We start from the raw sequence: 351,130 nt of genomic DNA, 5'->3' as shown, positions 1-351,130 counted from the left end.
AGTGGCGAGTCGGGGTGTCATATTCAACGTGAGAGGTGTTGATGGTGATACCACGAGCTTTTTCTTCCGGCGCGTTATCGATCTGATCGAATGCGCGAGCAGCACCGCCGTAGGTTTTAGCCAGTACGGTAGTGATGGCAGCGGTCAGGGTAGTTTTACCGTGGTCAACGTGGCCGATGGTGCCGACGTTAACGTGCGGTTTTGTACGTTCAAATTTTTCTTTAGACACGGCTATATTCCTTACTATAGCGCTCTCCCCTTGTGGAGAGAGCACGGGACTTAGGTTTTAATCCTGTGGATTATTTACCACGGGCTTCGATTACGGCCTGAGCAACGTTGTTCGGTGCATCATCATACTTCAGGAATTCCATAGTGTACGATGCACGACCTTTGGTCAGAGAACGCAGCTGAGTTGCATATCCGAACATTTCAGACAGCGGAACTTCAGCGTGGATCTTAACGCCAGTGACTTCGGATTCCTGACCGCGCAGCATACCGCGACGACGGCTCAAGTCACCGATAACATCACCGGTGTTTTCTTCCGGCGTTTCTACCTCAACCTTCATGATTGGCTCAAGCAGAACTGGTTTAGCTTTCTTAAAGCCTTCTTTAAAGGCAATAGACGCAGCCAGTTTAAACGCCAGTTCAGAGGAGTCAACGTCATGGTAAGAACCGAAGTGCAGACGAACACCCATATCAACAACCGGGTAACCTGCCAGCGGACCGGCTTTCAGCTGCTCCTGGATACCTTTATCAACGGCCGGGATGTATTCGCCAGGGATTACACCACCTTTAATGTCGTTGATGAACTCGTAGCCTTTCGGGTTTGAACCCGGCTCCAGCGGGTACATGTCGATAACAACATGACCATACTGACCGCGACCACCAGACTGCTTGGCGTGTTTACCTTCGATATCGGTAACTTTCGCACGAATCGCTTCGCGGTAAGCAACCTGAGGTTTACCGACGTTCGCTTCAACGTTGAATTCACGCTTCATACGGTCAACGATGATGTCGAGGTGCAGTTCACCCATACCGGCGATAATGGTCTGGTTAGATTCTTCGTCAGTCCATACGCGGAATGACGGGTCTTCTTTAGCCAGACGGCCCAGAGCCAGACCCATTTTTTCCTGGTCAGCTTTGGTTTTCGGTTCTACGGCGATGGAGATTACCGGCTCAGGGAATTCCATACGCTCCAGAATGATCGGCGCATCCGGATCACACAGAGTGTCACCCGTAGTTACGTCTTTCAGACCGATCGCAGCAGCGATGTCGCCCGCACGGACTTCTTTGATCTCTTCACGTTTGTTAGCGTGCATCTGTACGATACGACCGAAACGCTCACGAGCCGCTTTCACGGAGTTCAGTACGGTATCACCAGAGTTAACCACACCGGAGTACACACGGAAGAAGGTCAGGTTACCCACAAACGGGTCGGTAGCGATTTTGAATGCCAGTGCAGAGAAAGGCTCTTCGTCGCTCGCGTGACGTTCAGCAGGCGTGTCTTTACCGTCGTCCAGGATACCGTTGATCGCAGGTACGTCAACCGGGGATGGCAGGTAATCAATTACCGCATCCAGCATCGCCTGAACACCTTTGTTCTTAAATGCAGAACCACAGGTTACCAGGATGATTTCGTTATTCAGAACGCGCTGACGCAGAGCTTTTTTGATCTCTTCTTCAGTCAGTTCTTCACCACCCAGGTATTTCTCCATCAGCTCTTCAGAAGCTTCCGCAGCGGACTCGATCAGGTTCTGGTGCCATTCGTCAGCCAGATCCTGCATGTCAGCCGGGATATCTTCGTAAGTGAAGGTAACGCCTGCATCTGCTTCGTTCCAGTTGATGGCTTTCATTTTCACCAGGTCAACAACACCGGTGAACGCTTCTTCAGCGCCAATCGCCAACTGCAGCGGAACCGGGTTCGCGCCCAGACGGGTTTTGATCTGACCAACAACTTTCAGGAAGTTCGCACCCATACGGTCCATTTTGTTAACGAACGCAATGCGCGGAACTTTATATTTATTTGCCTGACGCCATACGGTTTCAGACTGCGGCTGAACACCACCAACTGCGCAGTAAACCATTACCGCACCATCAAGAACACGCATGGAACGTTCTACTTCGATAGTGAAGTCAACGTGCCCCGGGGTGTCGATGATATTTACGCGATGCGGTTCATACTGCTTAGCCATACCAGACCAGAATGCAGTAGTCGCTGCGGAAGTGATAGTAATACCACGTTCCTGCTCCTGCTCCATCCAGTCCATGGTGGCTGCGCCGTCATGAACTTCACCGATTTTATGGTTTACACCGGTGTAGAACAGAATACGTTCGGTAGTAGTGGTTTTACCGGCGTCGATGTGCGCACTGATACCGATGTTACGGTAGCGTGCGATGGGTGTTGTACGAGCCATTTGATTCCTCGTTTATCTTTTAGGCGTTCAATTTAAGTAGCCCAAAGCGGGCTGCTTACTGGAAGCGCCCGCCTGGTGACTAAAACTCCGAAGGGATTACCAACGGTAGTGTGCGAACGCCTTGTTGGCTTCTGCCATACGGTGAACGTCTTCACGTTTCTTAACTGCAGTACCTTTGTTTTCTGCAGCATCAGAAAGTTCGTTCGCCAGGCGCAGAGCCATGGATTTATCACCGCGTTTACGAGCAGCTTCAACGATCCAACGCATTGCCAGAGCATTACGACGAACCGGACGGACTTCAACTGGTACCTGATAAGTAGAACCACCAACGCGGCGAGACTTAACTTCGACAGTCGGGCGCACGTTTTCGAGAGCTACTTCGAAAGCTTCCAGTTCAGATTTACCAGAACGCTGAGCCAGGGTCTCCAGCGCGCTGTATACGATTGTTTCGGCAGTAGATTTTTTACCATCTACCATCAGGATATTTACAAATTTAGCCAGCAGTTCTGATCCGAACTTCGGATCCGGCAGAATTTTACGCTGACCAATGACGCGACGACGTGGCATGGAAATACTCCGTTGTTAATTCAGGATTGTCCAAAACTCTACGAGTTTAGTTTGACATTTAAGTTAAAACGTTTGGCCTTACTTAACGGAGAACCATTAAGCCTTAGGACGCTTCACGCCATACTTGGAGCGAGCTTGCTTACGGTCTTTAACGCCGGAGCAGTCAAGCGCACCGCGTACGGTGTGGTAACGAACACCCGGGAGGTCTTTAACACGACCGCCACGGATCAGGATCACGGAGTGCTCCTGCAGGTTGTGACCTTCACCACCGATGTAGGAAGTCACTTCGAAACCGTTAGTCAAACGAACACGGCATACTTTACGCAGTGCGGAGTTCGGTTTTTTAGGAGTGGTAGTATATACGCGAGTACATACACCACGTTTTTGCGGGCATGCTTCCAGCGCAGGCACGTTGCTTTTTGCAACTTTGCGAGCGCGTGGTTTGCGTACCAGCTGGTTAACTGTTGCCATTAAATAGCTCCTGGTTTTAGCTTTTGCTTCGTAAACACGTAATAAAACGACCTCATACAATATGAGGACGCCGAATTTTAGGGCGGTGTCGAAAAGGTGTCAAGAAATATACAACGATCACACAATCACCAGGCCATCTGGCTGGTATGCTTAACCGTAAGTCTGACGAAGTCAGTATAGTCAACCCTGACGACACTGTCTGAAATTTGACCACCCAAACCGCGAGCTTCAATGTCTTCTTTCAGTGCGTATACCGTTATGGGGGTGTTTTGCAGGCTTTCAAGGAAGCGACAGCCTTCAATTGCGGCGGTAACGCCATCCTGGAGCAACAAAAGTTCATCACCTTCTGCGAGCAGACGCAGGATTGCTGAGAAATCAGAGTGCCACGCGGAGCGGTGTAAAGTATGCAGCATGAAAACCTCAGAATCTCAGGATGACATCGTAGTTGCCCAGTTCGCGGCGCAGCGCTTCTGGCTCCAGCAGCGTCGCCTCAACGACAAAACGTGCCCCTTCTTCGAGTCCACGCTCGCGCAGCGAGGCGGCGCATAACCAGCATTGTTCGATATCGTACAGCCCCAGCAGTTTGAAGGTCGCAATATAGTCGCGGGCCAGAATGACACCCGGCTTTTGTCCCTGAAGGATCTGAAAGACGCCATCACCAATAAAGAAGACACCGATCTCTTCGGTTAACGCCGACGTCGCCAACAGCGCGTCCAGCCCTTCCCGGCCCGATGCACTCCCGTGTGGCATTGTGGAAAAAACAAAGGCAATACGTTTCATCAGAACTGCACCACGCGATCGCAGGTCAGTGAAGCTTGCGCCAGCGCACCCAGTCCGCTGAGGGTAAAACCCGGTTGCAGATTGGCAGACGCCAGCCCCAGTCGGCCCGCTTCTGTGTCATCTACCACACCGCGACGCAGTGCTGCTGCCACACAAATGTTCAGCTCAACGCCATGCTGTGTATGCATTTGTTGCCAGGCCCGTACCAAATCAAATTCATCACTGGCCGGAGAGGTCAACTGGTTGGCGTTATAGACCCCTTCCCGATAGAAAAAGACGCTGCTTAACGTATGGCCTTCTTCAATCAACGCCTGAGCAAACTGCAATGCGCTGCTCGCCTGCTGGGTACCATACGCCGGACCAGTAACCACAATGGCAAAACGCATTACTTATCTTGCCCCTGGAAGTCGCCGCTCTTGAACTGGCGAATATAGAGGTACACGGTGTGCTTGGAGATGTTCAGTCGATCGGCAACCTGGTTGATGGCGTCCTTAATATCGAAGATACCTTTCTCATACAGATTCAGGACGATCTGGCGGTTCTTGGCATTATTAGAAACATTACGATCGGCGTTCACCTCTTCAATGGTGAACTCCAGCGTCTGCGTCACCAGATCTTCCACGGAAGAGGCGAAGTTAACAGACGATCCCACTTCCGGGGTCTCCGGAGGAATAAAGGTATTCATGATCTGCGAGAACGGGACATCAAGGTTCATGTTGATGCACAGCAGACCAATTACGCGATGCTCGCGATTGCGAATGGCAATCGTCACTGACTTCATCAGAACGCCGCTTTTCGCACGGGTAAAGTAGCATTTAGAGACGCTGCTATCTGCACCGGTCATATCGTGCAGCATCCGCAACGCAAGGTCAGTAATCGGTGAACCGATTTTGCGTCCCGTATGTTCGCCGTTGGCAATGCGAATGGCGGAACATTTCAAATCCTGCAAAGAGTGCAATACAATTTCACAGTGGGAACCAATGAGCATCGCTAACCCGTCCACCACCGCTTCGTAGGATTTCAGAATATCAAAGTCGGTTTGATCGAAAGGACGTTGATCCAGTAAATCAAGCTCACTGGTTTCGTTGGTTAAAAGCGACCTGGACATGAAAAAAAACACTCCTTTTCAGGAGCCTGTCGTTATGTTTTCAGGGCAGGCTCATTAATTTTGTGGATGATTAAATTAATACAGTGGTGCTTCCACTTTCCACTATTAATTATATCCGGCCTGCACAAAAAAAACCGCCGCTCTGTTCGGCGGCGGTTCTCAGTTTTTATTTTTTAGCAGCATCTGCTGCTTTTGCGTCAGCCTCTGCTGCCGCTTCTGGCTTAGCATCCGCCTTCGGTGCCGGTTTGATATCCAGCAGTTCTACGTCGAATACCAGCGTGGAGTTAGCCGGGATCCCCGGAACGCCGGTTTTACCGTAAGCCAGTTCCGGTGGGATGACCAGCTGAATCTTGCCGCCTTTCTTAATGTTCTTCAGTCCTTCAGTCCAGCCAGGGATCACACCGTCCAGACGGAAAGAGAGCGGTTCGCCACGGGTGTAGGAGTTATCAAACTCTTTACCGTCGATCAGCGTGCCTTTGTAGTTCACCACCACAGTGTCGCTGTCTTTCGGCGCATCGCCCGTACCGGCTTTCTCAACTTTGTAGAGCAGGCCCGTTGAAGAGGTCTTCACATCTTTCTCTTTCGCAAACTTGGCGCGGAACGCTTTGCCTTTAGCTTCGTTGTCCGCCGCGTCTTTTTCCATCTTCGCCTGAGCGGAGGCTTTCACGCGTGCTTCAAAAGCCTGCAGGGTCTGCTCGATTTCCTGGTCAGACAGTTTGCTCTTATCCGCAAACGCATCCTGAACGCCGGCGATCAACTGGTCTTTGTCCAGTTTGATGCCCAGCTTTTCCTGCTCTTTCAGGGAGTTTTCCATATAGCGGCCCAGCGACGCGCCCAGCGCATACGCCGATTTCTGGTCGTCATTTTTGAACGCAGCTTTACTGTCGGCAGTAGCAGCTGGTTTCGCCGCTTCCGCAGCAAAGGTGATCGGAGCATGCAGAGCAACGGCCATCGTGGTCGCCAGCAGCGTGACTTTAAACAGTGATTTCATCCATATCTCCAGGGCCGGGGCATCTCACCCCATGGTTAACTTTTACTTGAGAAGCGTACTATAAAGCGTTGTCGAACAAATCAACATACGGACATGCCTGATTATCGCTACTTTTGAGACTCTTTTTGTTTAAATTAGTTTCGATAAGACGTAATCAGGGCTGTGTATTCGGATAAAGTTCAGTAGAATCCGCCGCAAACCGAGACAATCAATGAGGTGAATCATGCAAGATACAACGATGGAAGCCCGACTGGCAGAGCTGGAAAGCCGCCTGGCTTTTCAGGAAATCACCATTGAGGAGCTCAACGCAACGGTAACAGCCCATGAAATGGAAATGGCCAAACTGCGCGATCATTTGCGTCTGTTGACGGAAAAACTCAAAGCGAGTCAGCCTTCCAACATCGCCTCGCAGGCGGAAGAGACGCCACCGCCTCATTATTAAAAAACGCCATTCTCACGGATCCTTGTCGAATGGCATTTCAGTTTTAAACACTTAATACCATGCAGCGCGCCCCGGACACGCGCTGCATATCGCGATCACCAGCTATAACGCAGATTAAGACTACCGCTCAAATCATCATAACCATCGCGACCTTTCTGCCCGGTAACCTGGGCGCGCACGCTCCACTGCGTGTTGATATTCGCCTGAATACCCATTTTTAGCTCGCCGCGATCGGCAGGAAGTTCCTGCCCGACACGTGCGTCATCGAACGCAACCGCAACATCATCGTTGGTGTGCAGCCAGTTAAGCTCCGCAAACGGCTGAATCTGTGAATGTGGATCCTTATACAAGCGGCCATCTATGCGCAGGCCTAACCGGGTCGTCCAGCTGCTGCTGTTTTGATCGCCAATATGGGTGCCGCTGTTATCAGTGACACTGTCCGCACGGTATTCTTGCCAGATGGCCTGAGCCTGCGGGGTCAGACTCAGGCTGTTGTGATTTTGCAACGCGATATCGTACCGATAGCCCGTTTCCAGAGAAAGCGCGTTAGCTCTGGAATCATAATTCTCCGATCCAACATCACCGTTATCCACGCTGTTATTGTAGATACCGTACTGATACCAGCTATCCAGATACATTCCAGTGTGGTTTTGCGCATCGGCAAACCAGGTGGCGTAAAGCCCCAGATTATAACCGTCGACATTGCCGGATGCGGAGAAACGACTACCGTCCGCACCACGATTGCCAGTACTGTCAGTATTGGCGTTGATATAGCTTCCCATCAGGCCGACAGTGAAACTCTGTTGAGAGTTGTTCCAGGCAAGAATATCGCCGCCTAACTGGAACTGCGAATAGTTGTTGTCGATGTCCACATTGCCATTGACGGCCCCGGACTCAGCTTTACCCGCCTTAAAACGCGCCCAGACGCTACCGTCGCCAGAGTGATACTGGCTGCCTTCACGGTCATAAAGCGTTTGCATTTGCAGACTACGCGCCATCCACTGGTTACCGATATACACGCCAATGTCGGGGCGGTATTGCGGATTATCCGGCGTTGGGGGAACCGGCACATCACCACCATCATCGTCGCCCCCGTCATCAGGATCGGGAGGCGTCACGGCCAGCGAGCGCAGATACCAGTCGCCATCACGTTCATCCTGATACAGACGGTATTCATACAATCCGGCCTGCACCTGGTTACCCTGGGTAAACACTCCGCGGGACGCGCCCTCAACGTCAACCACTTCGATACCATTACGGGTGGCGGCTCCATTCCCGCCGGTAGGCTTGATGTATAATGTGGTATCGCCAGACGTATCACCGGTAATCGTCAACATGTCGGTAGCGGAGTTATCGTCGCCAAGGTACGTGTTAAGGGTCAGCGAACCACCGTTGCCGGAATAATTCCCGTTAATCATCAGCGTATTATAAGATTCGTCGCCGCTGGTAAGTTTGTTAACCGGAAGCGGAATATCACCGCTGCCGCTTACGATAGCCCCCTCATTCGTCACATCACCATTAATGGTCAGTGTATGAGCAAAATAGAGCGAGCCGCTGTTAGCGACTTGCCCATTGACCGTTGCATTATTACCGCCAAATGACGCGCTCTCTGCTACCGCTATCCGTTGTTGACTCCCCGCCGCGCCAATAGATGCCTGTGGATTGAGCCACAGCGTACCCGCTTGTACCGCTGTGGTTCCGCTATAGGTATTTTCAGCCCCCAGGATGAGCGTACCGCCTCCTTGTTTCGTGAGCGATTTTCCATCCCAGCCGCTGGCGCTATTAGGCGCCACATCATCCAATGATGCATCAAGTGTAAAGCTTTGACCGGCATTAGCGAGCGTGAACGAGCCATCTGCCGGTCTTCGCGAATTGTAACTGTCAGCATACCAGGTCAGACCCAGAGTAACGTCGTAATGGGTCGCATCCGTTCTGCCTCGCCGCCCTTCAGCAGTAATGTAATCCACCTGACTGGCGGGTGCGCCTGCGATGGTTAACGTATCAAAATCACCTGTAATATCTTCCGCTGCGTCAATCACCGTGACGGTACCCGTATGCTGATAGCCTGGTGCGCTGGTAAATCCTGTGATATTTAAATCACCGCCTGTATTCGCCTGTTGTGCGCTGACAACTGGCTGCGTTGACGACAGATCTAAAAACACATCCAACGAACTCCCCTCTTCCTGAGTCAGCGTATTCAACGTCACGGTGCTGCCCTGTTCAATGCGCATCGTCCCACCGGAATTCGTCGTGATGTTTTGCGAAATATTCACCATGCCATCGGTATCAAGCACAAGCTCGCCGCTGTTGCTGATGTCGCCACTGCCCAGCGCATCGGCGTTAGTGGCAAGAACTGCGCCCTCTTCAATTCGGGTGCCGCCGCTATAGGTGTTATCTCCACTCAGAATTAAGGCGCCATCACCTTTTTTGGTCAATGTTTTGCCGTCCCAGCCAGTCTCTGGATCAGGAGCGACATCCACCAGCGCGCGGGTAACCTCAAAATGTTTTCCCGCCGCCAGCGTGAAAGTGCCATGCGCACCGGACGTCCTTGCGGCTGGCGATGAACTATCTCCATACCAACTCAGATCCGTGCCCAGAAGGTATTGCGTATTGTCGACGGGATTGATCTGACCGCTAAAAGCAAGGTAGTCCGGTATTGCGGACGCGTCCTTCGACAGGCTGGAGAAGTTACCGTTAATCGCCGTAGCTGCATCAATTAATACCACTTGTTGCTGCGCAAGTTGCCCGTCCGAAGTCAGGTTCTCAAGGCCGGACGTATCCACATCATGAAGATTAAGCGCACCATCCAGCGTGATATTATTTGCAATAATCAGCGGGATGTCATCTGCCATGGCTTGTGTGGCAGCGGCATAGTCCACGTCCAGTTCACTGGTATCCTGCAACGTGATTTCATCTGCCTTCAGGGTACTGTACACACCATTTTCATCATCAGAGCGAAATACCAGGCCACCGGCACTGGTTAACTGCGTTAAAGACGAACCGCCCGTAATGATCCAGCGGGTATCATCCGCAAGCGTCATATTCAGGGTAGAAGTGGCATTAGCATTTTTCTCTTTAATGTCGTTATTCACCGAAGTCTTACCCATAAACTGCGATCCTGCGTCCATAGTAAGATCGATGCTTCCCCAGCCTTCACTGATAATGTCACCCTCAATATCCATTTTACCGCTGCCAGTAACGGTACCGCCGGGCAATAGCGTTCCATCTTTACTGGATGTCATATAGGCATTGCGAATAGCGATACCGCCATCGGTTTGAATGGTCGTCTCCCCCGTCAGGTTAACCGAGCCGCCCTGCTGTACCATGACGCCTGCACTTCCTTTGCCGCTGCCGGTCATGTCTATCTTAAGATTCTCGCCGTTAATAATGCCGGGATTAGACAAGTTATTATCGCCAATCGCCCAAAGCCCCCTGGATTTATTCCCACCGCTCATGATGATATCGGTATTCGACATATTCACTTTCTGCCCGTAAAACTGAGCGGAAGCGCCATACCCATTCACCGCATAAATTGTGTTGCGATTATCGGCGGTACCATTGAAATTAACGATTGAGTTGCCGCCAATGCCGGAATCCGACGCGCAGATGCCGCTGGTCGTTCCGTTCTTGCCAACGACACGACCATCAATCGCGCTTCCCGCCCCCACATCTGCCGTCACATCTTTGGAACTGCCCTGGACGTTTATTCCAATTGACTGTTGCGTTTTAACCGTCAGTTCGCTGGCGGTAAAACGGCCGTTGGTAATCCAAATGGTCTCAGCATTGCCAGTTGCACTAACGGAACTACCTGCGCCGAGATCCATTTTCCCGCCGTCCATCTGAATACCGTAGAACCACCCATTACCTGTAACATCAACGGTCAGATGATCGGCAGTAAAGGATCCGCTGCTACTGCTCATATCGATGCCATCAGCTTGCGTAAAGCCCGCAACGGTAATGGTCGAACCGCTGCCCAAATCCATGCTTCCGTTACTGTCAATGGATATACCACGTCCGCTGAGCCCTGACGTCGCGGTATTAGTTGTCGTGAGCGTAAGATCTAAATCATCGGCGGTAAATTTACCGCCATCTTCAGCGGTAATACCCTGAGCAAAGTTGGCGTTTCCCGTAAGCGAAATGTGGCTGCCACTGCCCAAATCTACACTGCTGGAACGTCCTACCCGAATCCCCTCCGCCCACCCGGTTCTGGTATTCAAGACATTGAGCATGAGCGCATTAGCGTTTAAGGCGCCAGCCCCATAAGATTCACCCACTTCGATACCGATCGAATTTGACTCGCTGGAGACATTGATCTGCGTTCCGCTACCCAAATCGATGCCTGAGTTGCCGAAACTATCAATACCCCTTGCCGGCCCCTGACTGGCGGTTACATTGATTGTCCCCCCGTCCATTTTAAAACCGCCACTGTTATTGCTCAGATAAACGCCGTAAGCATAATAATTGCTGCTGGTGCTGGATACACTGATCGTACTGCCCTGCCCCAGGTCGGTATTTCCCCCAGTGCCAAAATCCTGGAAGCCATACGCACCGCCCCCAGAACTTTGCACATTAATGTTGAGTCCATTCGCAGTTATTCCGGTATTAGATTGTTTCTTATCAATAAAAATACCTTTTACTTCACCAGATTTGTCTCCATCACTGACCCTGACCTCCGTTCCATCTCCGAGTTGATTACCTACGCCATTATCGAGATTAATGCCGGTCATGGGACCACTATTACCAGAAACATTAATAATTGTTTTACCGTTAATTTGAACGCCAGTTCCTCCTGCCGCAGAACTATCAATACCTTTACCACCGCTGGTCGACGTAATGGTATCGCCATTCTCAATAGTAATACTGGCTCCACTTTGCGGACCAATTTCCGCCGCATAAACGGAGCAAATGCCGGAAACAGTCAGGTTTAACGCTGCTCCCACAATACAGATTCGCCGTCGAGTACCGCCACCGCCACGCACAAATTCAGCAACGACCATAAACATATTACGGGTAGCATTCCAGACGATGTTATAGCATTTATTCATTATTTCTTCCTTGAGAAGATATTTATTGTGAGAATATTTATAAATAAATTATATGATGAGAAATTCACAATACGTTTTTCCAAACGCTATCCTATGCCAATTAATATTCTTTACGCGAACACAAAAAATGCTATTTAGCGACTTAATATTAATTAGTCGTTCATTTATTATTTACAGTCTGAATTTATCTCAAGCAATAATCTATCAGAGAATATGATTTAGAAAGAAAACAGTCACAATAGAACGCAACCACAGGTAATGCGTTCAGCGTAATAGTTTTATAGCTGGCTGATTTAAATCATCTTCACGATGTCTGGGGAAAATGCTGCGGAAAAGAATCAAAATAAGAGAAGGATTAAGGCCCAATATCCACTCAGTCTTAAAAGAAAAGAAGCCGTAATCAGACAATAAAAAAGGCAGCCATCGCTGCCTTTTAACGCGCACTCACGCTGACGATCAAATCAGCATGGTGAATGGCTTAGTGGCAACCGCAACCGCCGTTGCCTTTACCGCCACCGCCACAGCAGCCTTCGCCGCCGTGCTCGTGACCGTGATCATGGCCGTGACCGCCGCAGCAGCCGTCATGATCGTGGTCATGGTCGTGCCCGTGCGCACCGTGAACGTGGCCGTGAGCCAGTTCTTCTTCGGTCGCTTCGCGGATCGCCACAACTTCAACGTTGAACTTCAGATTCTGACCTGCAAGCATGTGGTTGCCGTCAACCACAACGTGGTCGTCTTCCACTTCGGTAATTTCTACCGGAACCGGACCCTGGTCAGTTTCAGCCAGGAAACGCATGCCAACCTGCAGTTCGTCAACGCCCATGAAGACGTCTTTAGGTACGCGCTGCACCAGGTTTTCATCATACTGACCGTAAGCGTCGTTCGCGCCCACAGCAACATCAAATTTATCGCCAACCGCGTGACCTTCCAGCGCTGTTTCCAGACCAGAGATCAGGGAACCGTGACCATGCAGGTAGTCCAGCGGCGCACTCACCGGAGACTCATCAACCAATACACCGTCTTCTGTACGTACCTGATAGGCCAGGCTGACCACCAGGTCTTTTGCTACTTTCATGATATCTCCTGAGCGTGGGAAAATTGCTGGCGCAGATTGTAGCTGAAATCTGCACCTGTGTACCCCTTAGCTTAAAAAAACTCGGGACATATCGCTAGTCCGGATGAAAGATCCCGATCACTTGCTCTTCTTTGCGAACGTGATCGCGGGCTTCTTTATCCGCTTCGCGCATCTGATGACCACACTTAACACATTCAACAATATCAATATTATTCTCGCGCCACATTGCCAGAGAATCCTGTGCCTGACAGGAAGGGCATTTCGCCCCTGCAATAAAACGTTTACGGATTGCCATACTTATCCTCTATTCGAATTCATCCCAGCCATCCAGTTGGCGTCGTTCTTGTTGCATCTCGCGCTGGAAAATCTCCTCCAGCTCGCGTCTGGCTTCTCTGGCGCGAGAGATTTGTACCGTATCGGCATGCATCGGGATGAGTTCCCTCAGCATCCGCATATCCAGCCGACGGAAATGCAGTTGCGCCCGCTGCGCCTGATGGGGATGCATCCCCAACGACACCAGCGTTTTGCGTCCCAACTCCAGCGCACTGGAAAAGGTCTCACGGGAGAACTGCGACACGCCTGCCTGTAATAACTCATGTGCTTCAACGCGTCCGCGCGCTCGCGCAAGAATATGCAAATGCGGAAAATGCTGTTGGCAGATCTCCACCAGCTTCATCGTATCTTCCGGCTCATTACAGGTAATCACAATGGATTCTGCCGCTTCCGCCCCGGCTGAACGCAGCAGATCCACCTGCGTCGCATCGCCGTAATAGACCTTATAGCCATATTTACGCATCAGGTTTACCGCGCTGATGTCCCGCTCAAGCACGGTGATACGCATCTTATTGGCCATCAACAAACGCCCAATAACCTGACCAAAACGGCCAAAGCCCACCACGATGACCTGAGGCTTATCATCCTCAACCCACGGCATTTCATCGTCTTCATCCGGGCCATTCATCTGACGGGAAAGCCATTTATCGATAAGCTTCATTAGCATCGGCGTGGTCATCATTGACAGCGTGACGGTCACCAGCAAAAGCGCCATCTGATCGCCCTGAAACAACCGCTGCGACGACGCGGTCGAGAACAGCACAAAGGCGAACTCACCGCCCTGACTCAACACCCCCGCAAACTGCATTCTTTCAGAGCTTCGCAAACCGTACAGTCGCGCCAGCAGATAAAGCACCAGCGTTTTGACTGTCACCAGCACCACTACGCTTGCCACAACCCACAGCAGATGGGTGTATAACACGCCAAGGTTGAGCGACATCCCGACAGAAATAAAGAAGAGCCCCAGCAGCAGTCCTTTAAACGGATCGATCGCGGTCTCCAGCTCATGCCGGTATTCGCTTTCCGCTAACAGCACCCCGGCGATAAACGTGCCGAGTGCCATCGACAGCCCCAGCGCATCCATAAACAGTGCCGATCCCAGCACCAACAGCAGCGTGGCGGCGGTAAACACTTCGCGCACGCCGGAGGCGGCAATAAACCGGAACACCGGGCGCAGCAGATAGCGTCCGCCGATCAGCATGCCGGCAAACGCCAGCACCTTCATGCCGATCTTCATCCAGTCGAAATCTTCATCGGCCGAACCGGCTAACAGCGGCACCAGCGCGAGCGCCGGGATCACCGCCAGATCCTGGAACAGTAAAACCGAAAAGCCCAACTGCCCGGATTCGCTGCGGTTCATTCCTTTTTCACGCATCAGCTGTAGCGCCATCGCGGTTGACGACATCGCAAGACCTATCCCACCAACAACTGCCGCAGGCCCGGAGAAATCGGTCAGCATCAGCAGCCCAGCCAACAGCGCCGCACTCAGCAGAACCTGCGCCGCCCCCACGCCGAAGATCGAACGTCGGAGCTGCCAGAGCTTCGACGGGTTCAGCTCCAGCCCGATGATAAACATCAGGAACACCACGCCCAGCTCAGAGAAGTGGAGGATCTCATCCACGTCGCTGATAAAACCTAATCCCCACGGGCCGATAGCGATCCCCGCGAGCAAATACCCCAGCACTGCCCCAATCCCCAGCCGCGATGCCAGAGGCACCGCAGCCACCGCCGCGAAGAGAAACAGCACTCCCGCAGTCAATAAATCGGAACCTTCCATCAGCGGCCTCCCACAGGAACGGGATGAGCAAGCCAGTCGCCATACGCTTTTGCATGGCTTTCCAGCTCCTGCGCGCTTTGTCGTCTGGCCCAGTAAATAATAATGGGACTCAGCCAGTGCATTCGGCACATTCCTGCCGTCAGTTCGAATGGCCGCAATACATCGCTCATCGGATAGCGATTCAGCGCGTCATAGCGATAGGCGCTCTCCGGTTCACCGGTGGTGATCACGCTGCGCCAGTATTTTCCCGCCAGCTGATTGCCCCCGGGGCCGCTGGCAAAGCCACGGCTCAATACGCGATCCAGCCACTCTTTCAGTAACGCCGGACAACTATAGGTGTACAGTGGATGCTGAAACACGATCACGTCATGCTCACGCAGCAGCGCCTGCTCATGCGGGATATCGATAAAAAAATCAGGATAGTGCGCGTAGAGATCGTGCACCGTAACGTTGCTGAGCTGCGTGGCCGGCTTAAGCAGTACCCGGTTAGCTACCGAGTCCTGAGATTCCGGATGGGCATACAGCAGCAAGACCTTTGCTGACTGAGACATCATCCCCCTCCCGGTTTGTTTCTGTTTTTGTGTATAGTCGTCGTTTTGGGCTACCATTGCGGCCCGGTGCGGTTAATGGCCCACACCTTACATTATCATAATGATAAATTAACATAGTCTGAACATACGGCGCCTTATGATTGTTTTCTCCTCGTTACAAATTCGTCGCGGCGTGCGCGTCTTACTGGACAATGCCACTGCCACCATCAATCCGGGTCAGAAAGTGGGCCTGGTGGGTAAGAACGGCTGCGGGAAATCTACCCTGCTGGCATTGCTGAAAAATGAAATCAGCGCAGATGCCGGTGGTTTTACCTTTCCCGGTAGCTGGCAACTGGCATGGGTAAATCAGGAAACGCCTGCTTTGCCCCAGCCCGCGCTGGAATATGTCATTGACGGCGACCGCGAATATCGTCAACTGGAAGCCCAGTTACACGACGCTAACGAACGTAACGACGGACACGCCATTGCCACCGTCCACGGCAAGCTGGATGCCATCGACGCCTGGACCGTACGCTCCCGCGCGGCCAGCCTGTTGCATGGTCTCGGTTTCTCTAATGAACAACTGGAACGTCCGGTCAGCGACTTTTCCGGCGGCTGGCGTATGCGTCTCAACCTGGCCCAGGCGCTGATTTGTCGCTCCGATCTGCTCCTGCTCGATGAACCGACCAACCACCTCGATCTGGATGCGGTTATCTGGCTGGAAAAATGGCTGAAGAGCTATCAGGGCACTCTGATTCTTATCTCCCACGACCGTGACTTCCTCGATCCGGTCGTGGATAAAATCATCCATATCGAACAGCAAACGATGTTCGAGTACACCGGCAACTACAGCGCGTTTGAAATTCAACGCGCCACGCGTCTGGCTCAACAGCAGGCAATGTACGAAAGCCAACAGGAGCGCGTGGCGCATCTGCAAAGCTATATCGATCGCTTCCGCGCCAAAGCCACGAAAGCGAAGCAAGCGCAGAGCCGTATCAAGATGCTGGAACGCATGGAGCTGATTGCCCCGGCACATATCGATAACCCGTTCCATTTCAGCTTCCGCGCGCCGGAGAGCCTGCCGAATCCGCTGTTGAAAATGGAGAAAGTGAGTGCCGGTTATGGCGAACGCATTATCCTGGACTCCATCAAACTGAACCTGGTGCCGGGATCGCGTATCGGCCTGCTGGGACGTAACGGCGCGGGTAAATCCACGCTCATCAAACTGTTGGCAGGTGAGCTGTCCCCTGTCAGCGGTGAAATCGGACTGGCGAAAGGCATCAAGCTCGGTTACTTCGCCCAGCACCAGCTCGAGTATTTGCGGGCGGATGAGTCGCCATTGCAGCATCTGGTGCGACTGGCGCCACAAGAACTGGAACAGAAGCTACGCGACTACCTGGGCGGCTTCGGCTTCCAGGGCGATAAAGTCAGCGAAGAGACGCGTCGTTTCTCCGGCGGCGAAAAGGCACGACTGGTGCTGGCGCTGATCGTATGGCAGCGTCCGAACCTGCTGCTGCTGGATGAACCGACTAATCACCTTGATCTCGACATGCGTCAGGCATTAACCGAAGCGTTGATTGAATTTGAAGGCGCGCTGGTGGTGGTTTCGCACGACCGCCATTTGCTACGTTCCACAACAGACGACCTGTATCTGGTGCACGACCGCAAGGTCGAGCCGTTCGATGGCGATCTGGAAGATTATCAGCAGTGGCTGAGCGATGTGCAGAAACAGGAAAGCCAGTCTGACGAGACACCAAAAGAGAACATCAACAGCGCGCAGGCGCGTAAAGACCAGAAGCGTCGGGAAGCCGAACTGCGCACGCAAACCCAGCCGCTACGTAAAGAGATCGCCCGTCTGGAAAAAGAGATGGAGAAGCTGAACGCGCAGCTGGTGCAGGTGGAAGAAAAGCTGGGCGACAGTGAACTTTACGACCAGAGCCGCAAAACCGAGCTGACGGACTGTCTGCAACAGCAGGCCAGCGCCAAAGCCGGACTGGAAGCGTGCGAAATGGCCTGGCTGGACGCCCAGGAGCAGCTCGAGCAGATGCTGAGCGAGTAACAGTGATGACACACGTAATCCATCACGATCCTGAAATGCCAAACGGCAGCAGTGACGAATTTCGCCCGATGCGCGGTATCAGTAACTGCCATCTGCAGACCATGCTGCCGCGTTTGATCCGCCGAAAAGTGAATTTCGACGCCCACTGGCAGCGTCTGGAATTACCCGATGGCGACTTTGTCGATCTGGCCTGGAGTGAAGATCCGCATCAGGCGAAGCACAAGCCGCGTCTGGTGGTGTTTCATGGCCTGGAAGGCAGTCTGAACAGTCCGTACGCACATGGTCTGATTGAGGCTGCAAAGAATCGTGGCTGGCTTGGCGTGGTGATGCACTTCCGCGGCTGTAGCGGCGAACCGAACCGCCTGAACCGTATTTATCACTCCGGTGAAACCGAAGACGGAACCTGGTTCTTAGGCTGGTTGCAGCGGGAATTTGGCCATGCGCCGACGGCCGCCGTAGGCTATTCACTGGGTGGAAATGTGCTGGCGTGCCTGCTGGCTAAAGAAGGGGAAAACATCCCGCTTGATGCGGCAGTCATTGTCTCGGCCCCCTTTGTGCTGGAAGCCTGCAGCTACCATATGGATAAAGGCTTTTCCCGTGTTTATCAGCGCTATCTGCTCAACCTGCTGAAGGCTAACGCGTCGCGCAAGCTGGCGGCCTATCCAGGCTCGCTGCCGGTGAGTCTGGCGCAGTTGAAATCCCTGCGCCGGATCCGCGAGTTTGACGATCTGATCACCGCCAAAATTCACGGCTTCGCCGATGCCATCGACTACTATCGTCAATGCAGCGCAATGCCTTTGCTTAGCGACATCGCCATTCCGACGCTGATCATCCACGCGAAAGACGACCCGTTTATGGATAGTCATGTGATCCCCAAAGCGGAAGATTTACCGCCGCACGTAGAGTATCAGCTCACCGAACACGGCGGGCACGTCGGGTTTATTGGCGGGACGCTACGTCGCCCACAAATGTGGCTGGAATCGCGTATTCCTGACTGGCTGACCCCCTATCTGGAGACATAATCATGCAGATCCCCTGGCAGGACCTTTCCCCCGAGACGCTGGACAATCTGATCGAAAGCTTTGTGTTGCGCGAAGGTACCGATTATGGTGAACATGAACGTACCCTTGAGCAAAAAGTCGCCGACGTCAAACGCCAGTTACAGTGTGGAGAAGCGGTTCTGGTGTGGTCTGAGTTGCACGAAACCGTCAACATTATGCCGCGCAAATCATTTCGCGAATAACCCGCACGCTATCGGCCGACTATAATAAAAAATCAATTTATTGATGGAGTTAACATGTCTGCCAAACATCCGGTGATTGCGGTAACAGGATCCAGCGGCGCGGGGACCACCACCACCAGCCTCGCGTTCCGTAAAATTTTTGCGCAGCTCAACCTGCGCGCCGCCGAGGTGGAAGGCGATAGTTTTCACCGCTATACCCGTCCGGAAATGGATATGGCAATCCGCAAAGCGCGCGACGCCGGCCGCCATATCAGCTATTTTGGCCCCGAGGCAAACGACTTCGGTCTGCTGGAACAAACCTTTATCGAATACGGACAGACGGGCAAAGGTCAGTCACGCAAATACTTGCACACCTACGACGAAGCCGTTCCCTGGAACCAGGTTCCAGGTACCTTTACCCCGTGGCAACCGCTGCCGGAACCGACCGATGTGCTGTTCTATGAAGGACTGCACGGCGGCGTGGTGACACCACAGCACGAAGTTGCCAGTCATGTTGATCTGCTGGTCGGCGTGGTCCCCATCGTAAACCTGGAGTGGATCCAGAAGCTGATCCGCGATACCAGCGAACGCGGTCATTCCCGTGAGGCGGTGATGGATTCGGTAGTGCGTTCGATGGACGACTATATCAACTACATCACCCCACAGTTTTCCCGCACTCATATTAACTTCCAGCGCGTGCCAACCGTAGACACGTCAAACCCGTTTGCCGCCAAAGGCATTCCGTCACTGGATGAGAGCTTTGTGGTCATTCATTTCCGCAACCTGGAAGGGATCGATTTCCCCTGGCTGCTGGCGATGTTGCAAGGTTCATTCATATCTCACATCAATACCCTTGTGGTGCCGGGCGGCAAAATGGGGTTGGCCATGGAGCTCATCATGTTGCCGCTGGTACAGCGACTGATGGAAGGGAAAAAAATCGAATAAACGATGGGAAGTGCCCGATGGCGCTTCGCTTATCGGGCCTACAAATCAACCTGTAGGCCGAATAAGACTTTTGCAGACATCCGGCAACATGAAAAATTACGCAGCAATCACTTCATACGAATGCGTAATGTTGACCGCTTTTTCCAGCATCAGCGCCACGGAACAATACTTTTCTGCTGAGAGATCGACCGCACGTGAAACGGCGGCATCCTTCAGATCGTTCCCCGTGACAATAAAGTGCAGATTGATGTGAGTGAACAGGCGCGGCGCCTCTTCGCGACGTTCCGACGTCAGTTTCACTTCGCAGTTCGTCACATCCTGACGGCCTTTTTGCAGGATAGAAACCACGTCAATTGCGCTGCAACCGCCTGCCGCCATCAGCACCATTTCCATCGGACTCGGCGCTTTATCACCAGAGTTACCGTCCATCAAAATCTGGTGTCCGGAAGCTGACTCACCCAGGAAGGTTAACCCCTCAACCCATTTAACACGCGCTTGCATATTTTTTAACTCCAGTGCGTCAATTTTCCTGACAGATTACGCGTACATAACAATTCTCGCAACGGAAGGCGACCTCCGTCATGCTGAAGCGAGACACCAGGAGACACACGGCTAAAGCTATGCTAAAACAGTCAGGATGCTACAGTAATACATTGATGTACTGCATGTATGCAGAGGACTTCACATTAAAGGCTGCAGTTTGTTTTTGACAGCCTCTTCCCAGGACGCGGGAAGCACATTTTTGCAACCCCAGAGACAGCGGCATTTTTTGGCTCTGGAGACAGCTTATAACAGAGGATAATCGCGCATGGTGCTTGGCAAACCGCAAACAGACCCGACACTTGAATGGTTCTTGTCTCATTGCCACATTCATAAGTACCCGTCCAAGAGCACGCTGATTCACCAGGGTGAAAAAGCGGAAACGTTGTACTACATCGTTAAGGGCTCAGTGGCAGTGTTGATTAAGGATGAGGAAGGGAAAGAAATGATCCTTTCTTATCTGAATCAGGGTGATTTTATTGGCGAACTGGGCCTGTTTGAAGAAGGCCAGGAACGTAGCGCATGGGTTCGAGCGAAAACAGCGTGTGAAGTGGCTGAGATTTCCTACAAGAAATTCCGCCAGTTGATCCAGGTGAACCCCGATATTCTGATGCGCCTCTCTTCCCAAATGGCTCGCCGCCTGCAAGTCACGTCAGAGAAAGTCGGTAACCTGGCCTTCCTCGACGTAACCGGTCGTATCGCCCAGACGCTGCTGAATCTGGCGAAACAACCTGATGCGATGACCCACCCGGACGGTATGCAGATCAAAATCACTCGCCAGGAGATTGGTCAGATCGTTGGCTGCTCTCGCGAAACCGTTGGTCGTATTCTGAAGATGCTGGAAGATCAAAACCTGATCTCCGCTCACGGTAAAACGATCGTCGTTTACGGCACTCGTTAATCTCATCGGAAATGACGCGCTACTCGGTAGTGCGTCATTTTTGTTTTGCCAATGTGGCGCAGACTGATTTATCACCCAGAAATCAACTATGCACTACGTCAAACGCTGGTGCTCTGTTTGCCCGTGGCCGTCGGCCTCATCATTGGGCAGCTACATCTGGGCCTGCTCTTCTCTCTGGTTCCCGCCTGCTGCAACATTGCCGGGCTTGATACTCCGCACAAACGCTTTTTCAAACGCCTGATTATCGGTGCGTCGCTGTTTGCTGGCTGTAGCCTGATCATGCAGTTGCTACTGGCGCAGGCGGTGCCGTTACCCCTGATCCTGACCGGCCTGACGCTTACGCTCGGCGTCACCGCAGAATTGAGCTCCCTTCACGCTCGCTTGCTTCCCGCCTCGCTGATTGCGGCGATTTTCACACTGAGCCTTGCGGGAAATATGCCAGTCTGGGAGCCTCTGCTAATCTACGCGCTCGGCACGTTATGGTACGGGTTGTTTAACTGGTTCTGGTTTTGGCTCTGGCGCGAACAGCCGCTGCGCGAGTCGCTGAGTCTGTTATATCGGGAACTGGCGGATTACTGCGAAGCTAAATACAGCATGCTGACCCAGCATACCGATCCAGAAAAAGCCCTGCCGCCGCTTTTGGTGCGCCAGCAGAAAGCCGTCGACCTTATCACCCAGTGCTATCAGCAGATGCACATGCTGTCGGCCCATCACAATAATGATTACAAGCGGATGCTGCGCGCCTTTCAGGAAGCGCTGGATCTGCAAGAACACATCTCCGTCAGTCTGCATCAGCCGGAAGAGGTGCAAAAGCTGGTTGAGCGCAGCCACGCTGAACAGGTGATTCGCTGGAATGCGCAAACGGTCGCCGCTCGTCTGCGCGTACTGGCGGATGACATTCTGTATCACCGGCTGCCAACACGGTTCACCATGCAAAAGCAGATTGGCGCGCTGGAAAAAATTGCTCATCAGCATCCGGATAACCCCGTCGGGCAGTTCTGTTACTGGCACTTCAGCCGTATCGCCCGCGTGCTTCGTACCCAGCGCCCGTTATACGCCCGCGATCTGATGGCCGATAAACAGCGTCGGTTACCGCTGCTGCCTGCGTTGAAAAACTATCTCTCGCTAAAATCTCCGGCGCTACGTAACGCCGGACGGATCAGCGTCATGCTCAGTATCGCCAGTCTGATGGGAACCGCGCTCCATCTGCCGAAACCTTACTGGATCCTGATGACGGTGTTGTTTGTGACGCAAAACGGCTACGGCGCCACCCGCGTGCGTATTCTGCACCGTTCAGCGGGAACGCTGGTGGGGCTGATTATCGCAGGCGTGACGCTGCACTTTCATATTCCGGAGGGATATACGCTGGCCCTGATGCTGGTGATCACCCTGGTCAGCTATCTGACCATCCGTAAAAACTACGGCTGGGCGACGGTTGGATTTACCGTCACGGCGGTATATACCCTGCAACTCCTGACACTGGACGGCGAGCAGTTCATCATTCCGCGATTTGTCGATACGGTGATAGGCTGCCTGATTGCGTTTGGCGGTACCGTCTGGCTGTGGCCGCAGTGGCAGAGTGGACTGTTGCGTAAAAATGCCCATGACGCGCTGGAGGCCGATCAAGAAGCCATTCGTCTGATTCTCAGCGCCGATCCGCAACCCACGCCGCTCGCCTGGCAACGTATGCGAGTCAACCAGGCGCACAATACGTTGTTCAACTCGCTCAATCAGGCGATGCAGGAACCTGGTTTTAACACCCATTACCTGGAAGATATGAAGCTGTGGGTGACGCACAGTCAGTTTATCGTCGAACATATCAATGCCATGACCACGCTGGCACGTGAGCATACGATGCTGACGCCGGACCTGGCGCAGCGATATCTGCAATCGTGTGAAATTGCGCTGCAACGCTGTCAGCAACGGCTGGAGTATGACGGACCAGGCAGCTCAGGGGATGTGAATATTCTGGAAGCGCCAGAAATGCTTTCCCACGGACCGTTAAGTACCCTCGAACAGCATCTGCAGCGCGTTATTGGTCACCTGAATACCATGCACACTATCTCGTCGGTGGCATGGCGTCAGCGACCTCACCATGGGATCTGGCTCAGCCGCAGCTTGCGGGATATGCGGGGTTGACACTGATTGCCGGATGGCGACGTAACGCCTTATCCGGCCTACTGGTGTGCTTATCGTAGGCCGGATAAGCGATAGCGCATCCGGCATTTCAATCGACTACCTTCGCAACAGCGTCAGCAAAACGCTGCATCCCTTCGTCGATATCCGCCTCATTCACCACCAGAGATGGTGCAAAGCGCATCACGTCCGGCCCCGCATTCAGCACCATTACGCCAGCATCCGCCGCCGCATAGAGGAAATCGCGCGCGCGTCCTTTGTATTGAGACTTCAGTTCGGCACCGATCAACAGGCCCATACCGCGAATGTCGCTGAACACGTGGTACTGCTCATCAATCTGCTGTAAATGTTGAACAAATTTCTGCCGCTTCGCCTGTACGCCGCCCAGCACATCCGGCGTATTGATGATGTCGAACGCCGCCTCCGCTACCGCACAGGCCAGCGGGTTACCGCCGTAGGTCGAACCATGAGAGCCGACGTGAAACGCTGAGGCAATTTCCTGCGTCGTCAATACCGCGCTCACCGGGAAGCCCCCGCCCAACGCTTTCGCACTGGTGAGAATATCCGGCGTCACGCCGTAGTGCATGTAGGCAAACAGATCGCCGGTACGTCCCATCCCGCTTTGCACTTCATCAAACACCAGCAGCGCCTGATGCCGATCGCAGAGTTCACGCAGCCCTTGCAGAAATTCCGACGTCGCGGCAAGAACGCCGCCCTCACCCTGCACGGGTTCAACCACGACAGCGCAGGTATGGTCGTCCATCACGGCTTTCACCGCGTGGAGATCGTTAAATGGAACGTGGATGATATCCGCCGGCTTTGGTCCGAAGCCATCGGAATACTTCGGCTGGCCACCGACGGTGACAGTAAACAAGGAGCGACCGTGAAACGCATTATGGAAGGCAATGATTTTGGTTTTGAACGGGCTATGGCGCACGCAGGCATAATGACGCGCCAGTTTGAATGCCGTTTCATTGGCCTCTGTCCCGGAGTTCATGAACAGCACGCGCTCGGCAAAGGTAGCGTCGATAATTTTTTGCCCCAGACGCAGCGCGGGTTCGTTTGTGAAAACGTTACTGGTATGCCAGAGCGTTTCGCCCTGGGTTTTCAGCGCCTCCACCAGCGCCGGATGGCAATGTCCCAACGCAGTCACCGCAATCCCGCCTGCGAAATCAACGTAGTCCTTGCCCTGCTGATCCCAGACACGACTGCCTTTCCCTTTTACGGGAATAAATTCCGCCGGTGCATAAATTGGCAGAATGACTTCATCGAACGTTGCCCGGGTTACTGCCGTTTTATCAATTGCCATCTTATGACCATCCAGTTACGCAAAAATGAATGTGAAAATATAATCACAAAATATGCATAAAAAATCACTAGATAGCAACCACAAATCACCGATTGAGGAAATTTGCCAGCAGCTGATGTCCCTGTTCGCTGAGAATACTTTCCGGATGGAACTGCACACCTTCCAGATCCCACGCCGTATGGCGGATCCCCATAATCTCCTGCGTTTCGCTCCAGGCGGTTACCTCAAAGCAATCGGGGAGTGTGGCGGGATCGATGAGAAGTGAATGATAGCGGGTGACGGTAAGCGGGTTTGTTAACCCCTGAAACACACCCTGTCCGGTATGGCGGATGGGCGACGTTTTACCGTGCATCACTTTTGCGGCACGTACGATGGTCGCGCCAAATGCCTGCGCCATCGCCTGATGCCCCAGACAAACGCCCAGGATCGGCAAGCGCCCGGCGTAGTGGCGAATCACCGCCAGCGAAATTCCGGCATCATCCGGGGTGCAGGGGCCGGGCGAGATGACGATTTTTTGCGGTTGCAGCGCATCGATCTGCGACAGTGTCAACTCGTCATTGCGCTTAACCCGCACGTCAGCGCCCAGCTCACAAAAATACTGATAGAGGTTCCAGGTGAAAGAATCGTAGTTGTCGATAAGCAGGATCATGACGGCTCCGGTCGAGGAAAACCGCGCTATTCTACTCAGTTTCCTCGGCTTCGCTTACCCCTTTACGAAATATTGCCTGTAACGCGCTTAGGTCGCCCATCGCCCCCTCCTGATTCGCCCGATTCCACTCCGCCACCGGCACATCTCCCCAGTGAAGAAGATAACCAGCATGAATAGCCAGTTGTTCAAAGAAGATCCGCTGCGCCATGCCGCTGCCGAGACGAAATGGATGTAGCACGTTGATCTCACAATAATAATGCGCAAGGCGGTTGACGAACTTCTCTTTCGGCAACCCCATCAGGTAGTTCTCTTCTTCCAGATCCTGCATCAGGGCATTGCCCTCTTTTTCGATATAAGCGAAATGGCAAAAGCGGGTATCTCCCTGATAGATATCCACTTCACGCAGATGACCCGCCCAGTCAAAAACGTCCTGGTAAAGTTGACGATGAATCGCACACAGATGAGGTAACCCGCGCTTCGATGGGCCCAGTTCGATGGTCGCTGCACGCAGCGCGGTCAGTTCGTAAGCCGCCTGCTCCAGACGCCCGACCTGATGGATCCCCAGGCGGTTACGCATCACGTTCAGTCCGGGGTAGAGATACGGATCGCGGTCGTCGCCAATTTTATCGCTCATAGTGCCTCCGGAGTTCTTCCAGACGCGCCAGCGCCTCTGCGGCATTAAGAGTGACTAACGGACTTTCGACGCCCTCAAGACGGCGACTGGCCTGAAAATTCACATTACGCTGCTGTTCCCAGAGCCGGGATTTTTGCCTGTCGGTGAGTTTTTTCACTTTACGCCTCCCTGATTGATCCGTGTTTGCCACAAGTATAAGCAGCAAAACGCGGTTACGCAGGGAAGGGAAAACGACGCGGGCATGAAAGCCCGCGTGAGAAGGGATTACGGCAGAACTTTAGCGGAGAGGATAACCACCGGTTTTGACGGCACATTCTGGTAAGGGCCGACATCATGGGTTGGCACCTGGGAAATCTTATCGGCGACGTCCATCCCTTTCACAACTTTACCAAATACGGCGTAGCCGAAGTCGCGCTGACCGTGATCGAGAAAGGCATTATCCGCCACGTTGATAAAAAACTGGCTGGTCGCGCTGTCTTTATCGGCAGTACGCGCCATCGCGATAGTGCCACGCGTATTACGCAGGCCATTATCGGCTTCGTTTTTAATGGGTGGGTTCGGCTTCTTCTGCTGCATCTGCTCGGTGAAACCGCCACCCTGGATCATAAAGCCCGGGATCACGCGGTGAAACGTGGTGTTGTTATAGAAACCATTGTTCACATAATCGACAAAGTTTTGCACTGAAACCGGCGCTTTTTGGCTATTCAGCTCCAGTTCAATATTTCCCGCAGAGGTTGTCAGCAGTACGTGCGGATCCCCTTTTGCTGCCAGCGCTGCAGGAGAGAGAGCAGAAAGAGCGAAAACAGCTGCAACAGCCGCCAGGGTCGATTTGAGCATGAGATTTCCTTTACGAGAGCAGTAACAAAAGCAAGAGCTTTGATTCTAAAGAGCCTTCAGAGACAAGGCCATCCCTTTACCTAATTTTACGTACCAGAAACATCTGTAACCTCGACGCCTTTCGTATTATTGTGATTTAGATCACATTGAAATATGTAACGCATCCAGAAGTTACCAATAAACATTTAAATACGTCACTAAAACGCCTAAAATCTGCCCGCTCACAGCGCCGTCAATGCGCTTTACTTCCATTTACAGGCCAGTCATGACTAACAGCAATCGCATCAAGCTCACATGGATCAGCTTTCTCTCCTACGCCCTCACCGGGGCATTGGTTATTGTCACCGGGATGGTGATGGGAAACATCGCAGACTATTTCCAGTTGCCGGTTTCCAGTATGAGTAATACCTTCACTTTTCTGAACGCCGGTATTTTGATCTCCATTTTCCTGAACGCCTGGCTGATGGAAATCATCCCGCTGAAAACGCAATTACGTTTTGGCTTTATCCTGATGGTGTTGGCCGTCGCCGGTCTGATGTTCAGCCATAGCCTGGCGCTGTTTTCCGCCGCAATGTTTGTGCTGGGACTGGTCAGCGGAATAACGATGTCGATCGGTACGTTCCTGATTACCCAGATGTACGAAGGTCGCCAGCGTGGTTCACGCCTGCTGTTTACCGACTCCTTCTTCAGCATGGCAGGGATGATTTTCCCGATGGTCGCAGCGTTCCTGCTGGCACGTAGCATCGAATGGTACTGGGTTTACGCCTGCATCGGTCTGGTCTATGTCGCTATTTTCCTTCTGACCTTCGGCTGTGAATTCCCGCCGCTGGGCAAACATGCCTCACAAAGCGACACGCCTGTGGTAAAAGAGAAATGGGGGATCGGCGTCCTGTTCCTGTCTATTGCCGCGCTGTGCTATATCCTCGGTCAGTTGGGCTTTATCTCCTGGGTACCCGAATATGCAAAAGGTCTCGGCATGAGCCTGAATGATGCCGGTACGCTGGTTAGCAACTTCTGGATGTCGTACATGTTCGGGATGTGGGCTTTCAGTTTCATTCTGCGTTTCTTCGACTTACAGCGCATTCTGACCGTACTGGCGGCACTGGCTAGCGTGCTGATGTATCTGTTCATTACCGGTACGCCTGAACATATGCCGTGGTTTATTCTGGCTCTCGGCTTTTTCTCCAGCGCAATCTATACCACTATCATTACCCTGGGTTCGCAGCAGACCCGCGTCGCCTCACCAAAACTGGTTAACTTCGTCCTGACCTGCGGCACCATCGGTACCATGCTGACGTTCGTCGTCACCGGTCCTATCGTGGCACACAGCGGCCCTCAGGCGGCCTTGCTCACCGCGAATGGCCTGTACGCCATCGTCTTCGTGATGTGCTTTATCCTCGGTTTTGTGACCCGTCATCGTCAGCATGACGCCCCGACAGCACAGTAATGTTTTTTGCCGGATAACGACGCGTTACGTCTTATCCGGCCTTTTACCGCATCCCTTGCTCGAACGATGTCGTCCCCAATCTTTAGTGGTAGCCCTCCTCCGCTAAAAACCCCTCATTTTGTACGTTATTCGTACAATCGCGAAAAGTCTGATATTTCCACAACTTAAGAAAATGCTGTCAAATCAGCAATATACTCCTTAAGAGGTATATAAAGGTGAATTTGATTTGCATCAATAAGTGGGGGTGCTGAATCGTTAAGGTAGGCAGTAATAGAAAAGAAATCGAGGCAAAAATGAGCAAAGTCAGACTCGCTATTATCGGTAATGGTATGGTCGGCCATCGCTTTATTGAGGACCTTCTTGATAAATCCGACGCTGCCAATTTTGATATTACTGTTTTCTGCGAAGAACCCCGCAAAGCATACGACCGTGTGCACCTGTCATCCTACTTCTCACATCACACCGCTGAAGAACTGTCTTTGGTCCGCGAAGGATTTTACGAAAAGCACGGCGTTAACGTGCTGGTCGGCGAACGTGCGATTACCATCAACCGCCAGGAAAAAGTGATTCACTCCAGCGCGGGCCGTACGGTTTATTACGACAAGCTAATCATGGCGACGGGTTCTTATCCGTGGATCCCGCCGATTAAAGGTTCCGAAACCCAGGACTGCTTCGTTTATCGCACCATTGAAGACCTCAACGCGATTGAATCCTGCGCTCGCCGCAGCAAGCGTGGGGCGGTCGTCGGCGGCGGTTTGTTAGGTCTGGAAGCAGCAGGCGCGCTGAAAAATCTCGGTGTGGAAACCCACGTGATTGAATTCGCCCCGATGCTGATGGCTGAACAGCTTGACCATATGGGCGGCGAACAGTTGCGGCGCAAGATCGAAAGCATGGGCGTGCGCGTACACACCAGCAAAAACACCCAGGAGATCGTCCAGCAAGGCACTGAAGCCCGTAAAACGATGCGTTTTGCCGACGGTAGCGAGCTGGAAGTGGATTTCATCGTCTTCTCCACCGGTATTCGCCCACGCGATAAACTGGCGACCCAGTGTGGTCTGGAAGTCGCACCACGCGGTGGGATTGTGATCAACGATGCCTGTCAGACCTCCGACCCGGATATCTACGCCATCGGTGAATGTGCAAGCTGGAACAACCGGGTGTACGGCCTGGTCGCGCCCGGTTACAAAATGGCGCAGGTCGCCGTTGACCACATCCTTGAAACCGAAAATACGTTTGAAGGTGCGGATATGAGCGCCAAGCTGAAACTGCTGGGCGTTGATGTCGGCGGTATTGGCGATGCGCATGGCCGCACGCCGGGTGCCCGTAGCTACGTTTACCTCGACGAAAGCAAAGAGGTTTACAAACGTCTGATCGTCAGTGAAGACAACAAAACCCTGCTCGGCGCGGTACTTGTTGGGGATACCAGCGATTACGGCAACCTGCTGCAACTGGTACTGAACGCCATCGAACTGCCGGAAAACCCGGACGCGCTGATCCTGCCTGCCCATGCTGGTAGCGGAAAACCGTCCATCGGCGTGGATAAACTGCCGGACAGCGCGCAGATTTGCTCCTGTTTCGACGTCACCAAAGGCATGCTGGTCGCTGCCATCAACAAAGGCTGCCACACCGTTGCCGCGCTGAAAGCAGAAACCAAAGCCGGTACCGGCTGCGGCGGCTGTATCCCACTGGTTACCCAGGTACTGAACGCCGAACTGGCGAAACAGGGCATCGAAGTGAACAACAACCTGTGCGAACACTTTGCGTACTCGCGCCAGGAACTGTTCCATTTGATTCGCGTGGAAGGCATTAAAACCTTCGAGGAACTGCTGGCGAAACACGGTAAAGGTTACGGCTGCGAAGTGTGTAAACCGACCGTAGGTTCTCTGCTGGCCTCCTGCTGGAATGAGTACATCCTGAAACCGCAGCATACTCCGTTGCAGGATACCAACGACAACTTCCTGGCGAACATCCAGAAAGACGGAACCTACTCCGTGATCCCGCGCTCTGCCGGTGGTGAAATCACGCCGGAAGGTCTGGTTGCCGTGGGTCGTATCGCCCGTGAATTTAATCTCTACACCAAAATCACCGGTTCTCAGCGTATTGGCCTGTTCGGCGCGCAAAAAGATGACCTGCCGGAAATCTGGCGCCAACTGATTGAAGCCGGTTTCGAAACCGGTCACGCCTATGCCAAAGCGCTGCGCATGGCAAAAACCTGCGTGGGCAGCACCTGGTGTCGTTACGGCGTGGGTGACAGCGTGGGCTTCGGCGTTGAGCTGGAAAACCGCTACAAAGGTATTCGTACTCCGCACAAGATGAAGTTCGGTGTTTCCGGTTGTACCCGTGAATGTGCCGAAGCTCAGGGCAAAGACGTCGGCATCATCGCGACCGAGAAAGGCTGGAACCTGTATGTTTGCGGTAATGGCGGGATGAAACCGCGTCATGCGGACCTGCTGGCGGCAGATATCGATCGCGAAACCCTGCTTAAGTATCTTGACCGTTTCATGATGTTCTATATCCGTACGGCGGATAAGCTGACCCGTACCGCCCCGTGGTTAGACAATCTGGAAGGCGGTATTGAGTACCTGAAATCTGTCATCATCGACGACAAGCTGGGTCTGAACGACCATCTGGAAGAAGAGATGGCCCGTCTGCGCGAAGCCGTAGTCTGCGAGTGGACGGAAACCGTCAACACACCGTCTGCCCAGACGCGTTTCAGACACTTCATTAACAGCGATAAACGCGATCCGTACGTCCAGGTGGTGCCTGAACGTGAACAGCATCGTCCGGCCACGCCGTACGAACGCATCCCGGTCACTCTGGTGGAGGAAAACGCATGAGCCAGTGGAAAAACATCTGCCACATTGATGACATCCTGCCCGCAACCGGCGTCTGCGCGTTGTTAGGTGAGGAACAGGTCGCTATTTTCCGCCCGTATCACAGCGATCAGGTGTTTGCTATCAGCAACATCGACCCGTTCTTTGAGTCCAGCGTGCTGTCACGAGGACTGATTGCGGAGCATCAGGGCGAATTGTGGGTCGCCAGCCCGTTAAAAAAACAACGCTTCCGTCTGAGCGATGGCCTGTGCATGGAGGACGAAAATCATTCCGTTGCACACTACGAGGCACGCGTAAAAGACGGCATCGTGCAATTGCGTAGTTAATGAATTTTAGGGGGGCGTAACGTCTCCCTTTTTTGACGTATCGGTAGGCCTTTTTTACCAGGCCTGATAAGCGTAACGCCATCAGGAAATTGCATTAGCACATTGCCCGATGGCGGAAAAAATGCCTTATCCAACCTACGTTTACGTTTTTATTTTTTCATTTCAAGGGTAATCATGTTCGCAGATACAATTAACAAATGTGCGGCTAACGCTGCGCGCATTGCACGCCTTTCGGCAAATAATCCGTTCGGTTTCTGGGTCAGTTCTGCAATGGCCGGCGCTTACGTTGGCCTTGGCATCATCCTGATTTTTACTCTCGGAAATTTACTCGACCCGTCCGTGCGTCCGCTGGTGATGGGGGCAACCTTTGGGATCGCCTTAACGCTGGTGATTATTGCCGGTTCCGAACTGTTCACCGGCCACACAATGTTCCTGACCCTTGGCGTCAAAGCGGGCACCATCAGTCAGGGGCAGATGTGGGCGATTTTGCCGCAGACCTGGTTGGGTAACCTGGTGGGTTCTGTGTTCGTTGCGCTGTTGTACAGTTGGGGTGGCGGTAGCCTGCTACCGGTCGATACCAGCATCGTACACTCGGTCGCGCTGGCGAAAACCACGGCACCGGCAACGGTACTGTTCTTCAAAGGCGCATTGTGTAACTGGCTGGTTTGCCTGGCAATATGGATGGCAATCCGTACTGAAGGCGCCGCGAAGTTTATCGCTATCTGGTGGTGCCTGCTGGCGTTTATCGCGTCCGGCTATGAACACTCGGTTGCCAACATGACGCTGTTCGCTCTCTCCTGGTTCGGTCATCACAGTGAAGCCTATACCCTGGCGGGGATTGGTCATAACCTGCTGTGGGTAACACTCGGCAATACTTTGTCCGGTGTCGTGTTCATGGGGTTAGGTTATTGGTATGCTACGCCAAAATCGGAGCGACCTGCTCCGGTAAAAATCAACCAAACTGAGGCTGCTGCCAATAATTAAGGGGTAATGTCGTGGATCATTTGCCTATATTTTGTCAACTACGTGACCGCGACTGTCTGATTGTCGGCGGTGGTGATGTCGCAGAACGCAAAGCGCGATTACTGCTGGAAGCGGGCGCTCGTTTAACGGTTAATGCGCTGGCATTTATCCCGCAGTTCACCGTATGGGCAAATGAAAACATGTTAACGCTGGTGGAAGGGCCGTTTGATGAGGCCCTTCTCGATCCGTGCTGGCTGGCGATTGCCGCAACCGATGATGATGCGGTGAATCAGCGCGTCAGCGATGCCGCACAATCCCGTCGCATCTTCTGTAACGTCGTGGATGCTCCGAAGGCTGCCAGTTTTATCATGCCATCAATTATCGACCGTTCACCGCTGATGGTGGCGGTCTCCTCCGGCGGCACCTCACCGGTGTTGGCTCGTCTGCTACGCGAAAAGCTGGAATCGCTGCTACCTCAGCACCTGGGTCAGGTCGCGCACTATGCCGGGCAACTGCGTTCGCGGGTGAAGAAACAGTTTGCCACGATGGGCGAACGTCGCCGCTTCTGGGAAAAACTGTTTGTTAACGACAGACTGGCGCAGTCACTGGCGAATGCCGACCATAAATCGGTAGAAGAAACCACCGAGCAGATACTTAGCGAACCGTTGGATCATCGCGGTGAAGTGGTGCTGGTGGGCGCAGGTCCTGGCGATGCCGGACTTCTGACGCTGAAAGGGTTGCAGCAGATCCAGCAGGCCGATGTAGTGGTTTATGACCGTCTGGTTTCTGACGATATTATGAACCTGGTGCGTCGCGACGCTGACCGCGTGTTTGTGGGTAAACGCGCAGGCTACCACTGTGTTCCACAAGAAGAAATTAACCAAATCCTCCTTCGGGAAGCGCAGCAGGGCAAACGCGTCGTTCGTCTGAAAGGCGGTGACCCGTTTATCTTTGGTCGTGGTGGTGAAGAACTGGAAACGCTGTGCCACGCGGGCATTCCTTTCTCTGTGGTGCCAGGAATTACAGCGGCATCCGGTTGCTCCGCCTATTCCGGTATTCCACTGACCCATCGTGACTACGCCCAGAGTGTACGCCTGGTCACCGGACACCTGAAAACCGGCGGCGAGCTGGACTGGGAAAACCTGGCAGCAGAAAAACAGACGCTGGTGTTCTATATGGGGCTGAATCAGGCAACCACTATCCAGCAGAAACTGATCGAATTTGGCATGCAGGCTGATATGCCAGTCGCACTGGTTGAGAACGGCACCTCGGTGAAACAGCGGGTTGTGAATGGCGAACTATCACAACTGGGCGAGCTGGCAACACAGGTCGAAAGCCCGGCACTCATTATTGTTGGCCGGGTTGTCGGGCTGCGCGATAAGCTGAACTGGTTCTCTAATCACTAAGTCTCAATTGTCGGTAAGGCCAGCATCGTCTGGCCTTATTTTATTGTACCTAAAATACAATATCCAGATTCAGACATTACATTAACTCATTGATTTTTAAAAAATCAATCATCACATCTCTCCCGCATATCTATTCCCTTACTGACGCGAAAAATAGATTACGTTATCGTCGACCCCGATTAGCGAATAAAGATTCACTAATTCAATTGATGGTTAAAAAAATATATTTTTTACATAGGGAATGTAAATGAATACGTTTATCAAAATGGCACTCTTAGGTGCGGCACTGGCAACACTGACAGCTTGTACAGGTCACATCGAAAACCGTAATAAGACCTGCTCTTATGACTATCTTCTGCACCCTGCCATTTCTATTTCGAAGATGATTGGCGGCTGCGGCCCGACTGCAGAATAATCTCACTGATCGTTGCGCCAATACAAAAAAACCGGGAATCTCCCGGTTTTATCATTTCGCGTTCCCGTTACGGCTTAGCAACAAAACCAATCGCTTCGTAGACCGCTTTCAGTGTAGCAGATGCATGTGCGCTGGCTTTTTCCGCGCCGTCTTTCATTACCTGCTGCAGGAAGGCTTCGTCGTTGCGGAAACGATGATAGCGCTCCTGCAACTCGGTCAGCATGCCGGAAACAGCATCAGCCACTTCACCTTTCAGGTGACCATACATTTTGCCTTCAAAGTGTTGTTCCAGCTCCGGAATACTCTTGCCGGAAACAGCAGAGAGGATATCCAGCAGGTTGGAAACCCCCGCTTTGTTCTGCACGTCGTAGCGTACAACAGGCGGTTCGTCGGAGTCAGTCACCGCACGCTTGATCTTCTTGACCACTGATTTCGGATCTTCCAGCAGGCCGATCACATTGTTGCGATTATCATCCGACTTGGACATTTTCTTGGTCGGATCGAGCAGTGACATGACGCGGGCACCTGATTTTGGAATAAACGGCTCAGGGATTTTGAATACGTCACCATATAACGCGTTAAAACGCTGGGCGACATCGCGGCTCAGCTCCAGGTGCTGTTTCTGATCTTCACCGACCGGCACCTGATTAGTCTGATACAGCAGAATGTCTGCGGCCATCAGCACCGGGTAATCAAACAAACCAGCGGTGATGTTCTCTGAATAGCGCGCCGACTTATCTTTAAACTGAGTCATGCGTCCCAGTTCGCCGAAGTAGGTATAGCAGTTCAGTACCCAGCTAAGCTGCGCATGCTCAGGGACGTGAGACTGTACGAAGATGATGCTCTTTTCAGGATCGATACCGCACGCAAGATAGAGCGCCAGCGTATCCAGCGTCGCTTTACGCAGTTGCTGGGGATCCTGACGAACGGTAATGGCATGCTGGTCAACGATGCAGTAGATGCAATGGTAGTCATCCTGCATGTTCACCCACTGACGCAGTGCACCCATGTAGTTGCCAATGGTCAATTCACCTGAGGGCTGTGCGCCACTAAAAACGATGGGCTTAGTCATTTTTCGATTCCTGATTTTCGCTGTGCGGGAGCCCGAGAGCGGGCAGTAGTTCATTAATGCGGTCGTACATGACGTCTGGCTGGCTCAGTGCGATCGGTTCACCGTAGTTATAGCCGTAGGTGAGGCCTACAGACGGGCAGCCAGCGGCTTTCGCCGCCTGAATATCATTACGCGAATCCCCAACAAAGAGCAATTGCTCAGGCGCAATGCCGAGCTTCCTTGCCACCAGCAGCAGCGGATCCGGATGCGGTTTTTTGTTCTGGACGTCGTCACCGCCAATAACGACGCTGAAATATTTACTGATATCCAGCGCGTCGAGCAATGGCGCAACAAACGGCGTCGGCTTGTTGGTCACCAGACCGAGCGGCAGCCCTTTGGCGTGCAGCGCGCCCAGCGTATCGGCGACATCAGGGAACAGGAAAGTCCCCTCTTCTGCAACATCCCCATAGTAGCGGTCGAACAGCTTACGCAGAATACGGGTCTGCTCCTCGGCGGGAATATCGTCATCGACCGGCGGTTTGCCCATTGACTTACGAAGTGTGGCGCGCTCCTGACGAGACCAGGTTAACGCACGCTCCATTAAGACATCAGCACCATTACCAATCCAGGTAATGACGCGTTCTTCACCGGCAACCGGCAGCTCCAGCGCATACAGCGCCATGTCCACAGCAGTGCTCAATCCCGGCGCGCTGTCCACCAGCGTTCCGTCGAGGTCGAAGGCAACGCCTCGAATATCCTGCAATTTATCCATGACTTACCTTTGCCAGTTCGCTGCGCATGTCATCAATGACTTTTTTGTAGTCTGGCTGATCGAAGACCGCGGAACCGGCGACAAACATGTCAGCCCCGGCAGCGGCGATTTCAGCAATGTTGCTCACCTTCACGCCGCCATCCACTTCGAGGCGAATGTCATAGCCCGACTCATCAATGCGACGACGGACTTCGCGCAGTTTGTCCAACGTTTGCGGAATGAATGATTGACCGCCAAAACCCGGGTTGACGGACATCAGCAGGATCACGTCCAGCTTGTCCATCACATAGTCCAGATAGCTCAGCGGCGTCGCCGGATTGAAGACCAGCCCAGCTTTACAGCCGTGCTCTTTAATCAGTTGCAGCGAACGGTCAACGTGTTCGGAGGCTTCCGGGTGAAAGGTGATGATGCTGGCGCCTGCGGCGGCGAAATCCGGGATAATTCGGTCTACCGGTTTCACCATCAGATGCACATCGATGGGAGCCGTAATACCGTATTTACGCAGGGATTTCAGTACCATCGGCCCCATGGTCAGATTGGGTACATAGTGGTTGTCCATGACGTCAAAATGCACGACGTCACCACCGGCAGCCAGAGCTTTCGCGGTGTCCTCACCCAGGCGAGCAAAATCAGCCGACAGGATTGAGGGGGCAATCAAATACTGTTTCATCCGCTTCTCCTTGAGAATTATTTATTCACAGGCGTTGCGACTCCTGGTTTGTACAGAGCCAGCAGTTCGTCCACCTTTTTACGTGTGCCGCCGTTGCTGCTTATACTGCGCCGCACTTTGACCTGAAAATGTTCCGCCGCTTTGTACCATTCGCGGGTATCGGGCGTGTCATGATTCGAAATTAACACCGGGATCTGCTTACTGACCAGCTTTTCGGCCATCTTCGCCAGATGGGCCTGCTCTTTCGGGCTAAAGCTGTTGGTATGATATGCGGTGAAATTCGCCGTCGCTGACAGCGGGGCGTAGGGCGGATCGCAATAGACAACCGAGTTTGCATCCGCTTGCTCCATGCACTCATCATATGAGAGGCAGTGGAATTCCGCATTCTGCGCTTTTTCCGCAAAGTGATACAACTCAGCTTCCGGGAAGTAAGGCTTTTTGTAACGTCCAAACGGCACGTTAAACTCGCCGCGCAGATTATACCGGCACAGGCCGTTGTAACCATATCGGTTCAGATACAGGAACAAGACCGCACGACGGAAAGGCTCCTGGCTGGCGTTGAACTCTTCACGGAACTGGTAGTAAACCTCAGCCTGATTGGTGTCTGGGCTAAACAGTTCACGGGAAGCCTTCACGTATTCGTCGGTACGGGTCTTCACGATCTTATAGAGACTGATGAGATCGCTGTTGATATCGGCAAGAATATAACGAGAAAAGTCGGTGTTAAGAAACACCGACCCAGCCCCCACAAAGGGTTCAACCAGGCATTCACCCTGCGGTAAATGCCGTTTGATGTCGTCAAGCAGGGGATATTTTCCCCCTGCCCACTTCAGAAAAGCGCGATTTTTTTTCATGCTGACTAACTAATTACACCTTCTCCGGCTGTGGAGAAAGCTCCGACAGCATCCTGCGCTTTAACATTATTTCAGATCGGCCTGTACCTGATGCAACGGTTTGGCCCACGGATTTTTTGCCTGCACATCAGCAGGTAGCGTGGAAACCGCGCGTTTCGCATCTTCTTTCGAGGCGTACACACCAGACACCAGAACATACCACGGTTGACCGTTACGCGTCGTCTGATACACCACATAGTTTTTCAGATTCTCTTTCTTCGCCCAACCGTTCAGGTTGTCGTAGTTAGAAGAGCTACTGAGCTGCAGGGTGTAATGGCTGGACGGCGCAGATTTCAACGACCCAACATTTCCAGCGCTTTTAGCTCCAGCTGCGGTTGGCGCGGTCTGAGCAGGTGCAGCAGTTTGTGCGGATGCTGCTGTCTGTGCAGGCGTAGTGCTGGTCGTCGCTTTCGCTGCCGATGTGGTCGTTGGCGCTGCAGGTTCAGTCCGTTTTGGCTGAACCGTCGTTTTCGGCGCTGCAGGCGTCGTTTTCGCGGTTGTCTGCGGTTTCTTCGGTTCGATCACAACTTGCTTACGTTCCGGGCGCGCGGTGGCCGGACGTTCGTTTGAAGGCGTTCCCGCCGTCTGGTTCGACGCACTGCCATTACGCACGGGCGCAACGGTCGCCGGTTCTGTTGGCAGCGTAGAGTTCGCCACCACATTGTTCACCTGCTCCTGGCCCTGCGGTTGGGTCAACGCATTATTCAGATCGCCCTGCACTTCTACACGCTGTTGACCTTCAGCGGTCGCAGGCGCTTGCCCTTGCGTTGGCGTGGAGGAGATTGGCGGCAAAGAAACATCCTGCTGCGTGTTGCCCGCAGTCTGTTCAGCGGAGGTGCTTCCCGGCGCCGGTTGGGCTCCGTTTGCCTGGTCAGCGGCATTGCCGGTGAGATCGATACTCTTCTCGCCAGACGCCGGTTGTTCACTTGAAGACGGGGTGGAAGGCGCTTTCAGCGCGGAGCCAATGCCGATGATTAACAGCAGCAGAACCAGCACGCCTACGCCCATCATCATGTACTGACGGGAAGCAGGTTTACCGGCGGCTTTTTTTCGCTTACGCGGACGACGCTCTACGCGTTCTTCATCCACGAACCCTTCATCCTCGGATTCGTAATCCTCTTCCCTCTCTTGCTCGTTAAGGCGTTCTTTACGCCCGCGCGCAGGACGGCGATCGTCAGCGTCCAGATCAACATCATCAAAGTTGATCTGCGGTTCACCGCGTTCTGAAGATTGACGAGAACGACCAGTACGACGATCGCTGGGATCGGGTTTCAGCTCGTCTTCTGGTTTGAATTCATCCATTTAACACCCCACTCAAAGGCTAATGCTTACGACGTTGCAACTAACCTGAACCTAAATGGCCGATACGTGAGCCGTATCAGTCCGCCTTTCTTGTTGTTACGCCTGCTGGCAATCAGCAATCGCGTTAAGAACCACTTCGTGCGACACACCGCCGCGTACTTCACTTTTCCCTATGGCCAGCGGAAGGACTAAGCGCATTTCTCCCGCCAACACTTTTTTATCACGCAACATGTGCGGCAGGTAGGCCTGCGCGGACATCTCGCGCGGTCCGTGGACCGGCAAGCCAGCACGTTTAAGTAACGTAATGATGCGCTGCGTATCTTCTGGCGCAAACTGCCCCAGACGTTCCGACGTTCGCGCAGCCATTACCATACCTGCGGCGACCGCTTCACCATGTAACCAATTGCCATAACCCATTTCTGCTTCAATGGCATGACCGTACGTATGCCCAAGATTCAGTAAAGCACGTAAGCCGGTTTCGCGCTCGTCTGCGGCAACAACTTCGGCTTTCAGCTCACAACAACGACGAATACACCATGCCATTGCCGGTCCATCCAGACGCAGTAACGCATCCAGATTCTCTTCCAGCCAGCTAAAGAATTCGCCATCAAGGATAATGCCGTACTTGATCACTTCCGCCAGACCGGACGCTAGTTCACGGGCAGGGAGCGTTTTCAGACAGTCGAGATCCACTACCACGGAGGCCGGTTGGTAAAACGCGCCGATCATGTTTTTGCCGAGAGGATGGTTTACGGCGGTTTTACCGCCAACGGAGGAGTCGACCTGCGACAGAAGCGTCGTCGGGACCTGGATGAAGCGAACACCGCGCTGATAGCTGGCAGCGGCAAAACCGGTCAGGTCGCCAATGACACCGCCGCCCAGTGCGACCAGCGTCGTATCACGACCGTGCGGTTTTTGCAGTAAGGCGGTGAATACCGTATCCAGCACCGTCAGGCTCTTGTACTGCTCGCCGTCAGGCAGGATGACGCTATCAACGTTCACCCCCGCTTGTTCAAGCACGCTGCGAATCTTATCAAGATAAAGGGGGGCCAGGGTTTCGTTGGTGACCAACATAACCTGATCGCCCGATTTCAGCGGTAAGAATGAAGCTGGTTCGTTAAACAAACCAGCCGCGATGGTGATAGGGTAACTACGTTCCCCGAGAGTGACGGTAATCCTCTCCATGACGCGACATCCACCTTAATGACTTATACCCGCTTACCGAGTGTGTATTAAGCCAGAATCAGTTGCTTTCCAGCATATGAATAATCTGGTTTGCAACGACTTTGGCGCTCTGATCATCGGTACGAATGGTTACGTCAGCAATCTCTTCATACAGCGGATTGCGTTCGTCGGCCAACGCTTCCAGAACTTCACGAGGCGGCGCTTCTACCTGCAACAGCGGACGTTTTTTATCGCGCTGCGTACGCGCAAGTTGTTTTTCGATGGTCGTTTCGAGATAGACCACGACGCCACGCGCGGAAAGACGATTACGGGTTTCACGCGATTTTACAGAGCCACCGCCGGTAGCCAGCACAATACCCTGTTTTTCCGTCAATTCGTTGATGACTTTCTCTTCACGATCGCGGAAGCCGTCTTCACCTTCTACGTCGAAGACCCAGCCCACATCAGCTCCGGTTCGTTTCTCAATCTCTTGATCAGAATCGTAAAATTCCATATTGAGTTGTTGAGCTAACTGGCGCCCAATAGTGCTTTTTCCGGCACCCATAGGCCCAACCAGAAAGATATTGCGTTTCTCTGCCATTTTTTCGGTACTACTAAGACTATTCGTTAATGATAAACCCGCGTCGCAGACACTGAGCGCAGCAGGACATGAACTGAAACCTCATAAGATATTGCGAGAGTCAGACTGAAAATTATCTCAATACTCAAGCAGGTTTGGCAACTGAATAAATCATCAAACCAGATTGTAGACAACCCGAGTCGGCGTTGCCGGACGGCGATGAGAAGTACCGACTCTCAAATCGGTACTCCTTGTATGCTAAATAGCTGCGCACGTCAAATCCCTGAAACGAGTTACGTGCAAAAACAACGGTGTTTCATGCATAAATCATTCTGTCGAGACCAATCTGGGCGTAATAAATACCACCAGCTCACGACGTTCGTTTTCTTTCCCGTCATGCCGAAAGAGTTGTCCAAACCAGGGAATGTCGCCTAACAGCGGAATACTGTCCTTCCCGGTTTTATTTTTATTTGAAAAAATGCCGCCCAGCGCCAGCGTTTCTCCGCTTTTCACCTCGACCTGCGTTTCAATTTCTTGCTTATCGATAGCCAGTACTTCTCCGTCAGCCTGTTGCAGCACCTGCCCCGGCATGTTCTGGCTGATGCGTAACTTCAGGCGGATCCGCTCCTTCGGTAAAACGGTAGGAGTGACCTCCATCCCAAGTACGGCCTCTTTAAATTCAACCGACGTCGCGCCGCTTTCACCGCTGGAAACCTGATAAGGGATCTCACTGCCCTGTTTGATGCTGGCAGGCTGTAGATGGGAAGCCAGTAGACGCGGACTGGCGATAATATCGAGCTGCTGCTTTTGCTCCAGCGCGGACAGTTCCAGATCCAGCAATCGACCATTAATACGACCAATATTAAATCCAACGCGGGTGGTAGCATTTGCGACCGAGAGATCGCTGGCTATCGTCGTCACTTGTCCCACCGCTCCAGCCTTCGTTGCTTCTGCCAGCGTCCACTTCACCCCGAGTTCACGTAGGCTTTTTTCATTAATAGTCACGATGTGCGCCGCCAGCTCGACCTGTTCTATTGGCAAATCCATTTGCGCCACCCACTGTTCCACCAGCGCCAGCGTCGGCGAGTTATCCCTGATAAGCAGCCGATTGGTGCGCTTATCCACCGTGAGGCTGCCTTTGGCGCTCAGCAGTCTGTCCCCCGCTTTCGCCAGTTCAGTGGCGTCGGCGTAACGCAGGGCAATATGCCGATTCTCCAGCGGTAAGTTCGCCTGGCGTCTGGCGACCTCCGCCTCCTGTCGCGCAGCCTCTTCGCTCTGCCAGCTCTCGGAATGCACATGCAAAATCGCCCCTTCCTGGCGTAACACCAGGCCTGCGCTTTTCACCACCGTCTGGAGCGCCTGTTTCCACGGGACATCCGTCAGATGCAGCGACACCACGCCGCTGACGTCCGGCGATACCACGAGATTTTTTCGCTCCTGCTCAGCCAGCGTCTGTAGGACCTGCGTAACCGGAACGTCATCCACCACCAGCGTCACGTTCGGGGTTTTTCCGGCCTGAACCGGCTGCAGGATGGCGATCAACACCACCAGTATCCATTGCTTCATTACCCTCTCCTTGTCTTTGCCACTGCCACTGGGGCGGGTCACACTCTTTACCGGTGCTCACCGTCAACGTCTGGGCCGTGAGTTGTACAATCGTCCAGCCGTTATCCAGAACCTCATTTTGCTCAACACGCCGCCAGTGATGCTGCCCGTCCTGCAGCAGTCCAATATTTCGTTCCCCCCGGCTCACTATCCCCTGGTACTGCCATTGCGCCAGCTCAGCGCCATGGCAACGATCGACGGGCTGGCGGAACGGATCGCGCATGCCGGTCAGCATCAACAGTGAAAGAGCCACCAATACCGCGTCCCTACTTTTCATGGAGAGACTCCAGCCTGAGCGTTAACACTCGCTCGTCGTTTTCCGCTTTTAGAGAGAATCCACTCACGATCATGCCTCGCGCCGCCAGATAACCGAACAATGACACCATCGCCTCCCACGGCGCCTTCACAGCAAGTTCTCCGCCCTGTGCCGACGGGCGCCAGTGCAACAACTGCACATTCGGCACCTGAAGCAAGAGCGGTGAAAACACCGGCGCTTGCGATGCCGATGAAATCTGCGCCTCTGACTGCGCGCCGGAGAGGTGATATAACGTTGAACTGAGCTGACGGTTTGCCACCCGTTGCTGGTTAAGCGCGTCAACATCACGCAGCCCCGGGAAGATCAGAAAACACATCGCGAACGCACTTAGCGCCCCCACCCAACTTACCCAGCAGACAATGCGGATGCGCGGTGAAAAGGCACACCAGGCGTCAAAGAGGGCGATCATGCGCTTCTCTCCATATCACCCGATACTGGAACTGCCAGTATCCCTGTGCATCCCTCAGAGTGGCGCCGGTATGGTTTATCTCAAACACCGGCGAGTCGCGCAGGGCTGTGTCCAGTGCACTGAGCGCAGAAAAGTTGAGCGCTTTTCCACTGAGTTCCAGTGTGTTCTGCTGGTAGTCCATGCTGGTCAGCCAGGCCTGCGCCGGTAAGCTCAACGCCAGGCTTTCCATCGCAGGCTGCCAGCGATGGGTCTGCTCGCGCAATCTGTCTCGTTGAATAGCCTGCTGCACCTGACGTTGCCGCGCTTCCAGCCGGGGTTTCGCTGCCGTAAGCGCCGTGGCGAGTTGCTGCTCCGCCTGCAGTAAAACCCCATTTCCCTGCCCGCTCGTAATGCGGTTGAGGTATCCGATCAGCGTGAATGTCAGCACGATCGCCGTTGATGCGCCGAACAGCCCACCCCATAAGCGCAGACAGGCGTTACGCCGCTGTCGTCGCCAGGGCAAAAAATTGACGGGAGGATGCATCAGCGTATGTCTCCCAGCGCCAGCCCAAGCGCAACGGCGAATGCATGGCCTTCCCTGGGCACGGGAGGCTGTCGAATTGAAACCGCCTGCCAGGGGTCAAAACCCTCTTCTGCGCAGAGCGCCACCTCTTCAGTCCTGAGAGAAAGACTGGCAGCCAGGTCGTGAATGTGGGCTATTTCGGCCCGCGATTTACGTCCCCAGGCGTTGTGAGTCGCCCAGAGCCACTGCGTGTCATCACGCCATACCAGGCAGGTCTGTTCAGGGGAAAGAAAAGGCAGCAAACGCTGCAATGCGCAAGCATCTGGTGTGATCGCCGTGACGTTCACTCCGAGTGTTTTCGCCAGCGTTAACAGGCCCGAAATCTCTTTATCCTGGGCGGCGGTGACGGTATAGGCCGGGGCGAGCACATCTTCGCTATAGTCAACGCGCAGTGCTGCCGACTCCATGTCCAGCTCGCGTGCCATCGATCCCGTTAGCCAGGCCGTTTGTTCGCGTTCGCGAAGCGACATTGAGGGAACGGGAAAGCGTTTTTGTCGCGTCCGGGATGCGGGAAAAGAGAGGTGGATATGATGGCGTTGCGGCAGTTCGCGACTCCACGGTTGTAACACCGAAACAAGCTGTTCGGCGTCGTGGAAATGTTCATTGTTGATGGTGCGTTGCGCCAGCGGCAGACGCCACCAGCGCTGTAAATAGCAACCCGACGCGCCGCGAACGACGGCAACCGCCAGGGCCTCGTGAGGCCGAATATGCAGGCCGACTTGCCAGAATCTGAAAGCCATTGCTGATGATCTCCTTATCACCCGTCGCTCTCACGGGTATATCAATGCGTCTGGCTTGCCTTTATACTACCGCGCGGTTGTTTATAAACTGCCCAAATGAAACTAAATGGGAAATCTCCGGTGAAGTTCGTAAAGTATTTTTTGATCCTTGCAGTATGTTGCATCCTGCTGGGAGCAGGCTCGATTTATGGCCTCTATCGCTATATTGAGCCACAGTTACCTGACGTCGCGACGCTGAAAGATGTGCGTTTGCAGATCCCGATGCAGGTTTACAGCGCAGATGGCGAGCTCATTGCGCAATATGGTGAAAAACGTCGTATTCCGGTGACGCTCAATCAGATCCCACCGGAAATGGTCAAAGCCTTTATCGCCACAGAAGACAGTCGTTTCTATGAGCACCACGGTGTTGACCCGGTGGGGATCTTCCGTGCAGCAAGCGTTGCACTGTTCTCCGGTCACGCCTCTCAGGGGGCGAGTACCATCACGCAACAGCTCGCAAGAAATTTCTTCCTCAGTCCTGAACGCACGCTGATGCGAAAGATTAAGGAAGTGTTCCTGGCGATCCGTATTGAGCAGTTGCTGAGCAAAGATGAGATCCTCGAACTCTATCTGAACAAGATCTATCTCGGTTACCGCGCCTATGGCGTCGGTGCGGCGGCACAGGTCTATTTCGGTAAATCCGTTGACCAGCTCGATCTCGGTGAGATTGCCGTGATTGCCGGTCTGCCGAAAGCGCCTTCTACCTTTAACCCGCTCTATTCGATGGACCGCGCGACCGCACGTCGTAACGTGGTGCTGTCGCGTATGCTGAGCGAAGGGTACATCACCCAGGCACAGTACGATCAGGCGCGTAATGAGCCGATCGATGCCAACTATCATGCGCCGGAAATTGCTTTCTCCGCCCCGTACCTCTCGGAAATGGTGCGTCAGGAGATGTATAACCGTTACGGCGAAAACGCCTATGAAGACGGTTATCGCATTTACACCACGATTACCCGCAAGGTGCAGCAGGCCGCGCAACAAGCGGTACGTAATAACGTGCTGGACTATGACATGCGCCACGGCTATCGCGGTCCGGCCAACGTGCTGTGGAAAGTGGGTGAAACCGCATGGGACAGTAAGAAAATCACCGATACGCTGAAAGCGCTGCCAACCTACGGGCCGCTGCTACCAGCGGTTATCACTAGTGCAAACCCGCAGGAAGCGACGGCGGCCCTGGCAGATGGCACCTCGGTCTCGCTGCGCATGGAGGGCATTCGTTGGGCGCGACCTTATCGTTCGGATACTCAACAAGGCCCAACGCCGCGTAAAGTCACTGACGCAGTGCAGACCGGTCAGCAGATCTGGGTGCGGAAGATGGGCGAAGCCTGGTGGTTGGCGCAGGTCCCGGATGTGAACTCCGCGCTGGTCTCTATCAATCCGAAAAACGGGGCTGTGCTGGCGCTGGTTGGTGGCTTTGACTTTAACCAGAGCAAGTTTAACCGTGCTACCCAGGCGCTGCGTCAGGTCGGTTCTAACATTAAGCCGTTCCTTTACACCGCCGCGATGGACAAAGGTCTGACGCTGGCGAGTATGTTGAACGATGTGCCTATCTCCCGCTGGGATGCCGGTGCCGGTTCCGACTGGCGTCCAAAGAACTCACCACCGCAGTACGCAGGCCCGATTCGTTTACGTCAGGGGCTGGGTGAATCGAAAAACGTGGTGATGGTTCGCGCCATGCGAGCAATGGGCGTGGACTACGCGGCGGAATATTTGCAACGGTTCGGCTTCCCGGCACAAAACATTGTGCATACCGAATCCCTGGCGCTGGGCTCTGCATCCTTTACCCCGCTGCAGGTGGCGCGCGGTTATGCAGTGATGTCGAATGGTGGCTTCCTGGTCGACCCGTATTTCATCAGCAAGATTGAAACGGACCAGAACGGCGTGATTTTCGAAGCGAAGCCGAAAATTGCCTGTCCGGAATGCGATATCCCGGTGATTTACGGTGATACGCAGAAATCCAATGTGCTGGAAAACAGCAATGTGGAAGATGTCGCTATCTCTGGCGAGCAGCAGAATGCTGCCGTGCCAATGCCCAAACTGGAGCAGGCAAATCAGGCGCTAGTGGCGCAGACCGGGGCGCAAGAGTACGCGCCGCATGTCATCAACACGCCGCTGGCCTTCCTGATTAAGAGTGCGTTGAACACCAACATCTTTGGCGAACCCGGCTGGATGGGCACCGGCTGGCGAGCGGGACGCGATCTCAAACGTAACGATATCGGCGGTAAAACAGGGACCACTAACAGTTCGAAAGATGCCTGGTTCTCTGGCTACGGTCCGGGAGTAGTCACTTCCGTGTGGATTGGGTTTGACGACCACCGTCGTGACCTGGGACGCACCACCGCCTCTGGGGCAATCAAAGATCAAATCTCCGGCTACGAAGGCGGCGCGAAGAGTGCACAACCCGCGTGGGATGCTTATATGAAAGCGGTGCTGGAAGGGGTTCCGGAGGAACCGCTGACGCCACCACCGGGCATCGTCACGGTCAATATTGATCGTAGTACCGGGCAACTGGCAAACGGCGGTAACAGCCGTGCAGAATATTTCATCGAAGGTACGCAGCCGACACAGCAGGCGGTGCATGAGGTGGGGACGACCATCATTGACGGTGGTGAGACTCACGAGCTGTTCTAACTAAAAAAGGCGCTGCGGCGCCTTTTTTATTGCTGGTGTTATCGCCGGATGGCGGCTACGCCTTATCCGGCCTACACCGTTATTTGCCCTACAGCCGCCCTTGTCCTTTCAGCCATTCGCGGACAAGGAACAACGCGCTCACGTTTCGTGCTTCGGTGAAATCGGGGTCTTCCAGCAGATCCATCAGATGCGCCAGCGGCCAGCGCACCTGTGGCAACGGTTCGGGTTCATCGCCTTCCAGTGACTCGGGATAAAGGTCTTCCGCCACTACGATATTCATCTTGCTGGAGAAATAAGACGGCGCCATGCTGAGCTTTTTCAAAAAAGTCAGATCGTTTGCCCCAAAACCGACCTCTTCTTTTAGTTCCCGGTTCGCTGCTTCAAACACGCTTTCACCGGGGTCTATCAACCCTTTGGAAAAGCCCAGCTCATAGGACTCCGTTCCCACCGCGTATTCACGAATCAGGATCAGATGATCGTCAACGATCGGGACAATCATTACCGCTTCACGGGTAGAGGGACGCATCCGTTCATAGACACGACGCACGCCGTTGCTGAATTCGAGGTCCACACTTTCAACGCTAAAGAGGCGCGACTGCGCGACAGTTTCGACGTTCAGAATGGTGGGTTTTTGTAATGATTTGCTCATCGTGAGAATCTATGCCGTGAAATCAGTCGTTATTGTGCGATATGCAACACGGTTTCGGCAATGCGAATTGCCAGTTATTTACATTTATGTAACCTAATAAAAATAAAATTCCTATTTCAAATTAAAAGTCAATAGGTTGAAATAGGTCCAGGAATTTGCTGATATTCCGCTTTTGTAGGTTTTGCTATCATCTGCATTCACTGGGATGCGCTGAAAAATGCTCAAGTTCAACTCCATGCTTGCCGATAGCCAACCACAGAATCACGTTCGTTGTGACAGGGTGCGACTGACCACGCCTGACAGATTAAGTAAGATGGGGAAAGCATGAGCACCATTCTGATTATTTTAGCCGCGTTGCTGGCCTGTGCATTGCTGGTCTGGTGGCGGCTTAACGTTCGCGCCAGGCGGCGTAAATTGCCGTGGACGAATGCGTTTTCAGAAGCGGCGACGCGCAAACTCACGTCGGAAGAACGTAGCGCCGTTGAAAGCTATCTTGAGAGCCTGAGCCAAATCCAGCAGGTACCCGGTCCGACGGGGGCCAGCGCAGCTCCTGTTTCCCTGACGCTGAATGCTGAAAGCAATAGCGTCATCATTCTGACCCACTCTATCACCCGCTATGGCATCACCACGGACGATCCGAATAAGTGGCGCTACTACCTTGATTCCGTCGAGGTTCACCTGCCCCCCTTCTGGGAACAGTACATTAATGATGAAAACAGCGTTGAACTCATCCACACCGATACGCTGCCGCTGGTGATCTCGCTGAATGGTCATTCTCTGCAAGAATATATGCAGGAGGCGCGTGGTTACGCGCTGCAACCTACCCCCTCCACACAGGCGTCAATTCGCGGCGAAGAGAGTGAGCAAATTGAGCTGCTGAATATTCGCCAGGAGACGCATGAAGAGTACGCGCTCAGTCGCCCGGCCGGTTTCCGCGAAGCGCTGCTTATTGTCGCTGCTTTCCTGCTGTTCTTTTTTTGTCTGGTCACACCGGACGTCTTTGTGCCGTGGATGGTGGGCGGAGCCGTGCTGTTACTGGCGGCAGGATTGTGGGGTTTATTCGCTCCACCATCGAAAACCGCACTGCGCGAAATTCACTGCCTGCGTGGAACGCCGCGCCGCTGGGGACTGTTTGGCGAAAATGACCAGGAGCAGATAAACAATATTTCGCTGGGGATTATCGACCTGGTTTATCCGACTCACTGGCAGCCTTACATTGCGCAGGATCTCGGCCAGCAAACGGATATTGATATTTATCTTGATCGCCACGTCGTGCGTCAGGGACGGTTTTTATCCTTGCATGACGAAGTCAAAAACTTCCCGCTGCAACATTGGGTACGCAGTACGATTATCGCCGGTGGTTCGCTACTGGTGTTACTCATGCTGCTGTTCTGGATCCCGCTCGATATGCCGATTAAGTTCACACTGTCGTGGATGAAGGGCGCACAAACCATCGAAGCGACCAGCGTAAAACAGCTTGAACAGTCAGGCGTGCGCGTCGGCGACACATTGAATCTTCGCGGTACCGGCATGTGTAATATTCATGCGCAGGGTACCTGGAGCGCACAGGGCAGTTCACCGTTTATGCCGTTTGACTGCTCACAGATCATCTGGAATGACGCCCCTGCGCTACCGTTGCCGGAATCCGATCTGGTGAACAAAGCTACTGCACTCTCCCAGGCGGTAAACCGTCAGTTGCACCCAAGGCCGGAAGATGACTCTCGCGTCAGCGCGGCCTTGCGCTCCGCGATTCAGAAATCGGGCATGGTGCTGCTGGATGATTTTGGCGATATCGTTCTGAAAACTGCCGAGCTGTGCGCGGCTGAAGATGAATGTGTGCGTCTCAAAAATGCACTGGTCAACCTGGGGAACAGCAAAGACTGGAGCGCGCTGGTGAAACGTGCCAACGCGGGCAAACTGGACGGGGTTAACGTTCTGCTGCGTCCCGTCAGCGCCGAATCGCTCGACAATCTGGTCACCACTTCCACTGCGCCCTTTATTACCCGCGAGACCGCCCGCGCGGCCCAGTCGCTGAACAGCCCCGCTCCTGGCGGATTCCTGATCGTCAGCGACGAAGGCAGCGATCTGGTCGATCAACCCTGGCCGACCGTATCGCTGTACGACTACCCGGCGCAGGAACAGTGGAGTGCCTTCCAGCGACTGGCGCAAATGCTGATGAACACGCCGTTTAGCGCCGAAGGGATTGTCACCAATATTTATACTGACGCCAATGGCACGCAGCATATCGGCCTGCATCGCATTCCCGATCGTTCCGGTTTGTGGCGTTACCTCGGCACCACGCTGCTGATGCTGACGATGCTGGCCTGCACACTCTATAATGGCGTACAGGCATTCCGCCGCTATCAGCGCCATCGCACCCGCCTGATGGAGATTCAGCAGTACTATGAAAGCTGCCTGAATCCGAAGCTCATCAGCGCTCCGGAAAGCCTCATCTGATAACATGTCTGCGGCACCGGGTGTGCTACCCTGTGCCGCATCGCGTTTTATTCTGGAGAGTTCCCATGCATATTGATATTGCCTGGCAGAACGTGGATACCGTTCTGTTAGACATGGATGGCACGTTGCTCGACCTGGCGTTTGATAACTACTTCTGGCAAAAGCTGGTGCCTGAAACCTACGGGGCGCAGAACGGCATCACGCCACAAGAGGCGCAGGAACGCATCCGCCAGGAATATCATGCCGTGCAGCATACGCTAAACTGGTACTGTCTTGATTACTGGAGTGACCGTCTGGGTCTGGATATCTGCGCGATGACCACCGCAATGGGGCCGCGTGCCGTGTTGCGTGATGATACGGTCCCCTTTTTAGATGCGCTGAAAGCCTGCGGTAAACGGCGGATTTTGCTGACTAATGCGCATCCGCATAATCTGGCCGTGAAGCTGGAGCATACCGGTCTGGCCTCACACCTTGATTTATTACTTTCTACCCACACATTTGGATATCCCAAAGAGGATCAGCGGTTATGGCGCGCTGTGGCGGAAGAGACGGGAATGCGTGCAGAGAAAACGCTGTTTATTGACGATAGCGAACCCATTCTCGACGCTGCCGCGACGTTTGGTATTCGTTATTGCCTCGGCGTGACTAACCCCGACTCAGGCGTTGCGGAAAAACAGTATGCGCGCCATCCGTCACTGAATGACTACCGTCGACTGATCCCCTCACTGATGTGAAGGAGACGCCATGAAAGAAAAGCCCTCTGTTGAGGTCAGACTGGATAAATGGCTGTGGGCTGCGCGGTTTTATAAAACCCGCGCGCTGGCCCGCGAAATGGTGGACGGCGGGAAAGTTCACTATAACGGACAGCGCAGTAAGCCGAGCAAGATAGTCGAACTGAACGCCACGCTAACGCTGCGTCAGGGTAATGATGAGCGTACGGTGGTGATCAAAGCGATCGCCGAGCAGCGTCGTCCGGCCAGCGAAGCCGCCACGCTGTATGAAGAGACGACGGAAAGCGTAGCAAAACGCGAAAAAATGGCGCTGGCACGTAAGCTTAATGCCCTGACCATGCCGCACCCGGACAGGCGACCGGACAAAAAAGAACGCCGCGACCTGTTACGATTTAAACACGGCGACAGTGAGTAACTGTCGCCCGCAAGAGAGATGATTATGCCGCAACATGACCAATTACACCGCTATCTGTTTGAAAACTTTGCCGTGCGCGGCGAACTGGTAACCGTATCGGAAACCCTGCAACAGATCCTCGAAAACCATACCTATCCACAGCCGGTGAAAACCGTGCTTGCTGAGTTGCTGGTCGCCACCAGCCTGCTCACGGCGACGCTGAAGTTCGCCGGTGATATCACCGTTCAGCTCCAGGGTGATGGTCCGCTGAGCCTCGCGGTGATCAACGGCAACAATAATCAGCAGATGCGCGGCGTGGCGCGCGTTCAGGGCGAGATCCCGGAAAATGCAGACCTGAAAACCCTGGTCGGCAATGGTTATCTCGTCATTACCATTACCCCGGAAGAAGGCGAGCGTTATCAGGGTGTTGTCGGTCTGGAAGGCGATACTCTGGCGGCATGTCTGGAAGATTACTTCCTGCGTTCTGAGCAGTTGCCGACCCGTCTGTTCATTCGTACCGGTGATGTTGACGGCAAAGCCGCTGCGGGTGGGATGCTACTACAGGTGATGCCGGCACAGGATGCGCAAGCGGATGACTTCAACCATCTGGCCACGCTGACCGAAACCATCAAAGCGGACGAATTACTGACTCTGCCCGCCAATGAGGTGCTGTGGCGTCTGTATCACGAAGAAGAGGTCACGCTTTACGATCCCCAGGACGTTGAGTTCAAATGCACCTGTTCTCGCGAGCGCTGTGCTGGCGCGCTGAAAACGTTGCCGGACGAAGAGGTAGACAGCATTCTGGCGGAAGAAGGTGAAATCGACATGCATTGCGACTATTGCGGGAGTCACTACCTGTTCAACGCCATGGATATTGCCGAGATCCGTAATAACGCCTCCCCTGCCGATCCGCAGCTTCACTAATCGATCTCCTGAACCGGTCGGACGACGCAAAGCGTCTCCGACCGTCCGTCCTCTTTTCCGCACTTTTTGCTAAAATTTTCTTTCGTGGTGAATCGATATTTTGTATGTAAGTGGTTTGTTAATTTTCCACATGAATGCGATTACACTCACAACATCTCCGTGAAAAATACTAATCTTTAACCTTTTAGGAACATTTTCCACAACTAAAAAGTCATTCCTGCCATAATAAGCCCCGCTTCGTGACTGGAGTCACAGCGTTTTCAGTCAATCGTGATTTTGTCCAGATAAGTAAATCTATGAGCCTTGTCGCGGTTAAGACCCCAACAAAAACCTTATTATTTCAGGTAATACATATTGGCTAAGGAGCAGTGATATGCGCGTGAAACGATTAACCCCGCAAGATCTCAAGGCTTATGGTATCAGCGACGTTCAGGATATCGTTTACAACCCAAGCTATGAAACCCTTTACCAGGAAGAGCTAGACCCAAGCCTGGAAGGTTACGAGCGCGGTGTATTGACGAACCTGGGTGCCGTTGCAGTTGATACCGGTATTTTCACCGGACGTTCGCCGAAGGATAAGTACATTGTTCGTGATGACACCACGCGTGACACGCTGTGGTGGTCCGACAAAGGAAAAGGTAAGAACGACAACAAACCGCTGTCCCAGGAAACCTGGCAGCACCTGAAAGGATTGGTAACCAATCAACTTTCCGGTAAACGCCTGTTTATCGTTGATGCTTTCTGTGGCGCAAACGCCGACACCCGCCTCTCTGTCCGCTTCATTACTGAAGTAGCGTGGCAGGCGCATTTCGTGAAGAACATGTTTATTCGCCCAAGCGATGAAGAACTGGAAGGCTTTGAGCCTGACTTTATCGTGATGAATGGCGCGAAATGCACAAACCCACAGTGGAAAGAGCAGGGCCTGAACTCCGAGAACTTTGTCGCCTTCAACCTGACCGAACGTATCCAATTGATTGGTGGTACCTGGTACGGCGGCGAAATGAAGAAAGGCATGTTCTCGGTGATGAACTATCTGCTGCCGCTTAAAGGCATTGCATCAATGCACTGTTCCGCCAACGTGGGCGAGAAAGGTGACGTTGCTGTGTTCTTCGGTCTTTCCGGCACCGGGAAAACGACCCTCTCTACCGACCCGAAACGTCGTCTGATCGGCGATGACGAGCACGGCTGGGACGATGACGGCGTGTTCAACTTTGAAGGCGGTTGCTACGCCAAAACGATCAAGCTGTCGAAAGAAGCGGAACCGGAAATTTACAACGCTATCCGCCGTGATGCGCTGTTAGAAAACGTCACCGTGCGCGACGATGGAACGATTGATTTTGACGACGGCTCGAAAACCGAGAACACTCGCGTTTCCTATCCGATCTACCACATCGAAAACATCGTTAAGCCGGTTTCCAAAGCTGGTCATGCCACGAAGGTGATCTTCCTGACCGCTGACGCTTTTGGCGTGCTGCCACCGGTTTCTCGCCTGACAGCCAACCAGACGCAGTACCACTTCCTGTCTGGCTTCACCGCCAAACTGGCTGGTACTGAGCGCGGCGTCACCGAGCCGACGCCAACCTTCTCCGCCTGCTTCGGCGCAGCATTCCTGTCGCTGCACCCGACGCAGTATGCTGAAGTGCTGGTGAAACGCATGCAGGCCGCAGGCGCGCAAGCTTACCTGGTCAACACCGGCTGGAACGGTACGGGCAAACGTATCTCTATCAAAGATACCCGCGCCATTATCGACGCCATCCTGAACGGTTCTCTGGACGATGCGGAAACCTTCAACCTGCCGATGTTTGATCTGGCGATCCCGACGGAGCTGCCGGGCGTAGATACCCGTATTCTCGACCCGCGTAACACCTACGGATCTCCGGAACAGTGGCAGGAAAAAGCGACTGCGCTGGCGAAACTGTTTATCGAGAACTTCGAAAAATACACCGATACGCCAGCAGGCGAAGCGCTGGTCAGCGCCGGCCCGAAGCTGTAAGCCACCAGATCGGATAAAGCAAAAATAACAAGGGAGGCCTTTCGCCTCCCTTTTTTACGCCTCTTTGGTCGTCCCCTGGACGCGGGTCACAGGAACCGGTAGCCAGGCGCGGATAGAAAGTCCGCCCCGCTCGCTGGTGCCAATCTCCAGCATGCCGTTATGGTTATCGATGATGCGTTGCACAATCGCCAGCCCTAATCCGGTACCGCTGGTGCTGCGCGCACTGTCGCCGCGCACAAACGGCTGAAACAAGTGTTTACGCTGTTCAGGCTTAATGCCGGGGCCGTCATCTTCTACCTGGAACCAGGCACGATGAGGTTCCGTCCCGCTGCTGACTTTGATCCATCCGTTGCCGTAACGTGCAGCGTTAACCACCATATTCGCCACCGCTCGTTTGATGGACAGCGGGTGCATTTTCAGCTGAATGGAGCCCGGCTGTAGCGCGGTATCAATTTCACGCTCATAACCACTTTCTGCCGCCACCACTTCACCCAGTACGGCGTTAAGATCGGCCATCTCCATCGGCATCTCCTGCCCGGTACGCAGATAGTCGATGAACTGCTCAATGATCGCGTTACACTCTTCGATATCTTTGTTGATGGATTCCGCCAGATAACCGTCCTGCTCGCCCATCATCTCTGTCGCCAGGCGAATACGCGTCAGCGGCGTACGAAGATCGTGACTGACCCCCGCCATCAGCAGCGTTCGGTCATCCGCTAGCTGCTTCACCCCGGCCGCCATATGGTTAAAGGCACGAGTCACCGAGCGCACCTCGGACGCGCCATACTCACGCAGTGGCGGCGGGATAATCCCTTTCCCTACCTGCAACGCTGCATGCTCCAGATCCACCAACGGTCGGTTTTGTATACGAATAAACAGCCACGCCCCCCCTATCGCCAGCAACATGATGGCCAGCGTATAGCGGAACAGCGGCGAGAAATCGCCCTGATGAATTTCCGTTAACGGTACGCGCACCCAGATATTGGGCGACAGCCAGGTTTTCAGCCAGACCACCGGCGAGCTTTTGTTGACCTCGACGCGCACTTCCGTCGGCCCGCCCAACTGCTGCGCCATCTGATGGCTTAAGAATTCATAGTGTTGCGCCCAACGCAGTCCGGCCTCTTCGGCCGCTTCGTTGGAATACAGAGAAATCCCCAGCTCACGGTAAATTTCCCGGCGAAAAGCGGGAGGCACCACCAGTTGCGTACCATCCTCCAGTTGCAGCTTATCGGTCATCAGCATACGTACTTCGTAAGCCAGGACCTTATTAAACTGCTGGAGACTCGGCAGAATCGCAAAGTTCAGCACCACCAGATAGGTCGTCACCAGGCTGACAAACAGCAGGGTGACGATGAGCAACAGCGTGCGGGCAAATGAACTTCGTGGCGAGAAGCGCATTCGCCTCATGCTTTAGAACCGTCCGGTACGAAGACGTAGCCCAGGCCCCACACGGTCTGGATATAACGCGGGTGAGCAGGATCTTCCTCGACCATACGACGCAGACGGGAAATCTGTACGTCGATGGAACGTTCCATCGCAGAATACTCACGGCCACGCGCCAGGTTCATCAGTTTGTCACGGGACAGCGGCTCACGCGGGTGGCTCACCAGTGCTTTCAGCACGGCAAATTCACCGCTGGTGAGCGGCATCGGCTCATCTTCGCGGAACATTTCGCGTGTCCCCAGGTTCAGTTTGAACTTACCAAAGGCAATGACCGCTTCTTCCTGTGAAGGCGCACCCGGCAGTTCGTTCGCCTGACGACGCAGCACCGCGCGAATACGCGCCAGCAGTTCACGTGGGTTAAACGGTTTCGGGATATAGTCATCGGCGCCGATTTCCAGCCCGACAATGCGGTCAACTTCTTCCCCTTTCGCCGTGACCATGATGATCGGCATCGGGTTACTCTGGCTGCGCAGACGGCGGCAAATAGACAGGCCATCTTCACCCGGCAGCATCAGATCCAGTACCATAAGGTGGAAAGATTCGCGGGTCAGCAGGCGATCCATTTGCTCGGCGTTAGCGACGCTTCGAACCTGGAAGCCCTGTTCGGTCAGATAACGCTCCAGTAGCGCGCGCAGGCGCATGTCGTCATCGACCACCAGAATTTTATAGTTCTCTTGCATTGTTTGTACTCCCAAAGGTTCGCAACAATTGAAGGTATGTATTCTTAAAAAAGCTTACGTTCGTCACCAGCGAATTCTGGTATGAATTCCAGGCTAAATTGTTACAAAGCATATTTAACAGCAGCTTAAGTATACAATGAAACGCACAGCACATTATTTATTCTGTTATCAGGGTGACGTAATACGAATTGTGCGTTTCGTCACAGACTTAAAGGTAATCAACACGATGAAAACGCCTCTGATCACCCGGGAAGGGTACGAAAAACTCAAAAGCGAGCTCAACTACCTCTGGCGTGAAGAACGTCCGGAAGTCACAAAGAAGGTGACCTGGGCGGCGAGTCTGGGTGATCGCAGCGAGAATGCCGACTACCAGTATAATAAAAAGCGCCTGCGTGAGATCGACAGACGCGTCCGCTACCTGACCAAATGCATGGAAAATTTGAAGATCGTCGATTATTCCCCGCAGCAGGAGGGAAAAGTATTTTTCGGCGCCTGGGTAGAAATTGAGAATGATGATGGCAATACCCGTCGCTTTCGGATTGTCGGCTACGATGAAATTTTCGGCCGTAAAGATTACATCTCCATCGACTCGCCGATGGCGCGCGCGCTGCTGAAAAAAGAGGTCGGCGATCTCGCAGTGGTCAACACGCCTGGCGGAGAAGCAAGCTGGTACGTGAATGCGATCGAATACGTAAAATGAGCAGGAACAATCCGAAGCCCCGCGCTATGGCTGGCGTTTTTGTCCGTCAATCCGTATAACTGTTCCCTGATTTTTTACTCAGTAGATGAAGCCAATCCATGATGAATGATTCTTTCTGCCGCATTATTGCGGGCGAAATTCAGGCCCGGGCCGACCAGGTCACCGCTGCCGTTCGCCTGCTTGACGAAGGGAACACCGTGCCGTTTATCGCACGTTACCGTAAGGAAATTACCGGCGGCCTGGACGATACGCAACTGCGTAATCTGGAGACCCGACTGGGCTATTTGCGTGAACTGGAAGAGCGCCGTCAGGCCATTCTCAAGTCCATTTCCGAGCAAGGCAAACTGACCGATGATCTGGCTAATGCCATCAACGGCACGTTAAGTAAGACCGAACTCGAAGACCTTTACCTCCCGTATAAACCGAAACGCCGCACCCGTGGACAAATCGCGATTGAAGCCGGTCTGGAACCGCTGGCCGACCTGTTGTGGAACGACCCGTCACACGATCCAGACACCGAAGCGGCAAAATATATCGATGCTGAGAAAGGCGTTGCCGACAGCAAAGCCGCGCTTGATGGCGCTCGCTATATCCTGATGGAACGCTTTGCCGAAGACGCCGCGCTGCTGGCGAAAGTGCGTGATTACCTGTGGAAGAACGCCCATCTGGTTTCTACCGTGGTCAGCGGCAAGGAAGAAGAAGGGGCAAAATTCCGCGACTATTTCGACCATCACGAACCGATTTCAAGCGTACCTTCTCACCGTGCGCTGGCGATGTTCCGCGGTCGTAATGAAGGCGTGTTGCAGCTTTCGCTGAATGCCGACCCGCAGTTTGATGAACCGCCGAAAGAGAGCCACTGCGAACAAATCATTATGGATCACCTCGGCCTGCGGCTGAACAACGCACCGGCTGACAGCTGGCGTAAAGGCGTGGTGAGCTGGACGTGGCGTATCAAAGTATTGATGCACCTCGAAACCGAGTTAATGGGAACCGTTCGCGAGCGCGCGGAAGACGAAGCGATCAACGTATTTGCCCGTAACCTGCACGACCTGCTGATGGCGGCGCCGGCGGGTCTGCGCGCCACCATGGGCCTCGATCCGGGTTTGCGAACCGGGGTGAAAGTCGCTGTGGTGGATGGCACTGGCAAGCTGGTCGCCACCGATACTATCTACCCTCACACCGGTCAGGCGGCGAAAGCGGCTGTGATAGTGGCGGCGCTGTGTGAAAAGTACAATGTGGAACTGGTGGCAATTGGTAACGGCACCGCCTCGCGTGAAACCGAACGCTTCTTCCTCGACGTACAGAAGCAGTTCCCGAAAGTGACGGCGCAGAAAGTGATCGTCAGTGAAGCCGGTGCGTCAGTCTATTCCGCCTCGGAACTGGCGGCACAGGAATTCCCCGATCTCGACGTTTCTCTGCGCGGCGCGGTGTCCATTGCGCGTCGTCTGCAGGATCCGCTGGCAGAGCTGGTGAAGATCGATCCGAAATCGATTGGGGTCGGTCAGTATCAACACGACGTCAGCCAGACACAGTTAGCCCGTAAGCTGGACGCGGTGGTGGAAGACTGCGTTAACGCCGTTGGCGTTGACCTGAACACTGCTTCGGTTCCGCTGTTAACCCGCGTGGCGGGATTAACCCGCATGATGGCGCAGAATATCGTCGCCTGGCGCAATGAGAACGGTCAGTTCCAGAACCGCCAGCAACTCCTGAAGGTGAGCCGTCTCGGGCCAAAAGCCTTCGAACAGTGCGCGGGCTTCCTGCGTATCAACCACGGCGACAACCCGCTGGATGCGTCCACCGTTCACCCTGAAGCGTACCCGGTCGTGGAGCGTATTCTGGCGGCGACGCAACAAGCGTTGAAAGACCTGATGGGCAACAGCAGTGAGCTGCGTAATCTGAAAGCCGTCGATTTCACCGACGATAAGTTTGGTGTCCCGACCGTCAGCGACATCATCAAGGAACTGGAGAAACCGGGTCGCGATCCGCGTCCGGAGTTCAAAACTGCGCAGTTTGCCGATGGCGTGGAAACCATGAACGATCTGCAGCCGGGGATGATTCTCGAGGGCGCAGTTACCAACGTCACCAACTTTGGCGCGTTTGTGGATATCGGCGTTCATCAGGATGGGCTGGTTCACATCTCATCGCTGTCGAACAAGTTTGTCGAAGATCCGCACACCGTGGTGAAAGCTGGCGATATTGTGAAGGTAAAGGTGCTGGAGGTCGACCTGCCACGTAAACGTATCGCCCTGACGATGCGCCTGGACGAACAACCGGGTGAAACCAATGCTCGTCGCGGCGGCGGAAACGACCGCCCGGCAGCGAAAGCGGTAAAACCACGAGCTCGTGAATCGCAACCCGCCGGTAACAGCGCGATGATGGATGCGCTCGCGGCAGCAATGGGTAAAAAACGTTAAGTCTGGATTGTGTGCCGGATAGCGGTGAAGACCCCGCATCCGGCATATTTACACAGTTTTCCCTCAACACCCCACTATATTTTTCACCTCATTAACAGATGAAACCTTAATTAAACATTAACAGCGTTACTTTATTAATGGTTCAAATCATTTCACCTGCTGGTTATTATTTTTGAGCCATATCAAAAATGACGCAGATTATTATTCAAACCCACATTCCGTCACATTTAATCGGTTGAAGATAAAAACCATTCTCATTATCATTGCATTGTAGAATATTTAGTCTCTCCTTCGTTGACTAATCATCTGGTCTCATGCCGTGCCACCTTGCCCCATGAGGTAAACATCCAGTTAGCGAGAAACAAGTAGGTTCTTATGCAATTTGCTCCAGATACTGCGTGGAAAATTACCGGTTTTGCCCGTGAAATAAGTCCTGCATACCGCCAGAAACTGCTTTCCCTCGGCATGCTCCCGGGTTCCTCATTTAACGTCGTGCGCGTCGCCCCCTTAGGCGATCCTGTTCATATTGAAACGCGTCGCGTTAGCCTGGTATTGCGTAAAAAAGACCTGGCATTATTAGAAGTGGAAGCGGTTTCCTGTTAATACAGTGAGTCTATAACGATGAAAAAATTAACCATTGGCTTAATTGGTAATCCAAATTCCGGCAAAACGACCCTGTTTAACCAACTGACCGGCGCCCGGCAGCGCGTAGGCAACTGGGCCGGGGTCACCGTGGAACGTAAAGAAGGGCAATTCTCAACCACGGATCACCAGGTCACGCTGGTCGATCTGCCCGGTACATATTCGCTCACCACCATCTCTTCGCAAACCTCTCTGGATGAGCAGATTGCCTGCCACTATATTCTGAGCGGCGACGCCGATCTGCTGATCAACGTGGTGGATGCCTCGAACCTTGAGCGTAACCTCTATCTGACGCTGCAACTGCTTGAGTTGGGTATTCCGTGCATTGTCGCACTCAACATGCTCGACATTGCGGAAAAACAGAAAGTCCGCATTGATATTGATGCCCTTTCAACCCGCCTTGGCTGCCCGGTCGTCCCGCTGGTTTCCACCCGTGGACGCGGCATCGAAGCGCTGAAGCTGGCGATTGACCGTCACAGTAAAAATGAAAACGTCGAACTGGTGCATTACGCCCAGCCGCTGCTGCGTGAGGCCGATAAACTGGCAAACGCAATGGCAAAAGAGATGCCAGCGCAACAGCGTCGCTGGCTCGGCCTGCAAATGCTGGAAGGGGATATCTACAGCCGGGCATACGCCGGTGATGCTGCTGCGCAACTGGATATTTCTCTGGCGCATCTGAGCGACGAGATGGACGATCCGGCGCTGCATATCGCCGATGCGCGTTACCAGTGCATTGCGGCAATTTGTGACGTGGTGAGCAATACCCTGACCGCAGAGCCCAGCCGCTTTACGACAGCCGTGGACAAAATCATCCTCAACCGTTTTCTGGGTCTGCCGATCTTTCTGTTTGTGATGTACCTGATGTTCCTGCTCGCCATTAACATTGGCGGCGCGCTGGCCCCGATTTTTGATGCCGGCTCTGTGGCCATCTTTATTCACGGCATTCAGTGGATCGGCTATACGCTGCACTTCCCGGACTGGCTGACCATCTTCCTGGCGCAGGGTCTTGGCGGCGGGATTAACACCGTTCTGCCGCTGGTCCCGCAGATCGGCATGATGTACCTGTTCCTCTCGTTCCTCGAAGACTCCGGTTACATGGCGCGGGCGGCGTTTGTGATGGATCGTCTGATGCAGGCGCTGGGGCTGCCGGGTAAATCGTTCGTTCCGCTGATTGTCGGCTTTGGCTGCAACGTACCGTCGGTGATGGGAGCCCGTACCCTGGATGCGCCACGCGAGCGTCTGATGACCATCATGATGGCGCCGTTCATGTCGTGTGGTGCGCGACTGGCGATTTTTGCCGTGTTTGCCGCCGCCTTCTTCGGGCAAAACGGCGCGCTGGCAGTGTTCTCACTGTATGTGCTGGGTATTGTGATGGCGGTACTCACCGGGCTGATGCTCAAACACACCATCATGCGTGGCGAAGCCTCTCCGTTTGTGATGGAGCTCCCGGTTTATCACGTCCCGCATATCAAGAGTCTGATCATCCAGACCTGGCAGCGTCTCAAAGGATTTGTGCTGCGCGCCGGTAAAGTGATTGTCATTGTCAGCATCTTCCTGAGCGCGTTTAACAGCTTCTCGCTGAGCGGCAAGATTGTCGATAACATCAACGACTCCGCGCTGGCCTCCGTCAGCCGCGTGATCACCCCCATCTTCAAGCCGATTGGCGTTCATGAAGACAACTGGCAGGCAACGGTCGGTCTGTTTACGGGGGCAATGGCAAAAGAAGTGGTGGTCGGTACGCTCAATACGCTCTATACCGCGGAAAATATTCAGGATGAGGAGTTTAATCCGGCTGAGTTTAACCTTGGCGATGAGCTGCTGAGCGCGCTGGATGAAACCTGGCAGAGCCTGAAAGATACCTTCAGCCTGAGCGTACTGGCAAACCCAATCGAAGCCAGCAAAGGCGACGGCGAAATGGCAACCGGCGCAATGGGCGTGATGGATGCGAAATTTGGCAGCGCGGCAGCGGCCTATAGCTACCTGATTTTCGTCCTGCTGTACGTTCCGTGCATCTCGGTAATGGGTGCGATTGCCCGTGAATCCAGTCGCGGCTGGATGGGTTTCTCCATTCTGTGGGGCCTGAATATCGCCTACTCGCTGTCGACTGTGTTCTACCAGGTTGCCAGCTACAGTGAGCACCCGCGTTACAGCCTGGTATGCATCCTGGCCGTGATCCTGTTTAACGTTGTAGTTCTGGGACTACTGCGCCGGGCTCGTAGTCGGGTGAATGTCAATCTGTTGGCAACGCGGAAAAACGCCAGCGACTGCTGTGCCAGCGCGACCACCGGCGATTGCCACTAAGGTGTCACAATGGCTTCGTTAATTCAGGTTCGCGATTTACTGGCCTTGCAGGGGCGCATGGAAGCAGCTCAAATCAGCCATACACTGCATACGCCGCAACCGATGATCGACGCCATGCTCAATCAACTGGAAATGATGGGTAAAGCCGTGCGGATTCAGGAAGCGCCTGACGGCTGTCTCTCCGGAAGCTGTAAAAGCTGTCCCGAAGGCAAAGCCTGCCTTCGGGAATGGTGGGCTTTGCGTTAGTTCTCTCTGAGGCCGGTGGGCGATCCGCTTACCCGGCCTGTATCTCATGTTTCAGCGCCACCAGCGCCTGACAAAACGCATCAGGATGCGAAATAAACGGGGCATGTGCCGCTTTCGCAAAGATCAGCGATTCGCTCTCTGGCCATAGTGCATCAAGCAGTGGCACTACCTTGCGGGGAACCAACCCGTCCAGATAGCCGTACAAACGCAGGAATGGCACCGTTAGCGATGTCAGCGACTCGCGCAGATCAACCGTTTTAAGGATCTCCAGCCCCCCGTTAAGTACCGCTACCGATGGCATCGGCAGCGCCAGCACGGTTTTTTTCAGCACGCGAGCATCCTGACGCGCCGTTTCCGTCCCCATCGTTTGCAAGGCCAGAAAACGCTCCACCGTTCGTTGAAAGTCTTCGCTGAGCTGCTGCTGAAATCCCGCGAGTACTTCTGGCTTAATCCCCGGCCACGCGTCACGTGCGCTGAAACAAGGGGACGACGCCACGGTGACCAGCGCCTGCACCCGCTCAGGATGCGTTAACGCCACCTGGCTTGCCACCAGTCCGCCAAGACTCCAGCCAAGCCAAATAGCCTTCTCTGGCGCCTGCGCCAACACGCACTCCGCCATCTCCTCTAGCGTCATGGCGCCAAAACCCTGGCTACGGCCAAAACCTGGTAAATCGACCAGATGCAGCGTGAAATGCGAGCTCAGTTCCTCGCGAATGCAATGCCACACTTCAGCATTAAGTCCCCATCCGTGCAACAGCACAAGATGACAATTTCCCTCTCCACGGGTCTGCCACCAGATGTCATTCATCAGTTACTGTTCTCTTTTCGCCTACAAGGATGAACCTATGCTAACAGTACCGGGATTATGCTGGCTATGCCGAATGCCACTGGCGCTGAGCCGTTGGGGGATCTGTTCCGTCTGCGAACGCGCGGCGCGTCGGCACGAATCGCTCTGCCCACGGTGCGGACTCCCTTCAGCGCTTCCCACAATGCCTTGCGGTCGCTGCCTGCAAAAACCGCCGCCCTGGCAGCGACTGATTACCGTCAGCGATTATGCCCCACCGCTCAGCACGCTGATTCATCAGCTTAAATTTTCCCGACGCAGCGACATTGCCCCTGCGCTATCACGCATGCTGTTGTTGGAAGTGTTACAGGCACGTCGTCAGACCGGGCTAATCTTGCCAGACAGACTGATTAGCGTTCCTCTCTGGCAGCGCCGCCACTGGCGCAGAGGGTTTAATCAAAGCGATCTGTTATGCCAGCCGCTGTCTCGCTGGCTGCGCTGCCCCTGGGACAGTCGAAGCGTTACGCGCATTCGCCCCACCGCCACACAGCACCATCTCAGCGCCAGATTGCGCAAGCGTAACCTGAAAAATGCTTTTCGCCTTGAATTGCCGGTGAAGGGACTCCATATGGTTGTTGTGGATGATGTCATCACGACCGGCAGTACCGTCGCGGAGATCGCGCAGCTGCTTTTACGCAACGGCGCGGCGACTGTCCAGGTATGGTGCCTGTGTCGAACCTTGTAGAGCCTCGATGATGGGCGTATTATAACCAACTAAAATAGTCAACTATTAGGCCATTACTATGATCCGTATTTCCGATGCTGCACAAGCGCACTTTGCCAAACTGCTGGCAAATCAGGAAGAAGGGACGCAAATCCGTGTGTTTGTGATTAATCCCGGAACGCCTAACGCTGAATGTGGCGTTTCTTATTGTCCGCCGGACGCCGTGGAAGCAACCGACACCGCCCTGAAATTTGACCTGCTAACCGCTTATGTTGATGAACTGAGCGCGCCCTATCTGGAAGACGCGGAGATCGATTTCGTGACCGATCAACTGGGCTCCCAGCTGACGCTGAAAGCGCCGAATGCGAAAATGCGTAAAGTGGCGGATGATGCGCCGCTGATGGAGCGCGTGGAGTATATGCTGCAGTCTCAGATTAACCCACAACTGGCCGGGCACGGCGGTCGCGTTTCTCTGATGGAAATCACTGACGAAGGCTACGCGATTCTGCAGTTTGGCGGCGGCTGTAACGGCTGTTCCATGGTCGACGTGACCCTGAAAGAAGGGATCGAGAAGCAACTGCTGAACGAGTTCCCGGAACTGAAAGGCGTTCGGGATCTGACTGAACACCAGCGCGGCGAACACTCCTACTACTAAGTTCGCTGATTGTGTACAGCCCGAGGGTGCTCACGCTCATCGGGTTGTACATGCCTCCCTCTCTACACCTTCTGCAACATCCCCTCGAGAATTTGACCTGCCTCGCATAATTTAAATTTAGCCTGCCGGGGTGATTCTCAATCACCCTGTGTTACCCGTATCATTCATATGGGCACCAAACACACACATCACATCCGACTAAACTAAATAGTTTTAAGGGTAATTCGTCGAGGTGCCGTTACGTCTCTGTTCCCGGTTGGGATAAACGTAGTTTGTCGTCATAACATTGACGTTACCCATAACAAATTGAAAGGCCAGGTAAATCATGCCATTAGTCATCGTTGCTATCGGTGTAATTTTGTTATTACTCCTGATGATCCGCTTCAAAATGAACGGTTTCATCGCCCTCGTCCTGGTGGCGCTTGCGGTTGGATTGATGCAAGGAATGCCGCTGGATAAAGTCATTGGCTCCATCAAAGCCGGTGTTGGCGGTACCCTGGGGAGTCTTGCCCTGATTATGGGTTTTGGCGCCATGCTCGGCAAAATGCTGGCAGACTGCGGGGGTGCACAACGTATCGCCACTACGCTGATAGCAAAGTTTGGTAAGAAACACATTCAATGGGCCGTGGTATTAACGGGTTTCACCGTCGGTTTTGCTTTGTTCTATGAAGTGGGCTTTGTGCTGATGCTGCCGCTGGTGTTCACCATTGCCGCTGCTGCTAATATCCCGCTGCTGTATGTCGGTGTTCCGATGGCCGCAGCGCTCTCCGTAACCCACGGCTTCCTGCCGCCGCACCCGGGCCCAACGGCTATTGCCACCATTTTCCATGCCGACATGGGTAAAACCCTGCTGTTCGGTACGATTCTGGCGATCCCGACCGTCATTCTGGCAGGCCCGGTCTTTGCGCGTTGCCTGAAAGGCATTGATAAGCCTATTCCGGAAGGTCTGTACAGCGCAAAAACCTTCACTGAAGAAGAGATGCCAAGCTTTGGCGTCAGCGTCTGGACTTCGCTGGTCCCGGTCGTACTGATGGCAATGCGTGCGATTGCTGAGATGATTCTGCCCAAAGGCCATGCCTTCCTGCCTGTTGCCGAGTTCTTCGGTGACCCGGTGATGGCAACCCTGATTGCGGTGCTGATCGCCCTGTTCACCTTCGGTCTGAACCGTGGCCGTTCAATGGACCAGATTAACGATACGTTGACCTCTTCCATCAAAATCATCGCGATGATGCTGTTGATCATCGGCGGTGGCGGTGCGTTCAAGCAGGTGCTGGTCGACAGCGGCGTGGACAAATACATTGCGTCCATGATGCACGAAACCAACATCTCTCCGCTGCTGATGGCATGGTCTATCGCCGCCGTTCTGCGTATCGCGCTGGGTTCTGCTACCGTCGCCGCGATTACGGCGGGTGGGATTGTCGCTCCGCTGATCGCGACCACCGGCGTCAGCCCTGAGCTGATGGTTATTGCCGTCGGTTCCGGTAGCGTCATCTTCTCTCACGTGAACGATCCCGGCTTCTGGCTGTTCAAAGAGTACTTTAACCTGACCATCGGCGAGACCATCAAGTCCTGGTCGATGCTGGAAACCATTATCTCCGTCTGCGGCCTGATTGGCTGTCTGCTACTGGGAACGGTGGTTTAATGCTAAAAAAGAACCCGCCAACTGGCGGGTTCTTTATTTTCACCTCTTCTTCGCTGCCGCTTTTCGCCGCTTATCCAAATCCTTAATCAGCTTGTTCACACGTTCATCCGCAAACATCGCTTCCAGAGAAACTGACAGCTTACGACGCCAGTTTTTATACTGTGAACTGGTTCCCGGAATATTGACCGGGTCCGCCATATCCAGCCAGTCTTCCGGCTGCAATCCTAATAACGCACTGTTACTGTCGGCGATATAGCGCTGCATTCCCCGATTGAGCATCGGCGTCATTGCCATCAGCGAGGCCTTATGCCCGGCACGTTTTGGCAGACAACCGTACTTGTGCAGCGCATCTAATAGCCCCTGCTTCGCCCGCTCACGGTCCTGATACAGCCCGCGCAGCACGACTTCATCAGGATAGAGTCCCAGCGCTTTGCCGAGCGTCAGGTCGCCGCTGTCCCAATAACCTTTGAGCGTTGGAAGATCATGCGTCGTCGCGACAGCCATTGACTGTTCCGGATACGCTTTTGGCGCACGGTAGTTCTTCTCATGGTCGTTTTCAAAATAGAGCACTTTGTAAGAGTACACGCCACTGGTGCGCAGCTTGCCCACAATCTCCACCGGAACGGTACCCAGATCTTCACCGATCACCATGCAGCGGTGACGCTGGCTTTCCAGCGCCAGAATCGACAGCAGATCGTCAACCGGATAGTGAACATAAGCGCCATGGTCGGCGGTTTCACCGTAGGGGATCCACCACAGGCGCAGCATCGACATCACGTGATCGATACGCAGTGCGCCGCAGTTTTGCATATTCGCCCGCAGGAGTTCGATAAACGGCTCGTAGGCGCGTGCGGTGATGATATGCGGATCCATCGGCGGCAGGCCCCAGTTCTGCCCGAGCGGGCCGAGGATATCCGGCGGCGCGCCGACGGACGCTTTCAGGCAATACAGCTCGCGATCGCACCAGGTTTCCGACCCACCTTCTGCCACGCCCACCGCCAGATCGCGATACAGGCCAATTGGCATTTTAAAGCCCTGACTGGTTTCCCAGCAGGCGGCAAACTGGTTATAGGCCAGCCATTGCAGCCAAAGGTAAAAATCCACCTCATCACGATGTTCATGACAGAATTTTTTTACCGCCGGTGAAGCGATCGACTGATAAGCTTCCGGCCAGACCGGCCAGCCCCAGCGCAGTTCGTCCTCTTTCACCTGATGAGCGTGCAGCGCATCAAACGCGGCCTGCCAGTACAGGCTCTCGCCCTCCTGCGCAACAAACGCCCGAAAATCGGCCATCTGCTCATCATCACGAACGGAAAACCCTTTCCACGCCATACGCAGCGCGGTCATTTTCAGTGTGGTGACGGTGGAGTAATCAACCCACTCGGCGTCACGTGCTTGTTGCAGCATTTTCTGCGTGGCGGGCATCTGCCACCAGGCCTGCGCCTCTTTACTTCGGTGAAAATCATCGATGGCATTTACGTCAATATAAATGACATTCAGCCAGCGGCGCGAGGACGGGCTGTACGGGCTGGCGCTCTCCGGGTTTGCCGGATAGAGCGCGTGGATCGGGTTGAGGCCGATAAATGCCCCTCCACGCTTCGCCACATCCACCAGCATCGACTTCAGATCGCCGAAGTCGCCAATCCCCCAGTTGCGCGCTGAACGCAGCGTATACAGCTGCACGCAGGCCCCCCAGAGTTTCTGCCCGCTCAGCAGCGCCTGCGGCTCGTAGCAGCGTTTTGGCGCCACAATGACGCGGCAATGGTGTCGCTGTTCGTCCTGCGTCAGGGTCAAGGTGTGATAACCCAGCGGCAGCCTGGTTGGCAGCGTAAAGGATTTTCCGCCAGTGGCGTGCCCCTTAAACTGCTCCCCTTCTTCGGTGGTCAACAGCCAGTTGAATTCACCGCATCCTTCCACCGCCAGCGACATTTTTTTGCCTGCGGTGTAGACCATCACATTCGGCACCGCCGTTACCGCCACCTTCATGGCAGCGGTACGGTGCATAGCATCCAACAAACGTCGCTTGGTTTCGGCACCAATTGACTGCGGCTTGCCGTGGGCATTGATATAATTAGGACTGATCCCCGCCGCCAGCGCGGCATTATCCAGACGTTTGTTATCCATCGCGCTTCCTTAGCGTTTCGCCTGCCAGATTCGGGTCTGATAATCGCGGATGGAACGATCCGAACTGAACATCCCGCAGCGCGCGGAGTTCAGGATCGCCGCACGCGTCCAGGCCTCCTGGTCACGATACAACACATCCACCTGTTTCTGCGCCTCAACGTAGGCCGCAAAATCCGCCATCACCAGATACGGGTCACCACCCTGTTTACCTATGCTGTGCAGCATCTGATCAAATGCATGCTTATCGCCCGCGCTGAACTTCCCACTTTCCAGTTCTTTCAACACAGCATCGAGCACTTTATCCTTCTTGCGCCATTTCAGCGGATCGTAACCTTTGGCTTTCAGCGCCTTCACCTCTTCCACGGTATGACCAAAGATGAAGATATTCTCGTCACCCACTTTATCGGCGATCTCCACGTTCGCGCCATCCAGCGTACCAACCGTCAGTGCGCCGTTGAGCGCCAGTTTCATGTTGCCAGTACCGGAAGCCTCTTTCCCCGCCGTGGAGATCTGCTCGGAGATATCCGCCGCCGGAATCAGCATTTCAGCCGCTGACACGCAGTAATCCGGCAGGAACACCACTTTCAGCTTGTCGCCGACTTTCGGGTCGTTGTTAATGGTTTCCGCCACCTTGTTAATGGCAAAAATGATGTTTTTCGCCAGGTAGTAACCCGGTGCCGCTTTCGCGCCAAACAGGAACACGCGCGGTACGCGATCTGCCTGCGGGTTTTCGCGAATCTCTTTATACAGCGCCAGGATATGCAGCAGGTTCAGGTGCTGACGTTTGTACTCGTGCAGACGCTTAATCTGAATGTCGAAAATCGCCTGTGGGTTTATCTCAATCCCGGTACGAACCTTCACAAACTCAGCCAGGCGCACCTTATTTGCCTGCTTGATATCACGCCAGGTCTGGCGGAATTTAGCATCATCGGCGTATTTCTCGAGGTTGATCAACTGATCGAGATCGTTCGCCCATTCTTTCTTCAGCGTTTTATCAAACAAGGCAGCCAGTTCCGGGTTGCACTGCTTGATCCAGCGACGCGGCGTGATGCCATTGGTCACGTTATGGAACTTGTTCGGCCAAAGCTTGTGATATTCCGGGAACAGATCTTTCACCACCAGGTCGGAGTGCAGCGCGGCAACGCCGTTTACCGCAAAGCCGCTGACCACACACATGTTCGCCATGCGTACCTGTTTGTCGTGTACCACCGCCAGCTTCGCCCAGACCTGCTTGTCGCCAGGCCAGGTTTTATCAACCAGCTTCTTAAAGCGATCGTTGATCTCTTTGATGATCTGCATGTGACGCGGCAGTAGCGCTTTCACCAGTTTCTCATCCCAGCACTCCAGCGCTTCTGGCATCAGAGTATGGTTGGTATAGGCGAACGTTTTGCTGGTGATGGCCCAGGCGTCGTCCCAGCTCATCTGATGCTCATCAAGCAGCACGCGCAGCAGTTCTGGAATCGCAATCGTCGGGTGGGTATCGTTCAGTTGAATGACTTCATAATCCGCCAGCTCATGCAGTTTGCGGCCAGCCAGGTGATGTCTGCGCAGAATATCGGCCACTGAGCAGGCGCACTGGAAGTATTGCTGCATCAGACGCAGCTTCTTACCCGCCGTATGGTTGTCGTTCGGGTAGAGCACTTTGGTCAGTTTATCGGCGTCAATTCCCTGCTGTTCCGCACGCAGGAAATCGCCGTCATTGAATTTGGTGAGGTTGAACGGATGCGCATGGGTGGCCTGCCACAGTCGCAGCGGTTGCGCCACGCCGTTACGGTAGCCAAGCACCGGCAGATCCCACGCCTGCCCGGTAATCACAAAACCGGGTTCCCAGTGACCGTCTTTCGTCACCTTACCGCCAATACCCACCTGCACATCAAGCTGCTCGTTATGACGGAACCACGGATAGCTGCCACGGTGCCAGTCATCCGGCGCTTCCATTTGCTGACCGTCGGCAAAGGACTGACGGAACAAGCCATACTGATAGTTCAGACCGTAACCGGTGGCAGATTGACCCACGGTCGCCATTGAATCCAGGAAGCAGGCGGCAAGACGACCTAATCCTCCATTGCCCAGCGCCGGGTCGATCTCTTCTTCTAACAGATCGGTCAGGTTGATGTTATGTGCTTTCAGCGCATCACTCACTGCCTGATACCAGCCCAGATTAAGCAGGTTATTCCCCGTCAGACGACCAATCAGGAACTCCATAGAGATGTAGTTCACATGGCGTTGATTTTTCGCCGGCTTCGCCACAGGTTGTGCACTGAGGAGTTCCGCCAGCGCACCGCTGACGGCATGCCACCATTGACGGGACGTCATCTCGTGAGCTGACAGTAAACCGAAACGCTGCCACTGACGTGTCAGGGCTGCCTGAAATTGCTCTTGATTAAGGGTAGGCTGTGACATAGGGATTCCGGGTCCTTTGGTAAAAAAACAACGTTATCGTTAGTTTGCCAGGCTCAATGTTGACCTTCCTCATCCCACTCTGGATTAGGCAGGGAGGAGTCGTGGGGATGAGCGTAAAAGTGTGATCGCCGCCACTTAAAGGTAGCGTACCGGATGAGGATTGGTGACGAATTCACCGCATTGAAGACAAAGTTACCACCGGACAATGACAAAATTTCAGAAGGCGCTCATCCGGAATATGTAAATCGCGAAACAGTTTCTAACCTGAAATATCAAAAAGCAGCCAGAATAATCACATTGGAATTAATTCCTTGTCACGTTATAAGGCCACTTTCGTTAATAAAAGCAAAGGCCACAGGAATAAAATGGCCCTATTTCACACGGTACAATTCCCCCTCCAACCCAGACTGTTTGGGCCTTGCGCACGATTGAAAGCGGTTTCTGTCATGCTTATAAAGATTTGTGACAGAGTGCAAATTCAGAAACACAAAACAACCTCTTAACTTGCATTAAGGTGCTTTCTGGCCGACCTTATATCTATTAATTACGAAGCGCAAAAAAAATCGCAGTCCCCCATTTTCCACAGTGAAGTGTTAACTATGTTGATTCCGTCTAAACTAAGTCGTCCGGTTCGACTCGACCATACGGTGGTTCGTGAGCGCCTGTTGGCTAAACTTTCCGGCGCGAACAATTTCAGGCTTGCCCTGATCACGAGTCCAGCAGGTTATGGGAAGACCACGCTCATTTCACAATGGGCTGCAGGGAAAAGTGAGCTCGGCTGGTATTCACTGGATGAGGGCGACAACCAGCAGGAGCGTTTTGCCAGCTATCTGATTGCCGCAGTGCAGCAGGCCACCAACGGTCATTGCACCACCAGCGAAGTGATGGTGCAAAAACGGCAGTATGTCAGCCTGACCTCGCTTTTCGCGCAGCTCTTTATTGAGCTGGCGGAGTGGCATCGCCCACTGTATCTGGTCATCGACGATTACCATCTCATCACCAATCCGGTGATTCATGAATCCATGCGCTTCTTCCTGCGTCACCAGCCTGAAAATCTCACGCTGGTGGTGCTGTCGCGTAACTTACCGCAGTTGGGAATTGCCAATCTGCGCGTGCGCGATCAGCTTCTGGAGATAGGCAGTCAGCAACTGGCCTTTAATCACCAGGAAGCCAAACAGTTTTTTGACCGTCGCTTGTCCTCCCCCATTGAAGCCGCCGAAAGTAGTCGGATGTGTGACGATGTGGCGGGCTGGGCAACCGCATTACAGCTTATTGCCCTCTCTGCACGGCAGAACAACCACTCAGCTCATCAGTCGGCTCGTCGTCTGGCGGGAATCAACGCCAGCCATCTCTCGGATTATCTGGTTGATGAAGTGCTGGACAGCGTCGATGTCAGTACCCGCCTCTTCCTGTTGAAAAGTGCGGTTCTACGCTCAATGAACGATGCGCTGATTGTGCGAGTGACCGGTGAAGAGAACGGTCAGATGCGGCTGGAAGAGATCGAGCGGCAGGGACTTTTCCTGCAGCGGATGGATGATACTGGCGAATGGTTCAGCTATCACCCGCTGTTTGGTAGTTTTCTGCGTCAGCGCTGCCAGTGGGAACTGGCGACCGAGTTACCCGATATCCATCGTGCCGCCGCAGAGAGCTGGATGGCGCAGGGTTTCCCCAGCGAAGCCATTCATCATGCGCTGGCGGCGGGCGATGCGCATATGCTGCGCGATATTTTGCTTAACCACGCGTGGGGATTGTTCAACCACAGCGAACTGGCGCTGCTGGAAGAGTCGTTAAAAGCGCTGCCGTGGGAAAGCCTACTGGAAAACCCGCGTCTGGTGCTGTTGCAGGCCTGGCTAATGCAGAGCCAGCATCGCTACAGCGAAGTAAACACCCTGCTGGCCCGGGCTGAACAAGAGATTCAGGGCGTGATGGACAGCACGCTGCACGCTGAGTTTAATGCCCTCCGCGCTCAGGTAGCGATCAACGACGGCAATCCTGACGAGGCGGAACGACTGGCGAAACTGGCGCTGGATGAGCTGCCTGTCGCCTGGTTCTACAGCCGCATTGTCGCCACGTCAGTACACGGCGAAGTGCTGCACTGTAAAGGCGATCTCTCTCGTTCCTTAACGTTGATGCAGCAGACCGAGCAGATGGCCCGTCATCATGATGTCTGGCACTATGCGCTCTGGAGCCTGATCCAGCAGAGTGAAATTCTCTTTGCCCAGGGCTTCTTACAGGCTGCGTGGGAAACCCAGGAAAAAGCGTTCCAGTTGATTAAAGATCAGCATCTGGAACAGTTACCCATGCACGAATTTCTGGTGCGCATTCGTGCCCAACTGCTGTGGGCGTGGGCGCGACTGGACGAAGCGGAAGCCTCAGCGCGCAGCGGCATTGAAGTGCTCTCCGCCTTTCAGCCGCAGCAGCAGCTACAGTGCCTGGCACTGCTGGTACAGTGTTCGCTGGCCCGTGGCGATCTGGACAATGCCCGCAGCCACCTTAACCGCCTCGAGAATCTGCTGGGCAACGGGCACTACCATAGCGACTGGATCTCAAACGCCGATAAGGTCCGGGTGATCTACTGGCAGATGACCGGCGATAAAAAATCGGCCGCCAACTGGTTACGCCAGACGCCGAAACCGGAGTTTGCCAACAACCACTTCCTGCAAGGCCAGTGGCGCAATATCGCCAGAGCGCAAATTCTGCTGGGCGAATTTGAACCCGCTGAAATCGTACTGGAAGAGCTGAATGAAAATGCGCGCAGCCTGCGTCTGATGAGCGATCTGAACCGTAACCTGTTGCTGCTCAACCAACTGTACTGGCAGGCTGGGCGGAAAAATGACGCGCAGCGTGTGCTGCTTGATGCCCTGCAATTAGCCAATCGCACCGGGTTCATCAGCCATTTCGTGATTGAAGGCGAGTCGATGGCGCAACAGTTACGCCAGCTTATTCAACTCAATACGCTTCCGGAACTGGACCAGCACCGCGCGCAGCGCATTCTGCGTGAGATCAACCAGCATCACCGCCACAAATACGCCCACTTTGACGAAGGCTTTGTTGAGCGCCTGCTGAACCATCCAGAAGTGCCGGAACTGATCCGCACCAGCCCGCTGACGCAGCGCGAATGGCAGGTGCTGGGGCTGATTTATTCTGGCTACAGCAACGAGCAGATCGCAGGCGAACTGGCAGTGGCGGCGACCACCATCAAGACGCATATCCGTAATTTGTATCAGAAACTGGGCGTAGCGCACCGTCAGGATGCGGTACAACACGCACAGCGACTGCTGAAAATGATGGGTTATGGGGTGTAATGTTGCCCGGCCGCACCAATGCTGACCGGGCGTCATCTTCTTCAACGGTTTAGCACAGTTCCAGTTGAATATGATTATCGGTAATCACCTGGAGCACACCTGCTGGCGGCATAGTGTCGGTATATACCGCATCCACCAGGCTGATACTGCCCATGTTCACCATCGCATTACGACCGAACTTTGAATGATCCACCACCAGCATGACGTGGCGGGAATTCTCGATAATCGCACGCTTAGTGCGCACCTCATGGTAGTCGAACTCAAGCAACGAGCCGTCGCTGTCAATGCCGCTGATCCCCAGAATGCCAAAATCCAGGCGGAACTGGGAAATGAAGTCGAGCGTCGCTTCGCCAATAATGCCGCCGTCACGGCTACGCAGTTCGCCGCCCGCGAGAATAATGCGAAAATCCTCTTTCACCATCAGCGTGTTCGCCACGTTGAGGTTGTTGGTCACGATACGCAAATTACTGTGGTCAAGCAGCGCGTGCGCCACGGCCTCTGGCGTGGTCCCGATATCAATAAACAGCGTTGAACCGTTGGGGATCTGCGTGGCGACTTTACGCGCAATGCGCTCTTTTTCCGCCGTCTGCGTAGCTTTTCGATCGTGCCACGGTGTGTTGACCGAACTGGACGGCAGCGCCGCCCCGCCGTGATGGCGCAGAATCATGTTTTGATCGGCCAGGTCGTTGAGATCCCGACGAATCGTTTGTGGGCTGACGGAGAAATGCTCCACCAACTCTTCCGTACTGACGTATCCCTGTTTTTTTACCAGTTCAATGATTGCATCATGTCGTTGTGTTTGTTTCATTGTTATTCCCTGGAACTATGTTCGTTTTCGCGCATTTAGTGTATCCGCGAACGCCATTGCCAACCCAACTGCCAGCCCGGCGATATGTGCGCCATTGGCCATCGACATCCCAAACAAATCAAACCAGCCGGCGACGATCCAAATCAGCGCAAAAATAATCAACCCACGCTGCAGGTAAATCCCGCTTTGCGGATCGCGCTCGCCACGTAGCCAGACGTAGCCCATCAGCGCATAGACGACGCCGGAAAGCCCGCCGAACCACGGGCCGCTAAACTTATGTTGTACATACCCGCTCAGCAGGGCGCTAATAACCGTAATCACAATCAGTTTGCCGCTACCTAAACGTTTTTCAACCGCACCGCCAAGATACCACCACCACAGGAGGTTGAAGAGGATATGCATCAGCGAAAAGTGCATGAAGGCGTGAGTGAAGTAGCGCCAGACGTCAAACTGTAATGACGGGTCAAACGGCCAGGCCAGCCACACCATCACGGTTTGATCGCCAACGATATTCATGACGATAAACACCAGAATACAGGCTGCCATAATCAGCCAGGTCACCGGACCGGCACGCTCACGCAGTGTGGCAATAAACGGGAAGCGACGATAATGAAGCCCGCTACCGGTATGGCCGGATTGCCAACTAGCCGCGAGATAGCGCGGATCGCCGGGATTCTCCAGAAAACGCGCCAGCTCTGCATGTACGCGTTCGGCCTGCGTTTCATCTGCCAGCCAGACATCGCTTTGATGATGTTGTTGAATGGTCAGGATAACGCCCTGCGTCGCCATGTAATCAACAAAGGCCTGCGCCACGCGGGGGTTAGCAAAAGAGGTAATCATCAACATTGTTGCTGTCGCTTCATCCACACAAAAGAGGACAGTATATATACCCTTCTTACTTCGAGCTGCATCTTTGTTGGCTTTCCTCGCTCACTCCGGTCACGTACTGTTCGTACGCTCCCGGAGATTCGCTGCGTCGCCGTCGCGATGCAACTCGAATTAATTTGGGTATAGCCTTACGAACCGTATGCCACTTCCGCAGGAAAATGACGATGCCAGGCGTCAAATCCGCCGTCTACGCTATAGACCGCGTCATAGCCTTGCTGGAGCAGATATTGCGCCGCGCCTTTACTGCTGTTGCCGTGGTAACACATCACCATCACCACGGTATCGAAATCATGACCGCGCATAAACAAACCCAGCGTGTCGTTCGTCAGATGAAATGCCTGCGGAGCATGTCCCATGGCGTAACTTTGCGGGTCGCGGATATCGACCAGCACTGCCGTGCCCTGTTGCAGCTTCTGATGGGCTTCTTCGACATTAATACATTCAAACTGATCCATACATTCTCTTCTTTATCGTGCAGGTGAAACGTTTTCAACATTTTACCTTCTAGTGTACGTCCCCACGGGAGTGAAACGCCATAATGTTATATGTATCACTGTAAATTGTTTATTCGATGTTACTAATGGCGCGTTTCTTTGCTATTATGTTCGATAACGAACATTTATGAGCCATAACGAAAGTGCAAGAGGGCAGCATGGAAACCAAAGATCTGATTGTGATAGGGGGAGGCATCAACGGTGCCGGTATCGCGGCAGATGCCGCTGGACGCGGTTTATCCGTGCTGATGCTGGAAGCGCAGGATCTTGCGTGCGCCACCTCCTCGGCCAGTTCTAAACTCATTCACGGTGGCCTGCGCTATCTGGAACACTACGAATTTCGTCTGGTCAGCGAAGCGCTGGCGGAACGTGAAGTGCTGTTGAAAATGGCACCGCATATCGCTTTCCCAATGCGCTTTCGTTTGCCACACCGCCCGCACCTGCGTCCGGCGTGGATGATCCGCATTGGCCTGTTTATGTACGATCACCTCGGCAAACGCACCAGTTTACCGGGCTCCACCGGTTTGCGTTTTGGCGCAGAATCCGTACTGAAACCCGAAATCGTGCGCGGTTTCGAATATTCTGACTGCTGGGTAGACGATGCGCGTCTGGTGCTGGCCAACGCCCAGATGGTGGTACGTAAAGGCGGAGAAGTATTGACCCGCACCCGCGCAACCTCCGCACGCCGCGAAAACGGCCTGTGGATTGTTGAAGCCGAAGATATCGACACCGGTAAGAAATACACCTGGCAGGCGCGCGGGCTGGTTAACGCCACCGGTCCGTGGGTAAAAGAATTCTTCGACGAGGGCATGCATCTGCCTTCGCCGTACGGTATTCGCCTGATCAAAGGCAGCCACATCGTGGTACCGCGCGTCCATACGCAGAAACAAGCCTACATTCTGCAAAACGAAGACAAGCGTATCGTATTTGTCATTCCGTGGATGGATGAGTTCTCGATCATCGGTACCACCGACGTTGAATACAAAGGCTCCCCGAAAGCGGTAAAAATTGACGAAAGCGAAATCAACTACCTGCTGAAAGTGTACAACGCGCACTTTAAGAAACAGCTCGGTCGTGACGATATCGTCTGGACCTATTCCGGTGTGCGCCCGCTGTGCGATGACGAGTCAGATTCACCGCAGGCCATCACCCGTGATTACACGCTGGATATTCACGATGAAAACGGAAAAGCGCCGCTGCTTTCCGTCTTCGGCGGTAAGCTGACCACTTACCGTAAGCTCGCCGAGCACGCGATGGAGAAGCTATCATCGTACTATCAGGGCATTGGCCCGGCATGGACTAAAGATTGCGTGCTGCCTGGCGGTGATATTGGTGGCGATCGCGAAGACTACGCGGCGAAACTGCGTCGTCGCTATCCGTTCCTGACAGAATCGCTGGCGCGCCACTACTCTCGCACCTACGGCAGCAACACAGAGTGGATTCTGGGTGAAGCCGCGACGCTCACCGACCTGGGCGAAGATTTCGGCCATGAATTCTACGAAGCAGAGCTGAAATATCTGGTGGATCACGAATGGGTTCGCCGCGCGGACGATGCGCTATGGCGTCGTACGAAAGAAGGGATGTGGCTCAACGCCGAACAGCAGTCCCGCATGACCCAGTGGCTGGCGGAGTATATTGAGAAACATCAGCTTTCACTGGCGTCTTAAATGACATTACGCCCGATAGAAACACGCTACCGGGCGTTTTATTACTCTCAGAGTGACTTCATTTTCCGCTTCCGCGCTTGTCCAAGCGCATCTGCGGTCCGTAATGCAGCAAGTACCGCCTCAGGCGTAATTTCGCAGGGTTCATTGTGCATCGTTTCCCCCACCTGACAGGCTGCCTGCGCGACTGCCAGTAGCTCTTTATCGCTGACGTCAGCCAGACCAATATCCGCCAGCGTAATCGGCAGCCCCACGTCCTCACAGAACTGATAGACCTCTTCAACAAGTTCAGGAGCCCTGTCGGTTAACACCAGCATTGCCAGCGTACCAAAGGCCACTTTTTCGCCGTGCCAGTACTGATGTGTTGCGGGAAGTACGGTTAAACCATTATGAATAGCATGCGCTGCCGCCAGTCCTCCACTTTCAAAACCTAGCCCGGATAACAACGTATTGGCTTCAATCACATGTTCCAGCGCTGGCGTAACCTGATGCTGCTCACAGGCCAGCCTGGCTAACCGACCATAGCGAATCAACGTGTTATAACAGAAACGAGCAAGTTCAAAAGCCGTCATAGGGCCTGGACGGGAGGTCATATTCCCGGCCCCTTTTATCCGACAATCCTCGGCTTCAAACCAGGTCGCCAACGCATCCCCCATTCCGGAGATTAAGAAGCGTACCGGCGCTGCGGCAATAATGCCGCTGTCTACCAACACCAACGTGGGATTACGAGGGATCATCAGGTAGCGTTTGAATTGGCCCTCCTGTGTATAGATGACGACTAATGAGCTGCAGGGGGCATCCGTTGAGGCAAGGGTGGGAACGACAGCAATAGGAAGACGCAAACTTGCCCCCGTCGCTTTGGCGGTATCTAATGTTTTTCCACCGCCCATACCCACAATAACATCGGCCCCGACTTGCTGCGCACGCGCAGAAATTCTGGCGATCTCCTCATCGCTGCATTCGCTATTGAAAACCTCGATTTCAAAATCAACCACGCCGTGAAGTGCAGACGCGAGCGTATCCTGATATCTCTCATAAACCACAGGGTCTTGTAAAATAAGCGCTTTATGTCCTAAAGATGCGAGTTCCTGAGGCAGGTGCGTTGTCAATGCGCCCTTTCCCTGAACATAGCGAGACGGAAATATTGCCGTTGTGACCATTCAAATTCTCCTTACCATTAAAGTTCAATATACAGAACACATATTCTTTATATGGAATTTATTGCAAGTTCGCCGGCGCACACAACCCACAAATCAGTAGAAAGCTTCATCCTGTGAAGAGTGACACAGTTTTGATCCTTTAGCGGAAAACTGGCCTGTTTTTAGCAAGGGAACGCTTTTCTGCGGGTTTTGCAGCAGGATATGAAGCAAATCACAAAACATAACCTTGCTGACAATATGGAATTGACGCTCAAAATTTATCCCCTCATAGTAATTGCATACAGAACATCAGTTCTATATACAGAACAAAACCTCTACTATTAAGGGATGCGCTAATGAGCATTGAACTCGATAAACCGACAACGCGGGGACGCTGGTTACATATCATTCCAGCCACCATCCTCGTTTACATCGTGGCTTACATGGACAGGACGAACATCGCGATTGGAATTGCGGGAGGCATGGAAGAAGACCTGGGGATGACCGCCTCGTTTGCCGGTCTGGTCGCCGGCATTTTCTTTATTGGTTATATCTTTTTGCAAATTCCTGGCGGCCAAATCGCGGAACGATTTAGCGCCAAGAAATTAATCGCCTGGACCATCGTCGCATGGGGTGGCTTCGCGCTGCTGACCGGCTTCGTCCAGACCCCTACCCAACTGCTGATTATCCGCTTTATCCTTGGCGTCGCTGAGGGTGCGGTCTATCCCGCCATCCTGGCGTTGATTGGTCACTGGTTCCCCAATGAAGAACGTGCAAGAGCGATTGCTTATTTCCAGATGAACCTTGCCGTGGCTTCGATCATCACCGGGCCGCTTTCCGGTTGGCTGATCGAAATCTATGGCTGGCGAGAAATGTTCATCATCGAGGGCTTACTCTCGCTCGGCCTGCTGTTCGTCTGGCTACCTTTGGTTTCTGATCATCCTCATCAGGCCAAATGGCTGGATCCTAAAGAGCGCGCCTGGATCGAACAGAAATTGCAGGCCGATCGCGCGCTGACGATTGGAGGTGAGACAAGCAGCATCCGCAATGTCCTGAGCAGCATTAACTTATGGAAGCTGATCGGTATCTATTTCTTTGTGCAGGTCGGTTTCTACGGCTTCGCCCTCTGGATGCCAAACCTGATTAAACACCTTACCGGCAGCGGAATGACTATCGTCGGCTTGCTGACTGCGGCACCGTACATTTTGTGCATCGTCGGTCAGTACTATATTGCCAAATGGTGCGACAAAACCATGAATCGCCGCCTCTACACAGCAATTCCATTGCTGGGTTTTGCCGCTTGCCTCGCGCTCTCCTTGTTGTTGAAAGATAACGTCTGGCTGGCGTACGGCATGATGGTCATCTGCGGCTTCTTCCTGCAGGCCTATGCAGGACCGTTCTGGACATTACCGCCATTGCTCTTCGCTCCCAACGTGCTGGGCGGTGTACGCGGCACCATCAACGCATTGGGCAACATCGGTGGCTTTATCGGTCCTTATCTGGTGGGCTTGTTAACCGTCACGTTCTCACAAACGGCGGGGATGACGGTGCTGGTGGCCGCACTCCTCATCGCCGTCGCGCTGTTATTCAGCTTACCGTCGGTTACTGCCCGTCCTGCAGGCAGTAGCAACCCTCATCATGCATCGGCGCCTGAGACGTCGCTCAAACAAGAAGGAATCGCCAAATGAGTCAGAAATGCCAACACGCCCGTGACCTGTGGTCACAACTAGACGCCCTGCGTCTGGGGATGAATTACACCAAAGAAGATGTCAATAAGCTGCAGGTTCTGGTAGATGACTGCTATGGCGAAAGTCATCCCGGTAGTTTTCATCTTAATCATCTGGGCGATGAAGCCGTCTTAGGTATTCACGAAAGCGGTGGTCGTGCCGTTCGTCATCATGTGACCGATATTTGCGATGGCTGGGGTCAGGGCCATGACGGGATGAACTATATCTTAGCCTCCCGAGAGGCTATTGCGAACATGGTCGAAATTCATGCTTCTGTCGTACCTTACGATGCCGGCATCTTGATCTCGAGTTGTGATAAATCGATCCCGGCGCATTTGATCGCCGCTGCGCGCCTGAATCTACCGATGCTGCATATTCCCGGTGGCTCAATGCGTCCGGCGCCGAATATGAGTACTTCGGATCTCGGGGGCATTACCGCCAAACTCAAGAAAGGCGAAATAGGTATTCAGCAGGTGGAGGCCATGCAGCAGTGTGGTTGCCCAACGGCAGGTGCTTGCCAGTTTATGGGTACCGCCAGCACGATGCAGTGCATGTCTGAAGCGCTGGGCCTTGCCTTGCCAGGAAGCGCGTTACTGCCCTCCACGCTGGCGGAAATTCGTCGTATCGCGCGAAGCGCCGGTCATCAGGCGTTATACCTGGCAGAGAAAAATATTACGACGCATAAGATCCTCACCCCCGCCGCCTTTGAAAACGCCATTAAGGTCCATGCCGCCATTGGCGGCAGTACCAACGCCATGATCCATCTCCCGGCAATCGCCCATGAACTGGGTTGGGAACTGAAACCTGAACTGTTTGACCAGATAAACAATGAGATCCCTTACCTCACCAATATTCAACCCAGCGGCCAGTACGTTACAGAAATGATGTGGTTCGCGGGCGGTGTGCCGATGGTGCAATGGTATCTTCGCGACTATCTGGATCTGGATGTCCTGACGGTGACAGGCCGGACGCTGGGTGAAAACCTGGAGATGCTCCATCAGTCCGGTTTCTTTACCCGCAACCACGGTTATCTGAGTAATTATCGGGTCAGCCCGGAAGAGGTGATTCGTAAGCCGGAAAACGCCACCAAGAAAGGGTCAATCGCCGTGCTAAAAGGCAATATTGCGCCAGAAGGCGCGGTTATCAAATACGCCGCCTGTGCGCCAGATATGCACCACCATACCGGCCCTGCGCGCGTCTTTAATTCGGAAGAGGATGCCCAGCAAGCCATTATTCATAATCACATCGAACCGGGTGATGTCATTTTTATCCGTTATGAAGGGGCTAAAGGTTCGGGAGCACCGGAAATGCTCATGACCACAGACGCGATTGTTTACGACAAACGTCTTGATGGCAAAGTCGCCCTGATTACCGATGGTCGTTTCTCCGGCGCGACCAGCGGCCCTTGCGTCGGCCATGTTTCACCGGAAGCCGCCGATGGTGGTCCCATTGCGCTTGTCGAAGACGGCGACCTCATCGAAATGGACGTCAAGGGGCGCAAGCTCAACATTGTTGGCATTCACGGGGAGTACAAAACAGAAGAAGAAATTCAGCACTGTCTTGAACGCCGCCGGACAAACTGGACAAAACCGGATTATTCAAACCGACGCGGTGTCTTTAAGCAATTTACGACCAACGCAACCTCATTAATGGCGGGAGCCTGGATTAAATAACGTCCCTGGTGGGCGGCATAATTGTCAGCCCACCTGCTTTTAAGGATAAACTCATGATACAAACAGAAAAATTCAACGGTGTCTTTCCACCGGTTCCCACCATTGTTAATGCGCAGGGAGAGTTAGACAAAAAAGGGATGGCAACCTTACTCGACCACCTTATTGCGAACCAGGTGAACGGCGTATTATTGCTCGGCAGCGGCGGTGAGTTCTGCCACATGACAAAAGAGCAGCGTCTGGAAGCCGCCGAGTTCTGTGTTCAACATATCAATCATCGAATTCCCGTGCTGTTAGGGATTAGCAGTACCTGCACGCAAGATGTCATTCATTACGGGCTGCATGCCGATCGTCTGGAAGTGGATGCAGTCCTGGTCCTCAATCCTTATTATGCCAGGCTGACTGATGATTATATTTATCATCATTTCAAAACCGTCGCAGAAAACATCAAAACACCCGTTATTCTTTATAACTTTCCAGCGCTCACCGGCCAGGATCTCAGTATTGATTTAATTACCCGACTGGCACATGACATTCCCAATATCATTGGTATAAAAGATACGGTGGATAACATTAGTCATATTCGCGAAATCATCAATACCGTACGACCGGTTCGCCCTGACTTTGTAATTTTCTCTGGTTACGATGAATATATGATGGACACGTTGGTCATGGGGGGAAATGGCGGGATCCCTGCAACGGCTAATTTTGCTCCGCAGTTAACCTGTGGAATTTATCGCGCCTGGTGCGAAAAAGAGTATGAGACTCTGTTTCGCCTACAACGCAGACTCTCCGCGCTATCGACCATTTACAGCCTCGATACCCCTTTCTTCGGGATTATCAAAAAAGCCATTCAGCTCAGCGGCATTGATATCCCGGTAGAGGTCATGCCTCCGGTACAACCGGCAAATGAAGCGCAAATCGCCAGCCTGAAAAAGGTGTTACAGCGCGCCGGATTATAACTCTCATTAGCGGGCTTAGCGCCCGCCTTTTCTTTCCCCATCACGGCGAAAAGACTAGCGCAGCATTGACGACAGGCGACGACTGGCATCCATCATCTGTGTGGCAAGCGCTTCTCGTTTATCATCCGGGATCTGGAATGCGACGCCCGACACGCTCAAAGCTGCCACCACTTTCCCTTCGGCATTAAACACAGGCACGGCGATGCAACGTACGCCTAAAGAATCTTCTTCGTTATCATAGCCCCAGCCCCGCTGACGGATCCCGGCTAATTCCTGCTTCAGGATATTCACATCGGTAATCGTCGTTTCGGTATAGCGCGTCAGAACCTGATCGGGCGGCAGCAGCTCATCCAGTTCCTCCGAATTAAGCCAGGCAATCAGCACTTTCCCCAGACCCGAACTATGCAGCGAAAGGCGCTTACCTTCCCAACTGCGTATCACAATCGCCTGTGGGCTTTCGAGCTTGAGAAGATAAATGGGGGAATCGCCTTCAAGCACGCCAAGATGACAGGTTAACCCTGTCGTATCACGAATTTCTTCCAGTACCGGCAACGCTATTTTTTTAATATCGTACTGTTCTGCGGCTTTATTCCCTAATTCGTAGAGACGTAACCCCAGATAATATTTGTCTTTTTCCTGACGCAATAAGCCATGCGCAACCATCCCCGTCAGCAAAGAGGAGGTACTGCTTTTTGCGATCCCTGAATTCTGATGAATCTGCGTGAACGTCGCGCCATCGCATTCCATCAGATAAGCGAAAACGCGCATAATTTTGTCGAGGGCAGGAATCGATGTTGTGATTTTTTTCATAAATTTATCAATTAATTATAATTAATTCCTCGGACACTATACACCAGCAGACGGTTATTATTCCATATCCATGCGCAATCACCGCGCACAAAAAAGGAGCCTGAAGGCTCCTTTTTTTAACCTGACGACTTACAACCGTACTGGATCAATATGCCAGATGTGGTCAGCATACTCCTTGATGGTCCTGTCAGAGGAGAAGTAGCCCATGTTGGCGATATTGAGCATCGCTTTGGCGGTCCACTCTTCCGGACGGCCGTATAACTCGTCCACGTTGTCCTGACAATCGACATAGCTGCGGTAATCCGCCAGCACCTGATAGTGGTCGCCAAAGTTGATCAGTGAATCCACCAGATCACGATAACGTCCAGGCTCTTCTGGACTGAACATGCCGCTGCCGATTTGCGTCAACACCTGATGCAGTTCCTCATCTTTATCGTAATATTCACGCGGCTTATAGCCCTGCCTGCGCAGTGCTTCGACCTCTTCCGCGGTGTTACCAAAGATAAAGATGTTCTCTTCACCGACGTGTTCCAGCATCTCCACGTTCGCCCCGTCCAGCGTACCGATAGTTAACGCGCCGTTGAGTGCGAACTTCATGTTGCTGGTGCCGGAGGCTTCCGTCCCCGCCAGCGAAATCTGCTCAGACAGATCCGCCGCCGGAATGATCAGCTGCGCCAGGCTGACGCTGTAGTTAGGGATAAACACCACTTTCAGCTTGTCGCCGATCTGCGGATCGTTATTGATGACCTTCGCGACATCGTTAATCAGGTGAATAATGTGTTTCGCCATGTAATACGCCGAGGCGGCCTTACCGGCGAAAATATTCACCCGCGGCACCCATTGCGCATCGGGATCGGCCTTGATGCGGTTATAGCGGGTGATGACGTGCAACACATTCATCAACTGACGTTTGTACTCGTGAATACGTTTGATCTGGACATCAAACAGCGATTTTGGGTTCACCACCACATTAAGCTGCTGGGCGATAAAGGTCGCCAGCCGCTTTTTGTTTTCCAGCTTCGCCTGGCGTACCGCATGATTGACCAGCGGGAAATCACAGTGCTGTTCGAGTTCATGCAGTTGGCTCAGATCGGTGCGCCATGTACGACCAATGTTCTCGTCCAGAACGCCGGAAAGCGACGGATTTGCCAGCGCCAGCCAACGGCGCGGCGTCACACCATTCGTCACGTTGCAGAAACGGGTCGGGAAGATGGTTGCAAAATCCGCGAACAGCGACTGAACCATCAGGTTAGAGTGCAATTCGGAAACGCCATTCACCTTATGACTCACCACAACCGCCAGCCACGCCATACGCACGCGGCGACCGTTGGACTCATCAATGATCGACGCGCGTCCCAGCAGACCGGTATCGTTCGGATACTGTTCCTGCAACGTTTTCAGGAAATAGTCGTTAATTTCAAAGATGATCTGCAAGTGGCGCGGCAGTATTTTACCCAGCATATCCACCGGCCAGGTTTCCAGCGCTTCGCTCATCAGCGTGTGGTTGGTGTAGGAAAAGACCTGACAGCACACTTCAAACGCGTCGTCCCAGCTAAACTGATGCTCATCAATTAGCAGGCGCATCAGCTCCGGAATCGACAGCACCGGGTGGGTATCATTCAGGTGAATGGCAATCTTATCCGCGAGGTTGTCGTAGGTTTTGTGCAACTGATAGTGACGACTCAGGATATCCTGCACCGTGGAGGAGACCAGGAAATACTCCTGACGCAGTCGTAGTTCACGCCCTGAGTAGGTGGAGTCATCCGGATACAGTACACGCGACACGTTCTCGGAGTGGTTTTTATCTTCCACGGCGGCAAAGTAATCACCCTGGTTGAATTTACCAAGGTTGATTTCGCTACTGGCCTGCGCATTCCACAGACGCAGCGTGTTGGTGGCGTCGGTATCATAACCGGGGATAATCTGATCGTACGCGACCGCGAGGATCTCTTCGGTTTCAAGCCAGCGCGTTTTCTTACCTTCCTGCTGAATACGCCCGCCAAAGCGGACTTTGTAACGCGTGTTATGGCGTTTAAACTCCCATGGGTTACCGTATTCCAGCCAGTAATCGGGAGACTCTTTCTGTCGCCCATCAACAATGTTCTGCTTAAACATCCCGTAGTCGTAGCGTATGCCGTAACCACGCCCCGGCAGCCCTAAGGTTGCCAGAGAATCAAGGAAACAGGCTGCCAGTCGCCCAAGGCCACCGTTTCCGAGGCCTGGGTCGTTTTCTTCATCAATGAGCTCTTCGAGATCTAAGCCCATCGCTTCCAGTGCGCCCTGGACATCGTCGTAAATTCCCAGTGATAACAGCGCATTGGAAAGGGTACGTCCAATCAGAAACTCCATCGACAGGTAATAAACCTGACGAGTTTCCTGTGACAGTTGGGCTCGGTTAGAACGCAGCCAGCGCTCCACAAGACGATCGCGCACCGCAAACAGCGTCGCGTTCAGCCATTCATGCTTATTGGCAATAACCGGGTCTTTACCAATCGTGAACATCAGCTTGTAAGCAATAGAGTGCTTAAGTGCTTCTACGCTCAGCGTCGGCGATGCATAGGTAAATGGAGCATTCATAATGATGATTCCTGAATAACTATTTCAAGCGATAGTAAAGCTCGCGGTATGACTTCGCCGCGACTTGCCAGCTAAAATCCATCGCCATCGCTTGCCGTTGCACAAACCGCCAGAGCGAAGGTCGAGACCACAGCACGAAAGCGCGGCGGATAGCCCGCAGCAGGGACCAGGCGTTACTGTCCTCAAACACAAACCCGCTGGCGATGCCATCGGCAAGGTTTTCCAGAGAACTGTCGGATACCGTATCTGCCAGCCCACCGGTACGCCGTACCAGCGGCAACGTGCCGTACTTAAGCCCATAGAGCTGTGTTAATCCGCACGGCTCAAAACGGCTCGGTACCAAAATGACATCCGCGCCGCCCATGATGCGGTGCGAAAACGCTTCATGATAGCCAATCTGCACACCGACCTGGCCGGGATATTCCGCGGCGGCGGCAAGGAAACCTTCCTGCAACACCGGATCGCCCGCCCCCAATAGCGCCAGTTGGCCGCCTTGTTCCAGCAGGCCCGGCAAAGCCTCCAGCACCAGATCCAGCCCCTTCTGGCTGGTCAGGCGACTGACGACGGCAAACAGCGGAACCTTGTCATTCACCTTCAGTCCCATCGCGATTTGCAGCTGCCGTTTGTTTTCTGCCTTCTCTTCCAGTGAATCACGCGTATAGCGTGATGCCAGCAGCAGATCCGTCTCCGGGCTCCAGATCTTCTCATCTACGCCGTTCAGAACGCCGGAAAGACGCCCTTCACGGTGGCGCTGTTGCAGCAGCCCTTCCATACCGTAGGCAAACTGCGGCTCGGTGATCTCCCGTGCGTAGGTCGGGCTGACCGCCGTGATATGGTCGGCGTAGTACAGACCGGCCTTCAGGAATGAGATCTGACCGTTAAACTCCAGACCATGCATGTTAAAGAACGACCATGGCAGTTGGATGTCATTCATGTGCTGAGCATAAAACATGCCCTGGTACGCCAGGTTGTGCACGGTAAACACCGATTTCGCCGGACGTCCGCGCGCGGCCAGATACGCAGGCGCCAGGCCAGCATGCCAGTCGTGCGCATGCACCACATCCGGGCGCCAGAATGGATCAAGCCCGCAGGCCATTTCACATCCTACCCATCCCAGCAGTGCAAAACGCAGCACGTTATCGGTGTAGGCAAACAGGTTTGTATCGTGATACGGACTCCCTGGACGATCGTAGAGATGCGGGGCATCAATCAGGTAAATACCTACACCGTTGTAATGACCAAACAGCAGGCTAATCCTGCCCGCGAACGTGTCGCGGCGGGTGACCACTTGTGCATCCGTGATGCCTCGACGAATGTCGGGAAACGCGGGTAACAGAACGCGGGCATCCACACCATCCGCGATTTGCGCTGCCGGCAACGCGCCAATCACATCTGCCAGACCACCTGTTTTCAACAGGGGAAACATCTCCGAACATACATGTAAAACCTGCATTCTCACTCCTGTTTGACCTGCAGTTTGCGCAGCATTTCGCGCGTCACCAGCACAATGCCTTCTTCAGAACGGTAGAAGCGACGAGCATCTTCTTCCGCATTTTCGCCAATCACCATGCCTTCCGGGATAACGCAGGCACGATCGATTATGCAGCGACGCAAACGGCATGAGCGGCCTACCCAGACTTCAGGTAACAACACTGCCGAATCAATATTACAGAATGAATTCACCCGTACGCGCGGGAACAAAACGGACTGCACCACCACTGAACCGGAAATAATACAGCCGCCGGAAACCAGCGAGTTCAGCGTCATGCCGTGGCTACCCGAGCGGTCTTGCACAAATTTCGCCGGCGGGAGCGATTCCATATGGGTGCGAATCGGCCAGTTTTGATCGTACATATCCAGTTCTGGGGTCACGGATGCCAGATCGAGGTTCGCTTTCCAGTACGCTTCCAGCGTTCCGACGTCGCGCCAGTACGGCTCGGACTCAGGATCCGACTGGACACAGGACAATGGGAAAGGATGTGCATAAGCCATGCCAGCTTTGGTTACTGTCGGAATGATATCTTTGCCAAAGTCATGGCTTGAGCCGTCGTCAGCGTCATCTTTTTCCAGCAGCTCATAGAGGTAATCCGCATCAAAAATGTAGATCCCCATGCTGGCGAGGGATTTCGTGGCATCGCCTGGCATCGCGGGTGGGTTCGCCGGTTTCTCAACAAACTCAATGATCTTCTCGTTTTCATCGACCGCCATTACGCCGAACGCGCTGGCCTCTTCGATCGGCACCGGCATACAGGCTACGGTGCAGCGCGCACCTTTCTCTACGTGGTCGATCAGCATGCGCGAATAGTCTTGCTTATAGATATGGTCACCAGCCAGGATAACCACATATTCCGCCTTATAACGACGGATGATATCCAGGTTCTGCGTCACCGCATCCGCCGTGCCGCGATACCAGTTTTCGCCCTGCATTCTTTGCTGGGCAGGCAGCAAATCGACGAACTCATTCATCTCTTCGCTGAAGAACGACCAACCACGCTGAATATGCTGTACCAGAGTGTGAGACTGATATTGCGTGATGACGCCAATACGGCGGATCCCGGAGTTAATACAGTTGGATAACGCAAAATCGATAATACGAAACTTACCACCAAAGTGAACGGCCGGTTTTGCACGTTTGTTCGTCAAATCCTTCAGACGAGTGCCACGTCCTCCCGCCAGAATCAGGGCAACCGATTTCAACGGCAACTGGCGCGCCAACATTAAACGGTCATTCTTCTCTAAACTCACCATGACTAACTCCTTTTTGATCATCTCTGGAACACACACAGTCCGTGCGCAGGTCCCGGCCAGACAGCCGTAATTACCGGATTATCCTCTCCGGCAAACGGGGGAACAGCGCGCCATTCCCCTTCAGGTAAAACCATTTCAGCGGTCTCAAGTGCGGCATTGATGGCAATAAGAAAACGGTCCGACAGCAGGATTTGCATCTGCATTGGCCCGTTTTGCCATTCATCCGCACTCAGTGGTTGCGCGTAGCGATTAAGCCAGCGCACGTTGCCATCTCCCTCTTCCCACCAATGGTCTCCCACCAGCGCCGGGATTTGCTGGCGCAGTTTGATTAATGCAGCGGTAAAATCGATTAATCCCCCGCTCGCCTGCGACCAGTCCAGCCAGGTCAACGCATTGTCCTGGCAGTAGGCGTTGTTGTTGCCATGCTGACTGTGTCCGTGTTCATCACCGGCCAGCAACATGGGCGTTCCCTGAGAAAGTAAAAGCGTCGTCAGCAGCGCATGAATGCTGTCACGTCGACGTTCGACGACCTCCAGAGTGCCGCCTAATCCTTCTTTACCATGATTATTGCTATGGTTATTGTCGGTTCCGTCCCGATTTTCCTCTCCGTTTGCCTCATTGTGTTTCTGATTGAAACAAACGCAGTCTCTGAGCGTAAAACCGTCATGTGCGGTGACCAGATTAACGGAAGCGGAAGGGCTGCGCCCATCGCGCTTAAACACGTCACTGGAGGCCGCAAAGCGCCCGGCAAATTCGCCGAGCGACAAATTGCGCTGTAGCCAGAAGCGGCGTGACGCATCGCGAAAATGATCGTTCCACTCCGCGAACGGCGCGGGGAAATTCCCCACCTGATACCCACCGGCCCCGATATCCCACGGTTCAGCGATAAGCTTAACAGCGGACAGCACCGGGCACTGTTTGATGGCGGTGAACAGCGGTGCATCCTGGCGAAACGCCGGCGTGCGCCCCATCACCGATGCCAGATCAAAACGAAACCCATCGACGTGGCAACTTTCAACCCAGTAACGCAGGCATTCAAGGGCATACTCCACCACGCCAGGATGGCTGAGATTGAGCGTGTTACCGCAACCGGTCCAGTTGTGATAATCACCATCCTCTCTGATCCAATAATAGCTACGGTTGTCGATTCCGCGCAGGGAGATGAGCGGCCCGTCCAGATCCAGCTCAGCGCTATGGTTAAGCACAATGTCGAGGATGACCTCGATTCCCGCTTTGTGCAGCGCCTTAACGGCATCGCGAAATTCATCCTGCGCCGTCTCTGGCGAGCAGGCATAGGCCGGATGCAGCGCAAACAACGCGACGGGGTTGTAGCCCCAATAGTTCGACAACCCCAGCCGTTGCAAACGCGGTTCACTGGCAAAATGCGCCACGGGCAGCAATTCCAGCGCGGTAATCCCCAAATGCTTCAGGTAATCGATCATCACCGGATGACCAAGCGCGTTGTATGTGCCACGAATCTCTGCCGGGATCTGCGGATGCAGCCAGGTTAAACCTTTGACATGCGCCTCATAGATGACGGTATTGCCCCACGGCGTGCGCGGCGGGGCATCGTCTTCCCAGTCATAGCGATCGACGGTCACCACGCACTTCGGCGCAATGGCGACGTTATCGCGATGATCCGGCTGGTCATAACCCGCATGCATCAGCGGGTCATCTTTCAGGTCACCCTCTACGCGACGCGCGCAGGGATCAATCAACAGCTTCGCCGGATTAAACCAGTGACCCTGCGCGGGCTGCCACGGCCCATGCACACGATAGCCATAACGCAGACCGGGGCGGGCGTCGGCCAGATAGCCGTGCCAGACATCTCCGGTGCGTGCTGGCAGGTCGTAGCGCTGCTCATTGCCTGACGCGTCAAACACACACAGCTCAACGCGCTCGGCATGGGCGGAAAAGAGCGTGAAATTCACGCCACGCCCGTCATACGTTGCGCCATGCGGTGTGGCGTTGCCGGCAACCAGTTGCGTCATTCCGCCTCCCGAACCAGCCAGAGGGTCGCCAACGGCGGCAGCGTCAGACTCAGGGATTGCGGGCGCCCGTGGCTGGCAATCTCATCGGTATGGACCGCGCCACCGTTTCCGGCATTACTGCCGTGGTAGTGCATCGAGTCAGTATTGACAATTTCGCGCCATTTGCCCGGCTGATTGACGCCAAAGCGATAACCGTGACGCGGCACCGGCGTGAAGTTGCTGACGACGATAATTTCATTCCCGACCTTATCGCGACGGACAAACGCCAGTACCGATCGTTCGTTGTCATCCACCACCAGCCATTCGAAACCATAGGAATCAAAGTCGAGTTCATGTAACGCTTTGTGGTGACGGTAGGTCAGGTTGAGGTCGCGCACCAGACGCTGCACGCCGTGGTGCCAGTTGTCGCCGCCTTCGAGCAAATGCCAGTCAAGGCTGGCGTCATGGTTCCACTCGCGCCCCTGAGCGAATTCGTTGCCCATAAACAGCAGTTTTTTACCCGGGAACGCCCACATCCAGCCGTAATAAGCGCGCAGGTTGGCAAATTTCTGCCACGCGTCGCCCGGCATGCGGTCGAGAATCGATTTCTTACCGTGGACCACTTCGTCATGCGACAACGGCAGAACGAAGTTTTCGGTATAGTTGTAGAGCATGCCGAAGGTCAGCTTGTCGTGATGATATTGACGATAAACCGGATCCAGCTTCATGTAATCGAGGGTGTCATGCATCCAGCCAAGGTTCCACTTGTACCAGAAACCCAGGCCGCCCATATCCTGTGGTCGGGAGACGCCAGCGAAATCTGTCGACTCTTCCGCCATGCTCACCGCCCCCGGCACCTGCTCACCGAGAATGCGGTTGGTGTTGCGTAAAAACTCAATCGCTTCCAGATTTTCGCGGCCGCCGAATTCATTCGGGATCCACTCGCCTTCTTTGCGACTGTAATCGCGATAAATCATCGATGCCACGGCATCCACGCGCAGGGCGTCAATACCAAAGCGTTCAATCCAGTACAGGGCGTTGCCCACCAGATAGTTACTGACTTCACGACGACCGTAGTTGTAGATCAGCGTGTTCCAGTCCTGGTGATACCCTTCGCGCGGGTCGCTATGCTCGTACAGTTTGGTGCCATCGAATTCGGCGAGAGCAAAATCATCCGATGGAAAGTGACCCGGCACCCAGTCAAGGATCACGTTCAGGCCCGCCTGATGCGCGGCATTCACGAAATAACGGAAATCATCGCGCGTGCCAAAACGACGCGTTGGCGCATAAAGACCGGTAGGCTGATAACCCCAACTGCCGTCAAACGGGTGTTCATTCACCGGCAGCAGTTCGAGATGGGTAAAGCCCATCCATTTCACGTACGGGATGAGCTGGTCAGCCAGCTCGCGATAGCTCAGCCAGAAGTTGTTATCGGTATGGCGACGCCACGAGCCCAGATGCACTTCATAGATGGAGATTGGCGCGTCGAACTGGTTGGCTTTTTTGCGCGCCTCGGTCTGTTCCACTTTTTCTGGCAGACCGCAAATGAGCGAGGCCGTTTCCGGACGCATCTGCGCTTCAAAGGCGTAAGGATCGGCTTTAACCCGCAGGTTGCCGTTGGCGTCGATCATCTCATATTTGTAGAGCTGACCATGCTGTGCGCCGGGGATGAACAGCTCCCAGATGCCGCTCTCTTTGCGCAGACGCATCGGGTGACGGCGACCATCCCAGAAGTTAAATTGTCCGACCACGGAAACGCGACGCGCGTTCGGTGCCCAGACGGAGAAACGGGTACCCGTGACGCCATCCATGGTGTCCGCGTGCGCGCCCAGAGTTTCATATGGACGCAAATGGGTGCCTTCTGACAGCAGCCAGGCATCCATATCCTGAATCAGAGGACCAAAACGGTAGGGATCATCAATCAGATTTTGCTGGCCATGCCAGACGACCGCGAGCTGGTAGCGAAAAGGATTTTTACGGCGAGGTAATACACCGCTGAAAAAACCGCGTGAGTCGAGGCAGTCCAGTTTGCCGACTTTGCGCCCGGTTTTAGGTTCGATCACCCACACTTCAGTGGCGTCAGGTAAAAGCGCGCGGACCTCAAGTCCGGCAGGGGTCTGGTGCATACCAAGTACGGAAAAAGGATCCGCAAAATGACCAGCAATTAGCGCATTAATCACGTCTCTATCGATACGATCGGACATGGTTTTCATCCTGTTTTTTGGTGTCACTCTTCCAACTGATGTTCGATATCAGTTAGCGACACTTTTTTTTGACCTGAACGGCGCAGCACAATTGTGCATCCTTTCTGCCCCGTCCTACCTTCAGGTAACGCCCTGATACTGCGATCAGGACACCCTTAAAGAATAGCCAACACTTTCATTAACTCCTGCATAAAGATTATACATTTGCGTTTACTCCTTTTTTTACGCATAAAAAGGGGTGACTCAGCACCCCTTGAAATAACAAATATTGTTACGCCAGTTGGCGCAACATGCGGCGTAGCGGCTCTGCCGCCCCCCATAGCAACTGGTCGCCCACCGTAAAGGCTGACAGGAACTCTGGCCCCATATTCAGCTTACGCAGACGGCCAACTGGCGTGGTCAACGTGCCGGTAACGGCTGCTGGGGTTAACTCACGCATGGTGATATCCCGATCGTTTGGCACCACTTTTGCCCACGGATTGTGAGCCGCCAGCAGTTCTTCCACGGTCGGAATGGAAACGTCTTTTTTCAGTTTAATGGTGAACGCCTGACTATGGCAGCGCAGCGCGCCGACGCGCACACACAGGCCATCTACCGGGATGACGGACGCGGTATCAAGGATCTTGTTGGTTTCCGCCTGACCTTTCCACTCTTCACGGCTCTGGCCGTTATCAAGCTGTTTGTCGATCCACGGGATCAGACTACCCGCCAGCGGTACGCCAAAGTTATCCACTGGCAGTTCGCCACTACGAGTGAGTTGGGTGACTTTACGTTCGATATCGAGAATAGCGGAAGAAGGGGTTGCCAGCTCATCAGCCACATAGTGATGCAACTGGCCCATCTGGTTGAGCAGTTCACGCATATGGCGCGCGCCGCCGCCTGAGGCCGCCTGATAGGTCGCGACCGACACCCAGTCTACCAGGTCATGGGCAAACAGACCGCCCAGCGACATCAGCATCAGGCTGACGGTACAGTTACCGCCGACGAAGGTTTTAATCCCGTTGTTGAGGCCGTTGGTAATAACATCCTGGTTAACCGGGTCGAGAATGATGATTGCGTCATCTTTCATGCGCAGCGAAGAGGCCGCGTCAATCCAGTAACCCTGCCATCCGCTTTCACGAAGCTTTGGATAGATTTCGTTGGTATAATCGCCGCCCTGACAGGTCACGATGATATCGAGCGCTTTCAGCGCGTCCAGATCGAAAGCGTCCTGAAGTGTGCCGGTCGAGGTACCGCCGAACGTCGGCGCTGCCTGCCCAAGCTGGGAAGTTGAAAAGAAAACAGGGCGAATGGCGTCAAAATCGCGCTCTTCAACCATGCGTTGCATGAGAACAGAGCCGACCATACCGCGCCAGCCGATAAAACCAACATTTTTCATAGCGTTTTTTTCCTGCAAAGATGTGTGCTGTGTATGCTGACCAGTGTCCTACTGGCTTATCCTTCACCATACAAAAAGCAGCCAAAGTCGCAAGTGAATTTAATCAATGATAGCGATGCCATCAGTAATGCGACTTATCCCACTGCTTAAGCGAGCAGAAAGTCCAGGGCAATTATCGGGGAATTTGAGTTATGAATGAAATCATTTCTGCAGCCGTTTTATTGATCCTGATTATGGATCCGCTCGGTAACTTGCCCATTTTCATGTCCGTACTGAAACATACCGAGCCGAAACGGCGTCGGGCGATCATGGTGCGCGAGCTATGCATTGCGCTGTTACTGATGCTGATCTTCCTTTTTGCGGGCGAGAAAATTCTCGCATTTCTTAATTTGCGAGCCGAAACGGTTTCAATATCCGGGGGCATTATTCTGTTCCTGATTGCCATTAAGATGATCTTCCCCAGCGCAACAGGAAATAGCGCCGGACTGCCCGCTGGCGAAGAGCCCTTTATTGTCCCGCTGGCGATCCCGTTAGTGGCCGGTCCAACGATTCTGGCCACGCTGATGCTGTTATCACACCAGTATCCGAATCAAATGGGGCATCTGGTGATTGCCCTGCTGCTGGCCTGGGGTGGTACGTTTGTGATTCTGCTGCAGTCGTCGCTGTTTCTGCGTCTGCTGGGTGAGAAAGGGGTGAACGCGCTGGAACGCCTGATGGGATTGATTCTGGTGATGATGGCGACCCAGATGTTCCTGGATGGTATTCGGATGTGGATGAAGGGATAAATGCGTAAAAAAGCCCGGTAGCTTTTGCTTACCAGGCCGGGTATTTGCGGTTTTTGTAGGTCGGGTAAGCGCAAGCGCCACCCGACAAACATCAGCTCAATAGTTGAAACGCAATCATCCCAATAACGGCACCTACGGTGCCGAGGATGGTTTCCATCATCGTCCAGGTTTTCAGGGTTTGGGCTTCTGTCGCACCGGTAAATTTCCCGAACAGCCAGAAACCAGCATCATTCACATGACTGACGACGATCGATCCCCCCGCGATACAGATAGACAGCGCCGCCATCTGCGCCCCGGAGAAGTTCAGTTGTTCAATTACCGGCATCACCAGACCCACCGCCGTTAAGCAGGCTACGGTCGCTGAGCCCTGAATGATACGCACCGCTGCCGCCAACACGAAGCAGGTAATGGCAATCGGCAAGCCCATCCCGGTCAGCGCTTCACCCAATGCCGGGCCTACGCCGGAATCCACCAGCACCTGCTTGAAGACACCGCCCGCACCGATCACCAGCAGGATGATCCCCGCCGGTTGCAGCGCGTGACCGCAGATTTCCATGACCTTATCTTTCGGCATCCCCTGACGCATCGCCAGACCGTAAATCGCCACCAGACAAGCCACCAGAATCGCGGTGAACGGGTGACCGACAAATTCAAACCATTGATAAGCCGTGGAACCGACCGGCACAAAACGGGCGGCGATAGTTTTCAGCCCCACCAGCACCAGCGGCAACAGGATCAGCGACAGGCTGAAGCCGAACGACGGCATTTTGCCCTCGCCCAGGTGCGGTTCGGTAATATCGTCAGGAATAGTCAATTCAACGTAGCGGCTGATAAAATTGCCCCACAGCGGCCCGGCAATAATCATCCCTGGAATGGCGGCGCACAGTCCAATCAGAATCATCCAGCCGAAGTCGGCGTGCATCTGAGAAGCGAGCAGCATCGGCGCAGGCCCCGGCAGCAGAAATGCTGCAGCGGCCGCCACGCCTGCAAACAGCGGGATCACCAGCTTCACCAGGTTCGTACCGGTATGACGCGCCATCGAGAACGCGACGCTAATCAACAGCACAATGGCCACTTCAAAGAACAGCGGCAGCGCGCAAATCAGTCCCGCCAGCCCAATCGCATAGTGAGCGCGACTGTGGCCGAAGGATTTCAGCATCTTGACCGCAATCTGATCGACCGCGCCCGTTTCATGCAAAATCTTGCCGAACATGGCCCCCAAAGCGACCACAATCGCCAGGAAGCCCAGCGTGCCTCCCATCCCTTTTTCCATGGTCGCCGCGATTTTATCGAGCGGCATACCGGAAAAGAGACCTGCACCAATAGACACCACCATCAAAGCAACGAAGGCGTGCATACGCGCCTTCATCACTAAAAACAACAGCAGCAGAACGGAGCCTACTGCTGTTAAAACAAGCGTTAATGTACTCAAAACTTACTGCCTTTTATTAATGACCTCAATGGTGCTGGCAACAACACCTTCCAGTGGCTGATCGATATCCACCACCAGTACATCGTTTTCGTCAGCACCCGGCTCTTGCAGCGTTTCAAACTGCGTCACCAGCATCTGAGTTTTGAAGAAATGGCCTTTACGCGCCTTCAGACGGCTTTCGATCACGTCAAAATCGCCTTTCAGGTAGATGAAAGAGAGGTTCGGGTTACCGTCACGCAGCAGGTCACGGTAGTGTTTTTTCAGCGCGGAACAGACGATCAGCGAAACCTTGTTGGTACGCTGCATCGCAAACGCAGCGTCATTCAGCGCCTGCAACCACGGCTTACGGTCGTCATCATTGAGCGGCTCACCCGAGGCCATTTTCTCAATGTTGCGACGCGGATGGAGAAAATCGCCATCAAGAAACGCGGCATGCAGTTGATGCGCCACTTCGCTGGCGACAGCGGATTTGCCACTGCCCGATACGCCCATCAGAACGTAAATGTGGTGATCATGGTTAGTCGTGCTCAAAGTGGGCCCCCACAGTACAAGAATCAGGAATTGTTACGGGTAACTGTTATCGGTAACATTGTCCGGCCTGACTAAAACAGAAGCAATATCCAAACGTGCGAGAAGTGAATAAGTGTGAGCTACTTCAAATTTGTCGGGTTAAATAGATCCACCTGGTGACAAGGTGAAACCTAAATCTAACATTTTGGGTGTGACGCTCTCTCCACGGATACGCGCCAGCAGACGCTCTGCGCCAATACTGCCCATACGCTCACGCGGCGTCAGCACGCTGGCCAGACGCGGTTCCATCACCTGGCCGATATCATGACCGTGGAAACCAGCAATCGCCATGTCGTCCGGGATCCTCAACCCTAAACGCTGGCATTCAAAAGCCGCCCCCACAGCCAGGTCATCGTTAGTACAGAAGATACCGTCCAGTTGCGGATATTCGCGACGCGCCTGCCGGATAAGCTCAATCCCCGAGGAATATGAAGAAGACTGCTCCACCATCACACTGTAGGGTATCAGACCCGCATCCAGCATCGCCTGTTCGTAACCCTTCTGTTTGATGATAGTACGTTCGTCGAGACGTGCCCCCAGATAGGCGATATGACGATGCCCGCGTGTAATAATCGCGGCGGTCATCTGACGCGCAGCTTCAAAGTTGTCAAAACCGACAGCGATATCGAGACAAGGCGATTGACTGTCCATCAGTTCAACCACCGGAATTCCCGCTACTTCGATCATTTTCAACGTGCGCGGTGTGTGGGTACGTTCAGTCAGGATCAGACCATCGATGTTCCATGAGAGCATTGATTCCAGACGCTCCTGCTCCATCTCCGGCTTATAGCCGTAGTGCGCCAGCATGGTTTGATAACCATGCGCATCCGTCACGGCCTCAATACCGCGTAAAACTTCGGCAAAAACCTGGTTGGTTAACGACGGCAGCAGAACGCCTATGGCACGGCTGGTGGCGTTGGAGAGAATATCAGGCGCGCGATTGGGAATATAACCCAGTTCATCAAGTGCAGCAGCGATCTTGCCCCGCAACGCAACGGAGACTTGCTCCGGATTACGCAAAAAGCGGCTGACCGTCATTTTGGTCACGCCCACGCGGTCGGCCACATCCTGAAGTACGGGTCTTTTCTTCTTCATCGTCCTGAGAAATCATAAGTGAGAGATTTGCTCAGTTTATCACGGACAAAGCACAACCTTCCCCGTTTAAAGGGAAGGTTGCGTAATTATTTATACAGGAGGCAGGTCAAACAGCAGGATTTCGCTATCACTGTCGGCATGGATTGACAGTGCCTGCTCATCCCAAATTGCCAGACCATCGCTGGTGGTCGCTTTGGTGCCGTTAATGCTCACCTCACCTTTTACCACCTGGATCCAGACGCGACGTTCAGCAGCGATCTGGTGTACTGACTGCTCACCTTTCACCAGCGCCCAGCGATACAGCTCCATATCCTGGTACACTTTCAGCGAACCGTCGCGTGCGTCCGGCGACAGTACCAGCTGTTTGCCCTGAACAGCATCAAAGCGGCGCTGCTCATAACGCGGCGTGATGCCGTTTTTTTCAGGAATGATCCAGATCTGATACAGACGCAGACGATCCGTTTTGCTCGGGTTGTACTCAGAGTGACGGATCCCGGTCCCTGCGCTCATAATCTGGAATTCACCCGCCGGCACCTGCTCTTTATTGCCCATGCTGTCCTGATGTTCTACCGCACCTTCCAGCACGTAGGTCAGGATTTCCATGTCTTTATGCGGGTGGGTACCGAAACCCTGACCAGCATCGATCACGTCGTCGTTAATCACGCGAAGTGCCGAGAAGCCCATAAAGTTAGGATCGTAGTAATCAGCAAAAGAAAAAGTATGCCAGGAATCCAGCCAGCCATGATTCGCGTGGCCACGGTCGTTTGCTTTGCGTAAGTAGATCATTGTGTTCACCCCCAGATGTTTTCGATGGAGTAAGTGTGGACTCAATTGGCCAGGGATCATAGAGGGTGAAAATTGACTCCTCTGTTCAAAAAATATGAACGAGTTCAGAGGAGCCAGTTCGGGTTATCTTGCAAGGGTTATCGTGGCCGGAGAGGCCTGTTCAAAAGCCCGTTCGAGGATTTCAAGGTTAGTAAGAACGTCAGATTCCTTGACGTAATTTGCCGCGCCTGTGGTGATAGTCTTATACAGCGCGTCATAGACACGACCGTAGTCGCCCGTTTCCGGTTTGATTTCTTCTTTCACCGTCACACCGTCGTCGTTGACGTACTCCAGCAACCCCACGGAATCATCCGCCGCAAAGCCCGGTTCGCCTGGCATGATATTGGCCTTCAGACTGGTTTCCTGTTGATCAATGCCGTACTTAATAAACGAACCTTTAGTGCCGTGCACGATAAACTTCGGATAGTCGATTTTCACCAGATGGCTGGTTTTGACGATGGCCTTTAGATCACCGTAAAACAGTTGCGCTTCAAAGGTATCGTCCGGATTGGCCTTATTGCGCAGGCTGCGGATGTCGTATGCCACATGGTCCGGGCGACCAAACAGCGAGATTAACTGATCCATGGTGTGTACACCCAGTCCATAGAACGCGCCATCCTGCGGCAACCCCGGCTGTGTCTCCGCAACCGGACGGTAGTAGTCAAAATGGCTTTCCACTTCCACAATCTCACCCAGCTTGCCGCTTTCAATTACCTTTTTAGCGGTCAGGAAACAGGCGTCAAAGCGACGGTTCTGATACGGCGTCACCGTTAGCCCTTTGCTCTGCGCCAGTTCAAACAGCACCTTCGCTTCAATCATTGTCGGGGTGAATGGTTTCTCAACCAGCACGTTCTTTCCGGCCTCCAGCGCCCGTTTCGCGTAGTCAAAGTGGCTGTCGGCATGGGTACAGATGACCACCAGCTTCACCTTAGGATCATTGAGCACGTCATCGAGATCGCTGGTGAAATGGATGTGTGAGTAGGCAGGTGCCTGCTCTTCCGGCTTCGCACGACGGCGGAAGATGTGGGCCACATGCCAGGTATCTTTACGGTTGAGAACGTACGGAAGATGGTAGCGGGTCGTGCTCTTACCAAATCCAATAAATGCACAGTGCAAGGTCATGGTGATGTCCTTTTAGAAGGTGATGACCTACACCATAGCGCAAAGCGGAGAGGGACTAAATGTGGGACGTCCCTGGAGAAGGGGATGCCAATGCAGACAGATCGGCCGTCGGCGTCGCGGTCAGTTTGTTCACGGCAAGCGCGCAGGGCCCGGAGCGTACTTAATGTACGTGAGGAGCGCGAGCACTTCCCGGGGACAAAATGACAAGTAAGCCAGGCTGAAAAAAAACAAAAAAAAAGCCAGCACCCGGCTGGCTAAAGTAATACTGGAAGCAATGTGAGCAATGTCGTGCTTTCAGGTTCTCCGCAAGGGTCTTCCTGAACGCAGAGCAATAATAATCATTCTCATTCGCAGTTGTCCAGCGATTTTTACAAAAAAATGCGGTTGACGACATTTTTAATCTCAGCGACTGTAAAGGCACAATTAACCCTGAAGGAGATCGGGAATGAGTGAGATTGTGATACGCCACGCTGAAACCAAAGATTACGACGCAATTCGTCAGATCCATGCCCAGCCGGAGGTGTATTACAACACGCTACAGGTTCCTCATCCTTCCATGGAGATGTGGCAGACGCGACTCGCCGAACAGCCCGGCATCAAACAACTCGTTGCCTGCATTGATGACCGCGTCGTCGGACACTTGTGCATTGCCGTCGCGCAGCGTCCACGCCGCAGTCATGTCGCCGACTTTGGTATTTGTGTTGATATACAATGGCAAAACCGTGGGGTCGCCAGCGCGTTAATACATACCATGATCGACATGTGCGATAACTGGCTGCGCGTTGAACGCATCGAATTAACCGTGTTTGTCGATAACGCCGCCGCCGTAGCGGTGTATAAAAAGTATGGATTTGAAATTGAAGGTACCGGCAAAAAATATGCCCTGCGTAACGGTAAATATGTGGATGCCTATTTTATGGCGCGGATGAAGTGAAAAATTGCCCGGTGGCGCTACGCTTACCGGGCCTACAACGACACAAACGTAGGCCGGGTAAGGCGAAACCGCCACCCGGCAACAAAATCAATACCCTGCCGTTAAATCGTCCACGGTGCGTGGGTCTGATGCGCCATACAGCTCGCCGTCCGGCCCTACCATAATGCTCTGCGTGCTACCCATCGCCTCTTTCAGCGCCACCTTCTGCCCTTTTTGTTCAAGCAGTTTGAGGGTATCCGGGCTAAAGCCTTTCTCCACACGCAACTCATCCGGCAGCCATTGATGATGGAAACGCGGCGCGTTGGTGGCTTCTGCCACGTTCATCCCAAAATCAACGCTGTTGACCACCATTTGCAGCACGGTCGTAATAATACGACTTCCGCCCGGACTGCCGGTAACCAGCCAGGTTTTACCGTCTTTCACCACGATGGTTGGCGACATCGAAGACAGCGGACGCTTCTTCGGCCCGACCGCGTTGGCATCGCCGCCCACCAACCCATAAACGTTCGGTACGCCGGGTTTGGCTGAGAAGTCATCCATCTCGTTATTCAGCAGAATACCGGTATTTCCCGCCACAATGCCGGTCCCGAAGGTGGTGTTGAGGGTATAGGTCACCGCCACGGCGTTACCGTCTTTATCCACCACCGAGAAGTGTGTGGTCTGATTACTCTCGTAAGGCGCAAGTTTACCCGGGCGAATTTCACTGGAAGGTTTCGCCTTGTTGATATCAAACCGCTCGGCAATCGATTTAGCGTAATCTTTGTTGGTTAGCGCCTGCCACGGCACCTTCACAAAATCCGGATCGCCCAGGTATTCTGAGCGATCGGCGTAGGCCTGTTTCTCCGCTTCCGCCATTACCTGCATGGCGTCCGCGCTACCGAAGCCATATTTCTTCATGTCGAAGTTTTCAAGGATATTGAGAATTTGCACGATGTGGATCCCGCCAGAGGACGGCGGCGGCATGGAGAAGATCTGATATCCGCGATAGTCACCGCTGATCGGCGTGCGCTCTATCGCCTGATAGCCCGCCAAATCCTCTTTAGTCATCAACCCGCCGTTTTTCTGCATTTCCTGCGCGATCTGGTCGGCAATCGACCCTTTATAGAAAGCATCCGGTCCCTTTTCCGCAATCAGTTCCAGGCTTTTCGCCAGATTTTTTTGTACCAGCTTGTCGCCCTTTTTCAGCGGTTCGCCATCCCTCCAGAAGATCGCTTTACTGTTTTCGTGATTCGGTAACACCTCACTGCCGTAGGTTTTCAGATCGTCCGCCAGCGCATCATTAACCACAAAACCCTCTTCTGCCAGCTTGATCGCCGGACGCACCACCTTGTTAAGCGGCAGGGAGCCATATTTTTCCAGTGCCAGTGAGAACCCGGCCACGGTGCCCGGCGTGCCGGACGCCAGATGGGAGGTCAGCGATTTTTTACTGTCCGGATTACCCTGCTCGTCAAGGAACATATCGCGCGTGGCGTTAGCGGGTGCCATTTCGCGAAAGTCGATCGCCGTGGTTTTACCGTCTTTGGTGCGCAGCAACATAAAGCCGCCGCCGCCCAGATTACCGGCCTGCGGATGCGTCACCGCCAGCGCATATCCCACAGCGACCGCCGCATCCACGGCGTTCCCGCCCTGTTTGAGGATCTCCACCCCAACGTTTGTGGCCATGGCATCTACCGAGGCCACCATCCCCTGCTTCGCGCGAACGGGATGGAACACATCCTCTTCCACTCCATACGAGACAGGTGGCGGCGGAGGGGGGACAGCGAGCACACTGAAACAGCTTCCTGAGAGCAGAGCAGCAAGGGCTACCCGGCGTAAAAACGTCGGTTTCGTCATCGTTATTCTCCAAGATGTGGGGTCAGCTCCCCACTAAGCCTGGTGCATAACTCTGAAATGATCATCGTTTCGCCGGGAAAGGGGTAAACTTAAGAGATACCTCAGAGGAGGAAAGATGATGAAACGATGCTTATTTTTGGCAGCGCTGCTGCCGTTTGCCTGTCTCGCACAGCCGATTAACACCCTGAACAATCCAAACCAGCCGGGCTATCAGATCCCCAGCCAGCAGCGGATGCAAACGCAGATGCAGACGCAGCAGATCCAGCAGAAAGGGATGTTGAATCAGCAGTTAAAAACGCAGACGCAGCTACAGCAGCAAAATCTGCAAACGCAGATGAACAACAATCAGCAGCGGATCCAACAGGGTCAGGTTCGCGAACAACCGTTACCCAATACTAACGGCGGAATGTTAAGTGGCGGTACGCGACTGGAGAGCGGCCAGCAGCACATGCTACCGCCGCGTCAGAATGGCGATATGCTTAACCCGCAGCCGTAAAGTCCGGGCCTATCACATCAATCGCATCGGTACAGATGCAGTCCACGCCCCAGCGTAGCAGTTCCGCTGCACGCTGGGGTTTGTTGACGGTGTACACCAGAATATGTAATCCCGCTGCTTTCAGTTGCTTAGTCCGCGCTTCATCCAGTAGCTTGTGATTAAGGTGAATCGACACGCACCCCAGGCGAGCCGTCAGTTCTCGCCAGTCATCTCGCCACTCGTCAATCAGTAGCCCTCGCGGCAACTCCGGAACGGCAACCTGCGCCGCTTCCAGCGCATCAATGTCAAATGATGACAGCAACGGAGGGGGCATCCCCTGCCACAGCTCACGCGCGGCGAGAGCAATCACTCTTCCCGTCAGTGGCCCGGTTCCGGTAGTCGGTTTAATTTCGATATTGGCCATCATGCCATGCTGACGACAGCGCTCGGCGACCTGTGAGAGCAGCGGCAGCGGTTCGCCTTTAAATTCACCGCTGTACCAGCCGCCGGCATCCACCCGCAGCAAATCCTGCCAGTTGAGCTCTCCCGCCACGCCCCAGCCGTTGCTGGTGCGCTCAAGGTTATCATCGTGCAGCAGGAAAATTTCCCCATCCTTCGACAGCTTCGCGTCGAATTCGATCATGGTGTGCCCGTAATGCGCGCCGACGTCGATAGCCGCCAGCGTGTTTTCCGGTGCCAGTTTACCGCCGCCGCGATGAGCGACGATGCAGGGATACGGCCAGTGACTCATACACGTTGTCCTGTTTCACCATCAAAAAGGTGTAAATGATTTTCCGACAGATGCAGCCACAGCGTGCTGCCTGCGTTTGGGCGCTCCTGGTGTGCCAGACGCACCACCAGTTTCTGATCGCCCCAGCGACCATGTGCCAGATTATCAGCGCCCAGCATCTCCAGCGTGTCCATCACTAACGGCACGCCCCCTTCAGCCTGGGAGCTTAGCGCAATATGTTCCGGACGGATACCCAGCGTCATTTTTCGCCCGGCGTAGCCACGATAGTGCCAATTGATGGGCAGCGCCATACCGCTTTCCAGTTCGAAGTGCGCACCCGCCTGGCTGATGCGTCCCTCTAACAGGTTCATCGCCGGGCTGCCGATAAAGCTCGCCACAAAGCGGCTGGCCGGTTTTTCATAGACCTCCACCGGTGTGCCAATCTGCTCGGCAATGCCTTTGTTCATCACCATCACACGTTGAGCGAGCGTCATCGCTTCGACCTGATCGTGGGTCACGTACAGCGAGGTGGTTTTCAGGCGACGGTGCAAATGCTGGAGTTCAAGGCGCATCTGTACGCGCAGTTTGGCATCCAGGTTCGACAGCGGCTCATCAAACAGAAATACCGCAGGATCGCGCACAATGGCGCGCCCCATCGCCACGCGCTGGCGCTGACCGCCGGAGAGTTCGCGCGGACGACGTTTGAGCAACCCATCCAGTTCAAGAATACGCGCCGCGTCTTTCACCCGTTGTTCGATGTGGCCTTTGCCCATCCCACGGATTTTCAGTCCCCATGCCATGTTCTCTTCCACGCTCATGTGTGGGTAGAGCGCATAGTTCTGGAAGACCATTGCGATCCCGCGATCTTTTGGCTCCATTTCGGTCACCCGCTGACGGTCAATCCAGATATCGCCACTGGTGACACGTTCCAGACCGGCCACCATCCGCAGAAGCGTTGATTTCCCGCAGCCGGATGGGCCGACCATCACAATGAACTCACCGTCCGCCACGTCCAGCGTCAGCGGTTGAATCACCTGGGTTTTACCATCCCAGCTTTTGGTTACTGCCTGTAATTTCAAACCAGCCATCTTATTTCTCGCTATCGACCAGGCCGCGCACAAACGCACGCTGCATGGCTAAAACAATCACTACAGGGGGAACGAGGGTTAGCAACATTGCCGCCATCACCTGATTCCACAAGGTGGTGCCTTCACCGGTGGCAATCATGCCTTTGATCCCCGCCACGGCAGTCCCCAGATTGACGTCGGTAATAATCAGCAACGGCCACAGATACTGATTCCAGCCGTAGATAAAGGTAATGACGAACAGCGCCGCCAGATTGGTTTTCGACAGCGGCAGCACGATGTCGCGGAAAAAACGCATTGGCGAGGCGCCATCAATCCGCGCCGCTTCAATCAGTTCATCCGGCAACGTCATAAAGAACTGGCGGAACAGGAACGTGGCCGTCGCCGATGCCATCAGCGGCAGCGTCAGACCGGCGTAGCTGTCGAGCATTTTCAGGTTAGCGATCACCTCTACCGTCGGGAAAATACGCACTTCGACCGGCAGCATCAGGGTGATGAAAATCATCCAGAAAAACAGGTTACGCAACGGAAAACGAAACCAGACGATGGCAAAGGCGGAAAGCATCGAGACTGCGATTTTCCCCACCGTAATGCCAAACGCCATGACAAAGCTGTTGCACATCATCAGCCAGAACGGCGCACTGTTCACACCGACGCCGTTGACCCAGATGTTTTTCATGTTTTCCAACAGATGCGTACCGGGGATAAGCGTCATCGGCGTTTCAAACACCGCGTTGTTGTCCAGCGTCGCCGCGACAAACGCGACGTACAGCGGGAACAGAATCACCGTAATCCCCAGTATCAGCATGGTGTGGCTGAATATCGTCAGCCCGCGACGGTTCTCAATCATTGGTAACGCACCTTACTTTCCACATAGCGGAACTGCACCACCGTCAGAATGATGACGAGGAACATCAGTACCACCGACTGCGCGGCGGAGGCAGAGAGATCCAGCCCGGCAAACCCTTCGCGGTAGATCTTATAAATCAGCGTGGTGGTGGCCTGTACCGGACCGCCTGCGGTCGCGGCATCGATCACGGGGAACGTGTCGAAGAAGGCATAGACCAGATTGACCACCAGCAGGAAGAAACTCACTGGCGCAATCAGCGGCAACGAGAGTCTAAAGAAGCGGCGGATCGGTCCTGCACCATCAATCGCGGCGGCTTCCACCAGCGAGCGTGGGATCGATTGCAGCGCAGCAAAGAAGAAAAGGAAGTTGTAACTAATCTGCTTCCAGACCGACGCGAAAACCACCAGAAACATCGCCTGGCCGCTGTTCTGCGCATGGTTCCAGTCATAACCAAACTGCTCAAGGAAGTGGGTAATCAACCCGCGTCCAGGATTAAACAGGAAGATCCACAGCACGGCGGCTACTGCGGGGGCGACGGCGTAAGGCAGCAGCATCAGCGTCTGATACAGACGACTGCCGCGCACCACGTAATCCACCAGTGCGGCGAAAAACAGCGATGCCAGCAGACCGCTGAAGGTCACCAGCGCGCTGAATTTGATCGTCGTCCAGAAAGCGTCGAGATAGTAGCTGTCATGAAACAGCGTGACGAAATTATCCAGCCCGACAAACTGGCTGGAAAGCCCAAACGGATCGACGCTTTGTAGTGAGTACCACAGCGCTTCGCCCGCGGGCCAGATAAAGAAAATGACGGTAATCGCCAGTTGTGGCGCAACCAGCAAATAAGGTAGCCAACGCGAGCGAAACACCGGACGGGATGAGGACATTGAGAGTTGATTCCTGAACAGTGCTGGATGGCGCTACGCTGATCCGGCCTACAGGTTCACGTAGGCCGGGCAAGGCGAAGCCGCCACCCGGCATTTCTCATATTACGATTTGGTCGATTGTTCAAACCGGCGCAGCAGTTGGTTCCCACGCTCAACGGCGGCATCCAGCGCCTGCTGCGGAGTTTTCTTGCCGGTCCACACGCTTTCCAGCTCTTCATCAACGATGGTGCGAATCTGCGGCATATTGCCCAGACGCAGCCCTTTGGTGTACGGCAATGGCGGCTTGTTCAGCATCTGACGTGTCGCAATATCTGAACCGGGATTCTTGTCATAAAAGCCCTGCTCACGAGTCAGGTCGTAAGCCGCTTTGGTGATCGGCAGATAACCGGTCTTCTGATGCCATTCGGCCGCATTTTCCGGTTTTGCCAGGAAGTCGAGGAATTCGGCAACGCCTTTGTAGGTGTCGCTGTCTTTGCCCTGCATTACCCACAGGCTCGCACCGCCGATGATGGCGTTTTGCGGCGCGCCTTTGGCGTCCGCATCGTAAGGCATCATGCCTACGCCATAGTTGAATTTGGCGTAATGACGGATATCCGCAAGCGAACCGGAAGAGGCAGTGGTGATAGCGCAATCGCCGTTATAGAACTTCTCAGTGGATTCGTCTTTACGGCCGAAGTAGCTGAAATCGCCCTTCTTGTTCAGTGCTTCCAGCAGCGCGATGTGTTTCACCTGCTCCGGCTTATTGAACGTCAGTACCGCATCAGTGCCGTCGAAGCCGTTATTTTTAGTCGCCACCGGCAGACCGTGCCAGGCGCTGAAGTTTTCAATCTGGATCCAGCCCTGCCAGCCGCTGGCGTAGCCGCACTTCATCCCTGCGGCTTTCAGCTTCGCGGTATAGTCCGCCAGATCCTGCCAGGTTTTCGGTGGCTGCTCTGGATCTAAGCCCGCTTTTTTGAAGGCGTCTTTGTTGTAGTACAGCACGGGAGTGGAACTGTTAAACGGCTGAGACAGCAGATGCCCGGTTTTCGAATCGGTATAGTAGCCGGAAACGGTCGGTACAAACTGCGATTCATCGAAGTTGATGCCCGCATCCTTGAACACTTCGTAAACCGGTTTGATGGCTTTCGAAGCCATCATTGTCGCGGTGCCGACTTCATAAACCTGTAGCAGTGCCGGTGCATTTCCGGTACGGAACGCGGCGATGCCGGCGCTCAGGCTCTGCTCGTAGTTACCTTTGTATACCGGCACAATCTTGTAATCCGGGTGGGTGTCGTTGAAACGTTGCGCCAGGGAGTCAACTTCTTTACCCAACTCCCCTTCCATGGAATGCCAGAACGGAATGGTGGTAACGGCCATTGCGTTCGTCGCAAAAGCCAGACCAACCGCCAGACCCAAAGCTGTGTGTCGTAACGATGTCATTGTCATCATCTCTCTTATTGTGCCGGATGCGCGAAATCACGCGTTTTTATGCTCGCGAGGTAACATGACATGCGCGAATGACAGAAAGATAACCGTAAGATGACGAAGCGGTGACAGCCAGGCTTCAGGTGAATGACGTTTCAGTGGCAAGAAAACAGAAAAAAGCCGGGTGGCGGCTTCGCCTTACCCGGCCTGCTCGATCCTGTAGGCCCGGTAAGCGCATGCGCCACCGGGCATTTGCGTTACCCGCCTAAATAGGCGCTGCGAACCGCTTCGTTCGCCAGAAGCGCGTCACCGGTATCCTCGAGAACGACATGGCCGTTCTCCAGCACGTAGCCGCGATCGGCCAGCTTCAGCGCCTGATTAGCGTTCTGCTCAACCAGGAAGATGGTCATCCCCTGCTCGCGAAGCTGCTCGATGGTATCGAAGATCTGCTGGATGATAATCGGCGCCAACCCCAATGAAGGCTCATCAAGCAGCAACAGGCGCGGCTGGCTCATCAACGCACGACCAATCGCCAGCATCTGCTGTTCACCGCCGGACATCGTACCTGCACGCTGAATACGGCGCTCATGCAGACGCGGGAACAGTTCGTATACCCACTTGATGCGTTCCTGGAACTGGTCACGCTCGGCAAAGAAACCGCCCATCGCCAAATTCTCTTCCACCGTCATGCGGGAAAACACGCGGCGCCCTTCCGGAACGATCGCCACCGCTTCACGCATAATTTTCGCCGTTTGCCAGTCGGTAATGTCTTTGTCATCAAACACAATCCGACCACTGGTTGCACGCGGATCGCCGCACAGCGTGCCAAGCAGCGTGGTTTTTCCCGCACCGTTGGCGCCAATCAGGGTCACAATCTCACCCTGATTGATGTGCAGGCTTACCTCATGCAGCGCCTGGATTTTGCCGTAGTGGGCACTGACTTTGTCAAAGGACAACATGACTTTTTCCATCTTATGCCTCACCAAGGTATGCACGGATCACGTCCGGGTTATTACGAATCTGTTCCGGCGTCCCGTTCGCCAACGGCGTGCCCTGGTTCACCACGTAAATACGATCGGAAATCCCCATCACTAGCTTCATATCGTGCTCAATCAGCAGGATGGTGGTGTTGTGATGGTTACGCAGTTCGGCAATCAGCTCGTCCAGCTCTTTGGTCTCTTTCGGGTTCAGACCCGCAGCCGGTTCATCCAGCATCAGAATCTCTGGCTGTGTCACCATACAGCGGGCGATCTCCAGACGACGCTGGTCGCCATAGGCCAGGTTGCTGGCCTGACGGTTCGCATGTTCCAGCAGCCCAATACGCTCAAGCCAGGTCGCGGCCCTGTCCAGCGCTTCGCTCTGCGCCCGACGAAACGCCGGGGTTTTCAGCAGACCGGAAAACACGCCTGTTTTCAGCTGTTGATGCTGTGCCACCAGCAGGTTTTCAATGACCGTCATTTCGCGAAACAGACGCACGTGCTGGAAGGTTCTCACCACGCCCATCCGGGCAATTTGTTGCCCCGGCAGACCTTCAAGGTGCTGATCGCGAAGCTTAATGGTGCCGCCCGTCGGCTTATAAAAACCGGTCAGGCAGTTAAACACCGTGGTCTTACCGGCGCCGTTCGGCCCAATCAGCGACACAATTTCTTGCGGATGCAGCTCCAGTTCAACGTTATTCACCGCCAGCAGACCGCCAAAGCGCATCATCAGGCCGTTAACCGATAATAATGGCTGACTCATGCCTGCTCTCCTTTCGTTTCCCCGTTTTTCAGCTTCAACTGTGGACGGGTCATCGGCAGCAAGCCCTGCGGACGCCAGATCATCATCAGTACCATCAAACCACCCAGCATTAACATGCTGTATTCGTTGAAATCACGCATCAGTTCACGCGACACCACCAGCAGGATAGCCGCCAGAATGACCGCAAACTGTGACCCCATCCCGCCAAGGACCACAATCGCCAGCACAAACGCCGATTCGGCAAAGGTGAACGACTCAGGACTGACAAAGCCCTGACGCGCCGCAAACAGCGTACCGGCGAAACCGGCAAACGCCGCGCTGATGGTAAAAGCGGTCAGCTTGATGCGCGTCGGGCTCAGACCCAGAGAGCGACAGGCGATCTCATCTTCACGCAGCGCTTCCCACGCCCGTCCCAGCGGCATACGCAGCAGACGGTTAATCACAAACAGGCTCAGTACCACCAACAGCAGGGCGACCAGATACAGGAAAATCACGCGGTCGGACGGGTCGTATTTCACATTGAAGAAGTTACTGAACGTATCCCAGCCGCCCTCACGTGCGCTGCGGCTGAACTCGAGACCGAACAGCGTCGGTTTCGGGATCTGGCTGATGCCGTTCGGACCGCCGGTGATTTCAGTATTGTTGAGCAACAGAATACGGACGATCTCACCGAAGCCAAGGGTGACAATCGCCAGGTAGTCGCCGCGCAGACGCAGTACCGGGAAGCCCAGCAGAAAACCCGCTGCTGCCGAAACCAGTCCAGCCAGCGGCAGACAGGTCCAGAAACCGAGACCGTAATAGTGGTTCAACAGCGCAAAGGTATATGCGCCAATCGCATAGAAGCCGCCGTAGCCCAGTACCAGCAGGCCGGAGAGCCCAACAACCACGTTTAGCCCCAGACCGAGAATGATATAAATCATGGTCAGCGTGGCGATATCCACCGTCCCGCGCGAAACCATAAACGGCCACGCCACGGCAATCACCAGCAGCGCAATCAGGAACAACTTCTGCTTCACGGTTGAGCCATCAATCGCCGGCAGAATAAACTTCGGCCCGGAGACGCTCTTCAGGCTCTTCTGGAAAATGGGGCGCAACATCTGGAAGAAAAAGACCACGGCAGTGCCGATAAACACCCACTGCCAGCGAATGTCGGCGGCGGTATCCACCACCAGTTTGGTGCCATCCAGCTGTAGCTGAACGCCCATAAAGATGCCCGCCAGAATGAAGAACATCGCGGCAGAAAGCAGCGCCATCGCAAAATGCATCGGTTTCATACTTTCTCTACCTCCGGACGACCCAGAATCCCGGTCGGCATCACCAGCAGGACCAGAATCAACAGAGCGAACGACACCACGTCTTTGTATTCTGTACTCAGATAAGCAGAAGAAAGTGCTTCCGCGACGCCCAGAATCAGGCCGCCGATCATCGCGCCTGGAATGCTGCCAATCCCGCCAAGCACCGCTGCGGTAAAGGCTTTCATCCCGGCCATAAAGCCAATATAGGGGTTGATTACCCCATAGAATTGCCCGAGCAGCACGCCAGCCACTGCCGCCATCGCGGCGCCAATCACAAAGGTCAGCGCAATCACGCGGTCCGTGTTAATTCCGAGCAGACTGGCCATTTTCAGGTCTTCCGCGCAGGCGCGGCAGGCGCGTCCCATGCGGGAATAACGGATAAAAATGGTCAGCGCCAGCATCGCCAGGAAGGTCACTACCCAGATAACCAGTTGCATGGTCGTGATCGAGGCGGAGAAGTTTTCGCTGGCGCCCACCACCCACTGGCCGTTGAACAGGCTGGGCAGCGCCACGTCGCGCGAACCTTCCGTCAGGCTGACGTAGTTTTGCAGGAAGATAGACATCCCAATCGCGGAGATAAGTGCAATCAGACGTTTGGAATTCCGCACGGGCCGATAGGCCACCCGCTCAATGCTCCAGCCGTAGGCGCTGGCAATGATAATCGCCCCAATGAATCCGGCAGCCACCAGCAGCCAACTGGTATCGATACCCATCATCATGAGCGCCGCGATAATCATAAAAGAGACATAGCTGCTGATCATGTACACCTCGCCGTGGGCGAAGTTGATCATGCCGATAATGCCGTACACCATGGTGTAACCGATAGCGATCAGCGCATAGGTGCTTCCCAACGTGACGCCGTTAAACATCTGCTGCAAGAAATAAAGGAACTGCTCGGACATAAAATAACCTTTCTAATAACCGCCCGGCAGGCTCGGGCGGTGGGATCTTATTATTTGGCGGCGGTGGACGAGCCGTCCGCATGCCACTGGAAGACACCAAATTCAAATCCCTTCAGATCGCCTTTTTCATCCCATTTCAGCGGCCCAATCACGGTATCTGCACCGTTTGCTTTTAAATCTTTCACCAGATCCAGCGGTTCTTTACTGCCAGAACGGTCCATTGCCGTTGCCAGCGACTGCACAGCAGCGTAGGTGATCCACACATACGGACCGGAGGGATCTTTTTTATCGGCTTTCAGCGCATCAACAATCGCTTTGTTGGCCGGATCCTGGTCATAGCGTTTTGGCATAGTGACCAGCATACCTTCAGCCGCCTCACCCGCGATGTTCGATAACGACGCATTGCCAACCCCTTCCGGCCCCATGAACGTGGTTTTCAACCCGACGGAACGCGCCTGGCGCAGCATCTGCCCCATTTCCGGGTAGTAGCCGCCGTAGTACACAAAGTCGATGTTCTCTTTTTTCAGGCGTGCAAGCAGCGCCGAGAAATCTTTCTCGCCTGCGGTGATGCCATCAAAGAAGACGACATTGGCGTTTGCCGCTTTCAGTGTGTCCTGAACCGAGCGCGCAAGACCTTCACCGTACTGTTGTTTGTCGTGAATGATGGCGATACGCTGCGGTTTCACCTGCTCAAGAATGTATTTTGCGGCGGTCGGTCCCTGAGAAGAGTCCAGCCCGGCGGTACGCATGATGTGCGCGTAGCCGCGCTGCGTCAGCTCCGGGTTGGTCGCGCCAGGCGAGATCATCAGAATGCCTTCGTCTTCGTAGATATCCGACGCCGGCTGAGTAGAAGAAGAGCAGAGGTGACCAATCACATACTGAATACCGTCGTTGACGATTTTGTTCGCCACCGCCACGGCCTGTTTGGGATCGCAGGCGTCGTCATATTCCACACCCACCAGCTTGTCGCCTTTGATACCGCCTTTCGCGTTGATGTCTTTAATGGCCTGACGCGCGCCGTTAAATTCCATGTCGCCCCACTGAGCCACCGGACCCGACATCGCGCCGACAACAGCAACTTTAATCTCCTCTGCCATCGCCGCCTGTGACATCGCCAGTGCAATCACCCCTGCGATGACCGTTTTCGCATTCCGTTTCATTTACTGAATCCCCATTCGTGATGTACTTATTTTGTATTTATATGGTTAAAAAGCAGACTGTACTTAATTTGTACTACACTATTTTTGCTAGCCTGATTAATGGTTTAGCGCAGTATTTTCCGCAAATACAGATTAAAATCTCTATTTTTCAGTCTATTAAGAACAGATAATATTCTGCTTTTCACCATAGATAAACAAAAAAAAGCACGTTTGTCAGCATAAAATAACGGTACAATGAGCCGAATAAAACACTACCTTCCAGGGTATTATCCTGCCTGTTTTTCATTCTCTGATGTTTCAAACTGAGGTTCTGACCGTCATAAAATTAATCGCCTGCCAAATGATTTAAAAAAGAGAAAGCGTCCGGATGAATTATTTCGGTACACTTGCTCTCTCTTTTGTGATTTGGACATGCTGTCGATGAAGCTGACCATCATTCGTTTAGAACACTTTAGCGATCAGGATCTGATCGACCTGGGTAAAATCTGGCCAGAGTATTCCGCCGCCTCTTTAAGCGTAGATGAAACGCACCGGATCTACGCGGCACGATTTAATGAGCGGTTATTAGGCGCCGTAAGGGTCACCCTGAGCGGCACTCAGGGCGCGTTGGATTCGCTGCGCATCCGTGACGTCACGCGGCGACGGGGGGTGGGAAAATATCTGCTGGAAGAGGTTATCCGGGATAATCCGAACGTCTCCTCCTGGTGGATGGCGGATGTCGGTGTGGAAGACCGGGGCGTCATGGCGGCATTTATGCAGGTGCTGGGCTTCACCGCACAGCAAAACGGCTGGGAAAAGCGATAAAAAAAGCCGGGTGGCGCTAACGCTGACCCGGCCTGATGTTTATTTACCCTGACGGTAGGCCGGATAAGCGCCAGCGCCATCCGGCATTCAATTATTTGGCATCGGTCGCCGTGCCGTTGGCATGCCAGTCGAAGACGCCGAATTCAAAGCCCTTCAGATCGCCCTTTTCATCCCACGACAGTGGTCCCATTACGGTATCCACGGAGTTGGCTTTCAGCCAGGTGGCGATTTCAGCCGGATCGGCTGACTGGTTCAGGCCCGCCTGTAAAGACTGCAGCGCAGCATAGGTGGTCCACACGAACGCGCCGCTCGGATCCTGTTTCTTCGCCTTGATCGCATCAACGATAGGTTTGTTCGCAGGTACCTGGTCGTAGTTCTTCGGTTTGGTCACCAGCAGACCTTCGGCCGATTCACCGGCGATGTTAGACAGGGAAACGTTGGCAACCCCTTCCGGACCCATGAACTGCGTTTTCAGACCCGCAGCACGCGCCTGACGCAGGATCTGACCCATTTCCGGGTGATAACCGCCGTAGTAAACGAAGTCGATATTTTCTTTCTTCAGACGCGCCACCAGCGTGGAGAAGTCTTTCTCACCGGCGGTGATACCGTCAAAGAACACCACGTTGGCGTTGCCCTTTTTCAGGCCATCCTGCACGGCACGCGCCAGACCTTCACCATACTGCTGTTTGTCGTGAACGATCGCGATGCGCTGCGGCTTCACTTTGTCCAGAATGTACTTCGCAGCCGTCGGGCCCTGATCTGAGTCCAGGCCCGTGGTGCGCAGCACCAGCTTGTAACCACGCGCGGTCAGTTCCGGTGCCGTTGCCGCCGGGGTGATCATCAGAATGCCTTCGTCTTCGTAGATATCAGACGCGGGCTGAGTAGAAGAGGAGCACAGGTGGCCGATAACGTATTTGATGCCGTCATTAATCACTTTGTTTGCGACAGCAACCGCTTGTTTCGGGTCACAGGCATCATCGTATTTTACGATCTGCAGTTTTTCGCCTTTGATTCCGCCTTTGGCATTAATGTCTGCAACCGCTTGTTCTGCGCCAGTAAACTCCTGGTCGCCGTACTGGGCTACCGGACCGGACATCGCACCGACAACAGCGACTTTAATATCGGCCTGAGCCATTGTGCTGAATGCCAACGCGATACATCCTGCCAGTAACGCTTTACCCTTCATATTCATCCTGACCTTCCCCATTATTATGGTTATTACGACTATTGTGATGTTGTTGTGTAGCGCTTTATTTCAATTATAGGTGTGCAGCTCGCGCATTTTCAGCACACTCTGCTAAAACATACCCCATTTTTATAATTTTGGAATAGCTAATTTCATATTCAAATAATACGTGGACAACATAATGTTGCACCGCCCGGAGATAAGCGGCACAGGTTTATCGTGTCAGCGAGTGGGTGATAATGCCGAGCGCCTGACGAAATTGTGCGTCAGGGATAGTAAGCGGATAGAGAAAACGAATGACGTTGCCATACACACCACAACTTAGCAGCAGAAGTCCTTCCTGCAAGGCGCGATCCTGCACCTGGCGCGTGAATTCCGGGGAGGGTTTCCCGCTGTGCGGATCGTTAAATTCTACCGCCACCATCGACCCCAGCGCGCGAATATCAGCAATAAACGGACAATCCGCTTTTGCCTGGTTCAACGCTTCGACCAGCGTCGTGCCCAACGTGGCGGCGCGGGCGCAGAGCTGTTCTTCATCAATCACATCCAGCACCGCGTGTGCCGCAGCAACCGCCAGCGGGTTACCGGCATAGGTTCCCCCCAGACCGCCTGGCGCAGGCGCATCCATCACGTCGGCACGGCCAGCGACGGCAGAGAGCGGCATACCGCCCGCCAGGCTTTTCGCCATCGTCATCAGATCGGGTTGCACGCCATGATGCTCCATCGCAAACAGCTTGCCGGTACGGGCAAAACCGGTTTGCACCTCATCGGCGATCAACAAGATACCGTGGGTATCACACAACGCCCGCAGTGCCTGCATGAACTCCGTTGGCGCAATATTAAACCCTCCTTCCCCCTGAACCGGTTCAAGGATGATGGCGGCGACCTGATCCGGCGCAATATCGGCTTTGAAAATGCGCTCCAGACTTTGCAGCGCATCGACAGTGCTCACGCCCTGTAACGCATTAGGATACTGAGCGTGATACACCGAGCCGGGAAACGGACCAAAACCGATTTTGTAGGGCGCAACCTTACCGGTTAGCGCCATCGTCATGAAGGTCCGGCCATGAAATGCGCCGCCGAAGGTAATTAGCCCAGGGCGTTTGGTATAGGCGCGGGCAATCTTCACCGCGTTTTCCACCGCTTCGGCACCGGTGGAGAAGAACGCCGTTTTTACCGGCCCCTGAATAGGGACGCGCTGATTGATCCGTTCCGCCAGTCGAACATAGCTTTCGTAAGGAACAATCTGGTAAGCGGTGTGAGTAAAGGACTGTAGCTGTTTTTCGATAGCGGCGATCACTCTGGGATGCCGGTGCCCGGTATTCAGCACTGCAATACCGGCGGCAAAATCGATCACCTCGCGGCCTTCCACATCCCACAAAGTGGCGTTTTCCGCGCTCTCGGCGTAAAAGCCACACATCACGCCGATCCCACGCGGCGTCGCCTGCAAACGCCGTTCATTCAGTTCGTTATTTTTCATTTTCTTCCCCTAAAATGCGCACAACCCATCGGTAAGTGTTTGCCAGGGGGGAGGAATTCGCCAGAGCAGGCGCTAAAAAAACAAAAACCCCGGACATTTGTCCAGGGTTTTAGCGGGACTTCGCAGGAGTTACGCTTCGATAGCGGCGCGAAGTTTTTTCATGGCGTTCTTTTCAAGCTGACGCACACGTTCTGCGGAAACACCGTAGCGATCGGCCAGTTCCTGCAGCGTGGATTTGTTTTCTTCGTCCAGCCAGCGGGCGCGAATAATATCCTGACTACGCTCGTCGAGACCTTCCATCGCGTGGGTCAGTTTATTGGCAGCCTGATCTTCCCAGTTGTCCTCTTCAATGCCGTCGGCAAAGTTCGAGGTTTTATCCTGCAGATACAGGACCGGCGCCATCGGTTGGCTGTCAGATTCGTCGTCTGAAGACATGTCAAACGTCATGTCCTGCGCCGCCATACGTGATTCCATCTCACGGACGTCTTTACTGGAAACACCCAGCTCACGCGCTACCATTTCCACTTCGTCCTGGTTAAACCAGCCCAGACGCTGCTTGGTTTTACGCAGGTTGAAGAACAGCTTACGCTGTGCTTTGGTGGTCGCCACTTTCACGATACGCCAGTTACGCAGGACGTATTCGTGGATCTCAGCTTTGATCCAGTGCACGGCGAAGGAAACCAGGCGCACACCCACTTCCGGGTTAAAACGGCGCACGGCTTTCATCAGGCCGATATTACCTTCCTGAATCAGATCCGCCTGGGGCAGGCCATAGCCCGCATAGTTACGAGCAACATGAACAACAAAGCGCAGGTGAGACAGGATCAGCGTCTTAGCTGCTTCCAGATCGCCCTGGTAATGCAGCTTTTCAGCCAGTGCCCGTTCCTCGTCAGCCGACAACATCGGCCACGCGTTCGCAGCCCGGATGTAAGACTCCAGGTTACCAACAGGGGCTAAAGCTAAATTTTGCATTTCTTTGGTCATTCAAATCCTCTCAAGTTTTATCGTCTGGCACCACAGCGATAGACATCAGCAACAACCGTGCCAGCGTTAATGAGCAACGAGATTAGCATTCACTCTTTTATCAGACCGTGATTTTATCCACAAGTTCAATGCAACGTTGTGTATAAATTACGCACAAATTGTGACATGAAGATGAAAAGCGGGGAAGAGACAACAGGAACTCTTTCCCTGCGAACGGAAACCCATTGCAGGGAAAGATTATACCACGGTTTTATTAATCGGGAGTAAAGTGACGTAAATGTTGAACCGTCGCAAGCCACGCCGCCACCCAGCCGATCATCGAACACACCAGCAGCAGCAACAGGCACTCATCGAACGATAAGCCATTGAGATCAAACTTCGTTCCGAAAACCTGTGCCACTTCTGTGACCGCCGATGACAGTCGTAACACCAAAATTTCTGATAAAATCAGTGAAAGAAATGCGCCGGAAAAACCGAGCAATGCACCGCCATACAGGAACGGACGCAGGATAAATCCATCCGTTGCACCAATCAGTTTTTGCACGTTAATGGTATCGCGACGGGCAAAAATGCTCAGCCGCACGCTGTTACCAATGACGAGGAAGACAGCAGCAACCATCAGCACACCAATCATCGCCGACACGCGTCCGACCAGACCGGTCAGCGCCGCCAGACGGGCAAACCAGCTATCATCCATCCGTACTTCATCAATCCCGTTGATGCGGGAAACCCGGTCGCGCAGCGTATTCAGGGAATCGGTGCTCTGGAAATCGAGTTTCGGAATCACCACCGCTACCGCAGGTAAGGGGTTCTCTTCCAGCATATCCAGCGCGCCGCCGAAACCGGACCAGTTACGGAATTCGCCAAGGGCATCTTCGCGAGAAAGGTAATTCACCTTTTCCACGCCCTGCTCGGCCTGCAGTTGGGCGACAACACCAGCCGCCGCATCATCATCCAGCGTTTTTTGCAGATAAACGGTGATCTGCGGGGACGGGTAATACTGCGTCGCGGCCTGATTAACGTTTTTGTAGACCATGTAGCAAACGCTTGGCAGCGTCAGGGAGATGGCAATCACCATCACCGTCAAAAACGTCGCCAACGGTTTACTTTTTAGATCCTGTAACGCGCCCTGGAACGCATAGCGTACCTGCTCGTTAAAGACGTTGGTTTTACGCGAATTCGGCTTTGGCGACGGTTTCGCCCGCTTCGGCGCGTTACGCCCACCGTCGCCGGAGGTGCCACCGGAACGACGAAAACGGTCCAGTCGTCCACCGAACTGTTTGATTTGGTTGATAGCGTCGCGCTTATTCACGGGCTTCGCCTCCATGCAAATGGCCATCGCTCAGGGTAAGCATGCGGTATGAACGACGGGAGATGAGCCCGATGTCGTGCGTCGCCATCAGCACCGTCACCCCGACGCGGTTAAACTCTTCAAACAGACGCAGGATCCCTTCTGAGAGCGCGTCATCCAGGTTACCGGTCGGTTCATCCGCCAGCAGTACCGCAGGCTTGTTCACTACCGCACGAGCGATACCGACACGCTGCTGCTCACCGCCGGAGAGTTGAATCGGGAAATTCTTCGCTTTGTCCAGCAGTCCGACCTTATCCAGCGCCGCCGACACCCGACGACGAATATCATCCCCGCTGGCGCCCGCGATAATCAGCGGGATTGCCACGTTGTCGAATACCGTTCTGTCCATCAACAGATGATGATCCTGGAAAATCATGCCGATCTGACGACGCAAAAACGGCACTTCACGGTTTTTCAGGCGCGTGATGTCATGCCCACTGAAGAGAATTTTCCCGGCGCTGGGCCGCTCAATCCCACAGATAAGCTTCAGCAGGGTACTTTTCCCCGCGCCGGAGTGGCCGGTCAGAAACGCCATCTCGCCTGGCTGCATATGGAATGTGACCCCTTGCAGCGCTTGTCTCCCACCGAGATAGGCCTTGCTGACATGTTCAAAGCGAATCATTGTTAATCCTCTCGGGCAAAAAGTGCCTCTATAAAATCGTCCGCCTTAAACGGACGTAAATCCTCGATACGTTCGCCCACACCAATATAGCGGATAGGGATGCCAAACTGATCGGCCACCGAGAAGATCACCCCACCTTTCGCCGTACCGTCCAGCTTGGTCAGGGTAATACCGGTCAGACCCACCGCTTCATGGAACAGTTTGGCCTGGCTTATCGCATTCTGCCCGGTGCTGGCGTCAAGGGTCAGCATAACTTCATGCGGCGCGTCTTCGTCCAGTTTCTTCATCACGCGAACGATTTTTTTCAGTTCTTCCATCAGGTGCGATTTGTTTTGCAGACGACCCGCGGTATCGGCAATCAGCACATCAATGTGGCGCGCCTTCGCCGCCTGAATGGCGTCAAAGATAACGGAAGCGGAATCCGCACCGGTATGCTGGGCTATAACCGGAATATTGTTACGTTGGCCCCAGACCTGCAACTGTTCGACCGCTGCGGCGCGGAAGGTATCGCCCGCCGCCAGCATCACGGATTTCCCCTGCTGTTCAAACTGACGTGCCAGCTTACCGATAGTGGTGGTTTTCCCCACCCCATTCACACCGACCATCAGAATCACAAACGGTGTTTTGCCTTCCACGTTCAGTGGTTCATCGACTTTCGCCAGAATCTCGCCCATCTCGTCTTTCAGCAGGCCATACAGCGCTTCGGCATCTTTAAGCTGTTTGCGGCTGGCGCCTTCAGTCAGGTTGGTGATGATTTTGCGCGTGGTTTCCACGCCCACATCGGCAATCAGCAGTTGTTCTTCCAGCTCTTCAAACAGATCATCGTCGATTTTTTTACCACGGAACAGACTGATAAATCCGGAACCGAGGTTTTCTTTTGTTTTCAGTAAACTGCGTTTCAGACGCGCAAAAAATCCCTCTTTGGTCGGTTTTTCCTGCTCCTGAATCATCTCTTCGACCGGCGCGTCTGCTTCCGCTATCGGCACGACCATCTGCGCGTCTTCCGCCGCTTGCGCCGCCAGCGCCTGTGCTTCCAGCTCTTCGTCGGTCAGCTCCGGTTCGTTTTGCGCCTCTTCTTCCACCGCTTCAACAATCTCAACGGTTTCCGCTTCCGCCTGCCACTCTTGCGCAGCGGTTTCTTCTTCGGCGTTCACCTCTTCCGGCAGCGGAAGTTCTTCATGTTCGACGGCAATCTGCGGCTCAACCGGCGTGTCGGCGCATTCTTCAGCGACAACGGGCTCGGGTTCAGCAGGCTGGAAGGTTTCGATTTCCTGAACCTGTTCAGTCACCTCAACCACTTCTTCAGCAAAGGCTTCTGCCTCTTCTTTGCCGTGGACCGGCGCTTGCGCTTCTACGTCAGCCGCTGTTTCAACGGGCGCGTCGGACGGTAATTGCGCTTCAACACCCTGCTGCTCTTCGGTTTTTTGCTCTTGTTCTTGCTCTTTTTCACCAAAGCCCAGCCAGGAAAAGAAGCCACGTTTTTTCTGTTTTGCCATCTGCGATTACACTCCTCGCGGCGCTATATACATGGAAGCTAAAAAAATGATGAAATAGTCTATCACTTTACTTAATCCACATCACCGCCTGGAATCATCTGCACGCGGCGGTTTGAGCAACAGAAATGAAAAAAACGAATCACTCAGGCAGCGGCCAAATCCGCATTATTGGCGGACAATGGCGCGGCCGCAAACTCCCGGTCCCTGACAGTCCCGGTCTACGCCCAACAACGGACCGTGTGCGTGAAACGCTGTTTAACTGGCTGGCGCCGGTGATGCCAGAGGCCCAATGTCTGGACTGTTTCGCCGGAAGCGGCGCGCTGGGGCTGGAAGCGCTGTCACGCTATGCCGCGGGTGCCACGCTGTTGGAGATGGATCGCGCGGTCTCTCAGCAGTTACAAAAGAACCTGGCTACGCTAAAAGCAGGGAATGCAAAAGTCGTTAACACCAATACCCTGACATTCCTGGCGCAGCCGGGCACGCCGCACAACGTGGTGTTTGTCGATCCGCCGTTTCGTAAAGGGTTACTGGAAGAGACCTTAAGCCTGCTGGAAACTTACGGCTGGCTGGCAGATGAAGCCTTGATTTACGTGGAAAGCGAAGTGGAAAACGGTCTGCCGCCCGTGCCGACAAACTGGTCATTGTACCGGGAAAAAATCGCCGGGCAGGTCGCGTACCGTTTGTATCAACGCGAAGCACAAGGAGAAAGCGATGCTGATTAATCTTGGTCGACTATTGATGCTCGGCGTGTGGGCATTCTTATTGTTAAACCTGGTGCACCCCTTCCCGCGCCCGCTTAACATCTTCGTTAACGTCGCCCTCGTATTCATGGTGCTGATGCACGGCATGCAACTGGCGCTACTGAAGTCCACACTGCCCAAAGACGGACCGCAAATGACCACCGGCGAGAAAGTACGTATTTTCCTGTTTGGCGTGTTTGAGCTGCTGGTCTGGCAGAAAAAATTTAACGTCAAAAAGTAATACTGCTTAAGGTGCCGGATAGCGCTTCGCTTATCCGGCCTACAAACGCGAGCGGTTTCCCGCCTTATGGCTGAGCGACAAAATCGACAAAGCGCGACCCCTTGTAGCTCAGTGTCCCTTTCTCCCCCACCGTCAGCGCATGATACTGCGTCGCGTCGAGGCGGAACGTTTTTTCCAGCCCACCGTTCTGCGGCGTAAAGCTGACCTCATAGCGCATGCTGGTTCCCGCCGGCGTGACCTGCTGCTGTCGGGAGCGTCGGTCGTTGATGGGTTTTTCACGCTTATTGCTGACCACCATCTGCGCCTGCCGAAGCGGTGCCGCATCGTTATCGGCTTTTTCCCGTCGCTGCTGCATAAAGCGAAACGAGGCGGCAACGATAATTAACACGATGATAATCATGAAAAAAAGTGGCGGTTTACTCATCTTGATAACCCATCAGAAAATGCGGAAATAAGCATACCCTGCCCGTTATGGTGTTGTCATCAGGTGGTCGTGACCTCTACACTGAACAGCAGGGTTGTGAGCATACCGCTTACGAAAAAATAACGAATTCAAGGAACTAAGATGCTTTGGTCGTTTATCGCTGTCTGCCTTTCCGCATGGTTATTTGTGGATGCCTCCTACCGTGGACCCGTCTGGCAACGCTGGGTCTTTAAACCTGTCACCTTGTTACTCCTGCTGTTACTGGCCTGGCAGGCGCCGATGTTCAATGCCGTGAGCTATCTGGTACTGGCCGGTCTTTGCGCCTCGCTGGTTGGCGATGCGCTGACATTATTACCGCGTCAGCGGCTGCTCTACGCGATTGGCGCCTTTTTCCTCTCGCACCTGTTGTACACCATCTATTTTGCCAGCCAGATGACGCTCTCTTTCTTCTGGCCGCTGCCGCTGGTGCTGATGGTACTGGGCGCTCTGCTGATTGCGGTAATCTGGACACGCCTCGATGAGCTGCGCTGGCCGGTCTGCACCTTTATCGCCATGACGCTGGTGATGGTCTGGCTGGCCGGCAAACTGTGGTTCTTCCGCCCCACCGCGCCTGCGCTGTCGGCATTTTTGGGCGCGTCGCTGCTGTTCATTGGCAATATCGTCTGGCTGGGTAGTCATTACCGTTGCCGCTTCCGCGCGGACAACGCCATCGCCGCCGCCTGCTACTTTGCCGGGCACTTCCTGATCGTCCGTTCGCTTTATCTCTAATAACGCTTGACTCTGGAGTCGACTCCAGAGTGTATCCTCCGGTTAATGAGAAAATTATCATAAACCGGAGGATGCCATGTCGACACCTGCTCACGATGGCAAAAAAGCCCCACAATTTTCATCTTTTAAGCCAGCCCCTACGCCGCAGAAACCCGATGGCTGCTGCTGCGAAGGCGTATGCTCTCCCCCTGAATCGGTTGTTGAAACGGTAAAAGGTACCCGCTACAGCTGGAAAGTCGCCGGGATGGACTGCGCCGCCTGCGCCCGCAAAGTGGAAAACGCCGTGCGCCAGATCAGCGGCGTCAACCAGGTCCAGGTGCTGTTTGCCACCGAGAAACTGGTTGTCGACAGTAACGGCGATCTCCGCCAACAAATTGAGAACGCGGTGCAAAAAGCAGGTTACACCCTGCGCGATGAACAGACAAAGGAAGACGCACCCGAATCCCGCTTTAAAGAAAACCTGCCGCTACTGACGCTTACCGTCATGATGGCGCTCAGTTGGGGACTGGAGCAATTCAACCACCCGTTCGGTCAACTCGCGTTCATTGCCACGACGCTGGTCGGCCTGTTCCCGATTGCCCGCCAGGCGCTGCGTCTGATTAAAACCGGCACCTGGTTTGCCATTGAAACGCTGATGAGCGTCGCGGCTGTCGGGGCGTTATTCATCGGTGCCACGGCAGAAGCGGCGATGGTGTTGCTGCTGTTCCTGATTGGCGAACGCCTTGAAGGCTGGGCCGCCAGTCGCGCCCGCAAAGGGGTCAGCGCGCTAATGGCGTTGAAACCGGAAACCGCAACGCGTCTGCGCGACGGCGTACGCGAAGAGGTGGCAATTAACACCCTGCAACCGGGCGACATCATTGAAGTCGCCGCCGGGGGACGACTGCCTGCCGACGGTAAGCTGGTTACTGGTTTTGCCAGTTTTGATGAGAGCGCGCTGACGGGAGAATCAATTCCGGTGGAACGCGCCACTGGCGAAAAAGTCCCGGCGGGGGCCACCAGCGTGGACCGACTCGTCACGCTGGAAGTGCTTTCTGAACCGGGCGCCAGTGCGATTGACCGCATTCTGAAGTTAATCGAAGAGGCCGAGGAGCGTCGTGCGCCAATCGAGCGTTTTATCGACCGCTTCAGCCGGATATATACGCCGGCGATTATGGCCGTCGCCCTGCTGGTGACGCTCGTCCCGCCGTTGCTGTTCGCCGGCGCCTGGCAAGAGTGGATTTATAAAGGGTTAACGCTGCTGCTGATCGGCTGTCCGTGCGCGCTGGTCATCTCCACGCCTGCGGCCATCACTTCTGGACTGGCGGCAGCGGCCCGTCGGGGGGCACTGATTAAAGGCGGCGCGGCGCTGGAACAGTTGGGCCGTATCACCCAGGTCGCCTTTGATAAAACCGGGACGCTGACCGTCGGGAAACCGCGCGTTACGGCAATTCATCCGGCCACCGGCGTCAGCGAGTCTGAACTGCTGTCGCTGGCGGCCGCTGTCGAGCAAGGCGCAACGCACCCGCTGGCGCTGGCCATTGTGCGTGAAGCACAAACCACAGGGCTGACCATCCCGTCCGCTGAGGAGCAACGGGCGCTGGTAGGATCAGGTATTGAAGCCCTGGTGAATGGCGAACGTGTTCTGATTTGCGCGGCCGGGAAACGTCCTGCCGACGCCTTTACCGGAGAAATTAACCAGCTTGAAAGCGCCGGGCAGACGGTCATTCTGGTCCTGCGCAATGAGGCCGTGATCGGCGTCATCGCCCTGCAGGATACACTGCGCGACGATGCTCGCACCGCCATCCGCGAACTGAATGCGCTGGGCGTGAACGGCGTGATCCTGACCGGTGATAACCCGCGCGCGGCAGCTGCCATTGCCGGTGAACTGGGCCTTGCGTTTAACGCAGGACTGCTGCCGGAAGATAAAGTGAAGGCGGTCTCCACCCTGAATCAACAGTCGCCGCTGGCGATGGTGGGCGATGGCATTAACGATGCGCCGGCGATGAAGGCCGCCGCCATCGGGATCGCGATGGGTAGCGGCACCGACGTGGCGCTGGAAACGGCAGATGCCGCACTGACGCATAACCGCCTTACCGGGTTGGTGCAGATGATCCAGCTGGCGCGCGCCACCCACGTCAATATCCGTCAGAACATCACCATTGCGCTGGGGCTGAAGGGGATATTTCTCGTCACCACGCTGCTCGGGATGACCGGCCTGTGGCTGGCGGTGCTGGCAGATACCGGGGCAACGGTACTGGTTACCGCCAACGCCCTCAGACTGTTGCGAAAAGGATAACGTGTTTTTGCCGGATGGCGGGCTTGCCTTATCCGGCCTACAGGCTGTTCGTCATTCGTAGGCCGGATAAGCGAAGCGCCATCCGGCGTCGTTTACTGGCCTTTACGCACCAGATAACGGTACGGCAGAGAGTCGGTCTCTTTTGCCACCAGCTCGTGTTCCATAAAGGTACAAAACCCGGGAATATCACGGGTGGTCGCCGGATCGTCAGCCACAATCAGCAGCGTTTCGCCGGTCTGCATGTTGCGTACGGTTTTACGCACCATCATTACCGGCTCCGGGCAGCGGAGCCCCTGGGCATCAAGGGTATGGTCAGGAGAGGAAAACAGATCGCTCATTGTGGTCTCATTCACTAAAAAAACGGCTGTAGTTTACGCTCAGTTCCGGAGTAAGCCAATCAGGTTAACGATTGCGTGAAAAATAGCCATTGCATTGCCGACGTAAAGCAGTATTATGCGGCGGCTTGAAAGATTGAACACGCGTTAATGGCGTGTAGCACGAATTGGGTTCCCTCACCCCAATCATTATCAAAAAGGTACAATATGAACGCATTTACACAATCGCAGCGCCTAAAAGCGTTGTTCTGGCTATCGCTATTCCATCTGCTGGTGATCACTTCCAGTAACTATCTGGTTCAGCTCCCGGTCTCCATTTTTGGTTTCCACACCACCTGGGGCGCGTTTAGCTTTCCGTTTATTTTCCTCGCAACCGATCTGACGGTACGAATTTTTGGCGCGCCATTGGCCCGTCGAATTATCTTTGCTGTGATGATGCCAGCGTTGCTGATCTCTTATGTGATTTCGTCGCTGTTCTATATGGGCTCCTGGCAGGGATTTGGGGCGCTGATGCACTTCAATCTGTTTGTTGCCCGTATCGCGGTCGCCAGCTTTATGGCCTATGCACTGGGACAAATTCTCGATGTGCACGTTTTTAATCGTCTGCGTCAGAACCGACGCTGGTGGATGGCACCGACGGCCTCGACGCTGTTTGGCAACGTTAGCGACACCCTCGCCTTCTTCTTTATTGCGTTCTGGCGCAGTCCAGATGCCTTCATGGCCGAACACTGGATGGAAATCGCCATCGTTGATTACTGTTTCAAGGTGCTAATCAGCATCCTTTTCTTCCTGCCGATGTATGGCGTATTGCTGAATATGTTGCTGAAAAAACTGGCAGATAAATCTGAAATCCCGGCGATGCAGACAAGTTGAGCTAAAGGTTCCTTTTCCGGGTTGTGATAAGATGAAGGAATGAGCCGTTATGGCCGTTTATCGAAAGGAAGAAGTCAATGCGTAATCTGGTTAAATATGTCGGTATTGGCCTGCTGGTTATGGGGCTGGCGGCCTGTGATAATAGTGATACCAAAGCGCCGGCAGAAGGCACGGCGGCAGAAAGCAACGCAACCGGTCAGCCGGTTTCTCTGCTGGATGGCAAACTGAGCTTCTCACTGCCGGCAGATATGACTGACCAGAGCGGTAAGCTCGGTACGCAGGCCAATAATATGCACGTTTACTCTGACGCGACTGGCCAGAAAGCGGTGATTGTCATCGTTGGTGATAACTCTAACGAAGAGCTGTCTGTGCTGGCAAAACGTCTGGAAGATCAGCAGCGCAGCCGCGACCCACAGCTGCAGGTGGTGACCAACAAATCCATCGAGCTGAAAGGCCATACGCTGCAACAGTTAGACAGTATCATCTCGGCGAAAGGCCAGACCGCATACTCGTCTGTGGTGCTGGGTAAAGTCGATAACCAACTGCTGACCCTGCAAATTACGCTGCCAGCAGACGACCAGCAGAAAGCGCAAACGGCCGCTGAAAACATCATCAACACGCTGGTTATTCAGTAACCGTCAGGATGATGAGACGGCCTCTGGCGATTCCTGCAGAGGCCGTTTTTTTAACCGCCAGGTTAGCAGTAGCGCAATCGCCACCAAACCCGCCGCCGCCAGGTAAATAACCGGCACGCCAGCCCAACTCATCACCAGTCCGGCCAACGGCCCCGTCACCCCCAGCGACAGATCCATAAACACCGTGTAGGTCGCCAGCGCCGAGCCCTGATTCTGCTGTGGCACCGCTTTTACCGCCACCACGCCAAGCGCCGGGAAGACCAGCGAGAACCCCATTCCCGTCAGCAGCACACCGACTTTTGCCATCCACGGCATCATCGCCACGCCCACCAGCAGCAGTCCGACAATCTCGACGCTAAAGCAGATCATCGCCACGTTCAGTCCACCCAGGCGGTTGATGCCGTTCGGAAACAACAGACGCGTACCGATAAACGCACAGCTAAACAGGGTGAGCGCGAATGCCGCGCCGTCCCAACCTTTGGCGTCATAGAACAGGGTGATAAAAGTGGCGATCACCCCAAAACCCGCCGAGGCCAGCGCCAGCGCCATCCCGTATAGCCAGACGCGTCCAAGCACCGCGCGAAACGGCAGAGGCTTCCCTTTGCTTGCTTTCACCGCAGGGCGCGGAATCGCTAACAAAATTGCCAACAGCGCGATCCCCATGATAATCAGCGCTAACCCTTGTAGTCCGCCCCAGCTGTAAAACAGCACGCCGAGAGGCGCACCGACCGCCATCGCCCCGTAGGTCACAATGCCGTTCCAGGAGATCACCCGTCCGATATGCAACGAGCCCACCACGCCAACGCCCCATAGCGTCGAGCCGGTTCCGGCGAAGCTCTGCCCTATTCCCAGAATCACGCGCCCTAAACAGAGCAGCAGCAAACTAACAACCGGCCAGCTGCTGGTGCTTCCGGCCAGAAAATAGCCCGCCCCACTGAGAAAACATCCGCACAGGCCAAAAACGACAATCTTTTTCGGCCCGAGCAGATCCGCGTATCGTCCGGCGTGAGGACGACTGAGTAAGGTCGCAAAGTATTGCAGGCTGATGACCAGACCCGCCCAGAAGGCGCTAAACCCCATGACATCATGCACATAACCGGGCAGAACCGCGAGCGGCAGGCCGATAGTCAGGTAGCTGGCACAGTTGAACATCACAACAGAAACAATGCGCAGATTGAGGCGCAATCCATTAAGCGCCGGTTCAGCGATGGGTTCGGGCATGGGGACCACCACATTTTTACAACAATGTTTCATTTCTATCATGCCACGCCGGGAAAATCAGCAGCAAGATTAGGAATATCGGCAGCGGGCCAGCCGCTACACTTAATGAAAATCAATAACAGGAAGCCACCATGACAACCCCTCAGCCCGATAAAACGGGTTTACACATTCTGCTCAAGCTGGCCGCGCTGGTCGTCATTCTTGCCGGGATCCACGCCGCCGCCGACATCATTGTGCAGCTCTTGTTGGCGCTCTTTTTCGCCATCGTCCTCAATCCACTGGTGACCTGGTTTATCCGTCGCGGCGTAAAGCGTCCCATCGCGATCACCATTGTGGTGATGGTGATGCTGGTCGGACTCACTGCGCTGATTGGCGTACTGGCGGCGTCGATTAACGAATTTATCGCCATGTTGCCGAAATACAACAAAGAGATAACACGTAAGCTCTTGTACCTTCAGGATATGATGCCCTTTCTGAATCTACATATGTCCCCGGAGCGCATGCTGCAACGCATGGACTCGGAGAAGATTATGACTTTCACCACCACGCTGATGACTGAACTGTCGGGCGCGATGGCCAGCGTCGTTTTGTTAGTCATGACCGTCGTTTTCATGCTGTTTGAGGTCCGCCATGTGCCTTACAAAATGCGTTTTGCGCTGCATAACCCGCAAATCCACATTGCCGGATTGCACCGGGCGCTGAAAGGGGTCTCTCACTATCTGGCATTAAAAACGCTGCTCAGCCTGTGGACCGGCGTCATTGTCTGGCTGGGACTGGAATTGATGAATATTCAGTTTGCCCTGATGTGGGGGGTACTGGCATTCCTGCTGAACTATGTACCGAACATTGGCTCGGTGATTTCCGCCGTTCCGCCGATGGTTCAGGCGCTGCTTTTCAATGGCGTTTATGAATGCGTGCTGGTGGGGGCGCTGTTCCTGGTCGTCCATATGGTATTAGGCAACATGGTTGAACCGCGCATGATGGGGCATCGCCTGGGCATGTCGACGCTGGTAGTGTTCCTTTCTTTACTGGTCTGGGGCTGGTTGCTCGGCCCGGTGGGGATGTTGCTCTCCGTTCCCCTGACCAGCGTCTGTAAAATCTGGATGGAGACCACGACGGGCGGCAGCAAGCTGGCAATATTACTGGGTCCAGGGCGGCCGAAAAATCGATTACCAGGATAAACCGGCCCTACCAACCAGGGTAGTTTTATTCACCAACAAGGGAAAGTATTATAAGGCGCGCTTTTGTTACCCGGATGTTTCAATAAGCGCGTGGCTTCCTTCGCAAAATGAAACCCAAGTTTTCCCGCTGTGCGTTTACGCCAAATTAAATGATATCGGCAGTTTACTTTAAGTAAAAGTTAACCAGCTAACACCATGATTAAGCGAAAATTAAATTCTCTTCCATGCTGAATAATTAATGGCAATAATTTGGTACGGTCGTCAACGTTAACATTAAAAATAGTCGGTATTATTGTTACTAAAACTAAATTCAGAAATGCATTCAACGTTAATATAAATAGTGATTTTGATAGGGAGTTTTCATGAAACAATACATTAAGTGGTTTGCGGCGATTGCAGTTGTTGGTGCACTGGCAGGTTGTGCGCGTACAGCCCCCATCGATCAGGTTCACTCTTCAGTGACCGCAGGCCACACCCAGGATCAGGTGAAAAACGCAATCCTGAAAGCAGGCGTTCAGCGTAAGTGGATCATGACGGAAGTGAGCCCGGGAGTCATCAAAGCGCGCCAGCAGTCACGCGACCACGTTGCAGAAGTGCGGATTACCTACACTGCCTCCAGCTACGATATCAAATACGACAGTAGCCTCAATCTGCAGGCTTCTGGCGGGAAAATTCATAAAAACTATAACCGCTGGGTACGTAACCTGGATAAAGACATTCAGTTGAATCTGTCTGCAGGTGCAAATCTGTAATGACACCTGAAGTCGGGCCGCTCGCGGCCCGATAACCTTTTTCGTTTTCTTAACAGGTTGTACTCACCATGTACGAACAGGACTCCCTCAGCGCACTGGATGCGATCACTGAAGCGCAGCGTATCGCCTTCGCCCCCATGCTGTTTCAAACCGCGCTTTGCCTGCGAAATGCAGATGTGCTGGCCTACCTGGACCGTCAGGGTAAACAAGGTGCAACGCTGGAAGACATTACCGAAAACAGCCATGTCAACGAATATGCGGTCAGCGTATTATTGGATATGGGATTAAGCGGACGCATCATCACCCATAAAGCGGGACGCTATTATCTGGCGAAAATCGGGCATTTCCTTTTGCATGACACCATGACTCGCGTGAATATGGATTTCACCCATGATGTCTGTTATCAGGGATTGTTCTTTTTAGAGAACGCCCTGAAAGAAGGAAAACCGTCCGGGTTAAAAGTGTTTGGTGACTGGCCAACCATTTATCCGGCATTGTCGCAATTACCGCCGTCCGCTCGTGAAAGCTGGTTTGCCTTCGATCATTACTATTCTGACGGCGCGTTTGACGCGGCATTACCGCATGTATTCGCCAGTTGCCCTGCAACCCTGTACGATGTCGGCGGTAATACGGGAAAATGGGCAATACGCTGTAGTCAGTTCGACGAAAATATCGCGGTAACGTTATTAGATTTGCCACAACAAATTGCACTTGCCCGCGAAAATATCGAAAATGCAGGATTATCTCATCGTATCGATTTTCATGCGGTGGATATGCTTGGCGATGCGCCTTTACCTACTGAGGCCGATATCTGGTGGATGAGTCAATTTCTTGACTGTTTTTCACCGGAGCAAATCGTCGCCATGCTCAGCAAGGTTGCCCGTGTGATGAAACCCGGCGCAAGGCTGTGCATTATGGAGCTGTTCTGGGATGCACAGCGTTTTGAAGCCGCGTCATTCAGTCTGAATGCGTCTTCGCTTTATTTTACCTGCATGGCAAACGGTAACAGCCGTTTCTACAGCGCAGAGAAATTTTATGGCTACCTGGACAAGGCAGGGTTCCAGGTGGATGAACGCCACGATAACTTAGGCGTTGGACATACATTATTGATATGTCGAAAGAAAAAATAACAAAGTAGCTCTTAACGCTACTGGAATCACCGGTTTACCGCGGACGCGCGTTGATGAAATTCTCACTAAACATTACGGACTGGCGGGCGATGGCGCCAGGTCTGAGCGATTTGATACAGTGGCTGCAATGGGCACGGCATCCGCACGCCATCGATCCATCGGCGGCACAAGGCAAACTGCGTGAGCTGCCGATGATGACCGCCCGTCGTCTTAGCTCCGGCAGCAAACTGGCCGTTGAGTGCGGGCTGGCGATGCTGCGTCGCCACGATATCGATGCGGTGCTTTACACCAGTCGCCACGGAGAGCTCGAACGTAACTACCGGATTCTGCATGCCCTGGCGACCGAACAGGCGCTCTCGCCGACCGATTTTGCCCTGTCGGTACACAATTCAGCGGTGGGTAACCTGACCATTGCGGCTAAACACCCTATCGTCTCGTCATCGCTTTCCGCCGGACGCGACACCTTCCAGCAAGGACTATGTGAAGTCATCTGCCTGCTACAGGCGGGCTATCAGCGCGTGCTGATGGTCGATTTCGATGGTTTTCTCCCTGAGTTCTACCATCCGCGCCTGCCGGAAAATATGCCAACCTGGCCGTACGCCACCGCCCTGGTTTGTGAAGCCGGCAACGACTGGGTGTGTCAGAGCGAACCGGCTCAGGCAGGCGCTGAAACCGCGCTTCCGCAAAGCCTGCTGTTTCTACAGCACTATTTGCAGAATGCCAGTACGTTTACCCTACCGGGCGAGCGTGTGAACTGGCACTGGAGTCGGGCATGAAAGGGGTTGTCTCATCGTTGAACCGGCTCTGGCGGATCGCCATGACCGGCTTCTGCTTCGCCCTCTTCGGACTCGGCGGACTGCTGCTTTCGGTCGTCTGGTTTAATGTTTTGTTAGTGTTCGTATGGGACAACGCCCGGCGTCGCCGCATTGCCAGACGCAGCATTGCCGCCAGTTTCCGTCTCTTTTTAACGGTAACCCGAGTGCTGGGCGTGCTGGATTATCAGATGAACGGGGTGGATATTTTGCGTCAGGAACGCGGATGTCTGGTGGTCGCCAATCATCCAACCCTGATCGACTATGTGCTGTTGGCATCGGTGATGCCCGAAACAGATTGTCTGGTGAAAAGTGCGCTGCTGAAGAACCCTTTCCTCAGTGGCGTGGTGCGTGCTGCGGATTATCTGGTGAACAGTCAGGCAGATGCCTTGTTACCGGCCAGTCAACAACGTCTGGCGCAGGGCGATACGATTCTGATTTTCCCTGAAGGCACCCGTACTCGTCCCGGCGAGACCATGACGCTGCAACGCGGCGCGGCAAATATTGCCGTGCGCTGCGGTAGCGATATCCGCGTAGTGACCATCCATTGCAGCCAGCGCATGCTGGATAAAGAAAGCAAGTGGTATCAGGTGCCGCCAACAAAACCGCTGTTTACCGTCGAGGTACGCGAGCGGGTGAAGATCGACCACTTTTACGACGCAAATTTACAAGAACCGGCGCTGGCGGCAAGGCAGCTAAACCGGCATCTTTTGCTTCAATTACAACCAGGTACGTTACCTCTCTCAGGAATTAATGATGCAAGCGCTTTATCTTGAAATTAAAAATCTCATCATAACCACATTGAATCTGGACGAACTGTCGACAGACGACATTGACACCGAGGCGGCGCTGTTTGGCGACGGACTGGGGCTGGACTCAATTGATGCCCTGGAACTGGGACTGGCGGTAAAAAATCAGTATGGCGTGGTGCTTTCCGCGGAAAGTGAAGAGATGCGTCAGCACTTCTTCTCCGTCGCCACGCTGGCATCGTTCATTCATGCGCAACGTGCCTGAGGAGAGTCCGTTATGACCGATCAACACGCCATTTATGACGAAGTATCTGCGCTACTGGTTAAGCTGTTTGAGACAGACCCGCAGGACATTAAACCTGAAGCGCGTCTGTACGAAGACCTTGAGCTGGACAGCATCGATGCAGTCGACATGATCGTCCATCTGCAAAAGAAAACCGGTAAGAAGATCAAGCCGGAAGAGTTCAAAGCCGTACGCACCGTGCAGGATGTCGTTGACGCGGTAGAACGCCTGCTTAAAGAAGCCTGATTCGCCGTGTCGGGCGTTCGCGCGTTGCCTGTGCTGACAGGCGTGCTGTTGCTTGCCTGGCCTTTCCTGATTTGGTTTGGCCTGACGCACCACAGCCTGCAGTGGTTACTGCCGCTGATGGCACTACTGCTGTTCTTACGCTTTCGCCAGACCCGGCGACAGGCGGGTCCGCTGCGCGTGGTCACCCAGGTGGTGGCCGCAGTGGGTATCACCCTGTGCGTCGCCAGTTATCTGCTTAAAACCCATCAGCTTCTGCTGTTTTATCCGGTTGTCGTGAATGCCGTCATGCTTGCCGTTTTTGGCGGTTCGCTCTGGTCATCGATGCCCATCGTTGAACGCCTGGCACGACTGCGCGATCCCCAACTCCCGGATGTGGCGGTGCGTTACACCCGCCGGGTGACGCAGATCTGGTGCGCTTTTTTCATCTTCAATGGCGGCGTGGCGTTGTTTACCGCCCTCCACGGCGATATGGCGATGTGGACCGCATGGAATGGCATGATTGCCTACCTGCTGATGGGGTTACTGATGGGCAGCGAATGGCTGGTACGCCGTCAGATGATGAATCGGGATTCGCAATGAAACAGACCCTGACGCTTGCCGAATGGCTCACCTCTCCTCGTCCGGCGAGCACCCCCATCGCCTGGCTGAACGATCGCCACTGGACGCTCGGCCACCTGCGCCACGATGTCGCGCAGTTGATGGCTCACCTGCAACAGCAGGAAGGCGATCGCTGGGCGCTTTGTTTTGAAAACAGTTATCTGTTTATTGTCGCGCTGCTGGCGACGCTGCATGTGGGGAAAACGCCCGTAATTCCAGGGCATAACCGCGTCTCGTTGCTCGACGAACAGCGGGCGTGGTTTGACGGTGTGCTGAGCGATAAAACGCTCGGCTGGCAGGGGCCGCTGTGGGTGGTCAGCTCAGCCATGACGCCCAGCGTCGAGGCGTGCCTCTTCCCGCCCCTGCGTCACGATGCATACGTCGAGCTATTTACCTCCGGATCGACGGGGCAGCCGAAGCGCATTGTCAAACCCGTTGCCCGTCTGGACCATGAAGCCGAACTGCTGGCGGCGCGCTTTGCCGATCGCCTGACGGGGTGCCGGGTGGTGGCCTCCGTCGTGCCGCAGCATCTGTACGGCCTGACATTCCGTATTTTCCTGCCAATGGCGCTGGGCCTGCCGCTGCATGCAGCCATGCTCTACTACGCGGAGCAACTGGCCGCGCTGAGTCACGAACATCGTTACGTATTTATCAGCAGCCCGGCGTTTTTAAAACGTCTTGATCACCAGCTTCCCGCGCCGCCGGTGGCAATGATTTTGTCAGCTGGCGGCATGCTGCCGTGGCAGGATGTGACGCAAACCGCTGCCTGGCTGAACGTCTGGCCGGATGAAATCTACGGCAGCACCGAGACCGGCATTCTGGCCTGGCGCTATCGTCAGCAAGAGAACGTCGCCTGGCTGCCCTTCCCCGGCGTGTTATTTACCGCAGAAGATGAAGCGTTCCGCGTCTTCTCTCCGCTGATCGCCGATACGAACGGTCTGCTGCTCGACGACATCCTGCAGTTTGAGCCAAACGGCCAGTTCCGCCTGATGGGACGCCGTGGACGGGTGGTCAAAATTGAAGAGAAGCGTATTTCGCTCAGCGAAGTCGAACAGCGCCTGCTGGAGCTGAAGGGCATCCGCGAGGTCGCCGCCCTGCCAATCACCCGCGGGGGGCGTCAGGGCGTGGGCGTACTGCTGGTGCTGGATGAGGAGGCGCACCAGCGCTGGCAGAACAGCGGCGGAAAAACGCAGGAGCTGACGTGGCGACGAGCGCTACTGCCGTGGCTCGAACCGGTCGCCGTACCGCGTTACTGGCGGGTCATCGACGAAATCCCGGTCAACAGTATGAATAAGCGTGTCTATGCGCAATTACAGGAGTTGTTTCATGATACCCCATGAAATTGAGCGCCATCAGGCACAGCCCCAACAGATTGAGATCGTCTTGCATCTCGATCCTTCCCTTTTCTGGTTTAGCGGTCATTTTGCCGTGCAGCCGCTGTTGCCAGGGGTCGCGCAGATGGACTGGGTGATGCACTATGCCACCACCCTGCTCGCGCCCGGCTGGCGTTTTCACAGCATTCAGAACGTGAAGTTCCAGGCACCGCTGCTGCCGGAAAACACCGTCACGCTAGCCCTGCACTGGCAGGAAGCGCGTCAGATCCTGACGTTCAGCTATCAACGCCACGCTGGCGACATGCGCCATACCGCCAGCAGCGGGAAGATCCGGCTATGTCGTTAACCTTTTCTCCCTGCGTGCTGATCCCCTGCTATAACCACGGCGCGATGATGTCGCGGGTGCTGGTACGCCTGCAGCCGTTTAATCTGCCGTGTATTGTGGTGGACGACGGCAGCGATGCCGCCACGCGACAGGAGCTGGACAGACTCGCTGCGGACACTTCCGGAATGACGTTAATTCGTCTGACGGAAAACGCCGGAAAAGGCGCGGCGGTGATCCGCGGATTAGAAGCGGCAGCAGAGGCCGGATTTACCCATGCCGTCCAGGTCGATGCCGACGGTCAACATGCCATTGAAGACATTCCAAAACTGCTGGAACTGGCGCAGGCGCATCCCGCCGCGCTGATCTCCGGACAACCGATTTACGACGATTCCATTCCCCGTTCACGTCTGTACGGACGCTGGATCACCCACGTCTGGGTGTGGATTGAAACCCTGTCGCTGCAACTGAAAGACAGCATGTGCGGCTTTCGCGTTTATCCTGTAGGCCCCACGCGCCAACTGGCGCAGCAGGTGACGCTTGGCAAGCGAATGGATTTCGATACCGAAGTGATGGTACGTCTGTGGTGGCAGGGCACCCCCAGCTATTTTGTTCCCACCCGCGTGACCTATCCGCCGGACGGGCTGTCGCACTTCGATGCTTTCAAAGATAACTGTCGCATTTCGCTAATGCACGCGCGCCTGTTCTTCGGCATGTTGCCGCGCATCCCGTCGCTGCTGTTGCGCCGCTCATCGTCACACTGGGCGCGTCAGGATGAGGTGAAGGGACTGTGGGGAATGCGCCTGATGTTGCTGGTATGGCGTTTGCTGGGTCGCAAAGCATTTTCACTCCTGCTGTATCCGGTCGTCGGCGTCTACTGGCTGACGGCGACCACCGCGCGCCGCGCTTCGCAGAACTGGATCGCTCGCGTGCGTGCGCAGTTGACCGCACGCCAGAGACCAGTGCCGACAAACCTCACCAGCTATCAGCATTTCCTGCGCTTTGGCAACGCGATGCTCGATAAAATCGCCAGCTGGCGCGGTGAACTGCATTTTGGCCGCGATGTGGTGTTTGCGCCTGGGGCAGAAGAGGCGCTGAACGTCAGCGATCCTCGCGGCAAATTGCTCCTGGCTTCGCACCTGGGCGATGTTGAAGCCTGCCGCGCGCTGGCGCAGTTGCAGGGTAGCAAAATCATCAATGCGCTGGTGTTCAGCGATAACGCCCGGCGTTTTAAGCAGATTATGGAAGAGATGGCGCCGCAGGCCGGGCTCAACCTGATGCCGGTGACCGATATCGGCCCGGACACCGCCATTGCGCTCAAAGAGAAACTGGAGCGTGGAGAATGGATTGCTATCGTCGGCGATCGCATTGCGGTAAATCCCCAGCGCGGCGGCGAATGGCGTGTCTGCTGGAGCCGTTTCATGGGACAAGTCGCCCCGTTCCCGCAGGGGCCGTTTATCCTCGCCTCGATTTTGCGCTGCCCGGTGGATCTCCTCTTTGCCCTGCGCCAGCAGGAAAAGCTGTGCATTCACTGCGAGCCGTTCGCCGATCCGCTGGTATTGCCGCGCGCCGAACGCCAGCAGGCGCTACAGCAAACTATCGACCGCTACGCCGAACGTCTTGAGCACTACGCGTTACAGTCGCCGCTCGACTGGTTTAACTTTTTCGATTTCTGGCAGTTGCCGGAACCCAAAAACAAGGAGTAAAGGGTGCTGAACGATCCCCGCTTTACGGCTGAAGTCGAGCTGACCATTCCGTTTCACGACGTCGATATGATGGGCGTGGCATGGCACGGCAACTATTTCCGTTACTTCGAGATCGCCCGCGAAGCGCTGCTTAACCAGTTCGACTACGGTTATCGCCAGATGAAAGCTTCCGGCTACCTGTGGCCGGTGGTGGATACCCGCGTCAAATACCGCCATCCGCTGACTTTTGAACAGCGCATTCGCGTGCGTGCGCGTCTGGAAGAGTTCGAAAACCGCCTGCGCATTGGCTATGAAATTTTCGACGCCGAAAGCGGAAAACGCACGACCACGGGCTACACCATTCAGGTGGCGGTGGAAGAGAAAAGCCGCGAGATGTGCTTCGTCTGCCCGGACATTCTGTTTGAACGCATGGGGGTGACGCTATGAGGTTTCTGCCGCTGCTGGCGCTGCTTATCAGCCCGTTCGTTAGCGCCCTGACGCTCGATGAGTTACAACAGCGCTTTACCGAACAGCCGGTGATCCGCGCGCATTTTGATCAAACCCGGACGATTAAAGATCTTCCGCAGCCGCTGCGATCCGCGGGAACGATGCTGATCGCCCGCGACCAGGGACTGTTGTGGGATCAGACCCGTCCGTTCCCGATGCAGCTGCTGCTGGACGATACGCGAATGGTGCAGGCCATCAACGGTCAACCGCCGCAGACCATTACCGCCGATAACAATCCGCAGATGTTCCAGTTTAACCACCTGTTGCGCGGGCTGTTTCAGGCCGACCGCAAGGTGCTGGAGCAAAACTTCCGCGTGGAGTTTACCGATAGAGGAGAAGGCCGCTGGACTCTGCGCCTGACGCCGATCACCACGCCACTGGATAAGATCTTCGCCACCATCGATTTAGCCGGAAAAAACTATCTGGAACAGATTGAGCTAAACGACAAACAGGGCGACCGCACGGATATCGTACTTTCTCAACACCAACTGACGCCTGCGCAACTGACCGATGACGAACGCCAACGCTTTGCCGCACAGTAAACGCCCCGCGCTGTTATGGGGAATCGCCTGCATTATGATGCTGGGCGTGTTGCTGATGTTGCTGCCTCAGGCGCGGCTCAACAGCAGCGTGCTGGCGATGCTGCCAAAACAGGCGCTGGGGGAGATTCCACCGAGCCTGAATGACGGCTTTATGCAGCGTCTTGACCGCCAACTGGTCTGGCTGGTCAGCCCCGGCAAAAAGGCTGACCCGACAATCGCCCGCGACTGGCTGGCGATGCTGCAACAGTCACAGGCGCTGGCAGAAGTGAAAGGCCCGATGGACGCCGACAGCCAACAGGCGTGGGGCGCATTCTTCTGGCAACACCGCAACGGTTTGATCGATCCGCAGACCCGTGCCCGTCTGCAAAACGGCGGCGAGGCGCAGGCGCAATGGATCCTGTCTCAGCTCTATTCCGCGTTCTCTGGCGTCAGCGGTAAAGAACTGCAAAACGACCCGCTGATGCTGATGCGCGGATCACAGCTGGCGATGGCCGAAAACGGCCAGCGTCTGCGGCTGATGGACGGCTGGCTGGTGGCGCAGGATCGCCAGGGGAACTACTGGTATCTGCTGCATGGCGAACTGGCCGGTTCATCATTCGATATGCAACAGACGCATCATCTGGTGACCACGCTCGGCACGCTTGAAGGGGAGCTGAAAGGGCGCTATCCGCAGGCGCAACTGCTGTCACGTGGCACGGTATTCTACAGCGATTACGCCAGCCAGCAGGCAAAACAGGATGTCTCCACACTCGGTGTGGCGACGGTGTTGGGCGTACTGCTGCTGATTGTCGCGGTATTCCGTTCGCTGCGCCCGCTGCTGTTGTGTCTGCTGTCGATTGGCATTGGCGCGCTGGCGGGAACCGTCGTCACACTACTGCTCTTCGGTGAACTGCATCTGATGACGCTGGTGATGAGCATGAGCATCATCGGCATCTCCGCCGATTACACGTTGTATTACCTGACCGAACGGATGGTGCACGGCGCGGAAACCTCGCCCTGGCAAAGCCTGGCGAAAGTGCGAAATGCCCTGCTGCTGGCACTACTGACCACCGTTACGGCCTACCTGATCATGATGTTCGCCCCCTTCCCTGGCATTCGCCAGATGGCGGTATTTGCCGCTGCGGGACTGAGCGCGTCCTGCCTGACGGTGATGTTCTGGCATCCGTGGCTGTGTCGCGGCCTGCCGGTGCGTCCGGTTCCGGCGATGGTGCTGATGCTGCGCTGGCTTGCCGCCTGGCGACGCAATAAAAAGCTTTCCGTAGTTCTGCCGGTCGCACTCGCGCTTTTGTCACTGGCGGGTCTGGCGACCCTGCGCGTGAATGACGATATCTCACAGTTGCAGGCGCTACCGCAACACATTCTGGCGCAGGAGAAAGCCATTACCGCACTGACCGGACAGAGCGTCGATCAGAAATGGTTTGTGGTGTACGGCGACTCCGCGCAGCAGACGCTGGAACGGCTGGAAGCCTTTGCTCCGGCATTAGCGCAGGCGAAAAAAGAGGGACTGCTCAGCGGCTATCGCACGATCCCGTTGAATTCACTGACCCGTCAGCAACAGGATCTCGCCTTGCTGAAAAACGCCGCGCCTATGGTCACCCACGCCCTGAACAGCGCCGGGCTGACGACGGTCAATCCCGATCTGACGCCTATGCCAGTTACCGTGGACGCCTGGCTTGCCAGCCCGGCCAGCGAAGGCTGGCGGTTGCTGTGGTTGAGCCTGACCGACGGTGAAAGCGGGGTACTGGTGCCGGTGGAAGGCGTCAGGCAGAGTGCGGCGCTCAATGCGCTCAGCGAGAAATACCCCGGCGTCGCGTGGGTGGATCGCAAAAGCACGTTTGACAGCCTGTTTGCCCTGTATCGCAACGTGCTAACCGGGTTGCTGTTTGTCGCACTGGCGGTGATTGCCTGCGGCGCGATCGCGCGGTTGGGCTGGCGCAGAGGATTAATCAGCCTTGTGCCGTCAGTACTGTCTTTGGGCTGTGGCCTGGCGGTGCTGGCATTGAGCGGACATGCGGTCAATCTGTTCTCGCTGTTGGCGCTGGTGCTGGTACTGGGGATCGGTATTAACTACACGCTATTTTTCAGTAATCCGCGTGGGACGCCGCTTACTTCCCTGTTGGCCATCACGCTGGCAATGATGACTACCCTTCTGACGCTCGGCATGTTGGTCTTTAGCGCCACCCAGGCGATCAGCAGTTTTGGCATTGTGCTGGTGAGCGGCATTTTTACCGCATTCCTGCTTTCCCCTCTGGCGATGCCGACGAAAAAAGAGAAAAAACGAAAATGATGAAACAGATGTTCCGTTTGCTGAGATACCTTTTGCCGGATGGCGGCTTCGCCTTATCCGGCCTACGCGAACGCATCAACGCCAGGCCGGATAAGACGCCCTTGCGTCGCCATCCGGCAACGAGTGCCTGTCTCTTTGCAATCGCGCTGATCCTTACCGGCTGCAGCCACTCGCAAAAGGCGCAGGAAGGCCGTCCGCAGGCGTGGCTGGAGCCGGGCGCGCGGGTGACGCTGCCCGCGCCGGGCATCTCGCCGGCAGTGAACGCACAGCAGTTGCTCACCGGCAGCTTTAACGGCAAAACCCAGTCGCTGCTGGTGATGCTGAATGCCGATGACAAAAAAATCACACTGGCGGGGCTGTCGTCGGTCGGCATTCGTCTGTTCCTCGTGACTTACGATGACAAAGGGCTGCACACCGAGCAATCTATCGTGGTTCCACAACTGCCGCCCGCCAGTCAGGTGCTGGCTGACGTCATGCTCAGCCACTGGCCGATTAGCGCCTGGCAGTCGCAGTTACCGCAAGGCTGGACGCTAACGGACAGCGGCAACACGCGTGAACTGCGTAATGCCCGCGGCAAGCTGGTGACAGAAATCACCTACCTGAACCACAAAGGCAAGCGCGAGCCAATCAGCATCGAACAGCATGTCTTTAAATACCACATCACCATTCAATATCTGGGTGACTGATATGATTTACATTTCTGCGGTGGGCATGATTAACGCGCTGGGCAACGATACCGATGAAATCGCCGCCAACCTGAGGCATGGCGTTGCGCCCGGCATGCGTCCGCGTACCGGCTGGTTACAGGGGTATCCTCACGCGGTTCTCGCCGGTGTGGACGGCGAACTGCCTGCCATTCCGGATGACTTTAGCGCCCACCGTTCGCGCAACAATCAGCTGCTGCTGGCGGCGCTCAGCCAGATCCAGCCGCAGGTTGATGAGGCCGTTGCGCGCTACGGCCGCGATCGGGTTGCGGTGGTGCTCGGCACCAGCACGTCAGGTCTGGACGAAGGCGACACGCACGTTAACCTGACGCTCAACGGGAAAGAAAGCGCGGCATGGCAGTATCCGCAGCAGGAACTGGGCGATCCGTCGCGCTTTCTCAGCCACTGGCTGAAGCTGGACGGCCCGGCATTCACGCTTTCCACCGCCTGCTCCTCCAGCGCCCGTGCGATTATCAGCGGTCGTCGCTTGATAGCGTCCGGACTGGCAGACGTTGCCATCGTCGGCGGCGCAGATACCCTGAGTCGGATGCCGATCAACGGTTTCCATAGTCTCGAATCACTCTCGCCCACGCGTTGTCTGCCGTTTGGCCGCGACCGTAGCGGCATTACGATTGGCGAAGGCGCCGCATTGATGCTGCTCACCCGCGATCCGCAGCCCATCGCGCTGCTGGGCGTAGGGGAATCCAGCGACGCGCACCATATTTCCGCACCGCACCCGGAAGGCGTTGGGGCGATTCGCGCCATCCAGCAGGCGCTGGACGATGCGGGTATCACGCCTGAACAGGTGGGCTACATCAATCTGCATGGCACCGCCACGCCACTTAACGACCAGATCGAATCCAGGGTGGTCAACGCGTTGTTTGGAGAGCGTGTCCCGTGCAGCTCAACCAAACACCTGACTGGCCACACGCTGGGCGCGGCCGGGATTACCGAGGCGGCGCTCAGCATGCTGATTTTACAGCGTGATTTACCGCTGCCAGTACAAGACTTTAGTCAGTCACCGCGCGATCCGGCGCTACCGCCCTGCGGCATTATTGAGCAACCTCAGTTGCTTGAACGCCCGTTTATCTTGTCGAATTCGTTCGCCTTTGGCGGCAATAACGCCAGTATTCTGCTCGGGAGAATGTCATGAGCCACTATTTATCCCCCGGCGACTATCTGCCACACGACGCGCCGATGCTGCTTCTGGAAGAGGTGGTCAGCGTGCGTGAAGACACCGCCGTTTGTCGCGTCACGGTGACGAGCGGCGGCGTTCTTACACCGTTCCTTGATTCGCAGGGCAATTTACCCGGCTGGTTCGCGCTGGAACTGATGGCGCAGACCGTCGGCGTCTGGTCCGGCTGGCACCGCCATCAGCAAGGTCAGGGGGCGATTTCACTCGGGATGGTGCTTGGCGCGCGCGAACTGATTTGCGCAGCCGGTGTTCTGCCCGCAGGAAAAACAGTCTCCATTACCGTCAAGTTGCTGATGCAGGACGATCGTTTCGGCAGCTTTGAATGCGCCATTACCGCCGACGACGAGACGCTGGCGACAGGCCGCGTCAATACCTTCCAGCCGTCGGCAGAAGAACTTCATTCTCTATTTCAACAAGGAGCGTCCGCATGAGTCGTTCAGTTTTGGTTACCGGCGCCAGTAAAGGCATCGGTCGCGCTATCGCCCGCCAGTTGGCTGCGGACGGCTTTGTGGTCGGCGTCCACTATCACCGTGATGCGCAGGGCGCGCAGGAGACGCTGGATGCCATTCTCGCCGTCGGCGGCGCAGGGCGTCTGCTCAGTTTTGACGTGGCGAACCGCGAGCAGTGCCGCGAAGTGCTGGAGCAGGATATCGAAGAGCATGGCGCATGGTACGGCGTGGTCAGTAATGCAGGCGTTGCGCGCGATGCGGCTTTTCCGGCACTCAGCGACAGCGACTGGGACACGGTGATCCACACCAATCTCGACAGTTTTTATAACGTCATTCAGCCGTGCATCATGCCGATGATCGGTGCGCGCCAGGGCGGTCGGATCATTACCCTGTCATCGGTGTCCGGCGTCATGGGCAATCGTGGACAGGTGAACTACAGCGCCGCCAAAGCCGGGATTATCGGTGCCACCAAAGCGCTGGCGATTGAACTCGCGAAACGCAAAATTACCGTCAACTGCATCGCGCCAGGCCTTATCGACACTGGGATGATCGAAATGGAAGAGGCGGCGCTGAAAGAGGCGATGGGCATGATCCCCATGAAACGTATGGGCCAGGCGGACGAAGTGGCCGGGCTTGCCAGCTATTTGATGTCGGACGTGGCGGGCTACGTCACCCGTCAGGTGATTTCCATCAATGGAGGGATGTTATGACACGTCGCGTGGTGATTACGGGCATGGGCGGCGTCACCGCCTTCGGGGAAAACTGGCAGGACGTTTCCGCGGGACTGCGGACCTATGAAAACGCCGTGCGCAAAATGCCAGAATGGCAGGTGTATGACGGGCTGCATACCCTGCTGGGCGCGCCAATCGATGACTTCACGTTGCCGGAGCATTACACCCGTAAGCGCATCCGCGCAATGGGTCGCGTATCGTTGATGTCCACGCGCGCCACCGAACTGGCGCTCGAACAGGCTGGACTGATTGGCGACGACGTGCTCACCAACGGGGAAACGGGTATCGCCTATGGCTCCTCCACCGGCAGTACCGGTCCGGTGAGCGAATTTGCCACCATGCTGACCGAAAAGCACACCAATAACATCACCGGCACTACCTATGTGCAGATGATGCCGCACACCACCGCCGTCAATACTGGATTGTTTTTCGGCCTGCGCGGGCGCGTGATCCCAACCTCCAGCGCCTGTACGTCCGGCAGCCAGGCGATTGGCTATGCGTGGGAAGCGATTCGTCACGGTTATCAAACCGTGATGGTGGCAGGCGGCGCGGAAGAGCTGTGTCCGTCAGAAGCCGCCGTCTTTGATACCCTGTTCGCCACCAGCCAACGTAACAGTCAACCAAAAACCACGCCGTCGCCATTCGATGAACAGCGCGATGGGCTGGTGATTGGCGAAGGCGCCGGGACGTTGATCCTTGAAGAACTCGAACACGCTAAAGCGCGCGGCGCGACGATTTACGGTGAAATCATTGGTTTCGCCACCAACTGCGACGCCGCGCATATCACTCAGCCACAGCGGGAAACCATGCAAATTTGCATGGAACAGTCGCTGAAAATGGCAGGATTAAACGCGCTGGATATTGGCTATATTTCCGCGCACGGTACGGCGACGGATCGTGGCGATATAGCGGAAAGTCAGGCGACGGCCGCAATTTATGGCGATAATGTGCCGATCTCCTCGCTGAAAAGTTATTTTGGGCATACCCTTGGTGCCTGTGGCGCGCTGGAAGCCTGGATGAGTTTACAGATGATGCGTGAAGGCTGGTTTGCGCCTACGCTAAACTTAAAACAGCCCGACGCCAACTGCGGCGCACTGGATTACATCATGGGTGAAGCCCGTAAGGTTGATTGCGAATTCTTACAGAGCAACAATTTTGCGTTTGGCGGCATCAATACGTCCATCATCATCAAACGTTGGTCCTGACATGTATCGGATCGTACTGGGAAAAGTTTCGACACTCAGCGCAGGCGCCTTGCCGTCTGCGTTAACCGCTCTGGCGCCAGAGGGACCGCGACGCGCGCGATGGCTGGCGGGCCGCGTTCTGCTTTCCCATGTCCTCTCGCCGCTGCCGGAGATTGTGTACGGCGAACAGGGGAAACCCGCGTTTTCACCCGAAATGTCGCTGTGGTTCAACCTGAGCCACAGCGGCGACGACATCGCCCTGCTGCTGAGCGATGAAGGCGAAGTGGGTTGCGATCTCGAAGTCATTCGCCCTCGCGCTAACTGGCGCTCGCTGGCAAATGCGGTTTTCAGCCTCGGAGAACATGCCGAAGTGGAAGCGGAACATCCCGACAGACAGCTCGCCGCGTTCTGGCGTATCTGGACGCAAAAAGAGGCGATCGTGAAACAGCGCGGCGGCAGCGCGTGGCAAATCGTCAGCGTCGACAGTACCTTTGACTGCGGGCTTTCGCTGAGCCATTGCCAGTTCGATAACCTGAGCCTGGCGGTTTGCACCCCTACGCCCTTTACGTTGACCGCAGACACCGTGCAATGGCTGGAAACGGCCTGACAACGGAAATATACGATTTTCGTATAATTCACACCTTTGACCGCCCTTCTCTTGATCCAGAACACGTCAAAAGTATGATGATTCCTTAGAATCGTCATACTCATTACGTCGTACCTCTACATCATTCGGGATCACCATTTTGTCCAGACTACGCCGCACACTTATTGCGCTGCTGGCCTGTGCGTCATTCCTTACGCACGCCGCCGCGACTGACGAAATCACGACCGCCTGGCCGGTCAACGTTGGGCCGCTTAACCCCCATCTGTATACCCCTAACCAGATGTTCGCCCAGAGCATGGTCTATGAACCACTGGTGAAATATCAGGCGGACGGGTCGGTCATTCCATGGCTGGCGAAAAGCTGGAGCCACTCAGCGGATGGCAAGACCTGGACTTTCACCCTGCGTGATAATGTGAACTTCTCAAACGGTGAAGCGTTCGACGCCCATGCGGCGGCGGAAAACTTCCGCGTAGTGCTCGATAACCGTCAGCGCCATGCCTGGCTGGAACTGGTCAATCAGATCGTCGACGTGAAAGCGCTCGACAAAAACCAGCTACAAATCACCCTGAAAAGCGCCTATTACCCGTTCCTGCAAGAGCTGGCGCTGCCGCGCCCGTTCCGTTTTATCGCGCCGTCGCAATTTAAAGACAACGAAACGATGCGCGGCATTAAAGCACCGATTGGCACCGGTCCGTGGGTACTGAAAACGTCGAAGCTCAATCAGTACGATGTGCTGGTACGCAACGATCGCTATTGGGGTGAAAAGCCGCAGATTCAAAAGATTACCGTCAAAGTGATCCCGGATCCTACGACCCGCGCCGTGGCGTTTGAAACGGGCGACATTGACCTGCTGTACGGTAACGAAGGGTTGTTGCCGCTTGATACGTTCGCTCGTTTCAGTCAGAACCCGAACTACCGCACCCAACTTTCGCAGCCGATTGAAACGGTAATGCTGGCGCTCAACTCGGCCAAAGCACCGACCAATGAACTGGCGGTGCGTGAAGCGCTGAATTATGCGGTGAACAAGAAATCGCTTATCGACAATGCGCTGTACGGCACGCAACAGGTCGCCGATACGCTGTTCGCCCCGACGGTCCCTTATGCCAACGTTGGCCTCAAACCTCGTCAGTACGACCCGCAACAGGCGAAAGATCTGCTGGAAAATGCAGGATGGACGTTGCCCACTGGCAAAGACATTCGTGAGAAAAACGGTCAACCGCTGCGCATTGAGTTGTCGTTCATCGGCACCGATGCGCTGAGTAAATCGATGGCGGAAATCATTCAGGCCGATATGCGCCAGATTGGCGTCGATGTCGCACTGGTCGGCGAAGAAGAGAGCAGCATTTACGCCCGCCAGCGCGATGGTCGCTTCGGTATGATCTTCAACCGCACCTGGGGCGCGCCGTATGATCCGCACGCTTTTATGAGCTCGATGCGCGTGCCGTCGCATGCGGATTACCAGGCACAGCAGGGTTTAGCCGACAAGCCGCTGATTGATAAAGAGATTGGCGAAGTACTGGAAACCACGGACGACACGCAGCGTCAGGCGCTGTACAAAGACATCCTGACCCGCCTGCACAACGACGCGGTCTATCTGCCCATCAGCTATGTCTCGATGATGGTGGTCGCCAGACCTGAACTGGGCACAATTCCGTATGCGCCTATCGCCTCTGAAATTCCGTTTGAACAGATTAAACCGGTGAAACCCTGATGTTGCGTTATGTACTGCGGCGCATTCTGCTGCTGATTCCGATGATTTTCGCCGCCTCGGTGATCATCTTCCTCATGCTGCGCCTGGGCACCGGTGACCCGGCGCTCGACTATCTGCGCTTATCGAATCTGCCACCCACCCCGGAAATGGTGGCCTCAACCCGCGTGATGCTGGGGCTGGACCAGCCGCTTGTCGTGCAGTACGGCACCTGGCTGTGGAAGGCGCTGCATCTGGATTTTGGCATCTCGTTCGCCACCCAGCGTCCGGTGCTGGATGATATGCTGAATTTCCTGCCCGCGACGCTGGAACTGGCCGGCGCGGCGCTGGCGCTGATCCTGCTGACCTCCGTACCACTCGGTATCTGGGCGGCGCGTCATCGCGATCGCCTGCCCGATTTCGTCGTGCGATTGATCGCTTTTCTCGGCGTGTCGATGCCAAACTTCTGGCTCGCCTTCCTGTTGGTGATGTTCTTCTCCGTTTACCTGCAGTGGCTGCCCGCGATGGGCTACGGCGACTGGCAGCACCTCATTTTACCGGCGGTGTCGATCGCCTTTATGTCCCTGGCGATTAACGCCCGACTGCTGCGCGCCAGCATGCTGGAAGTCGCCGGACAGCGTCACGTCACCTGGGCTCGCCTGCGTGGGCTGAACGACAAACAAACCGAACGCCGCCATATTCTGCGTAACGCCTCGCTGCCGGTGGTCACGGCGATTGGCATGCACATTGGCGAGCTGATTGGCGGGACGATGATTATTGAGAACATCTTTGCCTGGCCGGGCGTTGGACGCTATGCCGTTTCTGCCATCTTTAATCGCGACTACCCGGTGATTCAGTGCTTTACGCTGATGATGGTGGTGGTTTTCGTGGTCTGTAACCTGATTGTTGATCTGCTGAACGCCGCGCTGGACCCGCGCATTCGTCGTCATGAAGGAGCGCACTCGTGAACTTTTTCCTCTCTTCACGCTGGTCGGTTCGTCTGGCCATGATTGTCATCGCCCTGCTGGCGGTGATAGCGCTGACCAGCCAGTGGTGGTTGCCGTATGATCCGCAGGCGATTGATTTGCCCTCTCGCCTGTTGGCACCGGACAGCCAGCACTGGCTGGGAACCGACCATCTGGGACGCGATATTTTCTCTCGTTTGCTGGCTGCCACCCGCGTGTCGCTTGGTTCGGTGATGGCCTGTCTGCTGCTGGTGCTGGCGCTGGGGCTTATCGTCGGCGGCAGCGCGGGGCTGCTGGGCGGGCGCGTCGATCAGGCCACCATGCGCGTCGCCGATATGTTTATGACCTTCCCGACGTCGATTCTGTCGTTCTTTATGGTCGGCGTATTGGGTACGGGCCTCACCAACGTGATTATCGCTATCGCCCTGTCACACTGGGCGTGGTATGCGCGCATGGTGCGCAGCCTGGTGATCTCGCTTCGCCAGCGCGAGTTTGTTCTCGCTTCACGACTTTCCGGCGCGGGTCATATCCGGGTGTTTATCGACCATCTGGCCGGGGCGGTGATCCCCTCGTTGCTGGTACTGGCAACCCTGGATATTGGTCACATGATGCTGCACGTTGCCGGGATGTCATTTCTCGGCCTTGGCGTGACAGCGCCCACAGCCGAATGGGGCGTGATGATTAACGACGCCCGCCAGTATATCTGGACCCAGCCGCTGCAAATGTTCTGGCCGGGGCTGGCGCTGTTTATCACCGTGATGGCCTTCAACATGGTGGGTGACGCCCTGCGCGACCACCTGGATCCTCATCTGGTTACGGAGCACGCCCACTGATGCCACAGCACATTGAACTGAAAAACATCGTCTTACAGGCCGATCGCCCGCTGGTGCACGACGTGTCGTTAACACTCAAACGCGGACGCGTGCTGGCGCTGGTGGGTGGCAGCGGTAGCGGAAAATCGCTGACCTGCGCGGCGGCGCTCGGGATTTTACCCGCCGGCGTACGCCAGACAAGCGGAACGCTTCTTGCTGACGGCAAGCCGGTGTCCCCTTGCTCCCTGCGTGGGTTCAAAATCGCCACCATTATGCAAAACCCGCGCAGCGCGTTTAATCCTCTTCATACAATGGCGACCCACGCACGGGAAACCTGCCAGGCGCTGGGTAAACCGGCAGATGACGCCACGCTTATCCGCGCCCTGGAAGCCGTGGGCCTGGAGCATGCCGATCGCGTGCTGAAGCTCTATCCGTTTGAGATGAGCGGCGGCATGTTACAGCGCATGATGATCGCCATGGCGGTCCTGTCCGATGCACCGTTTATCGTCGCCGATGAGCCGACCACCGACCTGGATGTGGTGGCGCAGGCGCGCATCCTCGATCTGCTGGAGAGTATTATGCAGAACCGGGCACCGGGCATGCTGTTGGTGACTCACGATATGGGTGTGGTCGCGCGACTGGCCGACGATGTGGCGGTGATGGATAACGGAAACATCGTCGAACAAGGCGATGTGGAAACCCTGTTCAGGGCCCCACAACACGCCATCACCCGTGGTCTGGTATCAGCCCATCTCGCGCTGTACGGTATGGAGTTAGCCTCATGACTTTACTCAGCGTCACGGACCTTTCTCATCAGTACGCCCATGCCAGCCTGGGCGGAAAACATCCGCATCAGCAGGTGCTGAAAGACGTCTCCCTGAACCTGAAAAGCGGCGAAACCGTTGCTCTCTTAGGGCGCAGCGGCTGCGGGAAAAGCACGTTAGCGCGTCTGCTGGTCGGGCTGGAATCGCCCAGTCAGGGTAGCGTAAGCTGGCGCGGTGAACCGCTGGCAAAACTGAACCGGGCTAAACAAAAGGCGTTTCGCCGTGATATCCAGATGGTCTTTCAGGATTCCATCAGCGCGGTGAATCCACGGAAAACCGTCGATGAGATCCTGCGTGAACCAATGCGCCATTTACTCTCGTTGTCCAAAGCCGAACAGCTGGCACGGGTGCGGGAGATGCTTAACGCCGTTGATCTCAATGAAAACCTGCTGGATAAACGTCCTCCCCAGCTCAGCGGCGGTCAGCTCCAGCGCGTCTGTCTGGCCCGCGCCCTGGTGGTGGAGCCGAAACTGTTGATTCTCGATGAAGCGGTGTCGAATCTCGATCTGGTGTTGCAGGCAGGCGTCATTCGTCTGCTCAAAAAACTACAGCAGCAGTTTGGCACCGCCTGTCTGTTTATCACTCACGACCTGCGGCTGGTAGAGCGTTTTTGCCATCGTGTCATGGTGATGGAGGACGGACAGATCGTTGAAACACAAACTGTGGGTGAAGCATTAACCTTTTCCTCCGAAGCCGGTCGTGTGCTACAAAAGGCGGTACTTCCCGCATACCCCGTGCGCCATCGCGCCATTTCGTAAGGTTGATATCTGATGCAACGAGTCACCATCACGCTTGATGACGATTTACTGGAAACGCTGGATAGCCTGAGCCAGCGTCGTGGTTACAACAACCGCTCCGAAGCCATTCGTGACATTCTGCGCGGCGCGCTGGCGCAGGAAACCACTCAGGAGCACGGCACCCAGGGCTTTGCGGTGCTCTCTTATGTGTATGAACATGAGAAGCGTGATTTAGCCAGTCGCATTGTCTCAACGCAGCACCATCACCATGATTTGTCCGTCGCCACGCTGCATGTCCATATCAATCATGACGACTGTCTGGAGATTGCCGTCCTGAAAGGCGATATGGGCGATGTTCAGCATTTTGCCGATGATGTCATCGCCCAGCGCGGCGTACGCCACGGCCATTTGCAGTGTTTGCCGAAGGAAGAGTAATCGCCAGCGATGCTGCCAGTGGCGCTTCGCTTGCCGGCCTGGATTTGGCACTCCCGTAGGCCGGATAAGGTGTAACCGCCATCCGGCATCTGCTTACGCCATCGTGCCAATCGTCTTTCGAAAACGCAGCAGCGCGATCAGGAAGAAGACGCTGCCGATGGCGAGGAGCGTCAGAAACTGCGGCCAGACAATGCTGAACCCGGCACCGCGATATAGTATCGCCTGCGCAAGACTGACGAAGTGCGTCGTCGGCATCGTCAGCATGATGTCCTGTACCGCCTGCGGCATGCTTTCGCGCGGTGTGGAGCCACCGGAAAGCATTTGCAGCGGCAACAGCACCAGAATCATCAACAACCCCAGCTGTGGCATAGAACGCGCCAGCGTGCCCATAAAAATGCCGATTGAAGTCGTGGCGAACAGGCTCAGCGCGACCCCCAACATGAACAGCGGAATGGACCCTTCAATCGGCACGCCGAGTACCCCTTTCACCATCAGCATTAACGATAGCCCCGAGACCACCAGCACCACCAGTCCCATCGACCAGACTTTCGCCATCATGATCTCAAACGGCGTTACCGGCATCACCAGCAGGTGTTCCACCGTGCCATGCTCCCGTTCGCGAATCAGCGCCGAACCGGTCAGCACGATCGCCAGCATGGTGATGTTATTGATGATCGCCATTACCCCGCCAAACCACGCCGGATCGAGGTTCGGGTTGAAGCGCATTCGGGTCTCCAGCGAGACCAGCGGTTCACTATTGTCGCGGTAGCGCGCGACAAAACTACTCACTTCACCGCTGATAATATTCTGGATGTAACTGTTGCCGGTAAACGCCTGGCTCATGCGCGTGGCGTCAACGTTCACCTGAATATCCGGCTGCCGCCCGGCGAGGACGTCCCGCTGAAAATTGGGCGGAATATTGACCGCAAAGGTATAGCGACCCGCATCCAGCCCGGCATCCATCTCGTCGGCGGTGATCATCTCCGGCGGTAAAAACCACGGACGGTAGAAGCTGTTGACGATCCGATTCGAGAGCTGCGACTGGTCCATATCGGCAATAGCAATCGGCGCGAGATGCAGTGACCCCGGCAGCACGGTCGCAGAGGAGTACACCGAAACGGTAAAGGCAAACACGATCAGCGTCAGCATCGCCTTATCGCCCAACAGGCTGCGCAACTCCTTGATACCTAAATTATAAATATTGCGTAGTCGGCGCATCACCCCTCCTGTTTTTTCAGCAACAGTACGCTCAGCCCCATCACCACCGGAATGGCGATCAGCAGCGGTACAAACAGCGGCCAGAGATCGGTGAGATCCAATGCTTTCGAGAACGTCCCGCGGGCGATCGTCAGGAAATGGCTGGTGGGGTAGATCTCACCGATCCACCGTCCCGGCCCTTCCAGCGACGCTACCGGATCGATCATCCCGGAGAACTGCGTCGCCGGGATCAGGGTAATAATGGAGGTGCCAAAAATCGCCGCAATCTGACTCTTCATGAACGTGGAGATCAGCAGTCCCATTCCGGTGGCGATAGTGACATACAATAGCGCGGCCAGACTGAGCGTGAGGAAACTGCCCTTGTGCGGCACGCCAAAAACAAACACCGACAGGGCGCACAGTAACAAGAAATTCAGCATCCCCAGCGCGATATAGGGTAACTGTTTACCCAGCAAAAACTCGCTGCGGGTGGTGGGCGTTACGTAAAGATTGATGATCGACCCCAGCTCTTTTTCCCGCACTACGCTCAGCGCACTCAGCATCGACGGGATCATCATCAGCAACAACGGGATGACCGCAGGAACAATTGCCGGCAGGCTTTTCACGTCCGGGTTGTAGCGATAGCGCGTTTCAATGGTCATGAGTCCACTTTGCCCCGCCGGCGTTGGCTGGCGGCTCGCCACGTCCTGTAGCCAGCTCTGGTGCATCGCCTGCACATAGCCTTTCACCGTCTCGGCGCGGCTGGGCATGGCGCCATCCACCCAGACGCCAATCTCCACTGGCGTGCCGCGCGCAATATCACGGCCAAAGTTGGGTGGAATTTCAATCGCCACGGCGACATCGCCCGAGCGCATTCGTCGGTCAAGATCGTCATAGCTGGTCAACGGGGGTTGCTCAATGAAATAACGTGAACCCGCCAGATTCAACGACCAGGCCTGGCTGCTGACGGTTTGATCGCGATCGAGCACGGCAAAACGCAGATTTTCGACGTCCATGCTGATGCCGTAACCCATGATCAGCATCAGGATCACCGTTCCCAGCAGCGCCAGCGTCGAACGCACCGGATCGCGCCTGAGTTCCAGCGCTTCGCGACGGCTGTAACTGAACAGTCGCCGCAGGCTGAATCCCTGACGCGGCGGCTTCGCCTCTTCATGTTTTGTTTCGACCGGCACAGAGGTTTCAGGCGCCGGGCCCGCAGCCTCCTGGAGCCAGGAGATAAACGCCTCTTCAAGGCTTGCAGCCCCACGCCGCGCCACCAGTTCCTGTGGCGTACCGCTGGCGAGCACTTTACCGGCATGCATCAACGACATGCGGTCACAGCGCTCGGCTTCGTTCATAAAGTGGGTGGAGATGAAAATGGTCACTTTATCCTGACGCGACAGATCAACCATCAGTTGCCAGAACATATCCCTGGCGACCGGGTCAACGCCGGAGGTCGGTTCGTCGAGGATCAGCATTTCCGGGCGATGGATCACCGCCACCGCCAGCGACAGCCGCTGGCGAATGCCGAGCGGGAGCGACTCGGGCAACGTATCCTCAACCTCCACCAGCATAAAGCGCTCGCTCATCTCCTGAACGCGCTCAGGGATCTCCGCTTCCGGGATATGAAACAACCGGGCGTGGAGTTCAAGGTTCTGTCGAACCGTCAGCTCGCTGTACAGCGAAAACGCCTGCGACATATAGCCCACCCGGCGGCGGGTATCAATATCGTTCGGGTCGACCGGTTGACCAAACAGCCAGGCCTCGCCTTCACTGGCAGGCAGAAGCCCGGTCAGCATCTTCATGGTGGTCGATTTACCGCAGCCGTTGGAACCGAGGAAGCCAAAGATCTCCCCACGCGGGATGCGGAAGTTCACGTGATCGACAGCAACGAAATTGCCGAAGCGCATGGTCAGGTTTTTTGCCTCAATGGCAATCTCTTCCTGCTCCGCGTGATACGGTGGAATCACCACCGGCTGATACGCCTGCCGCTGCGCCTGCGGTAACAGGGCGATAAACGCCTGCTCCAGCGTCGCGCTGGCGGTTTTATCGCGCAGCTCATGCGCGCTGCCGGTCGCCAGCACCTCGCCTGCGTTCATCGCCACCAGCCAGTCAAAGCGCTCGGCTTCTTCCATATACGCCGTCGCCACCAGTACGCTCATGTTGGTCTGCCGCTGGCGGATGCTGTCGATCAGATCCCAGAACTGGGCGCGAGACAGGGGATCAACGCCGGTGGTCGGTTCATCCAGTATCAATAATTCAGGGTCATGGATCAGCGCACAGCACAACCCCAGCTTCTGTTTCATCCCGCCTGAGAGTTTCCCCGCCGGACGATCGCGAAACGGGGCCAGACCGGTGCTGTTCAGTAACTCCGTAATCCGCGCTTCGCGCTCGGCTTTGTCATGACCAAACAAACGGGCGAAGAAATCGACGTTCTCATACACCGACAACGTGTGATACAGGTTTTTTCCCAGTCCCTGCGGCATCCAGGCAATACGCGGACAGACGTCACGGCGGTGTTTCGGATCGCGCATATCGCCGCCCAACACCATGACGTTGCCTTGTTCAATCACCCGTGCGCCGGAAATGAGCGACAGCAGGCTTGATTTCCCCACGCCGTCGGGGCCGATCAACCCCACCATGCAGCGCGCGGGGATATCCAGCGTGATGTTATTCAGCGCCACCGTGCTCCCGTAATGCTGACTCACGCCGTCAAGGTGCGCCACGGGAGAAACGGGAACCCGCGCCAGAGAGGTCATTGCGGCAACCTCACCGCCAGTGAGTCAGGCCAGGGAAGCTGTTCGTTCAGTCTCACCCACGCCATGCCTGGCAATCCGGTTTTGACATATTCAAGATGCTGCTGGAGTAATTCCGGGGGGATACGCGCCTTGACGCGGAACATCAGCTTCAGGCGCTCATCGCTGGTTTCAACGGTTTTCGGCGTGAACTGCGCAACGCTGGCTACAAAACTGATGGTGGCAGGAATACGCAGGTCCGGCGCGGCATCAAGCACCAGACGCGCCTCGCCGCCAATCTTCAGCAGACCCGCCTGTTCGGTAGGCAGGAAGAACGTCATGTAAACATCGCTGAGATCGACCATGTTCAGCACCCGACCGCCCGCCGCCAGCACTTCGCCCGGCTCCGCCACGCGGTACTGAATCCGGCCATCACGCGGGGCTTTAAGCTCGCTGTCTTCGATATCCGCGACAATCCGCCGTTCGGTGGCCTGCGCTGCCTCGACGCGGGTTTGTGCCTGGATAATGCTGGTACGTGCGGCTTCAATAGCGGCTTTCGTCGCGGAGACCTGCGCCTTTGCCGACTCCAGCGCCGCACGTGCGCTTTCCGCAGCGGCGCGATCGTCATCCAGTTGTTGTGCCGAGACCGCGCCACGCTGGGAGAGCGAGCGGGAACGGACGTGACGTTTTGAGACGGAATCCAGCTCGGCTTCACGCTGTTTCACCACCGACTGGGCGGCGCGGGTTTCGCTTTGCCGCTGTTCGAGCAGCGCCCGTGCGGCAGCCACGGCGCTTTCGGCCTCTTTGATTTGCGCGATAGCTTCCAGCCGCTGTTCCTGCAACACGCGAGTATCCATCTTCGCCAGTACGTCGCCCTGGCGAACAAACTGTCCCTCTGTCACCAGAATGGCGTCAATACGTCCGGCGATTTTGGTGGCGATGTCCACTTCCGTCGCCTCGATTCTGCCGTTGCTGGCAGCAAAACCATCCGGCACGCCTGCGGGCCGTAGAACCCACCACACGCCAGCAGCAATCACCACCAGCGCGCCCACAATCCACCACGTCAGATGACGCTTAATGTTGTCCATAATCGACCCGCCATAATCCCTGTTATCAAACCATGCGCGTCACAAAACCCCACTGAAACGGCGTTCAGCGGTATCTTCCCTCCGGGATAAGAAGGAAAAAGTGAGGATGACCAGGCGGCATACAGGCGTTATTACTACGCTCGCCGTGAAGGAAAGTGAATGACAGAGAGGTGCGAAAATCGGGTAGTAATGTTGTCATCATCAGCGTTCCTGGCCGTAAATGAAACACGCATACTCATAGCTAGTATCAATGAAATACTAGCATCATTATGGATGATGTCTATTCGCTTATGGTTAGTAATGATATGCGAAATGAATAATTTACACCCCAGCTAAATCCTGCGCACATGCCCAGGCGCTGGACCATGCCCACTGGAAGTTGTAGCCGCCCAACCAGCCGGTAACATCCATCACTTCGCCAATAAAATAGAGACCCGGCACTTTACGCGCTTCCATGGTGCGTGACGACAGTTCGTGGGTATCAACCCCGCCAAGGGTCACTTCTGCTGTGCGATATCCTTCGGTGCCGTTCGGCTGAACGCGCCAGTCGGTCAAGGTGTCAATCAACGTCTGCTGGTCACGAACGTTGAGCTGTTTGAGCGAGACGTCGGGGATCTGACCGAGCTGTTGCAGGCACTCCACCAGACGCTTCGGCAACAGCATCGCCAGCGTGTTCTTCAGGCTTTGATTTGGGTGGGCGCCGCGCTGTTCGTTAAAAAATTCATCCAGATTGGTATCCGGTAGTAAATTAATGCTGACAAATTCACCGGGCTGCCAAAAGCTGGAAATCTGTAAAACCGCCGGGCCTGAAAGGCCGCGATGGGTAAACAGCAGATTTTCACGAAAGATTGTACCATCCTGCGCGGTGATGACCGATGGAACGGAAACGCCAGAGAGCACCTGAAGCTGCTCCAGCAGCGGTTTGTGCAGGGTAAACGGCACCAGTCCGGCACGGGTGGGGAGAACCTTCAGACCAAACTGTTCGGCAATTTTATAACCAAACGGCGACGCGCCCAGGCCTGGCATCGACAGCCCACCTGAGGCAATCACCAGCTTTTTCGCGCCGACGGTGGCCCCGTTCAGCTCCAGCGTAAAACCATCATCATCCCGCGCAACGCTCAGAACTTCACTGCGTAAGCGCAGGGTGACATTGCCTTTTTCGCATTCCGCCACCAGCATATCGACGATTTGCTGTGCGGAATCATCGCAAAAAAGCTGCCCGAGCGTTTTTTCATGCCAGGCGATACCGTGCTTACCAACGAGATCGATAAAATCCCACTGGGTATAGCGCGCCAGCGCAGACTTGCAAAAATGCGGGTTCTGACTCAAATAGGCCGCTGGCTCAACATAAAGGTTCGTAAAGTTACAACGACCCCCACCGGACATGAGGATCTTGCGGCCAGGTTTCTTACCATTATCAATAAGCAGCACCCGACTGCCGGCCTGTCCTGCCTGTGCTGCACAGAACATACCTGCCGCGCCAGCACCTATAATAATGGCATCAAACCTTTCCACTTTACGTTCCTCTCTGAATTCAGGGCGTGAATTGTAAAGTTATCTCAGTGGTCGCACCAGCGAGAAAATCCTCAGGCAGAAGTATTTATATGAAATATATAAGATAATTCTTTATGGGCTCTATTGTATTCAGACGTTAAATCAAAAAAAGTCTATATTTCACTTTGCCCGCGCCGCTAAAGTCACTGATAATGCGCCGCGTTCATGTCCTCAAGATGGCGTAACGTCCTATGCTACATTTGTTTGCTGGCCTGGATTTACATACCGGGCTTTTATTATTGCTTGCTCTGGCTTTTGTGCTGTTCTACGAAGCAATCAACGGCTTCCATGACACAGCCAACGCAGTCGCAACCGTGATCTACACCCGTGCGATGCGTTCGCAGCTTGCGGTGGTCATGGCTGCGGTGTTCAACTTCTTTGGTGTGCTGCTGGGCGGTCTCAGCGTCGCTTATGCCATCGTGCATATGTTACCGACCGATCTCCTGCTCAACATGGGATCGTCGCATGGACTCGCGATGGTGTTCTCCATGCTGCTCGCCGCCATCATCTGGAACCTGGGTACCTGGTACTTTGGTTTACCCGCCTCCAGTTCCCACACGCTGATTGGCGCGATTATCGGCATCGGTTTAACCAATGCGCTGATGACCGGCACGTCAGTGGTAGACGCGCTCAACATCCCGAAAGTGATCGGCATTTTTGCCTCGCTGATCGTCTCGCCCATCGTTGGTCTGGTGGTTGCAGGCGGCCTGATTTTCCTTCTGCGTCGCTACTGGAGCGGTACTAAAAAACGCGCCCGTATTCATCTCACGCCTGCGGAACGTGAAAAGAAAGACGGCAAGAAAAAGCCGCCGTTCTGGACCCGTATCGCCCTGATTCTTTCTGCTATCGGCGTGGCCTTCTCGCATGGCGCGAACGACGGTCAGAAAGGCATTGGTCTGGTCATGCTGGTCCTGATTGGTGTGGCACCGGCGGGCTTCGTGGTGAACATGAATGCCTCGGGTTACGAAATCACCCGTACCCGTGATGCCATCAACAACGTCGAAATCTACTTCCAGCAGCATCCCGATCTGCTGAAGAAGGTAACGGGCGTCGATCAGCTAATTCCGTCTCCGGAACCAGCCGCGACGCAGCCGACGGAATTCCACTGCCATCCGGCAAACACCCTTAACGCGCTGGATCGCGCGAAGGCGATGTTGTCGAACAATGTGGAAAGCTATGACAAGCTAAGCGTTGAGCAGCGCGGCCAACTGCGTCGCATCATGTTGTGCATCTCAGACACGACCGATAAAGTGACGAAGCTGCCGGGCGTGAGCGCTGACGATCAGCGTCTGCTGAAGAAACTGAAAACCGATATGCTGAGCACCATTGAGTATGCGCCGATCTGGATCATCATGGCGGTCGCGCTGGCGCTGGGTATTGGTACCATGATCGGCTGGCGTCGCGTGGCGACCACCATCGGTGAGAAGATTGGTAAGAAAGGCATGACCTATGCTCAGGGGATGTCTGCGCAGATGACGGCGGCCGTCTCTATCGGTCTGGCCAGCTACACCGGGATGCCGGTGTCCACCACCCACGTACTCTCTTCTTCTGTCGCGGGGACGATGGTTGTTGACGGTGGGGGCCTGCAACGTAAAACGGTGACCAGCATTCTGATGGCGTGGGTGTTCACCCTGCCAGCAGCGATTCTGCTGTCCGGTACGCTGTACTGGATCTCGCTGAAATTGATTTAAGCGTTGCCTCGCCAGATGGCGGCAAAGTCTTATCCGGCCTACAGATGAATGTTGGTCGGGCAAGCGAGACGCCATCAGGTAAAGGTGTGCAGGAAAACGGTAGCAAGCGGGTCAGGAAACTGGCCCGCTTTTTTTTTGCTCAGTGCCAAATCATCAAAGCAATAAGACTGACCACCACGAGCCCGCATAGCGCGCTGGTCAGAATGAACTGACGACGTACCCGCTCACAGCGACGGATAAACTCATCATCATGGTGATCGCGGTAGCGCTGGGCATAGATATACCACACCAGGCGTACCTGCTTATTGGGTTGGCCGTGCGAGGTGAAAAAGCCGCCCCCATCAACATACTGATAGAGCAAAGGATCGCAACCACGAAGTACCACGAGCAGCGCGCGTAGCGACGAGAAATAGCGCGCCATATTCACAATGCAGACAACACATAATGCCCAGAATAATGCAACGGTGCTTATCATACGACCTCCCCGGCGACCCGCCCACGGAGCTCCGCTCCGGGACTACCGCTCCCCGAAACTTGCCAGACAGTCAATGAAAAAGTACGACTAAAAACCGCTCGTTTTGAGCTTATCATCAGAGCGGCTCTCTAAATAGTGTAGGAGATCAGTTAATTTTTTTGCCAGAAGGTTAATCACTATCAATGCAATTATCTAAATATTTTGTTTAACTATCTGGTAAGCAAGGCGGATTGACGGATTACCCAGGTCGCTATAATGTAAGGATAGTCTCTACAATTCACCTCATCGCGGCTGAGCTAGCCCCGCGTAGACATATCGCACAGTTCGCAGGACGCGAGTGACGCAAGGTAGAAAAATCGCTAGCTGGCTGGTCATCGACAACTTTATGGAAGGAGTAATACTATGGCTTACAAACACATTCTCATCGCGGTTGATCTTTCTCCGGAAAGCAAAGTTCTGGTAGAAAAAGCGGTCTCTATGGCACGTCCGTACAATGCAAAAGTTTCCCTGATCCACGTTGATGTAAACTACTCTGACCTTTATACCGGCCTGATTGACGTCAATCTGGGCGATATGCAAAAACGCATTTCTGAAGAAACCCACCACGCGCTGACCGAACTGTCCACCAACGCAGGCTATCCGATTACCGAAACCCTGAGCGGCAGCGGCGACCTGGGCCAGGTACTGGTTGACGCCATCAAGAAATACGACATGGATCTGGTCGTTTGCGGTCACCATCAGGACTTCTGGAGTAAACTGATGTCCTCTGCTCGCCAGTTGATCAACACCGTTCACGTCGACATGCTGATTGTTCCACTGCGCGACGAAGAAGAGTAATGTTGTCCAGCCGGATGACGGCGTAACCGCCTTATCCGGCCTACGGTTGGTCGCCTTTTTAGCCAGTCGGCAATACCGCAACATAACGCCCGCCTTTGCGGGCGTTTTTGTTTCCGTCATCCCCTAAGAGATCAGTACAACCTCCCACCTCGTTAATCATAATTAGTGTGATCAACTGATTAGAATGAAATCAATCTGTATAATACTCTACACTATCGGATAATAACCACAGTCTATAACATAATCAGACTTTTTCGGCGCGTTTTGTATTACGCGTTCATACTTTTCGGGATGGCATTGAAAGGCGAAGCTATATGAATACATCTGCACCAACGGGTTTGCTGCAGCAACCCCGCCCGTTCTTCATGATCTTTTTTGTTGAGTTATGGGAACGATTTGGCTATTACGGCGTTCAGGGTATCCTGGCGGTTTTCTTTGTTAAGCAACTGGGATTCTCACAAGAGCAGGCGTTTATCACCTTCGGCGCCTTTGCCGCACTGGTCTACGGTCTGATCTCAATTGGGGGCTACGTTGGCGACCACCTGCTCGGCACCAAACGTACGCTGGTGCTGGGCGCGATTGTGCTGGCACTCGGTTACTTCATGACGGGAATGTCGTTGCTCAAACCGGACCTAATTTTTATCGCGCTTGGGACGATTGCCGTCGGCAACGGCCTGTTTAAGGCAAACCCGGCAAGCCTGCTCTCCAAATGCTATCCGCCTAAAGATCCGCGTCTGGATGGCGCATTCACGCTGTTCTACATGTCGATAAACATCGGTTCGCTGCTGTCGCTGTCGTTGGCGCCAGTGATCGCGGATAAGTTTGGCTATGCCGTCACCTACAACCTGTGTGGGGCGGGGTTGATTGTCGCACTACTGGTTTACTTCGCCTGCCGTGGCATGGTGAAGGATATCGGTTCAGAACCCGATCATCTGCCGATGAGCTTTCGCAATCTGCTGTACGTGCTGGTTGGCACCGTGGCAATGATCTTCCTCTGCGCCTGGCTGATGCACAACGTGAAAATCGCTAACCTGGTGCTGATTGTTCTGTCGATTGTGGTGACCATTATCTTCTTCCGCCAGGCCTTCAGACTGGATAAAACCGGACGCAACAAGATGTTTGTGGCGTTTATCCTGATGCTTGAAGCGGTGCTGTTTTACATTCTGTACGCGCAGATGCCCACCTCGCTGAACTTCTTTGCCATCAACAACGTTCACCATGAGATCCTCGGATTCACCATTAACCCGGTGAGCTTCCAGGCGCTGAACCCGTTCTGGGTGGTGGTTGCCAGCCCGGTGCTTGCCGCTATCTACACACGTCTGGGCAGCAAAGGCAAAGACCTGACAATGCCGATGAAGTTTACCCTCGGGATGTTCTTGTGTTCGCTGGGCTTTCTGACCGCTGCGGCGGCAGGGATGTGGTTTGCTGATGCGCAGGGACTAACGTCGCCGTGGTTCATCGTGCTGATTTATCTGTTTCAGAGTCTCGGTGAGTTGCTGATTAGCGCGCTGGGGCTGGCGATGGTGGCGGCGCTGGTTCCGCAGCATCTGATGGGATTTATTCTTGGGATGTGGTTCCTGACGCAGGCCGCCGCGTTCCTGCTGGGAGGCTACGTCGCGACCTTTACCGCCGTACCAGAGAACATCACCGACCCGCTACAGACATTGCCGATCTATACCGGCGTATTCAGTAAAATCGGGCTGGTGACGCTGGGTGTCACTATCGTGATGGCGCTGATGGTACCGTGGCTGAACCGGATGATTAATACGCCGGACGGTGCAAAATAGCGGAAGGATTATGCCGGATGGCGGCTCACGCCTTATCCGGCCTACAAAAGACAAACTACGCTAAATCGTAGGCCCGATAAGCGAAGCCACCATCAGGCAATCTGTTAATCCGCCAAAGGCGTGCCGGCATAAATATCAAACCGGTGCCCTTTGGTCACCACCGCATTCGGCGTAGCAACATCCGCCAGCGGCGGCGCGTAGTCCGGGCGTTTCACCACCACGCGTTTGGTCGCAAGCTGACGCGCCGGTTCAAGCAGGCCATCGGCGTCCAGATCCGGCCCGACAAGCGACTGGAAAACGCGCATCTCTTTTTTCACCAGCGCACTTTTCTGCTTATGCGGAAACATCGGATCGAGATAGACCACCTGTGGACGCGGCGTAATATCGGTCAGCGCCGTCAGGCTGGAGGCGTAAATTAACTGCAATCTTGACTGCAACCACGGTCCAATTTCCACATCGGCATAGCCGCGCGCCAGTCCGTCGTCGAGCAACGCCGCCACCACCGGGTTACGCTCCAGCATCCGCACATGACAGCCGACGCAGGCCAGGACAAATGCATCACGCCCCAGACCCGCAGTCGCATCTACGACATCCGGTAGATAGTCGCCTTTAACGCCCACGGCTTTTGCCACCGCTTCGCCGCGACCACCGCCGAACTTGCGACGATGGGCCATCGCCCCGCCAACAAAATCGACAAAAATGCCGCCGAGCTTCGGTTCATCGCGTTTACGCAGCTCAAGATGCTCCGCTGTCAGCACCAGCGCCATCAGGTTGTCTTCGTCATGCTCCAACCCCCAGCGGGCGGCCAGAACAGATAAGGCGCCGTCTCCGGCGCCCGTTTCATCAAGTAAACAAATCTTCACTGGCAGGCTAGCTCTTGATCCCGTAATGCTCAAGCATCGCATCGAGTTGCGGTTCGCGGCCACGGAAGCGTTTGAACAGTGCCATAGGTTCTTCAGACCCCCCACGCGTCAGAATGTTGTCGAGGAACGACTGACCGGTATCCCGGTTGAAAATGCCCTCTTCTTCAAAACGCGAGAACGCATCCGCTGCCAGTACATCAGCCCACAGATAGCTGTAATACCCCGCCGCGTAGCCGCCGGCAAAAATATGGCTGAAGGCATGCGGGAAGCGGCCCCATGATGGACCAGGCACCACAGCGACCTGTTTTTTAATCTCCGCCAGGGTGTCGAGGATTTTCGCCCCTTGCTGCGGGTCAAATTCCGCATGCAGACGGAAATCAAACAGGCCGAACTCCAGTTGACGCAGTATGAACAGCGCCGCCTGGTAGTTCTTCGCCGCCAGCATTTTATCCAGTAACTCTTTCGGCAGCGGTTCGCCAGTTTCGTAATGTCCGGAAATAAACGCCAGCGCGTCCGGCTCCCAGCACCAGTTTTCCATAAACTGGCTCGGCAGTTCGACCGCATCCCACGGCACGCCGTTGATCCCGGAAACGCCAGCGGTTTCGATACGGGTCAGCATGTGATGCAGACCGTGACCAAATTCGTGGAACAGCGTGATCACTTCATCGTGGGTAAACAGCGCCGGTTTGCCATTGACCGGACGGTTAAAGTTACAGGTCAGATAGGCGACCGGTTTTTGCAGTGACCCGTCCGCTTTGCGCATCTGACCGACGCAGTCGTCCATCCACGCCCCGCCGCGTTTGTGTTCACGGGCATAGAGATCGAGGTAGAAACTGCCGCGCAGCTCGTTGTTTTCGTCATACAGCTCGAAGAACCGTACGTCCGGATGCCAGACATCCACATCGTGACGCTCTTTCGCGGTGATGCCGTAAATGCGTTTTACCACTTCAAACAGGCCATTTACCGCTTTGTTTTCCGGGAAGTACGGGCGCAACTGTTCGTCACTGATGCTGTACAGATGTTGCTTCTGTTTTTCGCTGTAGTAAGCAATATCCCACGGGTTCAGTTCATCGACGCCAAACTCGGCTTTCGCGAAAGCACGCAGTTGCGCCAGCTCTTTCTCGCCCTGCGGACGCGCGCGTTTCGCCAGATCGGTTAAAAACTCCAGCACCTGCTGCGGATTTTCCGCCATTTTAGTGGCGAGCGATTTAAAGGCGAAGCTTTCAAAGCCCAGCAGTTGTGCCAGTTCATGACGCAGGGCGAGGATCTCTTCCATCACCGGGCTGTTGTCCCATTTACCGGCGTTAGGGCCTTGATCGGAGGCACGAGTCACATAGGCGCGGTACATCTCTTCACGAAGCGCCGGATTGTCGCAGTAGGTCATCACCGGCAGATAGCTCGGGATATCCAGCGTCAGCAGATAGCCTTCCTGCTCTTTTGCTTCGGCCTGCGCTTTTGCTGCCGCCAGCGCGCTGTCCGGCATCCCGGCCAGCTCTGCTTCGTCAGTAATCAACTTCGTCCAGCCCATGGTAGCGTCGAGCACGTTGTTGCTGTACAGGTTACCCAGTTCCGACAGGCGGGTGGCAATCTCACCGTAGCGCTGCTGTTTTTCTTTCGGCAGGCCAATCCCGGAGAGTTCAAAGTCGCGCAGCGCGTTATCCACGGCTTTTTTCTGTGCCGTGTTCAGCGTGGCGTAATGATCGCCATCACGCAGGTCGCGGTATGCTTTGTATAAGCCTTCATGCTGACCGACCCAGGTGCTGTATTCCGACAGCAGCGGCAGGGTTTGCTCATAAGCTTCGCGCAGCTCCGGGCTGTTTTTTACTGAATTCAGATGGCTGACCGGAGAAAAAATACGCCCCAGGACGTCATCAACCTCAGCCAACGGCTGGCAAAGATTTTCCCAGCTGTAGGGCGCACCTTGTGCCACAACGCGTTCCACATTCTCACGGCAGTCATTCAACGCTTTCGTTACCGCCGGGACCACATGTTCCGGCTGAATTTTGGAAAAGGGAGGGAGCCCGAAAGGCGTCAGTAGAGGATTGGTCATAAGCGCTGTCCTGTTTGAAGAAGGTGAATGTAGCGCGCATCCGGCGCTGTGCAATATCCCTGTAGAATGGGGATAAGTGTAGAGGATTTCAATGCCAGGCGTTGTGCTTTCGCGGCGGCGGTGAGTTTTCTGTATACTGTGGCGATAGGCTTTCTATTCGCCCGAAAGCGTTGCGCTAATCGGGCTTACGTTTACAACCTGGAACACGTTTACCCATGCTCAGTTATCGCCACAGCTTCCATGCTGGCAACCACGCCGACGTCCTTAAACACACGGTTCAGAGCCTGATCATCGAGTCGCTCAAAGAGAAAGAAAAACCCTTCCTCTATCTGGACACCCATGCAGGCGCGGGCCGTTATCAGCTAAGCGGCGAGCATGCTGAACGCACCGGTGAATACCTGGAAGGTATCGCCCGCATCTGGCAGCAGGACGACCTGCCAACCGAACTCGAACCGTATATCGGTGTAGTCGAACACTTCAACCGTAGCGGGCAACTGCGTTACTACCCGGGCTCCCCGCTGATCGCCCGCCAGTTGTTGCGCGAACAGGACAGCCTGCACCTGACGGAACTGCACCCGAGCGATTTCCCGCTGCTGCGGGGGGAATTTCAGAAAGATGAACGTGCCCGCGTGGCCCGTGCCGACGGTTATCAGCAACTGAAGGCGAAGCTGCCGCCGGTCTCCCGTCGTGGTTTGATTCTCATCGACCCACCTTACGAAATTAAATCGGACTACCAGGCTGTTGTCGCCGGGATAGCCGAAGGCTATAAACGTTTTGCCACCGGGACGTATGCCCTGTGGTACCCGGTCGTGCTGCGTCAGCAAATCAAGCGCATGGTGCACGATCTGGAAGCGACCGGCATCCGTAAAATTCTACAAATTGAGCTGGCGGTCCGCCCGGACAGCGACCAGCGCGGCATGACCGCCTCCGGCATGATTGTGGTCAACCCGCCGTGGAAGCTGGAAGCACAAATGAACACGGTGCTGCCGTGGCTGCACAGCAAGCTGGTGCCGGCAGGTATCGGGCATACCTCGGTCAACTGGATCGTGCCAGAGTAATCGCAGCCATCGGTGGAACCAATGCGTTTCAGGTATACAATCGTGGCAATCAGAACGGAAGGATAAGACTCATGAGCAAGCATTATGACTACATCGCCATCGGCGGTGGCAGCGGCGGTATCGCCTCGATTAACCGTGCAGCCATGTACGGCCAGAAGTGTGCGCTGATTGAAGCCAAAGAGCTGGGCGGCACCTGCGTTAACGTTGGCTGCGTTCCGAAAAAGGTGATGTGGCATGCCGCGCAAATCCGCGAAGCCATCCACCTGTATGGCCCGGACTATGGGTTTGACACCACGATCAATAAATTTAACTGGGATACGCTGATTGCCAGTCGTACCGCCTATATTGACCGCATTCACACCTCGTATGACAACGTGCTGGGTAAAAATAACGTTGATGTGATCAAAGGTTTTGCCCGCTTTGTCGATGCCAAAACCATCGAAGTCAACGGTGAAACCCTTACCGCCGACCATATCCTGATCGCGACAGGCGGTCGTCCGAGCCACCCTGATATTCCGGGCGTGGAGTACGGTATCGACTCCGATGGTTTCTTTAAACTGCCGGCCCTGCCGGAGCGCGTCGCGGTTGTCGGTGCTGGCTATATTGCCGTGGAACTGGCGGGCGTGATTAACGGTCTGGGGGCCAAAACCCATTTGTTCGTGCGTAAACACGCGCCGCTGCGTAGCTTTGATCCGATGATCACCGAAACCCTGGTCGAAGTGATGAATGCCGAAGGACCTGAGCTCCATACCCATGCGATCCCGAAAGCGGTGGTAAAAAACGCCGACGGTAGCCTGACGCTGGAACTGGAAGACGGTCGCAGCGAAACGGTCGATTGCCTGATCTGGGCGATTGGCCGTGAACCGGCTACCGATAACGTCAATCTGGCGGTAACGGGTGTAAAAACTAACGAAAAAGGCTATATCGTCGTCGATAAGTACCAGAACACCAGCGTGGATGGGATTTATGCGGTTGGAGATAACACCGGCGCCGTCGAGCTGACCCCGGTTGCCGTCGCGGCAGGCCGTCGTCTTTCCGAGCGCCTGTTTAACAACAAGCCGGACGAGCATCTGGACTACAGCAACATCCCGACCGTGGTCTTCAGTCACCCGCCGATCGGTACCGTGGGCCTGACCGAACCGCAGGCGCGCGAACAGTATGGCGACGCCGAGGTGAAAGTGTATAAATCCTCATTTACCGCGATGTACACCGCGGTGACTTCGCACCGTCAGCCGTGCCGCATGAAGTTAGTCTGTGTTGGCCCGGAAGAGAAGATTGTCGGCATTCACGGCATCGGCTTTGGTATGGACGAAATGCTGCAAGGCTTTGCGGTGGCGCTGAAAATGGGCGCAACGAAGAAGGACTTCGACAACACCGTCGCCATTCACCCGACGGCGGCGGAAGAGTTTGTGACCATGCGTTAAAACGCTGAAACAAAAAGTCTGCAGTTCACACCAGGAAATGGGGCGGTGTTCAGGCACTGTTCCATTTCCGCCCTGTACCCGTCTTTGCCGCAGTCGTGGCTCTCCGGCGTCCGTTCAGTACTTATGGGGCAGGTTTTTGACTTCCCGGAGTATCCCTCTTTCGATCACGATATAACCGCCCGACTTCAGATCGGAAAGAATGCGCATGATACTGCTGCGCGAGATGCGGGTTTTACAACGGATGTAATTCTCTGCGGTGATCATCTCTCTGATCTCTTTCGGCTTTTCCATGAGCTCAATGATTTGATACCGTATTGAATCATAACTATTCGGTGAGGATAACTTATAAAGCACTTCGGAAACGGAGGAGATAAGCGCCATCTGGTAGCGTGAAAACGCCTCCCACAATGACAGCTCGGTCAACAATGAAAAGAGTTTGTCTTTATCGATTACCGCGATCTCCGACGGCATCAGCACCTTAATGATGTACTCTGACTTTATCTCTTTATGTAACGGGATGTACCCTCTGACCGTGGGGGCGTCAAACACTTCCAGTAACACGTCATCCGGATAACGATACAGTGAGACCGCGCCGCTTCTGACAAAATAGCATTCGCTCTGAAATTTTTGATTGATTAAAAACCGGGTGTTTGCAGGAAAGGATTCATATTGTAAATGAGGCTCAAGCGCCTTCATAACTATCTTAAGATAATGCGTATCTGTGCGCGTGGATTTTGTTGTCATCACATTTCCTGATTCTGGATAACACCTTAACTAATAAACAGTTATAGCACAAAACCCTTTTTCTTCAAATGGTATGCTTTGAGCTTATTTCCAGAGATTGCAGCTTATTACACCAGTCCTGAACGGAGCCGGCATCGAAATAGACCACACTCATATTTTTATCCAGCACCAGCGGAATACAGGGATACGAATCCGGTTTTCCTTCGCTTAACAAGGCATTAATTTCACCCTCTGCAAACAGACTCAAATCAAAAAATCGCAGATACCATTTTTTAAAATCTTCAAACGAATTCAGTACGATCAGCGTCTGATTATCGCACTTCATTTCTATTACTTTTCCCATAAAGTATCCTGTATATATTATTCAGCAATGTATTTGAGATATGAATTATGCTTACCCTTAAAAATAAAGCAAAACAGAGTAAAGTCCAGTTTGACATCTTTGCACACAGAATAAATTACAATACATCTTATTGAATTAAATGATTTTTATTAAAAGTCCAATTTGACACTTGTAACTGATTGTAATTTTTCACGCTCAACCCATAATACTCCCCACATATAAAGTATTAACCAACTATTGCTTCATCCATTCGATGTCGGGCAGGGCCCTGTCTGGTCGAAGCGAAAGCTATTGGTTGTTTTTATGTTTTTACACTTTTGAAGGAAAAAAGTTGAAACATTACCAGTCCATACGGGGTCAACATGAATCCTAAACTCAGTAAACTGTCTGCGACGGTTTGCCTGTTCACGCAATTATTCAGCATCGCCATACCGACCTTCGTGCCGGTTATTGCGCTGGCACAGAATAAACCGCAGACGCTCGCAGAAATAACCACCACACCCTATACCCTGAAAAAAGGCGAAACGGTTTCCGTTATTGCCGCACGTTATTCTCTCAGCGTCGATGCGCTGAAAAAACTTAACGTCTTCAGAACCTTTAATAAGCCTTTTGAAAAACTCGGCGAAGGCGATGAAATTGATGTTCCGGTAAATAACACCACCAAAAAAGACACTGCCGGAAATCCCCCTGACGGTGCTGACGCCTTCTGGGCAAACCGGGCCTCCTCGCTCGGCTCCACCCTCTCTTCAGACCATCCCGCCGATCAGGCGGCCTCAATGGCTAAAAGCATGGCCACCGGTGCGGCGGTCTCCACCGTTGAGCAGTGGCTCGGCCAGTTCGGCACCGCGCAGGCGAAGCTGAACCTGGACGATGATTTCACCCTTGACGGTTCCTCGCTCGACGTCCTGCTGCCGCTCTATGATCAGCAGAATAACCTGCTGTTCACCCAGCTCGGCTACCGGAACAAGGATTCGCGTAACACCCTCAATGCCGGCCTCGGTTTCCGTACCTTCCACGGCAACTGGATGTACGGCATCAACAGCTTCTATGATGACGACGTGACGGGCAACAACCGCCGCCTGGGCGTGGGTCTGGAAGCCTGGACCGATTACCTGAAACTCGGCGCCAACAGCTATACCGGCCTGACGGACTGGCACCAGTCCCGCGACTTCGCCGATTACGACGAACGCCCGGCGGACGGCTTCGACATCCGCGCCGAAGGCTGGCTGCCGGCTTATCCGCAGCTCGGCGGCAAACTGGTGTACGAGCAGTATCGCGGGGACGAAGTCGCCCTGTTCAGCAAGGACGACCGTTCCTCCGATCCGAAAGCGGTCACCCTGGGCCTGAACTATACGCCGGTGCCGCTGGTGACGGTGGGCGTTGACCACCGCCAGGGGCAGAGCGGGCAGAATGACACCCGTCTGAATCTCGAATTTAACTACGAGCTGGGTCTGCCGTGGAACCAGCAGATCGACGATTCGCTGGTGGCCGCCCGCCGTACGCTGGCAGGCAGCCGTCTTGATCTGGTCGATCGTAACAACGATATCGTGCTGGAGTATAAAAAACAGGATCTGATCCACCTGACCCTGCCGGCGCTTCTCGAAGGCAAGGCCAGTGACAAAGGCAACATCAACGCCACCGTCAAGGCCAAATACGGCGTTGATCATATCGAATGGGACTACAGCGAAATCCTTGCGGCGCAGGGCAGTGCCGTCGCCGTCAACAAGCAGACGCTGGAAATCACCTTCCCGCCGTATCAGACCGCCGGCAGCAATGTGTATCACATCAGCGCGGTGGCCTACGATCCGCAGCGCAACAAGTCAAACCGTGAAACCACGGAAATCCGCGTCAGCGAGCCGGACGCGACCATCGATGACGGGAACCTGATTGTCACCGTGGACGGGGCCGCCGCCAACGGCGAAGCCACTGACACGGTGCAGGCGAAAGTCACCGACAGCGCGCACCACACGGTCGCCGGGGTGAAAGTTGAGTTTACCGCAGACAATGAGACCCGGGTGGTCACGGCCTCGGTGGTCACCGACGCAAACGGTCTGGCGACAACCAACCTGACTAACATCCACGCGGGCAAATCAACTGTGACCGCGACGGTGAACGGTTCGGCCCGCAGCGTACCCGTCAGCTTTGTCGCCGACAGCGGCAGCGCGGTGATTGCCGACGGCAACCTCACCGTCACCCGCGACAACGGTAAAGCGAACAACAGCGACACCAACCACGTTCAGGCGAAAGTCACGGACAAAAACGGCAATACCGTTTCGGGCGCCACGGTGAACTTCTCCAGTACCGTCAGCGGGGCCACGATGGTGACCGCATCCGCGGTGACCGATGAAAACGGTATCGCCGGCACCGACCTGACCAGCACCACGCCGGGCGTGGTTCCGGTGAAAGCCGCAGTGAACGGCGCTGACAAGTCGGTCGACACCCACTTCGCCCAGGATGACAGCAGCGCCACCATTGGTACCGGTGATTTTGTCCTTACCACGGATAACGCGAAGGCTAACGGCAGCGCCACCAACGCGGTGAAAGCGACCGTGAAAGACGCCAGCGGCCTGCCGCTTACCGGCGTGGTGGTCAGCTTCAGCGCCACCAACGGGGCGAAGGTTGCCAGCGCGAAGGCCACCACCGACCAGAGCGGGGTCGCCACCACCACGCTGACCAGCACCAAAGCCGGGATCTCTGCGGTAACCGCCAGCGTCAGCAATGCCTCGGGCGGCAGCAGCCAGTCGCTGGACGCGCATTTTGTCGCGGACGACAGCACGGCGACGATTTCTGCCGGTAACCTGACGGTGACCACCGACAACGCGAAAGCGGACGGCAGCGCCACCAACGCGGTGAAAGCCATTGTCACCGACGCCAACGGCAACGTGCTCGCCGGACAGAGCGTGAGCTTCTCTGCCAGCAATGGCGCGACGGTGACCACCGCCTCCGCCACCACGGACGCCGACGGTGTGGCCACCACCACGCTCACCAACAGCAAATCCGGTGTGACCAGCGTGACCGCCACGGTCAACGGCAACAGCCAGTCGGTGGACACCACGTTCCTGGCCGACAGCAGCACGGCGGGTATCAGTTCCGGTAACCTGACGGTGACCACCGACAACGCGAAGGCCAACGGCAGCGCCACCAACGCGGTGAAAGCGATTGTCACCGATGCGAAAGGCAACCTGGTGAAAGACGTGACGGTGACCTTTACCGCCACTAACGGGGCTACCGTCACCACGGCCTCCGCCACCACGGACGCCAACGGTATCGCCACCACCACGCTGACCAACAGCAAAGCCGGTGTGGCGAAAGTGACGGCCAGCGTCAACGGCAGCAGCCAGACCGTGGACACCACTTTTGTGGCGGACAGCGGGACGGCAACCATCAGCGACGGCAACCTGACGGTGACCACCGACAACGCGAAGGCCAACGGTACGGCCACCGACGCGGTGAAAGCGATTGTCACCGATGCGAAAGGTAACCCGGTGAAAGACGCGACGGTAACCTTTACCGCCACTAACGGGGCTACTGTCACCACCGCTTCCGCGACCACCGATGCAGACGGTATCGCCACCACCACGCTGACCAACACCAAATCCGGTGTGAGTCAGGTGACGGCCACCGTCAACGGCAACAGCCAGTCTGTGGACACCACCTTTGTGGCCGACAGCAGCACGGCGACCATCAGCGACGGTAACCTGACGGTGACCACCGACAACGCGAAAGCGGACGGCTCGGACACCAACGCGGTGAAAGCAGTTGTCACGGATGCCAACGGCAACCTGATTTCCGGTGTGGCAGTGACCTTTACTGCCACTAACGGCGCGACGGTGACCACCACGTCTGCCACCACCGATGCGGACGGTATCGCCACCACCACGCTGAAGAACAGCAAATCCGGTATTGCCAAAGTAACGGCGACCGTCAACGGCAACAGCCAGACGGTGGACACCACCTTTGTGGCGGACAGCAGTACCGCAACCATCAGTTCCGGTAACCTGACGGTGACCACCGACGGCGCGAAAGCCGACGGTTCTGACACCAACGCGGTGAAAGCGATTGTCACCGATGCGAAAGGTAACCTGGTGAAAGACGTGACGGTGACCTTTACCGCCACCAACGGCGCCACGGTGATCACCGCCTCCGCCACCACGGACGTGAACGGTATCGCCACCACCACGCTGAGCAACACCACGGCCGGTACGGCGAAAGTGACCGCCACGGTGAACGGCAACAGCCAGACGGTGGACACCACCTTTGTGGCCGACGGCGGCACGGCAACCATCAGCGCCGGTAACCTGACGGTAACCACCGATAATGCGAAAGCCAACGGCAGCGCCACCAACGCGGTGAAAGCGATTGTCACCGACGCGAAAGGCAACCCGGTGAAAGACGCTGTAGTGACCTTCACGGCCACCAACGGCGCCACCATCACCACGGAGTCTGCGACCACCGACGCCGACGGTATCGCCACCACCACGCTGAAGAACACCAAAGCCGGTGTCTCTTCGGTGACTGCGAAAGTGAACGGCAACAGCCAGTCTGTGGACACCACTTTTGTGGCGGACAGCAGCACGGCGACCATCAGTTCCGGTAACCTGACGGTGACCACCGACAACGCGAAAGCGGACGGCACGGCCACCGACGCGGTGAAAGCTATCGTGACGGATGCGAACGGCAACCTGGTTTCCGGTGTGGCAGTGACCTTTACCGCCACTAACGGGGCCACCATCACCACCGCCTCTGTCACCACCGATGCGGACGGTATTGCCACCACCACGCTGACCAACACCAAATCCGGTGTGGCGAAAGTGACGGCCACCGTCAACGGCAACAGCCAGACCGTGGACACCACCTTTGTGGCGGACAGCAGTACGGCAACGCTTGCCGACGGCAGCCTGACGGTGACCACCGATAACGCGAAGGCCAACGGCAGCGCCACCGACGCGGTGAAAGCCATCGTGACGGACGCCAACGGTAACCTGGTTAAAGACGCGACGGTGACCTTTACTGCCACCAACGGCGCCACCATTACCACCGCTTCTGCCATCACCGATGCGGATGGTATCGCCACCACCACCCTGACCAACACCAAATCCGGTGTGGCGAAAGTGACGGCTACCGTCAACGGAGCCAGCCAGACCGTGGATACCACCTTTGTGGCGGACAGCAGCACGGCGACCATTACCGACGGTAACCTGACGGTGACCACCGATAACGCGAAAGCCAACGGCACAGCCACCGACGCGGTGAAAGCCATCGTGACGGACGCCAACGGCAACCTGGTGAAAGACGCGACGGTGACCTTTACTGCCACCAATGGGGCAACGGTGATCACCGCGTCTGCCACCACGGATGCGAGCGGTGTGGCAACGACGACGCTGACCAACACCAAAGCTGGCGTGAGCCAGGTGACGGCCACCGTCAACGGCAACAGCCAGACCGTGGACACCACCTTTGTGGCGGACAGCAGTACGGCGACGCTTGCCGACGGCAGCCTGACGGTGACCACCGATAACGCGAAAGCCAACGGCACAGCCACCGACGCGGTGAAAGCCATTGTCACCGATGCCAACGGCAACCTGGTTTCCGGTGTGGCAGTGACCTTTACCGCCGCCAACGGGGCCACTGTCATCACTGAATCGGTCACCACCGATGCGGACGGTATCGCCACCACCACGCTGACCAACACCAAATCTGGCGTGAGCAAAGTGACGGCAACTGTCAACGGCAACAGCCAGACCGTGGACACCACCTTTGTGGCGGACAGCGGCACGGCAACCATTACCGACGGTAACCTGACGGTGACCACCGATAATGCGAAAGCCAACGGCACGGCCACCGATGCGGTGAAAGCCATCGTGACGGATGCCAACGGTAACCTGGTGAAAGACGCGACGGTGACCTTTACTGCCACCAATGGCGCCACCATCACCACCGCCTCCGCCACCACGGATGCGAACGGTGTGGCAACGACGACGCTGACCAACACCAAATCTGGTGTGAGCAAAGTGACGGCGATGGTGAACGGAAACAGCCAGACGGTCGACACCACCTTTGTGGCCGACAGCAGCACGGCGACCATCAGCGACGGCAACCTGACGGTGACCACCAACAACGCGGTGGCCAACAACAGCGATACCAACGCGGTAAAAGCGATTGTCACCGATGCCAACGGTAACAAGGTGAAAGACGCGACGGTGACCTTTACCGCCACCAACGGCGCGACGGTGATCACCGCCTCTGTCACCACGGACGCCGATGGTGTAGCCACCACCACGCTGACCAATACCAAATCCGGTATTGCCGCCGTGACGGCCACCGTTAACGGCAACAGCAAGTCCGTCGACACCACCTTTGTGGCCGACAGCAGTACGGCGACCATTGCGACGGGTAACCTGACGGTCACCACCGACAATGCGAAAGCGGACGGCGTGGCGACGGATGCGGTACAGGCGAAAGTGACCGATGCCAACGGCAACCTGGTGCCGGGTGTGGCGGTTGCCTTCAGCGTCACCACCGGGGCGACGGTCGTCACCGCCTCTGCCACTACCGACGCGGATGGACTGGCGAAAACCAGCCTGACCAGCGAGAAATCGGGTGCCTACACTGTTACCGCCACGGTTAACGCGGCCAGCCAGACCGCCACGGTGAACTTCAAAGCGGACGCGACGACGGCGGTAACCACGCTGACATCGGATGTGACCACGCAGCCTGCCGACGGCGAAACCGCCGTGGTGGTGACCGCCACCGTGAAGGATGCGAAGGGTAACCTGGTGCCGAATGAGAACGTGGTGTTTACCACCACCGGTGCGGCGAAACTGGGGGATACCACCGTGACCAAGACCGTTGCCACCGACGCGAATGGTCAGGCGAAGCTCAACGTGACGGATGTCACCGTTGAAACGGTGACCGTGGCGGCGAAGTCCTCGTCCAACGCCAGTGATACCGGCGGCAGCGTGGAGCTGACCTTTACCGCGCCACCGCCGGCACCGATGCCGTCAACCACTAAGGTTGCCGTTAACGGCGCTAACTTTGCGGTCGATGCGGGATTCCCGAAAACGGGCTATGACGGGGCTAAGTTCCAGATTGCCATCAAAGGCGCTGCGGCGAACAACGCTGATTATACCTGGTCGGATAACAGTGACTGGGTCTCGGTGGACAGTACCGGTACGGTGACCTTTAATGGTGAAGGAACATCGGATGAAGTGACCATTACCGCCACGCCCAAAAATGGCGGAGTCCCGTTTGACTATAAGTTCCAGTTAGTCACATGGTTTAAAAATATGAATGTCAACGTCCTGGCGAGTGACTCAGAAGCAGTATGTACTGATTTAGGCGGGGGATATTCTCTTACTTCACAAATTAAACTAGTAGAGGACATGAGCAGCGGCACACACAGTAATCGTATTGCAGGAGTCGATCATTTATGGAGTGAATGGGCAGTGGCCTGGGGCAGTTTCTGGCTTTCGGAAATGAGCGGGACGAAGCGCTACCTTGCAACGACATCTAAATCTGGAGCCAGTATAGCCTTACAAAATACTGATACCCCTACTGGTGTCGTCTGCTCAAAATCGCTATAAGCCAACTTGACTGAAAACGTATCAATTTATATGCGTTAAAATTTTAGAAAAATAATCAAATGGGAGCCACCGGCTCCCATTTTTTTACGCTCATATCATTCCAGGCAACACTATTTCCCCTGCATATACGGCGTATACACCCCATTCAGACTCTCGAGGAAGGCGACGATATCATCGATATCTTTCTGCGGGATCTCTTTCCCCACCTGATAACGCAGCATCAGTTTCACGGCGCCGTCCAGCGTCGGGACATCGCCACGGTGGAAGTACGGCGCGGTGAGCGCCACGTTACGCAAGCCCGGCACTTTCTGACGTAGCTTATCGCGCATTTCATTGGTCACGTTCATGCGTCCAATATCCGCCGCGGTGATTTCGCCAAAATTAAAGTCCTTCTTCAGGCCCAGCGGCTCAAACGAACGCCCGCCGAGAATGATCCCGCCGTGACAGGTGGCGCACTTGTTATCTTTAAACAACTGATAGCCATGCTTCTGCTGAGCGGTCAGTGCGTTTTCATCGCCGCGCAGCCATTTATCGAAGGCGGAATCCGGCGTGATCAAGGTTTTTTCAAACTCAGCAATCGCATCGGTAATGGTGTCGCCGCTGAAGCCCTGCGGATAGACCGCGAGGAACTGCGCTTTCAGCACCGGGTCCTTGTCGAGTTTGGCGATGATCTCATCCCAGGATTTCGACGCCATCTCTATCGGGTTCAGCGGCGGACCACCGGCCTGCGCCTGCAGGGTTGGCGCGCGGCCATCCCAGAACTGCTCGACGTTAAACACCGAGTTGAACACCGTCGGCGCGTTGATCGGACCAACCGCCCCGCCGACGCCTATCGACGTTTTACGACCATCCACCCCGCCCGCGTTCAGGGCATGGCAATGCGCGCATGAGATGGTGCTGTCGCCGGACAAACGCGGATCGTGATAGAGCGTAAAACCAAGCGCCACTTTTTGCGCGTCGGTCGGCAGCGTTTTCGGGATCGGCTGCACCGGCTCATTACGATGCTGAGCCGCGGTGTCATTGCTGGCGTAATACTGCTCTCGCTGTTTCGCAATCCAGCCAAGAATCGCTTCCCGCTCCTCATCACTCACCTTTCCGGCCCAGTGCAGCGCGGTATAGCGGGTGGGCGGCATGGTTTCATACTGCATCACCCATTCAATTTTATTGAGATCGCTTTGCGAAACCGGTTCATCCGCCAGCAGCGCAGCGCGAACGGCTTCAAGGTTGAAGGATTTATAACCCAGTTGAATGTCATAATTCATCAACTGTTTTGCGATGGGAAACGAGGAATAAAACGGTAATTCGGCGGAGGGAGTATGACAATAATCGCATCCCTTCTCACGTAAAAATCCCAGAACCTGATTATTTTCCTCTCGCGTTGAGGCCTGAACGGAAGCAGCCTGACTACGGTTTTTTTCGTGATACCAGACGTAACCGGATAATCCTAAATAACAGATAACGATGCCTGCTATAGCAATCGCGGTAAGGCGGGTGATGATTTTCATTATTTTACCCTCACGGTAGTGAGTTATTGTGACCCAGAAAATTGAGAAAAGCGGGCGTCCTTTATGGACCTTGCCATCATAGAAAATAAGCAGGAGGCTAACTTGATAAGTATCAATCAATTACATGGGCGGTATCTATCGATGAGATAGCTTATCCCTATTAAGGGTAAGGTTTATCTCATTCACAAAGTGTTGCAATCGAATGTTCCGAAAATAAGCCTTCGCATAAATTGCATTGGGAAATAATTATGCCGAATTATCAGTGCGCTATATTGTTATCCTGTTTTCGCTCTGATGCATAAACGTGATCTACCGCACGCTTTGCACCCCGCATACCGAAGCGAATGTCTACGCTTAAAAGACAGCCGGGCAACACCCGTATCTTTTACGACGCAATCCGGAGGGCTTTCTCATTATGATCAACCAGAAACTGCAACACGCCCCGTCAGAAGAAATCACGATCGACGTCGATCTTTTCTACGAAACGGATCCGTGCGAGTTAAAACTGGATGAGATGATTGAAGCAGAACCGGAACCTGAGATGATTGAGGGGCTCCCCGCCTCCGACGCCCTGACCCCAGCCGACCGCTATCTTGAACTGTTTGAGCACGTGCAGTCCGCGAGAATTTTTGCCGACAGTAAAACCTTTCCTGACTGTGCGCCGAAAATGGATCCGCTGGATATTCTGATTCGCTACCGCAAAGTCAGACGCCACCGGGATTTCGATCTGCGACAGTTTGTTGAAAATCACTTCTGGCTGCCCGAAGTGTATGACAGCGCTTATGTCTCTGACCCGGAAAATTCCCTGAAAGAGCACATCGATCGGTTGTGGCCGGTACTCACCCGCGAGCCACAGGATCATATTCCGTGGTCATCGCTGTTGGCGCTGCCGCAGTCCTATATCGTGCCCGGCGGCCGATTCAGCGAAACCTACTACTGGGACTCCTATTTCACCATGCTGGGGCTGGCGGAAAGCGGTCGCGAAGACCTGCTGAAATGTATGGCAGATAACTTCGCGTGGATGATCGAAAACTACGGCCACATTCCCAATGGTAACCGCACCTACTATCTCAGCCGCTCGCAGCCGCCGGTGTTTGCCCTGATGGTCGAACTGTTCGAAGAGGACGGCGTACGCGGCGCACGGCGTTACCTCGATCATCTGAAAATGGAGTATGCCTTCTGGATGGACGGCGCAGAGTCGCTGGTGCTCAACCAGGCCTATCGCCATGTGGTCAGAATGCCGGATGGTTCCCTGCTTAACCGCTACTGGGACGACCGCGACACGCCGCGTGATGAGTCATGGCTGGAAGATGTGGAAACCGCCAAACATTCAGGTCGCCCGCCGAATGAAGTGTATCGCGATCTGCGCGCCGGCGCGGCATCCGGCTGGGATTACTCCTCCCGCTGGCTGCGCGACGCCGGGCGGCTGGCGAGTATTCGCACCACGCAGTTTATCCCTATCGATCTCAATGCGTTCCTGTTCAAACTGGAGAGCACCATCGCCAATATCTCAGCGCTGAAAGGTGAACGTGACGTTGAGGCGCTGTTCCGCCAGAAGGCGAGCAACCGGCGGGCTGCCGTCAACCGCTATTTGTGGGATGAGGAAAATGGCTGCTATCGCGATTACGACTGGCGACGGGAGCAGATGGCGCTGTTTTCGGCCGCCAGCATTGTCCCGCTCTACGTCGGGATGGCAACCCATGAACAGGCCGATCGGCTGGGGGATACCGTGCGTGCGCGTCTGTTGACTCCCGGCGGCATTATGGCCTCCGAATACGAAACGGGCGAGCAGTGGGATAAGCCCAACGGCTGGGCGCCGCTACAGTGGATGGCGATTCAGGGCTTTAAAATGTACGGCGATGATGCGCTGGGAGACGAAATCGCGCATAGCTGGCTGCAGACGGTGAATCATTTTTATCAGCAGCATCATAAGCTTATTGAGAAATATCACATCGCAAGCGGCACCCCGCGCGAAGGGGGCGGCGGTGAGTATCCGTTGCAGGATGGCTTTGGCTGGACCAACGGCGTCGTACGCCGCTTAATTGGGCTATATGGAGAGCCGTAACGGCTAGCGGATCACGTCGTAAATATCACTCTGAATTTTCAGCCATTTCTTGTTATCCGCGCTGGGGTCGGCGCGGTAACGCCGTTCGGCCTGCTCAGCATCATGTTGCTGTCGTGATACGACTGCTGGCACGGTGCAAAAGCGCCGCAAATAAGCTTTATGTTGACCCGTCAACCGCGCACCGCCAGACATTGCGTGACCGAGTGTATTGATGAACCGGCGGCAGGGTTTGCTCTCATCCATCTGAGAGGGATAGCGCAACAACAGGTCGAGGACATCCGTGTTGTCGCGGGAAAACGCCGTTTCGGTCCATGAGAGCTGCCAGTTCATACCGCCCTGCAAAAAGAGCGCGGTGACCCGGCTGTCATTGCGATCAATCGCCGCACGCATGTTAAATACATCCCAGGTGATGCCCATCTGCGTCACCATCTCACGGGCGGAAGGCAACTCGCGCTTGGGTTCCGCCTGAGTGATCTTGATATTCGGCGCAGGCGCGGGCGGCTGCGAACTCACTAACCACGCCCCGCCGCCCAGGATGGCGATCACCATGATCCCTACCGCGCCCCAGAGCACGCCGGTGATCAGCTGCTCGCGTTCTTCCGCCGTGCGCAGTGAACGCTTGCGCGGTGGTTCAATGGATTCGCCAATTTCCTCGGTATCGCCTCCCGCCTGACGGTCCTTTTTCCGCGCGTCCTCCCAAAACTGCGCCAGTTGCCCCTCTTCCACAATCATCAACGCCGCCGGGTTAATGCGGGCGCGCCCTTGCTCATAGGCCCGCTGAACAGGACGGACAATATGTTGGAACTGGCAGGAAAGTAACGTCAACTGCGCCGATGACAGCGGCTCCCCGACCAGTACCGTGTTACGCGCCTGGCGACAGTCATCGAGAAACACCCGCAGCGTCAGGCGCGGTTCAACAAACAGGTTCAGCACTGACGCATCGTTAAAAATGCCGGAATAGTGGCGGGTGAAGGTCTTCTTATCGACAATCATCAGCGCCAGCTCGCTAAAGCGCATGCCATTCAGCGGATCCTGGCGTTCACTCAGCTTGATCCAGCGTCTGAGCTTATCCGCGCCAAAGTTGTCTTTGAGGTAATTGTTGAGCTGCGTTTTATCCGGCCACATCTGCGAGATTAGCGCGCTCAGGGTCAGTTCAATCGTGCGTAGCTGCCGTTCTGCGCGCACTTGCTGACTGTGGTCCGCCTCTTCAATCTCTGTTTTAAAATTAAGTAACGACTGATGATGGCGCAGTTGTTCCAGCGACCTGACCACGCGCAGGGCGGCAATCAGTTGGTTCTCACTGACCTCCTGTCCGCTGTCATATTGCGGTACGCACTGCTGGAGATGGCGCAGTTGCAGCGTGAACTGGCTCAGCTGTGCGTCGTTGAGATGTAAACGTCTGGCAACCTGGCTCCAGCCGCCCAGATTCAGGCGAGCCTGATCCAGTTGTTCCAGAAACCAGCGCGGATCTTTGCCGTCGGAGGCATGCACCCCCAGCAGCAGCAGGATCTCCACGGAAGCCTGGCGGATAATCCCCAGACAGTGTTCAAAAGTGGTGCGTGTGGTCAAAACGCTGATCGTCATTCTCTTCCTTATTGAAAAGCGCCTCTCTGCGGAGGTCATTAATTTTGCTTTAGTTCTTTGTTTTAATTATTAGTTTTTATAGATATAACAAGTTCAATAATTAATACAGTGACCGCTACGTGAACATTGAGAAATATCCCAGGAGAGAGCCCGTGCCCATACTGAAAACAGCCCGTCTGACCTGCCGTCCGCTAGTCCCTGCCGACTGGCTCTTTTTTCTCGCACTGCAGCAGGATCCGGACGTGATGCGCCATGTGGCCGATGCGCGAAGTGAGCGCGAGATTCGGGAAGCGTTCGATTCTCGTTTACCGGCGTGGCATCCAGGTGACTCGCACTGGCTGTGTCTGCTCCTGTGCGATAATAAGACGCACAAGCCGCTCGGGGTGACGGGCTACATTCACCGTACAGCAGAGAGTGCCGAAGTGGGTTTTCTGCTAGCGCCCGACGCGCAGGGAAAGGGATACGGCACTGAATCACTACGCGCCGTCTGCGATTACGCATTCACACGCGGTGGCCTGCGCCGTCTGACCGCCTGCGTCAAGGAAGGTAATCAGGCATCCAGGCATGTACTGGAGAAAGTGGGATTTGTACTGGAAGGCACGCTCAGGGAGAGCTACTGGCTGCACCAGCGCTGGCAGAATGACTGGCTGCTGGGGTTATTAAAACAGGAATATATTACGACCGCAGGATCCCGGCCGTAATATAACCGCAGGGTATTAAGGTTGAACCAGCAGCATCGCCGCCTGGGTGCGATTTTTCACATCCAGTCGGCGATAAAGCGATTCAAGATGGGCTTTCACGGTTCCGGTACTGATATTTAACGCCCGGCCAATTTCCTTATTTGACTCACCGGCTGCCAGCATCGTTAAAATCTCACGCTGTCGGGCGCTTAATGATTTAATATCGCGGCATTCCGCAGGCGGCGTCGTTAACCATTCTCCGGGTAAAAATACCATCCCCATCATGACGCTATTTAGCGCCAGCACAAATTTTTCGGCTTCTGAATCACGTGGGATCATCGCCATAACATTATATTGCGCCAGCTCCTGCAGTCCTTTTTTCCCACAGTGCGTGGCAATAATTAAAATTTTAACTAACGGGAACTGCTGCGTCGTTTTTAGCAATAGCCAGTGACAAAATTCACTGTCCAGATCGCCGTCCAGCATTAGCAGGGCTTCAGGGTTTTCTTCCAGTTTGTACCAGAGTTCATCGGCCTGACTGACACCCTGAATACTCACTCCCGGAATTCGTTGCTGTAACGTTATTTTCATTCCATGAATAAATATTGACTGCCTGTCAAACATGATGATTTGCATTACTCTCTCCACCGTTTCCGATAATTGTATTAAGGAGGGGAAGGGTATTACCCAAGGGGTAAAATAAAAATTCGCCTTTTGGCGGGGGGCCATTGTACAGATATCAGGCGAGGAGAGAAGTAAAAAAATAATTTCTTACAGCTGAAACACGAAAATTACATCCGGGTATAAAAAACAGGCAATAAATTAAGACATTCCTTATACGTCACTGCTTATAATATTAATTGAATATTAAATCACAGAGAGAATAACGAACGCGCAGGAGAAAAGGAAATTTCTCCTGCGCGAAATTATGTAACAGAATTAAAATTCGCATTTCATGTTCATTCAGCGGACACAACGGCCCGCTGAATTCGGTTTACAGGAACATCCCTCCGGAAACTTCGATACGCTGTGCCGTCATCCAGGCCAGCTCGTCGCTGAGTAACGCGGCGATCGCATCGCCAATATCATCAGGGAGACCGGCGCGGCCCAGGGCCGTTTGCGAAGCCACGTACGCATTCAGCTCTTTATTATCCCGCAGGCGCCCACCGCCAAAGTCGGTTTCAATCGCGCCGGGCGCGATGGCATTGACCGAAATCCCACGCGCACCCAGTTCTTTCGCCTGGTAGCGCGTCAGCACTTCCATCGCTCCTTTCATCGACGCGTAGGCGGCATACCCCGGCAGGGCAAAACGCGCCAGCCCGGTTGAAACATTCAGAATACGCCCGCCCTCGTTAATCAGCGGCAACAGGTGCTGTGTCAGGAAAAACGGGCCTTTGAAATGGATGCGCATCAGTTCGTCAAACATCTCTTCCGAGGTGTCGGCAAAAGGGGCGTATAACCCGATCCCGGCATTGTTCACTAAATAATCAAACGTCTCTCTGTTCCAGTGAGTATGCAGTTGCGTTTTCACCTCAGAGGCGAACGCCGCAAAACTGGAACAATCGCCGACATTCAGTTGAATTGCCGCCGCCTTTCTGCCTTTTTGCTCAATTTCGGCGACGACATCCCGCGCCGCCTGTTGCTGGCTATGGTAAGTAAAGAGAATATCCGTTCCTTTGTCCGCGAGCTTAAGCGCGGCGTTTTTACCCAGCCCGCGGCTCCCGCCGGTCACCAATGCGATACGTTGCGTCATAAGAACCTCATTTCATCTGTTGTGTTGATTGAGATAAAGCTTATTAGGTGATAGAAAAACAATAAATGTCGCTAATTGCGCATGACTGTTTCGCCTGGAACAACAATAGGGCTACAGAATGGATAAAATTCATGCAATGCAGTTATTCATTCGTGTCGCAGAGCTGGAGAGTTTTTCTCGCGCTGCCGACACGCTGGGACTCCCTAAAGGTAGCGTATCGCGCCAGATTCAGGCGCTGGAGAACCATCTGGGCACCCAGCTTTTGCACCGCACCACGCGACGGGTACAGCTGACGCAGGACGGGATGGTCTATTACGAGCGGGCGAAAGATCTGTTGAGCAATCTGGATGAGCTGGACGGGCTTTTTCAGCACGATCCCACCAGCATCAGCGGCAAATTACGGGTTGATATGCCGGTTGGCGTCGCGCGCAATCTGGTGATCCCCCGCCTGCCCGCCTTTTTGCAGCAGTACCCCGGAATTGAACTTGAGCTCAGCAGCAGCGATCGGCTGGTGGATTTGATCCGTGAAGGCTTTGACTGCGTGGTGCGCGTCGGCACGCTGAAGGACTCCGGTCTGATCGCGCGTCCGCTGGGCAAGCTTACCGTGATCAACTGCGCCAGCCCGCAGTATCTGACGCGTTTTGGCTATCCGGAAAGTCTTGATGATCTGGCCTCTCATGCGGTGGTGCATTACTCCCTAAACCTGGGAACACGACCGCCGGGTTTTGAAATCGCCACCAGCAGCGGGACACAGTGGATAAAAACCGGCGGCACCCTGACGGTTAACAGCACCGAAACCTATCACGCCGCCTGTCTGGCAGGGCTGGGAATTATTCAGGTTCCGCGGGTCGGGGTTCGTGAGGCGTTACGCAGCGGTACGCTCGTTGAGGTGCTGCCACAGTACCGCGCCTCGCCGATGCCGGTATCGCTGCTTTACCCGCACCGGCGTAATCTTTCACGCCGTGTGCATCTGTTTATGGAGTGGCTGACCGGGGTAATGAAGGACTACGTGGACTGAGACGCTATACTGTCCAGAGAATTAACAAAAGAAGGACGCCTGACCTGATGATGCAGGATAACGACGTAAAACGCCCCACTCAGGAACTTGAGCACGAACCGGTACGTAAAATCGACACGACCGGAGCTGTGAAGCACGAGAAGAAAAGCGCCGCCAGCGAGAAGCTAAAAACGGTGACCACCACAGTCGAGAAAATCCAGCGCATTCCGGCCATTGCGCACCTGCTCCGCGCGGCAGAACGCTTTAACGATCGGTTAGGGAACCAGTTCGGCGCGGCCATTACCTACTTCTCGTTTTTGTCGATGATCCCCATCCTGATGGTGTCGTTTGCCGCTGCGGGCTTTATTCTTGCCTCACATCCCACGCTGTTGCAGGACATCTTCAATAAAATCCTGATGAACGTCAGCGACCCGACGCTTGCCGCTACGCTAAAAAGCACCATCAATACGGCGGTGCAGCAGCGTACCACCGTCGGTCTGGTCGGGTTAGGGATCGCCCTCTACTCCGGGATTAACTGGATGGGCAACCTGCGCGAGGCGATACGCGCCCAGTCGCGGGACGTCTGGGAACGCACGCCACAGGATCAGGAGAAAATCTGGATCAAATACCTGCGCGATTTCATCTCGCTGATAGGTCTGTTGATTGCGCTGATTGTGACGCTGTCGATCACCTCAGTCGCCGGTTCGGCGCAGCAGATGATTATCTCTGCTCTCTATCTCGACAGCATTGAGTGGCTGAAGCCGACCTGGCGGCTGATTGGCCTGGCGATCTCTATTTTTGCTAACTATCTGTTGTTCTTCTGGATTTTCTGGCGACTGCCGCGTCATCGTCCACGTAAAAAGGCATTGATTCGCGGCACGCTGATTGCGGCGATTGGCTTTGAAGTCATTAAAATCATCATGACCTGGACTCTGCCAGCGCTGGTGAAATCGCCCTCCGGCGCGGCGTTTGGTTCTGTACTGGGACTGATGGCGTTCTTCTACTTTTTCGCACGTCTGACGCTGTTCTGCGCAGCGTGGATTGCGACCGCCGAGTACAAAGACGATCCCCGAATGCCGGGCAAAACGCACCGTTGATACTCACCCTCCGCCGGATGGCGCTGCGTTAATCCGGCCTACAAAACATCGCAAACCGTAGGCCGGAAAAGATGCTTGCGTTGCCATCTGGCAATGGGGTCAGGCACTTACTTCCGTCCCGCTCCACTCATTCAGCATTTAAATCCAGTCCTTAACTTTTATTTAACCAAAAACCAGTTTTATCCACTAACTTTAAAATTATGTGAAGCATTTCATGGACGCGAAATCGCCGGCGCAAACATTATCCGCTTTTTGCCTGATTTTTGACCATGTTGAGCGGTTGTTACAGATTGAAATGTCGCTTTTGCTATGCGTAATATGGCCGTTCGTTCGCCAAAAATAAGAAAATACTATGCAAGCAACCGCCACCACACTCGATAACGAGCAGGAACATACTCCGGTCAATTCACGCAATAAAGTCGTCGTCGCCTCGCTCATTGGCACCGCCATTGAATTCTTCGACTTCTACATTTACGCGACCGCCGCCGTAATTGTTTTCCCGCATATCTTCTTCCCGCAGGGCGACCCGACAGCGGCAACGCTACAGTCGCTCGCCACGTTCGCCATTGCCTTTGTCGCGCGCCCGATTGGTTCCGCGCTCTTCGGCCACTTTGGCGACCGCGTAGGACGTAAAGTAACGCTGGTGGCGTCTTTGCTGACAATGGGGATCTCTACGGTGATCATCGGCCTGCTGCCAGGTTATGCCACCATTGGCATCTTCGCCCCACTTCTGCTGGCGCTGGCCCGATTTGGTCAGGGGCTGGGACTGGGCGGAGAATGGGGAGGCGCGGCGCTACTGGCGACGGAGAACGCCCCACCGCGCAAGCGCGCACTGTACGGTTCTTTCCCGCAATTGGGCGCGCCAATTGGTTTCTTCTTTGCCAACGGGACTTTCCTGCTGCTCTCCTGGCTGCTGACCGATGAGCAGTTTATGAGCTGGGGCTGGCGCGTCCCGTTTATCTTCTCAGCGGTGCTGGTGATTATCGGCCTGTACGTCCGCGTTTCCTTGCATGAGACTCCGGTCTTCGCCAAAGTGGCCGCCGCGAAAAAGCAGGTGAAAATCCCGCTGGGAACATTGCTGACCAAACACGTTCGCGTGACGATCCTCGGCACGTTCATCATGCTGGCGACCTATACGCTGTTTTACATCATGACCGTGTATTCGATGACGTTCAGTACTGCCGCTGCGCCGGTCGGTCTGGGCCTGCCGCGTAATGAGGTGTTGTGGATGCTGATGATGGCGGTCATTGGCTTTGGCGTGATGGTGCCGGTTGCAGGCCTGCTCGCTGATGCCTTCGGTCGTCGCAAGAGCATGGTCATCATCACCACGATGATTATCCTGTTTGCGCTGTTCGCCTTTAAACCGCTGCTGGGGTCCGGCAATCCGGTGCTGGTCTTCGCTTTCCTGCTGTTGGGGCTGAGCCTGATGGGGCTGACGTTTGGGCCGATGGGCGCACTGTTGCCTGAACTGTTCCCGACTGAAGTGCGTTACACCGGCGCGTCATTCTCCTATAACGTCTCTTCGATTCTCGGAGCCTCCGTCGCTCCCTATATCGCCGCATGGTTGCAGTCCAACTATGGGCTGGCAGCGGTGGGCACTTATCTGGCGTCCATGGCGGCATTAACGCTGATCGCGCTGCTGTTAACCCATGAGACGCGCCATCAGTCGCTGTAATCTTTAAATGCCGGGTGACGGCGATGCCTTACCCGGCCTACAAACTGTAATCTTTCAATGCCGGGTGGCGGCGATGCCTGGCCCGGCCCACAAAATCCCCTGTCCTCACTTCTTCATTTGCGACAAAATCGTCCGGCACTGGTTGGCGTCACCTTCTGACGGTGAAATTAGCGCCAGCAGCGCGGCGGCGGGCGTCACTAACGTCGCCAGCGCCGCAGCTACCGCACCACGCGCAATCAACGGCCCGGCTTTTACCCCCGCCTGCGGGTTCTTAAACGTCCCGCGCACATACAGCGGTGAACGCAACGTGATAATACGGATGCCTTTGCTCTCCGGATCGATGGTCAAATCCAGTTGTTCTGAGGCAAAGCTTGCCGTGCCGGTGACGTTAATCAGCGCATTTTCAGTGTCGAACGCGAAAATTTGTGGGCGCGCCACGCCGTTCACAATATCGAGATTCGCCGCCGCACAGTTGACCCGAACTTCATCATCGCCAAAAATCTGCCCTACGATGAAGTTTCCGACGTTCAGACCGACGATTTCCATCAGGTTGCGGCTGATCAGCCCGTCATTCATCAGCAGTTTCAGGTTGCCGTTGCTGTTCCCCAGCAGCGCTGCCACGGAGTTTCCAGTCCCTCGAAATTCGGCGTCACCGTTCATTTCGCCGAGCGTTTTCTGCATCAGTTCAACGTTCGGCATCAGCTCTTTGAGTTTGAGCCGCCGCGCCTGAATCTCCGCGCGTCCCTGCATCGGCTTTTTATCCCCTTCCAGATGGATGTTCGAACTGATGCTGCCGCCCGCCAGACCAAACTTCAGCGGTTGCAGGCGCAGATCGGCATTCTTCAGAATAATGTGGGTTGAGAGATCGCTGATGGGCAGGCTGCTGCCATGTTCGATGCGACGCCCCTTAAAGCGCACGTCGGCATCCATCACGTTCCATTTGTCCGTTTCGAAGCGGTCGTAAGGCAACACTTTGTCCGCAGGCTGTACGCTCTTTTCGCCCTTTTTCTGTTCCGAGCGTTTCGTCTGTTCTGCGCCCTTGCCGGAATCAACTCCGATCAACGGCCCCAAATCCGCCAGCCTGAGCTGGCGCGATTCCACATCGCCTTCCAGCTTCGGACGCGGTTTCCCTGTCGTATAGGTCAGCGAGCCATGAATATCGCTGTCGCCGATCCGGCCATTAAATCCGCGATAATCAAATACAGATGATTTTTCGGGTTCGATTTTCGCCACCAGCCGACCGTCCGTTTCAAACGGCGGCGTATCCGGCAACAGCACGCCGGTCAGATCATACAGCTCGCCCAGCGAATCCCCGGAGAATTTAAGTTGCAGATCGACCCCACCCATCTTCATGGGATCGTTGACCACACCCACGAACGCCACCCGGGTATTGCCGGAGCGGAAATCCGCCTGCACCGGAAACGCGGCGCCTTCACTACGCAGCGCCAGCATACCGCCCATTTTTCCCGTTCCGCTGAGAGGTTCGCCGTTGTAGCGTCCCTGCGCCTTCAGGCCAAACACGTAATCCTCAACCTTCGCGTTATCGCCTTTCGCTTTACTTCCCGTAACTTCACTGAACGGCAACGGTTTGCCCAGCGGATCAACCAGGATCTCGATATCGGCTTTGCTGACCTTATCGTCAATGGCTACCCGCCCCTGATCAAAGAGAATGTTATCCAGGCGGAATGACCAGTCAGACGGTTGCGCATTCGGGTCTTTGTTTTCACTGCTCGCGAGGTTAAACGTCCAGTTATTGTTTTTTTCAGACAGGCGAATCAGCCGCGCATCGGGCTTCACCAGCTTGATCCACGGCAGCCAGACGGTTTTGGTCAACAACGCCAGCGGGGCAAGCGTCGCTTCCACGCGGGGAAGATGAACCATGGTTACTTCAGGAATATCAGGCGGGTTGCCGAGGATGATATCTTCAGCATGCACGTGCGGCCACGGCACCCAGCTGCGCCAGCCGGTCTCCTGTTTCTGGCGTTCCCAGACAACGCCTAAATCACCGCGAATAGCGAACGGTCGGTTAAGTTCGGTAGAGACTTTCTGGTTGATGGTCGGTTTGAGGCGGTTCCAGTCAAATGTCGCTATCAGCACGATAACGACCACGATCAACAACAAGAAAGTCCCTGTTACCACTGCAGTTATTTTTCCGGCTTTGGTCATAGTTAGCATCCTCACGTCTTTCCTTGCCTGTCCTAAAGATAGTCCAGACCGACGGAGTTAGCGGAAACGGCCGGTTTTTTACAGTGACAGAATGACCTCATCGAGACAGGCGAACGGAACCGGGCGCGACAGAAAATAGCCCTGTGCGGCAAAGGCGGGAGAACGTTGAACATCGCGCCACTCTTCCAGCGTTTCCACCCCTTCAACGATTACGCCACGGCAATAGCGGTTCATCAGTTGCAGCAGCAAGGTGAAGAGATTGCGCCCTTCTGGCGTCTGGCGAAGCATCACGAACAGTTCGCGCGCGACTTTAATGTAGTCATAGCGGACTTCGTTCAGGGCAGAGAAGTTTGCCATCCCGGTACCGAAATCATCCAGCCACAGCGGACCAAATTCGCACATGCTGGCAAAAGAGGATTCTTTTGGCAGATGGATATGTTCAACCAGTTCAAAACGCAGCCATGGCATACGCTCAATCGTCTGAACGACGTCAGGTTGCTGACGCATCGCCAACAGCGTTGGGCCATCGACGTTGACTGAGGCCAGCAGTTTGTGATGACGGAAGAAGTCGGCCTTCTGTTCCAGGAGTTGTAGCTGCTCTTTCACAACGTCGATACGCTGGCGTACCGCGACTTCAGCAAAATAGCGATCGGGGGCGAGACGTTGAGTCGGAGTATCCGGATGCGTTACCACCGTCAGCAGTTCAACGGCTAACAGGCGTCCGTCGGTCTGGTAAATCGGCTGAAAAGTGTAAGCACGCTCGCACTGCAGCCAAAAGCGCCGATCCTGCAAGCTTTCAATGCTCGCCGCGGAATTGCTTCGCTGCTGGATAACCTGGTTTATCATCTCAGATGTCCCGTGATTAAGTGTGTTACTGCCCCGACTCGTCAAAGGTTATCGGCCTTCAGACGAAGAACTTTATGTTCAGCCACGCGCAAAATCGAAAACGGTTTTGTAAAAAACAACGCAGAATACGGACTGGCTCAAAAAAAATTTTGGAACGTTGTTTTAATATGATTGACCACCTAACACCCACAGCGCACACTAACGCTAACTTTTTCTAAGCAGGTTCACGACTATGTCCAAAAAGATTGCCGTGATTGGCGAATGCATGATTGAGCTGTCACAGAAAGGCGCGGATGTTCAGCGCGGATTCGGTGGCGACACATTGAATACCTCCGTTTACATTGCCCGTCAGGTTGATGCTGCGGCGCTCTCCGTGCACTACGTCACGGCGCTGGGCACGGACAGTTTCAGCCAGCAGATGCTGGAGTCATGGCAAGGCGAAAACGTGGATACCTCGCTAACACAGCGTATGGAAAACCGTCTGCCGGGCCTCTACTACATCGAGACCGACAGCACCGGCGAGCGGACGTTTTATTACTGGCGTAACGAGGCGGCGGCAAAATTCTGGCTGGAGAGCGAGCAGTCCGCGACGATCTGTGAAGAGCTGGCGACCTTTGACTATCTCTACCTGAGCGGTATCAGCCTCGCGATCCTGAGCCCATCCAGCCGTGACAAACTGCTGTCGCTGTTGCGCGAATGCCGCGCCAATGGCGGGAAAGTGATTTTTGACAACAATTACCGTCCGCGCCTGTGGACGAGCAAAGAAGAGACCCAGCAGGTGTATCAGAAGATGCTGGAATGCACCGATATCGCCTTCCTGACGCTGGACGACGAAGATGCGCTCTGGGGCGTGAAGCCGGTTGAAGAGGTGATCGCGCGGACGCATGCCGCGGGTGTGCAGGAAGTGGTGATTAAACGCGGTGCGGAGTCGTGCCTGGTATCGGTCAACGGTGAAGCGCTGATCGACGTTCCGGCAGTGAAACTGCCGAAAGAAAAAGTGATCGATACCACTGCCGCTGGCGATTCGTTCAGCGCCGGGTATCTGGCCGTTCGTTTAACCGGTGGTGATGCCGCCGATGCCGCCAGACGGGGTCATCTGACCGCCAGCACCGTCATTCAGCATCGTGGGGCAATTATCCCACGCGACGCCATGCCGCAGTAAAACCGGCCAGGCCTGATGCCGGCGTAAACGCCTTATCAGGCCTACAGAAATCTTCTCCGTAGGCCTGATAAGCGCAGCGTCATCAGGCAATCCCCTACTGCGCAGCCGGAATATCGGTGACTTCGGGATGTGCATCATCCGTTTCTACCGGCGTCGCCGCGGCAGTCACCGGTGCCATGATTTGATCCCACGTCGCCTGTAGCTCCTTCATGTTGAATTCCGGTTCGCCTTTCGGCTGTAGCAGAATCAGCGCCATATCCTGTGACAACTGCTGACGCAGAGCCTGATTCAGCATTTCAACGGTCAGGCTGTTCAGAAAGTCCAGACGCAAACGCTGGTACTGTTCAGGCGCGATATCCACGACCTGATTTTGCAGCGAACGCAGGCGCTGGCTGATGAGAATATCGGTATCGGTACGGGCGTAGGTCGCAAACAGTTTCTGCAGTTCCAGATTCTTTTGCGCCACCAGTGCGTTGAACTCTTCTTCCGGCAGGCCGTTATCACGCACCTTCGCCAGTTCACGCGCCACGGTGCTCAGATTGGCGGAAATCTTGTCGTTTGGCGATTCGATGTTGATTGCGCACTGGGCGCGCAGGAACAGCACGCGGCAGTCAAAGCCGAGGCCGATATCTTTCGCGTTACTCTTACTCAGCGCCTGCTGAACGTGCCAGAACAGCGCCTCACGCGCTAAATCCGCACGCCAGTAGCGCAACAGCGCGGCGGACTCGCGAATCGGCTGCCACGGCGTATCCCACATCACAGAGAGACGATCCTGGCGCACCGCGTCGGTCATAATGCTCACTGCTTCCGCACGCAGCGGCGAGAGCGTCGGCACAGGCGCAGGCGTTTCACGTTTCCCTTTCAGTTCACCAAACGTTTTATTGATTTGCTCGGCCACAGAACGCGCATCAACGTTGCCAACGACGATCAGCGTCATCGCGTCCGGGGTATACCATTTCTGATAGAAATCATGCACTTTTGCCGCATCTACCGGCATTTTTACCGGCTCGGCGGGATCGTGTCCCAGCAGCGCCGACCCTTTCAGACGATAACGCCACCAGCCGTCTTTCGTGTCGACGGGCAGCGTGGTGACCATGTCCTCGGTGTTTAGCGCATGATTCACGACATCGGGAGTGATGGTCAGCTTACCCATCGTGTTCGCCAGATAGTTCAGCGACTCTTTCAGCAGATCGTTGCGGTTATTGGGCAGGCTAAGATTGTACTGCGTGGAGTCGTAAGAGACGGTCACGGGCGGCATCGGACGCTTAGGGTCAAACCCCTGTTGCCAGAGTGAACGCGCCTGTGCGGCATCGAGGCCGCCGCTCTGGGTTAATGCAATACGGGGAATAAGATGACTAAAACCGCTCTGTTGAGTACTTTCGGCGAGCGAACCGGTATTTACCAGCAGACGGACCTCAATACGGTCGCTGGGGCGCTGCGGAGTGGCTAACACTTGCCACTGTAAACCATTTGCCAGCGTCCCCTGTTGCCATGCCGGGTCAGGCTGGAGCGCATCTGCCTGCACATAGCCAGCAGTGGCCATCATCAGCAAACCGCCCGCTATAAGTCGAATTTTTGTGCCCTGCATGTGAACCCCTGATCAACAATCCTGGTAATAAAAGACAACCCCAGGTGGGCTTGTCTGAATATGACGTTAAAAACACTTCGTGTTAGACCGCAAGAACATGAAAATGTCACGGAAGAAGTGAAATAAACCCGATATCTCCATGTTGAAGGATTCGGGCCCAGGGGTCAATTATGCGCAGGAGACCGCAGCCCCACAAGGGACTGCGGTCATAAGTATCGAGATTAAGAGGATATTTCGTGCGTTTTGCCTTCAGGTGCACGATTATTCAGCACATCATCAAGCTTCTTGTGGTCCAGTTCCTTCACCCACTTCGCAACCACTACCGTTGCCACGCCGTTACCGACCAGGTTGGTCAGCGCACGGGCTTCAGACATGAAGCGGTCGATACCCAGGATCAGCGCCAGACCAGCAACCGGCAGATGGCCAACCGCAGAGATGGTCGCCGCCAACACGATAAAGCCACTTCCGGTGACGCCTGCCGCCCCTTTAGAGGAGAGCAGCAACACCACCAGCAGCGTGATCTGATGGAAAATATCCATATGGCTGTTAGTGGCCTGGGCGATAAACACTGCCGCCATCGTCAGGTATATCGAGGTTCCGTCAAGGTTAAACGAATACCCGGTGGGAATGACCAGCCCCACTACCGATTTGCGACAGCCGAGCTTCTCCATCTTATCGAGCATACGCGGCAGCGCAGACTCGGAAGAGGACGTGCCCAGAACGATCAACAGTTCTTCACGGATATAGCGGATAAATTTAAAAATGCTAAAGCCTGTCGCACGGGCGATCGAACCCAGCACAACAACCACAAACAGGATACAGGTGATGTAGAAGCAGACGATCAGTTGCCCCAACTGCACCAGCGTACCCACGCCATATTTACCGATGGTAAACGCCATCGCCCCGAACGCCCCGATTGGCGCCAGACGCATGATCATGTTGATGATGCCGAAAATGACCTGCGAGAAGCTTTCGATGACGTTGAAAATCAACTGGCCTTTGCTGCCCAGACGATGCAGGGCAAACCCAAACATCACCGCAAACAGCAGAACCTGCAGGATGTTACCGCTGGCAAAGGCGCCAATGACGCTGCCCGGGATAATATCCATCAGGAAGCCTACGATTCCCTGGTCTTTTGCCTGCTCGGCGTAAATAGCTACCGCTTTCGCATCCAGCGTTGCCGGATCAACGTTCATCCCGGCACCGGGTTGCACCACGTTAACGATGATGAGACCAATGATCAGCGCGATCGTACTGACAATCTCAAAGTAAAGCAGCGCAACCGCACCCGTACGGCCCACCGCTTTCATACTTTCCATGCCTGCAATGCCGGTCACGACAGTACAGAAGATAACAGGTGCGATGACCATCTTGATCAGCTTAACGAACGCGTCGCCAAGCGGTTTCATTTGTGCGCCTAATTCAGGATAGTAATGGCCAAGGAGAATACCGATGGCAATTGCTGTCAGGACCTGAAAGTAGAGGCTTTTAAACAGAGAGATTTTCATAAGGTGTCCTTGAAGTAAAAACCACAGGTCTTGTAAGGTTTTGGTTAACCTGCGGCCTTAAAATAACACCCAGACAACATGGCAGAAATGCACCAGGATCATAATTGAAACAAAAATGTTAAAAACCTTGAGCTGGCTCGCACAAGCCGGACCTTTTTAAAGTATTGTAATCACATCAATTGTGCTTCAGATAACGTTCTTCGAAGGTTTCTGCGGGTACCGCGCGGGCATAAAGGAAGCCCTGAGCGATTTCAACGCCCGCCTGCGCCAGCCATTCACGCTGTGCTTCGGTCTCAACGCCTTCCGCCACCATCTGCAGATTCAGGCTACGTGCCAACAGGATGATTGCCGAGATCATGCTGTTATCTTCTGGCAGACCATCGACGAACATTTTGTCGATTTTCAGCACGTCAACTGGCAGGGATTTCATGTGCTGAAGCTGGCGCAGCCCCGCGTAGCCCATGCCGAAATCGTCCAGCGCGATACGCACGCCGGCGTTACGCAACGGACGCAGTATCGCCACTGCGGCATGCGGGTCATCGATCCGCCGACTCTCCGTCACTTCCAGAATGAGCGTACCTGGCTGGATACGATAACGATTTAACAGTTCCAGCATGTCTGACACCATGTTCGGGTGCATCAACTGAAGCGCCGACAGATTGACCGACAGCGGCAGCGTGATCCCCCGTGCCTGCCAGGCTGCGAGCTGACGACAGGACTCTTCCAGCACCCAATGGCCCACGGTGACCATCAGGCCGCAGGACTCAATCCGCTCAATCAGCCCTTCCGGCAATTCCCAGCTTCCGTCCGGCTGCTGCATGCGCAGTAACGCTTCGGCGCTGACCACGTTGCCGCTGCTCATCTCCACCTGAGGCTGCAACCACAGGGCAAAACGGTGGTTGTCCAGCGCGGTGAGAATATCGCTCTCTTCGGTCAGCCGTTTCTGGGCGACTTCCATCTGCTCAGGGTCGAAGAACTGAATCTGATTCTTGCCTTTACGCCGGGCGGTAAACGCCGCGGAGACCGCGCGTCCATAGAGCTGTTCCGCGCTGAGATCGCCGTAATACATCGCCACGCCAATGCAGCAGCTCGGGCGAAGTTGGATCCCCTGAACCGGCAGTCGTTCATTAATGATAGTGAGTACTTGCTGACCTAACGTAATGGCGTGCCACGGCTCTTTGACGCCGTGGGCGATAATGGCAAAATCGTAACCGCTGATCTGCGCGAGCACCATTCGCGGTGAAAGTACTGATTTCAGCTTCTCCACCAGCGTCAACAGCAGAATTTCCCGCTGTGCCTCTTTCAGCACCCCCGCCGTATCACGCAGTGTTTCACAGGTGACGATCATCAGCGCCGTGGTCTGCTGACGCGCCACGACCTGCTCGAGCAGCCCCATCAGGAACGCTTTGTTCGGCAGGTCAGAGACCGGAAAACGCATTGCGTTGTCCGTCTGCTCTTCGCTGTGGCGTTGGACCAGTTGTTGATTAAGGTTATAGCTGCGCACCAGCAGGCCAATCTCATCGTCATGATGCAGACGCGGCAACGCCAGCTGATGACCAATCAAATCTTGTGGCGGAATGTCATTCAGCTCGCGGGCAATTTTACGCAGCGGGTGCAAAATCAGCCGATTCACACACCAGCTAATGGCCACCGTCAGCATCAGGGATAAAAGTAAGTAAATGGTCACTAACGTAGATAGCGTGCTCATCACAAACTTATACATGCGGAAGGAGTCGGCCTGGAGCACCAGATATGCCAGTGGCTGTGGATTCGCAGGACGCTCGAGCGAATAGACGGGAAGCGAGATCTGCACCGGCAGTTCGAAGAGCCGGGTCACCATCACCGGGACGGGCCGTTCCGGGATAAAGCTCATACGCAGCGCCTGAAACTGATTCGGTAGCACCACATCGGCCCGTTGCACCACCCCCGCCGGTTTGATACTGGCGAGAATCGCTTCGGCTCCGGGAATATCGGCTTTTAAAATTGAGGCAGACAGCGGTTCACGTACCGAACGGGCAATACTTTCCAGTTGCGTCGCCGTGTTATAGCGGTTCTGCTGTACCAGATGAAACAGCAACACGGTACAAAACAGAAACACAAACACCATGACAACGGCAGCCACCATTGCCATCTGCTTAATTGTTAACGAGCGACTGACGCGCAATATTGTCTCCCCCGGATATCCCAGATTGCCGCCCGAGTATACCCGATCGCGGCGGCATTGAGAGAGGCTGTGTCTGAAAAGGACTTTTCTGATTACCAGTCTGCGTAAGGCACCAGCGGTTGTGGCGGCAGATCCATATCCCCTTGCCAGCCCGCAGCGGAATAACGGACATACAGCAAGAAATGGCTTGGGGTGTAATCCTTCGCCTGTTGAATATCCACAGCCGTCCCGATAAACCAGTTAGAGGTCACCCGACGTTCGATCAGCGCCCGGGCGGTATAACCAAAGCCCTGGCTGCTGCCGCCGCCGTTGGTCTGTTCGCTGGCTTCCTGCCGGTAATCCGACGGGATCAGATTCAACAACGGGTAACGCGGCATGGTTTTGGTGCGCGAATGCGACCAGGATACGGAACCGCCCAGTTCCCAGGACCAGTTTTCCGTCCGCTGACGCCACATCACCGGCACCGCAAAGGACAGGTATTCCTGCGGACTATAGTAGCCGCCGTGGCCCAGCGAATAACCGCTCAGATCTTTGTCGTAGTGCCAGATCATATTGTTCAGGCCCACGGTCACACGGCGATTATTCTCGTTGATGATTTTGTAGTAGTAACCGGTCATCCAGCGGACGCGCCAGTTATCCTCAACGTTCTTCCCGGTCAAGCTATCGGCACCAAGTGAGGCCCAGACGCCGTTGGCTTCGCCTTTGTCGTAGCTGAGGCTAATTCCGCCGCCGTCCGCGCGAACACCCCCCCATTTTTTACCGGTGTTGACGTCGTTGCTGTCGCCGTTGTGGCTCTGCGCATCTTTCTGTCCGCCAAAGGCCAGCAGCGAACTGGAAATCGGTCGACGGTGCGCGTTCAGGGTATATCCCAGCGGCCCGATGTCATTGCTGTAACTGACTCCGCCAACCACATCAACGACGTTGAAACCCATTGGCGTGGTACCGATATCCCAGCTCCAGGTGTCATTCTTCCAGCCCACAGCGACGCTCGCGCCCGTATCCGACTGGCTGCGGCTACCGCTACAGTCTTCCAGCGTACAGGTCCCCCAGTTATTGTCGTAGCGACCATTTGCATCGGTCTTGAAGCTGCCTGCGTTCATGCTGACCAGATCGGTACGGAAGAACATGCGACCGTCCGAATACGGCGCATCCACATGCAGCATGGTGGTATGCGCTTTCAGATCAGAATAGCCGCCGGTACCGCTCGATCCCCAGTAGTCATGCTCCAGCGTGACGTTCAGATCCTGCTGACGATATAAATCCGCCGCATCGCTGCGCACGCCGCGCTTCAGCCAGTCATCTTTTTCATCGTTACGGGTCAGACGGGTAAAGGTGTCATTATCCTGCGGACGCCTTGGCGTAATGCCGGACGCCACCATCGCGTCTTTGTAGGTATCCAGCGCCTGCTGCGGCTCGCCGCTCTGCGCCTGGAAATTCGCGGCGTCACGCAGCACCATCGCGCTTTCCATTGATGGCGGCTGCGCTTTAGCCTGTGGGATCAGGGTGTTGAAAGTCTGTTGCGCCGCAGCGGTGTCGCCAAGCTGCATCTGCGCCAGCGCGATCCGTCGCTGCATGTTGATTGACGGCGTCTGCGTTGCGGGTAGTTTTGCCAGTTGCGCACGCGCGGCAGGCTTGTCGCCCTGGGCGATGTACACTTCCGTCAGCCCTAGCATCGCATCGACGTTGTCCGGTTCGCGCGCCAGCACGGCGTCGTAAGCGCCTCGCGCCGCGTTGTATTCCCCGCGCTGCTGCGCCCAGTCGGCCAGCGTTAAATCGAGACGGGTCGAGGCAGGCTGTTGGCGTAACAGCGCTTCGGCCTCGGCTTCCCGACCGCTGTCGCGCAGGCGGTTAGCCGTTTCCAGCACCTGGTTGCTTTGCAGACGGTCAGCCAGTTCCTGAATGTTACTGTTCCACTGGCTGCGCGGCAGGCTGTTGATGTGCGCCAGCGCTGCCCGATCCTGGTTATTGCCGGACAGGTAAAGTCCGTATGCATAAACCTGTTCCGGATCGTTGGGTTTCTGACGCGCCAGCGCGCTCATCTGCGCATCGGCCTGGCTGTGCTGCCCGGCCTGCCATAGATCGCGTGACAGCCGATACGTTATCCAGACGCTGCCCGGATCCAGCGCCAGTCGACGGCGTTGTAGTTCCGCCGCTTGCGCCCAGTCGCCCTGGTTCTCCAGCGTTTCGGCCTGCTGCGCCAGACGATCGTTTTCTAGTCCGCGTTCAATATCATCAATGCTGCGACGCTGGCTGGCAGAGAGCGTGGCGATAAACGCCGAGGCTTTCTCCGGCGACTGCGCGCGATAAAGGTTTGCCAGACCGCGTACGGCGTTGGTGTTGCCGCTGTCCATACGCAGCGTCTGCTGGTAATAACGCTCGGCAGCCGGATAATCTTTCCGCGCCATTGCCGCATCACCCAGCCCCAGCACCGCATAGCTGTCGGTGTTGTCGATGTTTCTGGCCTGCTGGTAGAGGCGCTCAGCCTGATCAACATTGTTGGCTTTCAGCGCGGCATCGCCCTGCTGAATTGCCAGCCAGTAGCTGTTCACTTTCAGCAGACTTTCCCACTTGCTGCGGCTCCCGCTTTGCGGATCCATCGCCAGCGCTTTCTTAAACTGCGCAACGGCGCTGGCGCGATCGCCACGTTGAGAATAGGCCTGCCCCAGCGCGCCCACGGCTTCACTGTCGTTTTGGTTGGCTCTCACCGCCTGCTGCAGTTCAGAAACCGCCCGTCCGCCCTGTCCGGCTTCGACTGCCGCCAGCCCCTGCGCACGCGCGCGGAATGTCGGATCGGAGAGCTGTTTTTGCTGCTCGCTGAGCTGACTGCGCGCAGCGACCACGCTGTCTCCCTCACTGAACACCGTGAGGTATTTTTGCAGCGCCTTCACGCTGGCGTCGCTGACCGGCAGATCCTTGATCTGCGTGTACCAGATAGTGGCCGCGGCATTCCGCCCGGTGTTGGATTTCGCCATCTGCTCCAGAATCACAAAGCCTTCGGCCGGGCGATCGTTATCAAACAGCAGCTGCGCCAGCGTATTTTGCAATGTGTTATTGCCCGGGCTGCGGGCGTTAATCGCCTTGAGCTGATTGATTGCCTGATTACGGCGAGCCGGAATTTTTGCCACCGCGCTCCAGTACTCCACTTCCAGATCGCCTTCCGGCGGGTTGCCCTTGAATAACTTATCATAGGCGGCGACAGCCTCTTCGGCATGCCCCGTCGTCGCCTGCAGGCGAGCCTGCTGCAACGACTGACGTCCATCCGGCGTCGCAAGTAGCATGGTGGTTTGCGATGATTTATAGGCGTTAGAGCCCGGCGCTAACTGAGAAAGTCGATCAAGCTGTTTCTGCGCGCCGTCGTTATCTCCCTGACGTAGCAGATAACGAAAGCGGGCGGCAATAACGTCCGGATTATTCGGGTCAATCAGTTCAAGGCGATAAAGCGACTGACGCACCAGATCTTCACGGTGCGTGGCTTCGCCCAACCGCACCTGTCCCAGCAACTGCTGTTGCGCCGACGGCGCGGCGTCGGCAAAGGGCATCAGGGCAAGGCCGAGTGAGACCCCGAGTAAACTTAATTTGAACTTGCGCATTCCTGGCCCCAGTCAGGTAGTAACTCACCTTTGACGGTGAAGCGATAACGATGCTGATCCCACCCTTGTCCGAAGAGGGTTAGCACGTAGCTATAGTAGGCATCGCTGCCAGGGAAATGGTCCGTTACGCGCTGTCGCTGCACCGCTTGTGCGTCGCGGTTTTGCAGGAAAGGCAGTAAGGCCGCAGAAAAGCCCACCGGGCCATTGCCCTGCGCTTTGCCGCTGGCGACGTCCACTTTCTCCGGAGGGAGACCGTTTTTAGTTGTCAGGGTTGCCATCGGTTTGAATTTTGCCAGCAGCCGCGCTTTCTGCGGGTCGCCGTCATGCATCATGCCCGCCCACAGATAGACACGAATCGCGTCGTAACTGCTGACCAGCGTTTTCTCTGGCTTCAGTTGCCAGCCTTTGTTTTTCTCGTAACGGACCCAATCCGGCGAGAAGCCTTTCGGTGCCGTTTCTAACAGCAGTCGCTGGTTGGTTTCGCGTAGCGTGGACCACGGTGCACCGAAGCGGGTGAAATACTGCGCCAGCTGAGGCGGCAGATAGCTCGGGTTAAAACGCCATGTGTTGGCTTCGGCAAAACCAATCTTACCGGGTAACAGCATGGAGCCCAGACCCGGTACCGTCACCACTTCTTCGCTGGCAATGCGTTTCAGCAAGGCTTTGCCGATATCGGTATAGCGCGGCTCTTTCCACAGGCGTCCCGCTTCCAGCAGCGACCACGCGATCCAGATGTCGCCATCAGAAGCGGAATTGCTATCCAGCACCGCCCAGGTAGAGGGATCTTTCTGTCCCCACAACCACGCAGGCAGATGTTCCTGCAACGACCCTTGCGCGAGGTTGTTCTGCGTCCAGTCCAGTAACGCATCAAAGGCCTTGCGATCGTTGGCGGCAAGGGCAAAGAACATCGCATAGCTTTGCCCTTCCGAGGTGGTGATTTTGCGTGCGTCGCTGGGATCAATCACCCGCCCTTCCTGACTGATGTAATCCTTTTTAAATTGATCCCATTCAGGCCAGGTACAGGCCGCCTGCACACTCAGCGCGGCCAGCATTAACACCATGACTATCCCACTACGCAACGCGTTCATTATTTATCACTCATGATCCGGATCGAGACGACGGCGACTGATGATGCGCAGCAGACGCCACAATACCCAGGCCAGTAACACCACGCTGATGGCCGCCAGTACGGCTAACAGCACCGGATGGTTGGCCAGTGCGTACCACAGCCGTTCAAACCACGGCAGGTGACCTACGTAGTAAATATCGCCAACGCGTAAACTGCTTACGCCAGATTCGCGGATCACCGAGACGGAACCAAACATCGCCGCCCGTTTGCCACTGTCGTTGATGGCCTGATTCAGCAGTTCATAACCGCGCGGACTGTCTGCCAGCAGCGCCACCACACTGCGCTGATCGTTGAACGGCGACTGGAAGCCGACGACCGCCGCCATGGGTCCACTTGACGTCACCGTCGCCTGCGCATCCGCTTTGCGATCGGCTTCATCCGGCATGATGCTCGGGAACGTCGTCTGGCGCATGGGCGTTTTCACCCAGCTTTCCGCCGCCTGGACCAGCAGGTCGATACGCTTGTCGTCTTTCAGTTTGTCCGGGATCGACCCGATAATCAGGATGTCCGCATCTTTGCCCTGAATCTGACTACTGTCATCGGTGATGGTCAGGTTAATCGCCGGGAAACCGGTTTGCGCACCGATCGTCCCGGTGGCGTCAAGCAGGGTTTCCATCTGCGCTTCATTCGGTTTTTTCGGCATCACGGTGATGGTTTCTGACAAGTCCGCCATGCGGCTGAACGGGAAGCCCGCATTCGCAAACGCGCGCAGATCCGGCATCGCAATGAAGTGGTAGTACTTCGAGAAGTCGATGGTGGAGTCATCGCCAATCACCACATGGTTCGGCACCGGCTGGAAGGTAATACAGTTTTCAATCGAGCCTCCAGGCATTGGATTCATGTACTCGAAGTCAAACCGCAGTTGGTTCATCGCGCCCAGCTTCAGCGCCGGAATGGCGACATCCGTTTTCCCGTCCAGCAGTCCTTGCAGTACCGGCAGACGCAGCAGCAAACGGTTACCCTTTTCATTGCTGGTCAGACTAAAGGCCTGCAGGAACTGGTTGTTCAGACTGATATCCATGCGCGAGCTGTCTTTGGTCGGCGGTGTGGTGTAACGGTAGTTGAGGTTCATATCAATACCGGTACTGCGCAACAGATAGAGATCCGGCGGCAGGTTTAGAGAGACGTTGATCGCGGCAGGTTCCATGCCGGTGGACTGCAACTGCTCTTCATAGGTTTTCAGTTCGCCGAAGGTCACCGGACGATCGGTGCGCACCCAGTTTGGCGCATCGTATGGTTTACGCGCCAGCAGCGGCTTCACGTCGTTCACTTCCACGCTGCTACCACGGAACAGAATGTTGCCCTGGGCGATCCCTTTCGCCGCCTGCAACAGATCGTTATCGTCACGACCAAACACCACCAGCAGTTTTACGTAAGGGTTATCCGGATGGCCGATCATTTCGATCACCGGCGCTTTTACCGGCGGATGTTCACGCAGGAAATCAGGTCGCTTATCGTTGGTGGCAAAGACGATCGCATTACGATCCGGCAGCGTGTTATACAGCACCGGGAAGTGCTGGCCCCGCCAACCCGCCCGGGAACCAAACCAGGACGATACGATCGACGCCGCCTGTTGCAGGGTGCGATCCGGCGAACTGGCAAAGACCATCGGCAGCGTCATCGTGCGGCTGTCGCGTGGATCGAAGAATGGCACCGGGAAGTGTGAGAGATCGTTTTGCACTTCCAGCGTCTGGTAGGTGAGGTCCAGCATACTGCTGCGACCAACGTCCAGCCATAGCGTACTGCTGGCCGGGTTTTCACAAACCTGCTGATAATGACCGACAAACTCCAGCCGCACACGGTTAAAGTCGGTGATAAACAATGGGTTGATCGGTATTTGCGCCAGCGTCTTTTTGCCCAACTGTTCCTGGGTGACCGGCAGCACCCCCATCAGCTCATCGTTCAGATAGACCTTAAGCTGCGACTGTACCGGCAGCAGGGACGGCGACGGGGTGTACTCCAGATTCAGCACGGCTCTGGAGACCACTTCATCGCTGCGCATGCCAAATTCAATACTGCCGTTAGGGTTCACACCGCGCAGCACCATACTGCCCGGCGGTGGCGCGATCTGTGCAAACGTCAGTTTCACGTCACGGGAAGGGCCATTCTGCGCCACAATCGGCGCATCAGCTCCCTGAACACCCGGCATCACCTGACCCACCGGCTGATTGGCATCAGCCTGTGCAGGTTCGGCCGCCGCCGGGGCCACGGTTGGCTCAGCATTTATCAGTGGTTGCGTTGCAGGCGTCGCATTCGTCATGAAAGAAGGGATTGCGCTCATCCCCATTGCCACTGCACAAATCCAGGAAAGTTTTCTTTTCATCGCGTTATCATCATTGTTGAGCCATAACCTGATCCGGCTGTTGCACCGCCACTTCGTCCTGCTCCGGACGGCGTGGAATGAACGACACAACCCAGGAAACCAGAGAAGTCAGAGACCGGAAAATTATTTTGACGGAAGACGGGGAGAACTCCGCAAGATGGCGATAGCCACGGAAACCCAGCTTCAGAATATCCAACAGGCTTTCCAGTGGCTTATCTTCTGGATAGCTGTCCTGCCAGAGCGCCCATGTATCGGCACGAGCAAACGTACACTGCACAAAATCGATATGCTGTTTGGTGGTCAGCGGCATCAGTTGTAACCCCACCTGTTCACCCCAAACGCGCGCCACCTGCGTCGGGAAGACATATTCCTGCTGGCCGCGTTTGAGCAGTAAATTCACCTTCTGTCCTTCCAGCACCTGGGCCTGACCGTTGATCTTGATCCCCAGACCGCCATCGGAGAAATCATGGACGGTGCATGAGAACAGGTGTCCGTCTTCACGGGCGATCGCCGCCGGCATGGAAATTTCAACACGGTGAGAGCGGCGAACCTGTTTACTTTCAACCGACACCGCCACCGCGCCGCCGAGAATAATCAGGTTGTAGAATACCCACACCAGGCTGACGACGACGGTCAGCATTTCATTTTCCGGACCGTAGAAGTAACGCCAGACCCCCACCGCCACGCCGAACAGGTTAATCAATACAAGGTAGATGTACGGACGGGAAATCACCCAGTCGACATACTCTTCTTCTACCAGTCCGCCCTTCGCGGTGACGTTAAACTTGCCTTTGTGCGGGTTGATCAGCGCCACCAGCGTCGGCGGCGCGATATACCAGGCCAGCACCGTTTCGTAAATCTCGCTCCAGAAGGAGTGACGGTACTTGCCCTGAATCTTCGAGTTAGTCAGGCTGGCGTGGACCATGTGCGGCAGGACAAACAGCGCAATCATCAGCGCGGGCGCATAGATGATATAGGCATGCAACAGCAGGAACGCCAGCGGAGCGGTCAGGAAGATCAGTCGCGGAACGCCGGACAGGAAGTGGAACATGGCGTTGACGTAACATAATCGCTGGGCGAACTTAAGCCCCTTTCCGGTCAACGGGTTATCGAGTCGGAAAATCTGGACCATCCCGCGCGCCCAGCGAATACGCTGACCGATGTGGGCAGATAAACTTTCGGTCGCCAGCCCCGCCGCCTGCGGAATGCGCATGTACGCGGAGGTATAACCGCGACGGTGCAGACGCAGCGAGGTATGCGCATCCTCCGTCACGGTCTCTACAGCAATGCCGCCGATTTCATCCAGCGGTTTACGGCGAATCACCGCACAAGAGCCGCAGAAGAAGGTGGCATCCCACATGTCATTACCGTCCTGTACCAGACCGTAAAACAGCGTGCCTTCGTTTGGCGTCTTGCGAAAACGCCCGAGGTTACGTTCAAACGGGTCCGGCGAGAAGAAGTGGTGCGGCGTCTGCATCATCGCCAGATTTTTGTCTTTCAGGAACCAGCCCATCGTCATTTGCAGGAACGAACGCGTCGGCACGTGGTCGCAGTCAAAGATCGAGACAAATTCGCCTTTGGCATATTTCAGGGCGTTGTTAATGTTCCCCGCTTTGGCGTGCTCATGGGTGGTACGGGCAATATATTTCACCCCCACGGTCTGGGCGAACTGGCGGAACTCTTCACGTCCGCCATCATCGAGGATCCAGATATTGAGCTTATCTTTCGGCCAGTCGATACCCAGCGAAGCGTAAATGGTGTTTTTCACCACGTGCAGATCTTCGTTGTAGGTCGGCACAAAGATATCAACCGACGGCCACTGCGACATATCTTTTGGCAGTGGCACCGGCTGGCGGTTCAGCGGCCAGACGACCTGGAAGTAACCCAACACCAGCACAATCCACGCATAGGTTTCGGCAAACAGCAGGATCAGCCCGCAAACCAGACTCACCGGATCGTCCCAGTTCAGCGTAGAGGTATAGCGCCACCAGATATAGCGGCACGATACCGTCAGCGACAGCACAATCAGCATCAGCGCGGAGAAGCGACCCGGCATGCGGCGCACGATCAGCGCAACGCCCCACAGCAGCATCAGGAAGATAAACTGCGCCAGCGGATTAAACGGCTGGGTCACGCATATCAGCGCCAGTATCAGCGAGAAGGTGACGATAATCCCGATGATAAAGCGACGCGCGCCGGGGCTCAGGTGACCGAGCTCCTTTTGTTTATCCAGATGCGTGGTGTTTTGCGTCACGCGTCCCGGTAGCGCATCCATCCACTGATGGTAACGCCCTCTGACGCCCTGCAGACGGGAGAAGGTTTGCCAGCGTGGCGCTGCCGTCTCCTGACGCGGCGAAGTCGCCATCAGCCAGAGGGTCTGAATGGCGTAACGGGCAGGATCTAACGGACGCGGACGCGCGGCGTTAATATGCGGATAAAGCGCTTTACGTTCGGCACGGATCCGCTGCCAGCGCGGATGCTCCAGCGGGATGAAGACCCACGCGAGGATCACCCACAGGCAGCCCAGCGCCGCGCTGAAAGGCGACGCGCCATGACGACGATAACCCTGATAACGCTCGCTTAAACGGGCGCTGACCGGCGGGATAAGCAACCACCGGGACAGGACACTCATGATGCGCTCCCGACAGGAGTTTTTTGGCCTGAGTAATGTAATAAACACCAGTTTGCCAGCGTCAGCACTTCTTCTGCGGCCAGCGAGTCACTACGGTATTCACCCAGCGGTTGTTTAGCTGCCATACACTCCGCCACGGCTTCATCGCGATGAATCACCATCGGCAGCAGACGACGTTGACTCTGCAGCCAGACCTGGTAGAGATCGTCCTGTAACTGGCTGCCAACGCGTAAATCATTAATCAAAATATGCGCGCCCGCCGGCAAAGACTGCTGATGCAAACGGACATGGCAGTTCGTGTCGGCTTTGACAATCGCCAGCGTGTGGTCACACTCATTGACCAGTTGTCGGGTCAACGGCGCGGACCCCGGAGGCAGATCCAGTATAATCCATGAGTAACGCCCACTCTCTTTTAGCGCACGGATGCCCGCCGCGATGCCGCCCAGTCGTTCCAGCCAGCGGTCGGGGTATTCGCGCTCCTGCGCCGTCAATTGGCCAAACGGCAGCAAATCAAGCTGAGAGGTATAGCGCATCCCACCGTCCTGCCAGTCACGGCCATCAAGTATCGCTCTGGCCCAGCCATCGCGATAAGTGAAATCGACATTGAATGACAGGCGCAACAAATTATCGGGGCTGGTATCAACAACCAGTACATTTTCCCCTAATAATTGCAATGACCAGGCCAGTGCAGCAGCGATTGACGTCGTGCCTACCCCGCCTCGTATGCCCTGAAGTCCCAGAATGGCCATCCACGGATCCCTTATTGTTGTTGCGCAAATTCAGCCAACAGCGGCCAGCGTTTAATCGCGGCGGCAAGCTGTTCACGCTGGGAAATATCGGTGTAATCAAATTCTGGCAATGAAAAAGCCTGGCTTAATGCCAGGAAATCGTTTTGAAAGGTATAGCCCAATGTTGAATCAGTTTGCGTGCCGGGTTCGTTGTCAGACATTTTGTGTTATCCCTTTGAATAGACTCGCCATGCTTCAAACATTTTTTCTTTCTGCATTCCGCTTCGTTCTCACCGAAATTAGGCAAGCCCAAATGTTGCTCATTTTCTGACTTGTTGTTTCGTAAGAATACGCGTCATGGAATCGGAAAGGCCGATGTTACAAGGCTTCTTGCTCGCCAAATCGATTCACATGCTAAATCTGATACGTTTTAATTTCAATGTTAGGTTTATTTCTGGGCTTTCGCTAGTAAACTGATAACAGATAAAATAGCGACCCGAGGAACGCTGTGGACCCTGTATTTTCAATTGGCATCTCATCATTGTGGGATGAACTACGCCATATGCCAGCCGGCGGAGTCTGGTGGGTTAACACCGATCGTGTTGAAGACGCTATCAGCCTGGCGAATCAAACGATTGCCTTTCAGACCGGGACTGCAAAAGTCGCGGGTATTACTATGGGCCACGATCCTGGGGAAATATTCAAATTAGATGAATCTCACGGCCCGGAAAAAATTCAGCTATTTTCCATGCCAAATTCGGAAAAGGGTCTACAATTTATGACCCGCGATTTGCTGTGTTCCGTGGATCCGACGCATTACTTATTCATTCTTATTTGCGCAAATAACGGCTGGCAAAATATACCCGTTGAACGTTTGCGTCTGTGGCTGGACAAAATGAATAAATGGACGCGTCTCCATCACTGTTCTGTAGTGGTGCTTAACCCCGGCAATAATAACGATAAACAATTCTCTTATTTAATGGGGGAATACCGCTCGCTTTACGGCCTCGCCAGTATGCGTTATCAGGGCGATCAACATCTGTTTGATATTGCCTTCTGGTGCAACGAGAAAGGAGTGAGCGCTCGTCAGCAACTCACCGTCCGCCATCATGAAGGACAGTGGGAACTGGTGCAAAAAGAAGAGGCTGAAATCCAACCCCGTAGCGATGAAAAGCAGATCCTGAGTAATGTCGCCGTGCTGGAGGGGGCACCGCCACTCTCCGAACACTGGAAATTATTCGATAATAATGAAGCTTTATTCAATGAGGCGCGAACGGCGCAGGCCGCAACCTTGATCTTCTCGCTTCAACAAAACAGCCAGATTGAGCCCATGGCGCGAAGCATTCATACCCTGCGCCGCCAGCGCGGAAGCGCGCTGAAAATCCTTGTGCGGGAAAACATCGCCAGTCTGCGCGCCACCGACGAGCGCCTGCTGTTAGGCTGCGGTGCCAATATGGTGATCCCGTGGAATGCTCCGCTCTCGCGTTGTCTGACGTTGATTGAAAGCGTTCAGGGTCAGCAATTTAGCCGCTACGTGCCGGAAGATATCACAACGTTGCTGTCGATGACCCAGCCGATGAAACTGCGCGGTTTCCAGAAGTGGGACGTGTTCTGTGAAGCGGTAAATAACATGATGAGCAACACCCTGTTGCCTGCCGACGGCAAAGGGGTAATGGTGGCGCTGCGGCCCGTTCCGGGGATTCGCGTTGAGCAAGCCTTAACCATGTGTCGCCCACACCGTACCGGCGATATCGTCACCATTGGCGGCAACCGCCTGGTCCTGTTCTTGTCGTTTTGCCGGGTCAACGATCTTGATACTGCGCTGAATCATATCTTTCCGCTCCCGACCGGCGATCTCTTTTCTAACCGCATGGTCTGGTTTGAAGATAATCTCATCAGCGCTGAACTGGTGCAGATGCGCTTACTGGCACCAGAGCAGTGGGGACAACCACTGCCGCTGACCCAGAACGTGAAGCCGGTCATTAATGCCGAGCATGACGGCAAGACGTGGCGTCGCATTCCACACCCGCTACGCTTACTGGACGATGAAACGGAGCGCTCATCATGATGACTATCAGCGATATTCTGCAAATCATCGTTGTTTGTGCGCTGATTTTCTTCCCGCTGGGGTATCTGGCGCGCCATTCACTACGCCGGATCAGCAATACGACCCGGCTGTTATTTGCAAAACCTCGTTATGTTAAACCGGCCGGAACATTGCGCCGCACGGTGATTTCCAGGGCGACGAAAAAATGACTCAACACACCCAAAACGCATCACTGCCTTCACCACTCTGGCAATACTGGCGCGGCCTTTCTGGCTGGAACTTCTATTTTCTGGTGAAATTTGGCCTGCTCTGGGCGGGCTATCTGAATTTTCACCCGCTGCTGAACCTGGTTTTTATGGCATTCCTGCTGATGCCTATTCCACGTTACCGCCTGCATCGCATTCGTCACTGGATTGCCATTCCGATCGGTTTTGGTCTGTTCTGGCACGACACCTGGCTGCCAGGCCCGGAAAGTATTATGAGCCAGGGCTCGCAGGTAGCGGGCTTTAGCACGGACTATTTACTCGATCTTGCCACGCGCTTTATCAACTGGCAGATGATTGGCGCCGTGTTTGTCCTGCTGGTCGCATGGCTGTTTTTATCACAATGGATTCGGGTTACCGTGTTCGTGGTAGCGATTCTGGTCTGGCTGAACGTCCTGACGCTGGCGGGCCCGAGTTTCTCGCTGTGGCCGGCAGGTCAACCGACGACCACAGTGACCACCACGGGCGGTACGGCGGCAGAAACGGTCGCGACCGCTGGCGGAGCGCCGGTTGTCGGTGATATCCCGGCACAAACCGCGCCACCGACGTCAGCGAATCTTAACGCATGGTTGAACACGTTTTACAATGCGGAAGCGAAGCGAAAAACAGCGTTCCCGTCAGCGCTTCCTGCGGATGCGCAGCCGTTTGAGCTACTGGTTATCAATATCTGCTCGCTCTCCTGGTCTGATATAGAAGCCGCAGGGCTGATGTCGCACCCGCTGTGGTCGCATTTTGATATTCAGTTTAAACATTTCAATTCCGCCACGTCGTACAGTGGCCCGGCAGCGATTCGTCTGCTACGCGCAAGCTGTGGACAGCCCTCGCACACCAATTTGTACCAGCCAGCAGGAAACGAATGTTATCTGTTTGATAACCTGTCAAAACTGGGCTTTACACAGCACCTGATGATGGGCCACAACGGCGAATTCGGCGGCTTCCTGAAAGAGGTCCGTGAAAATGGCGGAATGCAGGCTGAGCTGATGGATCAGAAAGGCTTACCCGCGCCGCTGCTGGGCTTTGATGGTTCTCCGGTATATGACGACACCGCCGTGCTACAGCGCTGGATGGAAACCACGGAAAAAAATAAGGATTCTCGCAGCGCCACCTTCTACAACACCCTGCCGCTCCACGACGGTAACCACTATCCGGGCGTAAGCAAAACGGCGGATTACAAAGCGCGCGCACAGAAATTCTTTGATGAACTGGAGGCGTTCTTCACCGAGCTGGAGAAATCCGGCCGTAAGGTAATGGTGGTTGTCGTACCGGAACACGGCGGCGCGCTGAAAGGCGACAGAATGCAGGTCTCTGGTCTACGTGATATCCCGAGCCCGTCAATCACAAACGTCCCGGCTGGCGTGAAATTCTTCGGCATGAAAGCGCCGCATCAGGGTGCGCCGATCGTCATTAATCAGCCAAGCAGCTACCTGGCGATTTCTGACCTGGTGGTACGCGTACTTGACGGTAAGATCTTCACCGAAGACAACGTGGACTGGGCGAAACTGACCAGCAACCTGCCGCAGACGGCGGCAGTCTCGGAAAACGCCAATGCGGTGGTTATCCAGTATCAGGACAAACCGTATGTCCGTCTGAACGGTGGCGATTGGGTACCGTATCCACAATAACGAAAAAGGCCGCAAGGATCGCCCTTGCGGCCTGGTTCGGGCGCATGTTGCCACTGCGGCAGGCAAACGCCCATCAGCGCATTACTTCCTGCTACGTAGCCAGTTCACAACCATTCCCGCAATAATACCGGCAATGGCTGGAGCCGCTAAATCGTGCCAGAAGGCAATGCCAAACTGAGTCAGCGTCATATCGCCGCCTTGTTGCAATGGCAACCGTTCGCGGCTATCCTTGAGTTGTTCAGGTTCAAGTTTAGCCCCCGTTTTGTTGCCAGGTTATCACCAAACAACGTGCGGGGGTTTTCTCTTTCCAGCAACTCACGCCGCCAGGGATCAAGCCCCCGCAACGTTGCGCCTCACCGGGGAAACCCCGGCTTGCCGCCGATTCTACGATAACCCGCCAGACTCGACATCCAACGCGCTTTCGCTTTGCGTGACGCCTCGCAATCAGCCAACTGGCAGAGACCCACACTCTTCTGTAGAATTGCGTCCCCTCGCGGTCATCAAGCCGTGACGGCTATTTTTGGCAGGGGACTCCATGCAGCACGACACATCACCACTTTGCGATCGCCGCGCATCCGGCAAACCGGCATCGCAGACTTTACCGTTTACCCGTTACGACTTTGGCTGGGTGCTGCTGTGCATCGGCATGGCGATTGGCGCAGGAACGGTATTAATGCCGGTGCAAATTGGGCTAAAAGGCATCTGGGTCTTTATTACCGCCTCTCTGATTGCCTATCCGGCTACCTGGATTGTGCAGGATATCTACCTGAAAACGCTTTCCGAGAGCGAAACCTGCAATGACTATACCGATGTCATCAGCCATTACCTGGGGAAAAACTGGGGCATTTTTCTCGGCGTCATCTACTTCCTGATGATTATCCACGGCATATTTATCTACTCGCTTTCCGTGGTGTTTGACAGCGCGTCATACATTCGCACCTTCGGCCTGACTGACGCTGACCTTTCGCAGTCATTGATCTACAAGGTGGCGATTTTTGCGGCGCTGGTGGCGATCGCCTCCGGTGGCGAGAAGCTGCTTTTTAAAATCTCCGGTCCAATGGTGGTGGTGAAAGTTGGTATCATCGTGGTGTTTGGACTGGCGATGATCCCCCACTGGAACCTGAGCAATATCACCGCTTTCCCACAAGCCCCGATATTCTTTCGCGATGTGTTACTCACCATTCCCTTTTGCTTCTTTTCGGCAGTCTTCATTCAGGTTCTCAACCCGATGAATATTGCCTATCGCAAACGTGAAGCGGACCGAGTCCTGGCAACCCGCATGGCAATTCGCACGCACCGCATCAGCTACATCACGCTCATTGCGGTGATCCTGTTTTTCTCTTTCTCGTTTACCTTCTCCATCACCCACGAGGAAGCGGTCTCCGCCTTTGAACAAAATATTTCTGCACTGGCGCTTGCTGCACAGGTCATCCCTGGCCCAATTATCCACATCACGTCGACGGTGCTGAATATCTTTGCGGTGCTGACGGCGTTCTTTGGGATCTACCTGGGGTTCCATGAGGCAATGAAGGGCATCATTTTGAATGTGCTGGGTCGCGTCGTTAACGTCGGGAATATTCCTCCGCGTATTATTACGCTGGGAATTTGCGCGTTTATCGTCACCACGCTGGTGATTTGGGTTTCGTTTCGCGTCTCTGTGCTGGTGTTCTTCCAGCTCGGCAGTCCGCTGTACGGTATTGTCTCCTGCCTGATTCCCTTCTTCCTGATTTACAAAGTGGCTCAGCTGGAAAAACTGCGCTGTCTGAAAACCTGGCTGATCTTGCTGTATGGAATATTGTTGTGTCTGTCACCACTGCTGAAACTGATTGAATAGAAATAAAAAAACCCGAGGGCGAAACCACATCCTCGGGCCTTGAGAAGTGACGAATTTACGCTACGGGTTTCTGCGCATTTTCATCCTGATCAACTGCGAAGCAGGCGACCAGTTGACCACGGTAATCTTTCAGTTGTGGCTGCAACTGGGTGCAGGGGCCGAAGCGACGACTGCAGCGGGCGTTGAAGGCGCAGCCCGGTGGCGGATTCAGCGGGCTTGGCAGCTCCCCGGTCAGCTTGATGCGCTCGCGGCGCTCGTCCGGGTTCAGACGCGGTGTGGCAGAAAGTAGCGCCTGAGTATAAGGATGGCGTGGATTGTTGAAGATCTGGTCCTTCGTCCCTTTCTCCACGCAGCGCCCTAAGTACATCACCATCACTTCATCCGCAATGTGCTCGACGACTGACAGATCGTGGGAGATGAACACGTAGGACAGTCCCAGCTCCTGCTGCAAATCCATCATCAGGTTCAGCACCTGCGCACGGACAGAAACATCAAGCGCGGAAACCGGTTCATCGGCAATCACCACATCCGGATCGAGCATCAGACCACGGGCGATAGCAATACGCTGACGCTGACCGCCGGAGAACATATGCGGGTAGCGGTCATAGTGCTCGGTTTTCAGCCCCACTTTCGCCATCATCGCCAGCGCTTTTTCACGGCGCTGTTCTTTGCTCAGATTGCTGTTAATCAGCAACGGCTCTTCCAGAATCTGTCCCACTTTCTTACGCGGGTTCAGCGAGCCATACGGGTTCTGGAACACAATCTGGATTTTCTGCCGACGAAGTTTCTGCGCATGCGGATCGTGCTTAAGCAGATCCTGCCCCTGGTAATACAGTTCGCCGCCGGTAGGTGTTTCAATCATCGTCAGCAGACGACCGAGCGTGGATTTCCCACAACCGGACTCGCCCACCACCGCCAGCGTTTTGCCGCGCTCAAGGGTAAAAGAGACCCCGTCGAGCGCTTTCACCAGACGTTCCGGGGAGAAAATCCCCTTTTTCACCGGGTAGTGTTTTTTCAGGTCGATCGCCTGCAACAGCGGTTGTTGCGAGGTGGCCTCATGCGTACTCATAGTGTGGGCCTCCCGGCATCATCGAGTGGGTAATGACATTTCGACTGACGACCGCCATCCAGCAGGGCCAGTCCAGGTTCTTCGCTGCGGCATTTGTCCGTCGCATAGGGGCAACGCGGGTTCAGCAAACAGCCCATCGGGCGGTCATATTTCCCCGGCACCACGCCTGGCAGCGAGGCCAGTCGCGCTTTATCCTGCGCAAATTCCGGCAGCGCACGCAGCAGCGCCTGGGTATAAGGATGACGCGGTGCGCGGAAAATGTCGTGCGCCGCCCCCGTTTCCACCACCTGACCGGCGTACATCACAATGATTTTGTGCGCAGCTTCCGCCACCAGCGCCAGGTCATGGGTAATGAGCACCAACGCCATGTTCTCTTTCTGCTGCAGTTCCAGCAGCAGCTCGATGATTTGCGCCTGGATGGTCACGTCCAGCGCCGTCGTCGGCTCATCGGCAATCAGCAGCTTCGGACGGCAGGCAATCGCCATCGCGATCATCACGCGCTGGCTCATCCCTCCGGAAAGCTGGTGCGGATACACGTCCAGACGCGAGGCCGGATCGGGGATCCCTACCTGGTTCAACAGGTCAATCGCCCGCTGACGACGGGTTTTCTTGTTACCGCCCTGATGTACCTTGATCGCTTCCATAATCTGGAAGCCGACGGTGTAGCACGGGTTCAGGCTGGTCATCGGGTCCTGAAAAATCATCGCCACTTCAGCGCCAACCAGGTTACGTCGCTCTTTCTCTGAAATTCGCTTCAGGTCCTGACCGTTGAACAGCAGGTTTTCCGCCATCACGCGGCCTGGAAAATCAATCAGCCCCATGATCGCCAGTGAACTGACCGATTTTCCTGAACCTGATTCACCGACAATACCGACGACTTCACCCTGATTCACACTGTAGCTGATGCGGTCCACGGCACGGAATTCGGAGCCAACATCGCCGAAATGCACCGATAATTTATCTACATTTAATAACGCCATCTCGAACCTCTTACTGCTTCAGTTTGGGATCGAGCGCGTCACGCAGACCGTCACCCATCAGGTTAAATGCCAGCACCGTCAGCAGGATCGCCAGACCCGGGAAGGTCACGACCCACCAGGCGCTTTGCGCGAACTGCAACACATCGGCGAGCATAGTGCCCCACTCCGGCGTTGGCGGTTGCGCACCCATGCCCAGGAAGCCAAGCGCGGCCATATCGAGAATGGCGTTAGAAAATCCGAGCGACGCCTGAACGATCAGCGGCGCAAGGCAATTTGGAAAGATGTTGATGAACATCTGGCGCATCGCGCCGGCCCCCGCCACGCGGGAAGCGGTCACGTAGTCGCGGTTAACCTCCACCAGCACGGCGGCGCGCGTCAGTCGCACATAGTGTGGCAGCGCCACGAACGTCAGCGCCAGCGCGGCGTTTCCAATCGAAGGGCCGAATACCGCCACCAGCACCAGTGCGAGCAGCAGGCTCGGCAACGCCAGCATGATATCGACGATACGCATAATGATGTTATCAACGATGCCGCCGAAGTAGCCGGCAACAAGGCCCAGCACGACGCCCATTACCAGCGACAGCACCACCACCAGACAGCCCACCAGCAGCGACAAACGCGCACCGTACATCAGGCGCGACAGGATATCGCGGCCCACATCGTCAGTCCCTAACAGATGCGCCATGCTACCGCCTTCCTGCCAGGCCGGCGGCGCCAGCAGGATATCGCGGAACTGGTCAGCCGGGTTATACGGTGCCAGGAAGTTGGCGAATACCGCAATCAGGATCATGATCGCGACGTATACCAGTCCCACCACGGCGCCTTTATTGCGCTTAAAATAGTGCCAGAACTCCTGCATCGGCGTCATCGGCACCGGTGCAGCAATAACTTTATTATCAGTAACCTGTGACATGATGGCCCCTTACTTCTTATGACGAATACGCGGGTTCACCACGCCGTACAGCAGGTCGACCAGCAGGTTGACGAGAATAATCATCGTCGCTACCAGTAACACCCCACCCTGCACAACCGGATAATCGCGACGTTGCAGCGCATCAATCAGCCAGCGCCCAAGGCCAGGCCACGAGAAAATGGTTTCGGTCAGAATGGCACCCGCCAGCAGCGTTCCCACCTGTAGACCAATCACGGTCACCACCGGCAACATGGCGTTACGCAGCGCGTGAATGATGATGACGCGCATCCGCGTCAACCCTTTAGCGCGCGCGGTACGGATGTAATCTTCACCCAGCACTTCCAGCATCGACGAACGGGTCATACGCACGATCACCGCCAGAGGGATGGTGCCAAGCACCATCGCGGGCAGGATCATATGCGCCACGGCATCGATGAAGTTACCTTCTTCACCCCAGATGGCAGTGTCGATCAGCATAAAACCGGTCAGCGGGTTCGAGTCATCAAGGAACACCATATCGCTGACGCGCCCGGAGACAGGGGTCAAATTGAGCTGTACCGAGACCAACATGATCAGCATCATGCCCCACCAGAAGATAGGCATGGAGTAACCGGTCAGCGCCAGGCCGACAGCGGTATGATCGAAAATGGAACCGCGCTTAACGGCGGCAAGAACGCCCACGGGAATACCCACGGCGGTGGCGAAAATCATGGCGCAGACACCCAGTTCCAGCGTCGCTTTGAAGCGAGGCACGAACTCGTCCCACACCGGTAAACGGCTTTTCAGCGAGATACCTAAATCACCATGCATTACCCCCCAGATATAATGGAGGTACTGCTGCCACATCGGCTTATCGAGACCGAGTTCAGCCAACAGTTGAGCATGACGCTCAGGGGAGATACCACGCTCACCTGCCATGATCATCACCGGATCGCCGGGGATCATATGGACAAAAGCAAAGGTGAGAAGGGTGATACCGATAAACGTGGGGATGACGAGTCCCAAACGTCGGAGAATGAACTGCAACATAACCCGGATTCTCTCTCATGACACACGGCCTGGAACCGTGAGTCTGTATTGCTCACAAATCTTATCCCCTCCTCAATGAGAAGGGGATAAAGCATTACTGCCGGGTAGCGCTACACGGACCGACTTAACGGTGCGTAGCGCTTACCTGACGTTGCTTTTATTATTCGACTGAGACGTTTTCGAAGTGGTGTTTGCCTAATGGATCAACCACATAGCCTTTGACTTCTTTACGCACTGGCTCGTACACGGTGGAGTGAGCCACGATCAGCGCCGGAGCCTGATCGTGCATCACAACCTGAGCCTGTTTGTAGAGTTCAATACGCTTGTTGTGGTCGTCGGTCGCACGCGCCGGCTGAATCAGGTCTTCAAACGGCTTGTAGCACCAGCGAGAGTAGTTAGAACCATCTTTCGCCGCCGCGCAGCTGAACAGGGTTGCGAAGAAGTTATCCGGATCCCCATTGTCGCCGGTCCAGCCCATCATAACGGCCTGGTGCTCACCCGCTTTGGCGCGTTTCAGATACTCGCCCCACTCGTAGGTTACGATCTTGGCCTGAACGCCAATCTTCGCCCAGTCAGCCTGAACCATCTCGGCCATACGGCGAGCGTTCGGGTTGTACGGGCGCTGTACCGGCATTGCCCACAGCTCAACGGTAAAGCCTTTATCCTGACCGGCTTCTTTCAGCAGGGCTTTCGCTTTCTCAGGATCATAGGTGTAGTCTTTAACGTCGTCGTTATAGCCCCACATGGTTGGCGGGATCAGGTTCTTCGCGGCCACGCCCGCACCCTGATAAACCGCTTTGATGATCGCATCTTTGTTTACTGCATAGGTCAACGCCTGACGTACTTTCACGTCATCGAACGGTTTTTTCTCGGTATTGAAAGAGAGGTAACCGACGTTCAGACCCGCCTGCTCCATCAGATTGATGTTTTTGTCCTGCTTCATGCGCGCGATGTCAGCCGGGTTCGGGTACGGCATCACCTGACACTCGTTCTTCTGCAGTTTGGCGTAACGCACGGAAGCGTCAGGCGTGATGGAGAAGACCAGACGGTCGATCTGCGGCTTGGTGCCCCAGTAACCTTCAAACGCTTTGTAGAGAATACGGGAATCTTTCTGGTACTGCTGCAGCTGGAACGGACCGGTACCGATTGGGTTAAGATCCACTTTTTCCGGCGTACCGGCTTTCATCATGTTGTCAGCATATTCTTTAGAAAGAATAGAGGCGAAGTCCATCGCCAGGTCAGCGAGGAACGGTGCTTCAGGACGCGTCAACACGAACTGAACGGTTTTATCGTCCACTTTCTTCACTTCAGTGATCAGGTCTTGCAGGCCCATGCCTTCAAAGTATTCATAGCTGCCGCCAGAGACTTTGTGGTACGGGTTTTGTGCGTTTTTCTGACGATCGAAAGAGAACACCACGTCATCAGCATTGAAATCACGCGTCGGTTTGAACTCTTTATTGTCCTGCCACTTCACGCCCTGACGCAGGTGGAAGGTGTAGGTTTTACCGTCTTCACTGATTTCCCACTTCTCAGCGAGGCCCGGAATCACTTCCGTCGTCCCGGTTTTAAATTCAACCAGACGGTTATAGATAGGTACTGAGCTGGCGTCATAGGTTGTGCCAGAAGTAAACAGCTGCGGGTTGAACCCTTCAGGAGAACCTTCTGAACAATAAACCAGAGTTTTTGCCTGTACACTTGCTGCGACAGTCATAGCCACAAGGCTCAGACCAAGCTTCAGCATCCCTGACTTCTTCAAGGAAATACTCATTCTTCTGCTCCAAATGTGATGTTGTTGTTTTACCCTTTGCAGTGGGTTTGCACCGCCTGGCCTTTTTTGTTTTTTAACCGGCTGGGTCGGCGTTAAGAGGTGGGGATTCCGTTCACATAAACGACTGAGTAGCAGCGCGGATTCTCCATGAAATGCCCCTCATGCCCTACAATCTGTCAACAGAATGTGAAAACGTCAATACAGGTAACCATGATTTACAACAACGGTGAGAATTAGCAAACAAAGATTAAAAAAACTTCAGGCGGGTATTTTCAGCAGAGAAATTTATGCTACGCCCAGAACACCAGAATAAACACCTTAATATTTCGCAACATTTAGTGATTAACAATCGTGCAGAATAGGAAAAATTTCTGACGAAATGCTGCATATCTGAGCGATAAATCCCACGAACGTTAAAACGCACAGCGGAAAATGCTAACGCCAGCCATAAGTAACGCAAAAAAAGATTCATGCATAGATAAAAAAAGACAATGGAATATGTCACAAAACCGTTAACAAATAGTGAGAAGTGATGCGCACTTTTTGTTGGTGTTCCGTAGGAATGGATATTTGCCTGATGATGCGATTTCGTAGGCCGGATAAGGCGCATGCCGCCATCCGGCAGTGTGCACCGAATGCCTGATGACACTTCGCTTATCAGGCCTACCAATGCTAAGGATACGATTTCGTAGGCCGGATAAGGCGCATGCCGCCATCCGGCAGTGTGCACCGAATGCCTGATGACGCTTCGCTTATCAGGCCTACAAATGCAAAAAAACCCTGCTCGTTGAGCAGGGTTTTGAATTTGGTCGGTGATAGAGGATTCGAACCTCCGACCCCTTCGTCCCGAACGAAGTGCGCTACCAGGCTGCGCCAATCACCGAATGCGGGGCGCATCTTACTGCGCAGGTGCGCCCCCGTCAATCCCTTAGTATCAAAATGCCCTTTGATCGGCGAGAAAGTCGTCAGCCCGCTTACTGCGCGACGCTTTTCTGTCCGTCAGGGAGATGACACCAGTTGTTGTTCTCATTAATTCCGCCATTCGGCGAGGTATAACCGAGACAACCCATGATGGTATCGTATAACTCTACATGACGGCGCGGCACTTTCATTTCCGCTTCCTTCTTCAGGTGCGCGAACGCCTGGGCGTTGGCCGGGTTCTCCAGGTATTTATCCGACATCCACACCATCATCGGCACGCGGAACTGCTCCGGTGGCGCCATTTTACGCGGCGTACCGTGCAGGTGCTCGCGCTCGTTGATCGACTCACCGTGGTCGGCTGCGTAGAACACAATCGCTTTCTTATCGCGTACCTGATCAATCACCGTGTCGATAAAATGATCGACGTAGGTAATCGAGTTATCGTATGAATTAATCATCAGATCTTTCGGGCATTTACGATCGATAGCGTAGCATTCCGGCTTCCACTGGGCGAACTCGCGCGGATAACGCTGGGTGTAGTTGTAGTGAGAGCCTTTGGTGTGCAGCACTATCAGGTGTTTACCCTGCGGGTTTTCCTGCAGCGAACGATCAATCTCATTCACCAGCAGCATGTCATCCACGGCTTTACCCCGGTTACGCGGCTCAGCGGCAATCTGTTCGCGATAGGCAATGTTGTCAGCCATTGTGTTGCTGTAAAACCACATCTCACTCTGCATTGCGTAGAGATCGGAACTAAAGCCTAATTGCTTGAGCACCGCAAAGACGTTTTGCTCTTTCAGCGTACGCTGCGGGTTGTCTTCGGCCCCGCCCTGACGAACGAACATGCAGCGCAGCGACAGTTTCGTCGCGGTATCGCAGGAATAACCTCGATACATCACCAGGTTCTTCTCTTTGGCAAGCTTCGGCGTGGTGTCGCGTGCATAGCCCAACATCCCCATATGATCCCAGCGCGTGGTTTCACCGATAATGAAAATCACGTAGGTGTCATCCAGGTTCTGTGTTGGGGTATAGGTAAATTTCTTCGCCGGGTTGATGAGCGATTTGTTATCCGATGATTCATCTACCTGCGCCCAGGCATACAGGCCCAGTGCAGACAGCCAGTTTGACGGCAGATAGGAATTCGCCAGTACGCCGCCGTAGCTCGGCATATCCACGCCGGCAATACGATCGGCACGCTTCTGATGCATCTCCAGAAGACGAATGGGCCCCCAGACCATCAGTCCCGCCATCAGTACAATCAGCGCGCTGCGCCAGCGCACTTTTGGCGTGCAGAGTTGACGCCAGAGGGTATCCGTCGAGCGGTTAAACCAGATAAAGATCAGCGGGAGAAGACTCACTGCCACCAGCCAGAGGACAAACGTCCAGCCGACTACCTCTTTGGAAAGATCGATATCCGTGGTCATAACCGAGGCGACGATACCGTAACCGATCATCACGTTCATAAAGGTCATGTAATAACTTGCGCCCGCTGATATCAGTACCAGCAGCGAAGCCAGAATACGCCATACCGTCCTGCCCATCAGAGACAGGAGTCGTAAAAAGAAGAACGTTGCCAGCACGGTGCCAGCCAGTTCAACAACCGCGGAGATTCCATTCCAGAAGGTAAAATCTTGCGCGTAACCGTCAAACCGACGGAGGTAAACCGCGCCATTCATAAACAGACCGATATAGATCGCGAGCAAAAAACTCAGCTTTTGCTGCGACATCGACGTAATGTATCTCATGCAAGCAAGCCCTGGAAATCGAGGGGATTAACACCGCCTGCGCAACGGCGACATCCGCCGGGCAGGTGAAATTGCGAAGGTAGTCAAATAGAAAAATCGACACGCGCGGCTAAGTAGACCACAAGCAGCAAAGAAAGTGGCAACAGAGAATGTGATCGAAAGAGATATTTACAAAAAATCAAGTTTGAAAGCGAGTTATTCACAGCAAACATAATAAAAAAGGCCAGCACGTCAGCTGGCCTGGATAAACTCTTTTCAGCTATCAGGCGTGTGCTATTTCCAGCACCTCGCGTGTTGGCTGACGAATGGTAGTGGAGAGCGCCAGCGAGAGAATCAGCAGAGCGAAAATGACGCAGAAGGTCACGTAGAACCCACCGAACAGCGACGCGATAATCGAACCGCAGATGCTGCCAATCCCGAAGCCGAGGTAAATCACCCCGTAGTTTTTCGCCAGGTTGTTCAGACCGAAGAACTCGCTGACCAGTGACGGAAAGACGGTGATAGTCCCGCCAAAGTTAAAGGCGATACAGGCAATGGCAGCAAAGAAAGTCAGCGCATTCAGCGGCGCAAACAGCAGTGCGGCCATCCCCACTAACGACACCACCTGACCAATGGTGATCACACGGATACGGGCAATTTTATCTGAAAGGATCCCCAGCACCAGACGACCCGACAGGTTAGCAATTGAAATCACCGTCACTGCATTAGCTGCCGACGCCACGTCCATATGCGCCAGCCCCTGAGCGATATCTTTCGCCACGCCAATCACATACAGCCCGCTCATGCACGCCGTCAGGAACATCACCGCCAGCATCCAGTACTGCGGTTTACGCATGGATTGCGCCAAAGTGTAGTCATTTTCTACTACGCCATTTTGCGTTTTAACGTCCTGGTTCGGCGCATCTTTCATCAGCGTAGAGCCGAAGACGATCATCACCAGCACAATCGCGCCCCAAATCACAAAGGTGTTTTCCAGACCGACGGTCGCCAGAAGATGGCTGTCGATGAATTTGAAACCCAGGCTTCCCAGACCATAAGAGCCAATGGCAAAGGCAGAGATCAGCCCTTTACGCTCCGGGAACCATTTCACGCAGTTGGACAGCGTTAACAGATAACCCGCACCATCGGCCAGCCCCACCAGCACGCCCGCGCTCAGCCATAGCATCGTCAGATTACTGGAATGAGCGGTCAGGAAAAAGCCCAGCCCGAGCAGAATGCCGGACGCCATGGTGACGCGTTTCACGCCAAAACGTTCCTGCAGTTTCCCGGCGACCGAGGAGGAGATCGCAAGACCTAAGCTCAACAGGCCGAAGGAAAAAGCCACCTGGCTGACGGGCTCGCCCAGTTTCTCGGAAAGCACGCCGTTAAACAGGCTCCAGGTATACACAGAACCTAAGGCGAATTGCGTAATGATGGTACCGATTAGGGTCAACCAACGGGTGCGCTGATACGATGCGGTTTTCATGGCTGTCTTCCTGCATAAGCAAAAGGGGAAATTCACTGTCGACAACCATAACGAAATGCATTTTATGCGGGGAGAAAACGGCATGAAGTGCTATCAGAACGGAATGAAATGCCTGGAATACGGAATGAACGACGCGACAAATTTTCACCGACTCAATTTTTGCCACATCAGTTAGTGCATACTATCGCCACAGATACTGTTATCACTGAGTTTAAATTGTAAATCGCTGGTTAAAATCGGGCGCTTACCCCCATTGTGTAGAGGTAGTCAGTATTATTAGTGGTGTTTTCCGCCTGCGAGAGCGCGGCATAGGCCGCCATGTGCTGATTAAGTAACATATCTGCGCCTACCGTCACGTCCAGCCAGTTACTGTCCTGAGTAGTTGCCGTCATTCGACTAAGTCCCGACTGCGCCTTCCAGATATTTTGCCCAAACTGCTGGTTATAACTGATTTGCGCCCATGGGCGCAGATCGCCAAATTGCGAATTCACCCGCCAGCCCAGCGTGCTAACGCTGGCATGCCATAACGGGTCGGGCGACTGGCTGACCACGCTATCGCCAAATTCGTTATAAATGGCAGGCGTGGTGCCATCGTAATGTAATGCCGCCACCGGTCCGGTCGTGACGTCGCCAGAGACGGGAAAATTCCAGCCCATACTCATGCCGCTGGTGGCCTCCATCGGTGAAACTTGCTCAAGATTCACCGCCAGACCCGGCACGCTTTGTGTCGTCCGGATACGTTCAGCCAGAATGTCGTCATAGCGCGGTTGGTGATCGCTGTCCCATGTATAGCGTTCAGTCGTATATCCAGGCGTGTTATCAACGATATATTCTTGCTGCCAGGCGTGGGCTGTGTTGATGTAAAGCGAACAGGCCGCGACGCTCGCCAGGAGAATAATTTCCCGGCGACCACTGCATTTTTTTATCATCATCAATGCGACTCCAGAAGAGAGCCGAAATCGGCGATATTATTGTCATTGTAATAAGGATGACAGGCGAAAGCCCTGTATTAAATATTGTCTTTTTCGCGGGAGCGTCAAGGCTCCCGGAACGATATTTTTATGGCAAGTCAAAGAGCGAGGGAAAGTATGGAACGTTGCGGTTGGGTCAGTCAGGACCCCCTTTATATTGCCTACCATGATAACGAATGGGGCGTCCCTGAGCACGACGGTAAAAAACTGTTTGAAATGATCTGCCTGGAAGGCCAGCAGGCCGGTCTTTCGTGGATCACCGTCCTCAAAAAACGCGAAAATTATCGCACGAATTTCCACCATTTCGATCCCGTCCGCGTGGCAGCCATGCAGGAACACGATGTGGAAAGATTACTACTCGATGCCGGGATCATTCGTCATCGGGGGAAAATTCAGGCCATCATCGGTAATGCCCGCGCCTGGTTGGCGATGGAGCAAAATGGCGAACCGTTTGCCGACTTTGTCTGGTCATTCGTGGATAATCAGCCCCAAATCACCCGTGCCGCCACGTTGGGCGAAATCCCGACCTCCACCCCCGCCTCTGACGCCCTGTCTAAAGCGTTAAAAAAACGGGGATTCAAGTTCGTTGGCACCACCATTTGCTACTCCTTCATGCAGGCCTGCGGACTGGTCAATGACCACATCACCGGCTGTTTCTGCCATCCAGGAGATAAAGATGATTCGCGAGTTTCATAGTGCTGACATGACGCCACTGCTGGAGCTATGGCTGGAAAGCACCATCTATGCACACCCTTTTATCCCAGAACGCTACTGGCATGAGAGCGAAGCGGTGGTACGTGATGTTTACCTGCCCGCCGCCAGAACCTGGGTTTGGGAGGAAGAAGGGGCCCTTAAAGGGTTTGCCAGCGTCATGGAAGGGCGTTTTTTAGGGGCGCTGTTTGTCGCCCCGGATACATTACGCAGCGGAATTGGTAAAGCGCTGGTACAGCATGTTCAACAGCGTTTTGATGTGCTGAGTCTTGAGGTGTATCAAAAAAACCAGAACGCGGTGAATTTCTACCATGCGCTGGGTTTTCGTATCGAAGACAGCGCATGGCAGGAAGATACCCAGCATCCCACCTGGATTATGGGGTGGCGGGCGGATTAAAGGCGGTCAGCGTGAGTGCTGGTCCACTGTACTTCTCCAGCCACGCCAGCGCGGTATTACCCGCGCAGCCATTCCCCAGTCGCGAACTGGGCAGATCTTTGGTTAGCACATTCACCGCGCCGTTTTTACAGATACCCCCGGCGGCAGGGTCGAGATCCGGCCAGGCTCCTTCATGAATGCAGATCACGCCGGGTTTAATACCGTCGGTGACGACGGCGCCTGCAAGGATCTGACCACGGTGATTCCAGATGCGTACCACATCGCCCTCATGGATGCCGCGCGCCTGCGCGTCCTGCGGATGAATCGTCACCGGTTCGCGGTCCGCCACCGCATACCGTTCGCGCAGATGACTGTAGTTAAGCTGGCTGTGCAGACGATGCGCCGGATGCGCCGATACGATCTGTAACTGCCCCGGTTCAGCATTGCCATGCCACTCATCCGGCTCCAGCCACATCGGATGCCCAGGGCAATCCGCATAGCCGTAACCGGCAATCCGCTGCGAGTAAATCTCGATTTTGCCGCTGTCGGTTTTGAGCGGATACGCGTTCGGGTCCCGACGAAAATCCGCAAAACGGATGAACTGCGCATTGGCCGGATTATCTGGCATTTCAATCAGTTGATTAGCAGCCCAGAATTCGGCAAACGGCGGCAACGTCACCTGCTGGCTGGCCCCGCGCTGTCCGGCAATGGCGTAGAACGTTTCCAGCCATTCCAGTTCGCTCTTCCCTTCGGTAAAGCGTTGATAGCCACCCGCTTCCCAGCGCTCGCTCAGTTCGGCAAAGACGTCAAAATCATTGCGCGCTTCACCCTGCGGCGGCACAACCTGTTTCATCGGTACCAGATGCTGGTTGCTGTAATCCCCGGTCATGGTGAGATCATTACGCTCAAAGGAGGTGGTCGCTGGCAACACAATATCCGCGTGCTTCGCGGCGGCGGTCCAGAAGCATTCTGAGATGATCACCAGCTCCGGTTTTTGCCAGGCGCGAATCAGTCGGTTTGTGTCCTGATGATGAGTAAAATTCGCCCCTCCCGCCCACCAGATGAAGCGAATATCCGGGAAATGGCGGTTCATCCCGTTGTGCTGATACGCCGCGCCGGGGTTTTCCAGCGCTTCAACAATGCGCGCCACCGGGATTTTCTCCACCGCATCGGTACCGCCTTGCAGACTACCTTGCATTGACGCCAGCACCGCAGAACGGCGGGTCGGATTACCCCCATTGGCAAAATGATAGGAAAGACCAAAACCGCCACCCGGCGTGCCAGGCTGCCCCAGCATGGCGGCCAGAGTGACAATCATCCAGTGCTTTTGTTCGCCAAACTGCTGGCGCTGCATGCCCCAGCCCGCCATCAGCATCGTGGTATTTTTATGGAACAATTCCGCCAGCTCACGGATTTTCGCCGCCGAAACGCCGCAAATATCAGCCGCCCATTCCGCGGTTTTCCCAATACCGTCACTCACGCCCAGCAGATAGTCGGCAAAGACCTCATAACCTGTCGTACAGCGGGCAAGAAACGCCTCGTCATGCCAGCCATTTTCCACCAGCGTATGCGCAATACCGAGCATCAGCGCCACATCGGTACCCATATGCGGCGCAATCCATTCCATCTTATCGCCAAAGAAATCAACGGTTTCCGATCGCATGGGATCGATACAGATCAGCCGTTTTCCGCTCTTTCGCAGCGCATCAAAGTAAGGGATCCCCTGTTCATCCGACGCGTTCCAGGCGATCTTCAATGTATTGAGTGGGTTGGCACTCCACAGCACCACCACATCGCTGTGTTCCAGAATCAACGGCCAACTGGTCTGCTGCTGATAAACCTCACTACCGCCCACTACGTACGGCATGATGGCTTGCGCCGCGCCGGTAGAATAGTCGCCCAGATGCCCGGTATATCCTCCCGCCAGCGCCATATAGCGTTGTAATAGCGTCGCCGACTTGTGCAGAACACCATTGGAACGCCAGCCATAAGAACCCGCAAAAATTGAGGATGGACCGTACGTATCGCGGATCCGCTTATGCTGCGCATGAATTAGCGCCAGCGCATCCTCCCAGCTCACACGCACAAACTCATCCTGTCCGCGCACGCCCTGCGGCTGCGCTGGCGAAGCGAGGAACCCTTTACGCACCATGGGATAACGCACCCGGGTTTTACTGTGCACCTGATCGCGAACCGCGCTTTGCAGCGAATTGGGATGCGAAGTGGGCAGCGCGCCCCGGGAGGAGAGCACCTTTTTTCCGTCCGTTTCGACAAGTATGGGCCCCCAATGGGCGGCGGTTAACACCGAATTGTGCGTCGTCAAGCCAGGCGCTCCTGTAGATGAGATGAGGTATTACGGGGTTTAATGTTACTTACAAATTTCAGAGAGATCCCTGGAATTTTCTTCATCTTCACACGTCATAATCAACCGCCACGGTCGCTGTGGCAAAAAATAAGAATGTCATTAAGGAATTAAGATGAAGAAACGTGTTTTAGTCATTGCCGCTATTGTGAGCGGCGCCCTGGCGGTTTCTGGCTGCACAACCAACCCGTACACCGGCGAACGCGAAGCGGGTAAATCCGGCATTGGTGCCGGTATTGGATCGCTGGTTGGCGCGGGTATCGGCGCCCTCTCGTCTTCGAAGAAAGATCGCGGTAAAGGCGCACTGATTGGCGCTGCGGCAGGTGCAGCGCTCGGCGGCGGCGTCGGTTATTACATGGATGTGCAGGAAGCAAAACTGCGCGACAAAATGCAGGGAACCGGCGTAAGCGTGACGCGAAGTGGCGATAACATCATTCTGAACATGCCAAACAACGTCACCTTTGACAGCAGCAGCGCCACGCTGAAACCGGCAGGCGCAAACACGCTGACCGGCGTGGCAATGGTACTGAAGGAATACGAAAAAACCGCCGTCAATGTGATCGGTTATACCGACAGCACCGGCGGTCAGGAGCTGAATATGCGTCTGTCACAGCAGCGTGCGGACAGCGTAGCCAGCACCCTGATCGCCCAGGGCGTTGCCGCCAACCGCATCCGCACCAGCGGCATGGGTCCGGCAAATCCAATCGCCAGCAACAGCACGGCGGAAGGGAAGGCCCAGAACCGTCGTGTCGAAATTACGTTAAGTCCGATTCAGTAACGGTCGTGCCGGGTGGCGATGTTACCACCCGGCATGAATCAACTTGCCATCGTCAATTTTCGCGTTAAGGTGTTCTCACTTTCAGGCGAGAGAACTTCCCATGGCAAAACCAGCACGCCCCACCATCAGCGATGTCGCGAAAGCGGCAAAAACCGGTAAAACCAGTATTTCGCGTTACCTCAACGGCGAAAAACACCTGCTCTCCGATGCCCTGCTGGCGCGTATTGAAAAAGCCATTGCCGATCTCGACTATCGTCCCAGCCTGATGGCCCGTGGCCTGAAACGAGGTCGCACCCGCCTGATCGGTCTGATCATTGCCGACATCACCAACCCCTATTCTGTTCACGTCTTAAGCGGTATTGAGGCCGCCTGTCGCGAGAAAGGTTTTACGCCGCTGGTCTGTAACACCAATAACGAGGTGAACCAGGAGTTGCACTATCTCGATCTGCTGCGCAGTTATCAGGTCGAAGGCATTGTGGTCAACGCCGTGGGGATGCGTGAAGAGGGGCTGAATCGCCTGCAACAGTCCGCGTTGCCGATGGTACTGATCGATCGAAAAATCCCAGACTTTGCCTGCGACGTCGTCGGACTGGACAACACCCAGGCCGCCACCACCGCCACCGAACATCTGATTGAACAAGGCTTTGAGGCTCTGCTGTTTCTCAGTGAACCGCTGGGAATGGTCAATACCCGCCGTGAACGACTGAGCGCCTTTCGGGCTACGCTTGCTCGCTATCCGGGCGTTGTCGCCGAAAACGCCGAAGTCCCGCTTTCCGAGAATGCGCAACTCGATAATACCTTGCGCCAGTTTCACCAGCAGCACCGCGGGATGCGCAAGGCGGTGATCTCCGCTAACGGTGCGCTCACCCTTCAGGTCGCCCGCTCGCTGAAACGCATTGGCCTCAACTGGGGCAGCGACATCGGCCTGCTGGGGTTCGATGAACTGGAATGGGCCGAACTGGCTGGCGTCGGGATTACGACCATGAAACAGCCCACGTGGCAGATTGGCTATGCCGCCGTCGAACAGGTGGTACGACGGATTGAAGGCGGTAGCGATGCCATTCATGAACAGGTTTTTTCCGGCGAACTGATCGTTCGCGGTTCCACCGCCCGTTAATTTTCCTTCGTGATGGCGATCATAATTTCGACACATCACGCTTTTCTTTGGAACCGGTTCCATCTAGCGTTATCACAATAGCGTTAGTTCTGGAGTTCCTATGCAAAGAAAAATGATGGTGGTCACCGCCGCCTACGGATACGACACCGTCCGCGCTGCCGGCGGACAAACCGCGATGCTGCCGGTCATTGCCGGTGCAGGTGCAGACGGCGTCGAAATTCGCCGCGAACTGTTTACTGACGCTGAGCTCAGCGCCCTGACCACACTGGCTTCAGCTATCGAATGCTTCGATCTGCTGGCCTGCTATTCCGCGCCACAACCGCTGTTCATGGAAGATGGTGCTCTTAATCCGCAACTGCCGTTATTGCTTCAGGAAGCGCAAACGCTGCGCGCGCTGTGGCTGAAGGTTTCACTGGGCCATTTTGTCCACACAGAGCAGTTTGACACCCTGCGCGACTGGCTGGAAAGCAGCGGTATGGCGCTGGTCGTCGAAAACGACCAGACCGCCTGCGGACGACTGGCCCCAATGCGACGTTTTAACGTCGCCTGTCAGCAACATACGCTGCCGGTGCAACTGACGTTTGATATGGGCAACTGGCTGTGGGTGGGCGATTCGCCGGAAGAGGCCGCTCGTCAACTGGCGGGGTCAGTCGGCTATGTTCACGTTAAAGCCGCCACCGGGCACCATGGCAGCTATCGCGCCGTTCCCCCGGACCAGGCAGAGCCTCGCTGGCTCGAACTGCTCAATCTGTTGCCCACCGACGTTCCTCGCGGCATTGAATTCCCGCTGGAAGGGGCCGATCTGACTGCGGTTACCCGCCACTACGTCGATTTGTTACGTAAGGAGTAAGGCATGAAGCATTCACTGGATGTCATCACGATCGGCGAAGCAATGGCGATGTTTGTGGCGACACAGACCGGCGATCTGGCCGAGGTCGAGCAGTTTATCAAGCGCGTTGCCGGTGCCGAACTGAACGTCGCCACCGGCCTGGCGCGGCTGGGTCTGAAGGTCGGCTGGGTGAGCCGCATAGGTAACGACAGTTTTGGTCGCTTTGTTCTCAATTCACTGAAAAAAGAGGGTATTGATGCGCGGGGAGTCACCCTCGATGAGCGCTATGCAACCGGCTTTCAGCTAAAATCTAAAGTTGAAAATGGAACCGATCCCATTGTGGAATATTTCCGCAAAGGGTCCGCCGCCAGCCATCTTTCGGTGGCGGACTACAACGAGGCGTACTTCTCCAGCGCCCGCCATCTGCATCTGAGTGGCGTGGCCGCAGCACTTTCCGCCAGCTCCTATGAACTGCTGGCGCACACGGCGCGCACCATGAAAGCCCAGGGGAAGACGCTCTCATTTGACCCCAACCTGCGACCCGTCCTGTGGAAAAGTGAAGCCGAGATGGTTGAGAAACTGAATCGCCTCGCATTCCAGGCAGACTGGGTGTTACCGGGTCTCAAAGAAGGGATGATTTTAACCGGACAACAGACGCCGGAAGGGATTGCTGATTTCTATCTTCGCCACGGCGTGAAAGCGGTGGTGCTGAAAACGGGCGCAGACGGCGCCTGGTTTAAAACCGCCGACGGCGAGAAAGGCAGCGTTGCCCCGGTCAAAGTGGACAACGTGGTCGATACGGTCGGTGCCGGCGATGGCTTTGCGGTCGGCGTCATCAGCGCCCTGCTGGAAGGTCGTACGCTGCAACAAGCCGTCACGCGCGGCAACAAAATTGGCGCTCTGGCCATTCAGGTACAGGGCGACAGCGAAGGCTTACCCACACGTGAAACGTTAGGCGAATAACCTTACGTAATGATAACGCCCCCCTGTACCCTACAGACAGCGGCGGCAGAAACAACAGAGGTTGATTATGGCAAACTCAACAAATGCAGCAAAACGCTGGTTGTACATCATGCCTATCGTGTTTATCACGTATAGCCTGGCGTATCTTGACCGTGCAAACTTCAGCTTCGCGTCTGCCGCGGGCATTAACGACGATCTTGGCATCACCAAAGGGATCTCATCCCTGCTCGGCGCCCTGTTCTTCCTCGGCTATTTCTTCTTTCAGATCCCTGGCGCGGTGTATGCTGAACGCCGGAGCGTGCGTAAACTGATCTTTGTCTGCCTGATTTTATGGGGGGGATGCGCATCGTTGACCGGGATGGTCAGCAATATCCCGGCACTGGCTGCCATTCGCTTCATTCTTGGCGTAGTGGAAGCCGCCGTCATGCCAGCAATGCTGATTTACATCAGTAACTGGTTTACGAAATCGGAGCGCTCGCGGGCGAACACCTTCCTGATCCTTGGTAACCCGGTGACGGTCCTGTGGATGTCAGTGGTGTCCGGTTACCTTATCCAGGCGCTCGGCTGGCGTGAGATGTTTATTATCGAAGGGGTTCCCGCCATTCTGTGGGCCTTCTGCTGGTGGGTGCTGGTCAGAGACAAACCGTCGCAGGTCGGCTGGCTGAGCGAAGCGGAAAAAACCGCGCTGCAGACCCAACTCGAGCAGGAACAGCAGGGGATCAAAGCGGTACGTAACTATGGCGAAGCCTTCCGCTCCCGTAATGTGATCCTGTTGTGCATGCAATACTTCACCTGGAGTATTGGCGTCTACGGCTTCGTGCTGTGGCTGCCGTCCATCATCCGCGAAGGCGGCGCGAATCTGGGAATGGTCGAAGTGGGCTGGCTCTCCTCTGTACCGTATCTGGCGGCCACCGTGGCGATGATTATCGCCTCCTGGGCCTCGGATAAACTGCAGAACCGTAAGCTGTTCGTCTGGCCTCTGCTGCTGATTGCCGCCTGTGCTTTTATCGGTTCCTGGGCCGTCGGCGCGAATAACTTCTGGGCCTCTTATACCCTGCTGGTGATTGCCGGTGCGGCGATGTACGCCCCGTATGGCCCGTTTTTCGCTATCATTCCGGAGATGTTGCCGCGCAACGTTGCCGGTGGCGCGATGGCGCTAATCAACAGTATGGGCGCGCTGGGCTCGTTCCTCGGTTCGTGGTTTGTCGGTTACCTCAACGGTGCCACCGGCAGCCCGTCCGCCTCTTACATTTTTATGGGGGTAGCGCTTTTCGCCTCAGTATGGCTAACTCTGATTGTTAAGCCTGCTAATAATCAGCACGTCCCGGTTGGCGCACGCCACGCATAAACTTTACCTCATGGAGAGTCATATGAAGCCGTCCATTATTCTCTACAAAGCGTTACCTGACGATTTACTGCATCGCCTGGAAGAACATTTCACCGTTACCCAGGTGCCGAACCTGAGCCCACAGACGGTTGAACAACACGCGCAAGCCTTTGCCAGTGCCGAAGGTCTGCTGGGCTCCAGCCAAACCGTCGATGCCGCGCTGCTGGAGAAAATGCCGGCGCTCCGTGCAACCTCAACGATCTCCGTCGGGTATGATAATTTCGACGTGGATGCGCTGAACGCACGCAAGGTACTGCTGATGCATACGCCAACCGTACTGACAGAAACCGTTGCCGATACGATCATGGCGCTGGTGCTGTCGACTGCTCGCCGCGTCGTGGAAGTGGCCGAGCGCGTGAAAGCCGGCGAATGGACCTCCAGCATTGGCCCAGACTGGTTTGGTATCGATGTGCACCACAAAACGCTGGGGATTGTCGGAATGGGACGTATTGGGCTTGCGCTGGCGCAGCGTGCCCACTTCGGTTTCAACATGCCGGTTCTCTACAACGCCCGCCGCCACCATCAGGAGGCGGAGGAACGCTTCAACGCCCGCTACTGTGACCTCGATACGCTGCTACAGGAGTCAGATTTTGTCTGCCTGATCCTGCCGCTGACCGACGAAACGCACCACCTGTTTGGCGCAGAACAGTTCGCCAAAATGAAGTCCTCTGCCATCTTCATTAACGCCGGACGCGGCCCGGTGGTCAATGAAGACGCGCTGATTGCCGCCCTCAAACAGGGCGAGATCCACGCTGCCGGTCTGGATGTGTTTGAGCAAGAGCCACTGCCGGTTGATTCACCGTTGTTGTCGCTGAGTAACGTGGTGGCGGTACCGCATATAGGTTCAGCCACCCACGAGACGCGCTATAACATGGCGGCCTGTGCGGTAGATAACCTGATTGATGCGCTACAAGGAAAGGTCGAGAAGAACTGCGTGAACCCGCAGGTGGCGGGGTAACAAAAACAGCCGGGAGGCGCTATCGCCTGCCCGGCAGCTTCATCACTGAATGGCGTTTACCGCCGCGGTCCAGGCCTGATTAAATGCCTGATGCTGCGAGGCCAGCGGTCCTATCAATGTGTTGTACTGACTTGCCTGTTGCGACGTCGGGAACTGAATACCATTCGCCACAAAGCTCACTTGTGTATCCTGCTGCGCGACAAAGTCACCCACCTGGACCAGTTGCTGAGTGAAGATCTGTGCGGCCGGGATCAGCGGTTGCAGCGCGTCTGCTGGCGTCGTCACCACTTTCTTATACACCTGGTCAAACACCGGCTTCAGGTCATCGGCCTGTTTCAGCGCGCCATGCGCCGCATCTGCCTGCAGTTTCGCATTTTGCAACTGCTGGCCCAGTACGCCGAGAGAACCGTTCAGGTCGCGCAGCGGCCCACGTTGCGTCACATAATCCTGTGGCACACGGATGGCATTAACGCTATCAACAACCGGACGCAACGCGGAATCCATCGCCTGGTTCACCTGCTGCGAGTAGCCATACAGAATCGCGTAATCAGAAACAAACGGACCAAACTGTTTTTTCTGATCGGCGGTCAGGGTGGGTAGGCGTTCGCCGCTACGCATCACCGTATTCTGTAGAAAATCGACAAACGCTTTACGCTGATCGCCTTCTTTATCAAAACACCCACTCAGGCTAACTACCATTAACAACGCCGCAAGAGGCGCAAACCAGCGAGAGCAGGACTTACCTGTCGCCATTTTAATACTCCTTTCACCCAAAAATGCGCACAGCGCAACACGCGTGCCTTACGGCTTACAAGGATAGTCCAGGTCAGGCTCGCAGGATACCCCTTCCGCGTAATCTTGTGGCGGAAATTCGCATGGCGAAAGGGCGATGAGTGGATTGTTATTTTATTGTTAATTGCATCACATTTACCGTCTCTCCCATGGAGGCATTATCAGGAAGTAGTCATATGATTTTAATAGGTTTTCATTGTTCAGACTGCCAATGAAGAGGCAATTCGTACGATTATCGCACGTTAACCTCTGGGGGGGTGATTGCCGAACACGGGCTTCAATGTTTTGATTAATTGAACGATTAACGAATAAACGTTCGATAATCGCACAACTAATCCTAACGCTTACGGTGGAGAAAATAAAAACGCCCTCTGTCCCCCGCGTTGCTTTCGCAGGAATGACCGCATGACAAACAGAACGACTGATATTCAAGCGTTTATTAACGAGCATCCTTTTTCAAAATACCAGTGGATGATCCTCGTGCTGTGCTTTGTGACCGTCGCGATGGACGGCTTCGATACCGCAATAATCGGCTTCATCGCCTCCGATCTCGTTCAGGAGTGGGGCGTGGAGAAATCCGCGCTCGGCCCGGTCATGAGCGCCGCACTGGTGGGGCTTGCCGTGGGAGCGCTCACTGCGGGTCCAATGGCTGACCGTATCGGGCGCAAAAAAGTGCTGATCATGTCGATTCTGGTGTTTGGCAGCTTCAGCCTGCTTACCGCTTTTGCCAGTACGCTGAATCAACTCACCGCACTGCGCTTTTTAACCGGCCTGGGCCTGGGAGCGGCGATGCCGAATGCCGCTACGTTAATGAGCGAATATGCGCCAGAACGCCGTCGCGCGCTGCTGGTGAATCTGATGTTCGTCGGATTCCCGATTGGCTCATCCATGGGCGGGTTTGTCTCCGCCTGGCTGATCCCACATTACGGCTGGCAAAGCGTTCTGATCCTCGGCGGCGTGATGCCGCTGGCGCTGGCAGTGGTGTTAATTTTCCTGCTGCCAGAGTCGGCCCGTTATCTGGTGGTTAAGAACAAATCACAACAGCAGATTGGCACGATTCTGCGCCGTATTGCCCCGCTGCCGGAAGCGACGCACTTTGTCCTGCGAGAAACCGGCCAGATTAAAGAGAAATCGGCGCTGGGCGTTATCTTTTCGCCACGCTATGCGCTGGGCACGGTGATGCTGTGCCTGACCTACTTTATGGGCCTGCTGATCTTCTATCTGCTGACCAGTTGGCTGCCGCTGCTGATCCGTGAGACAGGGGCCACGCTGAGCCAGGCGTCCATCATTACCGCCCTGTTCCCGTTGGGTGGTGGAATTGGCGTCCTGGCGTTGGGTGCGCTGATGGACAAATTCAACCCGAACAAAGTGGTGGCGGTAGGCTGGTTGCTGACCGGGGTATTCGTCTGCCTGGTCGGGTTCTCCACCAGCAGTCTGGTGCTCATGGGCGTAATGGTGTTTATCGCCGGGACAATCATGAACGGTGCGCAATCGTCCATGCCCGCGCTGGCGGCGGGTTTTTACCCCACGCAGGGCCGTGCGACAGGCGTGGCGTGGATGTTAGGTCTCGGTCGGTTTGGCGGCATCCTCGGGGCGTTTAGCGGCGCCTTCCTGATGCAGGCGCAACTCGCGTTCGAAACTATCTTTACCTTCCTGGCGATTCCGGCACTGGTGTCCGCCTTCGCTTTGATGGTGAAGTACTGGGCAGGTAAACGCCAGTTTGCTGGCGCATCAACACCGGCAGAATCGTCGACTCACGCCGCGCAAAAAGCCTGATTTTCCGTCCTGGCAGGGAATCGCCTGCCAGGAAATAGTCAGATTTTCGTAATCTTTACATTTCTCATTACGACAAGAAATATAGTGCCCGTAATCAGATCGTTAGCAAGCTACAAATCCGCCGTCTCCTCGTCGCTGAAACGAGTCTTGTCCCTCTGCGAAACTGTGACGCTCCCCGCGCTTTCGTATTTACGACTATTCTTAACAGGCTTCGATGAAATTCACGATCCCGCAGTGTGATTTAGAGGAGTTCTCAATGGAATCTAAAGATCCGATGTTTGAGCTGCTGAGCAGCCTGGAACAAATTGTTTTTAAAGAAGAATCATCAAAAATCGCCCTGACACATAAGCCAAGTCCCTTTAGCGAGTTTGAACAGCTACGACGAGGGAGCGGACTTAAGACAGATGATTTCGCCAGAGCGTTAGGCGTTACGGTTGCACTGGTACAGGAGTGGGAATCAAAACGCGTTAAACCCTCCAGTACAGAATTGAAGCTGATGCGACTGATACAAGCTAACCCGGCATTGAGTAAACAGTTGATGGAGTAGTCGACAAAGGTTGATGAACGGTCCTGATACAGGGCCGTTTTCTGACCAGTTAACCCGCAAGGAGAAAAATAACAGTTGCATCACCTGGCGTTACATGCGTTAATGCGTCCCACGGTTTGACGTACAGACCATTAAAGCAGTTTAGTAAGGCAGTCCCCTTCAAGAGTTATCGTTGATACCCCTCGTAGTGCGCATTTCCTTAACGCTTAAAAAATCTGTAGAGCACGCCATATCGCCGAAAGGCACACTTATTTTTTAAAAGGTAATACACTATGTCCGGTAAAATGACTGGTATCGTAAAATGGTTCAACGCTGACAAAGGCTTCGGCTTCATCACTCCTGACGATGGCTCTAAAGACGTGTTCGTACACTTCTCTGCTATCCAGAACGATGGCTACAAATCTCTGGATGAAGGTCAGAAAGTTTCCTTCACCATCGAAAGCGGCGCTAAAGGCCCGGCAGCTGGCAACGTAACCAGCCTGTAAGCTTACATAAGCTCAGAATTCAAGATCCCTGCCAGACGGCGGGGATTTTTTTTATCCCTCCCTCGCTTTTTACCATCCCAATTCCCCTTCTTTGCATTACTTTACCTGACCAGGCTTTGACCTTTCCCTAAGGGTAAGCTTTATAGTGAAGACCCTGTTTTTCACATGGAATTGACGCTATGTCCAGACTCCCGTTGTTCTTCACGCTAGGTTTACTTACCAGCGGCGCCGCGTTTGCTGCATCGCCAGAAGCCGCATTCCTTGCCGAACATGGTCTTGCCGGTAAGTCGGTCGAACAGATTGTGGATACCATCGATCAAACACCGCAGTCCCGTCCGCTACCGTACTCGGCATCCATTACCAGTACCGAGTTAAAACTCGCTTCTGATGGGCAGAGGTATACCCTGCCGTTAGGTGAAAAATTCTATCTCTCCTTCGCGCCTTATCAACAGCAGACGCACCCTTGCTTTAACCACAGCCTGTCCGGTTGCCAGGGTGAAATGCCAGACACGACGTTCAACGTTAAAGTGACGGACAGCAAAGGCGATGTGCTGATTCACAAACCGATCAAAAGCTATCAGAACGGGTTTATCGGCGTCTGGTTGCCGCGCAATATCGAAGGGACAATAGAAGTGAGCTACAACGGCAAAACGGCGTCACACGCAATTGCTACGAAGGATGACAGCCAGACCTGTCTGACGGAACTGCATTTGCAGTAAGTACACAGCAGTCCTGCTCAAACTAACCCCATAAAAAAACCTGCCCGAAAGCAGGTTTTTTATCTCTGGCGGCTCGCTTATTGCAGCAGCGAAATATCCGCCACGCGCAGGAACAGCTCGCGCAGTTTTTCGAGCATAGAGAGACGGTTGATACGGAGCTCTTTATCTTCGACATTCACCATCACTTTTTCGAAGAATAAATCGATCGGCTCACGCAGTTCAGCCAGTTCGACCAGCGCGTCCTGGTAACGACCTTCGGCAAAGTACGGCTCGAGCTTGTCACGCAGCACGACAACCTGCATCGCCAGCGCGATCTCCTCCGGCTCTTTCAGCGTCGCAGCGTTCACACGCTCGTTCAGCGTGTCTTCAGACTTCGCCAGGATATTCGAGACACGCTTGTTGGCTGCCGCCAGAGCAGACGCGGCTTCCAGTGAACGGAAGTGAGAGACCGCCTTCATACGTGCATCAAAATCCGCCGGACGGGTCGGACGACGCGCCAGCACCGCCTGGATGGTGTCCACAGTGTAACCTTCATCCTGATACCAGGCACGGAAGCGGCCGAGCATAAAGTCGATAACGTCATCAACCACGTTAGCGTTGGTCAGCTTATCACCGTACAGACGTACCGCTTCTTCCGTCAGGGTCTGCAGATCGAGGTTCAGGTTCTTCTCAACGATAATGCGCAGCACGCCCAGCGCGGCACGACGCAGAGCGAACGGATCTTTGTCCCCTTTCGGGTGCTGACCGATACCGAAGATACCCGCCAGGGTATCCATCTTATCGGCAATCGCCAGTGCGCAGGCAATCGGATTAGACGGCAGGTCATCACCGGCGAAACGCGGCTGATACTGTTCGTTCAGGGCAACCGCAACATCTTCCGCTTCACCATCGTGACGCGCGTAGTGCATACCCATCACGCCCTGGGTGTCGGTGAACTCAAAGACCATGTTGGTCATCAGGTCACATTTCGACAGCAGGCCCGCACGGGTGGCATGGTTAACGTCTGCACCAATCTGACCGGCAATCCAGCCCGCCAGCGCCTGAATACGATCGGTCTTGTCGCGCAGCGTACCCAGTTGCTGCTGGAACAGCACGGTTTGCAGACGCGGGAGATGATCTTCCAGTCGTTTTTTACGGTCAGTATTGAAGAAGAACTCGGCATCCGCCAGACGCGGGCGCACTACCTTCTCGTTACCGGAGATGATTTGTTGAGGGTCTTTCGACTCGATGTTCGCAACAAAGATGAAATTTGGCAGCAGTTTGCCATCGTTGGCGTAGACCGGGAAGTACTTCTGGTCACCTTTCATGGTGTACACCAGCGCTTCAGATGGCACCGCGAGGAATTTCTCTTCAAATTTCGCCGTCAGTACCACCGGCCATTCCACCAGCGAGGTCACTTCTTCCAGCAGACTTTCGCTCAGATCGGCATTACCGCCAATTTTACGCGCCGCTTCTTCGGCATCCGCTTTGATTTTGGCTTTACGTTGTTCGTAGTCGGCAATGACCTTACCACGCTCCAGCAGGATCTGCGGATACTGATCGGCATTGTCGATAGTGAACTCCGGCTCACCCATAAAGCGATGGCCGCGAATAATGCGATCGGACTGGATACCCAGAATGGTCGCCGGAATAACTTTATCGCCCAGCAGCAGGGTTACTGTATGAACCGGACGCACGAAATGCACGTCGCTTGCTCCCCAGCGCATCAGTTTCGGGATCGGCAGTTTCGCCAGCGACGTAGCTACCATGTTTGGCAACAGCGCTTCGGCGCTTTCGCCTTTGACATGCGCACGATACAGCAGCCATTCGCCTTTATCGGTGGTCAGACGCTCGGCCTGGTCAACGGTAATGCCACACCCCCGAGCCCAACCTTCTGCCGCTTTGCTCGGTTTGCCATCGGCATCAAATGCCTGGGCAATCGCCGGGCCGCGTTTTTCAACTTCGCGATCGGGCTGGGATTCCGCCAGATTAGCGATTTTCAGCGCCAGACGACGCGGCGCCGCAAACCATTCAACGTTGCCGTGGGCGATGCCGGCGTTGTCCAGCTCCGCCGTCACGTTCGCAGCAAAGGATTCCGCCAGGCTGCGCAGGGCTTTTGGTGGCAGCTCTTCAGTGCCGATTTCCACCAGGAAAGTTTTCTCAGACATGGCCGCCTCTTATTTGTCTTTATTGCACATCGGGAAGCCGAGGGCTTCACGGGAAGCGTAGTAAGCTTCTGCCACTGCTTTGGTCAGGGTACGAATACGCAGAATATAGCGCTGACGTTCGGTGACGGAGATGGCTTTACGCGCATCCAGCAGGTTGAAGCTATGGGCGGCCTTCAGAATACGCTCGTAGGCAGGCAGCGGCAGCGGCGTTTCCAGCGCCAGCAGTTGCTGCGCTTCTTTCTCGTACTGCTCAAAGCAGGTGAACAGGAAGTCCACATCCGCGTATTCGAAGTTGTAGGTGGATTGCTCCACTTCGTTCTGATGGAACACGTCGCCGTAAGTGGTTTTACCCAGCGGGCCGTCGCTCCAGACCAGGTCGTAAACGCTGTCTACGCCCTGAATGTACATCGCCAGACGTTCCAGACCATAGGTGATTTCACCGGTGATCGGCTTACATTCCAGTCCGCCCACCTGCTGGAAGTAAGTGAACTGCGTCACTTCCATCCCGTTAAGCCACACTTCCCAACCGAGCCCCCAGGCTCCCAGCGTCGGGTTTTCCCAGTTGTCTTCCACGAACCGAATATCGTGAATGGTGGGATCCATACCCAGCTCTTTCAGCGAGCCGAGATACAGCTCCTGAATGTTGTCCGGGGAGGGCTTAATCACCACCTGGAACTGATAGTAGTGCTGTAAACGGTTTGGGTTTTCGCCGTAGCGTCCATCGGTAGGACGGCGAGAAGGTTGCACATACGCGGTTGCCATCGGTTCTGGCCCCAACGCGCGCAGGCTGGTCATCGGGTGCGAGGTGCCTGCGCCCACTTCCATGTCCAAAGGTTGAACAATGGTACAGCCCTGACGAGCCCAGTAATCCTGTAATGTCAGGATCAGGCCCTGGAAGGTCTTGGTATCAAACTTTTGCATAGTATTTCGTGCTGGATACGTGTGGTTTTAAAAGGAAGGGATCAGTATACCCGCTGACTGCAAGATATACAGTACGAAACGGGAAAAAGGCAGGGCTCAGCGCATGGAAAGATGTAAAAACTGCCCATCCGCGTCAAAAGAGCACACAAAACTCTCTTTACGGAAGGTAGCACCGCGCATCTCATAACTCCCCTGAAATTGTTCAAAGCCCGTGACATCAATTTTCTGCGTAGCGGTATTATAGCGGCGAGCAGCCTGCTCTTTGCACAGCGCTTCCATATCCAGCGTGCGCATAGGACTGACTTTCACTTTCTGCGCCTTTTGTGTCGGCGATGGCTGGGAAGGGGTACATCCTGCCAACAGCAGAATCACCATTACTGGAAAGAAAGATTTCATCATCATTTTATTACCGCCTAATTTACTGATCAGTCTTATTATTATTACGTTCGGTATGGCAGACGCATTTTGCGAATCTCATCGGACCATCACAAGCTTTAGTGTAAAAACTCAGATTAATCCAGCGGGACAGGCTGACAAAATGTGAGTCAGAGCATTTTTGAAACGAAAACAGAGGAACTGATGCAGCCCAAAATTTTCTGGATTGACAACCTGCGAGGGATCGCCTGTCTGATGGTGGTCATGATCCACACCACAACCTGGTATATCACTAATGCACAAAGCGTCAGTCCCGCTAGCTGGGATCTTGCCAACATACTGAATTCGGCTTCACGCGTCAGTGTTCCGTTGTTTTTTATGATTTCGGGCTACCTCTTTTTTGGCGAGCGCAGCGCACAATCGCGCCATTTTTTACGCATCGCGCTGTGCCTGCTGTTCTACAGCGCCGTTGCTCTGCTCTACATCACACTGTTTACCTCGATTAACGCAGAGCTTTCTTTAAAAAATCTGCTGCAAAAACCGGTGTTCTATCACCTGTGGTTTTTCTTTGCGATCGCCGTGATCTACCTGGTCTCACCGCTGATTCAGGTGAAAAACGTCAGCGGTAAAATGCTGCTGGTACTGATGGTAGTCATTGGCGTCCTCGCCAACCCGAATACCGTGTCGCAAAAAGTGGGCGGGTTCCAGTGGTTACCGATCAATTTGTATATCAACGGCGATACCTTTTACTACATTGTGTACGGAATGCTGGGGCGCGCTATCGGCATGATGGAGACGCAGAAACGCGCACTTTCCTGGTTAAGCGCGGGGCTTTTCGTGATTGCGGTGTGGATCATCTCTCGCGGGACGCTGCATGAATTACAGTGGCGCGGCAATTTTGCCGATACCTGGTATCTCTATTGCGGTCCCATGGTCTTTATCTGTGCCGTCGCGCTACTCACGCTGGTGAAAAACACGCTGAATACACAAACGGTCCCTGGACTGGGACTGATTTCCCGCCATTCGCTCGCCATTTATGGCTTTCATGCGCTTATTATTCATGCGTTGCGCACCAGTGGGCTGGAAATCAAACGCTGGCCGCCGCTGGACATGTTATGGATTTTTAGCGCCACCCTTGCGGGCAGTTTACTGCTTTCAATGCTGTTACAACGCGTCGATACGCGCAGGCTGGTCAGTTGATGTTGAAATACCCGGCCCCGACGCCGGGTATTCAGAGAGACTCAAACCATTATCAGAGCGCGCCGTCTCAGACGCCGCAACAGATAGCAAACCAGGAAACCCCACAGCAAAGTGATCCCCTCTTATTTAATGACCCGACACACGAATCAGCCGCACAAAACCCAGTAGACCCACGAAGAACGCCACTGTATAGAGCCCCCGCCCACGCAGTGATAGCGGCGCGTTGAGGATACCGACCAGAAACAACCCCAGCGTGATCAGCGCGACCATTTGGCACACGGTAACGAAGCCATCGTCCAGTTGCCCGCCTTTTTCCTCACGCAGATAAGCGTACGTAACAAATATTGCGGTTGTCAGGACGCTGAGAAAATAGCCCTTTCCGCTCAGTGACGGACATGCCATTCCTAAGCCGATGACGTAAGTCGATGTGCCGGAAATGAGCAACAACCATGAAATTAACGTTGAGCTTTTCACTGGGATCTCCTTATCCAATAGAGGAGCAGATTAGGGACAACCCATTAAGGACAACACAGGAAAATGAGCGAGAAGTGGAATTTCAGAATAAATCCATACATTTAATGTATTAATGGATTTTTCATATACATTGAGTTAATCCCCCCTGCGTTGGAGGAGGGATTCAGACTCAGGACATCAGCGGAAGCAATTGCTGGTAAAGGCGACGAAAGGTTTCCCGGCGCTGTTGATAAACGGTATGACGCGATGCATCAGGCATGTGCGTCTGCTCAAGCGGGAGTTGCGGCAGCAGTTCCACCAGCGATCTCTCAGGGGTCATCGCCATTTGTGCCAGACGAGCGGCGCCCAATGCCGGTCCCACATCGCCACCGGTGCGATAGTCCAGTTGCAGACCGCTGATATCTGCCAGCATCTGCCGCCAGTATGCGCTACGTGCGCCACCGCCAATCAACGTGATGCTGTGCGGCTTCACGCCACAGGCATGCACCACATCCATCCCGTCGGCCAGCGCATAGCCCACGCCTTCCAGCACCGAGCGCGCCAGTTCAGCCGGTCCATGCTGATGGGTCAAACCAAAGAAAACGCCTTTCGCCTGCGGATTATTGTGCGGCGTACGTTCACCTGAAAGGTAAGGCAGAAACCAGACAGGATCGGCTGCGTCATCAGCTTGCTGCGCTGCATCAATCAACGCCGGCACGGTCTCCAGACCCGTTAACGTTGCCGCCCAGTCCAGACAGGAAGCCGCACTTAACATCACCGACATCAAATGCCAGCGCTCAGGCAACGCGTGGCAAAAGCTGTGTACCGCGCTTTCGGGTTTGCTCAGGAAACCGTCACTGACAGCAAAATAAACACCGGACGTCCCCAGTGACAGCATGGCCTGATCGGCATTGACCATCCCCACGCCCACTGCGCCTGCCGCATTGTCGCCGCCACCCGCAACAACAGAAACCACAGGCATATCCCACGCCATGGCTACATCCGGCAATAATTTGCCGATAATCTCACTCCCTTCGAATAACGCGGGCATATGGTCACGGTTCAGGCCGCAGGCATTCAGCATCACGTCACTCCAGTCACGTTTTTCCACATCCAGCCACATTGTTCCCGCCGCGTCAGACATATCGCTGGCAAACTCACCCGTCATGCGTAAACGCAGATAGTCTTTCGGTAGCAGCACCTTCGCCACCTGGCGAAACACCGCTGGCTCGTGACGCTGTACCCACAGCAGCTTCGGTGCCGTGAATCCAGGCATCATCAGGTTACCGGTGATGGCGCGTGACTGCGGCACCATTGACTCCAGCAACGCGCACTCCTCGCCACAACGTCCGTCATTCCACAGAATGGCCGGTCGCAGCACCTGTTGCTTGCTGTCGAGTAGGGTCGCGCCATGCATTTGCCCGGCAATCCCCAGCGCTTTCACTTTACTTAATGAATGCTGCTTGCCCAGCGCCTTCAGGGCGCGATCCGTTGCCAGCCACCACTGTTCGGGATCTTGCTCCGACCAGAGCGGATAAGGACGGGAGACAGTGAGTTTTTCCGTTTGCGATGCGACCACCTCGCCTTGCTCATTGAGCAAAATCGCTTTTACGCCCGAGGTGCCAAGATCGATCCCAATATACATAAAGTGGGTTCCTTAAACTGAAAATGCCCGGTGCCGCAACGCTCACCGGGCCTGTCAAATCACCGACCAGGAAAACGCAGCGTCACCCGGCGACGTCAATTATTTATCGAACAGGTAATGATTCACCAGGTTTTCCAGTTGTTCCTGATGACCGCTCTGATGTACCGGAGCCAGATTATGCTGTTCAGCATAATGTGCCAGTTCGCTTAACGACATCTGTCCTTTCAGGATCTGCTGGCCCAGTTCGCTATTCCAGCCGGCGTATCGCTTCGCGACGCGCTTATCCAGCTCGCCATCTTCAATCATGCGTGCGGCAATTTTCAGCGACAGCGCCATCGTGTCCATCGCGCCAATATGGCCATAGAAAAGATCATATTTATCCGTGCTTTGGCGGCGAACTTTGGCGTCAAAATTCAGACCACCGGTAGTAAATCCACCCGCTTTGAGAATTTCGTACATCACCAGCGCGTTTTCTTCTACGCTGTTCGGGAACTGGTCGGTATCCCAGCCCAGCTGTGCGTCACCGCGGTTGGCATCCACAGAGCCAAACAGACCCAGCGCAATCGCCGTGGCGATTTCATGGTGGAAAGAGTGGCCCGCCAGCGTCGCATGGTTAGCCTCAATATTCAGTTTGATCTCTTTTTCCAGACCGAACTGCTTGAGGAAGCCGTAAACGGTTGACGCGTCGTAGTCATACTGATGTTTGGTCGGTTCCTGCGGCTTCGGTTCGATCAGCAGAGTGCCCTGGAAGCCCGTTTTGTGTTTGTGCTCAACCACCATTTGCATGAAACGACCAATCTGCTCACGCTCCTGACGCAGGTCGGTATTCAGCAAGGTTTCGTACCCTTCACGACCGCCCCACAGCACATAGTTTTCACCACCCAGTTTGTGCGTGGCGTCCATCGCCGTCACCACCTGGGTAGCCGCCCAACTGAACACTTCCGGATCCGGGTTCGTTGCTGCCCCGGCACCATAACGTGGGTTGGTGAAACAGTTTGCCGTGCCCCATAGCAACTTCACGCCGCTTTGTGCTTGCTTCTCAGCCAGCACATCCACCATTTGGACAAAATTATCTTTGTATTCTTTCAGCGATGCACCTTCCGGCGAAACATCGACATCGTGGAAGCAGTAGAATGGAACGTGTAGCTTGTGAAAAAACTCAAACGCGACGTCCGCTTTACGTTTTGCCAGCGCCAGCGCATCCCCGGGCTGCTGCCACGGACGATCAAACGCCCCGACACCGAACATGTCAGCCCCGTTCCAGCAGAAGGTATGCCAGTAGCAGGCGGCAAAACGCAGATGATCTTCCATCCGTTTGCCCAGTACGATCTCATCAGGATTGTAATGACGGAATGCTAACGGATTAGTGGAACGGGGGCCTTCATAGCGAACGCGATCGAGTTGGTCAAAATATGCCTGCATAATGAACTCCATAATCAGGGAATACGACGGAAATAGGTCATGTCGTAATATTGAGCACTCCCATCCAGTTGCTCAATTATGTTATTTCACACTGCTATTGAGAGAATTCACAAGTGTGCGCCACCTCGCAAAATAAAAATATCCATTTGCAAAAAATGGGTACCCTGCTGGCATAAATGCAACATTCAGTCTCCACGCTAAAAAGTACGATCCTGGTCATAATTCAGGAAATAAACCAAATTTCGTAACCGCAAGATAAAAATCTGTAATTGTCTTCCTCGTATGAATTGCTAAATTCTGCAACGTCTTATGCTGTGATTGTTACTTTTATTGTTACTCCCTCTAACAAAAGGCATCACGATTATGAAGATGAAGAATCTCTTACTCACTGTCTGCACCTCCCTTTTGCTCACCAGCGTGGCGGGACATGCCAAAGAAATTAAAATCGGCATGGCGATTGATGACCTGCGCCTCGAACGCTGGCAGAAAGATCGCGATATTTTCGTCAGTAAAGCAGAATCGCTTGGTGCAAAAGTCTTTGTCCAGTCCGCGAACGGGAATGAAGAAACTCAGATGTCGCAGATTGAAAATATGATTAATCGAGGGGTGGATGTCCTCGTTATTATTCCTTATAACGGACAAGTATTAAGTAACGTGGTTAAAGAGGCGAAACAGGAAGGTATTAAAGTTTTAGCTTATGACCGCATGATCAATGACGCCGATATTGATTTCTATATTTCATTTGATAATGAAAAGGTCGGTGAATTACAGGCCCAGGCATTAGTTGAGCGCGTCCCTCAGGGAAATTATTTTCTGATGGGCGGTTCGCCGGTCGATAATAATGCCAAACTCTTCCGCGCCGGACAGATGAAAGTCTTAAAACCGTATATTGATTCCGGAAAAATAAAGGTGGTTGGCGATCAGTGGGTTGACGGCTGGCTGCCAGAAAATGCGCTTAAAATTATGGAAAATGCCTTAACCGCGAACAACAACAACATTGACGCCGTGGTCGCCTCCAATGACGCAACGGCAGCCGGGGCGGTTCAGGCGCTCAGTGCGCAAGGGCTTTCAGGGAAAGTCGCGATTTCAGGACAGGACGCCGACCTTGCGGGTATCAAGCGCATTGTCGCAGGAACACAGACAATGACCGTCTATAAGCCGATTACGCTGCTGGCCAATACCGCCGCCGAAATCGCCGTAGAACTGGGCAACGGACAACAACCTAAAGCCGACGCCACCTTAAACAACGGTCTGAAGGATGTCCCCTCCCGCTTATTGACGCCGATCGACGTTAACAAAAACAACATCAATGAGACCGTGATTAAAGACGGATTCCATAAGCAGAGCGAACTGTAAGCGCTGCGCCCCAGCGATGGCTGCGGGCGCGCATTCCCCACCACGCCCGGTTCTCTCATTGGCTACTGCGGAGTCGCTATGTCCTGTCTACTTGAAATGAAGAACATCACCAAAACCTTCGGTGTCGTCAAGGCAATTGATAACGTCAGCCTCAGACTGAATGCCGGTGAAATTATTTCATTATGCGGCGAGAATGGCTCAGGTAAATCGACGCTGATGAAGGTGCTGTGCGGTATTTATCCCCATGGCAGTTACGAAGGTGAAATTGTATTTGCCGGAGAAACACTACAGGCCAACCATATTCGTGATACCGAACGCAAAGGGATTGCCATCATCCATCAAGAGTTAGCGCTGGTTAAACACTTAACCGTGCTGGAGAATATTTTCCTCGGTAGCGAAATAAGCCGTCATGGCGTGCTTGATTACGACATGATGACGTTGCGCTGTCAAAAATTGCTCAGGCAAGTCAGCCTGTCTATTTCGCCCGATACCCGAGTCGGCGAATTGGGCCTTGGTCAGCAACAACTGGTTGAAATTGCGAAAGCGCTGAATAAACAGGTGCGCCTGCTGATTCTGGATGAGCCGACAGCGTCACTCACCGAACAGGAAACAACGGTGCTGCTGGAGATCATCCGCGATCTGCAACAGCACGATATCGCCTGCATCTACATTTCACACAAACTGAACGAAGTAAAAGCCATTTCCGACACGATCTGCGTGATCCGTGATGGCAAGCATATTGGCACCCGCGACGCGGCCGGCATGAGCGAAGACGATATCATCACCATGATGGTTGGTCGTGAACTCACCGCACTCTACCCCAGCGAGCCTCACACCACCGGCGAAGAGATTTTACGCGTTGATCGTCTCACGGCCTGGCATCCCGTCAATCGCCATATTCGGCGCGTAAATGACGTTTCCTTTTCGCTAAAGCGCGGCGAAATCCTGGGGATTGCCGGTCTGGTGGGGGCGGGACGCACGGAGCTTGTCCAGTGTCTGTTTGGCGTATGGCCCGGACGCTGGGAAGGTGAAGTGGTGATTGACGGCCATTCCGTTAACATCCGCAACTGTCAGCAGGCCATCGCCCACGGGATTGCCATGGTCCCGGAGGACCGCAAGCGCGATGGCATTGTGCCGGTCATGGCGGTGGGGAAAAACATTACCCTCGCCGCGCTTGATCGGTTTACTGGCAAGGTAAGCCAGTTAGACGATGCTGCCGAGTACAAATGCATACTCGAATCCCTGCAACGTCTGAAAGTCAAAACGTCCTCTCCTGATCTGGCGATCGGACGTCTGAGCGGTGGGAATCAGCAAAAAGCCATTCTGGCGCGCTGCCTGTTGCTCAACCCGCAAATTCTTATCCTCGATGAGCCTACCCGGGGCATCGATATCGGCGCGAAATATGAAATTTACAAGCTCATTAACCAGCTCGTTCAGCAGGGTATCGCCGTGATCGTCATTTCGTCTGAATTGCCCGAAGTGCTGGGACTCAGCGACCGCATTCTGGTGATGCACGAAGGAAAACTGAAAGCCAACCTGGTCAATCATAACCTGACGCAAGAGCAGGTGATGGAAGCCGCTTTGAGGAGCGAACATCATGTCGAAGAACAATCCGTCTGACGTTAAACTCACCGCCCCACTGACGGGCGTTTTTCCCGGGATTAAATCGCTGAATCTACAGGTGTTCGTGATGATCGCGGCCATCATTGTGATCATGCTGTTCTTTACCTGGACAACGGACGGTGCGTATCTCAGCGCACGTAACGTCTCCAACCTGCTCCGCCAGACCGCGATTACAGGGATCCTGGCGGTCGGTATGGTATTCGTCATCATCTCAGCGGAAATCGATCTCTCCGTCGGTTCCATGATGGGATTGTTGGGCGGCGTCGCGGCTATCTGCGACGTCTGGCTGGGCTGGCCGCTGCCGTTCACCATTATCGTCACGCTGGTACTGGGATTGCTGCTCGGCGCCTGGAATGGCTGGTGGGTCGCTTACCGCAAAGTTCCCTCATTTATTGTGACTCTGGCCGGGATGCTGGCGTTTCGCGGTATCCTCATCGGCATCACCAATGGTACAACCGTATCGCCGACCAGCTCCGCTATGTCGCAGATTGGGCAAAGCTACTTATCCAATGGATTGGGCTTCACCCTCGGCGCGATCGGATTGATGGCGTTTATCGGTTGGCAATGGCGTGGGCGCATGCGCCGGCAGTCCCTGGGACTCGATGCTCCGGCGTCAACCAGCGTTGTAGGCCGCCAGGCATTGACTGCCATTATTGTATTAGGTGCGATCTGGCTATTGAATGATTATCGCGGCGTGCCGACCCCCGTTCTGCTGCTGGTATTTTTGCTGCTCGGCGGGATGTTCATGGCAACACGAACCGCATTTGGCCGACGTATTTATGCCATCGGGGGCAATCTGGAGGCCGCCCGCCTTTCCGGCATTAATGTTGCGCGGACCAAACTGGCGGTGTTCGCCATCAACGGTTTGATGGTGGCGATTGCCGGCCTCATCCTTAGTTCGCGTCTCGGTGCCGGGTCGCCTTCAGCGGGAAATATCGCTGAACTGGATGCCATTGCCGCCTGCGTTATTGGCGGAACCAGCCTCGCAGGCGGAGTCGGCAGCGTTGCGGGCGCAGTGATGGGCGCATTTATTATGGCTTCTCTGGATAACGGAATGAGTATGATGGATGTCCCAACGTTCTGGCAGTATATCGTGAAGGGCGCGATTCTGTTGCTGGCAGTATGGATGGATTCAGCGACAAAACGACGCGCCTGAGCTGCTGAAAAATAGGGCTATTTTTATGCCGGTCACTCCTGTCCGGCATTGTCGTTTATGAAAGATTGAGCAGAGACAGAACCCATGTTTGATAAACGTCACCGTATTACCCTGTTATTTAATGCCAACAAAGCCTACGACCGTCAGGTGGTGGAAGGGGTCGGTGAATATCTACAAGCCTCGCAGTCCGAATGGGATATCTTCATTGAGGAGGACTTCCGCGCCCGTATTGATAATATCAAAGAGTGGTTAGGTGACGGCGTTATTGCTGACTATGACGACGATGAGATCGCGCGATTGTTAGTTGATGTCCGTGTGCCCATCATCGGTGTCGGAGGCTCCTATCATCTGGCGGAAAATTACCCCCCTGTCCATTACATTGCCACCGATAACCATGCCCTCGTTGAAAGCGCCTTTCTGCACCTGAAAGAAAAAGGCGTCAATCGTTTTGCCTTTTACGGCCTGCCCGCCTCCAGCGGAAAGCGTTGGGCGGCGGAACGCGAGCATGCCTTCCGCCAGTTGGTGGCGGAGGAAAAGTATCGTGGCGTGGTGTATCAGGGACTGGAAACCGCGCCGGAACTTTGGCAACACGCACAGAACCGGCTGGCAGACTGGCTGCAAACCCTGCCGCCGCAGACGGGCATTATTGCAGTCACCGATGCCCGCGCCCGTCATGTGCTTCAGGTCTGCGAACACCTGCATATTCCGGTACCCGAAAAGCTGTGCGTCATTGGTATTGATAATGAAGAACTGACCCGCTATCTGTCACGGGTTGCGCTGTCGTCGGTGGCGCAGGGCGCGAGGCAGATGGGTTATCAGGCGGCAAAACTGCTACATCGCCTGCTGGCCGATGAGGATCTGCCGCTACAGCGCATTCTGGTGCCTCCGGTACGCGTCGTTGAACGTCGTTCAACCGACTACCGTTCCCTCTCCGATCCCGCCGTCATTCAGGCGATGCACTATATCCGTAACCACGCTTGCAAAGGCATCAAAGTGGATCAGGTGCTGGATGCGGTTGGGATTTCACGTTCCAATCTGGAGAAGCGGTTTAAAGAAGAAGTGGGAGAGACCATTCACGCGGTGATCCATGCAGAAAAGCTGGAGAAAGCGCGCAGCCTGTTGATTTCCACGACGCTTTCGATCAACGAAATATCGCAGATGTGCGGCTACCCTTCGCTGCAGTATTTCTATTCCGTCTTTAAGAAAGAGTACGACACGACGCCGAAGGAGTATCGCGATCTGAACAGTGAAGTGCTGATGTGAGGCGGTAAGGTTGAAACAAAAACGCCTTCTTTGCAGAAGGCGTTCGGGGATTACATATGGGCTGCGATTAATCGCTGGTTATCCTGGTACATCGCGAACAGATAGTTGTTGTAACTCTGCCCCTTCGTTGAATAACCCTTCAGCTTATGAATCATCGCCGTCGCCGTCACTTCCTGATCCGCTTTACGCAGCTGCGCGCGTGATTTACGGAAGGAGGCGTAAGCCGGATGCGTGTTCAGGTTAATGACATAAGCACTGACCGACTCTTTGACGGAATCGAACTGAGAGTAACCTTTCACTTTACCTGGCGCATTGTTACAACTCCCCTTCGCGCATTTCATGCCGAACAGGTTGTTATTACTACGCGCAAGCTTAGAGGTACCCCAGCCGCTTTCTGCCGCCGCCATCGTCGCCACCATACTGGTTGGGATGATGTCTACGCGCTCCAGCAACGTATTCCACGGAATGCTCCGCGTGTTACCAGACCATTTCACCTTGTAGCGCTTCGCAATATCTTTCATGCGCGTACGCTCAGTCGGCGACCAACGGTTCTGATACTGTTTTGAGATCAGCCAGTTACGATCGGCCGTGATCGCAGCATTTTGACTGGTAATATAAGGCATCACCGTCCGGAGAAACGCTTTTTTCCTTGGTGTTCCGGAAGGGTATTTTCGCAAATCAGGAAGTGAACTGCTCTTTGCACTATTGCGAGAATACTCTTGTTTACTGCTTACCTGTTTATTACTTGTCTTGGTTACGTGGGACTTCTGACTCGATGTTGTGGTGTGCGTCTTTGCCAGCACCTCACCCGAAAATACGATGGTGAGTAACATAAGAATCATTGCCCCATATCGTCGTATGGGAGTCAATATCATTAGGTCTCCTGGTCGGATTGAATCATTCCAACACCTTATCTTTTTCACAATTTTGAGAGTTGAATCTCAAATCATATCAAAAATAGCGATCAAGAGCACCCTAAGGAATAGGCCAATTCCGAAACCATGTCACGCATAAACTATCCCGCAAGGGACTAATTCGAAAGATTTGTGGTGGTTATCGCAAATCAGGGCTATTTTTTGCCCAACATCACTCATCCTCGCCCCTCATCCTGGCGGAGTGCAACGCCAGGATGAGTTTCAACAGCGCATTCTCAGGCAAACTGGTTATCATCGCCGCAAAAAGGACCGCACAATGAAACTTGCCGCCATCGCTCTCGCGCTACTGCCGGGCATTGCAAGCGCCGCCACATGGACCTCTCAGGGCTTCCCCGCTTTTACCGCTGAGGGAACCGGTAAGTTTGCCAGTCACGCTGAATTGACGAAGGGTACTCGTTCATTAACGCTAAATTTTGACCAACAGTGCTGGCAGCCGGCTAATACGATAAAACTCAATCAGATGCTGTCTCTGATCACATGCGAAGGGACCCCGCCGCAGTGGCGTCTGTTCAAAGACGGACGCTACACCCTGGAAATTGATACTCGCTCTGGTACGCCAACGTTAATGATTACGGTGCCGCGCGAGACTGAACCCACCGCCAATGTTGCGCGCCAGTGTCCGAAATGGGATGGCTCGCCACTGACGTTAGCGGTCGCGCCGACTTTCCCGGAAGGTAGCGTAGTACGCGATTTTTACAGCGGAAAGACCGCCACGGTGAAAAACGGACAGATAACTTTGCAACCCTCGCCTGCCAGTAATGGCCTGTTACTGCTGGAACGGGCAGAGACCGACGCGCCAGCGCCGTTCGACTGGCACAACGCCACAGTCTATTTTGTGCTCACCGACCGCTTCGAGAACGGCGATACGTCCAATGACCAGAGTTACGGTCGCCATAAAGACGGCATGGAGGAAATCGGCACGTTTCATGGCGGCGATTTACGCGGGCTGACCCGCAAACTGGATTATCTGCAACAACTGGGCGTGAATGCGTTGTGGATAAGCGCACCGTTCGAACAAATCCATGGCTGGGTGGGCGGCGGCACAAAAGGCGATTTCCCGCACTATGGCTATCACGGTTATTACACCCTGGACTGGACCACGCTTGATGCCAATATGGGCAGCGAGGCCGATCTGCGCACGTTGATTGACGGCGCCCATCAGCGCGGGATCCGCATTCTTTTTGATGTGGTGATGAACCATACCGGCTACGCCACGCTGGCAGATATGCAGGAATATCAGTTTGGCGCGCTCTACCTTGCTGGTGATGAACTGACAAAAACCCTCGGTGAACGCTGGACAGACTGGAAACCCGCCGCCGGGCAGAGCTGGCACAGCTTCAATGATTACATCAACTTTAGCGATAAGCCCGCCTGGGAAAAGTGGTGGGGGAAAGCATGGATCCGCACTGACATTGGCGATTACGACAACCCTGGTTTTGACGATCTCACAATGTCGTTGGCTTTCCTGCCGGATCTGAAAACCGAATCGACGATCCCCTCAGGCCTGCCGGTGTTTTATCGACATAAAGCCGATACGCGCGCAAAAGCCATTGAAGGCTACACGCCCCGGGATTACCTGACCCACTGGTTGAGTCAGTGGGTGCGCGATTATGGTGTCGATGGATTTCGTGTCGACACGGCGAAACACGTCGAACTTCCGGCCTGGCAGCAGTTAAAAACCCAGGCCAGCGCGGCACTGATTGAATGGAAAAAAGCGAATCCGGACAAAGCGCTCGATGATAAGCCGTTCTGGATGACCGGCGAAGCCTGGGGCCACGGCGTAATGCAGAGCGACTACTATCGCCATGGCTTTGACGCGATGATCAACTTTGACTATCAGGAGCAGGCGGCGAAAGCGGTTGATTGCCTGTCTGGAATGGATCTCACCTGGCAACAGATGGCGGAGAAATTACAGGAATTCAATGTCCTGAGCTACCTGTCTTCGCACGACACTCGTTTGTTCCGTGAAGGCGGAGATAACGCCGCTGAGTTGCTGCTGTTAGCCCCCGGCGCTGTGCAAATATTCTATGGCGATGAGTCCGCACGGCCTGTCGGTCCCACCGGTTCTGACCCGTTACAGGGCACACGCTCAGAGATGAACTGGCAAGATATCAGCGGGAAATTGGCAGACAACGTGACCCACTGGCAGCGCCTCGGTCAGTTCCGTGCCCGGCATTCAGCCATCGGTGCGGGCAAGCAAACCACGCTCTCGCTCAAACAGGGATACGGCTTCGTACGCCAGCACGGCGACGACGCGGTGATGGTTATTTGGGCAGGCCAACGCTAAGGTAAAGTGGCGTCTGAGGTCAGCCCGCCTCAGACACCACAAAGTAAAACACTACCCTGAAGAAAACCATAAGCATAAAACACCAAAGCCACCGTATCAGCTCGATTTGCACCCTGTCAGTGCTAGCGTTAAGGTAACTCACTTCGACTCAGCGTTTGACAGACCATCCGTTATGACATTTTCACTTTTCGGCGACAAATTCACCCGCCATTCAGGTATTACCCGCCTGATGGAGGACCTCAACGACGGTTTACGCACCCCAGGCGCAATCATGCTGGGCGGCGGTAATCCGGCGCAAATCCCTGCAATGCAGGATTACTTCCATACGCTCCTGACGGAGATGCTGGAAAACGGCAAACTCACTGATGCGCTTTGCAATTATGATGGTCCGCAGGGGAAAACCGAGCTGCTGACTGCACTCGCGTCACTGCTCCGGGAGAATCTGGGTTGGGATATTGAACCGCAGAATATTGCACTAACAAACGGCAGTCAGAGCGCATTTTTCTACTTGTTTAATCTCTTTGCAGGCCGTCGCGCTGATGGGACCACCAAAAAGGTACTGTTCCCTCTTGCGCCGGAATATATCGGCTATGCGGATTCCGGACTGGAAGAGGAGCTGTTCGTCTCGGCACGACCGAATATAGAGCTGCTGCCAGAAGGCCAGTTCAAGTATCACGTTGACTTTGAACATCTGCACATTGGTGAAGAGACCGGGATGATCTGCGTCTCCCGGCCAACCAATCCAACGGGGAACGTCATCACAGATGAAGAGCTGATAAAACTCGATACGCTTGCCAACCAGCACGATATTCCATTGGTGATTGATAATGCCTATGGCGTGCCGTTCCCGAGTATTATTTTTAGCGAAGCGCGTCCGCTGTGGAATCCCAATATTGTGCTGTGCATGAGCCTCTCCAAGCTAGGACTGCCTGGCTCGCGCTGTGGCATCATCATTGCCAATGAAAAAATCATTACGGCTATCGCCAATATGAACGGCATCATCAGCCTCGCGCCTGGCGGGATTGGGCCAGCCATGATGTGCGAAATGATTAAGCGTAACGACCTGATGCGACTGTCAGAAACGGTCATCAAACCATTCTATTTTCAGCGTGTTCAGCAGACTATTGCGATCATCCGCCGCTACTTACCTGAAAACCGCTGCTTAATTCACAAACCGGAAGGGGCAATTTTCCTCTGGCTGTGGTTCCAGGACCTGCCGATCACCACCGAGCTGCTCTACCAGCGTCTGAAAGCACGCGGTGTGCTGATGGTGCCGGGACATTATTTCTTCCCGGGGCTCGATAAGCCCTGGCCGCACACGCACCAGTGTATGCGTATGAACTATGTTCCCGATCCGGAGAAAATTGAGGCTGGGGTGAAAATTCTGGCTGAAGAGGTGGAACGCGCCTGGGCGGAAAATCAGTAGCGTCGGCCCGGCCTGACCTGGCCGGGTAATACGCTTATAAAGGCTGAGCGTGCAGACGTTGGCGCTGAACGCTCGCCGCATCCAGGCAATCCAATGCCCCCGTTGGGCAAGCCTCCACGCAGGCTGGCCCCGTATCACGATGCCAACACAGATCGCATTTCACCGCCTGTACGCGCGAGGTTTGTGCAACGACGTTCATTGCGCCGAATGGGCACGCCAGCATGCAGCTTTTACAGCCAATACAGCGCGCCTGCTCAACAAAAATATGTCCGCGATCGCGGCGAATCGCCTGTGTCGGGCAGACATTGGCGCATGGCGCGTCTTCACACTGATGGCAGGCAACGGCGGTGGTAAAGGTATTTTCCTTAATCACCCGAATGCGTGAGACAAAGTGCCCCGCAGACACTGCGGCGCAATCCTGATTCTCCTGATGCGAGACCACGCACGCGACTTCGCAGGTACGACAGCCAATACATTTCGTCGCATCCGCCATGATAAACCGGTTCATTGCACCCTCCCTCCGCCATAAAACCACAGATTGCCAGAGAGAATGGCGCGGTTGCCTTGATCAAACAGGGGAAATGGTCGGATTTTGTCAGATGCCAGATACGTTCAGGGAATTCGCCTTATGCCTGCGATCGGCCTCCTGCCAGACACATAAAAAAAACCCTGGGCGTTGACGTCCAGGGGAATAATCCGCAGGCGACATCACGCTACGGAATAAGCTGGCACCCGATTGAGTGATACCTATATTTGATAATCTGCCTCATCGACCACACTGTAGAGCGGTTGAATATTATCGAGTGCCAGTATATATCCACTTCCTTTTACGCTAACGATGGAATGCTGAGGTAATCCCAGCAAATATAATTTATTGTTGAGATTTTTTACCATCGTAGACAAACGCTGTGTGGAAGCACTTAATTCATTTTTTTCCCAGATGTTGACGAGTAACTCATCTTTTGAAACATAATGGGTTCTGGCGTTCAGTAAAAGATAAACGAACAAGCGTAGCATTGTACGATTAAAAAAAACGCCGCCAAATGCAATTACACTATCCATTTTATTTACCGGAAGCCTGAAAATTCTCGACTCATTGATGTCAAAAAATATTTCCCGACCTATCATAAATCCATGTAACTGGTATTCCATCATTACATACTCACGTTTTACTGAACTATCGATAGCTAAACATGTGTAAGTCCTTGTAGATATTGTCTTACGCAAGTTTAAAAAAAATAGAGTTAATTTCAATAGATGCCTGAAGCGTTCATTTTAATCTCGCTGCAAGCAAAGTGTAGCGTGAATATCTAAAGGATAAATCCAGGCGCTGTAAAATAAACTCTAAAAACAAATTATCAGAGCGTTATTCTATTTCAGTGTAAATAAACGATAGTGCAAGTTAAACGGGCATATTTATCACAAATTACAGCTTAATATGCTGTAGGGATCAATAAAGCGTCATAGAGAGGGAAAGTGACTCCCGGCAACAGGCCGTTCCGGGACAATTATGCTTACAGTGTAGTTCTCTTACCAGAATAGCGGTAGAAATATGCCGAACGGCGGCAGGCCTGTGGATTTAACCCATCCCAGACCGGGACAATGGCCACCGTCCGGCAATTCTTCTCACACTCTTAGAAGCGCCAACTCACGCCTGATATGAAAGTAAAGCTATCATCACGGTCGATCATCGGACTATCTTTGATTTCATCCGGTAGCGCACTGTAAGCCGCGCTCGCCGTCAGAACGATATTGTCGGTGACGGGATATTTTGCGGTCAGGCTAATGTAAGGAACCCAACTGTCCTGTGCCGAATAGCGGTTCAGACCACTGCGACGGGATTCGCTGCCTGATACACCATAATAGTAATCGTTAAAATTTTCATCGTAGTAGAACACGCCAACAGAGGGGATCAGAGCAAACTGGCCGACAGGAATTTTACGGAACAGTGATAATTCCCCCATCCAGCCATTGTTGTTATCCAGAACATCGGTTGACGCAGAAACCTTCACGCTCCCCCAATTCTCGTGGTGATACCATGCCGCGCCCGCCATCATCGTGCTATCACGCTTATCGAGCTTTTTCATGGCATGGTCGTCGTTATCGGAAGGATCAAATTCCAACGGCATCCAGGACGCGGTCAGGCTAAATTCATTTTGTTCACTTTTAGACAAAATGTAGCCCAGCGAAGTCTGGCGAACATAGAACGATTCGCCTTCATAACTAATGAGAGGAATGGCATGGGTATTTTCATTATACCCACGATAAGGAGATTCATTATATATCGCGCCCGCACCAATGGATAATTCCGAAGCAGATGCACTGGCGATAAACGAGAAAGCAAATAGAGCAACTATATTGCGTTTAATTAACATGCCCGACGTTCCATTTTAAATAAGCCACAAAGCGTCGGAAATAATAATGCTTACAAATTCTTCGGTGCAAGGCACATATTTATATAGTAATATATAAAAACTTATATATATTGGGCTGCTGCGATGAATAAACTACAACTCAAGCACCGGGAATTAAAGATCATCTCAGTCATTGCTGCCAGTGAAAACATCAGTCATGCGGCAACCGTTCTCGGTATCGCGCAGGCCAACGTCAGCAAATATCTTGCTGATTTTGAATCAAAAGTCGGTCTTAAGGTCTTTGACCGGACGACCCGGCAACTGACGCTGACCCCTTTTGGCGCGGCACTTCTGCCCTACATTAATGATATGCTCGACAGAAACGAGCAGCTTAACCATTTCATTGCTGATTATAAACACGAAAAGCGGGGACGGGTAACGGTGTACGCGCCGACAGGCATCATCGCTTACTTATCGAAACGGGTTATCGCCAGAATTAAAGACATTGGCGATATCTCTTTGTCGCTAAAAACCTGCAACCTGGAGCCAAAAGCCTTTTATGAAGGCGTCGAGTTTCCTGACGACTGTGACGTATTAATCACCTATGCTCACCCGAAAGATGAATCACTGGTTGCCAGTTTTATTACCAAATATGCAGTGACGGCCTTTGCCAGCCAAACCTACCTGGAAAAGCACCCAATCAGCCGACCTGAAGACCTTGCGCATCACTCCTGCATTCTGATCGATTCAATGATGATTGATGATGCTAACGTCTGGCGATTCAACAGCGTCGGCAGTCAAGAGATGCGGGATTATCGCGTGACGGGGAATTACGTTTGTGACAATACCCAGTCGGCACTGGAACTCGCACGTAACCATCTGGGTATTGTGTTTGCGCCAAACGAAAGCGTGCAAAACGATCTAAAGACCGGGGCGCTAGTCCCTTGCTTTTCAGAACAGCACGAGTGGTGGCTGGATTTGGTCGCGATCTTTCGCAAGCGAGAGTACCAGCCCTGGCGAGTACAGTACGTACTGGATGAAATGCTACGTGAAATCCGCAACCAGCTTGCTCAGACGCAACTGCTGCGCCCAGAGCAAGCCTCAGTCAACGACCATTAATGATCCAGATAGAGGTAATGTACCCAACTTGTCATGCGTAACAATACTTTACGCATGACAGAGACATGGCTGAAATGGTCAGAGTAGACCGCCACCTGTGCATAAATCCCATCCGGTAAGGCACTTAAATCAGCATGATCGTTTAACTCGATCGTGGCAATAATCCCTTCCGACCCCGGTACCGTATTCAACGACTGTAACGTCCCGGTAGACTGGTACGTCCCGCCAGGTACCGCCGGACTGATGGCAGCCAACTTACCGCTGAATACTTTACCCGGCAGTGCATTGAATACCACTTCCGCTTCATCGCCAGGTTCCAGTCGCAGCAGCGAGTTCTGGCGGAATTGCGCGACAATTTGTCGCTTCTGAGCAGGAATAAACACCATCACCGGGCGCAACGGTAACGAGGCCGCATAGGTACCTGGGCGAATCAGCACCTGAGTTACATAACCATCGCTTGGCGCGCGAACAATCGTCTGTTGAAGGTTATATTTCGCTTCGGCTAATTGCGCTTTCAGACTGGCAATTTGAGAGTGCTCGCCTGACACCAGACTGTCTAGCTGGCTTTGAATCTGCTGTTGTTCCGCTGCTGCCGATTTCACCGAAGCCTCTTGCGCCAGGTAGTTCTGCCGTGCGACGTCAATGTCGCGCTCAGAAAACGGATTGATCTTTGCCTGACTCCCCTGCACATAGCGCTGATACTCTTTAGCAAACTTGTCTCGTGTGGCTTTTGCCTGCTGCGTATTTGCCGTCATTTCCGCCAGTTCAGCGCCCAGCGCATGCTGCTTATGCTGCGCCGTCACGATATCCGCCAGTAAACGATCCACCCTGGCCTGATAGCGCGTGGGATCCAGCCTGAACAGTACTTCACCTTTTTTAATCAGCGTATTTTTCTTGTCCGTTACGTCAATCACCACGCCGGTAACCTGCGGGACAACGGGAATAGACACCACCGCTTTTTGCGCTTTAAACGTATAGGGGTGGTTATAATTCATTAACAGGATTAAACCGCTGACAATAAATATCCCGCCCAGCGCCGCCGTCGGTATGGTCCATTTATTAACGGGAATTTTAAAGATCTTAAAAATCGCCCATGCCAAAGCCACATAGGTCAGGATAATCAGTAAATCCATAATTAATACTCACCAGAGGAGGATTTCAGGTCTGCCAGTTGTTTTTCCAGCCCGGCAATGCGCTCCTGAAGTTGCATTATGCCAGGTTCAGGGTTTTGCATTCCCCATCCGCGCTCCGGACGATAGAGCGTGGCCCAAATCCACAAGAAAGGCCAGATAACATGTAATGTAAACAAACTCACCCACCCTGCAACATGAATGGCATCGGCATGAGGATGATTGCGTTTTTTCGCAATTAAATAGGGAATATCATGTAAGATGATAATCCCGTAAAAAATGACCAGGAATACAAAAATCAGCACCCCAAGCGCAAAATAATCGAGAAACATATTCCCCTCAGTGAATAGCGTCAAAAATAAAAATGTTTAAGAATGATAGTGGAATGACCAGATGTCCTGCAATTCTCATATTTATATATCGACATATGGTTTTTTATATACAGTACGTTTTTTAGTATGTTGTTTTTTATGCTTGTCGCAGTTTATTATGATTTCACACCAATACTACAGGATTAAAAATGAACAACGCGGAAACCTCATCTACCGTCAGCCTCAAGCGCATCAAAGCGGCTACGATTTACCGTTTATTACTGATTGGCCTTGGTATCCCAATGATATCTTTCAGTTTTGTTTGCGGTGTGTTGAGTCTTTTTGGCTTCGATCTGGTGAAATGGAACGATCAGCCCGTGCATGGTTTGATGGCGATTCCTGCCGCATTGTTCAGCGGCGTGTTTATCACGGTACTGTTTACCGTTTTCATCGGGTCGATTGCTTGCCTCGGACTGTGGGTCTATAGCCGTTTCCGTCCGTTACAGGTTAAGGTGGTGGATTAATCGTAATGCCCGATAAGCAAAGCGCCATCGGGCATTACGCTGTCAGTTAAAAGAGTCCCAGCGGTTTATCAGAGTAGCTCACCAGCAAACATTTTGTCTGTTGATAATGCTCCAGCATCATTTTGTGCGTTTCGCGCCCGATCCCCGACTGCTTATAGCCGCCAAAGGCTGCATGGGCCGGATAAGCATGGTAGCAGTTGGTCCACACGCGTCCTGCCTGAATGCCGCGCCCCATTTTATATGCCAGATTGCCGTTGCGGCTCCAGACGCCCGCCCCGAGACCGTACTGGGTATCGTTGGCTAGCTCCAGCGCCTCGTCCATTGTCTTGAAGGTGGTCACCGCCAGTACCGGGCCAAAGATCTCCTCCTGGAACACGCGCATATTATTCTGACCAAACAAGATGGTCGGCTCGAGGTAATAACCGTCTTTCAGCTCACCTTCAAGCTGCTTACGCCGCCCGCCAGTCAGGACATCCGCGCCTTCTTTCTTACCGATATCAATGTAATTCAGGATAGTTTCCAACTGCCCATGGGAGACCTGCGCCCCCATTTGCGTCACGCTGTCCAGCGGGTTACCGCTGCGGATACTTTCTACGCGGCGGATAGCGCGCTCCATAAAGCGCTCGTAGATGGATTCCTGTACCAGTGCACGGCTCGGGCAAGTGCAAACCTCGCCCTGGTTAAAGGCAAAGAGCGCAAAGCCCTCCAGCGCTTTATCGAAGAAGGCATCCTCTTCGTCCATCACGTCGGCGAAGAAAATGTTCGGCGATTTCCCACCCAGTTCCAGGGTGACCGGGATGATATTCTGCGTGGCGTATTGCATGATTTGCTGCCCGACTTCCGTTGAGCCGGTGAATGCCACTTTGGCGATGCGCTTCGATGTTGCCAGATACTCGCCAATCTCACCGCCCGCGCCGTTCACTACGTTCACCACCCCAGGCGGGAGGAGATCGCCAATCACTTCCATCAGCAGTAAAACGGACAGCGGCGTCAGGCGTGCGGGTTTAAGCACCACGCAGTTTCCTGCCGCCAGCGCGGGCGCCATTTTCCAGCTCGCCATCAATAAGGGGAAGTTCCACGGGATGATTTGCCCGACCACGCCGAGCGGCTCGTGGAAGTGATAGGCCACAGTGTCGCTGTCCACTTCACTGATCCCGCCCTCCTGGGCGCGAATACAGGAGGCGAAATAACGGAAGTGGTCGATTGCCAGCGGTACATCCGCCGCGCTGGTTTCACGGATCGGTTTACCGTTATCCCAGGTTTCTGCCGTTGCCAGCAGTGCGAGATTCTGCTCCATACGGTCGGCAATTTTGAACAGTATCGCGGCCCGATCCTGAACAGAAGTATGCGCCCACTTATCTTTCACCTTGTGGGCCGCGTCGAGCGCCAGGTCAATGTCCCTTTTACCGGAAGAAGCTACTTCGCATAACAGTTGCCCGGTGACGGGCGTCAGGTTCTGGTAATACTCACCATCACTTGGGGCAACCCAGTCGCCACCGATAAAGTTGTCGTAACGGGCCTTTAACTTTAGGGGAAAACCATACTCGCCGGGCTGAATACGGGGGGGATTATTAGTCATGATCGTCTCCTTGCTCCAGGGGTATAACAAGGGTAGACGTGGCTGGCGATTTTCTCGCCAGCCGCTCATAGGTTTACGACAAAGGTCACGAATTACATCGCCGTACGGTAGATAGCCATAATCTCGTCGTGCGTCGCCTGGATTGGATTGGTCAGACCGCAGGCATCTTTCAACGCATTGGTCGCCAGCACCGGAATATCGTCTTCTTTCACGCCCAGGTCACGCAGGCCCGCCGGGATATCCACCTGCTGCGCCAGCGAACGGATCGCATCGATACAGGCTTTGGCACCTTCGGCGTCGGTCATCCCCGCGACATGCACGCCCATTGCTGCCGCGCAGTCACGCAGACGCGCTGCGGCCACCTGACTATTGAACACCTGAACGTGCGGTAGCAGGACGGCATTGCACACGCCGTGCGGCAGGTCATAGAAACCGCCTAACTGGTGTGCCATCGCGTGGACATAGCCTAGTGACGCATTATTGAAAGCCATACCCGCCAGGAACTGCGCATAGGCCATCGCTTCGCGCGCATGCACATTGCCGCCCGATTCCACGGCGATGCTCAGATTGTCAGAAATCATAGTCACCGCTTTCAGAGCGCAGGCATCGGTGATCGGCGTGGCGGCCACAGAAACATAAGCTTCAATCGCATGGGTCAACGCATCCATACCGGTCGCCGCCGTCAGCGATTTTGGCATGCCAATCATCAACGACGAGTCATTCACCGAAAGCAGTGGCGTGACATGTTTATCCACGATCGCCATTTTGATGTGACGCTCGACGTCAGTGATGATGCAGAAACGCGTCATTTCAGACGCAGTCCCTGCCGTCGTGTTAATAGCAATCATCGGCAACTGTGGTTTTGCCGAGCGATCAACGCCTTCATAATCGCGAATATCTCCTCCATTCGCGGCCACCAGCGCAATCCCTTTGGCGCAATCATGTGGGGAACCGCCGCCCAGTGAAATAACGCTGCCACAGTCATTATTTTTCAGGATCTGAAGACCGTCGGCGACGTTTATTGTTGTCGGATTAGGATGTGTACCATCAAAAATGACGCTAAAAATATCACGCTGCTGCAATGCTTTTTGAATATCTGCCGCCATACCTAACTTCGTCAGCACACTGTCCGTAACGATTAACGTCCGGCGAAAACCATATTCCGCCATCGTATTCATTGCATCTTTTAATGAATCAGACCCTATTATATTCACAGAAGGAATATAAAATGTTGAAGCAGCCATATGCTCAATCCTTAATATTTTCAGAAGGGGTTGCAGCATACGAACGAATCACAAGATAAAATATGATCGCAATGGCCATTTATTTAATGAAAAAATAAAAGAGCACATTAGGCTACAAATTAATGGGCTCTTTTCGTTTCAAACTATTTATTGTATCAATTCATTTTTGTTTTAAATAAATTGTACTATTCCTTTTCCGGAAATAATAACGCATCACGTAATAGATGATCGTTTCCACGGCGACGAGTAAAGCCAATCCGGTCAAAATATTCCAGGATCTGAATCGCCAGCTTTCGCCCGACGCCTAACCGATCGCGAAAATCTGCTGCACAGGTTGAGCCTTTTTCCTGATCCAGTTCGCGGATCATACTGGCGAAAGCCACGATGCGATCGTTGCGGTAGTAACGATCTTTTACGATCGCCGTAATCATCCCTTGCTGTGCGGCCTGTCGCAGAACCAGCCGCATAGTTTGTTCCTCGGTCGCGGTTTCGCGAGCGAGATCGCGGACCCACCAGGGCTCGTCACCAAATAACGGCGCGGCCTTAAGCCAGATAGCCTGCTGTTCGTCAGTAAATCCGGCCTTGTGATCCGGCAGATGCAACCAGCCATGGTGGCTGTGGATATCGCCGCTGTTGCGCATTTGTTCAATCAACAACAGCACCAGCGCTTCATCTTCCATCGGCAGCGCCATACGACGCAGACGCTCGCGTCCCGGACCTGGCTCATCACGATGTTGCTCATGGTAAGTCGCCAGCGTGTCGAGAATTTTGCGCTGCCAGCGCGCGGCAACTTCCGCATTCAGCAGGCTATAACCCGCCTGAATAAAACCATGCTGGTGAATGAGCGAACGCATACCGTCGCCATTCAACTGGCGTGCCCACGCGAAGTCAGCCAGATTTACCGCCCCACGTTGCAGGTGCACAGCCAACGCGGCACTGTCATCTTTCGCCGCCACCAGTGACGCCAGCCACTGCAGATATTCAGGTTTGCGTTTACCGCGACGTGGTGGATTAAGTGCAACCACCCGCGCCCCGGCAAGCGTGGTGCGCGCGGAAATGTCGCGCAGTACCAGTCGGTCGTTATCGGCCAGCAACAATGGCGTATCAAACACCATTTCCGCCAGGTTATCTTCCAGCAACGATACGCGCCCGGTTACGTGGCTTGCCGCATGGTGAATATGTAGCGGCTGCCACTGCGTAAGCGGAACGTGGCTTTCCAGCGCGACAATCACCCGCGTGAACGGCTCAGGTGGGGCGTCTGAAAGCAGCCAGTCACCCCGGTTAAGCTGTTCTTTTTCAGCATCGCCGACGATATTTAGCGCAATGCGCTGCCCGGCATGGGCATGCTCACTCGCCTGGTTTTGCGCGTGAAGTCCGCGCACGCGCACAGACGTATTCACACCGGTCAGCCACAGCGTATCCCCAACGTTCACTTCACCGCTCAGCGCGGTACCGGTCACCACCAGCCCAGCGCCTTTAACGGTAAAAGCCCGGTCGATAGCCAACCTGAACGTCTGATCCCGGGCGTGTTCGCGGGCAGGCAGTTGCTGCAAATGCTCGCGCAACGCGTCTATCCCACGGCCTTCATTCGCGGCCGTCACAAATAGCGTCGCCTGTGCAAAGCCATACTCACGCAGGACATCCTGCACCTGCCGTTGTACTTCCTGCACCCGCGCCTCATCCACACGATCGGCTTTGGTCAGCGCCACCGTCAGCGTGGGATTCCCGGTCAATTGCAGAATCGCCAGATGTTCACGCGTTTGCGCCATCACGCCATCGTCACAGGCCACCACCAGCAACGCATGATCGATACCGCCCACGCCCGCCAGCATGTTGGAGAGAAACTTCTCGTGACCAGGGACATCAATGAAACCCAGCACGCGCCCGTCCGCCTGCGGCCAGTAGGCATAGCCCAGATCAATGGTCATGCCGCGCTTTTTCTCTTCCGGCAGACGGTCGGCATTCACGCCGGTAATGGCTTGTAGCAACGTCGTTTTCCCGTGGTCGACATGTCCGGCGGTCGCAATAATCATTTCAACAACATCTCCATAAACCGGGTTTCATCTTCAAGACAGCGTAAATCCAGCCACAGGCGGCCTTCGTAAATACGACCGATGACCGGAACCGGCAGCTCACGCCAGCGGGTCGCCAGGGCTTCAAGACGGCTTCCCCGACCATCGTGTGGTGTAAAGGTTAATGCCGCGCTGGGAAGCCGATCAACCGGCAAAGAGCCACTGCCAATCTGTGACAGGCAGGGCTGTACGCATACCGAAAACTCCGCGTCATAATGCGCGGCCAGCGGTGCCTGAAGCCGCTCCGCCAGGGCCATAATGGCTTCTTTACGGCGGGTTAACAGGCGCAGCGTCGGTAGTTTCTCCGGTAGGGCTTCCGGGTGCAGATACAGACGTAACGTCGCTTCCAGCGCCGCAAGGGTCATTTTATCCGCCCGCAGCGCACGTTTAAGCGGATGACGCTGCAATTGTGCAATCATCTCTTTCTTACCGATGATGATCCCGGCCTGCGGACCGCCTAACAGCTTGTCGCCCGAGAAGCTCACCAGGCTGACGCCCGCAGCAATTAACTGCTGCGGCATGGGCTCTTTCGGCAGGCCAAACTGGCTCAAATCGACCAGCGAACCGCTACCGAGATCGACCACGACCGCAATCTCCAGCGCCTTGCCGATCTGGACCAGTTCCGTTTCATCAACAGAGTGAGTAAAGCCTTCGATGCTGTAATTACTGGTGTGCACCTTCATCAGCAGACCGGTGTTTTCATTCACCGCCTGACGATAGTCGTCAGCATGCGTCCGGTTAGTGGTTCCCACTTCATGCAGCGTACAACCCGCCTGGCGCATCACATCCGGGATACGAAACGCGCCACCAATCTCCACCAGCTCACCACGTGATACCACCACCTCTTTACCTGCGGCGGTGGCGGCCAGCATCAGCAGCACCGCCGCGGCATTGTTATTGACAATACAAGCATCTTCCGCCCCGGTGATACGGCACAGCAGCTCCGCCAGCGCTCGGTCGCGATGCCCGCGTCCCGCGCCGTCCAGGTCATATTCCAGCGTCACCGGCGAGCGCATGGCCTGCGCGACTGCCGCGACGCCCTCTTCGGCCTGCAAAGCGCGCCCCAGGTTAGTATGCAGCACCGTGCCCGTCAGGTTGATAACCGGACGCAGCGCACTCTGGGCCTCTTTTTCCAGCCGAAGGTTCACCTCCTGCGCCCAGTCTTCACACCAGACCGGCAACGCCTGCGTATCGCGTATCACCTCTCTTGCTTCATCAAGCAGTTGACGGAGCAGATCAACGACACGGGTATGCCCGTGAGTCTCACGCAGGCTAAGAAATTCACTTTCACGCAATAAGCGATCAATGGCGGGAAGCTGACTGTAGAGCGAACGGGTTTCGGTCGTCATGAAAAGGCCTGGCTGCTGGTGACCCTCCCCACAACGGAGAGGGATATCGACATAGAGGGGATTGTAACGTGAGATTGCCCGGACGGACAGAATATGAATCAAGCCTTTGGGGGTTCAGTACGGGCAAAACTCTCGCGCTGGAACAGCGTTTCCACCAGCTTGACCAGGTGGGGTCTGCTCACACACCAGCCCGGTGAGACGCGACGGAAGTTGAGATAGCCCACCGCGCAGGCAATGGCGATGGTCGCCAGATCGACGGTGTCAGGTTTAATCGTCCCGTCGACCAGGTATCCTTCCAGCGCATCCAGACTCCGGTTAATTTTCTCGCGCTGGCGCAGCAGTTCTGTTTCCGACTGCTGGGCGGCAGGACGTGCCTGTTCGCGCACTGACACCAGCCCGGCGTCCATAATCCCATCGGCCAGCGCCTCGATCTGTCGAACTTTCAGCGAGGCCAGCGCTTCACGCGGCAGCATCGCCGGCGCAATATTAAGCAGTTCAATGTATTCGGCGATAATCGGCGAATCGAACCAGTACTCACCTTCGTCAGTCACCAGCGCCGGGACTTTTCCTAACGGATTGTACTGCGCTACACCGTTTTCCGCGTTGTAGGGCAGTTCATTAACAAATTCAAACGTGATGCCTTTTTCCAGCAGCAGAATCGAAATTTTACGTACAAACGGGCTGGTATAGCTACCAATGAGTTTCATGATCGGTCCTTTTCGCCAACACAAAACAATGAGTATGGCTCACGCAGCGGGAAAAGGCAGGTGACAGAGTTCTCAATGATCCAAATAAAGGTAGTGCATCCAACTGGTCATACGCAGTAACACCTTGCGCATCACCGAAACATGAGCGAAATGGTCGGAATAGACCGCCACTTGCGCGTAAATGCCGTCGGGTAACGCATCCACATCGGCATTCTGATCCAATTCAATCAGCGCCAGTACACCATCAGTCCCCGGCACCACCGTCAGGGACTGTAATGCCCCCTGAGCCTGATACGAACCGCCCGGTACCACGGGCAATATGCTGGTCAACTTACCGTGAAAAACCTGCCCCGGCAGCGCGTTGAACACCACCTCCGCGGCGTCGCCGGGTTCAAGACGAAGCAGCGAGTTCTGCCGGAACTGGGCGACAATCTGCCGTTTTTGTTCAGGGATAAAGACCATCACCGGACGCAGCGGCAGCGCGGCAGCATAGGTACCGGGTCGGATTAACACCTGGGTGACATAGCCGTTGCTGGGAGCACGAATAATGGTCTGATCAAGATTGTATTTGGCCTCTGTCAGTTGCGCCCGCAGGCTGACAATCTGCGACTGTTCGCCATTAACCATGCTGTCGAGCTGGCTTTGTATTTGCGCCTGCTCAGCCAGCGACCCTTTCACCAGCGCATCCTGCGCCAGATAGTTTTGCCGCGCCGTATCAATATCGCTTTCTGAGAAGGGATTCACCTTTGCCTGACTGCCCTTCAGGTAACGCTGATAATCTTTGTACAACCGATCGCGCTCCGCCGAGACGCGCGTCGTATTAGCCTGCGCTTCGGCCAGTTGGGCCTTGAGCGTCTGGATATTGTGTGTTGCCGTCACCAGATCGGCCTGTAGCCTGTCCACACGTGCCTGATAACGAACGGGATCGAGCTGAAACAGCACCTCTCCCTTTTTAATCAGTTGGTTATTTTTATCCGTCACCTCGCTGACAATCCCGGTAACCTGCGGCGTAATGGGAATGGAAATAACGGCTTTCTGCGCCGTAAAGGTGTACGGGTGGTTATAGTTCATTAACAGGATCAGGCCGCTGACCAGAAATACGCCACCTAATGCCGCTGTCGCCAGCGTCCACTGATTCACCGGAATACGGAAAATTTTAAAGACCGCCCACGCCAGTGCCACATAGGTTAAAACAATCAACAGATCCATGATCAGATCTCCGGAAACGTCGTCTCATCAGCCGTTTTAGCCCCGGCCAGTTTTTTTTCGAGTTGTGTAATACGCGCGGATAATGCCGCAATTTCCGGATCGGGTTCCTGTCCCGCAGGTGTGACATGAGACTGCATTCCCCAACCGCGTTCTGGCTGGTAGAGGGTTGCCCAAATCCACAAAAAAGGCCAGATCACATGGAGCGTAAACAAGCTCACCCAGCCTGCGGTATGAATGGCATCGGCATGCGGGTGATTGCGTTTTTTCGCAATTAAATAGGGGATGTCATGAATAGCGATGACGCCGTAAAAGATCACCAGAAAAACGAAGATCAGCACACCCAACGCGAAATAATTTAGAAACATATCTGCCCCGGCTTCACGCTAATCAGAATTTTAATTGCAGGCAGCCGAAAGCGAATTGGCTGATGATTTGAACATAATTCGAGTTATGCATTTTCGCCATCACGCGAAAGATTATTTTTCACGCTGCATGGTTACTTAATGACATCCGTCGATATCACGGCGAGAAGAATCTGCTCAGGATCACATCAGAACAAAGCCAGTTGAAAATTTCTTGTGATTGAGATCACAAACATTCAACAAACAGACAAAATAAAAATGTGAATAACATCACAGATTAATGCCATTAATGGTTTAAAACCGCGTTTTGTTGTTTTTTTACACAGTCATTTTGTGATTAATATCACACTAATTACCGCCATACCCCCTATATTTATGTGATCAAAGTCACACTAAGGGTCGCCGACTGGACAGTTTAACGATTCAGTGCCAGATTTCGCAGTATCTACAGGGTCCGGCTACCTCTGCCGCTACATTAACAAAACCTCGGGCTTCCAGCCTGCGCGACAGCAAACATAAGAAGGGGTGTTTTTATGTCATCCGATATTAAGATCAAAGTGCAAAGCTTTGGTCGATTCCTCAGCAATATGGTGATGCCAAATATCGGCGCGTTTATCGCGTGGGGTATTATCACCGCACTATTTATTCCGACAGGGTGGTTGCCAAACGAAACGCTGGCGAAGCTGGTCGGCCCAATGATTACCTATCTCCTGCCGCTGCTGATCGGTTATACCGGCGGTAGACTGGTGGGTGGAGAGCGCGGCGGCGTGGTGGGTGCAATCACCACCATGGGCGTTATCGTCGGCGCAGACATGCCAATGTTCCTCGGTGCGATGATCGCGGGTCCGCTGGGCGGCTGGGCAATCAAACATTTCGATAGCTGGGTAGACGGTAAGATCAAATCCGGTTTTGAGATGCTGGTGAATAACTTCTCCGCTGGCATCATTGGTATGATCCTCGCCATTCTGGCATTCCTCGGCATTGGTCCGGCGGTTGAAGTTCTTTCGAAAGTGCTGGCAGCGGGCGTTAACTTCATGGTTGTCCATGACATGCTGCCGCTGGCGTCTATCTTCGTTGAACCGGCGAAAATCCTGTTCCTGAACAACGCCATTAACCACGGTATCTTCTCGCCGTTGGGTATTCAGCAGTCCCATGAGATGGGTAAATCCATCTTCTTCCTGATTGAAGCCAACCCGGGTCCGGGGATGGGCGTTCTGCTGGCGTATATGTTCTTTGGTCGCGGTAGCGCTAAGCAGTCCGCAGGCGGTGCGGCAATCATCCACTTCCTGGGCGGTATTCACGAAATTTACTTCCCATATGTGCTGATGAACCCGCGTCTGATCCTCGCCGTTATCCTCGGCGGTATGACTGGCGTGTTCACGCTGACTATCCTGAACGGTGGTCTGGTTTCTCCGGCGTCTCCGGGTTCTATCCTGGCGGTGCTGGCGATGACGCCAAAAGGTGCCTACTTCGCTAACATCGCAGCAATCTGTGCGGCAATGGCGGTCTCCTTCGTTGTCTCTGCCATTCTGCTGAAAACCAGCAAAGTGAAAGAAGACGATGACATTGAAGCGGCGACTCGCCGTATGCACGACATGAAAGCAGAATCCAAAGGCGGTACCCCGCTGTCTGCTGGCGATGTCACCAACGACCTGAGCCACGTGCGTAAAATCATCGTCGCCTGTGATGCCGGTATGGGTTCCAGCGCAATGGGTGCAGGCGTGCTGCGTAAGAAAGTGCAGGATGCGGGTCTGAGCCAAATCTCCGTCACCAACAGCGCGATTAACAACCTGCCGCCGGATGTTGACCTGGTCATCACCCACCGCGATCTGACCGAGCGTGCAATGCGTCAGGTACCGCAGGCGCAGCATATTTCGCTGACTAACTTCCTTGATAGTGGCCTGTACTCCAGCCTGACCGAGCGTCTGGTTGCCGCTCAGCGCCACACAGACAATGAAGTCAAAGTCCGCGATAGCCTGAAAGACAGCTTTGATGAAGGGGATAACAACCTGTTCAAACTGGGTGCGGAGAATATTTTCCTCGGACGGACGGCAGCGACCAAAGAAGAAGCGATTCGCTTCGCTGGCGAGCAACTGGTGAAAGGCGGTTACGTTGAGCCAGAATATGTCGATGCGATGCTGGAACGTGAGAAACTAACCCCAACCTATCTGGGTGAGTCTATCGCCGTTCCACACGGTACGGTTGAAGCGAAAGACCGCGTACTGAAAACCGGTGTTGTCTTCTGTCAGTACCCACAGGGTGTTCGCTTCGGTGAAGAAGACGACGACATCGCCCGTCTGGTGATTGGTATCGCCGCTCGCAACAACGAGCATATTCAGGTGATTACCAGCCTGACCAACGCGCTGGATGATGAATCTGTCATCGAACGCCTGGCTAATACCACCAGCGTGGATGAAGTACTGGCGCTGCTGGCAGGTCGTAAGTAAACCCGTAGCCCGATAGCGCGACGCTTATCGGGCCTACCCAATCCTCTCCCTTGTGGAGAGGGTTTGGGTGAGGGAGCAAAAGATTACCTCCTCACCCCAGCCCTCTCGGGTAAAAACATTAATGAAGGTTAATACTATGAAAGCATTACATTTTGGCGCAGGTAATATCGGTCGTGGCTTTATCGGCAAACTGCTGGCGGACGCGGGGATACAACTGACATTCGCTGATGTAAATCAGGTCGTGCTCGACGCCCTGAATGCCCGTCATAGCTATCAGGTTCACGTTGTGGGTGAAAATGAGCAGGTGGATACCGTGACCGGCGTCAACGCAGTAAGCAGTATTGGCGACGACGTTATTGAGCTGATCGCGCAGGTTGACCTGGTCACCACCGCTGTTGGTCCAGTCGTCCTGGAGCGCATCGCTCCGGCCATCGCCAAAGGCCTGGTCAAACGCAAAGCGCAAGGGATCACCACCCCACTGAATATCATCGCCTGTGAAAATATGGTACGCGGTACTACGCAACTGAAAGGCCATGTGCTGAACGCGCTGGCGGAAGACGACAAAGCCTGGGTTGAAGCCCATGTCGGCTTCGTGGATTCCGCCGTTGACCGCATCGTGCCGCCTTCGGCCTCTGCGACCCACGATCCGCTGGAAGTAACTGTCGAAACCTTCAGCGAGTGGATCGTTGACCAGACCCAGTTCAAAGGCGAGCTGCCGAACATCCCGGGAATGGAATTAACTGATAACCTGATGGCATTTGTCGAACGTAAACTCTTCACGCTGAACACCGGGCATGCTATAACCGCGTACCTCGGAAAATTGACCGGTCATCAGACCATCCGCGACGCGATTCTCGATGAAAAAATCCGCGCTGTGGTTAAAGGGGCGATGGAAGAGAGCGGCGCGGTGCTGATCAAACGCTACGGTTTTGATGCCGACAAACATGCGGCATACATTCAGAAAATCCTCGGTCGTTTTGAAAACCCGTATCTGAAAGATGACGTTGAGCGCGTTGGTCGCCAGCCACTGCGTAAACTGAGCGCAGGTGACCGTTTGATCAAACCGCTGCTGGGTACGCTGGAATACCATCTGCCGCACGCTAACCTGGTCAAAGGGATTGCGGCCGCAATGCACTTCCGTAGCGAAGACGATCCGCAGGCACAGGAGCTGGCTGCGCTGATCGCCGAGAAAGGTCCACAGGCTGCGCTTGCCCAGATTTCCGGGCTGGATATCAACAGCGATGTCGTTGTCGAGGCCGTAAGCGCATATAACGCAAAGTAATGCTGCAGGAACTGGCGCAGGAGCCCCTGCGCCTGATTAATAGATTGTCAGATATGCAGGCAATAATGGAACAAACCCAGGCCTTTGAAAATCGTGTGCTTGAGCGTCTGAATGCTGGCAAAACCGTACGGAGCTTCCTGATCACCGCCGTGGAGTTACTCACCGAGGCGGTAAACATTCTGGTGCTTCAGGTGTTTCGCAAAGATGACTACGCAGTGAAGTACGCTGTAGAACCGTTACTCGACGGCGACGGACCGCTGGGCGATCTGTCTGTGCGCCTGAAGCTGATCTACGGTCTGGGCGTCCTGAGTCGTCCTGAGTATGAAGACGCGGAACTGCTGATGGCGATGCGCGAGGAGATGAATCATGATGGCAACGAGTATGCCTTTACGGATGATGAAATTCTCGGGCCATTCGGTGAGCTGCATTGCGTACTGGCGCTGCCGCCACCGCCACAGTTTGACGCCGCCGACCCCAGTTTGTACGCCATGCAAATCCAGCGCTACCAACAAGCGGTGCGCTCAACAATGGTTCTCTCTCTGACTGAGCTGATTTCGAAAATCAGCTTAAAAAAAGCCTTCCAGAAGTAGGCCTCTCCTGCCCGCTACTCCTTTTCCTGCACGGGTTGATAAAGACGTCGATAATAATTCAGTCGTTGCAGGTACATCTGCGCATTTTCTGCAGGCACTTCGCTCGGGACGGTATCACGCGCAGGCATTTTGGTCAGATACTCTTTGAAGGCCTGACTTGAGGCCATAAAATCCACCGCTTTATCAATCAGAAGTGGAACGTTATCACCCATTTTCGCCATGTTATATCCTCCATACATTCCCACCGTGCTAAAGCGCAACGGTCAATTTTAGTGTAGGATCGTCCGTGTTATGACATTAAGGAAAACGTGCTTAATACGTCAACGGTAATTTGTCTCTTACATGATCCTGTTATTGTCAAAAATTATCGATTAATCAGATAATTAGAAAAATAGTTAACAAATAAATACTCGCACGCTTTCGATTATTCTTATCCCGTTAGTTGTGATTAAACCCGCTCTGCGCGCATACTATAGGCCATTCACCTTATTTCTATCAGAAGCCATCCCATGAAAGAAGTCGAAAAAAACGAAATCAAACGTCTGAGCGATCGCCTCGACGCTATCCGCCACCAGCAGGCCGATCTGTCGCTGGTGGAAGCAGCCGATAAATACGCTGAGCTGGAAAAAGAGAAAGCCACGCTGGAAGCAGAAATCGCCCGCCTGCGTGACGTTCACAGTCAGAAACTGAGCAAAGAAGCGCAAAAACTGATGAACCTGCCGTACCGTCGTGCGATCACCAAAAAAGAGCAGGCCGATATGGGCAAGCTGAAGAAAAGCGTTCGCGGTCTGGTGGTGGTTCACCCGATGACGGCTTTAGGTCGCGAAATGGGCCTGAAAGAGATGACTGGCTTCGCAAAGACCGAGTTTTGATTTGATACCGGGCAGCGCGTCTGCTGTCCGGTCGTCCCTTAATTGGCCCTACCAATCCCCTCCTGTTACGACCACGGGTTCACAATTTATTAATTTGAACCTACACTATCATTGCCAATAAATAACATTTGATTAACCATTCGTTGTCATTATCCCTACACAACAATATTGGCAGGACCACTTTTACACATAATGTGACGAAAAGATGAGCACAGACTCATTGCATTGTGCGTGTGGCCCTCAGGAGACCTGCAATGAATCTCTGGCAACAAAACTACGATCCGGCCGGTAACATCTGGCTTTCCAGTCTGATCGCATCGCTCCCGATTCTGTTTTTCTTTTTCGCGCTGATTAAGCTCAAGCTGAAAGGCTATGTTGCCGCCTCGTGGACGGTGGTGATTGCGCTGGCCGTGGCGCTGTTGTTCTACAAAATGCCGGTCGATCACGCACTGGCCTCGGTGATGTACGGCTTCTTCTACGGCCTGTGGCCGATAGCCTGGATCATTATCGCCGCGGTGTTTGTCTACAAAATCTCGGTGAAAACCGGACAGTTTGACATCATCCGCTCGTCCATTCTGTCAATTACCCCTGACCAGCGTTTGCAAATGCTGATCGTCGGCTTCTCATTTGGCGCCTTCCTCGAAGGGGCGGCGGGATTTGGCGCGCCGGTGGCCATCACCGCCGCACTGCTGGTAGGTCTCGGCTTTAACCCGCTGTATGCCGCCGGACTGTGCCTGATCGTCAATACCGCGCCCGTAGCGTTTGGCGCCATGGGGATCCCGATTCTGGTCGCCGGTCAGGTGACCGGGCTGGACAGCTTTGAAATCGGACAGATGGTCGGTCGTCAGTTACCGTTTCTGACGATTATCGTACTGTTCTGGATCATGGCGATTATGGACGGCTGGCGCGGCGTGAAAGAGACGTGGCCTGCGGTCATGGTGGCGGGTGGTTCGTTTGCTATCGCCCAGTACCTCAGCTCCAACTTTATCGGCCCGGAATTGCCGGACATCATCTCCTCGCTGGTATCGCTGGTCTGTCTGACGCTGTTCCTCAAACGCTGGCAGCCGGTTCGCATCTTCCGCTTTGGCGATATGGGCGCGTCGCAGGTCGATCAGACGCTGGCACGCACGAACTATACCGCCGGGCAGGTGGTTCGCGCCTGGTCGCCGTTCCTGTTCCTGACGGCCACCGTGACCCTCTGGAGCGTGCCGCCGTTTAAGGCCCTGTTCGCTCCCGGCGGCGCGCTGTACGACTGGGTGATTAACATCCCGGTCCCGTTCCTCGACAAACTGGTTGCCCGCATGCCGCCCGTGGTCCACGAAGCCACCGCCTACGCAGCCGTGTATAAATTTGACTGGTTTTCCGCAACCGGCACCGCGATCCTGTTCGCCGCGCTGCTGTCCATCGTCTGGCTGAAGATGAAGCCGTCCGCCGCTATTCAGACCTTCGGCAGCACGCTGAAAGAGCTGGCGCTGCCGATCTACTCCATCGGGATGGTGCTGGCCTTTGCGTTTATCTCCAACTATTCCGGGCTCTCCTCGACGCTGGCGTTAGCGCTGGCGCATACGGGCAGCGCCTTTACCTTCTTCTCGCCGTTCCTTGGCTGGCTGGGGGTGTTCCTGACCGGTTCAGATACCTCGTCTAACGCGCTGTTTGCCGCTCTGCAGGCAACTGCCGCACAGCAAATCGGCGTGTCGGATGTGCTGATGGTGGCGGCCAATACCACCGGTGGCGTCACCGGCAAAATGATTTCGCCTCAGTCCATCGCCATCGCCTGCGCGGCGGTCGGACTGGTCGGCAAAGAGTCGGATCTGTTCCGTTTTACCGTCAAACACAGCCTGATTTTCACCTGCATGGTGGGCGTGATCACCACGCTTCAGGCCTACGTCTTAACCTGGATGATTCCATGATCGTGATGCCCCGACGCCTGTCGGACGAGGTTGCCTCTCGTGTGCGGGCGCTGATTGAAGAACAACAGCTGGAGGCGGGCATGAAATTGCCCGCCGAGCGTCAACTGGCGGTACAGCTTGGCGTCTCGCGCAACTCGCTGCGCGAAGCGCTGGCAAAACTCGTTAGTGAAGGCGTGCTGCTCAGCCGTCGCGGCGGCGGCACGTTTGTCCGCTGGCAGCATGAAGAGTGGTCTGAACAAAATATCGTTCAACCGCTGAAAACCCTGATGGCCGACGACCCGGATTACAGTTTTGATATTCTCGAAGCCCGACACGCCATCGAAGCCAGCACGGCATGGCATGCGGCGATGCGCGCCACCACGGCCGACAAAGAGAAAATCAAACTCTGCTTTGACGCCACGCTCAGCGAAGACCCTGATCTCGCCTCACAGGCCGACGTTCGTTTTCATCTGGCTATCGCCGAAGCCTCGCATAACGTGGTGCTGTTACAGACAATGCGCGGGTTTTTCGACGTGCTGCATTCGTCAGTGAAGCAAAGTCGACAGCGCATGTATCTCGTTCCGCCCGTCTTTTCCCGGCTGACCGAGCAACATCAGGCCGTATTAGATGCCATTCTTGCGGGCGACGCCGACGGCGCGCGTAAGGCGATGATGGCGCACCTCAGTTTCGTCCACACCACCATTAAACAATTTGATGAAGACCAGGCTCGTCAGGCGCGCATTACCCGTCTGCCCGGCGACCACAATGATAATACCAGGGAGAACAAAGCATGATTATTTCAGCCGCCAGCGATTATCGCGCCGCAGCCCAACGCATTCTGCCTCCGTTCCTGTTTCACTACATCGACGGCGGCGCCTATGCGGAGCACACCCTGCGTCGGAACGTGGAAGACTTATCGGACGTGGCGCTACGCCAGCGCGTACTGAAAAACATGTCTGACTTGAGCCTGGAAACTACGCTGTTCAACGAAAAGCTGTCGATGCCGGTGGCGCTGGCGCCGGTCGGGCTGTGCGGCATGTATGCCCGTCGCGGTGAAGTGCAGGCCGCTTCGGCAGCCGATGCGAAAGGGATCCCCTTTACCCTTTCCACCGTCTCCGTATGTCCGATAGAAGAAGTCGCGCCAGCCATTAACCGTCCGATGTGGTTCCAGTTGTATGTTCTGCGTGACCGTGGATTTATGCGTAATGCGCTGGAACGCGCAAAAGCGGCAGGCTGTTCAACGCTGGTTTTCACGGTCGATATGCCAACGCCGGGTGCGCGCTATCGTGATGCCCACTCCGGGATGAGCGGTCCGAATGCTGCGCTGCGTCGCTACTGGCAGGCAGTCACTCATCCACAGTGGGCCTGGGATGTCGGTCTGAACGGTCGTCCACACGATCTCGGCAATATCTCCACTTATCTCGGCAAACCAACGGGACTGGAAGATTACATCGGCTGGCTGGCAAATAACTTTGATCCATCGATTTCATGGAAGGACCTTGAGTGGATCCGCGAGTTCTGGGACGGTCCGATGGTGATCAAAGGGATCCTCGATCCACAAGACGCTCGTGACGCGGTTCGCTTTGGCGCCGATGGGATTGTGGTCTCTAACCACGGTGGTCGCCAACTGGACGGCGTGCTCTCGTCAGCCCGCGCCCTGCCTGCCATCGCCGATGCGGTCAAAGGCGATATCGCCATCCTCGCGGACAGCGGCATTCGCAACGGGCTGGACGTAGTACGTATGATTGCGCTGGGCGCCGATACCGTCCTGCTGGGCCGTGCGTATCTGTACGCGCTGGCGACGGCGGGTCAGGCCGGCGTGGCGAATCTGCTGAATCTGATCGAGAAAGAGATGAAGGTAGCCATGACGCTGACCGGTGCGAAATCCATCAGTGAAATCAGCCGTGATTCTCTGGTTCAGGATCTGGGTAAAAGTTTACCCACCGCCCTGGCACCGCTGACACAGGGTGATGCGGCGTAACGAAAGTGCTATTCTGCCCCCCCGATATTAAGAGCCTATCCCAATAGGCGTATATTGTTGCAGTCATTTTGGACTCGGACAGCGCGGAACAACCGGAGCGTACACGAAGTACGCGAGGATTGTGAGCACTGCCCAGGGCCAAAATGGCTAATAAAATAGCCTAATGGGGTAGGCTCTAAGGGGGCAGCATGCTCAACATCGTCTTATTTGAACCAGAAATTCCGCCGAACACGGGCAATATCATTCGCCTTTGCGCCAATACCGGCTTTCGCCTGCATATCATTGAACCGATGGGCTTCACCTGGGATGACAAACGCCTGCGCCGTGCCGGCCTGGATTATCACGAGTTTGCGGCCGTGCAGCGTCATCATGATTATGATGCCTTCATTGCCGCAGAAAATCCGCAGCGCCTGTTTGCCCTGACCACCAAAGGGACACCCGCGCACAGCGCCGTGAGCTATCAGGACGGCGACTATCTGATGTTTGGTCCGGAAACGCGCGGTCTGCCAGCAACCATTCTTGATGCCCTGCCCGCTGAACAAAAAATCCGTATTCCGATGATGCCGGACAGTCGCAGTATGAATCTGTCGAATGCGGTGTCGGTAGTGGTGTATGAGGCGTGGCGCCAGTTGGGATATCCTGGCGCAGTCTTGCGCACACGTTGAATTGTCGGATGGCGGCTTTCGCCTTATCCGACCTGGGGTTTTGTATGCCCGGTAAGCACAGCGCCACCGGGCAAGAGATCAGATACCGTCGCCGTACTCGAAAGTATGGTGTATCCCGTTGAAATGCTGATCCATATCCATTGACGGCTTATCGCTGTCTGGCTTACCGACAATGCGCGCCGGAACGCCTGCGGCGGTGGTGTGCGGCGGAACGGGTTGTAACACCACGGAACCGGCACCAATTTTCGCGCCACGTCCGACTTCGATATTGCCGAGGATTTTCGCCCCCGCGCCAATCATCACGCCTTCACGAATTTTAGGGTGGCGATCGCCGCTGGTTTTACCGGTACCGCCGAGGGTGACCGATTGCAGGATTGAGACATCATCTTCAATCACCGCCGTCTCACCAACGACAATGCCAGTGGCATGATCGAGCATGATCCCACGACCAATCTTCGCCGCCGGGTGAATATCTACCTGGAACGTCACGGAGACCTGGTTTTGCAGGAAGATTGCCAGCGCACGGCGGCCTTCATTCCATAACCAGTGACCAATGCGGTAGGCCTGCAAGGCATGGAAACCTTTCAGATACAAAAGCGGGGTGGAGTATTTATCAACCGCGGGGTCACGCGTACGGACAGCCTGAATATCACAGGCTGCCGAGGCGATCATTTCCGGGTCTGCCGCGTACGCTTCTTCGACCACTTCACGAATTGCAATAGCGGGCATAATAGGCGATGCCAGTTTGTTTGCCAGCATGTAGCTCAGCGCACTGCCCAGATTTTCATGCTTGAGTAGCGTTGCGTGGTAAAAACTGGCCAGCATAGGCTCACAGTCTGCCAGAGCGCGGGCTTCGGCTTTAATATTGTTCCAGACGATATCCAGTTCTTCACACGGCATTGCGGGCTCCAGGTAATGAGGCTAACGACCGGCCCGTTCTTCGCGGGCCGGGTCATTTTTAAAAAACGGATCCTTGAGACTAGTGGCTGCTTCGCTCGTCCTTGCGTGCACGACCTAATAACGTCAATGCTGCCTCGCGCGCGTTTTTTCCGCAATATAATACTTGATAAATTTCCTCGGTTATTGGCATTTCGACACCAAAACGGTGCGCCAACTCGCGAACTTCTTTCGTATTGCGGTAACCTTCAACCACCTGTCCAATCTTGTCCTGCGCGCCTTGTACATCCATGCCCTGACCAAGCATCATGCCAAAACGGCGGTTTCGCGACTGGTTGTCGGTACAGGTCAGCACCAGATCGCCTAACCCGGCCATTCCCATAAAGGTTGCCGGATCGGCACCCAGCGCCGCGCCCAGACGCGACATTTCCGCCAGACCGCGAGTAATCAGCGCGGTACGGGCGTTAGCGCCAAAACCAATGCCGTCAGACATCCCCGCGCCAATCGCAATCACGTTCTTCACCGCGCCGCCCAACTGGACGCCGATGAAATCCGGGTTGCTGTAGACACGGAAACTCTTACCACAGTGCAGAAGTTGTTGCAGATCGTCAGCAAAAGTGTCGTCAGTAGAGGCCAGGGAGATAGCTGTCGGCATGCCTGCCGCCAGTTCTTTCGCGAACGTCGGACCGGAAATCACCGCCAGCGGGATTTGATCGCCCAACGCTTCACGGGCTACGTCCTGCAACAGGCGCCCTGTCTCGGCTTCCAGCCCTTTGGTTGCCCAGACCAGACGCGCGTCAGGACGCAGCAGTGGCTTAATCTGTCGCAACACTTCGCCAAAGACATGGCTTGGCACGACCACCAGAATATCGCGGCTGGCCGCCAGCGCAGTGGCTAAGTCGCTTTCGAGGCGTAACGTATCGGGGAAAGGCACATCCGGAAGGAACGCGACGTTGCAGCGATCGTGCTCAAGGGTCGCGATATGTTTAGGATCGTGGCCCCACAGGACAACCTGGTGGCCATTTCTTGCCAGGGTGATGGCAAGAGCGGTGCCGTACGAGCCGGCACCGATCACAGTCATTGAAGCATTACTTTGGTTCATCAGGCATCCTGATGTTCTTCAGTACCTTCGCCAGCCTGCTGCTGTAAATAGTTCATGAACAGCGCATCAAAGTTGACCGGCGCAAGATTCAGTTGCGGGAACGTACCGCGTGAAACCAGACTGGTGATGCATTCGCGGGCATACGGGAACAGGATGTTCGGGCAGTATGCGCCCAGGCAATGCGCCATCTGGGTGCCTTCGATTCCGCTAATAGAGAAGATACCGCCTTGCTGAACTTCGCACAGGAACGCCGTTTCTTCACCCAGAGAAGCCGTTACGGTAACACGCAGTACTACTTCGTATACGTCATCTGCCAGTTGGGTAGATGCTGTATCCAGATCAAGTTTAACCTCTGGCTGCCAATCTTTCTGAAAAACGTGCGGCGCATTTGGCGCTTCAAAAGAGACATCTTTGGTGTAAATACGCTGGATCTGGAAAGCCATTTCGGTGTTGTTTTGTTCTGACATGTGTAGAAAACCCTTTAGTGTTGTCCTTAAATACCGCTTGATGCCAATAACGTGGCCCAGCGTTAGCTCAGCAGGGGATCAAGTCCACCACGCGCATCCAACGCATACAAGTCGTCACAGCCGCCAATGTGCTGTGCATCAATAAAAATCTGCGGAACCGTCGTACGACCACTGCGTTTGATCATCTCTTCACGCTTCACGGCATCGCCGTCAATCGGCAGTTCCTGGAAGCTCACACCCTTGCTGTTCAGCAGCGCTTTCGCTCGGTGGCAAAACGGGCAGGTTGCTTTGGTGTAGATCTCGATATTGGCCATACTCATCTCCGATAGTCGATTTTACCCGATAAATTTCATGTTGCAGTCAGGCGGCAATATGATGATTTCCAAGGAACTTACATCAGTAAGTGGCCAGGATGAATCATTGCAACCAACGCCCCTGCGACGTGAAAGACGACGGGTCAATTATTTGCCGCGAACCAGCGGCAGATTCTCACCACTCCAGCCCGCAACACCTTCTTTCAGCACCGACACTTTCTCAAAGCCCGCTTTGATCAGTGCGTTTGCCGCTTCCTGGCACTGCATGCCGGAACCATCGACCACGATAACCGGTTTGTCTTTGTGTTTTTCCAGCTCGCCCACGTTATTCGCTTTGATTTCACTCGGCAGCAGGTTAACAGAACCCGCGATATGGCCTTTGCGGAAATCGTCCCGCTGACGTAAATCCACGATAACCGCGTCTTCTTTGTTGATAAGACGTGTCGCTTCGCCGCGAGTGATAACCTTAACTTTCGACGTCAGGCCTTTAAACGTGGTGAACAAAACCGCCACCAGTAACGCAATCCAGGCGATACTCAGTATGGGATGGCGGCTAACAAATTGCATAATTTCTTGCATGGGGGGTAACAACTCCCGACTCAGTGATTAAAAAAACCAGGACAGGAGTATACCTGCGCGTTGGCGCAAATACAGCCAGCGCGTGCAATGGATTGCATTTTTGCGGGGCGCTACGGAAAAAAAAGTGCAAATCTATGCCATCCATGGACCACCCTACCCCATTCTTTGATCTTCCGAGGCTATTTTATCGATTCAGCTGTAGTAAAATTACGCAATTATTTTTGTCTCTTGAGTGTGAGGTTTCGCAATGTCGGTTTCTAAAAAACCTATGGTACTGGTGATTCTGGATGGCTATGGCTACCGTGAAGAGAGCCAGGATAACGCCATTTTTACTGCCAAAACCCCGGTAATGGATGCACTGTGGGCAAAACGCCCGCATACCCTGATCGATGCTTCCGGTCTGGAAGTGGGCCTGCCCGATCGTCAGATGGGTAACTCCGAAGTCGGTCACGTTAACCTGGGCGCGGGCCGCATCGTGTATCAGGACCTGACCCGTCTGGACGTTGAAATTAAAGAACGTACTTTCTTTGCTAACCCAACGCTGACCGCAGCGGTTGACCAGGCGAAAATCGCCGGTAAAGCCGTGCACATCATGGGCCTGCTTTCTGCCGGTGGCGTACACAGCCACGAAGATCACATCATGGCGATGGTTGAACTGGCCGCTGAGCGTGGCGCAGAGAAAATCTATCTGCATGCTTTCCTCGATGGTCGCGATACGCCGCCACGCAGTGCAGAGTCTTCCCTGAAAAAATTCGAAGAGAAGTTTGCTGCGCTGGGCAAAGGTCGCGTCGCCTCCATCATTGGCCGCTACTACGCGATGGATCGTGACAACCGTTGGGATCGCGTGGAGAAAGCGTATGACCTGATGACGCTGGCGCAGGGCGAATTCCAGGCCAATACCGCCGTTGAAGGTTTGCAGGCTGCCTATGCCCGCGATGAAAACGATGAATTCGTGAAAGCCACCGTGATCCGCGCCGCAGGCCAGGCCGATGCCGCGATGGAAGACGGCGACGCGCTCATTTTCATGAACTTCCGTGCTGACCGCGCGCGTGAAATCACCCGTGCCTTTGTTAACGCTGACTTCGACGGCTTCGCGCGCAAGAAAGTGGTTAACCTGAATTTCGTGATGCTGACCGAATACGCCGCCGACATCAAAACAGCCGTTGCCTATCCGCCGGCCTCGCTGGCGAACACGTTTGGCGAGTGGATGGCGAAGAACGATAAAACGCAGCTGCGTATTTCCGAAACCGAAAAATACGCTCACGTCACTTTCTTCTTCAACGGCGGCGTTGAAGAACCGTTTACCGGTGAAGATCGCATCCTGATCAACTCACCTAAAGTGGCGACCTACGATCTGCAACCGGAAATGAGTTCCGCTGAACTGACCGAAAAACTGGTGGCCGCTATCGAAAGCGGAAAATACGACACCATCATCTGTAACTACCCGAATGGCGACATGGTCGGACACACGGGCGTGATGGAAGCGGCGATTAAAGCGGTTGAAGCGCTGGACCACTGTGTTGAGCAGGTGGCGAAAGCGGTTGAGTCCGTTGGCGGTCAACTGCTGATCACCGCCGACCACGGCAACGCCGAGCAAATGCGCGATCCGGCAACCGGTCAGGCCCACACCGCCCACACTAACCTGCCGGTTCCGCTGATTTATGTCGGCAGCAAAAATGTGAAAGCGGTGGAAGGCGGCAAACTTTCCGATATCGCCCCCACCATGTTGACGCTGATGGGTATGGAAATCCCGCAAGAGATGACTGGTAAGCCGCTGTTCATCGTGGAATAATCCTCCCCCATGAGGGGAAAGACGATAAATAGCGAAAATGGGGCCATGAAACCAAGACGGTTTTCAGTCAGGCCCCTGATTTACGCCAGCGTGGTGAGCGCTGGCGTATTGTTGTGCGCCTTTTCCGCCCACGCGGATGATCGCGATCAGCTTAAATCCATTCAGGCGGATATCGCCGCCAAAGAACGCGCCGTTCGTCAGCAACAGCAACAGCGTTCTGGCCTGCTTGCGCAACTTAAGGCGCAGGAAGAGGCCATCTCCGCCGCTGCACGCCAGTTACGTGAAACGCAAAACACGCTTGCGCAGTTGAACAAACAAATCGATGAGATGAATGCTTCTATTGCGAAACTGGAACAGCAGAAAGCCAACCAGGAGCGCAGCCTCGCCGCGCAGCTGGATGCCGCGTTTCGCCAGGGTGAACACACTGGGATTCAGCTTATCCTTAGCGGTGAAGAGAGTCAGCGCGGCCAGCGTTTGCAGGCCTACTTTGGTTATCTGAACCAGGCGCGTCAGGAGACGATTAACGAGCTCAAGCAAACGCGTGAAGAAGTCGCCGCTCAGCGTGCTGAACTGGAAGAGAAGCAGAGTCAGCAACAGACGCTGTTGTATGAACAGCGCGCCCAACAAGCGAAGCTGGAACAGGCGCGTAACGAACGTAAGAAAACGCTCGCAGGGCTGGAGTCCTCTATTCAGCAGGGCCAGCAACAGCTCAGCGAACTGCGTGCCAACGAATCCCGTTTGCGCAATAGCATTGCTCGTGCTGAAGCCGCAGCCAAAGCGCGGGCAGAGCGCGAAGCCCGTGAGGCACAGGCTGTGCGCAACAAACAACAAGAAGCCACCCGTAAAGGTACCACCTACAAACCCACTGACAGTGAGAAATCGCTGATGTCGCGTACCGGAGGCCTGGGTTCGCCACGCGGTCAGGCCTTCTGGCCGGTTCGTGGTCCTACGCTGCATCGCTATGGCGAACAACTGCAAGGTGAGCTACGGTGGAAGGGGATGGTTATCGGTGCGTCTGAAGGCACCGAGGTGAAAGCCATTGCCGATGGTCGCGTCATTCTGGCGGACTGGTTGCAGGGATACGGGTTGGTCGTCGTCGTTGAACACGGCAAGGGCGACATGAGTCTTTATGGCTACAACCAGAGTGCGCTGGTCAGCGTCGGTACGCAGGTTCGCGCCGGCCAGCCTATTGCGCTGGTAGGTAGCAGTGGGGGTCAGGGTCGACCATCGCTCTATTTCGAAATTCGTCGCCAGGGTCAGGCCGTCAATCCACAACCGTGGTTGGGAAGATAAGTTTTGCCTCAGTTTCGTCGTACTGTTCTTTCATTCGCCAGCCTGCTGGCATTCGCTTCCCCTGTTTTTGCTGGCAAACTCGCCATCGTCATTGACGATTTTGGCTACCGCCCGCATTACGAAAATCAGGTACTGGCGCTGCCCTCTCAAATCTCCGTCGCCGTGCTACCCAATGCGCCTCATGCACGCGAAATGGCGACCAAAGCGCATAGCAGCGGTCATGAAGTGCTGATTCATCTGCCGATGGCACCGCTGAGCAAACAGCCGCTGGAGAAAGACACCCTGCGTCCTGAAATGAGCAGCGACGAAATTGAACGGATCATTCGCGAGGCGGTTAGCAAAGTTCCTTACGCGGTGGGGCTCAACAACCACATGGGCAGCGCAATGACTTCCAGTCTGTTTGGTATGCAGAAAGTGATGCAGGCGCTGGAACGCTACGATCTCTATTTTCTCGACAGTATGACCATCGGTAACAGTCAGGCGATGCGTGCCGCATCCGGGACCGGCGTGAAGGTGATTAAACGGAAAGTGTTTCTCGACGACACGCAAAACGACGCGGACATTCGTCGCCAGTTTACCCGTGCGATTGATGTGGCTCGCCGCAGCGGTTCTGCCATCGCGATAGGTCACCCTCATCCATCGACAGTGCGCGTTTTACAGCAAATGGTTTATAACCTGCCTGCCGACATCACCCTGGTCCGTCCAAGCAGCCTGCTCAATGAGCCACAGGTGGATACCTCCACGCCAAATCTGACGCCGCCGAAAACCAACGACGCCCCGCGAAATCCGTTCCGCGGCGTAACGTTGTGTAAACCGAAGAAACCGTTGGAACCGGTCTACACCAGTCGATTCTTCAGCGTGTTAAGCGAAAGCATCCGTCAGAGCACGCTGGTAAACTGGTTCCAGAATCAGTGGCAGGGCTGGGGAAAATCAACTCGCGATAACGCCGCTACCCCAGGTTAAGCGCTTTACGCGCCGTACGATGGTGCGAACGCGTTTTGTCGCGCCATTGGTACAATCTCACTGACCACAGCAACGCCTGATACGCGACCTTGGCGCTGCGCACGTTCATTATCATTCGTTTATACATCCCCGAGGTAAAAATCTCGGCGATCATCCGCTGGCGCGTCATAATATCCGCCTCTTTGCGCACGGAATGACACACACGCAATGCTTCATACGTTATTTGTTGATGAAATTCAGGGTAGATCGTAATCCTGTCGGCATAATTCCGGTTCAGCTTCTCTAATAAGCGGGTGATCTTAATGTAATGCCGCTGATAGTTCAGATTTTTATTACCCTGACGTTTCAGTCGGCTGACAGAATTATTATGTAAGAAATATTTATACAAGCATGCTTCCGTATAACGCGCACGCAATGCGTTAAACATAAATTCCGTGGTCCACACAATATCCTGATGATGTAATCCGGGAATAAAGCGGATGTTATTCTTTTCAACCACATCACGACGATAAACCCCCATCCACACCACGTGGGTCCAGCGGCGAGAAGAAAGCGCCATACGCAGCCAGTCCGGCCCGGTTAATACGCCGGTTGAGCGGATACGATCGGTTGGAATGGATTGCCAGGTCACACCCGTATCCCGCTCGCTCCAGTCGGCATTGCACTGCGCGACGTCCAGATCGTCTTCCAGCGCCATCGTCATCAGCGTCTCGTACATATGCGGATAGACGAGATCGTCCGCATCGACAAAGGCGATGTACTTACCGGTCGCCACCTCCATCCCACGGTTACGAGCAACCGATGCCCCGGCATTTGCCTGATGCAACAGTCGTATATGGGGATAGTTGTCGGCGTAATACTTTGCTATATCAACAGAATTATCCGTTGACCCATCATTTACAATAATAATTTCCAGGGCAGTCCATGTTTGCGCGATGAGAGATTCCATGCAGGCTTTAAAATCATTACCCGCATTATATAACGGGATAATAACACTGAGTCTGTTTGCACTGTTCATCATAATAAATTACCGAATGCCTTTGAAGTTATCCGCCTTTTTACAGCCTTTGTATTAAGAAACGATTAAGGCTGATAATAATATTTGTAAGGGTTCGAGGAGACTTCAGCGTAGAGGCAACAGGCAAACAGCAATATAAGACTACGACGCAATTACGAATTATTTATGACAATGACAATTCTTTACAGCTTTCCGGATATTCCTCAGGAAATAAGGCCGGATTTTCCGGCCTTTTCTGATTAATTCCAGCTGAGAATGACTTTCCCGGACTGGCCCGAACGCATGGCGTCAAAGCCCTTCTGGAATTCATCTATCGAGAAGCGGTGGGTGATGATCGGCGACAGATCCAGTCCAGACTGAATCAGCGCGGCCATTTTGTACCAGGTTTCGAACATCTCGCGGCCGTAAATACCTTTAATGAACAACCCCTTAAAGATCACCTTCGTCCAGTCGATTGACATGTCTGAGGGAGGAATGCCCAGCATAGCAATGCGGCCACCATGGTTCATGGTATCCAGCATCGTGCGGAATGCTGGCGGCGCACCGGACATCTCCAGGCCGACATCAAACCCCTCGGTCATGCCCAGTTCGTCCATCACCTCGTTCAGGCTCTCTTTCGACACGTTGACTGCGCGGGTGATACCCATCTTACGCGCCAGTTCGAGACGATACTCGTTCACGTCGGTGATCACCACGTTGCGTGCGCCCACGTGTTTCGCTACCGCCGCCGCCATGATGCCAATAGGGCCAGCCCCCGACACCAGCACGTCTTCGCCGACCAGATCGAATGACAACGCCGTATGCACCGCATTACCAAACGGGTCAAAGATAGAGGCCAGATCGTCAGAGATATTGTCCGGGATTTTGAACGCGTTGAACGCCGGGATCACCAGGTATTCAGCGAAACAGCCCGGACGATTCACACCCACGCCCGTGGTATTACGGCACAGGTGCGTGCGTCCGCCACGACAGTTACGGCAGTGTCCGCAAGTAATGTGACCTTCCCCAGACACGCGGTCGCCGATCTTGAAGCCTTTCACTTCCTGACCGATACCGACCACTTCGCCAACGTACTCATGGCCGACAACCATAGGAACCGGGATAGTTTTTTGCGACCATTCATCCCAGTTATAGATGTGAACGTCAGTGCCGCAGATGGCTGTTTTACGGATTTTAATCAGCAGATCGTTGTGGCCGACTTCCGGTTCCGGAACGTCGGTCATCCAGATGCCCTCTTCCGCTTTCAGTTTGGATAACGCTTTCATCTCACATCCTCAGGCAATAACGCCCAGTTGTTTACCAATGCGGGTGAAGGCTTCCACCGCGCGGGTGATTTGTTCCGGGGTATGCGCCGCAGACATCTGAGTACGAATGCGCGCTTGACCTTTCGGAACAACCGGATAGAAGAATCCTGTAACGTAAATGCCCTCTTTTTGCAGCTCGCGGGCAAAGTCTTGTGCAATCACCGCGTCGCCCAGCATCACCGGGATAATCGCGTGATCGGCACCGGCTAGGGTAAACCCGGCGGCAGACATTTGCTCACGGAACTGACGCGCGTTGGCCCACAGGCGATCGCGCAGTTCAGCGCCAGACTCAACCATTTCCAGCACTTTGATGGAGGCAGCGACAATTGCCGGCGCCAGCGAGTTAGAGAACAAATACGGGCGAGAGCGCTGACGCAGCCACTCAACGACCTCTTTACGCGCTGCGGTATAACCACCCGATGCACCGCCAAGCGCTTTACCCAGCGTGCCGGTGATGATGTCCACCCGGCCCATTACGTCGCAATATTCGTGGGAACCACGACCATTCTCACCGACGAATCCCACCGCATGAGAGTCATCGACCATCACCAACGCGTTGTATTTATCTGCCAGATCGCACACGCCCTTCAGGTTGGCGATGACACCGTCCATTGAGAACACGCCATCAGTGGCAATCAGTACATGACGAGCCCCGGCGTCGCGCGCTTCTTGCAGACGCGCTTCCAGTTCCTGCATATCGTTGTTGGCATAGCGAAAGCGCTTTGCTTTACAGAGGCGCACGCCGTCGATGATGGAGGCGTGGTTCAGAGCATCGGAAATGATGGCATCTTCAGGGCCAAGCAGCGTTTCGAACAGGCCACCGTTAGCATCAAAGCAAGAAGAGTACAGAATGGCATCTTCCATGCCGAGGAATTCAGCCAGCTTTTGCTCCAGCTGTTTATGGCTGTCCTGGGTGCCACAGATGAAGCGCACCGATGCCATTCCAAATCCGTGAGAATCCATACCGGCTTTCGCCGCGGCAATCAGCTCCGGATGGTTCGCCAGCCCCAGATAGTTGTTGGCGCAGAAGTTAATGACGTGGCTTCCATCCGCCACCGTGATATCTGCCTGTTGAGCAGATGTGATAATGCGCTCTTCTTTAAACAATCCTTCCGCACGAGCGGTTTGCAGATCGTTAGTTAACTGTTTGTAAAAATCCCCACGCATTGCGATTCTCCAGACTGGGCAAATTTCAGCACATCTTACCTAACCCTGGACGCTGATACGAGATGACGCATTATCACTTCTTTAAAATGCAGGATAAATCACGCGTACCCACACGTCCATTCGGTGAATGGCTGAAGCCAACGCTATGTAGTGATATGATAAAAGATATTCGTGTCTGAGATTGTCTCTGACTCCATAATTCATAGGTTACAGTTATGATCATCGTTACCGGCGGCGCGGGCTTTATCGGCAGCAACATCGTTAAATCCCTGAATGATAAAGGCATCACCGATATCCTGGTGGTGGACAACCTGAAAGACGGCACCAAATTTGTTAACCTGGTGGATCTGAATATTGCCGACTATATGGATAAAGAAGATTTCTTAATCCAGATAATGGCGGGTGAAGAGTTCGGCGAGATCGAAGCCATTTTCCACGAAGGGGCCTGTTCCTCCACCACCGAGTGGGACGGTAAGTACATGATGGATAACAACTATCAGTACTCCAAAGAGCTGCTGCATTACTGCCTGGAGCGCGAGATTCCGTTCCTGTATGCCTCTTCTGCAGCCACCTATGGCGGTCGCACTTCTGACTTCATCGAATCTCGCGAATATGAGAAACCGTTGAACGTCTACGGTTACTCAAAATTCCTGTTTGACGAGTATGTCCGTCAGATCCTGCCAGAAGCCAATTCACAGATCGTCGGCTTCCGTTACTTCAATGTTTATGGACCGCGAGAAGGCCATAAAGGCAGCATGGCGAGCGTGGCGTTCCATCTCAATACGCAGCTCAATAACGGTGAAACGCCGAAGCTGTTTGAAGGGAGCGAGAACTTCAAGCGTGACTTCGTGTACGTCGGCGACGTGGCGGATGTTAATCTGTGGTTCTGGGAAAACGGCGTGTCCGGCATCTTTAATCTGGGCACCGGTCGTGCAGAATCCTTCCAGGCCGTTGCCGATGCCGCGCTGGCATATCATAAGAAAAGTGAACTCGAGTACATTCCGTTCCCGGAAAAACTGAAAGGTCGCTACCAGGCATTTACTCAGGCCGATCTGACCAACCTGCGCGCTGCGGGCTACGATAAGCCCTTTAAGACCGTTGCCGAAGGCGTAACGGAATATATGGCCTGGCTGAATCGCGACGCGTAAGGCAGGCAATCTATGAGGATTCTGGTGATTGGCCCGTCCTGGGTGGGCGACATGATGATGTCGCAAAGTCTCTATCGCACGCTCAAGGCGCGCTATCCCCAGGCGATAATCGACGTGATGGCACCGGCATGGTGCCGTCCGCTGTTATCGCGAATGCCGGAAGTCAACGAAGCGATCCCAATGCCGCTTGGTCACGGCGCACTCGCACTCGGTGAACGTCGCAAACTCGGTCACAGCCTGCGTGAAAAACGCTATGACCGTGCTTATGTGTTACCCAACTCGTTTAAATCAGCGCTGGTTCCTTTCTTTGCCGGTATCCCTCACCGTACGGGCTGGCGAGGCGAAATGCGCTATGGCCTGCTTAACGATGCGCGCGTACTGGATAAAGCCGCCTGGCCCTTAATGGTTGAGCGCTACGTGGCGCTGGCCTACGACAAAGGCGTAATGCGCACGGCAAAAGATCTGCCGCAGCCGCTGATGTGGCCACAGTTGCAGGTGAGCGAGGGGGAGAAATCATTGACCTGCAGCGCGTTTTCGCTTTCTGATGAACGTCCAGTGATTGGATTTTGCCCCGGCGCGGAGTTCGGTCCGGCAAAACGCTGGCCGCACTACCATTATGCGGAACTGGCGAAACAGCTCATCGATGAAGGCTATCAGATTGTGCTGTTTGGCTCAGCGAAGGATCATGAGGCCGGAAACGAAATCCTGGCGGCATTGAGTGATGAACAACAGGCGTGGTGTCGTAACCTGGCGGGCGAAACGCAGCTCGAACAGGCAGTCATATTAATAGGCGCGTGCAAAGCAGTTGTCACCAACGATTCCGGCCTGATGCACGTCGCCGCGGCGCTAAATCGTCCGCTGATCGCCCTCTATGGCCCGAGCAGTCCGGATTTCACCCCGCCGCTGTCACATAAAGCACGCGTGATCCGCCTGATAACGGGCTATCACAAAGTGCGCAAAGGCGATGCCGCCGAAGGCTATCATCAGAGCCTGATCGACATTACGCCTGCGCGCGTGCTGGAAGAACTCAACAGTCTGTTACTGCAAGAGGAAGCCTGACGAATGCGGGTTTTGATCGTCAAAACATCCTCTATGGGTGATGTATTACATACGCTGCCCGCACTGACGGATGCGCAACAGGCTTACCCGGATATTCAGTTTGACTGGGTGGTTGAAGAAGGGTTTGCGCAGATACCGTCCTGGCATGCTGCGGTGCACCGCGTCATCCCCGTGGCGATTCGCCGCTGGCGTAAAGCCTGGTTTTCCGCGCCGATTAAGGCTGAACGCAAGGCCTTTCGCGATATTGTACAGGCGGAGCACTATGACGCGATTATCGACGCACAGGGACTGGTGAAAAGCGCGGCGCTGGTCACCCGTCTGGCGCATGGGGTAAAACACGGCATGGACTGGCAAACCGCGCGTGAACCGCTGGCCAGCCTGTTCTATAACCGCCGCCATCACATCGCCAGACAGCAGCATGCCGTAGAACGTACGCGTGAACTGTTTGCAAAAAGTCTGGGTTATCAAAAACCGGCGTCGCAAGGCGATTACGCCATCGCACAGCATTTCCTTACCTTCGAAAAGGCGGAAGAACAGCCCTACGCCGTATTTTTGCATGCCACAACGCGTGATGATAAACACTGGCCGGAGGCAAACTGGCGAGCGTTAATCGGTCTGTTGGATGACTGTGGGATAAGCATTAAATTGCCCTGGGGTGCGCCTCATGAAGAAGCACGGGCGAAGAGGCTATCGGAGGGATTCGCTCACGTTGAGGTATTACCGCGAATGACGCTGGAAGGTGTCGCACGCGTGCTGGCGGGAGCAAAATTTGTCGTTTCTGTCGATACGGGGTTAAGTCATCTGACCGCCGCACTCGATCGGCCTAACGTCACGTTGTACGGTCCTACGGATCCAGGACTCATTGGTGGTTACGGGAAGAACCAGGTAGCGTGTCGGGCGCCAGGAAATCAATTAGCAATGCTAAACGCTGATTCCGTCCGCGACGAACTATCATCATTATTAGAAAGGTAATTGAATGCCAACCTTGAGTCTTATCAGTCCCTGGCGCCACTACGCCACGAAGACATCTTCAGCACTGGAAGTGACAACCTATTTGCTCTGTGCCATCACGCTGATTGTTGCAATGTTTGATAATACGCTAAGCATGAAGTTATATAATGTTACGGCGATATTGGGTCTGTTGGCACTGCTATTACGCGGCAAACCTGAAAGCTATTCGGTACAGTACTGGTTGCTGCCGCTCGCTATTTTTATCATCGGCGCGCTGGACGTCGCCTGGTATTCCGCCTTCAAAGTTGATCACTCTCCCTTCCGCGCGACCTATCACAGCTATTTGAACACGGCGAAAATCTTTCTCTTTGGCGCTTTTCTTACTTTGCTGGCGCTGACGTCAAGAATTCGTTTTAATAAAGAGTTACCGCTTTATATCCTGTATTCGCTGTCATTTTTTATTGCGGGATATGCGTATTATATAAAAGCGACCACAGGCATGATTCGTCTTGATTTTGGCATTGGCACCGCCACAGGCGCGGCGTATTCAATGATGTTTGTCGGTATCGTTAGTGGTATAGCCATTTTATATACCAAACGAAATCATCCAATACTTTTTTTGCTCAATGCTATCGCCGTATTTTATGCGCTTGCCCTGACTCAGACGCGTTCGACGATGCTTATATTCCCGGTGATATGTGCTCTGGCCCTGGTCGCAGGCTATATAAAATCACCCAAGAGGCTGTTTTTTTCGGTGATTGGCTTTTTTGTTTGCCTGGCTGTTCTCGTTGCAATTTTCAGTAAGCCAATCTATGAACGATATCATGAGGGGGTGTCGGACATAGCCCAATACAACAGCGGTAACAGTATCAGTTCCCTGGGCGCACGACTAGCGATGTATGAAATTGGCTTCGACATCTTTAAAGAGGCTCCACTCGCGGCGAGATCCGCCGATACACGGGCCCAGCGAATGACAGAACTCGCAACTGAGCATCAATATCTGCAAGGCGCGCTGGAGTTTTCGAATGTCCACTTACATAACGAGATTGTTGAAGCCGCTTCACTGAAAGGGATTGCCGGTGTACTGTCGACGCTTTTATTCTATATCGCGCTATTTTTTACGGTCTATTACCACCGTTCCCTGGGGCTCTTTGCGTTAACGTTAGCGATCGTCGGAACGGGGCTCAGTGATGTCATTCTCTGGTCACGCAGCGTGCCGATCATCTTGATAACCGCGATTGTTTTAATGCTTTTCCTTAAGAAAAACCGATTGCACGGCGATATCGCGCCACAATAACCTGATCATCAGAAGTGAGATATTCCTCACTTCTGGTGTTTCGACAGCAACTCCTCGACCGATTCAGTCAGAATCTTCTGACTTATATCCTTGACCGTATAAGTAGGCGAGACCACCTGTAGCGCATTGCAGTTATTCGGTGACCAGATGAGGTGTGAGGGGTAGGTCGTTTGTCGCGCATTCGGGTAAAGCGCGAGCGTAGGAATTTCATATGCCGATGCAATATGAACCAGTGCGGTATCCACGGAGATCACATACTGACTGAATTTTGTCAGTGCAACGGTATGAATAAATTCTTTAAAGGGTAGTGTTTCAATTCCCGGTATTGCAATAGAACGAATGTCTTCAGCTAACCCGGTAAAAATAACGCGGTAATCCGGATAATGTTCACAGAGATGCGAATAAATCGTATTGATCTGCTCATCAGTCAACCGGCAAATTTTCTTTGCCCCTAACGCATTAATAATAATGACCTTTGAGTCGCCGATAAAATTCAGAACGTCTTTTTCAACCGACTCTGGCAACGGTAAATCATAACTCACATCAAATTCATGACGCTCATCGCCATAAAAATGACGCAGAATCTCATTCGCCCGTGTACACATGTGCGCCGTTAACCTCTCATCATGCGGATGGTAAACGGTATAGTAACGTTTGTACCACTTATCAAAGCCCAGAATATGAGCGTGTCTGACACCAGACAACAACAGGCTATGACTAAAAGAGGGCATGGTTTCAAAAGGGTCAAGTACGATATCGAAAGCTTCGCCGGAAAGACGTTTACGTAATGCCAATACATCGCTGATAGTATTTGATTTTTTAATATAAAACTGATGTATCCGACTGTTGCCAGAAAGAAATGCCTTCCCCATTTCTGTGGTTACTATTGACAGTTGTACACCACGATTAGTCAGTTCACGATATAGCGAACTCAATACGATTAAATCGCCTAACTTGTTGTTATCATGGATTAGCAAGCAAGTTTGAATTTTATCTGCATTAATTTTTTTACTCTTTTTTCTGCTGAAGAAAAATGACAAAAAATTAATCTTAATTTTATTAATGCAGTATCTTTTTTTCTTATGAAAAGCACCTAAACCCATGCGAGTTACCACACTACAATAAAAAAGAGGTTAACACTAACTTACATAAGAATCGGCACGATCATGAAGATCATGCGCGTTGTTTATGATGCGTTGTCTGGATGGCAATGTTGCGACATCCGCTGCCTTGATATAAGGAATAATATCGTAGCTTATTGCGGTATCATCAGACAGATTATAAATACTAAAGTCATCAACGTTCTTACACATAAACTGGAAAAAGGGCAGAATTTTAACTAAATCCTTGCTCAGTTCAGAAGGCATTGGGTTGCGGCTCTCATCATAGAATCGCGCACAGCTTCCGGTGATATCTAATCCGGAACAGATCGTGTTGTCATAACCCAATGAATACGCTATCTGCATCGCCGTATACGCCACGGTATGGCATGAGCAGTAGCCTGAGCTGATATCCTTACTAAATCCAACCAGTCTTTTTCGTTTAGAAATGGGCACTCGAATCAAGAGATTCTTATTCCATTTAGAAAGCATTTCTAACTTCATTTTTTTGAAAAAACCACCTTTTTCACGCTTATAAAATGCACGTAAAATGAAACAATGCGTCCGCATATATTTCTTGTCATCTTCTGTTGCGGCTTCATAAACATCCATATTGACGACAGTAAATTTGCTCGCCCGACTAAATTGATAAAAATCGTGACGTCTTTGTAGCAAAAAACGCGCATCTGTTAAGACATAAATGAAGGGAGTAATACTATTACTGAGCAGGTATTCCGCGGCGCCGTTAACGGTAATGACATCATTGTTTTGCAAAAGAGAAAGCGGTGTCCCTCGGGAGGTGGGTCCCGATAAGAAAATGATCACGTTATCAGATGTTCTGTTGGCAATAAGTTGCTGAACACCTGCTCGAGTTATAAACTTAACATTACTCATATGAAACCTGTAGGTTTGTCATGCAACTTAAATCACGATGAATCTTTGAGGAAAGTGTTCATGGTTTATCTTTTGCGAGGATGAACAAACCAGGATGACCAGCCTTGTTCATAAAATATACAAATTCATTTTTGCATTTAGAACGACTAAAAGCAATATTCAAATAATCACACTTAAACTTAGCGCACACTTTTACCTTTCAGACGACGCAGGAAATTTCGCCACTTTTTCTTATAAATCAGGAGAAAATATCCCACGTCTTTTCTATTATTTTCAATGCCATAGTGCCGTTCTAAATCAATACGATCTTTCGCCATTCTCTGTAGGGAAGGTCTTTTTCCGGACAGATCGATTATCCTAATCTCATCATTCTGTAATATGAAGTTACCTTTATGCGGGTCACCAGAGACCATACCATGCCGATGCAACCCTTGAATGGACTGCTTTATCTTCTCTTTTACATCAGCAGAAATGACGGGCAGATCAACCAGTTCAACCCCCTCAATATACTCAATGATCATTATGTAAGTGTGCACATAACGTAGGGTCTTCACTTCAGCAAGTAAATAAAAGTCATTTAAGGCGTCAAAACCTTCCTGCCGAACGCGATCGGTCTGGTAAAAAAGCTTTTCGTAGTAATCCCCTTTAACCAGCGACTTAAAAAATCGCTCGGTATTTTTTACTTTAGGATGGAATACTTTAAGGATATATTTTCCATGGTCAGTATCGATTAATACAACCTTTGTGTCCTCAATACTACGAAACACTTTTAATACTTTAAGATTGTGTGTTAAAAAATCATTGAAAATATCAATGTATTTTTCACCATCCTGTTTGACAAATACAGTATAGTTTTTAATTTTTGTTTCAGTGATCATAATTATAAAGGTATCATTTCGCTAAAATTTTACGATAGAGGTACGCTACACCCGCAATCACTCCACGCAGATACTGCTTTTGAACCAAAAGGTGTTTATACCTTTTTTTATACTCAACCATCGTTCGTGCTTCTTTGGCAGGAACATCTTTCCAAGGTGATTTAATAAAGGCAGTAGTATAATAAACAACCGAAGGATAGCTTGCCCAGGCATGCCAGGGTTTTGTCGCCCCTGTATAGTGAATTAATTTTGTATCAGTATGGATTACATTTAAATATTTTTTATGCGTCTTATCGCTTAATTCACTTTTAATAGTATAAATTGTATTATATTCACGAGGTAAAAAATAAACTTTATCACGCAACAATATATTTAGTACATCCTGATCCGGATATTTAAAAAAGGTTGCACTTCCGTCTTCGCCCGTTAACAGAGATAATGCCCTTTCAGTAAGTCGATGCTCTGCCCACTGCCGGAGGTTTATTAAAACAACGCCAGAATTAAAGTATCGACCACAAAGATTAAAAGAAGGGAGCCTTTCATTTACCCTGCCCTGAATGGAGTCAACGTCTTTGACCACAGCAGCGACGTTATCATTGAGGTCAAGCGCCAGGAGATAGTCCAGAGAACCTTTGCAAATGACATCGGCATCCAGGTATAATAATTTATCCAGTTGATGTTCCAGATAATCAAAAGCGAAAAGCCGAAAATACATGGCTCTTGACCAAACCTGTGTTTTCGGCAATACCTCAAGGCATTTGACATTGATAAGATATAATGAGATTTTTATCTTATGTTCATGTACCAGCGCTTCAATCTTATCAACAAAGCTTTCTGTATATTTGTCACAAATGATATGAAAAGCAACATTAATCTCATTATGAATTAACACCGAGGTAATAGATACCCCGACGCCATCGAGATAGTTCTCATCAATTCCATAAGAGATATTTAATGTATTATCATTTTTATCATAACGCTCATCAAAAACTTTATATTCTGTTATCTCTATTTCAGGAAATGAGTCCACTGCGTCACCTATAATTATTCTTATTTAATAATTTTACTTTTAAAGTAAAGTGCATAATCTACCAGGCCAGAGAAATATTGCTTCTGGTTGAACATATGCTTCGCCGCATAACGCAACTGATGACTGTTTTTAGGTTTCAGCAATTCAACATTGCACCACGGTGATAATTTTTTTGCATTCAAAAAGCTTTGCGCGATAGGATAGTTTCCCCATTGATGCCAGGGCTTGGTCGGCCCAATATAATGGATGAACACCGTATTTTCATCCACTGGGTTAACCACATCAGGCTTTAATTCGTAATTGATGCTGAATTGGGTATTAAACTTCTTGCTAATAAAACGCGCCTTGCCGACCAGCAACATATTCAGCACATCCTGATCCAGGTGAGTGATACGCTGTACCACATCTGGATCGCGTAACATCTCTATGGCCTTGCGGGAAATATCCTCAGCGGTCCAGGCAGGAAGGTGAATCAGCAAAAAGCCCGCATTAAAGTAACCAGAAACCAGTCCCGGCGTGGCCAAACTGGCTGAGCGCTTTGTCCACCACTCTGACTCGCCCTCTGCTACCACGGCCGCAATTTCATGTTCAGCAAACTGGAGGTCAATCAGTTCTTGTACACTTCCCTGACAGGCAATATCTGCATCCAGATACAGTACTTTATCCGTTTTTCCCGCGAAGTGGTCGGCAATAATAAACCGGAAGTACGTTGCATATGACCAGTTTTTAGTACTCGGTAATGATTTCAACTGCTCGCAGTCAACGAGATACACCACGATTTGGGTGGCATATTGCTTTGCTAACGCCGCGAAACGTTTTTGTTCTTCATGGCTAAATGAATCTGTAAATACATGAAACGCAAACGGAATATTTGGGTTAGCAATCAGTATTGACGCAATGGACACGCCGCAGCCAAAAAGAAAATTTTTGTCGATGCCATAGGCAATATTAAAATTTTTAACGTCACTATGTCCTGCATAGTTGTAATCTAAAGTCTGCTGAATGACTTTTTCTTCAAAATACTTGTCAGTCATAGTGATCACTTATTGATTTTGGAAAATATTGTATTTCTTAAATGTTGAAAATAGACTTCATTATAGAAGTTATCTATCGTCTCAGGTATCAGATGACTATCAAACTTCATCTGACCAGAGAGGATTTGGTTGAGTAGATGAGTAAAGTGTTCAAGATCGTTCGGCGGATACAAATCGCCATTGATACCCGGTTTGATCATATCCCGTGGACCAGACATACAATCAGAGCTAATGCACGGAATACCATACGACATGGCTTCCAGCAGGGTCATCGGAAAGCCCTCGAATGATGATGTCAGCAACAATGCCGTGACGTTCTTTATCTCGTTTTGCACCACATCCCAGGGAGAGACCTGCCAACCATGCCAGGTTATACGCTCGTCAATACCCAGTTCTCGTCCATAGGACTGACATTTTTCAAAATCTGAACCATCACCAACCACATGCAAGCGCCATTCGCCTTCTGTCTGGGATAATCCATCCAGCAGGTCCTTAATTCTTTTTTGCCCTTCAAACTTCATCCTTCCGACATACAGAAAGACCGCGGGTTGATCTTCTTCTGGTTGTGGAATAATCACTGATTTTCTGGAAACGGGATTATAAACAACGGTAATGTTCTTTTGATCAATACCCCGTGCAATCATTTGTTGTTTGATGCCACTACTGATTGCCAGATGATAATCAGCATAGCTAACACATTCGGCGTGTTTTTTATGATCCAACGAAAAATGCGGCCAGGAAAATATTGTAAAATCCAGGCCTGATTTCTTCCGCGCTTTGCTGGCAAACAGGCAAGACAGCACATCAATACAGATCACCACATCGGGTTCTGTTTTCTTTAGCCATTGGCTAAACGAACGGATATGCTTTGCACGACGTAAAAAACCCAGACGGATAGTGGAGAAAGAGCATGAGTAGTCAATATCCCTTAACCATGCCTTATCCATTTTGTCATGTCGACAAAAGAAAAACATCTCACACTGGATTGCAGAATGTTCGGCCTGAAGGTTATTGATAACATCGCGGATAACCGTTTCCATTCCGCCAAATCCGGACACAGCTTCGCCAATAAATGCGATTTTCATAATTTTTCACGTTACATTAATAATTGAGGTTTTGTTATTGAAAATTATTTGCATTGAGTTCTTTGATTAATGTGTCTAACATGCGATCCGGACTGTATTGATACAAGACATCGTATGCTACAGGTTGGGTAGGCACTTTCATGAAAAATTCGAATTCATCCCATTCATGATAACCAAGAATAAAAAAACGTTCTTTCTCGTATATTTCAGAGTTCAATATATTTTTATTGTTAGTGATTACTTTTTTATTAAAATACAAGGCTTCTAAAATACGTAATGTCCAGCCTGTTTGATATTCCTGTGTTAAATCAATAATTATATCGGATGCCAAAGATCGCTTTAAGTTCTCATTGTAGGATAAAGGCTTATTTATTACATAGGTCGAATCATACTCGACATTACTATCACCAACAATGTTAAAATCCAGAGTGACATTGTATGACATTAACTTATTTGCAAGTTCCGTCAATATCTTTAACCTGTTTTTATCTTTGCCCAAGAAATAGCAGAGTGAATTTCCCTCTGGTCTATCGCCAGAAATACATTGAGTGACCTCATGGAGCCCAACAGGAAAAAATTGATCTAAATGCCTTACATTTTTAACATTCACACTTTTGCGTTCAAAGTCATAAACAAAATCAAATGAGCCGGCATGTTTTTTAATAAATGACTCATCCACTGAATTTCTTAAGAGAAGAACTTTACGGCATTCTAAATTAGCAATAATCTCTGATGTAATACCTTTAGATATCACACTATCATTAAACACCGCAACGTCGTGGGGCTCTAATTTCCGGAGATATTCTCTAATAAATATCTTCCCTAGCCAGTTTGTATTAACACCTAGTTTTCTTATTTTTTTGGCAATCCAAACATACCTGGATGGGACAGAAATATTAATTACCTGATAATGTTTATGTAGGTAATCGATCATGTTTAGTTCATAATCGGCCCTCCAGTTTATAAAATATACTGTCATGGAGTTCATACTATCAGTGTATTATACAAATAAAAGTCAAATTCAAAGACCTTTTCGTTGCGTCCGTTCTCTTATCTGCGCTGCTTTTTCCTCTGCATGTGATATCAGGCTCGATTCAGCACGCAGAATCGTTTTCAGCGGTACGCCAAAATAAACCCGCATAAACCGCCAGATATCCCGCTGCGTTAGTCCGATATTTAGCGACGAAAAATAGAGGCCAATCAGGTCTTTATCACGCCAGCGACGAGGAACTTTCGTACGAATCTGCGCCCTGTGTAGATCAATTACCGAAATCTTTAAGCCTTCTTTATTGCCTGAAAAAGGCAGATGCAGCAGGAAGTGGCAAATATAACAATCACGGTGATTGATTCCACCTGCATGCATCTTGCGCACCATCGTAGCTACACGGTCAATAAGCATCCACTTCACTTTTACGTCCGGTGGATTTGTTGCCCAGTCCGCACAATAGTCTTCCAGGCTGATGGTCGGTGTGAGATCTTCGGTAATAATGAACGAGGTTTTGGTCAGAGGATTGAGCCCCTTTTCACCAAACCCAACGCCATACATAGTATCAACCCCCAAACTCTGAAGGCGATGAATAGCGTTCCACTCCCTGTCGGCGCCCAAAACCGGCATCCGCAGTGAGAGAAGATTCTTGACGATTTCCTTGAGAGAAGTACCCCGATGCCATTTAAGGAAATAGCTTTTCCCCGCCAGTTCAAATCGCAGCGTACGACGGGTTTCCAGTTCCCTGAAGACTTCACCCTGCAGCGTTTTGACTTCCTCAAACGCATCTTTCCCGCGCCATAATGTGGCTAACGGCTCTTTCAATTCAACCATCCAGACCACCTGTAATAATGTCTGCCGCTTTTTCTGGCAGGCTGTACAAATCTTGCGTATCCGCATAATGCCGTGCGTTCTCTGCCCATGCTGCGCGCAATGACGGCTGAGTTAGCGCTTTACGCAAAATGTCGTTAAAGGCGTCCTGTCGCCAGGGTTCTTCAATAACATCGCCACAGTTAGCCTGTGCAATATAATGCGCATACCCACAAACGGCAGAGGTCAATACAGGCAGACCCGCGGTAATCGCTTCCAGCAGAACAATACCTGCCGCTTCCTGATAGGCCGGATGCAGTAACAAATCGGCGGCAGCCATCAATTCAGCGACATCATTACGCCCCGAGAAAAAATGCACATTACTGCGCACGCCGCGTTTTTCCGCCAGTGCTTCAAATTTGCGGGGCTTATCCTGACCGACAATATACAAAAGCGTGTTATGCCGCAGCGCAGCCGGCAGTGAAGCAAGCGCCTCAATCGAACGATCCACCCCTTTACGGGTAAAATCAGAACCAACCTGCAACAGTAAGTTTTGTTGCTCTGAAATACCGTTCTTCTGGCGCACGATTTCACGGGCATTCGGGATTTGCGCACTGTATTTTCTGTCCGGGTAAATCCCCGGGGGAAGAATATGAAAACGCTCCGTTTCGGTTTGATAATGCTTCTGGAAATCAGCAATCTGTGTATCCGTCAGCATCAGTAACTGCGTCGGTTTGCCCTGCTCAAACGTTGCCCGTTCGAATGCCGCATAATGGCGATAACGGGAAGTCAGGCGATAGAAAAAGCCTTTTTCCTGTGCCACCTTTTCGGCGTAACAGACATCCGCGGCAAAATAGACATCCAGACCCGGCATCTTGTTAAACCCTACGACCCTGTCAACAGGATGCTCACGCAAATGCGCCTGTACCCAGGCATAATATTCCGCGTTTCGCCCATGGTTTGTCCGTGATTTCACCGGTACGCGAATGAGCTCAAAAACATCGGGACATTCTCCGTCCCAGGATTGGGTGTAAATACGGACCTGATGTCCACGTGCCGCTACGGTTTGCGCAATGCGCATGAAGTCACGCTGTAATCCACCGAACGGAAAATACTTATACAAACAAAAAGCCACGATCATACTGGCGCATCCATTTCGATAATTTGCGCATTCTGCGGCAACATGTTTTCCGTTGCTGCTATCACATCCTCAGCGGGAATAACGGACATATATTTTTTGTCACGGTCAAGTTCGGATCGTTTAGGCATGGGCGCATAATCCCCTGCCCAGAACTGAATAATGTTGTCAGTCCAGGGCCGCCAGAAGACATGATCTGTCGCGCCAAACAGACATATTACTGGCGTCTTGACCGCCGCAGCGATATGTCCGGGTGCTGAATCGACACCAATAAAAAGGGCGGCATGATCGATCAGCGCAGCTAATTCCGGGAATCGGGTTTTGCCTGCCAGACCGGTGATCGGCCTGGTTTCACACCCCTGCGCAATCTCTTCCACACAGGCTAAATCGTCAGCAGAAGGACCGGACGTCAGCACCACCTGATATCCGCGACGTTCAAGGGCATCAATGACGCGGGAAAATTTGTCATCATCCCAGCACTTAAATAACTGCCTTGCCGTAGGTTGAATCACCACATACTGATGCGTCACGCCGAGCTGGCGCAACTGCCGACGCATATTCTCCCAGTGCTCAGGCCGATAGCTCATGGTCGTTTCAGTAACTACAGACTCCAGCCCCAGCGGTTTAAGGGCAGACAGCGTACGTTCGACGACATGTTCACCGGAATAAGGAACGAGATGGGTAAAGCTCTGTTTCCAGAATGCAGACTGCCGGTTGGCGAAATCCTGGGATATTTTTACTCTTGCACGCAAAAAACGAACAATCAGCGCCACAATCCACTGATCGGTCAGGTTGATAACCAAATCATATTGGTTGTTGCGTAAGGTCTTAATCAGCGAAAGCGTATTTTTAATTTTTTCTGCCGCGCCTGTCCCCTTATTACTGATGCCATAGAGGGCATTAATCTCGGGGTTTTCTGACAAAATAGGCATCGTATCCTGGTAAAGAAGCATATCGATTTTGGCGTCAGGATAGTTCTGCTTTAGCGTACTGATGACGGGAGTGGTTAATAGCATATCCCCGTGGAAACGCATCTTGATGACCAGAATTTTTCGAAAAGGCTTTTCCACACGCGACTCTTTTGTTGTGATTGTCCGATAAAGTTAAGCAGAAAACAGCACGCTACCGCCCCAGGCTCAACAGCTACCCGATCACTGATATTGCACTGACTTTTACGCGCTAGTGTATCACTTCTTTCGCTGTGATCCGACTCGAATAAATTAACCGCAAAGTGGATACTTTTCTTTTTTAAATCAAATTGATATTAATCCAATCATCGCTTTTTTCACCACCGATTGATTCGGTCAACAACGGTAAGGCCAGTAAAAATCAATAAATGGCATAAAAATGCAAAAAATCTGAGCCGGGCTGGCGGAATTAGTCGGCCTTAAAGCTATTTAAGTCAAAAACAGGAAAAGTAATGGTAAAGCCCTGGCTAAATACATAGAATCCCCAGCACATCCATAAGTCAGCTATTTACTATGCTCGAATTGCTTTACACCGCCCTTCTCTACCTTGTTCAGCCTTTGATCTGGATACGGCTTTGGGTGCGCGGACGTAAGGCCCCGGCCTACCGTAAACGCTGGGGTGAACGATACGGCTTTTACCGCCGCCCCCTGAAACCGGGCGGAATTATGCTCCATTCCGTCTCCGTCGGCGAAACACTGGCAGCCATTCCTTTGGTTCGCGCCCTGCGACACCGTTACCCCGATCTGCCGATTACGGTCACCACGATGACGCCGACTGGATCCGAGCGTGTCCAGTCCGCCTTCGGCAGCGATGTTCAGCACGTCTACCTGCCTTACGATTTACCCGATGCGCTGGGTCGCTTCCTGAATAAGGTCGATCCCAAACTGGTGCTGATTATGGAAACGGAGCTGTGGCCAAACCTGATTGCCGCGCTGCATAAACGCCATATTCCACTGGTCATCGCCAATGCGCGCCTTTCCGCCCGCTCCGCTGACGGTTACGCAAAACTGGGCAAATTTATCCGCCGAATCCTCCGTCGTATTACGCTAATTGCCGCGCAAAATGAAGAGGATGGTCAGCGCTTTGTGACGCTGGGCGCGAAGAACAATCAGGTCACCGTCACCGGCAGCCTGAAGTTCGATATTTCCGTGACGCCACAGCTTGCCGCGAAGGCGGTTACGTTGCGTCGTCAGTGGGCGCCGCATCGCCCGGTGTGGATTGCGACCAGCACCCATGATGGCGAAGAGAGTATTGTCATCGCAGCCCATCAGGCATTGTTACACCAGTTCCCCAATCTGCTGTTGATTCTGGTCCCACGTCATCCGGAACGCTTCCCGGATGCGATTAACCTCGTGCGTGAAGCTGGGCTAAGCTATACAACCCGTTCCTCCGGCGAAGTCCCCTCGGCCAGTACCCAGGTCGTTGTGGGTGATACGATGGGGGAACTGATGCTGCTTTACGGAATTGCAGACCTGGCGTTTGTCGGAGGATCTCTGGTTGAGCGTGGCGGACATAACCCGCTTGAAGCCGCAGCACACGCTATTCCTGTGCTAATGGGACCTCACACCTTCAACTTCAAAGACATCTGCGCCCGTCTGGAGCAGGCCAGTGGTTTGATTACGGTCACGGACGCCACAAGCCTCGCCAAAGAGGTTTCCTCTTTACTGACCGATGCCGATTATCGTAATTTCTATGGTCGTCACGCAGTTGAAGTTCTCTATCAAAACCAGGGGGCGTTACAGCGCCTGCTGCAACTGCTGGAACCTTATCTGCCACCGAAAACGCATTGAGGGCTGTTATGCAAAAACGGGCGATTTATCCAGGCACTTTTGATCCGTTGACGAACGGCCATATCGATATCATCACGCGTGCTACGCAGATGTTTGACCATGTCATTCTGGCGATTGCGGCGAGCCCCGGTAAAAAACCGATGTTCAGCCTTGAAGAGCGGGTTGAGCTGGCTCAGCAGGCCACTGCCCATCTGTCTGGCGTTGAAGTGCTGGGCTTTAGCGATCTGATGGCGAACTTTGCGCGTAAGCAACAGGCCAACATCCTGATTCGTGGATTGCGCGCCGTCGCGGATTTTGAATACGAAATGCAGTTAGCCCACATGAATCGTCATTTGATGCCAGAACTGGAAAGCGTCTTTCTGATGCCTTCAAAAGAGTGGTCCTTCATCTCATCGTCACTGGTGAAAGAAGTGGCTCGCCATCATGGCGATGTTACCCACTTCCTGCCAGAGAATATTCATCAGGCGCTGCTGGCTAAGCTCAAATAGCGTCCCGGAGTGGGACGCCTTGCCCTATTTCTGGCACTGACGGCAATAGAACGTCGCACGCTGTGCGTGTTTCGATGCGACGATCGGCGTTCCACACACTCTGCATGGTTCACCTTTACGGCCATAGACCTGTAACTCCTGAGCAAAATAGCCCGGCTTGCCATCGCTTTGCAGAAAATCTTTCAGCGTCGTTCCCCCCTGTTCTATTGAACGCAGCAAAACGGCCTTAATCACGCGCACCAACAGTTCATATTCAGTTGGCGATAATGACGATGCCAGACGGTCAGGATGAATGCCAGCCGCAAACAGAGATTCGCTGGCATAGATATTCCCGACTCCCACGACCAGCGTGTTATCCATAAGCCAGGGTTTAATCGCCGTTTTCTTCTTCGCACATTTCTGTTGCAGGTATTCGCCGCTGAAATCGTCACTTAGCGGTTCAGGGCCGAGATGCGCCAGTACGTTATGCCCTTCCAGTTCTTTCGTCCACAGCCAGGCGCCAAAGCGGCGGGGATCGGTGTAGCGCAAGACTTTACCGTTACTCATCACTAAATCGACATGGTCATGCTTTTCAGCAGGACGTTCTTCTGGAAGGATACGCAAGCTGCCCGACATCCCCAGATGAATAATAATCCAGCCATCGGGTAGTTCCAGCAGAAGGTATTTCGCACGACGCTGAACGCTGAGTACCGGTTTGTCGCTCAGACGGTAGATCTCTTCTGATACCGGCCAACGCAGACGTCCATTACGTACATTGGCATGCAGAATGGTTGCCCCAACCAGATGCGGTTCAATACCGCGGCGGCTGGTTTCGACTTCAGGTAATTCAGGCATATCGTCTCCGGCAGAATATCAGATCTCACTAATATGGGGATGGCCAGAAAACAAAAAACCCCGCCGAAGCGAGGTTTTTCATTACAGCAAAGCAAGAATTACTTAATTTTTGCTTCTTTGTAAAGAACGTGCTGACGAACAACTGGATCGAATTTTTTCAGTTCCAGTTTTTCCGGCTTAGTACGTTTGTTCTTCGTGGTGGTATAGAAGTGACCAGTACCAGCAGAAGAAACCAGCTTGATCTTCTCACGAATACCTTTAGCCATGATTTATTTCCTCTTAGTACTTAGTACTTTTCGCCACGGGCACGCAGTTCAGACAGAACTGTATCGATGCCTTTCTTATCAATTACACGCATACCTTTAGCAGATACACGCAGGGTGACAAAACGCTTTTCGCTCTCAACCCAGAAACGGTGAGAGTGCAGGTTAGGCAGGAAACGGCGTTTAGTCGCGTTCAGTGCGTGGGAACGGTTGTTACCGGTCACCGGACGCTTGCCAGTAACTTGGCAGACTCGGGACATGTCTATTCTCCAAAAATCAAATTAGCTCGAGCTTCGTATGGGGTATCGGCGCCTCGTCAGGCTTTACAGCCCGGTCATCGCGGTTCCACACCTCATCCTTCAAGCTGCCTTAACGCAACACAACGGATGAGGTGTCTAAGTGAACACTCGATTGCCAGGCCCAAATGCCAAACCCGAGATTCTCAAAGGTGGCGTAGTATACGCTGAGTCAGCGATGTGCTCAAGTCCCGAACAGACAAAGATCCCAATGGATCGCGCAAAGTGCGTCAAATCCAACCACGTTCCGCAAACGAAACGTACTCTCCGCGTCCAATGACAAGGTGATCAAGCACACGGATATCCATGAACTGACAGCATTTTACGACACGCTCGGTGATAAGTTTATCCGCTTTACTCGGCTCTGCACACCCCGATGGATGATTATGCGCAAGGATCACCGCCGATGCATTGATTTTTATCGCTTCACGAATAATTTCACGCGGATGGATCTCAACATGGGTGAGGGTGCCAGAGAAAAGGCGGCTATGTTTAATGACATGGTGTTGGGAATCGAGAAAAACCACCATGAAAACTTCACGCGCTTCCCCCGCAAATTGGCTCTGCAAAAAATCCCGGGTTAACGCCGGGCTGAGTAACGGGTTCGTACCTTTTATTTGCACGTCATAAAAGCGCCGGGCCAGTTCCGCGATACCTTTGAGCTGCGCATATTTTGCTACGCCAATCCCTGTCACTGTACTGAACTGCGAGTAGTCCGCCGTCAACAAGCTATAGAGAGAGCCAAAATGGTCCAGGATCTCTTTTGCCAGCGCAAAGACATCCTTCCCTGGCGTTCCGGTCCGTAAGAAGAGCGCTAACAGTTCGTCATCTGTCAGCGTATCGACCCCAAGCGCCAACAATTTTTCCCTCGGCAGCACATATTCAGCAGTTTCCATCCGATACCTCCTCATGCCTGCGCGCATAGTGGCATGGCTCTGAAAGGGAATCGACGTACAATTTTCACTCCTGCGTAGCGCCTCGCAAAGTGATCCATGGGTGAACGCACGACAGTTTACGGATTGTGATAAAATGTCCGCCTTCCGATGTAATCCAACAGGAATGATCATGATGAGCCTGGCCGGTAAAAAAATCGTTCTCGGCGTCAGCGGCGGCATTGCTGCCTACAAAACCCCTGAACTGGTGCGTCGTCTACGCGAACGCGGCGCCGATGTCCGCGTGGCAATGACCGAGGCGGCTAAAGCCTTTATTACCCCACTCAGCTTACAGGCAGTCTCCGGGTATCCCGTTTCCGACAGTCTGCTGGATCCCGCGGCAGAGGCCGCGATGGGCCATATTGAGTTGGGGAAATGGGCCGACCTGGTGATTCTCGCGCCAGCCACCGCTGATCTTATTGCACGTGTCGCAGCCGGCATGGCAAACGATCTGGTATCCACGATTTGCCTGGCTACCCCCGCGCCCATTGCCGTTTTACCGGCGATGAACCAGCAGATGTACCGGGCTGCAGCAACTCAGCATAATCTGGACGTTCTGGCTTCTCGTGGGTTGCTCATCTGGGGACCAGACAGCGGCAGCCAGGCATGCGGTGACGTGGGACCAGGCCGTATGCTGGATCCCTTAACGATTGTCGATATGGCTGCGGCACATTTCGCCCCTGTCAACGATCTGCAACATCTCAACATCATGATTACCGCGGGCCCGACGCGCGAACCACTCGATCCGGTGCGTTATATTTCCAACCACAGCTCCGGTAAAATGGGGTTTGCCATCGCCGCCGCTGCCGCCCGTCGCGGGGCGAACGTTACGCTGGTCACCGGCCCCGTATCGTTACCCACGCCGCCTTTTGTACAACGTGTTGATGTGATGACCGCTCTGGAGATGGAGGCGGCGGTGCAATCCGCCGTGCAACAGCAACATATTTTTATCGGCTGCGCTGCCGTAGCCGACTATCGCGCCGCCATTGTCGCCCCGGAAAAAATTAAGAAGCAGGCAACACAAGGTGATGAATTAACAATAAAAATGGTCAAAAACCCGGACATCATCGCCGGGGTCGCAGCACGTAAAGACCATCGTCCCTATGTTGTTGGGTTTGCTGCGGAAACGAATAATGTGGAAGAATATGCCCGGCAAAAACGTATCCGTAAAAACCTTGATTTGATCTGTGCAAACGACGTTTCGCTTTCAACTCAAGGGTTTAATAGCGACAGCAACGCTTTACACCTTTTCTGGCAGGATGGAGATAAAGTCTTACCGCTTGAGCGCAAAGCACTCCTGGGCCAATTATTACTCGACGAGATCGTGACCCGTTATGATGAAAAAAATCGACGTTAAGATTCTGGACCCGCGTGTTGGCAAGCAATTCCCGCTGCCGACGTATGCCACCTCCGGCTCCGCCGGACTTGACCTGCGGGCCTGTCTCGATGACGCCGTAGAACTGGCGCCCGGCGCAACCACACTGCTGCCTACCGGGCTGGCTATTCATATCGCCGATCCGTCTCTGGCTGCTGTCATCCTGCCGCGTTCGGGCCTGGGCCATAAGCATGGTATTGTGCTGGGCAACCTGGTGGGGTTGATTGACTCCGACTATCAGGGGCAACTGATGGTGTCCGTGTGGAACCGTGGGCAGGACAGCTTCACCATTGAACCTGGTGAACGTATCGCACAGATGGTCTTTGTGCCCGTTGTGCAGGCCGAATTTAATCTGGTGGAAGAGTTTGATGCCACCCACCGTGGTGAAGGCGGTTTCGGCCATTCCGGTCGTAAGTAAGAAAGTTACGCATCCCGATAACGTCATAACATCACCGCAAGCCCTGGGTTTGCGGTCATAGTGTGGATGCTCGCCTGCAAGTGCTTATTTTCAGGGGTATTTTGTAACATGGCAGAAAAACAAACTGCGAAAAGGAATCGTCGCGAAGAAATACTTCAATCTCTGGCGCTGATGCTGGAATCCAGCGATGGAAGCCAGCGCATCACAACGGCAAAACTGGCGGCTTCCGTCGGCGTTTCCGAAGCGGCATTGTATCGCCACTTTCCCAGCAAGACGCGCATGTTCGATAGCCTGATTGAGTTTATCGAAGACAGCCTGATCACCCGTATCAATTTGATTCTGAAAGATGAAAAAGATACCCACGCGCGCGTGCGTCTGATTATGCTATTGATTCTGGGTTTCGGCGAACGCAATCCTGGCCTGACGCGTATCCTGACCGGGCATGCGTTGATGTTTGAACAGGATCGTCTACAAGGACGTATCAACCAACTGTTCGAACGCATTGAGGCGCAACTGCGCCAGGTATTGCGCGAAAAGCGGATGCGCGAAGGTGAAGGCTACGTGACGGATGAAACGTTACTGGCAAGTCAACTGCTCGCCTTCTGCGAAGGTATGCTGTCGCGCTTTGTGCGTAGCGAATTCAAATACCGTCCCACGGATGATTTTGACGCCCGCTGGCCGCTGCTCGCTGCGCAACTACAGTAATGTTTGCCGGATAGCGCGCGCGTTATCCGGCCTCTCACGTTAAACGCCGAACGCTTCCCGATACGCCCGTACCGCTGCCAGATGCGCTGCCATTTCCGGCTTCTCTTCCAGATAGTCAATCAGGTCTTTCAGGGTGATGATGGAAATCACCTTACAGCCATAATCGCGCTCGACTTCCTGAATAGCGGAAATCTCGCCGCGACCGCGCTCCTGACGATCCAAAGAGATCAGCACGCCAGCCAGCGTTGCGCCGTTGGCCTGGATGATTTCCATCGATTCCCGGATTGCCGTACCGGCAGTGATCACATCATCTACCAGCATCACGCGGCCCTGCAATGCGCTGCCAACCAGAGTGCCACCTTCACCGTGATCTTTGGCTTCTTTACGGTTAAAGCAATACGGCAGATCTTTGTCATGATGCTCCGCCAGCGCGACCGCCGTCGTAGTCGCAATGGGAATGCCTTTATAAGCCGGACCGAAAAGCAGATCAAACTCGATGCCAGAATCCACCAACGCCTCGGCGTAAAAACGGCCTAACAGTGCCAAATCGCGCCCGGTATTAAACAGCCCGGCGTTGAAGAAATAGGGGCTCTTGCGCCCGGATTTCAGCGTGAACTCGCCAAACTTGAGTACCTGTTTGTTAAGCGCAAACTCAATAAACTGGCGTTGATAGGGTTTCATGGATTCGCTCCTCATTTCACTTTCATCATTGACAAAATCTATGGACAAAAAAAAGGCGACTCATTGGTCGCCTTAAAATCAATTTTCTAGCGCCGCCTTCTGCGTCGCGACAATGGATTCGATTCCCCCTCGAGCCAGTGCCAGCAAGGTAAGAAGTTCTTCATGGCTGAACGGTTCACCTTCTGCCGTCCCCTGTACCTCAATGATTCGCCCGTCTTCGGTCATCACCACGTTCATGTCGGTTTCCGCCGCCGAATCTTCAACGTACTCCAGATCGCAGAGCGCTTCACCGTTGACGATCCCCACGGATACCGCTGCAACCATCCCTTTCATCGGGTTAGTTTTCAGCTTACCGCTTGCCACCAGTTTGTTTAGCGCATCCGCCAGCGCCACACAGGCACCGGTAATGGAGGCGGTACGTGTGCCTCCATCGGCCTGGATCACATCACAGTCAAGGGTGATGGTAAATTCGCCCAACGTTTTAAGATCGACTGCAGCGCGCAGCGCACGGGCGATCAGACGCTGAATTTCCATCGTACGGCCGCCCTGCTTGCCTTTTGCGGCTTCGCGAGCATTACGGGTATGTGTAGCACGCGGCAACATGCCATATTCAGCGGTGATCCAGCCCTGGCCCTGACCTTTCAGAAAACGCGGCACGCCTTCTTCAATCGAAGCCGTACACAGCACTTTGGTATCTCCAAATTCGACCAGCACCGAGCCTTCAGCATGTTTTGTATAGTTACGGGTCAGGGTTACGGGACGCACCTGATTAGCGCTACGGCCTGCTGGACGCATATTGAAATCTCCGGCTTGAAACGAATGTGGCTGCGCATTATACGGACTTCCGGCGGTTATTCCTATCCTGACAAGGCCGGGATGGCTATAATCCTCCCATCTCTCCTTTAAAAACAGGAACGTCTATGATCCGCAGTATGACCGCCTATGCCCGGCGTGAAATCAAGGGTGAATGGGGTAGCGCCACATGGGAAATGCGCTCGGTAAACCAGCGTTATCTGGAAACTTACTTTCGTCTGCCGGAACAGTTCCGTAGCCTTGAGCCTGTTGTTCGTGAACGCATTCGTACGCGTCTGACGCGCGGTAAAGTCGAGTGCATGTTGCGCTTTGAACCCGACGCCAGCGCACAGGGCGAGCTCATACTGAATGAAAAGCTCGCAAAACAGCTCGTAAACGCGGCCAACTGGGTCAAAATGCAGAGCGATGAAGGGGAAATCAATCCGGTTGATATCCTGCGCTGGCCCGGTGTAATGGCGGCACAGGAACAGGATCTGGATGCCATAGCGGCTGAAATCCTGACCGCACTCGACAGCACGCTTGATGATTTCATCGTTGCCCGTGAAACGGAAGGTCAGGCATTGAAAGCGCTGATCGAACAACGTCTGGAAGGCGTCAGTGCTGAAGTCGTTAAAGTCCGCGCCCATATGCCAGAAATTCTGCAATGGCAGCGTGAACGGCTGGTCGCTAAGCTCGAAGACGCTCAGGTCCAGTTGGAGAATAACCGTCTGGAGCAAGAACTGGTCCTGATGGCACAGCGTATTGATGTGGCAGAAGAGTTGGATCGTCTGGACGCCCACGTCAAAGAAACCTACAACATCCTGAAGAAAAAAGAGGCTGTCGGCCGCCGTCTGGACTTCATGATGCAGGAATTCAACCGCGAGTCGAATACGCTGGCGTCGAAATCCATCAATGCCGAAGTGACCAATTCCGCTATTGAACTGAAAGTCCTGATCGAGCAAATGCGCGAGCAGATTCAGAATATTGAGTAAAGTGCCTTCCCGCGTAGCCCGTCAGCCAATGGCGGTGCTACGTCTTTAACAACCCACGCAAAAATTGTCCACGCTTTCAGTTTAGTTTTTCTCATCTATTTCACTGGCAAAAAAAACCTCACATCGCATGCCATCTCAGAAAAGCAGTAATGTCGCATTACCTTAAATTATTAAAAATCACTCGCCTTAGAAAATCTCAATCGTGACGACAAGCACAAATCGTTACTCTTTGTCCCCTAAATAGTGGGGGGAGTCATGCTGTTACACGTTTTGTACCTGATAGGAATCACAGCCGAAGCCATGACCGGCGCACTGGCGGCAGGCCGTCGTCGGATGGATACCTTCGGCGTCATCATTATTGCCACCGCAACAGCCATCGGCGGTGGCTCTGTCCGCGATATTCTGCTCGGCCACTACCCCCTGGGTTGGGTTAAACATCCCGAATACGTGATTATTGTGGCCACGGCTGCGGTCCTGACGACTATTGTGGCTCCCGTCATGCCCTATCTGCGCAAGGTGTTCCTGGTCCTGGATGCCTTAGGCCTGGTAGTTTTTTCCATTATTGGCGCCCAGGTGGCCCTGGATATGGGGCATGGTCCGATCATCGCCGTTGTTGCAGCGGTTACCACCGGCGTCTTCGGTGGAGTGCTGCGCGATATGTTCTGTAAACGTATTCCGCTCGTTTTTCAGAAAGAGCTGTACGCCGGGGTGTCATTCGCCTCTGCCGTGCTTTATATCGTCCTGCAGCACTATGTTTCCAACCAGGATATCGTGGTTATCTCAACCCTGATGTTTGGCTTTGTCGCCCGACTCCTGGCGCTGCGCCTTAAACTGGGTTTGCCGGTGTTTTACTATCACCACGAAAGTCACTAAGGGATAAAGCTCTCAATATGCTGAGCCGCCAGCCAGTGGCTCAGTTGTTTTACCTCCGCGTTTTCCAGCCATGCCATCACCTGACGCGCGCGACGCGGGCCGACCGCCGGAAGTTGTTGCCAGTACGATTCTGTTCTCCCTGACAACTGCTGCCATGAACGATCGCCGCTGGCATTGAGCGTCGCCACGGGTAACGGGATGCCTAATGCCTGTATCCAGCGAATAAACGGCTGTTTTCTCGCCAGAGTAAACTGATGCCACACCCAATCACTCCTTGCCTTCGCAAATCCCGGCGTGTGCTGAATCTGCTCCTGAGTTAAGGCCAGCCATGAAAAGATATGTTCAAAGTGATGCTGCTGGTGAAGCGCCCGCCAGCCTGCCTCGCCAATACCGTCTAGCTTTAAACCAGCACCAGAGCTCAACCAGACCAGGCGGGAGATAAACTGCTCCTGACAGGATGCGGAAGCAAAAAAGCAGGTCAATGAATTGAAGTGATTATCTGGGGGGATCGGCTTAGTTCGTTCAGAACCCCGCCAGACAACATCGTCAATACGTGGAATCCCCTGCCCGGCAAGGCTTACCAGAATTTGATCGCCAGGGGCGATATCCCACTCTTTCCAGCGATTTACGGAACCGATATTCACCCGCTGTACCCGTTTATCGTCCAGCATGACGGGGGAAAGTGTCGCAACAACAGCGATTTTTCCGCTTTTGCCGACCGTAAATTGAATCGCGGTGACGTCTGCCACCTGCGCAACGGGTGGGTATTTCCAGGCGGCCAGCCAATTCCCTTGTCCTGGTCGCCACTGGTGGGAAGCCGGTTCTTTGTTCATCCGCACAACCACACCATCGCTGACAAACGGCAGAGCGGACGTCCACCAGTGCGTACGCGCGCGCTCCACGGCGTCAACATTATCAACCGGTAACGTGAACGACTTCGTTAGCGTAAAACCCGCTGCGCTCAACTGGTTGACCCTTTCGGACATTGTCTGCGGGCCATCAGGCCAGGACCAGATAAAAATCCCAAGTGATGATAAGTCGCTAACGTTGGTCTTGCGCATCAGTAGACCCGCCACCTTCGAACGGGCATTCATCCCGCCCATTTTTTGCTGGATATGCCCTTTCTGTTGTAAAAAGATCTCACCCTGCAGCACACTGTTTGTCAGCGCACCCGCCACGGTTTGTGGCACTGCTGGTATCCGTAGCACTTTTTGTGTCCAGTCTTCCCCCTTCAGGCCATCACCACGGCTGATCGCCTGCGTCAGTTTGCCATGCTGATATTTCAGCGTAACCGCCACGCCATCAACCTTCGGCTGTACCCACAAATCGTTGTGCCCGCGCATCCATTGCTGCACTGCTCGCTTGTCTGCCAGCTTTTGCACCCCGGTATGGGCGACGGGATGAGGGACCGTACCGCCTGGCGAAGGCAACGTCAGGCTGGGCGAGGGGTCATCAGCAAAGCAGTGCTGCCATTGAAGCAGCCGTGCATGCAGTTGATCGTAGACGCCGTCTTCAACCACACTCACCCCCTCTTTCCAGTAGGCGTCATCCCACTGCGCAATTTGCTGTTGCAAACGAGAGATCTCTTCGTGAGCCCTCGCTGACGACCATACCGGGCATACTGCCCAGGCCTGCGTGTGCCATAACCACACCCCCAACAATATCGCTGTTTCAACTTTCATCGCCACCTCCGCTTTACGTTGCCAGGCAGATATAGCGCGTTGCATGACCGACGCCGAGCGGCAAAAGTTAAGATTGCGTTCAGGCTTCCAGTGATTCCGCCCATTTGCTGAGAATGTTGCGTAAATCAGGAAACTGGCGCGCAAAAAGCAATAATCTGGCGTAAAAAGTGTGACAAAGACTACGTCGCGTAGCGGCGACGTGTATAATAAGCCCGTATGTAGGTTCATTTTCGATAATCACATACGTAAGATACTCATGGCTCAAGGCACGCTTTATATTGTTTCAGCCCCCAGTGGCGCGGGTAAATCCAGCCTGATTCAGGCTTTGTTGAAAACCCAACCGTTGTATGACACCCAGGTTTCTGTTTCGCACACTACGCGCGCTCCGCGCCCGGGTGAGGTTCACGGTGAACATTATTTCTTCGTGGATCATGCCGAATTCAGAGCCATGATTAGCAACGACGCGTTTCTGGAACACGCAGAAGTTTTTGGCAATTATTACGGCACCTCGCGTGAAGCCATTGAGCAAGTGCTGGCCTCCGGGGTAGATGTCTTTCTGGATATCGACTGGCAGGGCGCGCAACAAATTCGCAAGAAGATGCCGCATGCGCGCAGTATCTTTATTTTGCCGCCGTCAAAACTTGAACTGGACCGCCGCTTGCGGGGTCGTGGACAGGATAGCGAAGAGGTGATTGCAAAACGTATGGCGCAAGCGGTTGCAGAAATGAGCCATTACGCCGAATATGATTATCTTATTGTGAATGATGACTTCGACACCGCCCTGAGCGATCTGAAAACCATCATTCGCGCCGAACGTCTGCGCATGAGCCGCCAAAAGCAGCGTCATGACGCTTTAATCAGCAAACTGTTGGCAGACTGAACCCACTTTCAGTATCATGCCCAGTCATTTCTTCACCTGTGGAGCATTTTAAGTATGGCACGCGTAACTGTTCAGGACGCTGTAGAGAAAATTGGTAACCGTTTTGACCTGGTACTGGTCGCCGCGCGTCGCGCTCGTCAGATGCAGGTAGGCGGAAAGGATCCGCTCGTACCGGAAGAAAACGATAAAACTACCGTAATTGCGCTGCGTGAAATCGAAGAAGGTCTGATCAACAACCAGATCCTCGACGTCCGTGAGCGCCAAGAACAGCAAGAGCAGGAAGCCGCTGAATTACAAGCCGTAACCGCAATTGCTGAAGGTCGTCGTTAATCACAAAGCGGGTCGCCCTTGTATCTGTTTGAAAGTCTGAATCAGCTGATTCAACACTACCTGCCGGAAGACCAGATCAAACGTCTTCGGCAGGCGTATCTCGTTGCACGTGACGCTCACGAGGGCCAGACACGTTCAAGCGGTGAACCTTATATCACGCACCCTGTCGCTGTAGCCTGCATTCTGGCCGAAATGAAACTCGACTATGAAACGCTGATGGCTGCGCTACTGCATGACGTGATCGAAGATACTCCCGCCACCTACCAGGACATGGAGCAGCTTTTTGGTAAAAGCGTTGCTGAACTGGTAGAGGGGGTGTCGAAGCTTGATAAACTCAAATTCCGCGATAAGAAAGAGGCGCAGGCCGAAAACTTTCGCAAGATGATTATGGCGATGGTGCAGGATATCCGCGTCATTCTCATCAAACTCGCTGACCGTACCCACAACATGCGCACGCTGGGCTCGTTACGCCCGGACAAACGCCGTCGCATCGCCCGTGAAACCCTCGAAATCTATAGCCCGCTGGCGCACCGTTTAGGTATTCATCACATTAAAACCGAACTCGAAGAGCTGGGTTTTGAGGCGCTATACCCGAACCGTTATCGCGTGATTAAAGAGGTGGTTAAAGCCGCTCGCGGCAACCGTAAAGAGATGATCCAAAAAATCCTCTCTGAAATCGAAGGGCGGCTACAGGAAGCGGGAATTCCATGTCGTGTTAGCGGTCGTGAGAAGCACCTCTATTCCATCTATTGCAAGATGGTGCTTAAAGAGCAGCGGTTCCATTCAATCATGGATATCTATGCGTTCCGCGTCATCGTCCATGACGCCGATACCTGTTATCGCGTGCTCGGTCAGATGCACAGCCTCTATAAACCGCGTCCTGGACGGGTAAAAGATTATATCGCCATTCCGAAAGCGAACGGCTATCAGTCTTTGCACACGTCGATGATCGGTCCGCACGGCGTTCCGGTTGAGGTCCAGATCCGTACAGAAGATATGGATCAGATGGCGGAAATGGGGGTTGCGGCGCACTGGGCTTATAAAGAGCACGGCGAAACCAGCACCACCGCGCAGATTCGAGCCCAGCGCTGGATGCAAAGCCTGCTGGAACTGCAACAAAGCGCAGGTAGCTCGTTTGAATTTATCGAGAGCGTGAAATCCGATCTTTTCCCGGATGAGATTTACGTTTTCACACCGGAAGGGCGCATTGTCGAGCTGCCTGCCGGTGCCACCCCCGTCGACTTTGCTTATGCGGTGCATACCGATATTGGCCATGCCTGCGTGGGCGCACGCGTCGACAGACAGCCTTACCCGCTGTCACAGCCGCTGACCAGCGGTCAGACGGTCGAAATCATTACCGCGCCGGGCGCACGTCCGAACGCGGCATGGCTTAACTTTGTCGTCAGTTCAAAAGCCCGCGCCAAAATCCGCCAACTGCTGAAGAACCTCAAACGCGATGATTCCGTCAGTCTGGGACGTCGCCTGCTCAACCATGCGTTGGGGGGGAGTCGTAAACTGGCCGAGATCCCGCAAGAGAGTATCCAGCGTGAGCTTGAACGGATGAAACTTGCGACGCTTGACGACCTGCTGGCAGAAATCGGCCTCGGCAATGCCATGAGCGTGGTGGTGGCGAAAAATCTGCAACAGGGTGATACCTCAGCTATCCAGCCTGCGGTGCCCGGCCACGGTCATTTGCCTATCAAAGGCGCAGATGGCGTGCTGATCACCTTTGCGAAGTGCTGTCGTCCGATTCCAGGCGATCCGATCATTGCCCACGTCAGTCCGGGTAAAGGTCTGGTCATCCACCATGAATCCTGCCGTAACATCCGTGGTTACCAGAAAGAGCCAGAGAAGTTTATGGCGGTGGAATGGGACAAAGAGACGGAGCAGGAATTCATCACCGAAATCAAAGTGGATATGTTTAACCACCAGGGTGCACTGGCGAATCTCACGGCGGCGATCAACACCACGACGTCTAATATTCAGAGCCTGAATACTGAAGAAAAAGATGGTCGCGTCTACAGCGCCTTTATTCGTCTTACCGCGCGCGACCGTGTCCATCTGGCGAACATCATGCGTAAAATCCGCGTGATGCCAGACGTAATAAAAGTCACCCGTAACCGAAATTAGTCAAATGAATGCACAGCGTTATGCCCGCATTTGCGAAATGCTCGCCAGGCGCCAGCCGGACCTGACCGTCTGCATGGAGCAGGTTCACAAACCTCATAACGTTTCTGCGATTATTCGTACCGCAGATGCCGTCGGCGTCCACGAAGTACACGCCGTCTGGCCGGGTAGCCGAATGCGCACCATGGCTTCAGCCGCGGCGGGCAGCAACAGTTGGGTGCAGGTGAAAACCCACCGCACAATTGGCGATGCCGTCACGCATCTAAAAGGTCGGGGCATGCAGGTTCTGGCAACCCATCTCTCTGATAGCGCAGTCGATTTCCGCGAAATCGATTATACGCGCCCGACCTGTATCCTGATGGGGCAGGAGAAAACCGGTATTACCCGGGAAGCGCTGGACCTGGCGGATCGGGATATCATCATCCCCATGATCGGCATGGTTCAGTCGCTTAACGTTTCCGTTGCCTCTGCGTTGATTCTGTATGAAGCACAGCGGCAACGGCAGAACGCCGGTATGTATCTGCGCGAAAACAGCATGTTGCCGGAAGACGAACAGCAGCGCCTGTTGTTTGAAGGCGGCTATCCGGTGCTGGCAAAAGTCGCCAGGCGCAAAGGGCTGCCCTATCCGCATATCAATCAACAAGGTGCGATTGAAGCCGATGACGCCTGGTGGTCCACCATGCAGGCGGCGAAGTAAATCATGCGTGGGCGCCTGTTAGATGCTGTCCCGCTCAGTTCACTAACGGGCGTTGGCGCAGCGCAAAGCAGCAAACTGGCGAAAATTGGTCTGCACACCGTGCAGGACCTGCTGTTACACCTTCCTCTGCGTTATGAAGACCGCACCCAACTCTATCCCATTGGTGAACTGCTGCCGGGCGTTTACGCTACCGTCGAAGGGGAAGTACTGAACTGTAACATCACCTTCGGGGGTCGCCGGATGATGACCTGTCAGATCAGCGACGGTTCCGGTATCCTGACAATGCGCTTTTTCAACTTCAGCGCGGCGATGAAAAACAGCCTCGCAACCGGGCGACGCGTACTGGCATATGGCGAAGCGAAGCGTGGGAAGTACGGCGCAGAGATGATTCACCCGGAATACCGTGTTCAGGGCGATCTCAGTACACCAGAGTTGCAGGAAACCCTTACCCCGGTTTATCCCACGACCGAAGGCATCAAGCAGGCGACGCTGCGCAAGCTCACCGATCAGGCGCTGGATCTGCTGGATACCTGCGCCATTGCCGAACTCCTGCCGCCGGAATTGTTGCAGGGCATGCTCAGCCTGCCTGAAGCGCTCCGCACGCTGCATCGCCCACCGCCGACGCTGCAGTTAAGCGATCTCGAGACCGGCCAACACCCGGCGCAGCGTCGTCTGATCCTGGAAGAGTTGCTGGCGCATAACCTGAGCATGCTGGCGCTTCGTGCGGGTGCGCAGCGCTTTCATGCCCAACCGCTGAGCACCAATGACACGCTAAAAAATCAACTGTTAGCCTCGCTACCCTTTAAGCCGACCGGCGCGCAAGCGCGCGTGGTAGCGGAAATCGAGCACGATATGGCGCTTGATATTCCCATGATGCGTCTGGTACAGGGTGATGTCGGCTCTGGTAAAACGTTGGTCGCCGCGCTCGCGGCCTTACGGGCAATTGCGCATGGAAAACAGGTCGCGCTGATGGCCCCGACCGAGCTACTGGCGGAGCAGCATGCCAACAACTTCCGTAACTGGTTTGCCCCGCTTGGCATCGAAGTCGGTTGGCTGGCGGGCAAGCAGAAAGGCAAAGCGCGTCTGGCACAACAAGAGGCGATTGCCAGCGGACAGGTACAAATGGTGGTAGGAACGCACGCGATCTTCCAGGAACAGGTGCAGTTCAATGGCCTTGCGCTGGTCATCATCGACGAGCAGCACCGTTTTGGCGTGCATCAGCGCCTCGCGCTGTGGGAGAAAGGTCAGCAGCAGGGTTTCCATCCGCATCAGTTGATCATGACCGCTACGCCTATTCCCCGGACGCTGGCGATGACCGCCTACGCAGATCTTGATACTTCCGTTATTGACGAGCTACCGCCTGGACGTACTCCCGTTACGACGGTTGCCATTCCGGATACGCGGCGCAGTGATATTATTGACCGCGTGCGCAACGCCTGCATGCAGGAAAGCCGCCAGGCCTACTGGGTCTGTACGCTGATTGAAGAATCCGATTTGTTAGAAGCGCAGGCCGCAGAAGCCACGTGGGAAGAGTTGAAACTCGCGCTGCCAGAACTGAACGTCGGTCTGGTCCATGGACGCATGAAGCCTGCCGAGAAACAGGCGGTGATGGCGGCGTTTAAACAGGGCGAACTGCACCTTCTTGTCGCCACCACGGTGATTGAAGTTGGCGTGGATGTCCCTAATGCCAGTCTGATGATCATTGAAAATCCGGAACGTCTCGGTCTGGCACAGTTACATCAGCTACGTGGGCGCGTAGGGCGTGGCGCGGTGGCGTCGCATTGCGTACTACTCTATAAGTCACCGTTATCGAAAACGGCGCAGAAACGCTTGCAGGTGCTACGCGACAGCAGCGATGGCTTTGTGATTGCGCAAAAAGATCTCGAAATTCGCGGGCCGGGCGAGTTGCTGGGTACGCGGCAGACGGGGAATGCAGAGTTTAAGGTGGCGGATTTACTGCGCGATCAGGCCATTATTCCGGAAGTTCAGCGCATTGCACGCCACATCCATGAACGTTACCCACAAGAGGCAAAAGCGTTGATCGAACGCTGGATGCCAGAAACAGAACGCTATTCTAACGCCTGATGGCGCGCAAAAGCGCGGTGGTTCATCACCACCGCCCCTTCTCATTATTGTGCAAAAATAGGCAACAGCAGATACAGCTTAATCACCAGCGCGTTGACGATGTCGATGAAGAACGCGCCAACCATCGGCACCACCAGAAAGGCCATATGTGAAGGTCCGAACCGCTCGGTAATTGCCTGCATGTTGGCGATTGCCGTCGGCGTCGCCCCCAGCCCAAACCCGCAATGGCCCGCCGCCAGCACGGCCGCATCGTAGTTTTTGCCCATCATCCGCCAGGTCACCACTATCGCGTACAACGCCATAAAAATGGACTGCACCACGAGGATCGCCAGCATCGGCAAGGCCAGTGAAGCCAGTTCCCACAGCTTCAGGCTCATCAGCGCCATGGCCAGAAACAGCGACAGGCTGACGTTCCCGAGCACGGACACCGCGCGCTCAAAGACGCGATAAAAGCCCACCGCCGCCAGGCCGTTACTGACAATCACGCCGACAAACAGCACGCAGACAAACGTAGGCAGCTCAAACACCGTTCCCGCCAACAGTTGCGCAACAATCCGACCAACGGTCAGACAGATAGCGATAAGCGCAATAGTTTCGATCAGTACCAGAGAGGTGATCATGCGCCCGACGTCCGGCTTTTCGAATGCTGTAGGTACCGCCTGGTCGTCAGGCATACCGTCCGGTGTTGTCGAGTGTTTGACCAGGTAGCGCGCAACAGGTCCGCCAATCAGACCGCCGAGGATCAAACCAAACGTTGCACACGCCATCGCCACTTCCGTCGCGTTAGCAAAGCCATAGCGCTCAATAAACAGCTTGCTCCAGGCAGCGCCGGTACCGTGGCCGCCAGACAGCGTGATCGAGCCAGCAATCAGCCCCATCAGTGGATCAAGGCCCAGCAAACTTGCCATCCCAATACCGATGGCATTTTGCATCAGCAGCAATCCCACCACGACAACCAGGAAAATCCCCACCACGCGCCCGCCTGCCCGCAGGCTGGCAATGTTGGCGTTTAAACCGATAGTGGCGAAAAACGCCAGCATCAGCGGGTCGCGCAACGTCATATCGAAGTTTACTTCCCAGCCCATGCTCTTTTTCAGGACCAACAGAGCCAGCGCCACCAGCAAGCCACCGGCAACCGGTTCTGGAATCGTGTATTTCTTGAGGAAGGAGACTGAATGAACCAGTTTTCGCCCCAGTAGCAACGTCAGCGTTGCGGCAACAAGGGTTGATAAGGTATCGAGTTGAAACATACAAAGCTCCTTGAGTACGTCTGAATCAGTTACGCACGATGTCTTATTCCTGCGGATGTTTTTAGCTTTTAATGGTAATTCGGCATGGATTTTAAGCAGAAAAGAGGGAAAGGTTATATAAAAATGTGATTTTATCTATTTTAAATATTAAGATTCCCCACTCGCAAACGTTTGCTTTTACCATCTGGTCAGATAAAATGCCCGCTTTGCCACCACGGGATTATCATTGATGTCTGTTAACACCCTCGAGTCGGAAAATGCGCAACCGGTTGCGCAGACTCAAAACAGCGAACTGATTTATCGTCTTGAAGATCGCCCGCCGCTTCCGCAAACCCTGTTTGCCGCCTGTCAGCACCTGCTGGCGATGTTCGTTGCGGTCATTACGCCGGCGCTGCTCATTTGTCAGGCGCTGGGGTTACCGGCTCAGGATACTCAACATATTATCAGTATGTCGCTGTTCGCCTCTGGGGTGGCCTCCATTATTCAGATTAAAGCGTGGGGGCCGGTGGGTTCAGGGTTGTTATCGATTCAGGGCACCAGTTTTAACTTCGTGGCGCCGCTGATAATGGGCGGCACCGCACTGAAAACCGGCGGCGCAGACGTCCCCACCATGATGGCGGCGCTGTTTGGCACCCTGATGCTGGCCAGTTGCACGGAGATGGTGCTCTCCCGGATCCTGCATCTCGCACGTCGTATCATCACTCCGCTGGTCTCGGGCGTCGTGGTGATGATTATCGGTCTGTCGCTGATTCAGGTGGGGCTGACGTCTATCGGCGGTGGTTATGCCGCGATGAGCGACAACACATTCGGCGCGCCCAAAAACCTGATGCTGGCAGGCGTGGTGCTGCTGCTGATTATTCTGCTCAACCGTCAGCGTAACCCGTATCTGCGCGTGGCCTCACTGGTTATCGCCATGGCCGCAGGCTATGCGCTGGCATGGTTTATGGGTATGCTGCCGGAAAACAGCGCACCAGCCTCCCAGGAGCTGATCATGGTGCCGACGCCGTTGTACTACGGTCTGGGCATTGACTGGAACCTGCTGCTGCCGCTGATGCTGGTATTTATGATTACCTCGCTGGAAACCATCGGCGATATCACCGCAACGTCCGACGTTTCCGAACAGCCCGTTTCTGGCCCGCTGTATATGAAACGTCTGAAGGGGGGAGTGCTGGCGAACGGCCTGAACTCCTTCGTCTCTGCGGTTTTTAACACCTTCCCGAACTCCTGTTTCGGACAGAACAACGGGGTCATTCAGTTAACCGGCGTGGCCAGTCGCTACGTGGGCTTCGTAGTTGCGCTGATGCTGATCGTACTCGGTCTGTTCCCGGCAGTGAGTGGTTTTGTACAGCATATTCCTGAGCCGGTGCTCGGCGGCGCTACGCTGGTCATGTTTGGGACTATCGCGGCGTCTGGCGTGCGCATTGTTTCCCGCGAACCATTGAACCGCCGCGCGATCCTGATTATTGCGCTGTCGCTGGCTGTTGGTCTTGGCGTCTCTCAGCAGCCGCTGATCCTACAGTTCGCGCCAGACTGGGTGAAAAACCTGCTCTCTTCTGGTATTGCTGCGGGTGGGATCACCGCTATCGTACTGAACCTGATTTTCCCGCCTGAAAAGCAGTAAACGCAATGCGACGGTGATTCAAATTCACCGTCGCTATCATACTCTTTCACGATTCCTGCCTTGAGGATTGCGCGTAAATCGTGCATAACTCAACTATGTGCCCTTCGCAGGATGGAAGACCATGAAATTTATTGGAAAGCTGATTCTCTACGTGCTGATCGCCCTTCTGGTGGTGATTCTCGGCCTCTATTTCCTGCTGCAAACGCGCTGGGGCGCAGAACACATCAGCGCCTGGGTATCGGAGCACAGCGACTATCGATTATCCTTTGAGGCGATGGACCATCGTTTTTCCTCTCCTTCGCATATCCTGCTGAAAAACGTCACCTTTGGCCGCGACGGTCAACCCGCTACGCTCGTGGCAAAAGCAGTCGATATTGGCCTGAGCACGCGTCAACTGACACATCCGCGGCATGTCGATACGATCCTGCTGCAAAACGGTACCCTGAATTTTTCTCCTCAGACGGCGCCGCTTCCCTTCCAGGCGGACCGCCTGCAGTTGCAGGATATGGCATTTAATAGCCCGGGTAGCGAGTGGGATCTGAGCGCTCAGCGGGTGAATGGTGGCATCATTCCCTGGCTGCCCGAAGCTGGAAAAGTACTCGGCAGCAAAGCGCAGATTCAGCTCAGCGCCGGTTCTTTGACACTCAATGACGTTCCTGCTGCCAACGTCCTGATTGAAGGCAGTATTGATAACGAACAGGTGACATTAAGCAATATCGGCGCGGATATCGCACGCGGTGCCTTAACCGGCGTAGCAAAACGTCATGCAGACGGCAGTTGGATGGTGGAAAATCTGCGCCTGAACGACATCCGACTGCAAAGCGACAAATCGCTGGCAGACTTTTTCGCGCCGCTTAACACCATTCCATCGTTACAGATTAATCGCCTTGAGGTCACTGACGCGCGCCTTCAGGGGCCGGACTGGGCGGTCACCGACCTTGACCTTAGCTTGCGCAATCTGACTTTCAGCAAAGACGACTGGCAGACGCAGGAAGGCAAACTGTCGATGAATGCCAGCGAGTTCATTTTTGGCTCGTTGCACCTGTTCGACCCTATTCTGAATGCCGAGTTTTCGCCGCAAGGTATCGCGCTGCGCCAGTTCACTACCCGCTGGGAAGGCGGCATGGTCAGGACTTCCGGCAACTGGCTGCGAGAAGGTAAAGCCCTTGTCCTTGATGACGCAGCCCTCGCGGGCGTAGAGTACACTCTGCCGGAAAACTGGAAACAGCGCTGGATGCAACCACTGCCGTCATGGTTGAACAGCCTGACGCTGAAGAAATTTACTGCCAGCCGCAATCTGCTGATTGATATCGACCCGGCATTCCCATGGCAGTTGACTGCGCTGGATGGTTATGGCGCGAATCTGGGACTGGTTCAGAACCAGAAATGGGGCGTCTGGAGCGGAAATGTGACCCTGAATGCCGCCGCTGCCACCTTCAACCGCGTCGACGTGCGCCGTCCCTCCTTGTCTTTAGCAGCCAACGCCAACACGGTGAACATCAGTGAACTGAGCGCCTTTACGGAAAGGGGAATTCTGGAAGCGACCGCCAGCGTGTCCCAGTTGCCGCCGCGCCAGACACAGGTCAGCCTCAATGGTCGCGGCGTCCCGGTAAACGTTCTACAGCAATGGGGATGGCCGGCATTACCGATCGCCGGTGACGGTAATATCCAGCTGACGGCCAGCGGAACGGTGCAGGCAGACGCGCCTCTCAAACCCACAGTGAATGGACAATTGCACGCCGTGAATGCGGATAAACAGCAGGTCACGCAAACTATGCAGGGCGGAGTTGTCTCCGCAGGTGAAGTGACGTCGACCGAACCGGCTCCCGTTTCCCCCGCGCCCGTTACGCCATAATCTCCTCTTCCGCTCCCGGATATCTTCGGTCCAGGAGCGTTCTCGGCCTGAAACGAAACAGGTATTCATTTATCGGCTATTTGTGCCTATTTTCCGCAACAGGTTTTCATCCCCACCGGGAGTTGTTATAACGATTACGTTGGAAGTCTTATTTAATAATTACAAACACCCTACATAAAATAAAGGAATAGCCATGTCTGTAATACGTCAACGTATTCTGGCGGATATGCAAAGATTCTCCAGAGCAATGATCGGGGCGGTCTTGTTCTTACCTGTTATCGGCTTAATTCTGGCATTAAGCTCAATATTAACTAACCCGACGCTTATTTCCGAAACCAGTTTTTTACATCAAATAGGTCAACTTCTCGGTGATACCTTCTGGCCATTATTTGGCAACCTGGGACTGCTTTTCTGTGTCGGCATCAGCTATGGTCTGGCGAAAGATAAAAAAACCGAAGTCGCGCTGGTTGCCGTCATGTGCTTTATTATGTTTTTGGGCGCTAACCACTCCTGGCTGGAATATACTCACGGCATCGCTGAAAAGGTCAACGGCGAATATTATGGCACCGGACAAACGCAAATTTTAGGTTTTGTCGTTGTTGATATGGGGATCTTTTTAGGGATCATTCTCGGCTGCACCATTGCCTGGGTTCATAATAAAGTCTCTGAAATAGAGCTGCCGGGCGCACTCTCGATGTACGGCGGAGCAAAACTAACCTTAATCGCGATGACGCCGGTGATCCTTTTTTACGCCATTGCCTTTACCTGGTTCTGGCCGTTTATCACACACGGCATCGCGGCATTAACCAGCTTCATGAAAAACGCCGGGGTGGCAGGCGTCTTCGTGTACGGCTTCTTTGAAAAATTCCTGATCCCAACAGGGCTGCACCACTTCGTCTGGTCTCCATTCCAGTTGACCCAGATTGGCGGTACCCTCAACGTTGACGGGCAGGTGGTGTCCGGGACGCAGGCCATTTTCCTGGCCTATATGCGCCACCCGGATCTCACGCCGGTGATGAACGAAGCACTGCGTTTTTCCCAGCAGGGAATGACGACTATCTTTGGCCTCTCCGGTGCGGCATTGGCGTTCTACCACACCGCCACGCCGGAGAAGAAAATGATGGCGAAGGCAATTCTGCTGCCCGCGATTATTACCTCTATTCTGACCGGCATTACCGAACCGATTGAATTTACGTTCTTATTTATTTCGCCACTGTTGTGGTTGATTCACGCCACGCTGACCGCCGCCTCCCAGGCGATTTGCGATCTGCTGACGGTTCGCCCGTGGGGCGCGTCCGGACTCATTGAGTTTCTGATCTATAACCTGCCGCTGCCGGCAGCCCTCACCCGCTGGCCGCTTTACGTTCTGATCGGTATCGGGCAATTCGCCGCGTACTACGTGATTTTCCGTACGCTGGTCATCAGGCTGAACCTGAAAACGCCGGGACGCGAAGATGATGGCGAAGTGAAACTCTATAGCAAAGAAGATTATCGCAATAAAAAGGCCAATGCCGGTCAGGCCGTCACCGATGAGATTATTAAGGGCTTAGGCGGCAAAGAGAACATTATTTCTGTTGATAACTGTTTTACCCGATTACGCGTCGCGCTCCATCATCCCGACAAAATTGATGAAGCCCTATTAAAAACTACCGGCGCCAATGGCGTAGTGCGTAATCAAAATGAAGTTCAGGTTATTTACGGTGTGAGGGTTGGACAGGTTCGATCCCGGGTAGATAACTGGCTGGCAAATAATTAATCAGGAGTTGTTATGAAATTAACTGTATTAGGCGGAGGCGGTGTTCGTTCCGCATTCCTGGCGAAATCTCTGGCCTATAATGCGCATCGAATTGGTTTACAAGAAGTGGTATTCCTCGATAACGCAGAAGATAACCTGAAAATTTTCGGCGAAATCGCCCGTTATGTTTTTGCCACAATTCGACCTGATATTCGTTTCAGCCTGACGACGGATCCGGTATCCGCCTTAAAGAACAGTAATTATGTCATCACCACGCTGCGTGTCGGCGGCGATGAAAGTCGCGTGCGCGACGAACGTATTGCGCTGAACCACAATACATTAGGTCAGGAGACCACCGGGGCAGGCGGTTTTGCGATGGCGATGCGCTCAATTCCCGCCATTCTCAATTACTGTCGTCTGATTGAAGAGCATGCCGCTCCCGATGCCATTTTGTTCAACTTTACTAACCCTTCCGGGCTGGTTACCGAGGCTATTATAAAATCCGGGTTTAAACGTCGGGTTTACGGCATTTGCGATGCGCCATCAGAGCTGATTCGCGAGCTGCCTGCCATCCTCAACTGCGACGAAGCGGATTTGAAGGTGGAATGCTATGGTCTGAACCACTTCTCCTGGTTTACCCATTTCACCGTGAAAGGCGAAGACGTAACCGACACACTGGTGAGCGACCCGGAACTGTACAGCAAAACGGCGATGCAGTACTTCTCACCGGAGCTGGTTCAGCTTTGCGATAAGCAATTGCTGAATGAATATCTCTATTACTACTACTATCGCGAAGTGGCGCTGAAAGCGATTCAGGATGCGCCGGAAACCCGCGGTGAAGCCATCGCGCGGATCAACAAGGAAATGCGCCAGGAACTGCAGAATGTTGATGCGCAGGCAAACCCGGAAGCCGCCTTTGATATCTGGATGAAACACTACCTGCGCCGCGAAAATAGCTATATGCAGAATGAGTCGCATCAGGAAAAATTCAACACCCGCACGCCGCTAACACTGCAACAGTTTATTGAAGAACCGGATAGCGGTGGCTACGCAGGGGTGGCGCTGGATATTCTCGAAGCCGTGAACAGCGCCACCAGCAAACGCATCGTTGTCTCACTGCAAAACAACGACACTCTGGATTTCTTACGCCCGGATGATGTCATTGAGATTAGCTGTGATCTGAGCAAAGAGGGGCTGAAACCTGTGACACCGATCCACGTACCGGACGCGCAGAAAAACATGATCGCCTGTGTGAAAGAGTACGAGCGTCTGGCCGTAGACGCCATCATGCGCAAAGATAAGAGTCTGGCAATTCGCGCGTTAATGGCGCACCCGCTGATTGGCTCCTGGTCGCTGGCCAAACAGCTGGTTAGCGAGTATCTCGATGAAGCGCAGTTTAGCGACTGGAAATGATCGTCCCCGGGGCGTCGACCGACGCCCCGCCCGGATTTTGCAAAAACCACAGTTTCAGCAGATGTTCGAATCCCAGGATGCAGTAACCAAAGAAAGGATTGCTCCAGTAGATATCATCATCAAACTTTTGTGGATCGTGGATGATGACGGCGGTATCTGCCGCCTGGGCCAGCGGGCTTTGATAGTCACCGGTAAAGCAAACCAGGTCGGTATTTTTTCCTTCCAGCGCTTTGACCCAGTTTAATGCCGAACTGCTGCGACCGGACTTAGACACCAGCCAGATGGAGTCGAATTTTGCAGCCGTTTTTTGTTCCAGTATTTCGTAGTCTGGCCAAAGTGCCAGACTGGCATTCACGCCAATCACCAGGAATTTATTATAAATATATTGTGCAATCAGTTGAGAGAAGCCGCTACCATGAATAAGAATACGATCATGCTGTAGCCGATTTAATAGCAACGCCAGGTTTTCGGCAGGCTGGATATTCATAAAGTTAATATCATTTGTCACATCAAGTTTTGGCATTGTGATATTAAACTTAATGAAGTACACCAACTCCAGCCAGCCGCTAAACTTGAGCTTTTTTGCCAGTCGAACCAGTGAGGACGGATTACTGTAACAGCGCTCCGCCACGGTGCGAATGCCCTCACGAATGCATTGCTCTGGGTTATTCTGAATAAAGCGCAGTACGTTGACTTCTGTCTTACTTAATTTTACATCACGAAATACATTTTCCAGTTCCATTTTCCGCTCCTGTGAGTGCAAAATAAATTTACCATTTTTAAAAGTAAACGGTCTGTGCAACAGGTCACTACATCACAATTTCATATTAAAAAAAGAAATGAATAAAAACCTAACATTACTCGCGATGATATTTTTCTTGTGGGGAAATATCACGGCCATTAACAGCGTACTGATCATATTTTTCTATCAGTATTTCCATCTTTCATGGTCGCAGTCTATTTTCATTACCGTTATTTTTTACGTTGCCCCTTTTCTGACCTGCCTGCCCTGCTCAATGCTAATTGATCGCCAGGGATACCGTAAGGTACTACTGCTATCGCTAACGTTGTCGGTTGTGGGATGTCTGATGTTCGCCCTGGCATTGCAACTGGATTCTTTCGCCCTGTCACTGCTGGCGATGTTTGTTGTGGCGACTGGCGTGGCGGCGATGCAGGTCGTCGCCAATCCTTATCTGACGTTGCTCAGCGCACCGCACAAACGGATCGGCAATCTGTGCCTGGCCTCCGCCGTTAATTCGCTGGGTACAACGCTTGCCCCCATGCTGGTTGCGCTGCTCCTGGCGTGTTCCCCCGTCGACATTCTGGCGCGTGAAGAGCCCATCAGTGCGCTTTGGCTTTGCCTCGCCTGCTTTTCGCTGGCATTGATTGCAGGGGTTTTCTGGATCCGCCTGCCGGAAGTGGCGCGCCCGGAAAAAGCCGTGTCGGGGACGCAGAAAGCCTGGAAGAACAGAGAACTGTTATTCAGCGTGGCGGCGATCTTTATCTATGTCGGCGTCGAAGTGAGCCTTGCGACCAGCCTGGTAAAATATCTCATCACCATCGGCGGCTGGAGCACCACTGTTGCGATGTCGCTGGTCTCTTTTTACTGGGGAGGCGCGCTGGCAGGTCGTTTTCTTTATGGTTTTCTCGCCGACAAAACAGGTAACTACACGCCGTTTCTCGTGGCAACGCTGGCCTGTGCAACGGCGGTGATCATGGCGATATGGCTGAACAATACCACCGGCGGTTATCTGCTTATCCTGACCGGCTTAGGGAACTCAATTCTGTATCCGATTATCTTCGGACACACCATCAACAAAAATCCGGCGATCGCCAATATTTCTGCCGCAGCAATGGTGATGGCCGGGATTGGTGGTGCGGTTATTCCCTTGCTGCAGGCTGCCTGCATTGACGGACTTAATCTCCGGTTCAGCTTTTTACTACCGGTCGTGCTGTATCTGCTGCTGGCGCTGTGGGGGCGGCTGAATCTCCGCCCCCTCGCTACATCAGCTCAAAGCGAAATGACGATCTCATGACTTTGCGGCGTCACCACCACACCCGGTTCGCTTCCCCGGTGTGAAGCGCCGCGAATACCGCTAATCTGCGCGATGTTACGCAGGCACAGCGTCCAGTCGCGCGCATCACCCTTGCCCGTCACGGTAAGGGTGTTGCCCTTGCGCTTAGCGGTCAGTGTAAAGGCAACCGAACCGTCAGCCGCAGGGACTTCGCACACGGCTTCGCGTCCCTCGTCGAGAGCGAACAACTGAAAGGCGGTGCCTTCGTTCCACGCATAATCCGGCTTTTGATTATTACTGCCCAGCGCCAGCAGAGTGTTATCACGCACGTACACCGGCAGACTCAGGAAGTCATGCTGCTGTTTGTGCCAGCGACTGCCCTGTACTTCGTCGTTGCGCCACAGATGGGTCCAGCGTCCTTCCGGCAGGTAAAACTGCACATCCCCCGTTTCCGAGAACACTGGTGCCACCATCACAGAATCACCCAGCATATACTGACGGTCGAGATAATCGCATGCCGGATCGTCCGGGAACTCTAGCATCATGGCGCGCATCATCGGCGTGCCCCGTTCGTGCGCACGAACCGCCTCCCGGTACAGATACGGCATCATGCGGCACTTCTGCTCGGTGAAGTAGCGCACCACATCGCAGGATTCATCATCATACGCCCAGGGCACACGATAGGATTTACTGCCGTGCAAACGACTGTGGCTGGAGAGCAGACCAAACGCACACCAGCGTTTATAGACGTGTGCCGGCGCGGTATTCTCGAAGCCGCCGATGTCGTGACTCCAGAAACCAAACCCGGACATGCCGATAGACAAGCCGCCGCGCAGGCTTTCCGCCATTGACTCATAGTTGGCGTAACAGTCGCCGCCCCAGTGCACCGGGAATTGCTGTGCGCCCACGGAAGCGGATCGGGCAAACAGCACCGCCTCTTCTTCACCCACGGTCTCTTTCAGTACGTTCCATACCAGTTCGTTGTAGATGTACGCATAATGGTTGTGCATTTTCTGTGGATCGGAACCATCAAACCATTGCACATCAGTTGGGATACGCTCGCCGAAATCGGTCTTGAAGCAGTCCACGCCGATATCCACCAGACCTTTCAGTTTGCTGGCATACCATTCGCAGGCTTGCGGATTGGTGAAATCATAAATCGCCAGCCCCGGCTGCCATTTATCCCATTGCCACAGAGAACCATCCGGGCGCTTCAGCAGATAGCCTTTCTCTTTGAGCTCGCTGAAAATCGGTGATTTCTGTCCAATGTACGGATTGATCCATACGCAAACCTTCAGCCCTTTCTCCTTTAACCGACGAATCATTCCTTCCGGGTCCGGGAACGTCACCGGATCCCATTCGAAATCACACCACTGGAAGGCCTTCATCCAGAAGCAATCGAAGTGGAAGACGTGCAGCGGCAGATTGCGCTTTGCCATGCCATCAATGAAGCGGTTTACCGTTGTTTCATCGTAGTTGGTGGTGAACGAGGTGGTCAGCCACAGGCCAAACGACCAGGCAGGCGGCAGCGCCGGGCGCCCCGTAAGGCGAGTATAGCGGTTCAACACCTCTTTCGGCGTCGGCCCGTCGATCACGAAATATTCAAGATATTCGCCCTCGACGCTGAACTGCACTTTCGACACCTTCTCCGAACCGACTTCGAACGAGACGCACTGCGGATGGTTGACCAGCACGCCGTAGCCACGGTTGGTCAGGTAGAACGGGATATTCTTGTAGGACTGTTCGGTGCTGGTGCCGCCGTCGCGGTTCCAGGTTTCGACCATCTGACCGTTGCGCACCAGGGCGGTAAAGCGCTCGCCCAGTCCATAAACCGTTTCGCCGACACCCAGATCCAGGCGTTCGAACATGTAGTTACGCTGCGTGTTGCTATCCTGGACATAGCCGTTATTCTTCAACTGGCTGCCGGTGATGCGCACGCCATTACGCAGAAAATCCAGCGACCAGAACTCGCCTTTGGTGACGCGCACGCTTAAATTACCGCTTTTCAGCTCAGCAACGTCAGCAGTGTTTTGGATGTCGACCTTCACGTCCTGCAAAACGTTAAGTGGGTAATGCGGACCGTTATCCAGCGCCCCCTGAAAGTGTTCCATGCGCACGCCCACAACCCCTTCCTGCGGCGAAAAGAAACGCAACGTAAACAGTGGAGTATCCAGTTGCCAGGTGCGCTCGCGGACGTCACGCGGCGCGGCATAAACCACCAGTTCGTTACCGTGCTGTTCAACATCAAACACCTGGATCGGATGAAGTAAATTAAGGCCTGGCTGAATCAGCCAGTTTCCGTCACTAATCTTCATGACTCTGTTCCTTTAGTTCTGAAATTCGTTATGCGTATATTCTTGCTGATTACGGCGCGCACCCTGTGCCAGTTGGTCAAGGATATTTCTCAGGTAAGGCGTTTTCAGGGTGTAGAAGCGTTTAGCAATCACGGCGCTCAGCAGGTAGCAGATGGCCGGGACGATCGTGAACAGGGCAATAATGATGCTGATAGTGGCGCTGTTCTGAGTTTTCGCCGCCGCGTCATAGCCACCACCCGCCAACATCCAACCAATAAGCGCGCCACCAAACGCCAGACCCAGCTTGAGCACGAACAGAGTGCCTGCAAAACTGATGCCGGTCAGACGCTTACCGTTGCACCATTCGCCATAATCGACGGTATCGGACATCATCACCCACTGGATCGGCGTCACCAACTGGTGCAACACGCCGATCGCGAAGATGAAGACGAACATGGTGATGTCTGCCTGCATCGGGACAAAGAACATCGCGAGGCTAACCACGGCCAGCGCCGCATTGGTCCACCAGAAGATGCTGACTTTGCATTTCCAGTCGGTGAGGGGTTTTGCCAGTGCGGAGCCAATCAGGTTACCGACACAGTAGGTGGTAAGGAAGGCGACGAATACTTCCGGCCTTCCCAGAATCCAGGTGACGTAATACATCATTGCGCCACCGCGAACGCAGACGGCGAGAATATTGAGGATGGTCAGCAGCCCCACGATCCGCCACTGGTCGTTTTGCCAGATATCGCGCAGATCTTCACGCATCGAGGTGGTGCTCGGCGGCGCTTCCACACGCTCTTTGGTAGTAAAGAAGCAGAACGCCAGCATCAGGAACGCCACCACGGACAACACCGCAATCCCGCCCTGGAAACCCAGCGCTTTGTTATCTCCACCAATGAGATTCACCAGCGGCATCATCAGCACGGTCGAGAGCATTCCGCCCGCCGTCGCCAGCACAAAGCGCCAGGACTGCAGGGAAATACGGTGCGTTGGGTCGCTGGTGATCACTCCACCCAGCGCGCAATACGGGATATTTACCACGGTATAAAGCAGCGTTAACAGCGTATAGGTGACAGCGGCGTAAATCATCTTACCGTTCAGGCTAAGGTCCGGCGTGCTATATGCCAGAACGCAAACGAGGCCAAACGGCAGCGCGCCAAACAGCACCCACGGCCGGAATTTTCCCCAACGAGAACGCGTGCGATCCGCCAACAATCCCATGCACGGGTCTGAAATGGCATCCAGCGCACGCGCTACTAAAAACATGGTGCCGACAAAACCGGCAGGGATGCCGAAAATATCGGTATAAAAAAACATCATATACAGCATGACGTTATCAAAAATGATATGACTGGCAGCGTCGCCCATCCCGTAGCCAATCTTTTCCTTAACAGACAAAATATGAATAGTCATAACGCATCCTTTCGCGCTCTCATGCGCACTGGTACCGGTTACCGCTTTTGTAAACCATTCCCGGTGACGGCGGATATTCCGATATCTCGTTATCAAATTACGATTCTTGTTTTCTGTGATCGTGGTAGCGCCAAAAGATGTGAGTAAATGTAACTAGAGGAATTTATGAGGATTTATATGAAACCGATCATGGTAAGGAGAAAGGGAAGTTAAAAAAGTGAGTGAGGGGGTGTGGAAACGTCTGGAAGTAGCTATAATGCGCCCCGCCTCCATGTAGCAATGCAGGCGCGGAAGATCGTCGTCTCCGGTGAGGCGGCTGGACTTCAAATCCAGTTGGGGCCGCCAGCGGTCCCGGGCAGGTTCGACTCCTGTGATCTTCCGCCAGTTTGCCTCTACTGAATTCTACCAACGTCCACTAATTCCTTATCATACCTGCAACTGAATGCATTTATGCACTCCTTCGGTCAACGCATGTCTTCAGAATCATGTACTTTTAGCACTGCTTTGGCGCGTAAGAAAATAAAAACGGCCCCTTAAACGAGCGGGCCGTGGAACAAAATTAACCTAACACCATTTTGCCGATCATCAGCCCCATCGCCACCGAGACAATCACATTCACCAGGCCAGGACGCATAAAGCTGTGGTTAAGCACGTATTTGCCGATGCGGGTGGTGCCGGTATCGTCGAAGGCCAGCGCCGCGAGGCACTGCCCGGCCACCGGGATAAAAAAGTAGCCGTTGACCGCAGGCCAGGAGCCAATCAGCGCATACGCCGGTAACCCCAGCGCCAGCCCCAGCGGCAGCAGGATCAGGGTAGTCGCCGCCTGGCTGCTGACCATCGCCGAGACAAAGAACATCATGATGGCGATAAGCCAGGTATGCTCCTGCAACAGCACCTGCACTTCGGATTTGATCAGGTCGATATGGCTGCTGACGAAAGTTTCGCTCATCCACGCCAGGCCAAAGGCGCAGACAATAGCCAGCGCACCGGCGCGGAACACGCTGCCGCTGAGGATGTGATCCACTGGCGGGCGGCACAGCAGCACAATCAGGCAGGCAAAGGAGAGCATCACAATCTGGATCGCCGCCGACATTGAGAGCGGTTGCAGCCCTTTGGCGGTTTCAACCAGCGGACGCAGGCCCGGCACCAGCCCCAACAGCACAATCACCACCGCGCCGGTCAGGAACAACAGCACCGAGAGTTTGGCGCGCGGCGCGATTTCAGTGCTGCGCTCCGCTTTGCCGATCGGCTTGAGCAGCCCTTCCGCCAGGCGGCGCTGGTATTCCGGATCGTCCTTCAGCTCCTTGCCTTTATTAAAGGTGGCGATCGCCCCCGCCGCTACACCAATCAGCGTCGCCGGGACACAAATCATCATGATGGTAGAAATAGAGATGCCGAACGGGGCCATCAGGCCGATCATCGCCGCCATGGCCGCAGAGATCGGGCTGGCAGTAATCGCTTGTTGTGATGCAATCACCGAGATCGACAGCGGCCGCTCCGGGCGAATGCCGGAATCCCGCGCGACTTCAGAGATCACCGGTAACAGGCTATACACCACATGCCCGGTACCGGACATAAAGGTGAAGAGATAGCAAATAAACGGTGCCAGCAGCGTGATATAACGCGGATGGCGGCGCAGCATTTTTTCCGCCAGCCGGACTAATAAATCCAGCCCGCCGGACGCCTGCAATGACGATGCCGCTAATACCACAGAGAGAATAATTAAAATAACGTCGATGGGCGGTGATGAGGGCGTCAGGCCAAAACCAAATACCAGAACGCCAACACCAAGGCCGCCAACCATACCTAAAAATACGCCGCCGATACGCGCGCCAAACATCAGGGCTACCAGGATAAAACACAATTCTGTCCAGAACATACTTACCCCCGTATAATGGAGTGAATTCCAGTTATGTTTTTATGTAATCGGTGAAAGGCAATTAGCCGGAATACGGTTTACCAAAACCAAACGCGCCATAATGATGTAAGACCTGGCCTGCGGATTTCCCGCCTGCCGTCATGGCGCGAATAATATCGTCATGGTCCGGTTGGGGTTTATCGCATGTCAGAATGGACAGCATAAAGCCGGTTAAAAAGGCATCGCCCGCGCCGAGGGTATCGACGGGTTGAACATAAACCGGCTGCCATTCGATGAGTTCATCTCCGGCATAGTAATACACTTTTTCATGCCCGCGGGTGGCGATAACATGTTTACAGCCGTAATCGTAAAATTTATAGATTTTATTAATGGTCTCTTCGACCGATAACGCCCCGCAGGAAATAAAACCATAATCCACCCACGGGCAAACCTGTTTGAAATAATCTTCAGCCCCACGTCCGGAAAAATCAAACGACAGGGTGACATTACATTTTTTAATTTTTTCTAATTCCGATTCGAGAAATCCATTAATGCTGGAATGCACCGCATCGAATTGCGCAATATAATCGAGATCGTCGTCGGATAAATGCAGCGGGTTTTCGCGTAATACGCCATTTTTATTACTGGTGACAAATTCTCTGTCGCCATCCACCAGCCGGATACAGGCATAGCCGTTTTCTCCGATATAGTGGCGACAACGCTGACTGTCGATGTTTAGTTCCTGCAACGTATCCTGTACGTGCCGCGCGGCGGCATCGTTGCCGAAAGCGCCGAGAAACGCGCTTTCACAGCCCGCCAGCCGGGCGTACACCGCGAAGTTCAGCGCGTTGCCGCCGGGATACATCACGCCGGAATGTAGATATTTATCAACGACATTATCACCAATGCCAATCACCTTAATGTCCATCATTGTTCCTTGTTGATAGCGATAAATCGGGCGTCCCTGCCCCTACGTCAAATCCTGGCGTGATTAATATTCGACCTTCCACATATAGCGGCGGGTCGTTAACGGATGCTGGCGGATCTCGGCCAGCGCACGGTTATAAACCGGATAAACATTATTGAACAACGAATGGTTGAAGTAATCGATCACCGTCGGCTTGATGGTGGAGAGACCCAGTTCTTTGGCGTCCACCACTTCGATGCGGCGACCATATTTTTTCAGGAAGTTCAGGGCGCGCTCATCTACCGCACGGGTGCTGCCTTCAGAGAACTGGAAGAAGAACGGCGTGTTGGCATCGGTGATTTCAAACGGGCCGTGGAAGAACTCGCCGCTGTGGATGCAGGCGGAGTGGATCCACTGCATTTCCATAAAGATGCAGATGCTCTGCAAATAAGCCGCGCCGTAACCCGCACCGCTCGCCATGGTGTAGATGACTTTGTCGTCTTTGTATTCCTGGGCGAAAGCCTGAGCGCGGTTCTGCAAATGATCCCATGCGCGGTACACGATACGGTTGATTTTGCTCAATCCGTCCTGAAAATCCTCGTAATGGGCATAACCTTCGGTCTGGTTGAGAATTTCTACCGCGGTGATCAGGCCCTTCAGGGTTTTCTCTTCGGCGATGTCTTTGCCGTCACCAAAGCTGTAGGTTTCGACGAAGTCACAATGCGCCACCAGTGGGGAGTCGGTCACCCAGGTCAGGCCAATAACCGGTACGCCGCGGCTCTGGGCCAGCTCTGCCGCTTTGATGGTTTCCGGGGTGTTGCCTCTGTGGGATGCGACCACTACCACCGCGTTGTCGCCCAGCGCCGCTGGCGGGTTATTGATAAACTCGCCGCTGTTGTACAACCCGACGGTGACTTTAGTGGCTTCTTTTTCCAGGAAAGCTTTCGCCGGGTAAAACGCCGCATACGAGCCGCCGCAGGCGACGTAATAGACGTGCGTGATCCCGCCCTTCTCTGCTTTGTTGTCCACAATGCCGCTAATGATTTCTTTAATACTCATCACTTTTCCCCTTGGGTCGTTTATGACGTTAACCGCGTAAAAGCCGCACGCCAATCAATGTATCTAAATGTATTGTTCCAGATATATAACATTGGAATACATTTCGATCAACGTGTGCCCATGCAAAAAAATCGGGATCCGCGATGCGGATCCCGATTTACGCTGAAACAGAGCAACGATCAACGGCAAAAAATGAGGGTCAGACGGTAAAACGCAGTTTGTCGCCGACGATCAGTTGGTGAGAAATGCAGGACATTTCACCTTTGTTATCAATCATCTCGCTTTTAATCGAGATCAGCGGATAACGGTTAGCGACGCCGAGATAGTGGGCCACCTCAAAACTGGCGTACACCAGCTCAATGGTTTTGCTGGAGTGGGTAAACCACAGGCCATGCTTGTCGCGCAGGGTGTCGTACAGGGAGTGGCTGTTGAGATCTTCATTCAGCAGCGCGGCAAACTGCGGAGGGAACCAGACCGTTTCCAGCGATACCGGCACGTCGTCGGCATAGCGGATACGCTCAATCACCACTGCTTTTTCCCCATCGGGGATGTTCAGTTTGGCGCGGGTGTCCTCATCGCAGGCCTCAAACACCGACTTAATGGTGCGCGAACCCGGGCGGCGACCCTGGGAGCGGCACAGCTCGCTGAAGCTCATGATGCCCGTCATACTGCGCTGAAACTTCTCGCCGGAAACGAATGTCCCTTTACCCGATACCCGGGTAAGAAAGTTTTCCCGGGTCAGCGCATCCAGCGCCTTTCGTACCGTTACGCGGCTCACCTGCCAGCTGGCGCTGAGATCGTTTTCGGTAGGGATCTGCTGCCCCGGCTGATACTCACCACTTAAAATCGCCTCTTTTAGGGCTTCTTCAAGCTGCTTATACAGCGGTTTGGCACTTGAGGTATCCGGCAGATTCACGTTATGTATCCTTTTGTATTATCATAAGGCAGACAGTGCATTGTTTACAATATACTACAATTTGCTTATGGCTACACTTGAACAGTGATTACTCAGCAAGGAAAAGAACTGTTCGCAATAGAATTTTGCATTTTCGGCCCGGTATTCCAGCTCGTTTTGTACGATTTCGCCGCTTATCTCGCCATCGATATGGTAGCGGAAACGGCGATGTACAGGGTAATGCAATGGTCGGAAGGTTCACTGACATCGCGGGATCCCGGAGCCAGGATCATCAATTCTGATGGATAGCCAGATTTAGCCGGAACAAACCGGAATCACTGGTTGGTAAGACATAAAGATAAATAATCAATAAATTCAATATAGTAATATGTTGAATACGCCTCCAGCGATCGCCTATTACAACACCATCACCATCTCGTGCCACGCCATCCCGCCGTGATCGGATGCAGACGGTTTGACGTAGCGATAGCCAAAGTGGGCATAGAGATCGACATGGCGATCTTTGCACATCAGGTGAATCGTCTTTTTGCGCATCGCTTTCATCCGCGCCACAAACTCACGCATCATCAGTGACGAATAGCCTTTCCCCTGAAAATCCGGATGCACCACCACCGACATAATCACCGCATTGGGCGCATCCGGATCGTGCCCGACCAGTTCCTTAAATGCTTCGTCAGACATCACCACCTCCCAGGCACAACCGGCATTAATAAAGCCGGCCACCTCGCCGTTCAACTCCATGCACATAAATCCCTGCGGATAGTGCTGGATACGGGTGGCAATCTTTTCGCGGGTTGCCGCTTCGTCGCCTTCGTAGGCAAGCATTTCAATCTCATAACAGCGGTCAACATCGGCGGGCGTGGCCTGACGGAATAGCGGAGTGGACATGCGTTTACCTTTTCTTGAATCAACCGGACTGCCTTATCATACCTGCTGGCAACACGGTTTACGCTGATGGTATTCACATGAAGAATGAAGAGTAGCCCAGCGTTGTATTATTCGCCGGGCCATTTGAGGATACACGAGCAGATTGACGCTCAGCAGCTTGAAATCAGCTAGCCGGGTAGTCCAGATACCCTTCTTTCCCGCCGCCAAAGAACTTCTCTTTAATAGGCGCATTCAGCGGCAAGTCATTTTTCAGGCGATGCGGCAGATCCGGATTGGCAATAAACGGGCGACCAAAACCGATCAGATCGGCCCAGCCGTTCACCAGCGCTTCTTCGGCACGTGTTTTCGTGTATTTGCCGGAGTAAATCAGTGTGCCGTGGAAGATAATACGCAGCGCTTCTTTGAATGCGGCAGGCATAACCGGCGCATCTTCCCAGTCAGCTTCGGCAATATGAATATAAGCAATACCCAGCTCGTTCAACACGCTGGCCGCCGCCAGGTAAGTTGCTTCCGGCGTATCATCTTTTGACCCCATCAGCGTGGTCAGCGGGGCGAGACGAATGCCCACACGCTCTTTACCAATCGCCGTAGAAACCGCCGTCACCACCTCTCGCATAAAGCGCAGACGGTTTTGCAGCGAGCCACCGTATTCGTCATCACGCAGGTTGGCCTGCGAGTCAATGAACTGGTTGATCAGATAACCGTTCGCCCCGTGCAGTTCAATGCCGTCAAACCCTGCGGCAATCGCATTGCGCGCCGCCTGAGCATAGTCGTTGACGATGGTTGGGATCTCTTCCCGCGTCAGTGCACGCGGCATGTCATGCTGTACCATCTCGCCGACGCCATTTTCCGGTCCGCGCCCTTCGACATCGACAAATACTTTCACCCCTGGGGCCTGAATGGCGGAAGAAGAGACCGGCGCGGCGCCGCCAGGTTGCAAAACAGTGTGCGAAACACGACCGACGTGCCACAGCTGAGCGAAGATTTTCCCGCCCGCCTTGTGCACGGCGTCGGTGACTTTTTTCCAGCCGGCAATCTGCGCATCGGAATAGATGCCCGGCGTCCAGGCATAGCCCTGACCCTGTTGGCTGATTTGCGTGCCTTCGCTAATGATAAGCCCCGCGCTGGCACGCTGTGCGTAATAGTCCGCCATCATGTCAGTCGCGACGTCGCCTGCCCCGGCGCGAGAACGCGTCATCGGCGGCATAACAATCCGGTTTTTTAACGGCAAGGCATTCAGCGCATAGTGATCGAATAACATAATGGGTTCCTCTCGCGATTATTTATACAGTTCTGCACTCATGGTGACGGTATTGCCCATGCGCGCGCTGGTGATTTTGTATTCAGAGGCGTTCATCTCTTTGGCTTTTTGCGCGATGACCGCTTCAGCGGAATCCAGCGTGGTGCCCGTTGACGTAACGCTTTGCGCAGAGGCGCTAAAGGTCATAGCAGAGAACAGAGAAGCAGTAATGACAGCGATAATGGTTTTCATATTTAATCCCAGAGTAAATTGATTGGTTAGCGTTGAATCACGCGTTGGGAGAAGAATACGCTGACGGCCTGATGACATAAATGATACAAATGACAATAGACTATTCTATTTTTGTTAATAATCAGAAATGGGATGAGGCGCGGAACCGCTTGTCTTATCTGCTATCATGCCTGCAAATAACGTCGAAAAAACAAAGCCGAGGAAAACATGGGGTCCACCAGAAGAGGGATGCTGAATGTCCTGATTGCCGCCGTTTTATGGGGAAGTTCAGGGGTTTGTGCGCAGTACATCATGGAGCAAAGCCAGATGTCGTCGCAATTTCTGACCATGACGCGTCTGATATTCGCCGGCCTCATTTTGCTGATGCTCGCGTTTGTTCACGGCGACAAAATCTTCTCTATCCTTAAAAACCGCAAAGATGCCCTGAGCCTGCTGATTTTTTCTGTCGTCGGCGCGCTGACGGTGCAACTCACCTTCCTGTTGACCATCGAAAAATCCAACGCCGCGACCGCCACGGTGCTGCAGTTCCTGTCGCCAACCATTATCGTGGCCTGGTTCGCGCTGGTACGTAAGGCGCGTCCCGGCATGTTGGTGCTGACCGCCATCCTCACTTCGCTCATCGGTACCTTTTTACTGGTCACCCACGGCAATCCAACCTCGCTGTCAATTTCACCGGCTGCGCTGTTCTGGGGGATTGCCTCAGCGTTTGCCGCCGCGTTTTATACCACCTACCCGTCAGCGCTGATTGCACGCTACGGCACCTTGCCGATTGTCGGCTGGAGTATGCTAATCGGTGGGATGATCCTGCTGCCGTTTTACGCTGGCGAGGGCACGAATTTTGTGGTCAATGGCAGCCTGATTCTGGCGTTTTTCTATCTGGTGGTCATCGGCACGTCGCTGACGTTCAGCCTGTATCTGAAAGGCGCGCAGATGATTGGCGGGCCGAAAGCAAGTATTTTAAGCTGTGCCGAACCGCTGAGTAGCGCCCTGCTGTCGCTACTCTTGTTGGGAATAACCTTTACTTTGCCGGACTGGCTGGGCACGCTGCTGATTTTGTCTTCTGTGGTGTTGATCTCGATGGATTCTCGCCGCCGCGCCAGAACGGTGTAACAAAAAAAAGTGGACGCACGAAAGCGCCGTCCACTCTGTTCCTTTATGTCGCTTTAATATTTATTAACCTTTTGTATAACCGGCAATTTTTTTGGTCAATCAGTTTTCGCGTTAGCGCCCAACGTTCCCGGTAGACAAGCTTGTCACTCACCTCAAGTTCAAGCGCGATTTCTTTCACTGACATCCCCTGCAGTAAATGAAAGATGATTTGCTGTTCGCGTAATGTGAACAAGAAACTTCGTGAACGGCATTTTCTATTACCACTGATCACGGCATCACAATGCACCATGAAAGCATCTATGCGCTCTCTGATCGCGTTAAGATCTTGCAGTCCTTCGAATGACAGAAAAGAGGTATGTTCTGGTTTATACATATCCACAAAAAAAAGGATATGGTTAAAACTCATTCGCTTTATCTCTTCCCCTTTTGCCGACAGGGTGATGTCATTTTCAATTACGCGATCGCGTTGCTTATAAGTCACATTAAAACGCAATGAAAACGGAATAAAGTTAATGTATTTATCAATCAGGTGAAATGGAATATCTTCATTGAGCCCCATTTTCAATCCAGATTCATGTAAGGCATCTTCAAAAAGTGCGTGAATAGCAATACCATCATAGATATTTTTTGTCAGATAAATAAACTTATACCGTAAGGATGAGGAGTTAAAATTGAGCATAGCAGTATCCTTCGCATTAGTTTTTATAGGTATTAATCACGCCATAATCATCTATCCATGAAAATGTTTTGACAGTACTGTTTCCCGTTGCACTTGTAGGTAAAACAACCGTTTTTATCGACAACGGTGCGAGGAGACCATCATCGGGTAACTGTTTTATTTCCGTACCGTCTTTGAGAGTAAAATCCATTAATGTCACATGCAAAGGCGAATTATTCTTTACCAACAAACAACGATTCTCACCACAATTCGAGGCGGTTATCTGTATTTTTTTTACACTGTCTTCCAGAGTGTTATCCGCCAACGCCAGCGGTCGCCAGAATAACTTTACGCGGGTACGAAAAGCGACCTGCAGCGCGCCGGATCCACTCTTGTCTTCCGCAACTGGCGGGACTTCCAGCGTATTCAGCCAGAATAGAGACTCTCTGTCTCCAGGCAGCGTATGCCGATCGCCGACAAACTGAATACGAACCGTGCGTGATGTGTGGCCTTCAAGCCTGAAAATTGGCGGCAAAATCATAAACGGCGTTTTTATTTCCTCTGGACGCTCTAAAAGCGACTCTTTTTCCGTCCATAGCTGTAATAAAACAGGCCTCAAACCTTCATTGTAAACTGTAAATGTAGACTCACGATCTTTCTCATTAATTATCACTCGGGTGTAATTAATATAGGTAGCCGCCATTACCGATGACGGTAGCAAAAGTAAAATCAGGAAGTGATTCAAAACATGCTTGAGTCGTTTCTTCATGCACCCTCCTTTATTTATAAACCAGGGTGAAAGTCACCGCGCCATTGACCGTTCCTGAAGACACGTTCGTCTCAGTCTGGTATAACCCAGCCCGTAGCGGCACGGTATAATTCGCATTATCCTGCGTCGGATCGTAATCGGTCAGAAGATACGCGGTATTAAATGACAGAGGGATATCCTGATCGTTCAATAACTGAATCCCTACACCGCTTGCTGTTGACGCACTCGCCAGCGCAAAAACACCATTGGTATTATTAATAATGGCCGTGGTCGGCGTAAATAAATAACTGATACTTGCTAATCCCGCCGGGCACTTCGTGAAATTCAGGTTAAAATCGGTACGCGCCGCAGTATACCCTACACCGCTAAAATCCGTCCGACTGACCGGGGGCAAATTAACCGTGACATCCGATGTCGTACAGGTTCCCCCTGTTGTCGAAATCACCAGTCCCCCCGCCAGAAAATCAGCAATCATATAGGTTCCGCTTCCGACGGACGTGCTACCCCCATAAGTCTGGTAATGACGCATGTACATCGGGTCAAAAACAGAGGTGCTGCCCGCGGTCAATGACGTGGAGGTTTTAACAAAGCGAATCTGAACATCCACGCCAAGATTCCATGAGCTTCCATCACCCGTTACCGTGAATAACTGCGTGGGTGTCTGATAAACCCCATTAGCAACCGTAAGTGGATACCAGTCGCTGGTTTGTCCTTTCACCGTGTAACGCCAGCGAGCAATATAGCCCAGGCCGACTTTTACCGCGGTGTTATAAACATTGTAACTTTGTCCATCAACCTGAGTAGTGCCCCAAATGGTATAGGGTGGGTATCCCTGTACGGCCATCGGAATAGCATAGCTCTGGTAGTTGGTTCGATGAGAGCAGGTCCAGGCTGTTGGGTTATATGAGGTTACCCAGTTTCCCAGTAAGTCCCCTACAGCAGCATCTTTACCCACCTGGATGGTCGTCGAGTCAAAGTACTGGTAGTAGCCATTAGTACGATCACAATTTACCCATGTCCCGTCGGCACGCGCCACGCCGCACATCGCGACCAGTGTCAAAATAGAGAGTACGACTCCCGTTACAATAGATTTCATTTTTCACTCCTTAATGACTGGCATACCGCGTCAGCGCGACGTAAATCGGCGGCATTCGCACTTTCTTGTTCTGATAAGCGGTAGCTGAACTGGCATTCCTGACCTGCAGCACTTCCCCATTTCACGCGTAATGTGCCTGACAGATTCTTAACGCGAGCAAAACTTTGCCCGCCCTGGGCGATATAACCGACAGTATTGCCACGCTCATCCACGACATCTGCGCCAAACGGAAGCTGCTCGCCGGTATGTTGAAGAGTGAAGAGAACCGAATATCCCTTGTCCGTTGCGTATTTCATCAATACCACCGCGCCTGCGGTAGGTACGCTGTTCTGACTGGTGACGTCCAGGGAGACATCATTCGATAACCCTTTCGGATCGAGTTCGATGGTGTTCTGGCGATATGGTGAGAGATAAGGCACGGCGGCATTACCGCTACGGTTAAGGCTGAGGCTGCTGTTGTTCGCTATCTTCGCCCCCCCGGCATGCTCGGCTTCGATAACCGCCATGGTGTCACCCATGATCGGCGTCAGTACAACGCCGTTTTGCCAGGCAATAGCACCGCCAGAGAGGTTCATACCATACTGTTGATACCCCTGACCCGCAGAGAAGTTGCCTCCCATGGTGGTCCAGGGTGACGTCCAGTTTCCACTGGCCCCGCCAGTGGTTTTACTGCTGCTATGGTCGTAATGATCCTGATTGGCAAACGCGCTCCAGTTATACTGGCGGTTTTCTCCAGACGTTCCGGCGATCGAGTTTTGCAGTCCCCGATGCCCGCTCTCCTGGACATAGGTGGAGCTGAGATAAGCTGAGCGCGCACTGTTCCCGAGCGGTAAAGAGATACCAATCGCAATTTTGTTGTCCCATTTGTCTTTGATCAGATCGCGGGTACGACTGGCATTGAGGTTAAAGTTGAACCACTTAAACGCATTCGTATAGCCCAATTGATATTCAGTATCGCGTCCGCTTTTATTCCAGTAATCCTGGGTACTGGCGCTGACGTTTATACTTCCGAGCGTATCCGAAATGGTTTGCGTCGCGCTAAGCTGCAGCCGATTTTTACGGTTAATGCTGCTGGAATAGGCGCCTTTATTTGTTCTCTCCAGATCACGCATCAACATTGCGTCATCAATATCGTAATAACCCGAACTGGAATAGCGATAGCTCGCCAGCGTGATGTTGGTATCCACGACAGGTAAGATCTTGGCAAATGAAAAACGGATGCTTTGGCCTTCACGTTTGCTGTCATCCGCAAGCGTCGTTCGGGCATGCGTGATATCAGCAGAAAGGGCACCGACAGGCGTATTGAGCGCGACGCCACCGGCGACAGACTGATAATCTTCCCCGCCAAGGGCCCCGGTGTAAGTCGTCAACAGGTTAGTGAAACCGTGACGAAACGCCCCCATCGCAATCTGCGGCTTTTCATTTACAGAGGAATTTCGATAGCGCCCAGCCATCAACGAATAGCGACTGGTTCCCGGACGCAACAATTCAGCGATAGAGGCGTAGGTGACGGTAAAGCTGTGCTCACTTCCATCTGCCTCTTTGACGGTGACCAGCAAATCGCCCCCTGTGCCGTTAGGGTACAAATCATCAATACGAAACGCGCCAGGCGGTACTGTCGATTGATAAATGCGCACGCCGCGCTGACTAACGCTGACCAGGGCATTCGTGTTTGCCACGCCAGTAATGACTGGCGCATATCCACGCTGTGAATCCTCATACATGCGATCGTCAGAAGTCAGCATCACGCCGCGAAAACCGACGCTGTCAAAAACCTGACCATCGGTAGTGGAATCGCCCATTACCAGCTTACTGCGTAACGGGATAATGCCGCGTTCAAGGTAAGTGCTGGTTGAGTCATATTG

General features: G+C 54.0%; 307 protein-coding genes, 2 tRNA genes and 1 pseudogene (1 of these 310 only partly in view). 139 read left to right on the top strand and 171 right to left on the bottom strand.

Features of this window, described 5'->3' with window-relative positions:
* The 9 genes from KE671_RS17660 to fkpA all read right to left on the bottom strand — a co-directional run.
* A partial coding sequence (locus tag KE671_RS17660; protein ID WP_001672630.1) for a GTP-binding protein occupies positions 1-229 on the bottom strand: 229 nt, incomplete at its 3' end.
* Between the two features lie 70 nt (positions 230-299).
* Positions 300-2,414: an elongation factor G gene (fusA, locus tag KE671_RS17655; RefSeq protein WP_206164030.1), complete on the bottom strand. Its 2,115-nt coding sequence runs from the start codon at positions 2,412-2,414 to the stop codon at positions 300-302.
* A gap of 96 nt (positions 2,415-2,510) precedes the next feature.
* The gene (gene rpsG / locus KE671_RS17650) at positions 2,511-2,981 is read right to left on the bottom strand and encodes a 30S ribosomal protein S7 (RefSeq protein ID WP_042998382.1); all 471 of its coding nucleotides are present in this window, start codon (positions 2,979-2,981) and stop codon (positions 2,511-2,513) included.
* A 96-nt stretch (positions 2,982-3,077) separates the two neighbouring features.
* Positions 3,078-3,452, bottom strand: coding sequence for a 30S ribosomal protein S12 (rpsL, locus tag KE671_RS17645; protein ID WP_000246815.1), 375 nt, complete (start codon positions 3,450-3,452; stop codon positions 3,078-3,080).
* A 125-nt stretch (positions 3,453-3,577) separates the two neighbouring features.
* Entirely contained in the window at positions 3,578-3,865 is a 288-nt protein-coding gene (gene tusB, locus KE671_RS17640; protein ID WP_206164029.1) for a sulfurtransferase complex subunit TusB, read from the bottom strand.
* A 7-nt stretch (positions 3,866-3,872) separates the two neighbouring features.
* A complete protein-coding gene (tusC, locus tag KE671_RS17635) occupies positions 3,873-4,232 on the bottom strand; it encodes a sulfurtransferase complex subunit TusC (RefSeq protein ID WP_206164028.1) in 360 nt (119 codons plus the stop codon).
* Positions 4,232-4,618 (bottom strand): sulfurtransferase complex subunit TusD, encoded by a 387-nt coding sequence (gene tusD, locus KE671_RS17630; RefSeq protein ID WP_206164027.1) that lies wholly within the window; start codon positions 4,616-4,618, stop codon positions 4,232-4,234. The genes tusC and tusD overlap by 1 nt, the downstream gene beginning before the upstream one ends.
* The gene (locus tag KE671_RS17625; RefSeq protein WP_042286247.1) at positions 4,618-5,340 is read right to left on the bottom strand and encodes a helix-turn-helix transcriptional regulator; all 723 of its coding nucleotides are present in this window, start codon (positions 5,338-5,340) and stop codon (positions 4,618-4,620) included. Before KE671_RS17625 ends, tusD begins: the two co-directional genes overlap by 1 nt.
* Before the next feature lie 166 nt (positions 5,341-5,506).
* The gene (gene fkpA, locus KE671_RS17620) at positions 5,507-6,331 is read right to left on the bottom strand and encodes an FKBP-type peptidyl-prolyl cis-trans isomerase (protein WP_206164026.1); all 825 of its coding nucleotides are present in this window, start codon (positions 6,329-6,331) and stop codon (positions 5,507-5,509) included.
* Positions 6,332-6,554: 223 nt separating this feature from the next.
* Between fkpA and KE671_RS17615 the strand changes: the two genes are divergently transcribed.
* Entirely contained in the window at positions 6,555-6,773 is a 219-nt protein-coding gene (locus KE671_RS17615; RefSeq protein ID WP_024133045.1) for a protein SlyX, read from the top strand.
* Between the two features lie 95 nt (positions 6,774-6,868).
* On the opposite strand, the gene KE671_RS17610 is transcribed toward KE671_RS17615, so the two are convergent.
* The 5 genes from KE671_RS17610 to kefG form a co-directional block, all read right to left on the bottom strand.
* Positions 6,869-11,818, bottom strand: coding sequence for an autotransporter outer membrane beta-barrel domain-containing protein (locus KE671_RS17610; protein WP_206164025.1), 4,950 nt, complete (start codon positions 11,816-11,818; stop codon positions 6,869-6,871).
* 478 nt (positions 11,819-12,296) lie between these two features.
* The gene (slyD, locus tag KE671_RS17605) at positions 12,297-12,893 is read right to left on the bottom strand and encodes a peptidylprolyl isomerase (protein WP_206164024.1); all 597 of its coding nucleotides are present in this window, start codon (positions 12,891-12,893) and stop codon (positions 12,297-12,299) included.
* A gap of 94 nt (positions 12,894-12,987) precedes the next feature.
* Positions 12,988-13,188: a YheV family putative zinc ribbon protein gene (locus tag KE671_RS17600; RefSeq protein ID WP_042322806.1), complete on the bottom strand. Its 201-nt coding sequence runs from the start codon at positions 13,186-13,188 to the stop codon at positions 12,988-12,990.
* A 9-nt stretch (positions 13,189-13,197) separates the two neighbouring features.
* Entirely contained in the window at positions 13,198-15,003 is a 1,806-nt protein-coding gene (gene kefB / locus KE671_RS17595; RefSeq protein ID WP_206164023.1) for a glutathione-regulated potassium-efflux system protein KefB, read from the bottom strand.
* Positions 15,003-15,554 (bottom strand): glutathione-regulated potassium-efflux system ancillary protein KefG, encoded by a 552-nt coding sequence (gene kefG / locus KE671_RS17590; protein WP_206164049.1) that lies wholly within the window; start codon positions 15,552-15,554, stop codon positions 15,003-15,005. The genes kefB and kefG overlap by 1 nt, the downstream gene beginning before the upstream one ends.
* 136 nt (positions 15,555-15,690) lie before the next feature.
* On the opposite strand from kefG, the gene KE671_RS17585 reads away from it, so the two are divergent.
* The 4 genes from KE671_RS17585 to KE671_RS17570 are packed head-to-tail and all read left to right on the top strand — an operon-like array spanning position 15,691 to position 19,759.
* Complete coding sequence (locus tag KE671_RS17585) at positions 15,691-17,592, top strand: ABC transporter ATP-binding protein (RefSeq protein ID WP_206164022.1); 1,902 nt, start codon at positions 15,691-15,693, stop codon at positions 17,590-17,592.
* Between the two features lie 5 nt (positions 17,593-17,597).
* Positions 17,598-18,614, top strand: a complete 1,017-nt coding sequence (locus KE671_RS17580) for a hydrolase (protein WP_241029936.1) — start codon at positions 17,598-17,600, stop codon at positions 18,612-18,614.
* A 2-nt stretch (positions 18,615-18,616) separates the two neighbouring features.
* Positions 18,617-18,835 (top strand): YheU family protein, encoded by a 219-nt coding sequence (locus KE671_RS17575; protein ID WP_206164021.1) that lies wholly within the window; start codon positions 18,617-18,619, stop codon positions 18,833-18,835.
* Positions 18,836-18,889: 54 nt separating this feature from the next.
* Positions 18,890-19,759 carry a phosphoribulokinase gene (locus KE671_RS17570; protein ID WP_206164020.1) on the top strand — a complete coding sequence of 290 codons (870 nt, stop codon included), beginning with the start codon at positions 18,890-18,892 and terminating at the stop codon, positions 19,757-19,759.
* 96 nt (positions 19,760-19,855) lie between these two features.
* Here the strand turns inward: KE671_RS17570 and KE671_RS17565 are convergent, their stop codons facing one another.
* The gene (locus tag KE671_RS17565; RefSeq protein WP_192614277.1) at positions 19,856-20,260 is read right to left on the bottom strand and encodes an OsmC family protein; all 405 of its coding nucleotides are present in this window, start codon (positions 20,258-20,260) and stop codon (positions 19,856-19,858) included.
* Between the two features lie 307 nt (positions 20,261-20,567).
* Between KE671_RS17565 and crp the strand changes: the two genes are divergently transcribed.
* Together crp and KE671_RS17555 are read left to right on the top strand one after the other, a co-directional pair.
* Positions 20,568-21,200 carry a cAMP-activated global transcriptional regulator CRP gene (gene crp, locus KE671_RS17560; protein WP_000242758.1) on the top strand — a complete coding sequence of 211 codons (633 nt, stop codon included), beginning with the start codon at positions 20,568-20,570 and terminating at the stop codon, positions 21,198-21,200.
* Between the two features lie 51 nt (positions 21,201-21,251).
* The gene (locus KE671_RS17555; protein ID WP_206164019.1) at positions 21,252-23,339 is read left to right on the top strand and encodes a YccS/YhfK family putative transporter; all 2,088 of its coding nucleotides are present in this window, start codon (positions 21,252-21,254) and stop codon (positions 23,337-23,339) included.
* Positions 23,340-23,427: 88 nt separating this feature from the next.
* Here the strand turns inward: KE671_RS17555 and argD are convergent, their stop codons facing one another.
* The 5 genes from argD to ppiA form a co-directional block, all read right to left on the bottom strand.
* Positions 23,428-24,645 carry a bifunctional acetylornithine/succinyldiaminopimelate transaminase gene (gene argD / locus KE671_RS17550; RefSeq protein ID WP_206164018.1) on the bottom strand — a complete coding sequence of 406 codons (1,218 nt, stop codon included), beginning with the start codon at positions 24,643-24,645 and terminating at the stop codon, positions 23,428-23,430.
* Positions 24,646-24,730: 85 nt separating this feature from the next.
* On the bottom strand, positions 24,731-25,294 hold the full coding sequence (gene pabA, locus KE671_RS17545) for an aminodeoxychorismate synthase component 2 (RefSeq protein ID WP_206164017.1): 564 nt from the start codon (positions 25,292-25,294) through the stop codon (positions 24,731-24,733).
* A gap of 31 nt (positions 25,295-25,325) precedes the next feature.
* The gene (locus KE671_RS17540; RefSeq protein ID WP_206164016.1) at positions 25,326-25,928 is read right to left on the bottom strand and encodes a putative adenosine monophosphate-protein transferase Fic; all 603 of its coding nucleotides are present in this window, start codon (positions 25,926-25,928) and stop codon (positions 25,326-25,328) included.
* Positions 25,918-26,085, bottom strand: coding sequence for a YhfG family protein (locus tag KE671_RS17535; protein ID WP_044253468.1), 168 nt, complete (start codon positions 26,083-26,085; stop codon positions 25,918-25,920). The genes KE671_RS17540 and KE671_RS17535 overlap by 11 nt, the downstream gene beginning before the upstream one ends.
* A 107-nt stretch (positions 26,086-26,192) precedes the next feature.
* Entirely contained in the window at positions 26,193-26,765 is a 573-nt protein-coding gene (gene ppiA / locus KE671_RS17530; RefSeq protein WP_206164015.1) for a peptidylprolyl isomerase A, read from the bottom strand.
* 265 nt (positions 26,766-27,030) lie between these two features.
* On the opposite strand from ppiA, the gene tsgA reads away from it, so the two are divergent.
* The 6 genes from tsgA (at position 27,031) to KE671_RS17500 (ending at position 34,156) form a co-directional block, all read left to right on the top strand.
* Positions 27,031-28,212 carry an MFS transporter TsgA gene (gene tsgA, locus KE671_RS17525; RefSeq protein ID WP_206164014.1) on the top strand — a complete coding sequence of 394 codons (1,182 nt, stop codon included), beginning with the start codon at positions 27,031-27,033 and terminating at the stop codon, positions 28,210-28,212.
* A gap of 293 nt (positions 28,213-28,505) precedes the next feature.
* Positions 28,506-31,049: a nitrite reductase large subunit NirB gene (gene nirB / locus KE671_RS17520; protein ID WP_206164013.1), complete on the top strand. Its 2,544-nt coding sequence runs from the start codon at positions 28,506-28,508 to the stop codon at positions 31,047-31,049.
* The gene (gene nirD / locus KE671_RS17515; RefSeq protein ID WP_206164012.1) at positions 31,046-31,372 is read left to right on the top strand and encodes a nitrite reductase small subunit NirD; all 327 of its coding nucleotides are present in this window, start codon (positions 31,046-31,048) and stop codon (positions 31,370-31,372) included. Before nirB ends, nirD begins: the two co-directional genes overlap by 4 nt.
* Positions 31,373-31,546: 174 nt before the next feature.
* Positions 31,547-32,356, top strand: coding sequence for a nitrite transporter NirC (nirC, locus tag KE671_RS17510; protein ID WP_206164010.1), 810 nt, complete (start codon positions 31,547-31,549; stop codon positions 32,354-32,356).
* Between the two features lie 11 nt (positions 32,357-32,367).
* A complete protein-coding gene (cysG, locus tag KE671_RS17505; RefSeq protein ID WP_206164009.1) occupies positions 32,368-33,741 on the top strand; it encodes a siroheme synthase CysG in 1,374 nt (457 codons plus the stop codon).
* Positions 33,742-33,988: 247 nt separating this feature from the next.
* Positions 33,989-34,156 (top strand): DUF4223 family protein, encoded by a 168-nt coding sequence (locus tag KE671_RS17500; RefSeq protein ID WP_042998406.1) that lies wholly within the window; start codon positions 33,989-33,991, stop codon positions 34,154-34,156.
* A 67-nt stretch (positions 34,157-34,223) separates the two neighbouring features.
* Here the strand turns inward: KE671_RS17500 and trpS are convergent, their stop codons facing one another.
* From trpS to KE671_RS17440, 12 genes are all read right to left on the bottom strand, one after another.
* Entirely contained in the window at positions 34,224-35,228 is a 1,005-nt protein-coding gene (gene trpS, locus KE671_RS17495; RefSeq protein WP_206164008.1) for a tryptophan--tRNA ligase, read from the bottom strand.
* Positions 35,221-35,979 (bottom strand): phosphoglycolate phosphatase, encoded by a 759-nt coding sequence (gph, locus tag KE671_RS17490; protein ID WP_206164007.1) that lies wholly within the window; start codon positions 35,977-35,979, stop codon positions 35,221-35,223. Before gph ends, trpS begins: the two co-directional genes overlap by 8 nt.
* Positions 35,972-36,649, bottom strand: a complete 678-nt coding sequence (gene rpe / locus KE671_RS17485; protein ID WP_042998409.1) for a ribulose-phosphate 3-epimerase — start codon at positions 36,647-36,649, stop codon at positions 35,972-35,974. The genes gph and rpe overlap by 8 nt, the downstream gene beginning before the upstream one ends.
* A 17-nt stretch (positions 36,650-36,666) precedes the next feature.
* The gene (gene dam / locus KE671_RS17480; RefSeq protein WP_206164006.1) at positions 36,667-37,503 is read right to left on the bottom strand and encodes an adenine-specific DNA-methyltransferase; all 837 of its coding nucleotides are present in this window, start codon (positions 37,501-37,503) and stop codon (positions 36,667-36,669) included.
* Positions 37,504-37,569: 66 nt separating this feature from the next.
* Positions 37,570-38,844, bottom strand: coding sequence for a cell division protein DamX (gene damX, locus KE671_RS17475; protein ID WP_206164005.1), 1,275 nt, complete (start codon positions 38,842-38,844; stop codon positions 37,570-37,572).
* A 96-nt stretch (positions 38,845-38,940) separates the two neighbouring features.
* Positions 38,941-40,029 carry a 3-dehydroquinate synthase gene (aroB, locus tag KE671_RS17470; RefSeq protein ID WP_042998412.1) on the bottom strand — a complete coding sequence of 363 codons (1,089 nt, stop codon included), beginning with the start codon at positions 40,027-40,029 and terminating at the stop codon, positions 38,941-38,943.
* Between the two features lie 58 nt (positions 40,030-40,087).
* Positions 40,088-40,609 (bottom strand): shikimate kinase AroK, encoded by a 522-nt coding sequence (gene aroK / locus KE671_RS17465; RefSeq protein ID WP_042322869.1) that lies wholly within the window; start codon positions 40,607-40,609, stop codon positions 40,088-40,090.
* Between the two features lie 306 nt (positions 40,610-40,915).
* Entirely contained in the window at positions 40,916-42,154 is a 1,239-nt protein-coding gene (gene hofQ / locus KE671_RS17460; protein WP_206164004.1) for a DNA uptake porin HofQ, read from the bottom strand.
* Positions 42,066-42,470, bottom strand: a complete 405-nt coding sequence (locus KE671_RS17455; protein WP_206164003.1) for a HofP DNA utilization family protein — start codon at positions 42,468-42,470, stop codon at positions 42,066-42,068. Before KE671_RS17455 ends, hofQ begins: the two co-directional genes overlap by 89 nt.
* A complete protein-coding gene (locus KE671_RS17450; RefSeq protein WP_206164002.1) occupies positions 42,460-42,918 on the bottom strand; it encodes a DNA utilization protein HofO in 459 nt (152 codons plus the stop codon). Before KE671_RS17450 ends, KE671_RS17455 begins: the two co-directional genes overlap by 11 nt.
* The gene (locus KE671_RS17445; protein ID WP_206164001.1) at positions 42,902-43,441 is read right to left on the bottom strand and encodes a PilN domain-containing protein; all 540 of its coding nucleotides are present in this window, start codon (positions 43,439-43,441) and stop codon (positions 42,902-42,904) included. Before KE671_RS17445 ends, KE671_RS17450 begins: the two co-directional genes overlap by 17 nt.
* Positions 43,441-44,220 carry a DNA utilization protein HofM gene (locus KE671_RS17440; RefSeq protein WP_206164000.1) on the bottom strand — a complete coding sequence of 260 codons (780 nt, stop codon included), beginning with the start codon at positions 44,218-44,220 and terminating at the stop codon, positions 43,441-43,443. The genes KE671_RS17445 and KE671_RS17440 overlap by 1 nt, the downstream gene beginning before the upstream one ends.
* A gap of 120 nt (positions 44,221-44,340) precedes the next feature.
* Here KE671_RS17440 and mrcA point away from each other — a divergent pair, with 120 nt between their 5' ends.
* Positions 44,341-46,893, top strand: a complete 2,553-nt coding sequence (gene mrcA, locus KE671_RS17435) for a peptidoglycan glycosyltransferase/peptidoglycan DD-transpeptidase MrcA (RefSeq protein ID WP_206163999.1) — start codon at positions 44,341-44,343, stop codon at positions 46,891-46,893.
* Between the two features lie 88 nt (positions 46,894-46,981).
* Here mrcA and nudE read toward each other — a convergent pair whose 3' ends face one another.
* A complete protein-coding gene (nudE, locus tag KE671_RS17430; protein WP_061076084.1) occupies positions 46,982-47,542 on the bottom strand; it encodes an ADP compounds hydrolase NudE in 561 nt (186 codons plus the stop codon).
* Positions 47,543-47,866: 324 nt separating this feature from the next.
* Between nudE and igaA the strand changes: the two genes are divergently transcribed.
* From igaA to pckA, 5 genes are all read left to right on the top strand, one after another.
* Positions 47,867-49,999, top strand: a complete 2,133-nt coding sequence (igaA, locus tag KE671_RS17425) for an intracellular growth attenuator family protein (protein ID WP_206163998.1) — start codon at positions 47,867-47,869, stop codon at positions 49,997-49,999.
* Between the two features lie 65 nt (positions 50,000-50,064).
* A complete protein-coding gene (gene yrfG, locus KE671_RS17420) occupies positions 50,065-50,733 on the top strand; it encodes a GMP/IMP nucleotidase (RefSeq protein WP_206163997.1) in 669 nt (222 codons plus the stop codon).
* A 10-nt stretch (positions 50,734-50,743) separates the two neighbouring features.
* On the top strand, positions 50,744-51,145 hold the full coding sequence (gene hslR, locus KE671_RS17415) for a ribosome-associated heat shock protein Hsp15 (RefSeq protein ID WP_206163996.1): 402 nt from the start codon (positions 50,744-50,746) through the stop codon (positions 51,143-51,145).
* Between the two features lie 24 nt (positions 51,146-51,169).
* On the top strand, positions 51,170-52,048 hold the full coding sequence (gene hslO / locus KE671_RS17410) for an Hsp33 family molecular chaperone HslO (RefSeq protein WP_206163995.1): 879 nt from the start codon (positions 51,170-51,172) through the stop codon (positions 52,046-52,048).
* Positions 52,049-52,421: 373 nt separating this feature from the next.
* Positions 52,422-54,041 carry a phosphoenolpyruvate carboxykinase (ATP) gene (gene pckA, locus KE671_RS17405; protein ID WP_206163994.1) on the top strand — a complete coding sequence of 540 codons (1,620 nt, stop codon included), beginning with the start codon at positions 52,422-52,424 and terminating at the stop codon, positions 54,039-54,041.
* Positions 54,042-54,095: 54 nt separating this feature from the next.
* On the opposite strand, the gene envZ is transcribed toward pckA, so the two are convergent.
* Both envZ and ompR read right to left on the bottom strand, forming a co-directional pair.
* Positions 54,096-55,448, bottom strand: coding sequence for a two-component system sensor histidine kinase EnvZ (gene envZ / locus KE671_RS17400; RefSeq protein ID WP_206163993.1), 1,353 nt, complete (start codon positions 55,446-55,448; stop codon positions 54,096-54,098).
* The gene (ompR, locus tag KE671_RS17395) at positions 55,445-56,164 is read right to left on the bottom strand and encodes an osmolarity response regulator transcription factor OmpR (RefSeq protein WP_001157751.1); all 720 of its coding nucleotides are present in this window, start codon (positions 56,162-56,164) and stop codon (positions 55,445-55,447) included. Before ompR ends, envZ begins: the two co-directional genes overlap by 4 nt.
* 226 nt (positions 56,165-56,390) lie before the next feature.
* Between ompR and greB the strand changes: the two genes are divergently transcribed.
* The 5 genes from greB to feoC all read left to right on the top strand — a co-directional run bounded on the left by greB (position 56,391) and on the right by feoC (position 62,467).
* Positions 56,391-56,864, top strand: coding sequence for a transcription elongation factor GreB (gene greB, locus KE671_RS17390; RefSeq protein ID WP_181628063.1), 474 nt, complete (start codon positions 56,391-56,393; stop codon positions 56,862-56,864).
* Positions 56,865-56,962: 98 nt separating this feature from the next.
* Positions 56,963-59,278 carry a Tex family protein gene (locus tag KE671_RS17385; protein WP_206163992.1) on the top strand — a complete coding sequence of 772 codons (2,316 nt, stop codon included), beginning with the start codon at positions 56,963-56,965 and terminating at the stop codon, positions 59,276-59,278.
* A 375-nt stretch (positions 59,279-59,653) separates the two neighbouring features.
* On the top strand, positions 59,654-59,881 hold the full coding sequence (gene feoA / locus KE671_RS17380; RefSeq protein WP_206163991.1) for a ferrous iron transporter A: 228 nt from the start codon (positions 59,654-59,656) through the stop codon (positions 59,879-59,881).
* 18 nt (positions 59,882-59,899) lie between these two features.
* Positions 59,900-62,221: a Fe(2+) transporter permease subunit FeoB gene (gene feoB / locus KE671_RS17375; RefSeq protein WP_206163990.1), complete on the top strand. Its 2,322-nt coding sequence runs from the start codon at positions 59,900-59,902 to the stop codon at positions 62,219-62,221.
* Between the two features lie 9 nt (positions 62,222-62,230).
* Positions 62,231-62,467 (top strand): [Fe-S]-dependent transcriptional repressor FeoC, encoded by a 237-nt coding sequence (feoC, locus tag KE671_RS17370; protein WP_206163989.1) that lies wholly within the window; start codon positions 62,231-62,233, stop codon positions 62,465-62,467.
* 28 nt (positions 62,468-62,495) lie between these two features.
* Here the strand turns inward: feoC and bioH are convergent, their stop codons facing one another.
* Positions 62,496-63,275 (bottom strand): pimeloyl-ACP methyl ester esterase BioH, encoded by a 780-nt coding sequence (gene bioH, locus KE671_RS17365; RefSeq protein WP_206163988.1) that lies wholly within the window; start codon positions 63,273-63,275, stop codon positions 62,496-62,498.
* Positions 63,276-63,312: 37 nt separating this feature from the next.
* Between bioH and gntX the strand changes: the two genes are divergently transcribed.
* The 3 genes from gntX to gntT all read left to right on the top strand — a co-directional run bounded on the left by gntX (position 63,313) and on the right by gntT (position 66,272).
* Positions 63,313-63,996, top strand: coding sequence for a DNA utilization protein GntX (gene gntX, locus KE671_RS17360; protein WP_206163987.1), 684 nt, complete (start codon positions 63,313-63,315; stop codon positions 63,994-63,996).
* Between the two features lie 58 nt (positions 63,997-64,054).
* Positions 64,055-64,630: a Fe-S biogenesis protein NfuA gene (gene nfuA, locus KE671_RS17355; RefSeq protein ID WP_042998432.1), complete on the top strand. Its 576-nt coding sequence runs from the start codon at positions 64,055-64,057 to the stop codon at positions 64,628-64,630.
* 325 nt (positions 64,631-64,955) lie between these two features.
* A complete protein-coding gene (gene gntT, locus KE671_RS17350) occupies positions 64,956-66,272 on the top strand; it encodes a gluconate transporter (protein ID WP_042998433.1) in 1,317 nt (438 codons plus the stop codon).
* Between the two features lie 39 nt (positions 66,273-66,311).
* Here the strand turns inward: gntT and malQ are convergent, their stop codons facing one another.
* Together malQ and malP are read right to left on the bottom strand one after the other, a co-directional pair.
* Positions 66,312-68,396, bottom strand: coding sequence for a 4-alpha-glucanotransferase (gene malQ, locus KE671_RS17345; RefSeq protein WP_206163986.1), 2,085 nt, complete (start codon positions 68,394-68,396; stop codon positions 66,312-66,314).
* A gap of 9 nt (positions 68,397-68,405) precedes the next feature.
* Positions 68,406-70,799 carry a maltodextrin phosphorylase gene (gene malP / locus KE671_RS17340; protein WP_206163985.1) on the bottom strand — a complete coding sequence of 798 codons (2,394 nt, stop codon included), beginning with the start codon at positions 70,797-70,799 and terminating at the stop codon, positions 68,406-68,408.
* Positions 70,800-71,398: 599 nt separating this feature from the next.
* On the opposite strand from malP, the gene malT reads away from it, so the two are divergent.
* Positions 71,399-74,104 carry an HTH-type transcriptional regulator MalT gene (gene malT, locus KE671_RS17335; protein WP_206163984.1) on the top strand — a complete coding sequence of 902 codons (2,706 nt, stop codon included), beginning with the start codon at positions 71,399-71,401 and terminating at the stop codon, positions 74,102-74,104.
* Between the two features lie 49 nt (positions 74,105-74,153).
* Here malT and KE671_RS17330 read toward each other — a convergent pair whose 3' ends face one another.
* The 3 genes from KE671_RS17330 to glpE all read right to left on the bottom strand — a co-directional run bounded on the left by KE671_RS17330 (position 74,154) and on the right by glpE (position 76,255).
* Entirely contained in the window at positions 74,154-74,912 is a 759-nt protein-coding gene (locus tag KE671_RS17330) for a DeoR/GlpR family transcriptional regulator (RefSeq protein ID WP_206163983.1), read from the bottom strand.
* A 15-nt stretch (positions 74,913-74,927) separates the two neighbouring features.
* On the bottom strand, positions 74,928-75,758 hold the full coding sequence (gene glpG, locus KE671_RS17325) for a rhomboid family intramembrane serine protease GlpG (RefSeq protein WP_192478906.1): 831 nt from the start codon (positions 75,756-75,758) through the stop codon (positions 74,928-74,930).
* Positions 75,759-75,928: 170 nt separating this feature from the next.
* Positions 75,929-76,255: a thiosulfate sulfurtransferase GlpE gene (gene glpE, locus KE671_RS17320; protein ID WP_206163982.1), complete on the bottom strand. Its 327-nt coding sequence runs from the start codon at positions 76,253-76,255 to the stop codon at positions 75,929-75,931.
* A 197-nt stretch (positions 76,256-76,452) separates the two neighbouring features.
* Here glpE and glpD point away from each other — a divergent pair, with 197 nt between their 5' ends.
* Entirely contained in the window at positions 76,453-77,961 is a 1,509-nt protein-coding gene (glpD, locus tag KE671_RS17315; RefSeq protein ID WP_206163981.1) for a glycerol-3-phosphate dehydrogenase, read from the top strand.
* Positions 77,962-78,008: 47 nt separating this feature from the next.
* On the opposite strand, the gene KE671_RS17310 is transcribed toward glpD, so the two are convergent.
* Positions 78,009-79,118 (bottom strand): glycerol dehydrogenase, encoded by a 1,110-nt coding sequence (locus tag KE671_RS17310; RefSeq protein WP_206163980.1) that lies wholly within the window; start codon positions 79,116-79,118, stop codon positions 78,009-78,011.
* A gap of 335 nt (positions 79,119-79,453) precedes the next feature.
* Between KE671_RS17310 and KE671_RS17305 the strand changes: the two genes are divergently transcribed.
* The 3 genes from KE671_RS17305 to KE671_RS17295 are packed head-to-tail and all read left to right on the top strand — an operon-like array spanning position 79,454 to position 83,456.
* Entirely contained in the window at positions 79,454-80,785 is a 1,332-nt protein-coding gene (locus KE671_RS17305) for an MFS transporter (protein WP_206163979.1), read from the top strand.
* Positions 80,782-82,497, top strand: coding sequence for a dihydroxy-acid dehydratase (gene ilvD, locus KE671_RS17300; RefSeq protein ID WP_061076063.1), 1,716 nt, complete (start codon positions 80,782-80,784; stop codon positions 82,495-82,497). Before KE671_RS17305 ends, ilvD begins: the two co-directional genes overlap by 4 nt.
* A 53-nt stretch (positions 82,498-82,550) precedes the next feature.
* The gene (locus KE671_RS17295; RefSeq protein ID WP_206163978.1) at positions 82,551-83,456 is read left to right on the top strand and encodes a dihydrodipicolinate synthase family protein; all 906 of its coding nucleotides are present in this window, start codon (positions 82,551-82,553) and stop codon (positions 83,454-83,456) included.
* Between the two features lie 54 nt (positions 83,457-83,510).
* Here the strand turns inward: KE671_RS17295 and KE671_RS17290 are convergent, their stop codons facing one another.
* The 7 genes from KE671_RS17290 to asd form a co-directional block, all read right to left on the bottom strand.
* Positions 83,511-84,266: an IclR family transcriptional regulator gene (locus KE671_RS17290; protein ID WP_206163977.1), complete on the bottom strand. Its 756-nt coding sequence runs from the start codon at positions 84,264-84,266 to the stop codon at positions 83,511-83,513.
* A 129-nt stretch (positions 84,267-84,395) separates the two neighbouring features.
* Positions 84,396-86,843: a glycogen phosphorylase gene (gene glgP, locus KE671_RS17285; RefSeq protein ID WP_206163976.1), complete on the bottom strand. Its 2,448-nt coding sequence runs from the start codon at positions 86,841-86,843 to the stop codon at positions 84,396-84,398.
* Between the two features lie 19 nt (positions 86,844-86,862).
* Positions 86,863-88,296, bottom strand: coding sequence for a glycogen synthase GlgA (gene glgA / locus KE671_RS17280; RefSeq protein ID WP_061076060.1), 1,434 nt, complete (start codon positions 88,294-88,296; stop codon positions 86,863-86,865).
* A gap of 2 nt (positions 88,297-88,298) precedes the next feature.
* Complete coding sequence (gene glgC / locus KE671_RS17275) at positions 88,299-89,591, bottom strand: glucose-1-phosphate adenylyltransferase (protein ID WP_206163975.1); 1,293 nt, start codon at positions 89,589-89,591, stop codon at positions 88,299-88,301.
* Between the two features lie 17 nt (positions 89,592-89,608).
* Positions 89,609-91,582, bottom strand: coding sequence for a glycogen debranching protein GlgX (gene glgX, locus KE671_RS17270; RefSeq protein ID WP_206163974.1), 1,974 nt, complete (start codon positions 91,580-91,582; stop codon positions 89,609-89,611).
* A complete protein-coding gene (gene glgB / locus KE671_RS17265) occupies positions 91,579-93,765 on the bottom strand; it encodes a 1,4-alpha-glucan branching enzyme (RefSeq protein WP_206163973.1) in 2,187 nt (728 codons plus the stop codon). The genes glgX and glgB overlap by 4 nt, the downstream gene beginning before the upstream one ends.
* A 271-nt stretch (positions 93,766-94,036) precedes the next feature.
* Complete coding sequence (gene asd / locus KE671_RS17260; protein ID WP_206163972.1) at positions 94,037-95,143, bottom strand: aspartate-semialdehyde dehydrogenase; 1,107 nt, start codon at positions 95,141-95,143, stop codon at positions 94,037-94,039.
* Positions 95,144-95,334: 191 nt separating this feature from the next.
* Here asd and yhgN point away from each other — a divergent pair, with 191 nt between their 5' ends.
* Positions 95,335-95,928 (top strand): YhgN family NAAT transporter, encoded by a 594-nt coding sequence (yhgN, locus tag KE671_RS17255; RefSeq protein ID WP_206163971.1) that lies wholly within the window; start codon positions 95,335-95,337, stop codon positions 95,926-95,928.
* A gap of 91 nt (positions 95,929-96,019) precedes the next feature.
* Here the strand turns inward: yhgN and gntU are convergent, their stop codons facing one another.
* From gntU to KE671_RS17230, 5 genes are all read right to left on the bottom strand, one after another.
* On the bottom strand, positions 96,020-97,360 hold the full coding sequence (gntU, locus tag KE671_RS17250) for a gluconate transporter (RefSeq protein ID WP_206163970.1): 1,341 nt from the start codon (positions 97,358-97,360) through the stop codon (positions 96,020-96,022).
* A gap of 3 nt (positions 97,361-97,363) precedes the next feature.
* Entirely contained in the window at positions 97,364-97,891 is a 528-nt protein-coding gene (gene gntK, locus KE671_RS17245; RefSeq protein ID WP_042322982.1) for a gluconokinase, read from the bottom strand.
* Between the two features lie 138 nt (positions 97,892-98,029).
* Complete coding sequence (gene gntR / locus KE671_RS17240; protein ID WP_206163969.1) at positions 98,030-99,025, bottom strand: gluconate operon transcriptional repressor GntR; 996 nt, start codon at positions 99,023-99,025, stop codon at positions 98,030-98,032.
* A 90-nt stretch (positions 99,026-99,115) separates the two neighbouring features.
* Positions 99,116-99,811 carry a pirin family protein gene (locus tag KE671_RS17235; protein WP_206163968.1) on the bottom strand — a complete coding sequence of 232 codons (696 nt, stop codon included), beginning with the start codon at positions 99,809-99,811 and terminating at the stop codon, positions 99,116-99,118.
* A 123-nt stretch (positions 99,812-99,934) separates the two neighbouring features.
* On the bottom strand, positions 99,935-100,972 hold the full coding sequence (locus KE671_RS17230) for an oxidoreductase (RefSeq protein WP_206163967.1): 1,038 nt from the start codon (positions 100,970-100,972) through the stop codon (positions 99,935-99,937).
* Positions 100,973-101,417: 445 nt separating this feature from the next.
* Between KE671_RS17230 and yhhY the strand changes: the two genes are divergently transcribed.
* Entirely contained in the window at positions 101,418-101,906 is a 489-nt protein-coding gene (yhhY, locus tag KE671_RS17225; protein WP_206163966.1) for an N-acetyltransferase, read from the top strand.
* 87 nt (positions 101,907-101,993) lie between these two features.
* Here yhhY and ggt read toward each other — a convergent pair whose 3' ends face one another.
* Complete coding sequence (ggt, locus tag KE671_RS17220; protein WP_206163965.1) at positions 101,994-103,739, bottom strand: gamma-glutamyltransferase; 1,746 nt, start codon at positions 103,737-103,739, stop codon at positions 101,994-101,996.
* Between the two features lie 118 nt (positions 103,740-103,857).
* On the opposite strand from ggt, the gene KE671_RS17215 reads away from it, so the two are divergent.
* Entirely contained in the window at positions 103,858-104,235 is a 378-nt protein-coding gene (locus KE671_RS17215) for a DUF2756 family protein (protein WP_206164047.1), read from the top strand.
* Here the strand turns inward: KE671_RS17215 and ugpQ are convergent.
* From ugpQ to livK, 10 genes are all read right to left on the bottom strand, one after another.
* A complete protein-coding gene (gene ugpQ, locus KE671_RS17210; RefSeq protein WP_206163964.1) occupies positions 104,219-104,965 on the bottom strand; it encodes a glycerophosphodiester phosphodiesterase in 747 nt (248 codons plus the stop codon). The two genes, KE671_RS17215 and ugpQ, sit on opposite strands and share 17 nt — an antisense overlap.
* Positions 104,962-106,032, bottom strand: coding sequence for a sn-glycerol-3-phosphate import ATP-binding protein UgpC (locus KE671_RS17205; RefSeq protein ID WP_206163963.1), 1,071 nt, complete (start codon positions 106,030-106,032; stop codon positions 104,962-104,964). The genes ugpQ and KE671_RS17205 overlap by 4 nt, the downstream gene beginning before the upstream one ends.
* Before the next feature lies 1 nt (position 106,033).
* Positions 106,034-106,879: a sn-glycerol-3-phosphate ABC transporter permease UgpE gene (gene ugpE / locus KE671_RS17200; protein WP_206163962.1), complete on the bottom strand. Its 846-nt coding sequence runs from the start codon at positions 106,877-106,879 to the stop codon at positions 106,034-106,036.
* Entirely contained in the window at positions 106,876-107,763 is an 888-nt protein-coding gene (gene ugpA, locus KE671_RS17195; protein ID WP_206163961.1) for a sn-glycerol-3-phosphate ABC transporter permease UgpA, read from the bottom strand. The genes ugpE and ugpA overlap by 4 nt, the downstream gene beginning before the upstream one ends.
* 102 nt (positions 107,764-107,865) lie before the next feature.
* Positions 107,866-109,182, bottom strand: a complete 1,317-nt coding sequence (gene ugpB, locus KE671_RS17190; RefSeq protein WP_206163960.1) for a sn-glycerol-3-phosphate ABC transporter substrate-binding protein UgpB — start codon at positions 109,180-109,182, stop codon at positions 107,866-107,868.
* Positions 109,183-109,424: 242 nt separating this feature from the next.
* Positions 109,425-110,138, bottom strand: coding sequence for a high-affinity branched-chain amino acid ABC transporter ATP-binding protein LivF (gene livF, locus KE671_RS17185; protein ID WP_206163959.1), 714 nt, complete (start codon positions 110,136-110,138; stop codon positions 109,425-109,427).
* A 1-nt stretch (position 110,139) separates the two neighbouring features.
* Positions 110,140-110,907 carry a high-affinity branched-chain amino acid ABC transporter ATP-binding protein LivG gene (gene livG / locus KE671_RS17180; protein WP_042998472.1) on the bottom strand — a complete coding sequence of 256 codons (768 nt, stop codon included), beginning with the start codon at positions 110,905-110,907 and terminating at the stop codon, positions 110,140-110,142.
* Positions 110,904-112,181 (bottom strand): high-affinity branched-chain amino acid ABC transporter permease LivM, encoded by a 1,278-nt coding sequence (livM, locus tag KE671_RS17175; RefSeq protein WP_206163958.1) that lies wholly within the window; start codon positions 112,179-112,181, stop codon positions 110,904-110,906. The genes livG and livM overlap by 4 nt, the downstream gene beginning before the upstream one ends.
* On the bottom strand, positions 112,178-113,104 hold the full coding sequence (gene livH, locus KE671_RS17170) for a high-affinity branched-chain amino acid ABC transporter permease LivH (RefSeq protein ID WP_042998474.1): 927 nt from the start codon (positions 113,102-113,104) through the stop codon (positions 112,178-112,180). Before livH ends, livM begins: the two co-directional genes overlap by 4 nt.
* 50 nt (positions 113,105-113,154) lie before the next feature.
* Positions 113,155-114,264, bottom strand: coding sequence for a branched-chain amino acid ABC transporter substrate-binding protein (gene livK, locus KE671_RS17165; RefSeq protein ID WP_206163957.1), 1,110 nt, complete (start codon positions 114,262-114,264; stop codon positions 113,155-113,157).
* Between the two features lie 420 nt (positions 114,265-114,684).
* On the opposite strand from livK, the gene panM reads away from it, so the two are divergent.
* On the top strand, positions 114,685-115,068 hold the full coding sequence (gene panM, locus KE671_RS17160) for an aspartate 1-decarboxylase autocleavage activator PanM (RefSeq protein WP_206164046.1): 384 nt from the start codon (positions 114,685-114,687) through the stop codon (positions 115,066-115,068).
* Between the two features lie 91 nt (positions 115,069-115,159).
* Here the strand turns inward: panM and livJ are convergent, their stop codons facing one another.
* The 6 genes from livJ to ftsY form a co-directional block, all read right to left on the bottom strand.
* Positions 115,160-116,260: a branched-chain amino acid ABC transporter substrate-binding protein gene (gene livJ, locus KE671_RS17155; protein WP_206163956.1), complete on the bottom strand. Its 1,101-nt coding sequence runs from the start codon at positions 116,258-116,260 to the stop codon at positions 115,160-115,162.
* A gap of 208 nt (positions 116,261-116,468) precedes the next feature.
* Complete coding sequence (locus KE671_RS17150; RefSeq protein WP_206163955.1) at positions 116,469-117,734, bottom strand: 4-aminobutyrate--2-oxoglutarate transaminase; 1,266 nt, start codon at positions 117,732-117,734, stop codon at positions 116,469-116,471.
* Positions 117,735-117,863: 129 nt separating this feature from the next.
* Positions 117,864-118,718, bottom strand: a complete 855-nt coding sequence (rpoH, locus tag KE671_RS17145; protein WP_206163954.1) for an RNA polymerase sigma factor RpoH — start codon at positions 118,716-118,718, stop codon at positions 117,864-117,866.
* A 253-nt stretch (positions 118,719-118,971) separates the two neighbouring features.
* Positions 118,972-120,030 (bottom strand): permease-like cell division protein FtsX, encoded by a 1,059-nt coding sequence (ftsX, locus tag KE671_RS17140; RefSeq protein ID WP_206163953.1) that lies wholly within the window; start codon positions 120,028-120,030, stop codon positions 118,972-118,974.
* Positions 120,023-120,691 (bottom strand): cell division ATP-binding protein FtsE, encoded by a 669-nt coding sequence (gene ftsE / locus KE671_RS17135; protein WP_042998481.1) that lies wholly within the window; start codon positions 120,689-120,691, stop codon positions 120,023-120,025. The genes ftsX and ftsE overlap by 8 nt, the downstream gene beginning before the upstream one ends.
* 2 nt (positions 120,692-120,693) lie before the next feature.
* Positions 120,694-122,187, bottom strand: coding sequence for a signal recognition particle-docking protein FtsY (gene ftsY / locus KE671_RS17130; protein WP_206163952.1), 1,494 nt, complete (start codon positions 122,185-122,187; stop codon positions 120,694-120,696).
* Between the two features lie 125 nt (positions 122,188-122,312).
* Here ftsY and rsmD point away from each other — a divergent pair, with 125 nt between their 5' ends.
* On the top strand, positions 122,313-122,909 hold the full coding sequence (gene rsmD, locus KE671_RS17125; protein WP_206163951.1) for a 16S rRNA (guanine(966)-N(2))-methyltransferase: 597 nt from the start codon (positions 122,313-122,315) through the stop codon (positions 122,907-122,909).
* On the top strand, positions 122,899-123,168 hold the full coding sequence (locus KE671_RS17120; protein ID WP_206163950.1) for a DUF1145 family protein: 270 nt from the start codon (positions 122,899-122,901) through the stop codon (positions 123,166-123,168). The genes rsmD and KE671_RS17120 overlap by 11 nt, the downstream gene beginning before the upstream one ends.
* A gap of 64 nt (positions 123,169-123,232) precedes the next feature.
* Here KE671_RS17120 and KE671_RS17115 read toward each other — a convergent pair whose 3' ends face one another.
* On the bottom strand, positions 123,233-123,592 hold the full coding sequence (locus KE671_RS17115; protein WP_206163949.1) for a DUF2500 domain-containing protein: 360 nt from the start codon (positions 123,590-123,592) through the stop codon (positions 123,233-123,235).
* Positions 123,593-123,733: 141 nt separating this feature from the next.
* Here KE671_RS17115 and KE671_RS17110 point away from each other — a divergent pair, with 141 nt between their 5' ends.
* On the top strand, positions 123,734-124,360 hold the full coding sequence (locus tag KE671_RS17110) for a lysoplasmalogenase (RefSeq protein ID WP_206163948.1): 627 nt from the start codon (positions 123,734-123,736) through the stop codon (positions 124,358-124,360).
* Positions 124,361-124,436: 76 nt separating this feature from the next.
* Positions 124,437-126,635 (top strand): Zn(II)/Cd(II)/Pb(II) translocating P-type ATPase ZntA, encoded by a 2,199-nt coding sequence (gene zntA, locus KE671_RS17105; RefSeq protein ID WP_206163947.1) that lies wholly within the window; start codon positions 124,437-124,439, stop codon positions 126,633-126,635.
* Positions 126,636-126,727: 92 nt separating this feature from the next.
* Here zntA and tusA read toward each other — a convergent pair whose 3' ends face one another.
* Positions 126,728-126,973: a sulfurtransferase TusA gene (tusA, locus tag KE671_RS17100; protein WP_042323034.1), complete on the bottom strand. Its 246-nt coding sequence runs from the start codon at positions 126,971-126,973 to the stop codon at positions 126,728-126,730.
* Between the two features lie 204 nt (positions 126,974-127,177).
* On the opposite strand from tusA, the gene KE671_RS17095 reads away from it, so the two are divergent.
* Together KE671_RS17095 and KE671_RS17090 are read left to right on the top strand one after the other, a co-directional pair.
* Positions 127,178-127,843 (top strand): 7-cyano-7-deazaguanine/7-aminomethyl-7-deazaguanine transporter, encoded by a 666-nt coding sequence (locus KE671_RS17095; protein ID WP_206163946.1) that lies wholly within the window; start codon positions 127,178-127,180, stop codon positions 127,841-127,843.
* A gap of 77 nt (positions 127,844-127,920) precedes the next feature.
* Entirely contained in the window at positions 127,921-128,478 is a 558-nt protein-coding gene (locus KE671_RS17090; protein ID WP_109739759.1) for a DcrB family lipoprotein, read from the top strand.
* Positions 128,479-128,481: 3 nt separating this feature from the next.
* Here the strand turns inward: KE671_RS17090 and KE671_RS17085 are convergent, their stop codons facing one another.
* Positions 128,482-129,732: an MFS transporter gene (locus tag KE671_RS17085; protein WP_206164045.1), complete on the bottom strand. Its 1,251-nt coding sequence runs from the start codon at positions 129,730-129,732 to the stop codon at positions 128,482-128,484.
* Between the two features lie 98 nt (positions 129,733-129,830).
* On the opposite strand from KE671_RS17085, the gene KE671_RS17080 reads away from it, so the two are divergent.
* The 26 genes from KE671_RS17080 to nikR all read left to right on the top strand — a co-directional run bounded on the left by KE671_RS17080 (position 129,831) and on the right by nikR (position 152,456).
* Entirely contained in the window at positions 129,831-130,880 is a 1,050-nt protein-coding gene (locus KE671_RS17080; protein WP_206163945.1) for an AI-2E family transporter, read from the top strand.
* 374 nt (positions 130,881-131,254) lie between these two features.
* The gene (locus KE671_RS17075; RefSeq protein WP_155404054.1) at positions 131,255-131,632 is read left to right on the top strand and encodes a hypothetical protein; all 378 of its coding nucleotides are present in this window, start codon (positions 131,255-131,257) and stop codon (positions 131,630-131,632) included.
* Between the two features lie 68 nt (positions 131,633-131,700).
* Complete coding sequence (locus KE671_RS17070) at positions 131,701-132,762, top strand: methyltransferase (protein ID WP_206163944.1); 1,062 nt, start codon at positions 131,701-131,703, stop codon at positions 132,760-132,762.
* Between the two features lie 53 nt (positions 132,763-132,815).
* Entirely contained in the window at positions 132,816-133,538 is a 723-nt protein-coding gene (locus tag KE671_RS17065; protein WP_206163943.1) for a beta-ketoacyl synthase chain length factor, read from the top strand.
* Positions 133,517-134,350, top strand: a complete 834-nt coding sequence (locus KE671_RS17060; RefSeq protein WP_432759338.1) for a lysophospholipid acyltransferase family protein — start codon at positions 133,517-133,519, stop codon at positions 134,348-134,350. The genes KE671_RS17065 and KE671_RS17060 overlap by 22 nt, the downstream gene beginning before the upstream one ends.
* Complete coding sequence (locus KE671_RS17055) at positions 134,331-134,588, top strand: phosphopantetheine-binding protein (protein WP_206164044.1); 258 nt, start codon at positions 134,331-134,333, stop codon at positions 134,586-134,588. Before KE671_RS17060 ends, KE671_RS17055 begins: the two co-directional genes overlap by 20 nt.
* Positions 134,589-134,600: 12 nt before the next feature.
* Positions 134,601-134,852 carry an acyl carrier protein gene (locus KE671_RS17050; protein WP_206163941.1) on the top strand — a complete coding sequence of 84 codons (252 nt, stop codon included), beginning with the start codon at positions 134,601-134,603 and terminating at the stop codon, positions 134,850-134,852.
* A 6-nt stretch (positions 134,853-134,858) separates the two neighbouring features.
* Positions 134,859-135,431: a hypothetical protein gene (locus KE671_RS17045; RefSeq protein WP_206163940.1), complete on the top strand. Its 573-nt coding sequence runs from the start codon at positions 134,859-134,861 to the stop codon at positions 135,429-135,431.
* Positions 135,428-136,789, top strand: a complete 1,362-nt coding sequence (locus KE671_RS17040; RefSeq protein WP_206163939.1) for an AMP-binding protein — start codon at positions 135,428-135,430, stop codon at positions 136,787-136,789. The genes KE671_RS17045 and KE671_RS17040 overlap by 4 nt, the downstream gene beginning before the upstream one ends.
* Positions 136,776-137,129 carry a hydroxymyristoyl-ACP dehydratase gene (locus KE671_RS17035; protein ID WP_206163938.1) on the top strand — a complete coding sequence of 118 codons (354 nt, stop codon included), beginning with the start codon at positions 136,776-136,778 and terminating at the stop codon, positions 137,127-137,129. Before KE671_RS17040 ends, KE671_RS17035 begins: the two co-directional genes overlap by 14 nt.
* The gene (locus tag KE671_RS17030) at positions 137,120-138,811 is read left to right on the top strand and encodes a glycosyltransferase family 2 protein (RefSeq protein ID WP_206163937.1); all 1,692 of its coding nucleotides are present in this window, start codon (positions 137,120-137,122) and stop codon (positions 138,809-138,811) included. The genes KE671_RS17035 and KE671_RS17030 overlap by 10 nt, the downstream gene beginning before the upstream one ends.
* A 3-nt stretch (positions 138,812-138,814) precedes the next feature.
* The gene (locus KE671_RS17025) at positions 138,815-139,237 is read left to right on the top strand and encodes an acyl-CoA thioesterase (protein WP_206163936.1); all 423 of its coding nucleotides are present in this window, start codon (positions 138,815-138,817) and stop codon (positions 139,235-139,237) included.
* The gene (locus KE671_RS17020) at positions 139,234-139,839 is read left to right on the top strand and encodes a LolA family protein (protein WP_206163935.1); all 606 of its coding nucleotides are present in this window, start codon (positions 139,234-139,236) and stop codon (positions 139,837-139,839) included. Before KE671_RS17025 ends, KE671_RS17020 begins: the two co-directional genes overlap by 4 nt.
* Positions 139,808-142,126, top strand: coding sequence for an MMPL family transporter (locus KE671_RS17015; protein ID WP_206163934.1), 2,319 nt, complete (start codon positions 139,808-139,810; stop codon positions 142,124-142,126). The genes KE671_RS17020 and KE671_RS17015 overlap by 32 nt, the downstream gene beginning before the upstream one ends.
* Entirely contained in the window at positions 142,123-142,812 is a 690-nt protein-coding gene (locus tag KE671_RS17010) for a DUF3261 domain-containing protein (protein ID WP_206163933.1), read from the top strand. The genes KE671_RS17015 and KE671_RS17010 overlap by 4 nt, the downstream gene beginning before the upstream one ends.
* Position 142,813: 1 nt before the next feature.
* On the top strand, positions 142,814-143,983 hold the full coding sequence (locus tag KE671_RS17005) for a beta-ketoacyl-[acyl-carrier-protein] synthase family protein (protein WP_206163932.1): 1,170 nt from the start codon (positions 142,814-142,816) through the stop codon (positions 143,981-143,983).
* Positions 143,980-144,456 carry a 3-hydroxy-fatty acyl-ACP dehydratase gene (locus tag KE671_RS17000; RefSeq protein WP_206163931.1) on the top strand — a complete coding sequence of 159 codons (477 nt, stop codon included), beginning with the start codon at positions 143,980-143,982 and terminating at the stop codon, positions 144,454-144,456. The genes KE671_RS17005 and KE671_RS17000 overlap by 4 nt, the downstream gene beginning before the upstream one ends.
* A complete protein-coding gene (locus tag KE671_RS16995) occupies positions 144,453-145,184 on the top strand; it encodes a 3-ketoacyl-ACP reductase FabG2 (protein ID WP_206163930.1) in 732 nt (243 codons plus the stop codon). Before KE671_RS17000 ends, KE671_RS16995 begins: the two co-directional genes overlap by 4 nt.
* Complete coding sequence (locus KE671_RS16990) at positions 145,181-146,410, top strand: beta-ketoacyl-ACP synthase (protein WP_206163929.1); 1,230 nt, start codon at positions 145,181-145,183, stop codon at positions 146,408-146,410. The genes KE671_RS16995 and KE671_RS16990 overlap by 4 nt, the downstream gene beginning before the upstream one ends.
* Position 146,411: 1 nt before the next feature.
* Entirely contained in the window at positions 146,412-146,996 is a 585-nt protein-coding gene (acpT, locus tag KE671_RS16985; protein WP_206163928.1) for a 4'-phosphopantetheinyl transferase AcpT, read from the top strand.
* Between the two features lie 136 nt (positions 146,997-147,132).
* The gene (gene nikA, locus KE671_RS16980; RefSeq protein ID WP_206164043.1) at positions 147,133-148,707 is read left to right on the top strand and encodes a nickel ABC transporter substrate-binding protein; all 1,575 of its coding nucleotides are present in this window, start codon (positions 147,133-147,135) and stop codon (positions 148,705-148,707) included.
* On the top strand, positions 148,707-149,651 hold the full coding sequence (nikB, locus tag KE671_RS16975; RefSeq protein ID WP_206163927.1) for a nickel ABC transporter permease subunit NikB: 945 nt from the start codon (positions 148,707-148,709) through the stop codon (positions 149,649-149,651). Before nikA ends, nikB begins: the two co-directional genes overlap by 1 nt.
* Complete coding sequence (nikC, locus tag KE671_RS16970; protein ID WP_206163926.1) at positions 149,648-150,481, top strand: nickel ABC transporter permease subunit NikC; 834 nt, start codon at positions 149,648-149,650, stop codon at positions 150,479-150,481. Before nikB ends, nikC begins: the two co-directional genes overlap by 4 nt.
* On the top strand, positions 150,481-151,245 hold the full coding sequence (gene nikD / locus KE671_RS16965) for a nickel import ATP-binding protein NikD (protein ID WP_206163925.1): 765 nt from the start codon (positions 150,481-150,483) through the stop codon (positions 151,243-151,245). Before nikC ends, nikD begins: the two co-directional genes overlap by 1 nt.
* Positions 151,242-152,042 carry a nickel import ATP-binding protein NikE gene (gene nikE / locus KE671_RS16960; protein ID WP_206163924.1) on the top strand — a complete coding sequence of 267 codons (801 nt, stop codon included), beginning with the start codon at positions 151,242-151,244 and terminating at the stop codon, positions 152,040-152,042. Before nikD ends, nikE begins: the two co-directional genes overlap by 4 nt.
* 12 nt (positions 152,043-152,054) lie before the next feature.
* On the top strand, positions 152,055-152,456 hold the full coding sequence (gene nikR / locus KE671_RS16955) for a nickel-responsive transcriptional regulator NikR (protein WP_042323093.1): 402 nt from the start codon (positions 152,055-152,057) through the stop codon (positions 152,454-152,456).
* Positions 152,457-152,549: 93 nt separating this feature from the next.
* Here nikR and KE671_RS16950 read toward each other — a convergent pair whose 3' ends face one another.
* The 4 genes from KE671_RS16950 to KE671_RS16935 all read right to left on the bottom strand — a co-directional run bounded on the left by KE671_RS16950 (position 152,550) and on the right by KE671_RS16935 (position 158,991).
* On the bottom strand, positions 152,550-153,674 hold the full coding sequence (locus tag KE671_RS16950) for an ABC transporter permease (RefSeq protein ID WP_206163923.1): 1,125 nt from the start codon (positions 153,672-153,674) through the stop codon (positions 152,550-152,552).
* Positions 153,674-156,412: a ribosome-associated ATPase/putative transporter RbbA gene (rbbA, locus tag KE671_RS16945; RefSeq protein ID WP_206163922.1), complete on the bottom strand. Its 2,739-nt coding sequence runs from the start codon at positions 156,410-156,412 to the stop codon at positions 153,674-153,676. Before rbbA ends, KE671_RS16950 begins: the two co-directional genes overlap by 1 nt.
* A complete protein-coding gene (locus KE671_RS16940) occupies positions 156,409-157,476 on the bottom strand; it encodes an HlyD family secretion protein (protein ID WP_206163921.1) in 1,068 nt (355 codons plus the stop codon). The genes rbbA and KE671_RS16940 overlap by 4 nt, the downstream gene beginning before the upstream one ends.
* Before the next feature lie 321 nt (positions 157,477-157,797).
* Positions 157,798-158,991 carry an NAD(P)/FAD-dependent oxidoreductase gene (locus KE671_RS16935; RefSeq protein WP_206163920.1) on the bottom strand — a complete coding sequence of 398 codons (1,194 nt, stop codon included), beginning with the start codon at positions 158,989-158,991 and terminating at the stop codon, positions 157,798-157,800.
* 230 nt (positions 158,992-159,221) lie between these two features.
* Here KE671_RS16935 and pitA point away from each other — a divergent pair, with 230 nt between their 5' ends.
* On the top strand, positions 159,222-160,721 hold the full coding sequence (pitA, locus tag KE671_RS16930) for an inorganic phosphate transporter PitA (protein ID WP_206163919.1): 1,500 nt from the start codon (positions 159,222-159,224) through the stop codon (positions 160,719-160,721).
* A 139-nt stretch (positions 160,722-160,860) separates the two neighbouring features.
* On the opposite strand, the gene uspB is transcribed toward pitA, so the two are convergent.
* On the bottom strand, positions 160,861-161,196 hold the full coding sequence (gene uspB, locus KE671_RS16925; protein WP_042323109.1) for a universal stress protein UspB: 336 nt from the start codon (positions 161,194-161,196) through the stop codon (positions 160,861-160,863).
* 402 nt (positions 161,197-161,598) lie between these two features.
* On the opposite strand from uspB, the gene uspA reads away from it, so the two are divergent.
* Positions 161,599-162,033, top strand: coding sequence for a universal stress protein UspA (uspA, locus tag KE671_RS16920; RefSeq protein WP_000323571.1), 435 nt, complete (start codon positions 161,599-161,601; stop codon positions 162,031-162,033).
* Positions 162,034-162,347: 314 nt separating this feature from the next.
* The gene (dtpB, locus tag KE671_RS16915) at positions 162,348-163,820 is read left to right on the top strand and encodes a dipeptide/tripeptide permease DtpB (RefSeq protein WP_206163918.1); all 1,473 of its coding nucleotides are present in this window, start codon (positions 162,348-162,350) and stop codon (positions 163,818-163,820) included.
* Positions 163,821-163,924: 104 nt separating this feature from the next.
* Here dtpB and rsmJ read toward each other — a convergent pair whose 3' ends face one another.
* Together rsmJ and prlC are read right to left on the bottom strand one after the other, a co-directional pair.
* A complete protein-coding gene (gene rsmJ, locus KE671_RS16910) occupies positions 163,925-164,683 on the bottom strand; it encodes a 16S rRNA (guanine(1516)-N(2))-methyltransferase RsmJ (protein ID WP_206163917.1) in 759 nt (252 codons plus the stop codon).
* A 7-nt stretch (positions 164,684-164,690) separates the two neighbouring features.
* Positions 164,691-166,733 carry an oligopeptidase A gene (prlC, locus tag KE671_RS16905; RefSeq protein ID WP_206163916.1) on the bottom strand — a complete coding sequence of 681 codons (2,043 nt, stop codon included), beginning with the start codon at positions 166,731-166,733 and terminating at the stop codon, positions 164,691-164,693.
* 215 nt (positions 166,734-166,948) lie between these two features.
* Here prlC and KE671_RS16900 point away from each other — a divergent pair, with 215 nt between their 5' ends.
* Positions 166,949-167,791, top strand: a complete 843-nt coding sequence (locus tag KE671_RS16900; RefSeq protein WP_206163915.1) for a 23S rRNA (adenine(2030)-N(6))-methyltransferase RlmJ — start codon at positions 166,949-166,951, stop codon at positions 167,789-167,791.
* Between the two features lie 71 nt (positions 167,792-167,862).
* A complete protein-coding gene (gorA, locus tag KE671_RS16895; RefSeq protein ID WP_206163914.1) occupies positions 167,863-169,215 on the top strand; it encodes a glutathione-disulfide reductase in 1,353 nt (450 codons plus the stop codon).
* A 114-nt stretch (positions 169,216-169,329) separates the two neighbouring features.
* Here the strand turns inward: gorA and KE671_RS16890 are convergent, their stop codons facing one another.
* Both KE671_RS16890 and KE671_RS16885 read right to left on the bottom strand, forming a co-directional pair.
* Entirely contained in the window at positions 169,330-169,959 is a 630-nt protein-coding gene (locus KE671_RS16890; RefSeq protein WP_206163913.1) for a helix-turn-helix domain-containing protein, read from the bottom strand.
* 64 nt (positions 169,960-170,023) lie between these two features.
* Positions 170,024-170,302: a hypothetical protein gene (locus KE671_RS16885; RefSeq protein ID WP_206163912.1), complete on the bottom strand. Its 279-nt coding sequence runs from the start codon at positions 170,300-170,302 to the stop codon at positions 170,024-170,026.
* A gap of 362 nt (positions 170,303-170,664) precedes the next feature.
* Between KE671_RS16885 and KE671_RS16880 the strand changes: the two genes are divergently transcribed.
* On the top strand, positions 170,665-177,885 hold the full coding sequence (locus KE671_RS16880; RefSeq protein WP_206163911.1) for an Ig-like domain-containing protein: 7,221 nt from the start codon (positions 170,665-170,667) through the stop codon (positions 177,883-177,885).
* 110 nt (positions 177,886-177,995) lie between these two features.
* Here the strand turns inward: KE671_RS16880 and KE671_RS16875 are convergent, their stop codons facing one another.
* Positions 177,996-179,390, bottom strand: a complete 1,395-nt coding sequence (locus KE671_RS16875; protein WP_206163910.1) for a cytochrome-c peroxidase — start codon at positions 179,388-179,390, stop codon at positions 177,996-177,998.
* 415 nt (positions 179,391-179,805) lie between these two features.
* Here KE671_RS16875 and KE671_RS16870 point away from each other — a divergent pair, with 415 nt between their 5' ends.
* The gene (locus tag KE671_RS16870) at positions 179,806-181,455 is read left to right on the top strand and encodes an alpha,alpha-trehalase (RefSeq protein WP_206163909.1); all 1,650 of its coding nucleotides are present in this window, start codon (positions 179,806-179,808) and stop codon (positions 181,453-181,455) included.
* A gap of 3 nt (positions 181,456-181,458) precedes the next feature.
* Here KE671_RS16870 and KE671_RS16865 read toward each other — a convergent pair whose 3' ends face one another.
* Positions 181,459-183,039: an STY4199 family HEPN domain-containing protein gene (locus KE671_RS16865; RefSeq protein WP_206163908.1), complete on the bottom strand. Its 1,581-nt coding sequence runs from the start codon at positions 183,037-183,039 to the stop codon at positions 181,459-181,461.
* A gap of 152 nt (positions 183,040-183,191) precedes the next feature.
* On the opposite strand from KE671_RS16865, the gene KE671_RS16860 reads away from it, so the two are divergent.
* On the top strand, positions 183,192-183,740 hold the full coding sequence (locus tag KE671_RS16860) for a GNAT family N-acetyltransferase (RefSeq protein WP_206163907.1): 549 nt from the start codon (positions 183,192-183,194) through the stop codon (positions 183,738-183,740).
* 15 nt (positions 183,741-183,755) lie between these two features.
* Here the strand turns inward: KE671_RS16860 and KE671_RS16855 are convergent, their stop codons facing one another.
* Both KE671_RS16855 and KE671_RS16850 read right to left on the bottom strand, forming a co-directional pair.
* The gene (locus KE671_RS16855; protein ID WP_206163906.1) at positions 183,756-184,355 is read right to left on the bottom strand and encodes a helix-turn-helix transcriptional regulator; all 600 of its coding nucleotides are present in this window, start codon (positions 184,353-184,355) and stop codon (positions 183,756-183,758) included.
* Positions 184,356-184,713: 358 nt separating this feature from the next.
* The gene (locus KE671_RS16850) at positions 184,714-185,472 is read right to left on the bottom strand and encodes an SDR family NAD(P)-dependent oxidoreductase (RefSeq protein ID WP_206163905.1); all 759 of its coding nucleotides are present in this window, start codon (positions 185,470-185,472) and stop codon (positions 184,714-184,716) included.
* Positions 185,473-185,590: 118 nt separating this feature from the next.
* Between KE671_RS16850 and KE671_RS16845 the strand changes: the two genes are divergently transcribed.
* From KE671_RS16845 to KE671_RS16835, 3 genes are all read left to right on the top strand, one after another.
* Positions 185,591-186,490, top strand: coding sequence for a LysR family transcriptional regulator (locus KE671_RS16845; protein ID WP_206163904.1), 900 nt, complete (start codon positions 185,591-185,593; stop codon positions 186,488-186,490).
* Positions 186,491-186,537: 47 nt separating this feature from the next.
* Positions 186,538-187,566 carry an inner membrane protein YhjD gene (yhjD, locus tag KE671_RS16840; protein WP_206163903.1) on the top strand — a complete coding sequence of 343 codons (1,029 nt, stop codon included), beginning with the start codon at positions 186,538-186,540 and terminating at the stop codon, positions 187,564-187,566.
* 352 nt (positions 187,567-187,918) lie between these two features.
* On the top strand, positions 187,919-189,241 hold the full coding sequence (locus KE671_RS16835) for an MFS transporter (protein ID WP_206163902.1): 1,323 nt from the start codon (positions 187,919-187,921) through the stop codon (positions 189,239-189,241).
* 105 nt (positions 189,242-189,346) lie between these two features.
* On the opposite strand, the gene KE671_RS16830 is transcribed toward KE671_RS16835, so the two are convergent.
* Both KE671_RS16830 and pdeH read right to left on the bottom strand, forming a co-directional pair.
* The gene (locus tag KE671_RS16830; RefSeq protein WP_206164042.1) at positions 189,347-191,407 is read right to left on the bottom strand and encodes an AsmA family protein; all 2,061 of its coding nucleotides are present in this window, start codon (positions 191,405-191,407) and stop codon (positions 189,347-189,349) included.
* A 78-nt stretch (positions 191,408-191,485) separates the two neighbouring features.
* Complete coding sequence (gene pdeH, locus KE671_RS16825; RefSeq protein WP_206163901.1) at positions 191,486-192,253, bottom strand: cyclic-guanylate-specific phosphodiesterase; 768 nt, start codon at positions 192,251-192,253, stop codon at positions 191,486-191,488.
* 232 nt (positions 192,254-192,485) lie between these two features.
* Here pdeH and KE671_RS16820 point away from each other — a divergent pair, with 232 nt between their 5' ends.
* Positions 192,486-193,415: a sugar kinase gene (locus KE671_RS16820; protein WP_206163900.1), complete on the top strand. Its 930-nt coding sequence runs from the start codon at positions 192,486-192,488 to the stop codon at positions 193,413-193,415.
* A 94-nt stretch (positions 193,416-193,509) separates the two neighbouring features.
* Here the strand turns inward: KE671_RS16820 and KE671_RS16815 are convergent, their stop codons facing one another.
* The 9 genes from KE671_RS16815 to bcsR form a co-directional block, all read right to left on the bottom strand.
* A complete protein-coding gene (locus tag KE671_RS16815; RefSeq protein WP_206163899.1) occupies positions 193,510-195,003 on the bottom strand; it encodes a M16 family metallopeptidase in 1,494 nt (497 codons plus the stop codon).
* A 221-nt stretch (positions 195,004-195,224) separates the two neighbouring features.
* On the bottom strand, positions 195,225-196,511 hold the full coding sequence (gene dctA, locus KE671_RS16810; RefSeq protein ID WP_042323143.1) for a C4-dicarboxylate transporter DctC: 1,287 nt from the start codon (positions 196,509-196,511) through the stop codon (positions 195,225-195,227).
* A gap of 175 nt (positions 196,512-196,686) precedes the next feature.
* On the bottom strand, positions 196,687-198,675 hold the full coding sequence (gene hmsP, locus KE671_RS16805) for a biofilm formation regulator HmsP (protein ID WP_206163898.1): 1,989 nt from the start codon (positions 198,673-198,675) through the stop codon (positions 196,687-196,689).
* Between the two features lie 92 nt (positions 198,676-198,767).
* Positions 198,768-202,265 (bottom strand): cellulose synthase complex outer membrane protein BcsC, encoded by a 3,498-nt coding sequence (bcsC, locus tag KE671_RS16800; RefSeq protein WP_206163897.1) that lies wholly within the window; start codon positions 202,263-202,265, stop codon positions 198,768-198,770.
* On the bottom strand, positions 202,247-203,353 hold the full coding sequence (gene bcsZ / locus KE671_RS16795) for a cellulose synthase complex periplasmic endoglucanase BcsZ (RefSeq protein WP_206163896.1): 1,107 nt from the start codon (positions 203,351-203,353) through the stop codon (positions 202,247-202,249). The genes bcsC and bcsZ overlap by 19 nt, the downstream gene beginning before the upstream one ends.
* A gap of 6 nt (positions 203,354-203,359) precedes the next feature.
* The gene (bcsB, locus tag KE671_RS16790) at positions 203,360-205,717 is read right to left on the bottom strand and encodes a cellulose biosynthesis cyclic di-GMP-binding regulatory protein BcsB (protein WP_206163895.1); all 2,358 of its coding nucleotides are present in this window, start codon (positions 205,715-205,717) and stop codon (positions 203,360-203,362) included.
* 10 nt (positions 205,718-205,727) lie between these two features.
* On the bottom strand, positions 205,728-208,349 hold the full coding sequence (gene bcsA, locus KE671_RS16785) for a UDP-forming cellulose synthase catalytic subunit (RefSeq protein WP_206163894.1): 2,622 nt from the start codon (positions 208,347-208,349) through the stop codon (positions 205,728-205,730).
* Positions 208,346-209,098 (bottom strand): cellulose biosynthesis protein BcsQ, encoded by a 753-nt coding sequence (gene bcsQ / locus KE671_RS16780; protein ID WP_206163893.1) that lies wholly within the window; start codon positions 209,096-209,098, stop codon positions 208,346-208,348. Before bcsQ ends, bcsA begins: the two co-directional genes overlap by 4 nt.
* Before the next feature lie 11 nt (positions 209,099-209,109).
* Positions 209,110-209,298 (bottom strand): cellulose biosynthesis protein BcsR, encoded by a 189-nt coding sequence (gene bcsR, locus KE671_RS16775; RefSeq protein ID WP_042323607.1) that lies wholly within the window; start codon positions 209,296-209,298, stop codon positions 209,110-209,112.
* Positions 209,299-209,585: 287 nt separating this feature from the next.
* Between bcsR and bcsE the strand changes: the two genes are divergently transcribed.
* The 3 genes from bcsE to bcsG are packed head-to-tail and all read left to right on the top strand — an operon-like array spanning position 209,586 to position 213,009.
* Positions 209,586-211,145 (top strand): cellulose biosynthesis c-di-GMP-binding protein BcsE, encoded by a 1,560-nt coding sequence (gene bcsE / locus KE671_RS16770; RefSeq protein WP_206163892.1) that lies wholly within the window; start codon positions 209,586-209,588, stop codon positions 211,143-211,145.
* The gene (gene bcsF / locus KE671_RS16765; protein ID WP_042323160.1) at positions 211,142-211,333 is read left to right on the top strand and encodes a cellulose biosynthesis protein BcsF; all 192 of its coding nucleotides are present in this window, start codon (positions 211,142-211,144) and stop codon (positions 211,331-211,333) included. Before bcsE ends, bcsF begins: the two co-directional genes overlap by 4 nt.
* Positions 211,330-213,009 (top strand): cellulose biosynthesis protein BcsG, encoded by a 1,680-nt coding sequence (gene bcsG / locus KE671_RS16760; protein WP_206163891.1) that lies wholly within the window; start codon positions 211,330-211,332, stop codon positions 213,007-213,009. Before bcsF ends, bcsG begins: the two co-directional genes overlap by 4 nt.
* A gap of 81 nt (positions 213,010-213,090) precedes the next feature.
* On the opposite strand, the gene KE671_RS16755 is transcribed toward bcsG, so the two are convergent.
* Entirely contained in the window at positions 213,091-213,198 is a 108-nt protein-coding gene (locus KE671_RS16755; RefSeq protein ID WP_206163890.1) for a type I toxin-antitoxin system toxin Ldr family protein, read from the bottom strand.
* 346 nt (positions 213,199-213,544) lie between these two features.
* Between KE671_RS16755 and KE671_RS16750 the strand changes: the two genes are divergently transcribed.
* The gene (locus KE671_RS16750) at positions 213,545-214,843 is read left to right on the top strand and encodes a transporter (protein ID WP_206163889.1); all 1,299 of its coding nucleotides are present in this window, start codon (positions 213,545-213,547) and stop codon (positions 214,841-214,843) included.
* 55 nt (positions 214,844-214,898) lie between these two features.
* Here the strand turns inward: KE671_RS16750 and dppF are convergent, their stop codons facing one another.
* The 9 genes from dppF to KE671_RS16705 form a co-directional block, all read right to left on the bottom strand.
* Positions 214,899-215,912: a dipeptide ABC transporter ATP-binding subunit DppF gene (gene dppF / locus KE671_RS16745; RefSeq protein ID WP_206163888.1), complete on the bottom strand. Its 1,014-nt coding sequence runs from the start codon at positions 215,910-215,912 to the stop codon at positions 214,899-214,901.
* Positions 215,909-216,892, bottom strand: coding sequence for a dipeptide ABC transporter ATP-binding protein (gene dppD / locus KE671_RS16740; protein WP_206163887.1), 984 nt, complete (start codon positions 216,890-216,892; stop codon positions 215,909-215,911). Before dppD ends, dppF begins: the two co-directional genes overlap by 4 nt.
* A gap of 10 nt (positions 216,893-216,902) precedes the next feature.
* Positions 216,903-217,805: a dipeptide ABC transporter permease DppC gene (dppC, locus tag KE671_RS16735; protein ID WP_206163886.1), complete on the bottom strand. Its 903-nt coding sequence runs from the start codon at positions 217,803-217,805 to the stop codon at positions 216,903-216,905.
* Positions 217,806-217,814: 9 nt separating this feature from the next.
* Positions 217,815-218,834 (bottom strand): dipeptide ABC transporter permease DppB, encoded by a 1,020-nt coding sequence (gene dppB / locus KE671_RS16730; RefSeq protein WP_042323173.1) that lies wholly within the window; start codon positions 218,832-218,834, stop codon positions 217,815-217,817.
* Between the two features lie 160 nt (positions 218,835-218,994).
* On the bottom strand, positions 218,995-220,602 hold the full coding sequence (gene dppA, locus KE671_RS16725; protein ID WP_206163885.1) for a dipeptide ABC transporter periplasmic-binding protein DppA: 1,608 nt from the start codon (positions 220,600-220,602) through the stop codon (positions 218,995-218,997).
* A gap of 806 nt (positions 220,603-221,408) precedes the next feature.
* Positions 221,409-221,485, bottom strand: a tRNA-Pro gene (locus tag KE671_RS16720).
* 91 nt (positions 221,486-221,576) lie between these two features.
* On the bottom strand, positions 221,577-223,268 hold the full coding sequence (gene eptB / locus KE671_RS16715; protein ID WP_206163884.1) for a kdo(2)-lipid A phosphoethanolamine 7''-transferase: 1,692 nt from the start codon (positions 223,266-223,268) through the stop codon (positions 221,577-221,579).
* Between the two features lie 262 nt (positions 223,269-223,530).
* Positions 223,531-224,733 carry an L-lactate MFS transporter gene (locus tag KE671_RS16710; RefSeq protein ID WP_206163883.1) on the bottom strand — a complete coding sequence of 401 codons (1,203 nt, stop codon included), beginning with the start codon at positions 224,731-224,733 and terminating at the stop codon, positions 223,531-223,533.
* 230 nt (positions 224,734-224,963) lie between these two features.
* Positions 224,964-225,665, bottom strand: coding sequence for an autotransporter outer membrane beta-barrel domain-containing protein (locus tag KE671_RS16705; RefSeq protein ID WP_206163882.1), 702 nt, complete (start codon positions 225,663-225,665; stop codon positions 224,964-224,966).
* A gap of 156 nt (positions 225,666-225,821) precedes the next feature.
* On the opposite strand from KE671_RS16705, the gene tag reads away from it, so the two are divergent.
* Positions 225,822-226,400, top strand: a complete 579-nt coding sequence (tag, locus tag KE671_RS16700; protein ID WP_206164041.1) for a DNA-3-methyladenine glycosylase I — start codon at positions 225,822-225,824, stop codon at positions 226,398-226,400.
* Positions 226,381-226,812, top strand: coding sequence for an N-acetyltransferase (locus KE671_RS16695; protein ID WP_206163881.1), 432 nt, complete (start codon positions 226,381-226,383; stop codon positions 226,810-226,812). Before tag ends, KE671_RS16695 begins: the two co-directional genes overlap by 20 nt.
* Here KE671_RS16695 and KE671_RS16690 read toward each other — a convergent pair.
* Positions 226,790-229,114: a molybdopterin guanine dinucleotide-containing S/N-oxide reductase gene (locus KE671_RS16690; RefSeq protein ID WP_206163880.1), complete on the bottom strand. Its 2,325-nt coding sequence runs from the start codon at positions 229,112-229,114 to the stop codon at positions 226,790-226,792. The two genes, KE671_RS16695 and KE671_RS16690, sit on opposite strands and share 23 nt — an antisense overlap.
* A gap of 154 nt (positions 229,115-229,268) precedes the next feature.
* On the opposite strand from KE671_RS16690, the gene KE671_RS16685 reads away from it, so the two are divergent.
* From KE671_RS16685 to ghrB, 6 genes are all read left to right on the top strand, one after another.
* Positions 229,269-229,931 (top strand): OmpA family lipoprotein, encoded by a 663-nt coding sequence (locus KE671_RS16685; RefSeq protein WP_206163879.1) that lies wholly within the window; start codon positions 229,269-229,271, stop codon positions 229,929-229,931.
* A gap of 100 nt (positions 229,932-230,031) precedes the next feature.
* Entirely contained in the window at positions 230,032-231,048 is a 1,017-nt protein-coding gene (locus tag KE671_RS16680; protein ID WP_206163878.1) for a LacI family DNA-binding transcriptional regulator, read from the top strand.
* Between the two features lie 100 nt (positions 231,049-231,148).
* On the top strand, positions 231,149-231,898 hold the full coding sequence (locus tag KE671_RS16675; RefSeq protein ID WP_206163877.1) for a sugar phosphate isomerase/epimerase family protein: 750 nt from the start codon (positions 231,149-231,151) through the stop codon (positions 231,896-231,898).
* A gap of 3 nt (positions 231,899-231,901) precedes the next feature.
* On the top strand, positions 231,902-232,840 hold the full coding sequence (locus KE671_RS16670; RefSeq protein ID WP_206163876.1) for a sugar kinase: 939 nt from the start codon (positions 231,902-231,904) through the stop codon (positions 232,838-232,840).
* A gap of 67 nt (positions 232,841-232,907) precedes the next feature.
* Positions 232,908-234,188 (top strand): MFS transporter, encoded by a 1,281-nt coding sequence (locus tag KE671_RS16665; protein WP_206163875.1) that lies wholly within the window; start codon positions 232,908-232,910, stop codon positions 234,186-234,188.
* A gap of 22 nt (positions 234,189-234,210) precedes the next feature.
* Complete coding sequence (ghrB, locus tag KE671_RS16660; protein ID WP_206163874.1) at positions 234,211-235,185, top strand: glyoxylate/hydroxypyruvate reductase GhrB; 975 nt, start codon at positions 234,211-234,213, stop codon at positions 235,183-235,185.
* 42 nt (positions 235,186-235,227) lie between these two features.
* On the opposite strand, the gene KE671_RS16655 is transcribed toward ghrB, so the two are convergent.
* Positions 235,228-235,938, bottom strand: coding sequence for a DUF3053 domain-containing protein (locus KE671_RS16655; RefSeq protein ID WP_061075962.1), 711 nt, complete (start codon positions 235,936-235,938; stop codon positions 235,228-235,230).
* Positions 235,939-236,382: 444 nt separating this feature from the next.
* Between KE671_RS16655 and KE671_RS16650 the strand changes: the two genes are divergently transcribed.
* The 4 genes from KE671_RS16650 (at position 236,383) to cueP (ending at position 239,504) form a co-directional block, all read left to right on the top strand.
* Positions 236,383-237,753 (top strand): MFS transporter, encoded by a 1,371-nt coding sequence (locus tag KE671_RS16650; RefSeq protein WP_206163873.1) that lies wholly within the window; start codon positions 236,383-236,385, stop codon positions 237,751-237,753.
* 256 nt (positions 237,754-238,009) lie between these two features.
* Positions 238,010-238,300, top strand: a complete 291-nt coding sequence (locus KE671_RS16645; protein WP_125369230.1) for an HTH-type transcriptional regulator — start codon at positions 238,010-238,012, stop codon at positions 238,298-238,300.
* A 272-nt stretch (positions 238,301-238,572) separates the two neighbouring features.
* A complete protein-coding gene (gene cspE / locus KE671_RS16640) occupies positions 238,573-238,785 on the top strand; it encodes a transcription antiterminator/RNA stability regulator CspE (RefSeq protein ID WP_000014594.1) in 213 nt (70 codons plus the stop codon).
* A gap of 179 nt (positions 238,786-238,964) precedes the next feature.
* Positions 238,965-239,504: a copper-binding periplasmic metallochaperone CueP gene (gene cueP / locus KE671_RS16635; protein ID WP_206163872.1), complete on the top strand. Its 540-nt coding sequence runs from the start codon at positions 238,965-238,967 to the stop codon at positions 239,502-239,504.
* Positions 239,505-239,581: 77 nt separating this feature from the next.
* Here cueP and glyS read toward each other — a convergent pair whose 3' ends face one another.
* The 3 genes from glyS to KE671_RS16620 all read right to left on the bottom strand — a co-directional run bounded on the left by glyS (position 239,582) and on the right by KE671_RS16620 (position 242,974).
* A complete protein-coding gene (gene glyS / locus KE671_RS16630) occupies positions 239,582-241,651 on the bottom strand; it encodes a glycine--tRNA ligase subunit beta (protein ID WP_206163871.1) in 2,070 nt (689 codons plus the stop codon).
* A gap of 9 nt (positions 241,652-241,660) precedes the next feature.
* Positions 241,661-242,572, bottom strand: a complete 912-nt coding sequence (gene glyQ, locus KE671_RS16625) for a glycine--tRNA ligase subunit alpha (RefSeq protein WP_042323214.1) — start codon at positions 242,570-242,572, stop codon at positions 241,661-241,663.
* 96 nt (positions 242,573-242,668) lie between these two features.
* Entirely contained in the window at positions 242,669-242,974 is a 306-nt protein-coding gene (locus KE671_RS16620) for a YsaB family lipoprotein (protein ID WP_206163870.1), read from the bottom strand.
* A 177-nt stretch (positions 242,975-243,151) separates the two neighbouring features.
* Here KE671_RS16620 and KE671_RS16615 point away from each other — a divergent pair, with 177 nt between their 5' ends.
* Entirely contained in the window at positions 243,152-244,147 is a 996-nt protein-coding gene (locus KE671_RS16615) for an acyltransferase (protein ID WP_206163869.1), read from the top strand.
* A 126-nt stretch (positions 244,148-244,273) separates the two neighbouring features.
* On the opposite strand, the gene yiaB is transcribed toward KE671_RS16615, so the two are convergent.
* The 3 genes from yiaB to xylA form a co-directional block, all read right to left on the bottom strand.
* The gene (gene yiaB, locus KE671_RS16610; protein WP_206163868.1) at positions 244,274-244,621 is read right to left on the bottom strand and encodes an inner membrane protein YiaB; all 348 of its coding nucleotides are present in this window, start codon (positions 244,619-244,621) and stop codon (positions 244,274-244,276) included.
* Between the two features lie 169 nt (positions 244,622-244,790).
* Positions 244,791-246,245: a xylulokinase gene (gene xylB, locus KE671_RS16605; protein ID WP_206163867.1), complete on the bottom strand. Its 1,455-nt coding sequence runs from the start codon at positions 246,243-246,245 to the stop codon at positions 244,791-244,793.
* Positions 246,246-246,344: 99 nt separating this feature from the next.
* A complete protein-coding gene (xylA, locus tag KE671_RS16600; RefSeq protein ID WP_206163866.1) occupies positions 246,345-247,667 on the bottom strand; it encodes a xylose isomerase in 1,323 nt (440 codons plus the stop codon).
* A gap of 363 nt (positions 247,668-248,030) precedes the next feature.
* Here xylA and xylF point away from each other — a divergent pair, with 363 nt between their 5' ends.
* From xylF to xylR, 4 genes are all read left to right on the top strand, one after another.
* Positions 248,031-249,023, top strand: coding sequence for a D-xylose ABC transporter substrate-binding protein (gene xylF / locus KE671_RS16595; RefSeq protein WP_206163865.1), 993 nt, complete (start codon positions 248,031-248,033; stop codon positions 249,021-249,023).
* Between the two features lie 78 nt (positions 249,024-249,101).
* A complete protein-coding gene (locus tag KE671_RS16590) occupies positions 249,102-250,643 on the top strand; it encodes a xylose ABC transporter ATP-binding protein (RefSeq protein ID WP_206163864.1) in 1,542 nt (513 codons plus the stop codon).
* Complete coding sequence (xylH, locus tag KE671_RS16585) at positions 250,621-251,802, top strand: xylose ABC transporter permease XylH (protein WP_206163863.1); 1,182 nt, start codon at positions 250,621-250,623, stop codon at positions 251,800-251,802. The genes KE671_RS16590 and xylH overlap by 23 nt, the downstream gene beginning before the upstream one ends.
* A gap of 84 nt (positions 251,803-251,886) precedes the next feature.
* Positions 251,887-253,065, top strand: a complete 1,179-nt coding sequence (gene xylR / locus KE671_RS16580) for a D-xylose utilization transcriptional activator XylR (RefSeq protein ID WP_206163862.1) — start codon at positions 251,887-251,889, stop codon at positions 253,063-253,065.
* Positions 253,066-253,115: 50 nt separating this feature from the next.
* Here xylR and KE671_RS16575 read toward each other — a convergent pair whose 3' ends face one another.
* On the bottom strand, positions 253,116-253,940 hold the full coding sequence (locus KE671_RS16575) for a protein bax (RefSeq protein WP_061075950.1): 825 nt from the start codon (positions 253,938-253,940) through the stop codon (positions 253,116-253,118).
* 316 nt (positions 253,941-254,256) lie between these two features.
* Here KE671_RS16575 and malS point away from each other — a divergent pair, with 316 nt between their 5' ends.
* Both malS and avtA read left to right on the top strand, forming a co-directional pair.
* Positions 254,257-256,287 (top strand): alpha-amylase, encoded by a 2,031-nt coding sequence (gene malS / locus KE671_RS16570; RefSeq protein WP_206163861.1) that lies wholly within the window; start codon positions 254,257-254,259, stop codon positions 256,285-256,287.
* Between the two features lie 172 nt (positions 256,288-256,459).
* Positions 256,460-257,713, top strand: a complete 1,254-nt coding sequence (avtA, locus tag KE671_RS16565) for a valine--pyruvate transaminase (RefSeq protein WP_241029916.1) — start codon at positions 256,460-256,462, stop codon at positions 257,711-257,713.
* 34 nt (positions 257,714-257,747) lie between these two features.
* Here the strand turns inward: avtA and KE671_RS16560 are convergent, their stop codons facing one another.
* The 3 genes from KE671_RS16560 to KE671_RS16550 all read right to left on the bottom strand — a co-directional run bounded on the left by KE671_RS16560 (position 257,748) and on the right by KE671_RS16550 (position 260,088).
* On the bottom strand, positions 257,748-258,221 hold the full coding sequence (locus tag KE671_RS16560; protein ID WP_206163859.1) for a 4Fe-4S dicluster domain-containing protein: 474 nt from the start codon (positions 258,219-258,221) through the stop codon (positions 257,748-257,750).
* 239 nt (positions 258,222-258,460) lie between these two features.
* Positions 258,461-258,868: a helix-turn-helix domain-containing protein gene (locus KE671_RS16555; protein ID WP_241029915.1), complete on the bottom strand. Its 408-nt coding sequence runs from the start codon at positions 258,866-258,868 to the stop codon at positions 258,461-258,463.
* 479 nt (positions 258,869-259,347) lie between these two features.
* On the bottom strand, positions 259,348-260,088 hold the full coding sequence (locus KE671_RS16550) for a MipA/OmpV family protein (RefSeq protein WP_206163858.1): 741 nt from the start codon (positions 260,086-260,088) through the stop codon (positions 259,348-259,350).
* A gap of 123 nt (positions 260,089-260,211) precedes the next feature.
* Here KE671_RS16550 and KE671_RS16545 point away from each other — a divergent pair, with 123 nt between their 5' ends.
* Positions 260,212-261,186 (top strand): LysR family transcriptional regulator, encoded by a 975-nt coding sequence (locus tag KE671_RS16545; protein WP_206163857.1) that lies wholly within the window; start codon positions 260,212-260,214, stop codon positions 261,184-261,186.
* Here the strand turns inward: KE671_RS16545 and KE671_RS16540 are convergent.
* The gene (locus KE671_RS16540; RefSeq protein WP_206163856.1) at positions 261,183-262,319 is read right to left on the bottom strand and encodes an HlyD family secretion protein; all 1,137 of its coding nucleotides are present in this window, start codon (positions 262,317-262,319) and stop codon (positions 261,183-261,185) included. The genes KE671_RS16545 and KE671_RS16540 overlap by 4 nt on opposite strands.
* 2 nt (positions 262,320-262,321) lie before the next feature.
* Entirely contained in the window at positions 262,322-262,648 is a 327-nt protein-coding gene (locus KE671_RS16535; protein ID WP_206163855.1) for a DUF3302 domain-containing protein, read from the bottom strand.
* A 188-nt stretch (positions 262,649-262,836) separates the two neighbouring features.
* Here KE671_RS16535 and KE671_RS16530 point away from each other — a divergent pair, with 188 nt between their 5' ends.
* The gene (locus KE671_RS16530; RefSeq protein ID WP_206163854.1) at positions 262,837-263,151 is read left to right on the top strand and encodes a hypothetical protein; all 315 of its coding nucleotides are present in this window, start codon (positions 262,837-262,839) and stop codon (positions 263,149-263,151) included.
* A gap of 46 nt (positions 263,152-263,197) precedes the next feature.
* On the opposite strand, the gene aldB is transcribed toward KE671_RS16530, so the two are convergent.
* From aldB to KE671_RS16495, 7 genes are all read right to left on the bottom strand, one after another.
* Complete coding sequence (aldB, locus tag KE671_RS16525) at positions 263,198-264,730, bottom strand: acetaldehyde dehydrogenase ExaC (protein WP_206163853.1); 1,533 nt, start codon at positions 264,728-264,730, stop codon at positions 263,198-263,200.
* 92 nt (positions 264,731-264,822) lie between these two features.
* Positions 264,823-265,974, bottom strand: a complete 1,152-nt coding sequence (yiaY, locus tag KE671_RS16520) for an L-threonine dehydrogenase (protein ID WP_206163852.1) — start codon at positions 265,972-265,974, stop codon at positions 264,823-264,825.
* Between the two features lie 185 nt (positions 265,975-266,159).
* Positions 266,160-268,007, bottom strand: coding sequence for a selenocysteine-specific translation elongation factor (selB, locus tag KE671_RS16515; RefSeq protein WP_206163851.1), 1,848 nt, complete (start codon positions 268,005-268,007; stop codon positions 266,160-266,162).
* On the bottom strand, positions 268,004-269,395 hold the full coding sequence (gene selA, locus KE671_RS16510; protein ID WP_206163850.1) for an L-seryl-tRNA(Sec) selenium transferase: 1,392 nt from the start codon (positions 269,393-269,395) through the stop codon (positions 268,004-268,006). Before selA ends, selB begins: the two co-directional genes overlap by 4 nt.
* Before the next feature lie 98 nt (positions 269,396-269,493).
* Positions 269,494-270,102 carry a glutathione S-transferase gene (locus KE671_RS16505; RefSeq protein ID WP_206163849.1) on the bottom strand — a complete coding sequence of 203 codons (609 nt, stop codon included), beginning with the start codon at positions 270,100-270,102 and terminating at the stop codon, positions 269,494-269,496.
* A gap of 72 nt (positions 270,103-270,174) precedes the next feature.
* On the bottom strand, positions 270,175-271,311 hold the full coding sequence (locus tag KE671_RS16500; RefSeq protein WP_206163848.1) for an HlyD family secretion protein: 1,137 nt from the start codon (positions 271,309-271,311) through the stop codon (positions 270,175-270,177).
* Between the two features lie 2 nt (positions 271,312-271,313).
* Positions 271,314-271,676 (bottom strand): DUF3302 domain-containing protein, encoded by a 363-nt coding sequence (locus KE671_RS16495; protein ID WP_206163847.1) that lies wholly within the window; start codon positions 271,674-271,676, stop codon positions 271,314-271,316.
* Positions 271,677-272,206: 530 nt separating this feature from the next.
* Between KE671_RS16495 and mtlA the strand changes: the two genes are divergently transcribed.
* The 3 genes from mtlA to mtlR all read left to right on the top strand — a co-directional run bounded on the left by mtlA (position 272,207) and on the right by mtlR (position 275,992).
* Positions 272,207-274,120, top strand: a complete 1,914-nt coding sequence (mtlA, locus tag KE671_RS16490; RefSeq protein ID WP_206163846.1) for a PTS mannitol transporter subunit IICBA — start codon at positions 272,207-272,209, stop codon at positions 274,118-274,120.
* Between the two features lie 136 nt (positions 274,121-274,256).
* Positions 274,257-275,402: a mannitol-1-phosphate 5-dehydrogenase gene (gene mtlD / locus KE671_RS16485; RefSeq protein ID WP_206163845.1), complete on the top strand. Its 1,146-nt coding sequence runs from the start codon at positions 274,257-274,259 to the stop codon at positions 275,400-275,402.
* A complete protein-coding gene (gene mtlR, locus KE671_RS16480; RefSeq protein WP_102603148.1) occupies positions 275,402-275,992 on the top strand; it encodes a mannitol operon repressor MtlR in 591 nt (196 codons plus the stop codon). Before mtlD ends, mtlR begins: the two co-directional genes overlap by 1 nt.
* A gap of 14 nt (positions 275,993-276,006) precedes the next feature.
* On the opposite strand, the gene KE671_RS16475 is transcribed toward mtlR, so the two are convergent.
* On the bottom strand, positions 276,007-276,213 hold the full coding sequence (locus KE671_RS16475) for a hypothetical protein (RefSeq protein WP_206163844.1): 207 nt from the start codon (positions 276,211-276,213) through the stop codon (positions 276,007-276,009).
* Positions 276,214-276,501: 288 nt separating this feature from the next.
* Here KE671_RS16475 and KE671_RS16470 point away from each other — a divergent pair, with 288 nt between their 5' ends.
* The 5 genes from KE671_RS16470 (at position 276,502) to trmL (ending at position 281,399) form a co-directional block, all read left to right on the top strand.
* Positions 276,502-276,864, top strand: coding sequence for a YibL family ribosome-associated protein (locus KE671_RS16470; RefSeq protein WP_042323274.1), 363 nt, complete (start codon positions 276,502-276,504; stop codon positions 276,862-276,864).
* 254 nt (positions 276,865-277,118) lie between these two features.
* Entirely contained in the window at positions 277,119-278,774 is a 1,656-nt protein-coding gene (gene lldP, locus KE671_RS16465) for an L-lactate permease (protein WP_206163843.1), read from the top strand.
* A complete protein-coding gene (lldR, locus tag KE671_RS16460; RefSeq protein ID WP_206163842.1) occupies positions 278,771-279,547 on the top strand; it encodes a transcriptional regulator LldR in 777 nt (258 codons plus the stop codon). The genes lldP and lldR overlap by 4 nt, the downstream gene beginning before the upstream one ends.
* Positions 279,544-280,734 (top strand): FMN-dependent L-lactate dehydrogenase LldD, encoded by a 1,191-nt coding sequence (lldD, locus tag KE671_RS16455; RefSeq protein ID WP_206163841.1) that lies wholly within the window; start codon positions 279,544-279,546, stop codon positions 280,732-280,734. The genes lldR and lldD overlap by 4 nt, the downstream gene beginning before the upstream one ends.
* Positions 280,735-280,922: 188 nt before the next feature.
* Positions 280,923-281,399 carry a tRNA (uridine(34)/cytosine(34)/5-carboxymethylaminomethyluridine(34)-2'-O)-methyltransferase TrmL gene (gene trmL / locus KE671_RS16450; RefSeq protein WP_206163840.1) on the top strand — a complete coding sequence of 159 codons (477 nt, stop codon included), beginning with the start codon at positions 280,923-280,925 and terminating at the stop codon, positions 281,397-281,399.
* Positions 281,400-281,477: 78 nt separating this feature from the next.
* On the opposite strand, the gene cysE is transcribed toward trmL, so the two are convergent.
* The 5 genes from cysE to KE671_RS16425 form a co-directional block, all read right to left on the bottom strand.
* Positions 281,478-282,299, bottom strand: a complete 822-nt coding sequence (cysE, locus tag KE671_RS16445; protein WP_022646641.1) for a serine O-acetyltransferase — start codon at positions 282,297-282,299, stop codon at positions 281,478-281,480.
* A gap of 79 nt (positions 282,300-282,378) precedes the next feature.
* A complete protein-coding gene (gene gpsA / locus KE671_RS16440; RefSeq protein WP_061075919.1) occupies positions 282,379-283,398 on the bottom strand; it encodes an NAD(P)H-dependent glycerol-3-phosphate dehydrogenase in 1,020 nt (339 codons plus the stop codon).
* On the bottom strand, positions 283,398-283,865 hold the full coding sequence (gene secB, locus KE671_RS16435) for a protein-export chaperone SecB (protein ID WP_003024155.1): 468 nt from the start codon (positions 283,863-283,865) through the stop codon (positions 283,398-283,400). Before secB ends, gpsA begins: the two co-directional genes overlap by 1 nt.
* 62 nt (positions 283,866-283,927) lie before the next feature.
* A complete protein-coding gene (gene grxC, locus KE671_RS16430) occupies positions 283,928-284,179 on the bottom strand; it encodes a glutaredoxin 3 (protein ID WP_012908148.1) in 252 nt (83 codons plus the stop codon).
* Positions 284,180-284,326: 147 nt separating this feature from the next.
* On the bottom strand, positions 284,327-284,758 hold the full coding sequence (locus KE671_RS16425) for a rhodanese-like domain-containing protein (protein ID WP_206163839.1): 432 nt from the start codon (positions 284,756-284,758) through the stop codon (positions 284,327-284,329).
* A gap of 247 nt (positions 284,759-285,005) precedes the next feature.
* On the opposite strand from KE671_RS16425, the gene gpmM reads away from it, so the two are divergent.
* From gpmM to KE671_RS16410, 3 genes are read left to right on the top strand one after another with little or no spacing between them, the layout of a single operon-like run.
* Positions 285,006-286,550, top strand: a complete 1,545-nt coding sequence (gpmM, locus tag KE671_RS16420) for a 2,3-bisphosphoglycerate-independent phosphoglycerate mutase (protein WP_206163838.1) — start codon at positions 285,006-285,008, stop codon at positions 286,548-286,550.
* A 9-nt stretch (positions 286,551-286,559) separates the two neighbouring features.
* A complete protein-coding gene (gene envC / locus KE671_RS16415; protein WP_206163837.1) occupies positions 286,560-287,843 on the top strand; it encodes a murein hydrolase activator EnvC in 1,284 nt (427 codons plus the stop codon).
* 3 nt (positions 287,844-287,846) lie between these two features.
* Positions 287,847-288,806 (top strand): divergent polysaccharide deacetylase family protein, encoded by a 960-nt coding sequence (locus KE671_RS16410; protein WP_206163836.1) that lies wholly within the window; start codon positions 287,847-287,849, stop codon positions 288,804-288,806.
* On the opposite strand, the gene KE671_RS16405 is transcribed toward KE671_RS16410, so the two are convergent.
* From KE671_RS16405 to kbl, 3 genes are all read right to left on the bottom strand, one after another.
* Positions 288,793-289,827: a glycosyltransferase gene (locus KE671_RS16405; protein ID WP_206163835.1), complete on the bottom strand. Its 1,035-nt coding sequence runs from the start codon at positions 289,825-289,827 to the stop codon at positions 288,793-288,795. The two genes, KE671_RS16410 and KE671_RS16405, sit on opposite strands and share 14 nt — an antisense overlap.
* A 236-nt stretch (positions 289,828-290,063) precedes the next feature.
* The gene (gene tdh / locus KE671_RS16400; RefSeq protein ID WP_206163834.1) at positions 290,064-291,089 is read right to left on the bottom strand and encodes an L-threonine 3-dehydrogenase; all 1,026 of its coding nucleotides are present in this window, start codon (positions 291,087-291,089) and stop codon (positions 290,064-290,066) included.
* Between the two features lie 9 nt (positions 291,090-291,098).
* Positions 291,099-292,295, bottom strand: a complete 1,197-nt coding sequence (kbl, locus tag KE671_RS16395; protein ID WP_206163833.1) for a glycine C-acetyltransferase — start codon at positions 292,293-292,295, stop codon at positions 291,099-291,101.
* A 215-nt stretch (positions 292,296-292,510) separates the two neighbouring features.
* On the opposite strand from kbl, the gene rfaD reads away from it, so the two are divergent.
* The 4 genes and pseudogenes from rfaD to KE671_RS16375 all read left to right on the top strand — a co-directional run.
* On the top strand, positions 292,511-293,443 hold the full coding sequence (gene rfaD / locus KE671_RS16390; protein WP_046492098.1) for an ADP-glyceromanno-heptose 6-epimerase: 933 nt from the start codon (positions 292,511-292,513) through the stop codon (positions 293,441-293,443).
* A 12-nt stretch (positions 293,444-293,455) separates the two neighbouring features.
* Positions 293,456-294,502 (top strand): ADP-heptose--LPS heptosyltransferase RfaF, encoded by a 1,047-nt coding sequence (rfaF, locus tag KE671_RS16385; protein ID WP_206163832.1) that lies wholly within the window; start codon positions 293,456-293,458, stop codon positions 294,500-294,502.
* 3 nt (positions 294,503-294,505) lie between these two features.
* Positions 294,506-295,474, top strand: coding sequence for a lipopolysaccharide heptosyltransferase RfaC (gene rfaC, locus KE671_RS16380; protein WP_206163831.1), 969 nt, complete (start codon positions 294,506-294,508; stop codon positions 295,472-295,474).
* 4 nt (positions 295,475-295,478) lie between these two features.
* Positions 295,479-296,531: pseudogene (locus KE671_RS16375) on the top strand (O-antigen ligase family protein); the annotation flags it as partial.
* 50 nt (positions 296,532-296,581) lie between these two features.
* On the opposite strand, the gene KE671_RS23105 reads toward KE671_RS16375, so the two are convergent.
* The 11 genes from KE671_RS23105 to rfaQ form a co-directional block, all read right to left on the bottom strand.
* Entirely contained in the window at positions 296,582-296,650 is a 69-nt protein-coding gene (locus KE671_RS23105; protein ID WP_432759337.1) for a hypothetical protein, read from the bottom strand.
* A 126-nt stretch (positions 296,651-296,776) separates the two neighbouring features.
* Positions 296,777-297,853: a glycosyltransferase family 9 protein gene (locus KE671_RS16370; RefSeq protein WP_206163829.1), complete on the bottom strand. Its 1,077-nt coding sequence runs from the start codon at positions 297,851-297,853 to the stop codon at positions 296,777-296,779.
* Positions 297,854-297,889: 36 nt separating this feature from the next.
* Complete coding sequence (gene waaZ, locus KE671_RS16365; RefSeq protein WP_206163828.1) at positions 297,890-298,744, bottom strand: 3-deoxy-D-manno-oct-2-ulosonate III transferase WaaZ; 855 nt, start codon at positions 298,742-298,744, stop codon at positions 297,890-297,892.
* 179 nt (positions 298,745-298,923) lie between these two features.
* Entirely contained in the window at positions 298,924-299,622 is a 699-nt protein-coding gene (rfaY, locus tag KE671_RS16360; RefSeq protein ID WP_206163827.1) for a lipopolysaccharide core heptose(II) kinase RfaY, read from the bottom strand.
* A 13-nt stretch (positions 299,623-299,635) separates the two neighbouring features.
* Positions 299,636-300,652: a glycosyltransferase family 8 protein gene (locus KE671_RS16355; protein ID WP_206163826.1), complete on the bottom strand. Its 1,017-nt coding sequence runs from the start codon at positions 300,650-300,652 to the stop codon at positions 299,636-299,638.
* Between the two features lie 20 nt (positions 300,653-300,672).
* Complete coding sequence (gene waaO, locus KE671_RS16350) at positions 300,673-301,686, bottom strand: lipopolysaccharide 3-alpha-galactosyltransferase (protein WP_206163825.1); 1,014 nt, start codon at positions 301,684-301,686, stop codon at positions 300,673-300,675.
* A 5-nt stretch (positions 301,687-301,691) separates the two neighbouring features.
* A complete protein-coding gene (waaB, locus tag KE671_RS16345; protein ID WP_206163824.1) occupies positions 301,692-302,771 on the bottom strand; it encodes a lipopolysaccharide 1,6-galactosyltransferase in 1,080 nt (359 codons plus the stop codon).
* Positions 302,772-302,805: 34 nt separating this feature from the next.
* Positions 302,806-303,705: a lipopolysaccharide biosynthesis protein gene (locus KE671_RS16340; protein ID WP_241029914.1), complete on the bottom strand. Its 900-nt coding sequence runs from the start codon at positions 303,703-303,705 to the stop codon at positions 302,806-302,808.
* 87 nt (positions 303,706-303,792) lie between these two features.
* Positions 303,793-304,590 carry a lipopolysaccharide core heptose(I) kinase RfaP gene (rfaP, locus tag KE671_RS16335; protein ID WP_206163823.1) on the bottom strand — a complete coding sequence of 266 codons (798 nt, stop codon included), beginning with the start codon at positions 304,588-304,590 and terminating at the stop codon, positions 303,793-303,795.
* On the bottom strand, positions 304,583-305,707 hold the full coding sequence (locus KE671_RS16330; RefSeq protein WP_206163822.1) for a glycosyltransferase family 4 protein: 1,125 nt from the start codon (positions 305,705-305,707) through the stop codon (positions 304,583-304,585). Before KE671_RS16330 ends, rfaP begins: the two co-directional genes overlap by 8 nt.
* Positions 305,704-306,774, bottom strand: coding sequence for a lipopolysaccharide core heptosyltransferase RfaQ (rfaQ, locus tag KE671_RS16325; protein ID WP_206163821.1), 1,071 nt, complete (start codon positions 306,772-306,774; stop codon positions 305,704-305,706). The genes KE671_RS16330 and rfaQ overlap by 4 nt, the downstream gene beginning before the upstream one ends.
* 411 nt (positions 306,775-307,185) lie before the next feature.
* On the opposite strand from rfaQ, the gene waaA reads away from it, so the two are divergent.
* The gene (gene waaA, locus KE671_RS16320) at positions 307,186-308,463 is read left to right on the top strand and encodes a lipid IV(A) 3-deoxy-D-manno-octulosonic acid transferase (RefSeq protein ID WP_206163820.1); all 1,278 of its coding nucleotides are present in this window, start codon (positions 307,186-307,188) and stop codon (positions 308,461-308,463) included.
* Between the two features lie 8 nt (positions 308,464-308,471).
* Positions 308,472-308,951: a pantetheine-phosphate adenylyltransferase gene (gene coaD, locus KE671_RS16315; RefSeq protein ID WP_206163819.1), complete on the top strand. Its 480-nt coding sequence runs from the start codon at positions 308,472-308,474 to the stop codon at positions 308,949-308,951.
* Between the two features lie 24 nt (positions 308,952-308,975).
* Here coaD and mutM read toward each other — a convergent pair whose 3' ends face one another.
* From mutM to radC, 4 genes are all read right to left on the bottom strand, one after another.
* The gene (gene mutM / locus KE671_RS16310) at positions 308,976-309,785 is read right to left on the bottom strand and encodes a bifunctional DNA-formamidopyrimidine glycosylase/DNA-(apurinic or apyrimidinic site) lyase (protein WP_206163818.1); all 810 of its coding nucleotides are present in this window, start codon (positions 309,783-309,785) and stop codon (positions 308,976-308,978) included.
* Positions 309,786-309,883: 98 nt separating this feature from the next.
* A complete protein-coding gene (gene rpmG / locus KE671_RS16305) occupies positions 309,884-310,051 on the bottom strand; it encodes a 50S ribosomal protein L33 (RefSeq protein ID WP_003024094.1) in 168 nt (55 codons plus the stop codon).
* Between the two features lie 20 nt (positions 310,052-310,071).
* On the bottom strand, positions 310,072-310,308 hold the full coding sequence (gene rpmB / locus KE671_RS16300; RefSeq protein ID WP_002436699.1) for a 50S ribosomal protein L28: 237 nt from the start codon (positions 310,306-310,308) through the stop codon (positions 310,072-310,074).
* A 266-nt stretch (positions 310,309-310,574) separates the two neighbouring features.
* The gene (gene radC, locus KE671_RS16295) at positions 310,575-311,240 is read right to left on the bottom strand and encodes a RadC family protein (protein WP_206163817.1); all 666 of its coding nucleotides are present in this window, start codon (positions 311,238-311,240) and stop codon (positions 310,575-310,577) included.
* Positions 311,241-311,412: 172 nt separating this feature from the next.
* Here radC and coaBC point away from each other — a divergent pair, with 172 nt between their 5' ends.
* From coaBC to slmA, 3 genes are all read left to right on the top strand, one after another.
* Positions 311,413-312,633 (top strand): bifunctional phosphopantothenoylcysteine decarboxylase/phosphopantothenate--cysteine ligase CoaBC, encoded by a 1,221-nt coding sequence (gene coaBC, locus KE671_RS16290; protein ID WP_206164038.1) that lies wholly within the window; start codon positions 311,413-311,415, stop codon positions 312,631-312,633.
* A complete protein-coding gene (dut, locus tag KE671_RS16285) occupies positions 312,611-313,069 on the top strand; it encodes a dUTP diphosphatase (RefSeq protein ID WP_042998633.1) in 459 nt (152 codons plus the stop codon). Before coaBC ends, dut begins: the two co-directional genes overlap by 23 nt.
* Positions 313,070-313,177: 108 nt before the next feature.
* A complete protein-coding gene (gene slmA, locus KE671_RS16280; RefSeq protein WP_206163816.1) occupies positions 313,178-313,774 on the top strand; it encodes a nucleoid occlusion factor SlmA in 597 nt (198 codons plus the stop codon).
* Positions 313,775-313,813: 39 nt separating this feature from the next.
* On the opposite strand, the gene pyrE is transcribed toward slmA, so the two are convergent.
* Complete coding sequence (gene pyrE, locus KE671_RS16275; protein ID WP_206163815.1) at positions 313,814-314,455, bottom strand: orotate phosphoribosyltransferase; 642 nt, start codon at positions 314,453-314,455, stop codon at positions 313,814-313,816.
* A 78-nt stretch (positions 314,456-314,533) separates the two neighbouring features.
* Entirely contained in the window at positions 314,534-315,250 is a 717-nt protein-coding gene (gene rph / locus KE671_RS16270; protein ID WP_042998636.1) for a ribonuclease PH, read from the bottom strand.
* Positions 315,251-315,375: 125 nt separating this feature from the next.
* Between rph and KE671_RS16265 the strand changes: the two genes are divergently transcribed.
* Both KE671_RS16265 and KE671_RS16260 read left to right on the top strand, forming a co-directional pair.
* Positions 315,376-316,239, top strand: coding sequence for a YicC/YloC family endoribonuclease (locus tag KE671_RS16265; RefSeq protein WP_206163814.1), 864 nt, complete (start codon positions 315,376-315,378; stop codon positions 316,237-316,239).
* A gap of 255 nt (positions 316,240-316,494) precedes the next feature.
* Entirely contained in the window at positions 316,495-317,112 is a 618-nt protein-coding gene (locus KE671_RS16260; protein ID WP_061075898.1) for a trimeric intracellular cation channel family protein, read from the top strand.
* On the opposite strand, the gene ligB is transcribed toward KE671_RS16260, so the two are convergent.
* Positions 317,109-318,794, bottom strand: a complete 1,686-nt coding sequence (ligB, locus tag KE671_RS16255; RefSeq protein WP_206163813.1) for an NAD-dependent DNA ligase LigB — start codon at positions 318,792-318,794, stop codon at positions 317,109-317,111. The two genes, KE671_RS16260 and ligB, sit on opposite strands and share 4 nt — an antisense overlap.
* Positions 318,795-319,050: 256 nt before the next feature.
* Here ligB and gmk point away from each other — a divergent pair, with 256 nt between their 5' ends.
* Genes gmk through recG form a run of 5 tightly spaced genes read left to right on the top strand, consistent with a single transcriptional unit; the run spans position 319,051 to position 324,913 of the window.
* Positions 319,051-319,674, top strand: a complete 624-nt coding sequence (gene gmk, locus KE671_RS16250) for a guanylate kinase (RefSeq protein WP_206163812.1) — start codon at positions 319,051-319,053, stop codon at positions 319,672-319,674.
* 54 nt (positions 319,675-319,728) lie between these two features.
* Positions 319,729-320,004, top strand: coding sequence for a DNA-directed RNA polymerase subunit omega (gene rpoZ / locus KE671_RS16245; protein ID WP_000135058.1), 276 nt, complete (start codon positions 319,729-319,731; stop codon positions 320,002-320,004).
* A gap of 18 nt (positions 320,005-320,022) precedes the next feature.
* Positions 320,023-322,134: a bifunctional GTP diphosphokinase/guanosine-3',5'-bis pyrophosphate 3'-pyrophosphohydrolase gene (gene spoT, locus KE671_RS16240; RefSeq protein ID WP_206163811.1), complete on the top strand. Its 2,112-nt coding sequence runs from the start codon at positions 320,023-320,025 to the stop codon at positions 322,132-322,134.
* Between the two features lie 4 nt (positions 322,135-322,138).
* Entirely contained in the window at positions 322,139-322,828 is a 690-nt protein-coding gene (trmH, locus tag KE671_RS16235) for a tRNA (guanosine(18)-2'-O)-methyltransferase TrmH (RefSeq protein ID WP_206163810.1), read from the top strand.
* Between the two features lie 3 nt (positions 322,829-322,831).
* Positions 322,832-324,913 (top strand): ATP-dependent DNA helicase RecG, encoded by a 2,082-nt coding sequence (gene recG, locus KE671_RS16230; RefSeq protein ID WP_206163809.1) that lies wholly within the window; start codon positions 322,832-322,834, stop codon positions 324,911-324,913.
* 44 nt (positions 324,914-324,957) lie between these two features.
* On the opposite strand, the gene gltS is transcribed toward recG, so the two are convergent.
* On the bottom strand, positions 324,958-326,163 hold the full coding sequence (gene gltS, locus KE671_RS16225) for a sodium/glutamate symporter (protein WP_206163808.1): 1,206 nt from the start codon (positions 326,161-326,163) through the stop codon (positions 324,958-324,960).
* A 229-nt stretch (positions 326,164-326,392) separates the two neighbouring features.
* On the opposite strand from gltS, the gene xanP reads away from it, so the two are divergent.
* The 4 genes from xanP to KE671_RS16205 all read left to right on the top strand — a co-directional run bounded on the left by xanP (position 326,393) and on the right by KE671_RS16205 (position 332,787).
* Positions 326,393-327,784 carry a xanthine/proton symporter XanP gene (xanP, locus tag KE671_RS16220; protein WP_042323367.1) on the top strand — a complete coding sequence of 464 codons (1,392 nt, stop codon included), beginning with the start codon at positions 326,393-326,395 and terminating at the stop codon, positions 327,782-327,784.
* A gap of 121 nt (positions 327,785-327,905) precedes the next feature.
* Positions 327,906-329,639, top strand: a complete 1,734-nt coding sequence (locus KE671_RS16215) for an AsmA family protein (RefSeq protein ID WP_206163807.1) — start codon at positions 327,906-327,908, stop codon at positions 329,637-329,639.
* Between the two features lie 193 nt (positions 329,640-329,832).
* Complete coding sequence (locus KE671_RS16210) at positions 329,833-331,395, top strand: PTS transporter subunit EIIC (RefSeq protein WP_206163806.1); 1,563 nt, start codon at positions 329,833-329,835, stop codon at positions 331,393-331,395.
* A 12-nt stretch (positions 331,396-331,407) separates the two neighbouring features.
* On the top strand, positions 331,408-332,787 hold the full coding sequence (locus KE671_RS16205) for a glycoside hydrolase (protein ID WP_206163805.1): 1,380 nt from the start codon (positions 331,408-331,410) through the stop codon (positions 332,785-332,787).
* Here the strand turns inward: KE671_RS16205 and KE671_RS16200 are convergent.
* The gene (locus KE671_RS16200; protein ID WP_206163804.1) at positions 332,771-333,529 is read right to left on the bottom strand and encodes a MurR/RpiR family transcriptional regulator; all 759 of its coding nucleotides are present in this window, start codon (positions 333,527-333,529) and stop codon (positions 332,771-332,773) included. The genes KE671_RS16205 and KE671_RS16200 overlap by 17 nt on opposite strands.
* A gap of 97 nt (positions 333,530-333,626) precedes the next feature.
* On the opposite strand from KE671_RS16200, the gene KE671_RS16195 reads away from it, so the two are divergent.
* Positions 333,627-334,823 carry an MFS transporter gene (locus tag KE671_RS16195; RefSeq protein ID WP_206163803.1) on the top strand — a complete coding sequence of 399 codons (1,197 nt, stop codon included), beginning with the start codon at positions 333,627-333,629 and terminating at the stop codon, positions 334,821-334,823.
* On the opposite strand, the gene yicI is transcribed toward KE671_RS16195, so the two are convergent.
* Positions 334,799-337,117 carry an alpha-xylosidase gene (gene yicI / locus KE671_RS16190; protein WP_206163802.1) on the bottom strand — a complete coding sequence of 773 codons (2,319 nt, stop codon included), beginning with the start codon at positions 337,115-337,117 and terminating at the stop codon, positions 334,799-334,801. The two genes, KE671_RS16195 and yicI, sit on opposite strands and share 25 nt — an antisense overlap.
* A 12-nt stretch (positions 337,118-337,129) precedes the next feature.
* Positions 337,130-338,512 (bottom strand): glycoside-pentoside-hexuronide family transporter, encoded by a 1,383-nt coding sequence (locus tag KE671_RS16185; protein ID WP_206163801.1) that lies wholly within the window; start codon positions 338,510-338,512, stop codon positions 337,130-337,132.
* A gap of 289 nt (positions 338,513-338,801) precedes the next feature.
* Between KE671_RS16185 and KE671_RS16180 the strand changes: the two genes are divergently transcribed.
* Positions 338,802-338,896, top strand: a tRNA-Sec gene (locus tag KE671_RS16180).
* A gap of 175 nt (positions 338,897-339,071) precedes the next feature.
* Here KE671_RS16180 and KE671_RS16175 read toward each other — a convergent pair.
* The 7 genes from KE671_RS16175 to KE671_RS16145 form a co-directional block, all read right to left on the bottom strand.
* Positions 339,072-340,391, bottom strand: a complete 1,320-nt coding sequence (locus tag KE671_RS16175) for an anaerobic C4-dicarboxylate transporter family protein (RefSeq protein ID WP_206163800.1) — start codon at positions 340,389-340,391, stop codon at positions 339,072-339,074.
* A 61-nt stretch (positions 340,392-340,452) separates the two neighbouring features.
* Entirely contained in the window at positions 340,453-341,298 is an 846-nt protein-coding gene (locus KE671_RS16170; RefSeq protein ID WP_206164037.1) for a fructoselysine 6-kinase, read from the bottom strand.
* A gap of 63 nt (positions 341,299-341,361) precedes the next feature.
* Complete coding sequence (gene fraB, locus KE671_RS16165) at positions 341,362-342,339, bottom strand: 6-phosphofructose-aspartate deglycase (RefSeq protein WP_206163799.1); 978 nt, start codon at positions 342,337-342,339, stop codon at positions 341,362-341,364.
* 196 nt (positions 342,340-342,535) lie between these two features.
* Entirely contained in the window at positions 342,536-343,252 is a 717-nt protein-coding gene (locus tag KE671_RS16160; protein ID WP_042998668.1) for a GntR family transcriptional regulator, read from the bottom strand.
* Positions 343,253-343,648: 396 nt separating this feature from the next.
* Positions 343,649-344,140 (bottom strand): GNAT family N-acetyltransferase, encoded by a 492-nt coding sequence (locus KE671_RS16155; protein WP_206163798.1) that lies wholly within the window; start codon positions 344,138-344,140, stop codon positions 343,649-343,651.
* Between the two features lie 163 nt (positions 344,141-344,303).
* On the bottom strand, positions 344,304-345,401 hold the full coding sequence (locus KE671_RS16150) for an alkene reductase (protein WP_206163797.1): 1,098 nt from the start codon (positions 345,399-345,401) through the stop codon (positions 344,304-344,306).
* Between the two features lie 18 nt (positions 345,402-345,419).
* Positions 345,420-345,632, bottom strand: a complete 213-nt coding sequence (locus KE671_RS16145; RefSeq protein ID WP_206163796.1) for a DUF1471 domain-containing protein — start codon at positions 345,630-345,632, stop codon at positions 345,420-345,422.
* Positions 345,633-345,839: 207 nt separating this feature from the next.
* On the opposite strand from KE671_RS16145, the gene KE671_RS16140 reads away from it, so the two are divergent.
* Positions 345,840-346,742, top strand: a complete 903-nt coding sequence (locus KE671_RS16140) for a carboxylate/amino acid/amine transporter (RefSeq protein WP_206163795.1) — start codon at positions 345,840-345,842, stop codon at positions 346,740-346,742.
* Between the two features lie 43 nt (positions 346,743-346,785).
* Here KE671_RS16140 and KE671_RS16135 read toward each other — a convergent pair whose 3' ends face one another.
* The 4 genes in view from KE671_RS16135 to KE671_RS16120 are tightly spaced (at most 16 nt apart) and all read right to left on the bottom strand, a layout consistent with a single transcriptional unit that may run on beyond the window.
* The gene (locus KE671_RS16135) at positions 346,786-347,421 is read right to left on the bottom strand and encodes a hypothetical protein (protein WP_206163794.1); all 636 of its coding nucleotides are present in this window, start codon (positions 347,419-347,421) and stop codon (positions 346,786-346,788) included.
* 16 nt (positions 347,422-347,437) lie between these two features.
* Positions 347,438-348,169: a fimbrial biogenesis chaperone gene (locus KE671_RS16130; RefSeq protein ID WP_206163793.1), complete on the bottom strand. Its 732-nt coding sequence runs from the start codon at positions 348,167-348,169 to the stop codon at positions 347,438-347,440.
* A 10-nt stretch (positions 348,170-348,179) separates the two neighbouring features.
* A complete protein-coding gene (locus KE671_RS16125) occupies positions 348,180-349,265 on the bottom strand; it encodes a fimbrial protein (protein WP_206163792.1) in 1,086 nt (361 codons plus the stop codon).
* On the bottom strand, positions 349,262-351,130 hold the 3' portion of the coding sequence (locus KE671_RS16120; protein ID WP_206163791.1) for a fimbria/pilus outer membrane usher protein. Its footprint extends 693 nt past the window's final position; only the last 1,869 of its 2,562 coding nucleotides appear in the window; its start codon lies off the right edge, out of view — the gene reads right to left on this strand; its stop codon occupies positions 349,262-349,264. The genes KE671_RS16125 and KE671_RS16120 overlap by 4 nt, the downstream gene beginning before the upstream one ends.

This window comes from Citrobacter amalonaticus (genome assembly GCF_018252635.1).
Classification (GTDB): Bacteria; Pseudomonadota; Gammaproteobacteria; order Enterobacterales; family Enterobacteriaceae; genus Citrobacter_A; species Citrobacter_A amalonaticus_E.
The sequence above is the reverse complement of the archived record's forward strand: the minus strand, read 5'-3'. Positions and strand labels throughout refer to the sequence as shown.

Coding starts and splice junctions, on each gene's coding strand:
- eptB (WP_206163884.1), bottom strand. CDS start 223,268: ATGAGATACATTACGTCGATGTCGCAGCAAAAGCTGAGTTTTTTGCTC.
- envC (WP_206163837.1), top strand. CDS start 286,560: ATGAGGGGAAAGACGATAAATAGCGAAAATGGGGCCATGAAACCAAGA.
- KE671_RS17030 (WP_206163937.1), top strand. CDS start 137,120: ATGTCGTTAACCTTTTCTCCCTGCGTGCTGATCCCCTGCTATAACCAC.
- KE671_RS16710 (WP_206163883.1), bottom strand. CDS start 224,733: ATGAAAACCGCATCGTATCAGCGCACCCGTTGGTTGACCCTAATCGGT.
- ppiA (WP_206164015.1), bottom strand. CDS start 26,765: ATGCTCAAATCGACCCTGGCGGCTGTTGCAGCTGTTTTCGCTCTTTCT.
- KE671_RS17020 (WP_206163935.1), top strand. CDS start 139,234: ATGAGGTTTCTGCCGCTGCTGGCGCTGCTTATCAGCCCGTTCGTTAGC.
- ugpA (WP_206163961.1), bottom strand. CDS start 107,763: ATGTCCTCATCCCGTCCGGTGTTTCGCTCGCGTTGGCTACCTTATTTG.
- radC (WP_206163817.1), bottom strand. CDS start 311,240: ATGGAAACTGCTGAATATGTGCTGCCGAGGGAAAAATTGTTGGCGCTT.
- KE671_RS17330 (WP_206163983.1), bottom strand. CDS start 74,912: ATGAAACAAACACAACGACATGATGCAATCATTGAACTGGTAAAAAAA.
- KE671_RS17010 (WP_206163933.1), top strand. CDS start 142,123: ATGATGAAACAGATGTTCCGTTTGCTGAGATACCTTTTGCCGGATGGC.
- dut (WP_042998633.1), top strand. CDS start 312,611: ATGATGAAAAAAATCGACGTTAAGATTCTGGACCCGCGTGTTGGCAAG.
- KE671_RS16135 (WP_206163794.1), bottom strand. CDS start 347,421: ATGCTCAATTTTAACTCCTCATCCTTACGGTATAAGTTTATTTATCTG.
- KE671_RS16215 (WP_206163807.1), top strand. CDS start 327,906: ATGAAATTTATTGGAAAGCTGATTCTCTACGTGCTGATCGCCCTTCTG.
- tusD (WP_206164027.1), bottom strand. CDS start 4,618: ATGCGTTTTGCCATTGTGGTTACTGGTCCGGCGTATGGTACCCAGCAG.
- KE671_RS17385 (WP_206163992.1), top strand. CDS start 56,963: ATGATGAATGATTCTTTCTGCCGCATTATTGCGGGCGAAATTCAGGCC.
- rsmD (WP_206163951.1), top strand. CDS start 122,313: ATGAAAAAAACGAATCACTCAGGCAGCGGCCAAATCCGCATTATTGGC.
- KE671_RS17555 (WP_206164019.1), top strand. CDS start 21,252: ATGTGGCGCAGACTGATTTATCACCCAGAAATCAACTATGCACTACGT.
- KE671_RS16150 (WP_206163797.1), bottom strand. CDS start 345,401: ATGTTATTCGATCACTATGCGCTGAATGCCTTGCCGTTAAAAAACCGG.
- KE671_RS16500 (WP_206163848.1), bottom strand. CDS start 271,311: ATGGATCTGTTGATTGTTTTAACCTATGTGGCACTGGCGTGGGCGGTC.
- ugpB (WP_206163960.1), bottom strand. CDS start 109,182: ATGACATCGTTACGACACACAGCTTTGGGTCTGGCGGTTGGTCTGGCT.
- KE671_RS17540 (WP_206164016.1), bottom strand. CDS start 25,928: ATGAGCGATAAAATTGGCGACGACCGCGATCCGTATCTCTACCCCGGA.
- greB (WP_181628063.1), top strand. CDS start 56,391: ATGAAAACGCCTCTGATCACCCGGGAAGGGTACGAAAAACTCAAAAGC.
- crp (WP_000242758.1), top strand. CDS start 20,568: ATGGTGCTTGGCAAACCGCAAACAGACCCGACACTTGAATGGTTCTTG.
- ftsE (WP_042998481.1), bottom strand. CDS start 120,691: ATGATTCGCTTTGAACATGTCAGCAAGGCCTATCTCGGTGGGAGACAA.
- rpoZ (WP_000135058.1), top strand. CDS start 319,729: ATGGCACGCGTAACTGTTCAGGACGCTGTAGAGAAAATTGGTAACCGT.
- feoC (WP_206163989.1), top strand. CDS start 62,231: ATGGCTTCGTTAATTCAGGTTCGCGATTTACTGGCCTTGCAGGGGCGC.
- KE671_RS17015 (WP_206163934.1), top strand. CDS start 139,808: ATGACGAACGCCAACGCTTTGCCGCACAGTAAACGCCCCGCGCTGTTA.
- KE671_RS17000 (WP_206163931.1), top strand. CDS start 143,980: ATGAGCCACTATTTATCCCCCGGCGACTATCTGCCACACGACGCGCCG.
- KE671_RS17070 (WP_206163944.1), top strand. CDS start 131,701: ATGTACGAACAGGACTCCCTCAGCGCACTGGATGCGATCACTGAAGCG.
- xylH (WP_206163863.1), top strand. CDS start 250,621: ATGTCGAAGAACAATCCGTCTGACGTTAAACTCACCGCCCCACTGACG.
- KE671_RS17205 (WP_206163963.1), bottom strand. CDS start 106,032: ATGGCTGGTTTGAAATTACAGGCAGTAACCAAAAGCTGGGATGGTAAA.
- KE671_RS16155 (WP_206163798.1), bottom strand. CDS start 344,140: ATGTCCACTCCGCTATTCCGTCAGGCCACGCCCGCCGATGTTGACCGC.
- gntX (WP_206163987.1), top strand. CDS start 63,313: ATGCTAACAGTACCGGGATTATGCTGGCTATGCCGAATGCCACTGGCG.
- bcsZ (WP_206163896.1), bottom strand. CDS start 203,353: ATGAACGCGTTGCGTAGTGGGATAGTCATGGTGTTAATGCTGGCCGCG.
- KE671_RS16370 (WP_206163829.1), bottom strand. CDS start 297,853: ATGGGTTTAGGTGCTTTTCATAAGAAAAAAAGATACTGCATTAATAAA.
- dppA (WP_206163885.1), bottom strand. CDS start 220,602: ATGAGTATTTCCTTGAAGAAGTCAGGGATGCTGAAGCTTGGTCTGAGC.
- KE671_RS16615 (WP_206163869.1), top strand. CDS start 243,152: ATGCAGCCCAAAATTTTCTGGATTGACAACCTGCGAGGGATCGCCTGT.
- feoB (WP_206163990.1), top strand. CDS start 59,900: ATGAAAAAATTAACCATTGGCTTAATTGGTAATCCAAATTCCGGCAAA.
- KE671_RS17625 (WP_042286247.1), bottom strand. CDS start 5,340: ATGTCCAGGTCGCTTTTAACCAACGAAACCAGTGAGCTTGATTTACTG.
- malQ (WP_206163986.1), bottom strand. CDS start 68,396: ATGGATAACAAACGTCTGGATAATGCCGCGCTGGCGGCGGGGATCAGT.
- dppC (WP_206163886.1), bottom strand. CDS start 217,805: ATGTCACAGGTTACTGATAATAAAGTTATTGCTGCACCGGTGCCGATG.
- waaZ (WP_206163828.1), bottom strand. CDS start 298,744: ATGAGTAATGTTAAGTTTATAACTCGAGCAGGTGTTCAGCAACTTATT.
- mtlA (WP_206163846.1), top strand. CDS start 272,207: ATGTCATCCGATATTAAGATCAAAGTGCAAAGCTTTGGTCGATTCCTC.
- KE671_RS17310 (WP_206163980.1), bottom strand. CDS start 79,118: ATGGTCACAACGGCAATATTTCCGTCTCGCTATGTTCAGGGAAAGGGC.
- xanP (WP_042323367.1), top strand. CDS start 326,393: ATGTCTGTTAACACCCTCGAGTCGGAAAATGCGCAACCGGTTGCGCAG.
- KE671_RS16950 (WP_206163923.1), bottom strand. CDS start 153,674: ATGCGCCGACTACGCAATATTTATAATTTAGGTATCAAGGAGTTGCGC.
- KE671_RS16670 (WP_206163876.1), top strand. CDS start 231,902: ATGAAGCATTCACTGGATGTCATCACGATCGGCGAAGCAATGGCGATG.
- asd (WP_206163972.1), bottom strand. CDS start 95,143: ATGAAAAATGTTGGTTTTATCGGCTGGCGCGGTATGGTCGGCTCTGTT.
- KE671_RS16695 (WP_206163881.1), top strand. CDS start 226,381: ATGATTCGCGAGTTTCATAGTGCTGACATGACGCCACTGCTGGAGCTA.
- nirD (WP_206164012.1), top strand. CDS start 31,046: ATGAGCCAGTGGAAAAACATCTGCCACATTGATGACATCCTGCCCGCA.
- uspB (WP_042323109.1), bottom strand. CDS start 161,196: ATGATAAGCACCGTTGCATTATTCTGGGCATTATGTGTTGTCTGCATT.
- rph (WP_042998636.1), bottom strand. CDS start 315,250: ATGCGTCCAGCAGGCCGTAGCGCTAATCAGGTGCGTCCCGTAACCCTG.
- nikD (WP_206163925.1), top strand. CDS start 150,481: ATGCCACAGCACATTGAACTGAAAAACATCGTCTTACAGGCCGATCGC.
- yhgN (WP_206163971.1), top strand. CDS start 95,335: ATGAATGAAATCATTTCTGCAGCCGTTTTATTGATCCTGATTATGGAT.
- secB (WP_003024155.1), bottom strand. CDS start 283,865: ATGTCAGAACAAAACAACACCGAAATGGCTTTCCAGATCCAGCGTATT.
- KE671_RS17080 (WP_206163945.1), top strand. CDS start 129,831: ATGACAACCCCTCAGCCCGATAAAACGGGTTTACACATTCTGCTCAAG.
- bcsF (WP_042323160.1), top strand. CDS start 211,142: ATGATGACTATCAGCGATATTCTGCAAATCATCGTTGTTTGTGCGCTG.
- KE671_RS17440 (WP_206164000.1), bottom strand. CDS start 44,220: ATGGCTTTCAGATTCTGGCAAGTCGGCCTGCATATTCGGCCTCACGAG.
- KE671_RS17090 (WP_109739759.1), top strand. CDS start 127,921: ATGCGTAATCTGGTTAAATATGTCGGTATTGGCCTGCTGGTTATGGGG.
- bcsA (WP_206163894.1), bottom strand. CDS start 208,349: ATGAGTGTCCTGTCCCGGTGGTTGCTTATCCCGCCGGTCAGCGCCCGT.
- kefG (WP_206164049.1), bottom strand. CDS start 15,554: ATGTCTCAGTCAGCAAAGGTCTTGCTGCTGTATGCCCATCCGGAATCT.
- nirC (WP_206164010.1), top strand. CDS start 31,547: ATGTTCGCAGATACAATTAACAAATGTGCGGCTAACGCTGCGCGCATT.
- prlC (WP_206163916.1), bottom strand. CDS start 166,733: ATGACCAATCCTCTACTGACGCCTTTCGGGCTCCCTCCCTTTTCCAAA.
- livG (WP_042998472.1), bottom strand. CDS start 110,907: ATGAGTCAGCCATTATTATCGGTTAACGGCCTGATGATGCGCTTTGGC.
- KE671_RS16815 (WP_206163899.1), bottom strand. CDS start 195,003: ATGCAGGGCACAAAAATTCGACTTATAGCGGGCGGTTTGCTGATGATG.
- kbl (WP_206163833.1), bottom strand. CDS start 292,295: ATGCGTGGGGATTTTTACAAACAGTTAACTAACGATCTGCAAACCGCT.
- gltS (WP_206163808.1), bottom strand. CDS start 326,163: ATGTTTCAACTCGATACCTTATCAACCCTTGTTGCCGCAACGCTGACG.
- uspA (WP_000323571.1), top strand. CDS start 161,599: ATGGCTTACAAACACATTCTCATCGCGGTTGATCTTTCTCCGGAAAGC.
- KE671_RS16830 (WP_206164042.1), bottom strand. CDS start 191,407: ATGACCAAAGCCGGAAAAATAACTGCAGTGGTAACAGGGACTTTCTTG.
- KE671_RS16545 (WP_206163857.1), top strand. CDS start 260,212: ATGAATAAACTACAACTCAAGCACCGGGAATTAAAGATCATCTCAGTC.
- fkpA (WP_206164026.1), bottom strand. CDS start 6,331: ATGAAATCACTGTTTAAAGTCACGCTGCTGGCGACCACGATGGCCGTT.
- KE671_RS17085 (WP_206164045.1), bottom strand. CDS start 129,732: ATGAAACATTGTTGTAAAAATGTGGTGGTCCCCATGCCCGAACCCATC.
- KE671_RS17450 (WP_206164002.1), bottom strand. CDS start 42,918: ATGATCGCCCTCTTTGACGCCTGGTGTGCCTTTTCACCGCGCATCCGC.
- cueP (WP_206163872.1), top strand. CDS start 238,965: ATGTCCAGACTCCCGTTGTTCTTCACGCTAGGTTTACTTACCAGCGGC.
- malT (WP_206163984.1), top strand. CDS start 71,399: ATGTTGATTCCGTCTAAACTAAGTCGTCCGGTTCGACTCGACCATACG.
- rpsL (WP_000246815.1), bottom strand. CDS start 3,452: ATGGCAACAGTTAACCAGCTGGTACGCAAACCACGCGCTCGCAAAGTT.
- lldD (WP_206163841.1), top strand. CDS start 279,544: ATGATTATTTCAGCCGCCAGCGATTATCGCGCCGCAGCCCAACGCATT.
- slyD (WP_206164024.1), bottom strand. CDS start 12,893: ATGAAAGTAGCAAAAGACCTGGTGGTCAGCCTGGCCTATCAGGTACGT.
- KE671_RS16265 (WP_206163814.1), top strand. CDS start 315,376: ATGATCCGCAGTATGACCGCCTATGCCCGGCGTGAAATCAAGGGTGAA.
- glpG (WP_192478906.1), bottom strand. CDS start 75,758: ATGTTGATGATTACCTCTTTTGCTAACCCCCGCGTGGCGCAGGCCTTT.
- gpsA (WP_061075919.1), bottom strand. CDS start 283,398: ATGAACCAAAGTAATGCTTCAATGACTGTGATCGGTGCCGGCTCGTAC.
- KE671_RS17120 (WP_206163950.1), top strand. CDS start 122,899: ATGCTGATTAATCTTGGTCGACTATTGATGCTCGGCGTGTGGGCATTC.
- dppD (WP_206163887.1), bottom strand. CDS start 216,892: ATGGCGTTATTAAATGTAGATAAATTATCGGTGCATTTCGGCGATGTT.
- glgB (WP_206163973.1), bottom strand. CDS start 93,765: ATGTCCGATCGTATCGATAGAGACGTGATTAATGCGCTAATTGCTGGT.
- hslR (WP_206163996.1), top strand. CDS start 50,744: ATGAAAGAAAAGCCCTCTGTTGAGGTCAGACTGGATAAATGGCTGTGG.
- KE671_RS16650 (WP_206163873.1), top strand. CDS start 236,383: ATGACAAACAGAACGACTGATATTCAAGCGTTTATTAACGAGCATCCT.
- KE671_RS16855 (WP_206163906.1), bottom strand. CDS start 184,355: ATGCAAATCATCATGTTTGACAGGCAGTCAATATTTATTCATGGAATG.
- xylR (WP_206163862.1), top strand. CDS start 251,887: ATGTTTGATAAACGTCACCGTATTACCCTGTTATTTAATGCCAACAAA.
- rfaC (WP_206163831.1), top strand. CDS start 294,506: ATGCGGGTTTTGATCGTCAAAACATCCTCTATGGGTGATGTATTACAT.
- trpS (WP_206164008.1), bottom strand. CDS start 35,228: ATGACTAAGCCCATCGTTTTTAGTGGCGCACAGCCCTCAGGTGAATTG.
- KE671_RS16890 (WP_206163913.1), bottom strand. CDS start 169,959: ATGACAACAAAATCCACGCGCACAGATACGCATTATCTTAAGATAGTT.
- waaB (WP_206163824.1), bottom strand. CDS start 302,771: ATGAAAATCGCATTTATTGGCGAAGCTGTGTCCGGATTTGGCGGAATG.
- KE671_RS16470 (WP_042323274.1), top strand. CDS start 276,502: ATGAAAGAAGTCGAAAAAAACGAAATCAAACGTCTGAGCGATCGCCTC.
- damX (WP_206164005.1), bottom strand. CDS start 38,844: ATGGATGAATTCAAACCAGAAGACGAGCTGAAACCCGATCCCAGCGAT.
- rfaF (WP_206163832.1), top strand. CDS start 293,456: ATGAGGATTCTGGTGATTGGCCCGTCCTGGGTGGGCGACATGATGATG.
- KE671_RS16990 (WP_206163929.1), top strand. CDS start 145,181: ATGACACGTCGCGTGGTGATTACGGGCATGGGCGGCGTCACCGCCTTC.
- yhjD (WP_206163903.1), top strand. CDS start 186,538: ATGATGCAGGATAACGACGTAAAACGCCCCACTCAGGAACTTGAGCAC.
- rpsG (WP_042998382.1), bottom strand. CDS start 2,981: ATGCCACGTCGTCGCGTCATTGGTCAGCGTAAAATTCTGCCGGATCCG.
- glpD (WP_206163981.1), top strand. CDS start 76,453: ATGGAAACCAAAGATCTGATTGTGATAGGGGGAGGCATCAACGGTGCC.
- pabA (WP_206164017.1), bottom strand. CDS start 25,294: ATGATCCTGCTTATCGACAACTACGATTCTTTCACCTGGAACCTCTAT.
- KE671_RS17150 (WP_206163955.1), bottom strand. CDS start 117,734: ATGAAAAATAACGAACTGAATGAACGGCGTTTGCAGGCGACGCCGCGT.
- KE671_RS16560 (WP_206163859.1), bottom strand. CDS start 258,221: ATGAACCGGTTTATCATGGCGGATGCGACGAAATGTATTGGCTGTCGT.
- tusC (WP_206164028.1), bottom strand. CDS start 4,232: ATGAAACGTATTGCCTTTGTTTTTTCCACAATGCCACACGGGAGTGCA.
- selB (WP_206163851.1), bottom strand. CDS start 268,007: ATGATTATTGCGACCGCCGGACATGTCGACCACGGGAAAACGACGTTG.
- KE671_RS16185 (WP_206163801.1), bottom strand. CDS start 338,512: ATGACTATTCATATTTTGTCTGTTAAGGAAAAGATTGGCTACGGGATG.
- KE671_RS16705 (WP_206163882.1), bottom strand. CDS start 225,665: ATGATGATAAAAAAATGCAGTGGTCGCCGGGAAATTATTCTCCTGGCG.
- KE671_RS17500 (WP_042998406.1), top strand. CDS start 33,989: ATGAATACGTTTATCAAAATGGCACTCTTAGGTGCGGCACTGGCAACA.
- bcsR (WP_042323607.1), bottom strand. CDS start 209,298: ATGTCTGACAACGAACCCGGCACGCAAACTGATTCAACATTGGGCTAT.
- KE671_RS16995 (WP_206163930.1), top strand. CDS start 144,453: ATGAGTCGTTCAGTTTTGGTTACCGGCGCCAGTAAAGGCATCGGTCGC.
- mtlR (WP_102603148.1), top strand. CDS start 275,402: ATGCTGCAGGAACTGGCGCAGGAGCCCCTGCGCCTGATTAATAGATTG.
- KE671_RS17565 (WP_192614277.1), bottom strand. CDS start 20,260: ATGCAAGCGCGTGTTAAATGGGTTGAGGGGTTAACCTTCCTGGGTGAG.
- ftsY (WP_206163952.1), bottom strand. CDS start 122,187: ATGGCAAAACAGAAAAAACGTGGCTTCTTTTCCTGGCTGGGCTTTGGT.
- dtpB (WP_206163918.1), top strand. CDS start 162,348: ATGAATACATCTGCACCAACGGGTTTGCTGCAGCAACCCCGCCCGTTC.
- KE671_RS16145 (WP_206163796.1), bottom strand. CDS start 345,632: ATGAAAACCATTATCGCTGTCATTACTGCTTCTCTGTTCTCTGCTATG.
- panM (WP_206164046.1), top strand. CDS start 114,685: ATGAAGCTGACCATCATTCGTTTAGAACACTTTAGCGATCAGGATCTG.
- yrfG (WP_206163997.1), top strand. CDS start 50,065: ATGCATATTGATATTGCCTGGCAGAACGTGGATACCGTTCTGTTAGAC.
- nudE (WP_061076084.1), bottom strand. CDS start 47,542: ATGAGCAAATCATTACAAAAACCCACCATTCTGAACGTCGAAACTGTC.
- KE671_RS16125 (WP_206163792.1), bottom strand. CDS start 349,265: ATGAAATCTATTGTAACGGGAGTCGTACTCTCTATTTTGACACTGGTC.
- avtA (WP_241029916.1), top strand. CDS start 256,460: ATGACATTTTCACTTTTCGGCGACAAATTCACCCGCCATTCAGGTATT.
- glgX (WP_206163974.1), bottom strand. CDS start 91,582: ATGACGCAACTGGTTGCCGGCAACGCCACACCGCATGGCGCAACGTAT.
- livH (WP_042998474.1), bottom strand. CDS start 113,104: ATGTCCGAGCAGTTCCTTTATTTCTTGCAGCAGATGTTTAACGGCGTC.
- grxC (WP_012908148.1), bottom strand. CDS start 284,179: ATGGCCAATATCGAGATCTACACCAAAGCAACCTGCCCGTTTTGCCAC.
- slmA (WP_206163816.1), top strand. CDS start 313,178: ATGGCAGAAAAACAAACTGCGAAAAGGAATCGTCGCGAAGAAATACTT.
- KE671_RS16210 (WP_206163806.1), top strand. CDS start 329,833: ATGTCTGTAATACGTCAACGTATTCTGGCGGATATGCAAAGATTCTCC.
- KE671_RS17215 (WP_206164047.1), top strand. CDS start 103,858: ATGAAACGATGCTTATTTTTGGCAGCGCTGCTGCCGTTTGCCTGTCTC.
- KE671_RS17295 (WP_206163978.1), top strand. CDS start 82,551: ATGATACAAACAGAAAAATTCAACGGTGTCTTTCCACCGGTTCCCACC.
- KE671_RS17610 (WP_206164025.1), bottom strand. CDS start 11,818: ATGAATAAATGCTATAACATCGTCTGGAATGCTACCCGTAATATGTTT.
- KE671_RS17445 (WP_206164001.1), bottom strand. CDS start 43,441: ATGCATCCTCCCGTCAATTTTTTGCCCTGGCGACGACAGCGGCGTAAC.
- rfaD (WP_046492098.1), top strand. CDS start 292,511: ATGATCATCGTTACCGGCGGCGCGGGCTTTATCGGCAGCAACATCGTT.
- selA (WP_206163850.1), bottom strand. CDS start 269,395: ATGACGACCGAAACCCGTTCGCTCTACAGTCAGCTTCCCGCCATTGAT.
- KE671_RS16130 (WP_206163793.1), bottom strand. CDS start 348,169: ATGAAGAAACGACTCAAGCATGTTTTGAATCACTTCCTGATTTTACTT.
- KE671_RS16340 (WP_241029914.1), bottom strand. CDS start 303,705: ATGATCGATTACCTACATAAACATTATCAGGTAATTAATATTTCTGTC.
- KE671_RS17055 (WP_206164044.1), top strand. CDS start 134,331: ATGCAAGCGCTTTATCTTGAAATTAAAAATCTCATCATAACCACATTG.
- malS (WP_206163861.1), top strand. CDS start 254,257: ATGAAACTTGCCGCCATCGCTCTCGCGCTACTGCCGGGCATTGCAAGC.
- dctA (WP_042323143.1), bottom strand. CDS start 196,511: ATGAAAATCTCTCTGTTTAAAAGCCTCTACTTTCAGGTCCTGACAGCA.
- KE671_RS17570 (WP_206164020.1), top strand. CDS start 18,890: ATGTCTGCCAAACATCCGGTGATTGCGGTAACAGGATCCAGCGGCGCG.
- KE671_RS16850 (WP_206163905.1), bottom strand. CDS start 185,472: ATGACGCAACGTATCGCATTGGTGACCGGCGGGAGCCGCGGGCTGGGT.
- gorA (WP_206163914.1), top strand. CDS start 167,863: ATGAGCAAGCATTATGACTACATCGCCATCGGCGGTGGCAGCGGCGGT.
- KE671_RS17115 (WP_206163949.1), bottom strand. CDS start 123,592: ATGAGTAAACCGCCACTTTTTTTCATGATTATCATCGTGTTAATTATC.
- KE671_RS16675 (WP_206163877.1), top strand. CDS start 231,149: ATGCAAAGAAAAATGATGGTGGTCACCGCCGCCTACGGATACGACACC.
- bcsC (WP_206163897.1), bottom strand. CDS start 202,265: ATGCGCAAGTTCAAATTAAGTTTACTCGGGGTCTCACTCGGCCTTGCC.
- KE671_RS16820 (WP_206163900.1), top strand. CDS start 192,486: ATGTCCAAAAAGATTGCCGTGATTGGCGAATGCATGATTGAGCTGTCA.
- trmH (WP_206163810.1), top strand. CDS start 322,139: ATGAATGCACAGCGTTATGCCCGCATTTGCGAAATGCTCGCCAGGCGC.
- KE671_RS16680 (WP_206163878.1), top strand. CDS start 230,032: ATGGCAAAACCAGCACGCCCCACCATCAGCGATGTCGCGAAAGCGGCA.
- rfaY (WP_206163827.1), bottom strand. CDS start 299,622: ATGATCACTGAAACAAAAATTAAAAACTATACTGTATTTGTCAAACAG.
- KE671_RS16530 (WP_206163854.1), top strand. CDS start 262,837: ATGAACAACGCGGAAACCTCATCTACCGTCAGCCTCAAGCGCATCAAA.
- KE671_RS17110 (WP_206163948.1), top strand. CDS start 123,734: ATGCTTTGGTCGTTTATCGCTGTCTGCCTTTCCGCATGGTTATTTGTG.
- KE671_RS16140 (WP_206163795.1), top strand. CDS start 345,840: ATGGGGTCCACCAGAAGAGGGATGCTGAATGTCCTGATTGCCGCCGTT.
- pitA (WP_206163919.1), top strand. CDS start 159,222: ATGCTACATTTGTTTGCTGGCCTGGATTTACATACCGGGCTTTTATTA.
- nikE (WP_206163924.1), top strand. CDS start 151,242: ATGACTTTACTCAGCGTCACGGACCTTTCTCATCAGTACGCCCATGCC.
- cspE (WP_000014594.1), top strand. CDS start 238,573: ATGTCCGGTAAAATGACTGGTATCGTAAAATGGTTCAACGCTGACAAA.
- KE671_RS16260 (WP_061075898.1), top strand. CDS start 316,495: ATGCTGTTACACGTTTTGTACCTGATAGGAATCACAGCCGAAGCCATG.
- pckA (WP_206163994.1), top strand. CDS start 52,422: ATGCGCGTGAAACGATTAACCCCGCAAGATCTCAAGGCTTATGGTATC.
- KE671_RS16425 (WP_206163839.1), bottom strand. CDS start 284,758: ATGCAAGAAATTATGCAATTTGTTAGCCGCCATCCCATACTGAGTATC.
- feoA (WP_206163991.1), top strand. CDS start 59,654: ATGCAATTTGCTCCAGATACTGCGTGGAAAATTACCGGTTTTGCCCGT.
- tusA (WP_042323034.1), bottom strand. CDS start 126,973: ATGAGCGATCTGTTTTCCTCTCCTGACCATACCCTTGATGCCCAGGGG.
- KE671_RS16755 (WP_206163890.1), bottom strand. CDS start 213,198: ATGACGCTGACTCAGTTTGGCATTGCCTTCTGGCACGATTTAGCGGCT.
- rpmB (WP_002436699.1), bottom strand. CDS start 310,308: ATGTCCCGAGTCTGCCAAGTTACTGGCAAGCGTCCGGTGACCGGTAAC.
- tdh (WP_206163834.1), bottom strand. CDS start 291,089: ATGAAAGCGTTATCCAAACTGAAAGCGGAAGAGGGCATCTGGATGACC.
- coaBC (WP_206164038.1), top strand. CDS start 311,413: ATGAGCCTGGCCGGTAAAAAAATCGTTCTCGGCGTCAGCGGCGGCATT.
- ggt (WP_206163965.1), bottom strand. CDS start 103,739: ATGACGAAACCGACGTTTTTACGCCGGGTAGCCCTTGCTGCTCTGCTC.
- KE671_RS16685 (WP_206163879.1), top strand. CDS start 229,269: ATGAAGAAACGTGTTTTAGTCATTGCCGCTATTGTGAGCGGCGCCCTG.
- xylA (WP_206163866.1), bottom strand. CDS start 247,667: ATGCAGGCATATTTTGACCAACTCGATCGCGTTCGCTATGAAGGCCCC.
- trmL (WP_206163840.1), top strand. CDS start 280,923: ATGCTCAACATCGTCTTATTTGAACCAGAAATTCCGCCGAACACGGGC.
- KE671_RS16405 (WP_206163835.1), bottom strand. CDS start 289,827: ATGATGAACAGTGCAAACAGACTCAGTGTTATTATCCCGTTATATAAT.
- glpE (WP_206163982.1), bottom strand. CDS start 76,255: ATGGATCAGTTTGAATGTATTAATGTCGAAGAAGCCCATCAGAAGCTG.
- KE671_RS16885 (WP_206163912.1), bottom strand. CDS start 170,302: ATGGGAAAAGTAATAGAAATGAAGTGCGATAATCAGACGCTGATCGTA.
- KE671_RS16535 (WP_206163855.1), bottom strand. CDS start 262,648: ATGTTTCTCGATTATTTTGCGCTTGGGGTGCTGATTTTTGTATTCCTG.
- KE671_RS16645 (WP_125369230.1), top strand. CDS start 238,010: ATGGAATCTAAAGATCCGATGTTTGAGCTGCTGAGCAGCCTGGAACAA.
- dam (WP_206164006.1), bottom strand. CDS start 37,503: ATGAAAAAAAATCGCGCTTTTCTGAAGTGGGCAGGGGGAAAATATCCC.
- KE671_RS16505 (WP_206163849.1), bottom strand. CDS start 270,102: ATGAAACTCATTGGTAGCTATACCAGCCCGTTTGTACGTAAAATTTCG.
- pyrE (WP_206163815.1), bottom strand. CDS start 314,455: ATGAAACCCTATCAACGCCAGTTTATTGAGTTTGCGCTTAACAAACAG.
- KE671_RS16330 (WP_206163822.1), bottom strand. CDS start 305,707: ATGATCGTGGCTTTTTGTTTGTATAAGTATTTTCCGTTCGGTGGATTA.
- zntA (WP_206163947.1), top strand. CDS start 124,437: ATGTCGACACCTGCTCACGATGGCAAAAAAGCCCCACAATTTTCATCT.
- KE671_RS16175 (WP_206163800.1), bottom strand. CDS start 340,391: ATGTTCTGGACAGAATTGTGTTTTATCCTGGTAGCCCTGATGTTTGGC.
- mutM (WP_206163818.1), bottom strand. CDS start 309,785: ATGCCTGAATTACCTGAAGTCGAAACCAGCCGCCGCGGTATTGAACCG.
- nikR (WP_042323093.1), top strand. CDS start 152,055: ATGCAACGAGTCACCATCACGCTTGATGACGATTTACTGGAAACGCTG.
- ligB (WP_206163813.1), bottom strand. CDS start 318,794: ATGAAAGTTGAAACAGCGATATTGTTGGGGGTGTGGTTATGGCACACG.
- malP (WP_206163985.1), bottom strand. CDS start 70,799: ATGTCACAGCCTACCCTTAATCAAGAGCAATTTCAGGCAGCCCTGACA.
- KE671_RS16575 (WP_061075950.1), bottom strand. CDS start 253,940: ATGATATTGACTCCCATACGACGATATGGGGCAATGATTCTTATGTTA.
- ilvD (WP_061076063.1), top strand. CDS start 80,782: ATGAGTCAGAAATGCCAACACGCCCGTGACCTGTGGTCACAACTAGAC.
- ompR (WP_001157751.1), bottom strand. CDS start 56,164: ATGCAAGAGAACTATAAAATTCTGGTGGTCGATGACGACATGCGCCTG.
- livJ (WP_206163956.1), bottom strand. CDS start 116,260: ATGAATATGAAGGGTAAAGCGTTACTGGCAGGATGTATCGCGTTGGCA.
- kefB (WP_206164023.1), bottom strand. CDS start 15,003: ATGGAAGGTTCCGATTTATTGACTGCGGGAGTGCTGTTTCTCTTCGCG.
- waaA (WP_206163820.1), top strand. CDS start 307,186: ATGCTCGAATTGCTTTACACCGCCCTTCTCTACCTTGTTCAGCCTTTG.
- cysE (WP_022646641.1), bottom strand. CDS start 282,299: ATGCCGTGTGAAGAACTGGATATCGTCTGGAACAATATTAAAGCCGAA.
- dppF (WP_206163888.1), bottom strand. CDS start 215,912: ATGAGTACGCATGAGGCCACCTCGCAACAACCGCTGTTGCAGGCGATC.
- rpoH (WP_206163954.1), bottom strand. CDS start 118,718: ATGACCAAAGAAATGCAAAATTTAGCTTTAGCCCCTGTTGGTAACCTG.
- KE671_RS16870 (WP_206163909.1), top strand. CDS start 179,806: ATGATCAACCAGAAACTGCAACACGCCCCGTCAGAAGAAATCACGATC.
- KE671_RS17050 (WP_206163941.1), top strand. CDS start 134,601: ATGACCGATCAACACGCCATTTATGACGAAGTATCTGCGCTACTGGTT.
- dppB (WP_042323173.1), bottom strand. CDS start 218,834: ATGTTGCAGTTCATTCTCCGACGTTTGGGACTCGTCATCCCCACGTTT.
- acpT (WP_206163928.1), top strand. CDS start 146,412: ATGTATCGGATCGTACTGGGAAAAGTTTCGACACTCAGCGCAGGCGCC.
- KE671_RS17290 (WP_206163977.1), bottom strand. CDS start 84,266: ATGAAAAAAATCACAACATCGATTCCTGCCCTCGACAAAATTATGCGC.
- waaO (WP_206163825.1), bottom strand. CDS start 301,686: ATGACTGACAAGTATTTTGAAGAAAAAGTCATTCAGCAGACTTTAGAT.
- KE671_RS16880 (WP_206163911.1), top strand. CDS start 170,665: ATGAATCCTAAACTCAGTAAACTGTCTGCGACGGTTTGCCTGTTCACG.
- glyQ (WP_042323214.1), bottom strand. CDS start 242,572: ATGCAAAAGTTTGATACCAAGACCTTCCAGGGCCTGATCCTGACATTA.
- recG (WP_206163809.1), top strand. CDS start 322,832: ATGCGTGGGCGCCTGTTAGATGCTGTCCCGCTCAGTTCACTAACGGGC.
- KE671_RS16540 (WP_206163856.1), bottom strand. CDS start 262,319: ATGGATTTACTGATTATCCTGACCTATGTGGCTTTGGCATGGGCGATT.
- KE671_RS16875 (WP_206163910.1), bottom strand. CDS start 179,390: ATGAAAATCATCACCCGCCTTACCGCGATTGCTATAGCAGGCATCGTT.
- KE671_RS16655 (WP_061075962.1), bottom strand. CDS start 235,938: ATGGCGACAGGTAAGTCCTGCTCTCGCTGGTTTGCGCCTCTTGCGGCG.
- aldB (WP_206163853.1), bottom strand. CDS start 264,730: ATGACTAATAATCCCCCCCGTATTCAGCCCGGCGAGTATGGTTTTCCC.
- KE671_RS16200 (WP_206163804.1), bottom strand. CDS start 333,529: ATGGAACTGGAAAATGTATTTCGTGATGTAAAATTAAGTAAGACAGAA.
- bcsB (WP_206163895.1), bottom strand. CDS start 205,717: ATGAAAAGAAAACTTTCCTGGATTTGTGCAGTGGCAATGGGGATGAGC.
- yicI (WP_206163802.1), bottom strand. CDS start 337,117: ATGAAGATTAGTGACGGAAACTGGCTGATTCAGCCAGGCCTTAATTTA.
- coaD (WP_206163819.1), top strand. CDS start 308,472: ATGCAAAAACGGGCGATTTATCCAGGCACTTTTGATCCGTTGACGAAC.
- glgA (WP_061076060.1), bottom strand. CDS start 88,296: ATGCAGGTTTTACATGTATGTTCGGAGATGTTTCCCCTGTTGAAAACA.
- hslO (WP_206163995.1), top strand. CDS start 51,170: ATGCCGCAACATGACCAATTACACCGCTATCTGTTTGAAAACTTTGCC.
- ugpE (WP_206163962.1), bottom strand. CDS start 106,879: ATGATTGAGAACCGTCGCGGGCTGACGATATTCAGCCACACCATGCTG.
- pdeH (WP_206163901.1), bottom strand. CDS start 192,253: ATGATAAACCAGGTTATCCAGCAGCGAAGCAATTCCGCGGCGAGCATT.
- KE671_RS16900 (WP_206163915.1), top strand. CDS start 166,949: ATGCTCAGTTATCGCCACAGCTTCCATGCTGGCAACCACGCCGACGTC.
- livK (WP_206163957.1), bottom strand. CDS start 114,264: ATGAAACGGAATGCGAAAACGGTCATCGCAGGGGTGATTGCACTGGCG.
- KE671_RS17235 (WP_206163968.1), bottom strand. CDS start 99,811: ATGATCTACTTACGCAAAGCAAACGACCGTGGCCACGCGAATCATGGC.
- glgP (WP_206163976.1), bottom strand. CDS start 86,843: ATGAATGCTCCATTTACCTATGCATCGCCGACGCTGAGCGTAGAAGCA.
- KE671_RS16750 (WP_206163889.1), top strand. CDS start 213,545: ATGCAGCACGACACATCACCACTTTGCGATCGCCGCGCATCCGGCAAA.
- yhhY (WP_206163966.1), top strand. CDS start 101,418: ATGAGTGAGATTGTGATACGCCACGCTGAAACCAAAGATTACGACGCA.
- KE671_RS16195 (WP_206163803.1), top strand. CDS start 333,627: ATGAATAAAAACCTAACATTACTCGCGATGATATTTTTCTTGTGGGGA.
- KE671_RS17040 (WP_206163939.1), top strand. CDS start 135,428: ATGAAACAGACCCTGACGCTTGCCGAATGGCTCACCTCTCCTCGTCCG.
- rbbA (WP_206163922.1), bottom strand. CDS start 156,412: ATGACCTCTCTGGCGCGGGTTCCCGTTTCTCCCGTGGCGCACCTTGAC.
- KE671_RS16835 (WP_206163902.1), top strand. CDS start 187,919: ATGCAAGCAACCGCCACCACACTCGATAACGAGCAGGAACATACTCCG.
- KE671_RS16665 (WP_206163875.1), top strand. CDS start 232,908: ATGGCAAACTCAACAAATGCAGCAAAACGCTGGTTGTACATCATGCCT.
- KE671_RS16865 (WP_206163908.1), bottom strand. CDS start 183,039: ATGACGATCAGCGTTTTGACCACACGCACCACTTTTGAACACTGTCTG.
- bcsG (WP_206163891.1), top strand. CDS start 211,330: ATGACTCAACACACCCAAAACGCATCACTGCCTTCACCACTCTGGCAA.
- tag (WP_206164041.1), top strand. CDS start 225,822: ATGGAACGTTGCGGTTGGGTCAGTCAGGACCCCCTTTATATTGCCTAC.
- fusA (WP_206164030.1), bottom strand. CDS start 2,414: ATGGCTCGTACAACACCCATCGCACGCTACCGTAACATCGGTATCAGT.
- lldR (WP_206163842.1), top strand. CDS start 278,771: ATGATCGTGATGCCCCGACGCCTGTCGGACGAGGTTGCCTCTCGTGTG.
- aroB (WP_042998412.1), bottom strand. CDS start 40,029: ATGGAGAGGATTACCGTCACTCTCGGGGAACGTAGTTACCCTATCACC.
- KE671_RS16495 (WP_206163847.1), bottom strand. CDS start 271,676: ATGTTTCTAAATTATTTCGCGTTGGGTGTGCTGATCTTCGTTTTTCTG.
- KE671_RS17305 (WP_206163979.1), top strand. CDS start 79,454: ATGAGCATTGAACTCGATAAACCGACAACGCGGGGACGCTGGTTACAT.
- KE671_RS16475 (WP_206163844.1), bottom strand. CDS start 276,213: ATGGCGAAAATGGGTGATAACGTTCCACTTCTGATTGATAAAGCGGTG.
- gpmM (WP_206163838.1), top strand. CDS start 285,006: ATGTCGGTTTCTAAAAAACCTATGGTACTGGTGATTCTGGATGGCTAT.
- livF (WP_206163959.1), bottom strand. CDS start 110,138: ATGGAAAAAGTCATGTTGTCCTTTGACAAAGTCAGTGCCCACTACGGC.
- KE671_RS17585 (WP_206164022.1), top strand. CDS start 15,691: ATGATTGTTTTCTCCTCGTTACAAATTCGTCGCGGCGTGCGCGTCTTA.
- aroK (WP_042322869.1), bottom strand. CDS start 40,609: ATGGCAGAGAAACGCAATATCTTTCTGGTTGGGCCTATGGGTGCCGGA.
- rpmG (WP_003024094.1), bottom strand. CDS start 310,051: ATGGCTAAAGGTATTCGTGAGAAGATCAAGCTGGTTTCTTCTGCTGGT.
- lldP (WP_206163843.1), top strand. CDS start 277,119: ATGAATCTCTGGCAACAAAACTACGATCCGGCCGGTAACATCTGGCTT.
- nikB (WP_206163927.1), top strand. CDS start 148,707: ATGTTGCGTTATGTACTGCGGCGCATTCTGCTGCTGATTCCGATGATT.
- argD (WP_206164018.1), bottom strand. CDS start 24,645: ATGGCAATTGATAAAACGGCAGTAACCCGGGCAACGTTCGATGAAGTC.
- KE671_RS17035 (WP_206163938.1), top strand. CDS start 136,776: ATGATACCCCATGAAATTGAGCGCCATCAGGCACAGCCCCAACAGATT.
- gntT (WP_042998433.1), top strand. CDS start 64,956: ATGCCATTAGTCATCGTTGCTATCGGTGTAATTTTGTTATTACTCCTG.
- nfuA (WP_042998432.1), top strand. CDS start 64,055: ATGATCCGTATTTCCGATGCTGCACAAGCGCACTTTGCCAAACTGCTG.
- KE671_RS16550 (WP_206163858.1), bottom strand. CDS start 260,088: ATGTTAATTAAACGCAATATAGTTGCTCTATTTGCTTTCTCGTTTATC.
- ghrB (WP_206163874.1), top strand. CDS start 234,211: ATGAAGCCGTCCATTATTCTCTACAAAGCGTTACCTGACGATTTACTG.
- KE671_RS17580 (WP_241029936.1), top strand. CDS start 17,598: ATGACACACGTAATCCATCACGATCCTGAAATGCCAAACGGCAGCAGT.
- igaA (WP_206163998.1), top strand. CDS start 47,867: ATGAGCACCATTCTGATTATTTTAGCCGCGTTGCTGGCCTGTGCATTG.
- KE671_RS17615 (WP_024133045.1), top strand. CDS start 6,555: ATGCAAGATACAACGATGGAAGCCCGACTGGCAGAGCTGGAAAGCCGC.
- gntR (WP_206163969.1), bottom strand. CDS start 99,025: ATGAAGAAGAAAAGACCCGTACTTCAGGATGTGGCCGACCGCGTGGGC.
- KE671_RS16845 (WP_206163904.1), top strand. CDS start 185,591: ATGGATAAAATTCATGCAATGCAGTTATTCATTCGTGTCGCAGAGCTG.
- KE671_RS17455 (WP_206164003.1), bottom strand. CDS start 42,470: ATGAAAAGTAGGGACGCGGTATTGGTGGCTCTTTCACTGTTGATGCTG.
- KE671_RS17005 (WP_206163932.1), top strand. CDS start 142,814: ATGATTTACATTTCTGCGGTGGGCATGATTAACGCGCTGGGCAACGAT.
- glgC (WP_206163975.1), bottom strand. CDS start 89,591: ATGGTGAGTTTAGAGAAGAATGACCGTTTAATGTTGGCGCGCCAGTTG.
- KE671_RS16620 (WP_206163870.1), bottom strand. CDS start 242,974: ATGATGATGAAATCTTTCTTTCCAGTAATGGTGATTCTGCTGTTGGCA.
- xylF (WP_206163865.1), top strand. CDS start 248,031: ATGAAGATGAAGAATCTCTTACTCACTGTCTGCACCTCCCTTTTGCTC.
- KE671_RS17065 (WP_206163943.1), top strand. CDS start 132,816: ATGAAATTCTCACTAAACATTACGGACTGGCGGGCGATGGCGCCAGGT.
- yiaY (WP_206163852.1), bottom strand. CDS start 265,974: ATGGCTGCTTCAACATTTTATATTCCTTCTGTGAATATAATAGGGTCT.
- rfaP (WP_206163823.1), bottom strand. CDS start 304,590: ATGGTTGAATTGAAAGAGCCGTTAGCCACATTATGGCGCGGGAAAGAT.
- bioH (WP_206163988.1), bottom strand. CDS start 63,275: ATGAATGACATCTGGTGGCAGACCCGTGGAGAGGGAAATTGTCATCTT.
- glyS (WP_206163871.1), bottom strand. CDS start 241,651: ATGTCTGAGAAAACTTTCCTGGTGGAAATCGGCACTGAAGAGCTGCCA.
- nirB (WP_206164013.1), top strand. CDS start 28,506: ATGAGCAAAGTCAGACTCGCTATTATCGGTAATGGTATGGTCGGCCAT.
- rpe (WP_042998409.1), bottom strand. CDS start 36,649: ATGAAACAGTATTTGATTGCCCCCTCAATCCTGTCGGCTGATTTTGCT.
- KE671_RS16590 (WP_206163864.1), top strand. CDS start 249,102: ATGTCCTGTCTACTTGAAATGAAGAACATCACCAAAACCTTCGGTGTC.
- KE671_RS17230 (WP_206163967.1), bottom strand. CDS start 100,972: ATGACCTTGCACTGTGCATTTATTGGATTTGGTAAGAGCACGACCCGC.
- envZ (WP_206163993.1), bottom strand. CDS start 55,448: ATGAGGCGAATGCGCTTCTCGCCACGAAGTTCATTTGCCCGCACGCTG.
- gmk (WP_206163812.1), top strand. CDS start 319,051: ATGGCTCAAGGCACGCTTTATATTGTTTCAGCCCCCAGTGGCGCGGGT.
- tsgA (WP_206164014.1), top strand. CDS start 27,031: ATGACTAACAGCAATCGCATCAAGCTCACATGGATCAGCTTTCTCTCC.
- KE671_RS16940 (WP_206163921.1), bottom strand. CDS start 157,476: ATGGACAACATTAAGCGTCATCTGACGTGGTGGATTGTGGGCGCGCTG.
- ugpQ (WP_206163964.1), bottom strand. CDS start 104,965: ATGAGTCACTGGCCGTATCCCTGCATCGTCGCTCATCGCGGCGGCGGT.
- KE671_RS16170 (WP_206164037.1), bottom strand. CDS start 341,298: ATGGACATTAAGGTGATTGGCATTGGTGATAATGTCGTTGATAAATAT.
- mtlD (WP_206163845.1), top strand. CDS start 274,257: ATGAAAGCATTACATTTTGGCGCAGGTAATATCGGTCGTGGCTTTATC.
- tusB (WP_206164029.1), bottom strand. CDS start 3,865: ATGCTGCATACTTTACACCGCTCCGCGTGGCACTCTGATTTCTCAGCA.
- KE671_RS16555 (WP_241029915.1), bottom strand. CDS start 258,868: ATGATGGAATACCAGTTACATGGATTTATGATAGGTCGGGAAATATTT.
- livM (WP_206163958.1), bottom strand. CDS start 112,181: ATGAAACCGATGCATTTTGCGATGGCGCTGCTTTCTGCCGCGATGTTC.
- gph (WP_206164007.1), bottom strand. CDS start 35,979: ATGGATAAATTGCAGGATATTCGAGGCGTTGCCTTCGACCTCGACGGA.
- KE671_RS17600 (WP_042322806.1), bottom strand. CDS start 13,188: ATGGCAATCCGTAAACGTTTTATTGCAGGGGCGAAATGCCCTTCCTGT.
- xylB (WP_206163867.1), bottom strand. CDS start 246,245: ATGTATATTGGGATCGATCTTGGCACCTCGGGCGTAAAAGCGATTTTG.
- hofQ (WP_206164004.1), bottom strand. CDS start 42,154: ATGAAGCAATGGATACTGGTGGTGTTGATCGCCATCCTGCAGCCGGTT.
- KE671_RS17575 (WP_206164021.1), top strand. CDS start 18,617: ATGCAGATCCCCTGGCAGGACCTTTCCCCCGAGACGCTGGACAATCTG.
- KE671_RS16205 (WP_206163805.1), top strand. CDS start 331,408: ATGAAATTAACTGTATTAGGCGGAGGCGGTGTTCGTTCCGCATTCCTG.
- KE671_RS17095 (WP_206163946.1), top strand. CDS start 127,178: ATGAACGCATTTACACAATCGCAGCGCCTAAAAGCGTTGTTCTGGCTA.
- bcsQ (WP_206163893.1), bottom strand. CDS start 209,098: ATGGCCATTCTGGGACTTCAGGGCATACGAGGCGGGGTAGGCACGACG.